The sequence below is a fragment of the Paenibacillus sp. DP01 genome, assembly GCF_044784315.1.
GTDB lineage: Bacteria > Bacillota > Bacilli > Paenibacillales > Paenibacillaceae > Paenibacillus > Paenibacillus polymyxa.
Genome location: NZ_CP173059.1, coordinates 1,925,412 through 2,386,784, shown reverse-complemented (window position 1 = coordinate 2,386,784; position 461,373 = coordinate 1,925,412). Strand labels below are relative to the sequence as shown.

At 45.3% G+C, this 461,373-nt stretch carries 446 protein-coding genes, 4 tRNA genes, 1 other RNA gene, 3 pseudogenes and 2 other annotated features (2 of these 456 running past the window's edge); of the genes and pseudogenes, 89 read left to right on the top strand and 365 right to left on the bottom strand.

The genetic code is table 11. The features are described 5' to 3' along the window. Window positions 1-821: the 5' portion of a glucuronate isomerase gene (gene uxaC, locus ACH59B_RS10855; protein WP_404303716.1), read on the bottom strand. 604 nt of this gene lie to the left of the window's left edge; the window shows 821 of its 1,425 coding nt (coding positions 1-821); the start codon lies at window positions 819-821; the stop codon falls past the left edge of the window. A 514-nt stretch (window positions 822-1,335) separates the two neighbouring features. Between uxaC and alsS the strand changes: the two genes are divergently transcribed. Together alsS and budA are read left to right on the top strand one after the other, a co-directional pair. Beyond that, window positions 1,336-3,045 carry an acetolactate synthase AlsS gene (gene alsS / locus ACH59B_RS10850; RefSeq protein ID WP_181323677.1) on the top strand — a complete coding sequence of 570 codons (1,710 nt, stop codon included), beginning with the start codon at window positions 1,336-1,338 and terminating at the stop codon, window positions 3,043-3,045. Between the two features lie 163 nt (window positions 3,046-3,208). Continuing rightward, a complete protein-coding gene (gene budA / locus ACH59B_RS10845) occupies window positions 3,209-3,955 on the top strand; it encodes an acetolactate decarboxylase (RefSeq protein ID WP_016821069.1) in 747 nt (248 codons plus the stop codon). A 155-nt stretch (window positions 3,956-4,110) separates the two neighbouring features. Here the strand turns inward: budA and ACH59B_RS10840 are convergent, their stop codons facing one another. The 6 genes from ACH59B_RS10840 to murI all read right to left on the bottom strand — a co-directional run bounded on the left by ACH59B_RS10840 (window position 4,111) and on the right by murI (window position 9,627). Then, window positions 4,111-4,596 (bottom strand): tetratricopeptide repeat protein, encoded by a 486-nt coding sequence (locus ACH59B_RS10840; protein ID WP_174820812.1) that lies wholly within the window; start codon window positions 4,594-4,596, stop codon window positions 4,111-4,113. 147 nt (window positions 4,597-4,743) lie between these two features. Further along, complete coding sequence (locus ACH59B_RS10835; protein ID WP_090887095.1) at window positions 4,744-5,724, bottom strand: S8 family peptidase; 981 nt, start codon at window positions 5,722-5,724, stop codon at window positions 4,744-4,746. A gap of 193 nt (window positions 5,725-5,917) precedes the next feature. Next, on the bottom strand, window positions 5,918-7,312 hold the full coding sequence (locus ACH59B_RS10830; protein WP_019687056.1) for an MATE family efflux transporter: 1,395 nt from the start codon (window positions 7,310-7,312) through the stop codon (window positions 5,918-5,920). Window positions 7,313-7,380: 68 nt separating this feature from the next. Beyond that, window positions 7,381-7,803 (bottom strand): metallothiol transferase FosB, encoded by a 423-nt coding sequence (gene fosB / locus ACH59B_RS10825; protein WP_017428341.1) that lies wholly within the window; start codon window positions 7,801-7,803, stop codon window positions 7,381-7,383. Window positions 7,804-7,817: 14 nt separating this feature from the next. Continuing rightward, window positions 7,818-8,669 (bottom strand): aminoglycoside phosphotransferase family protein, encoded by an 852-nt coding sequence (locus ACH59B_RS10820; protein ID WP_222821740.1) that lies wholly within the window; start codon window positions 8,667-8,669, stop codon window positions 7,818-7,820. 103 nt (window positions 8,670-8,772) lie between these two features. Next, window positions 8,773-9,627 carry a glutamate racemase gene (gene murI, locus ACH59B_RS10815; protein WP_045243833.1) on the bottom strand — a complete coding sequence of 285 codons (855 nt, stop codon included), beginning with the start codon at window positions 9,625-9,627 and terminating at the stop codon, window positions 8,773-8,775. A gap of 239 nt (window positions 9,628-9,866) precedes the next feature. Between murI and ACH59B_RS10810 the strand changes: the two genes are divergently transcribed. Then, complete coding sequence (locus ACH59B_RS10810) at window positions 9,867-10,493, top strand: FMN-dependent NADH-azoreductase (protein ID WP_031463358.1); 627 nt, start codon at window positions 9,867-9,869, stop codon at window positions 10,491-10,493. Window positions 10,494-10,633: 140 nt separating this feature from the next. On the opposite strand, the gene ACH59B_RS10805 is transcribed toward ACH59B_RS10810, so the two are convergent. The 8 genes from ACH59B_RS10805 to zwf form a co-directional block, all read right to left on the bottom strand. Continuing rightward, window positions 10,634-11,143, bottom strand: a complete 510-nt coding sequence (locus ACH59B_RS10805) for a hypothetical protein (RefSeq protein WP_019687054.1) — start codon at window positions 11,141-11,143, stop codon at window positions 10,634-10,636. 174 nt (window positions 11,144-11,317) lie between these two features. After that, the gene (locus ACH59B_RS10800; RefSeq protein ID WP_013370850.1) at window positions 11,318-11,473 is read right to left on the bottom strand and encodes a hypothetical protein; all 156 of its coding nucleotides are present in this window, start codon (window positions 11,471-11,473) and stop codon (window positions 11,318-11,320) included. Between the two features lie 509 nt (window positions 11,474-11,982). Beyond that, a complete protein-coding gene (locus ACH59B_RS10795) occupies window positions 11,983-13,068 on the bottom strand; it encodes a lactonase family protein (RefSeq protein WP_404303710.1) in 1,086 nt (361 codons plus the stop codon). Between the two features lie 69 nt (window positions 13,069-13,137). Then, window positions 13,138-13,584 (bottom strand): OsmC family protein, encoded by a 447-nt coding sequence (locus tag ACH59B_RS10790; RefSeq protein WP_017428337.1) that lies wholly within the window; start codon window positions 13,582-13,584, stop codon window positions 13,138-13,140. Between the two features lie 55 nt (window positions 13,585-13,639). Further along, window positions 13,640-14,848 (bottom strand): MFS transporter, encoded by a 1,209-nt coding sequence (locus ACH59B_RS10785; RefSeq protein WP_017428336.1) that lies wholly within the window; start codon window positions 14,846-14,848, stop codon window positions 13,640-13,642. Window positions 14,849-15,232: 384 nt separating this feature from the next. Continuing rightward, window positions 15,233-15,907, bottom strand: coding sequence for an SOS response-associated peptidase (locus tag ACH59B_RS10780; RefSeq protein ID WP_017428335.1), 675 nt, complete (start codon window positions 15,905-15,907; stop codon window positions 15,233-15,235). 156 nt (window positions 15,908-16,063) lie between these two features. Next, complete coding sequence (gene gnd / locus ACH59B_RS10775; RefSeq protein ID WP_016821053.1) at window positions 16,064-16,957, bottom strand: phosphogluconate dehydrogenase (NAD(+)-dependent, decarboxylating); 894 nt, start codon at window positions 16,955-16,957, stop codon at window positions 16,064-16,066. 57 nt (window positions 16,958-17,014) lie between these two features. Continuing rightward, entirely contained in the window at window positions 17,015-18,517 is a 1,503-nt protein-coding gene (zwf, locus tag ACH59B_RS10770) for a glucose-6-phosphate dehydrogenase (RefSeq protein ID WP_017428334.1), read from the bottom strand. Between the two features lie 291 nt (window positions 18,518-18,808). Between zwf and ACH59B_RS10765 the strand changes: the two genes are divergently transcribed. Continuing rightward, window positions 18,809-19,129, top strand: coding sequence for a helix-turn-helix domain-containing protein (locus tag ACH59B_RS10765; protein WP_014599691.1), 321 nt, complete (start codon window positions 18,809-18,811; stop codon window positions 19,127-19,129). Window positions 19,130-19,272: 143 nt separating this feature from the next. Further along, a complete protein-coding gene (locus ACH59B_RS10760) occupies window positions 19,273-19,596 on the top strand; it encodes a hypothetical protein (protein WP_017428333.1) in 324 nt (107 codons plus the stop codon). A gap of 16 nt (window positions 19,597-19,612) precedes the next feature. Here ACH59B_RS10760 and ACH59B_RS10755 read toward each other — a convergent pair whose 3' ends face one another. The 7 genes from ACH59B_RS10755 to ACH59B_RS10725 form a co-directional block, all read right to left on the bottom strand. After that, entirely contained in the window at window positions 19,613-20,536 is a 924-nt protein-coding gene (locus tag ACH59B_RS10755; protein ID WP_017428332.1) for an NAD(P)/FAD-dependent oxidoreductase, read from the bottom strand. A 217-nt stretch (window positions 20,537-20,753) separates the two neighbouring features. Beyond that, window positions 20,754-21,356 carry a nitroreductase family protein gene (locus ACH59B_RS10750; protein ID WP_017428331.1) on the bottom strand — a complete coding sequence of 201 codons (603 nt, stop codon included), beginning with the start codon at window positions 21,354-21,356 and terminating at the stop codon, window positions 20,754-20,756. A gap of 106 nt (window positions 21,357-21,462) precedes the next feature. Then, a complete protein-coding gene (locus tag ACH59B_RS10745) occupies window positions 21,463-21,741 on the bottom strand; it encodes a hypothetical protein (protein ID WP_017428330.1) in 279 nt (92 codons plus the stop codon). Window positions 21,742-21,870: 129 nt separating this feature from the next. Continuing rightward, window positions 21,871-22,197: a ferredoxin gene (locus tag ACH59B_RS10740; RefSeq protein ID WP_017428329.1), complete on the bottom strand. Its 327-nt coding sequence runs from the start codon at window positions 22,195-22,197 to the stop codon at window positions 21,871-21,873. 35 nt (window positions 22,198-22,232) lie between these two features. Next, window positions 22,233-22,733 carry a metallophosphoesterase family protein gene (locus ACH59B_RS10735; protein ID WP_017428328.1) on the bottom strand — a complete coding sequence of 167 codons (501 nt, stop codon included), beginning with the start codon at window positions 22,731-22,733 and terminating at the stop codon, window positions 22,233-22,235. A gap of 24 nt (window positions 22,734-22,757) precedes the next feature. After that, window positions 22,758-23,192 carry an Rrf2 family transcriptional regulator gene (locus ACH59B_RS10730; protein ID WP_017428327.1) on the bottom strand — a complete coding sequence of 145 codons (435 nt, stop codon included), beginning with the start codon at window positions 23,190-23,192 and terminating at the stop codon, window positions 22,758-22,760. A gap of 97 nt (window positions 23,193-23,289) precedes the next feature. Then, window positions 23,290-23,667 carry a DivIVA domain-containing protein gene (locus tag ACH59B_RS10725; protein ID WP_016821045.1) on the bottom strand — a complete coding sequence of 126 codons (378 nt, stop codon included), beginning with the start codon at window positions 23,665-23,667 and terminating at the stop codon, window positions 23,290-23,292. Window positions 23,668-23,809: 142 nt separating this feature from the next. Here ACH59B_RS10725 and ACH59B_RS10720 point away from each other — a divergent pair, with 142 nt between their 5' ends. Beyond that, window positions 23,810-24,379 (top strand): TraR/DksA C4-type zinc finger protein, encoded by a 570-nt coding sequence (locus ACH59B_RS10720; RefSeq protein ID WP_016821044.1) that lies wholly within the window; start codon window positions 23,810-23,812, stop codon window positions 24,377-24,379. 115 nt (window positions 24,380-24,494) lie between these two features. On the opposite strand, the gene ACH59B_RS10715 is transcribed toward ACH59B_RS10720, so the two are convergent. The 5 genes from ACH59B_RS10715 to hrpB form a co-directional block, all read right to left on the bottom strand. After that, the gene (locus ACH59B_RS10715) at window positions 24,495-25,499 is read right to left on the bottom strand and encodes a Gfo/Idh/MocA family protein (protein ID WP_017428326.1); all 1,005 of its coding nucleotides are present in this window, start codon (window positions 25,497-25,499) and stop codon (window positions 24,495-24,497) included. Between the two features lie 19 nt (window positions 25,500-25,518). After that, a complete protein-coding gene (locus ACH59B_RS10710; RefSeq protein WP_013310011.1) occupies window positions 25,519-25,881 on the bottom strand; it encodes a helix-turn-helix transcriptional regulator in 363 nt (120 codons plus the stop codon). A 317-nt stretch (window positions 25,882-26,198) separates the two neighbouring features. After that, window positions 26,199-27,371: an acyltransferase gene (locus tag ACH59B_RS10705; RefSeq protein WP_017428325.1), complete on the bottom strand. Its 1,173-nt coding sequence runs from the start codon at window positions 27,369-27,371 to the stop codon at window positions 26,199-26,201. Window positions 27,372-27,641: 270 nt separating this feature from the next. After that, window positions 27,642-28,226 (bottom strand): general stress protein, encoded by a 585-nt coding sequence (locus ACH59B_RS10700; protein WP_017428324.1) that lies wholly within the window; start codon window positions 28,224-28,226, stop codon window positions 27,642-27,644. A 119-nt stretch (window positions 28,227-28,345) separates the two neighbouring features. Beyond that, window positions 28,346-30,874, bottom strand: a complete 2,529-nt coding sequence (gene hrpB, locus ACH59B_RS10695; protein WP_123797119.1) for an ATP-dependent helicase HrpB — start codon at window positions 30,872-30,874, stop codon at window positions 28,346-28,348. Between the two features lie 342 nt (window positions 30,875-31,216). Between hrpB and gluQRS the strand changes: the two genes are divergently transcribed. After that, window positions 31,217-32,212: a tRNA glutamyl-Q(34) synthetase GluQRS gene (gene gluQRS, locus ACH59B_RS10690; protein WP_123797118.1), complete on the top strand. Its 996-nt coding sequence runs from the start codon at window positions 31,217-31,219 to the stop codon at window positions 32,210-32,212. A gap of 63 nt (window positions 32,213-32,275) precedes the next feature. On the opposite strand, the gene ACH59B_RS10685 is transcribed toward gluQRS, so the two are convergent. The 12 genes from ACH59B_RS10685 to ACH59B_RS10630 form a co-directional block, all read right to left on the bottom strand. Continuing rightward, window positions 32,276-32,650: a DnaJ family domain-containing protein gene (locus ACH59B_RS10685; protein ID WP_123797117.1), complete on the bottom strand. Its 375-nt coding sequence runs from the start codon at window positions 32,648-32,650 to the stop codon at window positions 32,276-32,278. 788 nt (window positions 32,651-33,438) lie between these two features. Next, window positions 33,439-34,821 carry an MFS transporter gene (locus ACH59B_RS10680; protein ID WP_123797116.1) on the bottom strand — a complete coding sequence of 461 codons (1,383 nt, stop codon included), beginning with the start codon at window positions 34,819-34,821 and terminating at the stop codon, window positions 33,439-33,441. Between the two features lie 5 nt (window positions 34,822-34,826). Beyond that, complete coding sequence (locus ACH59B_RS10675; protein ID WP_045243837.1) at window positions 34,827-35,360, bottom strand: PadR family transcriptional regulator; 534 nt, start codon at window positions 35,358-35,360, stop codon at window positions 34,827-34,829. Between the two features lie 406 nt (window positions 35,361-35,766). After that, on the bottom strand, window positions 35,767-36,576 hold the full coding sequence (locus ACH59B_RS10670; protein ID WP_017427968.1) for an SDR family NAD(P)-dependent oxidoreductase: 810 nt from the start codon (window positions 36,574-36,576) through the stop codon (window positions 35,767-35,769). Window positions 36,577-36,841: 265 nt separating this feature from the next. Next, window positions 36,842-37,678 (bottom strand): hypothetical protein, encoded by an 837-nt coding sequence (locus ACH59B_RS10665; protein WP_123797115.1) that lies wholly within the window; start codon window positions 37,676-37,678, stop codon window positions 36,842-36,844. Between the two features lie 12 nt (window positions 37,679-37,690). Next, window positions 37,691-38,443, bottom strand: coding sequence for a vWA domain-containing protein (locus tag ACH59B_RS10660; protein ID WP_013370788.1), 753 nt, complete (start codon window positions 38,441-38,443; stop codon window positions 37,691-37,693). 85 nt (window positions 38,444-38,528) lie between these two features. Further along, window positions 38,529-40,574 carry a hypothetical protein gene (locus ACH59B_RS10655; RefSeq protein WP_404303699.1) on the bottom strand — a complete coding sequence of 682 codons (2,046 nt, stop codon included), beginning with the start codon at window positions 40,572-40,574 and terminating at the stop codon, window positions 38,529-38,531. Window positions 40,575-40,776: 202 nt separating this feature from the next. Then, the gene (locus ACH59B_RS10650) at window positions 40,777-41,052 is read right to left on the bottom strand and encodes a WXG100 family type VII secretion target (RefSeq protein ID WP_007430133.1); all 276 of its coding nucleotides are present in this window, start codon (window positions 41,050-41,052) and stop codon (window positions 40,777-40,779) included. Between the two features lie 257 nt (window positions 41,053-41,309). Continuing rightward, window positions 41,310-41,846 carry a WXG100 family type VII secretion target gene (locus tag ACH59B_RS10645; RefSeq protein WP_031463346.1) on the bottom strand — a complete coding sequence of 179 codons (537 nt, stop codon included), beginning with the start codon at window positions 41,844-41,846 and terminating at the stop codon, window positions 41,310-41,312. A 5-nt stretch (window positions 41,847-41,851) separates the two neighbouring features. After that, a complete protein-coding gene (locus tag ACH59B_RS10640) occupies window positions 41,852-42,694 on the bottom strand; it encodes a hypothetical protein (RefSeq protein WP_016821030.1) in 843 nt (280 codons plus the stop codon). A 16-nt stretch (window positions 42,695-42,710) separates the two neighbouring features. Continuing rightward, window positions 42,711-46,706, bottom strand: coding sequence for a type VII secretion protein EssC (gene essC, locus ACH59B_RS10635; protein ID WP_290403368.1), 3,996 nt, complete (start codon window positions 46,704-46,706; stop codon window positions 42,711-42,713). A gap of 67 nt (window positions 46,707-46,773) precedes the next feature. Continuing rightward, on the bottom strand, window positions 46,774-47,094 hold the full coding sequence (locus ACH59B_RS10630; protein WP_013370783.1) for a hypothetical protein: 321 nt from the start codon (window positions 47,092-47,094) through the stop codon (window positions 46,774-46,776). A gap of 389 nt (window positions 47,095-47,483) precedes the next feature. Between ACH59B_RS10630 and ACH59B_RS10625 the strand changes: the two genes are divergently transcribed. Beyond that, window positions 47,484-47,723, top strand: a complete 240-nt coding sequence (locus tag ACH59B_RS10625) for a hypothetical protein (RefSeq protein ID WP_013370782.1) — start codon at window positions 47,484-47,486, stop codon at window positions 47,721-47,723. 127 nt (window positions 47,724-47,850) lie between these two features. Here the strand turns inward: ACH59B_RS10625 and ACH59B_RS10620 are convergent, their stop codons facing one another. After that, window positions 47,851-48,000: a hypothetical protein gene (locus ACH59B_RS10620; RefSeq protein WP_016821028.1), complete on the bottom strand. Its 150-nt coding sequence runs from the start codon at window positions 47,998-48,000 to the stop codon at window positions 47,851-47,853. Between the two features lie 215 nt (window positions 48,001-48,215). On the opposite strand from ACH59B_RS10620, the gene ACH59B_RS10615 reads away from it, so the two are divergent. Then, window positions 48,216-49,238: a flagellar motor protein MotB gene (locus tag ACH59B_RS10615; protein WP_225164875.1), complete on the top strand. Its 1,023-nt coding sequence runs from the start codon at window positions 48,216-48,218 to the stop codon at window positions 49,236-49,238. Window positions 49,239-49,269: 31 nt separating this feature from the next. Here the strand turns inward: ACH59B_RS10615 and ACH59B_RS10610 are convergent, their stop codons facing one another. The 3 genes from ACH59B_RS10610 to ACH59B_RS10600 form a co-directional block, all read right to left on the bottom strand. Beyond that, window positions 49,270-49,608, bottom strand: a complete 339-nt coding sequence (locus tag ACH59B_RS10610) for a L,D-transpeptidase (RefSeq protein ID WP_019687026.1) — start codon at window positions 49,606-49,608, stop codon at window positions 49,270-49,272. 82 nt (window positions 49,609-49,690) lie between these two features. Continuing rightward, a complete protein-coding gene (gene rsgA, locus ACH59B_RS10605) occupies window positions 49,691-50,788 on the bottom strand; it encodes a ribosome small subunit-dependent GTPase A (RefSeq protein ID WP_113050532.1) in 1,098 nt (365 codons plus the stop codon). A 470-nt stretch (window positions 50,789-51,258) separates the two neighbouring features. Beyond that, window positions 51,259-51,855 (bottom strand): metalloregulator ArsR/SmtB family transcription factor, encoded by a 597-nt coding sequence (locus ACH59B_RS10600; protein WP_013370777.1) that lies wholly within the window; start codon window positions 51,853-51,855, stop codon window positions 51,259-51,261. Window positions 51,856-52,115: 260 nt separating this feature from the next. On the opposite strand from ACH59B_RS10600, the gene ACH59B_RS10595 reads away from it, so the two are divergent. From ACH59B_RS10595 to ACH59B_RS10585, 3 genes are all read left to right on the top strand, one after another. After that, on the top strand, window positions 52,116-53,087 hold the full coding sequence (locus tag ACH59B_RS10595; protein WP_016821023.1) for a YpdA family putative bacillithiol disulfide reductase: 972 nt from the start codon (window positions 52,116-52,118) through the stop codon (window positions 53,085-53,087). 22 nt (window positions 53,088-53,109) lie between these two features. Beyond that, a complete protein-coding gene (locus tag ACH59B_RS10590; RefSeq protein ID WP_013370775.1) occupies window positions 53,110-53,553 on the top strand; it encodes a DUF441 domain-containing protein in 444 nt (147 codons plus the stop codon). A 139-nt stretch (window positions 53,554-53,692) separates the two neighbouring features. Continuing rightward, complete coding sequence (locus ACH59B_RS10585) at window positions 53,693-54,205, top strand: hypothetical protein (protein ID WP_013370774.1); 513 nt, start codon at window positions 53,693-53,695, stop codon at window positions 54,203-54,205. 133 nt (window positions 54,206-54,338) lie between these two features. On the opposite strand, the gene ACH59B_RS10580 is transcribed toward ACH59B_RS10585, so the two are convergent. Both ACH59B_RS10580 and ACH59B_RS10575 read right to left on the bottom strand, forming a co-directional pair. After that, the gene (locus tag ACH59B_RS10580; RefSeq protein WP_016821022.1) at window positions 54,339-54,641 is read right to left on the bottom strand and encodes a HesB/YadR/YfhF family protein; all 303 of its coding nucleotides are present in this window, start codon (window positions 54,639-54,641) and stop codon (window positions 54,339-54,341) included. Between the two features lie 334 nt (window positions 54,642-54,975). Continuing rightward, the gene (locus ACH59B_RS10575; protein ID WP_231124967.1) at window positions 54,976-55,176 is read right to left on the bottom strand and encodes a hypothetical protein; all 201 of its coding nucleotides are present in this window, start codon (window positions 55,174-55,176) and stop codon (window positions 54,976-54,978) included. Between the two features lie 50 nt (window positions 55,177-55,226). Here ACH59B_RS10575 and ACH59B_RS10570 point away from each other — a divergent pair, with 50 nt between their 5' ends. Both ACH59B_RS10570 and ACH59B_RS10565 read left to right on the top strand, forming a co-directional pair. Beyond that, a complete protein-coding gene (locus ACH59B_RS10570; protein WP_025364676.1) occupies window positions 55,227-56,984 on the top strand; it encodes an ABC transporter ATP-binding protein in 1,758 nt (585 codons plus the stop codon). Further along, a complete protein-coding gene (locus ACH59B_RS10565) occupies window positions 56,984-59,074 on the top strand; it encodes an ABC transporter ATP-binding protein (RefSeq protein ID WP_404303691.1) in 2,091 nt (696 codons plus the stop codon). Before ACH59B_RS10570 ends, ACH59B_RS10565 begins: the two co-directional genes overlap by 1 nt. A gap of 113 nt (window positions 59,075-59,187) precedes the next feature. On the opposite strand, the gene ACH59B_RS10560 is transcribed toward ACH59B_RS10565, so the two are convergent. The 3 genes from ACH59B_RS10560 to ACH59B_RS10550 all read right to left on the bottom strand — a co-directional run bounded on the left by ACH59B_RS10560 (window position 59,188) and on the right by ACH59B_RS10550 (window position 62,883). After that, window positions 59,188-60,156 (bottom strand): S-layer homology domain-containing protein, encoded by a 969-nt coding sequence (locus ACH59B_RS10560; protein ID WP_404303689.1) that lies wholly within the window; start codon window positions 60,154-60,156, stop codon window positions 59,188-59,190. 276 nt (window positions 60,157-60,432) lie between these two features. Beyond that, complete coding sequence (argS, locus tag ACH59B_RS10555) at window positions 60,433-62,157, bottom strand: arginine--tRNA ligase (RefSeq protein ID WP_404303687.1); 1,725 nt, start codon at window positions 62,155-62,157, stop codon at window positions 60,433-60,435. Window positions 62,158-62,217: 60 nt separating this feature from the next. Further along, window positions 62,218-62,476 (bottom strand) — a binding site (T-box leader). 77 nt (window positions 62,477-62,553) lie between these two features. Further along, a complete protein-coding gene (locus ACH59B_RS10550) occupies window positions 62,554-62,883 on the bottom strand; it encodes a four-helix bundle copper-binding protein (RefSeq protein ID WP_016821017.1) in 330 nt (109 codons plus the stop codon). A 263-nt stretch (window positions 62,884-63,146) separates the two neighbouring features. On the opposite strand from ACH59B_RS10550, the gene ACH59B_RS10545 reads away from it, so the two are divergent. Then, the gene (locus ACH59B_RS10545) at window positions 63,147-63,662 is read left to right on the top strand and encodes a molybdenum cofactor biosynthesis protein B (protein ID WP_016821016.1); all 516 of its coding nucleotides are present in this window, start codon (window positions 63,147-63,149) and stop codon (window positions 63,660-63,662) included. Between the two features lie 64 nt (window positions 63,663-63,726). Here ACH59B_RS10545 and ACH59B_RS10540 read toward each other — a convergent pair whose 3' ends face one another. The 104 genes from ACH59B_RS10540 to ACH59B_RS10025 form a co-directional block, all read right to left on the bottom strand. Beyond that, complete coding sequence (locus ACH59B_RS10540; protein ID WP_113050526.1) at window positions 63,727-65,190, bottom strand: nicotinate phosphoribosyltransferase; 1,464 nt, start codon at window positions 65,188-65,190, stop codon at window positions 63,727-63,729. 126 nt (window positions 65,191-65,316) lie between these two features. Beyond that, window positions 65,317-65,883, bottom strand: a complete 567-nt coding sequence (locus tag ACH59B_RS10535; RefSeq protein WP_017427958.1) for a cysteine hydrolase family protein — start codon at window positions 65,881-65,883, stop codon at window positions 65,317-65,319. A gap of 67 nt (window positions 65,884-65,950) precedes the next feature. Continuing rightward, on the bottom strand, window positions 65,951-66,739 hold the full coding sequence (locus ACH59B_RS10530) for an NUDIX domain-containing protein (RefSeq protein ID WP_013370763.1): 789 nt from the start codon (window positions 66,737-66,739) through the stop codon (window positions 65,951-65,953). 65 nt (window positions 66,740-66,804) lie between these two features. Beyond that, window positions 66,805-67,227, bottom strand: a complete 423-nt coding sequence (locus ACH59B_RS10525) for a PaaI family thioesterase (protein WP_016821013.1) — start codon at window positions 67,225-67,227, stop codon at window positions 66,805-66,807. 122 nt (window positions 67,228-67,349) lie between these two features. After that, on the bottom strand, window positions 67,350-67,802 hold the full coding sequence (locus ACH59B_RS10520; RefSeq protein ID WP_016821012.1) for a RicAFT regulatory complex protein RicA family protein: 453 nt from the start codon (window positions 67,800-67,802) through the stop codon (window positions 67,350-67,352). 83 nt (window positions 67,803-67,885) lie between these two features. Further along, on the bottom strand, window positions 67,886-69,439 hold the full coding sequence (miaB, locus tag ACH59B_RS10515) for a tRNA (N6-isopentenyl adenosine(37)-C2)-methylthiotransferase MiaB (protein WP_102997907.1): 1,554 nt from the start codon (window positions 69,437-69,439) through the stop codon (window positions 67,886-67,888). Window positions 69,440-69,738: 299 nt separating this feature from the next. Further along, complete coding sequence (gene pduL / locus ACH59B_RS10510) at window positions 69,739-70,311, bottom strand: phosphate propanoyltransferase (RefSeq protein WP_016821010.1); 573 nt, start codon at window positions 70,309-70,311, stop codon at window positions 69,739-69,741. Between the two features lie 144 nt (window positions 70,312-70,455). After that, entirely contained in the window at window positions 70,456-71,541 is a 1,086-nt protein-coding gene (locus ACH59B_RS10505; protein ID WP_102997906.1) for a low temperature requirement protein A, read from the bottom strand. A gap of 187 nt (window positions 71,542-71,728) precedes the next feature. Further along, window positions 71,729-72,796, bottom strand: coding sequence for a dipeptidase (locus ACH59B_RS10500; RefSeq protein WP_404303682.1), 1,068 nt, complete (start codon window positions 72,794-72,796; stop codon window positions 71,729-71,731). Window positions 72,797-72,913: 117 nt separating this feature from the next. Further along, window positions 72,914-73,174, bottom strand: coding sequence for a stage V sporulation protein S (locus tag ACH59B_RS10495; protein WP_007430104.1), 261 nt, complete (start codon window positions 73,172-73,174; stop codon window positions 72,914-72,916). A 129-nt stretch (window positions 73,175-73,303) separates the two neighbouring features. Next, on the bottom strand, window positions 73,304-74,098 hold the full coding sequence (locus ACH59B_RS10490) for a TIGR00282 family metallophosphoesterase (protein ID WP_025364670.1): 795 nt from the start codon (window positions 74,096-74,098) through the stop codon (window positions 73,304-73,306). 76 nt (window positions 74,099-74,174) lie between these two features. Beyond that, window positions 74,175-75,719, bottom strand: coding sequence for a ribonuclease Y (gene rny / locus ACH59B_RS10485; protein WP_013309958.1), 1,545 nt, complete (start codon window positions 75,717-75,719; stop codon window positions 74,175-74,177). Window positions 75,720-76,104: 385 nt separating this feature from the next. Beyond that, the gene (locus tag ACH59B_RS10480) at window positions 76,105-76,830 is read right to left on the bottom strand and encodes a regulatory protein RecX (protein WP_404303679.1); all 726 of its coding nucleotides are present in this window, start codon (window positions 76,828-76,830) and stop codon (window positions 76,105-76,107) included. 210 nt (window positions 76,831-77,040) lie between these two features. After that, window positions 77,041-78,102 (bottom strand): recombinase RecA, encoded by a 1,062-nt coding sequence (recA, locus tag ACH59B_RS10475; RefSeq protein ID WP_025364668.1) that lies wholly within the window; start codon window positions 78,100-78,102, stop codon window positions 77,041-77,043. Between the two features lie 225 nt (window positions 78,103-78,327). Further along, window positions 78,328-79,596 carry a competence/damage-inducible protein A gene (locus ACH59B_RS10470; RefSeq protein ID WP_164965502.1) on the bottom strand — a complete coding sequence of 423 codons (1,269 nt, stop codon included), beginning with the start codon at window positions 79,594-79,596 and terminating at the stop codon, window positions 78,328-78,330. Between the two features lie 95 nt (window positions 79,597-79,691). Continuing rightward, entirely contained in the window at window positions 79,692-80,279 is a 588-nt protein-coding gene (pgsA, locus tag ACH59B_RS10465) for a CDP-diacylglycerol--glycerol-3-phosphate 3-phosphatidyltransferase (protein WP_016821003.1), read from the bottom strand. A gap of 209 nt (window positions 80,280-80,488) precedes the next feature. Next, window positions 80,489-80,980: a YajQ family cyclic di-GMP-binding protein gene (locus ACH59B_RS10460; protein ID WP_013370750.1), complete on the bottom strand. Its 492-nt coding sequence runs from the start codon at window positions 80,978-80,980 to the stop codon at window positions 80,489-80,491. A gap of 145 nt (window positions 80,981-81,125) precedes the next feature. Then, window positions 81,126-81,290, bottom strand: coding sequence for a hypothetical protein (locus ACH59B_RS10455; protein ID WP_013370749.1), 165 nt, complete (start codon window positions 81,288-81,290; stop codon window positions 81,126-81,128). An 84-nt stretch (window positions 81,291-81,374) separates the two neighbouring features. Then, on the bottom strand, window positions 81,375-82,469 hold the full coding sequence (locus tag ACH59B_RS10450; protein WP_404303676.1) for a helix-turn-helix domain-containing protein: 1,095 nt from the start codon (window positions 82,467-82,469) through the stop codon (window positions 81,375-81,377). 30 nt (window positions 82,470-82,499) lie between these two features. Beyond that, a complete protein-coding gene (locus ACH59B_RS10445; RefSeq protein ID WP_013370747.1) occupies window positions 82,500-83,273 on the bottom strand; it encodes a DUF3388 domain-containing protein in 774 nt (257 codons plus the stop codon). Between the two features lie 229 nt (window positions 83,274-83,502). Beyond that, entirely contained in the window at window positions 83,503-83,757 is a 255-nt protein-coding gene (locus ACH59B_RS10440; RefSeq protein ID WP_016821001.1) for a DUF3243 domain-containing protein, read from the bottom strand. Window positions 83,758-83,859: 102 nt separating this feature from the next. Beyond that, window positions 83,860-84,627, bottom strand: coding sequence for an elongation factor P 5-aminopentanone reductase (ymfI, locus tag ACH59B_RS10435; protein ID WP_019687012.1), 768 nt, complete (start codon window positions 84,625-84,627; stop codon window positions 83,860-83,862). 20 nt (window positions 84,628-84,647) lie between these two features. After that, entirely contained in the window at window positions 84,648-85,928 is a 1,281-nt protein-coding gene (yfmH, locus tag ACH59B_RS10430; protein ID WP_019687011.1) for an EF-P 5-aminopentanol modification-associated protein YfmH, read from the bottom strand. Between the two features lie 2 nt (window positions 85,929-85,930). Continuing rightward, window positions 85,931-87,211: an EF-P 5-aminopentanol modification-associated protein YfmF gene (yfmF, locus tag ACH59B_RS10425; protein WP_164965503.1), complete on the bottom strand. Its 1,281-nt coding sequence runs from the start codon at window positions 87,209-87,211 to the stop codon at window positions 85,931-85,933. A 160-nt stretch (window positions 87,212-87,371) separates the two neighbouring features. Then, complete coding sequence (sleB, locus tag ACH59B_RS10420) at window positions 87,372-88,223, bottom strand: spore cortex-lytic enzyme (RefSeq protein WP_017427950.1); 852 nt, start codon at window positions 88,221-88,223, stop codon at window positions 87,372-87,374. Window positions 88,224-88,448: 225 nt separating this feature from the next. Further along, window positions 88,449-91,130 (bottom strand): DNA translocase FtsK, encoded by a 2,682-nt coding sequence (locus tag ACH59B_RS10415; protein ID WP_107734222.1) that lies wholly within the window; start codon window positions 91,128-91,130, stop codon window positions 88,449-88,451. 103 nt (window positions 91,131-91,233) lie between these two features. After that, the gene (locus tag ACH59B_RS10410; RefSeq protein ID WP_019687008.1) at window positions 91,234-91,446 is read right to left on the bottom strand and encodes a YlzJ-like family protein; all 213 of its coding nucleotides are present in this window, start codon (window positions 91,444-91,446) and stop codon (window positions 91,234-91,236) included. After that, window positions 91,443-92,291, bottom strand: coding sequence for a ClpP family protease (locus ACH59B_RS10405; protein ID WP_164965504.1), 849 nt, complete (start codon window positions 92,289-92,291; stop codon window positions 91,443-91,445). The genes ACH59B_RS10410 and ACH59B_RS10405 overlap by 4 nt, the downstream gene beginning before the upstream one ends. Before the next feature lie 229 nt (window positions 92,292-92,520). Beyond that, the gene (locus ACH59B_RS10400; RefSeq protein WP_013370737.1) at window positions 92,521-94,200 is read right to left on the bottom strand and encodes a ribonuclease J; all 1,680 of its coding nucleotides are present in this window, start codon (window positions 94,198-94,200) and stop codon (window positions 92,521-92,523) included. 346 nt (window positions 94,201-94,546) lie between these two features. After that, entirely contained in the window at window positions 94,547-95,428 is an 882-nt protein-coding gene (gene dapA / locus ACH59B_RS10395) for a 4-hydroxy-tetrahydrodipicolinate synthase (protein WP_031463334.1), read from the bottom strand. 41 nt (window positions 95,429-95,469) lie between these two features. After that, window positions 95,470-96,687, bottom strand: coding sequence for an aspartate kinase (gene dapG / locus ACH59B_RS10390; protein WP_216975158.1), 1,218 nt, complete (start codon window positions 96,685-96,687; stop codon window positions 95,470-95,472). A gap of 36 nt (window positions 96,688-96,723) precedes the next feature. Continuing rightward, window positions 96,724-97,761, bottom strand: a complete 1,038-nt coding sequence (locus ACH59B_RS10385) for an aspartate-semialdehyde dehydrogenase (protein WP_016820991.1) — start codon at window positions 97,759-97,761, stop codon at window positions 96,724-96,726. Window positions 97,762-97,894: 133 nt separating this feature from the next. Then, window positions 97,895-98,488 (bottom strand): dipicolinate synthase subunit B, encoded by a 594-nt coding sequence (locus tag ACH59B_RS10380; RefSeq protein WP_016820990.1) that lies wholly within the window; start codon window positions 98,486-98,488, stop codon window positions 97,895-97,897. After that, window positions 98,485-99,384, bottom strand: coding sequence for a dipicolinate synthase subunit DpsA (gene dpsA, locus ACH59B_RS10375; protein WP_016820989.1), 900 nt, complete (start codon window positions 99,382-99,384; stop codon window positions 98,485-98,487). The genes ACH59B_RS10380 and dpsA overlap by 4 nt, the downstream gene beginning before the upstream one ends. Window positions 99,385-99,576: 192 nt before the next feature. After that, window positions 99,577-100,023: a dUTP diphosphatase gene (gene dut, locus ACH59B_RS10370; protein ID WP_016820988.1), complete on the bottom strand. Its 447-nt coding sequence runs from the start codon at window positions 100,021-100,023 to the stop codon at window positions 99,577-99,579. Continuing rightward, window positions 100,007-101,266, bottom strand: a complete 1,260-nt coding sequence (locus ACH59B_RS10365) for a pitrilysin family protein (RefSeq protein ID WP_017427946.1) — start codon at window positions 101,264-101,266, stop codon at window positions 100,007-100,009. Before ACH59B_RS10365 ends, dut begins: the two co-directional genes overlap by 17 nt. A gap of 66 nt (window positions 101,267-101,332) precedes the next feature. After that, complete coding sequence (locus ACH59B_RS10360; RefSeq protein WP_017427945.1) at window positions 101,333-102,340, bottom strand: polysaccharide deacetylase family protein; 1,008 nt, start codon at window positions 102,338-102,340, stop codon at window positions 101,333-101,335. A 224-nt stretch (window positions 102,341-102,564) separates the two neighbouring features. Next, on the bottom strand, window positions 102,565-104,667 hold the full coding sequence (gene pnp, locus ACH59B_RS10355) for a polyribonucleotide nucleotidyltransferase (protein ID WP_404303667.1): 2,103 nt from the start codon (window positions 104,665-104,667) through the stop codon (window positions 102,565-102,567). Window positions 104,668-104,881: 214 nt separating this feature from the next. Continuing rightward, a complete protein-coding gene (gene rpsO / locus ACH59B_RS10350; protein WP_007430074.1) occupies window positions 104,882-105,151 on the bottom strand; it encodes a 30S ribosomal protein S15 in 270 nt (89 codons plus the stop codon). 132 nt (window positions 105,152-105,283) lie between these two features. After that, window positions 105,284-106,222: a bifunctional riboflavin kinase/FAD synthetase gene (locus ACH59B_RS10345; protein WP_404303665.1), complete on the bottom strand. Its 939-nt coding sequence runs from the start codon at window positions 106,220-106,222 to the stop codon at window positions 105,284-105,286. Between the two features lie 167 nt (window positions 106,223-106,389). After that, the gene (truB, locus tag ACH59B_RS10340; RefSeq protein ID WP_404303663.1) at window positions 106,390-107,328 is read right to left on the bottom strand and encodes a tRNA pseudouridine(55) synthase TruB; all 939 of its coding nucleotides are present in this window, start codon (window positions 107,326-107,328) and stop codon (window positions 106,390-106,392) included. After that, window positions 107,325-108,302 carry a bifunctional oligoribonuclease/PAP phosphatase NrnA gene (locus ACH59B_RS10335; RefSeq protein WP_016820982.1) on the bottom strand — a complete coding sequence of 326 codons (978 nt, stop codon included), beginning with the start codon at window positions 108,300-108,302 and terminating at the stop codon, window positions 107,325-107,327. The genes truB and ACH59B_RS10335 overlap by 4 nt, the downstream gene beginning before the upstream one ends. A gap of 50 nt (window positions 108,303-108,352) precedes the next feature. After that, window positions 108,353-108,703 (bottom strand): 30S ribosome-binding factor RbfA, encoded by a 351-nt coding sequence (gene rbfA / locus ACH59B_RS10330; RefSeq protein WP_013370723.1) that lies wholly within the window; start codon window positions 108,701-108,703, stop codon window positions 108,353-108,355. A gap of 20 nt (window positions 108,704-108,723) precedes the next feature. Beyond that, window positions 108,724-111,252, bottom strand: a complete 2,529-nt coding sequence (gene infB, locus ACH59B_RS10325) for a translation initiation factor IF-2 (RefSeq protein WP_016820981.1) — start codon at window positions 111,250-111,252, stop codon at window positions 108,724-108,726. Next, window positions 111,245-111,568: a ribosomal L7Ae/L30e/S12e/Gadd45 family protein gene (locus ACH59B_RS10320; RefSeq protein ID WP_007430068.1), complete on the bottom strand. Its 324-nt coding sequence runs from the start codon at window positions 111,566-111,568 to the stop codon at window positions 111,245-111,247. The genes infB and ACH59B_RS10320 overlap by 8 nt, the downstream gene beginning before the upstream one ends. Then, window positions 111,561-111,869, bottom strand: coding sequence for an RNase P modulator RnpM (rnpM, locus tag ACH59B_RS10315; protein WP_007430067.1), 309 nt, complete (start codon window positions 111,867-111,869; stop codon window positions 111,561-111,563). The genes ACH59B_RS10320 and rnpM overlap by 8 nt, the downstream gene beginning before the upstream one ends. Window positions 111,870-111,892: 23 nt before the next feature. After that, window positions 111,893-112,990 (bottom strand): transcription termination factor NusA, encoded by a 1,098-nt coding sequence (nusA, locus tag ACH59B_RS10310; protein WP_016820980.1) that lies wholly within the window; start codon window positions 112,988-112,990, stop codon window positions 111,893-111,895. A 101-nt stretch (window positions 112,991-113,091) separates the two neighbouring features. Beyond that, complete coding sequence (gene rimP, locus ACH59B_RS10305) at window positions 113,092-113,553, bottom strand: ribosome maturation factor RimP (RefSeq protein WP_013370719.1); 462 nt, start codon at window positions 113,551-113,553, stop codon at window positions 113,092-113,094. Window positions 113,554-113,867: 314 nt separating this feature from the next. Then, window positions 113,868-118,184: a PolC-type DNA polymerase III gene (locus tag ACH59B_RS10300; protein WP_025364654.1), complete on the bottom strand. Its 4,317-nt coding sequence runs from the start codon at window positions 118,182-118,184 to the stop codon at window positions 113,868-113,870. Between the two features lie 203 nt (window positions 118,185-118,387). After that, complete coding sequence (proS, locus tag ACH59B_RS10295; protein WP_025364653.1) at window positions 118,388-119,836, bottom strand: proline--tRNA ligase; 1,449 nt, start codon at window positions 119,834-119,836, stop codon at window positions 118,388-118,390. Window positions 119,837-119,886: 50 nt separating this feature from the next. Further along, window positions 119,887-121,158, bottom strand: a complete 1,272-nt coding sequence (gene rseP, locus ACH59B_RS10290; RefSeq protein WP_017427940.1) for an RIP metalloprotease RseP — start codon at window positions 121,156-121,158, stop codon at window positions 119,887-119,889. Window positions 121,159-121,266: 108 nt separating this feature from the next. After that, window positions 121,267-122,406 carry a 1-deoxy-D-xylulose-5-phosphate reductoisomerase gene (locus tag ACH59B_RS10285; RefSeq protein ID WP_038978128.1) on the bottom strand — a complete coding sequence of 380 codons (1,140 nt, stop codon included), beginning with the start codon at window positions 122,404-122,406 and terminating at the stop codon, window positions 121,267-121,269. A gap of 145 nt (window positions 122,407-122,551) precedes the next feature. Further along, window positions 122,552-123,343, bottom strand: coding sequence for a phosphatidate cytidylyltransferase (locus tag ACH59B_RS10280; RefSeq protein ID WP_164965505.1), 792 nt, complete (start codon window positions 123,341-123,343; stop codon window positions 122,552-122,554). A gap of 17 nt (window positions 123,344-123,360) precedes the next feature. Continuing rightward, window positions 123,361-124,128 carry an isoprenyl transferase gene (locus ACH59B_RS10275; RefSeq protein ID WP_016820974.1) on the bottom strand — a complete coding sequence of 256 codons (768 nt, stop codon included), beginning with the start codon at window positions 124,126-124,128 and terminating at the stop codon, window positions 123,361-123,363. A gap of 85 nt (window positions 124,129-124,213) precedes the next feature. Next, a complete protein-coding gene (gene frr, locus ACH59B_RS10270) occupies window positions 124,214-124,768 on the bottom strand; it encodes a ribosome recycling factor (RefSeq protein ID WP_014599669.1) in 555 nt (184 codons plus the stop codon). Next, entirely contained in the window at window positions 124,768-125,496 is a 729-nt protein-coding gene (gene pyrH, locus ACH59B_RS10265; RefSeq protein ID WP_013309918.1) for a UMP kinase, read from the bottom strand. Before pyrH ends, frr begins: the two co-directional genes overlap by 1 nt. A gap of 120 nt (window positions 125,497-125,616) precedes the next feature. After that, a complete protein-coding gene (gene tsf, locus ACH59B_RS10260; RefSeq protein ID WP_013370709.1) occupies window positions 125,617-126,267 on the bottom strand; it encodes a translation elongation factor Ts in 651 nt (216 codons plus the stop codon). Window positions 126,268-126,399: 132 nt separating this feature from the next. Then, window positions 126,400-127,098: a 30S ribosomal protein S2 gene (gene rpsB, locus ACH59B_RS10255; RefSeq protein ID WP_013309916.1), complete on the bottom strand. Its 699-nt coding sequence runs from the start codon at window positions 127,096-127,098 to the stop codon at window positions 126,400-126,402. 435 nt (window positions 127,099-127,533) lie between these two features. Further along, on the bottom strand, window positions 127,534-127,851 hold the full coding sequence (locus ACH59B_RS10250; RefSeq protein ID WP_226888625.1) for a hypothetical protein: 318 nt from the start codon (window positions 127,849-127,851) through the stop codon (window positions 127,534-127,536). A gap of 431 nt (window positions 127,852-128,282) precedes the next feature. Then, entirely contained in the window at window positions 128,283-128,930 is a 648-nt protein-coding gene (locus ACH59B_RS10245) for an endolytic transglycosylase MltG (RefSeq protein WP_164965506.1), read from the bottom strand. After that, entirely contained in the window at window positions 128,927-129,451 is a 525-nt protein-coding gene (locus tag ACH59B_RS10240; RefSeq protein ID WP_126665683.1) for a DUF6115 domain-containing protein, read from the bottom strand. The genes ACH59B_RS10245 and ACH59B_RS10240 overlap by 4 nt, the downstream gene beginning before the upstream one ends. Before the next feature lie 41 nt (window positions 129,452-129,492). Beyond that, the gene (locus tag ACH59B_RS10235) at window positions 129,493-129,813 is read right to left on the bottom strand and encodes a hypothetical protein (protein WP_017427934.1); all 321 of its coding nucleotides are present in this window, start codon (window positions 129,811-129,813) and stop codon (window positions 129,493-129,495) included. An 81-nt stretch (window positions 129,814-129,894) separates the two neighbouring features. After that, window positions 129,895-131,304 carry a DUF342 domain-containing protein gene (locus ACH59B_RS10230; RefSeq protein WP_038978127.1) on the bottom strand — a complete coding sequence of 470 codons (1,410 nt, stop codon included), beginning with the start codon at window positions 131,302-131,304 and terminating at the stop codon, window positions 129,895-129,897. A gap of 44 nt (window positions 131,305-131,348) precedes the next feature. After that, window positions 131,349-132,137: a FliA/WhiG family RNA polymerase sigma factor gene (locus tag ACH59B_RS10225; protein WP_016820968.1), complete on the bottom strand. Its 789-nt coding sequence runs from the start codon at window positions 132,135-132,137 to the stop codon at window positions 131,349-131,351. A gap of 14 nt (window positions 132,138-132,151) precedes the next feature. Beyond that, complete coding sequence (locus tag ACH59B_RS10220) at window positions 132,152-132,565, bottom strand: hypothetical protein (protein WP_013370699.1); 414 nt, start codon at window positions 132,563-132,565, stop codon at window positions 132,152-132,154. 2 nt (window positions 132,566-132,567) lie between these two features. After that, complete coding sequence (locus ACH59B_RS10215; protein WP_010346358.1) at window positions 132,568-133,065, bottom strand: chemotaxis protein CheD; 498 nt, start codon at window positions 133,063-133,065, stop codon at window positions 132,568-132,570. Beyond that, window positions 133,058-133,684: a chemotaxis protein CheC gene (locus tag ACH59B_RS10210; RefSeq protein ID WP_013370697.1), complete on the bottom strand. Its 627-nt coding sequence runs from the start codon at window positions 133,682-133,684 to the stop codon at window positions 133,058-133,060. The genes ACH59B_RS10215 and ACH59B_RS10210 overlap by 8 nt, the downstream gene beginning before the upstream one ends. A gap of 3 nt (window positions 133,685-133,687) precedes the next feature. Further along, a complete protein-coding gene (locus tag ACH59B_RS10205) occupies window positions 133,688-134,149 on the bottom strand; it encodes a chemotaxis protein CheW (protein WP_013370696.1) in 462 nt (153 codons plus the stop codon). 62 nt (window positions 134,150-134,211) lie between these two features. Further along, on the bottom strand, window positions 134,212-136,308 hold the full coding sequence (locus ACH59B_RS10200) for a chemotaxis protein CheA (protein ID WP_107734237.1): 2,097 nt from the start codon (window positions 136,306-136,308) through the stop codon (window positions 134,212-134,214). Window positions 136,309-136,341: 33 nt separating this feature from the next. Next, a complete protein-coding gene (locus ACH59B_RS10195; RefSeq protein ID WP_243537360.1) occupies window positions 136,342-137,886 on the bottom strand; it encodes a chemotaxis protein CheB in 1,545 nt (514 codons plus the stop codon). Between the two features lie 31 nt (window positions 137,887-137,917). Then, entirely contained in the window at window positions 137,918-138,805 is an 888-nt protein-coding gene (locus tag ACH59B_RS10190) for a MinD/ParA family protein (RefSeq protein ID WP_117289520.1), read from the bottom strand. Next, window positions 138,802-140,247 (bottom strand): flagellar biosynthesis protein FlhF, encoded by a 1,446-nt coding sequence (gene flhF / locus ACH59B_RS10185; RefSeq protein WP_117289522.1) that lies wholly within the window; start codon window positions 140,245-140,247, stop codon window positions 138,802-138,804. The genes ACH59B_RS10190 and flhF overlap by 4 nt, the downstream gene beginning before the upstream one ends. Beyond that, window positions 140,244-142,277, bottom strand: coding sequence for a flagellar biosynthesis protein FlhA (flhA, locus tag ACH59B_RS10180; protein WP_016820963.1), 2,034 nt, complete (start codon window positions 142,275-142,277; stop codon window positions 140,244-140,246). Before flhA ends, flhF begins: the two co-directional genes overlap by 4 nt. A 23-nt stretch (window positions 142,278-142,300) precedes the next feature. Next, window positions 142,301-143,413 carry a flagellar biosynthesis protein FlhB gene (gene flhB, locus ACH59B_RS10175; RefSeq protein ID WP_016820962.1) on the bottom strand — a complete coding sequence of 371 codons (1,113 nt, stop codon included), beginning with the start codon at window positions 143,411-143,413 and terminating at the stop codon, window positions 142,301-142,303. Next, window positions 143,413-144,198 carry a flagellar biosynthetic protein FliR gene (fliR, locus tag ACH59B_RS10170; protein ID WP_029514389.1) on the bottom strand — a complete coding sequence of 262 codons (786 nt, stop codon included), beginning with the start codon at window positions 144,196-144,198 and terminating at the stop codon, window positions 143,413-143,415. Before fliR ends, flhB begins: the two co-directional genes overlap by 1 nt. A 10-nt stretch (window positions 144,199-144,208) precedes the next feature. Beyond that, complete coding sequence (gene fliQ, locus ACH59B_RS10165; protein WP_016820960.1) at window positions 144,209-144,478, bottom strand: flagellar biosynthesis protein FliQ; 270 nt, start codon at window positions 144,476-144,478, stop codon at window positions 144,209-144,211. A gap of 37 nt (window positions 144,479-144,515) precedes the next feature. Beyond that, on the bottom strand, window positions 144,516-145,271 hold the full coding sequence (gene fliP, locus ACH59B_RS10160; protein WP_016820959.1) for a flagellar type III secretion system pore protein FliP: 756 nt from the start codon (window positions 145,269-145,271) through the stop codon (window positions 144,516-144,518). Next, window positions 145,268-145,804: a flagellar biosynthetic protein FliO gene (locus ACH59B_RS10155; RefSeq protein WP_017427929.1), complete on the bottom strand. Its 537-nt coding sequence runs from the start codon at window positions 145,802-145,804 to the stop codon at window positions 145,268-145,270. The genes fliP and ACH59B_RS10155 overlap by 4 nt, the downstream gene beginning before the upstream one ends. Window positions 145,805-145,816: 12 nt before the next feature. After that, the gene (locus ACH59B_RS10150) at window positions 145,817-146,182 is read right to left on the bottom strand and encodes a response regulator (protein WP_013370687.1); all 366 of its coding nucleotides are present in this window, start codon (window positions 146,180-146,182) and stop codon (window positions 145,817-145,819) included. Between the two features lie 29 nt (window positions 146,183-146,211). Beyond that, window positions 146,212-147,522 carry a flagellar motor switch phosphatase FliY gene (gene fliY / locus ACH59B_RS10145; protein WP_016820957.1) on the bottom strand — a complete coding sequence of 437 codons (1,311 nt, stop codon included), beginning with the start codon at window positions 147,520-147,522 and terminating at the stop codon, window positions 146,212-146,214. Further along, entirely contained in the window at window positions 147,512-148,510 is a 999-nt protein-coding gene (fliM, locus tag ACH59B_RS10140) for a flagellar motor switch protein FliM (protein WP_016820956.1), read from the bottom strand. The genes fliY and fliM overlap by 11 nt, the downstream gene beginning before the upstream one ends. A gap of 43 nt (window positions 148,511-148,553) precedes the next feature. Continuing rightward, window positions 148,554-149,027 carry a flagellar basal body-associated FliL family protein gene (locus tag ACH59B_RS10135; RefSeq protein WP_013370684.1) on the bottom strand — a complete coding sequence of 158 codons (474 nt, stop codon included), beginning with the start codon at window positions 149,025-149,027 and terminating at the stop codon, window positions 148,554-148,556. After that, on the bottom strand, window positions 149,024-149,248 hold the full coding sequence (locus tag ACH59B_RS10130) for a flagellar FlbD family protein (RefSeq protein ID WP_013370683.1): 225 nt from the start codon (window positions 149,246-149,248) through the stop codon (window positions 149,024-149,026). The genes ACH59B_RS10135 and ACH59B_RS10130 overlap by 4 nt, the downstream gene beginning before the upstream one ends. Before the next feature lie 60 nt (window positions 149,249-149,308). Further along, window positions 149,309-150,118 (bottom strand): flagellar basal body rod protein FlgG, encoded by an 810-nt coding sequence (gene flgG / locus ACH59B_RS10125; protein ID WP_017427928.1) that lies wholly within the window; start codon window positions 150,116-150,118, stop codon window positions 149,309-149,311. A gap of 93 nt (window positions 150,119-150,211) precedes the next feature. Next, on the bottom strand, window positions 150,212-150,592 hold the full coding sequence (locus ACH59B_RS10120) for a TIGR02530 family flagellar biosynthesis protein (RefSeq protein WP_016820954.1): 381 nt from the start codon (window positions 150,590-150,592) through the stop codon (window positions 150,212-150,214). Beyond that, window positions 150,589-151,122 carry a flagellar hook capping FlgD N-terminal domain-containing protein gene (locus tag ACH59B_RS10115; protein WP_016820953.1) on the bottom strand — a complete coding sequence of 178 codons (534 nt, stop codon included), beginning with the start codon at window positions 151,120-151,122 and terminating at the stop codon, window positions 150,589-150,591. The genes ACH59B_RS10120 and ACH59B_RS10115 overlap by 4 nt, the downstream gene beginning before the upstream one ends. Before the next feature lie 19 nt (window positions 151,123-151,141). Further along, window positions 151,142-152,596, bottom strand: a complete 1,455-nt coding sequence (locus ACH59B_RS10110) for a flagellar hook-length control protein FliK (protein WP_090887201.1) — start codon at window positions 152,594-152,596, stop codon at window positions 151,142-151,144. A 27-nt stretch (window positions 152,597-152,623) separates the two neighbouring features. Continuing rightward, the gene (locus ACH59B_RS10105) at window positions 152,624-153,625 is read right to left on the bottom strand and encodes a magnesium transporter MgtE N-terminal domain-containing protein (RefSeq protein ID WP_016820951.1); all 1,002 of its coding nucleotides are present in this window, start codon (window positions 153,623-153,625) and stop codon (window positions 152,624-152,626) included. A gap of 47 nt (window positions 153,626-153,672) precedes the next feature. Further along, window positions 153,673-154,116, bottom strand: a complete 444-nt coding sequence (gene fliJ / locus ACH59B_RS10100) for a flagellar export protein FliJ (RefSeq protein ID WP_013370677.1) — start codon at window positions 154,114-154,116, stop codon at window positions 153,673-153,675. 10 nt (window positions 154,117-154,126) lie between these two features. Then, window positions 154,127-155,446, bottom strand: coding sequence for a flagellar protein export ATPase FliI (gene fliI / locus ACH59B_RS10095; RefSeq protein ID WP_016820950.1), 1,320 nt, complete (start codon window positions 155,444-155,446; stop codon window positions 154,127-154,129). Beyond that, a complete protein-coding gene (locus ACH59B_RS10090; protein WP_404303644.1) occupies window positions 155,433-156,269 on the bottom strand; it encodes a FliH/SctL family protein in 837 nt (278 codons plus the stop codon). Before ACH59B_RS10090 ends, fliI begins: the two co-directional genes overlap by 14 nt. After that, window positions 156,262-157,278, bottom strand: coding sequence for a flagellar motor switch protein FliG (gene fliG / locus ACH59B_RS10085; protein WP_013370674.1), 1,017 nt, complete (start codon window positions 157,276-157,278; stop codon window positions 156,262-156,264). Before fliG ends, ACH59B_RS10090 begins: the two co-directional genes overlap by 8 nt. An 11-nt stretch (window positions 157,279-157,289) precedes the next feature. Then, entirely contained in the window at window positions 157,290-158,873 is a 1,584-nt protein-coding gene (fliF, locus tag ACH59B_RS10080) for a flagellar basal-body MS-ring/collar protein FliF (protein WP_164965511.1), read from the bottom strand. Window positions 158,874-158,910: 37 nt separating this feature from the next. Continuing rightward, window positions 158,911-159,225 (bottom strand): flagellar hook-basal body complex protein FliE, encoded by a 315-nt coding sequence (gene fliE, locus ACH59B_RS10075; RefSeq protein WP_007430020.1) that lies wholly within the window; start codon window positions 159,223-159,225, stop codon window positions 158,911-158,913. Window positions 159,226-159,264: 39 nt separating this feature from the next. Then, window positions 159,265-159,717 carry a flagellar basal body rod protein FlgC gene (gene flgC / locus ACH59B_RS10070; RefSeq protein WP_013370672.1) on the bottom strand — a complete coding sequence of 151 codons (453 nt, stop codon included), beginning with the start codon at window positions 159,715-159,717 and terminating at the stop codon, window positions 159,265-159,267. Between the two features lie 6 nt (window positions 159,718-159,723). Next, window positions 159,724-160,131, bottom strand: coding sequence for a flagellar basal body rod protein FlgB (flgB, locus tag ACH59B_RS10065; protein WP_019686986.1), 408 nt, complete (start codon window positions 160,129-160,131; stop codon window positions 159,724-159,726). A 407-nt stretch (window positions 160,132-160,538) separates the two neighbouring features. Then, window positions 160,539-161,939: an ATP-dependent protease ATPase subunit HslU gene (hslU, locus tag ACH59B_RS10060; RefSeq protein ID WP_243537365.1), complete on the bottom strand. Its 1,401-nt coding sequence runs from the start codon at window positions 161,937-161,939 to the stop codon at window positions 160,539-160,541. A 36-nt stretch (window positions 161,940-161,975) separates the two neighbouring features. Further along, on the bottom strand, window positions 161,976-162,518 hold the full coding sequence (gene hslV, locus ACH59B_RS10055) for an ATP-dependent protease subunit HslV (RefSeq protein WP_013370669.1): 543 nt from the start codon (window positions 162,516-162,518) through the stop codon (window positions 161,976-161,978). A 26-nt stretch (window positions 162,519-162,544) separates the two neighbouring features. Then, complete coding sequence (trmFO, locus tag ACH59B_RS10050) at window positions 162,545-163,885, bottom strand: FADH(2)-oxidizing methylenetetrahydrofolate--tRNA-(uracil(54)-C(5))-methyltransferase TrmFO (protein WP_153794913.1); 1,341 nt, start codon at window positions 163,883-163,885, stop codon at window positions 162,545-162,547. Between the two features lie 27 nt (window positions 163,886-163,912). Further along, window positions 163,913-166,015, bottom strand: a complete 2,103-nt coding sequence (topA, locus tag ACH59B_RS10045; protein ID WP_016820944.1) for a type I DNA topoisomerase — start codon at window positions 166,013-166,015, stop codon at window positions 163,913-163,915. 215 nt (window positions 166,016-166,230) lie between these two features. Then, window positions 166,231-167,349 carry a DNA-processing protein DprA gene (dprA, locus tag ACH59B_RS10040; RefSeq protein WP_025364647.1) on the bottom strand — a complete coding sequence of 373 codons (1,119 nt, stop codon included), beginning with the start codon at window positions 167,347-167,349 and terminating at the stop codon, window positions 166,231-166,233. 228 nt (window positions 167,350-167,577) lie between these two features. After that, entirely contained in the window at window positions 167,578-168,507 is a 930-nt protein-coding gene (sucD, locus tag ACH59B_RS10035; protein WP_013370665.1) for a succinate--CoA ligase subunit alpha, read from the bottom strand. Window positions 168,508-168,556: 49 nt separating this feature from the next. Further along, complete coding sequence (sucC, locus tag ACH59B_RS10030; RefSeq protein WP_016820942.1) at window positions 168,557-169,717, bottom strand: ADP-forming succinate--CoA ligase subunit beta; 1,161 nt, start codon at window positions 169,715-169,717, stop codon at window positions 168,557-168,559. A 340-nt stretch (window positions 169,718-170,057) separates the two neighbouring features. Beyond that, the gene (locus ACH59B_RS10025) at window positions 170,058-170,528 is read right to left on the bottom strand and encodes a MarR family winged helix-turn-helix transcriptional regulator (RefSeq protein ID WP_016820941.1); all 471 of its coding nucleotides are present in this window, start codon (window positions 170,526-170,528) and stop codon (window positions 170,058-170,060) included. Window positions 170,529-170,675: 147 nt separating this feature from the next. On the opposite strand from ACH59B_RS10025, the gene ACH59B_RS10020 reads away from it, so the two are divergent. Beyond that, on the top strand, window positions 170,676-171,104 hold the full coding sequence (locus tag ACH59B_RS10020; RefSeq protein WP_016820940.1) for an organic hydroperoxide resistance protein: 429 nt from the start codon (window positions 170,676-170,678) through the stop codon (window positions 171,102-171,104). A gap of 278 nt (window positions 171,105-171,382) precedes the next feature. Here ACH59B_RS10020 and ACH59B_RS10015 read toward each other — a convergent pair whose 3' ends face one another. The 30 genes and pseudogenes from ACH59B_RS10015 to ACH59B_RS09870 all read right to left on the bottom strand — a co-directional run bounded on the left by ACH59B_RS10015 (window position 171,383) and on the right by ACH59B_RS09870 (window position 199,683). Next, entirely contained in the window at window positions 171,383-173,002 is a 1,620-nt protein-coding gene (locus ACH59B_RS10015) for a YifB family Mg chelatase-like AAA ATPase (RefSeq protein ID WP_016820939.1), read from the bottom strand. 220 nt (window positions 173,003-173,222) lie between these two features. Continuing rightward, window positions 173,223-173,385 (bottom strand): annotated as a pseudogene (locus ACH59B_RS10010) (EscU/YscU/HrcU family type III secretion system export apparatus switch protein); the annotation flags it as partial. A 1,144-nt stretch (window positions 173,386-174,529) separates the two neighbouring features. Beyond that, a pseudogene (locus ACH59B_RS10005) lies at window positions 174,530-175,068 on the bottom strand (magnesium chelatase domain-containing protein); the annotation flags it as partial. Between the two features lie 160 nt (window positions 175,069-175,228). Then, window positions 175,229-175,780, bottom strand: coding sequence for a nitroreductase (locus ACH59B_RS10000; RefSeq protein WP_404303643.1), 552 nt, complete (start codon window positions 175,778-175,780; stop codon window positions 175,229-175,231). A gap of 155 nt (window positions 175,781-175,935) precedes the next feature. Further along, on the bottom strand, window positions 175,936-176,319 hold the full coding sequence (locus ACH59B_RS09995) for a YraN family protein (RefSeq protein ID WP_016819286.1): 384 nt from the start codon (window positions 176,317-176,319) through the stop codon (window positions 175,936-175,938). Beyond that, on the bottom strand, window positions 176,319-176,618 hold the full coding sequence (locus ACH59B_RS09990; RefSeq protein WP_016819285.1) for an EscU/YscU/HrcU family type III secretion system export apparatus switch protein: 300 nt from the start codon (window positions 176,616-176,618) through the stop codon (window positions 176,319-176,321). Before ACH59B_RS09990 ends, ACH59B_RS09995 begins: the two co-directional genes overlap by 1 nt. Continuing rightward, the gene (locus tag ACH59B_RS09985; protein ID WP_404303642.1) at window positions 176,615-178,738 is read right to left on the bottom strand and encodes a DNA ligase; all 2,124 of its coding nucleotides are present in this window, start codon (window positions 178,736-178,738) and stop codon (window positions 176,615-176,617) included. Before ACH59B_RS09985 ends, ACH59B_RS09990 begins: the two co-directional genes overlap by 4 nt. A gap of 90 nt (window positions 178,739-178,828) precedes the next feature. Beyond that, window positions 178,829-179,476, bottom strand: coding sequence for a ribonuclease HII (locus ACH59B_RS09980; RefSeq protein WP_080561206.1), 648 nt, complete (start codon window positions 179,474-179,476; stop codon window positions 178,829-178,831). 208 nt (window positions 179,477-179,684) lie between these two features. Further along, complete coding sequence (gene ylqF, locus ACH59B_RS09975) at window positions 179,685-180,545, bottom strand: ribosome biogenesis GTPase YlqF (RefSeq protein ID WP_026065473.1); 861 nt, start codon at window positions 180,543-180,545, stop codon at window positions 179,685-179,687. An 87-nt stretch (window positions 180,546-180,632) separates the two neighbouring features. Further along, window positions 180,633-181,259 carry a signal peptidase I gene (lepB, locus tag ACH59B_RS09970; protein WP_016819281.1) on the bottom strand — a complete coding sequence of 209 codons (627 nt, stop codon included), beginning with the start codon at window positions 181,257-181,259 and terminating at the stop codon, window positions 180,633-180,635. Between the two features lie 101 nt (window positions 181,260-181,360). Beyond that, complete coding sequence (rplS, locus tag ACH59B_RS09965) at window positions 181,361-181,705, bottom strand: 50S ribosomal protein L19 (RefSeq protein WP_007429998.1); 345 nt, start codon at window positions 181,703-181,705, stop codon at window positions 181,361-181,363. A 227-nt stretch (window positions 181,706-181,932) separates the two neighbouring features. Beyond that, a complete protein-coding gene (trmD, locus tag ACH59B_RS09960; RefSeq protein WP_016819280.1) occupies window positions 181,933-182,748 on the bottom strand; it encodes a tRNA (guanosine(37)-N1)-methyltransferase TrmD in 816 nt (271 codons plus the stop codon). Further along, window positions 182,748-183,263 (bottom strand): ribosome maturation factor RimM, encoded by a 516-nt coding sequence (rimM, locus tag ACH59B_RS09955; RefSeq protein WP_016819279.1) that lies wholly within the window; start codon window positions 183,261-183,263, stop codon window positions 182,748-182,750. Before rimM ends, trmD begins: the two co-directional genes overlap by 1 nt. Window positions 183,264-183,360: 97 nt before the next feature. Next, window positions 183,361-183,591: a KH domain-containing protein gene (locus ACH59B_RS09950; RefSeq protein ID WP_013370648.1), complete on the bottom strand. Its 231-nt coding sequence runs from the start codon at window positions 183,589-183,591 to the stop codon at window positions 183,361-183,363. A 23-nt stretch (window positions 183,592-183,614) separates the two neighbouring features. Further along, window positions 183,615-183,887 (bottom strand): 30S ribosomal protein S16, encoded by a 273-nt coding sequence (gene rpsP / locus ACH59B_RS09945; protein ID WP_013370647.1) that lies wholly within the window; start codon window positions 183,885-183,887, stop codon window positions 183,615-183,617. A gap of 69 nt (window positions 183,888-183,956) precedes the next feature. Further along, window positions 183,957-185,333 carry a signal recognition particle protein gene (ffh, locus tag ACH59B_RS09940; RefSeq protein WP_017427912.1) on the bottom strand — a complete coding sequence of 459 codons (1,377 nt, stop codon included), beginning with the start codon at window positions 185,331-185,333 and terminating at the stop codon, window positions 183,957-183,959. 51 nt (window positions 185,334-185,384) lie between these two features. Then, complete coding sequence (ylxM, locus tag ACH59B_RS09935; RefSeq protein WP_016819277.1) at window positions 185,385-185,753, bottom strand: YlxM family DNA-binding protein; 369 nt, start codon at window positions 185,751-185,753, stop codon at window positions 185,385-185,387. Window positions 185,754-185,918: 165 nt separating this feature from the next. Then, window positions 185,919-186,569, bottom strand: coding sequence for a hemolysin III family protein (locus ACH59B_RS09930; RefSeq protein ID WP_016819276.1), 651 nt, complete (start codon window positions 186,567-186,569; stop codon window positions 185,919-185,921). A gap of 153 nt (window positions 186,570-186,722) precedes the next feature. After that, entirely contained in the window at window positions 186,723-187,739 is a 1,017-nt protein-coding gene (ftsY, locus tag ACH59B_RS09925) for a signal recognition particle-docking protein FtsY (RefSeq protein ID WP_016819275.1), read from the bottom strand. A gap of 38 nt (window positions 187,740-187,777) precedes the next feature. Beyond that, window positions 187,778-191,347: a chromosome segregation protein SMC gene (gene smc, locus ACH59B_RS09920; protein WP_404303641.1), complete on the bottom strand. Its 3,570-nt coding sequence runs from the start codon at window positions 191,345-191,347 to the stop codon at window positions 187,778-187,780. A gap of 256 nt (window positions 191,348-191,603) precedes the next feature. Further along, a complete protein-coding gene (gene rnc, locus ACH59B_RS09915; protein WP_013309856.1) occupies window positions 191,604-192,302 on the bottom strand; it encodes a ribonuclease III in 699 nt (232 codons plus the stop codon). Between the two features lie 12 nt (window positions 192,303-192,314). Further along, window positions 192,315-193,553: a beta-ketoacyl-ACP synthase II gene (gene fabF, locus ACH59B_RS09910; protein ID WP_016819273.1), complete on the bottom strand. Its 1,239-nt coding sequence runs from the start codon at window positions 193,551-193,553 to the stop codon at window positions 192,315-192,317. 227 nt (window positions 193,554-193,780) lie between these two features. After that, window positions 193,781-194,014, bottom strand: a complete 234-nt coding sequence (locus ACH59B_RS09905) for an acyl carrier protein (protein WP_007429985.1) — start codon at window positions 194,012-194,014, stop codon at window positions 193,781-193,783. A 109-nt stretch (window positions 194,015-194,123) separates the two neighbouring features. Next, on the bottom strand, window positions 194,124-194,873 hold the full coding sequence (gene fabG / locus ACH59B_RS09900; protein WP_039277108.1) for a 3-oxoacyl-[acyl-carrier-protein] reductase: 750 nt from the start codon (window positions 194,871-194,873) through the stop codon (window positions 194,124-194,126). A gap of 51 nt (window positions 194,874-194,924) precedes the next feature. Beyond that, window positions 194,925-195,866, bottom strand: coding sequence for an ACP S-malonyltransferase (gene fabD, locus ACH59B_RS09895; RefSeq protein WP_016819271.1), 942 nt, complete (start codon window positions 195,864-195,866; stop codon window positions 194,925-194,927). Between the two features lie 81 nt (window positions 195,867-195,947). Then, entirely contained in the window at window positions 195,948-196,937 is a 990-nt protein-coding gene (locus ACH59B_RS09890; RefSeq protein WP_017427907.1) for a beta-ketoacyl-ACP synthase III, read from the bottom strand. An 8-nt stretch (window positions 196,938-196,945) separates the two neighbouring features. Then, window positions 196,946-197,938: a phosphate acyltransferase PlsX gene (plsX, locus tag ACH59B_RS09885; RefSeq protein ID WP_016819269.1), complete on the bottom strand. Its 993-nt coding sequence runs from the start codon at window positions 197,936-197,938 to the stop codon at window positions 196,946-196,948. Then, a complete protein-coding gene (gene fapR / locus ACH59B_RS09880; protein WP_014599659.1) occupies window positions 197,922-198,518 on the bottom strand; it encodes a transcription factor FapR in 597 nt (198 codons plus the stop codon). The genes plsX and fapR overlap by 17 nt, the downstream gene beginning before the upstream one ends. 277 nt (window positions 198,519-198,795) lie before the next feature. Then, on the bottom strand, window positions 198,796-198,969 hold the full coding sequence (gene rpmF, locus ACH59B_RS09875) for a 50S ribosomal protein L32 (protein ID WP_013370634.1): 174 nt from the start codon (window positions 198,967-198,969) through the stop codon (window positions 198,796-198,798). Window positions 198,970-199,161: 192 nt separating this feature from the next. After that, window positions 199,162-199,683, bottom strand: a complete 522-nt coding sequence (locus ACH59B_RS09870) for a DUF177 domain-containing protein (RefSeq protein WP_017427905.1) — start codon at window positions 199,681-199,683, stop codon at window positions 199,162-199,164. A 354-nt stretch (window positions 199,684-200,037) separates the two neighbouring features. On the opposite strand from ACH59B_RS09870, the gene ACH59B_RS09865 reads away from it, so the two are divergent. Further along, window positions 200,038-201,273: a nucleotidyltransferase gene (locus ACH59B_RS09865; protein ID WP_404303640.1), complete on the top strand. Its 1,236-nt coding sequence runs from the start codon at window positions 200,038-200,040 to the stop codon at window positions 201,271-201,273. Here ACH59B_RS09865 and ACH59B_RS09860 read toward each other — a convergent pair. Continuing rightward, window positions 201,263-202,294 carry a PDZ domain-containing protein gene (locus ACH59B_RS09860; protein WP_404303639.1) on the bottom strand — a complete coding sequence of 344 codons (1,032 nt, stop codon included), beginning with the start codon at window positions 202,292-202,294 and terminating at the stop codon, window positions 201,263-201,265. The two genes, ACH59B_RS09865 and ACH59B_RS09860, sit on opposite strands and share 11 nt — an antisense overlap. Window positions 202,295-202,490: 196 nt before the next feature. Between ACH59B_RS09860 and ACH59B_RS09855 the strand changes: the two genes are divergently transcribed. Next, entirely contained in the window at window positions 202,491-203,774 is a 1,284-nt protein-coding gene (locus ACH59B_RS09855; protein WP_153795136.1) for a nucleoside recognition domain-containing protein, read from the top strand. Here the strand turns inward: ACH59B_RS09855 and coaD are convergent. The 8 genes from coaD to ACH59B_RS09815 form a co-directional block, all read right to left on the bottom strand. Then, the gene (gene coaD, locus ACH59B_RS09850) at window positions 203,737-204,258 is read right to left on the bottom strand and encodes a pantetheine-phosphate adenylyltransferase (RefSeq protein ID WP_016819264.1); all 522 of its coding nucleotides are present in this window, start codon (window positions 204,256-204,258) and stop codon (window positions 203,737-203,739) included. The two genes, ACH59B_RS09855 and coaD, sit on opposite strands and share 38 nt — an antisense overlap. Beyond that, window positions 204,251-204,889 carry a 16S rRNA (guanine(966)-N(2))-methyltransferase RsmD gene (gene rsmD, locus ACH59B_RS09845; RefSeq protein WP_016819263.1) on the bottom strand — a complete coding sequence of 213 codons (639 nt, stop codon included), beginning with the start codon at window positions 204,887-204,889 and terminating at the stop codon, window positions 204,251-204,253. The genes coaD and rsmD overlap by 8 nt, the downstream gene beginning before the upstream one ends. A 317-nt stretch (window positions 204,890-205,206) precedes the next feature. Next, window positions 205,207-205,329, bottom strand: coding sequence for a cyclic lactone autoinducer peptide (locus ACH59B_RS09840; protein ID WP_013370626.1), 123 nt, complete (start codon window positions 205,327-205,329; stop codon window positions 205,207-205,209). Between the two features lie 5 nt (window positions 205,330-205,334). After that, the gene (locus tag ACH59B_RS09835; RefSeq protein WP_153795240.1) at window positions 205,335-205,850 is read right to left on the bottom strand and encodes an accessory gene regulator ArgB-like protein; all 516 of its coding nucleotides are present in this window, start codon (window positions 205,848-205,850) and stop codon (window positions 205,335-205,337) included. Then, the gene (locus ACH59B_RS09830; RefSeq protein ID WP_153795241.1) at window positions 205,843-206,475 is read right to left on the bottom strand and encodes a hypothetical protein; all 633 of its coding nucleotides are present in this window, start codon (window positions 206,473-206,475) and stop codon (window positions 205,843-205,845) included. The genes ACH59B_RS09835 and ACH59B_RS09830 overlap by 8 nt, the downstream gene beginning before the upstream one ends. Window positions 206,476-206,645: 170 nt before the next feature. Continuing rightward, window positions 206,646-207,764 carry an acyltransferase gene (locus tag ACH59B_RS09825; RefSeq protein WP_243537622.1) on the bottom strand — a complete coding sequence of 373 codons (1,119 nt, stop codon included), beginning with the start codon at window positions 207,762-207,764 and terminating at the stop codon, window positions 206,646-206,648. Window positions 207,765-207,928: 164 nt separating this feature from the next. Further along, window positions 207,929-209,746 carry an APC family permease gene (locus ACH59B_RS09820; RefSeq protein ID WP_013370622.1) on the bottom strand — a complete coding sequence of 606 codons (1,818 nt, stop codon included), beginning with the start codon at window positions 209,744-209,746 and terminating at the stop codon, window positions 207,929-207,931. A 193-nt stretch (window positions 209,747-209,939) separates the two neighbouring features. Next, the gene (locus ACH59B_RS09815) at window positions 209,940-210,776 is read right to left on the bottom strand and encodes an AraC family transcriptional regulator (protein WP_019686969.1); all 837 of its coding nucleotides are present in this window, start codon (window positions 210,774-210,776) and stop codon (window positions 209,940-209,942) included. Window positions 210,777-210,913: 137 nt separating this feature from the next. On the opposite strand from ACH59B_RS09815, the gene ACH59B_RS09810 reads away from it, so the two are divergent. The 3 genes from ACH59B_RS09810 (at window position 210,914) to ACH59B_RS09800 (ending at window position 215,071) form a co-directional block, all read left to right on the top strand. Beyond that, window positions 210,914-212,941 carry a beta-galactosidase gene (locus ACH59B_RS09810; RefSeq protein WP_404303638.1) on the top strand — a complete coding sequence of 676 codons (2,028 nt, stop codon included), beginning with the start codon at window positions 210,914-210,916 and terminating at the stop codon, window positions 212,939-212,941. A 67-nt stretch (window positions 212,942-213,008) separates the two neighbouring features. After that, window positions 213,009-214,235: a sugar MFS transporter gene (locus ACH59B_RS09805; RefSeq protein ID WP_016819257.1), complete on the top strand. Its 1,227-nt coding sequence runs from the start codon at window positions 213,009-213,011 to the stop codon at window positions 214,233-214,235. 209 nt (window positions 214,236-214,444) lie between these two features. Next, entirely contained in the window at window positions 214,445-215,071 is a 627-nt protein-coding gene (locus ACH59B_RS09800; RefSeq protein ID WP_017425761.1) for a BclA C-terminal domain-containing protein, read from the top strand. Window positions 215,072-215,144: 73 nt separating this feature from the next. On the opposite strand, the gene ACH59B_RS09795 is transcribed toward ACH59B_RS09800, so the two are convergent. Further along, complete coding sequence (locus ACH59B_RS09795) at window positions 215,145-215,975, bottom strand: DegV family protein (RefSeq protein WP_016819255.1); 831 nt, start codon at window positions 215,973-215,975, stop codon at window positions 215,145-215,147. A gap of 327 nt (window positions 215,976-216,302) precedes the next feature. Here ACH59B_RS09795 and ACH59B_RS09790 point away from each other — a divergent pair, with 327 nt between their 5' ends. Continuing rightward, window positions 216,303-216,824, top strand: a complete 522-nt coding sequence (locus ACH59B_RS09790; protein WP_016819254.1) for a hypothetical protein — start codon at window positions 216,303-216,305, stop codon at window positions 216,822-216,824. An 88-nt stretch (window positions 216,825-216,912) separates the two neighbouring features. Here the strand turns inward: ACH59B_RS09790 and ACH59B_RS09785 are convergent, their stop codons facing one another. The 3 genes from ACH59B_RS09785 to ACH59B_RS09775 all read right to left on the bottom strand — a co-directional run bounded on the left by ACH59B_RS09785 (window position 216,913) and on the right by ACH59B_RS09775 (window position 219,333). Further along, entirely contained in the window at window positions 216,913-217,494 is a 582-nt protein-coding gene (locus ACH59B_RS09785; RefSeq protein WP_017425763.1) for an NAD(P)H-dependent oxidoreductase, read from the bottom strand. A gap of 72 nt (window positions 217,495-217,566) precedes the next feature. Then, the gene (locus ACH59B_RS09780) at window positions 217,567-217,989 is read right to left on the bottom strand and encodes a MarR family winged helix-turn-helix transcriptional regulator (RefSeq protein ID WP_016819252.1); all 423 of its coding nucleotides are present in this window, start codon (window positions 217,987-217,989) and stop codon (window positions 217,567-217,569) included. A 192-nt stretch (window positions 217,990-218,181) separates the two neighbouring features. Next, entirely contained in the window at window positions 218,182-219,333 is a 1,152-nt protein-coding gene (locus ACH59B_RS09775) for an iron-containing alcohol dehydrogenase (RefSeq protein ID WP_017425764.1), read from the bottom strand. A 246-nt stretch (window positions 219,334-219,579) separates the two neighbouring features. Between ACH59B_RS09775 and ACH59B_RS09770 the strand changes: the two genes are divergently transcribed. From ACH59B_RS09770 to ACH59B_RS09755, 4 genes are all read left to right on the top strand, one after another. Continuing rightward, window positions 219,580-220,614: a stalk domain-containing protein gene (locus ACH59B_RS09770; RefSeq protein ID WP_017425765.1), complete on the top strand. Its 1,035-nt coding sequence runs from the start codon at window positions 219,580-219,582 to the stop codon at window positions 220,612-220,614. 265 nt (window positions 220,615-220,879) lie between these two features. Then, window positions 220,880-221,404 carry a GNAT family N-acetyltransferase gene (locus ACH59B_RS09765; RefSeq protein WP_017425766.1) on the top strand — a complete coding sequence of 175 codons (525 nt, stop codon included), beginning with the start codon at window positions 220,880-220,882 and terminating at the stop codon, window positions 221,402-221,404. A 33-nt stretch (window positions 221,405-221,437) separates the two neighbouring features. Continuing rightward, window positions 221,438-221,809, top strand: a complete 372-nt coding sequence (locus ACH59B_RS09760; RefSeq protein ID WP_016819247.1) for an iron chaperone — start codon at window positions 221,438-221,440, stop codon at window positions 221,807-221,809. A gap of 287 nt (window positions 221,810-222,096) precedes the next feature. Further along, the gene (locus ACH59B_RS09755) at window positions 222,097-222,774 is read left to right on the top strand and encodes a tetratricopeptide repeat protein (RefSeq protein WP_017425767.1); all 678 of its coding nucleotides are present in this window, start codon (window positions 222,097-222,099) and stop codon (window positions 222,772-222,774) included. Window positions 222,775-222,882: 108 nt separating this feature from the next. Here ACH59B_RS09755 and ACH59B_RS09750 read toward each other — a convergent pair whose 3' ends face one another. The 10 genes from ACH59B_RS09750 to ACH59B_RS09705 all read right to left on the bottom strand — a co-directional run bounded on the left by ACH59B_RS09750 (window position 222,883) and on the right by ACH59B_RS09705 (window position 231,256). Beyond that, window positions 222,883-223,521 carry a GDSL-type esterase/lipase family protein gene (locus ACH59B_RS09750; RefSeq protein WP_017425768.1) on the bottom strand — a complete coding sequence of 213 codons (639 nt, stop codon included), beginning with the start codon at window positions 223,519-223,521 and terminating at the stop codon, window positions 222,883-222,885. A 69-nt stretch (window positions 223,522-223,590) separates the two neighbouring features. Continuing rightward, on the bottom strand, window positions 223,591-224,013 hold the full coding sequence (locus ACH59B_RS09745) for a GNAT family N-acetyltransferase (RefSeq protein ID WP_017425769.1): 423 nt from the start codon (window positions 224,011-224,013) through the stop codon (window positions 223,591-223,593). Window positions 224,014-224,054: 41 nt separating this feature from the next. Further along, entirely contained in the window at window positions 224,055-224,609 is a 555-nt protein-coding gene (locus ACH59B_RS09740) for a nucleotidyltransferase family protein (protein WP_017425770.1), read from the bottom strand. A 21-nt stretch (window positions 224,610-224,630) separates the two neighbouring features. Then, window positions 224,631-225,884, bottom strand: a complete 1,254-nt coding sequence (locus tag ACH59B_RS09735; protein WP_017425771.1) for an MFS transporter — start codon at window positions 225,882-225,884, stop codon at window positions 224,631-224,633. Window positions 225,885-225,918: 34 nt separating this feature from the next. Next, window positions 225,919-227,652, bottom strand: a complete 1,734-nt coding sequence (locus ACH59B_RS09730) for an ATP-binding protein (RefSeq protein ID WP_017425772.1) — start codon at window positions 227,650-227,652, stop codon at window positions 225,919-225,921. 49 nt (window positions 227,653-227,701) lie between these two features. Then, the gene (locus ACH59B_RS09725) at window positions 227,702-228,766 is read right to left on the bottom strand and encodes a B12-binding domain-containing protein (protein ID WP_017425773.1); all 1,065 of its coding nucleotides are present in this window, start codon (window positions 228,764-228,766) and stop codon (window positions 227,702-227,704) included. A 182-nt stretch (window positions 228,767-228,948) separates the two neighbouring features. Then, the gene (locus tag ACH59B_RS09720) at window positions 228,949-229,410 is read right to left on the bottom strand and encodes a MarR family winged helix-turn-helix transcriptional regulator (RefSeq protein ID WP_013309820.1); all 462 of its coding nucleotides are present in this window, start codon (window positions 229,408-229,410) and stop codon (window positions 228,949-228,951) included. Between the two features lie 197 nt (window positions 229,411-229,607). Further along, a complete protein-coding gene (locus ACH59B_RS09715; protein WP_017425774.1) occupies window positions 229,608-230,057 on the bottom strand; it encodes a VanZ family protein in 450 nt (149 codons plus the stop codon). Further along, window positions 230,057-230,725, bottom strand: a complete 669-nt coding sequence (gene rpiA, locus ACH59B_RS09710) for a ribose-5-phosphate isomerase RpiA (RefSeq protein WP_016819237.1) — start codon at window positions 230,723-230,725, stop codon at window positions 230,057-230,059. The genes ACH59B_RS09715 and rpiA overlap by 1 nt, the downstream gene beginning before the upstream one ends. 60 nt (window positions 230,726-230,785) lie before the next feature. Next, complete coding sequence (locus tag ACH59B_RS09705; protein ID WP_017425775.1) at window positions 230,786-231,256, bottom strand: GNAT family N-acetyltransferase; 471 nt, start codon at window positions 231,254-231,256, stop codon at window positions 230,786-230,788. Window positions 231,257-231,723: 467 nt separating this feature from the next. Between ACH59B_RS09705 and ACH59B_RS09700 the strand changes: the two genes are divergently transcribed. The 3 genes from ACH59B_RS09700 (at window position 231,724) to ACH59B_RS09690 (ending at window position 238,450) form a co-directional block, all read left to right on the top strand. Beyond that, window positions 231,724-233,493, top strand: a complete 1,770-nt coding sequence (locus ACH59B_RS09700) for a methyl-accepting chemotaxis protein (RefSeq protein WP_016819213.1) — start codon at window positions 231,724-231,726, stop codon at window positions 233,491-233,493. A 144-nt stretch (window positions 233,494-233,637) separates the two neighbouring features. Continuing rightward, a complete protein-coding gene (locus ACH59B_RS09695) occupies window positions 233,638-237,333 on the top strand; it encodes an amino acid adenylation domain-containing protein (protein ID WP_404303637.1) in 3,696 nt (1,231 codons plus the stop codon). A gap of 118 nt (window positions 237,334-237,451) precedes the next feature. After that, window positions 237,452-238,450, top strand: coding sequence for a polysaccharide deacetylase family protein (locus ACH59B_RS09690; protein ID WP_017425777.1), 999 nt, complete (start codon window positions 237,452-237,454; stop codon window positions 238,448-238,450). A gap of 87 nt (window positions 238,451-238,537) precedes the next feature. Here ACH59B_RS09690 and ACH59B_RS09685 read toward each other — a convergent pair whose 3' ends face one another. Beyond that, window positions 238,538-239,158, bottom strand: coding sequence for a TraX family protein (locus tag ACH59B_RS09685; RefSeq protein ID WP_017425778.1), 621 nt, complete (start codon window positions 239,156-239,158; stop codon window positions 238,538-238,540). A gap of 22 nt (window positions 239,159-239,180) precedes the next feature. Further along, window positions 239,181-239,891, bottom strand: coding sequence for a CBS domain-containing protein (locus tag ACH59B_RS09680; protein WP_017425779.1), 711 nt, complete (start codon window positions 239,889-239,891; stop codon window positions 239,181-239,183). A 184-nt stretch (window positions 239,892-240,075) separates the two neighbouring features. On the opposite strand from ACH59B_RS09680, the gene fsa reads away from it, so the two are divergent. The 3 genes from fsa (at window position 240,076) to ACH59B_RS09665 (ending at window position 242,613) form a co-directional block, all read left to right on the top strand. Beyond that, the gene (gene fsa / locus ACH59B_RS09675; RefSeq protein ID WP_013370592.1) at window positions 240,076-240,723 is read left to right on the top strand and encodes a fructose-6-phosphate aldolase; all 648 of its coding nucleotides are present in this window, start codon (window positions 240,076-240,078) and stop codon (window positions 240,721-240,723) included. Between the two features lie 233 nt (window positions 240,724-240,956). Further along, window positions 240,957-241,412, top strand: a complete 456-nt coding sequence (locus ACH59B_RS09670) for a MarR family winged helix-turn-helix transcriptional regulator (protein WP_107734272.1) — start codon at window positions 240,957-240,959, stop codon at window positions 241,410-241,412. Window position 241,413: 1 nt separating this feature from the next. Beyond that, a complete protein-coding gene (locus tag ACH59B_RS09665) occupies window positions 241,414-242,613 on the top strand; it encodes an MFS transporter (protein ID WP_016819207.1) in 1,200 nt (399 codons plus the stop codon). 118 nt (window positions 242,614-242,731) lie between these two features. On the opposite strand, the gene ACH59B_RS09660 is transcribed toward ACH59B_RS09665, so the two are convergent. Both ACH59B_RS09660 and ACH59B_RS09655 read right to left on the bottom strand, forming a co-directional pair. Continuing rightward, window positions 242,732-244,048: an MFS transporter gene (locus ACH59B_RS09660; protein WP_404303636.1), complete on the bottom strand. Its 1,317-nt coding sequence runs from the start codon at window positions 244,046-244,048 to the stop codon at window positions 242,732-242,734. 90 nt (window positions 244,049-244,138) lie between these two features. Beyond that, entirely contained in the window at window positions 244,139-245,857 is a 1,719-nt protein-coding gene (locus ACH59B_RS09655; protein ID WP_404303635.1) for a methyl-accepting chemotaxis protein, read from the bottom strand. A gap of 276 nt (window positions 245,858-246,133) precedes the next feature. Here ACH59B_RS09655 and ACH59B_RS09650 point away from each other — a divergent pair, with 276 nt between their 5' ends. Next, window positions 246,134-247,087, top strand: coding sequence for a serine hydrolase domain-containing protein (locus ACH59B_RS09650; protein WP_404303634.1), 954 nt, complete (start codon window positions 246,134-246,136; stop codon window positions 247,085-247,087). A gap of 144 nt (window positions 247,088-247,231) precedes the next feature. Here ACH59B_RS09650 and yicI read toward each other — a convergent pair whose 3' ends face one another. Continuing rightward, window positions 247,232-249,556 carry an alpha-xylosidase gene (gene yicI, locus ACH59B_RS09645; protein ID WP_404303633.1) on the bottom strand — a complete coding sequence of 775 codons (2,325 nt, stop codon included), beginning with the start codon at window positions 249,554-249,556 and terminating at the stop codon, window positions 247,232-247,234. Between the two features lie 181 nt (window positions 249,557-249,737). On the opposite strand from yicI, the gene ACH59B_RS09640 reads away from it, so the two are divergent. Next, on the top strand, window positions 249,738-250,667 hold the full coding sequence (locus ACH59B_RS09640) for an AraC family transcriptional regulator (protein WP_016819202.1): 930 nt from the start codon (window positions 249,738-249,740) through the stop codon (window positions 250,665-250,667). Window positions 250,668-250,785: 118 nt separating this feature from the next. On the opposite strand, the gene brnQ is transcribed toward ACH59B_RS09640, so the two are convergent. Beyond that, complete coding sequence (gene brnQ / locus ACH59B_RS09635; RefSeq protein WP_404303632.1) at window positions 250,786-252,138, bottom strand: branched-chain amino acid transport system II carrier protein; 1,353 nt, start codon at window positions 252,136-252,138, stop codon at window positions 250,786-250,788. Window positions 252,139-252,696: 558 nt separating this feature from the next. Between brnQ and ACH59B_RS09630 the strand changes: the two genes are divergently transcribed. Further along, on the top strand, window positions 252,697-253,971 hold the full coding sequence (locus ACH59B_RS09630) for an oligosaccharide MFS transporter (protein ID WP_103042370.1): 1,275 nt from the start codon (window positions 252,697-252,699) through the stop codon (window positions 253,969-253,971). A 63-nt stretch (window positions 253,972-254,034) separates the two neighbouring features. Here the strand turns inward: ACH59B_RS09630 and ACH59B_RS09625 are convergent, their stop codons facing one another. Beyond that, a complete protein-coding gene (locus tag ACH59B_RS09625) occupies window positions 254,035-255,738 on the bottom strand; it encodes a methyl-accepting chemotaxis protein (protein ID WP_017425785.1) in 1,704 nt (567 codons plus the stop codon). Window positions 255,739-255,769: 31 nt separating this feature from the next. Further along, window positions 255,770-257,047 (bottom strand): ABC transporter substrate-binding protein, encoded by a 1,278-nt coding sequence (locus ACH59B_RS09620; RefSeq protein ID WP_404303631.1) that lies wholly within the window; start codon window positions 257,045-257,047, stop codon window positions 255,770-255,772. A gap of 243 nt (window positions 257,048-257,290) precedes the next feature. Between ACH59B_RS09620 and ACH59B_RS09615 the strand changes: the two genes are divergently transcribed. Further along, window positions 257,291-258,139 (top strand): copper amine oxidase N-terminal domain-containing protein, encoded by an 849-nt coding sequence (locus ACH59B_RS09615; protein ID WP_107734279.1) that lies wholly within the window; start codon window positions 257,291-257,293, stop codon window positions 258,137-258,139. Between the two features lie 137 nt (window positions 258,140-258,276). Here the strand turns inward: ACH59B_RS09615 and ACH59B_RS09610 are convergent, their stop codons facing one another. From ACH59B_RS09610 to ACH59B_RS09590, 5 genes are all read right to left on the bottom strand, one after another. Next, the gene (locus ACH59B_RS09610) at window positions 258,277-258,618 is read right to left on the bottom strand and encodes a darcynin family protein (protein WP_153794841.1); all 342 of its coding nucleotides are present in this window, start codon (window positions 258,616-258,618) and stop codon (window positions 258,277-258,279) included. An 83-nt stretch (window positions 258,619-258,701) separates the two neighbouring features. After that, a complete protein-coding gene (locus ACH59B_RS09605) occupies window positions 258,702-259,283 on the bottom strand; it encodes a Crp/Fnr family transcriptional regulator (protein WP_404303630.1) in 582 nt (193 codons plus the stop codon). Window positions 259,284-259,407: 124 nt separating this feature from the next. Next, window positions 259,408-261,249, bottom strand: a complete 1,842-nt coding sequence (locus ACH59B_RS09600; protein ID WP_243537106.1) for an adenine deaminase — start codon at window positions 261,247-261,249, stop codon at window positions 259,408-259,410. A gap of 104 nt (window positions 261,250-261,353) precedes the next feature. Further along, window positions 261,354-263,714, bottom strand: coding sequence for an RNA polymerase recycling motor HelD (gene helD, locus ACH59B_RS09595; RefSeq protein WP_228552605.1), 2,361 nt, complete (start codon window positions 263,712-263,714; stop codon window positions 261,354-261,356). A gap of 360 nt (window positions 263,715-264,074) precedes the next feature. Continuing rightward, the gene (locus ACH59B_RS09590; protein WP_031463284.1) at window positions 264,075-265,106 is read right to left on the bottom strand and encodes an aromatic acid exporter family protein; all 1,032 of its coding nucleotides are present in this window, start codon (window positions 265,104-265,106) and stop codon (window positions 264,075-264,077) included. A gap of 355 nt (window positions 265,107-265,461) precedes the next feature. Here ACH59B_RS09590 and ACH59B_RS09585 point away from each other — a divergent pair, with 355 nt between their 5' ends. Further along, entirely contained in the window at window positions 265,462-266,631 is a 1,170-nt protein-coding gene (locus ACH59B_RS09585) for a glycosyltransferase family 4 protein (RefSeq protein ID WP_404303629.1), read from the top strand. A gap of 33 nt (window positions 266,632-266,664) precedes the next feature. Here ACH59B_RS09585 and ACH59B_RS09580 read toward each other — a convergent pair whose 3' ends face one another. The 5 genes from ACH59B_RS09580 to ACH59B_RS09560 form a co-directional block, all read right to left on the bottom strand. After that, on the bottom strand, window positions 266,665-267,297 hold the full coding sequence (locus ACH59B_RS09580) for a DUF2238 domain-containing protein (RefSeq protein WP_404303628.1): 633 nt from the start codon (window positions 267,295-267,297) through the stop codon (window positions 266,665-266,667). Window positions 267,298-267,323: 26 nt separating this feature from the next. Further along, window positions 267,324-267,527, bottom strand: a complete 204-nt coding sequence (locus ACH59B_RS09575; RefSeq protein ID WP_016819189.1) for a YwbE family protein — start codon at window positions 267,525-267,527, stop codon at window positions 267,324-267,326. 69 nt (window positions 267,528-267,596) lie between these two features. Beyond that, entirely contained in the window at window positions 267,597-268,337 is a 741-nt protein-coding gene (locus tag ACH59B_RS09570) for a DUF1361 domain-containing protein (RefSeq protein WP_404303627.1), read from the bottom strand. A gap of 215 nt (window positions 268,338-268,552) precedes the next feature. Then, window positions 268,553-271,105, bottom strand: coding sequence for a glycosyl hydrolase 2 galactose-binding domain-containing protein (locus ACH59B_RS09565; RefSeq protein WP_404303626.1), 2,553 nt, complete (start codon window positions 271,103-271,105; stop codon window positions 268,553-268,555). A gap of 208 nt (window positions 271,106-271,313) precedes the next feature. Next, window positions 271,314-272,381 (bottom strand): LacI family DNA-binding transcriptional regulator, encoded by a 1,068-nt coding sequence (locus ACH59B_RS09560; RefSeq protein WP_016819186.1) that lies wholly within the window; start codon window positions 272,379-272,381, stop codon window positions 271,314-271,316. A 278-nt stretch (window positions 272,382-272,659) separates the two neighbouring features. On the opposite strand from ACH59B_RS09560, the gene ACH59B_RS09555 reads away from it, so the two are divergent. Then, entirely contained in the window at window positions 272,660-274,351 is a 1,692-nt protein-coding gene (locus tag ACH59B_RS09555) for an ABC transporter substrate-binding protein (protein ID WP_031463280.1), read from the top strand. Between the two features lie 62 nt (window positions 274,352-274,413). On the opposite strand, the gene ACH59B_RS09550 is transcribed toward ACH59B_RS09555, so the two are convergent. Genes ACH59B_RS09550 through ACH59B_RS09540 form a run of 3 tightly spaced genes read right to left on the bottom strand, consistent with a single transcriptional unit; the run spans window position 274,414 to window position 276,623 of the window. After that, on the bottom strand, window positions 274,414-275,637 hold the full coding sequence (locus ACH59B_RS09550) for an MFS transporter (RefSeq protein WP_016819184.1): 1,224 nt from the start codon (window positions 275,635-275,637) through the stop codon (window positions 274,414-274,416). A gap of 2 nt (window positions 275,638-275,639) precedes the next feature. Further along, entirely contained in the window at window positions 275,640-276,200 is a 561-nt protein-coding gene (locus ACH59B_RS09545; protein ID WP_016819183.1) for a GNAT family N-acetyltransferase, read from the bottom strand. Between the two features lie 60 nt (window positions 276,201-276,260). Further along, on the bottom strand, window positions 276,261-276,623 hold the full coding sequence (locus ACH59B_RS09540) for a DUF2500 domain-containing protein (RefSeq protein ID WP_025364603.1): 363 nt from the start codon (window positions 276,621-276,623) through the stop codon (window positions 276,261-276,263). 408 nt (window positions 276,624-277,031) lie between these two features. Between ACH59B_RS09540 and nrdI the strand changes: the two genes are divergently transcribed. From nrdI to nrdF, 3 genes are all read left to right on the top strand, one after another. Continuing rightward, complete coding sequence (gene nrdI / locus ACH59B_RS09535; protein WP_016819181.1) at window positions 277,032-277,391, top strand: class Ib ribonucleoside-diphosphate reductase assembly flavoprotein NrdI; 360 nt, start codon at window positions 277,032-277,034, stop codon at window positions 277,389-277,391. Continuing rightward, window positions 277,378-279,462 carry a class 1b ribonucleoside-diphosphate reductase subunit alpha gene (nrdE, locus tag ACH59B_RS09530; protein WP_017425799.1) on the top strand — a complete coding sequence of 695 codons (2,085 nt, stop codon included), beginning with the start codon at window positions 277,378-277,380 and terminating at the stop codon, window positions 279,460-279,462. Before nrdI ends, nrdE begins: the two co-directional genes overlap by 14 nt. 217 nt (window positions 279,463-279,679) lie before the next feature. Next, complete coding sequence (nrdF, locus tag ACH59B_RS09525; protein ID WP_013370558.1) at window positions 279,680-280,645, top strand: class 1b ribonucleoside-diphosphate reductase subunit beta; 966 nt, start codon at window positions 279,680-279,682, stop codon at window positions 280,643-280,645. A gap of 141 nt (window positions 280,646-280,786) precedes the next feature. Here nrdF and ACH59B_RS09520 read toward each other — a convergent pair whose 3' ends face one another. From ACH59B_RS09520 to ACH59B_RS09470, 11 genes are all read right to left on the bottom strand, one after another. After that, on the bottom strand, window positions 280,787-282,022 hold the full coding sequence (locus tag ACH59B_RS09520) for an MFS transporter (RefSeq protein WP_107734291.1): 1,236 nt from the start codon (window positions 282,020-282,022) through the stop codon (window positions 280,787-280,789). 155 nt (window positions 282,023-282,177) lie between these two features. Further along, on the bottom strand, window positions 282,178-282,651 hold the full coding sequence (locus ACH59B_RS09515; RefSeq protein ID WP_016819178.1) for a MarR family transcriptional regulator: 474 nt from the start codon (window positions 282,649-282,651) through the stop codon (window positions 282,178-282,180). A 225-nt stretch (window positions 282,652-282,876) separates the two neighbouring features. Continuing rightward, the gene (locus tag ACH59B_RS09510) at window positions 282,877-283,302 is read right to left on the bottom strand and encodes a VOC family protein (protein ID WP_107734292.1); all 426 of its coding nucleotides are present in this window, start codon (window positions 283,300-283,302) and stop codon (window positions 282,877-282,879) included. 92 nt (window positions 283,303-283,394) lie between these two features. Further along, complete coding sequence (locus tag ACH59B_RS09505) at window positions 283,395-284,048, bottom strand: hypothetical protein (RefSeq protein ID WP_244944266.1); 654 nt, start codon at window positions 284,046-284,048, stop codon at window positions 283,395-283,397. 30 nt (window positions 284,049-284,078) lie between these two features. Beyond that, window positions 284,079-284,609: a GrpB family protein gene (locus ACH59B_RS09500; protein ID WP_016819175.1), complete on the bottom strand. Its 531-nt coding sequence runs from the start codon at window positions 284,607-284,609 to the stop codon at window positions 284,079-284,081. Window positions 284,610-284,696: 87 nt separating this feature from the next. Next, window positions 284,697-286,805, bottom strand: coding sequence for a class I SAM-dependent methyltransferase (locus ACH59B_RS09495; protein WP_126665730.1), 2,109 nt, complete (start codon window positions 286,803-286,805; stop codon window positions 284,697-284,699). A gap of 341 nt (window positions 286,806-287,146) precedes the next feature. Beyond that, entirely contained in the window at window positions 287,147-288,115 is a 969-nt protein-coding gene (locus ACH59B_RS09490; RefSeq protein ID WP_016819171.1) for a family 43 glycosylhydrolase, read from the bottom strand. Between the two features lie 40 nt (window positions 288,116-288,155). Beyond that, window positions 288,156-289,541 (bottom strand): arabinan endo-1,5-alpha-L-arabinosidase, encoded by a 1,386-nt coding sequence (locus ACH59B_RS09485; RefSeq protein ID WP_113050643.1) that lies wholly within the window; start codon window positions 289,539-289,541, stop codon window positions 288,156-288,158. Window positions 289,542-289,627: 86 nt separating this feature from the next. Then, complete coding sequence (locus ACH59B_RS09480; RefSeq protein ID WP_013370549.1) at window positions 289,628-290,470, bottom strand: carbohydrate ABC transporter permease; 843 nt, start codon at window positions 290,468-290,470, stop codon at window positions 289,628-289,630. A 27-nt stretch (window positions 290,471-290,497) separates the two neighbouring features. After that, the gene (locus tag ACH59B_RS09475; RefSeq protein ID WP_013370548.1) at window positions 290,498-291,388 is read right to left on the bottom strand and encodes a carbohydrate ABC transporter permease; all 891 of its coding nucleotides are present in this window, start codon (window positions 291,386-291,388) and stop codon (window positions 290,498-290,500) included. A gap of 92 nt (window positions 291,389-291,480) precedes the next feature. Continuing rightward, the gene (locus tag ACH59B_RS09470; protein WP_025364595.1) at window positions 291,481-292,824 is read right to left on the bottom strand and encodes a sugar ABC transporter substrate-binding protein; all 1,344 of its coding nucleotides are present in this window, start codon (window positions 292,822-292,824) and stop codon (window positions 291,481-291,483) included. A 510-nt stretch (window positions 292,825-293,334) separates the two neighbouring features. Here ACH59B_RS09470 and ACH59B_RS09465 point away from each other — a divergent pair. Beyond that, complete coding sequence (locus ACH59B_RS09465) at window positions 293,335-294,264, top strand: ArsR/SmtB family transcription factor (protein WP_404303625.1); 930 nt, start codon at window positions 293,335-293,337, stop codon at window positions 294,262-294,264. Window positions 294,265-294,324: 60 nt separating this feature from the next. On the opposite strand, the gene ACH59B_RS09460 is transcribed toward ACH59B_RS09465, so the two are convergent. Both ACH59B_RS09460 and ACH59B_RS09455 read right to left on the bottom strand, forming a co-directional pair. Beyond that, the gene (locus ACH59B_RS09460; RefSeq protein ID WP_113050463.1) at window positions 294,325-295,026 is read right to left on the bottom strand and encodes a DUF1361 domain-containing protein; all 702 of its coding nucleotides are present in this window, start codon (window positions 295,024-295,026) and stop codon (window positions 294,325-294,327) included. A 90-nt stretch (window positions 295,027-295,116) separates the two neighbouring features. Further along, window positions 295,117-295,725: a DUF1349 domain-containing protein gene (locus ACH59B_RS09455; RefSeq protein ID WP_113050462.1), complete on the bottom strand. Its 609-nt coding sequence runs from the start codon at window positions 295,723-295,725 to the stop codon at window positions 295,117-295,119. 190 nt (window positions 295,726-295,915) lie between these two features. Then, window positions 295,916-296,154 (top strand) — a binding site (T-box leader). Window positions 296,155-296,196: 42 nt separating this feature from the next. On the opposite strand from ACH59B_RS09455, the gene ACH59B_RS09450 reads away from it, so the two are divergent. Next, window positions 296,197-297,381, top strand: coding sequence for an aminotransferase class I/II-fold pyridoxal phosphate-dependent enzyme (locus ACH59B_RS09450; RefSeq protein WP_039277073.1), 1,185 nt, complete (start codon window positions 296,197-296,199; stop codon window positions 297,379-297,381). A gap of 47 nt (window positions 297,382-297,428) precedes the next feature. Here ACH59B_RS09450 and ACH59B_RS09445 read toward each other — a convergent pair whose 3' ends face one another. The 4 genes and pseudogenes from ACH59B_RS09445 to ACH59B_RS09430 all read right to left on the bottom strand — a co-directional run bounded on the left by ACH59B_RS09445 (window position 297,429) and on the right by ACH59B_RS09430 (window position 299,573). Then, the gene (locus tag ACH59B_RS09445; RefSeq protein ID WP_016819162.1) at window positions 297,429-297,902 is read right to left on the bottom strand and encodes an NUDIX hydrolase; all 474 of its coding nucleotides are present in this window, start codon (window positions 297,900-297,902) and stop codon (window positions 297,429-297,431) included. An 84-nt stretch (window positions 297,903-297,986) separates the two neighbouring features. Then, window positions 297,987-298,538 (bottom strand): O-acetyl-ADP-ribose deacetylase, encoded by a 552-nt coding sequence (locus ACH59B_RS09440; RefSeq protein ID WP_113050461.1) that lies wholly within the window; start codon window positions 298,536-298,538, stop codon window positions 297,987-297,989. A gap of 32 nt (window positions 298,539-298,570) precedes the next feature. Next, entirely contained in the window at window positions 298,571-298,963 is a 393-nt protein-coding gene (locus ACH59B_RS09435) for a hypothetical protein (protein ID WP_404303624.1), read from the bottom strand. Window positions 298,964-298,985: 22 nt separating this feature from the next. After that, window positions 298,986-299,573: pseudogene (locus ACH59B_RS09430) on the bottom strand (TetR/AcrR family transcriptional regulator). A 195-nt stretch (window positions 299,574-299,768) separates the two neighbouring features. Between ACH59B_RS09430 and ACH59B_RS09425 the strand changes: the two are divergent. Continuing rightward, on the top strand, window positions 299,769-301,004 hold the full coding sequence (locus ACH59B_RS09425) for an MFS transporter (RefSeq protein WP_045244227.1): 1,236 nt from the start codon (window positions 299,769-299,771) through the stop codon (window positions 301,002-301,004). Window positions 301,005-301,089: 85 nt separating this feature from the next. Here the strand turns inward: ACH59B_RS09425 and ACH59B_RS09420 are convergent, their stop codons facing one another. From ACH59B_RS09420 to fabF (ACH59B_RS09405), 4 genes are all read right to left on the bottom strand, one after another. Next, complete coding sequence (locus ACH59B_RS09420; protein WP_025364588.1) at window positions 301,090-301,830, bottom strand: zinc ribbon domain-containing protein; 741 nt, start codon at window positions 301,828-301,830, stop codon at window positions 301,090-301,092. Window positions 301,831-301,937: 107 nt separating this feature from the next. After that, window positions 301,938-302,891 carry a YafY family protein gene (locus ACH59B_RS09415; RefSeq protein WP_185094016.1) on the bottom strand — a complete coding sequence of 318 codons (954 nt, stop codon included), beginning with the start codon at window positions 302,889-302,891 and terminating at the stop codon, window positions 301,938-301,940. 21 nt (window positions 302,892-302,912) lie between these two features. Next, entirely contained in the window at window positions 302,913-303,419 is a 507-nt protein-coding gene (locus ACH59B_RS09410) for a GNAT family N-acetyltransferase (protein ID WP_031463263.1), read from the bottom strand. A 139-nt stretch (window positions 303,420-303,558) separates the two neighbouring features. Next, complete coding sequence (gene fabF, locus ACH59B_RS09405) at window positions 303,559-304,797, bottom strand: beta-ketoacyl-ACP synthase II (protein ID WP_031463262.1); 1,239 nt, start codon at window positions 304,795-304,797, stop codon at window positions 303,559-303,561. A 165-nt stretch (window positions 304,798-304,962) separates the two neighbouring features. Here fabF (ACH59B_RS09405) and ACH59B_RS09400 point away from each other — a divergent pair, with 165 nt between their 5' ends. The 4 genes from ACH59B_RS09400 (at window position 304,963) to ACH59B_RS09385 (ending at window position 310,103) form a co-directional block, all read left to right on the top strand. After that, window positions 304,963-305,802 carry a helix-turn-helix transcriptional regulator gene (locus ACH59B_RS09400; RefSeq protein ID WP_031463261.1) on the top strand — a complete coding sequence of 280 codons (840 nt, stop codon included), beginning with the start codon at window positions 304,963-304,965 and terminating at the stop codon, window positions 305,800-305,802. Between the two features lie 135 nt (window positions 305,803-305,937). Then, window positions 305,938-307,830 (top strand): DEAD/DEAH box helicase, encoded by a 1,893-nt coding sequence (locus ACH59B_RS09395; protein WP_153794601.1) that lies wholly within the window; start codon window positions 305,938-305,940, stop codon window positions 307,828-307,830. A gap of 2 nt (window positions 307,831-307,832) precedes the next feature. Then, window positions 307,833-308,783, top strand: a complete 951-nt coding sequence (locus tag ACH59B_RS09390) for a YqhG family protein (protein WP_017425822.1) — start codon at window positions 307,833-307,835, stop codon at window positions 308,781-308,783. 258 nt (window positions 308,784-309,041) lie between these two features. Then, window positions 309,042-310,103 carry a hypothetical protein gene (locus ACH59B_RS09385; protein ID WP_153794602.1) on the top strand — a complete coding sequence of 354 codons (1,062 nt, stop codon included), beginning with the start codon at window positions 309,042-309,044 and terminating at the stop codon, window positions 310,101-310,103. A 102-nt stretch (window positions 310,104-310,205) separates the two neighbouring features. Here the strand turns inward: ACH59B_RS09385 and ACH59B_RS09380 are convergent, their stop codons facing one another. After that, entirely contained in the window at window positions 310,206-310,397 is a 192-nt protein-coding gene (locus ACH59B_RS09380; protein ID WP_025364580.1) for a YqzE family protein, read from the bottom strand. Window positions 310,398-310,683: 286 nt separating this feature from the next. Between ACH59B_RS09380 and ACH59B_RS09375 the strand changes: the two genes are divergently transcribed. Further along, the gene (locus tag ACH59B_RS09375) at window positions 310,684-311,439 is read left to right on the top strand and encodes an N-acetylmuramoyl-L-alanine amidase (RefSeq protein ID WP_153794603.1); all 756 of its coding nucleotides are present in this window, start codon (window positions 310,684-310,686) and stop codon (window positions 311,437-311,439) included. Here ACH59B_RS09375 and ACH59B_RS09370 read toward each other — a convergent pair. The 3 genes from ACH59B_RS09370 to ACH59B_RS09360 form a co-directional block, all read right to left on the bottom strand. After that, window positions 311,414-312,349, bottom strand: coding sequence for a divergent polysaccharide deacetylase family protein (locus ACH59B_RS09370; RefSeq protein WP_404303623.1), 936 nt, complete (start codon window positions 312,347-312,349; stop codon window positions 311,414-311,416). The two genes, ACH59B_RS09375 and ACH59B_RS09370, sit on opposite strands and share 26 nt — an antisense overlap. A gap of 128 nt (window positions 312,350-312,477) precedes the next feature. Further along, window positions 312,478-312,990, bottom strand: coding sequence for a peptide-methionine (S)-S-oxide reductase MsrA (gene msrA, locus ACH59B_RS09365; protein WP_016819146.1), 513 nt, complete (start codon window positions 312,988-312,990; stop codon window positions 312,478-312,480). 211 nt (window positions 312,991-313,201) lie between these two features. Beyond that, window positions 313,202-313,286, bottom strand: a tRNA-Leu gene (locus ACH59B_RS09360). Window positions 313,287-313,508: 222 nt separating this feature from the next. Between ACH59B_RS09360 and ACH59B_RS09355 the strand changes: the two genes are divergently transcribed. Next, complete coding sequence (locus tag ACH59B_RS09355; RefSeq protein ID WP_153794977.1) at window positions 313,509-314,048, top strand: hypothetical protein; 540 nt, start codon at window positions 313,509-313,511, stop codon at window positions 314,046-314,048. A 147-nt stretch (window positions 314,049-314,195) separates the two neighbouring features. Here the strand turns inward: ACH59B_RS09355 and ACH59B_RS09350 are convergent, their stop codons facing one another. The 5 genes from ACH59B_RS09350 to ACH59B_RS09330 all read right to left on the bottom strand — a co-directional run bounded on the left by ACH59B_RS09350 (window position 314,196) and on the right by ACH59B_RS09330 (window position 316,714). Next, window positions 314,196-314,525: a carboxymuconolactone decarboxylase family protein gene (locus ACH59B_RS09350; protein ID WP_153794978.1), complete on the bottom strand. Its 330-nt coding sequence runs from the start codon at window positions 314,523-314,525 to the stop codon at window positions 314,196-314,198. A 116-nt stretch (window positions 314,526-314,641) separates the two neighbouring features. After that, window positions 314,642-314,863: a hypothetical protein gene (locus tag ACH59B_RS09345; RefSeq protein ID WP_025364576.1), complete on the bottom strand. Its 222-nt coding sequence runs from the start codon at window positions 314,861-314,863 to the stop codon at window positions 314,642-314,644. A 141-nt stretch (window positions 314,864-315,004) separates the two neighbouring features. Further along, window positions 315,005-315,349, bottom strand: coding sequence for a hypothetical protein (locus ACH59B_RS09340; protein ID WP_013370520.1), 345 nt, complete (start codon window positions 315,347-315,349; stop codon window positions 315,005-315,007). Between the two features lie 101 nt (window positions 315,350-315,450). Further along, window positions 315,451-316,023 carry a xanthine phosphoribosyltransferase gene (locus tag ACH59B_RS09335; protein ID WP_016819754.1) on the bottom strand — a complete coding sequence of 191 codons (573 nt, stop codon included), beginning with the start codon at window positions 316,021-316,023 and terminating at the stop codon, window positions 315,451-315,453. 85 nt (window positions 316,024-316,108) lie between these two features. Next, the gene (locus tag ACH59B_RS09330; RefSeq protein ID WP_016819753.1) at window positions 316,109-316,714 is read right to left on the bottom strand and encodes a DedA family protein; all 606 of its coding nucleotides are present in this window, start codon (window positions 316,712-316,714) and stop codon (window positions 316,109-316,111) included. 141 nt (window positions 316,715-316,855) lie between these two features. On the opposite strand from ACH59B_RS09330, the gene ACH59B_RS09325 reads away from it, so the two are divergent. Then, entirely contained in the window at window positions 316,856-317,962 is a 1,107-nt protein-coding gene (locus ACH59B_RS09325; RefSeq protein ID WP_016819752.1) for a membrane protein, read from the top strand. On the opposite strand, the gene ACH59B_RS09320 is transcribed toward ACH59B_RS09325, so the two are convergent. After that, complete coding sequence (locus tag ACH59B_RS09320; protein ID WP_031463252.1) at window positions 317,959-319,083, bottom strand: glycosyltransferase family 4 protein; 1,125 nt, start codon at window positions 319,081-319,083, stop codon at window positions 317,959-317,961. The two genes, ACH59B_RS09325 and ACH59B_RS09320, sit on opposite strands and share 4 nt — an antisense overlap. A 205-nt stretch (window positions 319,084-319,288) precedes the next feature. Between ACH59B_RS09320 and ACH59B_RS09315 the strand changes: the two genes are divergently transcribed. Then, window positions 319,289-320,470, top strand: coding sequence for a GGDEF domain-containing protein (locus tag ACH59B_RS09315; RefSeq protein WP_090887354.1), 1,182 nt, complete (start codon window positions 319,289-319,291; stop codon window positions 320,468-320,470). Window positions 320,471-320,595: 125 nt separating this feature from the next. On the opposite strand, the gene ACH59B_RS09310 is transcribed toward ACH59B_RS09315, so the two are convergent. Next, the gene (locus ACH59B_RS09310; RefSeq protein ID WP_031463251.1) at window positions 320,596-321,378 is read right to left on the bottom strand and encodes a pseudouridine synthase; all 783 of its coding nucleotides are present in this window, start codon (window positions 321,376-321,378) and stop codon (window positions 320,596-320,598) included. Then, window positions 321,375-323,042, bottom strand: coding sequence for an RsmB/NOP family class I SAM-dependent RNA methyltransferase (locus tag ACH59B_RS09305; protein ID WP_031463250.1), 1,668 nt, complete (start codon window positions 323,040-323,042; stop codon window positions 321,375-321,377). The genes ACH59B_RS09310 and ACH59B_RS09305 overlap by 4 nt, the downstream gene beginning before the upstream one ends. A gap of 163 nt (window positions 323,043-323,205) precedes the next feature. On the opposite strand from ACH59B_RS09305, the gene ACH59B_RS09300 reads away from it, so the two are divergent. Further along, complete coding sequence (locus tag ACH59B_RS09300) at window positions 323,206-323,733, top strand: thioredoxin family protein (protein ID WP_016819747.1); 528 nt, start codon at window positions 323,206-323,208, stop codon at window positions 323,731-323,733. A gap of 85 nt (window positions 323,734-323,818) precedes the next feature. On the opposite strand, the gene ACH59B_RS09295 is transcribed toward ACH59B_RS09300, so the two are convergent. From ACH59B_RS09295 to ACH59B_RS09285, 3 genes are read right to left on the bottom strand one after another with little or no spacing between them, the layout of a single operon-like run. Continuing rightward, window positions 323,819-324,388: a DUF309 domain-containing protein gene (locus tag ACH59B_RS09295; RefSeq protein WP_031463249.1), complete on the bottom strand. Its 570-nt coding sequence runs from the start codon at window positions 324,386-324,388 to the stop codon at window positions 323,819-323,821. After that, window positions 324,389-325,201: a GTP pyrophosphokinase family protein gene (locus tag ACH59B_RS09290; RefSeq protein ID WP_016819745.1), complete on the bottom strand. Its 813-nt coding sequence runs from the start codon at window positions 325,199-325,201 to the stop codon at window positions 324,389-324,391. Between the two features lie 34 nt (window positions 325,202-325,235). After that, window positions 325,236-326,330, bottom strand: coding sequence for a quinone-dependent dihydroorotate dehydrogenase (locus ACH59B_RS09285; protein WP_025364570.1), 1,095 nt, complete (start codon window positions 326,328-326,330; stop codon window positions 325,236-325,238). A 217-nt stretch (window positions 326,331-326,547) separates the two neighbouring features. Between ACH59B_RS09285 and ACH59B_RS09280 the strand changes: the two genes are divergently transcribed. After that, window positions 326,548-326,694 (top strand): hypothetical protein, encoded by a 147-nt coding sequence (locus ACH59B_RS09280; protein WP_016819743.1) that lies wholly within the window; start codon window positions 326,548-326,550, stop codon window positions 326,692-326,694. A 27-nt stretch (window positions 326,695-326,721) separates the two neighbouring features. Here ACH59B_RS09280 and ACH59B_RS09275 read toward each other — a convergent pair whose 3' ends face one another. From ACH59B_RS09275 to ACH59B_RS09265, 3 genes are all read right to left on the bottom strand, one after another. Then, complete coding sequence (locus ACH59B_RS09275) at window positions 326,722-328,146, bottom strand: L,D-transpeptidase (RefSeq protein WP_039277024.1); 1,425 nt, start codon at window positions 328,144-328,146, stop codon at window positions 326,722-326,724. Between the two features lie 156 nt (window positions 328,147-328,302). Next, entirely contained in the window at window positions 328,303-328,545 is a 243-nt protein-coding gene (locus tag ACH59B_RS09270; RefSeq protein WP_013309730.1) for a ferredoxin, read from the bottom strand. Window positions 328,546-328,705: 160 nt separating this feature from the next. Next, a complete protein-coding gene (locus ACH59B_RS09265; RefSeq protein WP_016819741.1) occupies window positions 328,706-329,986 on the bottom strand; it encodes a DNA polymerase IV in 1,281 nt (426 codons plus the stop codon). Between the two features lie 292 nt (window positions 329,987-330,278). Between ACH59B_RS09265 and cimA the strand changes: the two genes are divergently transcribed. Then, the gene (cimA, locus tag ACH59B_RS09260; RefSeq protein ID WP_025364567.1) at window positions 330,279-331,895 is read left to right on the top strand and encodes a citramalate synthase; all 1,617 of its coding nucleotides are present in this window, start codon (window positions 330,279-330,281) and stop codon (window positions 331,893-331,895) included. 55 nt (window positions 331,896-331,950) lie between these two features. Here cimA and ACH59B_RS09255 read toward each other — a convergent pair whose 3' ends face one another. The 4 genes from ACH59B_RS09255 to ACH59B_RS09240 all read right to left on the bottom strand — a co-directional run bounded on the left by ACH59B_RS09255 (window position 331,951) and on the right by ACH59B_RS09240 (window position 336,022). Continuing rightward, complete coding sequence (locus ACH59B_RS09255; protein WP_017425834.1) at window positions 331,951-332,580, bottom strand: TlpA disulfide reductase family protein; 630 nt, start codon at window positions 332,578-332,580, stop codon at window positions 331,951-331,953. Window positions 332,581-332,753: 173 nt separating this feature from the next. Then, window positions 332,754-333,491 (bottom strand): exonuclease domain-containing protein, encoded by a 738-nt coding sequence (locus ACH59B_RS09250; protein ID WP_025364565.1) that lies wholly within the window; start codon window positions 333,489-333,491, stop codon window positions 332,754-332,756. Beyond that, the gene (locus tag ACH59B_RS09245) at window positions 333,488-334,570 is read right to left on the bottom strand and encodes a DUF294 nucleotidyltransferase-like domain-containing protein (RefSeq protein WP_017425836.1); all 1,083 of its coding nucleotides are present in this window, start codon (window positions 334,568-334,570) and stop codon (window positions 333,488-333,490) included. The genes ACH59B_RS09250 and ACH59B_RS09245 overlap by 4 nt, the downstream gene beginning before the upstream one ends. 48 nt (window positions 334,571-334,618) lie before the next feature. Beyond that, window positions 334,619-336,022 carry an ammonium transporter gene (locus tag ACH59B_RS09240; protein ID WP_017425837.1) on the bottom strand — a complete coding sequence of 468 codons (1,404 nt, stop codon included), beginning with the start codon at window positions 336,020-336,022 and terminating at the stop codon, window positions 334,619-334,621. Window positions 336,023-336,315: 293 nt separating this feature from the next. Between ACH59B_RS09240 and ACH59B_RS09235 the strand changes: the two genes are divergently transcribed. Together ACH59B_RS09235 and ACH59B_RS09230 are read left to right on the top strand one after the other, a co-directional pair. Beyond that, on the top strand, window positions 336,316-336,747 hold the full coding sequence (locus ACH59B_RS09235; RefSeq protein WP_023988024.1) for a MerR family transcriptional regulator: 432 nt from the start codon (window positions 336,316-336,318) through the stop codon (window positions 336,745-336,747). Window positions 336,748-336,789: 42 nt separating this feature from the next. After that, window positions 336,790-337,461, top strand: coding sequence for a zinc metallopeptidase (locus ACH59B_RS09230; protein WP_016819733.1), 672 nt, complete (start codon window positions 336,790-336,792; stop codon window positions 337,459-337,461). 97 nt (window positions 337,462-337,558) lie between these two features. On the opposite strand, the gene ACH59B_RS09225 is transcribed toward ACH59B_RS09230, so the two are convergent. Beyond that, window positions 337,559-338,488, bottom strand: a complete 930-nt coding sequence (locus ACH59B_RS09225) for a LysR family transcriptional regulator (RefSeq protein ID WP_025364562.1) — start codon at window positions 338,486-338,488, stop codon at window positions 337,559-337,561. Between the two features lie 98 nt (window positions 338,489-338,586). Further along, window positions 338,587-339,210: a rhomboid family intramembrane serine protease gene (locus ACH59B_RS09220; protein WP_016819731.1), complete on the bottom strand. Its 624-nt coding sequence runs from the start codon at window positions 339,208-339,210 to the stop codon at window positions 338,587-338,589. A gap of 121 nt (window positions 339,211-339,331) precedes the next feature. Here ACH59B_RS09220 and tpx point away from each other — a divergent pair, with 121 nt between their 5' ends. After that, on the top strand, window positions 339,332-339,850 hold the full coding sequence (gene tpx / locus ACH59B_RS09215) for a thiol peroxidase (protein ID WP_013370495.1): 519 nt from the start codon (window positions 339,332-339,334) through the stop codon (window positions 339,848-339,850). Window positions 339,851-339,943: 93 nt separating this feature from the next. On the opposite strand, the gene ACH59B_RS09210 is transcribed toward tpx, so the two are convergent. The 4 genes from ACH59B_RS09210 to ACH59B_RS09195 form a co-directional block, all read right to left on the bottom strand. Then, window positions 339,944-340,336 carry a DUF1499 domain-containing protein gene (locus ACH59B_RS09210; protein WP_126665742.1) on the bottom strand — a complete coding sequence of 131 codons (393 nt, stop codon included), beginning with the start codon at window positions 340,334-340,336 and terminating at the stop codon, window positions 339,944-339,946. A 215-nt stretch (window positions 340,337-340,551) separates the two neighbouring features. Then, window positions 340,552-340,746: non-coding RNA, 6S RNA (ssrS, locus tag ACH59B_RS09205), on the bottom strand. Window positions 340,747-340,804: 58 nt separating this feature from the next. Further along, window positions 340,805-341,566, bottom strand: coding sequence for a YesL family protein (locus ACH59B_RS09200; protein WP_016819729.1), 762 nt, complete (start codon window positions 341,564-341,566; stop codon window positions 340,805-340,807). A gap of 217 nt (window positions 341,567-341,783) precedes the next feature. Then, the gene (locus ACH59B_RS09195; protein ID WP_013370492.1) at window positions 341,784-343,361 is read right to left on the bottom strand and encodes a DEAD/DEAH box helicase; all 1,578 of its coding nucleotides are present in this window, start codon (window positions 343,359-343,361) and stop codon (window positions 341,784-341,786) included. Window positions 343,362-343,687: 326 nt separating this feature from the next. Here ACH59B_RS09195 and ACH59B_RS09190 point away from each other — a divergent pair, with 326 nt between their 5' ends. The 4 genes from ACH59B_RS09190 (at window position 343,688) to ACH59B_RS09175 (ending at window position 347,830) form a co-directional block, all read left to right on the top strand. Continuing rightward, window positions 343,688-344,509 carry a YitT family protein gene (locus ACH59B_RS09190; protein ID WP_016819728.1) on the top strand — a complete coding sequence of 274 codons (822 nt, stop codon included), beginning with the start codon at window positions 343,688-343,690 and terminating at the stop codon, window positions 344,507-344,509. A gap of 172 nt (window positions 344,510-344,681) precedes the next feature. Next, window positions 344,682-344,870 carry a hypothetical protein gene (locus ACH59B_RS09185; RefSeq protein ID WP_014599634.1) on the top strand — a complete coding sequence of 63 codons (189 nt, stop codon included), beginning with the start codon at window positions 344,682-344,684 and terminating at the stop codon, window positions 344,868-344,870. Between the two features lie 217 nt (window positions 344,871-345,087). After that, entirely contained in the window at window positions 345,088-346,266 is a 1,179-nt protein-coding gene (locus ACH59B_RS09180) for a putative glycoside hydrolase (protein ID WP_016819727.1), read from the top strand. 193 nt (window positions 346,267-346,459) lie between these two features. Then, entirely contained in the window at window positions 346,460-347,830 is a 1,371-nt protein-coding gene (locus ACH59B_RS09175) for an MATE family efflux transporter (protein ID WP_404303622.1), read from the top strand. Here ACH59B_RS09175 and ACH59B_RS09170 read toward each other — a convergent pair. The 5 genes from ACH59B_RS09170 to ACH59B_RS09150 form a co-directional block, all read right to left on the bottom strand. Continuing rightward, window positions 347,827-348,036, bottom strand: coding sequence for a DUF3906 family protein (locus ACH59B_RS09170; protein WP_017425844.1), 210 nt, complete (start codon window positions 348,034-348,036; stop codon window positions 347,827-347,829). The genes ACH59B_RS09175 and ACH59B_RS09170 overlap by 4 nt on opposite strands. A 117-nt stretch (window positions 348,037-348,153) precedes the next feature. Then, window positions 348,154-349,125, bottom strand: coding sequence for a 6-phosphofructokinase (gene pfkA, locus ACH59B_RS09165; RefSeq protein WP_016819724.1), 972 nt, complete (start codon window positions 349,123-349,125; stop codon window positions 348,154-348,156). Between the two features lie 23 nt (window positions 349,126-349,148). Continuing rightward, the gene (locus tag ACH59B_RS09160) at window positions 349,149-350,228 is read right to left on the bottom strand and encodes a tetraprenyl-beta-curcumene synthase family protein (protein WP_016819723.1); all 1,080 of its coding nucleotides are present in this window, start codon (window positions 350,226-350,228) and stop codon (window positions 349,149-349,151) included. A gap of 237 nt (window positions 350,229-350,465) precedes the next feature. Continuing rightward, window positions 350,466-351,881, bottom strand: coding sequence for an MATE family efflux transporter (locus ACH59B_RS09155; RefSeq protein ID WP_123797073.1), 1,416 nt, complete (start codon window positions 351,879-351,881; stop codon window positions 350,466-350,468). 208 nt (window positions 351,882-352,089) lie between these two features. Next, window positions 352,090-352,287 carry a cold shock domain-containing protein gene (locus ACH59B_RS09150; protein ID WP_016819721.1) on the bottom strand — a complete coding sequence of 66 codons (198 nt, stop codon included), beginning with the start codon at window positions 352,285-352,287 and terminating at the stop codon, window positions 352,090-352,092. Window positions 352,288-352,460: 173 nt separating this feature from the next. Between ACH59B_RS09150 and ACH59B_RS09145 the strand changes: the two genes are divergently transcribed. The 5 genes from ACH59B_RS09145 (at window position 352,461) to ACH59B_RS09125 (ending at window position 356,416) form a co-directional block, all read left to right on the top strand. Next, a complete protein-coding gene (locus ACH59B_RS09145) occupies window positions 352,461-352,694 on the top strand; it encodes a hypothetical protein (protein WP_014599632.1) in 234 nt (77 codons plus the stop codon). A gap of 7 nt (window positions 352,695-352,701) precedes the next feature. Beyond that, entirely contained in the window at window positions 352,702-352,890 is a 189-nt protein-coding gene (locus ACH59B_RS09140; RefSeq protein ID WP_016819720.1) for a hypothetical protein, read from the top strand. A gap of 199 nt (window positions 352,891-353,089) precedes the next feature. Then, window positions 353,090-354,886 (top strand): oligoendopeptidase F, encoded by a 1,797-nt coding sequence (pepF, locus tag ACH59B_RS09135; protein ID WP_123797130.1) that lies wholly within the window; start codon window positions 353,090-353,092, stop codon window positions 354,884-354,886. A gap of 56 nt (window positions 354,887-354,942) precedes the next feature. After that, on the top strand, window positions 354,943-355,365 hold the full coding sequence (locus ACH59B_RS09130; protein WP_016819718.1) for a lipopolysaccharide assembly LapA domain-containing protein: 423 nt from the start codon (window positions 354,943-354,945) through the stop codon (window positions 355,363-355,365). 13 nt (window positions 355,366-355,378) lie between these two features. Then, on the top strand, window positions 355,379-356,416 hold the full coding sequence (locus ACH59B_RS09125) for a M42 family metallopeptidase (RefSeq protein ID WP_016819717.1): 1,038 nt from the start codon (window positions 355,379-355,381) through the stop codon (window positions 356,414-356,416). Window positions 356,417-356,505: 89 nt separating this feature from the next. Here ACH59B_RS09125 and ACH59B_RS09120 read toward each other — a convergent pair whose 3' ends face one another. The 9 genes from ACH59B_RS09120 to hemE form a co-directional block, all read right to left on the bottom strand. After that, complete coding sequence (locus ACH59B_RS09120; RefSeq protein WP_016819716.1) at window positions 356,506-358,455, bottom strand: ABC-F family ATP-binding cassette domain-containing protein; 1,950 nt, start codon at window positions 358,453-358,455, stop codon at window positions 356,506-356,508. 121 nt (window positions 358,456-358,576) lie between these two features. Then, window positions 358,577-359,155: a TetR/AcrR family transcriptional regulator gene (locus ACH59B_RS09115; protein ID WP_123797071.1), complete on the bottom strand. Its 579-nt coding sequence runs from the start codon at window positions 359,153-359,155 to the stop codon at window positions 358,577-358,579. 65 nt (window positions 359,156-359,220) lie between these two features. Beyond that, complete coding sequence (locus ACH59B_RS09110; protein WP_090887375.1) at window positions 359,221-360,027, bottom strand: DUF92 domain-containing protein; 807 nt, start codon at window positions 360,025-360,027, stop codon at window positions 359,221-359,223. A 163-nt stretch (window positions 360,028-360,190) separates the two neighbouring features. Beyond that, window positions 360,191-360,814, bottom strand: a complete 624-nt coding sequence (locus tag ACH59B_RS09105) for a fumarylacetoacetate hydrolase family protein (protein WP_090887378.1) — start codon at window positions 360,812-360,814, stop codon at window positions 360,191-360,193. Window positions 360,815-360,853: 39 nt separating this feature from the next. Next, complete coding sequence (locus ACH59B_RS09100; protein ID WP_090887381.1) at window positions 360,854-361,624, bottom strand: glycerophosphodiester phosphodiesterase family protein; 771 nt, start codon at window positions 361,622-361,624, stop codon at window positions 360,854-360,856. Window positions 361,625-361,705: 81 nt separating this feature from the next. Continuing rightward, on the bottom strand, window positions 361,706-363,076 hold the full coding sequence (locus ACH59B_RS09095) for a CapA family protein (RefSeq protein ID WP_090887384.1): 1,371 nt from the start codon (window positions 363,074-363,076) through the stop codon (window positions 361,706-361,708). Window positions 363,077-363,213: 137 nt separating this feature from the next. Next, the gene (gene hemY / locus ACH59B_RS09090) at window positions 363,214-364,659 is read right to left on the bottom strand and encodes a protoporphyrinogen oxidase (protein WP_039276996.1); all 1,446 of its coding nucleotides are present in this window, start codon (window positions 364,657-364,659) and stop codon (window positions 363,214-363,216) included. A gap of 7 nt (window positions 364,660-364,666) precedes the next feature. After that, window positions 364,667-365,608 carry a ferrochelatase gene (hemH, locus tag ACH59B_RS09085; protein WP_045243907.1) on the bottom strand — a complete coding sequence of 314 codons (942 nt, stop codon included), beginning with the start codon at window positions 365,606-365,608 and terminating at the stop codon, window positions 364,667-364,669. Window positions 365,609-365,640: 32 nt separating this feature from the next. Further along, a complete protein-coding gene (hemE, locus tag ACH59B_RS09080) occupies window positions 365,641-366,687 on the bottom strand; it encodes a uroporphyrinogen decarboxylase (protein WP_025364552.1) in 1,047 nt (348 codons plus the stop codon). A gap of 231 nt (window positions 366,688-366,918) precedes the next feature. On the opposite strand from hemE, the gene ACH59B_RS09075 reads away from it, so the two are divergent. Then, window positions 366,919-368,139 (top strand): MFS transporter, encoded by a 1,221-nt coding sequence (locus tag ACH59B_RS09075; protein ID WP_016819707.1) that lies wholly within the window; start codon window positions 366,919-366,921, stop codon window positions 368,137-368,139. Window positions 368,140-368,244: 105 nt separating this feature from the next. On the opposite strand, the gene ACH59B_RS09070 is transcribed toward ACH59B_RS09075, so the two are convergent. After that, complete coding sequence (locus ACH59B_RS09070; protein ID WP_017425857.1) at window positions 368,245-368,889, bottom strand: O-methyltransferase; 645 nt, start codon at window positions 368,887-368,889, stop codon at window positions 368,245-368,247. 156 nt (window positions 368,890-369,045) lie between these two features. On the opposite strand from ACH59B_RS09070, the gene ACH59B_RS09065 reads away from it, so the two are divergent. Beyond that, window positions 369,046-370,206: a class I SAM-dependent RNA methyltransferase gene (locus tag ACH59B_RS09065; protein WP_017425858.1), complete on the top strand. Its 1,161-nt coding sequence runs from the start codon at window positions 369,046-369,048 to the stop codon at window positions 370,204-370,206. Between the two features lie 186 nt (window positions 370,207-370,392). After that, the gene (locus ACH59B_RS09060; protein ID WP_404303621.1) at window positions 370,393-372,375 is read left to right on the top strand and encodes an LTA synthase family protein; all 1,983 of its coding nucleotides are present in this window, start codon (window positions 370,393-370,395) and stop codon (window positions 372,373-372,375) included. A gap of 91 nt (window positions 372,376-372,466) precedes the next feature. Here the strand turns inward: ACH59B_RS09060 and ACH59B_RS09055 are convergent, their stop codons facing one another. The 13 genes from ACH59B_RS09055 to ACH59B_RS08995 form a co-directional block, all read right to left on the bottom strand. Further along, on the bottom strand, window positions 372,467-372,736 hold the full coding sequence (locus tag ACH59B_RS09055; RefSeq protein WP_013370464.1) for a hypothetical protein: 270 nt from the start codon (window positions 372,734-372,736) through the stop codon (window positions 372,467-372,469). Between the two features lie 92 nt (window positions 372,737-372,828). Continuing rightward, complete coding sequence (locus tag ACH59B_RS09050; protein WP_013370463.1) at window positions 372,829-373,050, bottom strand: DUF1450 domain-containing protein; 222 nt, start codon at window positions 373,048-373,050, stop codon at window positions 372,829-372,831. 23 nt (window positions 373,051-373,073) lie between these two features. Beyond that, on the bottom strand, window positions 373,074-373,376 hold the full coding sequence (locus tag ACH59B_RS09045) for a heme biosynthesis protein HemY (protein ID WP_013370462.1): 303 nt from the start codon (window positions 373,374-373,376) through the stop codon (window positions 373,074-373,076). Between the two features lie 207 nt (window positions 373,377-373,583). Continuing rightward, window positions 373,584-373,850, bottom strand: a complete 267-nt coding sequence (locus ACH59B_RS09040; RefSeq protein ID WP_016819701.1) for a hypothetical protein — start codon at window positions 373,848-373,850, stop codon at window positions 373,584-373,586. Between the two features lie 136 nt (window positions 373,851-373,986). Further along, window positions 373,987-375,240, bottom strand: a complete 1,254-nt coding sequence (locus tag ACH59B_RS09035; protein ID WP_016819700.1) for a M14 family metallopeptidase — start codon at window positions 375,238-375,240, stop codon at window positions 373,987-373,989. Window positions 375,241-375,359: 119 nt separating this feature from the next. After that, the gene (racE, locus tag ACH59B_RS09030) at window positions 375,360-376,169 is read right to left on the bottom strand and encodes a glutamate racemase (protein WP_016819699.1); all 810 of its coding nucleotides are present in this window, start codon (window positions 376,167-376,169) and stop codon (window positions 375,360-375,362) included. Window positions 376,170-376,379: 210 nt separating this feature from the next. Further along, window positions 376,380-376,703 carry a YtxH domain-containing protein gene (locus ACH59B_RS09025; RefSeq protein ID WP_017425863.1) on the bottom strand — a complete coding sequence of 108 codons (324 nt, stop codon included), beginning with the start codon at window positions 376,701-376,703 and terminating at the stop codon, window positions 376,380-376,382. 97 nt (window positions 376,704-376,800) lie between these two features. After that, on the bottom strand, window positions 376,801-377,448 hold the full coding sequence (locus ACH59B_RS09020; protein WP_016819697.1) for a metalloregulator ArsR/SmtB family transcription factor: 648 nt from the start codon (window positions 377,446-377,448) through the stop codon (window positions 376,801-376,803). Window positions 377,449-377,456: 8 nt separating this feature from the next. Continuing rightward, complete coding sequence (locus ACH59B_RS09015; RefSeq protein ID WP_102997816.1) at window positions 377,457-377,891, bottom strand: DUF86 domain-containing protein; 435 nt, start codon at window positions 377,889-377,891, stop codon at window positions 377,457-377,459. A gap of 24 nt (window positions 377,892-377,915) precedes the next feature. After that, on the bottom strand, window positions 377,916-378,203 hold the full coding sequence (locus ACH59B_RS09010) for a Dabb family protein (RefSeq protein ID WP_017425864.1): 288 nt from the start codon (window positions 378,201-378,203) through the stop codon (window positions 377,916-377,918). 81 nt (window positions 378,204-378,284) lie between these two features. Beyond that, window positions 378,285-378,710: a holin family protein gene (locus tag ACH59B_RS09005; RefSeq protein WP_016819695.1), complete on the bottom strand. Its 426-nt coding sequence runs from the start codon at window positions 378,708-378,710 to the stop codon at window positions 378,285-378,287. A 332-nt stretch (window positions 378,711-379,042) separates the two neighbouring features. Next, a complete protein-coding gene (locus tag ACH59B_RS09000; protein WP_102997815.1) occupies window positions 379,043-380,179 on the bottom strand; it encodes a polysaccharide deacetylase in 1,137 nt (378 codons plus the stop codon). A 1,019-nt stretch (window positions 380,180-381,198) separates the two neighbouring features. Continuing rightward, on the bottom strand, window positions 381,199-381,510 hold the full coding sequence (locus tag ACH59B_RS08995; RefSeq protein ID WP_025364546.1) for a hypothetical protein: 312 nt from the start codon (window positions 381,508-381,510) through the stop codon (window positions 381,199-381,201). A 983-nt stretch (window positions 381,511-382,493) separates the two neighbouring features. On the opposite strand from ACH59B_RS08995, the gene ACH59B_RS08990 reads away from it, so the two are divergent. Continuing rightward, window positions 382,494-383,078, top strand: a complete 585-nt coding sequence (locus tag ACH59B_RS08990) for a helix-turn-helix transcriptional regulator (RefSeq protein WP_013370447.1) — start codon at window positions 382,494-382,496, stop codon at window positions 383,076-383,078. 200 nt (window positions 383,079-383,278) lie between these two features. Here the strand turns inward: ACH59B_RS08990 and ACH59B_RS08985 are convergent, their stop codons facing one another. The 3 genes from ACH59B_RS08985 to ACH59B_RS08975 form a co-directional block, all read right to left on the bottom strand. Then, window positions 383,279-383,527 carry a hypothetical protein gene (locus tag ACH59B_RS08985; protein WP_225164868.1) on the bottom strand — a complete coding sequence of 83 codons (249 nt, stop codon included), beginning with the start codon at window positions 383,525-383,527 and terminating at the stop codon, window positions 383,279-383,281. A 264-nt stretch (window positions 383,528-383,791) separates the two neighbouring features. Next, window positions 383,792-384,877, bottom strand: coding sequence for a GntR family transcriptional regulator (locus tag ACH59B_RS08980; RefSeq protein ID WP_102997814.1), 1,086 nt, complete (start codon window positions 384,875-384,877; stop codon window positions 383,792-383,794). 190 nt (window positions 384,878-385,067) lie between these two features. Beyond that, the gene (locus tag ACH59B_RS08975; protein WP_102997813.1) at window positions 385,068-386,219 is read right to left on the bottom strand and encodes a sn-glycerol-1-phosphate dehydrogenase; all 1,152 of its coding nucleotides are present in this window, start codon (window positions 386,217-386,219) and stop codon (window positions 385,068-385,070) included. Window positions 386,220-386,386: 167 nt separating this feature from the next. Between ACH59B_RS08975 and ACH59B_RS08970 the strand changes: the two genes are divergently transcribed. Then, entirely contained in the window at window positions 386,387-386,590 is a 204-nt protein-coding gene (locus ACH59B_RS08970) for a hypothetical protein (protein WP_102997812.1), read from the top strand. A gap of 109 nt (window positions 386,591-386,699) precedes the next feature. Here ACH59B_RS08970 and fabV read toward each other — a convergent pair whose 3' ends face one another. Both fabV and ACH59B_RS08960 read right to left on the bottom strand, forming a co-directional pair. Continuing rightward, window positions 386,700-387,878, bottom strand: coding sequence for an enoyl-ACP reductase FabV (gene fabV / locus ACH59B_RS08965; protein ID WP_102997811.1), 1,179 nt, complete (start codon window positions 387,876-387,878; stop codon window positions 386,700-386,702). A 215-nt stretch (window positions 387,879-388,093) separates the two neighbouring features. Next, window positions 388,094-388,450, bottom strand: a complete 357-nt coding sequence (locus ACH59B_RS08960; protein ID WP_017425873.1) for a helix-turn-helix domain-containing protein — start codon at window positions 388,448-388,450, stop codon at window positions 388,094-388,096. Window positions 388,451-388,647: 197 nt separating this feature from the next. On the opposite strand from ACH59B_RS08960, the gene ACH59B_RS08955 reads away from it, so the two are divergent. Continuing rightward, the gene (locus tag ACH59B_RS08955; protein WP_102997810.1) at window positions 388,648-389,178 is read left to right on the top strand and encodes an NAD(P)H-dependent oxidoreductase; all 531 of its coding nucleotides are present in this window, start codon (window positions 388,648-388,650) and stop codon (window positions 389,176-389,178) included. A 92-nt stretch (window positions 389,179-389,270) separates the two neighbouring features. Here ACH59B_RS08955 and ACH59B_RS08950 read toward each other — a convergent pair. Then, window positions 389,271-389,355, bottom strand: a tRNA-Leu gene (locus tag ACH59B_RS08950). Between the two features lie 378 nt (window positions 389,356-389,733). Here ACH59B_RS08950 and ACH59B_RS08945 point away from each other — a divergent pair. Then, window positions 389,734-390,168 carry an N-acetyltransferase gene (locus ACH59B_RS08945; RefSeq protein WP_102997809.1) on the top strand — a complete coding sequence of 145 codons (435 nt, stop codon included), beginning with the start codon at window positions 389,734-389,736 and terminating at the stop codon, window positions 390,166-390,168. Window positions 390,169-390,269: 101 nt separating this feature from the next. Here the strand turns inward: ACH59B_RS08945 and ACH59B_RS08940 are convergent, their stop codons facing one another. Next, window positions 390,270-390,779 (bottom strand): GNAT family N-acetyltransferase, encoded by a 510-nt coding sequence (locus ACH59B_RS08940; RefSeq protein WP_102997808.1) that lies wholly within the window; start codon window positions 390,777-390,779, stop codon window positions 390,270-390,272. Window positions 390,780-390,851: 72 nt separating this feature from the next. Further along, window positions 390,852-391,367, bottom strand: a complete 516-nt coding sequence (locus ACH59B_RS08935; protein ID WP_102997807.1) for a hypothetical protein — start codon at window positions 391,365-391,367, stop codon at window positions 390,852-390,854. A 297-nt stretch (window positions 391,368-391,664) separates the two neighbouring features. Here ACH59B_RS08935 and ACH59B_RS08930 point away from each other — a divergent pair, with 297 nt between their 5' ends. After that, the gene (locus tag ACH59B_RS08930; protein WP_016819679.1) at window positions 391,665-392,159 is read left to right on the top strand and encodes a hypothetical protein; all 495 of its coding nucleotides are present in this window, start codon (window positions 391,665-391,667) and stop codon (window positions 392,157-392,159) included. A gap of 335 nt (window positions 392,160-392,494) precedes the next feature. Beyond that, window positions 392,495-392,992: a hypothetical protein gene (locus ACH59B_RS08925; RefSeq protein WP_045243917.1), complete on the top strand. Its 498-nt coding sequence runs from the start codon at window positions 392,495-392,497 to the stop codon at window positions 392,990-392,992. 112 nt (window positions 392,993-393,104) lie between these two features. Here the strand turns inward: ACH59B_RS08925 and nspC are convergent, their stop codons facing one another. From nspC to ACH59B_RS08890, 7 genes are all read right to left on the bottom strand, one after another. Next, window positions 393,105-394,244, bottom strand: coding sequence for a carboxynorspermidine decarboxylase (nspC, locus tag ACH59B_RS08920; RefSeq protein WP_016819677.1), 1,140 nt, complete (start codon window positions 394,242-394,244; stop codon window positions 393,105-393,107). 8 nt (window positions 394,245-394,252) lie between these two features. After that, window positions 394,253-395,452: a saccharopine dehydrogenase family protein gene (locus tag ACH59B_RS08915; RefSeq protein WP_016819676.1), complete on the bottom strand. Its 1,200-nt coding sequence runs from the start codon at window positions 395,450-395,452 to the stop codon at window positions 394,253-394,255. A 316-nt stretch (window positions 395,453-395,768) separates the two neighbouring features. Next, window positions 395,769-396,029, bottom strand: a complete 261-nt coding sequence (locus ACH59B_RS08910) for a bacteriocin immunity protein (protein ID WP_016819675.1) — start codon at window positions 396,027-396,029, stop codon at window positions 395,769-395,771. A 155-nt stretch (window positions 396,030-396,184) separates the two neighbouring features. After that, window positions 396,185-398,065 (bottom strand): molecular chaperone HtpG, encoded by a 1,881-nt coding sequence (htpG, locus tag ACH59B_RS08905; protein ID WP_017425881.1) that lies wholly within the window; start codon window positions 398,063-398,065, stop codon window positions 396,185-396,187. Between the two features lie 181 nt (window positions 398,066-398,246). Further along, the gene (locus ACH59B_RS08900; RefSeq protein ID WP_045243918.1) at window positions 398,247-398,870 is read right to left on the bottom strand and encodes an SMI1/KNR4 family protein; all 624 of its coding nucleotides are present in this window, start codon (window positions 398,868-398,870) and stop codon (window positions 398,247-398,249) included. 156 nt (window positions 398,871-399,026) lie between these two features. After that, window positions 399,027-400,340: a PQQ-binding-like beta-propeller repeat protein gene (locus ACH59B_RS08895; RefSeq protein WP_102997804.1), complete on the bottom strand. Its 1,314-nt coding sequence runs from the start codon at window positions 400,338-400,340 to the stop codon at window positions 399,027-399,029. Between the two features lie 55 nt (window positions 400,341-400,395). Next, window positions 400,396-400,869, bottom strand: a complete 474-nt coding sequence (locus tag ACH59B_RS08890) for a hypothetical protein (protein ID WP_102997803.1) — start codon at window positions 400,867-400,869, stop codon at window positions 400,396-400,398. Between the two features lie 132 nt (window positions 400,870-401,001). On the opposite strand from ACH59B_RS08890, the gene ACH59B_RS08885 reads away from it, so the two are divergent. After that, window positions 401,002-402,132 (top strand): phosphodiester glycosidase family protein, encoded by a 1,131-nt coding sequence (locus ACH59B_RS08885; RefSeq protein WP_102997802.1) that lies wholly within the window; start codon window positions 401,002-401,004, stop codon window positions 402,130-402,132. 128 nt (window positions 402,133-402,260) lie between these two features. On the opposite strand, the gene ACH59B_RS08880 is transcribed toward ACH59B_RS08885, so the two are convergent. Together ACH59B_RS08880 and ACH59B_RS08875 are read right to left on the bottom strand one after the other, a co-directional pair. Next, window positions 402,261-402,710 (bottom strand): DUF6386 family protein, encoded by a 450-nt coding sequence (locus ACH59B_RS08880; RefSeq protein ID WP_102997801.1) that lies wholly within the window; start codon window positions 402,708-402,710, stop codon window positions 402,261-402,263. Between the two features lie 224 nt (window positions 402,711-402,934). Then, window positions 402,935-403,033, bottom strand: coding sequence for a hypothetical protein (locus ACH59B_RS08875; RefSeq protein ID WP_014599622.1), 99 nt, complete (start codon window positions 403,031-403,033; stop codon window positions 402,935-402,937). Between the two features lie 717 nt (window positions 403,034-403,750). On the opposite strand from ACH59B_RS08875, the gene ACH59B_RS08870 reads away from it, so the two are divergent. After that, a complete protein-coding gene (locus ACH59B_RS08870) occupies window positions 403,751-404,089 on the top strand; it encodes a helix-turn-helix domain-containing protein (protein ID WP_017425886.1) in 339 nt (112 codons plus the stop codon). A gap of 145 nt (window positions 404,090-404,234) precedes the next feature. On the opposite strand, the gene ACH59B_RS08865 is transcribed toward ACH59B_RS08870, so the two are convergent. The 8 genes from ACH59B_RS08865 to ACH59B_RS08830 all read right to left on the bottom strand — a co-directional run bounded on the left by ACH59B_RS08865 (window position 404,235) and on the right by ACH59B_RS08830 (window position 412,371). Then, window positions 404,235-404,489 (bottom strand): YciI family protein, encoded by a 255-nt coding sequence (locus ACH59B_RS08865; protein WP_016819666.1) that lies wholly within the window; start codon window positions 404,487-404,489, stop codon window positions 404,235-404,237. A 213-nt stretch (window positions 404,490-404,702) separates the two neighbouring features. Next, window positions 404,703-405,842, bottom strand: a complete 1,140-nt coding sequence (locus tag ACH59B_RS08860) for a 5-methyltetrahydropteroyltriglutamate--homocysteine S-methyltransferase (protein ID WP_102997800.1) — start codon at window positions 405,840-405,842, stop codon at window positions 404,703-404,705. Between the two features lie 123 nt (window positions 405,843-405,965). Next, window positions 405,966-406,868, bottom strand: coding sequence for a LysR family transcriptional regulator (locus ACH59B_RS08855; protein ID WP_044785462.1), 903 nt, complete (start codon window positions 406,866-406,868; stop codon window positions 405,966-405,968). Between the two features lie 135 nt (window positions 406,869-407,003). Beyond that, window positions 407,004-408,413, bottom strand: a complete 1,410-nt coding sequence (locus tag ACH59B_RS08850) for a glycoside hydrolase family 1 protein (RefSeq protein ID WP_153794931.1) — start codon at window positions 408,411-408,413, stop codon at window positions 407,004-407,006. Between the two features lie 74 nt (window positions 408,414-408,487). Then, window positions 408,488-410,368: a beta-glucoside-specific PTS transporter subunit IIABC gene (locus tag ACH59B_RS08845; protein WP_153794932.1), complete on the bottom strand. Its 1,881-nt coding sequence runs from the start codon at window positions 410,366-410,368 to the stop codon at window positions 408,488-408,490. 183 nt (window positions 410,369-410,551) lie between these two features. Then, a complete protein-coding gene (gene licT, locus ACH59B_RS08840) occupies window positions 410,552-411,409 on the bottom strand; it encodes a BglG family transcription antiterminator LicT (protein ID WP_019686863.1) in 858 nt (285 codons plus the stop codon). 243 nt (window positions 411,410-411,652) lie between these two features. Beyond that, window positions 411,653-411,988, bottom strand: coding sequence for a carboxymuconolactone decarboxylase family protein (locus ACH59B_RS08835; protein ID WP_019686862.1), 336 nt, complete (start codon window positions 411,986-411,988; stop codon window positions 411,653-411,655). Continuing rightward, a complete protein-coding gene (locus tag ACH59B_RS08830) occupies window positions 411,985-412,371 on the bottom strand; it encodes a tautomerase family protein (protein ID WP_019686861.1) in 387 nt (128 codons plus the stop codon). The genes ACH59B_RS08835 and ACH59B_RS08830 overlap by 4 nt, the downstream gene beginning before the upstream one ends. A 112-nt stretch (window positions 412,372-412,483) precedes the next feature. On the opposite strand from ACH59B_RS08830, the gene ACH59B_RS08825 reads away from it, so the two are divergent. Further along, a complete protein-coding gene (locus ACH59B_RS08825; protein WP_153795072.1) occupies window positions 412,484-413,374 on the top strand; it encodes a LysR family transcriptional regulator in 891 nt (296 codons plus the stop codon). Between the two features lie 124 nt (window positions 413,375-413,498). Here the strand turns inward: ACH59B_RS08825 and ACH59B_RS08820 are convergent, their stop codons facing one another. From ACH59B_RS08820 to ACH59B_RS08805, 4 genes are all read right to left on the bottom strand, one after another. After that, a complete protein-coding gene (locus ACH59B_RS08820) occupies window positions 413,499-415,427 on the bottom strand; it encodes a fructose-specific PTS transporter subunit EIIC (protein WP_153795071.1) in 1,929 nt (642 codons plus the stop codon). Window positions 415,428-415,494: 67 nt separating this feature from the next. Beyond that, window positions 415,495-416,406, bottom strand: a complete 912-nt coding sequence (gene pfkB, locus ACH59B_RS08815; protein WP_044785455.1) for a 1-phosphofructokinase — start codon at window positions 416,404-416,406, stop codon at window positions 415,495-415,497. Between the two features lie 2 nt (window positions 416,407-416,408). Then, on the bottom strand, window positions 416,409-417,155 hold the full coding sequence (locus tag ACH59B_RS08810) for a DeoR/GlpR family DNA-binding transcription regulator (RefSeq protein WP_016819655.1): 747 nt from the start codon (window positions 417,153-417,155) through the stop codon (window positions 416,409-416,411). 417 nt (window positions 417,156-417,572) lie between these two features. Next, entirely contained in the window at window positions 417,573-418,655 is a 1,083-nt protein-coding gene (locus tag ACH59B_RS08805; RefSeq protein WP_153795183.1) for an ankyrin repeat domain-containing protein, read from the bottom strand. Between the two features lie 198 nt (window positions 418,656-418,853). On the opposite strand from ACH59B_RS08805, the gene ACH59B_RS08800 reads away from it, so the two are divergent. From ACH59B_RS08800 to ACH59B_RS08785, 4 genes are all read left to right on the top strand, one after another. Then, window positions 418,854-419,528, top strand: a complete 675-nt coding sequence (locus tag ACH59B_RS08800; RefSeq protein ID WP_039276986.1) for a Crp/Fnr family transcriptional regulator — start codon at window positions 418,854-418,856, stop codon at window positions 419,526-419,528. Window positions 419,529-419,603: 75 nt separating this feature from the next. Then, a complete protein-coding gene (locus ACH59B_RS08795) occupies window positions 419,604-420,416 on the top strand; it encodes a DNA alkylation repair protein (protein WP_153795182.1) in 813 nt (270 codons plus the stop codon). Between the two features lie 89 nt (window positions 420,417-420,505). After that, window positions 420,506-420,916, top strand: a complete 411-nt coding sequence (locus tag ACH59B_RS08790; protein WP_153795181.1) for a DUF4183 domain-containing protein — start codon at window positions 420,506-420,508, stop codon at window positions 420,914-420,916. Window positions 420,917-421,007: 91 nt separating this feature from the next. Beyond that, window positions 421,008-422,144, top strand: coding sequence for a hypothetical protein (locus tag ACH59B_RS08785; RefSeq protein WP_153795448.1), 1,137 nt, complete (start codon window positions 421,008-421,010; stop codon window positions 422,142-422,144). A gap of 124 nt (window positions 422,145-422,268) precedes the next feature. On the opposite strand, the gene ACH59B_RS08780 is transcribed toward ACH59B_RS08785, so the two are convergent. Both ACH59B_RS08780 and ACH59B_RS08775 read right to left on the bottom strand, forming a co-directional pair. Beyond that, on the bottom strand, window positions 422,269-424,251 hold the full coding sequence (locus ACH59B_RS08780) for an ABC transporter substrate-binding protein (RefSeq protein ID WP_404303620.1): 1,983 nt from the start codon (window positions 424,249-424,251) through the stop codon (window positions 422,269-422,271). A 101-nt stretch (window positions 424,252-424,352) separates the two neighbouring features. Then, complete coding sequence (locus ACH59B_RS08775; protein WP_016819646.1) at window positions 424,353-425,231, bottom strand: radical SAM/SPASM domain-containing protein; 879 nt, start codon at window positions 425,229-425,231, stop codon at window positions 424,353-424,355. A gap of 176 nt (window positions 425,232-425,407) precedes the next feature. Between ACH59B_RS08775 and ACH59B_RS08770 the strand changes: the two genes are divergently transcribed. From ACH59B_RS08770 to ACH59B_RS08760, 3 genes are read left to right on the top strand one after another with little or no spacing between them, the layout of a single operon-like run. After that, window positions 425,408-426,187 carry a MerR family transcriptional regulator gene (locus ACH59B_RS08770; protein ID WP_153795032.1) on the top strand — a complete coding sequence of 260 codons (780 nt, stop codon included), beginning with the start codon at window positions 425,408-425,410 and terminating at the stop codon, window positions 426,185-426,187. Then, complete coding sequence (locus tag ACH59B_RS08765) at window positions 426,184-426,849, top strand: N-acetyltransferase (RefSeq protein WP_153795033.1); 666 nt, start codon at window positions 426,184-426,186, stop codon at window positions 426,847-426,849. The genes ACH59B_RS08770 and ACH59B_RS08765 overlap by 4 nt, the downstream gene beginning before the upstream one ends. Next, window positions 426,833-427,837, top strand: coding sequence for a S9 family peptidase (locus ACH59B_RS08760; RefSeq protein WP_153795034.1), 1,005 nt, complete (start codon window positions 426,833-426,835; stop codon window positions 427,835-427,837). Before ACH59B_RS08765 ends, ACH59B_RS08760 begins: the two co-directional genes overlap by 17 nt. 85 nt (window positions 427,838-427,922) lie before the next feature. Here ACH59B_RS08760 and ACH59B_RS08755 read toward each other — a convergent pair. From ACH59B_RS08755 to nrdR, 3 genes are all read right to left on the bottom strand, one after another. Beyond that, window positions 427,923-427,995, bottom strand: a tRNA-Lys gene (locus tag ACH59B_RS08755). A gap of 11 nt (window positions 427,996-428,006) precedes the next feature. Then, window positions 428,007-428,082 (bottom strand) — tRNA-Ala (locus ACH59B_RS08750). A 130-nt stretch (window positions 428,083-428,212) separates the two neighbouring features. Continuing rightward, window positions 428,213-428,680, bottom strand: a complete 468-nt coding sequence (nrdR, locus tag ACH59B_RS08745; RefSeq protein WP_013370366.1) for a transcriptional regulator NrdR — start codon at window positions 428,678-428,680, stop codon at window positions 428,213-428,215. 105 nt (window positions 428,681-428,785) lie between these two features. Between nrdR and ACH59B_RS08740 the strand changes: the two genes are divergently transcribed. Then, entirely contained in the window at window positions 428,786-429,010 is a 225-nt protein-coding gene (locus ACH59B_RS08740; protein ID WP_013309613.1) for an alpha/beta-type small acid-soluble spore protein, read from the top strand. A 119-nt stretch (window positions 429,011-429,129) separates the two neighbouring features. Here the strand turns inward: ACH59B_RS08740 and ACH59B_RS08735 are convergent, their stop codons facing one another. The 15 genes from ACH59B_RS08735 to citZ form a co-directional block, all read right to left on the bottom strand. Then, complete coding sequence (locus tag ACH59B_RS08735; RefSeq protein WP_016819641.1) at window positions 429,130-429,693, bottom strand: lytic transglycosylase domain-containing protein; 564 nt, start codon at window positions 429,691-429,693, stop codon at window positions 429,130-429,132. After that, window positions 429,690-430,286, bottom strand: a complete 597-nt coding sequence (coaE, locus tag ACH59B_RS08730; RefSeq protein ID WP_019686847.1) for a dephospho-CoA kinase — start codon at window positions 430,284-430,286, stop codon at window positions 429,690-429,692. Before coaE ends, ACH59B_RS08735 begins: the two co-directional genes overlap by 4 nt. A gap of 10 nt (window positions 430,287-430,296) precedes the next feature. After that, on the bottom strand, window positions 430,297-431,100 hold the full coding sequence (locus ACH59B_RS08725) for an MntP/YtaF family protein (protein WP_016819639.1): 804 nt from the start codon (window positions 431,098-431,100) through the stop codon (window positions 430,297-430,299). Window positions 431,101-431,211: 111 nt separating this feature from the next. Beyond that, window positions 431,212-432,042 carry a DNA-formamidopyrimidine glycosylase gene (gene mutM, locus ACH59B_RS08720; protein WP_016819638.1) on the bottom strand — a complete coding sequence of 277 codons (831 nt, stop codon included), beginning with the start codon at window positions 432,040-432,042 and terminating at the stop codon, window positions 431,212-431,214. Window positions 432,043-432,113: 71 nt separating this feature from the next. After that, a complete protein-coding gene (polA, locus tag ACH59B_RS08715; RefSeq protein WP_016819637.1) occupies window positions 432,114-434,768 on the bottom strand; it encodes a DNA polymerase I in 2,655 nt (884 codons plus the stop codon). A 175-nt stretch (window positions 434,769-434,943) separates the two neighbouring features. Further along, entirely contained in the window at window positions 434,944-435,603 is a 660-nt protein-coding gene (phoU, locus tag ACH59B_RS08710) for a phosphate signaling complex protein PhoU (protein WP_016819636.1), read from the bottom strand. Between the two features lie 40 nt (window positions 435,604-435,643). Beyond that, window positions 435,644-436,402 (bottom strand): phosphate ABC transporter ATP-binding protein PstB, encoded by a 759-nt coding sequence (gene pstB, locus ACH59B_RS08705; protein WP_016819635.1) that lies wholly within the window; start codon window positions 436,400-436,402, stop codon window positions 435,644-435,646. Window positions 436,403-436,529: 127 nt separating this feature from the next. Further along, window positions 436,530-437,654: a methyl-accepting chemotaxis protein gene (locus ACH59B_RS08700; RefSeq protein ID WP_102997786.1), complete on the bottom strand. Its 1,125-nt coding sequence runs from the start codon at window positions 437,652-437,654 to the stop codon at window positions 436,530-436,532. A gap of 157 nt (window positions 437,655-437,811) precedes the next feature. After that, window positions 437,812-438,543, bottom strand: coding sequence for a response regulator transcription factor (locus tag ACH59B_RS08695; protein WP_013370356.1), 732 nt, complete (start codon window positions 438,541-438,543; stop codon window positions 437,812-437,814). Between the two features lie 128 nt (window positions 438,544-438,671). Then, window positions 438,672-440,474, bottom strand: coding sequence for a two-component system histidine kinase PnpS (gene pnpS, locus ACH59B_RS08690; protein WP_102997785.1), 1,803 nt, complete (start codon window positions 440,472-440,474; stop codon window positions 438,672-438,674). A 120-nt stretch (window positions 440,475-440,594) separates the two neighbouring features. Next, window positions 440,595-441,464: an SDR family oxidoreductase gene (locus ACH59B_RS08685; RefSeq protein WP_029514976.1), complete on the bottom strand. Its 870-nt coding sequence runs from the start codon at window positions 441,462-441,464 to the stop codon at window positions 440,595-440,597. 216 nt (window positions 441,465-441,680) lie between these two features. After that, the gene (locus tag ACH59B_RS08680; protein ID WP_017425909.1) at window positions 441,681-442,097 is read right to left on the bottom strand and encodes a hypothetical protein; all 417 of its coding nucleotides are present in this window, start codon (window positions 442,095-442,097) and stop codon (window positions 441,681-441,683) included. A gap of 386 nt (window positions 442,098-442,483) precedes the next feature. After that, window positions 442,484-443,425, bottom strand: coding sequence for a malate dehydrogenase (mdh, locus tag ACH59B_RS08675; RefSeq protein WP_016819630.1), 942 nt, complete (start codon window positions 443,423-443,425; stop codon window positions 442,484-442,486). Between the two features lie 16 nt (window positions 443,426-443,441). After that, window positions 443,442-444,737, bottom strand: coding sequence for an NADP-dependent isocitrate dehydrogenase (icd, locus tag ACH59B_RS08670; RefSeq protein ID WP_016819629.1), 1,296 nt, complete (start codon window positions 444,735-444,737; stop codon window positions 443,442-443,444). Window positions 444,738-444,884: 147 nt separating this feature from the next. Further along, window positions 444,885-445,997 carry a citrate synthase gene (gene citZ / locus ACH59B_RS08665; protein ID WP_016819628.1) on the bottom strand — a complete coding sequence of 371 codons (1,113 nt, stop codon included), beginning with the start codon at window positions 445,995-445,997 and terminating at the stop codon, window positions 444,885-444,887. 344 nt (window positions 445,998-446,341) lie between these two features. Here citZ and ytvI point away from each other — a divergent pair, with 344 nt between their 5' ends. Then, a complete protein-coding gene (gene ytvI / locus ACH59B_RS08660) occupies window positions 446,342-447,460 on the top strand; it encodes a sporulation integral membrane protein YtvI (RefSeq protein ID WP_153795050.1) in 1,119 nt (372 codons plus the stop codon). 29 nt (window positions 447,461-447,489) lie between these two features. On the opposite strand, the gene ACH59B_RS08655 is transcribed toward ytvI, so the two are convergent. The 7 genes from ACH59B_RS08655 to ACH59B_RS08625 form a co-directional block, all read right to left on the bottom strand. Next, on the bottom strand, window positions 447,490-447,888 hold the full coding sequence (locus ACH59B_RS08655) for an FxsA family protein (RefSeq protein WP_013370347.1): 399 nt from the start codon (window positions 447,886-447,888) through the stop codon (window positions 447,490-447,492). Further along, complete coding sequence (locus ACH59B_RS08650; protein WP_017425912.1) at window positions 447,885-448,403, bottom strand: thioesterase family protein; 519 nt, start codon at window positions 448,401-448,403, stop codon at window positions 447,885-447,887. The genes ACH59B_RS08655 and ACH59B_RS08650 overlap by 4 nt, the downstream gene beginning before the upstream one ends. A gap of 135 nt (window positions 448,404-448,538) precedes the next feature. Then, window positions 448,539-449,747, bottom strand: coding sequence for a pectate lyase (pelA, locus tag ACH59B_RS08645; protein WP_102997782.1), 1,209 nt, complete (start codon window positions 449,745-449,747; stop codon window positions 448,539-448,541). A gap of 206 nt (window positions 449,748-449,953) precedes the next feature. Beyond that, the gene (gene pstB, locus ACH59B_RS08640) at window positions 449,954-450,796 is read right to left on the bottom strand and encodes a phosphate ABC transporter ATP-binding protein PstB (RefSeq protein WP_016819624.1); all 843 of its coding nucleotides are present in this window, start codon (window positions 450,794-450,796) and stop codon (window positions 449,954-449,956) included. Between the two features lie 17 nt (window positions 450,797-450,813). Continuing rightward, window positions 450,814-451,710 (bottom strand): phosphate ABC transporter permease PstA, encoded by an 897-nt coding sequence (pstA, locus tag ACH59B_RS08635; RefSeq protein ID WP_016819623.1) that lies wholly within the window; start codon window positions 451,708-451,710, stop codon window positions 450,814-450,816. Then, on the bottom strand, window positions 451,710-452,642 hold the full coding sequence (pstC, locus tag ACH59B_RS08630) for a phosphate ABC transporter permease subunit PstC (RefSeq protein WP_242210738.1): 933 nt from the start codon (window positions 452,640-452,642) through the stop codon (window positions 451,710-451,712). Before pstC ends, pstA begins: the two co-directional genes overlap by 1 nt. A gap of 105 nt (window positions 452,643-452,747) precedes the next feature. After that, entirely contained in the window at window positions 452,748-453,671 is a 924-nt protein-coding gene (locus ACH59B_RS08625) for a phosphate ABC transporter substrate-binding protein (RefSeq protein WP_242210737.1), read from the bottom strand. A 206-nt stretch (window positions 453,672-453,877) separates the two neighbouring features. On the opposite strand from ACH59B_RS08625, the gene ACH59B_RS08620 reads away from it, so the two are divergent. After that, window positions 453,878-454,765, top strand: coding sequence for a LysR family transcriptional regulator (locus tag ACH59B_RS08620; protein WP_242210736.1), 888 nt, complete (start codon window positions 453,878-453,880; stop codon window positions 454,763-454,765). Between the two features lie 96 nt (window positions 454,766-454,861). Here ACH59B_RS08620 and pyk read toward each other — a convergent pair whose 3' ends face one another. The 6 genes from pyk to ACH59B_RS08590 all read right to left on the bottom strand — a co-directional run. Continuing rightward, window positions 454,862-456,292: a pyruvate kinase gene (pyk, locus tag ACH59B_RS08615; RefSeq protein WP_016819620.1), complete on the bottom strand. Its 1,431-nt coding sequence runs from the start codon at window positions 456,290-456,292 to the stop codon at window positions 454,862-454,864. Window positions 456,293-456,417: 125 nt separating this feature from the next. Continuing rightward, complete coding sequence (locus ACH59B_RS08610; protein ID WP_016819619.1) at window positions 456,418-457,401, bottom strand: acetyl-CoA carboxylase carboxyltransferase subunit alpha; 984 nt, start codon at window positions 457,399-457,401, stop codon at window positions 456,418-456,420. Next, on the bottom strand, window positions 457,402-458,295 hold the full coding sequence (accD, locus tag ACH59B_RS08605; RefSeq protein WP_016819618.1) for an acetyl-CoA carboxylase, carboxyltransferase subunit beta: 894 nt from the start codon (window positions 458,293-458,295) through the stop codon (window positions 457,402-457,404). 180 nt (window positions 458,296-458,475) lie between these two features. After that, on the bottom strand, window positions 458,476-458,664 hold the full coding sequence (locus ACH59B_RS08600; RefSeq protein ID WP_007429680.1) for a hypothetical protein: 189 nt from the start codon (window positions 458,662-458,664) through the stop codon (window positions 458,476-458,478). 153 nt (window positions 458,665-458,817) lie between these two features. Next, on the bottom strand, window positions 458,818-459,315 hold the full coding sequence (locus tag ACH59B_RS08595; RefSeq protein WP_025364511.1) for a phosphatidylglycerophosphatase A: 498 nt from the start codon (window positions 459,313-459,315) through the stop codon (window positions 458,818-458,820). A 168-nt stretch (window positions 459,316-459,483) separates the two neighbouring features. Then, window positions 459,484-461,373, bottom strand: the 3' portion of a protein-coding gene (locus ACH59B_RS08590; RefSeq protein ID WP_249507362.1) for a DNA polymerase III subunit alpha. The gene runs 1,776 nt beyond the window's last position; only the last 1,890 of its 3,666 coding nucleotides appear in the window; the start codon falls outside the window, past its right edge — the gene reads right to left on this strand; its stop codon occupies window positions 459,484-459,486.

Genomic DNA, 461,373 nt, shown 5'->3' with positions numbered 1-461,373 from the left:
TTCGCCTCTTCCAAAGGAGTCACACGGCCTTCCTCCAGCCCCTTGCTGAATATGGCTGCTGCTTCCTCCGGTGTTGTTTCTTCAAAAACTACAGTATCCAGCGCATGATCAGATACCCGACCTCCGGCAGCATGAAAATGGCGCACCCGGCTTGCCAGCGCATTCAAAAATCCTTCAAACCCGGAAACGTCCAATCCGCTGACTTCACCCAATCGAGCCACCCATGGCTGGAAGGTTTCACGATTAATTTCCAAAGCTTTGTCGGGGCGGAAGCTTGGCAACACAGCTACTGGGAAATCGGTCAGCTTGCTGATTTGTTTGTGGTATTCGAGATGGTCGGTCGGATCATCCGTGGTGCACACGACAGTTACCTTCGAGTTCACAATCAGATCACGTGCCCCATAGCCCGGACCCTGCAGCTTTTGGTTTACCTTTTCCCAAATCACAGGTGCGTTCTGTTCATTCAGCAACTCGTAGACACCAAAAAAGCGTTGAAGCTCCAAATGTGTCCAATGGTACAACGGGTTGCCGATCAATGTAGGTACAGTTTTGGCCCAGGCCAGAAACTTGTCATAATCTTCACCATCACCCGTGATCAATCGCTCCTCGACCCCATTGGCCCGCATAAGTCTCCACTTGTAATGATCACCGTACAACCAAGCTTCCGTAATATTCTTGAATTTTTTATTTTCATAAATTTCTTGTGGACTTAAATGACAATGATAGTCAATAATCGGCATATCCTTGGCATATTGATGATACAAGGTTTCAGCCGTTAGATTGCTCAACAAAAAGTTTTCGTCTAAAAACGTTTTGGTCATTACTTTCTCATCCCTTCTATAATCGTGTTTCTTAATTAATTGTTAACGTTAACAAAAATATTTGATCTCTACTTACCTTTTAACAATTACATTCTCCATAACATAGAAATCCACGTGGTTATACAGGATGAAAAAGCTATAATATGATTCCTGTACATCCTATCACGCTGGATTACTTCACCTTAAATTTAATGTTTACGTTAACAACAATTACATTGTAACCGCTATCCTTTGTGGAGGAAAGTGATTTTTATCATGTGAGCGGATAAAAATGATCTGCCCCATTTGAGGAGAACTGTTCTAAACCTTCTCGATGACCGAGACCATAAGAAAATTCCACAAATTTTAATTTCCGCGATAAATCAAACTTTGAAAACGTTTTATACGATTTTCTCTTTTTTTCTGAAAATTTCTTTCTTGAAAATACCAGTTATTGTATTATAATTGCAATATACATCCATTGATTTACATTGAAAGTATTTCATTAGTTTATTTCACACACGAAGAAGAAGAGGTGGTAGCATTGAGTACAAAAGTGCAAGCTGTTCAAACTAAAACTAAAACCAAATCCGATACAAAAGGAGCCGACCTTGTTGTTGACTGTTTGATTAAGCAAGGGGTTACGCATATTTTTGGCATTCCAGGTGCCAAAATCGATTCTGTTTTTGATGTTCTTCAGGATCGGGGTCCAGAATTGATCGTATGCCGCCATGAACAAAATGCCGCCTTTATGGCAGCAGCGGTCGGTCGTTTAACTGGTAAGCCGGGTGTATGCATTGTTACCTCGGGTCCAGGCGCGTCTAACTTGGCGACAGGACTTGTCACCGCGAATGCAGAAAGTGATCCTGTCGTCGCCATTGCAGGTGCAGTCCCAAGATCGGAACGCCTGAAACGCACACATCAATCTATGGATAATGCCGGACTATTCGAACCTATCACTAAATACAGTGTAGAAGTAGAACACCCTGATAATGTACCGGAAGCCATTGCTAATGCATTTCGGATTGCGACCTCAGCCCAGCCTGGAGCCACATTCGTCAGCCTGCCGCAGGACGTGTTGACTTCGTCATCCGAAGTAACAGTCATTGAGAAGGTTTCCCTTCCCCAGCTTGGGACTGCACCCGCCGAGCTCATCAAACAAGTCGCAGACCAAATCAAAAAAGCCAAACTGCCCGTACTTCTTCTCGGTATGAAAGCCAGCACGCCTGAAGCCACCGCTGCTATCCGTGCTCTTATTCGAGATACAGATCTGCCTGTTGTCGAAACCTTCCAGGCCGCTGGAGCCATCTCCCGTGAACTGGAAGACCACTATTTTGGAAGAGTGGGGCTGTTCCAAAATCAACCGGGTGATATGCTGCTTGGAGCCGCAGATTTGGTACTGACGATTGGCTATGATCCTATCGAATACGACCCAAAAAACTGGAACATCCCGGCAAATCGAACACTCATTCATCTGGATGACCATCAAGCCGATATTGATCATGATTATCAACCGGACTACGAGTTAATCGGGAACATAGGTCTGATTGTGAGTGGCCTCGCAGAAGAGTTGCCTACCTTAAAGCTACCTAAATCCTCCTGCGACCAATTGAATCGTCTACGCCATGATCTGAACGAGCAAGCAGCTGTTCCAGCCCACAAGCATGATTTTCTGATTCATCCATTACAATTTATTCGCACACTTCGCAGTCTGATTGATGATAACGTCACAGTCACCTGTGATGTCGGTTCACACTACATTTGGATGGCACGGTATTTCCGTTCGTATGAACCGCGACGCCTGCTATTCAGCAACGGAATGCAGACGTTGGGCGTAGCACTGCCTTGGGGGATTGCCGCTACACTCGTCAACCCCGGTCAAAAAGTCGTGTCTATTTCTGGAGACGGAGGATTTCTGTTTTCATCCATGGAGCTCGAAACCGCTGTACGTCTTAACTCACCGCTAGTGCATATTGTATGGAGAGATGGTACCTATGACATGGTCGCCTTTCAACAACAGATTAAATACGGCAGAACGTCTGGTGTAAAATTTGGAGATGTGGATGTTGTGAAATATGCGGAAAGTTTTGGGGCCACCGGATTACGCGTCCACTCTCCTGAAGAACTGGAAAACGTATTGCAGCAAGCTCTTCATACGGATGGCCCTGTGGTCGTTGATATTCCGATTGATTATCAAGATAATATCCAGTTGGGACGCAAACTGCTACCAAATCAATTAAACTAACTTTTACCGAGACTCTCTCGTGACGGTTTCGTGACAATTAAAGAGCAACACGTTATTTTTTATAATTTTTTTGAGCTATTTGTGTTATTTACTGAAACATTACGTTTATTATTGAAAAAGAAAGAAAATGAATGCATACAATTACAAAAGGAAGTGTATTACCATGACCGTTGCAGGACTGGAAACCAAGCAAGAAACTGATCATGATATTTACCAAACGTCCACTATGCTTGCTCTATTAGATGGTCTTTATGATGGAGTTGTTGCCTTTGAGGAGCTGCAAAAGCACGGGGATTTCGGAATTGGTACCTTTGATCAACTGAATGGCGAGATGATCGCGTTCGATGGTGAATTTTATCACTTGCTTCCAGACGGTACGGCCCATCGCGTAAAACCGGAAGAAACTACTCCGTTTTCCACCGTCACCTTTTTCCGCGAAGATTTCACATATACTATTGACCATCCCATGCATCGTGAAGAGCTGGAAGCTTTGCTGCTAAAGCTGTTTCCAAGCCGTAATCTGTTCTATGCCTTCCGTATGGATGGCACTTTTCGTGAAGTAAAGACACGTACTGTGCCTCATCAAGTGAAGCCTTACAAACCATTTATCGAAGCAACCAAGTCACAGCCTACCTTTACTTTTAATGACGCTTCCGGCGTGATCACAGGCTTTTGGACACCTGCTTATGCCCAAGGGATTGGAGTAGCCGGATTTCATCTCCATTTTATTAATGATGAACGCACTGGAGGCGGGCATGTTTTTGATTTTGTTGTCGACAAGTGCACAATCCGTATTTGTCAAAAATCCAATCTACATCTTGTGCTGCCCGATACACCAGATTACTTGAAGGCTAATTTGTCCAGAGTAGACTTGGAGAAAGAAATCGCTGTTACTGAAGGTGCACAATAATTACGCATATAGCTCATCAAGGTACGGTCCCTTAGCTAGACAATAAAAAAGCAAAAGATCACAGTCAGAAAATGAGGCTACTGCTCTCTGACTGTGATCTTTTTATGTAGGCAACATATATACACAATGCCGCTTATGCTCTCACTCCGGCCTACTTATTCCTCGATCTGGTCTAACTTATCAGCATAATATTGAATGGCACGGGAGTACTCCTGTAATGTTATATCTGCGGTCGTTTCAGCCAACTCCATGAGCAGCCCCTCCATGGCCTTCCCGTGTTCCCCCAGATTATATAACACCATAGCGTTGAATACCCGAAACGGTCTGTAATCCGGAAATTCGTTCATTCCTGTGTCCAACCACGCTTTCGCCTTGGCGTAATCCCCTAATACACGATATGTACTGCTTAATCCTAGGATGGCTCCTCTCCTGGAATCTGCGGCTAATGCCATACCTAGGCTTTTTTCATAAAAGGGAACCGCCTCCCTTTCCATGCCCAATACGTCGTGCGTCCAGGCTGTCTGATACCATAACTCCGCTTCTTTCGGCTCCTGCTCAAGGGCCTTTAATAAAAGCTCACGTGCTTCCATTGCCTGTCCTGTACGTCTTAGATCGCTGACTTTTGCAATCATTTGTTCCATGCTAATTCCCCGCTTTTTTCTTGACTATTTCCTTGAGATACATGTTACCCGACATTTGAATACGATGTAAATGGAGATTCTCAAATATAATGAAGAGCACAAAAAGACTCTCCGCTTAGGAGAGTCGTTATAGTCCGTTGTTACGACTTATTTAACCTTCAACGATGCTGTACTCAATATTTCCGCTACACGTTGCGTGTCGAAAATACGGGAAAGCTCCTCCACTGCTGTCAAGTACAGCAGGCCGTTGCCCTCCATCTTAGGAGAATTGCCGAGTGGAATTGTGCGTTTGATGAGTTGGGCGTATAATTCCGGTTCGGTGAGATCACGCTCAAAGCTCGCATTCGCCAGCTGCTTAATCAACGCCAATGCACCTGCTACGTGCGGAGTAGCCATCGATGTTCCGCTAAAGGTCGCATATTTCCCGCCCGGAACTGTGGACAAAATATCTTCTCCTGGTGCAACCAAATCCACCTCATTATTAGAATTACTGAACTCTGAGGCGTGTCTGTCAAAGTTGATAGCACCTACGCTGATCACTTCATTATAACAGCCAGGGTAGCCGAGCTCGTCCGTTCTGTCGTCACCGTCTCCCTCATTTCCAGCTGCACAGATGACCAGGATTTGGCTGGCTACAGCCTTTTTTACTGCTTCATGAAGCTCAGGCACATCCTCAGGACCGCCAAGCGACATCGAGATGATGTCTACCTTTTGCTCAATTGCATAATAGATACCTTGGATGATCCAGTCATATTGACCGGAGCCCTGCTTGTTTAGCACTTTGATGATGAGCAGATCTGCCTCTGGGGCGACACCTACGACACCATTCTCATTTTCCGCTGCCGCAATGGTTCCTGCCACATGTGTACCGTGACCGTTGTAATCCTTGAAAATTTCCGGATCACCTTCATCATCATCCGTGAAATTGCGGCCACCAATAATGCGTGCCTTCAGATCCGGATGGTCCGCATCACAGCCCGTGTCCAGTACCGCCACCTTTACTCCTCGGCCTCGAGTCTGGTTCCATACCGCAGGTGCCTGGATCATCTCCACCCCTCGCGGTATTTCATTCACTTGTTGCTCCTGCTTGATCACTTGGTAAGGAATGATATGCACTTTACGTTCCATCTTATTCCCTCCTTCATGGATTCAATTGGAAACCATCCGTCTTTGAAACTTTGAAAACCTCTACTGCATTCGAGGTTACTATATTCTAGCAATTTTTGAAAAGTTTGAACATCCCAATTTGCTTATTTTTGCAAAAAAAACAGACATCAACCAAATCAATTGGGAAATGTCTGCTCTAGTCCCTCTATGAGCCTTAGATTGATTCCGCTTGTAGCTCAGCCTTAGATAACAACGATTTGTGCTGCCATTTCCGGCCTTTCCAGCGTAAATAGTGAAAAATACCTCGTACCCATTCATCGCATGCATGTGCTATCCACACACCCAGAACACCATATCCCATATGAATGCCTAGCACATATGCTAGCGGGATTTTGATCCCCCACATTGAAATAATGGCCATCATTAAGGGGAACTGAACATCTCCTGCTGCTCGCAGGGAGTTAATGACCACGTGATTGAACACACGGCCCGGCTCCAGCAATATACAGAACAACAAAATCGCTGCCCCTAATTGAATGATCGCTGGCTCGTCCGTAAAGATTGCCATCACTTCATATCGGAAAAAGGATACAGCCACGATCACAGCAATCGTAATGACTAGTGACCATTTCAGGCTTCGTAAAAGTTGATGATATGCTTTTTCCTTGTCTCCTGCTCCAATCAGGCGAGCCACAATAATTTCGGTTCCCTCGCCGACGGCCATCCCAAATACCATAAAAAAATACACAATCGTATTCGTATAGAAATGAGTTGCAATCGCTGTTGTACCCATAAAGCTGACAAATCGGGTCACCATCATTTGACTAAGCTGATAAGAAAGCCATTCCAGCCCGGCAGGAATACCAATTTTCAGGATCGCCACCAGCTTGCTCCATTGAAGCTGTACATAATATTGGATACGAATCGGCGCACTTACACGTTTGTACAGCAGGATAAAAATCCACACACATGCGACGACGCGGCTAATAACCGTTGAAATCGCTGCTCCCGCCACTCCCATTTGCGGCAGACCAAACCAGCCGTATATGAGCAATGCATTTCCCACAACATGCAATATATTCATACCGATGCCTACGATCATCGTATCTTTGGTAAAACCATGCGAGCGAATGACCGGCCCTGCGGTTAGCATAAGGGCTTCCAGAAACAGCGAACCCCCTGCCAGCATCATATAGATTTCTGCATTTTCCTTGATGGTCGGAGTAATATGATAGAAGGATAGTAAAAAATCCCGGCTCACGATAAACATCAAACTCAGCGCCAGGCCAAATACCAGATTAAAGGTTAGTGCCGATGCGGTAACACGGCTTGCGTCCACATGCTTTTGCGCACCTAATAACTGAGCAATGATCACACCTACTCCAAGACCAAGCAGATTGAAGAGTATAATCGTAAATTCAATTAACTGTCTGGATACACCGACAGCCGATACAACCTCATCTGAAACATGGCTAAGCATGAACGTATCCACGCTACCCATCAAAATATGAAATAGCATTTCTATGAAGATCGGCCAAGTAATCGCGAAAACCGTCATCGTTTTAACGGCCTGCGCTTGCTTGGAGCCACTTTCCTGCGACAATGACATACTTCTGTATTCCTCCCGCTTCCGTATGTAAATCCAAATTTACCCATACATTTTTTGATAACGCTTACTTATTGGTAAAAAATCATATGTTTTTTATCATTTTTATAATATTCCAAGCGGTCCTGCAATTGTCCTGTGTGGAATTCGAACTTGTGTCCGTCTGGATCTGTAAAATAGACTGATCTTTTATCCTGTTCATTTCGCTCCCGTCCGGGCAGAATAGGGACATTAAGAGTTTTCAGCTTGTTAAGCATACTTTCAAAATCCGCTTCCGCTACTGAAAATGCAATATGCGTGTAGGAATGATGAATTTCATTTCTAGGAATATCCTCTTCCACATTGAGAGCCAACCACATTCCCAGGCAATCCAGATAAGCCAGCTTGCGTCCTTTAACGAGCAGTTTTCCATCTAGTACATTTTGATAGAATTGTATAGACTTCTCCAAATTAGACACCGAAAAGCAAATGTGATTCCATCCTTGTATGCTCATGCTTCCTATTCCTTTCAGCGAACCCTGTTCAGCCAGTAATTCCATGCTTCTGTATATTGGTCTAGATCTTCCGGATGATGGCGAATGCAGGTAGCTATACGAAAGTATAATCCCTGTAGCACTTCCCTGTTCAGCTCATATTCCCCTGTCATCTCTGGACTAAGCTTATCTACTGCCGGCAAAATGGTATCGATGGTCAGCCTATCCGGTGAAGAACAAAAGGCATATATCAAATCATACAGAGGTTCTCCCACCACTGGATCAGGGTCAATAATACCTGTCAATGTACCATTTTCGGCAAACACAAAATTATGTACTCCGAAATCGCCATGAAGCAAATATTTAATATTCCGCTGCGGTGATCCGGCCACAAGAGTATGGATGAACCGATGATTTTCTGAGGGTAAGACGTCTTGTATAATCTTTTCGGATTCTTTCGTTCTGTGGAGCAAAAAATCTCTCCATTCCACAAACGGATGATCCGAATAACCATACTTGCGTTCCTCTCGAAGGGATTTGTAGTGTGCAATGACCTCTGTCGCCAGACTGAGCAGCAAATCACCCTTATTTCTTTCACTATATTGCCTAGTGAACCCTGGCTTGAACGCATATACCAAATAACGATGCAGCGAATCTACATAAATCACTCGAGATAGCTTCTCAATCTGTGCATAGGTTAGCAAAAATTCTGCCTCGGCTTTTACAATCGCGGGATCATTTTGCTTAATGACATATCGTGGTCTGGTACCGTCCATGACAACAACCACTTCACTCGAAGTTCCGCCAGTCAGCGGTTTGAGATTTTGCATATGGCTTTCAAGCACGCCTGCTTCATACAGCTCATTCAGGATAAATTGAATGTCCATGTAAAACCTCCCTATGCATCTGATCCATAAATAATACGACAAATAATGCGGCTGGCGCTTCGGATTGCTAATCTAGCCCACCTGTTCGCCAGCCATTCTTTTCTTACAAATATATTTTTTCATGCTCCGCATAGATTTCAAGCGCCCGCTCCATCTTATGGACATAGGCCTTATCCTGACTGGTACATAGAAAAGTGACATGTCCCTCCTGCAATTGGCCCGTTGTCAACGGAGCTGCCAGTAAATTACGCTCGGACAGCACCTGTTTCAAGCGTTTGACCGTTCCCTGGCTCCCATCAATGAGCTGAATATGAGAAGGCAGCAGTTCTCTCAAAATTTCCTTATAAAATGGATAATGTGTACATCCCAATACGACCGTACCATAGACGTCTAAGTTAAACGAAGACAGCTTATGGTTAAAATAATTGAACAATTCCGTACGGTCAAAATTCAACTGTTCGCAATATTGTACGAGCTCCGGCAAAGGCAATGAGTCCACACTTCCGTGATCGTCAACTCTGGATACTAGTGCCGCATAACCGGATTGTTTTAATGTCAACGGTGTCGCCAGCACCAGAACTCTTTTACCATTGGCTCGGTTCATCTCGACCGCTGGCTTCACGGCTGGTTCCATTCCGATAATCGGAAATTTATATTCCTTCCTTAGCTCCGCCACCGCGATACTTGTAGCCGTATTGCAGGCAATCACCAATGCCTTAATATCCTCTTTTAGAATCGTTTGCACCGAAGCCTTGACATAACCAAGCACCTCTTGGGGTGTTTTCGTTCCATAAGGAACATGAAGCGTATCCGCCATGTAAACAAAATTTTCGTTTGGCAAACGTCTTAGCGCCTCAGACAATACTGTAATTCCACCCAATCCCGAATCAAAAAAACCTATCTTCAAGCTACTCACCTTTTTTCGTTCAACTATGGTGTTAAATCTTGATGGCACCATGTTCATTTCCTTCCTCGCCTATCCAAGCATACTCTTCATTAGACTTTACATTTAAATTTTACCGCAAAACTGATATTTTGCAAAAGAAACACGTAAATTTCACAGTGTAAAAAATAAAGCAGCTTTTCAAAGTAAATTTAATATAGAAGTGTTGACAGATATTATCTTTATATTGTAATATTACGTGGTAACTTACTAACTAAACTTACTTATTCAACTTACTTAGGGGGAAATAAATCATGTCTAAAGTATTATTTGTCAAAGCTAATGATCGTACAGCTGAAGAATCTGCAACAGTTAAATTGTATAACGCATTCGTGGAAAGCTACAAGTCTTCCCACCCATCTGATGAAATCACTGAGCTGGACCTGTTCTCCGTCGAGCTTCCTTATCTGAACGCTAACATGATCAACGGCACGTTCAAATCCGCAAGAGGCATGGAGCTGAACGCAGAAGAAGCTCGCCTGGCAAACATCGCTAATGGTTACCTGGATCAATTCTTGGCAGCAGACAAAGTCGTATTTGCTTTCCCGCTCTGGAATATGACGATTCCAGCTGTACTGCACACATACATTGACTACCTGAACCAAGCTGGTAAAACATTCAAATACACTGCTGAAGGTCCTGTAGGTCTTGTAACTAACACTAAAGTAGCCCTGTTGAATGCAAGAGGCGGCGTTTATTCCGAAGGGCCTGCTGCTGCTGCTGAAATGTCTTTGAACTTCATGAGCAACATCTTAACCTTCTTCGGTGTTAAAGACATTGTGAAGGTTGTACTGGAAGGGCATAACCAAGCTCCTGACCAAGCACAAGAGATCGTTGCTTCTGCCGTACAACGTGCAGTAGACGCAGCAAAATCGTTCTAATTATATATATGAAAAAAAGAGGATGTCCGCACCCTTTACGGGATGGAAATCCTCTTTTTTTTGCTACAAAATACAAAAACACGTGCTCCCCTGATCTGTGATCAAGTAAGAAGCACGTGTCTGTATGAGCTTACCTCTATTTAAGGAATGAACTGCTGCACGATTTTTACAACCCTACCGTCACGAAGCGTAACATGGTATGGAAATTGGCTGAGGTCCAGAACATCCTTTTTAGCAAAATCCTTCTCAAACTGTGCCAAAGGAATGGATTCGTTCCATTGCACGTCTGTGTCTTCTATATTCCCTGTGTGGTCATAAATCTGCACCTCTACCGTAGCATCTGGTGCAACCTGATACACGTCATTTTGTACGGAATTGTTTACGATGTAGTAGCCATCCGGCGCTCCATCCAATCCTGTATTTCCTTCATGCTCCACAAATGCTTTGTCTGCTGCTGCGCCTTCATACCATTCAATCGGGTCTGCTGACAAATAAATTTGTCCATCGCGAATGTCCATTTGGTTTATATATACGGTCTCCTGATTTTCAGCAGCTGCTACAGGTGTGTAGCCTTGCGCTGTTGCCCCTGCCGTCGTAATCAGCATCATCATCAAAGTCAATACGGTCCATTTCGAAGCTAATTTCATCATGTCTGATCTCTCCTTGCCGTTTGGGTATGTACACGGTGTCTGTAAGCTTCATTACCCTTGTGTACCTATCATAAACTTTGAACGGTTAAAAAGTGTATCAGATACATAAAAAATAAGTTACGATTTTTTAAGACTTGGTCTTAAAACTTGATGACATGTCCTAATTTACCTTTGTTATTTTAGTAATCCCACCTGACGTGCCTGTTCCTCGGTGAGAATAAACTCTTCATTTTGCCATACCTCGTCCTCTTTGGTTACAGCAAACATCCCCATAATCTCTGTCCAGATTCCTTTGTCGGCGGCTTCCTTTTGTGTAATGATTATTTTCATATGAATCCCATCCTCCTCAAGAATGCGTGCAATGTGTAGCCCACTGCGCAAACAGATGGTTTCTCCGATCGCTACTCCAAATCCAACTGCCCGCTTCGTTACTCAGCTTATCCTTGCCATTATCATCTTTCATGAATTTATCCAAAACAACAACGATCTAACAAACTGATACCAATACTCAGACTAAAATATATCTTTTCGTTTCAAAGCTCCAACCCTTATATATGGGAGCCACAGTGCTTGTCCTAAATTGCAAAAGGGATAACTGTTCCGCTTATAACATATGTACCCTTTTCCCACCGAGATTATTCGTATTTTATTTATGATCTTAAAACTTTTATTACTTCCGTGGGTAATGATCTATTTGGAACGACTGGGTATAAAATAAAAACGGCTGCAGTTATCCTACAAGCCGTTTCTACTAATAAATTTTTATGTTTGGTCCGTTCTCGTAGCGGTCACGAGCCGCATACCGTTACTTCAATAATTCTGATGTTTTTGCCCTATTTTTACACGGAAAAGTAAAAAGGCTGTACGCATACAGGCTTGGACACAGTTACTTGTTGTCCAGTATAGGTCAAGCGACCGCTTGCCTTGTCCACTTTGAAGGTAACAATATTGTTGGTGTCGCGGTTAGCCACGAGCATATAATCACCATTAGGTGTCAAAGCAAAATGACGCGGATGCTCGCCTTCAGCAGATACATGCTCCACTAGACTCAGCTTGCCTGTTGCAGCGTCTACAGCGTACACTACGATGCTATCATGTCCACGGTTGGAACCGTACAGATAAGCTCCATCCTGTGAGATCGCAATTTCTGCTGTTGTGTTTTCGCCAGTAAAGTCAGACGGCAATGTCGGTACACTCTCCAGCTCAGTAAGCTTACCAGCTTCTGCATCATATGCGAAAGAAGTAATGGAAGAATCCACTTCGTTAATAACAAAAGCAAATTTACTGTTCGGGTGGAACGTCAAGTGACGTGGACCTGCACCTGCATGGGTTTTTGTTTCACCGTGCAGCACCAGTTGCCCTTTGCTGTCATCAATGGTATAAATACGGATCAGATCCAGTCCAAGATCTTGTACGAACAGGAAACGGCCGTCCGGGCTAAAGAAGCTGGAATGTGGATGTGGACGATCCTGACGCTCAGGATGCGCTCCTTTGCCCTCGTGCTGTTGAACATCCAGCAACTCACCGATACGTCCGTCCTCAGTCAGAGAGACCAGCCCTACCATACCTCCGTGGTAGCTGACCACAATCAGGTAACGATCGGATGGATCACGCTGAATATGACAAGTTGTGGAGCCTACGTTTTCCGCACGATTTAGCAATGTAAATGTGCCTTTAACCGGGTCAATTTCAAAAGCAGAGGCTTCGCCTACCTTCGCTCCTGCAGCGGAAGTTGTCTCGCCAATAGAATACAGCTTCCGATTTTTAACGTCCACATTTAGGAATGTAGGATTTTTTAAGCCGGAGAACTCATCCTGTAGTGTCAGGGCTCCTGTCTGTTCATTAAAAGTATACGAATAAACTCCGTTACCTTCCAATTCGGCGTAAGAGCCTGCGAATACGAGCAATTTTTGTTGTGCTGTCATGGTTGTGTCCTCCTTGGATTAAAAAAATGATGGGCAATTGGAATGATTGCTCCTGTTACAGATATTGCTTTAAGAGGCGCGCTCCACCACAGGCTCTGTAGACAATGTTACATTTCCTGCTACGGCACGCGAGATCATGCATGAGGTTTCAGCCTGCTCCGCAAGGCGCAATGCTTGTTCGATTTGTGATTCTGCTGCATCGACGGACAATAGAACTCGCGGACGATGCACGATTCGGCGATATGTAAAAATGTTGTTCGTTACATCGACGATCCCTTCTGATTCCAGTGCCAGTGATACCACCGGGAGACTGGCACGCTCCATCATCGCCGCCAAAGTAATCAGATAGCAGGTAGCAGCTGCACCGAGCAGCATTTCATCCGGATTGGTGCCCACACCAGGGCCTCCCATCTCAGCCGGAATCGAAATCGCTGTTCGCAACTGTCCGGCCTCAATACGCCCGTCGCTGTTGCGCCCCCCGTTCCAGTCTGCCTTGAGCAGAAAGGTATGCTCCATTTCAGGTCACTCCTCTCTCTTGTATTATGAATCTTTACACAGGTGAATGTAAAGGTTAGTCAATCTCCTGATTTTTAGTTTCGGTACCCAGCAACCATACAGCAACTGCTCCGATCAGGATAGCTACGAAGAAAATCGCAAAGATAGATGGTAACGCTATGCCTTGTCCTACGAGTATACCAACCACAAAAGGCCCGATTACGCCCCCAATACGGCCAAATGCAGCTGCCATACCCACACCGGTAGAACGAGCAGACGTTGGGTATAGCTCCGGGGTATAAGCATACATGGCGCCCCATGCACCGAGATTAAAGAAGGACAAGCAGATACCAGCAGCCAGCAGCATCCCTGCCGTTTCCGAAGTTCCAAACCAAATAGCGGACACTGCTGTGAGCAACAAGTAGATAATTAGTACAAATTTGCGACCCAGCTTTTCAATCAGATAGGCAGCGGTAAAATAACCTGGTAATTGTGCAAGTGTCATGATTAGGACATACTCAAAGCTTTTAACCAGTTCAAACCCTTTCATAAACATTATGCTTGGCAGCCACAGGAACATGCCATAGTATGAAAATACAACTGTAAACCATAAAATCCACAGCATTAGCGTAGACTTGCGATGGGGTCCTGACCAAATCGCAGCCAAGCGTGCACGTAACGGAAGTTTGACGCTTTGCTGTTTGTATCGCGGTGAATCCTCAATAGCTCTGCGCAAATAAAGAGCGTACAGGGCAGGTACTGCGCCGAGAATAAAGGCAAGCTGCCAACCATATTTCGGAATAACAAAATAGGCAATAAGAGCCGAAAGAATCCAACCTGCCGCCCAGAAGCTTTCCAGCAGCACAACCGCTCTCCCTCGTTCTTTCACAGGCACTGATTCTGACACCAGTGTCGAAGCAACAGGCAATTCTCCACCTAAGCCTGCGCCAGCAATAAAACGCAGCACCAGCAGCATACCGAGACCTGTAGCCAAAGCAGACAAGCCACTGGCAATGGAAAAGATCAACAGGGTCCACACTAATATAGCGCGTCTGCCGTAACGATCTGCCAAAATCCCTGCCAAAGCAGCCCCAAATACCATTCCTATCGAATTCATTGCAGTCAGCAGACCAATCTGCTCTGACCCGAGATGCCACTCCTTAGCCAATGCTGCGACTATAAATGAGAGCAGCCCCACATCCATAGCATCAAACAGCCAGCTAAGTCCTGCGCTAAACAGCAATTTCCTTTTTTTGGCTGGTGGTAATGAAGTTAATTCACTCATGATCCGCTCTCCCTTAAAAATGCATCGTATGTAGACGTATATTCAGGTGTCTTGTCACCTGTAGTCCAGCCTCTATTGTACCGCAAGCTTCCTCAATCCGCGAGCATTTTAACGCAGAAAAAAACGGAAGATTGCCTACGGCAATTCTCCCGCCTTCTGGAACCTGCCACTTACCGGTTTTGGACCAGACCGATGATCGTCACCATGAGCACCAGCAGCTGGATGAGTGTATCGTTACTCATTCCAATCGCCTCCATCCCATATGAGATACTCCTTCGGCCGTTTCCCCTCTCCCCGGATTATGACGCTTGTTCCCCACTACATACCTATGCAGGTGGCGGGAAGCTTATGATCAATATTAGACACAAATCTTCAAACATACATTTAAGGTTTAATCCAGGACCACTGCAAATCCATTTCCTGAATGCATTCACGACTATCATGTTCATCATTGGCCACCAGCGGGGTCACCGGATAGATGCTCATATCACCTTGCTCATACGTGCGCAATAAAGGCAGCAACTCATCAATGTTCTGGAGCGACGGATCTAGCCATGAATCTATTTGGTCTACTTCCAAAATAGCGGGCATACGGCTGTCAAATTCACGTATATCCGTGTTAGCTTGAACCGTCATCATCGTACAGGTGCGTAACGGTTCCTTTCGGCTATCCTGCCATATCTCATATAGCCCCGCGACCGCAAACATTTTCTGTTCCGGCAGTACCACCCGGACGGCACACATGCGTTTGCCTAATTTTCGCCAATAATAAAATCCATTGCAAGGAATTATACAGCGGCGGGTTTCCGCCATCTTGCGATAACTGGGATTTACTCGAACGGTATTCAGGTCCGCATTGACACAATCCTTGCCCCAATAGGGAATAAATCCCCAACGAAATTCATCAAGCACCCGTTCTCCATCCTGATGCAGCACGATTGGAACATGCTGGGTGGGACTCATGTTATAACGTGTTTTATAATAATACATGACACGTTGTATACCAAAATGATCCCTGACCTCATCCAAATCTGCCGATAACGAAAATCTTTTGCACATATGCAATTCATCCTTCCGCCTTTTTTTACCTATTGTGCGGATATACAAGGAAAAATATGCATAAGGAAGAATTTTACAAAAATCTGATACTCAAAACATATAGCAATATCCCCGCAGTCATGAAGCTACGGGGATAGATACTAACTTATATCGTTATTACTTCTTCTCTACAGCGTGGCCGCCAAATTCATTGCGCAGTGCAGCAACTACTTTTCCGTTGAATGTATCGGCATCCAGCGAACGGTAGCGCATCAGCAAGGACAAGGCAATGACCGGAGTTGCTGCTTGAAGATCCAGTGCTTCCTCAACTGTCCATTTACCTTCGCCGGAAGAGTGCATAACCCCACGGATTTCGTCCAGGTTTGCATCTTTGGAAAATGCGCGTTCTGTCAAGCCCATCAGCCAAGAGCGGATAACGGAACCGTTGTTCCACACACGCGCTACTTGTTCGTAATCAAAGTCAAAGTTACTTTTCTCCAGCACTTCAAAGCCTTCACCGATGGATGCCATCATGCCGTATTCCACACCATTGTGAACCATTTTTAGAAAATGTCCGCTACCGGATTTACCTGCATACAGATATCCATTTTCCACCGCTGTATCGCGGAAAATGGGCTCAACAACTGCCCAAGCTTCTGGATCGCCACCGATCATATAACAAGCACCGTTGCGCGCGCCTTCCATACCGCCAGAAGTTCCTGCATCCATGAAGCTAATACCATATTCTTTCAGACGGGCATGGCGAGCAATGGACTCTTTGTAATGAGAGTTTCCGCCTTCGATAATGATATCTCCTTTGGACAACATCGGTTGAAGCTGATCCAGTACAGAATCAACAATTTGGTGAGGAACCATAATCCACAGCACTCTAGGGGATTGAGTTGCTTGCACAAGCTCTTCCAAAGTAGAAGCACCCTTAGCTCCATATTCCTTCATTTCTTGGATTGCAGCTGCGTTGACGTCATAAGCCACAACTTCATGCTTATGATCGATCAGGTTTTTTCCAAGATTCAAGCCCATTTTTCCCAAACCAATTAATCCTACTTGCATTATAAAGGCCTCCTGCCGTAGCAAATATATATTTTGTATACACTTTTTTATGTTGGGTTAAGCACGAACGACTGCTTTTTCAGAGCTTTCGGACTTTTCGTCCAACCACCATGTAAAGCCCTGCTCTTCCAACAATTGATCTGAAGCTTCTGGACCGTAAGAGCCTGCCGCATACGTGTGAAGCGGAACTTCACCACGGGCAAAGGCTTCAAGTACAGGTTGAACCCACACCCAAGACAGCTCCACTTCGTTCCAATGAGCAAAGAAGGTGGAATCGCCGCGCAGCGCATCATAAATGAGGCGTTCATAGGCTTCTGGAACATCCTTAGCCTCGGAATGATAATTCATCAGAATCGTCTCTAACTGGCCATTGTTCAGCGGATCTCTACTGTTCAGACGAAGTGTTACTTTTTCATCTGGGTTAACATGGATGATCAACAAGTTCGGGTCTGTCGGCTGCCCTTGAGCAGCATAAGGATCTGTGTTGTCCTTTTTAAATTCCACGACGATACGAGTGGATTTTTCTTTCATGCGTTTGCCAGTACGAATATAGAACGGTACACCCGACCATTGTTCATTATCAATCCAAAGACGAGCTGAAATGAACGTATCATTTTGCGAATCAGGTCCGATATCCGGCTCTTCTTTATAGGATGGAACTGCCTTTCCGTTGATTTCACCTTCGGTATATTGTCCTCTAACTACGTTGGATTTAATATCGGAAGGATCGAGGGCACGAAGCGCGTCCATCACCTTACTTTTCTCGTCCCGCACCTGGTCAGCTGTGATATGTCCCGGTTTGTCCATCGCCGTCATCATCAGCACCTGCAGCATGTGATTTTGTACCATATCACGAATAGCACCGGAGTGATCGTAGTATCCTGCTCGCTCCTCTACACCTACAGTCTCAGATGCGGTAATTTGCACATTGGCAATGTATTGGTTGTTCCATATCCCTTGAAGCAATGGATTAGCAAATTTCAAGGCTTCCAGGTTTTGAACCATGGGCTTACCTAAGTAATGGTCAATACGATAAATCTCATCCTCAGCAAAGGTTCTGCTCAGGCGATCATTCAGCTCACGTGCCGATTCCAAATCATGCCCAAATGGTTTTTCAATAATGAGTCGTTTCCAACCCTTCGTTTCAGCCAAACCACTTTCCCGAATGTTGTGGGCAATCACATCAAAAAATTCCGGTGCCACCGATAAATAAAACATGCGGTTCCCCGGAATTCCCAAGTCATTTTCACGTTGCTCAGCAAGCTGTAGCAGCTTTTTATAATCTTCCGGGTGGTTAACGTTCAATGCGCTGTAACGGAAAGCACTTAAGAACTGATCCATCTGTGCACGGTCTTCATTCACATGTCTGGAAAAATCCTTAATGGATTGCTCTACATTACTTTGAAATTGCTCGTCTGCCACTTCACGACGCCCCATCCCAATTACAGAAAAGGAAGCCGGAATTTTACCTTCTACAAACAAATTATACAAGGCAGGGTAAATTTTGCGTTTGGCCAAATCCCCTGTCGCTCCAAATAAGACAAATGTCATTGAATCCATGAAATATTCCTTCTTCCCATTATAAAAGATGAGGTTATTAAAAGTTACCTGAGGAATTAACGTAACCCATAATACACCCAAAATAAGGGGCAAGTCAATCAAATTTTAGCGAAATCGTGAACATTCGATATATCCTGTAATGATAACGTTTTCTGTGGTATGATTGACGTTAGGAAAGAGAAAAAACTGTTAAAATTGTCACAGTTGATACAATGCATTATAGTTACTATTGGTATACAGAGTTACTTTTAGTATACTGTTTAAAACAACAATGAAATTGAGGGGATTCAGATGAGCGACGACAGGCAGCCTAAGCTTTTGTGCGGTAAGGTGGAACAGTCCTTTCAGATCATCAGCAAAAAATGGACCGCTCTCATCATTCATACTTTGATGGAACATCCCAAACGATTTAGTGAAATTCAAGTCTCCATACCTGATCTTAGCAAACGCATGCTCAACGAGCGCATCAAGGAACTAGAGCTTTCCGGCCTAATCCTTCGCAATGTCATCACAGAGCGGCCTGTGCGTACCGAATATTCGCTGACACGTAAGGGTAAAGAGCTAGGTGATGCATTGAATGGTGTGGAGAGCTGGGCCGAAAGATGGCTCTAACCGCTAACAGGAGATCGCCAAACACGCTCTCCTGTTATTGTGTTACTCCATGTGGATCATAATACAAGCAATAGGACGAAAATAATGGGACAACCACGCAATAGCTCATGATTTCAGTAATGAGCCAGGAAAGGATGAGACCGATGGCATTTGGCATCACCCGACAGGAACTACTGACCTGGAAAAGAGAGGTCAGCCGTGGCGAGATTGCTTTTCTAACGCATTATTGGCTGGATGACCGCTTTCCAAGCATTACAACTGTCACCAAGGTGGGCTGTTCTGATTTGAATAAGCTACGCTCATGGTGCAAGCTCAACGGATTGGACCCCCAGTATATACATCAGCGTCAGCCCTATCCTCATTTTGATCTCATCGGTAACAAACAGACGGAAATTTTACGCAAGTATGGCATGAGCGATCAACTAAGACGCTTCGAGCCTCATCTTCAACCAAGTACACGCCCATAGTTCTAGACCGCAGCTCTCAGAGTTGCGGTATTTTTGTTTTCATACCAGATAATACCTTGTGTATCCAGATCGCTGACATAGCTCCTTCTCCCATTGCAACCGTCGCTTGCTCGGCATGAGCCCCTAAGTCTCCGGCCACCCATACATGTTCCACGTTTGTCATTTTGCTGCGGGGATGCGTCTCAATATGCTTGTTATGCAGCAGATGCACACCCAGTTGCTCCGCCAGCTCTGAATGAACATGGTTGCTTCCAAAGGCTAAGAAGCCCCGCTCTGCTCGAACCACTTGTCCATCAGCCAGCCGCACTCCTTCAAAACAGCCCGGTTGTCCCGTGATAATCTCAGAAATGGTTGCTTCCTTATATTCAATCCCTTTTTCCCGCAGCTTCACGATCAGCTCGTCCGGTACTTCTGAACGCTCATGATTGACATAGACAAGGTGATCGGTACGTGCCGACAAAATCAAGGCCATGGAAGCTCCCGCTTTGCCCGCCCCCATGACGACTGTACTGCGATCCTGGACCTCATACCCGTCACAGTCCGGGCACACATATATACTGTTGCCCAAGCAGGCTTGTAGCCCTTCCAGCTTTGGAAAACGGTCCGTCAGCCCTGTGGCCAATAACAGCGTTTTTGACGTATAAACTGACCCTGCCTCCACTTCAATATCAAAAAGCTCATCTCTCTTGGTCGCTTTTATCGCCTTACCATCGACAAATTCAGTGCCTAGCCTCGTGGCTTCACTACGTCCAAGCCGTCGTAGCTCTTCACCAGAAATCCCATCAGGAAAGCCCAAAATATTATGATACTGATGGCACAGCGTAGATCGACCATAGCCCGAATCGATCACCAGCACCCGATGACTGCTGTATCTGCCTAATTGAATGGCTGCTTGCAATCCGGCAATTCCCCCACCGACAATAATGCAATCGTAGTTCATATCCTAATTCCTCCTTCAAATACGTACAAATGCTAAACATCTGCCAAAAAAAGCAATCACACTTATGTAAACTTCTCATCCAATTTCAAACATAATATCACCCACTTACGGATGAATTAACCTATAAAAATTGAAATCACAAACAGCACTGCGGATTATCCACAGTGCTGTTTTCAGGTTTTCATGTCAAACCTGAATCATCATACTAATATGATCATTATTTAAATGTTTTTACGCGTTCCTCAATTGGTTGGAATTCCTTATCACCTGGTTGGAATGTCGGTTTACCAAATGGCATTTCAGCAATCAGTTTCCAATGCTCAGGAATGTTCCATTCATTTTTCACTTTTTCGTCGATCAAAGGATTATAGTGCTGAAGAGATGCGCCCAATCCTTCTTGCTCCAGAGCCGTCCATACAACCAGTTGCAGCATACCGTTAGATTGATTGGCCCAGATTGGGAAATTGTCCGCATACGCTTCAAATTGTTGTTGCAGACCAGCTACCACGTTGTTGTCTTCAAAGAACAAGACCGTTCCGTAACCGCTGCGGAAACCTTTCATTTTCTCAGCAGTAGATTTGAATTGTTCTTCATTGCCTACCACTTCCCGCAAAATATCTTCTGTAATATTCCACAGTTTGTCATGATGCTCTCCGAGCAACACTACAGCGCGTGAAGTTTGGGAATTGAAAGAGGTAGGTGTGTACTTCACAGCTTCCTCTACGATCTCTTGAATCCGTTGGTCAGAAATTACTTGTTCTTTGCTAATGCCATAATAGGAGCGTCTGTCTTTCAGAGCTGTGAAGAAGTCTTTAGTCATTTTGTTACCTCCTGAGAAAAATTAATTACTTTTCGTAACTTAATATACATCGTATATATCTTAAAGTCAAGAGATTTCTTTTTAAATATTACCAGTTAGTCGAAAATTATACGCCGCCATTATATTTTTTCTCACTAGAAGAGGTGTGCTTGGTTACATCCTTGTCTCTCTCCTCTTGTCTTTCCATCTTTAAATCCTCTACGGGAATGGCATCTACCGTCTGCTCGATTTCAAAACGGTCGAACAAGCTTTCCTGATCTGTCGGATACTGCTCTGCATGATCACGATTAATCGGCTGTTCCTGATGTTTAGATTCCGTTGTCTCTTTCCCCGTCTGGATTTTTTGCTCATTCTCACCGTGTAGCTTATCTTCAAATGGGTTCATCTTTCTTCCCTCCCTATCGGATTGGTATCCACAGTATACTTTTACCTTTCAGGTTGGGGATTAAACGCAAAAAAGAGAAAATCTCCGAAAGATTTTCTCTACTCATGCTCTTATAGATCGTTGACTGGGTTATTCCGAGCTGGATTTACGTGTACACTCATGAAAAAGATGAGGTTCCAGCTTCTCTCCCGCTACGAGCTTCTGCACCAGCTCTGTACCTGAGGCGGGGGTCATTTGACCATACCAGTCCCCTTGCGGATATACGATCACAACCGCAGCATCATGACAGCGCCCATTACAACGAGTTCTGGTCGTGTGAATATAGGCTTCTGCATGCTGTTTACGAATTTCATCCCGAATTGCTTGTGTAACTTCTTCGCCTTCATGTCGCATACATGTGCCTCCATTGCAGATCAACACATGATGCTTCATCGGTTCTAAATCAAAAATAGCCATAGCTTCCCCTTTAATCAACAGTTGTTGGTTTTATATCAATGTTTATCTGGATAAAGAACAAGCCTTGCTTCCATCTGCCCGTCTTCAATCGTCAGCACGATAAATGAGTATTCGTCTTCACCGCGTTTGTCCGTCGGAGACCCCGGATTAAGGACAAGCAGATCATCTATCTTTTTGACCACAGGAATATGCGAATGTCCATAAATCAGGCAATCCAATGTTTCTCCCTTAAATGTATTCAGTGCGATATTCTCTGTCGAGCCGCGCCAGCCGTGACCATGAACCATGCCGATCCGCTTGCCTTGGGCTTCCACGATTCGTTGGTAGCCCAGACGCTCCACGATGTCGGTTCCATCATTGTTTCCGGCAATGCCCTTCACAGGCGCAAATTCAGCTAGACGTTCATATACGAACCAATCCGTCCAGTCTCCGGCATGGAGAATGAGGTCACTGCCTTTTAACTCCTGCACAAGCCGACTAGGCAGCGTTTTGCTTCTGTGTGGCATATGAGTGTCTGAAAGTACGATGATTTTCATATCAATTTCTCCTTACCAGCGTCTTCACACGGATGAACTTTGTTGCCCAACCCGCTGCTGGAGCGCCTGCTCCAGATCTCGCAACGTAACGGTCTCGAAAAACACCTGGATTTTCTGCTCTGCCACGGTGTATAAACCATCCAACAAAGCGTCTATGTTCCTGCCAACCTCGCAATTATGATTGCTGTCGGTATGAATGGCAAACAGCGGGCCTTCATCCTTGGTCGCTTCATAGATCATTTTCAGATTGATGTTTGAACTCGACATGCTTAGACGAAAGCCACGCGCTCCCGGTGACGAATCCACCAGACCCGCTTGCTTGAGTCGGCTCATAATTCTTCTTACAACTACCGGGTTAGTATTGATACTGGAAGCAATAAGTGACGAAGTCATTCGCTCGGGTGCCCCTTCAGCCAGAAGAAGCAGACAATGGATACTAACGGAAAAATGGGTACTCATGTTAACCACCTTTATTTGTGTGCCTCATTAAATGTTTGGTAAAATGCATGTTTCCATCATACCACAATAGAGGCAACGACACAGTGCTAACTATTCCTTACTCCGGAAAATAGTCATTTTCAGGGCGTACTCGCACTTTTAGTTGGCGCACACTATATTCCAACTGCTTAATGATATCCTCCAGTTGACGACGGTCAAGTGCATTAAAGTCGGTGGCAGGCTTGGGTGCACTTTTCAAATCACGTATGGTTGCCTGCTGCTCCTGCCACTTGTCCATCAGGTCGGCTATATTCGCATAAAAGCGTTCATAATCCTTGATTACTTCATCCAGAAAGGCATCCACCTCATCCGGATCATAGCCGCGCATTTTATTTTTGAACTGTTTCTCATGAATGGAGAGCGCGTCCAGCTGAATGCCCAGTTGTTTAAACAACTGCTTTTGCTTATCCAGACGACGCTTCATATGTTCATCCATCGGTTTTCCCTCCTTAACACACTATTCTTTTTATATCACATTCTAGGCTGGGAATAAAAGTCTCTGTGATTGCTAGGCTTTATGAACGGGTATAAAAGAGCATACACGCCACTCATACAGACCATGAAGGGGAGAGATGATCATGAACCATTTGAACGATTCGCAGCTTGCAGAGCTGAAACATATGTTATTGGAGCAGAAAAAGGATTTAGAAAAACATTTTAAACAAAATGGTCAGGAAAATACGAAATTGGGAGAAACACTGACAGATTCCACAGGGGAACTCTCATCCTATGATAACCACCCTGCTGATATAGGGACGGAAACCTTTGAACGATCCCGTGACCTGGCGATTAACGAGTCGCTGGAAAACGAACTGGAGCAGGTTAATGCAGCCCTGCAACGGATGGAAGATGGGACGTATGGAATATGTGTGGAGAGCGGCGAAGAAATTCCTTTTGAACGGTTACAAGCCATTCCATATACAGCCTATACCGTCGAGCACACGCCAACACGGGAATTATCGAATGACCGTCCAATCGAGGAACAGGTTATGACTCCGCCGCCCAAAGGTGCAGGTGAGGTTCGCCAACGGAATGCAGGACGATTTGACGATGCGGGCGCATGGGACGCAGTAGAAAAATACGGCACATCGAATTCGCCTGCGACAGCCGCCAAGCGTGATGTCACAGATTATGATGAAAATATGTAATGCTCGAATGTGCAAAGACTCATTAAAAATATCTATGTATTAGTTCATCTAAAAAAGCAGCTTGTCCTTGAGACAGGCTGCCTTTTTATGTCTTCTGGGAATACGGTAATCCTGCTTATCCAATCTCTATCCGTTTACGACTGCGAGCTGATTCAATACAGGCGTCGATCACTTTCATATTACTAACCGCATCTTCTGGCTCATATGGCAAAGGAATACCGTCAAGTACGGCTTTGGCAAAAGCATCAGCTTGCAGTTCAAAAGAATTAAAACCCTTTAGACGTTCCTCACGCGTAACCGAACCAACGTGAACGAAAATTTGCGGTACGACAGAGGTTCTTTCCCAACCGAACATTTTGGGCATCGCAATCGTACCCTTGCTGCCGAGAATTTCCATGTTGGAACGGTTGGCTGCCCACATGCCACAATCGAAAGTAAGGTTGACTCCACCCGGAAATTCCAGCAGACCGGAGGCCATCATATCAACGTTGTCATGCTCCGGGGAAAATAAAGCATGTACCGTCACTGCCTCCGGCTCCCGATCCAAATACATACGAGCGGCTGATATCGGATACACGCCCACATCATACAACGAGCCACCGCCCATGCTTTTATTAAAGCGCACATTATCTGCCTGATCGGTATTGTTAAATGTAAACGTGCAATGAATACCGCGAATGTCACCAATTTCCCCACTATTGATGATTTCCTTAATTCTTCGATGTTTGGGATGATAGCGATACATAAAAGCTTCTGCAAAAGTCACTCCTGCACGGCGACATGCTTCAATCATACGGCTTGTCCCGGCCGAGCTAAGAGAAGATGGTTTTTCACACAAAACATGCTTGCCGGCCTCCGCTGCTTTTATGGTCCATTCTTCATGCAGATGGTTCGGCAACGGTATATACACTGCTCCGATTTCGGGATCGGCCAACAGCTCGTCATAGCTTCCATAACTTCTCGGAATATCGAACTCCCGGGCGGCCTCAGTGGCTTTATCCGCATTACGACTAGCAATTCCAAGTACTTCTCCGCGTTCGGATTGCTGAATCGCCGGAATTACAGCGATTTTGGCGATCTCCGCCGTGCCTAAAATTCCCCATTTCAGCTTTCTACCCATCATTCTCATCCTTTCGTCGTCAGGAATAGTTGTCTTGTTCCGCTTTATGCAGCATACCTAAGCAACGGTCCAGGTCGGCTTTGACCTGCTTTTTGTACAGCCGAGCTTTCTCCTCTCCATCGTCTGTGAAATGATAGAGCACAATCTCCTGGAAATCTACACGCGGGTCTGTTCCTTTTAATCGTTTGGTACGGTAAAAAACGCCTTCCTGAACCAGTTCATGCAGTGCCCGGTAGACCTCGCTTTGAGGCGGAACATATCCGAAACCACTAAACTCATCTTTCATCGATTCGAGCATCTGATATCCATATCCGCGATGCCTCTCTACCATTGTGATCAGATAAATTTTGATAAAAGCCCGCTGGGATATCATAAACGCCATTTCACAACCTCCTCTACACCTTATTCAAGTCTCTTATCTTCCATTATAAACCACTCTGCGTCCATAGACTATTTCCTTTCATAAATATGAGAGCTTACGAGAATTCTCCCTCCCTTGTGACTGGTGTTAAGATGACGAGAACTATGGAATGAAGCATTCTAGAGTAGTGTGCGTAGCGCTGAGGGTGATTTTATGATTTTCTATTGTGAATTTTTCATGTATTGAAATAGCATAATACCACTTAAAAAAGTATCCCTCGGCCTTCTTCTGAGGGCTTCGGGATACTTTTTGTGAAATAATGTAACTTGATCGCTGAATCAAGCTTGCTTTTGTATGGCTGGCGGACTTCCTGCCGGACGAGGACGAATCCGAAGACCCACAATCCATTTACCCAAAGGCAAATGTGCCAGCACCCATGTTCCAGCAATGGAAAAGATCATACAAAGAACAAATGAAGCCAATGTACGAAGAACGTGACTCCAATCGGCAAACAACGCACTATCAAAATAGTAGGTTGCGCGCAACATAAAGGCATGCATCAGATACGCTCCATAGGACAATGTTCCGATGGCCGTTAGCACCCTCGCCGCACGTCCTCCCTTGTGAGCAATCCACGTTGCTATCCGATAAGCTACAAAAATAGACGTGATGCAATATACAGCCATGACCGGACGTAGCAGAGACAAGTAATTAAAGGAAAGAACCGTACCTTGCGGCGTCTGGAACTGACCAATCATCTCATACAGCAAGTACCCTGTAATCACGATAAACAACGGCCAGTATACCAACTGTGCCTTGATGACCCAAGCATTCCAACGCTTGATGTTCATCCCGGCTGCCGCTCCTAAAAGAAAATAAAAGAAAAAATAGATCACATTCCGGTCAGCATATATGGTAAACCAAGAAGAAATGACGGGAAGCTGGAGCTGATCCATCACTTGATATACGGGTCCAACCGCGAACATAAGCAAAATATAGAGTACGCTGAATCCAGCCAATGCAGTGGGTCGCCATGTTGAAGGCAGTAGCGCAGACAAACGACGTACAGCATAACGAAACACGGGAAATAACACATAACATTGGATAATCATAACGATATACCATAGATGATAGCTGCTTTTCCCGTTCAACAGCTTCTGGAAAAAATCTAACGGGTGAATAAATCCTCCACCTTGCGCAAGCTGATTCCCCAACTCGTATAAAAGAGACCATATAATATAAGGAACAATGATGTCCATGAATCGTTTACGTAAAAACGTTCCATATTTTAAGGCTCCATCATAATTGTAAAATAACACCATTCCAGTAATAAACACAAACACAGGCACTGCAAATTTGGAACACAGCAGTAATAGTGTCATCACAACTCCGTCCTGGATGCGCGCCCCCTGCGCAACCGCATAGTGTGCGACGGAATGCTGAAGAACAACGGCTGCAAAAGCCAGTCCTCTCAGCAAAGCAACTTCGGAAATTCTCTCTTTTTGACTCATGTCACTCTCCTGTTGCATCTAGCAATTTATAAATCCAGGATTTTTGTAAAATCCCCAAATCTATTATAACGACAATTCTATAAAAATATATAGGAGGATAAACGTGCCAATGCAAGCCAAGCATCATCTGACTTAGGTGGTTTCAATAAGTAGGTAACACATAAAAGCAGCAGTCTTCCCTCTGGGGAAGACTGCTGCTGTAGAAATAACCTGTATACAAAGGAGATAGAAAAGCCTGTTAAATCACGTCCTTAACTAGCCGTTCGGTGTTTACAGGTTCCTTCTAGTATCTGTGTACGCACCTGTCCGCGAATCTGCCACCGTATCATCATATGTTCTGTAACGATCCGCATTCAGAGAACGATTGGTGCGGAAAATATCATAAACATCCCTGTGATGATCAGCGGAATCCACCAGCACTAAAATCTTGCCCTGATCGACGTATGTCTCGTATTGACGGGCATCATCTTCTGGAATGCCTAGTCCGACCAGTCCACCGACCAAGCCACCTGCTCCCGCTCCGACAGCTGCCCCGGTAAGGGTAGCCGCAATAGGTCCAGCAGCAAGAATAGGTCCAATACCCGGGATCGCCAGAGCCCCGATGCCTGCCAGCAAGCCGGCAACGCCGCCTACAACACCACCAGTAGCCGCTCCTGTAGCCACACCCTCCGGTGCTTTGGTGCCTGTCTCTTCACTAATCGTCCTTAAGTCGTCACGGTCACGTGTGATCACAGAAATTTCACTGCTTGGGATGCCTTTGCTCTGCAATTGTCCAATTGCACGAGATGCTTCCTGCTCGGTATCAAAAACACCAACAATTTTCTTTTCATTATAATCGTTTAAGTTATTAGCCATGATAGTTACCTCCCAATATGTTGTTGTTGAGTGGTTCGTTTTTTTATTACCCCACTATCCTGACGTTTAAACGATTTTACAAAATTCGCGATGATGTCTATTCCAGGTTCGGTTGCCGATTATCGCTTGGGCTTTGCTCTATTAGTCGCCACAGCTTCTAGTGGATCATCTGGCCAATAATGCTTAGGGTATCTTCCTTTTAGGTCCTTTTTGACTTCAAAATATGCCTCGCTCCAGAAGCTGGACAGGTCGGATGTCACTTGCACAGGTCGCTGGGCTGGTGACAGGAGGTGCAGCACAATCGGAACTCGTCCGCGTCCAATACGGGGCGTATCCTTCATGCCGAACAGTTCTTGTAGTCTCACGGCCAGCGAAGGTGCCTCAGGTTGAGAATAATCGACAGGAATACGAGAACCACTGGGAACGCGTATATGCGTCGGTGCTTCCTGTTCGAGCTGCTGTCGCTGTTCCCAATTCAATCTGCCAAGCAGCAATTCACTACCGTCCAGTCGTTGCAGATCAGCTAAATTTTTGGCACCAACTACAAATGGCAGCAGCCATGATTCCAGTGAATCCAGCAGCGCGGATTCCGAGCTGTCAGGCCAATCCTCGGGCGCAGAGAAGTGCATAAAAATCAGACGCGCCTGCAACTGAAGGGTTTGCCGATTCCAGGACAGCAGTTTGAGGCCACGTTCCCGCACACCCTGCATTAAGGCAGCCGCGATTTCCTCAGCCGGAGGTCGCTCATAGGACGCTTCCTTTAGGATAAGCGAGCCCAGCCGCAGTACCTTACGGGCTCTCACGGCTGAAGCGGAGCTATCCCAGTATACGTTGGCTTGTTCCAGCAGCAAATCACTGCAATGCTGGATCAGCTCTTGCAATTCAATCGGTGCCGCCAACTGAATGGCGCCATCTGCTCCCTCGTCGTCCACTTCGGCGGCGACGAGATAGGACGAACGCGATATCCACTCCACTTGTCGGAGTCGCGCCCCCCGGCCGCCGCTAAGCAAAAAGCGGCCATCCCCTCGGCCCTGCGCGATCCGATCCGGATACGCAAAGGCCAGCAGTAGCCCGCAGGCCGCGGAGCCGTCAGGCTCGTCCTGCAATGCGGCTGTGGTCGGCAGCGTGGCTAGCAGCTGCCGACTCTCCTGCACGATACGACGAATCACCGTATCGTCTGCCGCTCCCAGCAGGCTGTGCGTGCTGCGGGCATGAGCCGCCTCGCGCAAGGCATCCAGCCGCGGGCGCAAATCCGTTCCGCCATGAGCACGGAACGGGTCCCGCTCTTGCAGCAGCGCCGCCAGACGGCTGGCGGTTGGGGCCAGGCCGAGAGCTGCTGCGCGCAGCAGCATGTGTCCTAAGCGCGGGTGCGTACCCAAGGCGGATACCTCGCGCCCATGCGCGGTGATGCCGCCTGCTGTACCATCGGCTGCGGCATCCAGGCATCCAAGCTGGCGCAGCAGACCTGTGGCCTGGTGGTACGCCGCCTCAGGCGGGGCATCCAGCCAGCCCAGCTCGGCGGGCTCGCGCACGCCCCAGGCCGCCAGCTCCAGCGCGAGCGGGGCCAGATCCGCCGCCGCGATTTCCGGGCGGCTGGCATCAGGGAGCGCGGCATGCTCCTGCGCGCTCCACAGCCGGTAGCACACGCCCGGCTGGAGACGGCCCGCCCGCCCGCGCCGCTGATCGGCGGAGGCCTTGGACACCTTAACGGTGGTCAAACGGTTCATGCCGGTTCGCGCGGAAAACACCGATTCGCGTGACAGTCCGCTATCGATCACCACCGTAATCCCCGCGATGGTCAAGCTGGACTCGGCAATCGAGGTGGCTAATACCACTTTACGGCTGTCCGGAGCCGACGGGCGTATTGCCTCATCTTGCTGCTCCAGCTTCATGCTGCCGTACAGCGGAATGATTTTGACGGAGGCCGGTAAATTTCTGGACGTCAGTTCTCGTTCTGTTCTATGAATTTCTCTAGCCCCTGGTAAAAACACCAGTAAATCGCCTTCATGGGCATAAAGCGCCTTTTCTACCGTCTCAGCCGTAAAAGACTCTAATGAGGTTGACGAAGGCTTGGACATATGCAAGGTTTCTACCGGAAATACGGTGCCTGGGCACTCCAGTAAGGGTGCATCCCCTAGCAGTCTGCATACAGGCTTTGCCTCTAGGGTGGCAGACATGATTAATATTTTCAAATCCGGTCGCAGCAGCGCCTGGCTTTGCAGGGCAAGTGCCAAGCCCAAGTCTGCATGCAAGCTGCGTTCGTGAAACTCATCAAAAATAATCAGCCCGACCCCCTCCAAAGCCTGATCATGTTGCAACATCCGGGTCAGTACGCCCTCCGTAACCACTTCAATCCGCGTGCTTGGTCCTACCTTTGTATCCATACGAACGCGGTAACCTACGGTCTTCCCAGTTGACTCGCCTAGCGCCCTTGCCATTTGCGCTGCTGCCGCACGTGCTGCCAAGCGTCGCGGCTCCAGCATAATTATCTTTTGCTCCGCCAGCCACGGCTCATGCAGCAGTTCTAATGGTGTTACTGTTGTTTTCCCCGCTCCCGGCTGTGCAATCAGGACCGCCGCTGAATGGGATAGCAAGGCATGCTTAAGCTCGGGGATGACTTGCGTAATAGGCAATTGTTTATCTGTCAATGAAATCTCTCCAATGATACGCTTGAGGCGTAGAATCTAAGTTTGAATTCTTTTGCTATTGTGAATTTTTCACTACCTGTAATTATTGAAAATCGAATAAAAAATGTTAAACTGGTCCACAGCAAAGGGATTTCATCTCATCTGTCGTGCATGATTCTTCTAAATCTATTATACAGATATTTAAATTTGCCGTCTGGTCCTCGCAGGTATGCACACTTTCCCGTGCCAGTTCCTATACTTGTCGAGATGCACTCGCGGCAAGATCGTTTTATAATATAGTTGATATGGATTGCTAAAGGACGGATTGTAGAAACACGGAATACAGAATCGAGGTAACTTCGTATGGAATTACAAACCCAACCCATTAGAGGACGATTCGCCCCAACACCATCGGGATGGATACACTTAGGAAACGCTCGCACCGCCTTATTATCCTGGCTGCATGTTCGTTCCCTAGGCGGAACCTATATTTTGCGCATAGAAGATATTGATATGACACGAGCTCGCAGCGCATTGGCGCAAGGAATTATGGAGGATTTGCGCTGGATCGGGCTGGATTGGGACGAAGGACCCGACATTGGCGGTCCCTATGGTCCTTACACTCAGAGCCAGCGACTTGAACGCTTCCAATCTGCATTGGAGAAACTCCAGGGGCAAGATTTACTGTATCCTTGTTTTTGCAGTCGGGCAGACATTATGGCTGCCGCCCATGCTCCGCACGGACTGTCGGGTGAAGGACCTGCATATTCAGGGACATGTCGTAACCTTAGCTCTTCAGAAGCTCTAGCTAAAGCACAGCATAAACTCCCTTCACTTCGTTTTAAAGTACCGCAGCATTCAGATGATATTATTTCTTTTCATGATCAGGTAGCTGGTCATGTATCCTTCCGTGCGTCGGAGGGGGGCGATTTTATCATCAAACGGGCGGATGGCATGTTTTCATATCAACTTGCCGTCGTCGTCGATGATGCGAATATGCATATGACCGATGTGCTGCGCGGATATGATCTTCTCGATTCGACTCCCCGTCAGCTATTGTTATACCAAGCACTGGGCTTAGTGCCGCCACGTTTCGCACACGTCCCCCTTGTCCTGGGTCCGGATGGACGTAGACTGGCCAAACGACATGGTGGCGTAGCACTCCGAGCCATGCGTCGGCAAGGAATTACACCGGAAGCCGTCATTGGCTGGCTCGCCTATTTTTCCGGGCTGTTGGATTCTCCTGAGCCTGTGAAGGCTATGGATTTAATCGATGGCTTTCATTTGGACAAGCTGCCTCGGGAGCCAGTCATCCTGACCAAGCAATGCCTCACGAAATTATCTGCACTGCAACGGTAATGAGATAAAACACGGAAAGAAAGTGTATGGGCAAGGGCATTCCGCCCTTTGCTCCTCTCGCTGTTATTCCTCCAGTCGCTGACGCACAGCAGACTCATATTCATAAAATACAGACGACATATTCAGCCCTCTTTCCTCCAGCAGCATACGAAGACGAAGTGATTTCTCAGTCAGCCTGCGACTGATCCGCTGTTGCTCTCCTGCCTCATGGCAAGCGTGAAGCAAATCACGTAACTGGACACATTCCTTTTGCAGCTGTAGCTCTTCCGGTAAAATACCTGCATTTTTCAACAGCTTGTACGACATCCGCAGCTCTTCTGGAACATGTGACAAATCCTCAAACACCAGTGGCTTGCCCTCTCCCGGCAAATGATCAAACTCACCTTTGGCCATCGCCTCGGCAATCTTCTGCTCTGCCATTCTAGAGAACATTCTCATCACTCCTTGTAATAAGCGTCCTATGTACAATCTATATTAAATAAACCGGGAGTCCTTTGCCACTGTTGCTTACATATAATGAGGTTGTCCTGTATTCCTGTAGGAGAAAACCGATTATTCTTCGATCCCAAGCACATATATGAGACATGACATGTTGGACGAGCGACATCCTAAAATGATTGGATTGATCCAAGTAAAGTATCCATAGTGTTGACAATGACTGAATTCATTTCTCTATGTGCATTCTCACCAGTAAAAGATATAGAAATTCCATTCAGAAACTCTATTCGATCTTTTAGTAACATGAAAAATCCCCTGATGTGGATGCAATCAAGGGATACATGGGTTTATTTCTCTCGCTTTGATAATACAAAGTTGATTATTAATCCAATCACAATTCCTGTGAAAATTGCAAAGAAGCCCATAGCGCTCATCTTATATCCCAAAGCGTAAAATAATCCTATAACTATTGCGTAGCTCAGCAAAATCGATGCATAACGCTTTAGAAACTTACTCATGAAACTTCTCATAAGCAACTCCTATCTTAAGTTATACTTCAACCATAGCAATGTTAGTTAATTATTGCACAAAAGTAAGGGGGAATTTGTTGAATAAGGAATCCGTTAAAAAGGAATTTGTACTATTTACTGCTGGGCGGGTCACAATACGAGACTTCTTTTTTCATGTCATCCATGCACGTACACGAAGTGAGGGGTATCACTAACATTCCCGACCAAACCCACTCTAAGACGATAAGAAATGAAGATTAGAACCATACAAGAACATACTCAGTTTTTTACATATGCAACGCCGATTGTTGCATGACCAATATTTTTAGGTAGAAACAGTACTTCAATTGCTGGGAATATCATCAATAGACCAAGAAACACAAAACCTAGTTCATATGCGATAGTAATTGGGAAGAAGATTTGTAATAAACCCACAACAACTGTCATAAGTGATATTCCCATCCCTTGAGCTAATGTTGAAACGACAGCATTCAAAGTATTGGCACTATTTCGATCTTTAGTGTCTACTTCAGAAAAACTCAGTCCACTGTAAGCAGTTAAGGCTAGTGATCGTCCTACACCTGAGACTAATGCAAGAAACATGATCACGATAGGAAAAGTATTAATTTGAATGAAAGCTAAAGCAATTGATGTAATAAATATCATCACAAATGATGACAATAATGCTCCACGATAGCCTAATTTACGAATAATTGCATTGGTAAAAGGTTTGATTCCAATATTTCCAATAAAAATAAATAACACATAACTACCTGCTTTTACTGCTGACCAGTGAAAGACCGTTTGTAAAAAAATTGTGAGGATATATGGCAATGCCCCAACACATAGCCACAAAACAGAACCACTTGTCTGGCAGATTCTAAAAGAAGTTATTTTTAATGCATCAAGTGAAAATAGTGGATTGTCTACTTTTTTCAAGTGCTTGAATACTATAAATCCTAGTATCACGCCTAAGATAATTAATCCTATTGCACTAAGCCAATAATTTTTTCCGTGAGTGGCTAGCTCTGCTCCAACTAGAATTATACTGGATGAAAAGGTAATTTCTAAAAATCCCAAAAGATCAAAAGTTGTTGTTTTATTTATCTTATCAGCATCGATTAATTTTATACCGATTAATACGATAATTAAACCTATTGGCACATTGATCAGAAAAATCCACTGCCAGCTCCAGTAAGTAACAATAAATCCGCCAATCAATGGTGCTATTGCGGGTGCTACAAGAGCAGGCCAAATGAGATAACTAAACATTTTCAATAGCTGTGAGGGCGGTGTCTTTTCTAATACAATCAGTCTTGCTGTAGGTGTCAATAAAGCACCAGAAATTCCTTGTATAATTCTCATTATTAAAAGGAAAGTGAAGCTTGGTGCTACTGCACTACCTAATGAGCTAAGGGTAAAAATAATAACAGCAATAATCCAAATCTTCTTTTTCCCGAATCGATTAGCCATCCATCCACTCAAAGGGATAAAAACGGCAACTGTAATCAAATACACACTGATGAGTAAAGCAATTGTTGCCGAACCTGTATGAAAATATTGAGCCATTTTAGGTAGTGCGGTAGTTACAATTGTTCCATCTAAAATCTCCATAAAGAGACTCGCAGCCATTAACAAGGCTATTTTTATTTCTTTTGTCATTCTGTTTACCACCCTCCTTTCTTTAATTCGTGTTTAAATTTCTCAATCCATTCAATTGCCACATTTGCTTGCTGTAGTCGTAACTCAAACCTCTTACTTGCATACCAGTGATCTTTTGAATCTTCCTCAGCTAATTCTTGTAGTGCGTCTTGCGTATCTTCTACGATATCTTTTTGTTCCTGATAGAATTGATCTAATAGTTGTATTTGTTCATCTAGAGCAAGATGCTGCATCACATCAAGCTTTATTAAATAGATATCAGCATTGTGAGCCCCACTTGGAACAGGCATTTTCATTAGTTCAAAAAAACGTTCCTTTCCTTTATCTGTAATAGTAGCAACCTTTTTATTTTTTCCGTCTGATTCTACATTAGTTATTTGTACAAAACCTTTGTTCTCTAATTTTTCAAGTAGGGGATAAATCACGCCATAGCTAATTTTTCTATGACGTCCTAAAGTGGCTTGTAATGCATTACGTAAACTATAACCACTTTGAGGTTCTTCCATTAATTCACCTAAAATAAAAAATTCGTTCATCATTTTAATCCCCCAATATATCTTTTAGATACATCAATTATATATCTTTTAGATATATAATGCGAATTATTTGTATAACAAATTTAAAAGCTATGTTGCAAAGCATCCTACCGACCGCGAATGGTAGCGATATGATGACTCCAATCCCACGCGTATAGAGTGCGACAACAAAAATGCAGGAATTAATACCCTAATGGTATCAATTCCTGCATTTTCGAAAAACACGATGCTTAAAAAGCTTGAATCCACTATTGACTTCTAACGATAAAAGTGAATATGAATTTATTTCTACAAATTCCGAGGTGCGAAGGATCTGTTTTTTATGTGAGCTTCACATTCGCACCGTAACCAATATAGTACACTTAAGATACCACAAAACATTTCTCTGTCCCAGAGAATACTCCATTTTCTAAAACAATAACGACTCTGCCCCATCAATCACAATTTGTGCGCCAGTGATGTGACGCGAATGATCAGAGGCCAAGAATGTTACCAAATCAGCAACCTGTTCGGGCTGTCCCGGTCCATCTGCTAACGGCTGATCTCCCTCGGGAAATTGCACAGGGATGGTAATCTGCTTCAACCCTTCCGATTTCTCCGTGGTTTCATCAATATTTGTCGAAATGGCCCCTGGATAAATGACATTGACACGAATACGGAACTTGGCCAGCTCTAGGGCTGCCATTTTTGCAAAACCGGTTTGACCTGCCTTCGATGTGCTATAGGCTGACATCCCAAAACTGGTAAAGCGCTGATTTCCATTAATCGAGCTGGTAATGATAATGCTGCCGCCACCGTTCTTTTTCAAATGTGGTATTGTATACTTCACCGTCAGGAAGGTGCCATCCAGATTCGTTGACAAGGTTTGCCGCCAATCCTCAATACTCAGCTCCTCGATTGGTCCGACGACCCCGTTAATCCCCGCATTGGCAAAGATGATATGCAGCCCGCCAAACAATTCAACCGCTTCCAACACTGCTTTTTCCACACGCACCGGATCGGCAATGTCCACGTCAAAAGCCCGGGCTGACCCTTCACGTATGGCATTAATTTCTCTTTCCGTCTCCAAAATGCGATCATTACTTACGTCAAAAAGAGCGACATTTGCTCCTTCTCTAGCCATTTGGATGGCCGTTGCCTTGCCAATACCAGAACCAGCACCTGTAATTAGAGCAGTTTTGCCTTCAAAGCGCGCGCCTCCTGCATATGTATAGCTCATACGTATCGCTCCCTTTCAATAATCTGTATAATCACAAGATTACCCAAAAGGGTATACTTTATAATCACCATTTTTGCGCATTTTTTGCTGTTCCTTTGCGATATTCAGGAAAAGATTGAATATTTCGTGCATTAGTGCATCTTTTCTTCTTCTCTCTCGTTACATTCCGTAAATATCTTACCTATTCGCAGTTTTCTATGTATCTATCAAAAAAGGACGTTCTACAACCATCGATATGGATGCATACGTCCTTTGGCTTATTCATTTACCACTGCAGCTCAATAAATGCCGCATCATCATCAAGTCCCCCGGTATGAGACGCATCAAGTAATACCTGTATCTGCTCATCAGGGACAGGCTCGCGAATAGGATCTAAATCGGACAAACCGTCCGTGTATACCTGTAATCTCATTGGCATATCTGCGGGTATGCTTCTTTCGTACCAATGCGGCTTCCCTCCAATCGGTCCACGGCTTGTAGACCAGCGTTCCGCAGTAGAGAAGGTATGATCAAATAGTTCGCTGATTTCTTCCGTACCGTTCCACAATCGCAAACGTGAATCCCCTTGCCAGGCAAGTCGGAGACGACCACGGGTACCTCGTTTCGGCAGTTCGATTTTACCGCAAATATACATGGACTGGCTTCCCTGTCGACGTTTATCTTCCAATACTGAACGCATTAAGCCTGGTTCGTGATCCAGAGGCTGCCGATCCAGTTCCTCAGTAGCTGCACCTGCCAGACGCTCAAGATACTCCCTCAATTGATTAGCAGACAGATCCTGTCTCTGTTCCATCCAATCCAGTAAAGAAGAACCCAGATAGCGAGCTGCAAAATCTCCTCGGTAACTGAGCCCGACACCATCACACAAGACAAAACAACAGACAGATTTATGAATACGTACTGCGGCAAAATCCTGTCCGCTTTCTCCCATACTAGCAGATTCAGCAGACCTTCCATAGCCATAACGACACATAAAACGACTGTGATGAGATGATAAAGGCTGATCGCCTGTCTGAGAGCTTATGTAAGCAAATTGCTGAGTCAGCCTTGCATTCAATCCCTTTTTTTTGCTCGTGGGGAGCAGGGACAGCAGTGGATTCATGCTTTTACCTCCTTACCGTACAGGCGTTGCAGCTGACATTTGAAAACCAATGGACACCAGTTCCGCACAGGTTCCAGGCAGCATCATGATGGCTCCTTCACCTAACTGATAATCTGCCTCAAACAGCATTTCCCGATAGCTTTCAGGAAGCACAGAAGACATATTACGCAGTTTCACAGCATGTTCATCCTGCAAAGGCGTATTATGCGTCAGACCTTTCCAGCGACGGGGGTCCTGAATAGGCGTTTCCAGCAACCTGTCGGATAAAAATATATTTTCCACCAGTACATTGCCATCTGGTACACTCATGTTCATAATGCGCTTCGCAATCGGTTCCGGATCATCGCCTGTGGAAACACCATCTGTCATATGGCAGACCAAAGGTGCAGGACAATCCTGCATCCCTGGTAATTCCGCCTGCAAAATACGTTCAGCTTGCAAGAAGGCCTTTGCTGAATCTGAGAATCGTTTGGGTGTCAAATCAGGAAGCGAACCAATAGCCGCGATTTCATCAATTCCCTTGACACCATTCAGCAGGTCATATACGTCGTCACTATAAGCCAAAATTGCAATCCGATAGCGCGCAGTCAACCGATTTCCCTTGGTCGATCGGAAAACCATCTGTCGGATCGCCAGTGATATAGCTTCGTATACAACGTCAATACGCCGCCGCCCTTCCATCAGCATATTCATCGACGCGCTGATGTCAATCAGGTAAATGATCAGGGCGGGAGTACGTTGTGAAGCCTGTATTGTATAATTCATGGTTTGTACATGCTCCCCTCAGTTACCTTCGATCTGTATCTGTTTCCTAATCTATCATTCCGCCATTATATAAACATATGAAACATCAAATTTTAGGCAGTCTAAAATTCGTATCTCCTAAAAAGTTATAAATAGAGGAAGCCCGATAGCCCACTTCACCTACTGAACGATAATAAGAAGGATTGCTATCATATAATGCTCTAAAACGTTTGGCAAAGCTCTTGGCCTTCGCGGTGCTTCCACCTTCCTGAGAAGCATACGCCTTGTTATACAAGGAAATAAGCTGGAGAACATTCTCCTTGTTACGTGCCTGTATAGCTTCTTTTCGCTTTTGTTCCGCCTCAGCTGCTGCTTTACGAGCTGCTTCTTCCTGTGCGGCACGAGCTTCCTGCTCCTTTTTCAAGGCCAGGTATTTTTCATACTTTTCCTGTTGATCATATGCTTTTTGCTTCGCCAACTTGGCAGCAGCCTGCTTGTTTTGTTCCTTTTGGGCGAGATAAGCTTCATATTTAACCTGTTGAGCGATCAGGGCTTGTTGTTTCTTCTGCTCTTCCTGTTGCTTTTGAGCAGCAAGAGCCTGTTGTTTAGCCTGCTGTTCAGCTTCCTGACGTTGTTTCTCCGTTAGCGATTTTTGAGCGGCCTCCTGCTCAGCTACCAACTTTTCCTCGGCTGCTTTTGCAGCCTTCACTGCTTCTTCTTGCTTTGCAGCCTCGATTTGTCGCTGATTAGACTGATCCGCAAGAATACTCACAGTTGGAATTCCAGCTGCCAACAGAACGACTGCGGCCGATGCTGTCACGATAAACATTTTGGAGCGATACCAGGCTTTCGATTTCTCAGGTTGCTCTGGCATCTTGGGGTTCAGCTGCTCCTCCAGTCCTGTGATCGCAGCCGACACTTCTACATGCAGAGGACTGCCATCTTCTACAAAGTGATACAACGAACGATATACTTCCAGCGCTGCAGCAGGTTTGTTCTGCTGCTCCAGTTCACGTGCCTGTCGAAACAGCTTGTCCGTTACTCCACGCTCTCCCTGCTCTAGGGCAGCCTGATTTAACATTTCAGCCTGTTCAGCTTTGAGCGGGGCAGGTGTTGCCAACGAGGATACCGCTTCACTGGAAGCGCCGCTCACAGCAGCCACACCGACTGTATCTGTCGCAGCTGGCTCCGTTTCTGTATCCTCCACTAGAATTTCCTGCTCAGTAACCGCATTAAGTACAACCAGCCATTCGCCAAAGGTAGGACAACTGCTTAGATCCTGACTATCCCAAGCACGGCTGAATAGCTCTACCACCTTGCTACCCCAGCGGGCTTCAAGCGATTTCCGTAAAATAAAATAACGTTCGCAAGGCGTCTGCATTTCATGCTGATCAAAATAACTTTCGCCCCACGCTTTATCGACCACCACACGGTCAGACCAGCCTAGCATTTCTCCAATAATGATAGCTCCTGCAAAACGGTCTGCATACGCGCTCCATAACCCGCTGTGAACGGTACGATGTGCAGCATACCCTGGCGATCCTGCCAATAGTGCATCTGGACGATCCATTTTGGTACTATACATTTGCTCCACGTCTACCAATTCCACAGCTGACGTGCCTTCAGGCAATTCCACTTCAGAAAAAAACGGAAGCATAACATTGGGCGCCGATAAATCACAGTGAGCCAATCCTTTTTGCTCCATCGCTGAACCGATCCCTGCCAGTGCTCTGGCTAAAGCCAGACTATCGGAAGCCTCAAGCTGACGCTGATCTGTGAGACAATCGAACCATGTCATACCATGAACCCATGGCATCAGCACCGCATACAGCAAATCAGGCTGCTCAGCGATCAGACTTCCGTTTCTTTCTGGAGTGAGCACATCACGCTTGCATACCTGCAAACCGGGAATGTTCCCGTATGTTTCCATATGCTCAGATTGATAAACCATAGCCGGGATGCGGAACTTCGGAAAAAACACTTTGAGGGCTTTCGCCTCATGCGGTGCTCCGTTTTTGGCAATCAGCTGGTATACAATTCCCTGCCTCCCTGCTTGTGCATAGGCTAAACCGGGTGCAGCGGGATGTCGTCCAACCACATAAGCTGTGCCGTTTATGATCAATTCGTCTCCCGGATTCGGTTGAAAAGACATGAAACATCCCTCTCCTTATATCATTCAGTATGCTAGTTTTCCTCACCTTATTATATACGTCTATGGATGGCAAGAAAACCGGGTATCCGAAGATCGCCCGGTTTTTCCTATACAATCTGTGCCAAACCGTGAGGAATAGGTTCACATATTGCTTCATTATAGAGTGATATATGATAAGTTAATGCCGATCAGGCACGACAACTTATTTCGCTTGGTCAACCGTGCGGAATTTGTTAGCGATAGCTGTCAATTCTTGGCTAATGCTATTCAAAGTCGTTACGAAAGCTTGCATTTGTTTGCTTGCTTCTTGGAACTCTTGGAAAAAGCGTTGTTTAGTCATACCTTCCCATTGACCTTCCATACCGGAGATGGACTGAGTCAAACTGGAAACGATCTGCTGGCTTTGCTCACCACTTTGTTTAAATTGGTTAGCTACCTGATCAACCTGTTCTGGGGTAATTAAAATGCGTCCTGCCATTTTTTGCGTCCTCCTTGATGATAAAAAATGTTTTTGTTTAGCTGGTTCAAATTGTACTATGGCTATTTAATCCCATACAAAAGGCAAAGGACCTAATTGCAATAATCCCACTTTTTAACTATAAAACAGCATCTAACAGTACAATCTTAATAAAACAACCACCTAATAAGTCCCATATTAGTCCCATAAAACCGGGAATGGTATAACAAATTCATATGGATTACAGACCGATCCAGATCATCCCGGAACGATCCGAACTAAGCGACAGGCTGATCTCTTGCTATAGACGGATCAGTAAAATGCCAATCCTGCGGACTGCTAGAAGACGCCTGCTTCAGAATATCCTGATGCAAGGTGCCCACATCCGAAGGCTGTACACCTGCAATAGCATGTACGACAGACTGCGGGTTGGAAATTAGACTGCTTCCTTCCGAAGCTTGCCCAGGCAGAATAGACGGTGATTGTTGATTCGACCAATCGAGCATCGTGACGGGTCGTCCCAATGGTTGGCTGGCAAATGGCAGAATCGTTTGATAGTTGTGGTCAACAGACTGAAACTGCTCTGCCTTTCGGTTCAGTTGTGTACCTGATGTATGGAGATAAGCATGAATCTGTTCTGACATTCGTTTGGCTTGCATCCACTGATTCAAGATCGCCTCACGTGCAGATACATCCCAATCCAGCGATTGTAACGCCTGCTCCAAACCTGCTGTTAACTGTTGAATTTGCTCCGCCGCATGCTGTAGCTGCCCGCTAAGCCCCCGAAGCACATCCGGTTCAACTCGAATGCGCATATCCATCACCCTTCTTCTGTCACTTCTTCAGTCACTGCCGACTGTTTCAACCAATTCAATAATAAGTCCACAAACTGATCTCTCGAAGCCATAGCTGCAATTAACCAGTCTCCGTTACCCGCAGAGCTCATCCGAAATATCCAGTTCATTGCAGGACAAAGGACAAAAGCTGCCCGTTGTGACTCCCACTCTCTGCCGTTCCAGACCAGCAATTGCAATTCTCCCTCGGCTACACGGGAACTCAAAGACTGAGCCAGTCTCATTGCTCCCTCTTCATCTCCGCTAGCCTCAGTTAGCTTACTGCTGATTTGAGACAAACTTTCTCCTGCAGATTGCTCGTAAATTTTATTAAAGGCCTGCTTGGAAAACATAAGCGCGGGAGATTCAGGTACAAGCCGATCAACCCAGCCCATTTTATCAATCAATGTTTCGCAAGCCTTTTCCACATTACCCAGATCGTACAGACGATATTCATCGGGTTCGTCAACAGATTTCACAAGCTCCACCACACGCTCATTCGTGCAATGAAGATAGCCTTCAAACTGCTTACCTCCCCTTACATAGCGTATACGGCAAGCCCTGTTGGATAATCCCGCGATAGCAACTCTTGAAAAAACGGTAGGAGGCATAGCCAGCTCTTTACCCTTATCGGCCTGCTTCAGATAACCTTTTTCCAGAAGAGCAGCTTTGACCTGCTCCCACTCTTCCGCCAACTCCTCTGCTAGATAGCCCTTAAACGGATCTTCCACCCCAAGCAGTCTGTCAGAACCCAATACGCCTGCCAGAAAAAACAGTTCCTTTGCCTTGAGGGTTATTAACTTCTGCTTGGAAGCTTGAAACGTTAACATTATGAGCCACCTCCCTTCAAACTACAACATGCCATCGGTCACGAATTTTCGTTATCCAATCCTCACAGCTCATTTGCTCTGAGAAGGGAATCGCCGCTTTTATCCTGGTAAATTTGCGTCGTACGTAGTATCCCTGCCCAGGAGGCAGGACTTTTAGGCCACCAGCAGCGGCATTCGCTTCTGAATAAGGGATACGAAAGAACGATAAATCATTCGAATCCAGTGTTCCAAAAAGCATACCACTTTGGCTTGCTTTGACATCATTAAACCAGTCCACACCAAAGGTAGGAAAATCAGCTGGCACACCCGATAGCACGACATGCACATTGCGATCACGTCCCAACCGTACAATGGCGGAAAGCTGATCCTTTATCATAAAATCGTTCAGTTGCTTGCTTAACATATCCGCATCATCAATGACCAGGAGCAGTTCGGGATCATTTCCATCCTTGCTCCGTTGTTGAACGATATCATGCACCTGTTGTACCAGAGGTCCCATTTCTTCCTCGCTTTCGGCAGCAGCCTTGACATGAGGAAGATGCCGTAATCGGGATAGTCCCCCACCTCCATAGCGTGTATCGATCGTATAGACTTGCATTTGATCCGGCGAGGTGTAATAAGCGAGCGATATAATCCAACTCATCAGGAAGGAGGTTTTTCCACCCTCCATTGGACTACCTACGATAAAATTAGGCCCTTCTTTTAAATTTAGGAGAAAAGGCTCAAGATCGTCACTCTGTAGGCCTACAGGTACTTCGTAAGGAAGCGCACCTGATGGTCCACTCGTTCGATCCCACTGCTGAAGCAGTTCCAGCAACGGAATCCGCTCAGGCAATGGGAGAATGGCCGGTGCGTGCTTACCCTTCCATCCCTGCGCAATACCAGCGATATTGCGACGTAGTTGTGCTGATCGTTCCGCTTCATCTTCTCCTGGTGAAGGCAGTGCCGTCTGGAACTCCAGCGGAGGAACATGCCCTTTAACCAGAGCCCGGCCCGGAATTAAAGGTCCTGGTGTTTTGGCCGGTCGTCCAACCGCATAATAGTAGTCACTAGGATCAGCCAATTCGAAAGAAACAGCATTAGGTATGTTACTGCGGAACTTCTCAAACACATCGGTAATCCGATTCGCTGTAATGATGAAGGTGATGCCTAGACTGCCTCCTTCACGCAAGAGTGATTCCAGCAGTTCATTTTCATCCGGATACGCATTACGAAAATTAAGATATCCATCAATAACTACGACAATTTGCGGCACATCTTCAACAGCAGAACGTCGAAAAGAACTTATTGTTTTGACGCCAGCCTCAGAAAGCATTTCCTTGCGTAGGGCCACCATCTTGAACAAATAGCGGAACAACCGTTTAATCCGGTCATCCTCCTCTGCCATCATAACAGCACCGATTTGTGGAAGCTCTCCAAAGTCGCGCATGGTTCGACCCATGTCAATGATATAACCGTTCCAATGATTCACAGCGTAACGCTGTGCCGTGGACATCAGCAACGTATGCAAAAAGGTCGTTTTCCCCATGCCCGGCATGCCATACACAGCCCAATGACCATGATCCAGCGACGCATACATCGGCTCCTGCCGTTGATTCGGCAAATCATCGACCAGCCCAATAAGAGACTTCAGCTCCAACGATGATGATGTACTATCTATTTCGGTACATTGCGGTAGATTAGTTAAATCCAACATTTCTGGCAGCGGCGGAAGCCACGGTCCCTGAAGACGTTCGATTCCTGCCTTAGCTGCTTCTTTTGCAATATAATCAATAAATACTTGAAGCTGTTTAGGAGCTTCTTCTCCTTTTAAGCCTGAGCTTGCCCGTTCTCCGCCCGTCAATAGCGCTTCACGTTTGCCGTTCAGTCTCACTTCATGAACAGGTAAGGCAGAAGAAATGTCTCTGTTGCCTATATACGGCGCACCGCTCCAAGCAAATTGCATTTCTTCAAACACTTCGTCGCTACCCACTTGAAAATATCCTCGTCCCGGCTTCGTTATCCACGCGGCATTCGGTATTTTCAACATATCACGGCTATCACCTTCGCTTTGCACCCGCAAGCAGATGCGGAACCTGGAGTTACTCCAAATCTTATCATCGACAACACCTGCCGGCTTTTGAGTCGCCAAAATCAGATGGACACCTAATGTCCGCCCAATCGCGGCAATGCTGATTAGCTCGTCCATAAACTCTGGCTGATCCCGCTTTAACTGTGCAAATTCATCAATAATAATAACCAGATGAGGCAGCGGTTGTTCCTGCCGCTGCCGGAGTAGTCTGTAATATTCATCAATATGCTGTAAATTGCCTGCATCGTTCAATATCTTTTGTCGACGAACCAGTTCTGCTTTAAGAGATATTTTAGCACGTTCAATCAAATTATTGTCCAGGTTCGTGATTGTACCCACAACATGCGGCAAGTTAACGAACGTGTTGGACATGCCTCCACCCTTGTAATCGATCAGCATAAAAGCAAGATCATGTGGGTGAAACTCAGCAGCGAGCGAGGCTACGATAGACTGGATAACCTCACTTTTCCCTGAACCTGTCGTACCAGCGATCAAGCCATGGGGCCCATGCCCTTGACGCTCTATTTTATCATGCAAGTTAATCATAATCTTTTTGCCGCCTGCCCGCACGCCCATCGGCACAGGTAATGTATCAGGATGGCGGTTACGTCGCCACCGGTCTGCCACATCCAGTTCTTCCACACTTGCTACACTCATCATATCAAAAAGAGGCAGAACAGCGGGAATATCAGAAGCCGAAGAACGCTTCAAGCGAATAGGCGCCATGTACCGCGCCAGTGCATCGGCTTCCTCTTTGGACAAACGATCCGGTTTAAAACTTTGCTGTTCAACCTCCGCCGATTCTGATTTAAGGGCGTATACACCCTGTTCCTTGGAAGCTTCCACGATCAGCTGACACTGCATTGGCAAAGCTTCTTTACGAGAAGCCAGCACAATTGTACACGCATCTATGGCTCGGCCGTCCTCCAGCAGCAACGGCAACAAAGGTTCTTCCTCAATCAGTTGGGTGTCAGATAAAACAATCACATAACACGGGGCTTCCATCCCTTTGCCCTGACGTTCATTGCGATTATTTTTTCGACGGTTCAATCTAGCAAACAGAAAGTCAGCTAATTGATGGGCGCTACTACTGCGGTCTGACATCATTCTCTGGATTCGGTCATCATCCCATACATGTGGGAGCCAGCGCATCCAAGTCCATTCACTTTCCTCTCGCTCATCATAGAAGGAGGCGATTTTCACTTCATCTGGCGAATGACGAACCGTTACTTGTGCCAAGATGACTCTTAACGCAGCCAGAGTATGCTCCCGCTCGCCGACCAATCCGATCACTTTGGATTGAAACAGTGGCAATGTAATGGAAGCAGCGTCCACCAAACGAAATTCTTCTTCCAGTTCATCTGCAGCTCCCAACAAAGGATCTCGGTCATAACCGTCAGGTCGTGGGATTTGCAGTTTAATATGAAAGGGAACTTGTCCAGTCCCGATACGTACCTGCAAGAAATCTTCATCCTCCGGTGATCGTTCCCAAAGAGAACTGTTGCGGTTTTTTACGATTTGAGTGCATATTTGCGGATCACCGTGAATTTCATATAGCGTGCGAACTTGTTCTTCGCGTTTCATTTTGAGTTCTTCACGATGCTTTTGGAGCTGCTCCCGGTACATGCGGTCCCGTTCCTCCAACTTGCGCTTATATTCCTTCTTATTATTTAAATAGACGAAAAAAGGAATCGTATAAGATGTAAGCATCATGACCACCGTGACCATCTGGAACATCAAATAGTTACTGTTGCCCATCTTGCCTGTTCTGCTCATATATACATAAAAGCCTATAGTCACCAACGTCATCATTAACGGAATAAGTATAGATATAATAGAAAAAGACGGCTTGCTCGGCTCAGCCGGAGGCCGTAAAATCTCTAGCTTCTCCTCTCGGAGGGCCGGTCTTAATCTCGGGGATCGCTGGTATAATACATTCAAGACAAAAGTCCCCCTTTTCGCTTACTATTTCATTTTACCAAGGTTTCATATTATTTCATGTGTGTATTTACCCATTTTTTTCAGTTTGAAACAAAGAACGCCTTCCATATACAGGCGCCTCGTCCTGAGTTGTCGAAAAAGCTCGCTGAATGCGCACGGTGCAGCCTTCCCGTAAGCCTGCTCCTGTGAGTAGCTGGTTATCCTCCACTCTGAACCAAAGCCCTTCCGGGAACTTTGCTTCCATAATATATTGCATGCCTTCAGCCGGAGGCTCACCAAAAATACGCACACCCAGCATCAATTTTAAATGTTCTACCGAGTATTCATCTGCCACCTCAATATCAAACCACTCTGTTTCCTGTCGTCCTGAAAGCACGGTCAGGATCATCTGTCATCCCTCCCGATCCTTAATTTATACAGCAATACTCACGCAAAAAGCCTATTTCTACGGAAATATGGCTATCGTAACTGTAGCATCCGCCTATTAGACTGTCAATTTGTTACAAAATACCCACACTCAAAATAAAACGGTGACTATAGTCATGCTTAAAATTAATAGTAGAGTCATATGAATCAAAAATAGGGATTTACAAATTTCATTTGCGTGCTTACGTCATTTTGTCGATTAGGTAGAACTAAATTCGATTGTTACCCAAATTGTTGTGAACACTTTGTAAATTTTTCAGACCTTTATGTTTTTATAAGGTGTTTTTAAGGTAATTTTAAGAAACGGGCACTACAATAAAGCCATGAAATAACTCAGGTGAGGTGATTTTTGTGAGAACATTAATTACATTTCAAAACAAACGTATTCCCGTATACTTCAATCAAGAAAATAAGCAACCGGTACAAAAAACCTTAAAACTTCTAAGTAATACTTTGGAGAACAAAATCTCCAGTGGCAAGCGTGCCCTTCAAAAATGTCTTAACTCTTTGATCAGTATAGAGATTGTCGGTTGTGAAGCCATCCTGCATAGCGTTAGTGAAAATGATTCATTGGCATTGTCCCTCTATTAAGAGGGACTTTTTTTTGTTTGCATTAGACACAAAAAGAGAGGGGCATTTCAGCACCCTCTCCATATCAGCGGTTATGAAACATGCTACATGTGACTTACCGCAGCCTATGCATTTGATCAGACTCTATTTATAGTATTCTGCGATAACCTTTTTTACCGCCTCGTTCCTTTTTCTGCGCCTTCTCAATTCGTATTCTAAACAGTTCTAGTAAATTAGCGCGTGTATGTTCTTCCCGGCAGTTGTCCAGCTTTTTTAAGATAAAACGGTCAATGGACATATGACTCAGGCTCCTTTACAGCAAGCTGCCCCTGCTTTTCAAGGGGATGATCCGGCTATCCATTTTTAACCATTCCACCTGTTGTTTAAACACGTACGATTTGACTAGGATAAAGCAGGCGGGATTACATACCCTTTAAATAGGGTAAATACATAAAGTTTCGAAAGTTTTATCAGTTTAGCCTGGGAGCTACGGACAAGGAGCGAGCAAAAACCATGAGTAAGCACATAATGACCAAAATAAGCTGGAACCTTTTATGTATGTTCTTCATCCTAACTATGCTGGCTGCATGCAGCAGGGAGAAAGCCTCAACTCGAAGTATGGCTCAACACGAAGCTGAAGCACGTGCCTATACCGTGACAGGTAATCCGAACCAAGCTGCTTCATCCCTTGATGAACGAGCCGCCAACGATGCACCTGTCCATAAGCAAGGCAGCAGCTATGTCGAGATATCAGGTGACGTAAGTATTGATAAAAATACAGTGAAGGTTAAAGGATACTCCAATCTGCCAGCTGGAGCACGGATCAAGGGGAATCTTGCGGTCAAAAACTCTCTGTTAACCGGATACACGGACGAGACAACTATTCAAAAGGACGGAAGTTTTGTACTCCAAGTGCACCGACCTGGTATACAGGGCAGTATGGATCTGACTGTTCTGTTCCGTCCAGATGACCAAGACAAAGAAATACGAAATCTGTATGGTAGTGGTGGCAACAAATTAGAAGGCCCTTATGTATATCAATACGAAGAAAACGAACAACTTTTGCAAGAAATTCGGATAGGTGCTGAGTTTGATCCTGAACAAGACCGCCATGTCCCTCTAATTAAGCCTGTCTGGAACAAACCAAAGGACTACGGTAATCCTCAAGTGTGGATTAAGCCCGATGTGAGGCAAAAAGGAAATTATTATCACGTATATGCGCGCAGCAATTTGTTCGAGGGTTCGGACGTCAAGCTCACAATTGATTTTCCGGGACGATGGCAGTTTGGCTACGATGATCAAACCAAGGTCATGCCTGATGGTTCCTTCAGCATGAGGGTCAAAAAGCCGAGCCTTGCTAACCGCTACACCCTGGTCATAAGTTTCGAGCCGAACGAAGATATGTGGATCAACGCCAAACAGGCTTACGGTACAAAAGGAGAGCGTCTTGCGGGATCATTAGTTAAATCCGCAGACGACAAAAAGGGCTCCAAACGGATTGAAGCCCGTGTCCAAATTCAACCCAAATCGTACTAGGCAGCCAAAGGAATCCTATATCATCTAGCTGTTATGGCTGTATCGTGACCGGCGTCCCTATACTTACCTTCTCTTGAAGCTCCAGTACATCCTTATTATGCATTCGAATGCAGCCATGTGACACCAACTTGCCAATGGACCATGGCTCATTGGTGCCGTGAATGCCATAATGCGGCTTGGACAGCCCCATCCAGAACGCTCCGAAAGGACCGCCCGGATTGGGCTGTTTGTTAATAATCGTAAATTGCCCATGCGGTGTTTGTGTAGCCACCTTCCCAATACCGACTGGATAACTAAGAACGATCTGACTTCCATCTTTTAAATATAGACGACGATCCGATAAATCCACCACAATACTGTAGTTCGGCATATGTTCACCCCTCTACACCATATGCCGACTACCACATAGATTTTCTTAAATTTCTACAAATGATGTTTCATGACAGCTCGCCTTACCACTCCACATCACGTCGCCAACCACCTCGCTGATCCCTGCGGCCCGGAGTTGTACTTGGACGGCTATCTTTTCTACGTCGGTCTGCTTCCTTGCGTGCCTGATATTCCAGTTCCCGCTGCATCTTGCGATAATTGTTCACTCTGGATTCAGATAATTCCCCTCTTTGGATAGCTTCCTCCACCGCACATCCAGCTTCTCCCTTATGCTTGCAATCGGCAAAACGGCATTGCTGAGCTGTTTCCATAATATCAGCAAAGGTATGAGCTACACCCGTGGAATCATCCCATAGATTAAGCTCGCGCATACCGGGTGTATCGAGTAGAACGGCTTGCTTTGCAATGGGAAAAAGCTGTCGGTGTGTGGTTGTATGCCTGCCTCGGCTGTCTTCCTCCCTCACATCCTGTGTCAGTTGAACTTCAGCCCCGGATAGCCAGTTCACTATTGTGGATTTGCCACTACCGGAAGAGCCAGTTAAAGCAACCGTACACCCAGGCTCAAGGAACGCCTCCAGCTGCTCTCTGCCTTCGTTCTGCAAAGCAGAAATTACGATAACGGGTACTCCAGGAGCAACTCCTTCCGCTTCTGCAACCCGCTGTTCGACATCTTCACAAAGGTCACTCTTACTCAACACGACAACCGGGTTTACTCCGCTATTCCAGGCCATGATTAAGTACCGTTCTAATCTGCGCATATTAAAATCATGATTCAGCGCATTAACAAGGAAAAGCGTATCTACATTGGTCGCGATCAGTTGCTCCTTCGTCTCAAAGCCTGCGGCCTGTCTAGATATTTGGCTTTTGCGTGGCAAGACAGCATGGATTACTGCATCCGATACTTCGTCCGACGTGGTGATGGCCACCCAATCCCCTACAGCCGGCATTTCCGCCGGGTCAACAATAGCATGTCTTAGCTTACCTGAAGCGGCTCCCCAGCGTTCCCCATCCATCGTAATAAGCTTCACCTTTTGTCCATAATCGGCAATCAAGCGGGCAGGGCGTATCTGCGTGTTTCCTGCTCGTTCCTCATAGTTTTGCTTCCATTGGTCCCACAAACCGTTCCAGTAATCAGACCAACCGTATTCATGTATACTCATTATTTTCCTCCTGAGATCATGTTTAATTTTTTTTGGTGTTACTCAATAGGTGTACTTTTCTCTCCGCAAGCAAACAACGCAAAAAATCCGCAGGGAAACCCCTGCGGAATGTATACAGCTCAAGCGATGTGATCCGTTCGTTCACTTATGCAAGCAGTCTTACACGGACTACTTTCGAAACCAACAACCGGATAACAAAACACTTGACCATAAAAAAAACCGCAGGGAATCACTCCCTGCGGATTTCGTTGGTTCTACTGTCCAACCAACTGCTGAGCTAAGACTATAGATCTAACAGTCTTTAGCCGTGCATCGTCCGTGCGGGAGACAAGTCATTCTGCTGCTGAACCCATTCACTCATGTTCGTACGCATATAACATCGCCTCCTCCTAAAATTTCCTTTATCATACAAGTCCATCAATTGTCTGTCAAGGCTGATTCTAAACATTTTAAACTATTTCAAGTTTTGTTTAACGTACCTGATCCCATCGTGTCCACATTTCACGCGGGTTCAATTCGTACATTTCTCGCTCCCTGTACATAAACTGATGCATGATCAGTTCACGCCGAATCGTCGCAAAATCCTCATGGTATTGCTTGATCCACTCGTTTAGTTCACGTTCAGGATAGATGCGTCCTGGCTCCAGTTTTTCGGCGAGCATCTGTAGTACGATCAATTTTTTCTTATACTGGGCAGGAATTTGACGCAACTTGCCGTCCTTGGCAAAAAAATTGCGTAAAACCGTTGCTTCCAGCGTTTCATTCAATTCAGACATATCTTCCTCTTCCTCTCCTTTTTCAAAAATAAAACGCACTGTCGCCTCGGCATGCTGCCGAATCAGCTCTGGGTTCAGTGTAAAATACACTGTGTTTTTATCACGGCGTTCCTTAATCAACCCGACCTCTCGGAGTTTGGAAGCATGATGCGTAACCGTAGGCTGTGACAGATTTAGCTTTTTCGCCAAAGCTTGACCATGCATCTCACCACGGGATAAAAGGAGTAATATTCGCATACGCGTTGGGTCCGCAAGTGCTTTATGATAATTGACCATTTTATCTAGTTGCACCGTAACTGCACCTCTTTTCACTACTACAGATTTCCTATGCAAGCAAATTCGCTTAACCTAAATAGATAATTATCTAATTATATGTTTGTCAAATGTTTCTGTCAATTCTCTCTTCCATCATCTCTTTCTGAAAACGGCTGGATATTGTGCACACATTACGGTAGGATTATTATTTGAAAACTTCTCACACACTGAGCTATTTGCATCAATTCTGAGATCCGTTTGACGAAATAAACTAATACAACTGGAGGTTCATCCAAATGCACGACGTAATCATTATCGGTGGCGGACCTTGCGGACTATCCGCTGCAATCGAATGCAGCCGCAGAGGTTTGCGTACGATCATTATTGAAAAAAGCAACATCGTTCACTCCATTTTTCTGTATCCAACAAATATGCAGTTTTTTAGCACCGCCGAACTATTGGAAATCGGTGATGTTCCGTTCAGCACTCCCAATGACAAGCCTTTTCGTCATGAAGCACTTGCGTACTATCGCAAAGTAGCCTCACATTATAACCTGGACATTCAGCATTATGAGGAAGCTCAATCCATTCAGCGGCAGGAAGACGGTACATTTACCGTACATACTCTAAGCAAACGGGAAATAACCAAGAGCTATTCTTCACGCTATGTCGTCGTGGCTACGGGATATTTTGATCATCCGAACTATCTGGGCATTCCCGGGGAACAATTGGATAAAGTCACTCACTATTTCAGCGAAGCCCACCCCTATACAGGAACCCGGGTCGCAGTCATCGGCGGTAGTAACTCTGCGGTAGATGCTGCAATGGAATTGGTGCGGGTCGGGGCTACGATTGATATGGTTTATCGTCGTAATGAGTTGTCTCCATATATCAAACCGTGGGTTCGTCCATTGTTCGACAGTATGGTACAAAAAGGGAAGATCACGCTGCACTTAGGCGCACGCATTACTGAAATTCATCCAGACCATGTCATCGTCACTCCGATGAACACAGAAGCATTCCAGCTCGAAAATGATTTTGTACTGGCACTGACTGGATTTCACCCAGAGCGAAAACTACTGGAGTCTGTCGGCGTCCACATGGCTGAAGATCTGGACAAACCCGAATTTAATCCTGCCACGATGGAAACTAACATCCCAGGTATATATGTCGCCGGAGTTATCGCTTCAGGCAGCAATGCCAATGAAGTGTTTATCGAAACAGGTCGCTGGCACGGGCGTCAAATCGCCGAACATATCCAAAGTTAAACGATCGAAGGAGAACAACTGAATGGATTACAGCTCACTTATCCTACTGGTACTGGCTGGCCTTGGAATTATCAGTGGCAACTCAACCGTGACGATTGCTATGGTAGTACTACTACTGCTGCGGGTAACCAGCTTTCATACTGCTTTCCCCTGGCTTGAAAAGTATGGCTTGACGATCGGAATTATTATTTTGACGATTGGGGTCATGACCCCGCTAGCCAGCGGTAAAATCAGCATCAATCAGGTGACAGAGTCCTTCCTGCACTGGAAGTCCCTGCTCGCGATTGGTATCGGAATTCTGGTAGCCTACCTTGGCGGCCGCGGAGTAACTTTGATGTCCGGACAGCCTATTATTGTGACAGGTCTACTGATCGGGACCGTCATTGGCGTTGCCTTCTTTAAAGGGGTTCCTGTTGGACCTCTGATTGCTGCCGGGCTGCTCTCCTTATTAATCGGTCGCTCCTAAATTTCTAGACACAGGATTGAAAAGAGCCGTTCAACAAATATACAAATGAATGATGGCAATCTGCATATCTGGCTGAATTCAGTCCCGCTTTGTGTTATACTCAAATCGCATAATTTGGTAAATGCAGGAGGCTTGACCGATGTCTCGACAATTTGTAACGGAAGCTGTAATGGTGGCTATATATGGCCAGCTGCTTACATCTCCCGCCCCTGTGGAATATATAGTGCCTTACACATCACTGCTAGAGCTGTACGAATTCCAGGACAGTACAGAGCCTCTCATGGATAACCCTATGGACGATCAACATGTGAAGCGAAAAGTAAGTGAGCTGATCAGTTATTTTGAAGAACCGTTGAATCAGAAAAAAATTCGGCGTGCCCTTCAGATGCCTTGGGCGAAAAGCTTGCCAATCCTATTCGATGCCAATACATCACTCATTGTCATTAATGCTGTTGATACGGCGCATTACGGAGAATATTTTGATCCGATTGAAACCGAACTGGTGTTGACAGCTCAGCGTGAAGCATTACCCATCCTGACTGATCAACTGGACTGGATTCACCGCATTATCGAAGCTTCCGTACCTGTACATGTGTACGATATTGATGATTTTGATTTTGCAGTCGATGGTCCGATGTTTAACAACCCTTAACAATACGGCATCCTGCCCTAACCACAATAAAGCGGCGGAGTATCATGTGCAGGTTCATCCCCTGCCACACGATACTCCGCCGCTTTTCATGTCCATAAACCATTACTAGCATGCTATTTTTAACGTGGAGGCATTAAGCTTGTTCATCCTTTTCATAGGTGTAAATAATGTCGTCATGTTCCTCCAAATACTTAACTTCCAGATGATGGCCCTTCAGATACCAGTAATCCTGGTCCTCCATATAAAACGTAATGCCAGCCGCTTCATGCTGTAATGCAGGGTGCTGCGGAGGCTCTACGGCAATTCCCAGAGAAAAGCCTGGATGCAACCCACCGCCGGAGCTATAGCGAACAAAAAAACGGATGGAATCTCCACGATTCAAACCGAGCTCCTTAATGTACCACTGTGCCGCAGGTTCAGTTACCTGTATGCTCATGCGTTATGCTCATCTCCTTGTACAATGACGTCCTGTTAACTATATCATAGCATCTTTTGGAATAACGACCAACCGTCTCTCCCCATGCGGCTTCCTGGACAAGTCATATACATTTTTTTGAAAAAGGTTTGACAATTCGTAAAAAAGGGTGTTAAGATTCAACCATACGAGATCCATTTTGAAATTTATTACCAATTTGAACGATAACTCATGTAAGAATAACCCCATTTTGAGGAAGAAAGGAGTGTTTCCGGTGCTAAAATTTATGATTGTATTTCACCCACATCTACAAACAAAACAACTTCATACCGGAGCATCTCCCCTGTCGCATTCTTTAGAATTGGGCCATTTCTGTTGTATGGTTTAATACGAGTGGCTGCCTGCGTTTGAGCAGTTTTTCAGTGGTGAGTGTGCTGAAAATACCTGCGCGCCATATGATATTGAGATTTAAGGCATATCGTCTGCGGACGGTATGCCTTTTTTGCGCCTGTTGCCGAATCGTACTTGTGGCAACAAGCCGCTGTTGTTTCTTCAAAATGGTACACAACTCTCGAATGAACTTGACATGAAAGGATGGGATTCCTCTTGTTCTCAGTACTCAAAAATTTAGGCTGGTTTTTTAAGAGAGAACGAAGCCGATACGCCATTGGATTGTTTTTGCTGATTGCGGTTGGCGTTTTGGAGCTTGCTCCACCTCGGCTGCTAGGCAGCGCCATTGATGAGATTGTACGCGGTTCGATTTCCTGGTCCTCGCTTTGGCGTTATATTTTGTACATCATAGGCATTCTTGCCGTCATCTACTACATTACGTACATATGGATGCACAAGCTGTTTGGTGGTGCTAATCTGGTGGAGCGCCTATTGCGCACACGTTTTATGAATCATCTGCTGCGAATGACCCCTCCATTTTTTGAACGCAATCGTACAGGCGATCTGATGGCTCGTGCCACGAACGATCTTCGATCTGTCGCAAGTACAGCAGGCTTCGGTATGTTGACATTAACGGACTCCACTGTCTACCTTACCGTTGTATTGGTTGCCATGGGCACCCTGATTAGCTGGAAGCTAACACTGGCGGCCATTCTGCCCCTTCCTTTTATTGCGCTGGCCATGAGTATTTACGGTAAAGCCGTACATGAGCGTTACACACTAGCACAAGATGCATTTGGCGATATGAACGACCAGGTGCTGGAGTCGGTGGCTGGTATCCGTGTCATTCGGGCTTATGTGCAAGAACGAATGGACGAAAAACGTTTTGCCGATATTACTGAGGATGTGTTTCGTAAAAACTTGGCAGTGGCCCGAATGGATGCTCTCTTTGAACCAACAATCCGTTTATGTGTAGGACTTAGTTACGTTATCGGACTCGGGTATGGTATTTATCTGGTATTTCATAACGATATCACGCTAGGCGAACTGGTATCTTTTAACATGTATCTAGGAATGATGATTTGGCCGATGTTTGCCATTGGCGAACTGATTAACATTATGCAGCGCGGTAGCGCTTCCCTGGACCGGGTCAATGAAACTCTCGATGTCCAGCCAGACGTTCAGGATGTAGCCCAACCTGTTCCAGTGGATCATCCCGAATCCATCACTATGAAAGACGTGACTTTTCGTTATCCTACCTCCACGGTTGACAATCTGTCACATGTTAATCTGGAGCTCAAACGTGGAGAAACACTAGGTGTCGTCGGTCGAACAGGCAGTGGAAAATCCACTTTGCTCAAACAGCTATTGCATGAATATCCGACTGGCAGTGGTGATATTTTAATCTCCGGCACTCGGCTGGAGGACATTGCAGCGGAACAATTACACAGCTGGATTGGCTACGTGCCGCAAGAACAAATTTTGTTCTCCAAATCGGTTCGCGAGAACATTCAGTTCGGAAAGCCTGGGGCCGATGATGATTACATCATGGAAGCGATTCGTACGGCCGCCTTTGATCAGGATCTGGGAACCCTGTCCGATGGGCTGGATACACTCGTCGGAGAAAAAGGCATCGCCCTGTCCGGCGGTCAGAAGCAGCGCGTTTCGCTTGCGCGCGCCTTTATCGGTGATCCGGATATTCTAGTACTCGACGATGCACTATCAGCAGTAGATGCCCGCACGGAAGCACGTATTATTGACAATATCCGTCATAAACGCTCGGGTAAAACAACCTTGATCTCCACTCACCGTCTATCGGCTGTAGAGCATGCAGATCGGATCGTCGTGCTGGAGCAAGGACGTATTATTGAGGAAGGAACCCACAATGAGCTGCTTCAAGCTGACGGATGGTACCGACAACAATATGAACGGCAACAAGTGGAATCTGATCTGACCTCAGGGGAGGTATCCTAATGAAACCCAATATCGGCAAAAGGCTGTTCCAGTATGCACTGACGAGCAAAGCGGGTTTTATTGCCGCTCTCATCGCCCTGGCTATTGGAGTAGCCGCTGAGCTGGCCGGTCCCTTCATCGCCAAAACGATGATTGACGACCACATGCTCGCTATTGAAAAACCATTTTATGAAACGACTAGTGTGGACGGCACTATAAGTTATGCTGGAACCCATTTTAAACGTGAAGATCGCTTTGAGGCCGGGGAGACCAAAGGGCGCGAAGCGAGGATTTTACAAGTCGGCAGATCTTTTGTATTTGTCGATGGTTCCGTCCAGGTAGCGGATGGTAACCGATCCTTTACGAACGGTACGCTGACCGTGACACGCGGCTCCGACACCTTTCGTTATAAAGCTAAGGCTCTAACGGCTGATGAACTGTATAGCTTTTACAAACCGGAAATGCCCGGCATTTTTCAGCTGATTGGGTGGTATTGCTTCTTTTTAGTCGTTTCGATTTTTGCCGAGTTCGGCAAAACATACTGGCTGCAATCCTCGGCGAACAAAGTCATTCAGAAGCTTCGGCTTGATCTCTATGCACACATTCAGCGCTTGCCAGTTTACTTTTTTGATAACTTACCCGCAGGCAAGGTCGTATCCCGTGTTACGAATGACACGGAGGCAGTCAAAGATTTGTTTGTGGCTGTACTCTCAAACTTCACTTCAGGGATTGTAACGATGGCAGGGGTATATGTGGCACTCTTTCTACTGGATTTCAGACTGGGTCTTATCTCTCTATTTATTGTACCGTTGCTGATCTTATGGATTGTATTGTACCGCAAGGTTGCAACCCGCTATAACACGATCATCCGATCCAGGCTCAGCGAGATTAATGCGATTATTAATGAATCCATTCAGGGGATGTCCATTATTCGTGTATTCAGGCATCAGAAACAAACACAGCAAGAGTTTGAAGAGTTAAATGATGACTATATGAAGCATCAGAATAAAATGCTGAATTTGAACGCTTTTACTTCGCACAATTTGGTCAACGTGTTGAGAAACCTCGCCTTCGCTGTCGTGCTGTGGTATTTTGGATCTGCGGCGCTTGGCACTACAGGTAGTGCGATATCACTAGGGGTATTGTATGCCTTCGTCGATGTGCTGGGTCGATTGTTCCAACCTATAACGGGGATGGTCAACCAGCTCGCCGTACTGGATACTTCCATCGTATCCTCAGGACGCGTATTTGAATTGATGGACGAAACTGGAGAGCCGGTGACAGATGGTACGATGCCGCGTTACAAAGGCCAGGTAGAATTTAATGATGTTTCCTTTGCCTACAAAAAGGATGATGTGCTTAAGCATATTTCCTTTACAGCACAGCCCGGCCAAACGGTTGCTCTTGTCGGGCATACCGGATCAGGTAAGAGCTCGATTATCAACCTGCTATTCCGGTTCTATGATCCGCAAAAAGGAACGATCACCATTGACGGAACGCCTGTCAAAAGTATTCCTAAGCAATGGCTTCGCCATCATATGGGTATTGTGCTTCAAGACCCATATTTGTTCACAGGTACGGTAGCCTCTAATGTCAGTCTCGGAGATAGTAGAATTACGAGAGAGCAGGTGAATAAAGCGCTGAATGACGTTGGAGCCGACAAACTGCTAGCCCATTTGCCCCAAGGATTTGATGAGCCTGTTATTGAAAAAGGCAGCACCTTATCCGCCGGGCAACGTCAGCTTATTTCTTTCGCTCGCGCGTTAGCCTTTGATCCGGCCATTTTAATTCTGGATGAAGCTACCGCCAATATTGATACCGAAACGGAAGCGCTCATCCAATCTGCTCTTGAAGTGCTCAAAAAGGGACGTACGACCTTTATCATTGCCCACCGTTTGTCCACCATTCGTAGTGCAGACCAAATTTTGGTGCTGCATCGGGGTGAAATTGTTGAACGGGGTAGCCATGACGAGCTTATGGCCCAGGGTGGACGTTACTTCCAAATGTATCAGCTTCAGTCAGGAACGGTTGCAGCAGAATCTGCGTCTTCCTCAGCTACACCTTCTGCGCAAAATGACTTGCTTACAGGTAAAGTCGCATTTAAAGCTTAAATAATGCTAGAGCCTGGGGCTAAAAATTAATATTTAGCATGAAAAGCCAGCGGTCTCCATTCATATTGGGAACTCGCTGGCTTTATTTTATAAATGACATATGGCTTATCTTTTTATTTAGCCACAGATGTGCCTGTTCCGGTAGGCGGAAGCACGGTTCCATCGACTGCTTTGAGCGTAACCTTATACTTACTGTCTACCAATGTACTGGTATGGGTATCCGTAATGACTTGAATGTTCATTTCACCCGGTTTTGGACTCGTCAGCTTGTAGTAAATGACTGCATTCGTTTCATCTACGTAGTCGATGTGATCCACTTCAATGCCATAACCCGGATTAGGTGCCTGCAGACGAGTGATGGCCACTTTGTTCTGCTGGTCATTCGCCTTCTCTATGCTCATACTAATATTGGTTTGTTGAGCCGGGTCTACAGGCTCAGCTGGATTTTCCGGAGTGGCTTGCACCGGTTTATGATTTTGTACAAACTCGGATGCATGATAGACCATTTCTGCTGCCTCCATCCGCGTTACTTTACGATCCGGGTTAAAGTTACTCTTTTCATCCAATGTTGCAATTTTGGTCAACAAAAGAAATTGAACTGCTTCGTTCGACTCTTGGTCTAATTTTTTGCCATCTGCTACGTTAATAAGCATACGGACCGTTGGATATTCCCCCGTTGCACTCACTGCTTTATACAGAATATTCGCGAATTGCTCCCTAGTCATGCGGGTGCTTGGATCAATATCCGGTGATAGAGGGATTTGGTGCTGGACTGCAATCCGATAGGAATCGGCATACCATGCGGAAGCCGGAATGTTTGCAAAGGAGCCCGTTGTAAAATCAGGCATAACCTGAAGATCCATCGCCCGAACAACCAAGTGTACTCCTTGTGCATACGTGAGCGTTTGATCCGGTGCAAACTTATCCTTGGTTATCCCTTGAATAATTCCTTTGTTCTGAAGTGAACTTACGATCTTCTCCTGCTCAGCTCCCTTTATATCACGAAAGGCAGAAGCCGACGTAGCCACAGCCAATGAACAGACGACAAGCAGCGCAGCTGCCACGCTTTTATTTTTGATCATGAGATACACCTCCATGTTTACTTTGCTTCTATACTTATGGACGCAATAAAACCATCAAATGTTTCAAATATGCACAAATTGGTTGCAAAACAATGGAATACCCTGCGATTAGTGTAACCCGTCTTGCTCTTTTCTGCTCATCATCTCCACACAAACCCAAAAGTGCCTATGATAGTTTTCCTTTTGCAGCGCCTTTTAGAGAAAAGAGCTGATTTGCAGTAATTTTAGCTAGCAAAAGCAGCAGTGTACCTAACAAAAATACCCACTTGTGGTAGCTTACATCTGGTTAGGGGCTTTCAGTCCAAGAAGTCGCAGTGTACTTGCCAGCATATCTGCAGTCTGTTCCGCCAACTGAATGCGCCACTGTCCACCATCGACAATCCTTTCCTTAGCGTAAAAACGGTTGAACGCCTGTGCTGTATCCAATGCAAATCTAACAATAACCGAAGGTTCCAGTTGCTGAGCAGCACGTATCAGCTGCCCGTGATAACGGTCCAACTGCTTAAGCAAGGCCCAACCTGCGTCACCCAGCATTTCATCCGAAACGATATTCAAATCAGGAGAATGCCCTTCTTGACCAAGGACGTTGTCACTGGAATTAGAATCAACCTCAGCGCGAGCGCGAGCTTTCTCCAGAAGGCTGCGTATACGCGCATGGGTATACTGAACATAAGGGCCAGTCTCACCTTCGAAGGTCAATGCCTCCTCCAACGAAAAATCCACTTCATTCAGACGGTTATTTTTTAAATCGCCAAAAATAATTGCGCCGATGCCGACGTCTTCAGCTATTGCCTCTTGTTCCAGCAAATTGGGATTCTTCTCCGTAATAATGGCTTGAGCACGCGCTACAGCTTCATCCAGCACTTCCTCCAGTTTCACCACCTTGCCGCGTCTTGTGGACATTTTTTTGCCTGCAAACCGCATTAAACCAAACGGTACATGCTCACATTGCTCTGCCCATGCCTCCCCTGCATGCTTGAGCACCGCAAATACCTGTTGGAAATGTAACTTCTGTTCCCCGCCAACGACATACAGCAGCCGATCAGCCTTCATCACTTCATGACGATAAATCGCTGTTGCCAGATCACGGGTGGGATAAATGGTAGTCCCATCCTTCTTCAAAATAAGACACGGCGGCAGCTGCTCGTCTTCCAGACGAACCACAAGGGCTCCATCACTTTCCTCCAGCAATCCTTTTGCTCTTAATTGGGCAACAACTGCCTGCATTTTATCATTGTAAAAGCTTTCCCCCAACACATGGTCAAACGAAATGTTAAGGCGTTGGTACATACGATCAAATTCACCCAGACTGACTTCAACAAAAAACTCCCATAGTTGTTGAGCCTCAGTATCCCCGTGCTCCAAACGTCGGAACCACTCGCGGCCTTCATCCTCCAAAGACGGGTCATGCTCAGCCTCCTGATGAAAACGGACATATAGCTTCAATGATTCCCCGATCGGATCCTGTTGTAGCTGCTCTTCATTACCCCATCTTTTATAGGCCGCAATTTGCTTGCCAAATTGTGTTCCCCAATCCCCTAGATGATTCACACTAATCGGTACATATCCGGTTTCACCAAGTATGCGATACAAGGCGGCACCGATAACAGTAGAGCGAAGATGACCGATACCAAATGGTTTGGCAATATTGGGCGAGGACATATCAATTACTACTCGCTGTCCATGCCCAATATTGGGCTTGAGAAACTCAGTCTTGCTCAATTCAGCTAGCATCGGTGGAATATGAACAGATCGATCCAATGTAATATTTACATAGGCACCCGATGCTGTAGCGGTTAGACCCGCTTCATGGCTTACTAGCTCTGCCAATTCCATTGCAATATGCTGTGGAGACTTTCGAAATTTCTTAGCCAGCACAAAACAGGGAAACGCCACATCTCCCCATTCAGGCTGCGGAGGCACCTCGAATAAAGATAAAACTTCTTTCTCCTCCAAGCCCGTATGAGCTAAAATAGCTTGGGTAGCAATCATCAACAACATGTTCCTCTCTCCTTCTTTTTATAGGATCTAACAAAAAAAAGCCCTCGCCTCTTGATATAATCAAGAGACGAGAACTTCGATATCCCCGCGGTACCACTCTTTGTAAATCGGTTGTGTGGATAAAGCTAGCTTACACAAATCGCGATTTCACTCCATTGACAAATAACGGTGTCAGCCGGGTTGATCTACTAGAAGTTCTTATCGTTGGATCAACCGTCTCCCGGGTGCGCTTCACATCGGATTTCATACCGGCTTCCACCTCTTCCGGCTCGCTGTAATGATACGGTTCCGTTGCTACTCTCCCGTTCCTTGACGTTAATTCCCACCATTATACAAACCTATTTAGTAGAAAGCAACCTTTTATTCCCTCTTCAGGGACTAGTTCTGTATATGTAATTACACTGCCACCAATTGGCGACAAGCCTCAACACAATGACGGCAGGCCTCTGCACAATGTTTGCAATGATTATGGGAATGCTTGCTGCATTCAGCAGCACATACCTCACAGGCTTTGGCGCATAGCTCACAGATTTCCTCGGCAAAATCCGTTCCGCGCTGCAACATTTGAGCAGCAAACCCACATATCTCTGCGCATTCCCTACTCACTCGAATACATTCACGCAGCATAGCTAAATCATATTCCTTCAAACTTGCTACATAGCATACATTGCAAGCGTTCATACATTCCAGGCAAGCATCCACGCATTTTTGGTATGAATGATTCATAATACATTACCTCCCAGTTGTTGATCCTGCTGTACTATTACCCGCTGAGCCTTGAAATTAATCAATTGATGTTCGCGCTTTCAACAAAATAAACCCAGAAAATCCCGACTTATGTAAGGAAGTGTACTATATTCCAAGGTGCAAGCGCAAGGATATTAATCACATAACTTTTTATCCCTCGTTGCTGACTTGCATCCAGTCGGTCATTCCTCTATTGTAAAAAAAGAATATGCTTAACCATGAATCAAGGAGTGAAGATTGTAATGAACATAACATCTGTAGAGGAGCACCGACGGGAGTCTCCCCAGCAGGTTAACTGCATGGTCGTGACCGTCTCTGATACACGAACCATGGAAACCGATACTGGGGGACGACTGCTCAAGGAACTACTAGAAACGAATGGGTATAAGGTTGTTCGATATGTTATCGTCAAAGACGACTATGAGGGTATCCGACAGTTGGTAACCGAAGCTGCAGCACATGAGGACATCGAGGCTGTACTTTTAACAGGTGGTACTGGCATTTCTCCGCGTGATACTACATATGAAGCCATCTCCTCTTTACTGGATAAGGAACTACCTGGCTTTGGTGAAATCTTCCGTTACTTAAGCTTTGCTGAGGACATTGGATCAGCAGCTATATTAAGCCGGGCTGTAGCGGGTACTGTGGGCCAGACAGCTGTGTTTTCTATGCCTGGCTCCCGCGGAGCCGTTCGTTTGGCAATGGAACGCATTATTGTCCCTGAACTGCGACATGTGATGAGAGAAATTTATAAATAAGCTCTTATTCCACACATGCGCCGACACAAAAAGGCACCCCATATGAATGAGGTGCCTTTTCACATTATTCTTTTTCTTCAACTTCAGGCTGCATGTAGCTATCAATCAGCTTTTGCTTTAGCTCCCACACCTTCTCGCTAAGATTTACGCGATAAATTTCAGGATTCAGCTTCCGCAAATATTCTGGCCAAAACAGTTTCAACTGTGAAGCATGATAGGCACGAATTTCATCCAGTTCGGGAAGCTCGTATACCTTCTGTCCATTTAAAAAAATAGGTTCAAGCATCGGTACAGCTTCGTAATTTTCAACATACTTCTTCATATATGGATGCAAAGGGTTAAACAGCTTCAGGCGCTTACCATTACGCGGACGTTCTTCATCCGGGAAAGAAATGTAATCAGCTACAGCTCTCCCTTTCTTCTTGTCTACAATGCGGTATACATCCTTTTTGCCTGGTGTAGATACTTTTTCCGGGTTACCCGATATCTTAATCGTCGGCAGCATTTCACCGTCTACTTCCCGCTCAACCAGCTTGTACACTCCGCCTAATGAAGGTTGATCTGAAGCCGTAATCAGCTGTGTTCCTACACCCCATACATCAATACGTGCACCTTGGGCTTTTAGATTGAAAATCGTATTTTCATCCAAATCGTTGGAAGCAACAATTTGTACGTAATCCAAACCTTCGGCATCCAGCATTTCCCGGGCCTGAATAGATAGATAAGCCAAATCACCGCTATCCAAACGGATGGCATTCATACGCTTGCCTTGACTCTCCAGCATCTTTGCTGTCCGAATCGCATGAGGAACACCGCTCTCCAGCGTGTCAAAGGTATCTACCAGCAATGTAACCTGATCTGGCAAAACCTTCGCATACACGTCAAACGCCTCTTGCTCCGTCATAAAGGTTTGTACCCATGAATGGGCATGTGTTCCTTTTGTCGGAATCCCAAAATGTTCGCCTGCGAGCATATTAGAAGTCGCATCGAAACCTGCAACATAAGCAGCACGCGCTCCCCAAATGGCTGCATCTGCCTCCTGCGCACGCCGTGTGCCAAATTCGAGCAGTGTATCGTCACTGGCCACCTGCTTGATACGCGATGCTTTTGTCGCAATGAGTGTCTGGTAATTCATAAAATTCAACAACGCCGTCTCGACAAGCTGCGTTTCCATAATTGTTCCTTCAACACGGACCAGAGGCTCATTTGGAAAAACAAGCGCCCCTTCTTTCATCGAATGGACCGTTCCGCCAAACTTAAACTGGCGCAATGCCTCCATGAACATGGGATCGTACTTTTCCTCCTGCTCTGACAGATAGCGAATGTCCTCTTCTGTAAACCGCAAATTTGAGATGTAATTCACAATGCGTTCCAGACCAGCGAACACGGCATATCCATTACCGAAAGGGAGCTTACGAAAATACGCCTCGAACACAGCTTTACGTTGGTGACTTCCGTTCACCCAATGGGCGTACATCATATTAATCTGATATTTATCTGTATGTAATGCGAGGCTCGTTGACTTCATCGTATCATCCTCTCTGACTGTCCCTGGTCCCTGGCTTGGTGACGGCATACCGTCTTATCTGCCCAGATTCAGCAATATCCGACTCCATTTTGTTATCGGACATTGGTGCACAATCATTCAGTTATTTTACTTCTTCTGGCGCAAAAGCGTATCTTCAGCCGACCACACCGTGGCTCCAAGACTTCCCTCAAAATGGCCCAAAGCCCAGTCATGTCCCGCCTGATTAAAGCTCGCCACAGCGTCCTTATATACGGTAATAGCAAAACCTTTGTTATAAGCATCTACAGCCGTATGCAGCACACAAATATCTGTACACACACCAATCAGATGTACTTCCAGAATCCCGCGTTCGCGCAACCTGAGTTCCAGATCTGTACCAGCAAAAGCACTGTACCGTGTTTTATCCAACCAGTAGATACGATCACTTTGTTGCTCATATAGGCTATGAAGCTTACCATACAATTGTCGTCCATCGGTTCCACGTATATTATGTGGAGGAAACAGCTTACTCTCCGGGTGATAAGGGTCATTCTCCTCATGTAAATCAACAGCCATGACAACAAAGTCCCCTTGCTCTACATAGGCCTGCGTGATGGCTGTGATCCGTTCATCCAGCTCAATCGCGGGTTGCCCCACAGGCAGACTACCATCCACAAAATCTTTCGTGTAATCAATAACAATCAGTGCTTTCATCGTACAGTCAGCTCCTTATCCTCAAAGTGAGATTGTACGCTCTATGCGTAATCTATACCATTAAACGTTACGTATAGATAGATAAACGCGGTACTCTATCACTAAAGCGATACAACTGGGCCGGTCTTTGTGAATATTGATTGGAACTCAGCGGTTTACCATTCTCATCCCTAACCTCTTCCAGTATTCCCTGTCTGCTACGAGTCGATGTTATTTTGCGAATAAAATTCGGCTCTTCGAAATCCGGTACGACGCTCTGAATCACCTGATACAATTCACCCAGTGTAAAATGTGGCGGTAAAAACTGCTTGGCTATCGTTGTCTGAAGCATCTGCAATTGAATCTTGCGATAAGCATCGACTATGATATCCCGGTGATCGAACGCCAACTCCAACTCCTCCAACGCTTCTCTGATCGTAAATAACCCGACCTCAGAAGCATCATCAGCCGCTTGCCGCTGCTCTAGCATCCATTCCTCTACCAACGCAAAAAAAGCATGCGATATGATCCAACCGCGCGGATCACGGCCTGGTCCACTATATACGCCCAAATACTCCAGATGCCCGCCGTCTACACCGGTTTCCTCTAACAGTTCCCGCTTGGCCGCTCCATATATGGATTCATCTTCTTGACAAAACCCTCCAGGCAACGCCCAGCGTCCCGCAAACGGCCAACTCCGGCGCTTGATGAGCATCACTTTCAGCTCACGAATCGGCAATGTCTTTGTTACCGTCTTGCGCTCACGCTTCGTTAAAGTAAACATTACGATATCCGCCGGAGCACCATCCGGGGTACGGTATTTCTTAATGTTATAAGACGCCTTCTGCGCCTCTTCGTTTATACGATTGCTATCCATTGGCATCACCATATTATATCGTTTTGATAAATTCATTATGACATAATAAAAATTTTTGTCAAGCGTTAGGCCTTGCCTGAGTCACTTGCTTGTTGACGCAACACTCGGAACGTTGCTGTAGCTGTACAACCGAGTGTACCTTCGCTATCCCTTACTTCTGCCTCGGTGGTTATAGTGCGGCCTCCCTGATGAATAATCCGTGCTTTAACCTCCAGTCGTCCTTGTCCCATGGCTGACAAGAAATGAACATTCAGGTTCGTTGTTACACATGGATCCATATTTCTTGAAGCCATACTGACCATCCCCATCGCCTGATCCATCAATGAAGTGAGCACCCCCCCATGTACAATCCCCATCACATTGGTATGATGTTGTTTGGCCTCCAAAGCGATATGTGCCTCGTTAGCGTCAGCTGTGATCAGCTCACATCCTAAATACTCCCAAAAGGTATTATCTTCACCCTCTAGCATCTTACGCAACTTATCCATTCCCTCTCTTCCATCCCTTCTATGCTGTCGCAATTCTCTTGATGTCCCATGAACATATACGATGACTAATTGCTTCCGAAAAAAAGGCGTGGAAGCTAAGCCTCCACACCACAAATCTTATTCTAGTCACTGCAATTAGAGGAGGAAGTGACCTTCCCCTCTTCTACGTTCACCTTTTCAGCAACCGTATCACGGATGGCCGTGATCACCATTTGCAGTAGCTCATTAATTTCCACCTGGCTCTGCTGAAACTCTGTTACAATTGGAATACCGTCAAGCTCTTCCTGTAGCTCCTGAAGTTCAGCCTCTATTTTAGCAATCATTTTTTGATTCTTTAAAGATTCAAATGCTACAATTTCCTTTTGCTTCTTCTTCATCGTTGCAATCAGTTGCTGGATGCGCTCATGGTCCTGAATCTTTTCTTCTGCTTTCCGGAACACCTGTACTTCCTCACTGCTGCCCAGAATACCCGCCAACTCTTTGGCCTTTGCCAATATCATATCGCGATTGACCAAATGATCATGCTGGCGCGCCGCCGATTGAAGTTCTGTTTGTTGCAACCGCTCCTCTGTCATTGTCCATCGCTCCTTTTCTCACTTAGATGGTCTTGCACGCAGCCTTTTATTCAAACCGCATGCAGCCCGCTAGACTATTCTTTTTATCCGTTAACCGCTACTGGCGTTTGAACCAAGTCACCTTTAATGTAGAAGGTCATAGGTTCTGTAATTTTAACTTGGACAAAGGAACCAATCAGGTCCTTCGATCCTTCAAAATGAACAAGCTTATTGGAACGAGTCCGACCAGCAAGCACGTTGCTGTCATTTTTGCTCTCGCCTTCCACCAGCACTTCCACCACTTCGCCACGCAATCGACTATTAAAGCGAAGGCTGTTTTGATTCACAGCAATGTTCAGACGCCGGAGACGCTCTTTTTTTACCGACATAGGCACATTATCTTCCATCGAAGCCGCTGGTGTGCCTTCACGTGGTGAATAAATAAATGTGTAGGCAAAGTCATAGCCCACTTCACGCACCAAAGATAGAGTATCTTCGAACTGTTCGTCTGTTTCACCCGGGAAACCGACGATAATATCCGTTGTCAGAGAAACATGCGGAACAGCTGCTTTTATCTTCGCGGCCAGTTCCAGAACACGCTCACGAGTATATTTTCGGTTCATTTTCTTCAATATATCCGTATTACCGGATTGTACAGGCAAATGAATATGCTCCACCAGATTGCCACCCTTACCAAGGACTTCAACCAAATGGTCGTCAAAGTCACGCGGATGAGAGGTCGTAAAACGTACACGCGGAATATTGATTTTGCGCATATCATCCATCAGATCTCCGAATCTGTAATTCATATCCTTCAAATCCTTGCCATAGGCATTGACATTCTGACCCAACAAGGTAATCTCTTTAAATCCTTGACGGGCCAAATCCCGTACCTCAGCAATAACATCCTCTGGTCGGCGACTTCTTTCCTTACCACGTGTGAAGGGAACGATACAATAGGTGCAAAACTTATCACAGCCGTACATGATGTTTACCCAAGCCCGCATACCCTCGCGCTTCTTCGGCAGGTTTTCGATAATGTCGCCCTCCTTGGACCACACTTCGACTACCATTTCTTTGCTAAAGAGTGCTTCCTTAACGAGCTGAGGCAAACGGTGAATATTATGGGTACCAAAGATCATATCGACAAAACCATGTTTTTGCATAATGCGGTTCACGACATTCTCTTCCTGCGACATGCAGCCACACACTCCGAGCAAAAGTCCTGGCTTTTCTGTTTTGAGATGCTTGAGGTGACCCAGCTCACCAAACACTTTATCTTCCGCATTTTCACGGATAGCGCAGGTGTTCAGTAAAATGATGTCTGCTTCCTTCCGATCCTCGGTTGCCTGGTAGCCCATTTGCTCCAGCAAACCTTTGATAGTTTCGGAATCATGTTCATTCATCTGGCAACCGAATGTATATACAATATAATGCTTGCCCTCACCGATATGCTTTAGCTCATCCGGGACTGCGTTATCATACAATACCTGTACGTCCTCTTTACCACGCTGCTTTTCTTTTCTATGGTTCGGCTCCGCCATAATGTTGATTTCACGTCCGCGAATACGAATCTTTTTGCTATGCTCATCTTCAGAAATAATCTTCGCATCCGAGAAATCAAAATATTTGGAGTAATCTTTTGTTTCCTTAGCCATTCGCTGGTCACTCCTTACACCATCTATTTCACGAGCTAATTTGTGATTTACTGTATCTTTAGGCAGTTGGTTATTTTATTTTATGCTCCAAAAAAACCTTTGAAAAAGGCATTACACTAAATTATAGCATGATTTATAGGTCATAGCCATAGATCATCCCCGGATACGAATCAGATGCAGTGTGATGCACAAAGTTTTTTATGTATATAGGTGAGCATTGGTGTATTTATAGCATATAAAAAAAGCCCGACTCTTTTGCAAGAATCGGACTTTTACAACTTGTGTATTCAATACGTGTATTAGTCTACGATTTCAGCAGTGTCACCGTTTTTCACACCGGCTCCGTTCGCTTCATCCGTGTCAATATGCATATCCAAAGCAAAAGAATCGGACACACGTGCAAGAACATTTTCAAATACAAGGCCACGTTCGCCGCCAACACGTACTTTCAGCAACTGCTTGTCCTTAATGTCCCATTTAGCTGCATCGGATGTATGGAAATGGATATGGCGGGCTGCTACGATAACGCCTTCTTGCAGTTCCACTTCTCCGGCTGGTCCTTTCACTGTAATTCCTGGTGTACCATCAATGCTACCGGATTCGCGTACAGGTGCCTTTACACCAATAGCAAAGGAATCTGTGCGAGAGATTTCCAGTTGGGAAGCTGGACGAGCTGGTCCCAAAATGCGAACCTTATCAAATTGGCCTTTAGGACCAATTACAGCTACCGTTTCATTTGCGGCAAATTGTCCTGGTTGGGACAAAGGTTTAAATTCAGTCAATTGATAGCCTGCTCCGAACAAGATTTCAATATGCTCTTGAGTCAGGTGAATATGACGGGCGGAAACGCCGACAGGTACGATTTTAGTCATCGTGTGGTCACTCCTTTTTCTCTATACAATACTTTACACATCTATGCTATTATACTCCTATTTCGACAATAAAGAAAAGGATAGCGCATAAAGTTCCCTTTTTCGCCCTAACCAGCCATACATATCGTCCATATAAAACTGGGATCAAACCGTCATTTTTGCAAACAGAAGAAAGAAAAGCATGATCTCAGCTACGATGAGATGAGGAACTACAATAAATATATTCAGAATAAACAGCGCACAGAGGATTCCAGTTAAGAAAAGAATGACTCTGAGACGAGGTTTAAGATGACTCAATCTGTACTGATGGAATACCAGCAAAACTGACAAAAAATAAATAAAAACAGAAGCAAAAGTAAAGCAAAGCACAAAAGTATTGGCTGCTTGCCCTAAAAACAAGAGCTGTATGGAAGCCGCAAGCATGCTAAGAGAAAGATAAATAAACAAATGACCATAGATAATAGTCTGTCCTGCTGTTTGTTTGGATTTGTCTACGCGCTTCTCTATATTCTCAAAATATTGCCACCAGATTGCGATGACCAATACAAATGTCAAAGCAGCAAATACAATGGAAGAGATCGTGAAATGATCGGATTGTAAAACAGAAAGTATACTTATCACTGATTCTCCAAGCAGGATTAAGGTGAACTGTGCAAAACGCTCCAAAAGATGCTCTGTATGGATAGGTGTGATCACCAATTTTTTACGACCGATTAATGGAACGAGGATATCAACAGCAATGCCAGTATACAAAATCAAATATCGAACCCACGAGTCGAAGAAAAGGGAGAAGCTAGAGATAACGATCCCAACCCAAAGATAGGTTCCAAAAAAACGAGCTGTTTCCTGTTTATGAGCCGTTTCCTTGGGGGCCAAAAGCAAATATTGAATGACAGTCAAACCTCTTAAGCCAATATAGCCAACAAAAAAAGATACATAATACGCATCAAAATCTATATTAAGACTAGCAGTCATGATTAACACAAAAAATAATTGCAAAATCATAAAAATTCGATGCATTATACTGTCTTGACCAAAACGATTGTTATAGACTGTTTGCCCCACCCATGCCCACCAGATCGGAATAAAAATCAAAATAAACTTCTCTAAATTATGCCAACCAACACTACCATGCTCAACATGTAGTAAAACATGAGTCGCCTTGGAGACAGCTGCTACAAACAATAAATCATAAAAGAGTTCAAGCCAGGTAACCTTTTTTATCAGCATTATGTAACGGAGCTCCCCTCTAGTATGGCGGTATAGCATGGTGCTTTCAGGCTCGCTTCTACGTATGCCCAATTTCGGAAAGCGTTATTTTAGCACCATGCAATCCTCGGATGCTCCAATTATTTCGTAATCGTTCTCGCTTTGTCAAGAAAATGCTCAGCCGAAAACAACTGCGATATTAAGCTATTTAGGACAACATTTTAGATGGCAGATTTGTTCTTAAATAGTCCAGTGCATGTTCTCCAAGCCATCCCTTGACCAGCTCCTCAGAGTAATGTTTCAGCAGTAGTTCTGCAAAAGCCGGATATTTCCCCGCGTGCTCCAGTCCTCTCACATGGGCCTCGATACCGTCAAAATCAGAGCCAAACATCAAATGTCTTTCGCCACCCAATGAACAAATGTGCTCAATGTGCGGTAACAGATCCTCAGCGTGTACTGTACCCTGCTCTTTCAGAAACATCGTGACAAAGGTCAACCCAATTCGTCCGTTGCGGGCGATCAGCGCCCGAATCTGTTCGTCCCGCAAGTTACGGGGATGAGCACATCTCGCAAAGGCGTTCGAATGCGAAGCGATGGGCGGTAAGGCCGCCTCCTCCATCACTTCCCAAAAGCCTTGTAAGGACAAGTGTGATACATCTAGCAGCAGTCCCAGACTATTACAGCGATTGACCAAATCACGTCCCTTGCGGGTTAGACCGCCACCTCTAAGCTCCATAATGCCGTCAGCCGCCCAATTTGCATAATTCCACGTCAGCCCGATCAACCGTATTCCCAATGCATAGCACACATCCGCATAAAACGGATTTCCTTCCAGCGCATCTACCCCTTCGAGTGAGAGTAACGCCCAAGGTGACTCTGTATGATTCGTTCCATTACCATCCCAATTCGTTATCTTTCCAGCTTGCTTCTCTACGTCTGTCTGGTGTACTTGCTCCATTTGACGTGCAGCGGACATATTTTTAAGTGCTGCCAATTCCTCTCTCCATAGCAAAGGTTTTAACCCGCCTGAGGTAGAAGTCACATGCTGCCTGAACAGTTCAATTTGACGAACCACATGCTCAAATTTTGGCGTACCCAATACCTGTGATATATATATAGCGAACGTTTGCAACTTTACGTTGCCTTCTAGCAAACGCTCTTTTGTGACATCAAGCGATGAATGACTGAAATCTACCTGCGAATCGAGTTGCATTTTACATAACACGTCGCAGTGAAGATCAACAACTGGCCAATTCGCTTCAAACTTATCATTCATGCACTATACCCCCATTGGATTAAAGCCCACAAATTTATTTTGAAAACCATAGGAGCTAACCACAAAGCAAAAAAGCCCGTTTACAAAACGTAAACAGGCTCAGGCAACTTCCATTTATTATCTTGGCTCTACAATCAATTTGATCGCAGTCCGATCTTCTCCATCAATAACAATGTCTGTAAAAGCAGGAATACAAATCAAATCCACTCCGCTTGGTGCGACAAATCCCCGGGCAATGGCTACCGCTTTAATGGCTTGGTTTAGTGCACCCGCTCCAATCGCCTGTAATTCTGCATTTCCGCGTTCACGCAGTACTCCTGCGAGTGCGCCTGCAACTGAATTGGGATTGGATTTTGCTGATACTTTTAATACATCCATAGTAAGTACCTCCCCTGGGAATGATGATGGTTTGATTCCACTATTAGATGTTATTCGAGGGTCAGCAAAAAATTCCTGCTTTTTGGTGACAGTTTTCCTTATTCTTTCCTTAAGTAGCTCACAACAAAGTTAATCCATCCGCCATTCGTCTTCTTTAAGCCTGATTTTCTGAATTTTCCGGGCTTTCCCATCGTCATCATTGAGCTCTACGCTGATGGCATGAAAGTGCCATTTGCCCATGTCCACTTGAAAGCGTACCGGAAGCTGGGTCTGAAATTTCTGTAATACAGCCTCTTTCTGCATACCAAGCACGCCCTCATAAGGACCTACCATTCCCGCATCTGTCTGATACGCAGTTCCTTGTGGCAAAATCGTATCGTCATTACTTTGTACGTGTGTATGTGTTCCTACCACGATTGATGCACGTCCATCCAGGTGCCAGCCCATGGCAATTTTTTCGGAAGTGGCTTCAGCGTGAAAATCTACTAGAATATGTTTATGTTTTTTGCGCAGCTCGTCTACAATTTCATCTGCTGCCCGAAATGGACAGTCAATAGCTGGCAAAAAGGTTCTACCTTGCAGGTTAACAATGGCTAGTTCCTTACCTCCACCTTTTACAACAGTGTAACCCCGACCTGGTGTCCCTGGCGGAAAGTTAGCCGGACGGATGATCCGCGGCTCATCATCTATAAAATCAAATATTTCCTTATTGTCCCATGTATGATTGCCCATCGTAATCCCATGAACGCCCCAATCAAAAAACTCTCTAGCGATGGCTTGAGTAATTCCTCTTCCCGAAGCTGCATTTTCTCCGTTCACAATAATAACATGCGGGTTGTATTTTGATTTTAGCGAAGGGAGATTCTCCCTCAGTGCCTTTCTGCCTACACTGCCGACGATGTCTCCAATAAATAATACGTTGATAGAAAACCCTCCCTAGTCTGCCTTACATAATGAAAAGTGGCCCTACAAGCAGCGGCCACTTTTCATTGAAATGCTTTTATTTTGCGTATTCTACCGCACGGGTCTCGCGAATAACGGTAACCTTAATATGCCCTGGATAATCCAGTTCATTCTCAATCGTTTTCGTAATATCGCGGGCCAGTCGGAATGCTTCCGCATCATCAATTTTCTCTGGCTGCACCATGACACGAACTTCGCGTCCGGCTTGAATTGCGTATGATTTCTCAACGCCTTCAAAAGATTCGGAGATGCGTTCGAGCTTCTCAAGACGACGGATGTACGTCTCTAGCGTTTCACGCCGCGCTCCCGGTCTTGCTGCTGACAGAGCATCTGCCGCCCCAACCAGCATGGCGATCACTGAAGTCGCTTCGCAGTCGCCGTGATGTGAAGCAATGCTGTTGATAACGACCGGGTGTTCCTTGTACTTCTTCGCCAGTTCCACGCCAATTTCAACGTGTGATCCTTCCACTTCATGATCCAGCGCCTTCCCGATGTCATGTAGCAAGCCTGCCCGTCTTGCCAGTACAACGTCCTCGCCCAGTTCCCCGGCCATCAGACCTGTCAAGTATGCAACTTCCATCGAGTGCTTCAATACGTTCTGTCCGTAACTCGTACGGAACTTAAGACGTCCCAAGATCTTGATCAAATCCGGATGCAAGCTATGCACACCCACTTCAAAGGTAGCCTGTTCACCATACTCACGGATTCGTTCGTCCACCTCTTTACGGGATTTTTCCACCATCTCTTCAATACGAGCCGGATGTATCCGTCCGTCCGCTACGAGCTTCTCAAGAGCAGTACGCGCAATCTCTCTACGAATCGGATCAAATCCGGACAATATAACAGCTTCCGGCGTATCATCAATAATGAGGTCGATTCCAGTAAGGGTTTCAAGTGCACGAATGTTACGGCCTTCGCGTCCGATAATCCGGCCTTTCATTTCTTCGTTCGGCAATGTCACAACAGAAACCGTCGTTTCTGCTACATGATCTGCCGCACAGCGTTGGATGGCCAGTGTGATGATTTCACGGGACTTTTTGTCCGCTTCTTCTTTGGCCTGCTGTTCAATTTCCTTAATCATCTGAGCTGTTTCATGACGAACTTCCTGCTCTACGTTGGTCAGAATAATACTTCTTGCATCCTCCATCGTAAGATTAGAAATACGCTCCAACTCAGTTACCTGGCTCTTGTAAATCAAATCAATTTGCTGCTGGGTTTCATCGATTCGTTTCTCTTTGTTGGCCACTTGTTCTTCTTTGCGTTCCAGCGATTCCAATTTTTTATCCAGCGATTCTTCTTTTTGCAGCAATCTTCGTTCCTGTCGTTGAATTTCATTGCGACGTTCACGAGTTTCTTTTTCAGCTTCGGCACGGATGCGATGAATTTCATCTTTCGCTTCCAATACCGTTTCCTTCTTCAGCGCTTCTGCCTCTTTTTTCGCGTTCTCCACGATTTGCGCGGCAGCTTCTTCCGCACTGGAGATCTTAGCTTCTGCAATAGATTTGCGAATAAAATAACCAATCCCGAACCCAAAGAATAACGCGGCTACAGCAACGAGAACGAACCAGATCGCAGTCATCATACTGTTCACCTCCCCGTTGGTTCCTCCAAGGCATTCCTTGGGACTTTTTGAAATTGTCACATTTACTTTGATCGTCAAACTAAGATAACGACTCAAGGTCGCTTCATTTCATATGCACATGCTTTCACACGTACAATTCCGCCTGGCATAGCGGCATCACTTGTTATTTGGCGATGAGAACTTTACCGTGGATTCCGCTTTTTTGGAAGGAAAAAGGGCACTCCACAAATATCGTTTCATATATATTTTATTATTTGACAAATGGCATTGTCAAGGGAATGCAAACATTAGTAGACTACCGTGCAGCTGTCCATATCATAATCAGCTCATCTAGCCAGAAGTTCAGCTACCGTTTTGCAACTTATTCCTCCCAATGCAGTAATTCCTAGTCATCGAAAGCTTCGTCTTGCTCAGCCGCACTGAGATGATTGACCACGCGGCGTGTCATATCCCCCGAATATCCGCGTCTCATAAGAAACGGAAATGTTTTCCTTTTTTTATCCACTATATCACCACGTACCTGATTCCATTTCTTACGTCCAATCGACAATGCACTCTCCCACTCCTCATTGTCAGTGATCTCACCTAATGCTTCCCCGATAGAGGCTTTAGAGATGCCCTTCTGACGAAGTTCTTGTCTGATCCACATCTTACCCTTACGTTGGCTTGTTATACGCTGTCTTGCCCACTGACGGGCGTATAAATCATCATCTACAAGCTTCTCCCGTTGCAATCGCACCAATATCTCATCAATAACAGTCTGATCCACTTCCTTTTGCGCTAAACGCTGGGCAATTTCCTGACGTGTACGAGGCTTTTGCCCCAAATAGCGCAGCGCATGTACATAAGCCTGTTGTTTTTCATCTGCCAGAACGATATCTTCTAGTTCTTTTTTGACGAATGACGTTCCTTTGAACATGTTGTACTTGATCATTACATCTTCCAATACAGACAGTGAATATGGACCAAAATGAATGATGTATCTTCCACGGTTGCGTCTCTGCCCCTGCTCCACTCTAGTAATCATCAATTCCTCATGATCTGGAAAAAGAGAAATCCCTTGCTGTTTATCTTCTTCCGAAGTGTATTCATCTTTATCGTCCAACTGCACTATGTTTCCCTCACTTTGAAATTCACGAAAGCAGCCTATGATCACCTGCTACGCAAAAGTTAGATTCTGCTGACAAAGCAGACTTTATTTGATGCAAAAATGCCCTGCACAACTGTGCAGGGCATCAGAATTATGCTATTCAAACGGACTGTACCATAATCCCTAGGCTACAGTTCACATGACAGATCAAAAGCGAAGTCTCAGGCAAGCTTATTCAAGCTCCAGCAATTCCTGTTCTTCCTTGGCCTCCTGCGCTAACTCTTCTTCTGTCGGTGGAGCAATTGTTGTAATCAAATTACTGGCCACCCGGATTTTTTGCTCGATCGTACTAGCAATGTTCGGATTTTCCTTCAAAAATTGCTTTGCATTCTCACGTCCCTGACCAAGGCGCTCGCCTTCGTAGGAATACCAAGCTCCGCTCTTGTCGACAATGTCATGCTCCGTACCGATGTCAATCAAGCTTCCTTCTTTGGAAATACCCTCACCGTACATAATATCCACTTCGGCCTGACGGAAAGGAGGCGCAACTTTGTTCTTCACGACTTTAATACGTGTGCGGTTACCCACGATGTCGTTACCCATTTTCAAGCTTTCGATACGACGAACATCCAAACGTACCGTAGAGTAAAACTTCAAAGCACGTCCACCTGGTGTAGTTTCAGGGTTACCGAACATAACACCTACTTTTTCACGGAGCTGGTTGATAAAAATAGCAATGGTTTTCGATTTATTAATGGCTCCAGACAGCTTACGTAATGCCTGTGACATCAAACGCGCTTGAAGACCGACATGGGAATCTCCCATTTCGCCTTCAATCTCTGCCTTCGGTACAAGTGCCGCTACAGAGTCTATGACGATAATATCCACTGCCCCACTACGCACAAGAGCTTCGGCAATCTCCAATGCCTGCTCACCTGTATCTGGTTGCGATAGTAACAACTCATCAATATTGACACCCAGCTTGCTCGCATACGACGGATCAAGCGCATGCTCGGCATCGATAAAGGCGGCTTGTCCGCCTGTTTTTTGCACCTCTGCGATAGCATGAAGAGCTACTGTCGTTTTACCGGATGATTCCGGTCCATATACTTCAATAATCCGGCCTCTTGGAAAGCCGCCCGTTCCTAACGCAATATCCAAAGCAATCGAACCACTGGGGATTGTTTCCACTTGCATGTGGGTAGACTCACCCAACTTCATAATGGAACCTTTACCAAATTGCTTTTCTATTTGACGGAGCGCCATATCCAGCGCAGCACGACGATCTGACAATAAACTCACATCCTTCATTGTTTGTACTTTAATAATACCTTGTTTTGACACGCTTGCCAAGCATTTTTTCGAACATACATTCGTTTTTTTATTTCCCACAACTCTCTTCTATAATTAAACCTTTCTCATAAAACGAAAAAAGAACCGCTGGCAAAAAGCTTTGCAACGGTTCTTCCGATAAGAAGATTATATCATGAATATCTATCTAAAACAACTCATCGATAATTAAGAGAGTTTCTCGTTCTCTACCAATCGACGCCACAATCTGTACAAGATAGCTTTGACGGATCGCAAACGGATGGTCTCACGGTTACCGCTTAAATTTAGCTCATATGCCTCCGTTTCCTTGTCACGCTGAGCAATACCAATATATACCAGACCGACTGGCTTCCGCTCGGAATATCCGGGCCCAGCTACACCAGTAACGGAAAGTCCGAAATCACTGTCCATAATCATTCTTGCCTGCTCTGCAAGCACAAGGGCTACTTCCTTACTCACTGCGCCTGGCGCATGGTCGCCTTCCAAATAATCATAGGGCACATTGAGCAATTTCATCTTCATTTCATTGGAATAACACACGATTCCACCTTGAAACATAACAGCACTGCCAGGTATAGAAGTGATGTGTTCCATCAGCATACCGCCTGTACAGCTTTCCGCCGCACTCACAGTGAGTCCGCGTTTGGCCATTAAATCTACAATCACCTTCTCCAGCGTAACATCTTCACTTGCATACATATATTCGGAAAGACGTTGTTGAATTTGTACTTCCGTGGCAGTCAGCTTAATTAAAGCTTCACTCTCACTGGCCGCCTTGGTGGATATACGGATCGTAACTTCCCCTTCCTTGGCATAAGGAGCAATCGTGGGGTCCGTCTGGGATTGGATCAGATCTAGCAAGCGAGTTTCAAGAGCTGACTCACCGATCCCTGCAAATTTTAGCATTTTCGAATAAATCGGCATCTCCTCACCGCTCAATGCCTGCTGAAGCAACCATGGTTTGGCATGATTTGCAAACATAGGTTTAAGCTCCTTAGGCGGTCCGGGCAAAACCACATAAAATTTACCGTCCTGTGCAATTGCATCCCCTATAGCTAAACCTGTCTCATTTTCAAGCGGAGTGGCTCCTTCAATAGAAAGCGCCTGCCGGCGGTTATTCTCGGTCATTTCGACCCCGCGGTTCCGGAAAAACTGATCAAGCTTGTCCATGGCAAGACGATCTATCTGCAATTTCCGCCCCAATACAGCCGCTATCGCATCTTTTGTCAAATCGTCCTGAGTTGGTCCCAGCCCACCAGAAAACAAAATAATATCCGCACGCTTCTGAGCAAGTCGTACCGCTTCCTGAAGTCGATCCATGTTATCGCCAACTACAGTCTGAAAATATACATCAATTCCGATTGTAGCTAGCTCTTGTGATAAATATTGGGCATTTGTATTTACTATTTGTCCAAGTAATAACTCTGTTCCTACTGCAATGATTTCAGCTTTCATCAATTCGTCCTCCTATGATGCATATATTGTGGGAATTATGTAAAGAAACAGCAATAAGTTAAGTCCCTATTGCTGTTTCCATAAGATTTATCCTGTTACACTTTAGAGGAGCTCAGCAAATGGATATTCTTTACAAAGTAATCAATACCCGAATAAATGGTGATTAACACAGCTGCCCATATCGCTATTAAATCAAACGGAATACCCAGAAAAACAAACGGGAAATTATTAATGAGCAGTGCTACAATAGCAACGATCTGGATGATCGTCTTTAATTTCCCCCAATTGCTTGCAGCAACCACAGAGCCATCCAATAAAGCGATCTGTCTTAGACCCGTAACCGCAAACTCACGACTGACAATCACAACGACAACCCATGAATCAATTTTTCCCATTTCTACCAAAGAAACCAAAATAGCAGTTACCAACAGCTTATCAGCAAGGGGGTCCAACAGCTTGCCCAAATTGGTGACCATATTATTTTTACGAGCCAAATATCCGTCAAGGCCGTCTGTGCTGGCTGCTACAAGGAAAATAATAGCCGCAATCAGCTGATTATACGGCAGCTTGAAAGCACCGATCTCAATCGGTGGCGGATAAAAATCAAAATCCACCAGCAAAGCCAGCATCATCACCGGGATAAGGCAAATCCGCGTTATTGTAATTCTGTTGGGTAAATTCACAACACACTCTCCCCTGATTATCGTACTTGATTACAAATGGCAGCTTTCGGATTGAAATCAATCCTATGTAAAATCGCTTTCGACGAGCGTTATACACCTTAATGTCTGCATTTTCGTTACAAGTATAATATGGCGCAAAACGCATGTCAAAATAACCTGCTGCACATCAAGCAACGTTTAGTCCTACAAAATCTATGAGAGAAAACGGCTTATTTCATGTTTGTAAATTGAAGCTCCAACGGCAGATCAGCTTTCCGCAGCAATTGAATAATGGCCTGTAGGTCATCCCTGTTTTTTCCAGTTACTCGAATTTGATCACCTTGAATCTGACTTTTCACTTTTAGCTTGGAATCCCGAATAAGGATATTAATTTTTTTGGCGTTATCCTGATCAATTCCCTGCTTAAGAGAAAGACGCTGACGCACTGAACCTAAAGAGGCTGGTTCCAATTTTCCAAATTCCACATTTTTAAGGGATAGACCTCGTTTGACCATTTTAGATTGCAAAATATCAATCACCGCATTCAGCTTGTATTCATCTTCCGATGCAATCGTAAGAGCATCTTTCTCAAGCTTGAGGCTACTTTTGCTCCCCTTGAAATCAAATCTCGTTTCAATTTCACGCTCCGTCTGATGAACCGCATTTGTTAACTCCTGCATATCCATTTTGGAGACGATATCAAATGAATTTTCTGAAGCCATCGTTTCACTTTCCTTTCCACAACAAAGTTCAATATCTAATTATAGGCTAGTCATTTACAAAAATCCAATAATCCGTTCACTAAAAAGGCGTTCTTGCCAGTTCCCCGACAAAAACGCCTTTATTTACAATTGCAGTTTAACTTTTCTAATAGTGACTTCGTGTTGGATTTCTAAACATATCCAAAATTCCAAGCACAATGTGAGCAAGACCAAAGCCTAATATGCCATAGCCCCATGCATTCGGTGTTAGATAATAGCCCAGTAAACTGACAATAATCCCGAGCCCAGTCACAATCCAGCTGACGGTCATAACGTATACACCTCACTTTGCGGAAAATGAAATGACTGACTTTCCAAGAATTACAGTCATTAGTATTTCCCCGCAACAAGGCGTTTATTCACCATCAGTAGTTGTACTAGAATCTGTCCCACTTTGTGGAGTATCCGTACTACCATTTGTCGTCGTATCCGTTGAACCCGTCACCCCAGTACTCGCTCCAGTGGAAGAAGCTTCCCCTTGCTGTATCAACACCCGAGTCGTCGATTTATTATCGGTTATCGGTTGGCCGGCGACGGAAATATCCGTGGCAGAAGACCGTCCTGATTTGATATATAAGCCTTCTGGACCGATATCGAAAGACATGGCATCTCCACTTTTAGTCATACCATAGCTCAGCTTTTCTCCACGGGAATTTTGTCCCTTGTACACCTCAAGCCAGCTTTCGCCCGTTGCTTTAATATCAACCTTGACCGTGGCCCCCGTTGCACTGGAGACTTTGAAGATCGTCGTCTTGCCTTGCTTACCATCCTGAGCCACAGTTACTCCCTGCGCTGGCGTAGTCGTATCCGGCTGCTGACCAGGATTTGGAGTAGTCGCATCTGTAGTTCCCGTACCACTTGGCTGGGTTTCCCCGGTTTTTCCCGTATCAGGGGTCTGCCCGCCAGCACCATTTGGTGCCGTTGTCTGACCATTATTCGGTGTCGTAGTTGTATTTGGAGTAGACGTGTTTGGTGTCGTACTTGGCGTTGTGTTAGGTGTTGTACTTGGTGTACTTGGTGTTGTAATCGGCGTTGTATTTTCTGCTGTTTTTGGAGTGGAATGGTTGTTACTCACCCAATAAGCATAAATAACCCCAACAATGAGAACTAGAAAAAGCCACATTAACGCTGTAGGCAACCATTTAAGATTGCCGATCGTCGCGGGACGGCTGGAGCGTTTTTGTGTAACAGGCTCCATGACTGCTTCCGGTTCAGGTTCAGGCACATTGCTTTGGTGCCCTTCCAGAAGCTCATCGGGATTCAACCCAACCGTTTCGGCGTATGTTTTAATAAAAGCTCTGACATAAAAGCTTCCCGGCAGCACTTTGTAATCGCCCGTCTCAATGGCTTCCAGATAACGTTTGCGTATCTTCGTCATTTCCTGAACATCGTCAAGGCTCAATCCTTTTTGCAGCCGGGCCTCCTTTAATTGCTGACCCAGTTCTGACATGTCATCATCTCCTTGTGTAATTACACTTATTTAAAGATCTTCTGTATAACTGGCTGTAAAGGTATCATAAATAATTTCCTCAGCCGGATTATTGCGAAGTTCAATAATGATATTGAAATCGTCAAAGCTGTATCCCGATTCACGCACAAATACATCAGGATGCTCAATCACTTTGGTACTTGGCATGCTCATAATTTCCTGAAGCAGGTGATAATGTCTTTCATTGGATCGAATGGTACTCACAATGCCGTCAATAATAAACACATTGTTGGGATTCATTTCTTCCTCAGAAAGCTGACTGCGTACCGTCTGTCGTAATAACGTCGACGACACAAAAGTCCAACGCTTCATTGCACATACACTACTGGCAATAATGGATTCCGTTTTACCAACACGCGGCATTCCGCGAAGACCGATTACCTGATTGCCATCCCTCTTTAATACTTCACCCAAAAAATCGACCAGCAACCCAAGCTCATCACGTGTAAAACGGAAAGTTTTACGATCATCCGAATCCCGATCGATGTAACGGCCGTGTCTTACTGCCAATATATCGACCAGTCTCGGAGCACGTAAGGCCGTGACTGTAATGTTGCTGGCTTTTTTCAACGTATCTCCGAGAATGCGTATTTTCTCGTCATCGTCTGTTTCGAGAAGCATCCCCCGTCTTTCGCCTTCAACACCGTTAATCGTCAGTATATTAACCCCCAGAATACCAAGCATGGAAGCAATGTCCCCCAGCAGTCCGGGTCGATTTTTATGTATCTTGTATTCCATGTACCACTGTTTTGTCTCTTCCGTCACGTTAGCACCTCATTCACATTCAAACCGTCAACAATGCCAAATCAAAGCCTTATTGTATCATAAGATAGCATCATTCGACAAAACCCAATTATTGAAATTCGATAGGCTACAGTGTGTTGTAAGCCTCAATCACGTTTATGATATATAAATTACAATGGAATTACAAGAACAGCTCTGTAACCATTACAGAAAAGCCCCCCAAAAGGGAGCTTTTCATGTTGGTTCCTACTTATGCGTTGCTCTTAGCTAATTTAACCATTAGCCGGGCGATGGTGTGACGTTCGTCCTCATCGGCAACTCCCCACAGTTCTTTCAGTGCGCGGTTGGAATGGTTAGCTGGATCGACCTTCTCATCCAGAAAATCACCGATTTCGTAAGCAAGCTCCGCAATGGTATCTTGACTGATTCCCAGCTTCTCTGCTTGCTCTACACGCTGACCAAGGAACTTTTTCCAAACATCAAAATTCTGAACAACTGTTGACATACTTAAATCCTCCTTAGATGATTCAGATTTAAAATCAACAGTTGTAATATGCTCTTCACAGACGCTTACTATACTGGTGGATTCCTCCAAGCGCTGTTTTCCTTACGTCACCCATCCTCCGTTAGGACTTATGACCTGGCCATTAATATAACCTGACTCAGGAAGCGCAAGAAAATAAACCAGGGACGATATTTCATCAGGCCGTGCCAATCGTCCAGCAGGGATTTCTTCTTCCAAACTGTTAATTTCGCCTGCATCCAAATGATCCAACATCGACGTGTCTACCGCCCCTGGAGCCACAGCATTCACGGTTACGCCAGAAGGCGCAACCTCTTGAGCCAGTGCTTTAGTGAAAGCGTTAATGCCTCCCTTGGTAGTGGAGTACAATACCTCGCACGAAGCTCCACATATGCCCCACACAGACGAAACATTCACAATACGGCCATAGCGTTGGGAAATCATATGCGGCATAAAAACCTGCGTACACAAAAAAGTTCCCTTAACATTCACGGCCATCACTTCGTCCCATTCCTCTTCCGATACATCTGAAAGCAGCCCATAATGAGATAATCCAGCATTATTCACTAGAATATCTGGCTTCAATCCGTGATTATCCAGCTTTTCCCGCATACGTTCAATCTGCTCCTTACTCCGCAGATCGGCTGAAACAGTCATTACCTTGCCTGAATAAGTCATGCAACGACGAGCAACTTCATTTGCTTTTTCATGGGACTTCATGTAGTGAATGACCACATTCATCCCTACTGCTGCAAAACGCTCGGCAATAGCCGCACCAATTCCACCACTTGCTCCTGTAATCAGCACAGTCGTATCGCCAATAGCCTTTAACTCTCCGCCCTCGGTGGTCATCGGTTCCCTCTCCCTGGACATTACGGACTCACCACCAGCGATATTGCCATTTGATCCCACTTTATATGATCTTTCAGACGACGGTTTACATCCTCAAGCGTGATACTTTCATAAACCGGAAGCAATTGAAAAAAATCACTGCCCCGGAAGCGATGTCTTGTAAACTCATGCGCAATATTTTCGGGAGAATTGAGAGTGCGTAGATAACCGCCGATCTTCTTTTTGCGCGCTCGTTCAAAATGTTCTGCTGCAAACCCCTGCTTCTGAATAGACTCTACCTCTTCTCGTATCCTAGCCAACAGCCGATCAGGGTCTTTGGTATCCCCGCCGATCGCAGAAAATGCATACTGTTGCGTACTATTGTACTCATGGCCAAAACTGTCCGAAATCAGGTCCTCATCGTAGAGCTTCTGATATAGCTGTGTACTGGAACCAAACAAGAGATCAAGCATCAGCTTGGTTTCCAGATCATGACGTAGCAAAGCTTCTCCCGTTAGACCTACTTCAGCCTCCTTGAATCCAAACAGCAACTTTGGCAAAGAAACAGCCAGCTTTACCTCATGACGCGGCTCTGCAACCGTTGTGGGTTCATCATCGAAAATCCGCTCGATCTCCCCCTGCGGCTTATAGTCTTTTTTCGCCTGATTATTACGTACCAATTCGATTACTTCGGCTGGATCCACTCCACCTACTACAAAAAGAATCATATTACTTGGATGGTAAAAAGCTTCATAGCAACTGTACAATGTTTCCTTCGTAATCGTACTGATGGATTGAATAGTACCTGCTATATCAATATGCACCGGATGGACCTTGTACAATGCCTCAATCAGACCAAAGTAACTCCGCCAGTCGGGGTTATCTTCATACATATTGATTTCCTGGCCTATAATGCCTTTTTCCTTCTCCACATTTTCATCTGTAAAGTAAGGATGCTGAACAAAGTTGACTAGTGTGGTCAAATTCTCTTGAATGCGTTCGGTTGCCGAAAACAGATATACGGTCTGATCAAAGCTCGTAAATGCGTTCGCCGATGCTCCATTAGAGGAAAAGGTAGCAAAAATATCGCCTTCGGGCTCTTCAAACATTTTATGCTCCAAAAAATGAGCTATGCCATCCGGCACCTTGACGGACTGTTGACCTTCTACCCGGAAATGATTATCAACCGAGCCATATTTAGTTGCAAATGTGGCATACGTCTTCTGAAAGCCCGGTTTGGGCAACACATAAACGTGCAAGCCATTATCCATTACTTCATAGTACAGCGTCTCCTGCAAGTGCTCATACGATATATGCTCCAACGCTATTCCCCCTTCTGGTCTCTCAAGAAATAAATAGTGTCCAGTCGGAACGTCCGGGCGGCATCCTGAACATCCTGCACCTTGACTGCCTCCACCTGGCTCAGCAGCTCCTCGACCGTCCGCTCTTTGCCGGAAAGCTGTCTGTTAAAATCATAGGCAATCATCTCAAAAGCGGAGTCCTGCATTTCCTTTAGCAAGTTGCGTATCATTGCCTGCGTTTGGGTCATTTCTAGCTCGGTAATTGCTCCATTTTGTGTATCTTCCAGTTGCTTGCGGATAATAGTAACCGCTTTTTCATAATTAGGAATTTCGATACCGGATTGTATTGTGCCAATGCCTTTATGCCCGTCATAGCGTGACGAAGCATAGTACGCCAAACTCTCCTTCTCCCTCACATTGACAAACAGCTTTGAATGCGGATACCCACCCAGAACGCCATTGTACATTAATGCAGAAGCATAACGTTCATCGCCATACGTAATAGAGGTTCGTAGCCCCATGTTGAGCTTGCCTTGGTTTACATCAAGACGCTCTACTATAGTTTGAACATCACGTTCTACCGATTTGGGCTGTTCAGGTACATATCCCGTTTCCGCCGAGCAGTTTAATTGAAAATAGCGATCCACAAACTTTTCAACTTCTTCCAGCGTGGTATCTCCCACGACGTATAAATCCATGCTGGCATTATTCAGCCAGTCTCCATAAGCCTCATACAAATTTTGTGCATTTATGCTGTCCAGATCTGATCGTTGACCAAGAGGATGCAGACGATAAGGCTCATCTTTGCACATCTCCTCCATACAGCGCTCCCCAGCATAACGTATTTTATCGTTAACTATAGATTCCAGCTTCTTACGAACATTTTCTCGTTCCTGCTGTACATATCCCGTTTGAAATGCACCGTTTTCCAATGCAGGCTTCGTCAGAACCTCTCCAAGGAAAGAAAACGAACGATCTAGCAAACTATCCGGACTGCTTACAAAGTTGTCATTAATTGTATCCATGCGAAATTGCACGATCTGATAATCTCCACGTTTATATACATCGAATCCAAAACCCGCACCATACAATTGTTCTAACTGCTCTCTAAATTGTGTAGTCTGCGGATACGATTCTGTACCCCGTCGCAGAACGAAAGGCACCAGTCCTACACGAGTTACAGTTTCCTCACGTAGCGGAGTACCTACATACAACGATATGGCGAACGTCTTAAAGCGCTTGGTGGGCAGTACATGAATCCTTAGTTGTCTGCGTGTGCCACGCTCGAAACCTGTTTTGTTCAAGTCCAAAACTCCTTTGTGACGTCAATTTGCGTCTAGCCTTTGATTAGCAATAGCTACTGTACATCTTTTTCCTGTAAAGAGGTAAAGTGTACCAATCTATATTTTAAACGTGCAAAAGCCAAGAAGCAACCGGAGACAAGCTCCCGGCTGCTTCGGCGTTTTACATGCAGAAAATATGTTCCCCGATGGTTTTCACCTGCGGACGGCTCCAAATCCATTTGGAGGTAGCTGTTTTAGGGTTAAAGTAATATAGACATCCTCCGCTTGGGTCCCAGCCGTTTAGGGCTTGACGTACCGCCTTTTGTGCAGTCTCATTCGGCGTGAGCCAGATTTGGCCGTCTGCTACAGCAGTGAAAGCCCCCGGCTGAAAGATTACCCCAGACGGTGTATTTGGAAAACTTGGCGACTTGACCCTGTTCAAAATAACAGCCGCCACGGCAACTTGTCCTTCAAACGGCTCACCGCGGGATTCACCATAGACCGCATTGGCCATGATTTTAAGATCGTTTTCAGACAGTCCCATGGTGTTGGCTGATCCCATCGTTTCCTCATTTTGATCAGATTTATCGTTTTTGTTCGCTGCCTGTCCCTGATCAGAACCTTGATTATTACGATGCATAGGCGTTTCCGTCGGCTTCCAGTGTGGAGTAGCATTCACCAGCTTTAATTTGGTTTTCGCACCAACCACTCCATCGGGTCTGATACCAAACTCCTTTTGAAAACCCTTTACAGCCTTTAGTGTACTGCTGCCAAAATGGCTGTCCACTTTTCCGCCAAAAAAACCCAGCAGCTTCAATCGTGATTGCAGTTCATATACATCCTGGCCATAAGAGCCAAAATCAACCGCTTCTGAACTGAATGTCGGCTGAACAGGCTGCGCCGCTGTTACTTTCTGCTGCGTGCTTGGCGACTCTACTCGCTGCTGTACAGAGTCGTTTTTAAAAAGTCCCGTGTACGTAATAGCCGAGGCTGCGAGGATACCCGTGCAAATCCAGACCATTGTTTTTTTCATATGCTGCGCTCTACCTTTCTTTTGTGGGATTAACAGGATGGCTACGTTTATTATGACAAGCTCCGCTAGAAGCTATTCACCCTTTTAATCTTCTTTGAGCAGGCAGCTCCACACCTCAAAAAAACATCACAAAAAAACGCTATTTGCGTGCATGGAGTTGTCATATTTAACAACTCATCATGCGTACAAACAGCGTTTAAATGGAATGCTGATAAAAGATAATGCTCAGGAGCTAACTTTATTTTGCTGATATTGTTCCATTGAGATAAGTACCTCACGGGGCTTACTTCCCTCGTAAGGACCGATGACACCGCGGGCTTCCATGGAGTCAATCAGTCGGGCAGCACGTGTATAACCGATCCGCATACGGCGCTGAAGGAGCGAAACGGAAGCTTGTTTAGCCTCCAAAATGATGTTGACAGCCTGATCATACAGCTCATCCAGCATTTCATCCGCATCAGTGGATACCTCTTCCACCTCAGGCACAAGCGTTTCATCATACTGAGCTTCACCCTGTTCACGCACATAGTTAACAATGTTTTCCACTTCCTGATCACTCATAAACGCTCCCTGAACGCGGACTGGTTTGGAAGCCCCCATCGGCATGAACAGCATGTCACCACGTCCGAGCAGTTTCTCAGCACCGCCCATATCCAGTATGGTGCGGGAATCCACCTGCGAAGAAACGCCGAAAGCAATACGTGAAGGAATATTGGCTTTAATAACCCCTGTAATTACATCAACCGAAGGTCTTTGTGTTGCAATAATCAGATGGATGCCTGCTGCACGCGCCATTTGGGCAAGTCGCGCAATCGCATCCTCCACATCTCCTGCAGCAACCATCATTAAATCTGCCAGCTCGTCCACAATAACGACAATGTAAGGCAGAAATGCATCCGGGTTATCCTTCATCAAATTGTTGTAGCCCTCAATATTACGGGTGCCTGATTTGGAAAACAGCTCATACCTTTTTTCCATTTCAACTACGATTTTCTTCAATGCCAGTGAGGCACGCTTGGGATCAGTCACGACCGGAGCCAATAAATGGGGGATTCCGTTGTACACGTTCAACTCCACCATCTTGGGATCAACCATCAGAAATTTCACCTCATCTGGCTTCGCTTTGTACAAAATACTCGTGATAATCCCATTGATACACACCGATTTACCCGAACCCGTAGCTCCAGCTACAAGCAGATGGGGCATCTTAGCTAAATTACCAACAATCGTTTGTCCTGCAATATCACGGCCAAATGCAATCGACAAATTGGAAACAGATTCCTGGAAAACTGTCGTTTCCATTACCTCACGCATGGTTACGATAGAAACTTCATTATTCGGAACTTCTATTCCTATGGCGGACTTGCCCGGAATAGGTGCCTCCATACGGATATCCTTTGCAGCAAGCGCAAGTGCAATGTCATCCGTCAGACTTACAATCCGGCTAACCTTCACGCCAATGTCCGGCTGGATTTCATAGCGTGTGACGGCTGGACCACGTACAACCTCCAGCACTTTCGCCCGAACACCGAAGCTTTCCAGCGTGGCCTCCAGCTTGCGTGCTGTTTGCATGTAATCCTTTTGTCCCATACCTTTGCCTGCATTTTGCGGTTTGGCAAGCAAACGGAACGATGGAAGCTTGTACGGCTTAGGCGGTGGTGGAGCTGGAATAGCTACATTGTTCCCTTCAGCTTCTTCGCCTGTCAATCCATTAGCAATCGTCTGAGCCAGTTCCTGAGCTTCTTCTGATGTCCCATGGATCGTTGCCGAATCATTTATATTTATATTCGTATTCGCATCGGCATCCATAAAATTACTATCCAGAGGTTCATCAATGGAATCGTTCCGCACTCCACCTGTCAGGGAGTCTTCAAGTTCAGCCTCTGATCTTTTTTCCTCATTTTTCACTTGTTCGAAGAAGTCCCTAATGATTGGCGATCTTTTTACCGGAATTGAGGCTTCCTGCTCAGCGTGTTCGATTACGTCAGACAGCTCTTCTCCCTGATTGCCATTTCTCCACTGAGGCTGCACGTCACCAGCCTCATATAGAAGATCATGTTCATCTTCATCCGCATGTGCAGTTTGCTCTTCCTTGTCCGCCTTATCTGTATTTTTAAGGCCAAACAACTGAAAGAAAATTGGCTGCTTACGTGCTGGAGGCTGCATTTCATCAAAATCATCATCCATATCCTCTTCATAGGCAGGAATAGGCTCAGATTTGGGTTTTCTATTTCCACTGCCTTTGCTAGATGCAGAAAGCGGAGTGGCTTTACCAGTCCATTTTTTCCGCACGCTTCCCCCGGCTGTCAGTAGCTTGGTCTTTACAATCCGCACTAAATCCACATAAGACAGCTGGGTCATCAGCATAAAACAAATGACGAACATGACAATCATGATCAGCTTAGCTCCTGTGAGACCAAACAGCCACAACAGAACGGTAAGCTGTAATGCGCCAACGTAGCCCCCGCTAATATCCTTATTCAGCATCGAGGTATGGCCTTGCTGATCAGGCGACAGCAACTGCTCACGCATATCTATATGTATCTGGCTCATCACTCCGCCCGGCTGAAGCGCGTTAATCGGTCCCAAACGCTGCTCCATAGATGAAATAGAACTCATAAGTGTAAAGGCAAATACCAACAACAGCAAACCCGTCTTCCGTGAGTTCCACTGGTTCGGCCACTTGCGGTGAATCATCACCATCAGACCATAATAAATGCCAATCAGGGGAATCACAAAATAGAATTTCCCCAGTACAAGCCCAAACATCTTGGATAGCGACCGACCAACTGCCGCTTCACCCGATAACGCAATGACCGCCAATGTAATCAGCACAATGCCGTAAATTTCATATTTTAAAACTCCGCCAAATATGGCTTTCTTTTTTCTTTTTCTTCTTCTGGACATACAAGGTCACCCCCCAGAAGAATATTATACCACGTCACTCGCTATCCGCACATATGTTCTTTTTCAGCAGCAAATGACCTATTTCTGTACTATTCGACAGCTTCTATGACCACTCAATGATCTGACCTGGTCCATAACGAGGATTGAGGTAGGCATCCAATGGACAGTCCAAGAGCCTTACTATGATCCCCCGACGACTTTCAAGCGGCTGTACCTGCATAAGTAGACCATCTACCCGGACCTCTACAAGCTCCTCTGCCTCCTTCCACATACCTTCCCACACCAATTCCATTGGCATTACAGTATATAGTGTCATTGGGGCAGCTCCTTGCTGTGCTCACTTGAAAGGGTTCCTGTAGGGGTCCCTGTGGCATTGGGCGAAAAAGGTGCATAAGAGGGCTGCTGTGGAGTCCCTGTCATGCCGTTCTGCTGACGGCGCGTCTCAATGATGGTATTCAACTGTTTCAGCGCCTCTCCTATACCACCAACCGCATCCATCAAACCGTATTTTACTGCATCAATTCCTCCGACCGCTGTACCAATGTCGCGGTTTAATTCACCAGTTTTGAACATCAGTTCCTTAAACCGCTCTTCTGTAATGCGAGAATGAGAAACGACGAAGCGGACGACACGCTCCTGCATTTTTTCCATATATTCAAAAGTCTGTGGGACTCCGATGACCAGGCCGCTCATACGAATTGGATGAATGGTCATCGTCGCACTCTCGGCAATATAAGAATACGTAGAAGATACAGCAATCGGCACACCGATGCTATGTCCACCTCCTATAACAATGGTCACTGTTGGTTTACTCATCGATGCGATCATTTCTGCAATAGCCAGTCCTGCCTCTACATCACCACCAACTGTATTCAGCAAAATCATTAATCCTTCGATACGTGGGTTTTGCTCTGCCGCTACCAACTGCGGAATAATATGCTCATATTTTGTTGTTTTGTTTTGAGGCGGTAAGATGAGGTGTCCTTCAATCTGACCGATAATCGTCATACAAAAAATATTGGACTCGCTTCCGGGCATGGAGGTTTGACCCAGCTGCTGTAAAGCCTCCATAGCAGGTAAAACGGGTCTTTGTCCAACCTCTGGTTGTTCTGGCGCTTCCGTTTCCTCGTTGCCAGAAGATAAATTGCTGTAATGTTCCATATGGGTGATCTTCCTTTCGCTATACGCATCTATGTGCCCCGTCTTCACCCTATAGTATGGGATGGAAATGGAATATTTTATACCCACCTCCATGCCTTTCCTCGACCCTAAAATCAAAAAAAGCCTCTCTTTCCGCGGAAACCGTCCAATATTTCCTGCGGGAAGAGAGGCGACTGTGTGCCTGTGACTTAAGTTTTTAATTCAAGTTTTTGAACATATTTCAATCGAATCACACTTCCATTATAATTGGCAGAATCATCGGTCTGCGACGAGTTTGCTCATACAAGAAGCGACCCAGTGCATCCTTGACATTTGTCTTCAGGGAAGCCCATTCATTTACATTTTCACTCATGAGCTTATGCAGTGTACTTGAAACAATACGATTTGCTTCATCTAGCAAACCTTCTGATTCACGAACATACACGAAACCACGGGAAATGATATCTGGGCCTGACTTAATCGTGCCATCTTGCTTGCTCAGTGTGACAACCACTACCAAAATACCGTCCTGTGACAACAATTTGCGGTCGCGCAACACGATATTTCCTACATCTCCTACACCTAGTCCATCGATCAGTACGTTACCTGCTGTAACTTTACCAGCTCTGCGTGCTCCGCCATTCTGAATTTCAATGACTTCACCGATATCCGTGATAAAGATATTTTCAGGCTCGATACCCACTCCTTCAGCCAGAAGAGCGTGACGACGTTGCATTCTGAACTCACCGTGAATTGGCAAGAAGAATTTTGGTTTCATCAGATTCAGCATCAGCTTGAGTTCTTCCTGGCTGCCGTGTCCAGAAACGTGTATACCAGGATTAGCTGCGCTGTAGTATACATTGGCACCCAGACGGAACAGCTCATCAATAGTGCGTCCAACATATTTTTCATTACCTGGTACCGGAGTAGCTGCGATGATCACTGAGTCCCCTGGAAGAATATCTACCTTACGATGCGTAGAACGAGCCATTCTTGTCAAAGCGGACATCGGTTCACCTTGACTACCTGTGCAGAGAATAACTACGCGATCCGCTGACATTTTGCCCACTTCTTCAGGCTCAATCAGCATTCCATCTGGAATTTCCAAGTAGCCCAAATCAGAAGCAATACCTACGACATTAACCATGCTGCGACCAATCACCGTTACTTTGCGTCCGGTTGCCTCAGCAGCATTAATGACCTGCTGAATGCGATGTACGTTCGAAGCAAAAGTGGCTACGACCACACGCTGTCTCGACTTGCGGAAAATATCTTCCAACACAATGCCAACGCTCTTTTCCGAAGGTGTAAAGCCCGGTTTTTCGGCATTGGTACTGTCTGACAATAGAGCCAATACGCCACGTGTGCCAATCTCAGCCATACGCTGCAAATCTGCATATTGTCCGTTCACCGGAGTATGATCAAATTTGAAGTCTCCTGTATGAACAACAGCGCCTTCAGGAGTATCAATGCAAACACCTACTGAATCAGGAATACTATGGTTGGTTTTGAAGAATGTTACTTTCAATGTGGAGCCCAGTTTGATTTCGGAATCAGCATTGATCAAAATACGTTTGGTTTCACCAAGCAGATTCGCTTCCTTCAGCTTGTTTTCCACCAGTCCCAGCGTCAATTTGGTACCATATACAGGTACATTCAAATGTTTCAGCACGTAAGGCAAACCGCCAATATGGTCCTCGTGACCATGAGTCAGCACAATGCCTCTTACTTTGTCGCGGTTCTCTGTAAGGTAGGAAATATCAGGAATAACGATATCGATGCCAAGCATGTCCTCTTCCGGAAATTTCAGACCGGAATCCACCACGACAATGTCATTGCCGTATTGAACGACATACATATTTTTCCCGATTTCACCGACGCCGCCCAAAGCGAAAATCATCAATTTATCGTTGTTTGTTTTTTTAGACAAATGAATCTAAACCTCCTATGGTAGTTGGACGTCGTACCTTGATTTGTTATTTAATTTTCAAAAAAATACCGCACCCAGTCACTTGACCCCATTATACATGATTAAAATACGAAAAAACAAGTCATCCTGTTCGTTACGCTAGGTTTCCCATTGCCTTCCCAAACCATAAGTAAGTGTCATTTTATCTACATACCTGATTAACAGCATAGCAAAAAGGACGTTCTATAAGAACGCCCTTCATGCCAGAGGACCTTGTCAGACAATAACCGAGTCGGTGTTGCACCTACCGACTGCCCTTAACAAGGGTACTCCTTATATTTATAAACATCTTACAGCTAATTTCTTTTTAGCGGGTAAATAAATTCTTAATAAACTTCGCTTCATCTTCGGTAGGAGGAATAAGCGGCAACCGAACTGAACCTACCTTAATCCCTCGTAATTCTAATGCATACTTTACAGCCACCGGATTAGGTAGAGGATGAGGACAGCCGAACATGCCCTTAAAAATTGGGAACAACTGCTGATGCAGTTTGGCTGCCTCCTGCGCGCGTCCCCCTACAAATGAATCCAACATCCGCTTCATTTCTGCACCTACCACGTGGCTCGCTACGCTGATAATGCCATAAGCACCTACAGCCATGGCTGGCAGTCCAGATGCATCATCCCCGGAATAAACCAGAAAGCCTTCTGGTGCTGCCGCTGCAATCTGTGTGACCTGTGCAAGTGATGCACATTCTTTGGTTCCTACAATGTTCGGAATTTGTGCAAGTCGCAGTGTCGTTTCAGCTGTTAGGCTGGCTCCGGTACGGCTTGGAACATTATACAGTATAGCTGGAAGGGATGTGGAGTTTGCAATACTTTTGAAATGCTGATACATCCCTTCCTGATTTGGTTTATTATAATATGGCACTACCAGCAGCACACCGTCTGCTCCCGCCTGCTCCGCAGCACGGGTGAGATGGATGGAATGACGTGTATTATTGCTTCCCGTCCCGGCAATAATTTTACATCGCCCAGCTGCTTTTTCTACAACAAATGCAAACAACTTAATTTTTTCATCATCGCTCAGGGTAGGAGACTCCCCTGTTGTTCCAGATACAACAAGTGACTCTGAATGCTGTTCTTCTATTAAGTAATCAATCAACGAGGACAATGCAGTCCAGTCAATCTCTCCTTGCTGATCAAAAGGTGTCACCATTGCGGTAATCAATCTGCCGAAGTTCACCATGCTGCCTCCTTTTTTTGCAAGTCCGAGCACGGACAATGCGCCTATTGATGGAGTTCAAATTTATTATGCAATGCGCGTACAGCCTGCACCATATCTTCCTTTTTAACAAGTACCCAGATCGTGGTGTTGGAATCTGCCGATTGAAGGATCTGTACGTCTGATTCTGTCAATGCCTCCACAATTGTCGCCATAATACCTGGTACCCCGTTGATACCACCGCCTATGACCGAAACTTTAGCACATCCGGCCAGTATCTTAGGCTCTAGTCCTAAACCGTTAAGTACTTCAACCGCTTTGCTTCCATCATTATCAAATACGGTATAAACCGCCCCTGATGGAGTTACGTTAATAAAATCAACGCTGATTCCATGTTCAGCCATAGATTTGAACACTTGTAATTGCAAGTGCTCCAAACCTGACTTTAATTCAACAGTAATTTGAGTAACATTGCCGACATACGCAATACCGGTCACGAAACGGTCTACGATATCTGCCTGCACGTCTTTAAAGCCTTCTGGGTGGGTAACCAACGTCCCCTCTCCTTCGGAGAAGGTTGAGCGAACCCGTACCGGAATATTCGCCTGCATGGCGATTTCAACAGCACGAGGATGGATCACCTTGGCTCCCTGATGAGCCATATTACAAATTTCTGTATAGCTAACATGTGCAAGCGGCTTCGCATTTTCCACAATACGCGGATCAGCGGTTAATATACCATTCACATCTGTATAAATATCCACCATATCTGCATGTAGAGCAGCCCCCAGCGCCGTAGCTGACGTATCGCTGCCTCCCCGACCAAGGGTAGTCATATCACCATCAGCAGTTTGTCCCTGAAAACCTGTCACAATGACAACTCTGCCTTGGTTCAGCTCTTCCACAATCCGGTCTGGCTTGATATCCAAAATGCGAGCATTGCCATATTGATCATCCGTAATAAAGCCTGCCTGTGCTCCAGTCAGCACCGTAGCAGGAATACCTTCCTTCTCCATCAGGCTGCATAACGTAGCGGCAGAAATGATTTCACCACAGCACAGCAGTAAATCCCGCTCGCGCTTAGGAAGACTGTCACCGTTAGAAGCCGCCCAATCCAGCAGCGTGTCCGTTGCATAGGGCTCTCCTTTTCTCCCCATGGCCGACACAACAACAACCAATTGAAGATTTTGTTCCAGCTCCCGCTTCACATGTGCCAGCACAAGTTGACGCGCTTCAGGTGTGGACAGCGAGGTTCCCCCAAATTTTTGCACCAAAATACCCATTATTTTTCCCCCATATTACTCCCTGCTTTAGGAACGTTACTCCGCCTTTGCAGCAATAATTTCCGCGATTTGCACCGCGTTCCATGCCGCTCCCTTGAGCAGATTGTCGGATACGACCCACAAATTCAATCCACGGCTATTGCCCAAATCACGACGTACACGCCCTACGAATACGTCAGGTTTTCCTGCAGCTTCGGATGCCAACGGATAAAGCTGGGCAGTAGGATCGTCTACCAGCGTTACTCCAGGTGCGGAAGCCAGCAGATTACGAACTTCTTCTAGATCATAATCATTTTTAAGCTCTACATAGACAGATTCCGAGTGACCATATACAACAGGAATACGAACGCACGTTGCCGTTACGTCTACAGAATCGTCACCTAGTATTTTTTTCGTTTCGCGTACCATTTTCATTTCTTCCAGTGTATAACCATTATCCTGGAATTTATCAATTTGCGGAATAGCATTGAAAGCAATCTGATGCTTTACTGGCAACGAACCTACCGGCAGCAAATCTGGCTGAACTTCATCACCGTTAAGAATGGCTGCGCTTTGACGATTCAATTCATCAATAGCACGGCTTCCAGCGCCGGAAACGGCCTGGTACGTGGATACTATGATACGAGAAATGCCATACTGATCATATAATGGTTTCAAAGCAGCTACCATCTGAATGGTGGAGCAGTTCGGGTTCGCGATAATTCCCTGATGCTCGGCAATTTTGTCGCTGTTCACCTCAGGTACTACAAGAGGAGCTGTCGGTTCCATTCGGAATGCGTTGGTGTTGTCAATGCAAACTGCCCCATGACGAACAGCATGCGGCGCCAGTTCCTTACTCACGTCTCCGCCTGCACTAAACAAAGCAATGTCGATTCCTTCAAAGCTGTCGGGGGTAGCAATCTCTACTGGAATCTGCTGACCTTTAAAGCTAATTAACGTGCCGGCAGAACGAGGCGAAGAAAGAAATTTGATTTTGTCCACAGGAAAATCGCGTTTTTCCAGTAGATTTACGATCTGTTCCCCTACAGCGCCTGTCGCTCCAACGACAGCTACATTAAACTTTCTATTGCTCATCTGGTGTATCTCCCCTTCTCGACTAAAAACCATTTTTTATTCTGAAAGCATCCACCGCCAACAAGAAATTAGACCCGATGGATTATCGAATCATCTTCTAGGCGAGGGATGCTCAGCAGTTAATTATAGTACTTCATGGGGTCTTGCGTTCCACAATCATCGGCTGAATCTGCCTGCCCTGCAATGCTTCATAGGCAGCCTCCGGAATCAATTCCATATTGGCTACAAGCGAGTTCGGCTTTTTAACTGGATTATCCTGTCCGAACGGCACAAAAAAGATGTTCTTGGCTACTAGTAACTTGGCGATATTGGCAGCATTTAGACCAAGTCCATCATTAGTAGATATGGCTAAAAGAAGTGGACGGCCGTTGCGTAATTGCGCCTTGGCAGCCATCAAAACCGGACTGTCCGTCATCGCATTCGCTAACTTGCTCATCGAATTCCCCGTCAAAGGTGCAATCACCAGCACATCGAGCATTTGGGAGGGTCCCAGTGGCTCAGCCTCCACAATTGTAGAAATGATATCATTCCCTGTTATATCTTTCAACTGTTTTTGCCAACTTTGCGAAGTACCGAAGCGAGTATCCGTTGTTAGTACGGTATTGGATATAATGGGAACGACCTTCGCACCCTCATCAACAAAGCGCTGTATAACAGGCATTACCTCTTCAAATGTGCAATGTGAGCCTGTAATAGCATAACCTACCGTTTTCCCTTGCCAACTCATTGTGCATCCCCCCGATCAGGATTATCTTCCATTAACAACTGCACCAGCGTATTCGCTATAATGGTACCAGCAGTTTTGGGAGCAACAATACCGGGAAGACCGGGGGCAAGCATAGCCGTAATTCCACGCTTTTCCGCATACCGGAAATCACAACCGCCTGGGGCGGAAGCAAGATCTATAATCACGGTACTCAGTGGCAATTTAGACAGAATTTGCGCTGTGATAATCATAGAGGGTATCGTATTAAAAATCAAGTCAACTCCCTTTGTCTCATTCGCTAAATCCCTTGTCATAAAAGGCTTCCAACCCATCTCCACGGCTCTCGCTGCATCCTCCGCCCGCCGTACTCCAACTTTCACTTTGGCTCCCAACCCCTGTAGTGCCCTTGCCATGGTAAATCCAGTCCGTCCCATGCCTAGAACCATACAATCTGCACCATGGATCGTAAAATCAGTATGCTGAATTGCCATCATCAGTGCGCCTTCAGCTGTAGGTATAGAATTGTATATGGCCACATCATCTCTCTCCAGCAGCTCAACCAGCTTCAATTCATGCCTGGTACAAATTTCTTTTAAGTACGCTCGCGCCATCCCTGTATATACAACGCAATGCGGTGGAAGAGCAGCAGCATGCTCATTCAGAAACTGGAGCTTTTGTGCTCCGAAAAGTGCATTCACGTTGCCTTCCTCATCGCATCCCACCACTGGCAGAATCAGTGCGTCTGACGATTCCAGCAGCTTGACAGACAATGGCTCTAATGTGACTCCTTTGAGTGGTACTTCGAGCTTGTCAAAGCCGACCACAGTGACAGTAGCATCCATGTCGACACATTTGCGGATTACCTCAAGCTGCCTCGCATCGCCACCCAAAACAACGATGCGCATTCCTGTTAGCATCCGGATCACTCCTTTCCGAGACACGATATGCTTTTATTCTATGCAGATGCCCGGGAAGGGGTGAAAAAACACAAAAAAAGCCGCCCCTCTACGGAACGACTTTTATGTGTATGCTTACTCTTAAGCGAGTAATATTGAAGCTTCCTACAAAATGGACAATTGTATTACACTGCATGCAAGTGAACCGTAGACTCAGCGTCCTGTATGACCAAAGCCTCCAGCACCGCGTACAGTTTCAGACAAATGGTCTACTTGTTTTAACTCCACCTCAGGCACAACCTGAAATACCATTTGTGCAATTCGCTCATTGCGCGTAATGGTGAACGGTTCCTCGCCTAAATTGATAAGAAGCACCTTAATCTCTCCACGATAATCTGCATCAATCGTTCCAGGCGTGTTAAGACAAGTAATACCATGCTTGAGAGCCAGTCCACTACGCGGACGGATTTGTGCCTCTAATCCTGCTGGCATGGCTATTGCAAATCCAGTTGGAATGAGACAACGTTTGCCAGGTTCCAGAACCAAATCCTCCTGTACTGCTGCATACAAGTCAAATCCCGATGCAAGCTCTGACATTTTGCGGGGGAGCTCAATATCTTCATTGCCCCCGAGTCTGTTAATTTCAACGTAAGTTAACAAAATAGTCCCTCCTCATATCCTTAACCGCTGAATCGCTCGCTCCGACCATTGACAGAGCAAACGGCTCCGAAAACATCCGATCCAGCACTTTGTTCACATCATCAGCCGTCACTTGTTCGATGTGTTCGATCATTTGATCCAGCGTATAATGCTGACCCAACATTAACTCATTTTTTCCAAGACGGTTCATTCGGCTACCCGTACTCTCAAGGCTTAAGATCAGACTTCCTTTTAGCTGCTCCTTGCCTTTACGAAGCTCATTAGCGTCCAAACCATTGATAGCCACATCTCGTAACAGCTCCAGCGTCAAATCGAGCACATCCTTTGTTTGCTTAGGAGCGGTACCTGCATAGATTGTGAACATTCCACTATCGGCATGGGAGCTATGATAGGAATAGACCGAATAAGCCAGTCCGCGTTTTTCACGAATTTCCTGAAATAAACGTGAGCTCATGCCCCCGCCGATCGCGTTATTCAGCAAAACCATAGCATACTGGAGATCGTCGCCTATTGCAAATCCAGGCAGAGATAGACAAATATGATTCTGCTCCGTTGCTTTCTCATGGTACAAGAGCTGACCGTTAAACGCAGGTACTGTCAGTGGCGAAACGGTTCCGTGATTATCGAAATGCCCAAAATGTTGCTCCAGCAATTCTACAAGACGATCGTCAACATTACCAGCTACACTGATAACTGTATTGTCGATTGTATAGTGCTCCTTCATATAATGGCTGAGATGTGAGCTATCCATAGCTAGCAGGTGATCTTCGGTTCCGAGAATCGGATAAGCCAGTGGGTGTTCGCCATAGGCCGCCCGAGATACAAGATCGTGCACCATATCATCCGGTGTGTCCTCGTACATGGAGATTTCCTCCAAAATCACATTTTTCTCTCTTGCGAGCTCTTCCTGATCCAATTTGGAATTAAAGAACATATCAGACAGTACATCGACTGCGATCGGTAGATGCTCATCTAGTACTTTCGCATAATAGCACGTATATTCCTTCGAAGTGAAAGCATTAACATTTCCTCCGATGGCATCGAATTGCTCAGCGATTTCCTTAGCACTAAAACGCTCTGTTCCTTTGAAAAGCATGTGTTCAATAAAATGAGAAATACCGCTATTGTCCGGTGTTTCGTTCCGGGAACCGGTTTTAACCCAGATGCCGAAAGAAACAGAACGCACGGTTGGAATTTTTTCGATGACCACTCTTAGGCCGTTTTTGAGTTGAATTCTTTCCACGCTTGGCCCTCCTAAACTGAATTGCATACTTTGCCATAATGTTCAATCCTAACAGAAAAAAGACGTTCACTCAACCGGAGCTGGTAGCTGCCGATCAGGGGAAAGCGTCTGACTGACAGTTCCAAGCACAAGTCCTTTACTACGAATGGCATGAATCATACCTTTGAGAGCAGCAGCCGAGGAATCTGTTGGGTGCATCAATATCAGGGAGCCTGACTCAACCTTGCTGTTGATTTTATGAACCACCGATTCCGGTGACGGATGTTTCCAATCTACGGTGTCCAATGTCCACAACACAGTTTTGAGTCCATGCTCTGCGGCTATATCCACTGTTTGTTGATTAAAATCCCCCGATGGAGGGGCAAACCAATTATTTTTGACACCCAAAGTTTCTTGAAGAAGCATTTCCGTCTTTTCGATTTCTTGTACGGCTCTGGCTCGGCTCAAACGACTCATATTGGGATGAGAATAAGCATGATTCGAAAGCTCATGCCCTCTTCTTTGAATTTCCTTGGCAAGTTCAGGATTTTTCTTCAGCCAACTTCCATCAAGAAAAAATGTAGCCTTAACCCTCTCCTGATCCAATGTATTCAGTATAGGCACGATAAACTCATTCCCCCATGCTACATTGATCATGAAGGATACCATCGGTTTTTCAGGATTGCCCCTGTAAATGGGGACATTCCCCAGTTGATTTAAATGTATTTTGGGTGCCAATTGGCGATATACATATTGAATAGGCCGATCTGGAGCTGCAATGGCTTTGCGATAGGTAGCATCCAAATCGACTTCCAGTCCGTTATAACCTGGAATAGCCTTCCATACCCTGTCGACCTTGGCATCAACTGGTTCTCTCCGCTGACGTGCTGCTTCTGTCCTTAGTCGCTGCATAAGCGCATTATCAGGCAAAGCTACCACCGCCATCGTGGGTGTAGCTTCAAGCTCTTCGGCTCCTGTAGCGTTTCCATTGCGTAATTGACTAGCGTAGTCACGAACCCCGCTAAACTGCCCGATTACCAGTGTGACGGCTAAAGTGGCTACCACCCACACCGCTCGTTTCACCCTACTCATCATTCCTTCATCCTCCCGCTCGTTTGTCCACATTGTATGCGGGGAGGACAAGATCTATGACGTAGTAAGCTATAGAAGCCCTCTTGGGTGCAGCTTGTGCATATGTATGAAAAAAGAGCCAGAAACGTAGCTCTGCCTCTTTCCAAAAGCTTAATTTATGCTATTCAAATCCCTTATTCTGTACAAACGTATAGAATCCCTATTACAGTAGTTCGCGGTCTCACAACCTAGGACTTAGCAGGAGCTTCAGCCGTCAGTACTGCCTTACGGGACAAATTGACGCGACCTTGCTGATCGATTTCAGTTACTTTCACCGTAATCGTATCACCAATAGCAATGACATCTTCAACTTTGGCTACACGCTCAGTAGACAGTTGAGAAATATGAACCAGACCATCTTTACCCGGTAAAATTTCAACAAATGCGCCGAATTTTTCAATTCGTTTGACTGTACCGATGTAAATCTCGCCGACCACGACTTCTTTTACGATACCTTCAATAATGGAACGCGCCTTCTCATTCATCTCTTGATTTGTAGAAGCGATGAACACACGACCATCTTGTTCAATATCGATTTTCACGCCGGTTTCTTCGATGATCTTGTTGATGATTTTACCACCAGCTCCAATAACATCACGGATTTTATCCGGGTTAATGTGCATTGTCATAATTTTTGGAGCGTACGGAGACAATTGCTCACGTGGCTTCTGGATCGCTTCCATCATTTTGCCAAGAATGAACAAACGTCCTTCTCTGGCTTGCTTGAGCGCATCCTGTAAAATATTGCGGTCAATACCGTCAATTTTAATATCCATTTGAATGGCAGTTACGCCTTCCGCTGTACCAGCAACTTTAAAGTCCATATCGCCCAGATGATCTTCCATACCTTGGATATCTGTCAGTACGGAAACATGATCTCCATCCTTAATCAATCCCATGGCCACACCTGCAACTGGAGCTTTAATCGGTACACCTGCATCCATCATAGCCAGTGTGCTTGCACAAATACTAGCTTGTGAGGTCGATCCATTCGATTCCAGTACTTCGGAAACCAGACGGATCGTGTACGGAAATTCAGTTTCGGAAGGAATTACTTTGGAAAGCGCACGCTCACCAAGAGCACCATGTCCGATTTCACGACGACCCGGCGCGCGCAAAGGACGAGCCTCACCTACGCTGAATGGAGGGAAATTGTAATGATGCATGAAGCGTTTGGTTTCTTCCAGATCAATACCGTCTAGAATTTGTACATCCCCTAGAGCACCAAGAGTACAAACGCTAAGCGCCTGCGTTTGCCCGCGTGTAAATAAGCCTGAACCGTGCGTACGCGGCAAAATGCTAGTGTCACTTTCAATTGGACGAATTTCGTCAAGCTTACGACCATCAGGACGCACTTTATCATGCGTAATCAGACGACGGACTTCTTCCTTAACGATATCATAGAGAACTTCGCTCACATCACTCAAAAGCTCAGGTGTCTCTATGTATTGTGCTTCAAAATGGGCAACGGTCTCTTCATTAACGGCATCAATCGCCTCTTGACGGGCATGTTTTTCTGCAATTTTAACAGCTTCCACCAAACGATCAGCTGCATAAGCACGTACTTCACTGTTCACTTTTTCATCAACAGCATGCAGCTTAACCTGCATTTTCTCTTTACCTGCTACTTGCACCAATTGTTCAATAACTGCCACAATGTTCTTAATTTCATCATGTCCGAACATAATAGCTTCGAGCATAACTTCCTCTGGAATCTCATCGCCTTCTGCTTCTACCATCATAATGGCATCTTTTGTTCCAGCTACAACGAGATACAGATCGCTCGCGTTCTGCTGTGCAATATCTGGATTAATTACAAATTTTCCGTTTACACGACCTACAGCAACCCCGCCAATTGGACCGTTAAAAGGAACATCCGAAATACTGAGTGCTGCCGAGGTTCCAATCATGGCTGCAATTTCAGGTTCACAATCCTGATCAACACTCATGACTAGGTTTAACACCTGCACATCATTACGGAAACCTTCAGGGAACAATGGGCGAATTGGACGGTCTGTCAAACGACTGGATAAAATCGCCTTTTGACTCGGGCGTCCTTCACGCTTAATAAATCCGCCAGGAATTTTCCCCACAGCATACAATCTTTCCTCATAGTTCACGGTCAGCGGAAAAAAGTCCAAATCTTTCGGTTCACGGGAAGCGGTCACAGTACACAGCACAACTGTTTCTCCGTAACTCACCTTAACTGCCGCATTGGCTTGTTTTGCAAGACGTCCTGTTTCAAGCACCAGCTTTCTTCCGCCGAGTTGCATTTCTACGCGTTGCTCCATGGTATCCCTCCATTTCATTTCATTGTAAAAGTTCTATACACATCCAGTATTTCCTGCGCAGGTCTTATTCATAAGAAGCTCACAGACAAAATAGGATATGTAATTCAAAAAAAGATTCCTCATTTCAAAAAAGAACCCGGCTGCTGTCCGCCGTCGCCTTAGCAGGGACAAGCGGTGAACAACCAGGCTTCTTTTCTCATTACATGTCTGAAAATTAACGACGCAGTCCGAGACGCTCGATCAACGCACTGTAACGTTTAACATCAGTCTTCTTCAGGTAAGCCAAAAGTTTACGACGCTGACCGACCATTTTCAACAACCCGCGGCGGGAGTGATGGTCTTTCTTGTGCGAACGAAAGTGACTTTGCAAGTTGACGATGTTTTCAGTAAGGATAGCGATTTGTACCTCAGGTGATCCTGTATCGGATTCATGAGTTTTGTACTCCTCGATCAATTGCTGTTTACGCTCTTGAGTCAATGCCATCCTGTTCACCTCCTTCATTATAATCGCCATTAGCCTCGTAACCGCCGGTGAAAGCGGACAACCAAGCTAAGGTTCATCGTTGTTTACACAACATAAGTCAGTATAACACAGCGCCTGTCTTATGTAAATAAATTAGCCCAACAGCTTTTTAGCCGTTTGTGCATCATTGCCAATTTGGCTGATCAGCTCATCCACTGAAGAGAATTTGCGTTCAGGACGGATGTAATGATGAAGCTCAACAAGCACAGGCTCCCCATAAATTTGTTGATTAAAATCAAAAAGATGTACCTCAAACGACGGATTCAGCACACCTTCATGAAACGTAGGCTTAACTCCTACATTCATTACACCATTTATCCAATGATCACCCACGAGCGCCCGTACAGCGTACACACCCTTAACTGGAATGACATATGAATCATCCAGCTTGAGATTAGCTGTCGGAAAACCAATTGTGCGTCCGCGCTTCTCTCCATCCATCACAGTACCCTGGATACGATAAGGGCGTCCCAACCAGCGTGACGCATGTGCTAAATCCCCCGTCTGTAAAGCACGGCGAATGCCGGAGCTGCTTACCTTATCCCCATCCAGTTCGAACGGTGGTACAGTGTAAACAGACATCAGCTCCCCTCCCAGCTTACGAAGCGTATCCTCATGCCCGGCTCCCCGGTAGCCAAACCTAAAATCAAAACCTACTACCGCCGTTCGAATTTGTAATGGAAGCAGCACTTCTGTTATAAAAGCCTCCGGGCTAACCTTGGAAAACTCTTCGTTAAAACTTAAAATATAAAGTACATCCACACCCATATCGGACAGAATAGTCTGTTTATCCGCAAGCGGTGTTAAATAACCTTCATAATCGCCTTTTTTCATGACTTCTTTCGGATGAGGGTGAAATGTCATGACAGATACTGGCACATTCTGTTCATGAGCGAGCGCGACAGCCTTACGTATTACGCTTGCATGTCCCAGATGAAGGCCGTCGAACTGGCCGATCGCCGTGACTTGTGGACGTCCCCATTGCTGCAATAACTCATCACTCAAAGGATAAGATAACGATACGGTAATCATATTCATTCACCTGCATTTCACATCATTTGACTAACTTCGTCAAAAATTATAGCACAATTCAAGGTGAAAAACGTCTATCAGCATAATTTCACGGAAGCCAGGCCGTGCCTTGGGAAAAATTTCTGGCGTTTATAGAATGGTTCAGCTCCACTGTAATTTTATAAATTCTATAAACTTAAAAAAACTTTAATTGGGGCGATTGCACCTGATTCATCCCGTCCATATATGCCTAAAAACGTTTTATCCTCTTTATATAATCGGAAAGGTTGGTTGTCTGTCACTGGTGGTGTAATCATACTCAGCGACAGGCGTTGGCCTTGCAGAGCCGCAGCTGCCTTAGCTTCAGCCACTGTATGCTCAGGCATATAGTCAATCGCTTTATCGGTGGCGATAAGCCGCTCACCCAGGCTACCCTCGGCTACATAGCGCTCAATTTCTTCAAATGTTAAACAATGTTCCGCAGAAATTCCCGCAGACATCGTTCGCTCCAGCTTAACCATTGTTGAAGGATATCCCAATTCACGGCCAATATCAACACATAGTGTACGGATATAAGTACCTTTGGAGCACAAAGCACGAAAAGAAATATCCACATGCGGCCCCATCTTCGCAAATCCTGTCATTTCCAGCTCATAAATGCTCACTTCGCGGCTTTTACGCTCCACAGTTTTGCCTTCTCGAGCTAGCTCGTATAGACGTTTTCCATCTACTTTGAGAGCAGAGTACATGGGTGGGACTTGGGAGATCGTACCAACGAAACGTTCCAGAACCGCTTTGGCTTCCATTTCGGTAACCTCAACCGGACGTTCGCTCTCTTCTGTAATTGTCCCAGTCAGGTCTTCGGTATCAGTGGCAATGCCTAAGCGCAGTGTAGCCCGGTATTCCTTGGGCCGCTCTTGCATATACTCCACCACTCGGGTGGCGCGTCCCAGACACAAGGGCAGAACACCAGTTACCTGCGGATCTAGCGTCCCAGTATGTCCGATTCGCTTCATCCCCAATAAACGGCGAGCCTTGGCCACGACATCGTGAGAGGTAAATCCAGCAGGTTTATAGACAGGTAGAACACCTTCCCAAGTTGCCTGTCCCTTCTTTATTGGGTTCATAGCTCAGACTTCACCCGCCCTACAACGGTCTCAATGATATCTTCCAGCTTACCCTCTAGCCGACAGCCAGCCGCACGTACATGACCACCGCCTCCGAACGATTGAGCGAGCGCAGCTACATCAACGTTCCCTGCCGATCTCAAACTTGCCTTGGTCGCTTGATCATTAATAACTTTAAAGAAAATGCCTACTTCAACCCCACGAATATTTCTTGGATAATTCACGATACCTTCCAAGTCCTCATTTACAGCACCGCATTCCGTCATATCATCAGGTGTTACAACGACCCAAGCAACTTTACCATCCTCTGACATCGTGAGCGTTTGCAATGCTTTGGTCAGCACTTTCATTTGGGGAAATGTCATTTCCTCGAGCAATTTCTCGGACAAAAATGGGCCATCAACACCATAAGCAAGTAGTTGCGATACCGTAGACATCACTTTCGGTGAAGTGTTGGAGTAGCGGAAGCCTCCCGTATCCGTTAACAACCCTGTATATACAGCTGTTGCTACTTCTACATCCCAAGTTACTGCAAACTTTTCCAATAAATCAAAAAGAATTTCCGCTGTTGCCGCAGCATCTGACTTAATCACATTAATTGCACCATAAGCGTCGTTCGTTGGATGATGATCAATATTCAGAATAATGGCATCTTCCGTAAAAAACTGCTCTGTCAAACCAACACGACGGTAATCCGCACAATCTACACAAATGATTCGGTTGTATTTCCGTTCTGGCGGTTGTTGACTCATATCCATAATCTCATCGGCATGCCATAAAAAATCCATGCGTTTAGGAATAGGTCCCTCATTCAGCATGGTAAATTTCTTCCCCAGACATGAGAGAAGCCAGCCCACCGTTACGGTGGAGCTGACTGCGTCTCCGTCCGGCTGTACATGCGATACGATCAGGTAATCATCATGCTCCAGAATAAATTCCTTCGCTTGTTGAAGCGCCTGTTCATAGGTATGCATTGCCGTCTCCTTTACATTCAGTTCATGGTTCTTCAGACTAACAAAAATCCCTATTTCTCATCCTTGTCGATATCACTCAACAGCTTTTCAATTCGGCTGCCATAAGCAATAGATTCGTCAATTTTGAAAATCAGCTCAGGAATATGGCGAAGCCGTATCCGTTTGCCAAGTTCAGAACGAAGATAACCGTTCGCTTTGTCCAGCGCCTTTAGAGAAGAAGTTTTTTGTTCTTCATCTCCAAGTACGCTCAAGTATACTTTCGCTTGGGACAAATCGTTTGTGACATCGACACCAGTCACCGTAATAAAACCGATACGTGGGTCTTTTAATTCGGTCTGTATGAGTAGGCTTAGTTCTTTCTTAATCTGTTCGCCAACTCGACCTGTACGTATTTTAGCCATGGGTGCTCACCTCTCTGCCGTTAGCGCTCCACTGTTTCCATGACGAACGCTTCAATAATGTCGGATTCCTTAACATCATTATAACCATCAAGGGTGATACCACATTCGTAACCTTGGGCAACTTCTTTTGCGTCGTCCTTAAAGCGTTTCAGTGAGTCGATTTTACCTTCAAAAATAACGATACCGTCACGGATCAGACGTGCTTCTGCTGAACGAGTAATTTTACCAGACGTTACCATACAACCAGCAATCGTACCGACTTTAGTAACTTTAAACACGTTACGAACTTCAGCGTGACCAATCACATTTTCTTTATATTCAGGGTCCAGCATGCCTTTCATAGCCTGCTCGATTTCTTCAATGACATTGTAAATGACGCGATGTAGACGAATGTCCACTTTTTCAGCTTCTGCTGTAGACTTCGCCTGATTATCAGGACGAACGTTAAAGCCAATAACAATTGCATTGGATGCCGCAGCCAAAATAATATCGGATTCGGTGATTGCACCTGCACCACTGTGAAGGATTTTGACGCGTACACCTTCAACTTCAATCTTGTTCAAGGAGCCTTTCAGCGCTTCGACAGAACCTTGTACGTCACCCTTAATAATGACATTCAGATCCTTCATCTCGCCATCCTTGATGTGTTGGAACAGGTCATCCAGCGTTACGCGGGTATTACTGCCCAGATCGGATTGACGTTGTGTAATCGCACGTTTATCAGCGATAGCACGAGCTTTACGCTCATCCTCGAACACCATGAACGGATCGCCTGCAAGTGGAACTTCTGTCAAACCAGTAATTTCAACTGGTGTGGAAGGACCTGCTTCCTTAAGACGACGGCCTTTATCGTTGACCATGGCACGTACACGTCCGAAGCAGTTACCTGCTACGAATGCGTCGCCGACTTTCAGTGTCCCGTTTTGAACGAGAATACGGGCTACAGAACCGCGACCTTTATCCAGCTCAGCCTCAATAATAGTACCACGTGCCCGTTTATCAGGGTTCGCTTTGTACTCATTCACTTCAGCTACGAGCAGGATCATTTCGAGCAAGTCTTCCAGACCCATTCTTTGTTTAGCGGAAACGTTGACGAAAATTGTATCGCCGCCCCACTCTTCGGGCACCAATTCATATTCTGTAAGTTCCTGCTTTACTTTGTCCGGGTTGGCATCCGGTTTGTCGATCTTGTTTACAGCTACGATTATTGGTAGACCTGCTGCTTTTGCATGGCTAATGGCTTCAACCGTTTGTGGCATAACACCGTCATCAGCTGCAACCACAATAATCGTCATATCTGTTACTTGAGCACCACGTGCACGCATAGCGGTAAAGGCTTCGTGGCCCGGTGTATCTAAGAAAGTGATTTTTTTGCTGTTGATTTCAACTTGGTATGCACCAATGTGCTGTGTAATACCACCAGCTTCGCCACCTGTTACATTCGTGGAGCGAATGGCATCCAGCAAAGTTGTTTTACCATGATCGACGTGACCCATAATGGTTACAACCGGTGGACGTGTTCTCAAATCCGCTGGATCATCATTTTCTTCCACAGTTTCAAAACGATCTTCTTCCACTGGGATTTTCACTTCTACCTCGACGCCAAAGTCACCAGCAAGCAAGAGAATGGTATCCATATCCAGTTCTTGGTTGATGGTCGCCATTGTTCCGAGCATAATCAACTTCTTGATGACTTCTGACGCATCCTTATGAAGAAGCTTGGCTGTTTCACCTACAGTCATCTCACCACGCACAATAATTTTCTTAGGCGTGTTGTCGATTTTCTCGCGACGCTCCTGTTGTTGACCTTTACCACGGTTGTTGAATTTGCCGCCACGATTGTTTCCACCGCGGTTGTTGCCTCCACGGCCACCGTTACCACCCCGTCCTCCGCCTTGACGGTTATCGTCAAAACGTCCTTGACCGAAACGGTTACCGCTGTTGTTGGAGTTACCACCTGTACGGTTGCCACCACTGCGGTTGGAATTGTTGCTTCCTGCGGAAGAAGAAGTTCTTACTGCCGCACCACCCTGGCTGCTTCCCTGAGGACGCGAACCTGTGTTATTGCTACCGGTACGCTGTTGTCCTCCCTGCTGTTGACCATTACTGCGGTTCTGAGTGCCTTGCTGGCCGCTTGGTCTACTAGAACCTTGTTGACTGCGGTTTTGACCGCCCTGCTGACTGCTTTGCGCTTTTGGAGCGCTACTTCGGTTACTGTTTTGGTTGTTGTTTGTCCTATTCATACTTACCTGCTTTTCCTGTTGATTTTTGGTTTGCTCCGTTGAATGATTACTATTCTGGCTTGAACCGGTCTGATTCGAGCTTACTTGCGCCGTGCCTGCTTCGCCTTGCTTGACCGCAGCATTGGATTTAATATTCTTAAAAAAGTTTTCCACTTTACCTACGGCATCATGTTCCATGACGCTCATATGGTTGTTTACGGGAATATCCAGCCGTTTAAGAATGGTGATAATTTCTTTGCTGCTCATGTTCAACGATTTGGCGTATTCGTATACCCGCACTTTGTCTTTGCTTTCTTGTTTACTCAATATACTCCACCTCCGACATTATCCCCGCATGTTTCATGATCAATTTCGCGAATCCTTGATCCGTCACAGCCAGCACGACCCGTTCAGGTTTGCCGATGCTGCTTCCCAAGCTTTCCCGGTCAAATCCTATCAATAAGGGGATTTTGTACGTCCCGCATTTGTCGCGGAATTTCTTTTGAGTATTCATTGAAGCATCTTTCGCAAGAATGACCAGCTTGGCTTCTGAAGACCTGATCGCTTTATAAACGATCTCATCACCTGTTAGCAGCTTGCCAGCTCTCATGGCAAGCCCCAATCCAGACAGCGCCTTATTCATCCTGCACGCTGCCTTGTGCCGCCAGGAATTCTTCCTCGACGGCAGCAAAATCACGACTTAGCTGCTCATAAATATCAGGATGGACCGAGTGCTTCAATGCTCGATCCAGTGCCTTGCTCTTTTGAGCCAGCTTGAAGCAGGCGGCTTTGCCGCACAAGTAAGCGCCGCGTCCCGACTTTTTGCCAGTCAAGTCAATCAACACTTCGTCTTCAGGGGTTTTGACGACACGGATTAACTGTTTCTTTGGCATCATTTCATGACAGGCGACACATTTGCGCAAAGGTATCTTTCTCTGTTTCATGCATTAACCCCCCTACACTCCGCTTAATCTACAGAAACGGAATCCTGATGCATTTCATCGGTGGATGTTCTCGGTCTGCCGAGCTCTTCCTCCGCCTGTGTTTCACTCTTAATATCAATTTTCCAGCCAGTAAGCTTAGCAGCAAGGCGAGCATTTTGCCCTTTGATACCAATAGCTAGAGAAAGTTGATAATCAGGTACTATAACGCGAGCCATTTTCTCTTCTTCAAATACCTGTACTTCAAGCACCTTGGACGGACTCAAAGCATTAGCCACGTATTCATCAACATTATCAGAATAGCGTACAATGTCGATTTTTTCGCCACGCAGCTCGTTTACAATGGTCTGCACCCGCGTTCCTCTTGGTCCCACACAAGAACCTACCGGATCAACCTCGGCGTTACGAGAATGAACTGCGATCTTAGAACGGAAGCCTGCTTCACGCGCTACGGAACGAATCTCTACAACACCGTCAAAAATTTCAGGTACTTCGAGTTCGAACAAACGCTTAAGCAGACCCGGATGTGATCGGGACAGCATAATTTGCGGTCCTTTGGTTGTGTTCTCCACCTTGGTAATATAAGCCTTAATCCGATCCAAATGGTTAAATTTCTCATTAGGCATCAGTTCGCTCAACGGAAGAACTGCTTCCACCTTGCCAAGATCAATATAAATATTACGTGGGTCTTGGCGCTGTACAGTTCCTGTTACAATATCCTCTTCCTTGTCCACAAACTTGTTGTAGATCAATCCCCGTTCCGCTTCGCGAATGCGCTGAGTCACAACCTGCTTCGCTGTTTGTGCAGCAATCCGTCCAAAATCACGTGGTGTGACTTCAATTTCAGCGATATCCTCCAACTGAAAATGTGGGTTGATCTCACGGGCTGCTGGCAACGAAATCTCGGTGCGAGGGTCCAATACCTCCTCAACAATCAGCTTGCGGGCATATACCTTAATGACTCCCGAGTTGCGGTTCATATCAACACGCACGTTTTGTGCGGTATTGAAATTCCGTTTGTAGCTGGAAATCAGGGCTGCTTCAATGGCCTCAAACAGCACGTCCTTACTGATCCCCTTTTCTCTTTCCAACTCGTTCATTGCTTCAATAAAATCCATACTCATGGATTACTGCTCCCCCTTTCAAATGATGGCACCTGCGTACTGGTCGGCACACGAGGCAAAAAACATGTAGTACATGTCAAACAGCAACAATCAAATCTGAATTAAAATATGATCGCGAGCCTTGCACCAGCTACCTTGTCATAAGGTATGGTATGCTTCTTTTGTCCGCTTTGGACGGTAAGTTCCCCATCTTCAAAAGAAAGCAAACGGCCTTCGAATTCCTTCAGACCGTTAATCGGCTCGTATGTAGTAACGAATACGTTTTTGCCTACCGCTTTAGTGACATCCTCCGCTTTTTTCAGCGGTCTTTCGGCGCCTGGTGAAGACACTTCCAGAAAATATGCTGTAGAAACAGGGTCATTTTCATCCAGCTTTTGACCCAAATATTCACTGATCATACTACAGTCGTCCAGATCAATTCCTCCGTCTTTATCTACAAAAACGCGAAGAAACCAATTGCTACCCTCTTTGACATACTCGACATCGACCAGTTCAAAACCATGCTCATCGAGGTAAGGTTGGGCCATTTCTTCTACTACTGATTTGATCTTTGGTGTGCTCAAAGATTATAACCTCCAAAAGTGAACTTTCCTGTGGTGAAAAAGAGATACCCTCTTACTGTGGGCAATGCTTCTCCATCACCGGCATTTTCATTTTCATTTGATGTAATGTTCATTTTGGGCTCACTGCAAATAAACCGGCGTACCGGTTGCCTGCCCAAAAATAACCTTTTTTCACGTTGTACCTGTATATCAAACAGTAAAGAGTGGGTTTCCCCACTCTTTTAGCAACGGTTTTATCTCCATGATTACCAAAAAAATTATAACATAACCGTAGTTATGTGACAAGTGCCAGAGCTTGACTACTGTGGTTCAGATTAAAACAGAGACAGCTGATTACTCTCTGGCAGACCTCGAAAGCAACCCATTTGGGACAGCATTTCGACAATGGTTTTACTAGCCTTCGATTTCTGTTGAAAATCCTCAACGGACAAAAATTCACCCTGTTCACGGGCCGCTGCGATGTTACGTGCTGCATTATCTCCAATACCCTGAAGAGCTCCGAACGGAGGAATGAGCGAGTCCCCGTCCACTTTGAAACGAGTAGCTTCGGAACGGTACAAATCAATAGATTTAAAACTAAACCCGCGAGCCGTCATTTCCAAAGCCATCTCCAGAATTGGAAGCATCCCTTTTTCTTTAGGTGGAGCCTGAAAACCAAGCTGCTCAATTTCGACAATCTTCCGTGCAATCGCATCATACCCTTGACAGCACAGGTCAATATCAAAATCGGCTGCACGTACTGAGAAGTAAGTTGCATAATACTCGATCGGATGATACAGCTTGAAATACGCTGTACGCACCGCTGAAATAACATAGGCTGCAGCATGCGCTTTCGGAAACATGTACTGGATTTTTAGACAGGAATCAATGTACCACTGCGGCACCTTGCATTTTTTCATTTCTTCAATCCATTCGGCACTAAGCCCTTTACCTTTACGTACGCTCTCCGTAATTTTAAAGGCCAGACCTGCATCCATCCCCGCCTTGTAAATCAAAAACAGCATAATATCATCCCGACAACCAATTACGGTCTTGATGTTACATGTATTATTTTTAATCAACTCTTGTGCGTTCCCCAGCCATACACCCGTACCGTGAGACAAACCGGATATTTGCAGTAAATCGGCAAAAGAACTCGGCTGCGACTCTACCAGCATCTGGCGTACAAATTTTGTTCCCATCTCTGGTACACCATAGGTGGCAACAGGCGTGCGGATTTGCTGCGGTGTTACACCGAGTGCCTCCGTGGAGTTGAACATGCTCATCACCTTGGGATCATTCATTGGAATGGTCGTAGGGTCAACCCCGGTCAAATCCTGAAGCATTCTCATCATGGTCGGATCATCATGGCCCAGAATATCGAGCTTGAGTAAGTTCGCATCAAAAGCGTGATAATCAAAATGCGTCGTTTTCCATTCCGAGCTCGTATCATCAGCCGGATACTGTACTGGTGTAATGTCCTCGACCTCAATATAATCAGGAACAACAACGATCCCGCCCGGATGCTGTCCGGTACTACGTTTTACACCCGTACAACCAGAAGCCAGCCTGTTCAGCTCGGCTCCGCGCCATTTTTTATGATGTGCCTCTTCATATTTTTTGGCAAATCCAAACGCCGTTTTCTCAGCTACTGTACCAATAGTTCCTGCACGGAAAACGCTTTTTTCACCAAACAATACTTTCGTATAATTATGGGCAACAGGTTGATATTCACCAGAGAAGTTCAAGTCAATATCGGGAACTTTATCTCCTTTAAAACCGAGGAACGTTTCAAAAGGTATATCCTGCCCCTCACCCTTGAGCTTGCCACCGCAATTTGGACAGTTTTTATCTGGCAAGTCAAAACCGCTTGGAACACTTCCATCCAAAAACCATTCGCTGTGTTTACAGTCAGAATTACCGCAAATATAATGGGCGGGCAGCGGATTTACCTCAGAAATACCGAGAAAAGTAGCAACTACAGAAGAACCAACAGACCCCCGTGAACCTACCAAGTATCCATCCTGGTTAGACTTTTTAACCAGACGTTCAGAAATGAGATAGTTAGCGGAGAAACCGTATTTAATAATAGGTTCCAATTCTTTTTCAAGGCGAGCTACAACAACCTCAGGTAAGGATTCACCATAAATGGATCGAGCCGTCTCATAGCATGTATTGCGAATTTCCTCATCTGCTCCGTCCAGTAAGGGCGTAAAAAGCTTGTCAGGGAACAGTTCCAGTTCTTCAAAACGCTCTGCCAGCTCGCTAGTATTTGTCACAACAACTTCATACGCTTTTTCCTCGCCCAAAAACTCGAACTCTGCCAGCATTTCATCCGTTGTACGTAAATGAGCATCTGGCTTTCGGATATCCTTTAGCGGGCTAAATCCAGTAATGCCGTGAATGGTAATATCACGGTACAGCTTATCGCGAGTTTCCAAATAGTGAACATTGCCTGTAGCAATCACGGGCTTATCAAGACGTTTTCCTATTTCGCATACTTTACGTATGGCCGTTTTTAGTGCATCAGGCCCGCTTACCAGTTGCTTTTCCACCAGATGCATATACATCGTCAAAGGTTGAATCTCCAACACATCATAAAACTGTGCAATCTCCTCGGCTTCTTCCTCGGACTTGTTCAACACGGCCTCGAAGAATTCTCCTTTTTCGCAGCCAGAAATAATAAGCAATCCGTCTCTCATCTCAGACAATTTCGATTTAGGAATACAAGGCACACGCTTGAAATATTCGGTATGAGACATAGAAACCAGCTTGTACAGATTTTTTTTACCAACCGGATTGAGAGCATAAATGCAGCAGTGGAAAGGACGAACAGTCGATAGGTCCTTTCCCACATAATCATTCAAGCGGTCGAGCATTTTAAAACCCTTAATTTGCTCTGCATCGTTTAGTAGTCCGTTTAACACTTCTGCCAACGCAACTGTATCATCAATAGCCCGGTGATGGCTTTCCAACGCGACTTTATATTTAGTAGTCAGTGTGTTCAGACGGTGATTTTTCAACGTAGGAAACAGCAAACGAGCCAGTTCCAGCGTATCCAGCACCGGATTGGTCATTTCGGGCAAACCCATCTTTCGAAGAGTGGCCTGGATAAAGCCGACATCAAACCGCGCATTATGAGCAACCAATACAGCATCACCAGCAAAAGCTACGAACTCCTTCATAACAGGTTCGACATCCGGCGCATCCTTGACCATTTCATCGTTAATGTTGGTCAGTTGCTGAATGTTGTAGGGTATACGTTCATGCGGATTGACAAAGGTTGCATAACGATCAATTTCCTTGCCCTCATGCATTTTAACAGCAGCAATCTCAATGATTTTATTTTGTGTAACTGACAAACCCGTGGTTTCAATATCAAAAACGACATAAGTCGCTGTTTTCAAATTTAAAGGCTGTGCCTGCATTACAACTTCGACAGCATCATTAACTACATTGGCCTCAATGCCGTAGATCATTTTAATGCCGTTCTTCTTTGCAGCCTTAGCAGCATCAGGGTAGCATTGCACACCGCCATGATCTGTGACCGCAATCGCTTTGTGCCCCCATTTGGCGGCTGTTTTGACATATTGATCAATCGAGGCGACAGCATCCATGGCGCTCATCTTTGTGTGTAGATGAAACTCAACCCGTTTTTCCGCTGCATTATCCTTACGTCCAGGTGGGGCCTGTACTTCAACTAGATCGGAAGGAATCATAACCAACTCAGGAATTTGCATAAAACGGTCATATTCAACTCGTCCCCGCACTTTGACCCATTTACCGTTAGCCAACAGACTGAGAATTTTTAGATCTTCTTTAGTTTTAGCAAACATTTTCATTTGCAAAGAATCACTAAAGTCTGTCAAATAATACGTAAACAACGTACTGCCATTGCGCAATTCTTTACTGTCCAAACCGAAGATTGTTCCTTGTAGGGTGACTTTCTTCTCTTCGTCCTGAATCTCTTGCATCGGAATAGCCGGTTCTTTGATGTCATAACCAAATTGAAGCCGCACGTCCCCTTCTTCTTCTTCCAAAGGTGGCATTTCAGCTTCCATACTTTCCATCATCTGCTGAATAACTTCGCGTTCTTCCTGCATTTTCTTTTCCTGGAATTCCTGTAATGCCTCCTGGTTACTTTCACCCACCTGAACTTTAATACGCATAGAGAGCCCGAAATATTTATCGTAAAACTTAATAATAGCTTGATCTATCTGCTTTTTACGCGCTAGTTCCAATGACATACTATCGCTCATTGTTAGTAATAATAGACCGTCTTCCCACTCATGCACAGCCCGGTTCATCCAACCGTTAACAGATGGAATTTCACGGTGCACCCACTCTAAAAAAAGCTTCCAGTATTCACCGATAATATCACCAGGTTGAACCTGCTCACTGTACTGAAAGCGGAATGTGATTTTAGCGATATGACTCATTTTTTCCTGTACTTGAATACAGAACGTACGATACACCTGAGCGGGGACCAGTGTCTCCTTGGCAATAGTGATATTCCAATCCTTGTTGGTACGGCTAATCTCAACCTGATCGATCCAACCGTCCAAAAAATAAGGATCAACCACTCCTGCCGGCATTACAACCTGCTTCATTAGCAGTTCCAGCCGCTTTCTCTTTTCTTCAGCTCCGCCCATGGCTCTCCCCCCGATTTCCAATCTACCTTTCTGAAAACATGAAAAGCTTCTGCGTCTAAAAACATCTCCGACCGCAAAAGCTTTTCGTAGCCTTCTTCAACCCTCATCACAATAATATAGATAGTAGTCCGGAATATTAATCCGTAACAGCTATTCCTGTTGGCGAAGAGAATGAAGTGAGTATAGGGTATTGCTCTTCTTTATTAGTACGCCCGTGCGAACACTACTGTATGCTTGGCTGGTTTGCCACAGCACAAACATGTTGTCTTTTGCTCGGTTGTTTTAAACGGTATGTTACGGCTTGTAGCGCCTGTCACTTCTTTAACTTTGTCTTCACATTCTTCAGATCCGCACCAACCAGCCAAAGTAAAGCCACGTTTCTCTTCCATGAGAGTCTTCATCTCATCCAATGTATCGACGGAATAGAAGTTTTCTTCCATGAAGTTCTTTGCACGGTCAAACATCTCTTGTTGTACCTGTGCGAGCATCGCGTGTACTTCTTCAAGCAGATTGTCCTGTTGGACAATCTTTTTCTCGCCGCTGATACGGGATACGAGCACACAGACACCGTTTTCCATATCACGAGGGCCGATTTCCAGACGAACCGGTACACCGCGCATTTCATATTCATTAAACTTCCAGCCTGGACTTACATCACTGCGGTCGTCTATTTTAACACGGACACCCGCTTGTTTCAACTCGGCAAACAATTCATCTGCACGAGCGATAACTGCATCACGTTTCTTAGGTGGTCCAATAGGAACCATAATAACCTGCGTAGGTGCCACCTTAGGAGGCAGTGCAAGACCACGGTCATCTCCATGGACCATAATCAATGCACCGATCAAACGTGTACTTGTTCCCCATGAAGTCGTATGCGCGAATTCCAGGTTGTTTTCACGGCTCAAATATTTAATGTCAAACGCAACGGCAAAGTTAGTTCCCATGTAGTGGGACGTTCCAGCTTGTACCGCTCGTCCATCTTTCATCATCGCTTCCAGTGAAAATGTATCCTTCGCACCTGCAAACTTTTCAGAAGGTGTTTTCTGTCCAGTAATAACCGGAATAGCTAGAACTTCCTCAATGACCTCACGATAAACTTCCAGCATTTTCATCGTTTCTTCACGTGCTTCTTCTTCTGTTTCATGTGCTGTGTGACCTTCTTGCCACAAAAATTCACTTGTTCGCAAGAAAGGCAGCGTACGTTTTTCCCAACGCACCACATTAGCCCATTGGTTAATTAGCACAGGCAGGTCACGATAGGATTGAATCCATTTCGAGTACATATGACCGATCATCGTTTCTGAAGTTGGACGGATTGCAAGACGCTCTTCCAGCTTTTCCCCACCAGCCTCAGTCACCCATGGCAGTTCAGGATTAAATCCCTCCACATGCTCTTTTTCTTTTTGGAAAAAGCTTTCTGGGATAAACATTGGAAAATAAGCATTGCGATGTCCCGTTTCTCTGAAACGCACATCCATAGCTTCCTTAATGTGCTCCCAAATCTCAAAACCATCGGGACGGAATACAATGCACCCGCGAACTGGCGAGTAATCCATCAGTTCTGCTTTTTTAATAACATCAATATACCATCGGGAAAAATCTTCGCTCTGCGGCGTGATTTCCTCGACAAACTGTTTATCATTCGACATAGAAATGCATGTCCTCCCATACAAACCATTTTTATAATGACCGTCTCTAATTAACCATTAATTAAGCGTAAAATATCGTTATACGTGACCGCAATCATTAGCAGGAATAGCATAGCAAAACCAACGAAATGGACCATTCCCTCCCTGCTCGGATCAACAGGACGTCCTCTTACCGCCTCAACACCAAGGAAAACAAGTCTACTTCCATCCAACGCCGGAATAGGTAGTAGATTGAATATCCCCAGATAAAGACTCATGATCGCAGTCCAATATGTCAACTGCTCAATGCCTTGCTTAGCGATTTGTCCCGTCACTTCAAAAGTACGTACGGGGCCTCCCAGGTCATTGATAGAAAAGCGTTGGATAAGCTGGCTAAATCCTTGAAAAATAATATCTGTCGTTCTGACCATAGATTGTCCGGCAAATTTGAATGTTTCCCCTACACCAGCTTGGCGTTTTGGAAGTTCAGGCACAATGCCCACCTTGCCACCCTTTTGTCCTTCCATTGCACGAGGTGTTATCGTAAGATCAAAGGTTTTATCATCACGGCGAACTGTCCACTTCATCGGCTTGTCTTGAGAATCCGCAATCAGTTTGATCATGTTTTCAACATTCGCACCAATTGCAACTCCGTTCACCGATTCGATGATATCTCCCTTATGCAAATCAGCTTCAGCAGCTGGCATACCTGCTGTAATTTCACTAATTTGGACATACGTCGGGTTGTCCACTTGTATGCCGACCATCTGGATGTGCAAACCAAACAGAATAAAGGCAAGAATAAAATTCATCAGGGGGCCAGCAAATATAGCCATCGCACGCTGTCCTACTGTTTTACTCCCATACTGTCGATCCTTCGGTGCAATTTGAATGGATTGTCCTTTGGTTACCATCATCGCTTGTGGGTGTACAGTGTATTGCTGATCTTCGCCATCCACATCCAATTTTACAGTTAACGCTTGTTCCAGATCAATCTCCAACACTTCACCGCGCACTACATTTTTGCGGTTATCCAGTTGGTCCAAATAGATGGTCTTAACGACGCCATCTGTCACGCGTACAGCAATCGTTTGTCCGGTTTCAATTTCATTGACCTCCGGATCTTCACCCGCCATACGTGCAAAACCACCGAACGGCAGCAACCGTAGCGTAAATCGTGTCTCGTTTCTTTTATAAGAGAACAGTTTCGGACCGAAACCGATCGCAAACTCCCGTACCAGAATCCCGGCGCGTTTGGCAAAATAATAATGCCCCCATTCATGCACCGTCACTATGACGAAAAACATGAGCACCGTCATCAACACTATTTGAATCGTTTCCAATCGTTTCCGTTCCCCTTTCAATGAGATCGAGTTTGTCTTCCTAGATTATCATTATTCTCCGAACCCGCACAAGAGAATCACAATTCGTTTCTTGACCCCAACATTAACCTACAACTTCGAAGCTATACTACGAGTCTCGCGGTCACAAGTTTCAATCGCAGACAAATCAGGATCAGCCATATTGACATGCTGTTCTAGCACCTGTTCAATAATCGCTTCAATATGCAGAAAAGAAATTTCTCCACGTAAGAAACGAGCAACAGCAATCTCATTAGCAGCATTAAAAGCGGTCGGTGCTGTACCACCCATTTTACCACACTCGAAGGCAAGCCTTAAACAAGGAAAACGATTAAAATCCATTTCCTTAAAGTGGAGTTTGCCCACTTCAGCCAATGACAGAGGCTTTGCCGGAGACTTCATCCGCTCAGGATAAGTTAATGCATATTGAATGGGTACTCTCATGTCAGGGTTCCCAAGTTGAGCAACAATGCTTGTATCTTGAAACTCGACGTAGGAGTGAATAATGCTTTCCGGATGAAGCAGCACATGGATCTGCTCATAGCTAAGCCCGAACAACCAATGTGCCTCGATGACTTCCAGCCCTTTGTTTACCATCGTTGCTGAATCAATTGTAATTTTGGCCCCCATTGACCAATTAGGATGCTTAAGTGCATCTTCCACGGTAACTTCACGCAGCTGTTCTCTTGTCAAATCTCGAAAAGAACCGCCTGATGCTGTGAGGGTAATATGTGCCACATCTTTCATACGCTCACCATTCAAGCATTGGAAAATAGCTGAATGCTCACTGTCAATCGGCAGCAACGGCACTCCTTTCGCCCGAGCCCGCGCTGTGACCAGATGACCAGCCGTAACCAGTGTTTCCTTATTGGCCAAACCGATCTGTTTTCCAGCCTCAATCGCGGCCAGCGTGGAGTGCAATCCGACACTGCCCATTACAGCTGTCACAACCATATCCGCCTCTGTGTTCGCGGCCAGCTCAACGAGTCCTTCATTTCCCCAGTGTAGTTCGATTCCAGAAGGCAGTAAAGGACGAATTTCATCAGCTAACTGCTGAGTACCGACAGACACTTTTTTGGGATGATAGAGACGCGCTTGCTCAGCAAGCAACTTTATATTGGAGCCACCTGCTAAAGCCTCAACAGTGAACTGATCTGGGTGCATGGACACCACATCCAACGTTTGAGTTCCAATAGATCCGGTTGAACCAAGTACCGTAATTCTTTTCATGATGCACCTTCCTATCCTGAAAATCACTTTTATCAGGAGCTCATTGTTTGTTATCCAGGCAACTATGGAACTGATTCTATCCTTCTAATAGCGCAAGGCTAACAGTATAAAGGTTGATCCTCAGCATAAGTTGTAATCACCAGACTTATGGAAGCAGCATCAGCATATGTACAAATGGAAAAACGACAATCCAGCTGTCGCAGCGGTCTAGTATACCACCGTGCCCTGGCAGCAGATTACCAGAATCTTTGATGCCGTACACTCGTTTGTATGCAGATTGTACCAAATCGCCCAGTTGTCCCACAACAGCACATGACAAACCGATGCCGAAGGCTTTACCCCAGGGTAACAGTCCACCTGACAAACCAGCGAATACCAGAGCTATAACCAGCGCTAAAACAACTCCGCCAATGGACCCTTCGACCGTTTTATTTGGACTAATCGCAGGCCATAGCTTCGTCTTCCCTGCCATTTTGCCTACAAAATATGCCCCTGCATCGCTTGCCCAAATACAAGACAACAACAAAAAAGTCCATAACAGTCCATGTTCCATATGACGTGATTCCGCAATATACGAAAATCCAAATCCTATATATACAGTACCAAGAAATAGTATAGCTACCATTTGAATCGGGATTTTATTTTTCGTTCCTACTGTGATCATCATAAACACTATCATTACCAACCAGAGCAAACTGGCAAAGGGTAGCGGTGAATGCAAACCCAAAGGTTGATATGGGAATACAAATGCTAATATGCTTACGTAGCCAAGTATTGCTGTACCTCCAAAAGGAGATACCTGCGTCATTCGAGCGAACTCATAAAATCCGATTAGGGCCATCACCAATATAAGCAAATGGTAGGCCAAGCCGCCCCACAGGACCATTGCCAAAAAGAATATGCCTGCCAGAATACCGGTAATTAATCTCTGTCTCAACGGCTTTCATCCTCCATTTACTTCAGTCCGCCATACCGTCGTGATCTTTTCTGATATTCGATCACTGCTTCGTATAAGTGCTCTTTCTTAAACTCGGGCCAATAAATATCAGTAAACCACAGTTCACTATAAGCAAGCTGCCAAAGCATAAAATTACTGAGTCTAAGCTCCCCGCTTGTTCGAATCAATAAATCAGGATCTGGCATACCCGTAGAAAGCAACGTGTTGCCAATTAGCTCAGATGTTATATCTTCCGGCTTCAGCTTTCCATCCTCAATTTGACGGCCCAATGCTTGCATGCATTCTGTGATCTCTAACCGACTGCCATAATTTAATGCAAAATTAAGTACAAGTCCGGTATTATTTTCGGTACGTCGAGTCGCTTCAGTCAGCGCTTCAACGGTATGGGAAGGTAAATGCTCCTTGTTTCCCATCATACGCACTTGCACATTTTTTTCAACTAGCTCATCCAGCTCAATTGCCAAAAATTCTTGAGGCAGTTTCATTAGAAAATCAACTTCGTCCTTTGGACGTGTCCAATTCTCAGTTGAAAAAGCAAATAAAGTTAAATACTTAATACCCAGTTCATCCGCTGCAATTGCTGTGCGTTTCACTGCCTTCATTCCATTTTGATGCCCTACAATCCGCGGCATTCCAATCCGTTTGGCCCATCTGCCGTTCCCATCCATGATGACAGCAACATGCTGCGGAATATTGTCTTTTGAAATGGCCGGTGTTTGCTGTTTTTGTTCCCCGTTCCACCAAGACCGAACCCGTTTGATCATTCCAGTTCCTCCAGCATTCTCTGAAAATGTGCCTCAGGCTTGAAAAGAGACAAACCCCACCGTAAGGGAGGGGCTGCCAATCTTTTTAAACTTCCATAATTTCTTTTTCTTTTGCAGCTAAAACTTTATCTACTTCAGCGATAAACTTGTCAGTCGTCTTCTGGATATCTTCCTGGTGCTTACGAGATTCGTCCTCGGAAATATCACTTTTCTCCATTTTTTTGATATCATCATTTGCATCACGACGAATGTTACGAATAGCGATTTTTGCTTCTTCACCGCTCTTTTTCGTCAGCTTCACCAAATCAGTTCTGCGCTCCTCCGTTAAAGCAGGAATACTCAGACGAATGGTGTTACCATCATTCGAAGGCGTCAAACCTAAATCTGATTTTTGGATAGCACGCTCGATATCAGCCAAAGAAGATTTGTCCCAAGGCTGAATCATCAAGGTCCGACTGTCAGGTGTATTGATATTCGCCAGCTGATTGACTGGAGTCATTGCGCCGTAATATTCAACCTGCACACGGTCCAGTAATGCTGGTGTTGCCCGTCCTGCACGCAAAGATGCAAGATCACGTTGCAATGCCTGGATTGCTTTTTGCATGCGCTCTTCAGCGCTCTTTTTCACAGATTGTGGCATTAATTTACACTCCCTTTGACGATCGTACCAATTTTTTCACCCAGTACGACACGTTTAATGTTACCTTGCTCTGTAATAGCAAAGACAATCAACGGAATATTGTTATCCATGCACAGCGAGGAAGCTGTAGAATCCATGACACCGAGATTTTTGTTAAGCACATCTAAATACGTAAGCTGCTCATATTTTTCAGCTGTGCTATCTTTAAACGGATCGGCGGAGTACACACCATCTACTTTATTTTTAGCCATCAGAATCACTTCTGCTTCAATCTCAGCGGCACGTAGAGCAGCTGTAGTATCAGTCGAGAAGAACGGATTACCCGTACCTGCAGCAAAAATTACGACCCGACCTTTTTCCAAGTGACGGATAGCTCTACGGCGGATGTAAGGTTCTGCAATCTGTTGCATCGCGATGGATGTTTGTACACGCGTAGGTACTTCAATTTGTTCCAAAGCATCCTGTAAAGCCAGTGAGTTCATCACCGTTGCGAGCATACCCATGTAATCTGCCGTTGCCCGGTCAATGCCATTGGCACTTCCAGCAATACCACGCCAGATATTACCGCCTCCGCACACAATAGCAACTTCTACTCCTAGTTCCACCACGTCCTTGACTTGCTCAGCAATCGACGCAATAGTATCCGCATCAATACCGTAACCGTTAGGACCTGACAGCGACTCCCCACTAACTTTCAGAACAACACGTTTAAACACAGGTTTTTCCAAATGATCACCCTCCAATTTCATATATTCTTTATGTAACAGGATAGGTGTCCTGTTGCAAGAAAAGGAACACCGATGTGTTCCATTTCTGTTTATTCATATGCAATTACCGATCGTTGGTAATTATTGTTTCACTTGAGACATAACTTCTTCGTAGAAGTTGTCTTCTTTTTTCTCCAGACCTTCACCCAGTTCGAAACGAACAAAGCGACGTACGGAGATGTTTTCACCAATCGTGCTGATTTTCTCGTTGATCAGTGTGGAGATTGTTTTGTCTGGATCTTTAATGAAAGATTGCTCCAGCAAGCAGAACTCTTCGTAGAATTTACCGATGCGGCCTTCAACCATTTTTTCAACGATTTTTTCTGGTTTTCCTTCGTTCAAAGCTTGTGCTTTCAGGATTTCTTTTTCTTTTTCAATCTCTTCCTGTGGCACTTCTTCGCGACGAACATAACGAGGGTTCGATGCAGCGATATGCATTGCAATGTCACGAACAAAATCTTTGAACTGGTCAGTTTTCGCCACGAAGTCTGTTTCGCAGTTTACTTCTACCAGTACGCCGATACGGCCGCCAGCATGGATGTAGGATTCAACAACGCCTTCAGTAGCAATACGGCCTGCTTTGTTGGCTGCAGCTGCAAGTCCTTTTTCACGTAGAACTTCAACCGCTTTTGTCAAATCACCATTTGCTTCTTCAAGCGCTTTTTTACAATCCAGCATTCCTGCGCCTGTTTTTTCACGAAGCTCTTTTACTGCGCTAGCATTAACTGCCATATTATTTCCCTCCAAATTTGATTTTCAGTGGTATATGCGAGCTTTATTCCTTAAAAAAAGGGTAGTGAGAGGTTTTCCACCTACCAACCACCCTTTTCATTTAATTCGTATAGATATTTCCGATTAGAAATATTATGCTGTAGTTTCTTCGCCTTGGTTAGCTTCCATAACTGCATCAGCCATTTTACCTGTCAGCAATTTAACAGCGCGGATCGCGTCGTCATTACCTGGGATAACATAGTCGATTTCGTCTGGATCGCAGTTTGTATCAACGATACCCACGATTGGGATACCCAATTTGCGAGCTTCAGCAACCGCGATACGTTCTTTGCGCGGATCAATGATGAACAGAGCACTTGGAAGGCCCTTCATGTTCTTGATACCGCCCAAGAATTTTTCAAGACGATCTTTTTCTTTGCGAAGAATGATAACTTCTTTTTTAGGAAGAACAGCAAATGTACCATCTTCTTCCCAAGCTTCCAATTGTTTCAAACGATCAATACGTTTTTGAATGGTTTGGAAGTTAGTCAGTGTACCACCCAACCAACGTTGGTTGATGTAGAATTGACCAGCGCGTGCTGCTTCTTCTTTAACAGAATCTTGCGCTTGTTTCTTCGTGCCTACGAACAGAATTGTACCATTCTCAGCTGCAATGCTTTTTACGAAGTTGTAAGCTTCCTCAACCTTTTTCACTGTCTTTTGCAAGTCAATGATGTAAATACCGTTTCTTTCAGTGAAGATATAACGATCCATTTTCGGGTTCCAGCGACGTGTTTGGTGACCAAAGTGAACCCCAGCTTCCAAAAGCTGTTTCATGGAGATTACTGCCATCTTCACGCACCTCCTAAGTTTGGTTTTTTTGTGTGTCCTCCGCCGACATCATTTTTTATAAAGACTTCCTATTGGAAGCACCCTTTATAAAATTAACCGACGTGCGTTTTTAACACCGTCAATTAATATACCATAACACTTGCAGCGTTGCAACCAGCTTTTCGACAATAATTGAAACGGTGTAAAAAGCAACCCGTACACTTCCATCTGCCTGGCTTCTTAGAAAAATGTTTGTGACAATAAAGTGTTAGACTCTCGCACCGCATTGAACGGACAGATAGTTCCAATATGTGCCCTGTTAGCCGCATCTGTTCAATATAGATGGCGCCATGCTGGGCGTACAGTAAAAAGCCATGACAGACTAACGGCCAAGGCTTTTTACACACGATCGAAATCGGTACCAATTCCCGATTAGTGCCCCATCATCGCTGGGTCCTAGCTGTCCCCGCCGACGGTACCTTCTTCTTCCTGCTGCTGCGGTTTACGCAGAAGGAGCGACAGAGCTACACCCGCAGTCGTTAGGCACGTGGGCAGGAAGAACGTATCGCCGTAACCCGCGACGTCAGCATTCAACGGATTCGCGTCCGCTCCCGCATTTGCGGTGTGGGAAGCGATTTGCGACGTCAGATAACCCGTCAGGCCTGCGACCGCGAACGAGAGGACAACTTGCTGAGCCGCTGTTGTCAATGGTGTGACTCGGCTCACCAGGCGGCGAGGCGCAGAGTTCAGAACATGCGTGTTGAGCGGCATCATGGAGAACCCCATTCCAAGACCCATGGTGCAGATGCATAGGATAATAACCCAGAGCGGAGAATCCACCGATATACGGGACAAGATGAATAGAGAAAATTAGGAATAGAATTGTTTTATTGTTTTTTTATTCATCAATGCCGCTATCGATTATTTCATAGCGTTAATTTGTGTTCAATTTATTTTATATCCCTCTCCGATAGATCTGAATATTGATCCAAATTGAGGATAGTTTTAACAATACACCGTGGTGCAATCCGCCAGGAGATGACCTTTGAATCCTTCAGGGGTCTTTTTATGTCCAACTAGCTCTGAATTGCAATAGGCTATGCTGTAAGCTATTGTGGGCGCTTCATACCCACTTTGAACTAAACAATAAAAATCACTTTCGTTCGCATCGAAAAAAATAAAAAGCCGTCCTCTTCCCGATTAGGTCAGTTGGACGGCTTTTTCGTTATTTTAGTAATAATAGAACTGAAATCCTCACCTTTAGCAAACTGATAGGTGCCTGTACGAATTTTGGTATTGATTTTTTGAGCCTTAGCTGCTGCCTCAAATGCACTAGCATCCGATACGACTCCTGCCCGTTCCAATCCAGATGCCACACTTCTTAAATTGCTCCCTGATGCAATGCTATATTGCACTTGTGGAGTGGCAGGCTGCTTGGGAATATTGGGAGTGGCTGTAGTGCCATCTCTTTGAGTTTCCGGCTTGTTCGGACTTTGTGGTACTGACGTGCTGGTCGAAGGCTTAGAAGCAGCCGAGGATGTGCTGTTTGCAGGTACCTTAGGTGTTGAAGGCGTTTGAGCTGGTTTAGCCTTTTGAGGTGCAACTGGAGTCTTGTTGCCTTCCTTGATCAGCTTATTACGCCATTCCTCTTCTGTCATTTTCGGATCAGAACTGTCACTGATCTGAAGATTTAACTCGGCTGCTGCCTTTTCTAGTTGTTCTCGCGTCATGTTTTTCGGGTCTGCCGAAGATTGCTGCGACTGCCCCTGACCAATTATTGCCAGCTGCAGCAGCAATGCCCCCATGATAAGACCAGTACCCATGCCTAACATAAATGAGCGGTTTTTGATCATGTCACATCCTCCCGTTCCGCGAGTTGTAATATGAGCTGTACTTCGCCCCGCTGGATGCCTGATTGCTTAGCTATATAATCCACCGACTTGCCTTGCTCATGCATCGCGAACAACTCTTGATAACGATCTCGGATGGACTCTTGTTCCTGCTCAGTTTTAGGCTCTTGCAATGCCGTTTGCTCCTCTAAAGTTACAAAAGAAGCTTCTGAATCTGAGATTGGCATAGAGACGGTAGCAAGCATTGCCTGACGCTCAAGCTCCACAATACGATTTCGAAGCTCAGCTACTTGCTCCTGTAATGCTGCCTGCTTAACCGCATGCTCCTGCTTCATACCAGATACGAGTTCAATCAGCTCGTCATTATCGTTTTCAATATCGGCCATATATTGCTCCAATGTAGCCTCAACCTTTTGAACGACGGCCTCTTCTGTTCCCCGGCTTGGCTGGCGCTTTGGCAGAAGCCAGGCGTAGACAACAGCTGCGGCTCCCAGCAGAACAATATAAATCCATGGTTGATCCACTGCCCATCGTCTCCTTTTATAACGCTTCTCCACCCATTGGATCAGAGCGAAAAATCAATATGATGTCCCTTATACGGATGCTCTGCCGGATGCTCCTTAGGTAGCTCAGTCTCATCTGAGCGAGAGCGGCTCTGCTGGGAAGAATCTTTGCTCTGCTCACCTGTTTGCCTCTCACCGACGAATGTTTCCGCAGACTGATCTATGGCACTGCTTCGCTGACGCATGTTCTCCGTCTCCAGCGCAGTCTTTTGTCCAAGTAATGCCTGGTCATTCATTGGCCGCTGCTGGGACTCACTATGGTATTTGCCTGCTTCACTGGTGCGAGGTACAGCAATTTGCAATTCAACAGCCTTCAAGCTCATGGGACCACACCCTTTCCGATTGGGCATCCGTATCAGACTACCGAGAAATATAATAAATTGAATTATTATCAGTGTAATGAATTACATGTAGGAGGACATGCTGATATCTCCCTCATGATAATAAAACGCCATTCTTTCCACAGAATCTTTAATAAATTTTGTATATCTGCCGATAACTATCTTAGAGCCACCATAAATTACATTTTTCACTTCTACCCGGGCGCGGCTCGTATCTTCTAATGTTCGTTCTATTTCAAGCATTCTGGACTTAGTTTCCAAAAGTTCCTGTTCATTAGATTTTTTAGTAGATGTCAGCTTGATTCGCATAGCCATTCTGTCAGGTGCGAGCTGTCCAGCAGCCGCTAGCTGATCCAATATTGTAAGAGCTTTGTTCGTTTTATCCTGGCTGTCTGTCTGTTGCTTCAACCGTGCGCGAAGTTCTGTCAGTTCATCACGCAGTTCGGGAAGCACACCCACTTCAATATTAGTAGCTGTGGACATCGTGTTACCGACGGTACGAGCCACTACCTTTTTACCAGCTTGTACACTGCCACCTACGATAAGCCCTTTTGTGCCTTCGCAGATTACATTATTACTCGCTTTGATCTGGGAATGCATGATGCTCTGGGATACAAGCACATCGGCTCCCGCGATCACGTTACCATCTTGTATAAACGAGCATTTCACATTTTGTGCAGCTTTCACAAATCCTTTATGGTATCCGATAATACCGCCGCTGATTTCCACTGAACCATCTGCCTCAATTTCAGCGCCTTCCACACCGCCAATGACACGAATGTCACCAGCCGCCCGAACGCGAAAACCGGTCAAGACATTCCCGCGAATGACGACGGTTCCAACAAAATCAATGTTACCGACGCTATAATCGACATCCCCATTCACTTCATACACAGGGAACACATTAAGCTTGCCCTTTTCAGTTGTAGTCACTAAACCATCAATAGCCGCATACATCGCAACGCCTTCCGGATGGATCACTACATTTTTTCCAACTTTAAAGCGTGCCTCTTTACCTGGAAGAAAAGGAATTTCCTCTCCGGTTACAGCAATCCCTGGTGCACCTGGCAGAGGATCCACACGTTCGGCAATCAGTTGTCCACGTTTTACATTTCTTAGACGAGTTAATTCTTTATAATCTACCCGTCCATCCACAGTTTCAAGTGGCTTATGTGCATCTTCACCGGTCACAATATCGGCCAGATTAATTTTTCCGTCTGTACCGTGGATCGGCTGCTTTCCCTGAGCAATCAGTAATTTCCCGAAGAAATGATCTTCCGGATTTGCCGCAAATGTGCGGATTGCATCGGTAATTACACCGTAGGATATTTTTTGGTTGCTTAGAAAACGTTCTAATTCTTCCACAGAACAGGCAAAGCCTTCTTCACGTTTGGCAAACTCCAAGTAGGCGGATTGTTTGTCAGGTGAGACAACCACTTTTAAAAACTGATCCAAAGCATACTGCTTCTCCACATGGGTGCTCCTTCCGTCTAACTGTTACTGTAACCTCCCGTACGTTAATCTTTACGCATTAGCAAATCCCGTTGTTTGTCCAGTGTCGCTCTCAGACGTAATATTGCTTTGGAATGCAACTGAGAAATTCGCGAAGGAGAAAGTGACATGACCTCAGCAATTTCGCTGAGTGACAAATCCTCGTAATACAATAAAGAAACAACGATACGCTCTTTTTCAGTTAATTTATCAATGCCTTGTGCCAAGGCATCACGCAGTGTAAATTCATTGACCTTATGATCTGGATTTTTCGCCTTTTCATCTACCAACAAGGAAAGCCGTGTTTCCGACTCTTCTTCGCGGATCGGGTCCTCCAGTGAGACAATCGACATTACAGCGACCTCTTGGATCATACTTTGAAACTCTTTCTCGGAGACGTCCAAATAATGACTCATCTCTTCGTCGCTTACTGTGCGTAAATACCTTTGTTCTAAATGCTGGTAGGCGTCTTCGATTTTTTTCGCTTTTTCCCTAACTGAACGAGGAACCCAATCTCCTTGACGAAGACCATCCAAAATTGCTCCGCGAACACGCCAAGAAGCATAAGTCTCAAACTGCAAACCACGCTCATAATCAAATTTCTCTAAAGCATCAATCAAACCCATAACACCGTTGCTCGCCAGATCATCCTTGGATACATTTTTAGGTAAGCCTACTGCAAGACGACCCGACACATATTCCACAATATGGAGATACTTTTCAATTAACTGCTTTTTTGCTTCCTTGTCACCGTGTTCTTTCCATTGTTCCCACAGCTCGGAATGGTTCAAATGAGCGGCTTTTCGCTCGTTCATCGGCTTCACCCTCCTTATTTGTCTGTCAGGTGACGAACGGCCTTGGCCAATTCTTCAGGGTCCTTGTTGGAAACCAGCTTGGGTGGGTTTAAAGGTGCAAAACCATTATTCCCCTCGTCCGTCTGCTCTGGTTTCGGTTTCAGCAATTCATTCAGGTTTTCATTTTCGTCTGGTGTCGTCAGGTCCAGATTTCCCCCTACGCCATCTACCTGAGAGCTTGCCCGGTCTTGGGCATTACCCAGATCTGGCCGCGCTACCACACCCAGTGTCCAGCGCAGCACAAATGCAAGTAGGAACCAAAAAACGAAGGCGATTAAGCCACGAATTAAGCTCGTGGTCAGCAGATTGCTGCCAACGGACAACACAAAAGTCAGAATAAATCCGACTACTCCAGACCAAAGATTAATGCGTAAGCTACCAAATAACATGTTTATAATTCCTTTACACCTTTTTGTACGCTTCGAATATTCAAAACGCCAGTTTCAGAGTCCAACTCAATCGTTCGTCCATAATTGCCACCCGTATCTTCCGCAATTAAAGGAATGCCCAGATCTACAAGCATTTCCTTGCACGATTCTACATTGCGCGGGCCAATCCGCATGGTGTCTCCACTACCTGCAAAGGCAAACATCTGCGCTCCTCCTGCCATTTTGGCAATCAGTCTGCGCCGTTCAGCACCCAGTTTCAACATTCGTTCAAATAACTCTGGCAGTGCTGTATCCGCATATTTGGCAATATTCAACTGCCCTTCACGCGCAATATCCGAGGACGGTAACATCACATGTGCCATGCCTGCCAGTTTCAAATGAGGATCATAGAGGGTCAATCCGACGCAGGAGCCAAGCCCTGTCGTGCGAATCGAGTTCGGGTTGCTGGTAACATTTAAATCTGCCATGCCGACTTTAATGATGCTTTTATCCTCAATCATCGTTCATCGGGACTCCTAACGACCTAAAGATTTTCCCGAACGATTCTGGATCAGGAATCAGGAAAAATTGACCCTCAATATGATTCTGCCCTTCCAGAAACGATGTGTCAATCAATAAAGCAGCATCCCCCATCTGCCCAAACTGCAGCAGTCCGTAGCTGAGAATAGCTCCTGCCATATCCAGTGCCAGCGCAGGGACTGTTGGATACATGGATAAACGTGTGAAATCCGCCAACGAAGAAAGGTAGGAGCCTGCTAAAATGTTACCGATCTCCGACAGAGCTGAATGCTCCATTTCGTTAAAGCTATCCTCGTCATCCGAAGGAATATTCGCCAAACGGGAAAGTAAGCTTTTCGCCGCCTGAGGTTGCAATATGAAGAATAGATTACCAGGGGCTTCCCCTTCGACTCTAAAAAATATTGCAACAACAAGTTGTTCATTTCCGCCGACTTTGTCCGCAATTTCCTCAAAGGGCAGCATTTGCACTTTGGGCACACCCATATCGACTGGTTTATTGAGAAGCCGGGAGAGCGCTGTAGCAGCGTTCCCCGAGCCAATGTTGCCGACTTCTTTCAATACATCCAACTTGAAGTCTTCGAGATTTCCCAGATTCTCCATATATTAATCCTCTAAACCTTCCAGTTGGTTCATTTCGCTACGGTTCAAAACTTCGGACAAGTTCAGCATAATCAACAGACGTTCTTCACCAATTTTAGCAACTCCGCGAAGATATTTAGCCTTAACACCGCCAACCACTTCCGGTGGTGTCTCAATGTTGTCAGTATTCAGGTCAATAACATCATTCGCTGAATCCACGATAAAGCCGACTTGCATCTCGCCCACAGCAACGATAATAATACGTGTTTGATCGGTATATTCAGCTTCTGGTAATCCAAAACGGCCACGAAGATCAATAACCGGAATAACCACGCCTCTCATGTTGAATACACCTTTAACAAAATCGTAAGTTCTCGGAACCCGTGTAATCGGCACCATGCGTTCAATAGATTGGACTTTTTCTACTTCAACACCGTATTCCTCTTCACCAAGCTTAAATACGATAACTTTAATTTCTTCTCCCATGTTTAAAAACCCTCCTTATTGATGTCCGCAATCTCATATTTCTTTCATTTTTAATGAAGACATTATTTAATGAAAACATTCGGGTCAATGATCAAAGCAACCTGACCGTCACCCAGAATCGTGGCACCTGAAATTCCTTGGATGTTTGGAAGATACTTGCCCAGATTTTTAAGGACGATTTCACTTTGTCCCAAAAAGTCCTGTACGGAAAGAGCTGCCAGACGGTCTCCCTTACGGATGACCACGACCTCTGTCTCTTCTTCTTCATCTTCGTTGAAGTCCGGTACCTCAAACAGCTGACTCAAGGAGATAAGCGGGATATGAGAATCGCGGAAAGCAATCATCTTATTGCCATGCACAGAACGGATTTGCTTACGCTTGACGATCGCAGTTTCCACAATGGAAGACAAAGGAATCGCATATTTTTCAGAACCGATCTGTATCATCATGGCTGCAATAATGGATAGAGTCAGCGGCAATTGTACAGAGAAATTAGTGCCCTGGCCCAATGTGGAGTGAACCGTAACATTACCACCCAAAGCGGTAATTTTAGATTTAACAACATCCAGACCGACACCGCGTCCTGATACGTCTGAAATGACTGCAGCTGTACTAAAGCCCGGAGCAAACAATACTTGATAAGCTTCCTCGTCGGTCATGGAAGCTGCTTGTTCTGCTGTCAAAATCCCTTTGGAAATAGCACTGTTTAGTACCTTTTCACGGTTAATCCCGTTCCCATCATCCTCAATCTCGATAAATACGTTATTACCGCTATGAAAAGCACGCAGTTGAACGGTTCCAGTTTCTGGTTTACCAGCTGCAATCCGGTCGGCTACCGACTCGATGCCATGATCCACGGAGTTACGTAGCAAATGCACCAGAGGATCACCAATCTCGTCGATAACCGTCCGATCCATTTCAGTCTCTGCTCCAGTAATAACCAATTCCAGTTTTTTATCCAGCGACTTGGCCAGATCGCGAACCATACGCGGGAAACGGTTGAAAACAGTATCTACAGGTACCATCCGCAATTTGAGAACAACATTTTGCAAATCACTGCTCACACGACTCATATGCTCAACCGTTTCCGTCAGTGCTGGATTGGAAGCCTCACTGGCTAACTGTTCTAAGCGCACACGGTCAATGAGCAACTCGCTGAATAAATTCATAAGTACATCCAGACGTTCAATATCTACGCGAATCGTACGGTTGTGCGTAGGAGCAGCCGCCTTGGCTGCTGGCGCTTTACCTGCAGCTGGCTTGGCAACAGAGGCCGCAGCTGGAGACTGCGGCTGAGATGGAGCGGGTGGCTGCACGGCAACAGCTGCTTCCTGTACCGCCGCTGTCTCAGCGAGTCCAGCAGTAACTTCGCTCATTTGTTTAAGCGATTCCTGATCCAGTTGTACCACTGAGACCGTGTCAATTTCAGAGATACCCGTGATTTCCTTTTCCAGCTCCCCAACTTCTTTCTGCGTTATGTAATATAACGAGAAGCTTTGTTCGAATTTTTCCTGCTCGATATCCTGTACGGACGGATAGGCCTTGACGATTTCACCAGAGTTTTCCAGTGTGTTGAATACCATAAAGGCACGTGCCGCCTTCAGCTGGCTCTCTGAACTGATTGTTACCTGTATATAGTGAACACGATGCCCTTCAGAAATCGATTGCTCCAGTACAGAATACTGGAATTGGTCCAAAACCAATCCAGCACTATCGTTAGTGCCTGCTTTTGTAGAAGTAGACTCTTCAGTGGCGGCATTTGAGCCGGACTTTAGGAAATCCCCGCTCACGATAGATTGCAATGAAGATACAATAGAGGAGACATCCGCTTTTCCATCGCCTCCCTCTGTAATGTGCTGCACCATGGATTCCAGGGCATCCAAACCTTTAAATAAGGTATCGAATATAAATTCATGCATCGCCAGCTTGTTGTTACGTACCAGATCAAGAACGTTTTCCATTTGGTGAGTGAGCGATGCCAGGTCTTCAAACCCCATCGTAGCAGCCATTCCTTTGAGGGTATGGGCAGAACGGAAAATCACCTGAACGATGCCTAGATCGGTTGGGTTGCTTTCCAGTTGAAGCATATTTTCGTTAAGAGATTGCAGATGATCATTCGACTCATCAATAAACATGTTTAAATATTGGTTCATGTCCATTGTGAGACACCTCCTCCATGAGTTACACTCCGATTATTTCACAACTTGTACAAGCTTGGGGGCGATCTCCTGCATTGGCAGAAGGTGGCGCACACATTTTAATTCAACTGCTGAGCGGGGCATTCCGTACACTACACAAGTCTCCTCATTTTCAGCAAATGTGGATTGAACCCCAGCGTCATAAAGCTTTTTCATCATTTTAGCCCCGTCGCTACCCATTCCAGTAAGCAATATTAGATGTCTTTCCAGCGCGGTTAAAGAGAGCAGCGATTCGAACATCGTATCTACAGAAGGACGGTGACCATTGCGAGCCTCCTCCATCTTCAGTGACACCGTGTATTTACCACCGGCTCCAGGCACAATTCTTAGCTGATATCCCCCTGGTGCGATGTAGGCTGTTCCCGTCTCTAGCGTCATCCCCTGCTCAGCCTCCACAACGCGTAGTGGACTCAACGTGTTCAAACGTTGTGCTAGCGAACGAGTAAAGTTTGGTGGCATATGCTGAACGATAACGATTGGAGCTGGAAAATCCCCAGGAATGCGCTCCAACAGGGTCTTAAGAGCCCGTGGTCCGCCAGTAGAACATCCGACCGCCACCAGTTTTCGAAAGCTGGACGTATGCACACCTTTTTTAAGTGACAATCCCTGTGGTGCAGCTGGAGCTGTAGGTGCTGTTACTGGAGGCGTTGCAGCCGCAGGAGCGGAAGAAGCTGATGAAGTTACCGTCTTCCGTGACTCCGGCTTGACAAGCCCTGCTTTATCCTTACCCTGTATTGATTTGCCAGCAGCCGGATCAGAGCTCTTCAGCTGTCCCGACGTTATTCCCGTACTCATGGACAAGTCTTCTTTTTTCTGCACATGAGGTGCTTGCACTGGTTTCCTTGGCTGAACAGCTGACTTGTCTATGCGGCCACCTGTAGCAGATGTTCCAGACAGCTGCTTTTTAGTTTCCTGCTTGGCAGCTGTTGGGACGGACTTCCCAGCATCTTTCTTTGGTTGAGCCGATGCAGCAGGTGGAGGAGCAAGCGGAACAACAGGAGGCTTGTCTGCCGAAGCTTGACTTCCAGCTCGTTTCTCAGCCGCAGCCTGTCCAGGTGGCTTTTCCATTGGCGTTTTTTTCGCTTGTTCCATTGCAGCTTTGCGCTCATTCGCTTCCTTGCGCTCCAAGCGGCTGCGTACTGCTTGCATAGCAGTATGCATCTGTTCGAGCAACGCCTTGCTCACCTGCTCAATATCTTGCGCATGAGCAATGGAAGGCTTTCTTATAAAATCGAAAGCTCCTGCCTCCAGAGCCATGATGGTCTCCTTCATGCCTTGTTCATTAATGCCTGACAACATAATGACAGGTAACGGATGGGCTGCCATAATCAGTGGCAACGCTTCAAGACCATTCATTTCAGGCATTTCGACATCCATGGTGACCAAATCAGGCTGCAATTCTTTCACTTTCTCTACAGCCTCTCTGCCATTGGCGGCTGTACCTACGATGTTGAACGACTCATCCCTTACAATAAGATCTGTAATAATTTTGCGCATAAAGGCCGAATCATCTACAACCAGCACCCGGTAAGCACACATGTTAAACACCCCTGTTTCCTCTCATCAAAAATCAATGCATAGAACGCCGCAACCATTTTTGCATAAATCCTTTGATTCCACTCAATGCACCTGGTTGTGGAACCTGTGGCATTGCTGCAAAACGGTGTGCCAGATTCAGTACATCTTTTGAAGCCGCGCATCCCGGAAAAGCAACCATAAAAGGTACTTGTCTTTTGACTGCCTGCATGACATGAGTATCATCACTGATATGTCCAAGCAGCGGGATTTCAATCTCCAAAAAGCGTTTCGCAACAAGTGCGATCTTATCGGCAACTTGACGGGCCTCATTATCGTTATCGGCACGATTGACTATAATTTTGAATACCGTATCTTTCTGCAACCCGTTGACGACTTTAATTAGTGCATACGCATCTGTTAAGGACGTCGGTTCTGGGGTGGTTACTACCATACATTCGTCAGCTGAAGTGATGAATTTAAGATTTTCTTTGGATAAACCTGCACCTGTATCAAAAAGAATATAATCCATGTCTGCTGCCATTTTTTCTACTTCTTCGGCAAAATAATTCAGATTCTCATCTGATAACGCAAACAGTTCGCTTAAACCTGAGCCTCCAGCAATATAAGGCAAACCACCTATACCCGTTTGAATAATCTCATCAATTGATTTTTCACGTTTTAACAAGTGAAGAAGATTGTATTGTGAATGGGATCCCATCAACACATCAATATTAGCCATACCGATGTCAGCATCAAACACAAGTACCTTTCGACCAAGAGATTGCAGGGCCAATGCAAAGTTCAGCGTAAAATTGGATTTGCCCACCCCGCCTTTACCACTGGTGATCGTTATAATTTTTGCGTGACGATTACGTGGGGGTAATCGATACTTATCCAAGGATGAAGCCATTTGTCTAAGTGATTGTGCTTGATCACTCATATGGAATCTCCGTTAACTCCTGACGATACTTTGGCTCCAAGCAGCATATTTGTCACCATTTCTGCATCGGGATGAAGCAGGTCGTCAGGTACATTTTGTCCATTCGTAATATAGGCCAACTGCATCGGAAACTGGTGCAAAAGATTGAACATTCCGCCACAACTGCCCGTCTCATCCATCTTGGTAAATACAACCTTCCCAAGACCAAACTTACTGAAATGTCCAGTTATATTGAGCATATCCCTGCTTTTGGATGTCAGGCTGAGTACCAGATACGTCTCACTTTCATTAATAGGTGAGAGCAGACTTTGCAGTTCTGATACAAGCAGTTCATTACGATAATTTCGCCCTGCAGTATCCATAAGGATCAAGTCACAATGCTCCAGACGTTGAATAGCCCTTTGGACGTCACCGGGAGATTGCACAACTTCAAGCGGTACATTCAAAATCGTAGCATATGTACGCAGTTGCTCGACGGCTGAAATCCGGTACGTGTCAGAAGTAATAAATCCAACTTTGCGATGATGTTTGAACAACTGTTCCGCTGCCAACTTCGCAATGGTTGTCGTTTTTCCTACTCCGGTAGGTCCTGCAACATACACAATTTTGGTATCTTGGGAGATCCCTTTATCCAGTCTTGTCTGTATAAAACTGGTCACTTCCTCACGAAAGGCTTGTTCCCAATCAAAAGTTTCAGGCGCAAAAGGGTGCTCACTTCGACGCACATATACCTGTTCGATCCAGTATTCCAGTAAATCACGTGCCACTTCCTGTTCCAACACATGCTCACAGATCTCATGCAGCCCCTCAGGCCAAGTACTTTCCATTGAAGAGTTTCTGGAGAACCGAGTCATCATTGCTTTCATTTCCCGCAATTCATTAAGCAATGCCTGATTTTCCTCAGCTCCACTCTTGTCTGGAACACTTGCTTCGATTGACCGTTTATGCAGCTCACTGGATGATTTCAGGTTCGAAAGCAATACTTCTTGATCAAATGCCTGAGATAGAGTCTCCAGGTTATTAGCAGACCTTGGCGACAAATGCTCCGTTGCTGATGCAACTTGTTCTGTATTAACCGTTAAATCAGCTTGTTCTTCTTTGGAACTACCGGTTATCTGTTGTGTAACCCGCCGATAAGCTTCTGGAGCTGCTTGTCTGGGGACTACAGGTACTGATGGTTTTTCCAGCTTCTCAGGGGTGTTCATTAGAGGCGAAGCAGCCCGGGCAAGCTGGTGTGACGAGCGTTCAGTCCGCCGAGGCTTTTGAGGTTGCTGCTCCTCAACTGCAGCAACCACTTCAATTTTCTTTTTACTGAACATCCCCATAAAACCGCCGACCTTCACTTCCTTGGTACTTAAAATGACGGCATCTGTTCCTAAGTCACCCCTGATTTGCAGCATGGCTTCTGGCATGGTATCCACTAGATATCGTTTCACTCTCATAAGTTCACCACCCCGACACTTTGAATTTCAACGTTCGGCTCCAGCTCACTGTACGACAGCACCGGGACATCCTGCATCGTCCGCTCCATCACTTGCCGCAAATACATACGTATTGTCGGTGACGTTAACACAATAGGCTGCTGTCCCGATTGAATAAGACGGTTGATTTGCTCCATCATCCTTTGATACACCGTTTGCGTTGACACCGGATCAAGAGCCAAATAGCTACCTTGCTCCGACTGCTGCACGCTCTCAGCAATTTTCTTCTCCAATCCTGGTCCCACGGTAATAACACGCAACGTTTCTCCCTGCTGTGCAAATTGCTGCGTAATCTGACGTGATAACGCTTGACGAACATATTCAGTTAGCACGTCTGGATCTTTTGTATAAGTACCATAGTCAGCCAACGTCTCGAATATAGTCACCATATCGCGAATAGAGATTTTTTCTTTCAACAGCTTGGCCAGCACTTTTTGTACGTCCCCAATCGCAAGCACAGAAGGAATAAGGTCGTCCACCAGCACTGGATAATTCTCCTTGAGATTGTCAACCAGCGAACGTGTTTCCTGTCTGCCAAGCAACTCATGGGCATGTTTCTTGATCGTCTCTGTTAGATGAGTAGCTACAACTGAAGGTGGATCAACCACCGTATAACCTGACAGTTCAGCAACATCCTTCGTGTTCTCGTCAATCCAGAGCGCAGGCAGTCCGAAGGCCGGTTCTGTCGTTTCAATCCCTGTAATGGAGTCGTCGTCGTATCCCGGACTCATAGCCAGATAATGATTCAACAACAGTTCTCCACCGCCTACCGTATTGCCTTTAATTTTAATTACATATTCGTTAGGCTTGAGCTGAATGTTATCCCGAATACGAATAACCGGCACAACCAACCCCAGCTCCAAGGCGCATTGACGGCGAATCATAATAATCCGATCCAGTAGATCACCGCCTTGCTGTGTATCCGCCAACGGAATCAACCCGTACCCAAACTCAAATTCAATCGGATCTACTTGAAGCAAATTAATGACACTTTCCGGACTACGCACCTCTTCGATTTGTTGCTCCTCCTCCAGCTGTTCATCAGCAATTTGCTTGCGTTCCATATTGCCCTGCATTCTTCGGGCTGCAAAAAACAATAGAATCGCAAGTGGAAGAGTTGTAATAATATGAATAGGTGTGAAAAGGCCCAATAATGCAATGGTGGCAGCCACTATGTAGATCAATTTTGGATATGAAAAGAGCTGTCCGGTTAAATCTTCTGCCAAGTTGCCATCCGACGTAGCCCGCGTAACAATCAAGCCTGAAGCCGTGGATATGAGCAGCGCAGGAATCTGGCTGACCAATCCATCACCGATCGTGAGAACAGAATACGTTGACAGCGCTTCTTGAAATCCTTTTCCCTGAACGGCCATACCGATAATAAAGCCGCCCACCAGGTTAATGATCAAAATGATAATACTGGCGATCGCATCGCCTTTAACAAATTTACTCGCACCATCCATAGCTCCGTAAAAATCCGCTTCCCGTTCGATTTTACTGCGTCGTTCACGGGCTTGCTGCTCATTAATTAGACCTGCATTCAAATCAGCATCAATACTCATTTGTTTACCTGGCATCGCATCCAATGTAAACCGGGCGCCCACCTCTGCTACCCGCTCCGATCCTTTGGTAATAACAATGAACTGTACGACCACAAGAATGAGGAAGACAACAAAGCCGACGGCAATTTGGCCGCCTGCAATCCAGCTACCAAACGTAGCAACTACTTCGCCGGCATGACCCTCACCTAAAATAAGTTTGGTCGTAGAAATGTTGAGCGCCAAACGAAACAACGTTGTAATGAGCAGCAATGAAGGAAAGATAGAGAACTGTAAAGCTTCCTTCGTGTTCATTGAAACAAGTAGAATCATCAAAGCAATAGAAATATTAATGACGAGCAGAATATCCAGCAGCCATGAAGGGATCGGGAGAATCATCATAAGAACGATACCGATGACGCCTGCAAGGACGGTTATTTCTTTTATTTTCACGGGTCTCTTGGCCTCCGATCCCTTTATTTCACTTTACCTTTTAATTTATATACATACGCCAGCACTTCAGCAACGGCCTGAAAAAGATCAGCTGGTATCGCATCCCCGATTTCGGCTCTTTGAAACAGCGCCCGCGCCAGCGGCTTGTTTTCCATCGTTATAACGCCGTTTTGCTTGGCAATTTCCTTAATTCGGAGCGCGACATAATCTTGTCCTTTCGCAATAATCTGCGGCGCCTCCATCTCCGAACCGTCATATTTCAAAGCCACAGCAAAGTGCGTAGGGTTGGTGATGATGACATCTGCATTAGGAACCTCCTGCATCATGCGCTGCATAGCCATACGGCGCTGCCGCTCGCGAATTTTCCCTTTGATCAGCGGGTCACCCTCCATTTTCTTGTACTCATCTTTGATATCCTGTTTGGACATTTTCAGATTTTTCTCATGCTCATAACGTTGATACATATAATCCAATATTGCTAAAATGAACAGCACCACACCAATTTTGAGTCCCAGTTCCATTGTTAATGAAGCCGTAAAACTCAACATCTGGTCGCCGGACATCTCAGCCAGTTTGGGTAGGTCAGCCTTTGTTTTCCAAAGTACGCTGTACACCAGATAACCAATTACGGTCATTTTTAAAACAGATTTCAGGAATTCAACTAATGACCTCATGGAAAAAATATTTTTGAATCCTTTAATTGGGTCGATTTTGCTGAATTTGGGTGTAATACCCTCTCCAACTAATAAAAAACCGATCTGCATGTAATTCGCCACTACCCCGATGACAATGGCACCCACAAAAATAGGAGCCAGCATAATTAAAATTTGCACACCATACTCACCCATCATGAGCAGCGTTGTATTCGGTGTTACTTCCATAGACAGCCGATTCACAAAAATATCCCGAAATAAGCGGACCGCATGATCCTTAAAATACCCGCCGAAAATCATGAGGCAAAAAAACGTAACTAGCAGGACACCAGCAGCGGGCAACTCCATGCTCTTGGCAACCTGCCCTTTTTGTCTTGCATCCTGTTTCTTCTTGGGTGTAGCTTTTTCCGTTTTTTCCCCTGAGAACAACTGCAGGTTCATAGCATATTTAAATGACAAACTACGTTCCTCCAGACCAGACATTAAGGACGATTACCCATAATATCCAACAAGTTGCGCATGGATTCGAACATCACAGAAAACAATCTTTCGAATATAAAAGCAAAACTTGGCATAAGAAGCAGTAACATGAACAATCCAACAAAAATTTTGAGCGGAACACCAATGACAAAAATATTAAACTGCGGTGCTGTTTTAGCTAAAAAGCCAAGTCCCACATCCGTTAAAAAGGTAGCTACTACTATGGGAGCAGCAATTTGAAAGGCCAGCATAAATGATTCCGCAAAAGAACGTACCAGGAATTCAGTTACACTGCCACCATACAGCTTTATAAAAAAATCATTTGTCAACGGTACCCAATCATAACTGTATAAAATAGCATTTAGCAGATGATGGTGCCCGTTTATACTCAAAAAAAACAATATAGCTATAGCAAACTTAAAATTCCCTGTCAAAGGCGATGAAGCACCTGTCATAGGATCGAGCACATTGGCCATCCCGAAGCCCACCTGAAGATCAATAAAAGAGCCTGCGGTTTGGATCGCTGTCATGAACAAGTATGCAGTAAACCCCAACAACAACCCGATCAGCACCTCACGCCCTACTAACAGCACATATGCTACATCGGTCGGCACCTGTTGATGCGTACCATACGTAAGATACACGACCAAAGCTAGAAATCCTGAAATTCCGACCTTAAAGATATTAGGTACCCCTCGGGTTGAAAAAATAGGCGCTACTACAAAAAACGAGGTAATCCGACAAAAAATCAGCAAAAAAACAGGAAAACTCTGCAACAATATGTTCATCACTTTCAGCCTAACCTATATATTTGTACAGATTGTCCAGAATGTTATACGTAAAGTCCACTAATGAAGTCAATATCCAGGGCCCGAACAAAAGCAATGCCAGCAATACGGCGACAATCTTCGGAACAAAGGCCAGTGTCTGCTCCTGAATTTGAGTTGTCGCTTGAAAAATACTGATGATCAAACCCACGACTAGCCCCAAAATCAGCATCGGAGCACTCACCTTGAGTACAATGTACACCGCTTGCCCAGCCAGGGAAATAATAAACTCCGAAGTCATTGCCGTCCTCCTTGATTGCTGTCCTTGCAGAAAGTATTCATGTATTAAAACTCAGTAGTAATGATTTGACGACCAAATACCAACCATCTACAAGTACGAAGAGCAGTATTTTAAAAGGAAGCGAGATCATTACCGGCGGTAGCATCATCATCCCCATAGCCATGAGAGTACTCGCCACCACAATGTCTATAACTAAAAAGGGTATGAAAATCATAAAGCCCATCTGAAATGCCGTTTTCAACTCACTGATTGCATAAGCCGGAACCATCACCGTTAGTGGAATATCTTGATAATTCTTTGGTTTTTCCATCTTGGTGTATTTCATAAAGAGCAGTAGATCCTTCTCACGTGTATGAGAGAACATAAAGGTCTTAATGGGTACCGATGCCTTATCCAGTGCCTGAGACTGTGTTATATCCCCCTTGAGATACGGCTGAAGCGCAGTTTCGTTCATAGCGGAGAAGGTCGGTGCCATAATAAATAAGGTGAGAAACAAGGCCAGTCCGACAAGCACCTGATTGGGCGGCATCTGCTGAGTTCCCAGTGAAGTTCGCACAAAGCCAAGTACAATCACGATACGCGTAAAACTTGTCATAAGTACAAGCAACGCGGGCGCTACACTAATGACAGTAATAAGTAAAATAATAGACAGCGAGGTGGCACCGGGCTGTCCTTTGTCCGAATTGCCGACTTGAATATCAATGTTCGGAATCGGTTCCGCAGAGGCCGCCGTCACCGAAATGAAGCTGAATAAGACAAGCAGCAAACATGCTAGTATAATCTTTTTTCTCATGAATCTCCCGACCGATCTGTAGTATTCTCCTCATTGCGCAGCTTTTCAAGTTTATCCTTGCGATTCGGCATCTGCCGGAGCTTGGATTCAAACATCTCATGAAAAGACGTCTCCTCTTCAGACTGCTGCTGCTGTGCCGCGTTGTTCCGGCGAAGCTTATCCGCAATTTTAGCGAATAGCGGGGCAATCGGGCCGCGCTGCAGAGAAGCTTCCTGCTCCAGTGCGGCCAAAATTTGCTCCACTTCTTCAGGATCGGATACTTTGTCAACAAGCCGGATATCTTCTCCCACACCAATGAGGTACACACTGCTACCAACTTCAACAAGCTGAAGGGATTTATTGGGGCCAAGCCCCACGCCTCCCAGTATGCGAACGGAGCGGTTGCTGAACCAGCTCTGATTTCTTTTACTCAAAAACCGTATCAAGTACACGATCAGTACGATGATAAAGATTAGCACGAAAAGGACCCAAGCAATGTTTCCTATATTGCTGGATGTACTCAAAGCGTCAGAGGCACCCTGTTGTGTATCCATACTGGATGCGCCTTACACACCCAGTGTTTTGTTGATGGCTTCGATAACCCGATCCGATTGGAATGGCTTAACGATAAAATCTTTTGCGCCAGCTTGAATGGCATCAATTACCATAGCTTGCTGACCCATCGCGGAACACATGATAACCTTTGCATTCGGATCAATTTGTTTGATTTCCTTCAGAGCGGCAATGCCGTCCATCTCAGGCATCGTGATATCCATCGTAATCAGGTCCGGACGAAGCTCCTTGAATTTTTCAATGGCCTGTGATCCATCCTGGGCCTCTCCTACTACTTCAAATCCATTTTTGGACAGGATGTCCCGAATCATCATTCTCATAAATGCAGCATCGTCCACGATCAAAATACGGTTTGCCATCTGAAATAAATCCTCCCTAAATTATGCTTTTATTGTAATTTTTGAATTCGGTCCCATTGGCTTACAATATCCGTTACACGCACGCCAAAGTTCTCGTCGATTACGACAACCTCGCCCTTGGCAATCAGTTTGTTGTTAACCATAATGTCCACCGGCTCCCCGGCAAGCTTGTCCAGTTCAATAATTGAACCTTGTGAGAGCTCCAGAATATCTTTAATTTGCTTTTGGGTCCTTCCTAATTCTACGGTGACTCTAAGGGGAATGTCCATCAATAAATTTAAATTGTTTTCATCCACTTGCGGAAATCCACCGGACTGCAAGTTAGAAAATTGTACAGGCTGCACATTTACATTGCGCCCTGGCGGTACGGCCCCGTAATGATGAGGCGTTCCATAAGGCACTTGCGGCGGTACACCTGCTGGCATTCCATAACCCGGCGTTCCATACCCTGGAGCGCCCTGCTGCCCATATCCCGGGTCTTGAGGATACATCGGCGGTTGTTGCCCATAGCCTACATCTTGCGGCACCTGCGCGGCTGCAGGCGGCTGTTGGTAGGCTGGTGACGGCGGCTGCGGAGTACTAGCTTGTGTCGGCGCTTCGGGAGCAGCTGTTGCAGCTGCCTGCTGTACGGATGCTTGCGGTTGCTCGTCATCCTCTCCGCCATTCATTAAGATGCTCACCATCTTCTTGGCGAAATTAACAGGTAACAGTTGCATCAGTGTAGAGTCAATCAGATCTCCAATCAATAACCGGAAGGATACTGTAATCAGCGTCTCTTCATCTGGCAGGCTGGATACTCCATCACCGTGCAGAGGATCCAAAATATCAATCCCTGGTGGAGAGATATTAACAAAACGATTAAACATGGTAGACATAGAGGTCGCAGACGATCCCATCATCTGGTTCATCGCTTCCTGCACAGCACTGATGTGAATTTCATTCAATTCTTCATCTGCCGGATTTCCTCCACCACCAAGCATTAAATCTGCTATAACCTGCGCATCACGCTTTTTAATTACGAGCGAGTTAATGCCTTCAAATCCATCGACATAATTTACATGTACGGCTACGTGCGGCTTTGGAAATGCAGTTTCAAATTCAGAACGTGTAATAATTGAAACTTTAGGTGTCGTAATATCCACCTTTTGACCGAGCAGTGTGGAAAGAGCCGTAGCTGCGCTGCCGAACGTTATATTACCGATTTCCCCGAGAGCATCTTGCTCCAGGGAAGTCAGAAAATCGTCAACGGTCTTGCCTGCGGGAGTAGAATCCGTCCCCGCTTCAGACTGTTTCAGCAAGGCATCAATTTCCTCCTGGGACAAATAGTCTTTACTCGTCAATTTCTTCAACTCCTTCGTTGACAATTTCATCAATTTGTACGGCAACACGATCTCTTACCATGCCGGGACTTCCCATAAACTTCAATCTCTCGCCTACCCGGATGGATAGTCCTTCTTTGACTGGCTTGTTCAATGAAATGACATCCCCTACCGAAAGGCCTAAAAACTCAGCTACATTTATCCGGGATTCACCCAACTCCGCAATAATAGGAAGCTCTGCTTTGGTGACCCGTAATCTCAAGGCGTCTATCTCTTCAGGCGCCCTTGATTTCTTTTCGGATGTAAACCACTGGTGCGTGGACAGTCTGGCCATAATAGGTTCCAATACCACGTGCGGGATACAGAGGTTAATCATCCCTGTGGTATCACCAATTTTGGTGCTAAGCGAAATCAGAGCAATCGTCTCATTCGGCGAAACAATCTGCATGAACTGCGGATTTGTTTCCATAGCCTCTAGACGTGGTTCAATGTCCAGTACCGTTTTCCAAGCCTCTTGCAGGCTATCAAAGGTACGGCTGAAAATTCGCTCCATGATCGTCGTCTCGATTTCGGTCAATGCGGTAACCTTAGTTGGTGCCGAACCTGTTCCTCCGAGAAGCCTGTCCAGCATGGCATAAGCTACGTTCGGGTGAACCTCAAGCACCATTCGGCCTTCCAGTGGTTCAGCTTCAAAAATGTTTAGAATGGTCATTTTCGGAATGGAGCGAATGAATTCATCATATGGAAGCTGCTCCACCTGAACGACATTAATTTGGACAAAAGTACGAAGCTGTGCTGAAAAATAAGTGGTCAGATACCGTGCAAAGTTCTCGTGTATCCGCGTCAGACTTCGTATGTGGTCCTTGGAAAACCTAAGCGCTCTCTTGAAATCATAAGCGCGAACTTTCTTTTGGGTTTCTTCCTTTTTGAGTTCTTCCGCATCCATTTCACCGGACGAGAGAGCTGCTAAAAGGGCATCAATTTCCCCTTGTGACAGTACATCCACCAATGTTATTCACCCCCTTACGTGTTCCTGACAAGATCACCTGGAATCAAATGGCTGCCAGCAAAAAGTCTGTAATTTTGGCGTTCCCCAGGTGACCTTCAGGGAGCGACTTGTTGATGAGATCCGTCAGCTTGTCACTGAACTGATCCCGGCCTTTAGCCGTTCTGAGCTCATCAGGTTTGGTGTCTGCAAGTAATTGAATAACGATGGGCTTAATACTGATGTCCTTAATTTTTTCAAAAGCTTCTTTTGCTTTGGCATCATTCAATTGAAAAGCAAGATTCATCTGTACAATGTAATCTGCGTCTGCCAAATTCGTTTTGATACCGGTAATTTCAGAGCTTACTTCCACCAATTCATCCGCTGACAATCTTGGAAGTTGTTCTGCTTGAGCGGCTTGCGCATTCGGTATGACTTCCGACTTCTTCCCGCTAAGCGCTGGTATAAGTACAAAGGCCGCGCCTGCAATCAAAGTAATCGCGAGTAAAATTGTAATGAGCCATGGCAGCATCTTCTTCATTCGTCTTCCTCCATTTGTTGCACTTTTATCGTGGCGGCATGCATGCCGATTTCACGGCTGTAACTCTTGATCAAGGAGACGACATCTGCCGCTTTTTCCAATACAATCAACCGTTTCCCCGTCACCAAAGTGACGTATGTATCCGGTGTTTCCTCCACAGTCTCAATGAGCAGCGCATTAAGCCACATAGGCGAGCCGTTCAGCCGCGTTAACGGGATCATCGTAACACCAACCTCCTGATAGGTGCGGAGGAGCCTCTACTCCTCCGCGTTTAAATGAGATTATCGTTTCAAGTTTACAACTTCCTGAAGCACTTCATCCGAAGTCGTAATGATACGTGAGTTCGCTTGGAATCCACGCTGAGCCACGATCATTTCGGTAAATTCGCCTGTCAGATCAACGTTGGACATTTCCAGCTGACCCGCGATGATAGCTCCAAGACCATCTGCATTCGCTACTCCAGGCTCAATTGCATCAATATTTGAGTTGACCGTAGTACGGTACAAGCTTCCACCGATTTTTTCCAGACCTTCTGGGTTTGTGACTCTGGCTAATCCAATTTGCGTACCATTGTCAACTGTTCCGTCATCCAATTGCTGCACAATTGTGCCATCCTGCGAGATGGAGAACGATGTAACATTGTCAGCAAGTGTGATAGGATCACCACCTGCATCCCCTACGAAAAACCCATCGGAAGTCACCAGATTTCGGTTCGCATCTACGTGAAAATCACCCGCACGAGTCAGATAAGGGACTTCCTGTGCATCATTCATTTTGACCAGGAAAAAACCGTCACCGTTAATCCGTAAATCCGTTGGATTATTCGTAGTCATTGCACTACCCGGAAGATGCATCGTATCAATTGAGCTGACGGACACCCCTAGACCAACCTGCTTGGCATTTTGACCTGCAGTTGTCGTAGCATCAGGTGCACTTGCGCCCGAGCTGGTTTGGCTCAAAATATCCTTGAACATCACTCGGCTGGACTTGAAGCCTGTAGTATTTACGTTTGCAATGTTGTTACCGATAACGTCCAGCTTTGTTTGAAAGCCCTTCATGCCCGATACACCTGAATACATTGATCTCAACATTGAGTATAAATCCTCCTCTGATTGGTTGCTTAGTTGGCCGCATCAGTCGATCCGCGGCTTTTTCATGGCTTTCCTATTCGGGCCAGCCACTTATTATGAAATAATTACAGCACTATCTATCTGCGTAAATACGTTATCCTCCATGGACTGCTTGTCCATCGCAGTAACAACTGTTCGATTAGGCACACTAACAATCAAAGCCATATCTTGCATTAAAATCAAAGATTCTTTAGCGCCCTTGGCAGCAGCCTTATCCACAGCAGAGTTAATTTTCGCCATTTGGTCACTTCTCAACTCTATTCCTCGCTGCTCCAGTCGCTTGGCTGCATGGTTGCTGAGCTTGAGCACCTGTTCCTGCAACACCTGACCAAACGGCTTGGTGTCCTTTGTTACCGAATTTACTCGGTTTTGAGAAATCGCTGCCGGAGGAACATTGGTAGGAAAAAGGCGTCCGACCGTTATCCTGTCATTCATGAGTTCTCACCGCTTCCAGTAGAGGAAGAAGATGTAGTATCTGACGTATCAGTAACAGGAGCCGTTGTGTTAGCCTGGCTTACTGATGTTACATCTTTTAATGCCACCTCAGCCGCTCCCATTTTGGCATACTGCACACCGTCGCGAATAACGATGGAATCTACGATTCCACTTTTCACTGTACCTGCGCCTGCTTCACCTGTAATGGAATCCTTTTTACCCGGCTCAATCCAGCTAACCTCTTTTCCTATCAAACCAGAAGCTGTACCCAAAGACTGGCCCAATGCAGTCAACTGCGTAGATATGTTCATCAGTTGTTCTACCGAGGAAAACTGTGCCATTTGGGCGATAAATTCTTTATCCTCCAAAGGCTGCATTGGATCCTGATTTTGTAGCTGAGTGATCAAGATTTTTAAAAATTGATCTTTACCCATCGTCTTAGTATCCTTGGCGCTTGCTGTTTTGACATTATTCACATTGTAATTCGGCCAGACGTTACTGGTGGATACATTGTTGTCTGTAGTCGTCATTGTGTTCTCACCTCCATCATTACGCTTGTGCTGTAAAGGAGCCTGTCCGATTCATGTCATCTGCGCGTTGTTCTGCTGTCCAGTTACGAAGCTCTTCTGTCATTTCAGCTACCTTCAAAGCATCTTCGCTCTCTTCTCTACCTCGAGCTTTAGAACGTTGGTTAGATTGCTGCTGCTGATTAGCTCCAGAACCGCGTCCATCCTGATACATATGGGAGGATAGCGACTCGTTGTGCGTTACTTCTACTTTATCCACTTGAATACCTTGACTCTGAAGACTCGTACGCAACTGAGACATTTGCTGTTCCAGCAGATCCTTCGCCCCGCTATGCTCAGTCATAAACTGGGCAACCAGATGGCCGTTTTGCATCGTCAGCTTAACCTCCAGCTGGCCCAGATGATCTGGACGAAGCATGATGGTCGCTTCTGTCAAACCAGTGTGCTTTACAATATCAAGTTTCTGCACTACAAACTCAGTCATCTCCTTGGCAAATTGTCGTACATGTACGACTGGTTGAGCCGGAGCCGAAGGTGTTGTTCCCTGCGTTTGTACCGAAAGCTGCCCCGCAGTCGTGATCACCGGAGTCTGATTATCAGTTGCCGACGGATCCGCTTGCTCAGCTGCATCTACGAATGTACCCGCTTCATCCGTTACAGTCGTTTTAACTGCGGACTGAACGAGAAGATTCGTTGATGAACGTTGTCCTTCTGAGCCTTGCTGGCTAGTTTCACCCTGACTTGCTTGCTGCTGAGGAGCAACCTGTTTGTTTGTAGATGCTGCAGTTAATGTCTGAGCACCGTTTGCCCGTTGCGCAGAAGGCTGAACCACTTGTGAATCTCCACTATCAGCAAGTTCCACAGCTTTCAATACTCCATTCCACTGCTCATCGGAAATAGCTCCAGTCCCAGCTGTTGCGCTTTGAAGCGATTGTAGTAACTGTGTCACCTTAGCCTTTTGGTCGCCCGAAGCCTGCTCTGCTACATTGGCAAGTTGTGACAAAGCGTCCTGTAATGCAAACCGAAGAGTTGCCGGATTAGCTGCCAAGGCTGTTAAGCCTGTAGCCTCTGCCGTTTCCCCGCCGTCTGCCTGTTGATTTGTTCCATTGCCTTGCAAAAACTGTTGTACTTGCTGAATCCACGATTGTAAAGTTGCAAGCAGCGCAGGATCGGCAACTACCTGATCATCCAACTTTTCGAGATTTTGCAGCAAAGGAGCCAATGTTTCAACAAGCGGCTCGGTTGGAGCTTCCGCAGATTCTCCGTTTGCAATAAGCGGTAGTACCATAACTAATGGAGAACCATTCGCATCTGTTCCAGCTGAGCCTGTTTGCCCGCCTGTCATCATTTGCGTTAGTGTTTGATTAAAGGCGCCCGTGGTTGCTCCAGCAGCCGTGGTTGTACTTGTTGCTGACGCTGTCGTACTGCTAGCTGTTGGGCTAGAGCTAAGAGATACACTTTGAGAAATAAGGGTCATATATTTTTCACCTCCCTTCAATTTAAATTACTTACTGCCCATCAGCTTATTCAAAATTTTCGCGGTCTGACCTGCATCCTTCGCAGACATATTTTGCAGTAAAGAAGCACGTGTCGAATCATCTACTGTATTTAATATGTTTAATGCCTTATCTGGGCTGATTTTGTAAGTTTGTAAAATAAGTTCGGCACCACTTTTCTTGTCCATGGAAGCAAATGTGCTGCTGATTTGAGTACTTTGCAGACTTTTACTCGTCGTTCCAGCTGTACTACCCTGATCCTTTTTCAAACGGGACTGCAACGCCGCTACCGATAAATCCGTAGATGGCGTTACGTTTTTCAGAGCCATCGTAATATCCGCTGCTTTTTTAGCGTCCATCTTTTGCAAAATCTTTGCACTATTGGCAGGGTCCATATAACTTAACAGCTGCACGGTCTCTTCCGTAGTCAGATTCTCCATAATCGGTGCAGCTTTACTTGCCGTCATTCCTTCATACATGCTGGCAAGTTCTCTGGTCTGTTTTACATAAGGATCTTCATTTGTTGTTCCATCTGTAGTTTGCGTACCTGCTTGTCCCTGCTGCCCGACCTGTCCCTGTTGACCCGTCTGCGACTGTTGTTCCTGTTGCGTTTGCAGTGTATTGACCTGATTCTGAAGTTCAGTAACCTTTTTATCTTGTGTCGTCTTAGCAGCCGTAGCCTTTTTGAGTTCTTCCGTCTGCTTGGCTAAATCCGCTTTTAACTGCTGAATGGTTGCTTCAGAGCTTTCAGACTGTGCCTTCTGATCTGCCTCTTTTGTCTGGGTTGCCTTATCCTTCGGTTCAGGAATCCAATTTTTAACAATTGGTATTTTGTTCCCTAATGAGATCATTTCGCTTCTGAAGTCCATATTGAACAGTGTGAGCAAGACTCCGACCAGAACAATTGTGAAAACAATCGGAATCAGGAAAAACATAAACCGTTCAAATCCCCCGCCTGATTCTTTCCCTAAATCCATATCCAGTTCATTTTCTGCTAACTTCTGTGCCATCGTCTTCCTCCTCAGGCAGCTGATATGCGTATCCTATGACGTTCCGCTTACCGGGCTTTCATGGCAAATCGCACGGAAGCCATTTCATCCAGCTCATTCTGCTCGCGCAGGAGCATTTCCTGTTGGAATTTCACGTTGGCCTTCTCTCTCGCTTTCAGCCAAACTTGTTCATCCAGCATTTTATCGGTCAAAACGGTTTGTTTGCTTTGCACATTTTGCTGCGCATATTGAACATCCCTATGCTTGCGTGTAATACATTGGTCCAGATGATTGACATAAGCTTGTAATTCCTGAATGCTAGAGAGTGGCGCGCAATCTTCGGCAGCCTTTTGAATGGCGGATATGACCCGATTCCTTTCGCCTATAAGCTGTGTTAATGTCTGCTCCTCAACCTGCAATTGTCCAACAGCACTGGAAAGCAGCCATTCAGCCTGTGACTTTTCGTTCGTTTTCAAGTCTACAACTTTTTGAAAGGAATACTGAAATCTCATCGTTCAACCTTCATCTCCTCGTAAATTCAGAAATCAAACGTTCTCGTACTTCGTCCAGTTCAGCCTTTTCATCCGTTCTTTGTCTTGTAAAATCCCATATATCCCGTATGCGCTCCATAGATTCGTCAATTTCTGCATTCGAACCCTGTTGATAAGCCCCAATGTTAATCAGGTCCTCTGAATCTTTGTAAATGGCCATCAAGCGCTTAATGTTTTCGGCAGCATCTATCTGATCTCGTGGTGCAATGTCCTTCATGACCCGGCTAATACTTGCTAACACATCAATTGCAGGAAAATGTCCTTTGTTCGCAATCCCGCGATTCAAGACAATGTGTCCATCCAATATCCCACGCACCGCATCTGCGATGGGCTCGTTCATGTCGTCACCATCAACCAACACCGTATAAAAGGCGGTTATAGAGCCAGTAGGTCCTGTCCCTGCGCGTTCCAGCAGCTTAGGCAGACTAGCGAACACAGATGGAGTGTATCCTCTCATTGCTGGTGGTTCCCCTACTGCTAGACCGACTTCACGCTGAGCCATCGCATACCGGGTAACTGAATCCATCATTAGCATGACATTCAACCCGCGATCCCGAAAATACTCCGCTATCGTCGTTGCAATAAGTGCACCCTTAATGCGGATCAACGCAGGTTGGTCGGAAGTTGCCACAATGACTACAGAGCGTTCTAGTCCCTCTGGGCCCAAATCCCGTTCAATAAAGTCCAGCACCTCGCGTCCACGTTCTCCGATCAGGGCAATTACGTTCACATCTGCTTCCGTATTACGGGCAATCATCCCCATCAAAGTACTCTTACCTACACCCGAACCCGCAAAAATACCAACCCGTTGTCCTTTACCAATCGTAAGCAACCCGTCAATTGCACGTACTCCGATACTAATGGGTTCCTGTACACGCGGACGATTCAGCGGATTGGACGGTATATTGAAAGTTGAATATCTCGCCATCCGCGAGGGAATCAGTGATCCGTCCAAAGGCTGGCCCAAACCATCCAGCACCTTGCCTAACAGCTCCGATCCAACCTGCACGTTCAGCGGCTTCCCTGTTCCTACGACATCACAACCAGGACCAATGGATTGTAGTTCTCCAAGTGGCATCAGAAGCACTTTATTGTCTCTGAAGCCAACAACCTCTGCCTGCAATGGCTTTGCCGCTTTGCCCGGATAAATATAACAAACATCCCCTATACTAGCGTCTGGACCTTCCGATTCAACCATCAAGCCGATAACCTGTGTAACCTTGCCATTCACCCGAACTGGGTCCAGCTGTCGCAAATGATCCATGTAGCGCTGCGCATTAAGCCCCTTCATGTCTTCGCTCCTCATTTTCATGTGCCAGACGCAGTAGTTCCTTTTTAATCTCAGCTAATTGCGTATCGATCCGGGCGTCCACACTTCCAAAGGAAGAACGAATGACGCAACCGCGATCCTTTACGGTACCATCAGGAATAATTTGCAGTTCTGCCTGCGAATCGACAGTTAATGACAATTCTTCCCGCGCACCTTGCACAAATGCGAAATGCTGAGGCGACACACACAATGTAATGATTCCTTTTTCTCGCTTACGAGCCAAATTTTTGCGAATTAACTCAATCGTATATTCCGGTTCAAGACTAAGCTGTTTTTCAATCACCTTCTCGGCAATCGCACTACTCAGTTCAACCAGAAAAGGCTCGGCTTCCTGAATCAGTTGTTCCTTAATCTCATAGGCCTGACGCAGAATATCTTGTGCTTCTTCCATCATCTGCTCCGATTTCGTCTGAAGCTCAGCCTCGGCCAGCTTCTGGCCTTCTTCATATCCTTGCTGAAATCCATCTGCTTTTATCGACTGAATCAACTGATCGTCATGCTCGCGTCGTTCCTGCCACCAATCTTCAATCTGCTGCTGTGCTTCCTGAAGTATTCGTTCCGCTTCTTCAGCCGCCTCGCGCACCTGACGTTCGGCAAAGTCCTTAGCATCATTCAGCATTTCATCTCGGAGCCGTTCTGCCTCATAATCTCGCTGAGGCTCCGGCTCCGTATATTCGGTTGTGATTTCTTCATCCGTCGTTTCTGACACGTACGTATGTGCCACATCAATCGTTTTCAAAGCCTCTACAGGCACATATTGGAAAGATTTAATCAAGTTAGACAATGATGTCATCTCCTCCGCCGCGTGCGATTATAATCTCACCGGCCTCTTCCAATCTGCGGATCGTTGATACGATACGTGTTTGTGCTTCTTCCACATCACGCAGCCGCACCGGTCCCATGTACTCCATTTCCTCTTTGAAGGTTTCTGCCATACGTTTCGACATATTTCGGAAAATCACATCGCGTACTTCTTCACTGGACACTTTAAGCGCCAATTGCAAGTCTGCATTGTCGATATCGCGGATAATACGTTGAATGGACCGGTTGTCCACATTGACGATATCCTCGAAAACAAACATTCTTTTCTTGATTTCCTCAGCCAGTTCAGGGTCTTGAATTTCAAGCGAGTCGAGAATTGTACGCTCAGTTCCGCGGTCTACGCCATTCAAAATCTGAACGATAGACTCGATACCGCCTGCATTCGTGTAATCCTGCGTCGCAGTTGCTGAGAGCTTTTGCTCCAATACTCTCTCCACTTGAGAAATGACTTCCGGAGATGTACTGTCCATGACAGCAACACGCCGGGCCACATCTGCCTGCTTTTCCTGTGGCAGGGACGATAGAATTGCCGCCGCTTGCTCGAACTGCAAGTATGAAAGCACGAGAGCAATGGTTTGCGGATTCTCATTTTGTATAAAATTCAATATCTGGTTCGGATCCGCCTTACGAGCAAAATCGAAAGGTCTCACCTGTAATGTCGCTGTCAAACGGTTAATGACCTCAACTGCTTTTTGCGATCCGAGCGCTTTTTCCAATATTTCTTTGGCGTAATTAATACCGCCTTGTGAAATGTACTCCTGAGCCAGGCAAATTTGATGAAACTCGGCCATAATGGAGTCCTTTTCAATGGCATCGACCTTCCGTACATTGGCAATTTCCAATGTAAGTTGCTCGATCTCTTCATCACGCAAATGCTTGAATATTTGAGCAGATACTTCTGGCCCCATTGTGATCAAAAGAATAGCTGCTTTCTGTCTTCCCGTTAAACCTTGACTGCTTGCCTTTGCCAATGAACTCACCTCTATTCGTCAGCCAGCCATGTACGAAGCAGATTGACGAATTCGTCGGGTTTCTTTTTCGCCAGACTTTCAAGCTGTTTACGCACTTGACTTTCATTTGTCACACTTTCCATAGTAATGGACGGGAATTCCGTCGGCGTTGGCATAAGTTGCAATTCTTCATCCAACTCTTCTTCCTGATTACGACGACTGCGTACGATGAAGAAGATTACACCCGCCAACAGTGCCAGAACTGCAGCTCCGATGCCCCACATCCACGGGTTGGAAGCTGAGAAGAATGTATTGGTACTCGTAGGCGCCGGAGTAGCTTGTGAGAACACTGAAACCTTTTTAGCCAAATCAGCGTCTGTAAAAGTAGTACCGGAATTCGCTAGCGACGCTCTTACAATATTAACCAAAATGTTTTGAATTGCTGTCTGAGTTGCAGTATCCAACGTTTGCTGACCTGTTGGTGGTTCAACTGCTACATTAATGGTTAAATCTTTTACAGTGTACGGACTTTGGATAATATCCCTTGCAATTCGGTTAACTTCGTAGTTAATCGTACTTGAGCTCTTATCCGAACTGGTATTGCCGGAATTGGCTCCTCCAGGGTAACCCGGGACATCCTGCGTTCCTGTCCCTGCAACTCCTCCAGTCTGTCCACTACTGCCCGTATAACTTTCCTGAATTTGTTGGGCACTGATTTCAATACCCTTCATTTTCGTTTGGTCAACAGGTGTGACCATTTGTTCCTTTGATGTTACTTTGTCGAAATTTAGCTGTGACATAACCAGCACGTTTACCTTGTCGTCTCCAACAATTTTCGACAAAAATTGTTGGACATTATTCCTTACATCGCTCTCAAACTTCTTCTGTAGAGCCATGTTTTCCTGAACACCACTCGTGAGTCCGCCTTGGCCGCCCTTAGCCGTTGGAATTAACTCATACTCCTTATTGGTGATCGTAATGTTTTCTACTGGCAAATTCGGTACAGCCGTTTTTACCAGGTTAAAATATCCGTCGATCGCTTGTTGATTGGGAGTAAAACCAGGTTCGAATTCCATTTGAACCGAAGCAGAGGCTTTGTCCTTTTCTTCAAGTCCGGCAAAGATGTTTTCCTTTGGCATATTAATGACAGCTTTGGAGCTTTGGACACCGTCCATCCGTTCCAACAGTTGCTGTACTTCGCCGTTCAATGCGTTATTGTACTTCACATTGAACTCGTTCTCCGTCATGCCAATGGCCGAGGAGGACTGGTCAAAGGCGCTCATGCCGATTGACCCCTTCTGTATCAGCCCTTGGGACCCAACATCTACCTTCGCCTTATCTGCACTAGCGGTTGGGACTGAAATTTGTGTCCCACCAGCATTAAGCTGATACGGTATACCCGCAGAATCGAGATATTTAATGACCCCAGCGGCATCATTTGCATTTAAATCCCGGAAGGCCACTTCATACTCGGTTTTGGTAAACTGCATCGTTAGCACTACAATGGCGATAATGATGAATGCTAATGTCGAAACAAGTAATATCTTCTGTTTTTTACTGAAATTATTCCAATACCCGGAAATCCTATCCCGGTATTGGGCGATTCTCTCGTTCACTCCGTCACCCCATCCGAAACTTTGCTAAACCCTCACTTTACATCTGTGTACGCATGATCTCCTGATAGGCTTCGATCGCTTTGTTTCGGACCTGTGTAGTAAGCTGCAGGGAAAGCAGCGCTTGTTGTGAAGTGATCATGACTTGATCTACATCAACTTTGCCTGCCATGAATTGGTCGGACATCTGGTGTGTAGCGGCTTCCTGCTGCCCTACTTCATTGAGAGCATCCTTTAGGAAGGAGCCAAAATCCTTCAAGGATTCGGAAGGCGTCGCTTTCGTCAACTCATTGTTAGGCGATTGAATCTGCTGTATTACCGGTGTCTGTACGTTAAACATGGCGTTCTGAATCATGTTTTACTCTCCCTATTAAGTAGTTAGTAGTCCTGGAACTTAGCGGCCGATTTCAAGCGCTTTGGAAACCATCGCCTTTGAAGCATTCAGAGCTGTTACATTGGCTTCGTATGAGCGTGTTGCGGAAATCATGTCGACCATTTCTTTCATTATGTCTACATTAGGCATATATACATAGCCATCTTTATCAGCGTCCGGATGACCCGGATTATACACTGGTTTCAAAGGTGACTGATCTTCCTGAATTTGCGAAACTTTAACGCCAGCGGCGCTTGTACTACTTCCTTCCATTTGAGCCTTCAAAACATCGGCAAAACCAGATTGGTTCGGCTCCAAAACAACCGTTTTTCTCCGATATGGAATTGCTTGTCCATTCTCTACCTTCGCCCGAGTCGTCTCTGCGTTGGCAATGTTGCTCGATATAACGTCCATCCGCAACCGCTGGGCCGTAAGAGCAGATGCACTAATATCAAAGCCGTTGTTAATCTTCACCTCGTCCTATCTCCCTTCTACCGCTGTTCTCATCATTTTGATGCGCTCATTAATTTCTTGGATGTAGGTATTATATCTTAGTTGATTTTCAGCCATAAGACTCATTTCTCTGTCTATATCTACGTTGTTCATGTTGTTATTCATGACTGAGTACCCATCTTTGGTGACCGTGGCATCAGGAATGGAGTTCACAGGTCCTATTTGGAAATGTCTTGAATTGGTTACTTTTCCACGCAATGGCGTGACATCACCGTCCATTTGCTGCTGAAGCAGTTCTTCAAATGAAACCTCCGAACGCTTAAAATACGGGGTATCCGCATTGGAAATATTATCGGCCATCACACGTTGTCTCGTATTGGCCGCCTGTACACCTGCCTGAAGCTTTTGAAAGCTTACATCACCCAGCAGATTCATTTAGCTCCTCCCTCCAGCGTCTACTCCAAAGTAAGATTCAATAAAACAAGATTTTTCACTTTTTTTCGACAATAAAATTTCATAATTATACATTTCTTTTAGGTCTTAAGTAGAAAATCTTAACTTTCTGTCATATATTCTAAGTTTCGTAGAGTTGGGACCTAATTACAATAAGAAAAAAGCCCTATCTTTTTTAAAAAAGAGGGCTTTAGATGCATAAAATGTTAAATTTTTCAGGTTTTTTTCAAAAAAATGAATGTTTTCTTAGCACTTTACACCTGTAAAAGATTATACGTCCTACTTTTGGAATAGACAGAAAAACCATCAACTTAACCTGTGTCTAGGACTAAACGACGGTGCAAGATAGTGTTATTCTGGACCACACACCCTATTTTTAGACACTCAGTTCACAAAATATACTGACTAAGGTCCCTGTTTTGGGCAATATCTCCCAGCTTCTCACGGACATATTCCGGGGTGATAATCATACGATCCAATGTAAGCTCTGGTGCTTCAAATGACAGATCCTCCAGCAGCTTCTCTAGGATGGTATGCAAACGCCGTGCGCCGATATTTTCGGTGTTGCGATTAACGGACTCGGCAATACTAGCGATCTCACGGATCGCTTCCGCAGAAAATTCGACTTCTATTTCCTCGGTGCGGAGCAGTTCAGTGTATTGCTTGGTCAGCGCATTTTTAGGCTCCGTCAATATCGACACAAACTCATCCAAGGTCAGACTACTTAGCTCCACCCGGATGGGGAAACGACCTTGAAGCTCTGGGATCAGGTCTGATGGTTTAGCCACATGAAAAGCCCCTGCAGCAATAAACAGAATGTAATCTGTTCTTACCGGGCCGTATTTGGTCATAATGGTAGAGCCCTCGACAATAGGTAAAATATCGCGCTGGACTCCTTCTCTCGACACATCTGGGCCACTTCCCTTGCCTTGGCTGGCAATCTTATCTATTTCATCAATAAAAATAATACCTGATTGCTCAGCACGCTTCACAGACTCCTGAATCACATCATCCATATCGATCAACTTGGCTGCTTCATCTTGAATCAGTACCTTGCGGGCTTCCTTGATTGGTAGCTTGCGCTTCTTCGTCCGCTTAGGCAGGAAACTTCCGAACATCTCCTGCATATTCATTCCCATTTGTTCATTCCCTTGCCCAGCAAACATATCGAGCATATTGGGTGCGGTATCCTCCACATCAATCTCTATGACATCATCCTCAAGCTTACCGGACAACAGATCAAATTTAACCTTACGTCTCTTCTCTGCTAAGGTTCCGTCCTGTTGTGTCGGTTCTTCTTCTACCGAAGTCCCTGTGTTATTGCCAAACAGCATTTCAAAAGGGTTTCGTTGCGATTTATTTGACTTTTCTGCAGGTACAAGGATATTGACAATCCGTTCATTTGCCATGTCCTCTGCTTTATCTTTCACATTCTCTGTTCGTTCCGACTTGACGATACGGATAGAGGTTTCCATCAGATCCCGCACCATGGATTCCACATCACGACCGACGTAACCCACTTCTGTAAATTTGGTCGCCTCTACCTTGACAAAAGGAGCCCCCACTAGCCGCGCAAGTCTACGTGCAATTTCAGTTTTACCCACACCTGTCGGTCCGATCATCAAAATATTTTTGGGCACAATTTCATCCCGAATATCATCCGGCAGTTTACTACGCCGATAACGGTTGCGCAAGGCAACAGCAACAGATTTTTTAGCTTCCTTTTGTCCGACAATATACTTATCCAGCTCGGATACCACTTGTCTGGGCGTCAACGATTGATTATTCATTTTGCATTCCTCCACCCTTGAATACTCAGAGCCGATTTACAATTCTTCCACGATAATCTGACTGTTCGTATACACGCATATTTCCGAAGCAACCTCTAACGCTTCCCGTGCCATGTCCTTTGCTTCCATACCAGAGCCATGACGTTTGAAAGCACGAGCAGCTGCCAATGCAAAATTACCACCTGAGCCAATGGCCAACACATCATCGTCAGGTTCAATAATTTCTCCGCCTCCAGAGATGAGCAGCATCCCGGACGAGTCCATCACAATCATTAACGCTTCCAGCTTGCGTAGTACACGATCCTGCCGCCAGTCCTTAGCCAGTTCTACAGCAGCCCTTTGAAGATTGCCGTGATGTTCCTCCAGCTTATTTTCAAACTTTTCAAACAATGTGATAGCATCGGCCACCGAACCCGCAAATCCCGCAACGACCTGACCACGATACAATCTACGTACTTTTTTAGCCGTCTGCTTCATCACAACACTGTTGCCGAACGTTACCTGCCCATCACCCGCAATAGCTCCTTTGCCATTATGGCGTACAGCACAGATGGTGGTAGCATGAAAGGACATATCCATAACGCGCTCCTCCTTTTCCTTCATCCTTATGCCTGTACTTCTGTTGACATAACTCCCGTTTGGTTAATATAACCGCGCAAACTTTCCAACGCGCGATTTGCGAGAGCTTCATTCTTTTCCTTTTTGTTACGAATGCGTGTCTCCAGCTTTGGAAGAAGACCAAAGTTTGCATTCATCGGTTGGAAATGTTTGAAGTCAGCAGTTGTAATATATCGTGCCATACTGCCTAGTGTCGTTTCCGCAGGAAATACGAACATTTCCTGTCCACGTGCTGCTCGTGCTGCATTTATACCAGCCAGCAAACCTGAGGCCGCCGACTCCACATAACCCTCTACACCTGTCATTTGTCCGGCAAAGAACAGATTACTTCTTCCCTTGAACTGATAAGTTGGGTGAAGCTGTTGTGGAGAATTAATAAAGGTATTGCGATGCATCACACCGTAACGTACAAACTCTGCCTCTTCGAGTCCCGGAATCATTGAAAACACACGCTTTTGCTCCCCCCATTTGAGGTGAGTCTGGAAACCAACCAGATTATATAGCGTACCTGCAGCGTTGTCTTGTCGAAGCTGAACAACTGCATAGGGTAGTTCCCCTGTATGTGGATTTACGAGACCTACAGGTTTCATTGGTCCGAACAATGCCGTTTGTTTCCCGCGCTGCATCATTACTTCGATAGGCATACATCCTTCGAAGTAAATTTCTTTTTCGAATTCCTTGACTTGTGCCACCTCAGCAGTAATCAAAGCCTCATAGAAAGCATCGAATTCCGCTTCGTTCATCGGACAATTTAAGTAAGCTGCTTCTCCTTTATCATAACGGGAAGCCAGATAAACCTTGCTCATATCAATGGAGTCCTTCTCTACAATCGGAGCTGCCGCATCGTAGAAATAAAAATACTCCTCTCCCATCAGCGTTTTGATCTGTTCTGACAAAGCTGGAGAAGTTAATGGTCCCGTGGCAACGACCACGATACCGTCCTGCGGGAGTTCCTGAAGTTCTTCATTAACGACCTCGATCAAAGGATGTTGATGAAGCGTATCTGTAATATGACCGGAAAATCCATCACGATCCACTGCCAATGCCCCACCAGCGGGAACAGCATGGAGATCTGCCGCACTCAGAACCAAAGAGTTTAGTATTCTCATTTCTTCCTTCAATACGCCTACTGCATTCGTCAGACCGTTCGCGCGCAAGGAATTACTACATACAAGTTCGGCAAATTTATCTGTATGATGTGCGGGTGTTTTTACAACCGGTCTCATTTCATATAATTTAACTGGCACTCCACGGCTTGCAATTTGCCAGGCAGCTTCGCTGCCCGCCAAACCTGCTCCGATGACCGTTACCTTTTGTAGTTCACTCACTTTTAAATCCCCCTGCTATCTTTGTTCTTAAGAAGTCTCTACACTCTCATCGCTCTCTTCCAGCATTTCGCTGTGATCGCAGACGGTGCAGTTGAGCTTCGTCCCCTGTTTAGTACGTTTTTCGACCATTAGGCCACTGCAACTTGGACAAGGCTTAATGGACGGTTTATCCCAGGATACAAAATCACATTCTGGGTAGCGGTCACATCCGTAAAAGACACGTCCTTTTTTACTTCGTCGTTCGACGACATGTCCCTCACCGCATGTAGGACAATTCATCCCGATATCCTTGACAATTGGCTTGGTGTTACGGCAATCCGGGAAGGCAGAGCAGGCCAGAAATTTACCAAAGCGGCCTAGCTTATATACCATTTGACTGCCACACTTGTCACAGATAACGTCGGATACTTCATCCTTGATCTCAATTTCTTTCATTTCTTCTTCAGCCACTTCCAGGCGCTTTTCGAATGACTCATAGAAGTCGCTCAACACCTTGACCCAATCACCTTCGCCCTCTTCGACGTGGTCAAGATCACCTTCCATATTCGCAGTAAATTCTACATTCAGAATCTCTGGAAAAAATTCTTCCATCTGCTCAATGACCAACTCTCCCAGCTCGGTTGGGAAGAATTTCTTTTCCTCAATAGCGACGTAACCGCGCTTCTGAATGGTTTCCAGGGTCGGTGCATACGTGCTCGGGCGTCCTATACCCAATTCCTCCAGTGTCTTCACCAGTCGTGCTTCCGTATAGCGAGGAGGCGGTTGTGTAAAATGCTGCTTTGGTTCAACCGATTCCTTTTTCAGCTTATCGCCCGGCTGAAGTGGCGGCAACAGCTTATCTTCTTCGGTTTTACCGTCGTCATTCCCCTCCACATATACTTTCATGAAGCCTGGAAAGCGAACCTTCGAACCGGCTGCCCGGAATATCGTCTCGCCTGCTTCAATATCAACGGACAAAGTATCCATAATAGCGGAAGCCATCTGACTCGCCATAAAACGTTCCCATATCAGTTTGTACAATCGGAACTGGTCTCTACTCATAAAAGGCTTAACGGTTTCCGGATCACGCAAGGCGGAGGTTGGACGAATCGCTTCATGCGCATCCTGAGCATTAGCCGATTTTTTTGAATACTGACGAGGACTTTCAGGCACAAAATCTTCGCCATATTTTTGAATAATGACCTCTTTCGCTTCCTCTTGAGCCGAAGTAGCGATCCGTGTGGAATCCGTACGCATATACGTAATCAGACCCACAGTCCCTTCTTTACCTAAATCCACACCTTCATACAGCTGCTGCGCTACAGACATGGTTTTAGATGCCCGGAAGTTGAGCTTTCGAGCCGCCTCTTGCTGCAAGGAACTTGTTGTGAATGGAGGAGACGGATTGCGTAAACGCTCCTTCTCTTTCACATCGCGCACCTTGTAAGACGATTTTCCGATAGCTTCTAACACTTCTTGTACATCCGCTTCGCTAGAGAGCTCTTTCTTTTCGCCGCGTAGCTTATGGAATTTCGCTTCAAAAGTGCTGTCCTTAATAGCTAGTTTAGCTGTTATCGTCCAGTATTCTTCCGGTACAAACTCATTGATCTCGTTTTCCCGGTCCAAAATAATTTTCACTGCAACCGACTGTACACGCCCAGCTGACAGACCCTTTTTTACCTTTTTCCAGAGCAATGGACTAATTTTGTAGCCGACAAGTCGATCCAATATCCGTCGTGCCTGCTGCGCATTGACCAAATCCATATTGATCTTGCGTGGGGTTTTAAAAGCATCTTTGACGGCCTGCTTCGTAATTTCATTAAACACCACACGACAATCCGCCGTATCGTCCAGTTCCAGCGCATGCGCCAGATGCCAAGCAATAGCCTCACCTTCGCGATCCGGGTCAGCCGCCAGATATACTTTTTTTACTTTTTTTCGGGCATCCTTTAACTCTTTTAGAATGGAGCCTTTGCCTCGAATGGTAATATATTTGGGATTAAAATCATTTTCGACCTCTACGCCGATCTGGCTCTTAGGTAAATCCCTGATATGACCCATGGAAGCCTTGACGATATATTTGCTGCCTAAGTATTTGCCGATCGTCTTCGCCTTGGAAGGCGATTCCACGATGACGAGTGAATCCGCCATAGGCTCTTCCTCCTCTCAATTACACACATGAATATGATAGACTTCCTGAAATGTGGTGAGTATAGTTCGTTAGTACGAGCTATAAGTTCAACACATTTCAGGAAGTGGGGAAGGAGTAGGTATCCGCGATGCGGATAAACGCCATGTTTCCCTCCACCTATGTTTAAAATTGAATTTTGCGCATTTACTAACTAAGGATTTGACAAAAACAACTACTAAATAAGCTTGTATTTTGTGCCCGCTAGCTGAGCGATCCTTTTTTTTATGATTAACGATAACAGAACTGCGTGTAAAAGTCCAAAATCCCATGCCGTAGCATCAAGCAGTTCATCCAGTGTCATGGTTCCTTGTTCCAGCAGCACCACCACACGATTTTCCTCAGAAGTCTCACTTTCTGATGCTTTGGAGACCTTCTTAAGATTAAGACTCTGTTCTCTATTGTATGAAGAAACCTGCCTTGTACGCAAATCTGCTTCATACTCCTCAATAATATCCGAAGCCTCAGTGACCGTTTTGGCTCCTTGCTTAATCAAGTTCAGCGTGCCTCTACTCTTCGGTGACGTAATGGGCCCAGGAACAGCAAACACATCTCGATTTGCCTCCAGCGCAGCATCCGCTGTAATCAAGGAACCGCTCCTAGCGTCTGCTTCGACAACGAGTGTCCCCTTCGTCAAACCGGCAATAATGCGATTACGTTGTGGAAACATCCCGGGATGCGACCTCGTACCTGGAGGATACTCCGATACGATCAGACCTTTACTAACCATCTCTGCAAACAAAGAGGCATTTTGGGGAGGATAAATTTGATCAATCGCTGTTCCAAGCACACCAATCGTGTTGCCTCCCCGGCGTAGGGCCGTTTCATGGCAAATACTGTCAATTCCTCTCGCTAATCCACTCACTACTGTAATCCCTGCATTACATAATTCCTCTGTTAGTATCTCCGCTGCTCTTCGACCATACGCAGTAGGAACGCGGGTTCCTACCATGGCTACAGAACATGTGTGCAAAAGTGATTTATCCCCTTTTGTATACATTACCCAAGGTGGGTCAACTGTTTCCTTCATTAATAGGGGGTAATCTTCGTCCACATAAGTTACCATACCAATATCACTCGATTGAATTCGCTGATATCGTTCATGTACCCATTCTTCATCGTAACACTGTGCCGCAATGCGTGCCTGGTTGGGACTTAAGCCTATCTCAATCCACTTTTGTTCGCTAAAATGCAGTAGCTCATGCAATCGATAATCACTCGACCAAATACGCTGAATTGTTCTTCTTCCGATTCCTTCTAACTCATGTAGACCTAATAAAAGCCATCTTTCTTCCAAACTGTGGTTCCCCCATTCATGGAAGAGTGAACCCTTCCTTATTTTGTGGCACAATGAATCATTTTGCAAGCGTTTCCCTGACAAGCCTGTCTTAACGCAAAAAAAAGCAACCTTTTCATCCCCTGTTTCAGAAGATAAAAAGGTTGCTTACCTTTCTTTCATTATACACTAGCCAGCAGCAAATTTCGATGCTGATTTACAGCCTGTATATTAATGAAGAAACACGATTTAATGTGTCGTACACAGATTCAAAATACCACGCGCTTCCAACACACTTACCAGTGTCGAGCCCATTTCGGAAGGAGTCGGCGCCACCTTGATCCCGCAGGCTTCAAGCGTAGCAATCTTCTCTTTTGCCGTTCCCTTTCCGCCAGAAATAATGGCGCCTGCATGCCCCATCCGTTTGCCTGGAGGCGCAGTCACCCCACCGATAAAGCCAACCACCGGCTTCGTCATATTGTCCCTGATCCACTCGGCAGCCTCTTCCTCGGCTGTACCACCAATTTCTCCGATCATAATGACAGCATGAGTGTTGGGGTCCTCATTAAAGCGATGTAAAATATCAATAAATTCTGAACCTTTAACTGGGTCACCACCAATACCAACCGCGGAAGATTGACCTATACCTCTAGTGGTTAACTGATGCACTGCCTCATAGGTCAAAGTACCACTACGTGACACAACGCCTACATGACCTGGCAGATGAATGTAACCTGGCATGATACCAATCTTACACTCTCCTGGCGTAATAACACCCGGACAGTTAGGGCCAATTAGAACGGTCTTTTTGCCTTCCATAAAACGTTTGACCTTGATCATATCAAGCACCGGAATCCCCTCTGTGATACAAATCACGAGGTCCAGTTCCGCATCCACAGCCTCCAAAATGGAATCCGCTGCGAAAGCCGGCGGCACGTAAATGACGCTAGCAGTTGCGCCTGTAGCTTCCTTGGCTTCGCTTACTGTATTAAACACTGGCAGTTTGACCTGTTGCCCGTTTTCCAGTGTAATTTCTACCTCGGTGCCTCCCTTACCTGGAGAGGTGCCACCTACCATTTGTGTACCGTAATCAAGTGCACCTTTGGCATGGAACAACGCCGTTTTTCCCGTAATCCCCTGTGTAATCACCTTTGTATGCTTATCGACCAAAATACTCACGATCTTCACATCCCCTATCGTTTATTCGGCATATCGGAATGCAAACAGGCTATTGAACAAGTTCAACGATTTTTTGGGCACCATCCGCCATGGAATCAGCTGCCACAATATTCAAACCGGATTCCGCTAAAATCTGTTTGCCGAGCTCAACATTCGTTCCTTCAAGACGGACAACAAGCGGTCGAGTCAGCCCCAACTGCTTGGCAGCCTCCACGACGCCATTCGCAATGATGTCACACTGCATAATCCCGCCGAAAATGTTGACGAAAATACCTTCTACCTTCGGATCGGACAAAATGATTTTGAACGCTTCGGTTACCTTTTCCGTTGTTGCACCGCCTCCAACGTCCAGGAAATTGGCCGGATCGCCACCGTAATATTTGATAATATCCATCGTGGCCATCGCCAAACCTGCACCATTGACCATACAGCCAATATTGCCGTCCAGAGCGATATAGCTTAGATCATATTTAGATGCCTCAATTTCCTTCTCGTCCTCTTCATCCAAATCACGCAATTCCAGAATATCCTTATGACGGAACAACGCATTGGAATCAAAATTCAATTTGGCATCTAGTGCCATTACATTCCCATCACCCGTAACGACTAGGGGATTAATTTCTGCAATCGAACAGTCCTTGTCCACAAATGCTTCGTAAAGCGCCAGCATAAACTTAACCGCTTTATTTACCAGCTCATTGGGAATATTAATCTCATACGCCAGTTTACGAGCTTGATACACCTGAAGCCCAATTGCTGGATCAACAACTGCTTTAAAAATCTTCTCCGGAGTAGCCGCAGCCACCTCTTCGATTTCCGTACCGCCTTCTTCGGAGGCCATCAATACGATGCGTCCAGTAGCGCGATCCACGACAACGCCTACGTAATATTCTTTGCGAATATCACAGCCTTCCTCAATCAAAAGGCGTTTGACTTCTTTACCTTCAGGTCCGGTCTGATGTGTCACAAGCACCTTACCCAAAATTTCAGAAGCGAAAGTACGCACCTCATCCAAACCTTTGGCAACTTTTACGCCACCCGCTTTACCGCGTCCACCAGCATGAATTTGTGCTTTTACGACCGTAACAGCGCTTCCAAGCGTTTCTGCCGCAGCAACGGCTTCTTCCACCGTGTAGGCAACCTTGCCGTTCGGTACAGCCACTCCGTACTGCTTTAATACTTCTTTACCCTGATATTCATGGATATTCATTCTGGAATCCTCCTATCAACATGACTGCAACAAGGGCGGTTCACAAGGAAATCTATACTAAACCTACATCATTGTAACATGTTTTTAAAACGCTTTCCTTATAATTTAACCTCATGAATTACAGTATTTTGATATCATTATCATTCCCAAAATCGAATGTTTGGATATTATTGGATTTTATTTTTTAATACAAATTCACACAAAAAAAGCACCTCCGCAAAATGGGATTACCTAATCCGCAATGAGAGGTACTTTATTTCATTAGAATTTAAGGGCATTTTTCTTTCAGTTAACAACAACTCATGTCGTAAGAATTCGCAAGAGCAACTGAAAGTATCTATTATGATTTTTCAATCTGTACATTCGCTTGATGAACACGATCAAGCAGATCATTAAACTGAAGCAAAAGCGACCCAAATTGATCATGAGTCATACTTGTTTTTTCTTGTATACATCCTGGTACAGACAGGGCTTTATCCCGCAACGCTCTTCCCTCTGTCGTCAAAGAAATCAGCACCTTACGCTCATCTTGAGTGGAACGCTTTCGATCGATCAACCCGGCATTCTGTAACCTCTTTAATAGTGGAGTTAGTGTGCCAGAATCCAAATATAACGCCTCACCCAATTCCTTCACTGTACACTCTTCACGCTCCCAAAGCACGATGAGCACCAAATATTGCGAGTACGTTACACCAAGCTTTTCCAGATAAGGCTGGTACAGCTTTGTAATCTCTCTGGAGCATGCATATATGGCAAAGCATAACTGATTATCAAGTTTCAACGCTGCATCTTTATTAAAATTGTTTTCCATGCTGTCTAGTCACCTGCTTTCGTCATTATTTTAGCACATTATATAACAAAATACATTCTAATTGCCTAAAATACTTTACAAACAAAAATTATTTTGATAAATTAAATTGTGTAAAATATAAATTGAGCGAGAGGCAGTGATTGGATTATGATGACCATTCAACAAAAAATGTATGAAACAACAGTAAAAGCAGTTGGTGGGCGTAACGGTTATATCGAGTCTTCTTCCCCTGAACTTCGTTTAGATATTGATACTCCAAAAGAAATGGGTGGCGCTGGTGGTGCAGGTACAAATCCAGAGCAGCTGTTCGCAGCAGGCTATTCTGCTTGCTTTGACAGTGCTTTAAATATGGTGGCTCGCATGCAGCGTGTAAAACATGAAGGTACCGAAGTCACAGCTACGGTCCATTTTGGCAAAGTCGAAGACGGTGGCTTCGGAATCGGAGTAAACCTCGACGTTCTGGTCAAAGGCCTAGATCATGAAACTGCGGTAAAACTGGTGGAAGGCGCACATGAACAATGCCCATACTCCCGCGCTACCCGCGGTAATATTGAAGTGAAACTGAACGTTTTGTAACTTAGAGTTAGAATGAAATTCACAACAAGCCCCTCAACCATATTGGTCAAGGGGCTTGTTGTTTTTCCATCAAGTAACATGGGAGATGATGCATAATCGTATATACGAAATTGATATACTCATAGTATAATCACTATTGTCATAATCTTTTTTTCTTCTCCAGGTCTTTTTGCCTGGAGCTTTTTTTGTCCTTTTTTCCGTTTTCTCTCGTACACATATCCTTTGGAAAACTTTTCCGTAAAAATGATCGTACTGTATCTGCTAATTTTATCGCCTTTTTACATTTCGGATAAATTGGCGCTTGCTTTATCCATATGGCGGTATTGAATAGCTTCAGCCACATGTGAAGTCGTAATTTTCTCTGACTCATGTAAGTCTGCAATGGTGCGGGACAGCTTGAGAATTCGATCATACGCACGCATGCTTAAACCAAGTGCATCCATCGTCTGATTAAGCAGCTCCGCTGCATTTTGATCTAATACTGCATATTTACGCAGCATCTGACCGGACAGCTCACTATTCCATGAAAAAGGAAGCTTACTGTATCTGCGGATTTGTATTGCTCGAGCAACCAACACCTGCTTTCTCATGTCAGCAGACGACAGGGATTCTTTTTCCTCCCGCCAGTCCTTTGGTTGTGATACCTCAAGCTGAAGATCAATTCGATCCAGCAATGGACCGGAAATACGTGAACGGTATCGAGCTACTGCTGTAGGTGAACAGGTACAGCGCTGATGTTCCGTGTTATTGCCAAAAAAGCCACAGTGACACGGATTCAAAGAAGCTGCAAGTAAAAAATGCGCCGGATACTTAAATACAGCACGTGAACGACTGATTGTCACATGGTGGTCTTCCAGGGGCTGCCGCAGCACTTCTAGCACATGGCGGCTAAACTCTGGCAACTCATCTAGAAATAAAATCCCTCGGTGTGCAAGACTGATTTCTCCTGGTTTGGGTATGCCTCCTCCGCCCACCAATCCAGCAGCAGAGATTGTATGATGAGGCGCACGGAAGGGACGAACATGCATGAGATGAGGCGAGGACTCCTTCCATTTTCCTGCTGCGCTGTATACCTTGGTCACTTCTAGCGACTCCTTTTCAGTCAAAGGCGGTAGGATAGAGGGCAACCTGCGGATGAGCATCGTTTTTCCAGCACCCGGTGGTCCCATAAGAAGAATATTGTGCATTCCTGCTGCAGCGATAACTAATGCACGTTTGGCGTGTAGCTGACCCAGCACATCGCTGTAATCCTCCATATTACTGGCTAGTTCTTCTTTCTCGCACAACGGTATATGCTCTGCTTGAGGTAAATGGCCATAGGAATGGATTATAACTTGCTTACTGGCAGTACAATTTTGATCGGTCACTTGGCCGTCAGGGATGCCTTGTGCATGATCATTAACTGGGATAAGATCCGCCAGATGGTGTATAGCGTAAATACGTATATCCGTAATTAGACGTGCCTCGCTTGCGTTTTCCTGAGGAAGCAGCACGGAATCGAATCCCTCTCGCTTGGCCAGATCAACCATGGACAACACCCCATTTACAGAACGAATGCTGCCATCCAGCGCCAGTTCGCCAATAAACAGCGTTCGTTCCCCCACTGGCAAAACAATCTGTTCACTGGTTGTCAGCAAGCCTAAAGCGATGGCAAGATCAAAAGATGAGCCTTCCTTACGCAAATCAGCAGGAGCTAAGTTAATCGTGATACGCTGGGATGGATATTTGAATCCGCAGTTTTTGATTGCTGCTCTCACACGCTCTACTGCCTCTCGAATGGCTGAATCCGGCAATCCGATTATCGCGGTTTGAGGCAAGCCATTGGACAAATCAATCTCAACTTCGATCAGAACGCCATCTATCCCATATAGACACGCTCCATGTAATTTTCCATACATATCAAAAAAGCACCTCTCCTCATATTGAAATGTCCCTCTCGGGAATCATTGCCTATATGAAAAAAGGTGCTTCCAAATTTTCATTCATTGCAAATATAATGTTTTAAATTTAGCTTTCAATCCTAATTTCAAACCCTCAACTAAGCTTATCTGACGACAGATTATTTGTCAATCAAGGTTAGCTTATCGGCTGCTGGAGTACGTGATCTTGATTCCGGGTTTCGTCCAAATCAAGTTTGGACAGCACTTCAACCAGCGCAGCATCCTCCTGAACAGGAACCATGTTCTTTGGCTTTTTCTAAAATGCTATCCGCAATGCGACCGCTCCCCTTGGCAACGACAATCGGCGCTTCGCTCTCACCGGGCGTATATTTAAGGGCGACCTGCGGATGAGCATCGTTTTTCTAGCACCCGGCCGTCCCATAAGAAGGATATTATGATACATTTTCACGCATTGAAAAACCAAGTAATATCAAGGGTTTGGCGATACTAGGCGGTTTTCCTTTCGGTGGGAGATCGCTTTTTTCTTTTAGGCTCTATTAAACACATTTGTGATTTTCTTATAATTTCATAAATACTATTAATTTAAAATTTATCAGGAATGATGTATTGTCGAGTTTACTTTCCACGATGACGTAACTCTAAAAAGAAGACAAGTAAGCCGTCTCCCTTTGGGTCGGCGCGAAGAGGAGAAGCCGAAGGCTTGACGAGCGTTTCCTATTGCCGTACGCGGGAGTGCGATTTCCATTCTTTATTGATTTTCTTTACCCTAACTAAAGGATGGATCATCATGGATAACTGCGTTCTCCGATAGATAAGTCTGATGAGAAATTGAAGGAACAAAAAAAACTGAGAGGTCAGGACTTTTTGCTCTGTGCGCTGCCGCGAATTCGACATTTTATTTCCGCGTAGTGGCGGGAGTTTTCAGTTTTCACCCGTGAGAAGTGCGTTCAGCAGGTCTGAACGATTAGAAAACCACGACTGAAAGTCGTATATTGAGGGGACTACCCCAGCCAGTATTCCCACGTACAATTACTATACCGTCGTCATGCGGAACGACGTTATGGATCGTCATGGTAGCAGCTCCTTGAAACGGCTTAACTTGACCGCCAAAAATACCAATTTCCGTGATCGAGACAAGTACCCTACTTGAGGAATTAACAAACCCAGCCAGGTTCAAGCGACTTTGGAACAAATTCGGACCTACATTGTTGAGACTAAAAATGAATGCGGTACCTGCTTTAGTTCTTAGGCGACGCGTAGGTTTCAGAATTTTTCTAGAAGAATTTACTTTTCCCATTCGAATCAACTTCCCTTCTTTTGTAATAATATAGAATATGCTAGTTTTTATAGAATCGAAACAGACAAACAGATTGAAAAAAATGACCATCTTTATCAGTAGGCAATAAAAAAAAACCGCGATGTCAGGGCTATGCTCGTAAACTTGATTGAAGTGAGCGAACGAAAAACGACGGAGAGCTGCTCAAGCGGATTGCCACGCTACAAATGAAGATCAAGGAACTCCATCACGTGGCCGTCTGGGGTGCCTTGTGCATGATCATTAACCGGAATAAGATGCACTAGATGGCGTATGACGTATAGCGTAAATACGTATATCCGTAATTAGACGTGCCTCGCTTGCGTTTTCTTGAGGAAGCAGCACGGAATCGAATCCCTCTCGCTTGGCCAGATCAACCATGGACAACACCCCATCACAGGACGAATGCTGCCATCCAGCGCCAGCTCGCCAATAAACAGCGTTCGTTCCCCCACCGGTAAAACACCTGCTCACTGGTTGTCAGCAAGCCTAAAGCGATGGCAAGATCAAAAGATGAGCCTTCCTTACGCAAATCAGCAGGAGCTAAGTTAATCGTGACACGCTGGGATGGATATTTGAATCCGCAGTTTTTGATTGCTGCTCTCACACGCTCTACTGCCTCTCGAATCGCTGAATCCGGCAATCCGATTATCGCGGTTTGAGGCAAGCCATTGGACAAATCAGTCTCAACTTCGATCAGAACGCCATCTATCCCATATAGACACGCTCCATGTAATTTTCCATACATATCAAAAAGCACCTCTCCTCATATTGAAATGTTCCTCTGGGGAATCATTGCCTATATGAAAAAAGGTGCTTCCAAATTTTCATTCATTGCAAATATAATGTTTTACATTTAGCTCTCAATCCTAATTTCAAACCCTCAACTAAGCTTATCTGACGACAGATTATTTGTCAATCAAGGTTAACTTATCGGCTACTGGAGTACGTGGTCTTGATTCCGGGATAACTTCAGGATAGCCTGCATATATCATTCCAATTACCTTCTCACCTGGTTGAATTCCCAAGCATTTACGGAATTTAGGCGAATACAGAAATGGTTTTGTCACCCAAAACGTTCCGATTCCTTTGCTCCATGCAGCAAGCATAAAGTTCTGTACAAGCGCGCTGACCGCTGCAAAATCTTCATCCCAAACCGCTTGACGCGGGTCTTCTTCCATCACCACTAAAAGCTGTATCGGGTTGTGTAGAATCCCATTTTCAAACTTGTTATCCTTACCGATATCGGCGGCAATTGCCTCTGCAAGCTTTCTCCGTCCCTCACCAGCAAACAACAGAAAGCGCCACGGTTCACGCATTTTATGATTAGGAGCCCATACCGCGACGTCCAGTAGTTCTTTAATCGTATCTACCGGGATAGAGTCAGATTTGAATCGTTTAATCGTCCGGCGTTCCTGAATTACATCTATGACATGTTCACTAAAGGTATGCTTTGTCACGTAAATCCTCCTTCACAGGTACAACGACTAGATATTCATTATAGAATGAAAATGATAACTATTCTCAATAAAATATACCTGCAGCTTTCCTTTCTGTCAACCTGTACATATGAATTCAGTCCTGCGCTCCAACCTTTGCAAAAGTTCTTACTCTTTTAAAATGCATCTATAAAATGGTCCGTAACCACAGCCGTTTCATCAGATAATCGTACAGAAATCATATCAAAACGAATTGGAGCATCTCCAATTCCGTTCATATGCAAGTATACTGCGGCTGTTTGACGAACCTGGGTGATTTTACGCGGAGTAACTGATTCTGCTGGTGTTCCATATTTGGAGCTACTTCGGCTACGTACTTCAATAAACACGAGTATATGCTCCTGCCTGGCAATCAGATCTATTTCCCCGCTGCGGCATCGCCAATTGCGGTCTAGGATACGATAACCCAGGGTTTCTAAAAACAAAGCTGCAGCATCTTCTCCCATTGCTCCTTTGGCTTTCCGTTGATCCTTGCCTCTCGTCTTCATATCATACCCCATCACCAGTCATCTCTTGGAGCAAGCCGATCCATTTGATAAATATAGGTTAGCACCTCTGCTACCAACTGATAGAGTTCAGCTGGGATTTGCTCGTCCAAATCAAGTTTGGACAGTACTTCAACCAGCGCAGCATCCTCCTGAACAGGAACGCCATGCTCTTTGGCTTTTTCTAAAATACTGTCCGCAATGCGGCCGCTCCCCTTGGCAACGACAATCGGCGCTTCGCTCTCACCGGGCGTATATTTAAGGGCGACCGCCTTCTTCATGGAAGGTGAAGGAGGTTCCAAGGGCTCTTTCATATTTTAAGATCGACTCCTTTGTACGGCTGAGGCACATAGCTTTGTACCTCGGAAGAGGCAGGGCTGCTCTGTTCAGTCCTTACGGGCATAGGCTCGGTTCGCAACGTTAGAAGTTGGTAGCCTAGCGACTCCAGCGCGGTGCGAATGGACTCACGTCCACTGGTTAGCAGCGAAGCCGCCCAATCCTGATCATTATGAAGCTTGAGACTTACAATCCGATCTACAACCTGCACATCCACCAGCGTCGGACCAAGCCCTTTCATGTCCAAATCAAACCAAAGTCGACAGTTGGAGGCATCCAGTTCTCCGCGTTTGCCGCGGCGGGACTGAATCTGGATTGTAGCTGTTTCACGACCGTCCGGTCCAATAAACGGTATAAACATATGCACTTGTGCAAAAGGCGCCGTTCGGTCTGTATTGAGCAGCAGCTGCTGGCCTGTCAGGTGCTGTACAACCTGCTGTGCCGCCTCTTTCAAAGCAGGCGGCAGGTCGTCACTGCTCATTAGCTGGAGTAGTGCCCCTTTTACGGTGTCTGCGGCCGCTGACACGGAGTCGTCTGCCGTAGCCGCTAATCCCGGCAGCGTCTGCCGCGCTCCCTCGGGCGGCTCCGTACGTGCCGCCGTCCCTTGCGCGAGCTGTGCAGTCGAGCGGTGTACCTGCTGCTCGTGCTCAGCACCGAGTAGCTTCAGCACGCGGCCTACCCACGGATCCTCCATAGGGCTGATCTTCGTGCTCGTCGCCGCAGGCTGTGAAGCGTCAGCATCTGCCGTACGCGAAGCGCCAGCCGCTGGCTGCGCTACCTCTCCCTTGGGCTGATCTGGCGCAGCCGTGCTCAGTTCGAGTGGCACTGCTGCACGCAGCTCTTGCAGCAGGAGACGCAGCCGCTGGATCGGAGCCTCTAGCGTAGCAGCGTTGCCCGCCGCGGAGGGCGGCGCAGAGCCAGCTGCTGACTGTGCAGAAGGACGGTCTGCCATGACTACGTTTAAGGCAGACTTCGCTCCCGCAGGCTCTGCCGTGGCCGGAGCTGGAGCACCATCGGCATCCTTAAGCTGCGTACCTGCCACAGTAGCTTGCTGTGGTTGCTCCACTTTAGTACGGGAGCCGTTTAATGCGTCAGCAGCGTCCGATTCAGGCGCATTTGCACCAGCGTCCAATACCACTGTCGCTCCTCGTCCGTTAACTGCTTCCGGCTCTTTTGAGGCAGTCCCGTTGGCTGCAAATGCAGTAGATCCCGCCGGAGTATCCAAATCGGTAGCCCAAACACTCGCTTCGCTCACTGTAGCAGCAAGATTGGCTGCCTGAGTCCCTTTTAACAATTCCTTGCCACCTGTGGCTTGTTGTCCCGTTTCTGCCTGTTTTGCAGCGGCAGTGCCAGAGGGCTCCTTGGACAATGTAAGAGTTTGGCCTTCCTGTCCATCTGCAATCATCACAGAAGAAGTGCCTGTTGGACTAACTGACGTTCGGTCAGCGCTTTTTATTGTTGCTTCCCCAACTGAACGGTCAGTGGGCGTTCCCTGCCCTTGCTGCTTTAACACCGCTTCAAGTTCTTGCTCCAACGATGACAACAGATCATTTAAAGGAGGCCCAAACATCGTTTGGCGCAATCCATTTATGCTTTCGGCTGTTAATGGGAGTCCCCGCTGAAAGGCAACTGCCGCTGCCTGTACAAATGTGCCCAATTGCACATTACCGCTTTGCTTCGACAAGGCTTCTTGTAAAGAAGCCGCATTTTCAGATGTCAACGGCACACCATTCTTTTGCATTGCCTGTATAAGCTCTCTGTTCTGAGCTGTATCCGGCAGTCCCACCGATTCCAATACATCTGTCAGCGCTACGGTTTGCTGTGGCATATTGGCAGCATCATTCAGAGGCTTAAGCACAGTCATTCCACTGGAAGAAGCCGGCTGTACCTGAAACGTTGCAGTCTGTCCAGGTTGGAGAGGGGTCTCCAGCTTTGCCCTAACCTGAGAACCCTGTATTTGCAACACTGCCTCGTCGCCGTCCTCAGACACCTTTAATACGACTCCTCTTACGACCTGGCCTGGCTGCATATCAAGTTTTTTCGCCTCTCCCGCCTTCACATCTCCAAGTAATCCACGGAATACAGATCCGATGTTCATATCGCCCCTCCCCTCGCTCTTCCCCTATCAAAAGGGCCTGTAATATTAGATATATTTTATATCGGTATTGTCCTGATTCATAATAAGTACCTACAGATCAAACAACGTTGGTTGCTCGGTTAACAAATTGCCCAGAAAGCTGCGTCTATGCATTTCTGTAGGCCCTAGCGCCAAAATTTGTTCTCTATGCAACTTGGTAGCATAACCTTTATGTATACCAATCCCATATTCCGGATATTTCGCATCCCATTCACCTTTGCATAGCCGATCACGGGTCACCTTGGCAATGATAGAAGCTGCTGCAATAGACTGACTGTTCGCATCCCCCTTAATGATGGATAGCTGGGGAATAGGCACATCTACCTTTTCTGCATCCACAAGTAAATAATCGGGAGACACATGCAAAGCCTCAATAGCCTTTTTCATAGCTAAACGAGCCGCTTGTTTAATATTGATATCATCAATCATCCGCGCGTCTACATGACCAATTCCTACAGCGATTGCCTTCTCCATAATCAGTTCGTAGTAGGCTTCTCTTTTCTTGTCCGTCAATTTTTTGGAATCGTCTACACCCTCCAATAGCTCACCTACTGGCAGAATGACTGCTGCCGCCACAACATCTCCAAACAGACATCCACGCCCCACCTCGTCAATACCTGCAATCCGCTCACAAGATTGCTCCCAGCATTTTTTTTCATAGTGTAGCATGTCCTTTACTGCATTCTCTTTAGCTTCCATATTCAATACCTGCCCATCTTTACGTAGTTTAAGCTTCACTCATGCCGTAGCTCTAGCGATTGAATTCAGCTTACCACATACCTCTACCGTTCAAAACCCTTTTCTATCTACCTTTACATACCAAAAAACCTTCCTCCTCTCCGGAGAGATGAGGAAGGTTCTTCCTTGCCACAAAATGCAATCTTCTGTATCGGGTGTACTAGGATTATCAGTATGGTGCTTCTAAACTGAATCGTCCCAGCTTGCCTGCACGCAGCTCACGCAAAATAATTTTTGACGCCTTTTCGAGATCTACACGCCCGCCACTCACAATACAGCCACGTTTACGTCCGATAGCCTCCATAACGCTCACAACATCATCTGGATTTTCTGTATCCTCAGGACGTTCGGTAAGCTCAAAACGCTCTGCCATGGTATCCCAATAATATTGGACAAAATATTTTGTCGCGAAAAAGGCAATGTCCTCTACATTTAGAATTTCTTCCTTGATCGCGCCTGTAACTGCCAGACGATAGCCGACGTTCTGATCCTCAAATTTAGGCCACAAAATACCTGGTGTATCCAACAACTCAATTTCACCGGTCTTGATCCACTGTTGCGCCTTCGTTACTCCTGGACGATCGCCTGTAGCTGCAATATTACGTCCTGCCATTCGGTTGATCAATGTCGATTTGCCGACATTTGGAATTCCGACAATCAAAGCACGTATAGGACGCGGATTCATTCCCTTCGAAATCTGCCGGTCTATTTTTTCCTTAAGTAACAGCTTGGCCTGAACCGGAATTTCTTTGAGCCCCGTCCCTGTCGAGGCATCCACCGGAAAGGCTACATGCCCCTGCTCCTTAAAGTAGGCAATCCATTGCTGTGATACTACAGGGTCCGCCAAATCTGCCTTGTTCAAAATAATCATTCGCGGCTTGCCTTGCAAAATATCATCAATCATCGGATTTCGGCTGGAAAGCGGCAACCGAGCATCAATCAGCTCAATAACCAAATCAATCAGCTTTAATTTTGCTTCAATTTGGCGGCGCGCTCTGGTCATGTGACCAGGAAACCATTGAATCGTCACCGTCATCACCCCATTGAGCGTAACCCCTACATTTACCCTTAGGCTCCTAGTTAGGGTTACGGCAGCTATGCTGCTTATTAGTTATTTCTAGTGGTTAATCCACTGCATATCTTTCACCGGCCAAAAAATGACATCAGCCCGGCCAACGACTTCCTTCAAATCAATGTATCCAATCATCCGGCTATCTGTACTATTGGAACGGTTATCGCCCATAACAAAAATATGCCCTTCTGGCACTTTTCCATCCTTAAATTTCTCATTTGGAAAATTGGTAAACTTGTTGTAAAGCTCGCCATTTTGATGTGCTTCTTCCAAAGAAGTCTTGAGATAAGGTTCTTGAATCGGCTTACCATTTACTGTAATCGTGTCACCTTCTACTTTGACCGTATCACCCGCAACGGCGATGACGCGCTTGATGAAGTCTCTCTTTTCTTCCGGGACATGGAACACAATTACTTCACCCGGTTTAGGAGCACGAAAATCATACAAAATCTCATTTACAATGACGCGTTCTCCGGTATGAAAGTTAGGCTGCATCGACGGGCCATCCACAATAAAAGGCTTAAAGAGAAGCCAGCGGATTAAAAAGACAAGCACTAACGCAATAATGATGGCCTTGAGCCACTCAAAAATCTCATTTTTTGGTTTACGCTTGGGCGTACCATCCTGATCAGTTGGCTGCTGTACAGCTCCTTGTCCTACTTCTTGTTCCATAGCTCACTGTCCTCTCTTTACGGTCAATAATCCACAGTTCCCTATGTACGTAGAAAAAACGAAAGGAGCTTGTAACCAAGCCCCTTTCGTTATTCGTTGTATTAACGACGAATTTCTTTAATTCTCGCTGCTTTACCGCGCAGTTCACGAAGATAATAAAGCTTCGCACGACGCACTTTACCACGGCGAGCCACTTCGATTTTATCGATTTTTGGGGAATGAAGCGGGAAAGTTCTTTCCACACCTACACCGTAAGAAATTTTACGAACTGTAAAAGTCTCACTGATTCCACCACCACGGCGTTTAATTACTACACCTTCAAACAACTGGATACGCTCACGAGTTCCCTCGATAACTTTCACGTGCACTTTCAAAGTGTCACCAGGACGAAAGTTAGGCAAATCTTTACGCAGTTGTTCTTCAGTAATCGCTTGGACGATATTCATCTATGACTCCCTCCTTCCGTACAGGTGTTCATGTTTCTTCTGGAAACTCTTCCGTTTCCTTCATCATCCACAGAGGACCACCGTATTACACACAACAGATGTATTGTATCATGGAGGTTACCGCATTGCAACAACAAAAAGGGATTTGACCAAACATTATTTAATTGACTTCATTATAAAACAGGTCACCGCCTGCTTTCAAATCCACTCATGTTAATAGTGCTTTATCACTTGTCCCCCGAACGGTCCGATTGGTGCTGCTCCTCAATCCACGCGCGCTCCTTGCTTGTCAGTTCAGCCTGTTCCAGCAAGTCCGGTCGACGTTCCATCGTCCGACGTAACGCCTCTTGTCGTCTCCAAGAGTCAATATTGACATGATGCCCTGATAAGAGTACATCTGGCACTTTCCAGCCCCGAAACTCAGCAGGCCGAGTATAATGGGGGTATTCCAACAGCCCTGTACTAAACGAATCTGTTACCGCACTCGTTTCATTACCTAGTACTCCTGGTAACAACCGTGTCACACTATCGATGACGACCATGGCTGGCAACTCGCCACCAGTCAATACATAATCTCCGATCGAAAGCTCATCCGTCACCAAATGCTCTCGAATACGCTCATCATAACCCTCATAATGTCCACATATAAAAATAAGATGCTCCTCTTTGGCCAGCTCTTCCGCTTTTTTTTGCGTAAAAGTCTCTCCTTGTGGACACATCAAAATAATACGCGGAGTTTTTATGTCTGCGTTATGTTCGGCATCTTCATGTCGAATACCTTCAACGGCAGTTTCAAATGCTGGTTGCTCTGATTTATCCAACAGCGCCTCCACGGCAGCAAAAATAGGGTCAGGCTTCAAAACCATGCCGCCCCCACCACCATAGGGCGTATCATCCACTTGCCCATGCTTGTTACCGGCATACTGGCGAAAATTAACCGCTTGCAGTGATACAATCCCCTTATCCCTTGCTTTTCCCAGAATGCTTGCATTAAAAACTCCATCAAACATCTCTGGAAACAGGGTCAGTACATCCACCCGCATTACAGCAGACCTTCCATTAACCGTACTGTAACCCGTTTTTCACGCACGTTTACATCCAAAATAACATCCTCTATATACGGCAATAGCAGTTCCTTACCTTTAGGCATTTGGACTACCCATACATCATTGGCTCCCGGTGTCAAAATTTCTTTTACCACACCGAGCTCAGCTCCGTCTTCCGTTACTACTTCCATACCAACTACTTCATGAAAATAGAACTCGTTTTCTTCCAATTCCCCTAGCCGCTCAGCAGAGACCTTTAACAAAGTACCTTTATATTTTTCAACATCATTGATGTTGTGATATTCCTTAAATTTCACGATAACCATATTTTTTTGAAAACGCGCTGTTTCTACAGTTACGGGAATCGGTGCTTTGTCATCTGCTGGAAAGATCATTAGCTCGCTGCCTTTGGCAAAACGATCCTCAAGAAAATCAGTTGTCGTTAATATTTTTAGCTCACCGCGAATTCCATGTGTATTCACAATTTTCCCGACATTAAACATTTGCTGCATCGTGTTCCTCCTGCATGTGATCGGTTCCGCTCCATATCATCTTCATCATGTACGAAAAAGGGTTAGGACATACATCCTAACCCACTTTCGTATATCTTTAAGATATGATGTCTACGGTAACCCGTTTATCCATCTTAACGGCTGCTGATGCAACCACAGTGCGAAGCGCCTTGGCGATACGTCCCTGCTTGCCAATGATCTTGCCCACATCCTCAGGATGTACACTAAGCTCATACACTACAAGTCGATCCTTCTCCAAGGTCTTCACGGTCACATCATCCGGATGATCGACTAAAGCCTTAGCAATGATTATCACTAATTCTTCCATGGTTGACCCTCCGTATCAGCACCTTATTTCTGTGTTTTAAGCTCATGAAACTTTTTCAACACGCCCGCTTTGCTAAGCAAGTTGCGAACAGTGTCGGATGCTTGTGCACCATCTTGCAACCATTTCAGCGCTTTATCTTCATCAATTTTTACAACCGCTGGTACTGTAATAGGGTTGTAGTAACCGATTTCTTCGATAAAACGACCGTCACGCGGGGAACGAGAATCAGATACCACGACGCGATAGAAAGGAGCTTTATGTGCACCCATACGTTTCAGACGAATACGAACTGCCACGAAAATTCACCTCCTTCAAAAAGTAGACTGTATATTGCTATCCCATAAATCCAAAGGCCTATCGACCTTTTAACGGAAAGGAAACTTCATACCTTTGCCCATACTCTTCAGCTGCTTCAGAGCCTTGTTCTTGCCACCCTTAGGTCCCATCATATCTGAGAACTGCTTCATCATACGGCGCATTTCGTCAAATTGCTTAATGAGACGATTTACCTCAGCCAGCGATGTTCCACTACCTACAGCAATCCGCTTGCGACGGCTATGATTAATCATGTCTGGGTTTTGCTTTTCTTGTGTAGTCATCGAATGAACGATAGCCTCAATCCGGCCCATCTGTTTGTCATCCACTTTGATGTCTTTCATTTGCTTCATGTTGCCCATACCAGGAATCATATCGAGAATCTGGTCGATCGGGCCAAGCTTCTTAACCTGATCCATTTGCTCCAGAAAATCCTCGAAAGTAAACTCGGCATTGCGCATTTTCCGTTCCATTTCCTTCGCCTTATCGGCGTCGATATTGGACTGCGCTTTTTCAATCAGGGACAACATGTCACCCATGCCTAAAATCCGTGAAGCCATTCGCTCAGGGTGAAACGGCTCCATCGCATCCAGCTTTTCACCCAATGTAGCAAACTTGATTGGGCATCCCGTCACAGCTTTAACCGACAAGGCCGCGCCACCACGAGTGTCGCCATCCAGCTTTGTCAGTACAACTCCCGTTAACTCAAGGCTATTGTTAAAGTGCTCCGCAACGTTAACTGCGTCCTGTCCTGTCATGCTATCTACAACCAGCAGAACTTCATCCGGTTTGACATTAGTATGGATCTGGCGCAACTCTTCCATGAGTTCTTCATCAACATGAAGACGACCGGCAGTATCTATAATAACGTAGTCATTACCATTATCCTTAGCATGCTGCATACCCTGTTTTGCGATTTCCACCGGGCTTGTCTGGTCTCCCAATGTAAATACAGGTGCATTAATCTGCTCACCGAGAATCTGAAGCTGCTTGATCGCGGCAGGTCTATAAATATCACCAGCTACAAGCAATGGACGATGGTTTTGCTTTTGCAGCAACTTCGCCAGCTTACCTGACGTCGTCGTCTTACCTGCGCCCTGGAGACCCACCATCATGATGACTGTAGGCGGTTTGTTTGCTTTGGCAAGCTTGGCCTGACTTCCACCCATCAACTCGGTCAATTCCTTGTTTACGATGTCGATAATGACCATACCTGGCGTAAAGCTGTCCATCACTTCCTTACCAACGGATTTCTCCTTTACCTTGGCAATAAAGTCCTTTACAACCTTGAAGTTAACGTCCGCTTCAAGCAAAGCCAATCGCACTTCACGCATTGCCTGAGCCACATCATCCTCAGACACCTTTCCTTTGCCGCGCAATTTACTGAATACATTTTGCAAGCGAGTCGATAATCCTTCAAATGCCATACTTTCGCACCTCCTTGTCTACCAGGGTTGTTAGTTCTTCATTTATATATCCTACAATTCCTGCAGGCGATTTACAATTTGTTGGACATGTTGCAATGTCCCCTCATCAGGCTTACCAACTTTACCGAATGCATCATATAGCGTCACATTCAGCTCCTCTAAATCTTGGAGTCTACGTTCATGCTTACTTAGCAATCCAAGCTTTTCCTCATACATTTCTAATACCTGTTCAGCACGTTTAATATGTTCATAGACTGCCTGACGGCTAATTTGGAATTCCGATGCAATTTCCCCTAAAGAAAAATCATCATGGAAGTAATATTTTAAAAACATCTGTTGCTTCTCTGTAAGTAGAGGTTCATAGAAGTCAAACAGTCGGTTAATCCGGTTTGTCTTTTCCAGCCGATTCTCCTGACTCATCGTGTATACCTCCATCGTCAAGGAAAAACACTTTACAGTTCTTTTCAACGTTCCTTATCATACATAAAAGAAAAGAAGATGTCAAGCGTTATCCCTTGTCATATAAAAAAAAGCCGATCCGCTACCCTTAAACGGGAAAACAGATCGACTTTTTGTCCCTCTCACTCACACTCTTACCGGAGTAAGATACAGCAGAATAGCCAGAAAATGAAGTATGCTGCCTGCTAAAACAAACAGATGCCAGATCGCATGGTGATATGGAAATGCTCGCCACACATAAAAAATCGTGCCCAGCGTATACATAAGACCACCTACGAACAGTAACGTCATCCCTCCGGCGGGAACAATGGCCATCAGGGGATTCCAGGCAATGGTAATAAGCCAGCCCATTATAATGTAAAACACAGTAGACATAAACAGGAAGCGTTTGGTGAAGAACGCCTTGAACAGTACACCAAACAAAGCGATCCCCCAAATCACTCCAAACAGCGTCCATCCCAGAGTACCTCGCAATGCAACGAGCATAAAAGGGGTGTAGCTACCTGCAATGAACAGGTAAATACAAGAATGATCGAATATTTCGAACAAATCCTTCAATTTTCCTTCACGCAGGCTATGAAGCAACGTGGAATTGGTATACAGCAACAGCATTGTAATTCCGTAAATTGTAAAGCTTACGACATGCCAAGCAGTTCCTTTCATGCTAGCAAAAACAATGAGCAGCACAAGCGCCGCCACACTTAAAACGGCTCCAATACCATGTGTAATCGCGTTAGCTACTTCTTCCCGTCGGGAATAAGTATAGGTGTTTGCCATCGTTTTTTCACCCGGCTTCCTGAGTAATATTTTTTTACAAGAATTTATCCGGCATCGTCAAACCTTTTGCTTTCATTATACAGTTGGGCGGGCTTAAGCAGCAACAGGAGCACTGCTTAGTCCCAGACTTATAAGCAAGCCTAATCAAACGGATTAGTTCTGCTCTTCCTCGCCAGTAGCAGTTGCTTCGACAGCCTCTTCTTGGATCAAACCGGCGAACAAGGCATGAACGAATTGTTCTGAATCAAACGGTTGAAGATCATTCACTTTTTCACCTAAGCCTACCAGCTTAACAGGCAAATTCAATTCCTGACGGATGGCCACAACAATCCCACCCTTTGCTGTACCATCCAATTTTGTCAGTACCAGACCGGTTACGCCGCTCTTCTCACCAAATAGCTTGGCTTGGTTAAGTGCATTTTGTCCAGTCGTCGCATCAAGTACCAACAAAACTTCATGAGGTGCGTCTGGAATTTCACGCTGGATAACGCGGAATATTTTGTTCAATTCCTCCATCAGATTGCTTTTATTCTGAAGACGTCCTGCTGTATCGCACAACAAAACATCTACTTGACGCTGCTTGGCAGCCTGTACGGCATCAAACATAACCGCAGCTGGATCAGAACCAGATTGTTGTTTGATAACCTCTACTCCTGCCCGCTGACCCCAAACCTCCAACTGTTCAATCGCGCCCGCTCGGAACGTATCTCCAGCGGCTAACAATACTTTTTTGCCCTCTTGTTTAAAACGGTGAGCCAACTTGCCAATGGTCGTTGTTTTGCCGACTCCATTAACGCCTACGAATAGAATGACTGTAATCCCGTCTGGATTCATTTTGAGCTGACTATTGTCATTGCCCCGCAGCAACTCAGACAGCTTTTCCGACAGTACAGGCTGTAACTCGGATGCATCCTCGATTTTGCGTTTTTTCACTTCTCCCCGCAAGTCTTCAATGAGGTTCATAACCGTATTGACGCCTACGTCCGCTCCGATCAGAATTTCTTCCAGTTCCTCATAAAATTCCTCATCAATTTTTTTACGGCGAATCATAAGGTCCGTTACTTTTTCAACAAAACCTTTACGTGTCTTTTCCAAGCCATCTTTGAACTGCTTTGTGACCGATTCCGTTTTGCTTGCGATGCTTTCCTTCAATTTTCTAAAGAAACTCATGGATTCCCTCCGTTGATCTGAAAGTATGTTATTTGATGTCAGGCAATCTCAGCTTCATCGTTGTCCAGCTTGACAGATACGAGTTTAGAAACCCCGCCTTCTTCCATTGTCACCCCGTACAGCACATCGGATTCTTCCATGGTGCCCTTACGGTGTGTAACTACGATAAACTGTGTCTGCTCTGAGAATTCCCGTAAATACTGAGCAAAACGCACCACATTTGCTTCGTCTAATGCTGCCTCTACTTCATCAAGTACACAGAATGGAACAGGTTTAACGTGTAAAATGGCAAATAATAAAGCCATTGCTGTTAGAGCCCGTTCACCGCCTGACAACAACTGCAGGTTTTGAAGTTTTTTGCCTGGAGGCTGAGCTACAATGTCAATACCCGTCTCCAGCAATCGTTCTGGATCAAGCAACACAAGGTCTGCACGTCCGCCTCCGAACAGCTTGGAAAAAACCGTTCCAAATTCGCGACGAATCGCATCGAACGTGGTCTTGAAGCGTTTGGACATTTCATCATCCATTTCACGAATAACCTGGTAGAGCGTTGTCTTGGCCTCTACCAAATCAGACTTTTGCTCATCCAGAAACGTATAACGCTCGTGTACACGCTGGTATTCCTCAATAGCACCCAGATTAACCTCACCCAGCGCAGAGATCCCGCGTTTGAGCCTTTCCACCTCACTCTGCGTACCTTCAATATCTTCCGGTATAGGGTAACGCTGCTTGGCCAGCTCATAGCTGAGTTCATAATCATCACTTAATTTTTTCAAAACATTTTCCAGTTCCACGTCAAGTCGGTTTACTCCAATTTCTGTTTGGCGAAGCAGTTCCTCCACCGACTTAAGCTGAATTCGCTGTTCTTTTGTATCACTCTCAGCAGCTTCCAGTTTTTGGGATAAGCTGCTACGTGCAGCCCGTTTGAACTCCAATTGCTCTGCAGCTTCTTCCTTTTTCAAACGGTATTGATTGAGATTTTCAATCTGTTTTACGGTCTCCTGCTCATTGGTGAGCAAATCCGCTTCAATGGAAGCAAGCAAGGTCTTGTTTTGTCTTGAATCCTTACCAAGGGTATCATAATCCCCACGCAATCTACGAATCTGCTCTTCCAATGAAAAACGCTCTTGGTCCAGCTTGCCTTCTCTTACCTTGAGATTCGTAAGCTCTCCCTGCAGCTGCTCTTTGGCTGATTCATTCGCTTTACGCGCAAATTCGGCAGCGTGAATGGCCTGATGCGTTTTCTTCTCTTCTTCCTCCAGCGCAGCCAACTTTACCAGTGCTTCTGCACGGGAAGCTTCCAGCTCCTTGATTTCCTGGTCAAAGCCCTTTTTCTCCTGACCAGACGCTGCTACCTGCTCCAGTACATGACGAAGTTCATGCTCGAGTTGTTTGAGCTCCATTGCCATCTGCTGCTCTTCGGTCCGCTTCACATCGCCACCCTGGCGCAGTTCGTCCAGACGGGTCTGTGTCTCCTCCAACTGCCGTTTGGTATCTATTGCACTCTGACGCAATCTTGCAATTTGCTGTTCCGTATCTAGAATGTCTTGATCTAACTGATCCAGCTGACGTTTACGGCCTAGCAGATTAGCATTTTTCTTGAACTGGCTCCCCCCAGTCATGGAACCACCTGCATTGACAACATCGCCCTCCAGCGTGACAACACGATATCTATATTGGCAACGGGCCGCAATGCGATTGGCATCTTCCAACGTACGAGCAATGACCACATTCCCCAAGAGACTGCCTACGATTCCGGCATATCGATCATCGTACTGAATAAGATCTGCACCGATCCCGACAAAGCCTTCTGCGCTTTCCACAATCTGGCGTTCCCCCGCACCGATCTGACGCGGACGGATAACATCCATAGGCAAGAATGTCGCTCTGCCCAGTTGACGTTGCTTTAGAAAACTGATCGCCTGTCTGGATACCGATTCATTTTCCATCACAATATGCTGAACTGAAGCGCCCAAAGCGGTTTCCATCGCCTGCTCTAAATGCTCAGGTACTCGAATCAGCTCCGCTACTGCTCCATGCACACCGTGCAAAGTTCCCTTGCGTGAAGCCTTTAACACCTCTTTAACTCCGAGCATGAAGCCGTCAAAGTCATCCTGCATTTCTTTCATTGTATCTCGTCGTGAAATTTGGGCCTCTCGTTTTTGTTCCCATTTACGAACCGTGCCCTGGTTTTCTTCCAGTAGTTTTTGCAGGGCCTGATATTGTTCACTTCCCTGAATATAGCCACTGCGCAAACTGCTAATTTCCTGTCCCAGCTTCTGAATCGCTGCTTCCAATCCTTTTTTTCGCTGTTCAAGCTCAGCTTTCTGGGCTTCCCATTTGCCGGATTCATCACTCACGCGATTCACTCGGCGTTCCAACGCTTCCCTCTGTTGGTCGGTATAACGAATTTCGTTACGCGCCTGCGCCATCTGATTCATCAGCTCCAGCAGACCACCCTTAAGGCTCTCCTCTTGCTCCTGGCTGATTCCACCTGTGACGCCAATCAGTTTGGCTTCTTCGTCAGACAGTCGCGCACGCAACTCGTCCAACTCTACATTCAGCGCTGACAGCTTTTCATTTAGTTGATCCAGTTCGCTTTTGCGTTCGGAATGCCGTGATTCGCTTGTGCTGAGGGATAAGATCAATTGTTCCCGATTGGCCTCCAAATTGCGTGTGCGCTCTTTGAGTAATTCACCGTAGCCTTCACTTTTTTCCGTAGCTTCACTGTATTGCAGCAGATCCTTTTGCAGACGTTCTACTTGCTCTTCCAGTTGTCGTAATTCATTACGGTCGTTTTCCAGCATTGCATCATGACGGGACACCACTGTAGACAATTGAAGTTGCTCCTGCTGCAACAAAGCTAGTTTGGAAGTTGCTTCGCTCCATGAAGTGTGAATTTGTTCAATTTGATGGACGTACATCGAAATTTCTTTTGATTTTAATTCACTGCGCAGCTCTTTAAAATGAATCGCCTTTTCAGACTGTTCCTTAAGAGGTCCAATCTGATCCTCCAGTTCACTGACCAAATCGTGAATACGCAGCAAATTTTGCTCTGTTTCATCCAGCTTGCGAACCGCATCTTTTTTACGTGATTTATATTTTACAATACCCGAGGCTTCCTCAAAAATCCCCCGTCGATCCTCAGATCGGGTACTCAGAATTTCTTCAATACGTCCTTGCCCAATAATCGAATAAGCTTCTTTACCAATCCCTGTATCCATAAACAGCTCTGTAATATCTCGAAGTCTGCATGATTGACGATTAATGAAATATTCACTATCCCCACTCCGATGCACACGTCGCGTTACCGTCACTTCACCAAAATCCAGAGGCAACGCCTGATCTTCATTATCCAGCGTAAGCGATACTTCACCGTAATTAACAGCCTTACGAGCGTCACTACCTGCAAAGATAATGTCCTCCATCTTGCCGCCACGCAGTGATTTGGCACTCTGTTCGCCCAGCACCCAACGAATTCCGTCGGAAATATTACTTTTCCCGCTCCCATTGGGTCCGACGACTGCCGTAATGCCGCGGACAAATTCCATTTCCGTTTTATCTGCAAACGATTTGAAGCCCGCCAGCTCAATGCGCTTTAAAAACATCCTCAATCTCACCTCTAACATTCAAATATGCTTGTACAACACCATTGACCTGATTGATATGAATTATCCCTATTGTAGCATAAGACTAATGTGGAAAAAGCACAGTATCGACGCTCACGTTATAGCAGTAAAGCCACGAAAAAAGAGCAAAACGCAGTCCATTCGCCATTACGGGCCGGGACTCCCCGCGGACTGCCCTTTGCTCTTACTTTGTGTCCTCTGCTTGCGTCCCCCGTTCGGGTCGCTCAGGTACCGATTACGATTCCGCCAGCTTCAAACGGTTTAAAGCAACTGCCGCCGCTTGCTGCTCAGCTTCTTTTTTGGAGCGTCCTGTACCTGCTCCCAACCGTTCACTGTCCATATATACCTCGGCTACAAACTCGCGCTCATGGGCAGGTCCGCGTTCCTCGACAATTTTGTATTCAAGCATCCCCATGTTATGATGCTGTGTCAGTTCCTGAAGCTCTGTTTTGAAATCACTCATCTGAAGCTTACCGTTTAATACAATTTGAGGAAAAATATAACGTTCTAGAAACGACCGGACGGCTTCCAGACCCTGATCCAAATAAAGCGCGCCTACGAACGCCTCGAACACATCAGCCAACAGAGCAGGACGAGTACGTCCGCCTGTCAGCTCTTCACCTTTTCCAAGCAGTACATACTGCCCGAACTCAAGCCCGACAGCAAACTTCACCAAAGAAGGCTCACAGACAATAGCTGCACGCAACTTGGTTAGTTCGCCTTCGGGCCGGTTAGGGTACTGATTGTACAATTGCTCGGACACCGTCAGCTCCAGAACAGCGTCACCCAGAAATTCCAGACGCTCATTATCTGCATGCTGACTGAACCGATGTTCGTTTACGTAGGAAGCGTGCGTAAAGGCCTGCTTCAGAAGCTGCCGATTGTTGAATTGAATATGAAGTTTCTGCTGTAATTGCTTCAAGTCTCCACTCAACGAACTGACCCCTTACGCTTCATATTTTTTTAGAATAACCGTAGCATTGTGACCGCCAAAACCAAAGGAATTGGACATAACCACATTCAGTTCCGCTTTTCTTGGCTCATTAGGCACATAATCAAGATCACAAGCCGGGTCTTGATTATCCAAATTAATTGTTGGCGGAATCGTCTGATGTTGAAGCGCAAGACCACAGATTACAGCTTCAACACCTCCCGCTGCACCCAGTAGATGCCCTGTCATTGACTTGGTTGAGCTGATCGCTACCTTATAGGCATGCTCTCCAAGCGTTTTCTTGACTGCTTCTGTTTCCGACTTGTCACCAACCGGTGTAGATGTACCGTGCGCATTGATATAATCGATATCTTCAGGATTCAACCCAGCATCACGGATCGCCATTCTAATGCAGCGTGCTGCTCCCTCTGGATCCGGCTCTGTCATATGATGGGCATCACCAGAAAGACCGTAGCCAATCACTTCGCCGTAAATATGTGCACCACGCTTCAAGGCATGATCCAACGATTCCAGAATCAGAACACCAGAGCCTTCGCCCATAACAAACCCGTCTCTTTCGGTGTCAAATGGACGACTTGCCTTTTCCGGCTCATCGTTACGTGTGGACATCGCTCGCATGGAGCAAAATCCAGCAATACCAATCGGGCGAATCGTCGCTTCGGCACCGCCGCAAATCATAGCGTCAGCGTCACCACGCTGAATCATGCGGAAGGAATCACCAATGGCATGACTACCTGTGGCACAAGCCGTAACTGGCGATGTATTGGGGCCCTTAGCTCCGAGTGAAATCGAAACTTGACCGGAACCCATATTAGCAATCATCATCGGGATGAAGAAAGGGCTTACGCGTTTAGGTCCCTTTTCGATCAATGCATTATGCTGATCTTCCCAAGTACCCAATCCGCCAATGCCAGAACCGACAGATACACCAACACGCTCGGCATCCACATTCTCTCCGATTACGAGCTTACTGTCCTCAAGTGCCAATTTACTAGCAGCAACCGCAAACTGCACAAAGCGGTCCATTTTGCGTGCATCCTTACGATCGATATAATCCTCTGGATTAAAATCTTTAATGGAAGCGGCTATTTTTGTAGTGTACTCACTTGTATCGAAAGCTTCGATTTTACTGATACCAGATTTACCAGCCATCAGATTATCCCATAGTGTGTTCAAATCCTGTCCCAGCGAAGTGATTACACCCATTCCTGTTATGACAACACGTTGTTTCAAAGATAATCACCTCTATGTCTACTGCAAATTGTATTTTTAGATCGCACACGCTTGTGTACAAAAATAATATAGAATCAACTAAAGTTAGTAATGCCGCATTATACTCAGCCGTTGACGAAGTGAAACTAAGCAAATTCAAAAACACACGACAATTCCGTCTTTAGTTCAATCTGTATAATTAGGAGAAAGTCCCGCCTGTAACAGAACGGGACTTTTGATGACATGAATTAGGTATGAGATTGTATGTACTTCACAACTTCACCTACAGTTGTAATTTTCTCTGCATCTTCATCAGAGATTTCCATATCAAACTCATCTTCCAATTCCATAACCAATTCAACTACATCGAGAGAATCAGCGCCTAAATCATCTTTAAAAGATGCTTCAAGTGTAACTTCGGCTTCGTCGGCTCCCAAACGGTCAACGACAATGCGTTTTACGCGCTCCAATACATCGGACATCCGGCTCACCTCCTCCTTATGGTATTATACGAAAATTACAATTAAAATGCCATAGAAGAGAGTTTTCATTAACTACTCTCCATCGGGGCATGCGGATTGGCAACATGAACTACATATACATGCCGCCATCCACATGCAAAGTCTGGCCCGTCATATATGAGGAAGCATCCGAGGCCAAAAATAGCACCACATCTGCAATTTCCTCAGGCCGTCCAAGACGGGCCAGCGGAATACCGCTAAGCATATTGTCACGCAAATCATCAGCCAGCACCTGCGTCATTTCAGTGTCAATGAATCCAGGAGCCACACAGTTGACTGTAATTCCTCTTGAGGCAAGCTCTCTAGCAGAGGATTTAGTAAGTCCAATCACTCCCGCTTTAGCAGCAACATAGTTGGCTTGTCCTGCGTTACCAAGCACACCAACAACGGAAGAGATATTGATAATTCGGCCGGAACGCTGCTTCATCATTGGACGTGTCGCCGCTTTGAGACAATTAAACACACCCTTGAGATTCGTTTCGATCACCTGATCGAATTCCTCTTCTTTCATCCGCATGATTAAATTATCTCTTGTTATGCCAGCATTATTCACCAGGATATCAATCTTGCCCCAAGCGCCGACCACATCCTTGATCAACTGATCAGCTTCTTCAGCACGTCCCACATTAGCCTGAACTGTAATAGCTTCCACACCTTTGGCACGAATCAGCTCTGCTACCTCAGTCGCAGCCGCTTCACTACCAGCATAGTTTACTGCAACATTAGCGCCTGCTTCAGCCAGCGCCAGTGCGATACTACGGCCAATTCCGCGCGATGCTCCCGTAACCAGCGCTATTTTTCCACTTAATGCCTTAGACATCATTATCCTCCCTTGCAAGTATTTAACCCGTAAAGGTAATCATTAATACTTTTAACGGGCCTCTAGGGCTTCTGTTATAGAAGCAAACGACTCCAGGCTACTCATGTTATACAGCTTAACCGTTTTGTCAATCTTTTTAACCAGTCCGGTCAAAACACTTCCCGGTCCGAACTCAACAAAGGTGTCCACCCCTTGTTCCAGCAGCCATGCTACGCTGTCTTCCCATAGTACCGGGGAATAGACCTGTTCCACCAACAGTTGGCGAATTTCACTTCCCTCACGTACAGGTTTTGCTGTCACATTGGTCACAACCGGAATCTGGGCTTCGGCAAATTTCACAGTCTCCAATTTATCGGAGAGCTTATCTGCCGCTTCCTTCATCAATGACGAGTGAAAAGGTCCGCTGACCTCCAAAGTAATAGCACGCTTGCCGCCTGCTTCCTTCACACGTTCAGCGACGGCAGCTACGCCCGCCTGTGTACCGGATACAACAATCTGTCCGGGACAGTTGATGTTGGCCAGTTCAACCAGTTGACCAGATTCCGTAATATCACGGCACAATGCTGCCAATGCTTCACGATCAGCGCCCAGCACAGCAGCCATCCCGCCTTGTCCATCAGGAATGGCCTGCTCCATAAACTGACCACGTGCACGAACAGTCTCAACTGCATCCTCAAATGTGAGAACACCGGAAGCCACTAGAGCACTGTACTCTCCTAGACTGTGCCCAGCCACATAATCAGGGCGGATGCCCTTTTCCTTGAACGCTTCATACAACGCAATGCTCGCCGTTAACAGCGCAGGCTGCGTATTGGATGTTTGCTTCAAGGCTGTGTCAGGCCCTTCAAAGATCAGTGTGCTTAGCGCGAAACCCAAACGTTCGTCCGCTTTACGGAATACTTCTGTTGCAGCCGGAACTGCTTCATAAGCATCTTTAGCCATACCTACAGCTTGTGAACCCTGACCGGGAAATATAAATGCCGTTTTGCCCATCGTGCATGCACCTCTCTGTATCCAATGCTTCTTCTGTAAAACACCAGACAAATTCAATATTATATAAAATCTTCCACTTAATTACCAGATAAGAACCGACGCACCCCAAGTCAAACCGCCACCAAAGCCCACCATTAGTATACGGTCGCCTTCCTTCATGCGGCCTTCCTCAGCTGCTTCCACAAGAGCAAGAGGAATGGATGCTGCGGATGTATTCGCATATTTATTAACATTAATAACTACCTTTTCCTCTGGCAAATCCAAACGTTGCATTGCTGATTGGATGATTCGGATATTGGCTTGATGCGGAACGAACAGATCGATGTCATCTTTGGACAACCCCGCTTTTTCCAACACATCAACCGTTGCTGTTCCCATAACGCGAACCGCGAACTTGAACACTTCGCGTCCATTCATATAAATATAGTGCTGTTTATTTTCCAGTGTGTCTGCACTCGCAGGCAAACGTGAGCCTCCAGCTTCCAACTTGAGCAAGGTGCCTCCAGCGCCTTCAGCCCCCAGATCAAAGGATTGGAATCCTCTACCTTCGGGTACTTCACCAATCACTACAGCTCCTGCTCCATCTCCGAAAAGAACGCAGGTGTTGCGGTCAGTATAATCAGTAATCCGGGAAAGGCAGTCTGCACCAATGATTAATGCATTGTTATAAATACCTGTCTTAATGAAGCTCGTTGCCGTAGCCAGCCCGTACACAAAACCCGAGCATGCAGCAGACAAATCGAAAGCCGCTGCGCCTTTGGCCCCCAACTTGTCCTGAAGAATGCAAGCAGTTGACGGAAACGCCATATCTGGTGTAACCGTAGCTACTATAATTAGGTCCAGATCTTGTGCCGTCATACCCGCAGACTCCAACGCCTTAACTGCTGCTTCATAAGCCAAATCAGATGTAGCCTGTTCAGGAGCAGCAATATGGCGCTCCTGAATCCCTGTACGGCTAACAATCCACTCATCACTTGTTTCAACGATTTCTTCCAAATCTTTATTGGTCAGAATTTTCTCAGGTACGTATTTCCCTGTTCCGATAACACCAACCGGCCGTAATTTATTCATATCGTCACTCACTTCCTGCTGATTTCCTTGGATATACTTTCCACCAACCGGTTTTGCAAGGCCGTACGAGCCTGCCTTACCGCATTTTTGACGGCAATGCCATCAGACGAACCGTGACTTTTTAAGACGAGTCCGCTCAACCCCAACAAAGGAGCCCCGCCGTGCTCTTTATAATCGAGTTTCCCTTTCAGCCCCCGAAGTTCAGGCATAATCAAGGCTGCCGCAAGCTTGGTCTTTAAGGATTTGGTGAACTGCTCTTTAAGGAGAGAAAATATCGCTCCGGCTGTTCCCTCTAGCGATTTTAGCATAATGTTTCCGGCGAATCCGTCGCACACCAGTACATCACAATTTCCGGTTAACACATCTCTGGATTCAACATTCCCCACAAAATTGACAGGTAACTGCTCGATAAGAGGATACGCCAACTTTGTTAGTTCATTGCCTTTTCCTGCTTCAGTCCCAACATTCAGCAGACCTACCCTTGGAGAAGCCACTCCGTGAACTTTCTGACGGTACAAGCTCCCCATCAGTGCGTACTGGGCAAGATGTTCAGGCTTAGCATCCATATTGGCCCCCAAGTCCAGCGCCAGAATACCTTGATCATCAATCGTCGGTATCATCGGCGCAAGAGCAGGACGCTCAATGCCCTCCATTCTTCCAACCACTAGCAATCCTGTAGTCATCAGAGCGCCTGTATTACCTGCGGATATCATGGCATCCGCTTCGCCTTCTCTAACCATTCGACCCGCTACGACCATGGAGGCATCCTTTTTACGCCGCACTGCCTTTACAGGTTCGTCCTGTGCATCTATCGTTTCGGACGCATGGCGAATGGTGAGGTTCGTCGGCAGCGCCCTCCCGTTCAAAACCGCTTCAATCCGTTCCCGGTCACCAACCAGCGTAATGTCTGTATCCTTCCATTCCGCCGCCGCAGATAACGCGCCCTCTACTGTCGCCTCAGGAGCATTATCTCCTCCCATGGCATCAATGGCGATCCGCATGCTGACTTCCTCCTTCGCTATACTCTTCCTCCGTGGAGCGATAAATGACAAAGTTGCCTTGGAATACCATTTCTTCTCCTACGTAAGCAAACACTTCCACTTTGGCCTTCCCTTTTTGTTCTGGATTTGAGCGTACATATGCCTTGGCAATACATTTTTCACCCAAATGAACCGGACGAACAAAGCGAATATCCGCTGAAGCGGTCAATGCTATCTCATCGTTAATTACGGCAACGGCCAATGAATTGGCCTGTGCAAACACATAATGTCCTCGCGCAATGCCTGTACGTGAAAAAGTATGTTCCTCTTTGATTTCAAAAATCGAAATACCACTTCGATCCAACTGGAGATCAACGATGTCCCCAATTACTTCATGTAAAGGCAAGGAACGAACCTGATCGTAGGAGCGCTCAGCCATCAGCTTTAGCCGCTCCCGTAATTCTGGGATTCCCAGTTCCATCCGGTCCAACCGAATGGTCTGAATGCTTACCTTCAGCTGTCTTGTCAATTCCTGATCCGTCACGAACGGATTATCGTCAATTAATTGAGTCAGCCGTTGCTGTCTCTGTCTCTTCGGCAAACGTTCGATATCAGTGACGCCTCCTTTCCCTACAGTAAACTGCCGTTCAGCCGACAGTTCAGGTTACTTCACGTTCTAACGGCTAAACTTCAAGCCGGTTTGTCTTCTTGTATGTATAAAGGAACCCCTTAGGCCCTTCTTTCTTAGAACCTGGTACTAAAACAGTATATAGCATGCTGACGCAAAAAGAAAGCATGCTGATAAAAAAAAGTAGCGCCTCACTGTAGTGAAGCGCTACTTTCTCTGCGAATATTCCAAAGAATCCGCTTATCGGACATTATTGAGAGATGATCTCTCTAGCTTTGTACGTTCCGCAAACTTTGCACACATGGTGAGCAAGTTTCAATTCGCCGCATTCGGAGCATTTCACCATACCTGGTACTTCCAGTTTAAAGTGAGTACGACGTTTGTCGCGACGAGTTTTGGATGTTCTCCGTTGAGGTACTGCCATTATTCCCACCTCCTTAAACAGATCAACCCCGCATGACGGGTATGACTTCTTATCTCATTCAAGACCGAAAGAAAATGCCAAAAGACAATGATCTTACAGCCGGTGAATCAAGCCTGCAACATCCACGTATCGGTTCAATAACTTCCCGGCACAAGCGGATGATGATTTTTTTTTCAGAATTGAACTCAATTCTCATTTAAAAAAATCCTTAAGCCCTGCCAGACGCGGATCAATCTTTTCCGTATCACTATCGTTACTGTCGTCGGAGCCAAGGCTCCAGTCTTGTCCGGCCGCTGGCGCGATCCCCTGACAATCCTCACTGCATATAGGCGCAAACGGCACATGCAGTACAAACAGTTCTTCACAATACGGTGCAATGTCGAAAGAATCCTCCGTCACTGCGATAAAATCGCCATCTTCATCCTCCTCTTCAACATTTGAAGATGAGGTTTGCTTAAACCGTTCACGAAATTCAATATTTAAATCCTCGTGCATCGGGCTCAAACAGCGGGAGCAAAGCATGTCCAGACCTGCGGTCAACGTGCCTTCCACACTCATCGAGCCTTGACCCAGACTAACGGCGACCAAGTCGGTCTCCAGCGGGGAAACGGCTGTAACATCAGCACGATCATCCACCAATTCACTCACATTAAGAGATTCACGGATAGGAAAGGGACCGTCACTTGTTGCTACTTTGCGAAAAAATAGTTGCATCACTATCACTCCAAACAAACAAAAATTATTATACCGACTGATCGAGTCGTTTGTCAACACCTTTCACTTTACACCACTTACAAATCCATCGATTTTCCAATGGTTCGGCAAGATCTATGCGGATGCAAAAATGTGTTGTATTTATCATGTACCTGTGAGTATTCGTACCCCCGCCACTCTTCGTGTACAATAATGCGAGTATAAAGCTTTTTGCTCCAGGTCTCAATGGTCTTGTTCAAGTGCATGATGAAATATCAGATAGCTGCCCTGAAAACATGCATTCGCTAGTAGTAAACCACTCATTCAAAATAGTTATCAAATAAGCTACTTCAAGAAAGGAGCCGACATACAGTCTTGAAAACACTCGGTATCATTGTAGAGTATAATCCCCTACATAACGGACATGTCCATCACTGGAAGGAGTCTCTTCGTATCACTGGTGCACAGCGAACGGTGGCTGTGATGAGCGGTCCCTTCCTTCAACGAGGCGAACCCGCGATTACAGACAAATGGTCACGCACCGAAATGGCACTTGCTATGGGGGTAGATCTGGTTCTGGAGCTGCCTGTGGCCTATGCTGTCCAGCCCGCAGAATGGTTTGCCCGCGGCGCGGTGACCCTGCTCTGCGCGACGGGCATCGTCGACGCGCTCTGCTTCGGCAGCGAGAGCGGAGATATCGCCCCGCTGCACACGCTGGCCCGCGTGCTGGCGGCAGAGCCGGCCGAACTCAAGGCCGGCATCGCCCAGCGCCTGAGCAAGGGCGCAAGTTATCCTGCCGCCTACGCAGGAGCCGCAGCCGCGCTGGCGGCCGAAGGAGCGGACGGTGCTGCGCTCGCCGCTCTCATGCAACAGCCCAACAATACGCTCGGGCTGCATTACTTGATTGCGCTGGAACGGCTGGGCAGCACAATCAAGCCCTTTACGGTGGCCCGCACGGGATCGGGATACCATGAGACGGTGGCGCCTGCGGACGGAGTCATCGCCAGCGCCACGGCCATCCGCCGTCTGCTGCTGGACGGCGGGCCGGAGGCCGCGTCGCCGTACGTACCTGCGGCGACCCTGGAGATTTTGCAGCGCGAGTGGCAAGAAGAACGTGCCCCGCTGCATTGGGAAGCGTTCTGCCAGCCGTTGCTGAACGCCCTGATCACGCGTAGCCCGCAGCAGCTGGCGGAGCTGCACGAGGTCACCGAAGGGCTGGAGCATCGCCTACAGCAATCGCTGTACACGCTGCCTCATCCCTCTATGGAGGCCCTGTTTGCCACTGTCAAGACAAAGCGCTATACTCGTACAAAGCTTCAGCGGATGTGTACACATATTTTGCTGAATCATGCCAAAGCTGATATGACTCCCACTGAGCTGGCGAAAGGTCCCGGCTATATCCGCGTGCTCGGCTTTAATAGGGCTGGACGCGAGTTGCTAGCGCGAATGAAAGACACCGCCACCCTGCCAGTATGGGTCAAGCCGTCTGCCGGATCACATGCCCATCTGGACTGGGATACTGCCGCAGCCGCCATACATGCAGCCGGGATGCCGCGTCCCGCCATACGTGACATGTATGCTGATTACTTGCGACCACCCCTTATGGTTTAATAGACAGCTTTTCCATATAATTCAGCGCATCGCCAAGCTTGCGAACCGGGACAAGCTTCATCTGGGTTCCGATTTGCTCTGCTTTGGCTTTGGCCTCTTTATAATTATCCGCCGGGACGAAAAACAATTCCGCACCCTGACGGTCAGCAGCGACGATTTTATACTTGGCGCCACCAATCGCTCCAACCTGACCGTCCTTATCAATAGTACCCGTACCGGCTACACGATATCCCTTACTTAAGTCACCTGGCGTCAACTGGTTATAGATTTCCATAGTAAACATCAAACCTGCCGAAGGTCCGCCGACATCCGTGGATGTAAAATGAATCGTTTTACGTCCATCCTTTGGCTCTACCTTCTGTACTGTAGCAATACTGACACCAAACCCGGAACGTTGTTTTCTCGTCTCACTGTCCGTGATGGTTGTTAATGGAGCTTGCACTGCCAGCAACTTTCCATCGCGCTTTAGCTTCACTTTAGCCAGCGTTCCGGGTTTCTCATCCTCCAATGCCTTCCGAATGGAATAATTATCAGTTACCCTCGTACCGTTTAACTCTAATATTTCATCTCCGGGCTCAAACACGCTGTTCGGTCCCGGAACCTTAAATACATACACATAATCCGGCACAATGCGATAGGAAACATGGGCACGGGTATAGGCAGCCTCCATCGCGGAAGATTGGGAATCCCCCATAGACCATACCTGCTCTGCTGCATATTCATCTTCACTTCTGCCATGCAGACGATCCTCTTTGCGCTGAATCTCCGAGTTGCTGTCCAGTTTGGACATAGCTAGCATGATGACATTGGCATATCGCGCCGATACCGTCGTCATCATAAAGCTCCCCCGTTCGTTGCTATCACCTTCCTGTACTTTAACCATCGGTTTGATCTCGTTTGCCCCACCTGGTCCATAGATCAGATAAGGGGTTGGCATATAAACCAGCACATAGACCATTGCAGCCAGCATTAAGACATAACCGGTTGTAAAAAAAGCTCTTTTCCGGTTAATTCGCATCATTGCTTCTCCCCCTTGCAGCCTAACTTCTCTTATCTTACCCAAGTGCCTCTGCACCACCTGTTCTCAAGCCTTCCAAAAAAGCATACATTGTTTACGACAACATGTACGAGCAACCTATATCCAGACAATGAAGGTGCATAACGCTGGAGACAGCATCCGACTCTCCTTAGTATATTTATGAGAGGTGAAATCTTTGATGCAAAAGGAAGCCCGCCCTGCTCCTTACTGGACAACCTTGCTGCTTGGCCTCGGAGCCATTTTGCTTGTAATGGCTATTGTTGCCTCACCAGAAGAAGTATTTCAAGCCTCTACCCAGGGACTTAAATTATGGTGGAGCATTATTTTCCCGGCCATGCTGCCTTTTTTGATGCTATCTGAAATGCTCATCGCCTTTGGTCTGGTACATGGTCTAGGTGTTCTGCTGGAGCCGTTCATGCGATCCTGGTTTCGGCTGCCGGGACGAAGCGGCTGGGTATTGGCCCTCGGTCTAACTGCGGGATTCCCGGCTGCTGCGGAAGCGGTACGCCAATGGGCACAACAGGAGGATATGACCGCGCTTCAGCTTCGACGTCTGACCGCTATCGCTCATTTCTGCAATCCGATTACGATCCTGCTCGTCATTGGCACAGGACTGCTGCACAATGCTGCTGTAGGTGGGCTGTTACTTGCCGTTCACTGGATTTCCGGGCTGCTGGCAGGCTGGATCACAGCCAGAATACCTGATTCGTCCAGAAAATCGAAAAAACGGGAAACGCCAGCTGCCATCCGGCGCGCTTCTGTTTCCCGCACTACCACCTCCCTGATCCGATCCGCATGGGAAGCTACCCGCTCTGCCAGAGAACGGGATGGCCGCAGCTTTGGAAAACTGTTAGGCGAAACCGTATCCCATGCTGTACAGATGCTGATGGTGACAGGTGGATTTATTATTTTCTTTTCCGTACTGATTCGGCTGCTGACCTTATACTCAGGTCAAGGAACGCTTTCTATGGTGTGGCCTGCGTGGATGGAAATCCATCTGGGTTCCTATGAAATCAGCCGCCTGCCCTACGATCTCCGTACACAAGCAGCGCTGATCAGTGCTGTGTTGGGCTGGGGCGGCTTGTGCGGCTGGCTTCAAATTACCGCCGTCACCAAACCTTCCGACAAGGGCATCACCTTCACCTTATCACGAGTGCTACATGGGATCATTGCTTTTGGACTAACCTTGGCGGCATGGACTCCGCTTAGCCACATTGTCAGTAATACAATTCCTGCTTACGTCAGCCGCAGTTCTGTATCTTCTTTTGCCGAAAGTGTAAATGATTCCGGATCGCAATCTGTCATGGCCGGAGCCAGCAGCTTATTAACACAAATAGTAGGAACATCCATGTACCCCTGGCAACTAACCGTACTGTCCGTTGTACTTCTGAGTACGATTATACTTGCTCTGCTCGCCGTTTCCTTTATGACTTCATGGTGGAGCCGCCGCGATTCGCGCTAACCTTGGCACGCAGTGCGTCTTCCACCTCTGGTGACACCAGATCTACGACCTTGCCATCAAAATGCGCAATTTCCTTCACCATACTGGAACTCAGATATGAATAAGCCGGGTTGGTCATCATAAAGATCGTTTCCGCATCCGGGTTCAACTTATGATTTGTAGAGGCTAATTGGAGTTCATATTCAAAATCGGTCACTGACCGAATTCCTCTGACAATAACCTGAGCCCCTTTTTGGCGTACATAATTGGCTGTCAGATCACGGAAGCTGTCCACTTCAACGTTTGGAATATCGCGAGTTACCGTACGTAGCAGCTCCATTCGCTCCTCAAGTGAAAACAGCGGATTTTTACTAATATTGTTAAGAACCGCGACGATCAGTAAATCAAACTGTCGGGCCGCTCTTTGAATAATATCCTGATGCCCCATCGTCACGGGATCAAAGGTTCCCGGATATACGGCAATACGTGGTTTGTGCTCAATCATGATGGTCCTCCCCGTCTGATTCGGTGATGCCGAATTTGACCCCTTCGGCTTCTGTATGTTCTTCGGCGTCTGACAAAGCATCATCAAAGTGATAAATGGATAACGCTGTTTCACCATAGACCGCTTTTCTAACCTGTTCAAACGGTCCGAAACTTATCGGATACTCATGTCCCGATTCATACTCCAGCACGATGATTGCACCTGAACGAAGCAAGTCCAACTCGGCCATGCGGCTCATCAATTCATCCCCGTGCTTGAGACGATAAGGCGGGTCCAGAAAAACAGCATCAAAAAGAGCTCCACGTTTTGCCAGCGCCTTAAGCGCTCGTCCGGCGTCATTGCGGAACACTTCTGCCTTTCCTTCCAATCCAGTTTTTCGCAAATTTTCTTTAATGACATCAATGCTTTTGGATTCCATATCAATAAAAACTGCCTTGTCCATTCCCCGACTAAGCGCCTCTATACCCAGGCCGCCACTGCCAGCAAACAAATCAAGCGCGACTCCTCCATCAAAATAAGGACCTATCATGCTAAATAGCGCTTCCTTGACCTTATCCGTGGTCGGTCGCGTCCCGGTGCCGGGAACTGCCTTTAACGGCCTTCCTTTGGCACTACCCGATACCACTCTCACGCTGAAACTCACCTATTTTCTATATGTGTTCATAACCATATAAAGATTATGACGTTATCGTACCACATGCATCGCCGTTTGAAAAACTTAGTGATGAAGCAGGTATAAAAAACCATCTCCTGGGCATCCTTAGGATATCGGCATTCAACCAATGTCGTAGACAACCGCGGAGAAGACTTACGTTTCCCCATAAGCTCTTCGTCCGGTTTCTCCTCTCCCATTCGGGCGCTCTTTCGTAGAGCGCCTGTTTTTTTTTGCATAAAAAGAAGCTGCTTCATAGCAGCTCTATGTATTATTTTTTCTATTCTGCATTTTGCTTATTTCAGCAGTTCCTCGGGTGTATCTCCTTGATAAACATACACATAACTTGCCACTGATACAGCAAAAGTCGCGAACATAGACAACGACGTGGCTAACCCGTATACTACTTTTTTCATCATTCAACTCACCTCCTTCCCCGGATTAATGTTAGGCTTTGAACCAAAAAAGCAACAGCCACTACAGAAGAACCTATTACAAAGTTAGTACATACAAGCAAGGAAGATAACAATCGCAAGAGGGGATAAAATCGCACTGGAATGCGCGACTGCTTTTCAATTCTGGACGGGGCAAAGCATAAAACAAGAATGAGAGCGATTCCGGTAAACAGGTTTGTCAACCCATTATTTAAGGAAATGCAAGATATGTATGTAAAAGCTACAGAGGTCACCAGCACACATGCCATACCCGTTTTCAAGTGAATACCACCAGATACTTGGCGCAGCAAGGCAAAAGCGACGAGAATCGTTACAGCTTCGACCATCCGCCCCGTGAAGAATGAGGCGAATAGTGTCAACACGATGATCAGAGACGCATTCAGAATGAGAGCAAGTGCGTATTTAAGTACTGGGACGGAGGCCGGATGATCAGGCACAGTACGTTTAATCTGGTTAGCAAGTTTGAAAGCCATCGTTTCAATCATCTCGGTATTCCTTTCCGACTGCATAGTAGATAAAAAATCCCGATACCAGTGCAAAAAATATCATACTCAACCATACCTCGCTATAGTAAAGCACAATAGAGGTTGAAATGAGAGACAGAATGATCAGTGTGATGACAATGCCATATTCCTCTTTGAACTTAAGCTTTTTGAAATTTGGGGAAAAGCCGATCTCTTTTCGATACAATATAAATGAAATTAGTAGTCCTGTCGCTGCGCTAACCACTTGTAACATATAGCCCTTCAAGGAACCGTTCTGCAGCTCAGCAACCGGGAGGTTACCGAACATAGCTTTCAGGAGTACCGACTGAATAACGGCATATGCAAAATAACCGGTAACTGTCATAATACCTGACCAAACAATCGGAATCTTCACCACTGTAGCAAGTAAAAAAATAAAAAGCAGCATATTAATGACAGGTACTAAATAGGGGAGTGAAAATTCCTCTCGGAGCAAATAGCTTTGCAGGTTCATAATCAGATTCACAAAAATAGCCTGCCATAGATAAGGAGTCATTCTAACTTTAAAGATACTGAGAATCAGCGCAAAAACAGCTACTCCTTCCAGTGTAGAGAAAAGTAAAAAGCCAAGTGGCTCCAAAAGCATACGTGCATCTCCTTTACAATTCCAACAAACCTCATCGGTGTATTCAAAAACTTGGATGTACATCGAATATAAAGGGCTGGGAGCTACTTTTCAAGAGGTCTTTTCAATAATTTCGTAGATTTATTCAAGCACTTCAACCAAATGTTATCTGATGCTGCTTCAAGTTGCAACTAGGCAACACTTTCTTTGACCGAATCTTCCTGCTCGCGTACAGATTTTATACGTGATATAAGCTTTTTCCCCAATCGGATGCCGGGCTGTTCTATCCACGTGTAGGTAAACCAGGAAAGTCCGACGGTGAATAGCAACGTCATGATGAACAGAAGTGAGAGGCTGACTAAGGGAGCAAACGGTAATTTAATCTGTACGATTAGTCCCAGGACCAGCATATGCGTCAAATACATGCTGTAGCTGAGGCGGCCGATCCATGACCACACGCGATTAAGTAGCCATTTCGGCTGCCAATGATACAAAGCATACGCCCCTAACAGCAAGCCAACACCTATGAGATAATCCGTCATACCTCCAAAAAACGCAAACAGCACAGTAACAAGCAGAAGCCCCCCACTGAGCGGGTCTACACTTTTCCAATGACGCTCGTCTTTCCAAATGAAAAACAACAATATCCCCAGCCCAAAGACAGGCAACTGATTCGGAAACCATAAATACAAATAATGCCCCCATAAAGATTGATCACTAATCAATGGATATTGAGCAAACACCGTATTTAACCCGAAGCTTGCCACAAGCACCATCACGACAAACCAAGTCGCATGGCGAACCGATTGAATCAACTTAAATAAGAGGGGGATAAATAGATAAAACATACATTCCACCGCAATGGACCATTCCACACCGATAATGCTGTTGATCCAATACGGATTGAGACCATTCAAAAACAGAGCATGGGCTGCAATATTAGTGACAGTAACTCCCTCCTGATCTCCAAGCCAAAATCGCGGACCTGTCCCATTTACAACTAAATAGATTCCTAACATTATGTAATACAAGGGTGCAATCCGAAAAAAACGACGCAACAGGTAGGCCACCATTCCTTCTCTCTTGTCACTCGAACGCCTGCTCAGAGATAGAAACAGCGTAAAAGCGCTAGCCATATAAAATAAAGCGACTCCTTTGGCTCCTATGCTCAAGCCTTTTTGCAACCAACCGTTTAATCCGTCCACATACTGACTGACATGCACAAGTAACACTCCGATAATCGCCAGCGCCCTTAGCGTATCTACAAATTGCAACTTATCTCGTTCCATCTTCCCCTTGTCTTCGGGCATCGTATCCCTCCATAACAATTCTTGATGATACGTTTTGTATCCATAATACACAAAATGTATCACCCAAGTAAATATCCCCATTATGTAAAAAAACACCCTCCGACCGCACCAAGATGCGGTCAAAAAGTGTTGATTTTATCATACTAATGAGTATTAATATGGCTTTATTTGTTTAAATGAAAAGGTACGGTCGTTACGATGACGTCTTTGTAATTGATTAAATAAGCTCTCATCAGCAAACTGGTCTGATTGTGCAGTATATTTTCCCACCAGTGTTTAGTGATAAATTGTGGAATGAGAACTGTGATATGGTCCTCGTCTGCCTTTTTCCACTCTACTGTATCGATGAACTTGCGGAGCGGATTAATGATGCTGCGATAACGGGATCTCAACACTACTAAACGTATACCTACATCCCACTCTTCCCACTTCTGTTCCATTTTTTGAATCGCTTCATCATCCACACCCACATATACAGCAACCACATTGTCCGACAATGTTTTGGCATAGCTGATGGTATTCATAACGACTCGTGTAATGCCTGCCACCGGAATAATAATCGTATTGCCCTTGACCATAGGTTTGTCCTTCGTGATATCAATGCGCAGTTGTTCAGCCGTATTTTTGTAATGTTTGTTGATCTTCATAAAGAAATACAGTACCAAAGGCAGGAAGATAAAGACTACCCACACCTGGCTAAACTTAGTGAAGATAAAGATGAGCGTAATCGACAGCGTGGTTAGCATCCCAACCGTATTAATAGCCAGCTTGACGACCCAGCCAGCAGGTTTGAGCCGAATCCATCGAATCATCATACCAAGCTGCGACAGGGTAAACGGGATAAATACCCCTACAGCATAAAGCGGAATGAGATTTTCGGTATTGCCACCAAAAACGATGACCAGCAATGCCGAGAAGATACTCAAAAACAGGATACCGTTAGAATAACCGAGTCGATCTCCACGAACCATAAACATATGCGGCATATATTTGTCCTTAGCGAGCATAAAAGCGAGCAACGGAAAGGCTGAATAGGCTGTGTTGGCCGCCAAAAACAAGATAAGCGCCGTCACACCTTGAATGATGTAGTACATCACACCGCGCCCAAAAGTGGCATTCGCAATTTGCGAAATGACTGTTTCTTGCGGATTAGGACGAACACCGTACCAATAAGCCAGCAAACTAATTCCGATAAACATACAGCCGAGAATCAAGCCCATCATCATCAATGTAGTTGCCGCATTTTTGGCAGCAGGCTTGCGGAAGTTCGGAATGGCATTGGAGACAGCTTCTACACCGGTTAGCGCCGAACAGCCCGAGCTGAATGCTTTCAGTAAGAGAAACAGACTGACGTTGGATACCGTAGCTCCAAATTGCGGCGCCGCAGCATGGGCTCCTCCTGCCAGATAGTGAATGATACCACTAATAATCAAAACAAAAATGGCAACAACAAATAAGTAAATCGGTATCGCCAGCACCGAGGCAGATTCCGTCACCCCGCGCAAATTCATAATAGTCAAAAAGATAATCATCACCAAAGCAATTGCGATCCGATGATCATGTAACGATGGGAACGCCGATGTAATGGCATCTGTACCTGCCGATGAGCTAACAGCTACCGTCAGAATATAATCGACCAGCAGAGAGCCGCCTGCAATCAGACTTGGACTCTTTCCCAAATTGTCCTGTGCGACAATGTAGGCTCCCCCACCACCAGGGTAGGAAAAAATGGTTTGTCTATACGACAGGATCAGGATGATAAGCAAACCCAACACCGCAATGGATATAGGGATGGAATACCATAGGGCAGCGAAGCCCGCTGTAATTAAAACCAGCAGAATTTGCTCCGTGCCGTAAGCTACAGAGGACAATGCATCTGAGGACAGAATGGCCAGTGCCTTGAGCTTATTCAGTTTCTCATCTTCAAGGGCCGTCGACTTTCGCGGACGACCGATTAATAACCTTTTGACTTTACTCAGCATTTCGTTGACTCCTTCTTTGGATGAGGGTTTTGCAAAAGAACTATGAATCGTATATTTATTATGTCACCTGCACATCAGATTGATGAAACAAATGAACTATTATTTTATACTCCCTCATCCAGAAAAAAACAATAAGGAATGCTCCCTAAAAAGAGCATTCCCGAGTAAGAAAGAGTATTTTGATAAAATACCCTTATGTATACAGTATTTTGAACCTTTCAGGCGTAATTCCTTCCGCTCGGCGGAATGTTGCCACAAAATGACTGACATCTCGGAAGCCTACGCGCTCCGAAATCTCCTTCACCGTTAATTGCGGATACTCCGTCATCATTTCCTTCGCCTTCCGCAACCGAATTACAATCAGATAAGCATACGAAGTCACACCGAACGCTTGCTTAAACAATGTATTTAAATGACGAGCGCTGACATTCATCATCACGGCCATATCCCTTAAACCCACATCTGGGCTGGCATAATTTTGCTCCATAAAGGTCAGTACAGGAGTTAAACGTTCCACATTATGAGAAAGGGAAGGCATCGAGCTATGTTGTCCATGTTTACGCAGCAGAGTCAGAAAACGGTACATATTGGCCGAAGCATCTAATCCAGACAAATCACGTTCACTAACCATGGAGTGTAGCATGTTTTCCCCAAAGCTGTGCAGCTCGCTATCCGGGTCCCAATGATACCCTCGCGTATGCTTCAATCCGAGTGCAGTCAATACAGCAGCGGCGATGGGTCCGTCAAATGTGATGTATAACGTTCGCCATACCTTGGTCGCCCGTCTGTATGCATGGGCTTCGCCTGGCAGTAGCAGGACCCCGGACTGCTCGCCCAAACGGAAGGTCCCCCCTTTATATGTAAACATCCCCTCACCAGACACCGTCTGAATCCAGTGAAAACATGGATAGCCCTCTGGACGGGACACATCCTCCTGTCTGCTATTAAATCCGATACTTTCAATAAAAAGAGGTAAAGAGTGTTCACGAGTAGTCAGGAAAAATCGCAAATGATGGGGAGTCAAAATCATAAAAAGCACCTCCGGCGTATGCGGTATTTGTGTCTCATGTAGATCCATATTGTTATATACATGTTCATTTTATTATATTTAAAAGCATTAATTTGTATTATAAGATAGGATTATTCTTATATACAGAGGTGATTGGCATGATAAGCAGCAAACTTCCTAAAGTATTTTACGGTGGGGATTACAATCCTGAGCAATGGGATGAGGCCACGCATCAGGAGGATTTACGGATGTTCAGTCAGGCCGGCATTGATATCGCCACACTCAACGTTTTCTCATGGGCTAAAATTCAGTCTGATGAAATCACATATCATTTTGAGTGGCTAGATCAGCTAATTGATAATCTTTATGAAAGCGATATCTTCGTTTGTCTAGCTACTAGTACGGCAGCGCATCCTGCTTGGATGGCTACCCGTTATCCTGACATTCTTCGGGTCGATGCTGACGGGCGTAAGCGAAAATTCGGTGGACGCCATAACTCTTGTCCGAACAGCCCAACCTATCGGAAATACGCGGAGCAGATGGCTGACCGACTTGCAGAGCGATACAAAGACCATCCCGCGATCCTGGTGTGGCATGTTTCTAATGAGTATGGCGGGGATTGCTATTGTGACAATTGTGCCGCAGCGTTCCGAGTGTGGCTCAAACAAAAATACGGATCACTGGAAGAGCTAAACCGGATGTGGAATACTTCCTTCTGGGGTCACACCTTCTATGATTGGGATGAAATTGTACCTCCAAATAATCTAAGCGAACATTGGGGAGAAAATCACTCCACATTCCAGGGTATATCCCTCGATTATGCGCGCTTCAATTCAGACAGTATTCTGGATTGCTACCTGCTGGAATATAACGCGATTAAAAAACATATTCCCGATGCCGTGGTAACAACCAATCTGATGGGCTTTTTTAAGCAACTGGATTATTTTAAATGGGCTAAGCACATGGATATAGTATCTTGGGACAGCTATCCCGGAGCTAATACCCCGATAAGCTATACGGCGATGGCGCATGATCTGATGCGCGGCTTGAAGGATGGGCAGCCCTTTATGCTGATGGAGCAAACACCGAGCCAGCAGAATTGGCAGGCGTATAATTCACTTAAACGGCCTGGTGTTATGCGTTTATGGAGTTATCAGGCTGTAGCACATGGCGCGGATACGGTCATGTTTTTCCAGCTTCGCCGCTCGATCGGTGCTTGTGAGAAATTCCACGGGGCTGTAATTGAGCATGCCGGGCATGAGAACACACGTGTATTTCGCGAGGTGGCACAGCTTGGCAGCGAGCTTGGTGCTTTAGACAACACGCTGCTTGACGCAACTGTTCATACCAAAGTAGCTATTTTGTTTGATTGGGATAATTGGTGGGCTTTGGAAAAATCAAGCGGCCCTTCTGTCGCCTTGAAATACTTAGATCAGGTGCATAAGTATTATGCTACCTTCTTCCGGCGCAACGTACAGGTAGACATGATTTCTGTGGATACAGATTTCCAAAAATATGATCTCATTATCGCGCCTGTACTCTACATGGTCAAGCCGGGTACTGCTGAGAAGCTGGAACAATTCACAGAGCGTGGCGGCACCTTCCTAACGACCTTTTTCAGCGGCATTGTAAATGAAAACGATCTGGTCACAACCGGAGGATATCCTGGTAAGCTGCGTAATCTGCTCGGGATCTGGGTGGAGGAAATTGATGCGCTTCTGCCTGAATCACACAATCGCATTATATTGAAAGAAAAAGTGGGCGTATTAGAAGGTGAATATAAATGTGGGTTGCTCTGCGACTTGCTGCATAGCGAAGGAGCCGAGGTGCTGGCGGAATACGGCGATGATTTCTATCAGGGCAAGCCAGTGCTGACACGCAATCGTTTTGGTCAAGGGGAGGCGTGGTACGTCGCTTCCGACCCTGAGGAACCTTTCCTTGATGGTCTGCTGGGCTACATTTGTGAGCAAAAAGGGATTTCATCCCTGCTGCGTGCTCCTGCGGGCATAGAAGCCACTATGCGGTCCAAAGATGGAAAGTCTTATCTATTTGTTCTGAACCATAATGCCCAGACACAGCAATATCATCTGGATGACCAAAAAGGAAAAGAGCTAATCAGTGGGAAATTCCTGGAAGGGGATATTTCTATTGAAGGCTATGGCTTTCAAGTACTGGAGCTATCCTAATGATTCAAATCTGACTTATACCATTCACTTTACTGCATGAAGGTAATTAGTACCAAAGGAGTTAATCATGAAACGACTGCTATGGATCGGCAGCTTGTCTTATTTTTTAATTGGTCTAGCCCATGTGGTTGTAGGCTCCCTACTGCCCGTGTTGCTAGAGCATTACGGTAGAAACTATACGGATGGCGGAAGCCTGATATTCGCTCAATTTTCCGGCTTTCTGGCTGGAGTCCTACTGTCACCGTGGCTTGCCCGGACTTTTGGCAAACGCCGAAGCCTGATATTTGCCCTCCTCCTGCTATGTGCGGCTGAAGTGCTATATTCACTACTGCCGCCTTGGGGCTGGCTATATGCCGTCGGGGCAGTAGCCGGATTTGGCTTCGGCATGGTAGAAGCAGTCATAGGTACTATTGTTATTGGGGGTATTACCCAAGGAACGGGCGCGGCTATGAGCCGTCTGGAAGTCTTTTTCGGGATCGGCGCCTTAGCAATGCCGGCTATCGCCAGCCAATTCATTGCTCTAGGTTGGTGGCGACTGGCATTCCCCATCATCTCCTTGTTTGCAGCCGTAGCCACTATAGCCTGGCTGCGCGGGTCCTTTGGCACAATGGACGCTCTATTGGACGAACAAGAACACCGAGGTGACTACCATAAGCGTGCCACTAATTCACTGGAGTCACCTACCGTAAAGGCTTCTAAAAGCAGCCCTATAGGCAATTGGAGGCTCCTTGCATTATTTATCGTTTTTTTCTTTATCTACGTAGGAACAGAGATGAGTCTGGCCAATTTCCTGCCCTCCATGTTCATCGAGCGACTCGGTCTCACACAAGCCGAAGCAGCACTCAGCGTCACCTGCTTTTGGTTGGCAATGGCCTTTGGACGGTTGTTCACAGGCTACATTGCCGATCGATACGGCTACGGTGTCTTTGTCGCTCTGAGCTCACTGGCAGCGACTCTGCTGCTGTGTGTGTTCCCGTTGATCCAAGGCACTGCTGGTGCCTTTGTCCTTATCGTACTGCTGGGACTCGGCATGTCAGGCATCTTTTCCATCGCTCTTGTTTTTGCCAGCAAAATGATGCCAGGTACAGAAGAATCGACGACCAGCCTGCTTATCGGTGCAGGTGGAGTCGGAGGGGCCCTGCTGCCCCTATGGCTTGGAAACAGTATGGATCGTGGAGGGGCAGTTGCTTCAGCTTGGTTACTGGCAGTATTTGCTTGTATCCTGTGCCTGCTTGGCGGTATCCTGTACGCCCTATATGTGCGAAAAAAGCGGCTTCAAACCGCTTCATCATGATATAAGCTACTACTGGCACCCCAAAAGTATCCTTAGTTGACAACCAAGGATACTTTTGGAGGTGCTTTTTACATACTAGACGAATGTACCTTGTACAGAAGCCTGTTTTTAGTCAAAATAGATCGTTTCCTATGAAACACAGGACAGATATCTATGCCTCCTCTAGATGAATGGAGTACTATACAACAAACCATATGGAGGTGTTTGTATTGGGTCGTCCAAAATTGAACCAAAAAAAAGGCCGTAAAAAAGATGTTTTTGTTCGTGCCTGGTTTGATAAGCTAGAAAAAAAGTTTGAGGAAATGCCCCCCAAAAAAAGAAGCCGCTCGAAACGGAAATCGTTTGGTAAAGACATCATTGTCAAAAAGCAAGTTGTACGTGTGAACATTAATCATGATGCTGAAGGGGATTCCAGAACCACAGGTGATATAGCGCAGTTCGGTTACATTTATAATGTGAGGCCCCAACTCGTTTCGATTGAAGGGGAGGTCATGTTCGATACGAACGGCATACTTACACCTGGGATTGCTCACCTTCCAGGGACTACACAAATTGCTGTAGCCGATGCAGGAAAGTATGAAGTCCGCTTTTCGGTGTCGGGTGTAGAACCTAACCAATTCGCCATCTTTATTAATGGCGTACTGGCTGAGGGAACCGTGTACGGCTCAGGAGCGGGAACACAACAGAACACCGGGCAAGCCATCCTCGCTCTGGCATGCGGTGATGTCCTTACTCTGCGTAACCACAGCTCTACTGCTGCTGTTACCCTGCAAACACAGGCCGGAGGAACTCAAGCCAGCATAAACGCCTCTGTTCTCATTAGAAAATTGGGATAGGCTTAGACTCATGCAAAGCCCCAATATACTAAAAGGGTTTATCCATCGCACGAGGATAAACCCTGAATACTTTTTAAAAGGCGATAATGATCCCTTTGTCATTGGCATACATTGAACTAATTCCCCTGGTGGGCACAATATGAATATCTTTAAATTGATAGCGGTTCTTCAAGGTATTCATTAACTTTTGCGCCAGTCCGGGATTATTGCAATGAGTAATAACGATGCTTTCTCCTTCGGTACTTCGACCACTTTTTTCAATGGTATCTGCCAACTTTTCAATGATTTGATTTTGACCACGGGCTTGAGTAAATAATGCGATGTTTCCGTCACCATCTGAACCTAAAATGGGCCTGATATGCAAGAATGAGAGTATCTTTCCAGTAATTTTATTCATTCGTCCGTTCTTGACCAAATTATCCAAATTCTCTAAAACAAAATAGGTTTTCATCTTGCTGATAAAGCTCTCTAGGGAAGAGATAATTTCGCTTTTATGATATCCTTCGTCGATCAGCTTGCGTAGTTTTAAAGCTAACAAGAGTTGCCCAGCCGATGCGCTTTTCGAATCGAATACATGAACATCCGCTCCCTCTTCTTCCGCCATATCCTTTGCTACCAACGCACTGGAATACGAGCTGGACAGGTTGCTGGATAATGTAATGGCAAAAGAAGTATGCGCGCCTTGAAAGGCTTCCTTATACAGCATAGGTGATGGTGATGCGGAACCAATCTTGGTTGTACAGGCTTTCATTTCTTCCATAAACTGAGGCAAGTCCAATGTGTCATCATCTATGAAGCATTTTTCACCCAATGTCATGTTTAATGGAATCGTAGTTACTTGCATCTCTTCTTTAAGCTCTGTCGTTAAGTCGCAGCAACTATCTGCTATGATTTTATATCTCACCCAGTACACCCTCACATTATGTTATTTTTCCCGTAATTCTTGTTCTGAATACATGCAGATGATCACTAAGTAAGGAAAATTAATTTCATTATCTCGACGTTAAACTAAATATGGATACTATGTACTATAAAGAATTGCCAACGATAATAACAATGAAATATTTGTGAATTATTATACTTTCCCCCTACACCTTCAGAGGTCTCTTAGCCCAAAACAAAAAAATTCTTTAATCTCATTCATCGACTCGTTACAATTAAATAGTATACTCCAATATTTGCGATAAAATAAACCATGCTAATCTCTGTGATAGTAAGGAGTCTTCAAACTATGCTTAAGCTAATCTCCAAAAAAAGCTTCATTATATGTATTGTTATCCTGATCGCTTTAACGGCATATTTCACAAAAGATCTATGGACGGAGATGTCGGTAAAATCAACGGATCTATCGGAATTGACAATAAACCATATTCCACTAAGCAAGAATATTGCGGAGATTGATTTGACTGCTTATAGAAAGAATCCGGATTTTAACGATAAACACACGAAAGATGCCGATCACAGATATTTTGAAAATTTCTTGATTGTCTATAGCTCTAGTGGAGAAATTATGAAACTGCAAACCTTGTCCGAGAGTGAATTTTCCAGCATCGATGGTCACAAGCTTCAGAAACTTGATGATGTAAAAAATAAATTGGGTAACCATTTCGTGGATCAAAGCTACGACTCCGCCCAAAGCCTAAACGCCTTAGTATATTATGACAAAACAAATCATACAAAGGCTAGTTTTGTATATCCCCATAATAACAAGCAGGATCAGATCGTTGTCTGGACTATATTAGAAAAGTATTAACATTTATAAGAAAAGGCCAACCCTCAAATGCTGGTTGACCTTGTCGTTTAAAGAATGTCCTACGCTTCTGAACGAATATGAACTAACTTTACAGCACTGTTTTAACCGTGTCTTGTACTTGTTTCAACAATCCTTTATAACCGTCTTCATCAAGGTAGCCGATACTTCCAAGCAGCAAGTGGCCAACCGATTCAATTCCAACGAAATCAAAAATTCCTGTATCTGATGTGAGCTTCAATCCTGTGGTCATACCGATTTCATCGTAGATTGCGTTGGGAGTACCATGTGTATTCACGATAAACCCTTTTTTACCTGTAAGCAGCTTATTAATCCCTTCTGTACCAGCCGTATAGGCAAAGCCGTATGCAAATACACGATCAACATAACCTTTCAAGATCGCAGGAAGTCCTGTCCACCAAATGGGCGAAATAAACGTAATCGTATCGGACTGCGTGATATACTCCTGCTCTACTTTGATATCAGCCGGTGTTTGTCCAGCTCTCATCGCAGCAGTATCCTCAGGCTTTAATACCGGTTGAAAATTAAGAGCGTATAGATCGCGTACAACGACTTCGTCACCTTTTTCCTTCAAGGTGGTTACAACCGTTTCCAGTATCGCGTGATTAAAGCTTTCAGCGTTAGAGTGAGCATAGATGATAAGATGTTTCATTTTCATGACCTCCAGATGTTTTATTGTTATTTTGGCATTTGTATAGATATCTATACATTTGTTTAAAAAAATTTAAAACCTGTTTTTTACATGCTCCAGCAGATATTCCAGTTGTTTTTGTTCCTCGTCTTTGAGACCCCCATAGATGGTTTCTTTTAATTTATAGGAGATCGTCTCAAATATAGGCTCCAGCTCTTTTCCCTTTTCGGTAAGATAGATCAGAGTAAGCCGGCTATCCTCCCTTTCTTTTTTCCTTTCCACATACCCCAATTTTACTAGCTTGTCGATCAGAACAGTGACTGTGGGCTGCTGACGAGCAATTTTTTGCGTCAATTCCTTAATCGAAAGTCCATCCGTTTGATACAGAAACATCAGTATTCCACCATGGGTAGGTACAATTCCTTCAACTCCATAGGATTCGAGCTCAGATACAATTAATTTATTGATCGAGTCCCTAATGGTTCCTACAAGTGCAGCTGCATTATTTTTTAACATACAAGCATTATTGCATAGATATCTATATAAATCAAGTATTCAGTCAGTCTGATCGGATTTTCACGTATGAACTGCTTCAATGAATAAGATTTAAGTCTGTTATAATGAGAATGCAAAGGGCCGTCCCTGGTGTTCTTAATCAGTTCCTGGGACAGCCCTTAAAGTATATAACAAAAATAATAGCAGTATGATTTATAGAATTTTCTTAAACATTTCGATAACTTGTTCTTTGCTAGGTATGAACGGATTGCCCGGAGCACAAGCATCCTTCATTGAGTTTTCGGCAAGCAAATCTAAATCCACCTCATTTACACCTAGTTCAGAAAGTTTGGCAGGAATCCCTACTTCCTTCGACAGGTCTTTGATTCTTTGAATTACATAGTCCGCGCATTCTTTATCCGTTTTCCCCTTATCTTCAAAACCGATTACCTTAGCGATGGCACGAAACTTCTCTGGTACATGCTTGGCATTCTCCTCCTCCACAATCGGCAGCAGCATGGCATTGCAAACCCCATGAGGCAAATCGTATACGCCGCCTAGCTGATGGGCCATAGCATGGACGTAACCCAACCCGGCATTATTAAATGCAAGTCCTCCCAAGAAAATAGCGTAAACCATTTGTTCACGTGCTTCTATATCATGACCGTCGCTCACTGTACGGGCCAAGTTGTTAAAAATAAGTTCTACTGCTGCCAACGCGGTCGCATTTGTAACAGGATAGGAACCCGGAGTAACCAAAGCTTCAATGGCATGAGTCAAAGCATCTAGTCCTGTAGCTGCCGTTAATGCGGCGGGTTTGTCTACCATCAGTTCAGGGTCGTTGACTGAAATCGTAGCTACGCTATTCTTGTCAACCATAACCATTTTGACTTTGCGCTCTTCGTCCGTAATGACATAATTGATTGTAATTTCTGCGGATGTTCCTGCCGTTGTATTAATGGCGACAATGGGCAGCGATTTATGCTTAGATTGATGAACGCCCTCATACTCCGTTATATGTCCCCCGTTGGTAGCAATAATGCCAATTCCCTTGGCCGTATCCTGTGGGGATCCTCCACCAATAGAAATTAAAAAGTCGCAGCCGTTGTCCTGTAGAAATTGAACGCCATCATGTACGTTTTTACAGGTTGGATTGGGCTTGACCTCATCGTATACTACATAGTTCAAGCCAATATCATTCAGCAAGGATGTGACCTTGCCTGCAATTCCACTCTTCATCAGAAACTTATCGGTCACGACCAGTGCTTTGCTTAAATGTAGTTCTTTTATATAGGGTCCAACTTCATGCAAACAGCCTTTTCCCATCAGATTGATAGATGGTACAAAAAATACATGTGCGCTCATAAAAATCTGCCTCCTAAGGATTCACTTTTGATCCCTCGCTAAATACAGAACTACTATAAAGTGAAACATTTCACATTTGTAATTCTATCTTTATTTAATTTTGATGTCAATATAAAAACACAGATATAACTTTGTTTTATTTTTGTTTATTTTGGTTTTTGAGTTAATCCAATAATTGGTACACAACTAATCGGAGGCAGTCTCGTACAACTTAGATGAACAACTTAACAACGAGGTGATGACAGCATGACAATCAACAAGAAAGTAGGGCTGGCTCTGCTGGCCGTATCACTGCTGCAAGCAACCCCATCTTACGCCAAGTCGGCGCCGCTAACTCCAGTAACAACCGTTTATGTGGATGACCGCCCGCTTGAGCTTACTGCCCAACCGCTACTGCTAGACGGGACAACGCTCGTCCCTATGCGTCAGTTGTTTGAGGCGCAAGGAGCTGTGCTTTCCTGGAACGGAGCCAGCAAAACCGTAACAGCAACCAAAAACGACACGACGCTGACCTATCGTATTGGAGAAGTTGCTGCCACCCTCAATGACAAAACGCTGTCCCTGAACGTTCCCGGACAGATTATTAAGGGCAACACAATGATTCCACTGCGTTTTGTGAGCGAAGCACTCGGGAGCACAGTGAAATGGGACGCTCTAACCCGGACGATCCGAATTGCCTCTAAAGAAGACTTTTTCACAACGATTCTTTCTGGAGTCAACTTGCGCAGCAAACCAGATTCATCAGAAGCTTCCCCTTCCCTGCGGCTTATTCCAACCGGTGAAAAGGTTCATGTCATCCGCGAGGTTAATGCTCTCTGGCTGGAAGTGCGCACTAAAAACAACCTGACCGGATACATATCGGCTAAACCAAAATACAGTGATTACACCAGCACTTCTCTAGCAGAACGGCAGGGTGATGAACTGATCGCCTACGGGCAAAAATTCCTTGGTACCCCTTATGAATTCGGCGCAGCAACCGGACAGACAGCGACCTTTGATTGTTCCTCATTTGTAGGGGAAGTGTTCCGACATACGCTCTCTATCGACCTCCCCCGTGTCTCTTACGATCAGGCAAAAGAAGGCCGGGAGGTGGGGCTGAACGAACTGCGCAAAGGTGACCTGCTGTTCTTCAGTGCGCGTGGGCTGGAGATCGGCCATGTGGCGATCTATGCAGGGAACAACAAATTGCTGCATACTTTCTCCAAAGAGCGCGGCGTTCATTTTGATACGTTTGACGATAAATGGAAGAAACGTTTCGTAACAGCCCGTAGACTGTTTTAAGACGGACTGGATAGCCAATAACAGCAGCTAATCCAGTACCACACTCAATTTTTTCTGTTTGCCTTTTGCCGGACGCCTCCCTTGCGGTTTGCGTTCAGGCGGCAAAAGGATTGATTCGTTCCCCTTGTTCAACACGTAATTCGATCCTCTTCTTTAACACTTTCTCTCAAAATCTTGAATATTCCATCAGATCTGCTTAAATAGGTTTAATAGCTTGTGCAGAAAACACGAATATGTATGCTAATGATGGACAGGAGGAATCGTTATGCAATTTGAAACAGATCGGCTCATCATTCGTGATATTTGCAGATCCGATTGGGGAAGTATACATACCTACACGTCATTGCCCCAAGTTACTAGGCACACAGCATGGGGACCCAATACAGAAGAAGATACAAAGGCATATATAGAACAAGTTCTAGTCTCACAGCAGGAAAAGCCACGACAAGACTACGAACTAGCTATATGTCTGAAAAACACTGGAATTCTGATCGGCGGTGTTGGTATTCATGTCAAAGATACTAATGCAGAAGTGGGTTATATTTTAAACCCAGATTATCAAGGAAAGGGTTATGCAACAGAAGCAGCACGAACCCTGCTAGGATTTGGATTTAGTACACTTGATGTCCATCGTATTTATGCAACATGTCGTCCAGAAAATAAAGCTTCTGAGAAGGTTATGCAACAGATCGGAATGCAACGTGAAGGTATAATGCGAGAACACTGGTACTACAAAGGCGAGTTTCATGATTCATATTTGTACTCTATTCTTGTTGAGGAATTCCTCTGAACGATACAATTTTGATTTTAGGAGGGAACTTACATGGAAGCTTTTGCAGAATATTTAGCGCATATTGATAACCCGCAACATCAAGCCCGAACGGAAGAGGTTTTAGCTTGGGTAATCAAGAAGTTTCCAAATTTAAGGCCAAAAATTGCGTGGAAACAGCCTATGTTTACGGATCACGGCACATTTATTATTGGCTTTAGCGTAGCCAAACATCATCTAGCCGTTGCCCCTGAAAAGGCAGGGATTCATCATTTTTCTGAGTTAATTGTGCAGGCTGGCTATAATCACACCAAGCAGTTGGTACGTATCCAGTGGGATAGTCCAGTTGATTTCGCATTACTTGAGAAAATGATCGAGTTTAATATTTTGGATAAGGCCGACTGTTCAACCTTTTGGCGGGAATAAAAAAAATAGGATGGGCCAATGCAACTAACTCATCTGCATATTCCCAAGTTGTCTTCAGTGACTCAATGTAATACTGATATTTCTCATGCTCCTCCATAGAAGGAGGAGTTTTTGTACATACGAATTTTCACAAGCATCAATCTAAACGATGTATACTCTACCATTCCCCCACCCACATAGAAAGCTATCATTCTTCGAAATCTCATCATGCTAATGCCCCTTAAAGCGCACCTATGCTATAATATGGAAAGTATGGATAGCTACATATACAGGAGGATTGGAGCAGAATGATTGGGAAATTTTTGATTTTCTCTCTACTGTGGAGTTTGCTCGGTAACCCGTTTTTGGCAATGCTCGTACTCTTAATCTTGATCTATATATTGGATCGCAACTTTGTCGGTGTATTGCCCAGCATCAGCAAACCGTGGAAAAGAAGACGCAATGCAGCACGATTGCGTCAACAGATTGCGTTAAACACTAACAATGTGGCTGCCAAGTTTGATTTGGCTCGAATTTGGCTCGAAAGCAAGAAATACTCGCAGGCTTTGGAGCTACTATTGGAAATTCAATCCCGATATGAAGATTCAGCAGACTATTGGAACGCGCGGGGTACGGCTGAGGTACACACAACCCATCTGGAGGATGGAGAACAGCATTTACTCAAGGCACTGGACATTAACCCGCGAGTGCAATACGGTGAACCCTATTTGCATTTAGCCGCTGCTTTCAAGGAACGTGACGTAAATAAGTCACTACACTATCTACAGCAATTTCAGGAGATCCAATCTTCTTCTAGTGAGGGCTATTATCTGACAGGCCTAATGTACCGTATGCTGGGACGCAAGGATGAAGCCAGCGCTGCATTTAACCAATCCATTGCTGTCTATCGTTCTCTGCCCAAATACCGCAAACGAAGTGAGCGCAAGTGGGCTGCTCGTAGCTTATTCCGTAAATTAATCGGCTAAACCGCACACTGAAACGCAAAAAAAGAGGCTTATGATGGTCAGTTCCTACTGCCATCATAAGCCTCTTTCTTTCATATACTTTGTCCGATCCGAAGCATCCGCTCACACTCATCGTAACGGCGCATAACCAAGTCGACTCAGTTCTTCCGCAATCACACGATAACCACGGCTATTCGGATGTATCCGGTCCAGCGAAAGCAATGCCCGTTCATTGCCTTCGAACGCGGGATAAATGTTCGCTACCCGGTAATTGGGTCCACCCAATGTATAGAGAAACGAGTTGAATTGGCGTACATATACTCCCGCCTCTCTTATCCCTGGAAAAGGATTATATAATCCCACCATTCGGATGATAAATGGCTCACGCTGACCGGACTTTATTTGATACAGGGCATGTACAATTTGGCGTACATGTTCTTTGGTATGATTCAGTGCTTGTGGAATGGAAGAACCTGAAGAGCCTGGGCCTCCAGCAAGTGTACTGATATATGGACGTAGATCATTGCCGCCGATCGTCACCGTTATGAGTTCAGCCCGATTGATTGCTGACCGAAAAAGCGGATTGTTGCGAACCATAGACAGCAGCTCCTGCGATGTCAGTCCGTTGATTCCCAGATTCTCGTAACTGACTGGTGTACGGAGATATCTTTCTGCCATTTGCCGATAGACAGGTACAAAGCCGCCACCTAGCAACGTCCCTGCACCTGTCGTTAAAGAATCTCCAATCGCTGTGTAGTGATACGCCAATGAACCCCACCTCCCTCCGACATAACATATATTATGTAGAAAAAAAGGAAGCGGGACCCGGAGATTCGCTTATTCTTCGTCTATTTCATATACACAATGAAATTGCCCACCATCTGGCAAATCCTCTGATCCATATACAGCAAACCCCACGTTGCGGAAGAAATCTGCCCCCTCCGCATCTGTATCCACCATAAGTCGCTTCGGGCTACGCTCCTTAATAAGTGTAAGCAACATCCCTCTGCCGTAGCCTCTATGACGATTTTCAGGCAATACAGCCAGATGATGGAGCACAATCGTTCCATCCTCCCGCTCCTCAAAACCGACAACACCTACAATAAGTCCTTCATCTTCCACACCGAACAACTTCCATTCATCCGAGGCTTGATAAGCACGCAAAGCTGCCTCTCCGCGTTCAGGATGATCTAGCACGGCGTAGGTAAGCAGCTCCAGCACCTCCTCACGAGCTGAATCTGGTTTTATATTTTTAAACATCGTTAGTCGTCTCTCCTTACAATCTGAAATGAGATTACACTTTAATTTTCCACAATAAGCAACGGCCAGTTATCTAGCCACTGTTTTTCAAATACACGCTGACGAAAAGCCGTAGTGTGACGGAACAATGGGCTTTGACGTACCCGCATATCCAGCAGATCTTCCAGCCCATGCGGACAAATGACCTCCATTTGATCCTTGGCATTCAATCGAATGGCTACAGCAGTTGCCGTCTCTGGCCAGCGACTCATCGCATCCTCTATCGAGGAATACGGAGCCTCCCCATTGCGAATATGCATCCGAGCTTGATTTTTGACAGACCAGTTGCGTCCCGCCTGTTTACGATTCAAGGACTGCTCCAGAAATTCATCTCGTTCCTCTAGCGTATTTTTGGGGTCAAAATAAATAACATCGATATCGTTTAGTGGTGTAGCTGTTGTATAACCATGTAGCTTGTCCCACACACGGTTGCGTACATAGCCCGCGGCTATACAACCTTGCGGAAGCTTCAGCTCTCGCACATAGCGCAAGTCTTCCAAGACCTGTGGATCATTCATATATTGTATGATTCGTAGCACATTTTCTTCCGACTTCATCCTGTACTCAGCCCCCTTTTTTTATGATGACAGTTGCTGCACAGACTCTGCTCCTTGAGCCGCGAATCGGGCTGTACGCTGCGCCAAACGGCGGCGTGCGACCAGCAGGAAGGGAATACCGATCACAACCGACAGTGCAACCGGAACAAACACGGCAAGCGGTGCCGTTTGACCATAGACATCCAGCAACCAGCCACCAAATAAAGGAGCCAGTACACTACCCAAATTATTAAAGCCGATCGTACCGAAGTAGGTCCCTTTATATTGAGCATCAGCAATTTGATCAATCAGTACGTCCAGCATCGTGAACAATAATACTTCGCCTATTGTAAACAGCACCATATCCAGTATAAACATCCAGCCTGAGTTTAGCATACCGCACAGCAGCAAGCTGACCGCAATACATATATTCCCTGCTATTAAGGAATTCACTGGAGAAAAGCGGCTTGCCAGCCGCACCAGTGGATACTGAAAAGCCAATACGCAAACCGCGTTGACCGTTAGCATGTATGTAAACCACCGGGTACCTTCCTCGAAGGACAACGATAAAAATTGAGGCATTGTCGAATTGGAATGGGCATAGCCCATTACGCAGAATACAGTTCCCAACAGAATCGGCATAAATATGGGATCCCTACTGGCTGTTCGGAACGCCTCGCCTATCCGCAGCGGAGCCTCTCCCGCTGTTGTGCCTACATGCAGATCCGATGCATACCGAGTAAACTGGATCAACAGCAGTACCCCGTACAGAGCATACACACCAGCGGCTACCATGAACGGCGTACCTGTAGATGCCGATCCCAACATCAAACCAAGCAGCGGTCCTGCCACCACACCAACATTAATCGCCGCATATCTCATGTTATAGACAAGCAATCTCTTCTCCTTGGGGGTTACATCGGATAATAGCGCCCGCGAAGTTGGCTCGAACAAGGATCTGCACAGTCCATTCAGAGCATTAATGACAAAAAAGGCCCAAGCCGCTTCTGCCAACGCAAAAGCGACAAATACAAGCGCCCAACTCGCAATGGATACCAGCATGACCTTACGTCGTCCGATCCGATCTGAAATATATCCACCGTAAAAGCTGGCAAAAATGCCAACCAGCGAGCTGACCGATACGATCACCCCCGTATGAAAGGGGGTGACCCCCAGACGGGTGGTCAGATAAATAGACAAAAATGGGATGCTCATAGAGGTCGCCATCCGACCAAAAATCGTACCCGCTATAATTGTCCAGGCCAGCGGGTGAATGGAACGCAGCTGTTCTTTCATATATATATTTTAGGTCCTCCTTCTAGGTACAAGTCTAACAAGGGGGAGACAGTCTCGACTGGTGAATATAACGTTCCAGTTCTAAACACGTTGTCTGATAGACAGACTGGAGCGCAGACAACTTCCCTTGTACATTCTCAAGTCGGTTCTCCCGTGCAAGCTGTTCAATATCAGACAGCAATTTGGACAAACGCCCGACACCCAGACTCACGCTGCCTGATTTCAACTCATGAGCAGCCTCTACTACTTTTGTGGCTTCGCCCGCAGCAACCAGTTCTTTTAACTTGTTGATTTTGGCAGGTGTATCACTGGTATACATTTCGACCAATGACTCAAGTAATCCCGTGCTACCATCCTCGTCCAGCAGCATGATCTCACGAATAACATCCTCATCCAAAATAGGCTCAGATTCCGGAATGGGTAGCCATTTGGCCAGCTTTTCTGAGAGATTTTCAATCGTCACTGGCTTCATCAAGTAATCGTTCACACCAATCACCCGCCCACGAGCCTGGTCTTCCTCGGACACATTTCCGGTCAAAGAAATGATCGGCACAGGCGGCTGTTGGTTTTCTGCTTCCCACTGGCGGATCGCTTTCGCCGCATCATGACCATTTAGCAAAGGCATATGATGATCCATTAGAATGCAGGCGTAGGATCGTTCGGAGGCCGCTCTTACTGCAGCTTGTCCATCCTCGACAAAGTCAATATGCTGAAATCCCAGGTGGTTAAGCTGTAATTGCACTACTTGACGATTCACCCGATTATCCTCTGCTACCAAAATAGCTTGAGAATGACTATGCTCACGAAGCAACTCGCTACGTACCGTCAATTCACCATTTTCATGTTCTTCTATTTCAACTGCCTGTCCTGATACCTTCCTGAAGGGAATTTCAAACCAGAACGTGGAGCCTTGGCCTTCTTCGCTAACGACCCCAATCTCTCCCTGCATAAGTTTCACAAATGAGCTGCATATCCACAGCCCCAGTCCCGTTCCTCCATATTGGGAGGCGCTGCCTTCACCAGCTTGCACATAAGGCTGAAACAGCTTGTCCTGATCCTCCGCTGAAATCCCGATGCCCGAATCCTGCACCTCAAAACGAACACGTTGGGAATCTTTAGTTTCCTCAACCAATTTTGTCCGAACAACAAGGTTCCCTTCGCTTGTAAATTTATTTGCATTGTTCAACAGATTAAGCAAGATCTGCATAATCCTTGCCGAATCTCCTTCGAGATGCTCTGCCACGGCTCGATCAGTCTCTATACTCAACTGGTTGCCCATCTGATAAATTTGCGGCTCCAACAACTGGGCAACATGGCTCATAATCGCCTGAACTCTGACATTTCCGATCTCTAACTCCATCTGTCCTGCTTCTACTTTGGATATATCGAGCAGATTATTAATCATGTTTAGTAGCAGAGAGGCCGACTCACGTATCACACCGATGGCCTGCCGCTGATCTGGAGATAGTTTGGATGAAGCTAACATTTCGATCATCCCCAAAATTCCGTTCATTGGCGTTCTAAATTCATGACTAACCACGGCGAGAAAAGTGCTCTTCAGGTCATTAGCCCTTATCGCTTCTTCCTTTGTCCGCTTTAATTCCGCATTGCTTTTGGCAAGCTGACGCTGCAGATTGACCAGTTCGTTGTTCATTGCTGAAAATTCATTCAGCAGCTTTTCTTCCTCAGCCTTGCTTTTCAGAACCTCATCCGTTAATTGTTCGACCGTTCTCCGCAGGACAGCCATTTCTGCTGTCGGTTCCTTCATATTAAAAGGCCCCCTTTACAAAATGACTTACGGGTTGCCAACACTAACATTATCTCTTGAGCGAAAGTATGTCCTCTGCTACCTCCAGCGCTTCCTCCGCACCTGGTGCATATCCATCGGCTCCCACTTCCTGCCATAAGTGTGAATCAAGATTAAAGGGCAATCCACCGACCATAATTTTCACATGACTTGTAGTTGTATTTTGGCGGATCACAGTAATCAGCTTTTTCACCAGATGGACATGGTAAGCCATGGTAGCTGAGATAGCCACCACATCTGCGTTGTAGCTCACAATGGCCTGAAGCAGACTCCGATCAGGTACATTGGCACCTAAATAGTACGTATCCCAGCCATCCATCTCGAAGATATCAGCCAGCATACGCAGACCTATTTCATGCTGCTCGCTGCCTACACATGCTGCTACGAGGCTGCGTCCCTTATTTCCAGCACCTATCCATCTGGGATACAGACTGGAAATAATAAACTGAGTCGCGGCAGTACAAAAATGTTCTTGACCAACCGTAATTTTGCCTTCATGCCACAGACGACCTATTTCATATTGCGAAATTTGAAAAATATATTTATAAGTATGTTGAATAGACATACCTTCATCTAGCAAATGGATGATCCAATCCAAAGCCTGTCTGCGATTACCAAACAGTAAATATTCCAAATATTGAGCCACATCGGCAGCATAGGGATTATCATCTGTAATAAAAGAGGCGTACTCCTCTTTCTTCCCAATTTGCTGTATCCCCAATTCCAAATGCTCCAGCACCACCGTTTTTTCCCTGTGATGAAAGTGCTCTACCAATGTCTCCCGAATTAATTGAAAATTGATGATCAAATCTTCTTGGGTTATGCCGAAACCTTCTAAAAGTCTCTTTAACCAGGAAACATAATACGTAAATAAAATAGGACTGCTCACGATTACACTTTCAGCTAAATAGTTCAAACTATATAAAGAGTCCTGTTTTGTCTTTATTTTACCGTTGTCCCCAAAGCGCTCCAAAAGATCTGGCTGTAATTCGTATTGTTTGTGGGTAACTAGCTCAGCCAAATCTCCTGCTTGCATCAATAGCGACTCACCTGCGGTATATTGCTGTATACTCATGTACAGCTCCTTCCCCGACAAGGTATTTGTATATGAAACAGGTTCTAGGGATGACCTCAGATCGAGACTATTAGACAATTATACCTGATTTGCGTCCCCACTGCCCAAAATTAGACAAAAAAATAAAATACCGAAAAGTCGGTATTTTATCTTAAAGCTGATTTAACCAGAAAATGCAACACTTATGATCCGTTACTCTTCTGTCCCTCAGCTGTTAGTCCAAGCTTTTTTAGCAGATGAATAGCCTGCTCCTTCTCTTCCACGGATAAGCCATCCACAGTCTCCATAATAACACGATGATGCTGCGGGAATATTTGCTCAAAAAAATGACGTCCATCATCAGTTAATTCTGCATAAATTACACGCCGATCATCTTGTGACGCACGGCGGGTAAGCAGGTTTTTTTTCTGGAGTTTATCCACCACATACGTAATATTCCCGCTGGAGATCAGTACCTTTTCTCCAATCTTCTGCAAAGGCTGCGGTCCGCGATAATACAAAAGGTCAAGCACACCAAATTCAGTTGTATTTAATCCATGACTATGAATGTCCCGATTCGTGCGAGACGTGACCGAATTATAGGCACGAGCCAGAACAACGAACAAATTAAGCGCTAAGTCCTGATCATCTGGTTTTACAGACATATTAACAGCCTCCGTTACTCATATCTTTATTCCAAGATATCTTAATTGCGTACTTTTGTCAAGTTTAAGCGCTTCCCTTCCTGCTTTTACAGTCTGTATTGAAGGAATTACCATCTATTATGCGAAAGTTGCCGTTCATTATGTAAAAAAGCCTGCCCTCGACCAGTCATTAAATACTGATATCGAGAGCAGGGCGATTATGATTCAATTCTTAATTTCTTACGTAAAAATACGTAGGCAACACGTCCGCATAATACTCCCAGTACATTCAGTATGATGTCATCCACATCCATCGTACCTGCGCCCAGCAGCATTTGGGTTACTTCGAGAATGACCAATGCGGCCACCACCACTAACAGCAGCCTGCCTACCCTTCGCATAGATACCCAAATGATCGGCAAAAGAATACCGAAGGGAATGAACACACCAATATTCCCAAGCAAATTAACACCCCATACCCGAAAAGGGGAAGAATGCATGGCCCGCCAGTATCGCCCGATCGTATCCAAGGGAACAACATTATATGAATACGGAGGTCCTGGACGCAGCGTGCGACCAAAACCGAGAAACATCCAATATAATAGAAGCCCTGTATATAATATCAATAACACGAATGCTACATTATAAAACAGACGGTTACCAGACATTATTTATTCCGTACGTCAATTTGTCCATTAGCTCGTGCGATAATAACTTGATCCGCCATGTTAATGAACAGTCCATTATCGACTACACCCGGAATCTGATTCAAGCGAATTTCCAGTTCCTGCGGGTTCTCGATTGTACCATAGCGGCAATCGGCAATATAATTTCCGTTATCCGTAAGGAAGCGCTCGCCGTCTTTCATACGCCATTCCGCTTTACAGCCTGTCTGCCGCAGAGCCTCTAACGTCCATTCACTGGCAAAAGGCACCACCTCGACCGGCAAAGGGAATGCGCCCAGTACCTTCACATCCTTGGACTCATCCACAATAATGATTAATCGATCGGTATTGCTTTCCACAATTTTCTCTCTCAGCAGAGCACCGCCTCCACCTTTTACCAATACCAGTTGCTCATTCACCTCATCTGCACCGTCAATGGTAACGTCAAGCCTCCCAATCTGATCAAACGGAATGATGGGAATTCCCAGCTCCCTGGCCTGATCCTCCGAGGCTTGGGATGTAGCTACAGCCTGTATATGTAATCCTTGTGCCACACGCTCTCCGATTTTTTGAATAGCCCAATAGGCTGTCGAGCCTGTACCAAGTCCTACTTTCATACCTTCCTGAATCGCCTCAACTGCTTTTTCGGCCGCTTTTTGCTTCAAATTCATTATCATCTCTCCCGCTATATAGGCTAGTGTTGATCAACATCTATTTTATATGAGAACGCTTTATAAAGACAGAGACAGCTTTTTACCATAACAAAGACTATTTTCATCGTGTTCATACTCCCCAAATCGTTCAATAGGTTCGTATCCCTGCTTGGTATAGAAGGCAATTGCTTCAGGTTGAGCTGCTCCAGTCTCTAGATTAATCCTTACTACTCCCCGCTTTCTGGCTTCCTCTTCCAGAAAAGATAATAGGCTAACTGCAATTCCTTGTCTGCGATAAGAGGAATCAACATAAAATCTTTTAAGCTCCATCTCTTCCGCATCTATAGGCCTAAGCCCTCCGCAAGCAACTGGTTTTTCATCCATATACACAACAGCGAAAATCATATTTTTAACTTTCGGGTTGGAAAAATCAACCAAGTAAATTTGATCGGCAGGATACCTCTCCAACAAGTCTTCATCCAGCCTGCGAATCAAATGATGCAGATCCGCATGATCGCTCTCAACCTTTAAAATCGTAAACCTCGACACTTTTCTCATCCCTCTTCTCTATACATAGATACATGGACTCATTTCGCGAACAAATCACGAAAACCGCGATAAATCAAGCATTCGCGGCTTCAAATATGAAAAATGTCCCAAATTGATAAGTGCATTTGACTCTATTATAAAGTATGATGGTTTCTGTTGAATAGTTGCTTATGGACTGAAATGAACTCGAATTTCAAGCAGGAGTATAAATTGGAAAATACTGAAATACACACAACCTTTACCTATTAAAAATTAATTTTTTATTGCGTTAGGTATTCATTTCATGAGCTTTTTGTACGACATATATATAGGGATATCATACTTGTCTGAAAAAGACTTAAGACCTATTTCTAAAAAATCAAGGGTCAATTATCTCTATTTATTGTGTTTGTAAGGGGGACTTGATTATCTCATTCGATAAGCGGTTCAACACCATATACAAAAATACTACCAGGGAGTGGAACATTTTGAAAAAGTGGAGTAGCTTATCATTCTTCACCAAAAACTTATTATTATCCTTCTTCAATATCGTATTGATCGGGCTAGTCCTTATTGTGTCTAGCTATTTGATCCAACGTACGATTTTGATTGACCAATTGCATGGGCAAGTGGAAAAAATCACATTGAAGTGGGCGCAGGGCATTAATTCCGATGAAGTATCCCAAGCGGTTCAAGAAAAAAATTATGATGGACCCATTCAAACTAAACTTCGTACCTATCTAGATAACATCATGGCAACGAACCCGAATATCTCTCACGCCTATATTTTCGGAACAGAGCTGGAAAATGGCAATCAGACATCCATTGTCGCCATGCCAACAGATCTGAGAGAATCATTTGAGAAAGATAAAATGGGTGTCGGCGCTATGTACGAGCAACCCAATGTCGTAGCTGTAGGCGTAACTAGCATGCTGGACTCCGGCAAACCTACATTCACCAGTTTTTACGATGACTCTTTTGGTACATGGACGACTTTGATGACGCCGATTAAAGATCCTAGTGGCAAAATCTTTGCCTATTTTGCTGTCGATGCTGATGCCGGTGCTGTACCTGCCGGATTGACCAAGCTGCTCATTAGCGGCGCCACCATTTTGGTGATATTCCTACTGATCTGCCTGGCGCTTCAATATTGGGTAGTAAAACGCACACTATCTCCGATTAAGCAACTGATGTACGGTATCAGTGAAGTAAGCAGAGGAAATCTGGATGTTCAAATTCATGCTGGCCAAGATGACTTGGGGCTCGTGAATCAGAACTTCAACGATATGGTAAGCCATATTAACAGCATTATGACCAAAGTGAAGCAGACTACTGATGAAGTCAATGAATCTGCGAAGGAATTACTCGCAATCTGTGAGCAAAACGGAATCAATTCCAACATCATCAACCAAAATATCAATGAAATTACGGATAATATCCGTTCACAGGAAAAAGCGACAGGCGATAGTGCACGAGCTATGGCTGAAATGGCATCAGTCATTCAAAATATTGCTACAAGTTCTTCCAATGTGGCGGAAGAAGCCAATTCGGTAGAGAAGCGTTCGAATGAAGGTAACGAGATTGTAGATAAGGTATCATCCCAAATGCATTTGATTACCGATTCAGTAACGAATACTTCCCGTATCATCAAGTTGCTGGACAGCCGTTCACAGGAAATTGGCAATATCATTAGCACCATTTCAGGAATTTCTAGCCAAACGAACCTGCTCGCCCTGAACGCTTCTATTGAAGCTGCGCGTGTCGGTGAAGAAGGTAAAGGCTTTGCCGTTGTGGCCAATGAAGTACGTAAGCTGGCAGAACAATCTGCGGAGGCAACTAAACAAATTACGTCTCTGATTGAAGAAATTCAAAGTGAAATCGGACAAGCTGTGAATTCGATGGAGCAAGGGAACGTTGAAGTTCAAAACGGTATCGTCGTTGCTGGACAAGCAGGCGAGTTGTTCAATGATATTCTTCAAGCAACTAAAAATCTAGCATGGCAAATCCAAGAAGTATCCAGTGCTACGGAGCAAATATCTGCGGGGACACAGGAAATGACCGCGACAGCAGACGATCTTTCCTCCACCGTAACCAAAACAGCCAATAACAGTGTTCACATTATGCAAACGGTAGAGGAACAAAAAGCCTCTTTGGATTCTATCATTGAGTCATCCCATAAGTTGACGTCCATGTCTGAAGAGCTTCAAGAAATTACATCTTATTTCAAAATTGCAGACACAAACCGTACCAAATCATAATATCCATTTATCGATTTCAATGCATATTTCATAAGTAAGTCGTTCTGTGATGCCTCCCTCCTGTTCATCCATTTGAAGGGATCGGAGGCATTTATTAGCTTCATCACTTATATTGAAACATCAAACATTCAGGAGGTTAGCGTAATGGCTTCATTACTACAAAACAGCACACAGACAGCTCCATCCCCATTCCTAGTTCCCTTGGATTTTGCACGTATACAGCGCAAGTATACATCCTCTACTTATCAAGTAGAGTTAGAAACATCCATCTCGGAACAACTGAATCAACAAAACACTGCGGAAGACAAACAAGCAGTGCTCTTATCAGCGTATACTGCATGGTTATATCGTCTATCCGCAGAGGAAGAAGTTTCTTTCTCTACTTTTGTGCCTCAATCCGGTCTGCTTACAGCATCGTTGACAGTTGAAAAGGAAACGACTTTTCATGAACTGGCAAGCTTATTTCAGGAGATGCTCCGTGAGCCTCATGCATTCCTGGCAGAACCGCAAGCTGATACTTCATTTTCAACAACACTTCCTACAGACAGCGGTGTAGAATCCCGTATTATGGACTGGGCTGTTCGTGATAACAATGGCACTTATCAATTACAGATTCGGTATGATCAATCACTCTTGCTGGAAACAACGGTGATTCGCTACGCAGAATACTTTGCAACCCTTCTGCGAGGCGCGCTCAACAACAGCCATGCACTTGTAAATTCCATTGACATATTATCGGACGCAGATCGAGCTGCTCACGAAGCTTTAAATGATACCGTCGTAAAATATCCTGAGCATCAGACGATTCACGGAATGTTTGAAGAAGCGGCTTCCCAGTACCCTGATCGTCCAGCTATTGCTTCCCATACTGGGGAGTATACGTACCGTGAATTGAACGAGCGTGCTAACCAAGTCGCACGTGTTTTGTTATCCAAAGGTCTCACCAAAGGTGAATTCGTGACCATCTTCATGGAACGAAGCTTGGAGACCGTTATTTCCCTGCTCGGCATCCTAAAAGCCGGAGGCGTGTACGTTCCTGTTGATCCCGCTCACCCTGCTGACCGGAGTAGCTACATTGTCGAGGACACGCGTTCTCCATTTGTCTTAACAACTTCCGCACTCACCCAACAAGCGGCTGAACTATGCGGGTCCATTGAAACCGTAAAAGAAATATTAGCTATTGACGGACCACTGGCAGGTTATGCAGCAAGCAATCCAAACATTGAAGTAAGTCCAGATGATCTAGCTTATGTCATCTACACCTCCGGTTCTACAGGCAAACCAAAAGGTGCCCTGATCGCTCACCGCGGTGTCGTTAACCTAGGAGCTGTCGTACAACGCGATTGTGACATTACGCCTCAGGATGTATTGACCCAATTCGCCACCTATAGCTTCGATGCTTCTGTATGGGATACGATTGGAGCCTTGTTTTACGGTGCAAAATTGTACTTGCTGTCTTCCGAAGAGCGCGTATCTGTTGAAGAATTCGCTGAAGCCATCGAACGTACGGGCACGACAATTATTACTATTTTGCCAACCGTATTCTTTAATCAGCTATCTACGTACCTGTCAGATGAAGGTTATCGTAAACTCGCAAAAGTTCGGATTGTTACTGTAGCAGGCGAAGCACTGTATGGCTCACAAGTTCGGGCGTTCCAAAGCAAATTCGGTACAAACACAGACATCGTAAACGTATACGGACCTACCGAATGCACCGTAGCGACGACGACCCATCGAGTCCGTGGTGCCGTACCTGAGCATGTTGTTAATATCCCGATCGGTAAGCCGATTTACAATTACAAAGTGTACATCGTTAACGACGATAACAAGCTCTGCCCAGTCAATATTCCGGGTGAAGTATGTATTGCTACGCCTGCGTTGGCCCACGGCTATCTCCATCAGCCGGAGCGTACAGCCCAATCGTTCGTGGACAATCCTTTTGTCCCAGGTGAAAAAATGTACCGTTCAGGTGATATTGCCAAGCTGCTGCCAGACGGTACGATTGAATACGTAAGCCGGAAGGACTCGCAGCTCAAAATTCGGGGGAACCGGATTGAAATAGGAGAAATTGAAGACCATTTCTCCAAACATCCAGGTGTTCAGGACGTAGCTGTTGTCGCCGTCAAGGATCACACAGATCAGAACATGTTAGTGGGCTATTTCACCACTTCGGACGGACAGTCCATTCCACAGGACGTTATACAGTCTTATATTGGAGGCAAGCTGCCTTCCTATTTTGTACCAACCCATGTCATTCACCTGGAAGCTATGCCTATTTCACCAACTGGCAAGATCGATCGTAAAAAGTTGGCTCTGCGCCCACTTCCTGAAGTGTCTGATCTTACGTCCGGCGGAGAACCTCTCCGTGAAGGAACTGAAACACTCATTGCCGAAGCATGGACACAAGTGCTTGGTAAACATAACATTGGCGCGACTGATGATTTCTTCCTGATCGGAGGCGATTCGCTTCGTGTCATTCATGTGCTGGCTATTTTGAAGCCGCGTTATGGCGCGCTGCGTATTGGAGACTTCTTCCGCTACAAAACTGTTCGTGAGCTTGCTGAATACGTGGAGCAATTAGGTACAGAACAAGCGCCGCAGCGCAAGTCACTCGCGATTTCTCGGGAAAAAACAGATTTGAATGAACATCCTATTGAGTTGCCTGGCGCTTCAGATTTAGCTGAAATCCGCGACTTGCGCGTGATTTTGTTAACCGGAGCCACAGGATATCTGGGTTCACACATTCTGTATGACCTGCTCCACCAGACAGAAGCCAAAGTATACGCAATGGTACGCCCTTCTCAGGACGGTCCATCTGGCTTTGAGCGTATTCAATCCGTATTGACAGGATATTTTGGTCAAGATATCTCCAGCTTGATGGAAGGACGGGTCAAGGCTGTCTATGGCGATTTAGAGCAAGCGGATCTGGGTCTCTCTTCTGTCGATCGCCATATGCTAGAGCACCACATCGACGGTATCATTCACAGCGCCGCTGACGTTCGCCATTTTGGTGATTCGGCAACCTTCGATCGCACGAATGTGACCGGAACACTGGAACTGCTAAAAATCGCTCAAGCTAAGCCAGGAGTCTCCTTCCATCATGTTTCCACCATGGGAATACCTGAGGATCTTGCAAACGAAGGAAAATGGGAATCGACATTAGAGTTCTCTGCCTTCCCAGATGAACTGAACGTGGACAACCTGTACACGAACAGTAAACTTGCGGCAGAGAAGTTATTGTTCCAAGCAGCTCAAGCAGGTACACCTGTCTCGATCTACCGTGCGGGTAATTTGACAGCCCATTCGGCCAACGGACGCTTCCAACGTAATATCGATAGCAATGCTTATTATCGTATGATGAAGGCGATGCTGCTGCTGGGCAAAGCTCCACAAGCCGATTGGCATACAGACTTTACACCAATTGATTACGCCAGCCGTGCTATCGTAGAACTGTCCGTCAAACAAAAAAGTGCGAACCGCATTTTCCATATCTGTAATCCGAACCCACTGCCATATGATGAACTGATCGCTATGGTAAACCAGCTTGGTTACGCAGTAGAAACGCTGCCTTTTGACGATTACAGCGCTTGGCTGCTGAATCCGTCTTCTGGCATTCAGGAAGATGCACTTCACCTTGCTATGGGACAACTCGAAGGTGATGGTGCCAAGGATTCAGCTTACCGTTACGGCTGCTCTGTAACCACAGCTCTGCTGGAACAAGCTGGCGTACAGTGTCCGGTAACCAACCTGGAGTTTATTCGCAATATGATCCAGCATGCGGTCGAGATCGGTTACTTCCCGGCCTCATCTTCGGTATCTGTACAAGCAACACAGAGGTAACAAAGTTGTGATATTTCCCCCGCGTGTTTTCGGTATGATAGACTAGATTTTGCTAGTTTCATATTTAGTATAAACCTCTATACTTTCAGAATTTTTTGCATGCGGGGGATGTCATTCAATGAAACACACTTTTTTAAAAAGAACATTGCTCATCATAAGCTTGGTAGCTATTCTCGGGATTTTGGTGCATGAAGCACGTAACATTTATCACACACCTGTAGTCAAAGGAACTCATCGTACACGCACTGCTAATGCAGATCGACTGGTACGCCATTTATTTTCACTGACGCCTACGCCAGATAAGGTATATTACCAAAACAAAGTAATTGTCCTGATGTATCATGAAGTAACCAAGACTCCACCTGATCCCGGTGCTCTCAAGCTTAGTAATTTAACGAAACAATTGGACGAAATGAAAGCAAATGGCTTCCATTGGATCACCATGAAAGAGTATACGGATTTTATTTTACATAAAGGCAAGGTTCCCGCTAATGCGGTCCTTATGACATTTGACGACGGATATGAATCCTTTTATACGGATACTTTTCCCGTGTTGAAGAAGTATCATGTTCCGGCTACCAATTTTCTCATTACATCCACAATCAGCAATCCTAAACATATTGGTATACCAAAGCTGACATGGGATCAAATTCATCAGATGCATGCAGAGGGCATTGATTTTTACAATCATACCAATGACCAGCATGCTTACGGATACTCCAACACAAAGCGCACCAAACAAAAACCACTTCTGATGGGTCCGGTGTATTCGAAAAAGCTGGGGCGAATGGAAACCGAGGACGAGTTCAAACAGCGGGTTTATACCGATTTGGACATGGCTGACAAGAAGCTGTTTAAACATCTACACAATGATCAGAATGTGCTGGCCTTCCCTTATGGTGGGTATACCAAGGAGACGTTGGAAATTTGCCGCTCCTTGGGAATTGACGTTACGTTTACGGTGAAACGAGGAATTAACTCACCAGGGCAAACGAACGGCTATCGCGTCAATGCAGGAGGAATACACAATATTCCCGAAGTATTGGTGCAATATATGAAAGAAGGGGCTCCACTTCGCCCACTTCCTTTTGCCCAAGGTCCCAACAAAGTATCCTGAACAGCATAGTATATTTAGGATAAAAAGAACCTTTACAACCACTATAAGTCGTGGTTGTAAAGGTTCTTTTGTTGTATGGATTCGAGTTCAGGGCCAGATACGAATTAGCGCAATAACAGCCAGATGTACGGGATAAAAGCTGCACCACAACCAACGCGGTACCCGACGATAAAATCCGCTCTCCCCTGTGGCAAAACATACAATCAGAATACTGGACAGCAGACTAAAGTGCTGAATATTCGCATGGTGTACCATATCATACACAACATTCAAAACAAAATGGGCAGCAATCATCAGATATGAACGGGTGTATCGATAGATGAGAACAAGCAGCAGACCATAGGCTCCGTAATCCATCTGGCTGAGCTCCATGAACAGGGCTGTGAGGACGTACAGACCCGATACAGCCACCCAATGCTTCATGCGAGATGCAGCAGCCAGCGCGAGTAACGACGCCAGTAGCGTCCAGATCACATTGGGTCTATACACATCAAACGCCAGCATATAGGGCACCTGGGAGATCAAGGCCAGCCCTAGCAGGCGAAGCATGTAACTCCGCATATTTCGGGTACGGGTATAGCCCATATAGAGGGCGTACGCGTAGATTGGAAAAGCAAGCCTGCCGGCAATTCTCCAAGCCGGATCTGTCGGAAAAAACACAAGTCCGACATGGTCAATCAGCATCGTCAGCATGGCCAACCAGTACATATAAGGCCCCCTTATTCATGTTTTAGGTCTTTTCTTCCGTCAAATTCAGAATGGCGTTCATAATATCCGTTTTCGTAACCCGCCCTACTAGCCCCTGAATTGGAGCCGAGGAGGTACATGGCTCGTCCAAAACAGGAAGACAATTAATCTGATGCCGGATCAGTCTCGATATTGCTTCCAGTAAAGAATCTCCTGGAGCAAGCGTCGTCATTTGGGCCCGGCGAGTCATAGCCATGGTCACCGGGACAGTGTGAAGATCAGTATGTCCCAGCATGACCTTCAGCAAATCCTTGCGGGTAACAATACCAATGAGCTCCTGCTCCTCCCCCGTGACCATCAGCGTGCCTGTATTTTGCTGAAATAGCATTAACACCGCATCATAGGCGGTAGCATCACCTGATATCAAAATCGGGTCACTCAGTATATCTGCCACAGTCAGCTTTTTGAGCATACTGCCAATATGGCTATCATAGTTTGGATAACGCCCTGGCAAGTAACCCACCTTTGGTTTGGCATCTACAAGCCCGAGCATAACGAGCAAAGCAAGGTCAGAACGCAAAGTCGGCCGCGATAGTCCCAGCTCTTCAGCAATTTTATCCCCTGTAACAGGCGCCAGACGCTGGACAATATCTACAATTTCCCGCTGTCTTTCTGACAGTTGAATAATGATTACCTCCTTATGGAATGGGGTAGTATACATTATTAATGAGCTTAGGTCGGTCAATTTCAGCATGTTTCGACAATTCATCAAATTTTAATCAAAGACCGCTTGTTTTCAAATTTAAAATGTGTCACAATTAAAAATGTAATACATACTAATTATAAGTTTAACGTGTGCAATATGCTACATTTAAATGAGCTAATGTACGCCATATGATATGTATTATGTACTATATAACCCTGAGGAGGAAAATCAAATGAAATTTTTCTTGGATACTGGTAACATTGAAGAAATCAAACGTATTGAACGTTTGGGTCTGGTTGATGGTGTAACAACGAACCCTTCCCTGATCGCTAAGGAAGGTCGAGTGTTCAAGGAAGTCATTCAGGAGATTTGCAGTATCGTTGAAGGTCCCGTAAGTGCTGAGGTAATTGGCCTGAAGGCTGAAGATATGCTCGCAGAAGCTTATGACATCGCAAAGTGGGCACCTAACGTGGTGATCAAGCTTCCTATGACCGAAGACGGTTTGTACGCTTGTAACGAGCTGACCAAGAACGGAATCAAAACGAATGTAACATTGATTTTCTCCGCAGCTCAAGGTTTGATGGCAGCCAAAGCTGGTGCTACTTTTATCAGCCCGTTTGTAGGACGTCTGGATGATATCGCCGTTGACGGCATGAAGCTGATCCGTGATCTGAGACAAATTTTGGACATTCATGGTCTGAAATCCGAAATCATCGCCGCTTCCATCCGCAACATTAAGCATGTAGAAGATGCTGCTCTGTCTGGGGCACATATCGCCACCATTCCGGGTTCCCTGCTTCCTTCCCTGTGGAAACACCCACTGACAGACAGCGGTATCGAACGTTTCCTAAAGGATTGGGAAACCGTACCTAAAGCTTAATTCGCCAGTCATGGCAAACTATATTGTACTAAAACCCGAACAGCCCGTTTTTTACGGGCTGTTTTTTTGCTCTTTTTCCCGCATAGACAAGTAAAAGTAAAGTGGAAAAGGAATGTATGTTTACAAAACGCTGCACAACTTCTTTTGACAAAACAACTTGTTGTCCATATAATTGTTATAACAACTAATTAATTTCAAAGTATCCTGTGCGGAAAATTAGAAAGGAGTGTCATATGAATAATTTGCCTCCCGATTGCTCTATTGGGATGTTGCTTGGAATCACCCATCGCAAAATGAGTCAACAGCTCTCGCATCGGCTTAAACCTTATGATATTTCCCCAGAGCAATGGTCGGTTCTGTACCAAATCTATCAGTCCGAGGGTTTAAATCAGAAAGAAATTGCAGCTAAGGCTGTAAAGGACCAGCCCACCACGACTCGTATTATTGATTTGTTGGACAAGAAGGGCTGGGTACAGCGTGTGAACAGCCCACAGGATCGCCGGGCTTATTTGCTTCATTTGACTGAAGCAGGCCGACAGCTTGTGAAGGAGACTCTCCCCGTCGAACGAGATGCCAACCACGATTTTGTAAAAGGAATTTCCTCTGCAGATCTGAAGCAATTCCGCCAAACGCTTTTACAAATTCATACCAACATGACTGAATCAGAAAAACAAGGAGAGAACGATTAATATGCAACAAGGCAAGCAACCTCTTTGGACCAAGGAATTTATCGTTCTTACGGTTTCCAATTTATTTTTGTTTCTGGAACTACAGATGATTGTATCTTCCATTCCTTCCTATGTGAAAAATGCATTCCATGCTACCTCCGTGCAGGTCAGTCTTGTTACGACTTTGTTCGCATTAAGTGCAATTGTTGCAAGACTTTTTTCTGCCCGTATGCTGGAAAAAGGACATCGCAGCGCCCTGATCTTCGTTGGACTGCTGTTTGCATTAGCAGGAACGTTGGGATACAGTGTTTCACCGACAATTGCGGTACTCCTGCTCATGCGTATGCTGTTTGGGATTGGCTTTGGTATGAGCAGCACTGCCTTTCCAACAATGGTCACTGACGTCATCCCTCCCAAACGTCTCGGTGAAGGAATGGGATTTTTTAGTCTGTCCACTAGTTTAGCCATGTCTATTGGGCCAACCATCGGTATTTCGATGCTGCAATACGGCAGTTTTAACCTGCTTGCCTATTCGACATCTGCTGTCATTGTTGTCATTTTCCCTCTAGCCTACTGGCTCATTCGCACACTGCCTAAGGGGCACGTCGAACCACCTATGGTCCCTTTGGAGGAAGGGCGCAAACCGGCATTCAACCGTAAATTGTGGATTCCCGCCTTGTTGAACATGTTGATGTCTATCACATATGGCGGGTTGCTCGGTTTTATGGCGCTCTATGGAGATGAAGCTAATCTGGCGCACCCGGCTTACTTTTTCCTGTTTAATGCGGTATCTGTACTGATTGTGCGCCCCTTCTCGGGCCGTATATATGACAAAAAAGGGGCAAAGGCACTGCTCATCCCTGGTTCCCTGTTTCTCATTGGTGGTCTGATTCTGCTTTCCTACGCACACAGTGACGCCTTTATGTATCTGTCTGCTCTTTGCTACGGTATCGGGTTTGGTGTTATGCAGCCAACCTTGCAAACCTGGATGATTCAGGTCGTGTCACCTAAACAGAGGGGCATGGCAAACGGTATGTTTCTCAATTCCCTCGATTTTGGAGTCGCAGCCGGAGCACTTATACTTGGCGTTATCGCCAAAGCCAGTGATTATGCATGGATGTATCGTCTTTCGTCGCTGTTTGTTGTGCTGTTCTTGCTGATTTACGTCATTCAGATTATCGCAAGCCGCAAGCCTAAAACAAATGTTCCTCTGGAGGGGTAAGACTATTCTTTAAAATGAGTATCCATCTATATTTGCTCAAATATCAAAAGCACCCGTTACCATGGCTTTACATGGAAAACGGGTGCTTTTTTTATTTCAAAGCTTTTTCAATTGCAATTTATTTATATTTCGCAGGAGTTTTGTGTCTTAGCTTAGAAGAAAGAGGCTTTTCTCGAGACACGTATGTCATTCCCTTAGTCTTATGGCTACGATCACTAGATTTGCCCCCTGCGGGTTCATCCTGCTCTGGCTTGACCGCAAATAGCATAAGCAGAGCCGCAATCCCCCCCACTGCGGCCATGACGCCAAAAAGCAGACCATGCCCACTGCTGCCGATCAGCAAGGATACAACCGGAGGGCCTAAAGATACTCCGACAAAGCGCATACTGCTGTACAAGGAAGTGATGGTTCCGCGCTCTTCTTTTTCAATTCCCTTAGTAATCAGTGCATCCAAACAAGGGAGTGCGAGCCCAATACCCCCGCCCCCTAGCGTAAACAGGCCAATCACAGCATAAATATGTTGAAAAAATCCGAGAATAGCAAAGCTGATCGTCAATATGGCCAAACCACCGAAACCGATCCATTTCATACGCTTTTTGTGCTTGCCAATAACCTTGCCACCTAAATAAGAGCACAGACAGAGGGAAATAAGCGGTATGGCCAGCACAAAGCCCTTCCAGACGCCATGGAGGTTGTAACGACTTTCCAGTATGTCGGATAAGTAGAACAAGACGCCAAAAATGACAAACATACAAATACCGCCCATAGCAAAAATAGCATAGAGCCAGCGTCCTTTTTCGGCAAGCACCTGCTTCACATTCCCCACAAATTCTCGAAACCTAATCGGTTGGTTTTTACGCTTGGGTACATGGATCAGCCTAATGACCAAAATAAGCGAAATCAGACAGAGGCCCGGAATCACTGCCAATGGCAAAAACCATAGTACAGCTCCCAGCGCAGCACCGAGAATCGGACTTAATACTTTACCGAATGTGTTGTAGGTCTCGACTACCCCCAGGTTCTTGCTGGCTTCATCCTCGTTCTCATACAGATCGCCCACAAGTGGAATGACTATAGGAAAAGCCCCCGCCGCTCCCGCGCCCTGAAGTAGACGACCTGCAATAATGGTCCAGTAAGCTGCCAGGTCATGTAGCAGCCATGCTCCCACCGCAGAAATGCCCCCTCCAATCACAGTCAGAATCAGACAGGGAACAATCACCGCTTTACGGCCAAAACGGTCGGATAGATAGCCAGCAATCGGTATCAGTAAAATGGCCACCACCGCATACACTGTAATCAACATGCTAATCCGAAAGGAGCTTACATGTAGCTTACGTCCGATTTCCGGTAAAACCGGAATCAGCATGGAATTACCCAGCGTCATCATCAGCGGGATGGAACCTAATGCAACCAGATTCCCTTTATTTTGTTGCATCCCGTTACCACCTTTGCAAAAGTAATAACACAGCTGTCCAGATTCGTTCAACAGATGTTATTGTGTTTACATTGGTGGGAATTTATACGACTATACTTTAAAACCACCGACCCTTGCGTTCAGCAATTGCGACATATCCGCCAGAGTGTGAATGGACGATGCAATTTCCTCCATGGAAGCCAGTTGCTCTTCAGCCGCCGCACTGACGCTTTGGGTTCCTCCTGCCGTCTGCTCCGCTACTTCACGTATGCGTTCCGCCGCCTTCACCATTCGCTCTGATCCACCGGACATTTGTTCTACAGACCGATTAACACTGTGAATCTGCTCGCTGACCTGTTGAATGGAACTTCCAATCTGACGAAATGCAGTTTCAGCGGATTGCATGACCTTTACGCCAGATTGCACTTCAACTGTTCCAGACTGCATGGTGGAAGCGACATGCCCAACATGCTCCTGAATGTTTTGCACAAACTGTGTGATTTCTGCTGCTGAAACCGATACCTGCTCGGACAATCTTTTTACCTCAGAGGCCACAACAGCAAATCCTTTGCCCTGTTCTCCCGCTCTTGCCGCTTCAATGGATGCGTTAAGCGCCAGCATTCCAGTCTGTTTGGCAAATCCGGTAATAACAGATCCGATCATGCCAATCTGCTCCGCCTGTTCACTAAGTGAACGTACAGCACGTGCAGAGCTGTCTACACTTTCGCTTACCTTCTCCATCTGACGCATAGCCTGACCTATCGATTGTTCCCCTGCTTCTGCATCTTTAGCGGCGGTATCAGACAATTCATATACCTGCTCGCTTGTGGTAGCAATCTGTTCCAGCTCGTAGGCAAGTTCTTTCATGGTATCTGTAGTTTGTGTAATATCATCGACCTGATGCTCCATGCCCGTCACAAGCTCTTCCATTACACCGGAGGTATGACGATTGGCCTGATTCATTTCCTCAGTACTGACGTTAACACGCTCTGCGGTTACCGTTAATGTACGAGCCGTATCCTGAGCATCCACAATGATACTGCGGAACCCTTCAATAAGCTTGTTGTAGGAGCTCGCAATCATACCGATTTCGTCTTTGGACGTAATATCCAGTCGACTTCGCAAATCTCCTCCACCTTGAGACATTTGCAACAACTGCTCATTCATATGGTGTAATGGACGAATCGAACGAATCAAAACGATAGATTGAGCAATGCTGTAAATAATAACCAAAAGCCCTACAATGCTCGTAATCAAAGTTGTATTCGTCATCGTTTGGTGCGCCTGCTGTATTTTCACCGTTACCATATCTTCCTGCGCCTTGACAAATGCTACCACCTTGGTATCAAGTTGCTTACGCAAAACCCGTTCGTTTTCAAAATCATCGAGCAATTCAGAAAATGGGGGGAAAGCATCATCTCTTGTACTCTTATACCCCGCTGTAGTCAGTAGACTATGAACCTGATTCATATAGGTATTAATCCCTGTTTTGAGCTCAGTCATCTTCTTCTTTGTATCCTCATTACCTGTATTGAGTAGAGCTTCTGTCTCCTGTAGCAACTTTGCAACTTCACTCTGCTTGTTTCCGATCTCGTTCCCATACTGTTCGTCACGAGTCAGCAAATATGCCCGCTCATCATTGGATATCCCGTTTAACAAAAATTGAAGAGACTTGGAGTTATACGCAATCGTCTCTTCACGATTCATAATATCTTTGTACTCGTTCTCACTATGTATACTTAAAATGTAATTGGTCAGCAGCATGGCAGCAATCACACTTGGGATCAGTATCGCGCTGAGAATCATTTTGGCCTTAATTGTTAAGTTCATGAATTGGTCCCCCAGTTGTTTCAAAATAAAATGTTCAACTTACTATATATCGTTTTATTGGTGTGTTTTTTTAAATGAAAGCGGAAAAGTGTATAGATTTTTAAATATATTTGTGTCTATTAAGTGAACATATATATGTTTTTTAATATCAAAAAACAAAAAAATTCAAATTAGGGAAAAAGATAAGAACTATTATCCGTTTGTACTTGTCGGATTCGGATGGTTAAAAATGATATACTATGTAATGGTATGCTATAAGCCTCAAGGAGGATTTGCATGAAAATTCTGGAGCTCAAACCACTTATTCACGTGCTTAACAAGTTGGAAACCCGTAGCTGTCTTATTGAGCAGCAGGGAAACATGATCATGGATTACTACCGTGAACCTCAAATTGCCAACGAACTCTATAAAATAAATTCCTGTACCAAAAGTGTGATTTCCGCATTAGTTAGTATGGCTATGGATCAACAACTGGTACCCAAACCAGAGACACCGATCCTCGAATTTTTCCCTCAGCTGGCCAAAGATAGTGACCCTCGAAAGCGTGATATTACGATTGAACACCTGCTGACGATGTCTGCTGGCTTTAACTGGACGGAATTTGGGGGACAAAATTCTTTTCCTACCATGAGCAAAACGTCCGATTGGGTGCAATTTGTGCTTTCACAGCCATTATCGGATATACCAGGTACGCGAATGGAGTACAGCTCTGGCTGTTCTCAACTTTTGGCCACCTTGCTGCGTTCTGCCTCTGGACAAGCCGTTGCTGAATTTGCCGAGGAGCAATTATTCCAGCCACTCGGTATCGATAACTATCATTGGGAAACCGATCCGCAAGGCACTCACACCGGAGGCTTCGGGCTACATCTCAGACCGCTGGACATGCTCAAATTCGGGCGGCTTTATCTGACCGAAGGAAGCTGGGAAGGACGGCAGATCATCCAGACAGAGACCGTCCGATATTCGACTCGTCCATTTCTTCCAGCCTCCAAACCACAAAAAGCATATTACGGCTGTCACTGGTGGGCTTCTTCCTTTTCGGATGAGAGAGAAACAGGAACCGAAATAGACTATTTTTACGCACTCGGCTTTGGTGGGCAATATATTATTGTGGTCCCGTCCTATGATTTGGTAGTTGTCCTCACGGCTGATACATTTAAAAAGAAGCGGACTCCTGTGGATATTTTCCGGCAGTACCTTGTACCACTACTACTTCAACAGAATGCATAGGGAATGATATCTAAGCTAAATTTGGAGATATTCTCTTTCAGAATGCCACATTAAAAAGGGGTTGCCTGTTTGTATCAGGCAACCCCTTTTTTTCGCAATATAATCGCTATATTATAATCTATCCATCTACAGATGAACTCCTGACTAGCCCAAGTGAATAGTGAGCTCTTGTTGTCCGCTGGTGGCTGGTGTAATGATTACCCCTTGTTCTCCCACCAAACTGCTGCCTTCCTCCACTTGAACAGCCTCATGGATACCGCGTAGTACTAACGACCACGGTTTAACGGCACCTTCTGCCTTCACCGTAATGACAGAATCCTTACGGCTGGCAGTAACCGTGAGCTCTTCTTCGCCTGATGTATTCACGATAACCGAACGAGCCTGTTGCCCTTCGCCGAGCTCAAACAAATGAAGCGTCACTTGATCTGCATAATCATAATTTGGACGACGATCCTCATGACCGATGGCCAACAATGTGTTTGGCTTCACGAGCACAGGTAAGGTTGTAAAATCATGATGCTCGTTGACCCAACGACCACCAGACACGATTTCATTCGTTAACAAATTCGTCCATTGTCCCTCGGGTACATAATAGGTTACATTGCCTTCTTTATTAAAGATCGGGGCTACCAAAATGGAATCCCCCAGCATGTATTGTAAATCCAGCGTTGCACAGGTTGGGTCCTGCGGGAATTCCAATACCATAGCCCGCATCATCGGCAGTCCCCTCACCGAGGATTCCACAGCAGAAGCATACAGGTGTGGCATCAGTGAGCATTTGAGTTTGGTAAAGCTGCGCACCACGTCGACTGACTCTTCGTCAAACAGCCAAGGAACACGGTATGACACATTTCCGTGTAGACGGCTATGGGAGGATAACAATCCAAACTGTACCCACCGTTTGTATAAGTCCGGCGCAGCCGTTAGTTCAAAGCCGCTAATATCATGGCTCCAAAAGCCAAAGCCACTCAAACCAAGCGATAATCCGCCCCGCAAGGACTCTGCCATCGACTCATACGTGGACGAGCAGTCTCCGCCCCAGTGAACTGGGAACTGTTGTCCCCCGGCTGTGGCAGAACGTGCAAATAATGCGGCTTCATTTTTGCCCAGCTTTTCCTCCAGCACATCAAACACAGCTTTGTTGTACAAATGCGTATAGTAATTGTGCATTTTCATTGGATCAGAGCCATCATAATAAACTACATCTGTTGGAATACGCTCACCAAAGTCGGTTTTGAAGCAATCCACGCCTTGATCGATCAGCACCTTCAGCTTATCCTGATACCAGGCAACTGCAGCCGGGTTCGTGAAGTCAACCAGCCCCATCCCCGCCTGCCACATGTCCCATTGCCACACGCTGCCATCAGCTGTTTTGACCAAATAGCCATTCTCCATACCTTCATCGAACAAAATGGACTTTTCTGCAATATACGGATTGATCCATGCGCAAATTTTGAGTCCCTTAGCCTTCAATCTCTGCAACATACCTTCTGGGTCTGGGAACATATCTTGATCCCACTGAAAATCGCACCATTGGTATTCCTTCATCCAGAAGCAGTCAAAATGGAATACCGAGAGTGGCAGATCCCGTTCAGCCATCCCGTCGACAAAATGGTTTACTGTCGCTTCATCATAATCGGTCGTAAACGAAGTGGTCAGCCACAAACCAAAGGTCCAGGCCGGTGGCAATGCAGGTTTGCCTGTCAGCTTGGTATAATTGTCCAGTACCTCCTTAGGATTAGCTCCACCAATAATAAAATACTCTAACGATTCGCCAGCAACGCTAAACTGTACCTTCGAAACATTTTCCGACGCAATCTCATAGGATACCTTTTCCGGATGATTGACGAATACACCGTACCCTTTATTGGATAAATAAAATGGAATGTTTTTGTATGCTTGTTCACTGCTGGTCCCGCCATCTTCATTCCAAATATCAACGACCTGACCATTTTTCACAAATGGAGTGAAACGCTCTCCAAGGCCGTATACGTACTCTCCCATACCCAGTTCCAGCTGCTCCCGGAAAAATGGCTGGTCCTGCGGGTCTGTAATATAGCCGGGTCCCCGATGCCCACTGCCCGTGACTTTACGATCCTTGACATAAAAGCCTACGTCCCAGCTCTTTCCACGACCGACTCGCACACTCAGATCGCCGCTCTTCAGCACTGCTACGTCCTCACCCACCGTAATATCCACCTCTGTTGGCAAGGTGTGAATTTCAAAATCTGGTCCATGATGCACCCGTCCCTTATGGTGGTTCAGACGCACCCGAATAACATTCGGCATGGGAGAGCTGTAGGTCGCTTTCAGTAACGCTCCATTTAGCGTATCCCCTTTGTGCTCGATCCGGTGGGTTGCTGCATATACCGTCATGGAAGCATCGTCCGTCACGATATCACGGATGTCAGCAGGATTTTGTATTTCATAGCCCTTGCGAACCAACCAATAGCCATCAGAAAATTTCATCTGTCTCTTCCTCCATCTCGACTTTTATATTCCTTGTTCCCAAATCGCTGATTGGATTTTTTCGAAATCCTTACTATAATAATATTGATTTATGTAAGGGTTTACTTCTTTTATTTTGACGTTTAGTATCAATATTTTGATGTTTTCTATATAAATCAGTGTGCCGAAAGGAATCAGTGAAATGCAAAGGGAAATGTTAAGAGAAAACCGTATTCACGGCAATCCCATGTATCCAGTCAGCGTATATCCGAGCGTAGAGCAATTGAACGGAAATAGTATATTGGAGTCCCATTGGCATGAGGAAATGGAGTTTATCGTAGTAGAACAGGGGAGCGCTATATTTCAGACGGATATGGTCTATACGGAGGTTAGCGAAGGTGAAGCCCTTTTTGTACACAGTGGCGAGCTTCACGCTGGTTATTTACAAAAAAGTCCTCGATGTGTATTTTCTGCGGTGGTGTTTCACCCGGATATGCTGCACAGCCGCACGCAAGATACAGTTCAGACGCAGTTTATTGAACCATTTATCAATAAAAAACTCGTCCCTCCCCCTCACATTCGCGGTGTGCAGCCTTGGGAGCAGGAGCTATTGACCGCATTGAAACGTATTATCACTAGCCATGAACAGAATGCGCCTGCCCGTGAACTGGCGACCAAGGCGCAGCTCTATAGCATAATTGCCTGCCTGTTCCCGCACATGACTCCGGCTAGTGGAGAGGACGTGGTTATGGCGAGTCAACGCAACAAGGTCGAACGGATCAAAAAAGCACTGGCGTACATCAACAGCCATGCGCATGAGCCCATTCGTTTGCGAGAGATCTCAGATGAGGTTGGGATGAGCGAGGGACATTTCTGTCGTTTCTTCAAGCAGATGGTGCAGAAAAGTCCGGTTGAATATATCAACTATCAGCGGATTCAGAAGGCTTGCAGGTTGCTAGAGCAAAGTGACCGCAAAGTAGTTGATATTGCGCTGGATGTGGGATTTGAAAATCTAAGCTATTTTATTGCAACCTTTAAAAAATGGAACGGTCTGACTCCTTCGCTATACCGCAAGCAGCACGAAGCAGATCAGGCGCTTGCTGTCCTTTCTATAACAGACGGAAATTTATGATTTTGTTTTGATTAGCTGCGCGTAAAGTTACAAAAAGAAAGAACGAACAGAAGATCAAGTTCTCCGTTCGTTCTTTCTTTTGGTTATACATGTCCAATTCACCGAATAAGCAAATCATTTATTTTTTGGGCTTCATAAGTATAAGGACAATTTTTCTTCGTTTAATATAGTAGAATATATACCCCCCTACTCCTCCTAAAACAGAGGGAATTAACCAGCCTAATCCTACATCATATAACGGAAGAATTTGAGTAAAAAAGTCATTAATTACTTTGATTTTTATTCCAGCAGCATTCAAGCCGTCAAATAGACTAACAATGAAGGTTAATATTAAACTGCCTTGATATACTTCTGATTTTCCTTTAAACACGGAATGTAAAAATGTTAAAAATATTAGAGAAATCGCAATAGGATATATTGCAATTAACACTGGCGTTGAAACCTTAATGAGCTGTGTTAAACCTATGTTGGCTACAATGGTACTAAATATGGATAACATGAGAGCAATTCTTTTATAAGAAACTTTCGGAAACAAGGTATGAAAAAAGGAAGAACAGGACGTAATAAGCCCTACGCTTGTCGTTAAACACGCTACTGTAATCATTAAGCCTAATAAAATGGAGCCGTAAGATCCAAAATAATAGGATGAAACCTTGGCTAACACCTCAGCACCATTTTCTAAAACACCCAGTTTTTCAACGCTAGAAGCTCCCATGTAGGCAAGAGACGTATAGATAAATGCTAAGAGGACAACCGCAATGGTTATCGATTTGGCACAAATAATCATCAGCTCTTTTTTGGCAGTAACTCCTCTTTCCTTAATTGCATTCACAATAATAATTCCAAAAATAAAGGCTACAAGAGCATCCAATGTTAAATAACCTTCTTGAAAGCCTTTGAAAAAGACGTGCGAAGTATAGCCTTCAGCAGGTGCTTGGAAGGCTCCTATGGGGTAAATAAGGGCTACGACCACCAGAATCCCAATGAATGTCAATTTAATGGGTGTTAAAAACTTTCCGATCACATCAATAATTTTTGTAGGGTTAAGTGATAACAAGCATGCAACCCCAAAAAAAAGAATGGTAAATACAAAAAGTGCGACAGGATGATCTGTATGGTTTGAAAAAAAAGGCTTGACTCCAATTTCAAACGACACACTACCGGTTCTTGGAATTGCATATAACGGGCCAATGGCTAGATAAAGAATCGTTGTAAAGACAATCCCGAATACAGGATGTACACGACTCGCTAAAGTTTGTAAATTGCTTTTGCCTGAAAAAACAAAGGCAGTGATGGCTAGTAACGGTAAGCCAACTCCGGTAACCAAGAAACCCGCATTGGCTATCCACACATTCTTTCCAGCCATTTGACCAAGCATAGGTGGGAAGATTAGATTCCCTGCACCAAAAAATAAGGCAAATAGCATCGATCCTATAATAATAATAAAGGACGAAGAAACACTTTTTGACATAATAAATCCTCCAACCATGAAATCACAACAGTTTGTTATCATTCATTTTCTTTTTATTTTGTGTAGTACATGCTCATAGGGTTATAGCAGCACCAAGTAGGGATAGCCATCCGCTAACCCTTCCCGACCGGTGTGAAACGTTATTCAAGATGTGGGGTTCGATAACTCATCATTACACAATACTCTATATACGTTCACGGTATCAAGTAACTTTGTACTTGCGAAAGAACCACTTCATCCCCTTGCTTTAGCAATTTATTGTGCTATCAGTATGACCATGTCAGCCAGACCTTAGAACAATTCTACTTCTTGCCGTGTTTCTCCTCCTACTAAATGAGCTCAATGAACTATAAAGAATTTTACACGTAGGACTTATTTCTTACAAGATGAGAAAAGTTATGTACAACCCAACCTGGCAATTGATTGCAATAAGCACAGGAAATCTTGGGAAAATGCCCTATGGATTCAATTCAATCCTCCTTACAATTAATAGTACAGACAATGCTTAATGACGTTGTCAACACATTGAGCAGCTACAATTTGAAGGGGTGCTTATACATGAGGAATTTGGCAAAACGCAACTATTGGTCTTTGAGCGTTTTTAACTTCGCTTATCTGTTTACATGGTCTGCCGCCATGTCTTTTTTTGTCATTTGGCTAGGACAAAGCCTGGGGATTTCAGAAACCTACACAGGGTTTTTATACGCGGCTAACTCTATCGTCGCCTTGATCATGCAACCCCTGTTTGGGTACTTATCCGACAAGCTGGGCTTGAGAAAACATCTGCTGTACATACTTTTTACGATTCTTTTGCTCGTCGGACCCTTTTTTATCTATGTGTACGGTCCATTGCTTCAAACGCAGTTCGTCATTGGTGCTATTGTCGGCGCCCTATTTATCGGCCTGGTGTTTAATGCAGGTAATGGTGTCGTCGATTCCTATATGGACAAAGTGTCACGCAAATACGGGTTTGAATACGGACGAGTTCGTATGTGGGGCTCACTCGGGTGGGCAGCTGCTACCTTTGTTGCGGGACGGGTCATCAATATCAATGTGAATCTGACCTTCTGGATTGCCTCCGTATCTGCCGTTGTTGCTATGATCTGCATCTTCCTGACCAAAGTCGAAATTTCCGGACAGGAGCAGCAGAAAACTGAATCGTTGAAGCTCACTGACGTACTGCATCTCGTACGCACCACAAAGTTCTGGTTTCTAATGCTATTCATGGTTGGCGTGACCCAAATTTATGAGGTATATGACCAGCAATTTGCCACCTATTTCGTATCTCAGTTCAGTTCTAAAGCAGAAGGAAATCAATTCCTTGGTGATTTAAGTGCTGTGCAAGTATTCCTGGAATTTGTGTTCCTGTTTGTTACCCCATGGTTTGTCAACAAAACGACTGCCAAATGGGCATTGATTATTGCCGGAGCGATCATGTCATTGCGTATTATCGGTTCTTCGCTGCCGTTCGGTTCCATATGGGTGGCTGCGATGAAGATGATTCACTCCCTGGAAAAACCGCTGATTCTGGTTGCCATCTTCAAGTACATTACTGTCAACTTTGACCAGCGTTTATCGTCCACCATGTACCTGCTGTATTTGTTTATGGGCTCCCTGGTGGTATCTGTTTTCTCACCTATTGTCGGACATATGTATGAAGTTCTGAATTTCCCGATCACTTATGTTATTTTGGGTTCCATTGCCGGTCTGTTCACCATCATTTCCTGCTTTACGCTGACAGCTGACAAGAAAAATGGAGAACGGTACCTAGAGGAACGCCGTAAACAGGATCTGAAAAGAGCTGCCAAAAAAGCTGAAGCCGTTCACTCGTAATCTAATGGTAACAGCGGTAGTCTAGGACTTGTTTTTCTCGTCCAAGGCTACCGCCAACTTACTTTAAATTTTGAATACAGACACCGTTTGATTCATCTCTTCCGCCCGCTTGGCAAGCATGTTAGCACCTGCAGACACTTCCTGCATGGAAGCAGTAGTTTCCTCGACTACGCTTGCGACTGTTTGAGTAGAATCGGCTGCACGTTCGGAGATTTCGGCAATTTTCTTCATAGATTCCACCATAGAAACGGTTCCTTCATTTACGGATCTTGCTTCTACAGCCGCGGTGTCTACCTCACCGCTCACTTCTTCAACGGCACCGACAATTTCAGAAAAGACGTTACCGACACCTTCGACAAGCATCATACCTTCATTTAGTGATTGAACACCTTCATTCATCGAGATGACAACTTCGTCTGTTCTTAATGCGATTTCGTTGACCAGAGAGGAAATCTTGCCGGTTGCTTCACTTGCTTGTGCCGACAAATTGCGTACTTCATAAGCGACAACCGCAAATCCTTTTCCCTGCTCTCCCGCTCTTGCAGCTTCTATACTCGCATTGAGTGAAAGCAAGTTGGTTCGGGCTGCTATATCACTGATCATAGCTGTGATCTGTCTAATCTCCGCTGACTTTTCTCCTAGAATATTTACTACTTCAGCGGATTGAGTTACCTTGGTATGCACATCTCTTATTTGAGAGACAGTGGAAGACATTTGGGTTTTCCCGTTGTTTGCTTTTTCTTGTGCTTGGATTGTGAGATTAGCTACATTCACAAAGCGATTGGTTATGTTCTCTACACTTTTAGAAACACCTACCGTGTAATTCAGCGTTTCAGCAATATCTGCAAGCTGTGTCTGAGATCCCTCTGCGACTTGAGTGGCACTTATAGCTATCTGCTCGGTAGCAATGCTTGTCTGTTCTGCACTGGCTGTTAACTGTTCAGCCGTAGAAGCAACCAGTAAGGAATTATCCACAACTTCCTTTAAAAGGTTGCGCAGTGAATCGCACATTTCATTAAAATCGGATGCCAATTCCCCGACCTCATCTTTGGATCGGACCCTAAGAGGTTCCACTTGCAGGTTCCCCCTCGTTACCAGCTTTATCTGTTCCGCTATCCTTAATATGGGCTTAGTGAACGATTGAGCCAGTAAAAAAGAACCGATAATTCCCAGGATCGTACATATGATAGTCAAAGAAATCATCAAAAGTCTACCTGAATGGTAAGATTGACTCGATTGATTAGCTGCCTCAGTGGCATACTGCTCATTAAGCACCTTCAGTTTATTTACATCGTCTAATGCCGCCTTATAAATAGAAGAATTTCCATGAACGATCATGTAGGCCATCACTTTGTCGTTTTCTTCCATGGCAGCGGAAACCACCTTTAGATGGCGAAGATACATTGCCCACTGACCATAAAAGTTGGTGAACAGTTCTTTTTCCTCCGCTGTAGAGGCTAAACTTTGATATTTATTTACACTCTTATCCATTGAAGCTGTAGCTTTGGTTAGTTCTTCTTGATAAGTGGTGCGAATAGCCTCATCCTCTTCGAGTATCAATCGAACAGTTAGTCTATCGATTTCTGTAATCTGCTTATCCATACCCTGAAGAAGAATAACCGCAGGTAAAGACCTGTTATTTACCTTATCAGAAGCCTCTCCCATTTCCGACATCTTAATGACACCTATAACACTTGAAAGGGACAGTACGACAACCAGTATGAGAGCTGCACTAATTATTTTTTTCTTTAACGTTAATTTAAACATCCTTATCTTCCTTCCCGTGACTGGTCTCATATCATCCCTGCTGAGCTTTCCAGTATATGCGTATTTGGCGCAACAGCTCAGCCTTATCTATCTTTCCACTAATGTAGCTTTGGATAGATGCTCCTGTGATGGCCCCATGATCAGGTGGAAGTGTTGCCATAAACGGCAGCGTCTTTCCGCTCGACAAATATGACTTGATCGATTTACTCAAGGGATCGGTAGGCACCAAGTCAATACTCTTGAAGGCCGGTATAACATTGACCTTGTTGACCAAAAGTTCCTGACCGGACTTTTCGTATACCAGCCAGTTTAAAAATTTCTTGGCTTCCTCTTGCTGCTGAGGCGTGGTAGCTGTGGAGTCGATGAATACATACTTTGTCACACCAACTGTGATCTTTGAATTGTTGGGATCATTCGTATTATCATTTAACGGAAGAGGCAAAAAACCGTATTCCTCATTTGCCGTATCATTGCTCTTTATTCCATTCCAAGCCCAGTTACCCATAAACCAAAGCCCTACCTTGCCCTCTCCCAAAGCTTTGGCACCATCGTCATACGTACTGTCCAAAGGCGAGTGCTTATTGATGCTGTTATCCTTGAGCAGGTCTAAAGTTTGTACCCATCCAGACATTACACTGTTTTGGGACAAATCGATGGAGTTGTTCTGCATACCTTTAACAAACTCTGGAAAACCTTCGGGTTGAACAGAATAAGACAGAGCTAAAAGATGAGAGCCGAGAGACCAGTCCATTGGTGAAAGCATGACCGGTGCTACTCCCGACTGCTGAATCTTAGCCATTAATGAGTTCAGGCTGCTTCTACTTTTCACCGAAGAAGGATCAAAAGAACCCCCTGTTGCCTTGTCCAATACTTTTTTGTTATAGATTAATCCATAGCCTTCCACTGCAAATGGAAATCCCAGCACAGCATCATTTTTCTTAACGGCGTCAAGTCCATTTTCTATCGTATCGGCTACCCACTTCTCTTTACTTAAATCAACGGCTTTATCCAGGAATGTCTGCGTGTCTCCCGGGTCAAGCATCGACATCGTTGCTGGACTTCCTGAGCCGTACATCGACATCAGCTTTTGATATGCAGACGTTCCCTCTGGAGCAGTAATAATTTCTAAAGATACTTCCGGATGCTCTTGATTGTATTGTTTTGCCACTTCTTCCAATTGGGTTTTTATTTCAGATTTGGAATTCAAAAATGTAATCTTAGTCGTCTGCTCTGATACTGGTGATGCTGAACAACCTATAAACATCAATAAACATGCTAGAGAAATCGCAACTTTTAGCTGTTTTCTCATTAACTTTCCCCCTAAAGATTTACTTTGTAAATTTTATGAACAATATTCAATGTTATCGACATAATTCCCCAGGGAGATTAGAAATTTTTAGTTGGTAAATATCGGAAATCAGATTAAATAGTACAAACTGGTTGTTACGTTAAGTTAATGAATAGGAAAGCGCAACGAATTTTATCCAGTCGCGTCTGAATATGGTGAAAAGTTGCTACGCAACAAATTTAATTAAAAAAGGAGAAGTCATTTATGAACAAAGCATTCTTTGTTTTTTTTCTTGCTATCTTTTTATGTATTTCATCGTCCACTACATATGCAGCACAAAATCAAATCAAAATTGACGGTGTGGCTATTGCAACCGATGCGAAGCCAGAAATGAAGAACAAACGTACAATGGTACCTTTACGTGTTATTAGCGAAAGTTTGGGGGCTAGCGTCGAGTGGTCCGATTCCGGGGTTATTCTCGCTAAGAGCGATATGAAAGTAAAATTAGCAATAAACAGAAGCATAGCGGAGAAAAACGGTAAAAAGATACTGCTTGATGTAAAACCATACGTGAAAAACAATCGCATGTATGTTCCACTTCGTTTTATTGCAGAGGCGTTTGGATGTAAAGTCAATTACAGCAACCTTATAGTGACTATTACTACTGAACCATTGTTCATAAACGGTGTACAAGTAAAGTCACTTCAACAGGAATACCATATGATCATGGGCGGCGTAGTTCAGCAAATTCACGGCAATGCATATAACAAAACCATTTATAATATATTTGCAAAAAACAAAGGTGAAAAGGTTGAAGCACCTGAAAACTATTCTTGGAGCTTCACTATTGACACTCTTGGGTCTTATTATAAAAATGCACAATACGATTTCTTAGACCAAAAGGGGAAAAGCTTAGCTCGTTTTGACGTGTATTCTTTAATCCAGTCCTTTCCATCCGAAGTTTTAGTCGGGTATCCCAAGTTTTTGATTCATGACGTATCCAAAGATGAGTGGTACTTGTTTAGTGATAGCGCAGCAAAATCTATTAATCAGTTAATTAATAATGCAACAAATAATGGATTTCTGAAGGTTATAAGTGATACCGTTGTATAATACAATTTTTCCTTGCGATCATCTCTAATAGATAAAAGGCGAATTCCCAGCTGAATAAAAACAGCACGGGAACTCGCCTTGTTTAAAGCCTGTACAAACTCAACTCCTACTTTTATATAGTAAGGGAGTACGGAGAGTTATTTGTCCATCTGTAGCATTTCGGACTCATAGGACTGAAATGCATTTTCCATCCCCATCAAAACATTTTTAATCTTCATGTACCCTTTAGTATACGGCTCCGAATCACGAATTTCTTCCCACATATAGTGATATTGCTTCATATCCGCTGTTTCGCATACGACGAAATCCGTATAGTCCTTTCCAGGCAGCGCTTCTGCATCAAAAAAACGAACCTGTACATGCTCACTATATTTCTGAATGCGAGCCTGCAAGGTTCCCGCATGTTTGCGACGTTCTTCCCGAGGAAGAGCCAACCAGGAAGGGTAGAATTCCAATAATACAATCATCATATAACGCATATGCCTATCTCCTTTTTTTGTGAAGTTTGAATGGATTTATCGTTATTGTACGCTGCTTGTCTGCCAAGCCGCATTAACATAGGTTAATGCGGCTCGCTGCGCAGCAAACGACTAAGTGAGACGGGGGATACACCTATGTACGAAGCTATATGGTATTGTGCAACTCGTTTGTCCAACCCGGGATACTTGAGAAGAAAGGCATCATAACGTTCCCTAGCAGAAAGATACAACAATTCGCGTTCTCGTTCCTCCTTGCGAATGTATAGTCTTTCCACGCTCTTACGCACGAATCTTTCCCACATATGGCTTGTATCCATAAGCTCCTTCAGGACATGATATGGAATTTCAATAACAACCGAATCTTCTATGGCCTCAATCGTAAAAGTGGATGGTTTACCTTGAACCATAGCGCCATAAGAGGTTACATAATCATTTTCTGGTGAAAAACCAACATTATATTCTCTACCATCTGCCAAAGTATAAAACAACCGGAATAATCCCTCCGAACAAAAATAAGCATGTTTCACAGGTTCCCCTGTTTCAATAAGATATGTACCCTGCTGAACATGCCTCACACGGGTTTGCTCTACAAACCTGTTCCAATCCTGATCTATAATTGAGGCTTGATGAGCCATTTTTTCTAATGAACGATAATATAATTGCATCTGCTCACCACCCCACAAAACGTTGATTAAGGAATTAAAGATACCTTTCGGACTATATAAGAAAACAGGGGCTATCCCTCAGGTCTGGGTAGACCTGCAGGACAACCCCCAGCGACGTATTCTATCAGGCTTCCGTAGCATCCTCTTCCACGAAAAGAGACACCTTGCGTATACCGTCGGCTCCGATCACGACAAGTCCCTGATCCGACAGGCGGATTTCAGGGATTACGACCAGTGCGAGCAACGACAGTGTCATCAGCGCGTTGTTCAGCATGCAGCCGGATTGCTGAAGTGCCCGGCTGATACTTTCGGACTGCGCAGCCACCTCTGCAAACGGAGCTGGGGACATCAGCCCAGCGATCGGGAGCGGGAAGCGCGTCTCACCCGAGGCGGATACAACCACCACGCCGCCACGCAGGGCAACGGCCTGCTTCGCCGCCTGGGTCATGAGCTCGTCATCATTACCAATGACGAGCAGGTTGTGGCTGTCATGCGCTACGGTCATGGCAATTGCAGCCGGCTCGGTGAAGCCGACGCCTGTCACAAGCGCCACCGCGTGGCTGCCACTGGCATGATGCCGCTCGAAAACGGCGATTTTGCACAAATCCTGCGCAGGATCTGATGCAACTTCACCATCACGCACCGGAACGGTCATCCGCACTTCCTTCGTATCCACATGATTTTCCGTGACACGAATTACCCGTACAGGTACATTCCCTTCCTGTACTGGAGCCGCAATACGAAAATCTGCAGCACTCAGCTCTCGACCCAAATGGACCGTGTCCATCACTTCCGCAGGATAAACAAAGCCTTCCCAGTCGGCGACCATTTGTCCGTACTCAGCCACCAGTTGGCCCGCTGCGATGGTAGCCGTCACATTCACTTCGGCTAAGCGGCCATCAAGCAGGATAATATCGGCAATCGCACCGGGAATAATCGAGCCAATGTCCCGTGCTACGCCGAAGCGCTCTGCCGTATTCAGCGTTGCCATTTGAAAGGCAGTCACGGGTTTAACGCCCTGCGCAATCGCATGACGCACCACGAAGTCCATCTGCCCTTCATGGAGCAGGGATTCCGCACTGCGATCATCCGTCACCAGCATCATGCGGCGCGTGTCGAGACCCATTTCCGTGCTGGCACGGATCGTCTCGGCCACATCATGCCATGCGGAGCCTTGCCGCATCTTGGCATACATGCCGAGCCGGATGCGCTCGGCTACATCCTCGGGCGTGACACATTCGTGATCGCCCGTAATTCCTGCGGCTGCGTAGACCGGCAGCCGCCAATCATCGGAGGCCCATGTAAAATGGCCGTCCGCCACCTTGCCGGCGCGCAGCGTGGCCTGAATTTCCCCAATCATCATGTCATCACCATAGACGACGCCAGGGAAATTCATTACTTCGCCCAGTCCAATCATATCTGGGCCCCAGCTTAGAGCCTCTGCGACTTCCGCCGGACCGAAAGAGGCACCGGTCGTTTCCAGCTCTGGGCCTGTGGAAGGCACGCAGGAAGCTACCTGCATGTAAGCAGCCAGCGGTGTCGTGCGGGCTTCGTCCAGCATTAGACGAAGCCCTTTTAGACCGAGCACATTGGAAATTTCATGTGGGTCAAAAAAACCGCCCGTCACGCCCAGCGGCAGTACAGCCTTCGCGAATTCAGTTACGGTGAGCTGTGTGCTTTCGATATGACAATGTCCGTCCAGCAAACCCGGTGCCATATAGCGGCCTTCCGCTTCAATGATTACGGTGTCTTCTCCAATCGTATGGCTAACGTCTCTACCAACGTAGGCGATACGAGAGCCTTGCACAGCAATAGACATGCCCGGTAACAATTCGCCCGATACCACATTGACCAGCGTTCCTCCGCGGATCACCAGCGATGCCTTGCGCTCCCCTCTAGCTGTAGCTACCAACTCGGGCACACAGTCCGCCAGCGGTGGGCGTTGAAATACTCTTTTCATGTCCATTACGTTTGTAACCTCCGTTTATGCTTCTTACCTGTTTGGCTTATTTGCTTATGTTACTGGAATACGCTCAATATTGCCAGCCGCCCCTAAAGAACCTGGTCACTTTATTTCACTTTACGGATATACGTCTCCGATTCCTGCGAACTCACGAATGGCGTAATCTCCCCTATGCTATAGATATGCAGCAAATGCATCGCTCGCGTACAGGCCGTGTAGAACAATTTACGCTCACTCTCACGCTGGTATACTTGGGCCGATCCGTCATAAATGAGAACGGCATCAAACTCCACGCCTTTCGCCAGATAGGCCGGAATAATATGAATCCCCTTTTCAAAAGCGGGAGTTGTTTTCTTAATTAATTTTGGCTTTACTGGCAGTTGTCCTTCTAGTGCTTCGTAGGCTGCCGCGCTTTCATCAGCATTTTTACAGATCACCGCGATGGATTCATAGCCTTCTGCCAGCAATTTTGTAACATTCTCAGTTATCAGTTGATGCAGTTTTTCACGCGAGTTCACCTCGGTTACCAGGGGCTTCTCACCCTTACGGTTAAACGGAACAATATGCTCCCCTCCTGCTACCATCCCCCGGGTAAACTCTACAATCTCCTGTGTGGAACGATAGCTGCGTGTCAGGGAAATCATCTCGGTCTGTTCTGCTCCATACAGGTCATACAATGGTTCTGCATCCTGGAGCACCGAAGCATGGGCATAGATAGCCTGATTAAAATCGCCCAGTGCTGTCATTTTAGCCTGTGGAAATAATCGTTTGAAGAACGCCAGCTGGAATGGTGAATAGTCCTGTGCCTCATCAATAAACACATGACGGATGTTGCTATTGGAGCGGAAGCCCAGCATCAGCTCACGCAAATATAAAAAGGGCGTCACATCCTCATACGCTAGTTCTCCAGCCTGAATGCGTTTCAGAGTTTGCCGACTAATTTCACTCCAGTTGACGGGCAGCTCTGCATGATTCGACAGTTCGCTTAATAACGTCTCGTTCATAAACAGCTCGCTGTATAGACGGGTTGTATCCACGAAGCGAAGTGCCTTAATCCACTTGCGCAGGGGCTTTAAGCGATCACTGACCACCATACGCGCCAATATTTCTCTTTCACGCGTAAAGTCGTCGAAGGTATCGCCTTTATTCTTGGATTTCCGGCGCATGCGGTTATATGCACGCTGATAATCCTCCGGCTCCATCAGATCCATCTGCTGGTCCACCCAAGGAGCGGAGCATTCTTCCTTACCAAAGCGAGCCAGTTCTTTGAGCATCCAATCACGCAGCAGCTCCAATCTGTTCGCCAGCCGCACAGCCGAGTCAAATCCATAAAACTTGCTTGCCAATTGCTCTACTGAAATCACCTCACGTCCCTGAAAACGAACCGGTTTAAAACGCATTCCCTTTTGTTCCAGGTGCGCTTTGTAGCCTGTAATCACATGTAAGAACGTCTTGGATGACTTAAAGCGGATACCTTCCATCCTAGCCTCATACCCAGGCTGTGACGACGCTGATAGCACATATTCCAGCTGCTCAAAAGGATCTTCTAGCTGAAACTCCCGGCCCAAACGCCGTTCCAAATATTCCTGAAATGTGGCCTGAAGCATATTTTCCTCACCCAATTCAGGCAATACTGTCGAAACATAACTGTTGAACATGGGGTTTGGCGAGAATAACACGACCTGATCTGCTCGCAAGTGATCCCGATACTTGTATAGCAAATATGCTACTCTCTGAAGCGCAGCGGAGGTTTTACCGCTTCCTGCCGCTCCCTGAACTATCAGCATCCGGCTTCGATCATCACGAATGATGCGATTCTGCTCCTTTTGAATGGTGGCGACAATGCTTTTCATTTGAGCATCCGAGCTCCGGCTTAATACGGCTTGAAGGAGTTCGTCTCCAATGGTGACGCCGGTATCGAACATAAAGCGGATCTGTCCGTCACGGATCGAGAATTGGCGTTTGAGCGTCAGTTCTCCTTCCATCTCTCCTGCTGGGGTCTTATAAGAAGCGGGACCTGGCATGTTATCGTAATAAAGATTCGAAATAGGTGCGCGCCAGTCGTAGATCAGAAATTCCTCATCCTGGTTATCCAGCAGGGAGGCAATCCCCAGATAAATACGCTCCGCAGTCTGCCCTTCCTCAGCAAAATCAATACGTGCAAAATAAGGTGAGTCAAGCAACTTTTTCAAACGACCTAACGCCTCAGTGGAATGCTTGTGTCTTCGTTCCCGCTCAGACAAAATCTCAGACTGCTGACGCAAACTGGTGGACGTCTCTCCCACATCATCCGCCTCACTGAAATTGATCGTTACCTCATCCCAGAAGTCTTTACGCATATCGACGACATCGCCTCGCACAGAACCAACCTCTGTCTCCAGCTTCCGAATACGCCCGCTAATGACTGCGGTCACATCTTCTACTCTTCGTTGTTCCTCATTCCATTGCTGCTCAGTAGTCACTGACATCGCTCCTGTTCCGTTTCCTCCTGCTCCGCGCAGGGCTCCCTTGCGTACAAACTATGCTCTATTATGGACCCGGGCATACTCATCGCATCCCCCTGATCCGGGAAAATTGACTATTCCTTTGAAGCATGCTATAATGTAACAAGTAGTGTGTTAACAACTTATGCAATACGGTTTTACGATGTAAAACATAGCATCCTCTATTGTAGCAAGTTCAGTCCCTGTTCGCAACCAGTGGGCTTTTTTTGTGCTTTCTGGCAACCTTCCATTAGCCTGTTCCTACTTTATTAAATTCATTACATAAAAAAGCGACCGTCCATCTGATTGATGAATACGGTCGCCTTTTCTTTTTTCCGAAATCGCCTATCGGCTCTCTTCCACAGGATGAATATGGTCGGCCAGTCTGCTCAATCGCTCCAGTTGATGACCATAGTCGTACATCGTCGCAGCTACGATGGAAAGTCGTAGCATTCCCTCCTGACAATGGTCAAAACGTGTAATTGCATGCTTCATAAAATCACCGTTAGCCTGCTGAAACAATTCACTTTCATCCTCATTTGGTTTCAGTTTATTTTCGAATTTCAGCAGAGCGTGCTCGTGGAAACGAATCAGCCGCTCCAGATGATCGTCAAAAAACGCATCTGTTCCCTCTGGACGTAAAGATTGGAAGTAGTGCCTTTCCACCGCATCCAAGACCTCGTAACCTTTGTGCAAACTTTCGAGCATTTGTTTGTATACGACCATTTGTCTCGTCTGACTGAACTTGGTGCGCTTGAGCTTTTTCTGCTCCTCTTCGAACAAATGATATTTATCCGAGAGTGATTTAATAGCTCCCTCCAAATTTCCTTTTTCCTCTCTAAAGACAGACTCCTTAATCTCATCGGAAATGGCAGTTCGCAGCAGCAAGGACATGCTGTTAAATACATTTTGAATCTGATTGATAAACTGCCTTTTCGGTTTGGGAGGAAAAACGGTAATGTTGATGACAAAAGCAGACACAATCCCGATCAGAGTCAGCGCAAAGCGGGTTACCGCAAATTTCCAGTCCCCTGAAGCTTCCATGACAGAAACAACGGTCACAAGTGTCAATCCAACCGTATCAGCCATGTTTATTTTCAGACATATCATAAGTACCAATACACATACCAGTCCGACCGCAATCGGCTCATTCGAAAATACCATTCCGCCCAGCAACGCCATGATTGCACCTAATGTGCTTGTTTGGAGTTGATCCAGAAAATAACGCCACGACCTATATATCGACGGTTGCATGGCAAAAATAGCGGCTATCGCTGCCCCCACAGGCGAATGGGTGTTCAAAAGCGTGCTCAGAAAAAGGGCGAGCGTCACTGCGATTCCCGTTTTTAACACCCGTGCTCCAAAAGCCACAGCCATCCCTCCTGCTTACCCTTCAAATTTATTCATACCGAATTACTATAATGAAATTTCAAGACAAAGTCCATGTTTTATTATTACCCAAAACCATCGGAGATTAGGAATATTTATGAAATGTACAGCTCCTACTAGGATACATATCAACAGAATTAACCTATATGCATCAACCTCACAAGAGGAACTTATCGTGCCATGGATTAGTAAAATCTGAGAAGAGCGCCTGTCCGCAGGCCAACTTTTACAAAACCCAGCAAGCCCGTAAACAAAATCATGACACAATAAAAGCCGGAGCCTCCAAGCGGACTCCCCTGGAACATCATAGGATAAATGAGAATGGCGGAGGAGGAATGAAGGCATGCTTCGAGTCGCATTATTTACAGACACGTATACGCCTGATGTCAATGGCGCTGCTCTGACACTGGAACGATGGATTGGCTATTTGGAGACACATGGGGTATCTACGCTTGTCTTCGCACCGGAGGCAGATCATCATCTGTCCTCGGGGCCGGGCGTGGAGCGATTTCGAAGTATTCCCTTTTTATTGTACCGGGAATGCAGACTTGCGATCCCTAATGCCAAACAAATCAACGAGCGCCTGTCAGCCTTTTCCCCGCATCTAATTCATGTCGCTACTCCGTTTAACCTTGGCTTGTATGGAACAAGCTACGCTGCCAAACACCATATTCCACTCGTCGCCTCCTATCACACCCACTTTGATAAATACCTCGAATATTACAAGCTTCGCTGGCTTGAACCTGCATTATGGAAATACATGCTCTGGTTTCACAGACATTGTGAAAGGGTATATGTCCCCTCTCGGTCAACCATGGAATTGTTGCGCAATAAAGGAATGGGACAGCTCGAAATCTGGGGTAGAGGAATTGATACCGACCGCTTCCAGCCCACAGTGAATCGCGAAGCGATATGGGAAAAATGGGGCGTTCGTGCAGACGCATTTGTGATTTTATATGTGGGCAGACTTGCACCGGAAAAGGGGATAGACACGTTACTGGATTCCTATCTCCAGTTACCCGACGACGTCCGCGCAGCCTCAGTACTGGTCATTGCAGGAGATGGCCCATTGTTTAAGTACAAAACTGCAGCAGATATCGGGGTGCCAGAGCACACAGTTCACTGGCTTGGTTTTGTAAAAGGAGCGGAATTAGCTGAACTCTACGCTGCAGCCGATGTATTCCTCTTTCCCTCCACTACAGAAACCTTCGGTAACGTCGTGTTGGAGGCTATGGCCAGTGGCACACCCGTGATTGGGGCAAATGAAGGCGGGGTCAAAGACAATATAATCGATGGGGAAACAGGGCTACTGTGTCCAGCTGGGGACGCGGCTGCCTTTGCCAAAGCTGTACTCCTGTTGTACGAGGATGCCCCACTTCGCGACTTTCTGTCCAGAACCGGTAGAGCATACAGTCTGGAGCAGACATGGGACCGTATTTTTGAGCGGCTGCTGGACAGCTACATGGATGCAGCGACCCTACATCTCGACAGTTACCCTGTGACGCGAATATAACCCTCAAAAATATTGGACTTTCCAGAAACCCTGCTACACCTTTAGCTGCTTGAGCAGCTTGTTATGTACCCCGCTTAACAAAATCACCGCTGTCAGGGCACCGATGAACGCAAGAAGCATATCCCATTGAGTATCCCATATATCTCCCTGTGTTCCCAAAAAGGCCTCTGCCGCTGTACCGGTTGCCTTGGCAACGGCAAACTCAATCAATTCGTACACAGCACTGATCGCAAGACATACACTAACCGTTAGAAAAGTGAGCCAGCTCCCGCTTCCCAAAGCCGTCTTACGTAGCAGCACTTCCCTGACAATGAGTGCAGGCACAAAACCTTGCGCAAAATGCCCAAGTCGATCATAATAATTGCGCTCCAGCCCAAACGTATCCCGAATCCAGTTGAATAGCGGCATTTCAGCATAGGTATAGTGCCCGCCGACAATCAGGATCAATGCATGTAGCCAGATGAGGGTGTATACCAGATTGGTAAACTGAAATCGACGGTAAATAGCAGCCAGCAGTACAGCTCCCAAAACAGCTGGGAGAACTTCCAGTACCCATGTAAAATAATCCGCCGGACGAACCAAGGACCAAATGAGAGCAAGCACCAGAAGTACAAGTAAAACAAGCGGGTAACGATCATTTTTAGACCATGCCGTTGCCTGATTCATACATCATCCCTCCTAAGCCTACAGCTCTATCCTTCTTTCATTACAATATGTTTGACACGTCCAACCTGCCCGTCTGCCAAACGTACTTTGATTCCATGCGGATGACGCGGGGAATTGGTCAAAATATCCTTCACCGTTCCTCGCGTCAGCTTACCCGTGGGCTGATCCTTTTTAAGCACAATATCCACCTGAAGACCAGCGCGGATATCAGATCGGTTCTGTCCGTTCATTGTAGCTATTCCTCCTTTGCCTTTACATTTTATCTTATGATGATAATTAGCCACTCAGCCCCATCGTAATCACCAGCGATGCCATTCGTCCCGGCGGCTGTTCCCCATCCAGACCACGCACATCGTGGATACATAGCTAACGAGCATAATCACGAATACCATCCCGCTAAACTCCACGAAATGCGTGCGTTGCAAAGAGTCTGCCCATATGGAAGATATTTGTGTGTACAACTGGGACGGCGCAGACACAATATCCCATGTGTTTCCTCGAAAGAAACGACCAATATAAATCCCCAGGCTACTTAGCAGGAGTACCGCCAGCATAAACAACCAGCTGACAAGCCCGCCTCGAGCACGCTGCACCAACTGTCGTACGGATTCAAGCGATACAACCCCCATGGTGAGGCCAAGCACAGCTACCAGCAGCATCCCTAATACATGATTCCAAAAGTACGGATTGCCCCAAAAACGCTGCTCCCCGAGAAATGGATATCTGGCGAATACATGCAGCAAATCTGTAATCAAATAGGGTATATTGGGATAAAAGAAAAGCCAGCCAGCCCCTATGATCCAGAGCATAAATGTCCTCGTTCCCCGTCTCCACGAGCAATAGATGACATCTAGCAAAAGCGTCAGCAGCATAGGAATCCAGGCCAGCATCATATTCCACCAAATAAAAAAATAAGGGCGGCCCCCTGAGGGCAATCGCACGTTAATGATCCACAATGTACTGATTACGGAGCATAAGGCCAGTGCGATAAAAATATAAAGTTTGACTGGATAATTTAACGATCTTAAACGGTCATACATATGTTACTTTCCCTCCTTGTAACCGTCCATCCTTCCTGACGTTCCAATTTACACCTGTTCTGGACAGTGTACACCACAATGGCTTCAAGCTCAATGGAAGCGCTCCACTCTGCATAAAATGAAGATAAAAAAACATCTGTTCTCCCGAAGTTGACCTCATGTCCCCGGGAGACAGATGCTTACTGTATTCAAGGCGGATAAGCTTTTACCGTCCTCTACCCTTGTATCCAATTGACCAATGATTGTACCGTCAATGCACCTGGCGCAGCTGCCTCAAATGCGGAGGCACCGTTACGCAAGGTCAGAAATTCCACCGTTTTGGGAATACCGGGAGCCAGATCCAGGTGGTTGTCACTGAAAATCCCCTCCTGTTCTGCGGTCAACCACACATGTCTAGCAAGTGTATCCGAACAGAGCATGAACCTACTGCCCCCACTTCCCTGTATCTCTGTCACTTCAATTTTCGCCAGAGGTAAATCCATCTCTTTCGTGCCTGCAAAATAAATTTCGCTGGAGGCCACCTGTTCACCGTTTTGTATCAGACGTGCGACCAGCATATGCTCCGTACGATCCAGGCCATTCAGCCATTGGTCGGTAGGCAGTATATGTACGATCCCTGCGCCGCCCGCTGGCTGTTCTACCTTAACGTTCTCATCACGAATAGCCTGACTGCCACGGATATGCAAAAGCGTCAGCCGCAGCGTACCTGCTATCGGCTCTAGCGTATCGTTAACCAGATGCAGTTCTTTACTCCCCTGTTCCGTATCTACTGCACTCAAGAGCACATCGGCAAAGCTGCGTTTAGCTGTATATTGAAGCGCCTTCCAACGACCAAAATAGTCCATACTCGACCAAGAGGCAACGGGCCAGCAGTCATTCATCTGCCAGTATAATGTCCCCATGCAATAGGGCTTGTGACGACGATGGGCCTCTACAGCCATTTTCATCGCCTCTGCCTGTAAAACTTGGCTCATGAGAAGAAAACATGTAAAATCCTTGGGCTGTCGCATGTACCGTCCCATGTATTCTTGAATCAACCGATTGCCTGAACCGTTTTTTTGATGTGCCAGCATCACCGCAGATTCCAGTTCCAAATCCTTCTCTTCCGCATACGTGCGAACAGACTTGTATTCAGGAAAGGACTGAAAACCATACTCACTCATAAAACGGCCCACATGTATGTGATAATTCTCAAACGGCTCAGACGCATGCCATACTCCCCAATAATGAATGTCTCCTGCTGTTGAGGACGGATGAGCATGCTGGTTTCGATCTCCGGTCAGGTCAATTAGCGGTGAGGAGGGCCAATATGCCGTCTGCGGAGCCCAGGTATTTACCGCCTCCGGTAAAATCCGGTGAAAGAGCGTCTCATAATCATCCCATAGGCGTTCCCGTTGCTCAGGCGTGTAGGCCTTTTTCCAGCCCCAGCCTGCATTTTCTTCATAATGGGCCCATGCAGAATCAATCTCATTATTGCCACACCATAGCGCAATGCAAGGATGATGGCGCAATCGCTTGATGTTATCTTCGGCTTCCTGGGCTACATTGTCCAAAAAAGCCTGATCCCCCGGATACATGCTGCATGCGAACATAAAATCTTGCCACACGAGCAAGCCGTATTCATCACACAAGTCATAAAATACGTCTTGTTCATAAATACCGCCCCCCCACACCCGCAACATATTCATATTGGAGGCGGCTGCACTGGCAATTTCATGCCGATATCGTTCCAACGTAACTTCGGCAGCAAAGCTGTCATTCGGAATATGATTGGCTCCTTTAGCAAACACGGGGATTCCATTCAGTTCAAAATAGAAGCTTTCGCCTGCCGTATCCCGCTCACGTATAAGACGGATCGATCGCAGTCCCGTTTTCACTGATTTTTCCGCAATCACCGCTTCCTGTGCTTGCTCCTTCAATTCGGCTACAAACGTATACTGATGCGGCTCTCCCAGTCCACGACACCACCACAGCTTCGGCTCCTTTATCACCAGCCCCAGCTCCACTGTTTGCTTTCCCTTCCGCAGGCGAACCGGTTTGGACCATACCCCGCCGTCAACAGAAATACACAACTCGACATCTCTAATCTCATCTGCATTTTCAATCTCTACAACTGCCGTGAGTTCAGCCCTCTCCGTACTCACTTCATCCTGTCGAATAAACAGGTCTCTCATAGTCAGACCAGACCAAGCTTCAAGCCGAACCTCTCTCCAGATCCCGCTCGTCACCAGCCTTGGTCCCCAATCCCAGCCATAGTGATAGGGAGCCTTACGAGCGAAAACGCTTACTTTTTTATCGGACAAGCCACCTATCTCGGACTGATCATTCGGTGCGGGAAGTCCATAGCCCAACCTTTCCAGCTTAGGCACATCTTCCGTAATCGGAGAGCGAAAATGGATTTCTAGCCGATTTTTCCCTTGCTGAACAAATGCCTTCACATCCTGTCTCCATACCCGAAACATATTATTGGCCGATAAGACAGCTTGACCATTTACTCTTACATCTGCGTATGTGTCCAGGCCTTCCAACACCAGCTCTACACATTGACATTGAAGCTGATTTGCATCTATCTCAAAATAGGCTTCGTATATCCAATCCTGCTTATCAACCCACTGTACCTCTATCTCGTTCATACCGATAAAAGGGTCAGGAATTTTACCATGTTGCAAAAGATCGGTATGCACACAACCCGGCACTTTCGCACTGAGCCACTCATCAGTTTGTGCTTCCCTAAACCTCCAGCCATCCAATCCTATTACATTAATCATCGTCGCAAGCCTCCCTATAAGGATGATTGGGAACATCTGGATCACTCATTAACATAACAAAAATAACATTAAGCTAACAAGTTAGTCAATTGTTTTTTTGGAACAACCGGTAAAACACAAAATAAAAGTCGCCCTCTACCCCTAAACAGGCTAAAAGCGACTTCCCTCGTCTTCACTGCGGATCGAATTCATCCCACATATCCGCACATCAACTATATTTAATTGTGCTAAAGGAACGATCACGATCATCATTTTCCCGGCTGATCCGTGGCGCGTGAACTTCCCGTATGAGTAGATCAGCGTGCAGCAGCTTTTTTTCCACAGGCGAGCTTGGATTCATGATGCGCCATAATAACTGGTCCACCGCTCGCATCCCCAACAGTTCCTTATCCACTCTCACCGTGGCATAAATCGGCATTTGATCATTCGTATCGTCAAACCCGGTCACCCCGCACCGCCTCGGAACGTCAATCCCCTTTCCTTTCAGCACTTCCACGACTTGCGAAGCAGTCACGTCATTAGCGCAAACAAAAACCTCTGGCAGCTCATCCTCGGGCAACTTGTCCATTTCCTCGGCAAGTGCCTGCGCTCCCCCATAAATAAGGGCTTTGTTCTGCCGTAATTCTACTCCGCTCATTTCCAGTGCGGACCGAAAAGCTTCCCAACGTTCATAGAAACTGTGAGCGTCGTCAATATGACCCACAAACTGAAAGTGGGCATAACCCCTACACAGCAAATCCTTCATTAATTCATTCATGCATGTGCGATTATCCGTAAACACCGCATCACTTAAAAATGCAGAGTCCCAATGATCCACCATGACGACTGGAATACCCATTCGATAAATGTTCAGCAACAACGTAGTTGAAATTGTTCCTACTGTGATTATCCCTTTAATGGCCTCCGGGTTCAGCAAAGAAAACATATCATCAGTTGAAGGCTCCGTTAACGTGATCATATCCAATCCCTTGCGGTTCAGACGCTCGGAAATCCCTTCAAATACAGGTCCCCAGTACCTGGACTCCCGATTCTGGTGTCGAATATTCGGAAATAACACCAGCACGGTACCCGACCATTCTCTGGCATCTGTGTCCCGAGGCTCTACCCCGGTCATTTTGGGATGACTGCGAAAATAACCCATCTGGGCAGCAAGCTTAACCAGCAGCGCCCTCGTCTCTTCACTTACACCGGGTTTGCCTGACAGTGCACGTGAAACAGCGAACTTTGAAACACCCGCCGCATCCGCAATTTCCTGCAATGTTACTTTTCCACGCATCTCCTCACCCAACCCTATTCGAAATCTTTTTCTACCTTAGTCTTCTAAATATACAGGTATGCCTATAAACTGGTACCATCGTAGCATACTTTGTTTTAGATCATCAAACGATGAATTTGCACAAATCCACACCTTTCATTAAATATGTTTGCTTAATAAAAAACAAAACACATAACAAATAAACATAAATAACTTGACGTAAGGTTCTTTATTTCCTACAATTTACTAATGAAAGCACTTACATTGTGTAAATCATACTTATTAAGGGGGATTTGCAGATGTTCACGAACAGGTCGGTACAACAATGCTCCATCCTGCTTCTGGCTTTGCTGCTGCTCGTTACAACGGGCTGCGCGAATAGCAAAGGCGGTACGGCAGAAAAGGAAGACCCCGATGACACCAGTCCCATTACATTAACGTTCTTTGGCGGTGACTCAAGCTCCAACTGGAATAACATGAAGGACGCTGTCGGGCAGGAAATTATCAAGAAAACGGGTGTTACACTAAATGCCGAACATGCTGTTAACGGTCGAGGTGAGGAAAAGTTTGCCTTAATGGCTGCTAGCGGAGAGTACCCTGATCTCGTGTACCCCAAAGGAGACATTGGAAAGCTGGTCGATGCCGGAGCACTCATTGACTTAACCGACCTGATTGATAAATACGGTCCTAACATTAAGAAAGTGTATGGAGATTATTTTAATCGTATTAAATACAGTAGTGAAGATCCCGCCATTTACACCATCCCAACCAATTTGGGCGTAGATCACATCGCGTTTGATGCACAAGCAGGCTTCGAAATCCAGCATCAAGCCCTTAAGAAACTCGGATACCCCAAAATTCGCACCGTTCAAGATTTTGAAAAAGCACTTAAAGATTATGTCGCCAAATACCCTACTACCAATGGCCAGCCTACCATCCCTTTATCACTCGATGCCGAGGACTGGAAAATGCAGATTACTGTGACAAACCCGGCAGTTACAGCTACAGGTGGACCAGACGATGGAGAATATTATATTGATCCTAAAACACACAAAGCCATTCTTCACTACAAACGCCCGGAGGAGCGAGAGTATTTTCGTTGGTTAAACCATATGTACAATGAAGGTCTGTTGGATAGGGATACTTTTGTACAAAAAAGTGATCAATACAAATCCAAAATCGCCGCAGGTCGTGTCATCGGACTGATTGATCAGGAATGGAACTACCAGGATGCCGAAAATGCGCTCAAGGCAGCAGGTAAGGATGAATACACCTATTCCCACTTTCCGGTCACTTTAAATGAGCAATACGAGGATCATTCCCTCCAGCCCATTGGTTTCGATACTGCGTCTGGGATTGGCATTACAACTTCATGCAAAAATCCGGTGCGAGCGATCAAGTTTCTGGACTTCCTGGCCTCCGATGAAGGGCAAATTTTACGTAATTGGGGAATCGAAGGCCAGCATTACAATGTAGAGAACGGCAAACGAGTCATTCCTGCAGCTGTGCAAGAACGCAAAAACAAAGATAACGCTTCTTTTAGCAGAGAATCAGGTATCGGTTTGTATTGGATATGGGGACCACATTACGGCGATAGCGTGAAGGACCCTACTGGCAACTATTACACAACCAATTATCCGGAGATGATTACCGAAAATTATAGCCAAGCGGAAAAAGAATCCCTTCAGGCATATAAAGCTCGGACATGGAAAGACCTGTTCCCGAACGAAAAGGATTTTCCGGTAAAAGAGTGGGGTGCTGCCTACAACATGCCTGTTCCGACCAATACAAATTACAATGTTATTTATCAGAAGTCGCAGGACATTGTACGCAAACGGATTCCTGAGGCTGTACTCGCCAAGCCAGATCAATTCGATGCCGTGTATGACCGCATGCTCCAAGAGCTGGATCAGGCGGGTGTACCAAAGGCTGAAGAAATCTTCACTGGCCTGATTCAAAATCGTCTGAAGCTATGGTATGGGGAGAAGTAGAGATTGATTGCTACTAAAGTATATAAGGGCTGACAGTCAAGACCTGTCAGCCCCTTTTTACACTAAACATTCTGTTTTGTTACTTTTTCTTTCCAGCTATTATTTTTCCTGGACACCCGGTGGACATAAAGCAACAAAAAGATTGGAATCAATGCAATCCCGCCACACAGCACCCAAGATATCTGAATAGGTGTTTGATCTGAAGCAAGATTGGTAAAATTACGGCTTACGACTCCTGTCACGATTAAACCTATGCACATACCTAGTTGGGAAATGGCAGAATCCAGAGATAGCAGTGTTGAACGATACGCATTAGAGATTCTTTTGTTTAGAAAAATTTGTTTGGCAACCGGGTACATCCCTCGCCCAATTTCATAGATTAAAAAGGTAAGCAGTACAGGATAAAACGTGTTGAAAGCACCGGCTAAAATGAGCCATATCCCAATCATCCCGCAAGCATACATGAGTATATGTACATCACTATAACGTGCGCCTAGCTTTCGAACCAAATAGCTTCCCAAAGTCATACATAGTGAATAACCCGCCTTGATCAATCCCATAATCCAAATTCCTTGTTCAGAAAGACCGACCAGACGTGGCTGTTGAAATGTATTCCCCGCCGAATTCGAAAAGCTAATAAATAAACCAATAACAAACACAATCCAGATCGACTTATTTTCAAAACCGATACGGACACTTTCCCCGATAATCGTTGTAATGCGAGTAGCAGATGTTTCTCGATGGGTAATATTCTTCTCTTTCATATAAAAGCAGCATAGAATAATACATAAGATAATAGAGACAATGCTGGCTGCCCAGGGAAGTGAATAGTTAAATGTTGCAAGGAAGGCCCCCAACAGACCACAAATAAATCCCGAAATGTACTGTATACTGTTTGAGGTTGTAAAAAGAACTTCCATGGGCTTATCACTGTTTTCCACAACCCAGGATTCCAACGAGCCTGATTGCAAGCATATTGACAGCCCCCCAAAAACTTGTGCGAACACAAGCAGCCACATGCGATCTGTCCAAACGAACAATACACTGTAGACTAGAAAACAACAAAGCCCCAAAACAACAGAAATTTTTCTTCCATATTTGTCTGCAATAGCTCCAGTTGGTATTTCAAACAGAAAAATACTTACAAAGAATACAACCAGCAAGAAGTTCGCACTTTGCAGAGAAAGTCCTTTAGCTAACAGAAATAAGATGAGCGTAGTTCCCGTGATTTCACTCATAAAAAATTGAAGAAAGCTGACGGAGTAAAATAGCTTATGTGGCCTCACTTTCAGGGCTCCTTCGCTTGCTCTACAGCCTCATATTCATTTCGCAACATCCCCATCTGAATGATGTCATAGTACTGTCCTTCCCTGAATAGCTTTTCTCGTAGTCGGCCTTCCTCCTTAAAGCCACATGCCAGATAGCAACGATATGCACGTTCATTGAACGCATAGACCTCCAGCTCCAGCCGATGCAGATTCAGTGAATGAAATGCAAATTTTTGTATCAATCGTATCGCTTCCCGCCCATATCCTTTGCCCAGATCACCGTCGCGCCCGATTACAATACCAAGGGTGGCGTGCCGATTTACCCAGTTGATTTTGAATAAATCGAGTTGTCCAATATAGTCCAGTGTATCTTTATGTGCAATGACAAAGCCCTTGATCTCAGAGTTGCCGTCAATCATCATCTGTACAAAAGATTCACTATTAGCCTGTGAATGCGGATAGATAAATACGTCGCTTAATCCATGTGTGATTGCCGAGTCATTAACCCATCTTCGGATATCAGGTATATCCTCCTGACGGTACTCTCTTAATACAATTCGTGCTCCAATGATATGTGGCATCGTCAGCTTCCTCCCTATTATGTATTGGTTCTGGTAATACTCTATCACCCTGTCCCCCTTTTACGCTCCCATTAATCTCACAAACTCCAGGAAACGTGTACCTTTATAATGAACCTCCCCGCGATCCCCGATTACAATCATTCCGAAGTCCGTATCCTTCACCTCCAGCTCCTTACGCTCCCCCCTGTCAAATTCAAAGGTGATATAGTAATCGGTCGAAGCTGAAAAATTGCCTGATCCCCCACGCACTCTCGTTCGCTTATCCACAACCTTGCAAGAACGTTGGACCTGTTCGGCTGCTTGATTGGAAAGACCTGCACTTATCGATTTGACAATTCCCATAATGATTACAAAAGCAATGAGTCCAAACACGACAAAAAAGATAATACTAAACGGTTGAAATGCCATAAAACCACTTCCCATTTGCCTCATCCTTTCTACAGTAAAATGTAAATTTTCCATTCTATTGCCCATTGACAAATCGTACATCCTCAGCTTAAAAAACTCCAATACTTTTTTAACATACTTACGAAAAAAAAGTTCTTTCGCTCTTTTCCGCACCCTGCTTGGACTTACACCCGATCTGGGTCCTCTGAGCCTCTCTAGACCGATTGACAAAACTATATATAGATATAAAATAGAAAGTGTACTCTAAATATAGTGTAAAAAACGTATTTATGCCCGATATCTTGAAGATAAAGGTATGAAAATACATGTAAATATAGAGTCAAAAATCTTAAATGGCGCAGCCAGCAAGGGATTACAGCTATGATGGGTCTCTTGGCAATGCCGTTTTCTTTTTTTCGTTAATTGTTAAGGAGGTTGCACACCATGCTGATTGCTTATGATTCCAAGACCGGCAATGTAAAAAGATTTATAAACAAGCTCAAGCTTCCGGCGGTTCAGATTGAGGAGCAAATGACTATAGAAGAACCTTACGTACTCATTACATATACAACCGGGTTTGGGCAGATACCTGAGAGGGTATCTTCATTTTTGAAAAAAAATGCACAAAACCTTGTTGGTGTAGCTGCAAGCGGCAACCGTAACTGGGGTGAGAAATTTGCCAAAAGTGCGGATTTGATTGCCGACCATTATAATGTCCCCGTGATTAGCAAATTTGAATTATCTGGAACGTTCGGAGATGTGGAGCGTTTTAAACAGGAGGTGAGCCGAGTTGCGGCATATTGAATTGAACAACATGTTGATGAAACGCGATACAGACGGCTTTTTCCAATTGGAAAAGGACCAAGAGGCTGTAGCAGAATTTATGAAGGAAGTTCAAGAACGAAGTTTGAAGTTTGCTGACACAGCTGCTCAAGTGCTGTATATGATTGAGAATGATTATTACGAAAATTTCTATAACAGCTATACAGCTGATGAAATTAATGATATTTTCCATATCACTCATAGCTATAATTTTAAATTCCCTTCCTATATGGCAGCATCCAAGTTTTATACTGATTATGCAATGAAGAGTAACGACCGTAAAGTCTATCTGGAACACTACCCTGACCGGGTGGCTGCTGTCGCCCTGCATTTGGGACGCGGCAACGCCGATACGGCGCGCCTGTTGTCCCGCTCGATGATGGAGCAACGTCTTCAGCCAGCTACACCAACCTTCCTGAACGCTGGCAAAAGCCGCCGTGGGGAATTGGTGTCCTGCTTCTTGCTCGAAATGGATGACTCTCTGAACTCAATCAACTATGTATTGAACACTTGCATGCAATTGTCCAAAATTGGCGGCGGTGTTGCGGTTAACCTGTCGAAGCTGCGGTCACGCGGCGAGGCGATTAAAGGTGTTGAAGGCGCAGCAAAAGGCATTATGCCTGTGCTGAAGCTGATGGAAGATGGTTTCTCCTACGCAGATCAAATGGGTCAACGTAAAGGCTCTGGCGCTGCCTATTACAACATTTTCGGATGGGACGTGCTGGAGTTCCTGGATAGTAAAAAAATCAATGCTGATGAAAGAGTACGTCTCAAGACACTTTCGATCGGATTGCTGGTGCCAAACCGCTTTTACAAGCTGGCACAGGATAATGAACCGCTGCATGTATTTGCACCTTATAGTGTGTTCAAGGCTTACGGAACGCATTTGGACGACATGGATCTGGATGAAATGTACGATACGCTGCTCGCTGACGATCGAGTGAAGAAAAAAATAGCGATGAGCGCACGTGATATGCTGACGAAAATTGCCATGATTCAGTTGGAGTCTGGCTATCCATATATTATGAACAAAAGTAACGCAAATCAGGCGCATGCTCTTAAAAACGTGGGCCAAGTCAAGATGTCGAACCTATGTACGGAAATCTTCCAGTTGCAGGAAACTTCCGAGATTACAGATTATGGACAACAGGATATCATTCGCCGGGATGTAAGCTGTAACCTGGCTTCCCTGAACATTGTAAATGTGATGGAACACGGCAAAATCCGTGAGTCCGTTCATGAGGGTATGATTGCTCTTACCTCGGTCAGCGATATGACCCAAGTAGCTAATGCCCCAGGTGTTGCAAAAGCGAACCGTGAAATGCATTCCGTTGGTCTGGGTGTAATGAATCTGCACGGCTACCTTGCCAAGAACAAAATTGCATATGAAAGCAATGAAGCGAAGGATTTTGTCCGTACCTTCTTCATGACGATGAACTATCATTCCATCGAAAAGAGTATGGAAATCGCAAAAGCAGCCGGACAAAGCTTCTATGGATTTGAGGAATCAGATTATGCGACAGGTCTATATTTTGACCGATATCTGAACACGGATTATCGTCCAACAACGGCACGTGTGCAAGAACTGTTCAAGGACATTTATATTCCAACTCAAGCGGATTGGGATAAACTAAAAGCAGACGTCAAGAAGAACGGTCTGTATCACGCTTATCGTATGGCGATTGCTCCTACTGCCAGCATTTCGTACATTCAAAATGCAACGTCCAGCGTTATGCCAATTGTTGAGCAAATCGAGACTCGTACCTATGCGAATTCGACGACTTACTATCCGATGCCGTATTTGCAAAAGGATAATGTATTCTTTTACAAATCCGCTTATCAAATGGACCAATTCAAAGTGCTTGATCTGATTGCCGAAATCCAGCCTCACGTGGACCAAGGAATTTCGACTGTACTTCATGTGAACAGTGACGTGACTACGCGTCAGTTAGCACGTTGCTATCTGTATGCCGCACATAAAGGACTTAAATCGTTATACTACACACGTACCAAAAAACTGTCTGTGGAAGAGTGCCTCACTTGTTCCATCTAATGCATATATGGTAACAAGCTATAAAATAAAATTAGATTTTGAATAGATATGAATGCTTGGCATTAGAAGCTGTATCCAGCGCGTGGTTCAGACCTTTACAGGATTGGACAAAGCCCTCACGGATACAGCTTCCGTATGTCAAGCAGACGATGACTCTCCGGTAACATCTTACGTGTGTTTCTAGGGAATCTCGCAAGCTGAAGGGAGAATGCTAACAATGACAGGTATACAAGCCGTAAACTGGAACCGCTCGGACGATGATTTCACACTGATGTTCTGGAATCAGAATATTATGCAATTTTGGACGGATGATGAAATTCCGCTGTCTGATGATAAAATGTCCTGGGTAACCCTCAGTGATATCGAAAAAGAAGCCTACATGAAGGTGCTGGGCGGCTTGACTCTGCTAGACACCATTCAAGGCGGTGTGGGGATGCCGCAAATTATGGAGCATGTAGACGGACTGCAACGCAAAGCGGTATTAAGCTTTATGGCGATGATGGAGCAAATTCATGCCAAGTCGTACAGTAGCATCTTTACCACCCTGGCTTCCACGGAAGAAATTGACGGTGTATTCCGCTGGGTTGAAGAAAATCCCCATCTCCAAACCAAAGCAGAAACCATTCGTCAGTATTATATGAACATCCATACACCGAAAGACCTGTATCTCGCAATGGCTGCGTCGGTGCTGTTAGAAAGCTATTTGTTTTATAGCGGATTCTTCTACCCTCTCTATCTGGCAGGTCAAGGCAAGCTGACATGCAGCGGGGAAATTATCGACCTGATCCTGCGTGACGAAAGTATTCACGGTGTCTATGTAGGTGTACTGGCACAGGAGATTTATGCAGAACTGGACGAGGAAGAACAACGTGACCTCTACCAGACGCTGGTAGGCTTGCTGCGCTACTTGCACAATAACGAAGAACAATATACCGAGCAAATTTATGCCCCTATTGGACTTGTAGACGATGTTAAAGTCTTCTTGCGCTACAACGCCAACAAGGCCATGATGAACCTGGGCTTTGACCCACTTTTTGAAGAAGAAGAAGTCAATCCCATTGTATTCAACGGCATCAGTACCCATACCAAGCAGCACGATTTCTTTTCTAAAAAAGGAAACGGCTATGTACGGGCAATGAATGTAGAGCCGCTGACAGATGATGATTTTAACTTTGGCGTTTAAGTACACATACGTAAAATTAATTTAGCAAGGCGATACTGTAAACAAATAGGGTTTCAGAACTTGTTCCTAAGTTCTGAAACCCTATTATTTTCTTAAAACTACCTGCTATGCAGGTGATTACGGAAAGCTTCGAGCGGTAGTTTACATATTCACATCCGTTCTCTTATATAAAACGGGTATTGCCACTGCTATAAGAATCATCCCCATAAAAGCGGGTGTGGCATGACCAAGTGATACATAGATTTGGCCTCCAATGATAGGCCCAATCATTCTTGCCAAAGCCTGAATAGATTGACTACCGCCTTGAATCCTTCCTTGTTCACTAGAATCGACAGACTTGGAGAGCATCCCATTAAATGAGGGCCCAAAGATCGAATCACCAAAACCAAATATAAACATTCCGGCGATAATAAGAGGATAGAATGAGAACAAAGCAGATAGCGCAATAAGACTGTAGCCTATAATCTCGGAGAACATTCCAAGAATGGCTATCTGTTTATCACTAAGTTTTTTTAAAAGCTTTGGCATGATGAAACCTTGTGAAATGATGTCTTGGAAACCCATAATTGAAAACATAAGTCCGATTAGTGCAGGCTTCCAACTGAAGGTATCCATTGTAAATTGAGAGAAAACTGCCTGTAAAGATCCGTTGGGTATCCAAAGTAAGAACGCTGAGACAAGTAGCCTTTTCACGTTTTTCATGGAAAGTACGTTTGCAAGCTGTGTAAATGGATTCAGTCTTACAAAGGTAATCTCTTTCAGTCTATGTTTCTTGTCAAGGCTCTCAGGCATAAAAAAGAATCCATAAACAACATTCAATAAAGTGATTATTGCTCCAAAATACATAGGTACAGAATAACCAAACTTGGAAAGTAATCCACCTAGAGTTGGACCAATGACAGTGCCGATACCTACAACTGCACTCAACCATCCAAAGTATTTAGTTCTCTGTTCTGGAGGAATGATGTCTGCAAAATAGGCGAAGATCGTGCTTATGCTCCCACCTGTTATACCTTCTATGATACGCCCAGCAAATAGTACCCATACAGCTCCTCCTATACCAAAAACTAAGTACCCGATTGCGGAACCCAAAAGGCAGACTAAAAGCAAGGGTCGACGGCCATATTTGTCGCTCAAAGCTCCAAGTACGGGAGCCGCAAAAAACACGCAGAATGCATAAACAGAGGTCAGCAGCGTAACAACTATAGCTTGTTCTCCCGGATTGCTTGTATAAGGCTGCACTAAGAATGGGACGACAGGTATTATAATACTGAAGCTTATTCCGCAAAGAAACACAGAGATAAGGCCGAATATTAAAGCGTGTTTATCTACGGTTTGTTCTGTGGTCTGTTTATGGTGTGATCTAAATTTGAACACTTAAATTCTCCCCTCAAAAGTTGCGATTTTACTTCCTAGGAAACAAAATTATCGTATCACATTTTTTCTTCCCTGGAAACAAAATAATAATAAAAAAATGCAGCCCGTTCTCAATAGAGCCCGGCTGCCTGTGGTTTGATTTTCATTATTCAAATTTATTTCGACTTGATATCTATATCCTTTTTCTTTATTTCTGCATCCAAATGCCTGCTATACTTTTCCAAGAAGCTAAGCATACTGTCAAATTGCTCCTCGGTTACCTGCTCAAATACGGCTTTATCCCGCTCTTGAAACTCCTTGTGCAGTTCCTCATGGATTTTATAGACTACTTTCCCTTGCTCAGTAAGCCTAAAATAAATTTCTTTCTTGTTATCCGGCTTCTGGTAGCTTTCGATAAGGCCTTTTTTTATGAGCTTCTTAGTTATTTTACTTATGGCACCGCTAGTCATATAAAGGGACTCCGCAAGTGTTGTCACGTTGGAATCTACATTTTTTTCAATGTATTCCATGCAATGTACTTCAGAAGGCTTATAACCCTTAAGACTGTCTTCCATCTTGTCCTTATTAAGCCAAACCATCTTGTTATATAAGTCCCTGAAACCCATTATGACCTGTTCTTCTTTGTTCATGGACTGTCCTCCCACCCGTTGGTGCATTAACAATTTAATATAATATATTTTGGTTTCCATTTCAACAATATTAAAACAATTATTTTAGGAATTGAGCGATACATGAAAAAAGAGATCCGAACACTCCCCATACCTTTATGTATTATATTTATTTTTCAGACGAGGACATGCACGCAAAAAAACGGCCAGATCGCTAAAGTAGCGAACCGAGCCGTTTTCCATTTCTTAAGACCGAGCCTCTGTGAACATTTGAAAGGTGACACCAAACTTGTCTGTTACATTCCCATAAGCTGGACTAAAATGGGTTTCCTGCAAAGGCATTCCCACCTGCCCTCCTTGCTGTAAAGCATCAAACATTTTTTGAGCTTGCTCCACACTATCGGTTGTAATACAGATACTCACCTGATTCCCGCTGCTAAACGGCGATCCGGGAAAGGTATCCGAAAACATGAGCTCTGTCTCGCCCACTTTAAGGGTGGCATGTCCCACACGTTCCTTGACCTCTGCGGGAATGGGAAAATCGGGGTTTTCCGGCATTTCCCCAAAGGTTTGAATAAAAAGCAGTTGAGCATCCAATGCCTTTTCATAAAATTCGATTGCTTCTTTTGCATCTCCATCCATCGTGATGTAAGGAATCAAACGTTTGGACATCTTCAACACAGCTCCTTTAATTCGAGGTAATTAGCCCAGCCATTTCTCCTGTATTATATACAAAACTTGTCAAGAAAAACAAATCTGTATTCTTAGCTTTCATGCACCTGAATGCCAAGCTGTTTTAGCTCCTTTATCGCTTCCCTAACGTTACGCTGTGGATGAAGCGCAGAGATCATCTGTGCAGTGATCGGAACGCCGTTGAAAATCTGGCTTACCACCCCTAGAGAAATCGACAGCTCATAGTAACTTTCAGCCCAATCCTGATATTCCTCCGGTGTAACTATAATTTTCCCTAGCAAAAAGGATGAGCCATCGTCATATTCCTCAGGAATGTTCACGTTGCCCATACGCCACTCCTTATCTCCCGCTTCCCTCCACATACAAAAGGTAACGTCCTCCTTCTCCAGCGCTTCATCTTCTAAAAGCTCCATCATATCATCAGGTACACCGTCGTACATGCCCGGCCAGATCTCATATTCGTCTCTTGCATGAGGACTTACAGGGGATTCGTGGTCAAAACCTTTTAATAGCACACCTCCACGCGTCCATAGCATATGAATCGTATCTCCAGCGCCGTTGTTCACCTCACCCAGGAACACATCACCAGACCATTTAGACTGCATACGATACGTGCGCAACCAATCTTCTGGAGACAATATAATATCCAGTGCTGACAGCAGCATCATTCTGTCTTTTAAACCATTCGGCGTTACCTGTGCATCAAGCATCCTATTCTTCATCATTCCTCCACCTTGTCCACGCGTACTAAAATTTCATTTGTCTCTACTTTGTCTTTCAAGCTTCGCTTGCTCAACCACCTGCCGAATGAAAGGTCCCTTGGCTTCGGTATACGCTGCACGGTCATGATTGAATTGGTGAGCCAAATCTTTTTTTAAAGTCTCATACGCTCCCAGGCTTTCAGGATGCGCTTTCAAGTAATCTCTGAACAATAGATGGTTTTCCCAATGCTCTCCTTTATACTTGTAAATATGCAAATGATGGGTCCCAGCTCCCCATTCTCCACGGCGAAAGAAAGCTCGCTCTGGAAAATCAGGCTTATGTACATATTCATATTGAATACCTAGCAAACGCTCTCGCTGTTCGGATTGAATCATCGCCAAATCTTCTACTCCAACCATAATGTCGATAATAGCCTTGGCTCCCAAACCAGGAACGGATGTACTACCGATATGCTCTACGCCGACACACACGTCTCCGAGAGCCTCTATCAATTTGGCTCGTTCCTGTATGTACTCTGCTACCCACTGCGGATTATATTCGGATATCACTACCTGCGCGGACATGAAGGCACCTCCATTCGTTTTCCAAAAAAATGCCTTCCCAGTGCGCTTGGCACAACTCAGAAGGCATTCTCTTGTTTAAATTAAAAATCATTTAGTTGCTTCATCCCTGTTATTTGGCTTCTCAATTACGATCAGACAGGTACTGTCTGGCAAAGGAACCGGCTGACCTTGCTCATCCATGAACTCAACACGACTGGACAGCGCTTCGGCATAGCCCTCCTGCAAATAGTGGCGGCTCAACCGGATAATCGCCTGTGGTCCAAGTGTGTTACGAATACACTCTTCATACTGTGACGGAGTAAAATAACCAAACTGCTCCTGTACCTCATGCACATAGGCTTCCGCCCCCCATGTATAGGTATACAAGAATTCCATTGCATCATTTACCGGCAAAACAGCCTCATGCTCACCTATGCGCTCTATTTCAATGGGGCGACCCGCAAAATCCTGCGCATACCGCAGCAGCCATTCCATTCCGTCCGGCTCCAAAAATCGAATGCGTCTGCGCTGCTCTACTGGTTCGGTCATAATACCGTCACGAATGATAATGCGCCCGCCGGGTGCAAGTACACGGTAGGCGCTATGCAAAGCAGCCTCCACTGTTTGTGAATTGAACCTTTTTCCATCTCGTTCAATGTAGGAATACAGCTCATGAAGAATCGAAGAGAAAATAACCGTATCCATGCTCTCCGTTTCCACATACTCTTCTAATTGAAGCGCATCCCCTTTGATGACATCCCAACGACGGTGCTCCAATTGCTTTTTACGTTTAAGGGCCTCAATCACATTCACAGAAATGTCAAGACCCAACGGCTTCGAGTCCGGTCTTTCTTGCTCGATCAGGTCCAGCAGTACGCCCCCGCCAGGTCCGATATCCAGTATACGGGTTCCAGTCACGTAATCTAGAATGACCCTTTTGAAATCGGCGGTCTGGTTCATATCTGTAAGGTATGTTTCCTCATTGTGAAAGCGATCATAGGCATCGCGCCGTAATCCGAACAGATCAAACAGCAGCAGGACTGCTTTGTCATACAGAGGCGTCTTTTCTGCCTCAATACAAAAGTCGATCAATTTTTCTGCAGCTGATGAAAATACAAAATTAAAAAATACGGTACTTGGCAACTCCTCCTTATGCTCTACGACTACACTCAAATGAGGATTATGCTCCCGTTTCCCTTTTGTGATATCCTGCCAGGACAATGCGCTTAAATATTTTTCTATCATTCTTTTTTTGTATACGTTAATTTTCTTAACACCACGATAGTCATAATACATCGTATTCATAAGTGATTCAAAACTGATATGCCGTACCGTTGGAGGCTGTTCCTGCCCTGTGCCATCCCTCAACGTGAGCAAAAATACCTTAACCAATTCTTGAAGTGAAAAATCCTGCAAAGCTGATTCTACATACCAAAGTGTCCGATTCTCCAGCGGAGCCAGCGCCTTCTCTACATTCAGCTCCCGCTCCAGCTCGGCGTAAGCCTGCTCAAACGGCTCACCTTCATGAATCGAAACCGACCGCAATCTCTCCAGTCGCTCCTTTACACTCCAGACTACAGGGGCGTTATCCCAAGCAATCCAGCCGATTAACTGCTCCACTTCACCGCGTACTTGCTCCCATAATGCAGGATCTACACCAGCGATAATGCATTCGTTCAGTGCTCGTAACACAAGCTCCAATTCCTCCGAGCTCAGCCAGCCTTTACGAGTAATTTCAAGCAGCAGTCGATTTTCCGCAAAAGGTATTTCTCCCCGTATATACTGTCCGATCAATCCATGCGTCTCAATCAGAATCCGGGTCATGCTGTTACGCGGGTATGCAGGGGACTCTGCTTGAGCCTGTCTGACATACAGCTGAGAGGAGCCAATATTATGTACAAACAAATTAATGCCCTCATGCTGCCAGCGTAGCCGTTCGCGGACTGTGCCTCCTTTGGCGGTCTCAGACCATACCAATACATCCTCCAGTAGCTCTTTAACCCAGAATGACAATGGAAGCCCGTCCAAAATAAGCAGTGTGCGCTCCACATAATCCAGTACAGGATTAGCATCCTTTAACTCACCTATGGATCGAATGCGCTCCAAATTTACAATACGCTCCTCAGCCGAAACAAGTAGCTTTAGCCAGGTCGGTGTATCCCAGGCCAGATCACTTTCTTTCCTGTAATTAGCAATGGCTTTTAACGATTGTAACATTTTTCTCACCTCGTGTGATTCGATTCGGTATGCACAGGAGACTTTTGAAAATATCTTGTATACCCTACACTTTACCATACATCTGTAGCTTCCATCTCGTGGAAAATATTAAACATTTGTATCAATTATTCGCTTGACATGTTCTGTGTATCGCATCCCATGATTTAAAGTACCCGTAACTTCGCTCCGTCTCCCAAAAGCAAAAAGATACCTTCCAACCCTAAGGTCGAAGGTATCTTATCACCATTGTTATACGCAGCAAAATTATTTTCCTACGTTGTTTATAAAATTATAGTGTCGCTGTGTGAAACGTCAATCATCTAGCATATATTTCGACTGGATTAACCAACAGAAACGCCATCTGGTACCGGGATACCAAAGTCAGGTGTTCCATCCTCATTCCAGTTCAAACGCTGAACACGTGTATGACGATTCGGATCATACAGCGGGTCACCTGTAATTTCCTTGTAATTACGAGCGTGATATACGATAACGTCACTACCATCCTCAGCAACAGTAAAGCTGTTGTGACCAGGCCCGAATTGACCTGTCTCCTCATTCGTGCAGAATACTGGCGCAGGAGACTTTGCCCACGATTTCGGGTCAAGTAAGTTGGCATTCTCGTCTGCCGTTAGCAGGCCCATGCAATAATTGTGATCTGTAGCACTAGCTGAATAGCTGATAAAAATCCTTCCGTTCCGTTTCAGAACGGCTGCTCCTTCATTTACCTTAAAACCGATAACTTCCCAGTCATATTCTGGTGTTGAGATCATGACCTGCTCACCACGCAGCGTCCACGGATTGCTCATTTCTGATATATACAAATTGGAATTACCTACGATGTCCGGGTCTTTCTGAGCCCATACATAATATAGAACGCCATTATGCTGGAAGGTTGTCGCATCGAGAGCAAACGTCTCCCAGCGAGTTTTGATCTGTCCCTTTTCCACCCATTCACCTTCCAGCGGATTAGCTGAAGCATTTTCCAGCACAAACATCCGATGGTCGAACAGACCTTCCTTCGTTTCTGTAGTACGAGCTGCTGCAAAATAAATGTACCATTTGTCGTTAATATAATGAATTTCCGGTGCCCAAATGTTCGCGCTTAACGGACCCGTTTCATATTTATGCCACACTGCCACTGGTTCTGCTGTATTCAAGCCTTGAATAGTACGTGCCCGCCGAACCTCAATGCGGTCATACTCTGGCACAGATCCGGTAAAATAATAATACCCATCACTATGCTTGTAAATCCAAGGGTCTGCACGTTGCTCAATGACCGGATTATTAAAAGATACAGGTTGATTCATGGTTTTTCTCTCCTCTATGTGTAATATGTAGTTCATATGATTAATCGGTGATACGTTTTCCCCAGATGGAAATTCCTTTTTCATTCATACCCGTGAAAATTAGAGTATGACGACCGAGCTCCCAGTCCCATGAAGGAAGCAATAGCAATTCCTCCTTTGACCCTTCGGACGCATTGTTCCAATTCATTGTTAGCGTACGTCTACCATCAAAACTCCAATGACCTTCCAGAGAACCACTGGTTGCCCGCCCTCCAGCTTCTAGACGAAGCGGTTCAGCTTCCACCTGACCGTCTACTTCTTGCCTTATCACGATGCGCTCCCAGTTGCCGGATAATAACCTTTTGGGTATATCCTGCTCCTTTTCGCCCGCATACCGCTCCGGCGATACGACAGGCCAACCATCAGCCGTCCATAATATTTTGCGCACATGCAAGTAAGGCCAGCTCTTATCCGTTTCTCCCCGCGCATGATGAACAATGTAGTAATCGTCTCCGTCCTTCAGCACGGAATTATGACCTGGCGCAACCCAGCCTTCTCCTTCGCTGAAACGATAACCACCCAGCACCTTGTTCCCAATCTCATATTGAGGCAAATAACTGCTATCCGCCATATCATGTCCATTTATATCCACGTACGGACCTGTGATAGAATCCGAGCGGGCTACGCGAACATTGTAGTCCTCGAATAAAGAATCATACGAGACGAACAAGTAGTATTTACGGAACACAGGATTGTACACAATGTACGGTCCTTCCACAGCTCCGTCCTCGGTTGCCCGATCTCTGGCAGCGATATTTTTACCATAGCCTGGCTCTTTGAGCTTTCCAGTCTGCGGATCGAGCGGTGTAATATGAATCCCGCCAAAAAATGATCCGTATACCATCCATAGATTTCCTTCGGCATCCAATACCGGATTAGCATCAATTGCGTTCAGCTTGTCATGCTCATCCGTTTTAATAACCAGCCCCTCATCCTTCCAAGGACCTTCCGGGGAGTTGGATGTCTGCAACCCAATAGCTGATCGTGTGCTGCCAAATGTGGAAGCAGAATAATACATTCGATAGGTATCGCCCATCTTTATAATGTCCGGGGCCCACAGATTCGTTGCTGATGACCATGCCCCCGCTTCCTTTGGAATGCCGGGTAAAGCATATTGAACCCAGCTCCAGTGAATCAGGTCGGTCGATTTGCGCACCATAACACCCGGCCTCAATTCTCCACCTGTCTTTACATCCGTCGAATAGACATAATATCCCTGATCAGTTTTGATAATCGCTGGGTCATGAGCATTGTTAATAGTCCAGCGCTGTTCATCGTCTATCGTACTTTGATCATACAAGTGATCAGGAGGCGGAGCCTGCGGATATACAGGGTCCGGAGTGTTATCCCCACAGCCGGATAGACCCAGCATTAGCAGCATAACCATAACTGTAATTCTCCTCCTTCCTTTACTCAGTACATAGGGTGACTGCGTTACATCATTCATCCGAATTGTCCAAGTGCAAGTTTCAATTAACCCTTGACACCAGAAATGGCAACCGACTCAATAATTTGTTTCTGGAAGATTAGGAATATAATCAACACAGGTAACAAGGCTATTATGGAAGCCGCCATAATAAGTGGATAGTCCGTCTGAATGGCGTAAGTCGCATTAAAATTCGCGATAACCAGCTGCAATGTCTGCGTTTCTGGTGAGTTCAAGTAAATAATCGGTGCCAAGTAATCGTTCCAAATTCCCATAAACCATAAAATTAGCTGTGCCGCAACTGCCGGCTTAATGAGCGGAAACGTAATCGATGAATAAAGTCGGAAATAAGAGCTTCCGTCAATTTTAGCAGCTTCGATAATAGCATCCGGTACACTGAGCAAATACTGCCGCAAGAAAAAGATCATGACTACATTACCGAACAAGCCGGGAACGATCAGAGGCAACAGCGTATCTATCCAGCCAAGTTTGGAGAACATCATAAACTGTGGAATCATAACTGTTGGGTAAGGAATCATCATGGATGCGATGAGTGCCAAAAACAGTTTATTTTTATGAGGGAATCTCAGCTTTGCGAATGCAAAAGCGGCTACACTAGATGTGAAAGTACCCACAACCGTGACACTTACAGCCACAATCACGCTGTTCTTGATCCCGCTTAATAGAGGACCTGCTTCCCAAATTTCCTTGTACTTACCAAACTGAAACACCTCTGGTATCCATACTGGTGGGAGTGCAAAGACATCCTGCTTTTCTTTTACCGAAGTGGACAACATCCAAAGCAACGGTGCGATCATCGCAATCGCTCCAATCGCCAGTACAATAAAGATAATGATATTGGTAACTTTCGTTTTTTGACTATGGGACATAATCAGCCTCACTCCTTTCCGCGAAAATCAATCCCCATCAAAGGATGATTTTTCATTCATTTTAAATTGAATCAAAGTTACGATAAAAATGAAGATGCCGAGAATCATAGCCATCGCGGAGGCATATCCCATTTGCAGGTTTTTGAATGCCTTATCCCAAATATAGAAGACAATTGAGGCGGATGAGTATTCCGGACCCCCTGTAGGTGTCATAATGTTCATTTCAGTAAAGATTTGCGAACCACCAATAATGTTGGTAACGACCAGGAAGAAGGTTACTGGTTTCACCATTGGCCAAGTGATATTGCGGAACATTTGGAATCCGCTAGCTCCGTCCAGCTCTGCTGCTTCATAATAAGAGCGAGATACGCTTTGCAGCGCAGCCAGATATAGCAACATTGTATATCCGAGACCTTTCCATACAGTCATGAGAATCAGGGCCGGTTTGACTGTGTCCTTATCCATCAGCCAGTTAGGTCCCTTAATACCGAACAATTCAAGGAATTGGTTCACCAAACCATAATCTCCGTTGTAGGCCCAGTTCCACATAATAGAAACGGCAGCCAACGAAGAAATGACCGGAATATAATAGATCACACGAAATGTTGTCGTACCTGGAATCTTGCGATTCAGTCCCAGTGCCAGTAGTAAAGCTAGTACAAGACCTATTGGAATACCCAACATTAAGAAAAGAGTATTGTACATCGATTTGTAAAAGAGTTCATCGCTAAATAAATCCTTAAAATTGTCGAACCCAATAAAGTTCATTTGTCCCAATCCGTCCCAGTCTGTAAAAGAGCCGTATAACGAATAGACAAACGGGAACAACGTAAAGATTAGCAGACCGAGAATAGGCGGAAGAATAAATAAGTATCCATATATCTTCTCTTTGCGGTAGAGATTAGATTTGGTTATCACAGGGCTCACCTCTGTTTCTGATTTGGAATGAAGATGATGTTAGCAGCATGATATTCAGCCACTAACATCATCCTTTTCCCTCTATTTACGCATTATTTCTGTGATTTTTTCTCTTGCTCCACCGCTTTATCCAGCAGTTTCTGCATCTTCGGTTGTTCTTGCTTCACATAATCTGCTGCCGTAATTTTGCCATCCAGCACAGGTTGGATATCTGTGAAGAAAATATCGTACCATTCTGCGTTATACGTATAGTTACCTGGTAATGCACGTCCATAGTCTTTTACGATATCAATAAATTCTTGTTTGTTGTTAGGCTTTGTTTTTGTATCTTTGACCCACTCATCAGCCATATCCAGCAGATTCGGAATCTGTACCTTGGCATCTACGAGCTGCTTCATGCCTTCTTTGGAAGTAGTCAGATAGTTAACCAATTCTACAGCTTCATCCGGATATTTTGTTTTAGAGGAAACACCGATACCCAGAGAACCAATCCATGTTGCCGGTTTGCCAGTCGATCCTGTTGGGAAAGGCAACAAATCATATTCGAATGGCAGTTTTTCAAATGTACTCATATCCCAAGGCCCTACTGGGAAGAACGCCATTTCGCCTTTCATCCAGCGTTGATATGTGTCCAATGTTTGTGATTGTTCAATGCCAGGTGTAATTTTATATTTGTTTTGCATATCAGCAAAGAACTGAAGCGCTTCCGCAAATTTCGGATCGTCAATCGTTACTTTGGTTTTGCTCTCATCCAGCCAATCAGCGCCATTACTCCATACAAAGGCTTGCAATGCCCACTGAACGTTAAAGCCTGTTCCGTACTGATCTGGTTTGCCGTCCCCGTTAGTATCTTTGGTCAGCTCTTGGTTAACCTTGATGAACTCCTCCCATGTATACGGTTTGTCTTTGTCAGGCAATGGAACACCTGCTTTTTCAAACATGGTTTTGTTATAACCCAAGGCGAATGGACCCAAGTCCTTCGGCATACCGTAAATATTTCCTTGACCAGCCATTTTACCGTCATAGCGATACAAATCTACACCGTATTTCCAAATGTTATCCAGATTTATATCCTTGCTCTTCTCAATATAAGGTGTCAGATCCTTCAACACCCCACTGTTAACATAAGCTTTCAAATCTCCAGGGGCATAATAGAAGATATCTGGAAGATTGTTACCTGTAATTGCAGCTCTAAGCTTTGTAGCATATTGGTCTGCTGCCGTCACGACCATTTTAACCTTTACACCAGGATGTTCTTCTTCAAATTTCTTGATAACATCCTTATAAGCCTTCTGCTCATCCGTTCCTCCACGGAACATGAAAGTCAATTCCTTGCTTCCATCGCTACTGGAACTTCCTCCACTACAGCCTGCCAGTGCAGCAACCATCAACAACAGAACAACCATTGTTAGTGCAAAACCTTTTTTCTTTGTCAACGCGACCCCTCCTAAAATTAAAATGAAACCGCATACATTAAGTGTTAAAATAACTTCATACCACTCGGCCTAATCTTTAACTGTGCGGTACACAACCCGTTGTTGATTGCCGCTGTGATTATCATCCCTCTCATGTACCATATAATTAACATTTACCTTTATCAATAATGAATTCGTTTACAAATAAAATATAGCACGCCATTCTACGGTTCGTCAATGCATTTTTCAATCTTTTTAAATAATTATAAAACATAGATTGGAGTAACTTAAAAAGCAAAATTAAATCGCATTTAAGTATATTTTCGCAATGAACACTAAATAAAATACTTAAATGCGATTTATATTATAAAAAACACCTTATTTTAGAACGTCATTTCCTCTCTTCTTCTTTTAGTAAAAAATATTTACAGAAAAGCAGTTTACTTCTTTATGATTTTATTTTAACATAAATCAAAGTAAAAATATAAGCGCTTACATTACATTTTTTATAGATAAGGATGGGCTATAGCTATGATTTATATTAAGGACTTAATGTCGGGGTTAGATATTTTCAAAGCACTGGGCTCGGAAATTCGCATTCAAATTCTTGAGTTACTTGCTGTTCAAGGACAAAGTATGAATGATATTGCGAGCAAGCTAAATTTGAGCAACGGCACCATTACGATGCATATTCGCAAACTGGAAGAATGCGGGCTTGTGGAAATCAATACGGTAAGCGGTAAACACGGGACCCGAAAAATGTGCTATTTAAATAAGGAAAAGCTAATGGTAGATCTGCGCAGCAGAGAACAAAAAAATGTGTATGAGGTAGAAATTCGTATCGGTCATTATAGTAACTACCAGGCGGTTTCTACTTGTGGATTAGTGACCAAAGACAGCATTATCGGCGATTTTGATGATCCACGCTATTTTGCAGATCCCGCGCGACTGGACTCTGAAATGATCTGGATGGCAGAAGGCTTTCTGGAATACCGCATTCCTAACTACTTAAAAGCGAATCAATCCTTTACCGAAATTCAATTTTCCGCAGAGCTGGGATCAGAAGCACCGTGTTATTGTGAGGACTATCCGTCTGATATTTGTTTTCATATAAATGGTATTGCCATCGGTCACTGGACGAGCCCAGGCGATTTTGGAGCTGTTCCCGGGGTCCTCAATCCTGATTGGTGGCCCCCACACTTGAATCAATACGGCATGCTGAAGTTAATTCGCATCAACCAGCATGGAAGCTTCATTGACGGGTGCCGTATATCAGAAGTCACCATAGACGATATTGGACTTGATTACAAAAGCGATATTACACTGCGTTTATCCGTATCTGATCAATCGCAAAACAAAGGAGGACTCACTATTTTTGGTAAAAGATTCGGAAATTTCGGCCAAGATTTGCTTGTGCGCGTGCTTTACGATGTACACGAAGAAGATAACTCCAACTCCTAATTCGCCACAGATAAAAGGCCGAAGTCTGTATTCATTGAATACATGTCCTCGGCCTAAATCCTAATCTTCACTTAAAGAGATATAAATAAATAGATAAAAGATGATTGCCATCCCAAACACCAGCCAGCTAAAGGACAGCAAATGAAGCTTCTCCCCTGCATGTACTGCCCATCTCCAAAGATCCGCAAAAAGCACCAGCGGTTGCAGCAACACATCCCAGCTATTCCAGCGGGCAAATCTGCCTATATACACACCTATGCTGGCCAGCCATAACATCACAAAAACTACAGCCCATGCAAGCCAACCTGAACAAATCTTCCTCAACATACGGTGGATCATCAATACACAAAGGGATGTAAGAAAAAGACCAATTCCAGCGGCCGAAAAGGACGTAAATAAGATTAGCCAAAATTGAGTATTCAACCAAAAACGCGTACCAGGATTCACATCGTACAAACGGAATGCATGTAGTAGTTCGGTCACTAAATAAAGAGCATTCGGCAGAAAAAACAACCATACCCATGCGGCGAAAAATAAAAGAATATTTCTTACTTTTGCATTTCGCAATCTGAATAACGCCACCATGAACAATGAAATAAACACCGGAACCCATGCCAGGAATATATCCCAGTACAGAAATTGATATATTCTCGTCCCGCTTATGGACTGTAGATACATAATGAGTCCGAAACAGCCCAACGTAGCTACAAGCATCACCCCCAACATACCGGGCAGCTTGTAACCCTTCCTTCTTAACAGCAAACTTCCATCTACCTCCTGCCTAAGAACGCGTATTTACGTCTCTTCAGTTCTCTCTTATAGCGCTTTCACATTTAGAAAGAGGGCTTTTATTTATTCCACGTTTCGTATATCCTCGAACACATGATCTGTTATCGTCAAAGTATCAAAGGTAACATTACACCCCGCCCCTACCGGAGATTGTGCGACAACCCCAACTTTTAGCTGGCTGGTAACATTCATGCCAAAATATCTGGCCAGTTTCCAATGTTGACCATCCGAGGAATAATGAAAGGCAAAGCAATTTCCAGCTCGTGTTACTCGCAAATATGGATTAGAAGCATCCATCGCCCCCGATATACAATCATCGGATGTATCCCGTGTGACCACACTAAGGATCGAGGGGGTATTCTCAAAGTATTCAAAGCATACCTTAGCCCAATGAGTATCATCCGCCATCACCATCAAGCATCCTGAATCATAGGGCTGCTTCATATCGACACGAACCCTCGTCCAGATTGTAAAATCTCCATGTAGGGTGGTATGCAAAAAAGGAGCGGACGATTTGATAACTGCGCCGGACGGATCTCTAAAAAAATCTGCCTGTGAAGGTGCAGAGACTTGTAAAGCCTTGGATTCATCGAAGCTCCATACAGTTGGTTCGTTGATCCACCTCCATCCTTGAGGCAAAACCTTTTCGTTAAAGCCTTCAAATACATTCATATGGACACCATCCCTCTCTAGCCAATATAGTCTTAACACAGTGAAATTTTGGGGCAGAATTCCCCATGATACCACTATATACGTAATCTTCCAGTCGTCAATGATGATGCTTCTGTCTTCCAGAATTATAAAAAAAGACTTGCTATTCTGAAATGTTGTGCTTATAATTACACCTAAATTGATACGGTAACAAATTTCAATGACGAGAACGAGTAAGCTATACAGCGGATTTGCAGAGAGTTGGGGCAGGTGAAAGCCAACATTCCGAGGGTAGCTGAACGCCATCTCTGAGAAGCGGGCTGAACCTGAAGTAAGCTCTGCCGCCTTTCCAGCGTTAACCGGAACACGTATTGATGGATACGTGAACAGAGTGTCATTTCCTATGGAATGAAACTAGGGTGGTAACACGGGTATAAACTCGTCCCTTTTACAGGGGCGGGTTTTTTTGTTTTTCAATAAGGAGGAATCAACATGACAAATGTATCGACAGCAGTATCTATAACTGATTTTTTGACTCCGGCTGTACGGGAAATGCCGCCTTCAGGTATCCGTCGGTTTTTTGAATATAGTGCAGGCAGAAAAGATATCGTATCACTTGGTGTCGGTGAACCGGATTTTATAACCCCTCAACATGTGAGAAAGGCCTGTATCACAGCACTGGAAAATGGTAAAACCTCATACACACCCAATGCAGGTCTCCCTGAGCTTCGCGAGGAAATTGCCGGATATCTGGAGAGCAGCTTCAGTACATCCTATAACCCGGCAGATGAAATCATGGTCACTGTTGGCAGCAGTGAAGCATTGGATTTGGCGCTACGCGCCCTCATCACAACACACGATGAAATACTCATACCAGCACCCTGTTATATTTCGTATTCGCCCATCACATTTTTGAACGGAGGACATACCGTAACGGTTGAAACGTCTGCCGACCAGCAGTTTAAGCTGACAGCTGAGGCGCTCAAATCCAAGCTGACTCCACGATCCAAAGTGCTTATTCTCTGTTATCCGAACAACCCGACAGGCGGGGTGATGACCTATGAGGATTGGCTACCCATTGCCCGTCTGGTTGAGGAGCATAATCTTATTGTCATATCGGACGAAATTTATGCTGAATTGACCTATGGACAGCAGCATGTAAGTTTCGCTTCTCTGCCAGGAATGAAAGAACGCACCCTGCTCATCAGCGGCTTTTCCAAAGCATTTGCCATGACAGGCTGGAGGGTCGGCTATGTATGCGGTCCGAAAGAATTGATTTCAGCCATGCTGAAAATCCATCAATATACAGCCATGTGCGCTCCTATTATCGGGCAAATTGCCGCGATTGAATCCCTGCGCAACGGGCTAGAGGAGAAAGATCGTATGATGGAGTCCTACAATCAACGTCGAAAATGGTTCGTTGCAGGCCTATGTCAGACAGGACTTCCATGTCATGAACCAAACGGTACCTTCTATGCTTTTCCTTCCATTGCGCATACAGGGTTAAGCTCCGAACAGTTTGCCAAGCGACTGCTGGAAGAACAAGGAGTTATAACGGTCCCGGGTTCCGCATTTGGCCCAGGCGGCGAAGGCTTTATCCGCTGCTCGTATGCGTCATCGCGTGAACAGCTGGAAATGGCTCTGGAACGCATCAGCGTATTCCTGAAACGCCTGTAAACCCGATTTTCCATAACATGGACTGAACATGAGCATGGGGTGAACATTTACTTCAGCAACTTCTGAATAAGCTTTTTCTGGTGTGTTGGCAAACCTTCCGGCCATTCCCCTACGCGGCAATAACAAATGTCGGAGATTTCAGCGCTTGGTCGAAAGGTACCCGGGATCACCCGGCCTGTAAAAATAAGATCCACACGGTTCGGCAACTGGCCAAACTGGGCTTGCGCCAATGAGGTGATCTCTACCTCCAGCCCGGTTTCTTCCCGGACTTCGCGCCGCAGGGCAATTTCCGGCTGCTCTAGCTCCATCCAGCCGCCGGGAATCCCCCACGGCTGCTTCCGGTATACGTGCTTTAATAGCAGCACTTCCCCGGCCTCATTCGTGAAAATGCCCAGCACAGCAATTAAAAATTTGTGTTGTGCCCGGTACACCAAAGCATTTTTCAATCGAGTAAACGGCGTATGCTTATACATGAATACAAGCCAATCCCGCGGAATCTTATTTACCAGCTTAGCCAGCATAACACACCTCCAGTTGAGCACTCTTACATCAACTCATTCGTTGGATTAAGGTAAATGAGGAGCTTAAGTATGTATACTAAAAAATTAATCTTTAGGTGACTGTAGCTTACGGCTATATAACTGAGCATTTTCCGCATCAAAACAAACAAAAATAATCTCTTTCAACCCAGCATGTTCCTGTACAAAACATGTCACTTCCTGTATAGCAATCTCGGCCGCCTTTTCTTTTGGGAATCGGTAGATGCCTGTGCTGATATTGGGAAAAGCAATGCTGCTTGCATTCAATTCTAGAGCCAATTGCAGTGTATGACGGTAGCATGTCGCCAATAGTTCTTCTTCCTGATGGTCGCCACCATTCCAGACTGGGCCAACCGTATGAACAACATATTGGGCATCCAGCTTGCCAGCCGTCGTATAAACCGCGCCTCCTACCGGACATCCCCCTTGTTTGTTTCTGATACGGACACAATCCTCCAATATAGCCGGACCACCAGCTCTTTGAATCGCACCATCTACACCACCGCCACCCAGCAAGCTTGTATTTGCTGCATTGACGATAATATCCGCCTTACAACGGGTAATATCCCCTTGCACCACACGTATGATCACGTTAAATCGTTCAATTTGGGTATCCATTGATCCTCCTTCTCTTCTAAAAACCAGCTTTGTTATATAGTCATCTTATAGTCTCTACAAGCGATTTCTAATATATCGTCATAGGTTTTCAACAGAAAGTGTCTTAGATTTTTCCCCCGTGCACTAGCTATTGTCGCTAATATTGGCGTATCTGTAAGCTCGTCAAAACTGCTACCTTGCGCATACTTCTGCTCAGACATGTCTAGAGCCACATCCAGTTCAATCATATTAAAGTAATAGACTGCTGTAAATATGAGCTCATAGGGTACAAAATCGTCTACTGCTTCCGACGCTAAACTCCCATTAATCTCTCCCTTCAAAACCAGCTCTTTTTTCACATAGTTCATATGAACCTGATCCAAATAGACCGCATCCCGTCCATGCAATTCACCAAGCGGTGTTTGAATAGCTTTTATGTGTGGCATCCGAGTGTTCTCCTGTCCTAAGTTATTTTCCATCCAGCAACATAAGTGCGGTCGTAATCGCATGATCCACAAAAGAACGCGCTGGGCGTGACTTCATCATCACAGTTATCCCGATTAACAAAGAGACTCAAGTATGTGCCAAAGCTCGTGCATCCATAGTCACCTCAAGCTCCCCAGATTGAATACCACGTTCGAGGGTCGCCTGAAAGACAGCAGAAAGATACATCTGATGTTCTCTGGTTAAAATTTCAAACCTCTCATCATGAGGGGCTAACTCTACCATTGTATTGATGCAAAAACATCCCTTGTTAGACTCCTTCTCGTACTCTTCCGCCACCACTCCCCCAAAAAAATTGTAAAATGCTTCTTTTACAGATGAACTATTTTGCAGTTTAGCCCTTACACAAGCTGCATGAGATTGCGTATATTTACGCAGCGCAACTTCGAATAATTGCTTTTTATCCCCAAAGGCAGCATATATGCTGGGGCGTTGTATTCCCATACGGGAGGTCAAATCACTTAAAGACGTGGCCTCGAATCCCTTTTCCCAAAAAACTTGCATCACTGCATCCAACGCTTGATCTTCATCAAATTCTCGTGGTCGAACCATATTTAACCCCTTCTTTTTGTATCGTTCAGTATATTAAGATTGTATGATCTTCAGAAGCGGCTGTCAAATATGTACGGGTTAAACCCTTGACAATTCTTATTGACGAGAGTTATATTGACCTAAAATTATTACATACCGATCGGTATATTATACTGATCGGTATGTAAATCACAGAAAGCGACGTGGTATGTGAAAATGAAGACGTCAGAAGAAAAAGCGATACTGCTCCCCCATCAAACGGTAGCCAGCACTGCCGAAATAGCTCCCATTCCGGTCCTATCCCGGTCTGTGGCGCTCTTGTTTGCCATAGCCTGCGGGCTGGCTGTCGCTAACATTTACTATGCACAGCCATTACTGGATGCGCTGGCGCACGAGTTTGGCATTACACACTCATCGGTCGGTATCGTTATTACCGTCACGCAAATTTGTTATGCGTTAGGACTGCTGCTACTCGTCCCGCTTGGCGATCTCTTGAACAGGCGGCGCTTGATTACAGGACAGATGCTGCTGTCTGTGCTGGCATTAATCCTGGTTAGCTCTGCCCCTACCCGTACAATACTGCTTATGGGCATGGCAATGGTTGGGTTGCTGGCTGTAGTGACTCAAACACTCGTGGCATTCGCCTCGACCTTGGCTCATCCGACTGAACGCGGGCAGGTCGTAGGACTGGTAACCAGCGGAGTCGTTATCGGCATTTTACTCGCACGAACCGTTGCCGGAGTATTAACTGATCTGGCAGGCTGGCGTTCAGTTTACCTTATTTCTGCTATACTTACGCTGTTTATGGCTGTGGCTCTATTGCGAGTACTCCCAAAGAACGAACCCACAAGCGCCACACTCTCCTATGCGCAGCTGATTCGCTCGGTTATCGCACTGTTCGCCCAAGAACGAATTCTGCGTATTCGTGCTGTCCTTGCGCTGCTTATTTTCACAGCGTTCAGCATATTGTGGACTTCGCTTGTATTACCTCTTAGTGCTCCCCCATTGTCTCTTTCACACACTGCAATTGGGGCCTTCGGCCTGGCTGGAGTCGCCGGAGCATTAGCAGCAGCCCAAGCAGGGCGACTTGCTGATCAAGGCTTGGGACAACGAACGACAGGTATCGCACTAGTTGTATTACTGCTGTCCTGGCTACCTATACGCTACACCGAGCATTCTCTATTCGCTTTAACTCTTGGTGTCATTCTTTTGGATTTGGCCGTACAGGCTGTACATGTCACTAACCAGAGCTTGATTTTCAACGTTCGCCCTGAAGCACGGAGCCGACTTACCGCAGGCTACATGATCTTTTATTCCATCGGTAGCGCCACTGGAGCCATTACCTCCACTCACATGTATACCTATGCTGGGTGGAACGGAGTTTGCCTATTGGGGGCGGGTGTCAGTGCTCTGGCTCTCATTTTTTGGGCGATGACTCGACGTTCAACTTGATGGTAAATCCATATGGATTGAACAAACAAAAACCGCCCGGGCCTCAACAACGGCCTAGACGGTTCTCTTCTATCACTGTAAATCATCACTTGATTGCAATATAAATCAAAACAGGTTCATCTGGATTGCCATATACTTCAAAATCACCTGTGTAGGTCCGCTCCCCTTGTCCCGTGGCGGCCCATGCCCAAATTGTCTGCCATACACGGAAGACAGAAGAAGGTTCATGGGTTGCCTGAAAAATAGCGTAGCGTGCAGCCGGAATTACAAGTTCTTCAAGATCGTCAGGAGCTTGGAAATCCTCAGCCGCTTCCTTTCCGATAAAAAATGTATACTCGCCCAAAGCTCCATTTTCATAATCAGTATAGCAACCATAGACGGAAGCAAGTCCATGAGGACCTCTGATCCGGCCTGCCACATCCTCACCTACAAAACGTTCCCACATGTTTGGAATGATCCCGTGGGACGTTTGTTCCTTCTGATTATTTGTACGTGCTTTTAGTCCAATTAAATGGATTTCACCTCGGTACTCCTCCCGAATGGGGCCATCAAATTGAAGCTCTGCATCCTCTGAAGATCGCCACCTCTTCAAGTTTGGTAGATAATTACGCAGCATCGAAATCGCCTCTTCTGCCTGCATCCCCTCTTCTACCATGATCGGCACACACTGCTGGATCATTCCCTCCATCGTCAAGTCAGGCTGTACAAATGCACCTTCCTTGTAACAATACTTGCAATACTCATCTGTATTATGATGTTGTGCATCCGTCCCATATTGACCCTCATGCTCCAGTGGCATCCCGCAACTTTGACAAGCTTTATCCATTCTCGTAAATCCCCTTTCGCCAATTCGTATCTGGTATGCCACCAGTATAACGAAACAAACCTGACAACTATGGGTCAGGTTCGTTTTACTTTAGTCTAATAATTATTCTATAATTCCTGTTCTTCTTCATAATTAGACGCAATACGCAACGCCATCTTATAAATCTTGTCTCGCAAATGGGCTGGTTCTTTGACAATCACATCCGGTCCGAGGCTTAAAATAAACCCGTACACCCACGCATCCTCAGGAAACGGGACTGAAACCGTGTAAATCCCTTCCTCCTGCTCGTTCAATGCTTCCACACCAAACCAATCCTCCGCCAGATGTCTTGAGGTGCGGTTAAATTGTAGCGTAAATGGTTGTACAGCGCTGGATGCCGTCATCCGCCCCTCATTCCACGGCAGCACTTCATTAGAAAGATCCCTGCGAATGAAAGCCGTCTCTGTAACCACAGGCTCATTCATACGGGAAAGCTTGAACAACCGAAATTGCCCCCTGTCGGGACAATACGCATACACAAACCATTGTTGCCCTTTCAGCACAAGCGTATGCGGTTCCACATCCCGTTCTGTTCGGGCCCCTTCCGCATTTCGATAGGTAAAAGCAACCGTACGGGCTTGACTCATTGCCTCTTTTATCTTGATTAATTTAGCTTCCTGGACAGACTGATTTCCCCATCCCGAATGATCGACGATAAACTGTGTGGTACGGACACTAAATTGCTCTTTTTCAGACTCTGGTATAATGCTTTCAAATTTATGAAGTAACCGGGATACGTTGGGACTGCCCAACGACGAGGACAAACTCTGTAAGCCCATCACAATGTCCTTGATATCATGATCCGTCAGCATACTTCGATCCAGGCGATATCCTTCCATCAGGCCGATTCCTCCACCTGCTCCCTGAAAAGTTACTACTGGGATACCAGCCAGACTAATCGCTTCAATATCTCTATAAATCGTCCGAATCGAAACCTCATACAAATCAGCGAGTTCCTTTGCTTGTATTCTATTTCTTTTCAGCAGCAAAATGACGATAGAAAGCAATCGATCAATTTTCATGTTTTTCAAAACCTTTCACCCTTAATAAAAATAAGCCATGAGTTCCTCATCATATCCCTGACCTTGATATTCCAAAGCGTTCTTTTCAATACCATAGGTTTTAAACCCCAATTTCCTATAAAGCTCGACAGCTGCTTGATTGGCAGCCACCACACTCAGATTGATTTGTTTCAATCCTTCCACTTTCTTACCTCGACTGATAACTTCCAATACAAGTTTCTTAGCGATCCCCTGACCTCGGTAAATCGGTAGTACATAAACTCCCCAAATCGTTCCTTTATGCTGTGTCTTTGTTTTGTGTTCTCTTTTAAATCCGGTCATGCCAGCCAGCTGATGATCCTTTGTAAATGCACCAAGTATGTAATGGTCTCTCTTATTTTGTATTTGCTTCACTACATCAGATAGCGAAACTTGTACAGCTTCCTCGTAGGAGGTTCCAAAAGCTTCGGGGTTCATTTTTAAGGCTTCCAGTCTTAAATTCCAATATACTTCAGCGTCTGCTGGCTCTATGTTCCTGATTATGATCATGGTTTCCCGTCCCTCCAAATGTTTTCCTCCATCTTACTCTATCTCTTATTTAAATTGAATCTATCATGCCTAAATTAAAATAACCTCAAATGCTAGATCCAGTCGGATAGAGCACCTGAGGTTCAAAACTCATTACGTATTATGACTCATAGCGTTTCAGCACAATGACCGCATTATGACCCCCAAAGCCGAAAGAATTAGATAACCCAATATTTAGTGGAGCATTGCGTGCTTCGTTAGGTACATAATCCAGATCGCAAGCAGGGTCGGGATTGTCTAGATGCATTGTTGGCGGAATGATACCTTCCCGAAGACTTTGAACAAGCGCAATTGCTTCGACACCGCCCGCCGCTCCTAGCATATGACCTAGCATGGACTTATTCGCGGTAACCGGAATCTGATAGGCATATTCACCAAATAGCTTGTGGATCGCCAAAGTCTCAGCAATATCCCCTACAGCCGTACTCGTTGCATGGGCACTGATCACATCCACTTCTTCAGGGGAGATGCGAGCCGAATGAAGGGCCGCTTTCATTGCTAGGTAAGCTCCGGTTCCTTCGGGATGCGGTGCAACCATATGATAGGCATCCGAACTCGCTCCATAACCGATGACCTCACCATAGATTTCCGCCCCACGCCGGGTAGCGTGCTCCAGCGACTCCAGTACCAGGATACCCGCTCCTTCGCTCATGACAAAGCCGTCACGATCCTGATCGAACGGTCGGCTTGCTGTAGAAGGCTCCTCGTTACGTGTTGACAAGGCAGTTGCATTAGCGAAGCTTGCCAAGGCCAATCGGGACACTGCGGCTTCAGCTCCGCCGGCAAAAATGACATCCGCATCTCCTGTACGAATGGTCCGAAACGCCTCTCCAATTGCAGTGTTCCCAATAGAACAAGCCGTTACAGGTGAAAGCGTAGGACCCATCGCTCCGAACGCGATACTTATTTGTGCAGCAGCCATATTCGAGATCATCATAGGTACCAGCGTTGGGCTAACTCTACCCGGACCACGATGTAACAGCACGTCCACATTATCTACCAACGAATCCAAACCGCCGACTCCTGACCCCACATAGACACCTACACGCTCCAGATCAGTGTGATCCAGCTCCAGACCAGAATCCTTGAGCGCTTGCTCTGCCGCATATAATGCAAACTGGGTAAATCGATCCATTCGTCTGGCATCCTTACGGCCCCACTGCTTTTCTGCATCAAAATCCTGTACCAATCCAGCAATTTGTGCTTTTAAATCGGACACATCAAATGAATCTATTTTACGTATACCTGAATTGCCTTCCAGCAAATTGTTCCACAGCGTGCCTACTTCATTGCCCAATGGCGAAACGACACCCATACCTGTTATCACTACTCTTTGCATAAGCTATTCATTCCTCCTGCTTGATGGCTTACTTATAATCCTCATTTTACCCTCGTCTTATCCTATTACAAGTGTTTGTTTATCCTGGTATAATGAACACTACTATAGTAAGCCGCCTGATTTAATTACTTCAGATACACTCATCGAATGGAGAGAAAATATCTAATGAAAACGGAAGCACGTCTGGAAGCACTATCTATTTTTCTTAAAACAAAAAGGGCCCGCCTACATCCGCATATGGTTGGTCTTCCTCCAGGGTCACGTCGCAGAACACCAGGTTTACGCAGAGAAGAAGTCGCTCAGCTGGCAGGTGTCAGTACAACCTGGTATACCTGGCTGGAGCAGGGACGGGATATTAAGGTATCCGCCTCCGTATTGGATGCTATTGCTGCTGCCTTGCAGCTGAACACGGATGAGCGTAAATATTTGTACGATTTAGCGCTGGAAGCCGGGTCTCATAACCTTCCTACTCCTGCAGAGCAGGCGATCATTTCTCCGTCTTTGCAAAAGATCGTACAAGAGTTGCACTACTGTCCTGCTATAATTTCAGATCGACGCTGCCATATTGTCGGCTGGAACGAAGCTGCTGCTCATGTTTTTATGGATTTTGCTGAACTACCACATGAGCAGCGCAATATGATCGAACTGCTATTTACCAAAAAGGAGTTTAAAAGTCTGGCTGTGAATTGGGAACACTTTGTAAAGGGGTTTCTTGCTATATTCCGCGCTTATTACGGGCAATACGTGACAGACCCCTGGTATGCTCAATTTATACAAAACATGAGTCAGGCCTACCCAGAGTTTAACGAGCTTTGGAATCAGAGTGAGGTAAGCTCCGCTCCAGAAGTGCTCATTGAATTTCGTCATGCTAAGGCTGGCAAAATGTTATTTGACCTGACTTCCCTTCAGGTACAAGGCAGTGTCGATCTCCGTTGCAGCATATACACCCCCAATGCGCAAACTTCTACGGAAAGTAAACTCCAAAAGTTAATGGAAGGCAGCTAAAGGATTTTATCCCTCCTGTTATGAAGATATCTTTTTCCGTCCATACTACATCTACGATCTGTGCAAAATAGATGTCATATATGTGACAGAGCCAAGAGCTTCAACGGTGCTACTACTAGGAGGGAGGGAATCACCATGAAAGCCAAACCGACAAGTTCCCAGCACACACAAAGCCAAGCACCATTGCCTGTTCCGATACAATTTGACCGCAGCTGGCAGGACGAGCTGGACCAACGCCTGCACAAGGGAGGTCCTTGGGGAGATTGGGATCTGTATCAGCTGGCAATCGAGGCGGAAAAGGCCAAGCTGGTGCCGAGCTTTGATGAGCTTCAATGTCTTCAGCATTTGCAAGACCTCACTCCACTGCCCCATCAACTCGATACCGCTCGAAAGGTACTGTTTGAGATGTCTGGACGTGCCATTCTTGCCGATGAGGTCGGCCTAGGCAAAACGATTGAAGCCGGAATGATCCTTAAGGAATATCTGGTTCGCGGGCTGGCTTCCAAAGTGCTTATTCTTGTACCCGCTTCTCTGGTTCTGCAATGGGTGCGTGAGCTGAATAGCAAATTCGGCATTCCCGCAGTCGCCCAGAAAAAAGCGTATTCCTGGTCTTCCGAGGTCGTCGTCGCCTCTATGGATACGGCCAAACGGGAGCCACATAGTAACATCCTGCTAGATACCGATTATGACCTGCTTATTATTGACGAGGCTCATAAGCTGAAGAATAAAAAAACATCCAACTACCAGTTCATTATGAAGTTGCGTAAAAAATATTGTTTGCTCCTGACAGCCACACCTGTACAAAACGATCTATCTGAGCTGTTTAATCTGATCACGTTACTCAAGCCCGGTCAATTGGGAAGACAAGGCGATTTTTCAGCCAACTTTGTTGTAGATAAACGTCTGCCCAAAAATGAAGACCAGCTCAAGGATGAGCTGTCTAAAGTCATGATCCGCAATCGTCGTGGAGAAGGTCCTGTTCAATTCACTAAACGAAATGTTTCCAACATTCACTTGGAACTCTCGCCAGAAGAGCAAGCGCTGTACGATGGGGTGACCTCTTTTGTCAAAGAACAATATCAGGCGAATGGCGGAAATTTAAGCAGCATGCTGTCTCTCGTTACCCTTCAACGGGAGGTGTGCAGTAGCCGGGACGCTGTGTTCGTCACGCTGGTCAATTTGTCCAAAAAGATGGCTCCTGACTCTCCCCTACGCGATCGTGTCTGGGACTTGGTCGCACACATTAAAGCGATCAAGGCCAATTCCAAAGCAGAAAAAGCATTGGAGCTCATCCGGAAGATGAACGAAAAAGTGATTATTTTTACAGAATATCGAGCCACACAGGAGTATTTACTAAACTATTTCCGGGATCGCGGGCTATCTGCTGTTCCTTATCGAGGCGGTATGAACCGGGGCCGCAAAGATTGGATGATGGATCTGTTCCGTGGTCGCATTCAGGTCATGATTGCTACAGAAGCAGGCGGTGAAGGCATTAATCTGCAATTTTGTCACCACATGATTAACTTCGATTTGCCGTGGAATCCCATGCGCGTGGAACAGCGGATTGGACGGGTGCATCGACTTGGACAGAAGCATGACGTAAATATCTTCAACCTATCCACTACCGGAACGATTGAAGAGCATATCCTGCACCTTCTGCATGAAAAGATTAATATGTTTGAGATGGTCATTGGCGGATTGGACGTTATTCTGGAAAAGTTTGAGAAAAAAGAATCCATTGAAAAGAGTTTATATAAAATCATGCTTGAGTCCAGTAGTGATGATGAGATTCGTAGAAAAATGCAAAAGTTGGGCCACTCGCTGGATTCCATCAAACAAGAAATAGCACAAATACGCACAGACCCGTCAGTCTCTCCAAATGTAGTAACCGATAAGTCACCTGGAACAAAACAGCTTAAAGGACGGCTAACAGGAGTAAGCTCAAGTGTTACCGAGGATTTGTTAGGCTTAGCAGGTGATGCAGTTCCTCCAACCAAAGCTCGACGCAGTGTGAAAGGGGGGCGCTAGCCTTGACTATGAATGCACAGCAAGTCCAGCGTTTTGTCCACACTTATCTGGAATCTACTGGGTGCAGCATCATTGAGAGGTCTCCCCACCATGTAACTGTCAAGCTGTCTCCAGAGGCAGATAAAGCCTTGACAAATCGCCCCTACTATTGGGGATACGTAGAGCGTACTGGCGTTCCAGCGCAAACCATGTCCTTCACATTCATCTTTGATGGGGAAGCCTATCGGACAGAACAGGAACGTTTAGCGGATCAGACGCCACCAGCTCCTGTAGCTGGCAACGCAGCACAAGATCAGGTCATGGGGCGTTACTTCGGTCATGTACCGACGTTACCGCAATTAGGGCCTGGTCGCATTATGCAGGAGGAGCTCCGATACGGAAGCCGTCGGCTGCATCAAATTTTTGAAGCTGCTCGGGATGGAGGAAAATATGTTTATTTGTTCGAGCAGCCGGATGCCCGTCAGTTGTCTGCCCGTTCTCCTGTAGTCTACGAAGCTTGGCTCAGCGTCTGCTACAAGATTGAGTTTGCCTGCGATTTGAAGCGCGAGGAACTTCAGTGGCTAGGTATTTCACTCAAAAGTGGCACTATTGTAGCCAATTTTGGCGCTATGCTCGAAACCCGGCAGCTCAGCCCGCTGCTGGCAGGCAATATGCATGTACAGCCAGCGCAGCTATCTGTCCCTGAGGCTTCCACCTCGCTTGAAAGCTATCTCACCGAACAGCTCCGACAGCAAGATTATGATTGGGCTGAGCAGGCGAAGGAACGACTGCGCGAGGAGCTAGAGGTTATTGACCACTACTATGAAGATCTAATCAAGGAACAGAAAGAGGAAGAGGATAAAAAAGAATCCGTATTAGAGCAGCATCAAGCCCGTCGTAAAGAAATGGTATGGCAATATGAGCCAAAGGTACTCGTATCCGCCATTAACTGCGGCATATTTCATCTGCGGTAACTGATATCTCACCCTCCTTCGCAGGTTAGTAGCAGACATGTCGTCAAGTTGTAACATCTTGCTTCAGCCTACATCAGTTTCCGCTGCTGGAACCACAAGCGTGGTCAAGCTTGTCCCCTATGTATCGACAGCAAAAAGCGAACCTGGATACGACATTTGCGCCGACAGAGTGCAGCAGTCTTTTCATCGGACAAGCTGTATGCTAGTTAAAAAAGAATGCCTCCGTCGGCAAGCCATCCGACAGAAAGGTGGATTCCATTGAAAAAAAATCATTCCGGGCATTATAGCGTAGGTATGATCGCAGCTGTGCTGATCGGCCTGTCCGCAGTCTGTCCGTTCGCTTCCATTCATGCGGCTCCCTCAGCCGTTCAAGAAAGCAATGTAAGCTCAGCACCCAACTACAACGAAAGCTCCCATGTTCCTCCAATGGAATCCAGGAGCCCTTCTACTTCTTCCACATCCCCGGGTGACGTTTCATCAAAGCCTCCTACTCAGCAGCAAGGGGTGCCTGAGGACGTGAAACGGGCAGCGAGCGATACCGTACAATCTCTATCGTCGCAAGCCCCTTTTGCTTCGTGGAAAGACGCCGAGCTCAGCTACCATCCGCTCGGACCTGGAACCCATAGCTGGCTTGTTCAAGTGAACCATGCAGGAGAATACATTGGCTACCTGATTATCGGATCAGACTCAAACGGCTCTTATCAACTCAACGAATACGGGAATGGGCCAGGCGGACCTTATAGTATGGATATACTTCGCCAATCCCTGAAGTCGCTCACAAAAACCGAATTTTCTTCTATCGACAAGCTACAAATTACACCTATGTATGAGGAACCCCTATTAGCCTACTGGCAGGTACGTTCCTCTACGGGTAGCCAAATATGTATTGATGCGGTTACTGGCGATCCGCTACCTGCAGAAGTAACAGATGGGAGCTGGAAACATAAGCTTCAGAACAACGCGATTTCTTCATCTATACCCTTTTTGAAAACTCAGGCCCAAGCAGTTACTGTCTCGTCTGATCCTTTCGATCCCTATGAGGATCTGGGCTGGCTTCAACCTAAGCAAAAACTTTCCATTCATGACACAGACCAATTTATGGACGCGCTAAGTAATTCACCACGTATGATTTTTTCAGCCACAAGCATCAATTTTGCCTTTGGGGGACCCTTATCCATTAGCGGATTTCAAGCTTGGGTATCTACAAATCATCCGTCCGAACCCATTTTATATGCATTAACCTACCACGATGGTCTTTCCCGATTTGTGCCCCTAAAACAACTGTTGCCTCATGGTCAATTTTACCGTTTGGAATCTTAGTAGTTTTAGGACCATTAAAAATAATTCGAAATTATCCCTAAACAACATAAAAAGAGACCTCAAATGGCATACCCCATGCCTCTTGTGGTCTCTTTGGCGTGTTTAACGTTGCTCTCTTCGCCCTCTGCGTGTGGATTTTATCCACATTTTTAGAGCGAGAGGCAACATTCCAAACCATTTGCTTACCCACGGCTCCTTGGCTTGTTTTTGGCTGCGTCGAACATCGCGCGGCGTTTCCATATAACGCACAATCCGCTCTGTAATATACGTCACCAGTTCGTCACTCTTCGCCATCCTCCATGACCTCCTTCATCTGACCTAACATTTCCGATCACCGTATCTTGGAAATACCAAATTACACGTTAGGTTCAGATACCACTAGCTTGCACAGTTTTCAGCAGCTCTAACCCTTGCGGGATAACTATGCATGGTTTCCCTTAAATGGAACATACTATCTTCAATATAACAGTTTCCTCAAGGCTTATTGTTATATTTGAAGACAGCTACGCTACTTTAGGTTTGACGTCTGTTATGCATGGTTCTCAGTAAACAATCAATTCGTCCATTGGAGGAATAGAACGTGTTGAATAAAAAGTTAAAGAAGATGTGCCTGGCCGGGCTGGGGTTAAGTTTTTACCTCCTTTGTAGTGCTGTATTTACCCCGTTTGCTTATGCAACTACTCAGCCTGACGAGAAAAGCACCGAAATAAACAAGCATACAGAACCCCCGTTCAACCGGTCCTATCACGCTTTTGCCAAACCCGTGGTCCTGATAGATGTAGGTCATGGTGGTGTGGATGGTGGAACAAGTCACAAAGGACTTCTGGAAAAAGATATCAATCTTGCTATTGCTCAAAAACTATACTTGATCTTACGTTCCCAGGGTTACCCTGCTGTCCTGAATCGGGACAAGGACTACGCACTGAGTGATGATAACCGTTGGTTGCAGTCCAAATCGCGGCATCTTAAAGATCTCGCCCAACGTAAAAGCCTGACAGAGCAACTGCCTACTTCTTTGGTTGTCAGTCTGCATGTCAATTGGACCAAACGTGCCGAAAAACGCGGCCCCATTGTGCTGTATCAGGATGAAGGCAGCAGCTATCTGTTAGCTGAACGGATTCAGCATTCATTAAACCGCATATTTTGCATGAATAGACAAACCATATATGGAAAACCCTTTTATCTTCTGAATAAAATCCAACATCCCGCTGTAATAGTGGAAACCGGATTTATCAGCAACGAGCAGGACAGAGCCATGCTTTCCGGGGATCACGGTCAAAAAAGGATTGCTGAAGCTATTGCCGAAGGCATTATTGCGCATCTGACGGCATGGTAGTATTCGTGGCTGGGTCTCCTGTCCATCCCCATACATCACGCACCAGATCGCTAATACCGACAAATTGTGCATGCTCCTTTAATTTAGGGACCGATGAATGAAGCCCTGAGGAGGTATACATGCCGGACACGCCGACATGTCCAATCGTTACACAGGTGTCGTGCTCTGCCAACCATTCGACCACTTTACTAAGTTGCCGATTCACATGAGCGAGTGTATGAACATCATCCAAAAAAACATCATTTCGCACCGGTGGCATTCCCTTTTTAGCGGCAAGTTCAGGCACCACTGACCAATAATTAGTACGGCTATCAACAAAAAATAGTCCATATTCCTTACAAACATCAAGAACGACGGACATAATGCGCTTGTCTGAGGTGACCTTGGAGCCCATATGGTTGTTCATTCCTATGGCATAAGGAACATCCTTAATTGCTGCTGTCACCTTGGCGCGTACTTCTTCATCCGTCATATTAGCCTTGATTGCTCCAGGTCCAAGCCATTCAGGCTTGCCCTGCTTGGGCTCCATTGGAAGATGGACGATAACATCATGACCACGCTTATGCGCTTCCATAGCGTCCTGTTTGGTTGTTGGCAGGAAGGGCATGACAGCAACGGTGATTTTGACGGGTAAATTTAGAATCTCCTCGGTACCTTTCATATTGTTCCCTAAATCATCAATAATGACAGCAACCTTTTTTTGCTGCTGGTTCTGCTGGTCTATTGCTTCGGCAACAGCAGTTTTACAGATCATAAATAACATACAGACTGAAATACAAAGCACTACAATTATTTGCATTCTAGATCTTGCATGGTGTATAAGCGCATAAGACGAATCCTTCCGGCTGCGTGATGCTTTTAAAGCCTTTTTTATGATATTTCTCATGTGCAGCTTCCGTCGTGTACTCATTTGCGGGTCAGCCTCCTTCTCTGTCCCTTCATTGTGTGAGTAAAACCGTTTAAATATGTACAAGGCAGATCTGAGATATAATCTCTGATCTGCCTTGAAGTGCGCATAATAACGTATATTAAAGCTGATTACCAGTTTTTGTCGATAAATTCATCACGACCGGATTGGGCTCGATCTTCCTTATAATGTTTCACATTCTTCTTGTGATAATCCTGATGATAATCCTCTGCCGGATAAAAAATCGAAGCGGGAAGAATCTCCGTTACAATTGGCTTATCAAAGCGTCCGCTTTGTACCAACTGTTCCTTGGATTGCTGTGCAAGCTCACGTTGCTGCTCCGTATGATAAAAAATGGCAGGTTTATATTGTGTGCCTCGGTCCTGAAATTGACCTTCTCCGTCGGTAGGATCTGTTTGCGGCCAATACAATTCAAGTAGCTTTTCATAAGGAAACAGCTCAGGATCAAACGTAATCTGCACCACCTCATAGTGCCCTGTTGTTCCTGTTTTAACCTGTTCGTAGGTCGGATCGGAAATCGCCCCTCCAGTATAGCCTGAGACAATACTATGAATCCCCGGCTGCTCCTCAAACGGAGTCACCATACACCAGAAGCACCCACCTGCAAAAGTTGCTTTCTCCATCTTCCATCCAACCTTTCAATAGCTTCATCATAAAACGTGTTACTTTCTATCATATCTTAAAAATTGAACTTATAAAAGAATTGCTCAAGGACTTGAATAAAATTCAAGTCCTTACATTGTCCTTCCTGGGAAATCTGCAATAACTCCGAAACATAAGAAAAGGCTTATAAAACTGCTACGAGAGCAATTCTATAAACCTTTTCTAAATGGATGCGGTCGAGAGGACTCGAACCTCCACGGGGGGTTAGCCCACACGGACCTGAACCGTGCGCGTCTGCCAATTCCGCCACGACCGCATATATATTTGTCGTCTATTTCAAAAGAATCAATCTTTCTTAGCGACAAGATAGATCATACCATGCTCAAATAAAGTTGTCAAACCTTTTATTTTTCTTTATTTATTCTTGATAAAAAAGGAATAATACGATAATATAAGAACGTGAGTTCCTATTAACTTATGTTCTTTCACTTCGATGACTATGAATTATCATCACATTTCCCTAAGGCGGTGAATGGTAATGATCTCTTCAGATACTACTCAGCATCCATGCTCTCTTGTGAAAAGTTATCTGCTCCTTACCTTTATTCAAAAAGTATTTGAGCGTGACAGCCTAATTCTTGAGGAAAGCGGCGTGCTGAAAACCCCTGATCTTTATGTCGAAATGGTTAACGCAGGAATAGATCGTACCGGAATCCTGCTATCTGAAATCAAACATGAATTTAAGAAGTATCACATTCGTGTTCTAGACATCCAACAAAACCACTCCGGCGTTCACGCCACCTATATATATAAAGGCGTCAAAGAACAGTTCCGTATGCCTATGTCCGCATTCCGCAAAGAAATGTATGAACGAATGCGAGCTTATTTGGGGCTCCCTACCTCTTTGCCTCATACGGCAGCTCTACCTTTACCAGAGAAATATCGCCCCGAATTACCCAATAACTCAACCCCCAAACCCCTACGCGTTGTTGGGCGAAGTTGGGTTTCATCCTCTTCTGCCTACAACAAGCATAAATCCCCTCGCCCTGCTGCTTTTGCTGCAAGTAAAAGAGCATAATCCCCGCACTACACGCAAAAAGAAGCTTCCGCAGGCACTAACTGTGCTCGGAAGCTTCTTTTCATAACCATTTTCATAACCATCATTTGTTGAGATCAATCTATGTCCGCTATTACGATTATAAGTTACCTGTATGAATGATTCGCTTTAATGTAACGCCTTCTGTACACGGGTAACCCCTTGACTTAGAGCATGTCCTCCACCAACTGCAGCAGCTACAGCAACGGTCTCCATAATCTCCTGATCACTGGCTCCTTTGGAGCGCGCCTCATTCACATGATAAAACGTACACACCTCATTGTTGGCAAATAAGCCAATACCTAGCGCAATCAGTTGCTTGGTTTTTTCATCTAAACTGCCGGCTTGAAAGCATTCTCCGGTAAAGTGATGATAGGCATGAACTACCTCGGGCAACTTATCTTCCAAATGGCTGATTTGATCCTTGTATGCATGTACTTTTTCGTCCATAACCGTCATTGACACAGCACGCCCTCTCTGTTGAGTTTTCCTTCATTACTGTGTCCGATTTAGAGTTTCTGTATGCCTAATGAAACACACCGTTTTTTAGCCAATCCCCATTTGGAACTCGTTTCTTAATCCAGATCTATCGGATTGTGACGCGGCTCGCTGAACGGCTGATATGTATAGCTGCGATCCAACTTGACCACACGTCGATTCTGGCGGCGAATAAGCACCTGTTCATCATCCCATGCCAGTACAATGCCAACCACATCGTTGGACTCCAATCCATCGCGTACGACGCGTACCTTTTCACCAGAAAGTCGATAAGCATCCAATTCTGCGTCCATTATCATTCATGTCCCCTCCTTGTCCATTTTTTTTCAACACAACGGCCATAATTTTATATGCATGAAAAAGTTTAAAAAGAGACCTAAACAAATCATTTAGGTCTCTTTCCGCTTACTACTTATATGGATTGCCAACAGAGCAACAAATTATCCCGACTGATTTACACTGTGATCATGTTCTTTTGTATCGTTCTTCTCGTACCAGAAGTCCAGCACTTGTGCAGACAACACTCGCTGTTCTACATACTCCACTTGGTGAGCAGTAAATTCTTCTTTCCAAGAGAAAGACAATTCTTCGCATAGGTTAACCAATGTCAGCAACTCAGACCAGGCCACATAGCGTTTATACCAAAAAAACTGAGGATGTTCAATCATATAGGGATACAAATCGTCGAATTCCGTATGCTTACAATCCAAGGCGCGTTCAAAATGCACTTTAGCCGCTGCCAGTTTTTCCAGAAAAAACTGTTCGGTCAATTGTTCATTCCCCATGTTGCTGCCTCCTCTCCCAAACCTTATATATATTATAAGCGAAATTGATGCTCATGCAAAGGTTATTATTAGAAATAAGGATCCGAAGCTTCGAATTGTTACTATTCAGCAAACTCTATCTTACCGTCAGCCAATGACGAAATTTTAACCAATGATTCTACACGAATGCCCTGCTCACGAATGGTTCTCGCTCCGGCCTGAAACATTTTTTCAACCGCAACTCCGAATCCAACCAACTCCGCTCCGGAGCGTTGAATAATTTTAACCATGCCTCGTGCCGCATCGCCATTAGCGATAATATCATCAATGAACAAGACACGATCATGCTCATGAATAAATTGACGAGACAACATAATATCTGTGACAATCCCTTTTGTAAACGAAGGTACACGCTCACACAGCGCATCTGGATCAGCTAATAAAGTCTTTTTACGACGAGCAAATACCAACGGTACACCCAACTCCAACGCTGTCGCGAACCCGATGGCAATGCCTGAGGATTCCACGGTCACTACTCTGGTGATCTTCTCTTCCCGAAAACGGGCTGCGAACTCTCGTCCCATTTCCATTGTCAGCTCTGGATCAACCTGGTGATTAAGCAATCCATCCAGCTTTAGTACCTGATCTGACGCAATCACACCTTCATTTAAAATTCGTTTCTTTAATACTTCCATTCCATGACCTCCCACGGCATTCCTATGCGGTAAAAGTACCATACTTCACCCGTCGCTTTCAAGCTATAGCCTGCTTTCCATGCATTCATGTGATATTTTTTTTACGCTTGTTCCAGAACCATGCGGTGATTCCTCCCAAAACGATTAAAAGAATAACGATCAGGCCCACCCGATGAGTCACCTTCTCCATCAGCTTAGCCACCTGTTCCCAGTGCATGCCCACAGCATGCCCGATCCCCAAAAATGTACCACACCACAGCAACGCTCCTGCTGACGCATAGCCGATATAGCGAAAAACACCTAGACGGGTTGTACCTGCCAGATAGGATGACACATGTCTCAAGCCGGGGACAAAATATCCGAACAAAATTCCCCAGGTACCATAGCGTCCGAACCAATTTTCGGAAGAAGCAATCCTGGAGGGCGTAAGCCTCACCCATTTACCGTATCTGTGCAATAGTGGTTTGCCCAGCAGACGACCTAATGTGTAGCTAAGCATCATGCCTGTCATACTACCGAAAAATGTGACTGCCAGCGCAGCAATAAAGTTGTAGTGTCCTTGAGACACGAGCCCGCCAAAGGCGATCATTAGCACTTCGTCGGGTATCGGCATACCAGCTACTCCAAGGGCAAGCAAGCCGAACATTGCCAAATATCCGTATTCCAGTATCCATGCAAGGATTTGACCCATAAATTACGCTCCCGTCAAGCTATTCATTAAATGCAGTATAATTATTTTCAGTCTCATCCAGTCATGTCCTATTTCAGTTGAACATAGTTTGTATTATATGCTCGCTGCAGCGTTATTCAAGCAGGCAAGGGGGGACTGGGAATGAAACGTAATATTCATGTTTTTCAGATTGCTTTTACATACATTGGTACAATCGTCGGTGCCGGCTTCGCTACCGGACAAGAAATATTGCAATTCTTTACGCAATATGGACGTTGGGCTACAATCACGATTATGCTGTCCACACTCATATTTGTATGGTTGGGTACGAAAATGATGCTGATCGCTCATGATATTTCAGCCCGCTCCTACGAGGATCTGAACAAGCACCTTTTTGGTGCCAATGCCGGAAAATGGATCAGCATATTCACACTTATTGTGCTGATTGGCGTGAACAGCGTCATGCTGGCAGGAGCCGGCTCTGTTTTTGTGGAGCACCTTCACCTGCACTACCAGACTGGACTGCTCATTACACTAATCGGAACTTACTTGCTGCTGAATAAAGGTATTAAAGCGATTTTGCATATGAACACCATTGTTGTCCCGCTGATGATCACTATATCTCTTTTGCTCGTTCACAGTACCCTTTCCATGCCCAATCCGCAAAGCTTTATTACGAATACGACAGACCACAGTGTGCTACGCACATGGATATCTCCGCTCCTGTACACGTCCTTCAATCTGGCTATGGCTCAGGCCGTGCTTGTCCCTCTAGGCAGCCAAACTTTCTCCCGTAAAACGATCCGCTGGGGCGGTGTTTTGGGCGGAATTGGTGTTGGCTTTATGCTGATGGCTGCACATTTTGTCATGTCAGCGCAAATGCCAGGCATTCAGCAATTTGAAATCCCTATGGGAAGCATTGCTTACCGTCTAGGCGCCCTTGTTGAAATCATATACATTCTACTCATTTTCATGGAGATCTTCAGTACCTTTGTGGCCGACATTTATGGAGTCAGTCTACAAATTCGTCAGCATGTCCAAATTTCGCCCAAGCTCATTACATTATTCATTATGCTCACCTGTTTTTTAATCAGTCAGTTCGGCTTCAGCTCACTGTTATCTGTGCTTTATCCTATTTTTGGAATGCTCAGTCTGATGTGGGTCAGTAAACTGATCTTAGCAGGACGCGGAAGACCTTTCCGCTCCTCACGTCCTCGCTCCAGCTTTCGGCATTCTGATTCCAAACCAGGTGATACCCGTCATGGTTAGTGCGGAAATTTCAAATACATTTTCTTCAGTTCGTTAACAGCACGACTTAATGAATAGCTTGATTTAGCCTTGTCGCAGGCAGATCTAGCCAGTTCATAACGATAGGCAGGGTCAGCGATGACCTTTTCTAATGCGTCTGCCAGTGCCTTCGGATTATCGGGTGGCACGAGCAGACCATTTACCCCATTTTCAATCTGCTCCGGTATTCCCCCTACTTCTGTACCTACCAATGCCAGACAGCTCAATGCCGCTTCTGCAAATACGGAGCCAAAGGCCTCCGCCCGCGAAGGCAATACAAATACATCAAAGAAAGGCATAAACTCTTCCGGGTGAAGAGTATATCCATAAAAAATCGTCTCATGGTATATATCTAGCTGTCGCGCCATCTCTTCCATCTCAGGCCGGATCGGACCATCACCAATGATATGAAGTACAAATTCCTGATTTCTTTTTTTCAGCTCAGCGCAAGCCTGTAATAGAATATCAAGTCCTTTGGCGGGAACAAGTCGGCAAACGGTTATAAGCTGTGTCACTTCATTTTCGTGAGGAATGGGCTTAAATCGCTTCTCATCATATCCATTTGGAATAACCACAACATCTTGCGGATGCTGTACATAAGGTGTTAAGTAATGCTGAAAAGATTGCGATACTGCTATCAGGCGATCCGCCTTCTGCTCCATTTCTCGGTACAGTGACACTAAGAATTGGTGTTCAGGCCCGTTCTCCTCTATTTTCCCGTTCAGAATTAACTCCTTCTCATAGGAAGAGTGAATCGTCTGTACGAGCGGGGTATCAGGAAATACGTTTTTCATAGCTAGCCCGGCAATCGGATGATGAGCATGAATAAGGTCAAAGGGCTTCTGAATACGAAGCCGAGTCCACCACAAATAATCACGGTACGTCTGAATATATTTTTGAACGATAGGATATTGCTCATATCTCGTCCAGTCGAAGGTATCAAAGATTACTTCGTCCCTACCCTTGTTACGAATCCGTTTAGGGATTGAAAATAACTCCATTTCCCAACGGGGGGACGTAAATCGCTCTTGCAAATATGGAATCATGGATGAAACGCCTCCCGGTTGCTCGGGTGGGAAAAAGAGAGCTTGTAGCAATTTCATGAGTGCTTCCCCTTTCAAGCATTAAACTGCCCGGAACACAGGATATATGTATAGGTTTCCGGATTTTCTGAAAGATGATATATTGAGAATAAATGTTAGGCACAAAAGAAAATTATAACATTTTAACTGGAATAAATCCTGTCTATTGTATCGGAACGATATCGTCCGTTCAATAGATAGATTAATTTTACAAATGGAGTCGGTGATGTTGACGTTGTTGTCCTTATTGGGAACCTTGGGCTCCCCATCTCTGGCCGGGGCCATAAGTGCAGCCTGCGGTTTGTATATTATACTCATGATGGCGCTAATGTGCGTGATCATATATAGCAGACAACGAAAAAAAGCCTATATCCTTTTTTCGGCTGCCGCTATTTTTATTATGACATATGAAGTGATGAATCTCTATTCGGCAGGCGGCGGCCAAATGCAACTGCAGGGAATCGTGTGGAAAAATGCTTTGGAGGCGTTTGCCTTCGTGCTCATCAATGCCGCTGTATTTCAGCTTTACCGAAAGCTAAAGCTTATGGAAAAATGGGTCTTGCTGTTGCTGGCTGCGTTATTAATACTGCCGGTAATGGCTTGGACTTTAGGTTTGCTGCCTACTTGGATTAGCCCAGTGAAGTTGGTTGGATTCACTTTGTTTTATCGAGTGTTAGTGCTTATATTAAGCCTTCTGTTCATCACCCCGCGAATCGGACAGCCAAAGAAATTTATGGCAGGCCTATTCACTTATCTGCTCTGGCTTGGTTTTCTCTGGCTGCGAAATGACATCCCTGAAGAAGCAGACGGATCAAACACAATCCTGTGGATGTCATTTTTACCATTGCTGTACTACACTACGTTATTTGTCATCCTGTTTGAACGGATTGTGGAGCTACTCCAAAGGATTTATCGTTCTTCCATTACCGATGGCCTGACAGGACTGTATAACCGTAAATATTTTTCGGGGCGACTACGACGATATATGGACCAGGGAATCCGCGTGTCTGTCATTTTTTGCGATATTGACAATTTCAAAAAGCTGAATGATACGCAGGGCCATGCTCGTGCGGATGAAGTTCTCAAGCAGGTGGCACAGATTATGGAGGACGAACTGGATGAAATCGGGCTGACCGGACGATACGGTGGCGAGGAACTGGTCGCAATGGTTGTGGATCGTCGGGCCAAGGTGGCTCTGGTCGCAGAACGAATCCGCGAACGTGTTGCTGAGGAAAGCATCGTCACTATTAGTGTCGGACACAGTACTGTGAAGAAGGAAATGAACCCGGATGAACTCGTCAAACAGGCCGATCAAGCCATGTACATATCCAAAACGACAGGCAAAAACAAGGTTACAGCTTATAAGGCAGCGGAAGTGAAACAAAATCGGGCAGCACGCGCACAATAATTCGCAAATTACGATTCGTTATCGAAGACTGCCTATGAATACTGCTCTGTCTAATTGTCTATATCATAAAATGACGCACAGGAATCTCGTACGAGTCTGTGCGTCATTTATATTTAATCTTACCATCAAGCTTCTGGTGTTGCGGAAACTATATCACGGCCGATCAATGCCAGTTCTTCGCTAGTCAGCTCTCGATAGCTGCCCAGTGGAAGCTGATCATCCAGCTTCAATGGCCCCATGGCTGTTCTTTTCAAGTAGGTCACTTTTTTACCAACCGCCTCGAACATGCGCTTCACTTGGTGAAACTTACCTTCATGGATTACAAGCGAAATATAGGAAATGACTTCCCCATCTGCCTGATGCGGCTGTTCATGCCGAAGAATCGTCAACTGCGCGGGAAGGGTGACATACCCATCGTCCAGTTCCACTCCTGCTGTAAATTGAAGAATATCCTCCTCCGTGACAAGTCCCAACACCGTAGCTTCATACGTTTTGGGGACATGACGCCTCGGAGATAGTAGTTCGTGCGCCAGCTTGCCATCGTTGGTCAATAACAATAGGCCTTCTGTATCTTTATCTAGCCGCCCTACTGGAAAAGGCTCGAAATGTCGTTCCTCCGCACTCAGCAAATCCAGCACCGTTCGTTCCCTCGTATCTTCGGTTGCAGATATAACACCTGGGGGCTTGTGCAGCATGATGTAAATATACTCTCTAAAAACAACAAGTTCGCCGTTCACTTCAATTTGATCTTGATATGGATGAACCTGTAAGCCGCTATCCTTGATGATCCGTCCGTTTACTGTGATCATACCTTGCTTTACCTGTCTCTTGATATCACTACGGGAACCATAGCCCATATGGGTTAAAATTTTGTCCAAACGCTGAGTTTGTCTTCCTTTTCCACTCATACCGATGTCCACCTCCAGCCTGTAGGATATTCATTTTTAAGCATGCCGTCCTGCCATTTGCCCCACCCGGCCGAATAACCATCAATACACACGAGAGTATAGCCCTTTGGTTGGACTTCATTCCGAAGCTCCATTCTCTCAACAGGGATGGACAAGGTTTCACCTTTTAAATACCGGATGGCTTCAGCATCCGAGCTGGAAAGGTTGATGCTTCTAACCGCCTCAAAAGAGCGCAAAGCCACCGCCAGTGGGTGTGAAGGTACGAAACGACCATTTCTATCGGTTCCCATAAACCAACCCGGACGTACCACCTTAAGACCGTCCAAACGATGTGATGCCAGCGGCGACTGATAAATTCGATCTCCGTAGACCACAGTGTAGCCTGCAAATGAAACCTCCAACTGCTCCTGAACAAATTGATGATAAGATTCCAACACATCATGCGGGGAGCGTACAGCAGATTTTGCATTTTCTTTGCCCATACGTGACTTGTTACCATCAAAGCCGCGCGCGGTCTTTCCTTTGCCTGACTTTCCGCCCATTCCTTTTCCGGTTCGTTTAGGCTCATCAGTCGTGCGCCTTCCTTGGACACTTGGGAGCAGCGCTTCCTTGACGGGCAAATGTTGCTTCTTGTGCGAATATGCTGCTTCTATTTTTAATATTCTTTCATTCTTGTTCGTATATGGAGCCAGTTCCCCTGACTCAGTGTGATCTGCTGTCGAAGTGACACGACCACCACCCTGATGCTGCAATATGGCGATAAAATGCCCTTCACCCTCTACAAGATGCGGCCATAGGCGTGCTGTACCTCGCAGTTCCGGATGTGCCGATGCAATCTCTTCATTCATCCATTCCGGGTGGCCTGGTGCAAAACCTGCTTCCGAAGGAACAGGGACTACGTTAAAATCGGGATGAGCCTCCAGAAATTCCGCAATCATTCCTTCATTTTCTTCCGGGGCAAAGGTGCAGGTCGAATAGACAATTCTTCCCCCATCGCTCAGCATCGAGGCCGCTACACGCAAAATGTCCCGTTGCATGACCACACATTTTTCTACCGAGTGTGTCTCCCATTGTTTGGCCATATCTTCATCCTTACGGAACATACCTTCTCCCGAACAAGGTGCGTCAATTAAAATTTTGTTGAAGAAATGAGGAAAAGCATCTGCGATACGATCCGGGCTTTCATTCAATACCACGGCATTGCGCACACCGTACAGTTCCACATTTTTAGCTAGCGCCTTGGTTCGATCGGCGCTAATATCATTGGTCACCAGTACGCCACTTCCTTGCAGTTTGGCTGCGATTTGGGTTGATTTCCCCCCCGGTGCAGCGCACAAGTCCAAAACAGCTTCACCCTGAGCTATATTGAGCAGTTCAACCGGAGACATCGCACTCGGTTCCTGTACATAGTACAACCCAGCATGATAGTAAGGGTGAAGTCCAGGCTTAGTGCCGTGCGGAATGTAAAAACCTGTGGGGCACCACGGAATCGGCCGCAGTTCGAACGGAGAACGTTCCTTAAAGTCCTCTACTGGAATTTTTAATGTATTGACGCGAATCCCGGCATGGGGCGTGTGGTCATAGGCAGCCATAAAAGCCTCAAATTCATCACCGAGCAGTTGTTCCATGCGCTTTACAAATGCTGTGGGGAGCTGTACACCCATAATCGTAATCATCCTGTCCTGTTAAAATAAATTTTATTGTACCATAATCAACCTGTTATCCGGCAATATCTGTGTGATTTACAAACTTTCACTACAAGCTGTAATGTTGTATAATAATGAGATTCATAGTTACATATTTTAGATTTTGATAGGAGAGATTCCATTGAACGCACAAAAATCCAACAAAAAAAAGCTTATCCCTGTCATTGGCTTTTTTGTTGTGCTTGTCATTTTGCTTGGAGTGCTGCTCGCTTTAAACTCGGGCACTAAAAACAAGCTGTACGGCGTGTCCACAGCCTCGTTAAATCCTGCTACCCAGGAACTGCTAAATGATCCGAACTATCAGCAAATTATTAAGCCAGAAGATTTACAAAGTAAAATTGACAAAAAGGAAAGCTTTTTCGTCTATCATTTCGCTTCCGACTGTGTTCACTGCCGTGCCACTACTCCCAAGCTCATGCCTTTGAGCAAGCAGGAGAATATCACGATGCACGAATTTAACCTGCGTGAGTATGAGGCTGGCTGGGACAAGTACAAGATTGAGTATACTCCCACGCTTGTTTATTACGAAAAAGGCGTGGAAAAGGAACGTATGGTAGGTGGGTTGAAGGAAAGTCCTTCAGACAACGGATACACACTCGACGATTTCAAAGCCTTCTTTGAGAAATATAAAAAGAACGTGACCTCTTAGACAAATCTCCTCACGTCTGACAATGATAGAGCAGCCCGATCCCTATAAAACGGATCGGGCTGCTCGTTTATTATGCGCTACAACATCAAGGCGCATCCTTCGTTTCCACCGTAGCTGAGCGTAAGCTGCCAGCAGCCTGTCTTCGCCTAATCGAAGCTTCCAGCGCCTGCTGACGCTGCTCATGCTTTTCGCCACGCCGAGGACCTCTCTGCTGAGGGACGTTGACCGGAACGGACAACGCTGCCTTCTCCACGGCCCGACGCAGCCCAGGTTCGATGATTTCAATCGTCAAGTCCCGATAAATCGGCGGTTGACGATGAAGCTCTTCCGAACCTTCCATAACAGCTTCAGCAAGCTGCCGGGCGCAAGCGCGCGCCTCGTCTACCAGCTTCGCCATATTAATACCCAGCGCCTGCGAAGAAGCATGTTCCAACCTGTGTACCGCACTGTCCAGCATCATGTATCCACCACGATAGTTACCATTGCGAAAATGATACAGTCCTACAGCAACTTGCAGCAAACCTTTATATACAGGGTCTCGGTCCAGCTTAAGCCACAGCTCTTCCAGTACCTCATGACATTCAAAGTAATCCCGATCCCGATTGAAGTATACCAAATAAGTCACGTACAACGGTTCATAGGAAGGGTTCACCATTTAAAACTCATCCCTGTCTTCTTCCTTAGTTGAAGCTTCCAGCATCTCCTTGACCTCATCATGCAGCTGCTTGATTCCTTCCATGTCGTGCCGCTCCCACAGTTCATTAAATCTGCGCTGCGCCTCAATCGTTTCACTAATTTTATGGTAGAAATAAAGACGGTGCATGCCTGTTAGGACTTTGGATACGATATTGGCTTCATCCTCAAACTTCTTCTGCGCTTCCAATATTTCAAGACGGATGGAAGACATTTCATTATCCAACACAAAGGCTGCCTCCGCCGCCTTTTTCAACCGGGCCCGCATATCATCCGGCAAGCTCTCACGATACTTATAGCTAAGAGAATGCTCTATGGTTGCCCAAAAATTCATAGCCAACGTACGGATCTGAATTTCTGCCAGCACAATCTTTAACCCCACTGCTGTCTGAACCGGGTACTCCACAATCATATGAAAGCTGCGATAGCCGCTATCTTTATAATTGGTGATGTAGTCCTTTTCATACAATACCGTCAAATCCTTACGTCTTCGAATATATTCGGCTACTCGCCGGATATCCTCTACGAATTGACACATAATGCGAATGCCGGCGATATCCTCGATCCCCGTCTCCAGCTGATCAGGTGGAACCTGTAATCTCTTCGCCTTATCGAGGATGCTGGATATTTTTTTAACCCGTCCAGTTACGAATTCGATAGGAGCGTATTCCTCGCGCTTTTTCAGCTCCGCACGCATTGTTTTGAACTTGACCTTAAGCTCTTCCACCGCCTGATCGTATGGCAGCAAAAATGTTCCCCAGTCTCTTCCGTCCATCCCCGTACCTCCTGTCTCTTCCGACAACACTTTTTTATCTGTGAGCTGCACCAACAGCCTCGGTAATATGTCTAAAGCCGTCCTTTCGAAGCAGCTCACGCAGACCGGCATGTATAGCCCGGTTTACTTCCGGCCCCTCATAGATCAATGCTGTATAAATTTCAATCAGGCTAGCGCCTGCTTTAATTTTGTCATAGGCATCACGACTGGTAAAAATACCGCCTGATCCAATAATAGGCAGCTTCCCTTCCGTCTGGCGGTACACCCGTCCAATGACCTCTGTGGAACGGTCACGTAGCGGCTTACCACTCAATCCTCCGGTTTCACTTGCATTCCGATGCGTCAGACCAGTTCTGGATATCGTCGTGTTCGTTGCAATAATGCCGTCCACTCCGCTAGCTGCAATCGCATCTGTCATATATTCCAATTCCTCGTCCGATACATCCGGCGCAATTTTGACCAGTACAGACTTGGCTTTACCATACTTTGTCGCCTGAACTCCCATCTCTGCCCGAACCGCTTCCAGTAATGACTTCAGTTCACTGCCATGCTGGAGTTTTCGTAAATCCGGAGTATTGGGTGAACTAATGTTCACTACAAAGAAGTCCGCATACGGATACAGTGCGGAAATACACTTCTCATAGTCCTTATGAGCATCCTCATTTGGCGTGACTTTATTTTTGCCGATATTAACAGCAACCGGTACAGGTCGATGTTTAAGGGTAGCCAAACGTTGGGCCATGCTCTCAGCACCCAGATTGTTAAAGCCCATCCGATTGACTAATGCCTCATCGGGAGGCAGTCGAAACAAACGGGGCTGATCATTGCCGGGCTGTCCGACAGGTGTCACCGTGCCTACTTCCATAAAACCAAAACCGATGGAAGAAAAACCGGCAACCGCTTCAGCATTTTTATCCAGTCCCGCAGCCAGTCCAATCGGGTTGGGAAAATGAATGCCAAACAGGTCAACGGCAAGATCTTCCGTTTCCTTGACTCCATACATCCCTCGCAACGTCGCCGCACCACCAGGAAGTGAGCCAGCATGTTTTAAGCCGTCAATGACTACATGATGGGCCCTCTCTGGACTCATTTTGAAAAAAACAGGTTTCGCGATCCTTCGATACAACACGATTCATCCACTCCGTTCTATGCCCTTGCACAATCCTAAAAAAACATCTCTACAAAATAGTTTAGCTTTTTCCATACCAAAAAGAAAGTAATTTGCGAGGTCCAACATCAGAACAATTCAGTTGTCATGGAGATGTCATTGAAAATGTATAATCAAACCATTTACAATGGACATAGTAAGACAGGATCTTAGCCCGCAAGAAAAGAGGGATGCTGATATGAAGACCAAGCGTAAACCGCCCAGTCTGCAAAAGAAAAAGGATGAGGTGAACAAGAAAGCGATCGTATGGACCGCCATCAGCTTTGTTCTACTCATCATTGTGATTGTTCTGGTCATTGTTTTAGCACAAGCAGGAAATCGTTAATCAACAAGTAGCAGCGGCACCACAACGTTAATTTAGCCAGTGATAGGTTTTGCGGGGATTCGTCTGGTCGTGCTGCGGCTCACTCGTAAATCGGGAACCAGGTACAAGCACTTGATCAGGCAGTCCCCCGTTACCAATGACCACCTCCGTACCTGAAGGTACGAATGCAAACAATTCCTCCACGTCTTCCTTCCCCATGCGGACACAACCCAGTGACTCATTTTTGCCGATACTGTCTGGCTCGTTCGTACCATGGATAGCATAATTCGTTGCAGACAGTTGCATACCACGGCTACCAAACTCACCGTTGGATTTGCCGTTCGGATTTACGACTTTATCGGTAATCACAAATTTCCCTTCCGGTGTTCTTTCTCCGCCCAAACCGATGGGATAATTGCGAATAAGTATATTGCCGCTCACCAATGCTAGCCTGTGCTTGGATTTGTCTATCACAATTCGTAGCGGTTGCCCCAGAAAAGGACGCCCGTGCAATGACGATGCCAGCAATAGACTTTTCTCAGCCGCTGCGCCAGTGTTCTGATCTTTCCCTGTTCCCTGTCCTGGAGAAGCAAGTAAATTGCGCATAGGTGTAAAAGCCTTCTTCATCCCGTCAGTCGTACCGTACATCGTGTTATCGGGAAAATCTCGGGTCAGTTCCTCAAGACTCTGGGGAAGACGTTGATGCTGCGAGCGAAATGCACGCATGGCACTATTCAGCACAGCCAGTTCTTCCTGTCCGGCAGCCCATTTTAGACCTGATTTGCGGAGAGTTTCACTATCTGACGGCTTGCAAGCACATGCAGCGGCGTCGTAAGACTGAACAGCTAATCCGCCGTTTCCCTTGTTCTGTACACTAAGTAACGGCTTCATGCCTTCTCTCCAGATCAGCCACGCCCCGCTCTGCTCCATGCCCAGCACCGTGGTCTTGGACGGCATTTGACTCGTCTTTGCCAACATATCCGTAAGCGCTGTTCCAGCCCCACTTCCTTGCCTGGCTTGAGCCGTAAACACACCACCAACATAAGTCTCACCGTTCTGCGTCCTCTCCTTTGGATCTGCAGTAGCCACTTTTGCAACTTCGGCATGATCAATCGCTGCGTCCTCAGTTCCGGATGGAACGGATGCGCTCTCAGGTAAAGTGCTCGGTGAATTGGCTGAAGGGACCCAGATGAGCAGAAGTACCATTAACGCAGTTAGAAGGTGGCGTGTTCGAGCGGTTCTCCGCTCCTTCTCCTTGGACATCTGAACCAGTTTATCCTGATATTCCATCCATACGTCTGCCGGAATCTGTTTATGCTCAAAGGCTTCGAACACTTCCCCTGCACGATTGAAGCAATAATTTGCTTTGCCCTCCTGGCCGCTGCTTTCATACTCTTTACCGAGTAAATACCAGGCCATTTTATTATCAGGGTGCTTTTTTACATACGATTTAAGATGAGGCGAATGGTCCATCGGATCCTCCTGATCGTGTAATCTTGCTTACTATTATGTATATCGGTCACAATAGGTCTGATGGACAGCACATAAAAAAACAGCACCGCCAGCATACTTTCACCGTTATACGGCGAAGGGTACTGGCGGTGCTATGCCTGTCCAAAAAACTTACACTTAACCTTCTTTATTAAAAGGTTCGTCTGCAACTTTGATGGAATCTGTAGGGCAACCGTCACAAGCATCCTGCATATCATCAAACAGGTCTTCCGAGATCGCCTTGATGCCTTGGTTTGCATCCCCTTCAAAGATCACTTCAGCCAAACCTTCATCATCATAATCATAGATGTCTGGTGCTGTAGCGCCGCAGGCTCCGCAAGCAATGCATGTATCTTTTTCTACCCAAGTGTATTTAGCCATAACTTTTCTCTTCCTCCTATACAATCGAACAAACCAGCTTTTGCATTCTATTCACATATTAATACAAACCCAATATTATTACAAATTATTTTCCTTTATCCTTCATGCAAAAAACGCTTATAGCGTGTGTTACTGATACAACAATAACCCTCCCCGAAGTTCACTCTGGAGTGGGTAGATTGTCTTTTTGCAGCGAAGTTCCGCGCAACTTGGAATTACGAAGAAGTACCGAAGGATCATCTCCCAGCATCCCCGCAGTCAAAATCGCATTTTCACCAAACTTATCGCGCAGCGCATCCATCGTTTTCAGTAAACTTTCTTTTTTAGGCTGGTCCTGGTATTCAAATAGATCTAATTGAACAGCCGCTTCCTCCTTAGGGATGAGCTGTTGCAGCGTAATCCCCAACAAACGCACCGGCTTATCCTCTCCCCAATGGCGACGATACAATGCACAAGCTTCCTTATATATGTCTTCTGCACTTTCCGTAGGCGTACTCCTGACTTGAGAACGCGTAAAGGTCTTCATATCTGGGGTCCGAATCGTCAGTTGAATACCTCCTGCCAGCATACCGTGCCGTCGAAGCCGCCGGGCTACCTGATCACTAATGTTAAGCAGTACCCTTTGGGCTTCTTCGAGCTTTACTACATCCATAGGCAAGGTGGTGGTGTGCCCGATGGATTTGTTTGGCTCCCGCTCAGTGCTGACTGGAGAATGATTAATTCCGTTTGCCGCCAATTTTAACCAAGAACCCGTTACACCAAATATGCTAACCAGCATGTGTTCATCTGCCTTAGCCAGTTGCCCAATGGTACGAATGTTCATTTGTAGAAGCTTGTCTGCCGTTTTTCGACCCACACCAAACAACTGCCCACATGGAAGGTTCCACAAAATGTTGGGTACATCACGCAAACGTAGAACAGATATCCCGCGTGGCTTTTTCAGATCAGAGGCCATTTTGGCCAGTAGTTTGTTGGGCGCTACCCCAATTGAACAAGGCAAGCCTAGCTCTTCTTCTACTCTACGCTGGATTTCCTCGGCAATATCCAAAGGTGTTCCAAACTGCTTGGAACCGGAAATATCTAGATAACATTCATCAATTGAAGTTGCTTCCAGCATAGGCGTATACGAGTAAGCAATACTCATAAATGCTTTGGAATAACGACGGTATAAATGAAAATCAGGCTGTATTACGATGAGCTGCGGACAAATCCGGCGAGCCTGCTGAACAACCATCCCTGTTGAAATGCCCAATCGTCGTGCTTCATAAGAGCAGGTTACAATTACACCCTTGCGAAGCTCACTGCTGCCTGCCACTGCGGTAGGCAATCCTTTATATTTTTCCGGCTCCTCCGCTGCATGAACGGAACAATAAAATGCGTTCATATCCACATGCAGAATAACTCGTCCACCAACCGGATAATAAGCACTGACATCTTTCATGCTCAACCCTTCTTTTTAACTGTAATTCACTCGTTAGATCAGGAATATGTCCTTTGATTTTATACTTGGGTTACCCTTGAATGCTATTCCTATTTTACATAAAAAATATAGGTTTTGTGTTCAAAAAAGATAATTATATATTACATTTGAAGTCATTAGTTGTTATAATCGACTATCATACGAACACGACAAACTAACGCTTTCCTGTTTTTAAGCGTTAAACAACTAAATTAATGTGCTTAAAAAAGCAGAGCATCACCAATCTGAGCAATCCGCGAAGGAGGAGTCCCTCATGTCCACCGCTATTTCTATCTTTGACACAACGCTGCGAGACGGCACTCAAGGAGAAGGAATTAGCTTGTCTGCTGATGACAAATTGAAAATCGCCAAAAAACTCGATGATCTCGGTGTTCACTATATTGAAGGCGGGATTCCCGGGAGCAACAGCAAGGATATCGAATTTTTCAAAAGGGTACAAGAGCTGGGGCTTCAGGCAAAAATTGTCGCCTTCGGCAGCACGCGCCGCAAAGATAGCATCGCAGCGCAAGATGTCAATCTGCAACGGATTCTGGAATCCGGAGCTCAGGCCGCTACTCTAGTCGGTAAATCATGGGATTTTCATGTACACACTGCTTTACAGACAACATTGGAGGAAAATCTGTCTATGATTTACGACTCCATCGCCTTTTTAAAGCAAGGGGGCATGGAGGTTATTTTTGATGCCGAGCATTTTTTTGACGGATATAAAAACAACCCCGAGTATGCACTCGCCGTTATGAAAAAAGCTGAGGAAGCAGGCGCGGATTGGCTCGTAATGTGTGATACCAATGGCGGTACCCTACCGCATGAAATACAGGAGATTGTTACTACACTGCAAAGTCAGCTAACGAAGTCACAGTTAGGCATTCATACACACAATGACTGCGAATTGGCAGTAGCCAACTCTCTAAGTGCTGTTCAAGCAGGTGCAAGGCAGGTCCAAGGTACCATCAACGGCTACGGTGAACGATGTGGTAACGCCAACCTCTGCTCCGTCATTCCGAACTTGCAGCTCAAACTGGGCTACGACTGTCTAGATCCCGAGAAGCTAAAACAACTCCACAATACAGCTCGCTTTGTGAGCGAAGTCGCCAACGTCAATCTGCCTGTAAACCAGCCTTATGTTGGCAATGCTGCTTTTGCCCATAAGGGGGGCATTCATGTGTCAGCTATTCTGCGCGACTCACGAACCTATGAGCACATCGCTCCCGAACTGGTGGGGAACAAGCAGCGGGTCTTGGTCTCCGAATTGGCCGGACAAAGCAACGTTGTGTCCAAGGCGCAAGAACTGGGCATCACCCTTGATCCGTCCAGCGATGAAGCACGTGGCGTCATTAGTCGTATCAAAGACCTGGAGCATCAAGGCTATCAGTTTGAAGGCGCGGATGCTTCGCTGGAATTGCTTATCCGTGAAGCCGGCGGTGAAGTAAAGGAAATGTTCTCGTTTGAATCCTTTAAGGTGTTGGTGGAAAAAACAGCAGACCGATCGGTTGTCTCCGAGGCATTCTTAAAGCTGAATGTTGCAGGGACAAGTGTCTATACCGCAGCTGAAGGAAATGGTCCTGTTAATGCCCTTGATAACGCACTCCGCAAGGCCCTTTCTCAGTATTTCCCTGCTCTGCGGGACATGCATTTGGCTGACTACAAGGTGCGTGTGCTCGACGAAAAAGACGCCACTGCTGCTAAAGTACGCGTGCTCATTGAGTCCAAAAATTACGAGGATGTCTGGAGTAACGTAGGCGTATCTGAAAATGTGATTGAAGCCAGTTGGGAAGCTCTCTTGGACAGCTTCCGTTACGCATTGCTGGAAGCGCCAACTCCAAAAAATGAACAAACAGAGCTTACTCATCACGGTTTAGTTAACCACTAATCAAATACAAGCATGAGCTAATAAAGTGACTTTGGCGGTCTAATCGGCCCTAAAGTCACTTTATTTTTTGAAGAGCTTCTATTTTACCCTCCAATTCCCGTTCACTGAGCATGCCGATTATGATTTCTCGTACCTGTCCATGATGGTCAATCATTACATGAGTTGGAAAAGCCGCTCCTCCAAATTGTTCAAAAAATGCTCCTTGTTCATCCAGTAAAATGGGGAATCGGAGGGCCAAAGAACGGGAAAACTTCTGCACATCCTCTAATCGATCATAGCGGGTTACATTGATGCCATACACATCTACAGCATGTTTGTATTTACTATACAATTCATTCAGCATAGGCGCTTCTAATCGGCACGGATCGCACCACGAAGCCCAAAAGCTAATGATCATCGCTTTATTTCGCGGAGCCCCTACATCGTAGGACTTGCCGTTTAATCCCTTTAAAATCATAGAAGGAAGCTGTTGCCCAAGTTTGATTCTTTTCATTACCCCTGCCGCATCTGATTCAGTCCCTACATTCTTCTCAATTTCAAGCTCTTTTTCACCCTTGTATTTTTCTTCCAACCGTGCATTTCTCACGGGAAGGCTTGCTGCATTGACTGTGTTTGCAATAATTCCCCATGAAGCCCCGACCATAACCAATACCATTATTGCTCTGATGAAAAGAAATCTTTTCAAAGTCTTATCACCTACCTTTCATCTAAATGACCTTTATCCTTCCCCATAGGATGCCCATACTACTCCCACCTCTAACCTTCTACAATCTGAACAGGACACAAAAAAACAGCAAACCCACGAAAATCGCGAACTTGCTGTTATTATGTGAGGTCAGATGTTATGCCTTGTACTGATCAGGCATGGCTTAAATGCGCGTAGATATCTGCCAAATTGGTCACATTACGCTTCAGCATTTCCTGAACATACGCCACCCATAGCTTAGCGGTCATCTTCGCATCCTCTAACGCATGATGCCGCCCTTCAATCGGAATGGATTGATAGGCCAACAATTCATCCAAACTATAGGTTTGGTGTTGCTGTGGCTCCAGCCATTTGGCGAGCATCATTGTGTCTAGTACACGGTGAGTTAACTGAACTTTAGATGTTTTCCATAGCGCAGCATTTAAAAAAGCCTTATCATGAGCGCTAGCATGCGCTACAAGCACCCGTCCACCTACAAAGGACATAAAGTCATGCAGTCCATTCATAAGCGGCGGAGCTTTATCCGTCATTTCCCGGGTAATCCCAGTAAGCTCAGTGATGTGTTTAGGAATTTCAGTCCGCGGATTAACAAGCGTATAAAACTGCTCTTTTTCCATAATCACATCCCCGACTACCCGAATCGCTCCGAACGATAAAATCTCATCTCCATGCTGTGCCGAAAATCCCGTTGTCTCCAGATCAAAAACTACCGTCTCCAAACGCTCCAGCGGGGTACGCAATACTTCAGAACGCCGTTGTTCCCGTGTTAAGGACCGAATAAACGCCATCTGCTGAGCCGTAGGAGCCCCCATTACAGATGCGATTGCCGACGGTACCCCTCCTCTGCGGAGAGCACTCCAGAAGCCACCTCCCTGCGCTGGTTCCTTCATGACCTTCTCCCTTCCATAAATCGCAGCTGCCTTTGCAACGCACGATGCAGCCGTCGTACTGTCGAAAGAGCCTCGCGCAGCTCATGCCAGCCTTTCCCTTGCTTCAGCGGCTTGACGGCCAAATAGCCATTACTGAGAAGCAATCCACCCTTCTCCTTTACCGGAGTAGCCATTCGAAGCTGAAGTGCATTCCGAAAAGCTCGCTCGCAAGCATCAAGTAAAGGCAACGGTGCCGCTTCAAGTGATGCGAGACGCCTGAGCCTTTTCAAGGTAGAAGTTTCCTCTACACCATGTTGCAATGCCAAAAAACGGACGGCGTTCACCAACGGAATGTATAACCCATATTTCACATCAAAATCACCTGCATGCTCACCGAATCGCTCGGTAACGATCTGACCTAAAATATTAAGTGTCGCTTTATGCCTTACCGTGTTCCTAAGTACGGCTGAAGGTAAATCGGGATGTTTTCGGAACAACTTATAAAAACTTCGCTTCCATTCTGCAGACAATTGCTGATCGCCTGCGATATGTCTCATATCAGACGAGATAATAAGATAACGAATCGGCTCCCAAGCAAAATCTTCCGACCATTTGGATAGCTGTTCTTGCCATCCAGACAATGTATGGCGCCACAATGGCTCTGAACACATCACTTTCCCCTCGCATTTGGGATATCCCAAATACTCTAGCATCGCAGACACTCTGCGACCAAACTCGCTGAAATACAATTCTTTGTCAGCAGACACAAGGTCACTGATAATCATACCGTTATCCTGGTCACTCCACAGCGTCGATTCCGAGCGCCCCATGCTTCCGAAGGCTATAAATGCGTAAGGGACGGGAGGAGGCCCAAAGCCATCCTCAACCATCCCTTTTTCGCACATTTGTACAGCTCTGGCCGCGATGCGGTCATGCATTTCATTCGCCGTTCGTAACCAGTCTGATAACGGAGCGGAGGCTTGGGAAGCCAGCAGCCATTTCTGAGAATCGATCCTGGCCTGCCTTAAGGACTCAGGTGTGTCTGCATGATCAATCGCTTCGGCGGAACTCACCCAAGGGGCCATATTTTGCAGTTCCATACTTCCATCTCCTCCGCTCACCCATACTGGCTCTTTATATTTTACATATTAGCTGACAATTCCAGAACGCTTTTCAGCTTCGGTAACTAACTTCATTTGCTCTGGATAGCCGTACGTACCGTGTTCACTGATATCAAGTCCCATCGTTTCTTCCTCTTCCGTAACGCGAATCCCCATAATTGCTTTCATCGCACCCAGAATAATGAAGGAAATGACGAATACGAATGCCAAAGTACCAATTAGCCCAAGCAACTGTACTCCTAATTGCGTAAAACCACCACCATAGAACAGGCCCGCTTGACCTACACCTGTTATTTTTACAAGCTCAGGAGTAGCGAAAAACCCTGTGGATACCGCGCCCCACATCCCTGCAACGCCATGTACGGAGAAAGCATATACCGGGTCATCTACTCTCGCACGCTCAAACCATTGCGCTGTGAAGAATGTGACGATCCCTGCAACTGCGCCAATGACCAATGCCGCCCAAGGTGCTACAAAGGCACAAGAACCTGTGATGGCAACCAAGGCTGCCAGTACACCGTTTAGCATAGCTGGAATATCTGCTTTTCCGTATACCATCCAAGATACGAGCAATGCGAAAACTCCGCCTGCCGCCGCAGCAATATTTGTAGTCAGGGCTACATATCCAAAGAATCCGTCATTCATCGCAGAAACAGCACTACCTGGGTTAAATCCAAACCAGCCAAACCAGAGAATAATAACACCCAAGATAGAGTACACCTGATTATGACCAGGGATAATGTTCGGCTTGCCATCTTTATTAAACTTGCCCAGACGCGGTTTGAGCAGCAGCGTAGCGACGAGTGCTGCCGTAGCACCTGTCAGATGGACTACTGTTGAACCAGCGTAATCCTGCATTCCCAACTTGCCAAGCCAGCCACCGCCCCATACCCAGTGAGCTACAACTGGATAGATCACGATGGAGAACAAAATACCGAAAATAATGTATACACTTAATTTTGCACGCTCTGCCATCCCCCCGCATGCGATCGAAAGAGATACCGCAGCAAAAGCAAAGTGAAACAAAAACATAATCGTAATTGGAACATCCAAACCTGAAAGAGTATCAAACGATGCAGCAGCATCTGTCCCGCTCATGAAGAAACCCGTCAGCCCCATAAATCCGTTACCACCATCATTGCCGAAGCCGAAGCCAAATCCGAGAGCCCAGAAGGACAAAGCCGCAACACCCGTCGTGAGAATCGTTTTACCAGCGACATGACCCGCGTTCTTCATTCGTGTCGAGCCTGCCTCCAGTAATGCAAATCCCGCTTGCATGAAAAATACAAGTATAAATGCCAAGAACGTAAAGGCCGTGTTTAGTCCAGCTTGAAGTTGGATATTTGTGGGCCCGTCAGCAGCGAACGCACCTACAGGAAAAGCCAGAACCGTCAGCATGGCCAATAATACAACTAACCACTTTTTTCTCATGAAGACCACTCCCTCGAATGTTAGGTTTCTTTACATTTCGTGAAATTCTTATTGTCATTATAAGCAGAATACATGAAAGTTGACAAGATTTTTTTTATTATGTTAAAAAAATAAGCCTTTAAATCTTTCATGTCATATTTTCTAACTATATAAATAGCTCGTTTGTGTTCATCAAAAGCATAACGTTTGACTGTATGGTTGAGGATCATGTAAAATATCCTTTATAAACTCTCGGTTTAAGATGTTATTATTGAAGATTGAACGAAGAGCGCGAGGTGAAGACAGATGGGGATATGAAGCTATATCGAATTGGCGAACTAGCCAAAGCGGCTGGTGTCAGCGAACGAACGATTGATTATTACACTAAACTCGGTTTGATCACGCCTGAAGAACGATCATTGAAAAATTATCGGCTTTATAATGATGAAACCTTAAACAGGCTTGAACGTATTAACCAAATGAAACAAGAGAAGTATAGCCTCGAGGAAATCAGACAGACACTGATTAAATGGAACTCCGTTGCAGGAGAAGAGCACGTTACTGACAAACTAACGAGTCTAGAAATGCACATGCAGCGTCTAGAGCGTGAAGTCAATGAACTACAACCTCTTCTCGGACAGCTCAAGCCTGTCCAAGCTCGCAAGCTGCTTACCGGTCTTTTGCCACAAAGCGCTGCTTGTATTGAGGCTTTGAAGTATCTGTTGGAGCATAGTTCTATGATGTAGATACCCGAGCTAGTAGTATGAATAATAATGGAGGGTTGCTTTATGATGGGTATGTATATATTGATTATTCTTGCGTTCGGATTATCCTTATGGGCGCAATTTCGTGTAAAAGGTACGTTTAACAAATGGTCTGATGTTCCAAACGAAAATGGACTGACTGGTTATGATGCAGCTCGGCACATGCTGGATCGTAATGGCTTGCACGATGTGCCTATTGAGCCAGTACCTGGCGCGCTATCTGACCATTATGATCCGATACAACGAGTGGTGCGCTTGTCTGAGCCCGTTTATTACGAAAAATCCATTTCTGCGGTTGCTGTGGCTTGCCATGAAGTCGGTCATGCCATCCAACATAAAGAGCATTATCCTATGCTGGCACTTCGCCACCGGATTTTTCCGATTGTAAACTTTGCTTCCGGGATTGCACCATTTCTGCTGATTGCCGGTTTCTTATTTAGCTTTACAAACCTGATCGGTCTGGGTATTATCTTCTTCTCGGCTACTGTTGCTTTTCAATTAATTACATTGCCAGTTGAGTTTAATGCTTCTAATCGCGCACGGGAAATCATGGTTTCTGAAGGATTTATCCGTAGTGATGAAGAACGTGGTATAGCTAAAGTTTTAAATGCTGCTGCATTGACCTATGTGGCTGCAGCTCTCGTTTCCTTGCTGGAACTGATCCGCCTAATCGGCATCTTTAATAGCCGGGATTAATCACTTGTGTTGCAAAAAAGGTTGTTCCTCCACCAATGACGGTAGAGGAACAACCTTTTTTTCATGATCTTAAGCCAATAAACTATACTTAGTACCCTCAATCTGCTTTTGCCGTTTTGTTCGAAGTAGCAGCATTACCATGAAGGCCAAAATATTGCAATAGAAAAGTTCGGAACGATTTAGCAACTAATGGAAGCTTGTCATCTCTGCGATGAATCAAGCCAATCGTTCTTGTCACCTCTGGATCAACAATCGACACCCTTGCAGGTTGCAACGGGTTAGTCTGAAACAGCGCCATTTCAGGCAGAAGACTAACCCCCATACCTGCAGCTACTAATCCGCGAATCGTATCAGTCTCTTCGCCTTCAAAAGCAATATCCGGTGTAAATCCAGCCTCCAGACAGGCCTGCCAGACAATCGGGCGTAACGAATATCCATCTCTGAACAAGATGAATTTTTCTCCCTTAAGCTGGCTCAATGTGATGTGTTCGGCTGAAGCCAAAGGATGATTAGGCGGGAGAACTGCAAATAACTCCTCGGTTAACACCACATCCCCCTCGACATGGTCATGTCGATCTGGAAAAGGAGATACAAAAGCCAAATCCACCTCACCCGCTAACACATCACGAATTAAACTCGGGTACATTCCTTGTTTAAATCTGAATTTAACATTGGGATACCGCTTACGGAATTCAGCCACCACTGTAGGAATAAGATGAATCCCCAAACTGTGCGGAAAACCAATACGGATTTCGCCCCCCTCAGGGTCTAAAAACTCATGCACTTCCAAAACAGCCCGCTCCAGGTCTTTCATGATCGTTTCCACCCGTTTGCAAAATAGCTGTCCCACTGGCGTAAGCTGCAGATTGCGACCCTTTTGCATAAAAAGATTAACTCCCAGCTCTTCTTCAAGCTGATGAATTTGCCGACTTACCGCAGATTGCGCCACATGTAGCTCCTCGGCTGCCTGAGTGACATGTTCTTTTTGCGCTACTTTCATGAAGTATTGCAACTGTCGTAATTCCACTCCGATATTCGCTCCAATCTGTTTTTCAACATCCGAAAGAAGATGTCCATCGAACATCATCCTCTTTCTTACCCTGATAACTTACGATAAAACTGTCTTTAGTGACGTTTGCGCTGCCCAGTTAATCTAATCAATAATCCATAAAAGAAAAACCCACTGAGCAATCCCCCAAAGTGAGCGGTCCAGTTAATGTTCGCTACAGCAAAAGAAAACAGAATACCAAACCCAAGCAGCGTGTACAGCGTTTTGCGCGAAGCATCATCCATCAAGGAACGTTGGAATAAGGCAACGTACAGAAATGCCCCATAGATGCCATAAATCGCTCCTGAGGCTCCTACAGAGACTGTCGTTTCCGCCAGCATGTTGTAATGTGCAATGGACAGTATATTCCCTACAATGCCCGTGACTAGATACAATAACACATATCGTAAGGATCCGAGCAAACGCTCCAGCGGAGGAGCGAATACAAGTATTGCAAAGGAATTAAACAGAAGATGATCAAAGCCTGCATGTAAAAACATAGCTGACACATACCGCCACAGCTGGTCAGTGAATGGCGCCTCATTAATCAAAGCCCCATACCGGATCAGCGTCAAACTATTTTCCGATCCACCTTGCACGGTCAGTACAATAAACATCACAATATTGATAAGCAAAATCAGACAGGTTACCGGGTAAAACCGTAAATAACTTTTCCAGTTCTCATAACGTAAAAAAATCAAGGCAATCCTTCCTTCATGGGGTGTCTCCACCTTATTCAAATTGGACAATGTCTTTTATAAAAGATTATAATAGATTTCGGCAACGATAACCAATGCCAAAAACCAAAGGAGGCTATTACATATGGCACAAGAACGTACAGGAGTTGCTACTTTTAAAGGCAATCCTTTGACTCTCATAGGTCCTGAACTGAAAATTGGAGATCAGGCGCCTGATTTCAAATTACAGAAAGACTTATTGGAAGCAGCTACGCTTCAAGACTTTGCAGGCAAAGTCAAACTGATTAGCGTTGTCCCTTCTCTAGATACAGGCGTGTGTGACGCACAGACGCGACGTTTCAACCAGGAAGCAGACTCCCTGGGGGACCAAGTTGTGGTACTGACGGTCAGCGTGGATTTGCCTTTCGCTCAAGCTCGTTGGTGCGGTGCGGCTGGTATTGATCGCGTATTGACACTGTCCGACTACAAAGATCATTCCTTTGGTGAAGCTTATGGTGTATTCATTAAGGAATTCCATTTGGATCATAGAGCTATTTTTGTCATTGACCAAAATGACAAAATCGCTTACGTAGAATACTTGAGCGAAATGGCCGAGCATCCTGACTATGATCAAGCGATTGCAGCCGTAAAAAAACTGGTCTAAATCAGGACCGAATATTAAAAAAGCGAGTGAAGGATTGCCTTCCTCGCTTTTTTTGATGTTTGTCTACCACATCACTGCTCCCACAACCTGCTATTACTGTACGACCTTATGAGCGGACAACTTCTTGTCGATCATAGCGAACAGTTGCAAAATTATGCGGTAATTCGCACCCAAGTCCCCTAACGATCCGCGTGAAGCAGAATAAATATCCACCGCACTTCGAACTGGCGAGACAGATAAAATAGAAACGGTAATGTCGACGGTTCTGCCGAAAGCCGTTCGCTTCTCCAACGTAATCTCACCTACAGATGCTACCTCATGGAGCACCTTGTAGCCAGGAATCTTTTTTAGGATAGATGATACTTCTTCCCAAGCCTTGTCTCTCGATAAGTTATAATAGCGTGTCTTCATTTGGGGGTCCTTGACCCGGTCGCTTGTACCTTCTTGGCTGCGCACAATCCCTACCAGAGTCCTCTTCAACGACAAGACATTTCCTCCTTCACGATAATCGCTACCTATCATACGACACATCGGCTTCCTCTGCTGCAAGGGCTTTATAAAACACGATAAACAACCGAAATTGAGTCCGATCATGCCTGTGGTATGCGACCTTAGTACCTCATGTCTTAGTTTAACATTGTTGCATACAAAAAACACCCTGTTTCTGCATAAGCAGTACCAGAGTGTGTTCATTACATTATGGAGTACCCGCCGATGCCGTCCGACCATAGCGTCTTCTGAACCTGCTTTAGCAGGTGGGTGACCGCAGAATAAACTTTTGAAGTCCCCTTGTCAGCAATTGACAGGGCTTTTCAGCTATTCATTCGTATAGATCTCCCTAGACATTGTCATTGGTTCAAAACAACAAATGACCGTAACGTGCATCGCAGGATGTGACCTTATTATAGCGCTTCTCACTCAGAAAGTAAATCCTAGGAGAAATATGTTTTATTTTTAGAGGTTATCACTTTTCTTGTCTTCAATGGTTGCCTTTTCTTCGTCTTTCTGTTTCATTTTCTCCATTTGATCCTGCATTTTGAGGAAGGTTCCGTAAAAATTAAAAAAAGCGAACCAGGCAACTACACTGCCGATGAAGAATAAGAAAAGCACGGGATATTTAACTCCAATGTATATAACAACGGCGCTGCCGAGCATGGTGGAAAATACACGGAATGGTCGAATCAGCGTCAATAAAACCGCATTTTTAATAATTTGTCCGGTAGACATATGATAATGAGCTACCATCGAAAAGAAGTTAAACATAGACACAAGCAAAATAATGATGAGGATCAGCATGATAACGCCCACGATTTGCAAGTTGCTGAGCTGTGTCATATATACAGTGTAATCCACATACATGACGACAAACAGTAACGTGTAAAAGATACCCCCAATCAGACTCTGCTTATAGTTCTCTTTATATCCTTTAAAGAAGGTACGAAACACGCCTGTATCGGTATCGCCCATCACCCATTTGCGAACCACTGAGAACAAAGCCGATGTTGCTGGAAATAAAGTAAGCGGTGCCAAAATAGCCATCGCCCAGTTCATTTGTAACGATTCATTCGCCAAATTCTGATTCATAACCAGTAATTTCAGTATGAGGCAGAATACAAAAGGCGATGAACATAACACCCACAACAAATTGCTAGCCGCCAGCCGGGTAATCCACTCGGTTAGGCGGTAAATCCCCCCCATAGCTCCTTTAAATTCCAATGTTAGTCTCTCCCTCCGCAAGCCTTGGCAGTTCCAAGACTTATGTTGCTATGCCTGTTAATTCCGGCTCTTGACTATATCATACCGTATTTCATCCCTAAAGCGCTAGTGAAATCCATACGTGGTCCATTAAAGTAAATCCCATAAAATTCATACTTACCGATCAAAAAAAGTCGAAGCTAGCATTAGCTTCGACTTTTTAATCATTTATTTCTTATTATTCAGAAGAGGAATCTTCACGTCTTGCAGGACGGCGAGTTTCGCCATTGCTGCTTGGGCGTGGTTTGCGATCTCCACTATAGCGGCTTCCGGAATCACGGTTGTAGCCACCGCCTTCTTTGCCACGGTTGTAACCGCCGTATCCACCTTTACTGCCGCTACCACCACGGTTGGAATTGTAGCCACCGTTGCTGCGTCCACTATAGTTGGAAGGCTTGCGTCCGCCAGAACGCACGTCTGGTTTACGACGTTTTGCACGGATCGGATCTTCCGGAGTCAGCTCAATAGATGCCTCTCTCTTCTCACCAGTCATCAGCTTCAGAGCAGCAGAGAGTAGTTGTACAGAATCATATTGCTCCAGCATTTGAATAGCCAAACCTTTGTACTCATTCAGCTCGCCTTTTTCTACAACCTCTAGAAGGCGTTCTGCGATGATACGTTGTTTGCCTTCCAGAGCTTCTGCCAACGTTGGAAGAGGCTTACGTGGAATGCGGTGACGGGTTACACGCTCAATGAAATGCAAATGGTCAATTTCACGAGGCGTTACGAATGACCAAGCTTCCCCTTCTTTACCTGCACGTCCCGTACGTCCGATACGGTGAACATAGCTCTCTGGATCTTGCGGAAGGTCAAAGTTCACAACGTGAGTTACGCCAGAAACGTCCAAACCACGGGCAGCAACGTCAGTCGCTACGAGTACGTCAATACTTCCGTCACGGAATTTACGCATAACAGCATCACGCTGGTTTTGAGACAAGTCACCATGCAAACCGTCTGCGGAATAACCACGTTTTTGCAGAGCTTCAGCCAGCTCGTCTACCCGGCGCTTAGTGCGACCGAATACGATAGCAAGTTCTGGGGATTCCATGTCGATCAAACGGCTTAATGCTTCGAATTTTTGACGCTCAGGAACTTCAATATAGGCCTGATCAATCAGCGGAGCACTAACTTGTTTAGGAATAACGGATACATGCTCAGGATCTTTAAGGAATTGCTCAGCCAATCTTTTAATGTTAGGAGGCATTGTAGCCGAGAACAGCATCGTTTGACGCTCGTCTGGAACCTGCTTCAGAATGGACTGAATATCTTCCATGAAGCCCATGTCCAGCATTTCATCTGCTTCATCCAAAACAACGGTGTTTACGTCTTCTAGCTTAATGGTTTTACGATTAATATGATCAAGCAAACGTCCTGGTGTACCGATAATAATTTGAGGTTTCTTTTTCAAAGCGCGAATCTGGCGTACGATATCTTGTCCACCATAGATCGGCAAAGTGCGAAGACCTTTGAAGCGGGAGAGTTTTTCGATTTCTTCAGCCACTTGAATAGCAAGCTCACGTGTTGGAGCCATAATCAGGGCTCTGATTTTTTCATCGTTCTTAGAAATTTTATTGATCATCGGAATACCAAACGCAGCAGTTTTACCAGTACCTGTTTGGGCTTGACCAATCATGTCTTTCCCTTGCAATGCAATCGGGATGGATTTGGATTGAATAGGTGTTGCTTCTTCAAACCCCAGCTCCGTAATCGCCTGAATTACCTTTGGTTCAAGATCAAATTCTGCAAATGTCGTCAAATTTATTCAAACTCCTTCATAATGGTGGATGTGGTGGACAATCCACAATGTTGTCTGTATTCTTAAGTAGCGATATTATTGTATAAGTTTTCCCCAATACAGTGACAGTTTATTTAACTCTATAACTGCATCTTTCTGTAATGAATTCGGGGAACCCTATCCGATACATCTTAAACGAATTTATCCTTTTTAAAACAGTTTAAATTTTAAGTGTTTCTCTGGACATAGGTCCCTACTCAAGAATATCCACATCGCATTATAGCACAGAACAATTCATGAATACCAGTAAGTTGCTTTCTGTATAATTAAAATGAGGTGAAAAAAAGTTGTTAAAAATAGTGTTAAACTGCTTAACTGTTATTCTTGGAGCCGCTGCCATAGCATGCGGTTTTAATCTGTTTCTCGTCCCACATCACTTACTGAGCGGGGGAGTAGCCGGACTTTCCATGCTAATTGGCTATTTCACAAAATTCGATATCAGCACCATGTATTTTATCATCAATATCCCAATGCTTATTGCAGGCTGGTTTATTTTAGGCAAGCGTTTTATTAGTCTGAGCATTCTATCGGTTATCGTTACCACGTGGATTTTGGCCTGGGTACCCGTACAATCTGTTGTGTCTGATCCCCTGCTGGCCTCTGTCTTTGGTGGGGTAATGGTCGGCGTTGGGGCGGGTATTTCCTTTCGGGTAGGAGGGTCTACGGGCGGTTTTGACATTATCGGCTCCATCGTTACCACATATCGTGACTTCCCCGTCGGAACTGTACTTGTGGGCATGAATGGACTGGTCATTCTCGCAGCAGGATATTTGAACGATGATTGGAATATTGCACTGGCTTCTATGTTATCCATTTTTGTGACTGGTAAAGTGTTGGATCAAATCTATGTAAGTCATACGAAGATCACCGTCTACATCATTACAGAGCATACTGACCAGTTACTCAGCCGAATGTTGACCACGCCACGAGGTGTCAGCAAAATAAAAATTGAAGGTGCATTTTCACATACCGAAAAGGACATGCTGATGACTGTTACGACACGCTACGAGCTTGTTGAATTAAAACGCATCATTAAGGAAGTAGACCCTTCTGCTTTTGTCAATATTGTGGAAACGGTTGGAGTAATGGGTTCATTCCGCCGAAGATAAGCACAAACCCAAGTGTCAAAATACTGTTTTTGTGGTACACTATATGTGCGCTGTTCCCATAGTATATAAAGACCAGCTTTACCTGCTATTTCACAGGCACTTTGCTTTTCCGAATCGTATTGAATGATTCTTTTGGAATGATTCCGAGCAGGAAAGGGTGATTTTTGTGGAAATGGAAACGGTAAAACTGTCCGACATTGTCTTAAGATGGTACCCGGAAATGCTCCCTTCTCTCAAAAAGAATGAGTTAAACTCGATGATTGTGCTTCGAGACGGGTTGTCCATACTCAAGCCAACGGATGCGCTTGAAATTATTCAGTACAGTATTTGTGAGCACCAAGACAATAACTATCTTCAATAAATTTTTTTGCCAAGTGCCGCTTCTTCCGGTTGCATCCACAACCGTGAAGAGAGCGGCATTATTTATGCCTATTTACGGATTCATCGAGCGATAGTTAGGTTAATCATGTAAGACTATGCCTGATGATACCAGTATTGGTTACAAGCGTGTTGTTTTTTCGATCCATAACTTTACGTATAATCAGGTAAGCGCCATACATAAGGGAGAGAGTTAGGAAATGAATATGATTTGGGCAATTATGCTATTGGCAATGGGAATAGGCGGAAACGGGGGCCAGTCAGCCAACGCTCCAAATGTAAAAGATACGGTGGCAACGACAATCAGCAGTGCCATGATCCAGGCACAACACAGTAATACAAAGGTAGATGCCTCCAATCCGCCGGTTAAAATTGACCCACAGCCGACCACGCCAGCTATTAAAGGTATCTATGTCACAGCCTATAGCGCAGGCGGTTCACGTATGACTCAGCTACTCGAATTACTGGACAAGACAGAGCTCAATTCCATGGTTATCGATATTAAGGACGATGCAGGTTACATCACTTATCCAACGACCAACCCCGAGCTTCTGAAATTGGGCAAGCCGCAAAAATTCATTAAAGATATTTCCGGTTTGATGGACCGTTTGAAAAAACATAATGTCTATCCGATTGCTCGTATTGTTGTATTTAAGGATACGGTATTGGCCAACAAAAATCCTGAGATGTCCTTCCGCAATGCTGACGGCTCTGTTTGGAAAAACGGCAAGGGAGATGGGTTCGTCAATCCCTATAATAAAGAAGTATGGGATTATAATATCGCCATTGCCAAGGAAGCAGCAAAACTCGGGTTTAAGGAAATCCAATTTGACTATGTACGTTTCCCTGAAGGTTTTGAAAAAAGAGCAGACAAACTAAAATATACCAAATCCGATCAATCCCGCTCGGATACGGTCGCTGAATTCGTACAATATGCCCGTAAAGAGCTTGCTCCACTAGGTGTGAGGGTATCGGTAGATATTTTCGGATATGCCGCATCCGTTCCTGCTGCCGAGGGTATCGGACAGGATTTCACTAAAATTTCTGAAAATGTGGATGTCATTTCACCGATGGTTTATCCAAGTCACTATACAACAGGCTGGTTTGGTGTGAAGGACCCAGATAAGAACCCCTACCAGACGATCAAAGGCTCCATGGCCGATACACACAAAAAACTCGATCCTACAGGCAAGCTAAAGCCAATTATTCGTCCGTGGATTCAGGATTTTACCGCAAGTTGGTTAGGAAGCGGACATTATGCCAAATATGGGAAAACACAAGTCGAGGACCAAATTCGCGCGCTTAAGGACATGAAGGTGGACGAATATTTACTCTGGAATGCCACTAACCGCTATACAAGCGGAGTAACCTACAAATAACTATCCTTCTGACTCCTCTTTTTTTATACGAATTTTAGAACTTATATCTTTATTATCGAAGACTGCCCCGTTGTTTGACGAACGGATGCAGTCTTTTTTATGGCTGTTCAATTGTTGCAGTATCCCTTACAATAAAATTTACATGTTATGATATGTACAAATAATCAAACCCTAGTAAATGAGGATAACAAAAATGCAATTGACTCTAACCATGGGACAGAAATGGAAGCAGCTTTTTTACATTTTGCTCCCTATTCTGATTACCCAGCTTGCACTATCTGCCATGACTTTTTTCGACACGAATATGTCGGGACACTTTTCCCCTGCCGATCTAGCTGGAGTAGCTATCGGAGTAAGCCTATGGGTCCCTGTACAAACAGGCCTTAATGGCATACTTATGGCTATTACCCCCATTGTATCCCAATTGGTGGGTGCACAACGCAAAGATAAAGTCTCCTACTATGTCATTCAGGCTCTTTGGCTGTCTCTCGTCCTATCCATCGTCGTTTTAATTGCTGGCATCATTTTGGTAAAGCCTATATTAAACGGTATGAATCTGGAATTGAGAGTTCATAATGTGGCTCTGTACTATCTTTGTGCGATGGCCTTTGGTGTTGTCCCTCTATTTGCCTACACTGTGCTCCGAAGCTTTATGGATGCATTAGGACAAACCCGTTTTACGATGTTAATCACGCTCATGTCATTGCCCATCAATGTTTTATTGAACTATCTACTTATTTATGGTAACTGGGGTTTTCCCCGTTTGGGGGGTGTAGGCTCCGGGGTAGCAACGGCTACCACCTACTGGATTATTATGCTGGTCGCTGGTATTACTGCGCACCGAGGAAAAATATTTGCCGAATACCGAATCTTTAGCAAAATATACGGGATTGCGGCCAGTGCTTTAAAAGAGCTTATCAAAATCGGGGTACCTATTGGATTTGCTATATTTTTTGAGACTGCCGTCTTTTCAGCTGTCACGCTCTTCATGAGCAGCTATAACACAGCTACCATAGCCGCTCATCAGGCAGCCATGAACTTTGCATCTACGCTGTATATGATTCCACTCAGTATTTGCATGGCACTTACGATTTTGGTCGGCTTTGAAACAGGAGCTTCCCGTCCACGAGATGCCAAAACGTATAGCGTAATGGGCATTAGCAGCGCAGTAGGCCTATCATTGATTACAACTATTATACTGCTTATCTGGGGTGAACAGGTCGCTCGACTTTACTCTACCGACCTGCAGGTCATTCAATTGGCCCAGCACTTTTTAATCTATGCGATTTTCTTTCAGATCTCTGATGCTGTCGCTACACCAACACAAGGGGCGCTACGCGGGTATAAAGATGTCAATCCGGCCTTTTTACTCACATTCCTGTCCTATTGGGTGATTGGGCTTCCTGTAGGGTATATACTCGCACGCTGGACCACGTGGGGGCCTTACGGCTACTGGATTGGCTTGATTACAGGTCTGGCCGTAGGCGCCATTTTACTTCTCTGGCGTTTGGTAAGAGTGCAACATCGTTTTGCCGAACAAAAACAACACGCAAAGGCTACTTAGTCTTTGCGTGTTTCGATTACATATGCTACACCAGCAGTAATTCGTTTCTTCTCTACGATAGCCACTTCCTTTAGCTCGGGGGGATATAAAAAGTGTCTCTCCACATGTTGGTCCATTTCCTCAAATGCCTGTTCCTCATTCTCAGCAGCAAGAATGACGGTCAGTGCTCCTTCCGAGCTGTCCACTTCCATTTTGAATAAATACATGCTTGATTACCTCCTGACCCCTATTCAAAGCTAAAAAAATAGCGGATGACTCAGGTCATCCGCATAATTTTAATTTTCCCCATATCAGAGCCCATCTACTAAACGTAAAGGTTCTTATTATTGGGACAAACGCAGAGCCAACTCATAAAGCTCCATGTTGAAATCTTTTTTGGTGCTTACAACCTTGCCAATATCTGTAGCTACCAGCTTACCGTCGATCGTTCCGCAAGCTTTGTCAGATACACCCTCAATCAATTGACGAACAGCAAAGTCACCCAAACGGCTTGCCAGGTTGCGGTCAAACGCGGTTGGTGTACCTCCACGTTGAATGTGTCCAAGCACTGTAACACGAGGCTCATAATCCGGACAGTTTTCTTGGATTACTTTGGCTACTGTTTCGCCTTTGCCTACACCCTCAGCAACGATAATGATACTGTGGCGTTTGCCATGTTTGAAGTTTTGTTTCATCCGATCGGATACTTCATTCAGGTCAAATTCTACCTCAGGTACCAAGATCGTTTCTGCACCGGAAGCCAGACCCGCATGGAGAGCAATATCTCCACAATGGCGTCCCATAACTTCCACGATGGAAGAACGTTCATGGGAAGACATTGTATCACGCAGCTTGTTGATTGCGTCCACTACAATACTTACCGCCGTATCAAAACCAATGGTGTAGTCTGTGAAGGAAATATCATTGTCAATTGTTCCTGGAAGACACATGGTTTTAATGCCTTGCTTGGTCAGCTTGTTAGCCCCTTGATAAGAACCGTCGCCACCGATGACGACTACGCCGTCAATTCCACGATTACGCAAAATTTCAGCGCCACGCTTCTGACCTTCTTCAGTCGTAAATTCCAGACATCTTGCAGATTGAAGTACAGTACCCCCACGTTGGATAATATCTCCGACGCTTCTCAGGTCCATTGGAAAAATATCATCGTTCAAAAGGCCTTGATATCCACGTTGAATCCCGAATACTTCCAGTCCAAAATACAATCCGCTACGCACGACGGCGCGAACTGCCGCGTTCATCCCTTGTGAATCTCCACCACTTGTTAATACTGCAATTTTCTTAACTGCTGTCATGATTTATGACCTCCTCAAAATAATCATATAAGCCTTCTTATCCATCGACTGTTTAATAAGAAAAACAAACGCATGAGCGGACTATTTTTCATTAAACGTCTCGAAACAGCGCGAACATCCTGCTGCTCACTAACTTTAGGGTCGGATAAATATAAAGCCAGCAATCCCTCGATAATCATCCGGTGAAAGGAGCTGGCAGGGACATCTGCAATATCAGCCCGCGCCCGATTCACAACGTAGGCGATCCGGTCCAGCATCATGTCGGTATCTTCATAATAATTGCAAAAGTTAAGATCTCCGCCCTTCCGGTCTTCGTCTTGATCGATTAGATAATCCAGCAAAATATGAAGACTGCACACATGTGGAAAATACGATGCATGTATTGAGGCAGCCCCCGCATCTGTGAGATGCCGGTCGCTGGCAGCAAGAAACAGCATAAAGACCCCCAGGGTTGAGCCAGTAGCCGCAGCAAACTCGTTCCAGCGCAGCTCGGGTGTACGATCTTTATGAATCGACCACCAGTCCAAAAGCGCTTGTTCCCGCAGCTCGGGTTTAATATGCTTGTATACTTGCAAATCCGTGTATAATCGCGCCAAATCCTGAACGTAAGGCATTGCCGCCTCATAGCCCGGAAGCCTGCTTACACAAGACTGACAGGTTGTCACCAGCCCGGTCAAATAACCGCCATCCTCCTGCTCACGACGCAACTCATAATAATTCACTGGCCTAGCCGTCGGATTAACCGCATCCAGCATCGACTGATGCAGCAACCTGAAATCATCCGGGTCCATCGACGTACTGCGATCACACAGGTTGTCCAGATAATCGCTAATCGTCTGGTACGCCACAATCAGTGGAATTAGCGTCTGCCGGTCAGACATATTGGCTGCAGCATAAACCGCTCCCCCCACGCAGTGAAACGTCTTCTCTGCTATGCTCGCAAGCGCCTGACTTCTCAGCTCAGGGTCCGGAATTTGTTCGGCCTTGCTCTTCCAGTTACTCAATTCTTGTTTCGTTTCAGGGAGAATGTGCTTGTACATTCGGCTCATTAGACCTATGGGGCCTCTCGGTACTTGATAACGTCCTTGCTCAACATAACTCAAATGACGGTGCCTCCACATTGTTGTCTACGTAATTATACCTATCCAAACCATATTCATTATAATATGATCGACCTCTTAGCACAAATGAACAACCTCACTTTTTTCTTTACTATTCAAGAAAAATGAGCTCTTCTCACAAAAACGCTTTGTAGCCGTGCCACTGAATTAGCCAAAAATAACAGTCAAACTAGATCCACCCTTATAAAACTTTAATCGCAAATAGTAGAATTGTCCTATCTATCCCTTGTCCTCGGCCAGCTTCATGCCTTGGTTTCCCTCTCCCATGCTAGCCTGCTTCCATTTTCCGAAAACGTAATAGAAAATAACTGCCACGGCGGAGATCGTAAAACCAATAGGAAAGCTCCACCATACAGCATCCAGCCCATACTCATCGACAAATGCATAGGCCAAAGGTATACGAATGCCCCATAATGAAATAATGGTAATGAACAGCGGCACCATTACAGAGCCCGTAGATCGAACAACCCCTGTAATGACATTGGTAATACCGAATATAACAAAAGACCACAAGGTGATCAGATTAATCTGCATACCCAGTTCCAATGCCCCTCCCGTAGAAGGAAGAAACATCAGTAAGGCTTGACGGTTAAATACGTAAATGAATATTACAGCCCCACCAGTCAATACAAAATTATACACAATCCCAATCCAGGTTGTCCTGCGCACTCGATCCCAGCGTCCGGCTCCGATATTTTGAGCGGCGAAGGAAGATACGGCTGCACCTAACGCCATGGCCGGCATCTGCACATAGCTGGACAAATTGTTAGCTGCTGTATAGGCTGCCGCTGCGACTGTCCCGTAGCCGTTGATCAGGTTCATTAAAGCAATCGCACTGGTGGAGACAGCAATCATCTGCAGTCCCATCGGGACTCCTTTACGAATAAGAGTCCAAATAATCTTCCAATCAAATTGAAGTAAGTGAAGCTCTGAAGATGTAATGCGCAGAAAGTATTTTACACGATATAGGTAAATGAGAATCAATACAAAGCTGATCCCTTGAGCAATCAGGGTAGCTGTGGCGGAGCCTCCGATGCCCATAGCAGGGATCGGCCCCCATCCGAATATGAGTAGTGGGTTGAGTAAAACATCCAGTACGACGGAAACGAGCAGAAAATAAAATGGTGTTTTGGAATCTCCAGCCCCTCTCATTACGGTCATGATGTAGTTATATCCGTACAAAAAGGGCATACCCGCGAAAATAATGCGCGTATAGGTGATCGCCATATCGACTGATTCGGCAGGCGTATTGAGCACATGAAGAATCCAAGGTGAGCCCAAAAACCCAATAATACCTATAGCAAAAGCAAGCACCAGGAAAAAGACAGCGCTTGTACCTACTACACGCTTCGTTTCTGCTATGTCACCCGCTCCGATATGTTGTCCAATCAGAATAGTGGCCGCCATGGTGACTCCAAAAATCGAGCTGATCAGAAAGAACATTATAATATTTCCATTCGAAGCGGCAGTCAATGCGGCTTCTCCCAGAAACTTCCCAACCCAGATTGAATTAATCGTTCCATTCAAGGATTGCAAAATGTTTCCGAACAGCATCGGCAAAGAGAACATAAACAGTGTTTTGGCAATAGGGCCTTCAATCAGGGAAGGATTACGATCAGCCTCTGCTGCACTCATTTTCTCAGCTCCCTCAATTTAAAATAACTCATGCTTAGTTTTATTACGTATAATACCCTATTCCGGCCCAACCTTCTCATATCATAAACGTTTTTACGCAAAAAAGCGCAGCTCCTTAAATGTAAGGAACTGCGCTCTCAATTCATCGTTTAACCGTAATATATAAGACATCCGTAAAAACGGAACATTTCTTACAATTCAGTTACACTTACAGTTTGATTACGTTAGCTGCTTGTGGTCCACGGTTGCCTTCAGTAATTTCGAATTCAACATCTTGACCTTCTTCCAAAGTTTTAAAACCGTCGCCTTGGATTGCGGAGAAATGTACAAATACATCCTCGCCACCATCCACTTGGATGAAGCCATAACCTTTTTCTGCGTTAAACCATTTAACTGTACCTTTCAAGTGAACAACCTCCTAAAAATACCGCCATCTATGGCGAATATCCATATTATACTTCATGCTTTTTCACATTGCAATTGGTGTTTTTCCGGGTTTTACGGTCTGGAATGATTTGCTTTTGCGGCAGAAACTGCGGTATCATGAACCAAAACATCTATAAAATCGGAGACATGCATATGATGAAAAAACACGAAATATACAAAAAAGACAAGTGGAATATGATGACTGTCGAGGTGCAGGGCCGTTACATCGTTCTGCGGGAAATATCTGATGATTGGGGCGAGGAAGCTCACACGTTTTTGAGCCGTCCGGCGCTGATGCATTGGGCTGAAAATCGTTTCCCCAAGCAGTCCTTTCAAGATAATGAGGAAGAGTGGCAGCGGATCATGAACGCTTTCAAACAGGTGTAGCCTATTCATGGTGTCCAACAGCTATCTCATCTTCATTATTCTGGCCTTCACGCTGGGCGGAGTGCTGATCATGAAGCGTGAAACGATACCGACTCCTCTCAAAAAGTGGATGGCCCTCACTGCCGTAATCATGATTTGCCTTGCCTTTTATCTTATTGTATACAGCTTATTAAATATAGGTTCCAACCCACAGTAAGGAAAATTATACTTTCAGGGGCAAAAGGTCATACTATGGCATAACAAGCCATGGTATAAGGAGGATATGCCGTTACATGCATCCTGTAAAACCTCTTGCCCTGCTGCTTACGGTAAGCGTGGCGGTTTCTTCGTTTTGGCATCCGTCCCTTACCGCCGCAGCCCTATCCCACATTACGTTCGATCAGAGGAGGCTCTCCATGAATGAAATTGTAAAACGCGCTGATGCGCCAGTGGAAAATACATGGAAACTGGAAGACCTGTTCCCCAACCGCAAGGCATGGGATCAAGAATACGAAGAAGTCAAACAATTGGCCAAAAAGGCTGCTCAATTCCAAGGCAAGCTCAATTCAGCCGAAGCGATTGGCAACTGCTTCAAACTCGAAGATGAGCTGTCACTTAAAACCGAGCGTGTATATGTGTATGCCCATCTTCACCATGATGAAGATACGGCTGAACCTACATATCAGGGTCTTTCGCAAAAAGCTAAAAAACTAGGCGTGGAAGTCAGCGAGTCTCTTTCATTCGTGACACCTGAAATTTTGGCGCTGCCCGATCATCAGCTTGATGCCTTCATTGAAGATCCGAAGCTTTCGGATTATAAGTTTACACTTCAAGAAATGAAGCGGGAAAAAGCTCATATTTTGGGCAAAACAGAAGAAGCACTGCTCGCTCAGGTTGGCAATCTGGCTCAAGCCCCGCAAACAATTTTCGGGATGCTTAACAACGCGGATCTGAAGTTTCCGAAAATCAAGGATGAGCATGGCAAAGAGGTCGAGCTGACTCATGGTAGCTACATCCAATTTCTCGAAAGTCCACACCGCGAAGTACGTGAACGTGCTTTTAAAGCGGTTTATGACACATATGCCAAAAATAAAAATACGATTGCCTCTACATTGAGTGCTAATGTGAACAAAAATATTTTTTATTCTCGTGTTCGCAAATACCCTTCCGTACTGGAAATGTCACTATACGGTGATAATATTCCGAAAGAAGTGTATACGAATCTTATTGATACGATTCATGAAAGCTTGCCCCTGCTTCACCGTTATATCAAGCTGCGTAAGAAGCTGTTAGGTGTGGATGAGCTTCATATGTATGATTTATTCGCTCCGCTTGTGGACGAATACAAGATGGACATTACGTATGAAGACGCCAAAAAGCAAACCAAAGAAGGCCTTAAGCCTCTGGGCGAGGACTATCTGGCTTCATTGCAAAAAGGCTACGATGAGCGCTGGATTGACGTATACGAAAATGAAAATAAGCGTACAGGCGCCTATAGCTGGGGAGCTTATGGCACCCACCCTTATGTGCTCCTGAACCATAAAGATAACCTGAACAGCATGTTCACGCTTGCGCATGAAATGGGGCATGCGTTGCATTCGTACTATTCAGACAACGCATTGAAGTACCGAGATGCACAGTATACCATTTTCCTGGCTGAAGTGGCTTCCACTACTAATGAAGCCTTGCTGATGGATTATTTGCTGAACAAGTCTACCGATCCAAAAGAGAAAATGTACCTTCTCACCTACTATGCGGACCAATTCCGTACAACAGTATTCCGTCAAACGATGTTTGCGGAATTTGAGAAGATTGTACATGAGCGTGCTGAACAGGGAGAATCCCTTACACCGCAGCTTTTGTCGGAGATTTACTATGATTTGAATGTGAAATATCACGGACCTGGCATGAAGGTAGACAAAGACATAGAAATGGAATGGGCACGAATCCCTCATTTCTATAACAGCTTCTATGTCTACAAATATGCTACTGGCTTCTCGGCAGCAACCAGTTTTTCGAAACAGATTCTGGAAGAAGGCCAGCCAGCCGTTGACCGTTACTTAGGCTTCCTAAAGAGCGGTGGCAGTGATTATTCAATCAATATTTTGAAGAAAGCTGGCGTTGACATGTCCTCTCCGCAGCCGATTCGCGAAGCCATGAGCGTATTTGAAGAAGTCATTACGGAAATGGAAAAGCTAACTGAAGGAAAGTAAAACCGTGCACACTTCGAATCCCGCATTAAAAAGATGCACGGATAAATCCCTTGTCCATGGAGGACAAGGGATTTTATAATGTAACGGGAGGAGGTGGCATTTTGAAAACACAATGGTCTTTGATTGCAGCACTTGTTATAGCTTTGTTAACAGCTGTTTTTGCTGTTATTAATGTCAATTCGGTTCAAGTGAACCTTCTGTTTAGCAGGGTCAGCATTCCTTTGATTCTGCTTATTCTCGGTTGCACTCTTTTAGGTGGACTTATTGTCGGTTCTTTCGGAATCTTCCGTCAATATAGGCTTCAGAGAGAGATCAAGCGTCTGACTAATCAGCTTCATACACTACAAGAAGAGCACACATCGGCAGTGGAAGCATACGCGAATGTGTCCAATGACACGACTGGTTCTTCCAGCACGGTGTCTACATCCGACCCAGGTATAGAGCAACCGTCCTCTAACCCTGATCGGTTGTCCAAATGAGGAGGAGCAACAAATGACAATTCAATTCAATGAAAACTATATCATGAGCTTTTTAAATCAGCTTTTGAACACGCCCAGTCCTAGCGGATATACACATCATGTGATGGAGCTGATTCGTAAGGAAGCCGAAAAGCTAGGGGTACCCATCGAATGGAATGCAAAAGGTGGTGCTATCCTGACTCTGGAAGGTGAAGAAACGGACCATACAGTGGCGCTTAGCGCGCATGTGGATACATTGGGGGCGATGGTTCGTTCGATTACAGCGCAAGGTACCCTACGCCTGACATCTGTGGGTGGCTTCATGATGAACAGCATTGAGAACGAATACTGCCTTATTCATACCAGAAGCGGACAAACGTATACGGGCACTATTCTGTCCAGCCACCCATCCGTACACGTCTATGATGATGCACGAAGCTTTGAGCGCAAGGAGAGCCATATGGAGGTACGGATTGACGAGCTTGTCGAGTCGAAAGAAGACGTGCTTCAGCTCGGTATTTCGGTGGGCGATTTTATTTCGTTCGAAGCGCGCCCAGTCGTAACGCCCAGTGGCTTTATCAAGTCGCGGCACTTGGATGATAAAGCCAGCGTAGCGGCACTGTTTGGTTTATTAGAATCATCTGTACATGGAGGCTGGAAGCCTCGACATACTGTTAAATTGCTCATTTCCAACTATGAGGAAGTGGGGCACGGGGCGGCCTACATACCTGAAGGAATCAGTGAGATGATTGCTGTCGACATGGGCTGCATAGGTGAAGATCTGAGCTGCAAGGAAACGGACGTTTCCATCTGTGCCAAAGACTCCTCAGGCCCTTACGACTATAACATGACGACCCGTCTGATTGAGCTGGCCAAGGAGCTGAATATTCCGTATGCGGTAGATATTTATCCGCACTATGGTTCAGACGCTTCGGCTGCGCTTAAAGCAGGCAATAACATTCGTGCCGCACTGATCGGACCTGGCGTACACGCCTCTCACGCAATGGAGCGCACGCATAAGCAGGCCGTATTAAACACTGCCCGTCTGCTCGTGGCTTATGTAACAGCCTAACCATTTTATGCTGCATGGAAAACAGGTGCACATACTTCTACTTCTACAAAAAAGCAAGCCTCCATCTAAATGGAGACTTGCTTTTATTTTTAAGATTTACTTTGTTCAATTTGCTCGGCTAGCTCATTCAAATAGGTCCAACGTTCCATTTGGTACTCTAGATGCTGTTCAGCCTTCGCTTGCTCAGCCATCAGCTCCTGCAACCGTGCCGAATCGCTGAAAGATTCCTCCATCTGTCGCTGAATGTCGACCAATTTCTGTTCGGCTTGTTCAATCAGCTCATCAATCTGCTCATATTCCCGCTGTTCCTTAAAGGTAAATTTAAGCTTGGGTTTATTTGCCCCATTGACTGATTCGGAAGGACCCGCAGACTTAGGTGCAGAAGACCGATTCGAGGAAGCTGTGCCCGGCGAGACAGACGTATTCGCAGAAAGCTGTGCATTTTTACTGATCCATTCTGCATACTCGCTATAGTCGCCTACATGTACACGTACCTGTCCATTCCCTTCGAATGCCAGTATTTTGTCCACGGTCCGATCCAGGAAATAACGATCATGGGAAACGATAAAAACTACGCCTGGGAATTCATCCAGATAGTCTTCCAAAACGGAAAGAGTCTGAATATCGAGATCATTTGTCGGTTCATCCAGCAATAGTACATTTGGTGCGGACATAAGGACACGCAGCAGATACAAGCGACGTTTTTCGCCCCCGGACAAACGAGAAATAACCGTCCATTGCGCACTTGGTGCAAACAGAAAACGCTCCAGCATCTGCGCAGCTGTAATCGTCGAACCATCTGCCGTACGAATCACTTCCGCTTCTTCCTTAATATATTCAATGACACGCAAGGATTCGTCCATTTCCTGATGTTCTTGAGTAAAATAACCGAGCTTCACAGTTGGTCCCAATACAACACTGCCGGAATCTGGTTCTACACGCTGGGCAATCATTTGGAGCAGAGTGGATTTTCCACTCCCGTTAGGTCCCAGGATGCCCACACGATCACCAGGAACCGCAATGTAACTCAAATCCTGAATCAGCTTACGGGAATCTACCGATTTGGACAAATGCTCGATCTCCAATATCTTTTTACCCAGACGTGTGGAGGCCACGGACATATCTACAGATCCAGAACGAGCTTCCGGTTGCTGATCCCTAAGCTGCTCATATCGGTCAATACGCGCTTTCTGCTTGGTCGAACGTGCCTTTGCTCCTCGACGAATCCAGGCCAGCTCATTACGCAGCAGGTTCTTCCTTTTTTGTTCCGAAGATGCTTCCCGCTCCTCGCGTTCTGCCTTCAGCTCCAGAAAACGGGTATAGTTAGCCTCATAACGGAAAAGGCGACCATGATCCAGCTCTAACATGACATTAGCAACTCTATCCAGAAAATAGCGATCATGCGTGATCATTAACAACGCACCACGTCTCTTTTGCAAATATTGCTCCAACCACGCAACGGAATCATTATCAATATGGTTGGTAGGCTCGTCCAAAATGAGCAGCTCACAAGGTTGGATCAAAGCCGCAGCCAAAGCAACCCGTTTACGCTGACCACCAGAGAGAACGCCCATACGAGACTCAAACTGAGTGATTCCCAGTCGGGTAAGTATATTTTTGGCCTCGCTCTCCAGCTGCCATGCTTGGAACGTATCCATTTGCTGACTTGCTCGCAGCAGGCGGTTTTGGAGCTCCTCGCTACCCGGATTCAATTCCAGTAATTCCATCGTTTCTGTATATTCACGCACTGCTTTCATTTCAGGCTGGTTGCCATGAAAAATATGCTGGAGTACCTTCATTTCAGGATCAAACTCCGGATTTTGTGCCAGATACTGAATTCGCACATCGTTGTTCACTGCAATATTACCGTCATCTGGCGGCTCTAGGCCGGAAATTACACGTAAAAACGTTGATTTGCCAGTACCATTTACACCAACAACCCCTATTTTGTCGCGCTCATCCATACCAAAGGAAACATCCTCGAACAACATTTTCTCGCCGTAGCTTTTGGTTATATGTTCAACGGTCATAATATTCATTACAGATTCCCTACTCTTCCCCGATTTTGTGATGCATCTTGTTTATTTTAACACAGACACAGCCAATGATTAAAAAAACCGTTAGCTGAACAAAGCCAGTACGGTTTTAAAAGACCACATGTCAGAATTTTTGTACTCCGGCCTCACAGCCATGCATAAATAAATTAGCTGCCAATGCAGCCGTCTGATCCACGTCACATGCACGGAAATTTTGGTTCAACAAAATATCCATTTTTAGGCGTTCCATCATACCAATGAATGCCTTGGCATGAAATTCGGGCTGCGGCACACCCTCTGACGCCAGTTTATTTTTGACCAGATCGGTATAGTCCTGAATAAATCCCCGCATAAACTCCATAAGATCAGGGTCACTATTCGGAGTCATAAAAAATAATTTAGTATGCTGCTTGCGTTTGTAATAATAGTGGAGATGCAAATTCGCCATCCGCAGCAGTCCCTCTCCCAAAGTATGATTGACCAATGCACCTTGCATTTCGGATAGATATTGTTCGCAATCTCTACGTGTGACTGCTGTAAATAACTGCTCTTTACTTTTAAAGTACAAGTATACCGTGCCTTTAGCAACACCCGCTTGTTCTGCAATTTCGGAAATTTTGCTTTCATAAAAGCCTTTGGTGCCGAAGACAGTGTAAGCGGCGTCCAAAATAGCTTCATATTTATCTCCGTGCATATCCCCCATCTTTGCACCTCCTGAAACAATGATTGAAGCACGCAGTTATTCTCTAGAACGATCTCCAGCCTGGCTCATAGCATAAAGAAGATACCTGCAAGAGCGACCAATCCTCCAAAAATAGAGCTGATGCTATTCACCCGATCATTGCTCATCCAATGCCAGCCTCGTAGATAGACTGTCGTTTGCCCACAATGCGAGTCTACCTCTACTTCCCGTTTGCAAACTGGGCAGAAACGCATCAACTGCACTGTAGCACCAAGATAGGAATCAGCGAAGGCTCCAGCACTGCCAGATAACCCTCCGATCAGTGCCCACAGCCATATTGGCAATTCCGGCATACCTACGGCGTATCCAAAGCCCCATGCGCCTATACCGATCAGTATGCCACCGGCCAAGGCCGCAGCCGTTCCCAATACAGATACTCCTCCCGAGGTTCCGGGTGCCAGCACCTTCCCGGTAAGCACCGAACGAGGCGGCTTACGACTCAGGCTTCCAAATTCCGTTGCCCACGTATCAGCTGTGACTGTAGCCATAACACCGACAAATGCCAGTTGCCAAGCAACATGAGGCCATATCGCATGACCTAGACATAGCAGCATGCCTAATCCCCCATTGGCCCACACTTGTCCTGCATCCCGGTTACCGGTTTTGGCATATGACTTTTCGAGCTCAGCCTTGCGCTCCTTTTTGAACTTCGACAATAGAGTGGACGTGATAAAAAATAAGAGCAATGTGCCGAACCAAAACAGGTTGCCCGCCCCATAATACACAGTTCCCATCAGTACAGCCGCAGCAAAGCCGGATAAGGTTAAGGATTTTTTATAAAATGCAGCCCCCGCCACTACAGCAGCGGAAAGCAACCCAATGATCCAGTCCATGATATACCCCCGCATTTGAGATGAATCTCTGTTTTTCGCTTTTAGTTCTGTATATCATTGTACAATGCTATACGCTTATATAAAAGCCGTGCCCCATGCTTTCGCACAGGACACGGCCTTCACAAGGCTTTTTAAATCATCTTCATTAATGCCGTCTGTAGATTTAGCCGATGATGAAGCTTCCCTGACGGTCACTCCCCCAATAAAGCTCAAAGCGGTCCCCGCTCGCTGTAGGACCTACACCCGCCGGAGTACCCGTAAAAATAATGTCACCCTCACCCAGTCCATATTGAGTCGCTATATATTCAACGATGTTCTGGATGGAAAAGATCATGTCCTTGATATGCCCACGCTGCACCTCTTGTCCATTTTTGAGCAAGGAAAAATCCTGCTGTTCCAGCATGTCCAAGCTCTCTAAAGGCAAGAACGGTGTCACAGGTGCAGACGATTTAAAGCCTTTGGCAGCAGTCCATGGATGACCTTTTTTCTTGAGCGTACTTTGTACATCACGCAGGGTAAAATCAATGCCAAACGCAAAAGCGTTCAGACACGCATCTGCGGTCATGCCTGGTTCGTAGTTACGTCCTACAGCCACCACCAGTTCAGTCTCAAAATGAATATCTCCCTTACCCTGAGGAAGCTCCAGCTTAGCACCATCCAATGGCACAACCGCATGAGATGGTTTCAAGAAAATCATCGGTTCTGTGGGAACATCATTCCCCAGTTCCTCCGCATGCAACTTATAATTGCGTCCGACACAATAAACATTACGAATTTCCACATTCATTACGATCCGTCACCCTTTCTGCGTATGTAGTCCAATTGATTAACGAATAAGTTTACGTATATAGTGCCACAACCGGGGCTTGGAAAGCAAAAAAACCTGCTCCCAGCGATCCGGCCAGTTGGTGCAAATCATCAATTCAGGATGTAATGAGGACAATCTCCGCATGATACGCCGGTCATCCACCGTCCACGCCATGACCGTAATCCCCCGCCCGATCAAATCTTTCAAGAGCTTTCGATCTAACCGTGGATAGCCAATAGACAAAAAAGAACATTGTAAATTTTCTAATTGCTTTGCCAAATCGTCTGGACGGGCATCGATAATCAGTCCGGTACGGATTTCGGGTGCCAGTTCTTTTGCTCGGCGCAAGGCCGCACGCTCAAAAGAGGTTAAAACCACCTCACCCTCCATCCCCCTCATTATAATTTCACGAAGGACGGCTTTCTCTAGTCCCGGATACATATCACCAGCAGTTTTGAGCTCAATATTGAGCGATACACGTCCCTGGCACAAATCAAGCACTTGGGCGAGGGACGGAATAGGTTCCCCGTGATATTGTGCATTTTTCCAGCTACCTGCATCGAGTCGTTGTAAGTCTTTCCAGTCTGCATCCTTTACTCGTCCCGTACCGTTCGTCGTTCGCTCCAGCGTAAAATCATGAAAGACCACCGGAACACCGTCCTTTGACAGCTGTACATCCAGTTCAATCCAGTGCACAAAAGGCTGTTCCAGCGCAAGCTTAAAGGCTGCCATCGTGTTCTCGGGAGCAATCCCCGAGAAACCGCGGTGAGCCACGCACATATGATTCATCCCGTTATGACCTCCATTCACAAAGGAGTCGCTCATACGATCGTTCCGTCCATGTCCATATTAACAATTTCTTTCTTACTGCTACTGAACGCTTACCGTACCATCCACACCTATCGAGACATTGCTTGGTGACAGTGCCGCTACTTTTTGCAAAATTTTGCTGGCCTCCGCATCCTTCAATGGAATCGGTTGACCCAGGTCCGCTCGGTAAGGGGTCAGCTTCATCTTACAGTCCCCGTTCCGGGTACAGGTGGCCTGAAATATCGCTGTATCCCAGGTGACTGGCACCGTTGATTTAGAAAAAATAAAATTGCCTGTGCTGTATGCAATCCATTTGCCTTTATATTGCTCCATCCCTTGTAGCACATGAGGATGACCGCCAACGACAAGATCAGCCCCAGCGTCAATAAAAGCGTGAGATAACTCAGTTTGATGGGGCTCAAGTGCAGTGGCTCGCTCCTTGCCCCAATGGGCAACCACAATCACCAAATCAGCCTGATTTCGTGCCTCACGAATGGACTTTACGATAGCGGTCGAATCATAAGCCCCCGCTACACCGGGCTGCTGGGCACCTGCATTCCAGTTGGCTTCAGGCATGACACGTGTAGCCCCCAACAACGCAATTTTAATCCCGTTACGTTCAAAATAATGCGGCGCATACGCTTCTTTGGCATTGCGTCCAGCTCCAGCATGGGCTATACCCTTTTCATCCAAATAGTTCAGTGTATCCAGTAATCCGCTTGTCCCCTGATCCAAAATATGATTGTTGGCCAAATTTACAGCATCGATCCCTGCCGCTGCCATTGCAGTTAGCGCCTTGGGCGAAGATTTATACACATACGTTTTATTTAACGCTCCAACGCCATTAGTGGTCACCGGTGTTTCCAGATTGGCAATCGTTAGATCGTCTTTATGGAACAAGCTCCCGAGATATTGGTATGGAAAATCAAACCCATTCTGCTCCAACCTCTGCTCAACTTTACCAGAGAACTGCACATCCCCTATGAAGTGAAGTGTAACGGCTGGAGAATTGCCATCATCGTTGTTTGCATCCTTCTTTGGCGAATTCTCCTGTGCTTGCCTGTCTTTCTCCGAAGATGATTTTGCTCCTGAAGAGCTGCCTTCGGAGGCATTGGTGTCGGGCGTTGTCACGGGAGAACTGCTTGTGTCTGGAACGGTTGATTCCTTCGTTTCATTAACTTCTTCACTTCCTGAGGGAGTAGGGTACTCATCATCATTAGCAGCCCCCGTTTGGATGTTCTTTTCAGTTTGCGAATACTGGGCGTTTTCCGCAAGAGAATCACTACTATCGCGTTCAAATATGTAATAATAACCGGAAAGACCTACGATCATTAGCAGCAAGACTAGATTCGTAATGATCCAAGCCTTGCCTATTTTTGGTTTTCTTGCTTTCTTTCGACCTTCATTTCTCTGTGACCTGGGAGGGTACATTCTTCACTCCTTCTATGCTACTACATATGCATAAATTCCTTATTAGCTGGCGAATTTTACACCTTCTCCATTATATATCAAATTTCTATATAAATAGAACCCCTCGCCTGGATCGCGAAGGGTTCATAATCGAACATTTATACCTGTACCTTAACGGCTTCCTGCTGTGCCGCTTGAACAGCATGGGAAGCCCATTCCTTGGCCTGACGGATACAGTCCGGCAAACCGATCGCATCATAGCCAGCGCCTAAAACGTACACCCCTGGCATCGCACTGCGCAGCTCTTCCCGCAGATCAGCTATAGCCTGTGGGTGCCCCACCGGATATTGCGGCATGGAATGACGAAGACGCGTAATTTCTGTGAATAGCGGAGTTGCTGTAACTCCCATCATCTCTTTCAAATCCTTGCGTACCACCGCAATCAGCTCATTATCCGGTAATTCTACTGTTTCTTCAGCACCTGCTCGCCCTACATAACAACGCAACAGTACCTTATCGTCCGGGCTGGTATGTAGCCATTTGGCGGACGTCCACGTACATGCAGTCACGCTACGTCCTTCCTTGCGAGGAACCAGGAAACCGGAGCCGTCAAAGACGTTTTCAATATCTGTTTTATCAAAGGCCATGACTACGTTCGCTACGGATACATATTTTACAGCTTCCAGTGCAGTCACATTTACATGATCTCGCAGTAGCGGCGCAGCAGCGAAGTTAGGAGTCGTTACAAAAATATCGTCTGCCTCCAGCGTCTCTCCATTGTCCAACATAACGCGATAGGAACTTCCTTCATTTTCAGTCGTCTTTGTGAATTCGGTAACAGCAATTCCGGTGCGTAAATCACAGTCATACAAATCATTCAGCAATGCATGCACCAAACTTTGCAAGCCTTGACGGAAGGTCAAAAAAGCGCTTTTCTTGGTACCTGTATGCGTTTCAGCAGGTTTTCGACCTGTCATCATTCCGTGAATGAGGCTTCCATATTGCTGCTCCACCTCAGCAAACTGTGGAAAAGTAGCCTGCAGACTTAGCGTCTTCATGTTGGCAGCATAGATTCCCGCCAGCAGTGGCTCGGTTACATTCTCCAGCACTTCTTTGCCCAGTCGGCGTTCAATAAAATCACCCAGCGCCTCATCTCCCGGTTCACGACGAGGCGGAATGACAAAATCCATCATAGCCCGCATTTTTCCACCTAAAGAGATCAAGCCGCTGCGTAAAAAGGGTTTCAGCTCTGTTGGAATGCCCAGCACCAGCCCAGGAGGCATCGGATGAAGCCGACCTTCATGCAAAATATATGTCTTTTTAGCCTCAGGGTTCGTGCTTACAAGCTCATGATCCAGCTCCAACTCTTTTGCCAGATCTATCATAGCCGTTTTCCGGGCCAAAAAGGAATCTGGCCCCTTTTCAATGACAAAACCATCTTTATGCAATGTTTCAATTTTTCCGCCCAGCACGGAAGCTTTCTCCACCAGCGTAATTCGAGGTGTGTAGCCAGCTTCTTTGTACATTTTCCGTGTATAAAAAGCAGTGCTAAGCCCGGTCAAGCCTCCGCCTACAATTACAATATTACGTACCTTTTGCTCCATTATGTCCTCATCCCTTTTTCCATTGGTCTATGATGACATCACTAAGCGTCTCCATATACAGTGGGTCACTGTTGAGTGAATCAATACGCTGAAAACGCATATCCAGTTCCTTTGCCAAAGCCTGTGCTTCAATATCCAGGTCGTATAACACCTCTAAGTGATCAGAAACAAAGCCGACTGGCGCAGCCAGCACATACTCCACTTGCTCTTCCTTCAGACTGTGCATGGTATCCAAAATATCTGGTCCCAGCCATGGTTCTGCTGTACGGCCGGCACTTTGCCACGTAAACTGCCAGTTGGTAATTCCCGCCTTATCCGCGACAGCCTGCGAAGTAGCCATTAATTGCTCCGCATAAGGATCACCCATAGCCAAAATCCGCTCAGGCAAGCTGTGCGCACTGAACAGAACACGAACTTCGTCCCGCTTGGCTCCCGCTTCTTCAAAAAGCGCCAGTTTCGCATTCACACGCTCAGTCAGCGTCTTGATTAGCTTTGGATGAAGATAATAGCTCTCCACAAACGATATGGCCAGATCCAGTTCCTGTGCCTTAGCCTGTGCACGCTTGATGTAAGAGCCTACACTCATAACGGAATAATGCGGAGCCAGCACGACACCCACCGCCGTACGAATGCCATCTTGCACCATCGCTTCGACACCGTCCTCAATAAACGGCTTGGCGTGTTTGAGCCCCTGATAACAGACAAATTCTATGTCCGGGTTGCGATTTTCCTGATTTAAGGTTTCCTGCAGGTTGTGAACCTGTCGATCTGTGTTCTGACGCAACGGAAACACGCCGCCCACAATGGCTTCGTAGCGATCTTTTAATTCTTTTAACTGCTCCGGTGAGGGAGCATGACCACGGCGAATATGTGTATAATACGCTTCAACCTGGTCCAGACTCTCCGGCGTCCCGTAGGACATGACCAGTACACCCACTTTGGTTTTCATTGGCAGATCCCTCTTATCTTTTCTAGTTGTATTTAGTTCTTTGACAAAACAGAGCGAGAATACTCATGTACATAATCGGTAAGCTCTCTTAGCTTATCTAGCGAGGCTTCAGGAAATAAGCCGTGACCAAGATTAAAAATGTAGCCCGGCTCCAGAATGCCTTCATCTACAATGGTTTTTGCATACTGCTTGATCACATTCATCGGCGCAGTAAGTACATAAGGGTCCAAATTCCCCTGTACTCCAAAATTGTTACCCAAGCGGCGACGGCCTTCAGGTATACTTACCCGCCAGTCCAGTCCAATCACATCGGCTTTTACCCCGCTCAAATGCGGAAGCAATTCACCGGAGCTTACGCCTGGAAAATAAATTTTAGGCACATTCAGATCAGATAACTCATGGAAAATACGTACAATGGTCGGCAACACAAAAGTTTGAAAATCATAAGGCGAGAGTGCACCTACCCAGCTATCAAACAATTGAAAAGCCTTACCGCCGTTAGCGATATGGGCCCGCACGTATGTAATAACCATATCCCCTAGCTTATCCATCAAACGATGCCACAGTTCAGGCTCTCCATACATCATCGCTTTGGTGCGAATATATCCCTTGGACGGTCTTCCTTCTATTAAATAGCTTGCAATAGTAAAAGGCGCTCCAGCAAACGTGATCAATGGCACGTTCAACTCACGGTCTAAAATACGGATGGTTTCCAAAATATGACCCAAATCGCGTTCTACATCAATCGGACGCAAGTTGTCTACGTCTGCAGCTGACCGGATCGGATTATCAATAACCGGGCCAATATTTTTGACAATATCAAAATCAACCCCTAGCGAGGCTACCGGATTCATAATATCAGAATATAAAATTGCAGCGTCCACCCCAAGCTTGCGGACGGGCATCAACGTCACTTCTGCGGCCAACTCGGGCTGGCGACAAATTTCAAGCAGCGTATATTTTTCCTTAATTTTGCGATACTCAGGGTCATACCTTCCGGCCTGCCGCATGTACCATACGGGAATATGATCCACAGCTTGCTTGCGGCAAGCGCGGATAAAAGTATCATTGTAGGTCATGACTTCAGCCTCCAGTTCGAATCATAAATACTATATTTTATTATGCCCTTTTTCAAGAGTCGTAACAACCGCCGCTCTCAAACAAACCATGACAAACCCATGACATTTGGATAAAGTTTCAATGAAGTGTGCTATACTAGAGAAATGGCTTTTTTAAAGCTCCGGGTAAGTTATACATGAATAAGTACCTTTACAACAGGATGAGAATGGCAGAAAGGAAGTGAAAGCACATTGAAAACGTGGGAGACGTGGAAAATCAATCTCATTGTGCTTTGGTTCGGTCAGTTTCTGGTCAATGCGGGAATTACAATGATTACTCCGTTCCTTGCCCTGTATTTGGCTCAAGACCTCCATGTGAAGGGCGAGCACGATATAGGACTGTGGGCAGGAGTTATTTTTGCAGCTAACTTTTTGACCTCGTTTATATTTCAGCCATTATGGGGCAAGCTGGCCGACCGATATGGACGTAAAGTCATGCTGCTTCGCTCAGGCTTTGGTATGGCTCTGGTCATCGGGTGTATGGGTTTGGTCACCCACCCATGGCAACTGCTGGCGCTTCGCCTGCTAAACGGTACAATTTCGGGTTTCAACCCGGCTTCTATTTCCCTAGTGTCGGGTACCACTCCCAAAGAGCGAACCGGATTTGCTATGGGAATTATGCAATCCGGTCAAATGGCTGGCACGATTCTCGGCCCTTTGCTAGGTGGATTTTTGGCTGACTGGGTGGGATTCAGACCGATCTTTTACATTACAGGAGCTCTTATTTTCCTAGCCTCTCTAATGGCAATGTTTTTGGTTAAAGAAAATTTCAGCAAAGCGGAAGCCGCACGAATTCCACAAATTTCGGTTCTTGCCGGATTAAAGGAGCTAAGCCATACGCCCCAGCTTCCGGCTTTGTTCACCGTAACGTTCTTACTCCAGTTTGCTATGATCAGTACCGTTTCTCTGCTACCTTTGTATGTGCAAAAGCTATATGGCTCGGCAGAAGGAATTGCACTAGTTGCCGGATTCGTTACCGCTATTACAGGCGTATCCAATATGGTAGCCGCACCGCTCCTTGGACGATTAAGTGACAAAATAGGAGCACACAAGATCTTGACAATCGCACTGCTTGGAACGGCAGTTATGCTCATTCCGCAAGCTTTTGTCAATGAAGTATGGCAGCTTGTCATTATCCGTTTTTTCATGGGTGTGTTTATGGGCGGTCTGCTACCAAGCGTAAATGCGCTGATTCGCACCTATACACCTGAAGGAATGGAAAGCCGCTCTTTCGGATTCAATACCAGTTCGCTGGCGCTCGGGAATATGCTGGGTGCGGTCATTGGCGGAGTGCTTTCCGGATTTATCGGCATCGAAGGACTGTTCATTATGTCTGGTGTGCTGCTGATCGTCAATATCATCTGGGTACGTATGAAGCTTTTTGATCGTAAGGCTACGCCTCATTTCAGGTAAGACAACCTTCAGGTAGGACAGCCTGCCTTAACAGACAAGAACCTCCGCTCCACGTTACTGTGGATAAGGAGGTTCTTTTGGTATAGCTTCACTTAGGGACTCCCGTTACTTCACTCGTGCCAATGCCAATCCATCATAAGCTGGCAAAAGCGTACTGACTAGCCGTGGGTCCGTCGCTATCGTTTCGTTAAAACGTCTCACGGCCTGCACGGCAGGTCCGTTCTTGTCTGTGTTCAGTGTCCGTCCCCGAAGAAAACAGTTATCTCCGGCAATTATAGCGCCTGGATTGGCCAGTGCAATCGCATACTCTAGATACACTGGGTAATTTTCCTTATCCGCATCAATGAAGAAAAAATCAAAAGTCTTTCCTTCTTCCTGAAGCTTCTTCAGGCTGTCCACTGCGGGTCCAATACGATACTCGACACGATCACCGTAGCCATTGTTTTTCAGATGTTGATGAGCCAGCGCTGCATACGCCTCTTTTAGCTCCAGAGACACGATGCGACCTTTCTCTCCCAGCCCACGGGCTAGGCATAATCCACTGTATCCTCCTAATGCTCCGATCTCCAGTACCTGCTGTGCGCCTGAGACTTCAATGAGAAAGGTCAACAGCTTTCCATAAGGATGAGCAACCGATACCTCCGGCATCCCTTCCTTAACAATAGCCTCCCTAATGTTGCGCAGCGCTTCATCTTCCTGTACCAGCTGGTCTACATATTGTTCAGGTGTCATATTAGGTGTGATTTCCACGTTTCATCTCTCCTTCTTGCTTTATCATAACGCAGGTTGGACGCGGTGTCCTTCGTAAATTATTTGCCTTAACGATTTGTCTCTTCGAGTACAATGACCTATACTATAGGGATTGAACCAAGCTTACATGATTATGAGACGGAGTGAATACGTTTAATGACTCAACTGCAACTAATTGCAACTGCGCCGATGGGACTGGAAGCCGTTGTGGCCCGAGAACTCAGAGAACTGGGGTACATGGATCTGACCGTCGAGAATGGCCGCGTCGTTTTTTCCGGAGATTATAAGGATATATGCCGATGCAACCTGTGGCTTCGCACATCTGACCGCGTTCTTATTAAAATGGGCGAATTTGCTGCAACTACCTTCGACGAGCTGTTCGAGGGTACTAAGGCATTGCCTTGGCAGGATTGGATTCCTGTAGATGGTGAATTTCCCGTAGAGGGACGTTCACACAAATCACAGCTTAGTAGCGTACCAGCCAGTCAAGGAATCGTCAAGAAGGCGATCGTAGAGAAACTCAAGGAAACCTACCATACAGACTGGTTTGCTGAAGATGGTCCTCGTTACGTCATTGAGGTTATTCTATTGAATGACCGTGCACTGATAACGCTGGACACAACTGGTCCAGGACTGCACAAACGAGGCTACCGCAAGCTTGTTACAGAGGCGCCTCTCAAGGAAACAATGGCTTCCGCTCTTATTCAGCTTAGTCGCTGGAGCCCGGATCGCCCCTTCTATGACCCATGCTGCGGTTCCGGTACTTTATTGGTCGAAGCTGCTATGCAAGCCTGGAACATTGCTCCAGGCCTGAGACGTACCTTTAACTCGGAAGACTGGCCTGTTATTGGTAGAGAATTATGGAATCAGGCTCGCGACGAGGCGATGGATCTGACTCGTGATGACATTCCTTTTGAGATTGCAGGTAGCGATATCGATCCTAGCGCTATACAAGTTGCTGAAGCAGCTGTAAAAGCAGCAGGCTTTGCTAAAGACATCCCACTAAAGGTGCTGCCTGCCAGCAAGGTTAGGCTTGAGGGCCAGTATGGTGTAATGATTACAAATCCACCTTACGGCGAAAGACTGAGCGAGCAAGCCGAGGTGGAAAAGCTGATTCGTACACTCGCACGCACGGCAGCCGAAATGAAGACTTGGTCCTTCTTTGCCATCAGCTCCACCAAGCAATTTGAGCATTATTGGGGCCGCAAAGCCGACAAGCGCCGTAAGCTGTTTAACGGCCGAATTGAATGCCAATACTATCAGTATCTGGGCCCTCTGCCTCCGCGCCGCAAAGATACTTCGCCGTTGCAGTCCTAAATGTTCGAGATATAGGCCAGGAAACGAACCCTTTGTTCGTTGTCCTGGCCTCATTTGTGCCGTGTTTCTTTACTTAATCATTGAAATGCGCAGGATGAGCGCTATAATAATTAAAGGCATTTCGGTTTTAACATTACGTTAATGTGTAGTTTATACTAGCCGAACATTTCTGCCGGAGGGGGTAAAGTGTTGGTTATTCGCACGACCAGTGCAAGACGCACTGGTAACATGTTCAGCAGACTGCTGCTGTCTCAATATTTCGGTTTAGTTCTGTTTTTTGTACTTATGATTGGCAAGCTTGTACTGATTCACTATAACCTGCATGCCCAAAATATCGACATGAATCCGCTGGATTATGTCATTGCTATTGGGTCGCTGTTGCTTGTAAGCTTCTGGACCTTGTGGCTGCCACGTCGCGGACGTTTGATTGCTCTTGTGGTGCTCGATATATTGCTCACCGCGCTCATTTATTCCGACATGGTTTATTATCGGTATTTCCAGGATTTCATTACGATTCCCGTTTTGCTTCAAGCTGGACAAGTTGATTCTCTGGGTGGAAGCATCGCATCCCTTATGTACTGGTGGGATATTTTCTTTTTTGCAGACTGGATTTTATTCATTCCGTATGTCATATTCGTGGCTTCGTTACGGCGTCGGTTTACAACGAATGATCATTACTTGGAAGCATCACGAAGCTCTTTCACAAAAAAATTTCTGTTTCGCTTCTCCAAGGGGGCATTGGCTTTCCTGATTGGCTATGTTTTGACATTTGGACCGATCAAAATATATACCTCTACTTGGGCAACCGGCATATTTGTCGGCAACTGGTGGTCAATGGCCTTGTACAACGTAACCGGATTGATCGGATTTCATGGATATGATATCTACCGCTACGGTCAGGACCATCTTGGGCCACAGCCTACATTGGCTCAGGTGGAATCCGATAAAGATAAAGAATGGTTCAATCAACACCAGAAATTACTTCAGGTAAAAAATGACCTCTACGGCAAGTATAAGGGCAAAAATGTGATGGTCATCCAAGCTGAAGCGTTCATGAACTTTTTTATCGGCAAACAGATCAACGGTCAAGCAATTACGCCTAACTTTGACAAACTGACGAAAGAAAGTATGTATTTCAATAATTATTTCCATCAAACTGCACAGGGTCGTACATCGGACGCAGACTTCTCTACCCACGCTTCGCTGCATCCGCTCCCTACGGGTTCTGTATTTATCCGTTATGCGGACCATAAATTCGATACGTTGCCTTCCATCTTGAAGGATACAGGTTATAGTCCTAATGCGTTTCACGTGTACGACAGCAGCTTCTGGAACCGTTACACAATGTATAAGGCGATGAACTATGACAAGTTCTACAGTAAAAAGGATTTTAAAATAGATGAGCCCCTCGGCTGGTCCCTGGGAGACAAATCCTTTTTTAGACAAACGCTCAACGATCTCACAACCGAAGTGAAGCAGCCGTTCTACGCCTATATGGTCGGTATTTCCAGCCATCATCCGTACAACCTGTCACCTGACGCTGTAGATTTGGATGTTGGTGAATTTGAAGGTACGATGTTCGGAGACTATCTGAAATCCGTCCATTATGTGGATGAGGCTTTGGGTGAATTGGTAGATCAGATGACGAAAGACGGATTGTGGGATAATACGATCCTGATGTTCTACGGGGATCACGACAATTCCATTAAAGACAAAGCACTATATGAAAAGTTTTTAGGCAAGCCACTTACAGATCTGGACATGCAGAAAATCATGAATCAGGTGCCATTACTTGTGCATCTTCCTGACGGAAGTCAGGCGGGCACGTATACAGAACCGGCAGGACAGCTAGATCTAACGCCTTCTGTAATGCATCTACTTGGGATTTCTACAAAACCATATCATTTTATGGGTAATGATTTGTTTAGCGGAAAGCCTCGTATGGTTGTGCTGCGTACTGGTGCTTTCACGGATGGACGAGTGTATTACATTCCATCTGAGGATGGTACATTCTCCAAGGGAACCTGTTACAATCTGAGTACAGGTCAACCTACAGATGTGAATGCCTGCGGGCCGGGCTATACTGAGGCTCTCAATCGATTGAACATATCCGATCAGGTCATCACATATGATCTTATTCGCGAATGGGAGACTGAAGCCAAGAAATAACAAAAATCCCGATCCATCAGCTTGTTAGGGCTGTGGATCGGGATTTTTGTATTGACAGTCATTGGACTACGCTCGTTACCATTAAAATTATTCAGGAACGCAGCGTCTTTTTAGCCTGATCAAGACGTTGTACCTCTTCACCAAGCATTTCCTCAGCAACTTCTACTGCATCGTCACCAAGGCTATCCTTTGCCTGCTGTATAGCATGCTCTGCATGAGTGCGAGATTGCTCCGCCTGCTCAATCAGTTGCTCAGCCGGATGTGACAATGCCTGAGACACGGCATTATGGAGCTTGTCCACCGAGTTTTGTGTTTGAGCCTCGACACTGTGATTGTCGAGATTGGAATCATATTGGGCCATGATTCACTCCTCCTTCTGGGCATGGTCTACATCCATTAGCATGGATCAGAAGGAGGGGAACTATTCAAAAGATAAAACGCTGCGCACTCTAACTATTTTATAAAGCGTGCAGCCTTCTCTAATACTTCATCCTCTGTGGCCGCACTCACATAACGTCCATTTACATACACAAACGCCCGTTTTCCACAAGGACCGCAATACGATTTGCAACCGATCTTGATCTCGGCATCGGGTGCCATCTTTTTCAACTTAGGCAAGATCGTTTTTAAGCGGATATGATTGCACTCATCACATACGCGAATATCATTGGCCATCTGTCATCCCTCCGAACTCCGGCTTAGTGGTCGCCGTGATTACCTTGGGAAGGGTTAGTAATAACAAATCCTTCTTCGGGGAAGTACAAGTAATCAATTTTCACACCATCCAGCAACGGCTGACCGCTTTCCAAAATTACATCAATGCCTTTATCTGTAGATACAACAGTATCTGTTTCCTTAGGCGTGTCCAAATCTAGCCCGTAATGAGCATGATCTCCATGAGCATGAGTAATAACAACGCGCAGACTCTTCCCTTGGTTCTCTTCTTTATCCAATTCAAGCTTCAATACTTTAGCTGCATTACGAGTAATTTTGCAGTTCATTAAACTTCATCTCCTTCATATTCATTAAATGAAATGTGGTTCAATGGATACATATCCACACCACACAACCTAGCGGTTAAAATCAACAATTCTAATAAATAGCCCCTCTCCTTGATGAAAAGAAGTTGTGCAGCATAGCACAAGGCAATATTCCTATTGTAAAGAAAATCGCAAAAAATCGCAATCATGAAAATCATAAGTTTACATCTATCGAACACGTACGTGCTGTTTTTCAATCACATTAGGATATTTTCGTTCAGCACGGGTGACGAACCAATTCATAAGCAATAACGTCACACCAATGTCATCGATGGGCATAAAAGGCATGACATCAGGCAGTATCCAATAGAGCAATACAGGCACCGCAAAAAGTAATTTTTCACCCAAAGGAATCCTCGAAGAGGTAATCAATCGGGGAATACGACGAAATACATGTGACCACTGACGGAGAGATAGTAGTTTTTTCCACTTCATAGGTTGTTCACTCCATTTCCAATGCTCCTAAGTATATATACCCTATGGAAGGGACAAGTAAAGAGGAACACGTGTAAAAAACGTGCTCCTCCTAATACGCGCAAATGATGCAATACGTTTCAGCAGGTCCGATCTGTTACCATGACAGCACCGTCGCCATTAACATGCCAACTTCTGCTGCAATATCCTCATAATCACGCATAGGCAGCGGATTTACGCCCAGACCAACTTCAACGGTAAATCCCGGTTTACCAAACCGTTGTATAAACCAATCCTTATACCCTGCATCGCTTCCCCCCAGCTTTACCGCCCGATACCCTGTTGCGGCAGCCAGCTGCAATGCCCAATCTCGGCTCTCCTTAGGCTCTAGATCCCGATAATTCCAATAGATTTCCTGTCCCTGGCTGTGTATGGACAATACCATGTCGAACTGTTCGCGCTCCGTTAGATCGGCAAGGGCCTTGGACTCTGGCTCAGACAAAGGTGCAGGTCCTGCATAGTCTCGTCGAGACGGACCTGTTTTACCGCGTCTGCGCACCTCCTCCTCCCAATACGCCGGAAACTGATCGTTGAGGTCAACACCGCGAATATTGGCCTTCCAGCCACGAAAATCAGCACGTCCTTCATTCCATTTTCTGAGTTCATGATACAGCGGATGAGTTGGGAGTACACCCTGTTGCACCAGCTCCACTCCATCTGGATTGACCATTGGTACCACCCATAAGGATGTATGCTCCATTAAATCCTGCGGAGAGCCTCCATACACCCATGGATTTCCTGTCGGTTTCCCCCATTCATCGTGAAGTTGCTCAGCATCCCGTCCTTCAGCCCCATCAATCCCTCGTGCATATTGTTCTATAAAACGCAGCAAACAAGGTGTCGTCAACCATTCGTTAGCATGTACAGAAGCGTTGGCATGAATTTTCCTCGTACCCTGCCCAATCCGTATATAAGGGATATCCTTCCCCATGACACTGGTGCCAATGCTGCCAACTTCAATAAACGGAAATCTGTGGACCAATGCCTTCAGGTCTTCCATTAAATCTTCATAGCTATACTCTCCACGTAACCGTACAATCTGATCCCGATGGTCTTCAGGAATGATAATTATCTTTCCTTCCACGAAGTTATGCTCCGCAAGTCCCGAATTAGCGAGCCGCAGCTCATCAAGCTCTACACCGAACTGTTTGGCAATCTGTCTTGCATTCTCCCCAGACTGAATAACGTATTTACGATCCGTAGACGGACGAATATATAGCAATTGACCACAAATCAGATAGGGTTGCGTGGCGGCCCACGGATTATCTGCGATCAAAGTATCCGCCGATAGTTTAAAAGCCGAGGCGACCCGGTGCAATGTATCTCCTTTTTGAACGATATATTCCCTCATCTTACTACGCCCCTTCCATCTGCCTTACTGCATGTTATGCAGACGCTGCGTGTCTTGATGTAGCGAAAAGCAAAACAACCAACTTCTTTTGTCCAATGACAAAAAAGTTGGTTGTCTCGTTAATCCAGATGAGTGACTTGCCAGACAACAGGCGTTTGCCGAATCTGCTCCCCAAGCCACTGTGCGGCAATGCGCTGGAACAACTCTGGATCGCCGGAACAAAAAAGCTGATGCACTGGCGTTTCGTCCCCGGCCTCCAATTTGCCCTTGTTATACAAAATGGTACTTGTCTCGCGCGCTGTTTCATCTGCCGAGCTAATGAGCTTCACCGCAGGACCCATGACTTCCTGAATCGTTTCCTTCAAAAAAGGATAATGCGTACAACCAAGAATCAGACAATCAATCGGATACGTTTGAATAGGTCTCAATGATTCCTCCACAACCTGCGATGTCGTTTTGGAGCGGAACAACCCTTGTTCCACCAAAGGCACAAGCGCAGGGCAAGCGTGGCTCACCACGTCTACATAGGGAGACAACTGCTTGAGCGCAGCTGTATATGCTCCGCTTCGAATCGTACCGACAGTTCCAATCACCCCGACATACCCGGTAGCGGTCGCACTGATCGCAGCACGAGCCCCAGGGTGGATAACTCCGATCACCGGAATGGATACCTTTTGGCTTATATACTCTAATGCCGCAGCCGTTGCTGTGTTACAAGCAATAATAATGACTTTCGGATTAAACTGAATCAGAAAATCAACCATTTGCTCTGTAAATTTTTTAACCTCTTCCGATGGCCGGGGACCGTACGGGGTGCGCGCAGTGTCTCCAAAATAAATGATTTTTTCCCGCGGAAGCTGACGCATGACTTCTTTAACAACCGTCAAACCTCCTACACCGGAATCCAATATTGCAATCGCTTGCTGCACGTACACACCGCTTCCTTTTTTTGTTTAAATATGAGTTGTTTCATCTCAGAAATCTATCCGTTGCTACATAACTTATGTCGTATTAGCGTAAAAGGTACCCCCAAAGATTACCCTAAAACGAGGAAGCGATCAACAAAAAGGCTTCACCCCAACGGGAGAAGCCACAAACTCAAGCTATAGCCAGTTGTTTCACCTACGACATACGGACAGTTACAAAGCATCCTCTTCCTTATTCTCTTGATCAGGCACGGATGAAATGCTAACCTCTGGAACAATATTACTCTTTTTACGCCATTGACCTATTTCGTGAATGACGGCTGAGGCTGTTTCCTTAATTTTGTCAGTATACTCCATGGAGGTGTCTGATATTTTCCCTACAAGCTCCTGCCCCTTGTCACTCACGTGACGTGCCTGGTCTGTAATATCCTGACGCAGCTCGCGACCTGACTTAGGAGCAAATAACAACGCAGCAACCGAACCAGCAATGCTGCCTGCCAACGCGCCACGGATAAAGCTTTTGTAGTTCTCCTTCATATTCATCTCTCCCTTGTGCCCGGGCGAATGCCCATCTGTTAATGCATTATAAGCATGGAGAGCCTGTCATGATACAGAGAACAAGCCAGAAAAATTTCTACTTATTTTTGGAGCGGATACGATACAAGCAGCAACGGCCTCCATCCGCCAAACAATCCTCACGGACAACCTCGGCATCAAGCAGCTCCTCAAACATTTGCTGTTCGCACTCACAAGCCTTACGGTAACGATTGGCAATCTGAGAGATAGGACAATTGTACTCCATAATAGAGTAACTTCCATCCTCTTCCTCACGCCACTCTGCCATATAACCTGAAGCGTTCTGGATGCCCGAAAGCTTTTCTACACGTGAAGCTAGTGTAGACTCACTCTCGATGTGAGGGGCGTAGCGCTTCATCATTTTACGTTTTCTACCATCAAATAACGAGTGTACAGCTTCCATTCCCTGCTCTTCATCCAGCTCCTCTAACAGTTCCAGTAATAGATGATCATAATTACGAGGAAACTGCTCGCTTCCCTGATCGCTCAGGCTGTACAAAAACGTCGGACGTCCCATCGCCTGTCTCAGGATCGTAGCCACAATCAGACCATCCTGCTCCATTAATTTGAGATGCCTGCGCACCCCCATTTCGGTAATGCCCAATTGAGCTGCCAAGCTTCCGACGCCCACAGGTCCCTGGGTTTTCAATAGTGTCAAGATCATGCGCCTAGTGGGCATTTCGGGTACGATATACTTATCCGTCACTTTTGCCTTTACACTCCCTCAGGACCCAATTCCTTATTTAAATAATCGTGCACGCTAGATACAAAAAGCTCCAGCAACCCAGGCAGCTTAGGTGTGAGTGGGTGAAGGCTTGTCCGGTCCCAATGAAAATACTCCTGTACTAAGGGTTTGCGCAAGGCTACCAGCTCTAATAGTGAATGAAATACGGTATCATCCAATACACCTTCCTCATGAATGATACCGATAATGTCCTCATAGCTACTGGCGTCACGCATAATAAAACCGTCGATGATATAGCTCCCTACGTCCGTTACCGTCTCAATGGCCAGATGAAGACACCGCTCCTGCACTAGCCCCTGCAACAGATCGCCTTTCCAGGCGGCGGATGTCTGGCGAAGGCCGTCGACAATGTCGGGAACAGCCCCTAGTCGAAGCTCAATTTGTTCCCGGTTGACATAATACAAAGTTCTGCACCTCCAGTAACCGCTTTAGATTTCATAATCAACTGCGATAGATACATCCTTCACTTCATTCATGTGTACAATAATTTCCTGATGAACAGGGTGTACCTGATACGTTTGCAAGTCTTCCAGTGTTTCTACCACAGCGGTAAGGGAAATATCATAAGAACGTTCCGAACGAATCACATCCGTACCTACTTCAAGTGACAGCAGCTCCTTGATCTTGCCAGTCATGCTGCGCAAAATAGATGCCGTATGTTCAATGCTTTCAGGGGAGCGGTCTTTCAATTTGAACAAAACAATATGTTTAATCATGCGTATAGGCTCCTTATCTTAAAAATGTTCTCTTGAAAATTTTATCATAACGCCCCACATACGGAAAGAAACTTTGTAATCTTAGCGATCTTTTCCACCATTTTTACCATCAGACTCCTTGTCCTTTAGTAGGGCAAAAAAATTCTTAAGCTTCGGTGGCAGCGGCAGACCCATTCGTGAACAGTTTTCCGTAATCGAGATCAATTCGTTGGATAAATAAAAATACGTTGCCGCCCCCTTCATGATTTCCGTACCCATCAGAAGATCCATATGATGCGCCAAAGAAATCACCATGAGCATTAAAGCCTTTCTCGCCAACCCCCAAAAGCCAGCTTTACTGCTTAACCCTTGTCCAGTCTTCACGGCAGCAGCGACTCCAGTTACATAATCAACAGCCATGGCAACCGTGAATAGCACCATAAGCTGATTCCAGCCGCCAAAGGCAAACGTAATAATGGCTCCTGCGGTGGCACAAATCATACTAAACATACTCGGATTAATATTCATACCTGCTCCTCCTCTCGGGGCGGTTATTGTAATATATGCAGCGACGTCGTCACCCGTAAAGTCATATGACCTGTGCATAGATATCAATTCATAGATTCATATAAAACAAGCTGTGAAATTCACCATTTCCGAGCAATACAATAAAAGCACCTTCAAAGCCCCTATAAAGGAGCGATAAAGGTGCCTTACTTATTTTTTGAGGGAATATAACAATTGTGCATCTACTTTATCCATGACGCTTGGTTTCTGCTTATCGTTTATATAAAAAAACAGGCTACCCCCTCTCAAAAAATTGAAGTAGGGCAGCCTGCTTTCCTTTCAAGTTTATTCTATTAACGGTGATCGTTCCAAAAATTAAGCGGAGTCAGGTTATCATTCAACGGCTCGAACGAATATCCTTCTTTCTGCAAGGCCGCCATGATTTGTGGAAGCACCTTGATCGTAGATGGCTTATCATGCATAAGAACGACTGGTGTTCTACCTTGCTTTTTCAGTCTCTTAATATCACTGAGGACCGTCTGTACAAAATGCTGCGGATTTTTAGTATAACGCCAATCATTGGAATCTATGTTCCAGTCCCAAATATGATAGCCTGCACCCGTCAGTTGATCACGGTATGCTTTCTTCAAATAGGGTTTGCTGCCATAAGGTGTACGAATCAAAGAAGTGCGTTTCCCTGTGGCCTTAAATAAAATCTCATTATCCTGATTCATCTCTGCCAGTGCTGCTGCCGGGGATGCATAGATCTTTTTCACCTGGTGTGTCATCCCATGCAGGCCCAAACCATGCCCTGCGTCTACCATTCTCTTCATCACTGCGCTATGTTGACGAATTTCAGGTCCCAACATGAAGAACGTAGCCTTGGCATTATATTTGTCCAGAATATCCAGCAGCTGCGACGTGTGCGCCGTTGGACCATCATCAAAGCTCAAATAGATTGTACGGCTGGAAGGCTTGGCATTTCCCGTGCTGCCTGTATTGCTAGTTTTGCCTGGCTTAACAGCTGCATACTGTTTAATTTCTGCCGCAAATGTATTCAAGAACTGAGCATCAGACAAACTAGCGTTTGCATTCTGAATTCGATACACATTACTCGTAGGAATCGTAATAGTGAAGCCAAACGCATCGGTCAAAGTGCGGATTGGCACCATCGTACGTCCTCCACGTTCAAACACATCACCCTTGTTCAAATCCAGCGTAAAGCTGCGATTATGCCCAGTCAGCACCAATGTATTTCCATTGGCCGAAGTAGAAATGCCCATCTTTTGCCCCAGTGTCACGATAGGAACATACAACTTATCATTTTCCATTACGGGCTTAATTGTATTCGAATCTAGCAACACATCATTGACCCCAAGTAAAGGAGCCTTCGCTTGTGCACTCGCTGTATTCGTATGTATACCCAGCAACCCCAAACAACAGATTGCCATCAAGCATACAGCCATCCATTTTACTTTTAAAAGCTTCATCATTACACCATCCTGTGCTGTATTTTATAATGTGCGGGAGCTATCTCTAGCTTGTCTATGAAGTTATACAGACATGACGATATAGACATGGCAATATAGACATTCACTCAACATATAGAACATAAACGCATCTCGACCGACTGAACCGGACGTCTTTTGGCCCCCTATACATATTAATAGATTACCAGACTATAGTAGGTAAATATAGTAAAACAATTTGAAAACAATCTCGCAATCCATCTTACCAAATAAGTTACAAAGTTGTGAATAAATCGACCGTATTTAGAAGAATAAAAGTGGAATGGATTGTATGCCTCCTCCTGTGTAGAAGCTATATACCTCAAATGTCATAGTTATGTTACTAGATTTATAGAATTATACGAACACAAATAAAAGCACCTGAAATCACCATAAGGAATTTCAAGTGCTTTATAATTTTGTTTTAAGTTACTCGTATAGTCGTCCTTTGCAGCTTTGATAATGACATCATATACACGCGTTTTTCCTTATTATTTGGCATCAGGAAAATTATCCTTGATTGGTGGGGTAGAGTCCCAACTTATCAGTTTAATATGCTACTTAGCAAGTAATTCATTTGTATTGGAAAATTGAGTGTTAATAGTCCTTCCATCATTTTCAAAAACCCTTCCATCTTTTTTAATAATAAAGCCTTCTTGTTCAATAAATATAAAGTCAGCAGATCCATTTTTTCATTACATTTGAGAATTAATTAGCAGCTTCTTTACCGAATGTATTCTGAAGACCAATACAAGTATCTCTTATAATCCATGCTTGCACACAGTTAGTGTTATGGACCCAAATATTAGAGGTTAGTGATGTGATAAAGAGATATAATTATCAACCTCATACATGTGGTAGAGGCATATAAGAGGATCTTCATGCGGATCTTTCGTAGTATACCGCCCGATTCATTGGGCATTTGGTGGGGGTAAAAGTAAAGACCTTGAGAATGGTATATTTTCAAAGTCTTTCTCTTGCCCAAACTTTTTTAAATGCTGTTACTTACCATTCATATTCATTAGCCTTCTCTTCTCATCTAGCCATTCTTCTTCTCTTCTCACCCATTCTTCAGGGCTTAATTTTTCGTCCGTCCAGAACGTAGAAGAGTCTGCAGCATTACCATCTTTATCTATTGCAATAACAGATGTCCTACTTTTACCAAAAACCAGATTGGGACAAATTTGGTGACCATCTTGGTTGTAAGTTAAACAATGAACACCTATATTTCCCTTACAACATTTTGAATCATGATTCTCTTCATTATCTTCATAGAAACAATTTGCCTCTAGAATAATATGTTTCCATCCCATAAGACTCCTCTTTAAACTTAATAAGCAGCATTTAATTCCCTAAGGTCGGTCTTGTAGTCGTGTTGATCATTCCAAGTCACTCAATTATACCGTTCTCAAATTACTATAAGCCCGGTAAGAACCATAAACTCAGGCAGACACATACTTTCTACCATTTGGGGCACCATCTAGATACTCGAAATTCAGACTTGGATGGTCCGGATTCTCCTTGAAATTGCTTAAAAGCTGTATCCGCTTTTTCTTGTATATTTTTTTAGAATTTTATTATATGTTTGTTGAATTACCACTATTAATATTCCACACGTACCTATACTGTGCACCAAATACTAAGGTCGCTTACGAGGTGCGTTTGGAACTATCGACTGTCATGTTGTAAACCGTTGCCTGCTTGTGTAATAATTTAATACTGTCTTTCTTAAGTGCATTCCCGTCACTCTGAATAAGCAAGTCTCAACCTTGAAATTTTTAACAAACGTCCATCCCTTGTCCTATCCCCCCAAAACAGATGGCTATCGGTAGATTCAATCATCTGACCGCTCAAATGAATTTTGTAAATCTAATCCGCTTCGTAATTGAGCGTAGCCATAACCTCTTTATAAGCTATCTCGCCAGTCGTTTCATCCTTAGAGAGAACCTTAACTCCGATCTTAATTACATTTACCATACCATTTCCTTTTCACAAATCATCTAGCTGTATAACCTCCCTTTTTCTCGTCAAAAAATTGCATGTTGGGCTGTAAAAACCCACTGTTCTCTCTGTACAACCTTACAATCATAAGAGAAGAACATATTACCTCCATTTCCATAAAAAATGTCACATTTTAATATATCGACACCTTAAACTTCCATTTTTATAGGCCAAATGGACCTTATTTTCCATAAACCGGTTAAGCCCATGGGATTAAAAGAAAATCAGGAGAAGAGTCACTTGCAAAGCCCCCTTCGGGTATAGTAGTATGTGTTTAAAAAAAATCGGAGGGTATATGCCTAAACAACAAGACAAACATTCCATTCAGGCGTGGTCTCTGATCAATCGCAAATATTTGGGAAAAGGCGTGCGTGTCAAACGTTTTCGCAAACCAACACGCTGTCAAGTACGCAATCGCGTTTTGCTTGCCGTTTTGATGGCTAATGACATTAAACTGTCCCAACTTGCCGAGGAGCTTTCCATCTCCTCTCGCAGCGTCAGCGCGTGGGTATATGAAGGTCGCATTCCCGGCAACACTAATCTGGAAAAGACGTGTAATACACTTGGTTATCCGCACCATATTCTATTTAATGAAGAGGTTGTCCGGCGTTCACCGCTCATTTGTCAACCATCACCGTCCCGTTTCATGAAACGGACTGTAACTCGTTCTCCAGTTAAAAACCGGATTTTGGCGGGTTTGTGCATGGTACATGATATTTCGGTGACTGATGTCAGTCATTGGATTGGCGTTCACCCGGGTACATTTCGGAAATGGTTGCATCAGGGTACCGTTCCTTCGCAAACCTTCCAGGATCAGGCGGAACAGTTTTTCCGTATTCCAAAATCCATTTTGTTTGCTGATGCCATGCTGAAAAAGTAACAATGTCCTTTAAAACGAAACGATTGAAATTTTCATGAAAGTCTTTGAAAGGAACGCATTACCATCTTTCATTCAATGAGACTTTCACATCATGTGATTTACAGAATATAAAAGCAAAAAAGCACAGTCTGCCGATTCTGGCGTACTGTGCTTTTTAGATAGTAAAATTTAAATGCTTCTTGCTTATAATTTGTAACTTCTTAGGAATGAGTGCTTGCCGCTTCAGTTGAACGTCCAGCTTCTGCCTTGGTGGCCTTCAGCCTTTTCATAACCGGGTTGCCCCCACATCCAAAGTAGTCGTGAAGACGGCTGTATTCCTCATAGAGCTTATTATAGATGTCCACGTTCTCAGGGATTGGCTTGAAGCTCTCTTCACGCATACGTGCCATATGACGCGCTGTTTCGGCGATTGTCATATCCTCCGCCCCAACTTCAGCTCCCATAGCCATGGCTGCCAGTTGACCTCCCAAACGTCCTTATTTAATGTTTCTAACATACATAGGTCACTCTTCTTACTTTCATTTCTGGCACCACTCTCATCGCACACTTGTACGTACAACTAACTAATCAACCTTTTTTATATATCTTTTTGATAGATTTATGTACACATTTTCAAAATATATAGAAAAACAGCCCCTTTTCTGCAATCCAGAAAACAGGCTGCTCCGTGTATCCAGTAACATACCATCAACTTAAAATTCACTAAACATTTCCTAAGCTGGCCCCGTGGATTCGCGTACAATTAACTCTGGAGGTATAATCCACTGACGCTCTTCTTCACAATACCCCTTCTCTTCAATCATCGATAGCATGGTATCGGCGGCACGTAACCCCAATTCTTCCTTGGGGTGCCGAATGGTTGTAAGTTTGACTTCCGTGGCTGTCGCCAAAAATGAATCATCAAACCCAACCAGTGACAGATCCTGGGGAATACTGAGGCCCGCCGAACGTACAATATCCAGCAGCCGCACCGCCAATTCATCATTATAGGTCACCCATCCGGTCGGACGTTCCCCTGTCTTCATCGCCAACAGCTGTGATGCGCGTTGTAACGGAAGCTCATTTTTTTCTTCAGTCCGGTACGTCGTTACTGCGTTTGGATGTAACGTCACTCCATATTTACGGTGAGCGGCTACAAATCCCTTCATCCGCAGAATTCCTTGCATATCATCGGTTTTGAAAAATCCGGCCAATCGCCGGTGCCCCAGCTTGATCAAATGCTCTGCCGCCAAAAAACCACCCTTTTCATCATCCAAACGCAAACAAGGTGCATCCATCTCCTCATAACGCGCATTGATCATTAAATAAGGGATTTGGCGATTCTCCACGGTTAAATAATAGTTCAAATTGGGATTACGTTCCCCGCTTTTAGTCGGCTCAATAATAATTCCGCTCAGTGGTTGACTCAGCAGCATTTTCAGGCATTGACGCTCTTGCTCAGGATCATTGCCTGTACTTGATAATAGCAGTTTGTAGCCTTGGCGGCTTAGCTTGGACTCAATTCCCTGTACAATGGATGGAAAAATATAATCCGATATATAAGTTGTCACAACTCCAATCGTCCGTGGATCTTCGGGCTGCTTCAGATCCCGTGTTGCGACAAAGGTTCCCTTACCCTGTATGCGAAACAGCCAACCTGCCTGTACCAGTTCACCCAGCGCCTGACGCACCGTTTGCCGACTAACTGCAAATTGTTCAGACATTTCATGTTCAGAAGGAAGCTGGCTTTGCGGCTCCAGTTTGGATGAATGAATCCATGATAAAATTTCCTGTTTAACCTGTATATATTTGGGCGCCATCATTTCCTCCGTACTTTCCATATCATGTATCTACTCGTATTCCACAATTATAGCATAGCATTCATTTGTACATACAAGTGTTACAGGAGCATAATATCGTTGTATAGCTGCCGGAGGCGTAAACCCATTCACCAATCCCTTTCTCATGCTTAGACTGAATGTATAAAGAACTCTGGTGTGATGCAGCACATTATGAACGAAGCAACTGATGTTCATTCATATACTTGAGTCCGGTATAGCGATCACGCAAAGTATGTGCCGTGCGCAAAGCACGAGCAAGTTGTTCCTGTGTAACCCCCAGCTCAGCAATGGTAGACGGACCTCCCACCTGAGCTAGCCATGCACGCATCTGTTCCGATGTAGGCAAAGTCCGATATACTTCAAATGCCTCCACTTTCTGAGTGGCAGCCAATTCCCTATACATGTCAGACAGCAAAGCGGAGGCAACGCCCACCTTGGCACCATGCAAAACTTGCTTGCGCCCCTCTGCAATAAAATCCATTTCAATTCGGTGAGAAATATGATGTTCTCCCCCTGAGGCAGGACGGGAATGATCAATCATCAACATCGAAATACCGGATGCAATCAGCGCATTCATCAACACCTCGACCCCTGCCTTACTGCCGGCCGCGATCTCATCGACATGCTCTACACAAGCACGTAAAGCCTCCTCGGTAATTCGATTAGCTACAGGTGAATACGGCTCGTTTCCCAAATCTCTGGACACATGCCAGTCCGCTAATGAGGTAAACTTACCGAGCATATCGCCAAAACCCGCGGCAGTCATCACTTGAGGGGCACTTGCCAGTACGGACAAGTCAGCGAAGATCGCCTCCGGCGGAACGGCTTGGAACGTCTGCTTGCTGCCATCCACAATTAATGGGGCCCCAGCTGAGGTAAAACCATCTACAGATGCAGCCGTTGGGACTGACAAGAACGGACGATTCATTTTATAGCACACAAAGCGAACCAGATCATGAATCGTACCTGACCCTACAGCAAGCACAGCCTGACTTTGATCCGCCACACCCAGCAAAACCTTCATGATATAAGTTTCATCAGCAATAACATCCCCTACCGCATTCGGAGGCAGCCGAACTACATCAACTGTCAAACCTGCTTCACGGATTAAATCAGCTACTTTCTTCCCTGCTGCCGCTGAAGTATGCTCATCCTCTACTAGAGTAACATGCTTATAATTCTGTTGATTCAAATAAGAAGCAATGGATTCAAGTGCTCCATCCCGTACCTCGATAAACAATTCAACCTTTCGGTGAGGATGATCAGTGTTACTAGCCTGCGCCTCTTCGTTCCACAGCTTAATCTGCTCATTCATATTCATTTCATCAGCCTCCTGAAAAAGGAATAATTTGTACAAGAATGATCCATACTAATAATAGATTCCGTTTGAAAACGGTTACTATTTAATTGTACGCACAATTGTGGGTACAAGTCCAGAAAAAACGTACAAGTTACGATTCAATTCAACCATTCGAAAGGAACAAGATTATGAAATTTGGAACAGATATTGCCTGTTCGCTCGGTTTACTGGCAGGTACAACGTTTGGCAGTGGGGTTGCTTTTTTGTTCGGCTGGCAAGCTTATCGTGCACTGACTTCTGTCACGGTTTTTGGCATTGCAGGGATTATCATTACCATTGCCGTTTTTCGCTTGCTGCACCGAAAGTCGCTTTCTACGTCCAATTCTCAATGAATTCTGTTGAAAGCCAGACCATTTTAATTTGACTGCATACATAAAAAAACGGGCCTCACAAGCCATTTGCAGCTTGAGAGTACCCGTTTTTGGTTTAGCACATTTTCACCTAAGTTGTGTGAACTTCTGGATCAACGTCCAATTCATAATCAATTTCATCAAAACCGAATCCAAACAATTGAAGGAAATCCAGACGATATTGCTCAAGATCACCCAGTTCGGATACGTTTTCGGTAGTGATCTCAGACCAAGCCGCTTTAACAGCTTGCTGCACATCCTCTCTCATTTCCCAGTTGTCCAGACGAATGCGTCCTTCATCGTCTGTTTCCACAGTGGACCCACTGTATAATGCCTCGAACAGACGTTGCGCCTGCTCAATACAACCCTCGTGCAGTCCCTTTTCTTTCATGACCTTAAACAGTAAGGAAATATACAGAGGCACAACAGGTATAGCCGAACTGGATTGTGTAACCAAAGCTTTATTCACTGAAACGTAGGCCTTCCCACGATAACGCTCCAGTTGCTTTGTTAACGTATGTGCTGTGGCTTCCAAATCATTTTTAGCTTGGCCAATGGTTCCTTTACGATAAATAGCCTCCGTAATCTCAGGACCAATATACGAGTAAGCCAGTGTGGTTACCCCTTCAGCCAGCAGGTCGGCTTCTTCCAACGCTTTTAACCACAGGGACCAATCCTCGCCACCCATGACCGTGATGGTGTTATCAATCTCCTCCTGCGTTGCTGGTTCAAGCGTAATTTCCGACACAACACCTGTGTTCGTATTCACCGTTTTATTCGTAAACGTCTGTCCAATGGGCTTGAGAACGGAATTAAAGGTTTCTCCCGTATCAGGATGTGTCCGTCGCGGTGAGGCGACACTATATACAATCAGGTCTACCTTGCCCAGCTTTTCTTTGACCAGCTTCAACGTCTCCTGCTTAATTTCATGGGAAAAAGCATCTCCATTAATGCTCTCCGCTATGTAGCCAGCCGCTCTGGCTGCTCTTTCAAAGGCCACTGTATTGTACCAGCCTGCCGAAGCCGTGCGCCCCTCTGAAGCAGGACGTTCAAAGGATACTCCTACGGTGTCAGCTCCCATACCGAAGCTCGCAGCAATGCGGGAAGCCAGTCCATAACCTGTGGATGCTCCGATCACAAGTACCTTTTTAGCTCCTTGTAATCCCGTGCTGTCTTTGATGTAGTCGATTTGACGATTAACGTGAGCCGCACATCCTGCAGGATGCGCAGTCGTACATATGAAACCACGAATTTTCGGTTTAATAATCATTGCAAGGGTCCCCCTACTTTGGCATTCATTTAATATTGATGGAATGGTTGTCCAGTCATAACTATATTACAAATCAGCTTGCGGCTCAACATATAACATGGTCTTGAAGGTAAACGATCAAATACTATGACACAGATATCCCCGAACTGCGACTCTACGCCAAAAAGAAAATCGCCGTAAACATCATAGTCTACAGCGCTCTTTAACTCCAATATTCATTTGGACTTATTTTCTAGCAATATCACATCTTCTCCTTTCTCTTGTCTTATTTTGATATTAGTCCTTCCCCAGGTACACATTAAATCAATAATTTCATTTGCTGTAATTCCATATTCCGTTATATAGTACTCCACTTTTGGAGGCATTTGATTATACACATGTCTGCCTATGATCCCATCCTTCTCAAGTTCACGAAGTTGCTGTATAAGAACCTTTTGAGAAATGCCTGCAATACTACGCTGTAATTCACTGGTCCTCTTTCTACCAGACATTAATAAGCATATGATTAAGGATTTCCACTTACCTCCGATGATCTCCAGTGTTGCTTCTATGCCTAAATTATATTGTTTCATACTACCACCTCTTCAAGACTAAAATAACTAAGTTTATCGGATTCATTTTATAATCACATATCTTCACTCTAAGTACCACGCACACTTTCAAGTAACTATATTACTTTATTGTGTGTATTTACATTTTTTATAGCCTACAGAATAATAATACGTATCCACAAAAAGCAAATGATGCGATGTAAGAAAGGTGATTGATGATGAAGACTCTCGTAATTTTAGCACACCCGAATATTGAAAATTCCAGAGTAAATCAAAGATGGAAACAAGAATTGCTTCGATATTCCAATGAAATTACAATTCATGAAATTTATAAAAAGTATCCCAACTGGAATATTGATGTTTTGAAAGAACAAAAGTTACTTGAAGCACACAGCAATATCATATTTCAGTTCCCTTTATACTGGTATAGTTACCCTCCTCTATTAAAAAAGTGGTTTGATGATGTTTTTGCCCATGGATGGGCTTATGGTTCAAAAGGTGATAAGTTAAAAGGAAAGAAGCTAGGGATCGCCATGTCGATTGGCGATAAAAAAGAAAACTACTTATCTACTGGTTCCGTTACATTTACGGTAGATGAAGTTATAGCCCCTTTTAAAGCAAGCGCAGTACATGTGGGCGCCGTAACATTACCCTATTTCGCTGTCTTCGGAGCCTCGTTTCAAGCAAGTGATGAAGACATTAACCAGAGTGCAAAAGATTATATTAAATATATATTCCAGCATAAATAAAATGGCTGTTTAATAGCACGCATCTTAACCATATAAAAACAGGCTCTTGGAGGCATTCAGCCAATCCAAGAACCTGTAATTGTTAGGTATAATGCGGTCGAGAGGACTCGAACCTCCACGGGGGGTTAGCCCACACGGACCTGAACCGTGCGCGTCTGCCAATTCCGCCACGACCGCATACTATGTATTGATGGCGATACTTTAATCACCGTAATTAAGATTATATCTTGAATAGAGCTTAAAAGCAAGACGATTTATATTATATTTTCTATGAATAATGCTAGTAAATACAAGAAAATCACTGGATATCACCAACCAGATATGGTAAGATGAACGCATCAGGAAAGGAGGTGCGTCAACATCAATAATTGTATGTTGAGCGTATCCCTTACCCGGTCCGTTATTCTCTAATTTACAGAGTTGACGGAGGCGCGGGATGCGGATCAAGGCTTTAATTAAGCGCCACGGGTAGAAAGACCGTCCACGGACGGTCTTTTTTATTTCAACATCATACTCTACTAGATACGATTACATATTGTGAAAAGAGGCGTTACAATGTCGATTAGACCTGCGAAAGTAGAAGAATTAAAGGAACTGGTAGCCATCTGGCTGGATGCTTCTATAGAAGCCCATCATTTTATTGCTCCGCAGTATTGGACATCTCAAGCTGCCGAGATGGAGAACAAATACCTTCCCCTCGCTCAAAACTACGTTATCATACAAGATGATCATACGATTGGCGGCTTTGTTTCCATGTTGGATGGATACTTGGCTGCTCTGTTTATACGTGTTGATTCTCAAAGAAAAGGCTATGGCAAGTTACTATTAGATGGGGTTAAGCAACAGCATGAGGAAATTCAATTAAAGGTGTATCAGTCAAACACGAAAGCATTTAACTTTTATACTAAAAGTGGATTTACCATTCAAGCAGAGTCAGTGGATGCCGAGACTGGTGAGAAGGAATTTGTGATGGTATGGACAAAACATTAACAACAATGAAGCACATCTAGCTTTTTAGAGCAAAGGCCCCGCTCCCGTACCCATACGGAACAAGCAGAGCCTTTTACTTTTATCTACTACTGTCTGGTCTCTTATTTAAGCCCATAAACCTCGGTATATAAAGTCTCTTTAAACGGAGCAAACGCCGATTCAGCCAACGCACCTGGATAGCTCATAATCTGAAGCCGCAGATCCGCCTGTCCTTCTCTTAAAGGGGGCTGTACATATTCAAAATGGTTCAGATGGAATCCCAATCGTTCGTAAAAACCGATTCTTCTCCGTGACCATTCATCCACTGGCGGCTCAACCTCCAGCACTACCGGATGATCAGACTGCGATATAAATCTACCCATAAGCTTTTGGCCTAATCCGCCACCTCGTATATGGGAATCTACCGCAATATGCTCTACAAACCGAAAATGCGCGAATTCCCAACCTGCCAAAAAAGCCACTATGTTCCCCTGCTCATTTTTTTCAGTGATAATACGATAGCTAGGATGCTTCAATAAAGCCTTTTGAGCCTCAAACGTCCTGCATTCTGATGCTGGAAAAGAAGATTCCATAATCGCATATATTTCAGAAAAATCGTGTTCATTTATCATATATTCCTAGCTCCTTTACCTCTACATCCCCCCAACGACAACAGCCTGTCTTTCATTAAGAGAAAGAGGGGGTTAGACCTTGTTTAATTCCATAAGCGTCAGCAACACGTGTTCCAACAACTCTGAAATATCCTCCATCTGATCTTCGTTAATTTGCCTGGAAAATCGGAGTTCAATCCTGTTGTGGTATGTAGACGTCTTCTCTCCGTAAATCTGACTTAACGTTTGTACTGGTCGAAGTTCGGGCTTCCAAATGTCGGTCAGTATATTTTCAATCTGGCTGCATTGTGTCACAATCTCTCGAATCTTCATATCAAAATACAGCAACAAGCTACATCCCGGAGTTTGATCTTCCATTTCCAATATTTCTGCAGCCAGGTTGTTTAAATCCATCTTTAGTTGAAGCTCTGCCGTCACACCCGGCTGTTCTCTCAGGCTGAACTGTACGCCAAATTCACGGGACATTACCGACATCTCCAACCTATCGGTCCGCTGTGTAATGTTAATACGTGAATCCAAATTATCCAGATCGTAAACCGCATTTTCCATAGCTACTTTTAAATTATCAAAAACGGTCGGGTCGAACATTTTTTTCACCTCCAATTATTGAGTATAACATAGCTTCTGTTACCCCTAAAATAGAATGCTACTTTTCATAAAAGCATATTAAGATGGAACTTTATAGTATACAGCAAGTTGGCTAATTCCTAATTGAAGTTTAGTGAATAAATTTGTAAAAACACATAATTGTGACAAGAAAATATATATTTTTGTTTATTGTTCCATTTTTATTCCAATTTATTGGAATACACTATATAATAATGGATGGTATTAGCAATATATATCATATAAATCTCAAAACAAAAGAAGGGAAGAGATTATTAAATGAAAAAGGCAATTATTTCCACACTAGGTCTTGCACTTCTATTAACTACATCTACCGCCGTTGCATCTGCTCAAGAAGCTCAAGAAGGAGCACCCGCATTACAAAAGGAATCTATCCAGCTCTTTGGAAATGGGACTGACAGAGAGCCTAATAACTGGTTTGATGAAGCTAGTGAAATACTGGTGGGAGTTGACATCTATGGGGAAATAGGCAAACACATCGATGGGGGTTATGACAATAGCGATTATTATAAGTTTAAAGCCTTTCAGTCTGGTTGGTATCAATTTAATATTCAAGGGGACATATATCCTAATACATGGCTGAGACTTGGTTTGGCTGACAGTAACGGACACTTCATTAGATATGCAAATGATCGTGAATACTCTTTAGGTAAAAATCTTGAAGCTGGCAAATGGTACTACCTGGTCGTAGAAACACCCGGTGCTGAGTTAGGACAATTATTCGACTATAAAGTTACTTCTACGATCAAGTAGATCAAAGGATAAATTGAAGTTAACAAAAAAACGCGATCCTTTTACAGGATTACATTTTCACACTTTTTAACAACTCTTGTCTTACCACAAACGCGCTATCCTCGTAGGAGAACTGCCGAATTACGCTCTTACCTTCTCCGTACTTGTGGCTCGTTTATACTTCTTCATCTTGGAAGACCATCATCTTATAACAACAATTCTATTATACTCACACATATTATTTCTTTTATGCATATCATTTATCTAGTGAATGATATGCATAAATAACCCTAAAATAAATTACTAATATACTTATGTAAATAAATATAAATCCAAAAGAGAAAGGACTCTTAATCATGAAAAAGACGTTGCTAGCTTCATTAGGTCTTACACTTATGCTGAGTACTACTGCTGGTATCGCTGCAGCCGAAGAAACAAACCCTACAGCAAACAAGCAACTAATTGCTGTTCCAACCCTTACGGGAAATGAACAGGAACCAAATGGCACCTTCGAACAAGCTAACCCCTTTTTTGTAGGTGATTCTATCATTGGGACCCTTGGTAAAGAAGGGGTTCCTGGAGTATGGGAAGCCTATGATGTATATAAATTTAAGGCTTATGAATCGCAAAAAGTTCATTTTACCATTCAGGGAGACAGATACCCTGATTCCTGGTTGCAAATGACTGTTTATAATAGTAATCGTCATAAATTGAGTCGTTCAAGAGACGATCAATATTTTTTAGATGTAGAATTTGAAAAAGGTAAGGAATACTACCTAGTCGTCGAAGCACCAGGACTTGAACCTTACACAGGCAGAACGTTCTTTTATAAAGTCTCTACTGAACCTAACTAAAATTATGTATTTACTTAGTAGTTAGAAAATCAATAAATACTAACTACAAAAGCCGTGCCCCTATTTCAGGGACGCGGCTTCTTGTGTTAAGTCACTTCACATTATTTATTCCTTACGACAAACGCGAGCTAAAGTCCTCGTAGGAGAACTGACGGATTACCTTGATGCCTTCTTCGTCATTGTAGCTGGCGATGGCTGGCAGGTTGACTCCGTTAAACATGTGGTTTTTGACCATCGTGTAATGGGCCATGTCGCAGAATACAAGTTTGTCTCCTGGCTTCAATGGTTCTTTAAAGGAATAGTCACCAATGACATCGCCGGCCAAGCAAGTAAGTCCACCGAGTCTGTAGGTATGTGCATATTCACCAGGCTTGCCTGCGCCAATGATGTTCGGGCGGTAAGGCATAGCCAGTACATCAGGCATATGACATTCAGCCGAAGTATCCAGAATGGCAATGTCCATTCCGTTCTTCATTGTATCCAATACAGTCGCAACCAGATATCCGGTGTTCAAGGCGATGGCTTCGCCTGGCTCAAGATAAACTTGCACACCGTATTTATCCTGAAAGTATTGAATACAACGTACCAGCGTGTCCAGGTCATAGTCTTCTCTGGTAATATGGTGACCGCCGCCGAAATTGAGCCATTTCATTTGCTTAATGTATGGCCCAAATTTCTCATCCACGACTTTAATGGTACGCTCCAGCGTATCTGAATTCTGTTCACACATCGTATGAAAATGAATACCGTCCACGCCATCCAGATCCTCAGGTCTAAAGTTAGCCAGAGTCACACCCATTCTGGAGTTGTTGTAGCAAGGATCATACAGCGGCGTTTCGATTTCCGAATATTCTGGATTTACTCGAATGCCGATGTCGATTTTTTTGGAAGTTACGCCTTGCACTCTGCTTTTGAAGCGTTTCAGTTGATCAAAGGAGTTGAAAACAATATGGTCAACATACTCCAATAGCTCATCAAATTCACTGTCAACATAAGCAGGTGCGTATACGTGAACCTCCTTGTCCATTTTCTCGCGACCGAGTCTTGCCTCGAACAACGAGCTGGAGGTTACGCCTTTTAAGTATTTGCCAACCAGAGGAAAGGTCGAAAACATCGAAAAACCCTTAAGAGCGAGCAGAATACTGCAACCTGTCCGCTCTTGTACAGAATTCAAAACCTCAAGGTTTTTGACAAGAAGTCTTTCGTCAACAAGATAACAAGGTGATGGGAGTCCGGTAATATCAATATTCATCGCAGACCTCAATCAAGCAACGTTGGCGTAAAGTTCTCTTGCCATGGCAATCCGTGTTTATTTAGTGCTTCCATGAATGGATCTGGATCGAATTCCTCAACGTTGTAAACGCCTGGTTTTTTCCAGAGGCCTTTGATGATAAGCATTGCACCGATCATAGCCGGAACACCTGTTGTGTAAGAAATGGCTTGGGAGCCAACCTCTGCATAACATTCTTCATGATCACAAACGTTGTAAACATAATAGGTTTTTGGCTTTCCATCTTTCACGCCTTGGATGATGCAGCCAATGTTTGTTTTGCCTTTTGTTCTTGGTCCCAGAGAAGCCGGGTCCGGTAAAATAGCTTTCAGGAATTGCAGTGGAATGATTTGTTGCCCTTCATAATCAATAGGCTCGATCGAAGTCATGCCCACGTTTTGAAGTACGTTCAAATGATTCAGATAATTATCCGAGAACGTCATCCAGAAGCGGATTTTTTTCACGCCTTTAATATTCACTGCAAGAGATTCCAGTTCTTCATGGTACAAAAGATATATATTTTTCGGTCCAATTTCAGGCAGGTCGTATACCTTTTTCTCAGAAAGTGGCTCAGTTTCAATCCATTCTCCGTTTTCAAAGTAACGGCCTTTCGCTGTAATTTCACGAATATTGATTTCCGGATTAAAATTAGTTGCAAAAGGATATCCGTGGTCCCCTGCATTCGCATCCACAATATCAATCGTATGAATTTCATCAAAATAGTGCTTTTGAGCATAAGCCGTAAATACTCCAGTCACGCCTGGATCAAAACCGCTGCCCAGCAGAGCTGTAATTCCTGCTTTTTCGAATCTTTCTTTGTAGGCCCATTGCCAGCTGTATTCAAACTTCGGCGTATCCGGCGGTTCATAGTTCGCCGTATCAACGTAATGAACACCTGTCTCAAGGCAAGCATCCATTATCGTCAAATCCTGATAAGGGAGAGCCACATTGATAACTACATCCGGTTGAAAGCTTCGAATCAAGTCAATGACCATGTCGGTGTTGTCAGCATCAAGCTGAGCCGTTTGGATCTTCGTACGACCTCCACCCAGCTTCTCTTTAAGCGCATCGCATTTCTCAACAGTTCTGCTTGCGATACAAATTTCTTCAAATACATCTGGGTTTTGGCAACATTTATGCACCACAACGCTGGCCACGCCACCGGCGCCAATAATCAATGCTTTTCCCAAAATAAATAACCTCCTTATTCCATACGCTAATCGCTATTCATTCTTGCAAACAAAATGATTATAAAGACATCCCACCAAATAATCAAGAAAAACGACAATTTGCTGTGTCAAAATTCACAGGAGCATGTCACAAAAATTTTACAAACCCCAAAATTAGGCATAAATTCTCCGTAAAGCGAGCAAAAAGCAGACATTTCTCCATACATTACAGGGAAGCCAGCACACCTTTAACGGAAGTTTTCTTGAATATGATGCTCATAACCTTTAAAAAAATTATATTATCTTATTTTTTAACAAAAGACTACCCCTCCGCGTCCTATGAAGAAGATTCATGAGGCGGTAGAAAAATGGGCTGATAGCGTAATGCTTCATCTACAATCTCTGCCGCACTCAAATCACGGTCATCCCAGTAGATCAAATTACTAATCCCCGGATGAGGTGTATTTTGCATGACTACGGTCAGCATGCTGTCGAGTTCCTCCTCTGTTCCCTCGCCTCTGATGATTTTTTCCACCAACTGTATAAGCTCACTTCGGCTTAAACTTTGGGGGTTCAATGGATCTCGATCCAGACTCATACAATCGCCCTCCTAGGTATTGAATAGTCGGCACAGTGCAAGGCCTTATGCTTCTACTGTAAGCGTTATATGGCCTATTGTGGAGCTTTAAGAAGTGTCATAATAAATAAAGCCGCCCCCGGTGTGGGAACGGCTCTATATCATAATAAAGCAAATTAAACCATGATTTTGCAAATATCGTTCGTGAATTCAACCGGATCTTGCAGCGGCAAGCCCTCGATCAGCAAAGCCTGATTATACAGCAATGCCGTGTAGAGGTTCACTTTCTCCTTATCCTCGGCAAAGGCTTCTTTCAAAGAGTTGAACACCGCATGGTTCACGTTGATTTCCAGCACTTTATTCGCTTTGACATCGGCGTTATTCGGCATGGCGTTCAAAATTTTCTCCATCTCAATAGTCACTTCGCCGTCAGCGGACAGACATACCGGATGTGTCTTCAAGCGCTTGGAGGCTTTAACACTGGATACTTTGCCTTCCAGCAAGCCCTTCATGTACTCGAACAACTCCTTGTTGTCGTTTTGTTCCGCTTCAGTTTCTTTCTCATTTTCGTCAGACTCAATGCCCAGATCGCCACTCGATACGGATTTGAATTCTTTCTCTTTATAGCTTAAGAGCATTTTAATAGCGAACTCATCAATATCATCAGTGAAGTACAAAATTTCGTAGCCTTTATCGGCCACCAATTCGGTCTGCGGTAGCTTTTCAATACGCTCATTGGACTCCCCGGAAGCATAATAAATATACTTTTGATCCTCTGGCATACGAGATACATATTCGTCCAAAGTAACCTGCTTTTTCTCTGTAGAAGAGTAGAACATAAGCAGATCCTGAAGGGTTTCTTTATGTCTGCCGTAATCGTTGTAGACACCAAATTTCAATTGTCTTCCAAATGATTTGTAGAATTGATCATATTTCTCCCGATCATTTTTGAGCAGAGTCAACAGCTGGCCTTTAATTTTGCTTTCAATATTTTTGGCAATCAGCTTCAACTGACGATCATGCTGCAGCATTTCTCTCGAAATGTTGAGTGACAGGCTTTCGGAGTCAACCATACCTTTTACAAAGCTAAAATAATCCGGCAGCAGGTCAGGAGATTTTTCCATGATCAGCACACCGTTAGCATACAACTCCAACCCTTTTTCATATTCCTTAGAGTAAAAATCAAACGGAATATTCTCAGGAATAAACAAAATCGCTTGGTACACTACCGCGCCGTCCGCGCTGACATGGATATGCTGGAGCGGCTTGTCGTAGCCATAGCGTTTTTCCGCGTAGAAATTTTGATAATCCTCGTCGGTTAGCTCGCTTTTATTTTTTCTCCAGATGGGCACCATGCTGTTAATACGCTGTTCTTCTTTGTAATCCTCAAACTCGTTATCGCTTCCTTCTTTCAGACGCTTGCCTGTAACATCCATTTTAATCGGGTAGCGGATAAAGTCGGAGTATTTTTTAATAAGCGCTTTTAAACGGTACTCGTCCAAATATTCGTCGTAGGACTCATCCTCGGTGTTTTCCTTGATTTTCAGAACAATCTCGGTTCCGACCTCGTCCTTCTCAGCCACCTCAATGGTATAACCGTCAGCACCTGTAGATTCCCATTTATAAGCAGTATCGCTTCCCAAAGCCTTGGTCGTTACTGTAACTACATCTGCTACCATGAAAGCTGAATAGAAGCCGACGCCGAATTGACCGATAATGTCATGACCATCCTTGGACTCATTTTCATTTTTGAATGCCAGTGAGCCACTTTTAGCAATGACGCCCAGGTTATTTTCCAGTTCTTCCTTGGTCATCCCAATCCCGGTATCACGCAGAGTTAGCGTTCTATGATCCTTATCGGCAATTACTTTAATATAATAATTCTCTTTGTCAAAGACTAATTGATCGTCTGTCAGTGCTTTGTAATAGATTTTGTCAATCGCATCACTTGCGTTGGAGATCAGCTCTCTTAGGAAAATTTCCTTTTGAGTGTAAATCGAGTTAATCATCATTTCGAGCAGACGCTTGGACTCAGCCTGAAACTGTTTTTTCTCCATTCGAATATCTCCTTTCAAATATAAACCTATGTAAGGCCAGCGGATAAGAGCTATGCAAACGATTCAGCTTTGTTAGCACTCCCATCATTCGAGTGCTAGCCTACCTTTTTTATAACATTCCTCATTTTTTATGTCAATATCTTGGTTAATCTGCACAGTAAAATTCCATTTCAGGGAATCGTTAGTGCCCGATTTGCTTAAACATAACGTTAAACATTTCGACAGTGGATGGAAACAGCCCCTGCACATGGGGAAGCAGGTTACTCCTAATCTGTAGCTCATCCTCATCCAAATGCCGGAGATCCTCGTGAAAGAACCAGACAATAGGATAATCGCCGTCCTTATGTCTGCTGCCTACATTTAAACATACAGGGCCTTGATCGTCTTCTGCAATGGCAAATGGAATATAGCCTGCTGACAGCAAAGGTGACCATTGATCGATCAAATCATAAAATGCCTTTAAGCCTTGACCTGCTGGCAGACGTGGAAACTCTACAAACGTACAATCGCTCCAGTATACTCCCGGAATAGATTCATTATCGAATTGTAAAGATACATAATGGTAGGACATGATAAAATTCCTCAGCAGAGGCGGCAGTTCAAAATGGTATTTTTCTTCCATCTCCCGAACTTCCTGTTCTGTAATCTGTGAAGGAAGGGGCTTCCACTTGATCCATCCCTCCTCATCGACGTTCCCATCACGCATTTCGAACGGTACATTTTCTTCCACATCCATAAAAAAGGCTTCATCCATCTGTGCAAATAACTCCTTCATGGATGTGCGAATATCCGCTTTCTTGTCCATGTCCTCACACCTCTTTCCTTTTTATTCGCATTTTGCATCATAGATGTATGCCTCATGCGTCTCTATATGAGAATAGCATTGCAATCATATGCCACTATACTTTTTATGTTCAGCTTATCAGAACTTGCTTTTTTCACCATTTGCGGAATATTAGTATTACCAGCGCAATGGCTCATAGTTACGCCAGAGCAACCAACGCTCTATCTCGTGAATTGGAGCAGTGCCAATGGTATATTCATCCTTGGTACCATGCTGCAAATCAATCAAATGAAGCATACCGCCATACGTTCCAACCGCCAACATGCCTTCATCAGATGTAACTGCCAGTCCAGATATCGTACTTCCGACAAAATAGCGCCAAAGTTCACGTCCCTCTCGATCCATAAGACGGAGATATCCGTAGGCATCACCTAGAATAGCTCCTTGCGTCAGCGCTACTGCAGCGTATACTCGCATTTCTTCATTTATTATCGGCCATTCTTCCGTATTCTGAGCAAGTCCCTGCTCCACTTCGGCAATCGGCACCTGAATGGTGACACCGTTGTAGAAATGACAGGCATTGTACCAGACATCCAGACCATCTTTGGAAAATAGAGCATAATGCGGATAGCTGGAGCCTGGCTCCAATGTATGCACCGTCTTATCCGTTAAGTCCATGAGCAAATGCTCACTCATCTGGCTGCCATAAGCGATCCAGCGTCCATCCTTCGACACAGCTCCATGCGCCATATCCACAATCGTGTCTTCCAGCCCCAATTCTCTTCGTTCAGACGCCTTGGGATGAATCAAATCCACCTGATCACCAGCCAGCAAATAAACACCGTAACCGCAAACCAGCAACAGGCGCTGTCCATCGCCAAACGGAATCACTTCATCTAATATATCCTCAGGGTGTTCCTCATCCGCCAAGCATTCCAAGTCAGGAATAGATGCTTTTAAGCGGACACGTATATCCTTCCACTGAAAAAACGCTGTCTCTTCCCCTTGTAAATTTCGATCCGGTTGTCGAACAATCCGAATCCCATTCCCATCCACCAACGCAAAATAACTCCCGTCCGGCGAACAACCTACGCGATGCAGTCCGAGAATTTGCCTAATTCCATCTTTTCCCGCCAGATAGATCTTGCCGCGTTCCCGAGGGTTGCCTGCATGTAGAATAACTTCATTGCTCCCATTCATAAATGCCATCGGTCTAACGGCTTGCAAGGCCTCTTCAAACGCTGGTGTAAGCGGCCAGGATGCAGCCGGAATTTCCCGATGTAACCGCTCTGTTTCCCCTGCCTGATTCGCTTCCTGAATCATACGAAAAATATCTTTGGCCAGCTTAGAGCGTTCGTCCTGCATTGGCTCTAGCTGCTCCTGCTGCCACTGGCTTTCCATACCGATTCTGACAAATTCGTTCACATCTGCGGCATACCTTTTCCCTTCCTGTCGCCACTGTGCTGCCAATTCATGATTCAACCAGCTCATTCTGCTCCCCCATCCCAGTCGTCTATGTATCCCCGGTTTGTTCTACAGGCTTTATTCATTCTGTTAGGTGGTTTCTCACCTTCGTCAACACAGACCACAGGTCTGTCACTGCTTTTACCTCCTCATAATCCAGGTAGGCATCGTGCTTTTCGTAATATTTGACCGCCACAATCACCATCTGAATCGTCACTGGCTGTCTAGCAGCCTTAAGAACTTCTACAATACTTTCAAAGGTGGCCAGCTCAAACCAAGTTTGAACCTGACGATCTGATATCCATAGGGGAATATACTCGTCCTGTTCGTTGGTTGCGGCTGTACCGTCCTCTGCACATTCCTCCAGCCAATGCTCATCCAAATAATAAATCGGTGTTTGAACAGGGTCCTGATCCCATTGATCCACATTCACATATAACCAGTTATTATGAAGTTGCCCCACGCTGCGCACCAATTCCTGCAATCCTTCAAATACACAATAAGAAGGGCGCTCCCTGCGACGGTAATCCTCAAGTCTTGTCTCATACCTGCTCATCTCCAGCCACCCCGTTTCTGTATCATCCAAACACTTAAAATTCGCGTAACATACATTTATAACTCATAAAACCCGATATAAGTACAAGCACCTTGTCAATAGTTAAGACTACATAAGGAGATTGATCTATTCATGAAAAGAATCACCGCACTTATTATTCTGTCTATGCTCTTACTTGTAACCCCGATCTACGCTGCTGCACCAACACCTATGCTGGTTTATGTGGATCAGAGTAACCACTCCTTCATCCCGCTTCGCCTCCTAAACAGCTATGAAGGGATCACACTCAACCTGAACCCAGCAGACAAAAAAATAGAAATTGCGCAAGGCAATACCCGGCTTACATTATTTACGGGACAAGCTGCTGCTAAAGTAAATGACCAAACAGTTCGTATGCAAAATGCACCTTTTACCGATAACGGCGCTACCTATGTACCCTTGCAGTTCATCAGCCAACATCTAAATCTGCAAGTCTTATGGCAAAAAGAAACCTCAGCTGTGCGTATTACGCAAGGTACAACGTCTGTTACGCTTCCGGTACTTACCGGCAAGCTACCCGGAAGCACTCCCCCCATCACGACAGCTCATAAGAGCTTCAAGGTTGGGTCTCGTACCTTTTCCGCTAAGGTGGTCACCATCTCCATGCTCCATCCCAAGGTGAGTTTGGACGTGGCACTGGCGGGCGATACCATTGGTAAAGTGGAAAACTTAAGCAGTCTCGCCAAACGCAATCAAGCGGTTGTAGCCATTAATGGCACATTTTTTGACGCCTATACCAAAAGCTCCTACAAAACGCCTTACGGCTATTTGGTCAGCCACGGCAAGATGTTAAAAAAAAGCTCCGGCGATCAACGCACCGTCTTCACCTACGATGCTAACCATTTAGCCGAGCTCGTGTCGGGCTCTGCCTTTGAACAACGGTTAACCCAAGGCAGCGTCGAAGGTGCTCTTCAAGCTGGACCTCGTCTGGTCACGAACGGCCAGGTTTCCCTGAATGTCAAAGCCGAAGGCTTCAAGGACCCTAAAATATTAACAGGCGGCGGCGCCCGTAGCGCACTTGGAATTACTAGGGATCATAAGCTGATCCTCCTGACCACAAGCGGAGCGACTATTCCGCAGCTCGCCCAAATGATGAAGCAGGCTGGTGCTTATCAAGCTATGAATCTGGACGGCGGTGCTTCCAGCGGACTGTACTACAACGGCTCTTACCTCACCACACCCGGCCGTCAAATCAGCAACGCCATTATTGTAAAGTATCAATAGACGAATAAAGGGCTGTCTTCACGGATATGCAAGCCGTGGGGATAGCTTTTTCCTTTTTCCCAGTCTCGGTTAATCGGCTTTCACCTGTTCGAACGGCTTATCTAATCCGTTACAGGCTTATTCTGCCCCTACAATCGAATCAGACTGGTAAAGCTGTTGCTGCCTTCGCTTCCTTTTTTTAAAGAAAGGTATATACGGTTATTTTCTCTGCTGGCCAAGCATTCATAAAGTCCGGGTTGCACAGACAGGAATGACCCTCCCCATACACAATCAGGTTCCAACTCACCACCTGTGGCTTCCTCTCCTGCACCAATAAATATGTTTCCTGAGGGTACCTTCAAAAACAGCCGCACCGTCGGCTGCTCGATATGATCTGCTATCACAACCTCATACGTCCCGTCCGCTCCCAGATTCAAAAAAGCAGCGTTTCCCGCATTCAACTCCCCCAGCTCGTCCTCTTCGATGGACCACCAATCAGGCTCATCGTTCAAGCGATGCTTCAGAGCTTGCGTATCAAATAGGCAAAGAGTCGCCGTGTCTGTCGTAAATTGAAATGGATTGATTGCCATGTTCATCATGCGATCCTCCTGATAATAGCCAGCGAATTTCCGTTTTCTCACGTCTTCCGCTATCCAAATTGCTATACACTTGAGGGAAATTATCCCTGTATGTAAAGTATAACAATGCTTGCAGGGCCAGACAACATACTAGGGCTACCATCCACTCTGCATTAAAAAAGCCCTACCTCACGCTGTCGTGAAAAAGGGCCGCTTTGTGAATTTCAAGAAATCTGAACCTGCTGTTAGATCAGAAAAGATTTGGTGATAATCACCAACAAAATGAACAATACCAAAATTGCGCCTGTGGATGTCCATGCTCCACCGTAACCTACTTCACCCATATCTAAATCCCTCCTTGCGTTAAAGCTTACTCTTATCGTATGTAGAAAAGCGGATAACGACAGGGCGAATCGGCAAGTTTATTTGCCATGGAGGGGCTTTTTAGAAAATGGACTGATACGTTTCGGATGAATCAGTCATGACTCGGGATGACAACTGGCAAAGAATGTCGTCTGTTCTGCGCAGCAGCCTACTCACATCCTTCTGCTTCATCTTCTGAATGAGAGGGTTTTCTAGCTGGGATGAAAGAAATTGAGTGGTGCCTATAAATACAACAACATCCAATCCCGGGTTGGTGTCAGTATGTAATAAGTGCAACAAATCCGCCATCGACAAGAGTCTCGGAGGGAAAATGCTATTAGTTTCTTTCATATATAGAGCTTTTAACATGGAGGTCAAAGCCCAGTCACATAGGATAATGCAGCATTGGACTTGATTGTGCTTGTACAGGATTTTGGCTAGCTTCATGTGGTATTGGGATAGAGTGTGGAAATCAGTTATTGAATTATGTAGGTGTTGTGAGGGTCTGGACGGTTGAGTGGGACTTGGAATAAAGGTAGAAGGAGCTTCTTTCATATCTATTCCTCCAGAGATTCAAGAATAGTCTTATTATACGCTAAAATAATACTTATAGATATCAAAAATATTTATTGTATCTAATATTCAATGTTTTCATTTAGATTTCTTGTCTACACTTTTAGAATAGTGAGGTGTAGACGATGGAAGACAAAGAAGTCCTCAAATTAGTGGGTGCCAGAATACGCGCTTTGCGAAAAGAAAAAGGATTGTCTCAGGAGTCGCTTGGGGAAAAAGGCGGATTCCATTTTTCATACATAGGGCAGATTGAACGTGGAGAGAAAAACGTATCTTTAATAAACATAGCTAAAATCGCTGATGCACTGGATGTTAATTTGATTCAGCTTTTCGCTTATGTAAATGAGGATATTAAGGTTACGAAGCATGAAGATGGTATACAAGAAATCGTAAATATACTTCAAAAGACGAGTCCAGAGAAGGTACGTTTGGCGAGGAATGTGATACGGGAGATTATCAACTAAGAAGATTCTCAAAAATTGTGAGAGCAATCTCTTGGGAAATAAAATAAGGACCATTCTTTTCATTTTCAGAAAATCGCAGTCCTCATTTTCTATTTAATACCAAAAAGACACATCAGTTTTTTGTCGTGACCTTCTTAGATGGAATTTAACGCAACAGCCATTCCTTTATTGTCAATGTAGAAGAACCATTTTGAATGAGCGGATCTAAATTCCCAATCTTTGTCGCCTCCTCAAGTGACGCTGCTTTTATTAAATAGGCTCCTCCCGTTCCATCGCTAAATGGACCATACTTTTCAAGAGCTCCCTCTTTCTTTAACTTTTCCAGATGGTCATAGTGCCCTTTGATATCATCAGTATTGAACTTGTTTGTTCGTGTAGTAATTAATAAAAAGTAATTCATTGATTTCCCCTCCATATTTCCCTTGTAATAAAAAATATCTGGCGTTTCTTTAAGAAGATATTACAGCGTTAGCTATTGTAATAAAAGTCCTTAAAAATGAAATGCAACTATAAGGGAATTTGGTCAATTTTAGCGGATTCTCAAACTAAAACACGCCCTCAAGTGGCGTGTTTTAGTAATCACGAATCTCTACAATTCAATTCCCCTAAACCCTTACTTCCAAATTTCGTCCGCAATCTCTTTTATGAAAGCAAGCTTTTTCCATTGCTGCTCTTCGGTCAGAATATTACCTTCTTCTGTCGAAGCAAAGCCGCATTGTGGGCTGAGGCAGATGTGGTTAATGTCCACGAATTGAGTCGCTTCCTTAATGCGGTTAATGACCGTCTGTTTGTCTTCCAGTTCACCTGTTTTGGAGGAAACGAGGCCCAGTACGACCTGTTTTTCATCTTTCAGATGCTTAAGCGGTGTAAAATCACCCGCACGGTCGGTATCGAATTCGAGATAGTAGCCATCGATGTTATTGATGCCGAACAGGGTTTCGGCTACAGGCTCATAGCCGCCTGAAGATGCCCAGGTGGAATGGTAGTTACCACGGCATACGTGGGTTGTAACGACCAAATCGGCTGGAAGATCCTTCACGGCTTCCTGATTCACGCGAGCGAATATCTTTTTGGTATCTTCCACATTTTCACCCGCATGCTGTCTAGCTTGCCAATAGTTTTTATCACAGAGCATGCCCCATGTGCAATCATCCAGTTGCAGGCTGCGGCAGCCTTCATTATACAGCGCTTGGATCACAGATTTGTAGGCTTTGGCAATGTCCGTCACCAGTTCATCCAGATTGCTGTAATACGTATCGGTTGTTTCTTTATTTTCTCCGCGCAGCAGCTCAGCCAGGAACTGCGCAGGTGCCGGAATCGTTTGACGAGCAATGGCATCCTCTCCTGCCACTTGTTTCAGGAATTTGAAATCTTCAATGAAAGGATGATGAGAATGTCCGATTTTACCGGACAAGCGTGCGGTTTCCGCTCTTGTTTCCACACCTTGGAATTGGTAGCCGTTTGCAAGCTGTACCTTTTCCACGCCGTCCAGTCCCCACATAAAATCAAGATGCCACCAGGACCGTCTGAATTCACCATCCGTCACAGCTTGAAGTCCTACGGATTTTTGCTTTTCGACCAGCTTGATAATTTCTTCATCTTCAATCTTTCTCAGCTCGTCCGCAGAGATTTCATTATTTTGAAATTGAGTTCTGGCGTCTTTGATCGCTTGCGGGCGCAAAAAGCTGCCGACCATGTCATGTCTGAAAGGGGTTACTTTACGTTGGGATGCATTGTCAAGGATGCTGCTCATTAGGTTATCTCCTTTTTCGCTTCAGTAGTGAAGTTGTTGTAAGAAAGATAACATACATTTTCAGCTATAAGGTAACTCCAATAAACTATAGCTAGTTATAGCCTAAGGCTATATCAAACTTTTTTATTCCCCTATCGCCTCATGCAACGCTTCTACATAGACAGTAGCCAGCTTGGAGAGCGCGACGTTTTTATGGCAAATCCATCCTACATTAATAGACTCATCACACTCCAGAGGGACGGAAATTATCTCGTTACCGTTCAGATCCGCACTAATTACCCCAGTAGAAATGGTATAGCCGTTCAAGCCAATAAGCAGATTAAAAAGGGTCGCCCGGTCATTAACATGAATGCTTTTGGGATGCGACAACGTACTCAGAATTTCCTCGGAGAAGTGAAAGGAATTGTACTCCCCTTGCTCAAAGGACAGGTATGGATAAGGATGAAGCTGGTCAATGGTCACGCTAGACTGCCGGGATAGCGGATTATTGGCACTAATAAAGATGTGCGGCTTGGCCGTAAACAGGCTGTTGAATTGCAGATTTGCATCTTTTAGCAGCTTGTTGATGACCTTGGCGTTAAATTCGTTCAGATACAGGATTCCGATCTCACTGCGCAGGCTTTTGACATCCTGTATGATTTCATGGGTTTTGGTCTCCCGCAAAGCCAGTTCATATTCATCCTGTCCATATTGATTCACCAGATTTACGAATGCATTTACTGCAAAAGCATAATGCTGCGTGGACACAGCAAAATGCTGTGGTGAAGGCTTGGCATCCAGATAGCGATTTTCCAGCAACTCCGCCTGCTCAACAACCTGACGTGCATAACCGAGGAATTCCACGCCTTCTTTGGACAAAGAAATGCCTTTATTGGTACGTTCAAAAATGGTGATATGAATTTCTTCCTCCAGATCGCGAATCGCGTTAGACAGACTGGGCTGGGAAATGAACAACCGCTTCGCCGCCTCATTCATGGAGCCACGATTGGCAACCTCGATGACATATTTTAATTGTTGTAGGGTCAATGCATGATGTCCTTTCCGTTTGTGTTTCTTCTATTATATAATACATAATCACGCTTCTGGGCAAAGGGATAATAGAAACACCTCCTCAAAATGGTAACATCCATTTCAAGGAGGTGCTTTTCACTGCTTCTTTAGTTAACGAATTTCACCGTTTGTAGCGATCAGCTTTTGATACCAGTAGAAGCTTTGTTTACGAATGCGGCGCAGATCTTTGAGATCAAATTCCTCACGATCCACATAGATGAATCCGTAACGCTTACTGGAGCCCTGGTGGGTACTCACAAGATCAATCGCAGACCACGGACAGAAGCCGAATACGTCTACGCCGTCTGTAATAGCCAATTGAATCTGCTCGATATGCTTGTTGAAGAAGTCAATACGATAAGGATCGTTTACTACATCCCCTTCTTCCAGCTTGTCAAAAGCGCCCAAGCCGTTCTCTGTCACGATTAAGGGCAAGTGGTAGCGAGAATATATTTGACGTAATGTACTTCTAAAACCGACCGGATCAATCTCCCAGCCAAACTCTGTCTTTTGCAGGTTGGGGTTCACAGAGCCCCGGTATGCTCCGGGTTCACCCACAATTTCATGCTGATCGCCTGTATGTGAAAAATCATTTCCATCATCCAAACTTTCCCCTACAGTTTGGGAGGTATAGTAGTTAAAGGCGATAAAATCTGGATTTCCTTTCGCTAATATATCCATATCCCCTTCTTCAATAACAGGCTCATAGCCCTTCTCGACCAAATAGCTCCAGGCAATGTGGTTGTAGCGGCCAAATACAGCCATATCCAGGTAGAGCCAGTTGCGAATAGCTGCATAGTTGTCAGCTGCCAGCGTATCTTCCGGTTTGGAACTAGCTGGATAAATGACCCCAATATTCGGTGCTGGTCCAATTTTCGCATTAGGTAGCATGTCATGGCACAATACCATTGCCTTCGCCTGCGCAACTAACATATGATGATTTTGTTGATACAGTACCTTTTGTGGATTTTCCAGACTTGTATCCAATGTACCAATAGAACCAGGATGGAGAATCAGCATGTTTTGTTCGTTAATGGTTAGCCAGTATTTGACTCTGTCCCCAAAGTTCTCAAACAACGTTTTGGCATACTGCTCGAAGGCATCAATCGTTTCCCTTTTGGACCATCCGCCTTGTTGTTCAAGCGCATAGGGCAGATCAAAATGATACATAGTAACAATGGGTTCAATACCATATTTAATTAATTCGTCAATCAATGAGCTGTAAAATGCAATTCCCTTCGGATTGACTTCACCCGCGCCTTGTGGATAGATGCGTGTCCAAGCGATCGAGAAGCGGTACGCCTTAAAGCCCATTTCAGCCATCAGAGCTACGTCCTCTTTGAACATATGGTAATGATCACTGGTTACCTTAAAATCAGTGACTCCTTCGACGTGGTTAGCCATGTCAATGACAGAGGGTCCTTTTCCATCTTCGTCCCATGCACCCTCTACTTGATAGGCGGAAGTTGAACCTCCCCAGAAGAAGTTTTCAGGAAATGCCTTCAATTGATTATGTTTCATGCTATAGTCCCTCCAGTTATCGTTATATCCTTCTGATTTCGCAATTCATGTACGTGAGGATGAGCTTTCCTGTATTACACCACCAAAGTTAGCAATACTTCATTTTTTTGAATCTGCTCCTGACTTGTCTCAAATACGTCCACTTTGTTTTTCGTCAGTGTGACAATGACAGGGGTTACGATTTCGTACCCTGCTTCTATAATCTGCTCTCTGTCAAATTGGATTAACAAGTCCCCTTGTTTTACGATATCTCCCTCTTGAACAACCGGATTAAAATGCTTTCCTTTCAGCGCGACGGTGTTAATTCCGATATGAATTAATATCTCCGTGCCCGCCTTGGAAGTCAAGCCGATGGCATGTCCTGTAGGGAACAGCGAGGTTACAACTCCATCAATAGGCGCTACGACCTCACCGACAGATGGTTCAATGGCTAAGCCTTTTCCCATTGCCCCTGTTGAAAATGCCGAATCATTCACTTGGCTCAGTGGTGTAGTCTTGCCTGTGATCGGGCTATATATCGTTTCTTTCTTGATGTCAACAGCCTTAGTTGCTGTAACAGCTGGTAGAGGTTCTTCCGTCTTAACGGCCTCAACAGTTGCTGCCGTCTCCCCCTTCACTTTGCTTTCATACCCAAAAATAAGAGTCAGCACCGTGGCTACCGCGAACGAGCATGCAATGGCAATCACGTAAACCAAGGTCGGCGTATAGACTGGAATCGCAAAAATGTTGTGAAACACATAAGCCGTCATTTTCACTCCAAAATGTCCATTGATGGCACCGCCTATAGCCCCTGCGATAATGACAATTGGAATGACTCGTTTAAAGCGAAGCACCAGACCATACACAATCGGCTCTGTTACACCCGCCAGCAAGCCTGTAATACTCGTGGAACCCGCAAGGGTTCTAAGTGTTTTATCTTTTTTCGCCTTCAGGAAGATACCGAATGCGACACCAATTTGAGCAAATACAGCCGCAGCCGCCATAGCCTCAATCGGATCACCGCCAACACCGATATTTTGAATCGTGATCGGGGTAAAGCCCCAGTGAAGTCCGAAGACGACCATAAAGGTCATAAAACCGCCAAGCACAATCCCTGACAAAATGCCGCTTACACCGATTAACCATGTCACACCCGAAGAAATCCAATCTCCTACTGTTGTACCAAACGGTCCGAATGCTATTGCAGATAAAGGAACCATAATCATTAAAGCCAACATCGGAACTAAAAACAGCTGCAAATCCTTAAGAATGATCTTCTTCAAAAACTTGTCTACCAACGCATAGATGCTGATAGATATGAATATCGGAAAAACACTCGCTGAGTAGTTCATCATGACCACCGGTATTCCCAAAAACGATACATCTGAGCCTTTGTCCATCAGTCCCGTAAAGTTGGGTTCCAGTAGAGCTGCACCGATCACACCAGCTACATAAGGATTCGCTTTCAGCTTTATACCGAGCGTAATCCCTAGTAAAATCGGCAAGAAGTAAAATACAGCATTCCCGGCAGCAGACAGGATCAGATAGGTATCACTTGTTGCGGACATCCAGCCCAGCAAGGTCAAAACCGTCAAGAGGGCTTTCAGCATCCCCGAGCCTGCCATCGCCGGAATCAACGGGGAGAAGCTTCCGGAAATAACCTCAAAGATTGTGGATATGACGGATGTCTTTTTTCCGCTGGATTCGTGAGCCGTAGAGGCGTCTGACCCAAAATCCATGTTTTTCATGATTTCCGTATATACATAGGCAACATGGCTGCCAATTACAACTTGAAATTGTCCTCCGCTTTCAACAACAGTAATGACTCCCTCGTGTTTCTCAAGCGCTTCTCTTTCGGCTTTTCGTGAATCCTTCAGGTCAAATCGGAGCCGTGTAGCACAATGGACAAGCCCATTAATATTTTCTTCTCCTCCAACGAGACGTACGATATCCTCGCCCATTTTCTTATGGTCCATGTTCATTCTCCTCTTGGGCAGATTGCCTGAAAACAAAAAAATACCTAAACGAAAGGCCTGCATGATCATAGAAAATGATCACTGCCATTCATTTAGGTATCGCCTGCTTATCAGTAACAATCCTTAAATTTAAGTTGTGAGCCTACTATAAAACACTCCGAAATCGTTTGCAAGCTTTTTTTTCTAAGCATCAGCCAAATCATTTCTGGAGGTTACACGCTGTATATGAATCGTCAAATACACTTTCTCGTCAATCGACATCGCACTTTCATGCTTCAATTCCAAGTATTGATTAATTAATTGGGTGCATTGAAAAGCCCTCTCGTATTTCTCTTTGACTTGGTCATACAAGAAGTTATCCCCTGATGCTAATTGCTCTTGTTCATTGCTCAGCAAGCGTTGGGCAAAGTACTGCAAATGTGTAATAAATCGCGAATAATTAAATGAGGTTTCATCTAGGGTAATCTGATAGTAATCGGTTACAATATTGAAAATATCATCAATGACCTCTGTAATCTCAACTGTTTGTTTCATTCCCTGTCCGTCTTGTCTTGCATTAACAAAATGCATGGCAATAAAGCTTGCTTCATGCTCATCCATTTGAATGCCAAATTGAGCATGAATGATGTCCAATGCATTCATACCGATCATAAATTCTTTTTTGTAAAATTTTTTGATTTGCCATAACAGTGAATTTTTAAGTCCCACGGATTTTCTATATCGAGAGATGGCAAATTGGATATGGTCAATCAACGAAATATAGATATTATCACTAAAAATATCTCCCATTTCTTTTTTGGCGCTGCCTACAATTTCATCCGCCACCTTTAAATACTCTACAGAGGTTTCCCCAATGAGATCAATTAATTTTTGCGGAATTTTATCGGACTTTAATACAAAAGTTTTTTCTATCTTTTCTTCATCGACCCTTTGTCCATTTTTCTTTTTAAAACCCAGACCGTTCCCTATGACAACAAACTCATGACCTACCTGATTTTCGGCCCGAATGACATTGTTGTTAAATATTTGCCGGATGATCATCTATCTGCTCACCTCATTGATGTAATAACAAAGTTGGAATAACAAAAAAAACCAAATAACGACTAAGTCCATTAGTCATTATTTGGGTATCGCCTGCTTACCAGTAACAATCCCGAAGGGCACAATGCCCCTCATTCAATTACTCTTACTATACCGCTTTCAAAGCAGAATAACAATACAATCATGCCAAAAAACCGCCAAACACTCGAAATCCTTGTGCTTAGCGGTAATTTAAGTTCATGCTTAACGTTCTTTTTCTTTGCAAAATACATCTTTGGCTACCTGAACAGCTGAGGCTGCTCGCGGCCATCCTACGTAAAAGGCTAGTTGTGTAATAACCTCAATCAATTCTTCCTCCGAAATTCCGTTCTCTTTGGCCAGGTTCAGATGATAAGGAAGTTGATTCACATGCTCACCCGCTACCAGAGTAGCAACTGTAATGAGACTCCGTTCCCTAAGAGATAGCTCACTTCTTCTCCATACATCTCCAAAAAGAACTTCCTCCGTATAGCTTACAAAAGCGGGTGCCAAATCACCAATCGTTTCCCGAACACTCGATCTGATTAATTTATGCTTCATAAAATCATCTGGGCAAGTCCGTTGCCAAAGGACCAATCCTCTAATTCAGTCTCCACCAGTGTCACAAATACATCTTCTGGTCTAGTCTTACATTCAATAGATATGAGTGCGGCTAACCTTTGGTAAAAACTCTTTTTTTGTTCCGTAGTTCTACCCGATCCCATCGTAATTTGGATATAAAGCAGCTTGTCTGTTCTGGGTACATTCAAATAATCGGAACTATAATAAAATTCGCTTTGCTTATGAGCATGAAAAACCTGAAAATAATCCTTGGGCGGGACCTGAAAATGTTCAATCAAAGCATTCATGATGCAGCGGCTAATGCCAGACAGGTCCTGCTCTGTGTATTGTTGCTCCATATAGCCTACTCGTACAAAGGGCATATGCATTCTCTCCTATCCGTTGGGATAAGATGATTGTACTCTTCTTATCTTCATCTGTATAATTGAAAATAATCATAAATATATTCAACTTTATCGATGGAGATGAGTTTGTATGGATCTGAAAGAGTTAACTACGTTTCGTACTATTATTGAAGAAGGAACCTTCTCGAAAGCTGCCGCCAAATTAAACTACGCACAATCTACAGTCACGAACCAAATCCAAAGGCTAGAGAAAGAGCTGGGATTTCAGCTTTTTAAAAGAGGCTGGGATGCGGAATTAACCGCCTCTGGAAAAATGTATGCCGAAGAGGTTGACGGACTTATACGGCATTGGAATTTTGTAACGGACCAGGCGAAATCGCTGAAAAAAGAAGAGATTGGCACGCTCCATATCGGTGTGCTTGAAACGGTAGCTACTACTGCACTGCCTTTGATTCTACGACAGTTTCGTGAGCATAAACCGAAAATCACATGCCATTTTACAGTGGGAAACACAGATGCACTCTCCAAAGCTTTGTTGGACGGTACATTGGATTTTGCAATCTCCGGCGAACCTCACTCCATTCCTTCCCTACATTTCGAACCTCTGTATCAAGAACAAATTGCTTTTATCGTGTCCCGTAGTCATCCCTTCGCGGCAAGAAATGAGCTTCAGCTCGAAGATCTGTATGAGTATCCGCTTATCGTCGGAGGTAAGAACTGCTTGTATCATATACGACTGGAGAAGGAGCTTTCCCGCTTCCCGTCGATGCCTTTTTTTTATACCGTCAGTCAAATTTCGTCTATACCCTCATTTGTACATACGTTTCCTTCGGTTGGAGTGGTTCTGTCATCAATGCCTTTGCAGAAGGACCTGGTCACCATTCCTCTCCAGCTAACAGATCCGAATATCCCCATCGGACTATTACAAAACAATCAGCACCCACAATACCTGACTTCGGCCCAAAGGCTGTTTATGCAGCTGGTTAAAAAAACAGTGGGGAATGACACCCGTTGGAGCTGAAAATATTATGAGCCCATAAAAAAACCGCTAAACACCTCGATATACGAGTGTTTAGCGGTTTTCCTATGATAAGACCAAGAGGAGTTCGGCTCCTCTTTTAATTTCTATACTCTTGTGATACTCGTTATTTCGTTTCAACTGGTTTTTTCCACAGTCCCAGAATGAGCGCAGAAATCACGGAGCCAATCGCCACTGCAAGCAAGAACAGCAAAGCATGATTGGCAAGCGCTGCTACAAAAATCCCGCCATGCGGTGCTGGAAGATTGATTTGCCAGAATTGCGTCAGACCGCCAGCAATCGCTGAACCTACAATACAAGAGGTCAGGACACGCAGAGGGTCAGCAGCCGCGAAAGGGATGGCCCCTTCTGTAATAAAGGACAATCCGAGTACATAGTTTGTCAAGCCAGACTTGCGTTCTTGCTCGGTAAATTTATTTTTGAAGAACGTCGAAGCTAGTGCGATCGCCAGTGGAGGCACCATACCGCCTGCCATAACAGCTGCCATCATAGCCCCGTTTGTGTTACCGCTGGAAGTAAAGACACCGATCGAAAATGCGTATGCTGCTTTGTTGAAAGGTCCGCCCATGTCGATCGACATCATTCCGCCCAGAATCAGACCCAAAATAACCGCATTACCAGTTCCCAAATTGTTCAGAACATTGACAAGCCAAGTATTAATACCACCAAAAATTGGATCGAACAGGTAGAACATAATCGCGCCTGAAATTAGGAGTCCAAATACAGGGTATAACAAGATTGGTTTTAAACCATCCAGAGCTTTCGGCAGACCTGCAAAAGCTTTACGCAGGAAGATAACTACATAACCGGCCATGAAACCAGCTGCCAGACCGCCAAGGAACCCTGCATTGGAGTTTACAGCCATCAGACCACCGACCATACCTGGCATCAGTGCTGGGCGGTCTCCAATGCTCATTGCGATAAATCCGGCCAGTATCGGAATCAGGAAGTGAAACGCACCTGTTCCTCCGCCAATCGTTTGCAGCAATTGGAATAGTACATTATCTTCTCCAGCCACTTGTTCGATCAAGAAGGAAATCGCTAACAAGATCCCCCCGCCGACAACGAATGGCAACATATGAGAAATCCCGTTCATTAAATCCTTGTAAATTTTACTACCTACGCTGGTCTTCTCGGCTTTTGACTCTTCAGCGTTGCCTTTACCTTCACTACGGTAAATTGGTGCTTCGCCGTTCAGCGCTTTGCGAATCAGTTCTTCAGATTTACGGATACCGTCACTTACCGGTCTTTGCAATACAGGTTTACCGTCAAATCTGGCCATTTCAACCTTCTTGTCAGCTGCAACAATGACGCCTTTGGCACGACGGATTTCATCTGCTGTCAGTACGTTTTGTGCGCCTTCCGAGCCGTTCGTTTCTACCCGGATATTGACTCCCATTTCTTTCGCTTTCTTAATGAGAGCGTCTTCAGCCATAAACGTGTGCGCAATGCCTGTAGGACAAGCGGTCACCGCAACTACAAACTCGTCAGAATCAGGGTTGCCAACGATAACTTCCGGCGTTTGCTGTGCTTTGGCTGCCTCTTTCTTGGCCTCTTTTGCTTTCTTGGCAGCTTCTTCTTCCGCCTGCTTAGTATCAAATAGCTCTGTTACTTCATCCGGTGTTTGTGTATTCATCAGCTTGTCGATGAAATCAGTATCAATGAGCAACCGAGAAAGGGCAGCCAGTGTGCGAAGATGTGTGTTTGCTGCTCCCTCTGGAGCTGCAATCATAAAGAATACCTTCGCGGGTTCACCGTCCAGCGATTCGAATTCTACGCCTTTACTGCTTTTGGCAAAAACGACGGTCGCTTCATTCACGGCTTTCGTCTTGGCATGCGGCATCGCAATACCACCGCCGATTCCAGTGCTGGATTCAGCTTCGCGTTTGTATATCATTTCTTTGAACAAGGCCCGGTCATTAATACGTCCACTTGCTTCGAGACTGGTGATGAGTTCCTCAATCGCCCCGTCCTTTGTCGTTGCCTGCAGGTCCATGATCATCGTTTCTTTAATCATCAGGTCTGTTATTCTCATTGTTCACACTCTCCTAAGTTCGATCAGCGTGTAGAAACACGCATAATAAGCTCATGCTGTAGCCAGATTACCGTTTTGAAATCGTGACTTGCGGCCGTAATTGTTCAATTTTCTCTCTCGTAGCCAGATCATCGGAGAACGCGGTTGCGCTTCCGGATGCCACTCCTGCACGGAAGGCTTCGATCGGATCGCCATGTAGAGCCAGCGTACCCACGAATCCAGCAATCATAGAATCACCTGCGCCTACAGAATTTTTCACCGTTCCTGCCGGTACATTTGCGTGATACACTTCATCTGCCGTAATGAACAAAGCCCCTTCTCCTGCCATGGAAATGAGTACATTTTTTGCACCTGCTTCCAGTAGTTTACGACCGTAAGTGACGATCTCCTCCTCAGAATGAATAGTTACGCCAAACAACTCAGCCAGCTCATGATGATTCGGCTTGATGAGCAGCGGTTTATGAACCAAGGCCTTCATCAGCGCCTCACCTGTGGTGTCGATAACGAATTCAGCCCCGGTGTGCTGACATACGCGAATCAGTCGCTCGTAGAAGTCCCCTCCAAGGGATGGCGGGATGCTTCCCGACAAGACGACAATGTCATTTTTCTGGAGACTCGCCAGCTTTTGCACCAATGCATCGGCTTCTTGCTCACGAATCGCAGGCCCCAAACCGTTAATTTCCGTTTCATCACCATGCTTGAGCTTAATATTGATCCGTGTATCATCTTCGATCATTACAAAATCAGTTTTAATGGATTCTTCCCGCAATGTATCGTCGATAAACCTGCCTGTGAACCCTCCGAGAAAACCAATCGCCGTGCTGTCTGCCCCCAACTGGTTTAGTACACGTGATACATTAATTCCCTTGCCACCTGGCAGTTTTAAATCACGTTTCATCCGGTTCAAATCACCAAGCTTCAAATCGTCAACTTCCACGATATAATCAATGGAAGGGTTCAGCGTTACTGTATATATCATCGTTATCCCTCGATTATTTTAGTTTTCTGTGCGATGGATCGGCGTGAACGTTCCGGCACCGATTCAGTAATAAGGATAGCTTCCTTGAGTTCGAACAATTTGGCGAAGGTTACTTCTCCAATTTTGCTGGAATCGGCCAACACATATGTTTTGCCGGACAGCTGGTGGGCACGCCGCTTGATCAGCGCCTCTTCAGGATCAGGAGTGGTATACCCCATCTCCACGTCTACCCCGTTCGTTCCCAGAAAGCACTTGTCGAATCGGAAATTGTCCAAATTCTGTAGGGCAATACTCCCGATTACGGCTTTGGTATGAATTTTCATCATCCCTCCCAGTAGATAGCTTCTAATTCGTTTGCTTACCAGTGCTTCTACGTGGGAGAGACCATTCGTCACGACCGTCACGTCTTTAGCTTCAATGTAAGGAATCATCGCCATCGTTGTTGTTCCCGCATCCAGATAGATACATTCACCATCCAAAATTTCTTTGGCTGCCATACGAGCGACTGCGTTTTTTTGTTGAACGTTTTTGAATGTTTTTTCTTCCATGCCAGGTTCCTGACTTTTCTGATTCAGCAAGGTTGCCCCGCCATGAATCCGCTTTAACAACTGACGGCCTTCAAGATCTATCAAATCACGCCGAATCGTTGACTCAGAAGCTCCCAAGAGATCAGCCAATTCCTGCAATTTTACAACACCACGCTCTTGTAAGCGCTGTATTATTAACTTGTATCTTTCTTCCGTCAGCATCTTCATTCCCCCAACTGTTCTTATCGTACCACAAACCTAGCAAAAAACAATCATTTTTCTCCAAAAAGATTCAAAAAAATTCATTCCAACTTCATTTTTTTACAAAATGGTGAATTCCTGCTCCAATCAGCATGATTGCGTTTACATTTTAAAGAAAATTCAGCTACTTTTATGTAAATTCATTCTTCTTACATAGGAATTCAGCAGTAAACGTTCAAAAACGTTCTGACACTTTAATATGCCCCATCATATCCCTTGCTCCCTACGGTCTGGATTTGCTGTAGCTGTAATTCTCGATTCTTCAGCCAGCAAATCATAAAACTTCTTATGCCCTGGACGCGAGGGTCAGTACTGCAAGCTTGGATTAACTCAACAAGAGCCATGATTGCATGCATACCGCATTCATGGCTCACCTCATTAGGATAAATATTCACCCTCAATCATCTTCTCTAGATAATCTTCCGGCTGCGCAAGAAACTCAGCAAAGCTGCATACATCCGCATATTCTTGATGCTCCTCGTCATAATAACCAAGACACTTGTGCTTCGGATTCCATACCAAAAGGATATCCGAATAGTTATCTACGTTTAGAGACAAACGCAACAGCTTTTGCCGTCCCACCTTCATCTCAACCGTATCTATGAAAGAGAAGAACTCAACAAATTGGATACCTAAATCATTTTCTGGAAGATCCACACGGAGCTGATCTCCCATCAGAAAGGCTACAAGATCCTTAGGAAGCTTGTAGCTTTTTAAGGTATGTCGTTTATTCTCCAGATTATGAAACGCTGGTGGTTCCACAGACTTTAGATATTCGGCCATTTCCACGTTCTTATTGCTAACAGCAATCGTATATGCCCGATCTCCATCCTTTTCTGCCAGTGTCACATCAGCTCCATACTCTACCAGGTACTTAACCATCGCAAAATCATTATTTCGTGCTGCCACAGTTAAAGGAGTCGCTTTATAGGGATATACCATATTAGGGGCATTGTAATTAATATCCGCACCATGCTCCAACAGTAGTGCCACTGTGTTCAGATCATGTTTACTAACTGCGTTGCGCAGCGTTGCCCCACCGTGCTGCTTTACATCGAGGCCAAGTTCGTGAATCAGCAAGATATTCTTTTTATTGCCATAATAGGCTTGCTCATAGGCACCGGCTTTGACCTGATTTTTTCCGTCCAGCTTGGCACCATGGGCCACCACATAGCGGACAATTTCTTCTGAACAATAACGAACAGCTGTTAAAAATGCGGGACGATCTTTTGCATTAAGTTGAACACCTTGCTCCACCAACAGCTTCAACACATCCAATTGCTCGCAGATGAGCGCAAGGTCTAATGGACTTAACGTCGTATATTTGCTGAGTTTAATTTCTTGTTCGATATCCCAGCCTTCGGTCAGCGCTTGGCGTAATGCCGATATATTGCCTTCTACAATATGCATTGCGATTTCTGGAAGAACGTCAAATTTGCCGATATCTTTTAATTGGATCATCGTATACCCTCACTCTTTATGTATCTGCTATTCATGTACATCTATTTTATACCAATCTTCCGTTTACTTAAATCCGCCTGACTCCCCAGTTTACTTGCTCACTCTAATGCAAACAATTGAGAGTATAGGTGAATATGCCTTATAGAAGCTATAATTGTAGTTGATTCTTTATACTCGATGTAACGAAAAGGAGAACATATGAATAGCATTCAATACTTATCCCAATTCAATTTGCTGCATAGTCTCTCACGAGAAGATTTGATTGAAATGGATCAAATGACCTCCATTACGACTCTACCAAAAAATACATTTATTCAAACCCCAGATACCTTTTCCGAAGGGCTTTATTTTGTGAAGAAGGGAAAAGTACGTCTATATAAGCTAAATGCTGACGGGAAGCAATTTACTTTGGATATCCTCAATGAGGGGAATGTATTTGGTGAAATGGATATGATTTCATTAGGGACAAGGGATATGTATATAGAAACGATAGAAGAATGCGATATCTGCCGGATGGACAAAGACCGGTTTGAGCATTTTTTAATACAACATCCCCGGTTTATGATGAACATGATCAAGGTGCTAAGTGACCGAATCTCAGGAATGAGCAGTCTGGCCCAGCATTTAGCCTTGGGAAATTTGCAGGATAAAATTTTATATGTTCTTTTAAAATTATGCGATCAATTTGCCCTTCAAAGGCATGATGAGTATTACAAAATTGATTTCCCGCTTTCTCACCAGGAAATAGCACATTTGGTTGGAGCCACCCGTGAGGCTGTAACAACCGCTCTACAGGAGCTCGTCAAAGAAAGGGTCATTAAGACCGGCTTTAAGACAATTTACATCCATCGCCAAAAGCTAGTGAAGTTGTAAGCTACATTACATCTTTCCTCCTGACAAAAGATTTATCGTATACCTACCAGCAAATATACGATATGGAGTGATGAAATGCTACACCGCAAAGGGGCTCGCAAAAGAACAGATATCCCTACTGATGTACTTCAATTGCTACAACAGGGACAACTTGAGACTGTGAATCTTACCGAATGGCTGGCTGTAGATCATATTGTACTTCTGCGGAACGCTCTTGATGAGTTTGGATTGCAGCGATCATTCAATGTCTTCTTGACTGAATTGGATCATCTGAAGGAAAAAAAGATCATGAAAATAATACCCGCAATAGCACAAGCATGGCTTCATGTGTTTGAGCAACAAACGTTAGAAGAGCGTACTCGTATCTTTGACGCGATGGCCTCTCATCTTTCAGATAGCATTCGCTGCTGGGCTGCCTACATCATCGGGGTAGATTCCCGTTTAAGTCTAGAAGAAAAATTAGCTGGTATTCGACCATTTGCAGCAGATTCCCATTTCGGAGTACGTGAAATTGCCTGGATGGCAATGAGAGAACCTATATCCTTGCAACTGGATGAGGCGCTTGTGCTGTTAAACAGCTGGATGCGAAACAAGGATGCTAACATACGTCGTTTTGCTATAGAATTAACCCGGCCACAAGGCGTTTGGGCCAAACACATCCCTGAACTAAAAGAACATCCCGAGTTAGCCCTTCCACTTTTGGAAGTGGTTCAATCTGACCCTGTCAAATATGTTCAAGACTCGGTGGGCAATTGGCTGAATGATGCCAGCAAAACTAACCCGGAATGGGTAATTAAGGTATGTGATACATGGCTGTTGGCTTCAGATACAAAGGAAACGAAGCGAATAGTAACTCGGGCACAAAGAAGCTTGAACAAAATGAAATAATCTGGAGACTCCTCCCCATCCAATCCATAGCTAGAATATTTACATAAACTATGAGATACATCTGGAATATTAGGAATTGAGGAATTCCTATGTCTATTATCCGAATCTATCTGGAAGCAGACAGTGTTGTATCTGGGAACATTGCCATCACCACGAATATAAATGTCACTCCAATTGTCAATCGGTACACAGCCGTTGTTGTGCTCGGCAACATCCTAGGGGGAGTGACCACCATCCCGGCACAAAATTTTACGAATGATAGTGGGACTTCAGTTGCGGCAAACAGTCTGCTGGCTCCGACCAGTAACGGTTACTACAATGTATTTGTGAATGGAACGTTGCAGCGAGGCGGATTAACGACACTTTCTCCTACTAATCTAATCATAAATACTGGCTTGTTAGTTGGCGCTACCGTAGTTATTGAGGTGATCAATTTCAACACCAGCGCTTCCTCAACATCTGTCAACAACGTCACAGTAACGACCACAATAAGCGACTGAGCTACGTAAAACAGGACAAACGCCTCTTTTTTATAATTTAATAAAAGGGTAAAATTCCCTTTATAAATATGAAACAGAGGGAGTTATTTCCATGCGATTTAGTTTTGCCTATTTTCGATTTTATATTATTGCACTTATAGCACTATTCATTCTTACCAGTTGCAATTCCAAAAATGCTGTAACTACAGTCCAAATGAATTCTAATGTAGACAATACGACTCATAATACAGCCGTTGTGGACAAAGAAAGTCAACCTGTCCCACACGTCACAGAGTCGTCAGCTCATGCCGTTACCTCGGATAAGGATCTTGTGGCTCTCACCATTCCCGCTGGCTGGCGTAAATTTAAACAAGGACAACTGGATTCAGTGCTTAGTGTTTGTGACAAAGAAAAAAAGAACGTAGGTCTGGTTTTCCGTGTCCCCAAGTCAGCTTTTGCAAATAATATGACGCTCGACGAATTCGTACAGCAACGTGAAGAAATCTCCGCACTGGGCCTAGAAAACTTTAAGGCTGTGGATACTACCCCAATCCAGATTGATTCCACAACCGCTAGAACAGCCGATTATAGTGGGAATTTTCAGGGCCAACAGGTCTATTACTTCAGTGCCATGTTTGAGAGCAAACAGCATTATCTTCAAGTATTGATCTATTCAAGGGGAGGCTCAGCTATAGAAAAACATCACGAATTTGCGACAATAGCCAGCTCCTTAAAAATATTAAGCGACTCACAAGTGGAGCCTGATCTTCGTTCAACAACTATTTTAAAAACTTTTAAAAGCGAAGATGCCCAGCAACGAATCCGTCTCCCTTATGTATGGAAGGCTGGTTTAATTCTTAATCCAGATGCGTTAATTCAAGCCTGGTATGAGAAAAACGATGCGTACATGGTGGTCATCAAGGATTGGAAATCTGAACTACCTTATGAGAAATCCTCAATGATCACATTAAAAGAATACGCTGAGTTTTCAGCTCAATTAGTACTTAAAAGGTCTGGAAAAGGGATAATATTGACGGGACCAATAAAGGTCAATATTAACGGGAATCAAGGCTTGCAATACGAAGTATGGACAGAGAACGATAAAGTGAAAGTTGTATATTTAATCACTTATTTGGAGCATACCGATTCTTTCTCTCAAATTATTTTTTGGACGAGAGCTGATTATTACGATAATCAAAAATCTGAATTTCAAAGATACACCAAAACATATAGAGAAGAAGAAATATAGACATGACAAAATCCGCCAAACACTTAGAAATCTTTGTGTAAAGCGGATTTTTTCTATGTGACTATCACAGCTTGAAATCCTAAAAACTTCTCCATATTAAAATGGAACTATATCACCTTAATTCTTATCTTTTGTGGGCTAATAAGAGATTAACTATAGTATCCAGTTGAAGTTCCAGCGAATAGGGATCTTCCATCACAAACTCATCCCCTTTATCGCTGAATGAACCGTACATGTACACCTGTCCTTTTTTTACAGCCGGAAGACCCTTCCATAGCTCACTATGTAGAATCTGATTGGCCCCTTCATCTTCTGAGCCATATACAAAGATGTGATCTCCCATATACTCGGGTAAAACCTCAAGCGAAATATTTTCAAATCCTTCTTTCATATTCAATGCTTTCTTAGTGGGTGGCAGCTGTAGCATTTGATATATGGTTGGACTTCCGTAGTTACCGCCTTTCGCCACTAAAACATAGATTGATTTATTGGCGACTTGTACGATCGAAACCGTCTCTCCATCTTTAATAATACCGTCAATTTTAGTTCTAGCCTCTGCAACTTTCTTCTCATATTCAGCAATCCACTGCTCGGCTTCTTTCTGCTTACCAAATATTTCACTGATTCTGCGGAATTTATCCAGTGGTCCCGCTGTAGATTCACCCTCCCAATACGGCAGGAACACAGTCGTTCCTACCTTCTGGTAGCTGTCGATGTTCTTTTCAATTGAGCCGATAATTAAATCCGGTTGCAGTACGGTCAGTTCCTCCAAATCCATAGGAAAATCCCCGAGATCTTTGATTCCGGCTAACTTCTCTTTGGGATATCCCGATTGATCAATCCAAGCCTCATTCAACATAAAGCTTCTGACCCCTACAGGTATAATCCCCAGTTTTAAAAGATGACCCATATACTGATCCGATGCTACTCGTTTCGGGTTAGCAGGTACTTCCACATCGCCTTTTAGTGTCTTAACCGTTCTGGTCTGTGCTTGTACTGCCGCTTGTCCATCGCTGTTGGATGATGTCGCTGTATGATTAGCTTTCGTTTGCGAGCTTCCATTTGTATTCGTCGGAGCTGAGCAGGCTCCCAGCATCAATGATAAGCACAACATGATCATCATTGCTGTAATTTTGCCTCTTCCGTGCATGAATAAATCCCCTTCCGCATGATACCGATATTGATAATCAATATCAGTATAACGGGTGAAAGCTGTCCGCTGAAGGGCATATTTAAGCTTCGTTTGGGGCATATCCTGATCTTGCGCCTGGATATGCTGCTGCCGTTCTTTTTTGAATCGTACAGGAGATAGTCCCTTATATTTCTTGAAGCTGCGACTTAATGAATGAGCATCTGGATATCCCACACGCTCTGCGATCTCCTGCAAAGTGGCATCCGTCTGCATTAGCAGCTCTGCCGCTCGATTTGCCCGTATCTGGCCCAAGTAATGAATTGGACTGGTATGCATTTTACTTTTGAACAGCCTTGATAAATGTCCGGTACTGCACTCTAGCTCCTCCGCAATGGACTCTAGTGTTATAGACCGACTAAAATGCTCACAAATATAAGTTACAGCTTGCGCTACCAAGTCAGGCTTAAGGGGCTGAATGCCTTGTCGATCCAATTGATGTAACAATTCGAAGACAAAATGATGAAATAAAGCTTTGACGTGCAGTTTACCAAGTCCCGATCCCTTATGCCATTCTTGCTCCAACAGCTTCACTTTATCATACAGGGGCAGCGGGTAATGAGGTGCGAAAGCATACTGATTCTGAAAAGGATTTCCCTTTTCCAGCAATTGTGCGATCTCCTTCCGACCAGATAGGGCCAAAGTTGCCTTGTACAGAATGATGTAATATTCAAGCACATCCTCCGTCATGACGCTCAGGCACATTCCTTTTCCCCCATGCAGGACATGAAAACGATCCACCCTATGAACACTGTCATCTAACCATACCCGCGCACTTCCGCGTACAGTATATAAAAACGCACTGACCGGAAGTCTGTAGTTTCGCAATTCTTCCCCTTTATCCATTTTCTTATGGCGAACATCCATCACTTGTATAAACACATGATTCCACAATAAAATGTGTTCGTTCAACTTCATTACTACCGCTCACCCCCCATCCAAATATAAGAAAAAGCCCTGTAAAGGGCTATCTTTTTTTGTGAACCATTCAATTGTCGCTTGGATTTCCACCGATATGATTAGGTTCCAAATCGTTTGCGATAACCACATTTTCGGCACAACTCTTCCACTGCTTCTCTCTTGGAGAATCCAAAGTACAGACGGTTTGCACGCTCACCTTCCACGATCTCGGAAAAAGTTTGCTCATGCACATTTCCTAAATTAATGACGCCCTCCCCATCAAGACAGCAAGGGACCACTGTTCCATCCACCAAAACCGCCGCTTGACTGCGAAGCGCATGACAAAAGCCTTTTCCGTCATCTTCTGGTGCACTCAGGCTAGGCCATTCAAATTCGTAGTCTTGATTCAAATATACATTGGGGGCGATTTTGACCCCACTGCCCGGCATTACTTTTTCTTCAATCCGATAGTCCAGCCCAAACTCTTGCTCCAATTGCTCCAGTGTCTCGCGGTTGCGCTGACGCTGCACATTAGTCAAATTATCTTGAGTCAGGTTCCAGAGACGGAATGAAATAATGACATTGTGCTTCACAGCTTCTCTGACAAACGTGAAAATATGACCCAAATAACCTTCTCGATCCACAGAACCTTCATGCCCGTCAAAACTATGAAGAGAAAAGTTCATCTGCCGTAATGCCGGCTGACCAAGCAGCTTATGTCCGGTCTTCGGCAGCAAGGTACCATTGGTGGTAATGTTGACCTTTAAGCCTTTCTCATGCGCACTCTCCAGCAAAAGATCAATTTTGGGATGGAGCAAAGGCTCTCCTTTGACATGCAGATAAATGTAATCCGTATGCGGCTTGACCTGATCAAGCACATTCCGAAAGACTTCTGGATCAATAAATTTTTTGACACGTTGTGTCTGAGGGCAAAAACTGCATGCAAGATTGCAAATGCTTGTTATCTCAATGTATACCTTCTTAAATGTCTTCAACATAATTTCCCCATTCTAACCTTCATCCTGAACATTTGGTTTATGCTCACTAATCTTATGATTATAACGGGTTATGAACGAGAGGTAAACTCTGCGGATATTTTCTATTGACCTTAGGTCTGACCTAAGGTTTATAGTGAAGTTATTCAATTATCAATTATGAGTAAGGAGACCTATCATTGAAAAAACACATAACGATCAGCCAGCTTGCTCAGCTCATGAATGTATCTGTACATCAGCTGCGGTATTTTGAGGAAAAGGGTATCCTTTATCCGTTATACACAGATGAAAATCAATATCGAATGTACGGACTTCATGAAATTTATCAACTTTCCCATATTTTAATGCTACGTAAACTAAACATCCCTGTCGGTCAAATTGAAGAATGTATGACTTCCTACACTGCCGATGATTACAACCAGCTTTTAGAACATTCGTTACAGAAGGTACAGGATGAAATCGCTAACTTAAAGTTGCTCGAACAGTTTATTCACAAAGTGCTAAAAGAACATCATACCCTTACCCAGCAAAACAATGAGTATCGACTCAAGCTGCAGGGCACTCGACATTTAAAGCTGTGGTTTGCATTGGAGAGTGATCAAGAACTCACGGCCAGGAATCTATTTGAGCAGCGGCCTTCACCACCACAATTATTTGAAAATGATCTACATTATCTATCTGATTCTGGACAGGTGAAACTATATTATGAAACGACATCAGGAGCAGCTGACTATATTCTGGAAGAAGGCACCTATCTCTACAAGCATTTCTCCGCCACTGAAGACGCTGAGATCGAACACCAAGTCCAACAACTGGAGCATTATGCGACCCAGCACCAATATGAATGCCTAAGCAAGGTCATTGTGGTGGAAAAATCCTATCTATCCATATTCGACAGCAACGAGCTGCAATATGAGATTCAAGTAAAAATTTCTGATGTGCAGGAGGACGTTACATGAGTCCACAATCCTATGACATTGTTGCTTATCAAGAGCAAGACCATGAAGCCGTATGTAAGCTCTTAGTGGAATCGTTTAAGGCAAAATTTCAAGCTCTTGTTACTTTGGAGGATCAAGATATACAGCGTTTATTAATGCAGGTTTGGGTTCAACATCCTGATTCTACATCTGGGAAGCAATTTGTGGTTAAAGAGAACGAAGATGTTGTTGGTGTCCTTTCGCTCAAATGGAAGACTTCCTCCTCTTCACTTCCTAAAACAAATCTCACTTCTTTGGCTTCGCTTATAATACAGTTTGGCTGCTTCAATGTATTTAAATTTTTGACAGGCATGTATGCGCTGGACTATAAACCTGCCATAGATGAGTGTTACATTGATCATTTGGCGATTCGCTCAAGTCATCGCAATCAAGGGATCGGGCGACATTTTCTAGCTTTCGCACAGCGGTTTACGGTTGAATCCGGGTTCCATACGTTGACACTTTATGTAGCACATCAGAATCGGCAGGCTATCCGCTTGTACCGCAATCTAGCGTTTGAAATAGAGCAGTCCCGATATAATGGTTGGCGGCATTTTTGGTTCAAGGAGCCTGTATGGCATCTAATGAGCTGGAAAGAACAAAACTGCATTCGAGGAGAGAACAGCATTGAAAAAAACATATAAACTTACCCTTGGTATTGCGGCAGGTCTGGCTGTTGCCTTGATATTGATTGTTTTATATCAAAATTCCTACAAGATGACGGAAGAAAAAATACAAATTGCAACTCCCAAAGGAGTATTAACAGGTACACTGGCTTTGCCTAAAAACTACTCGGGAAAGGTTGGATTGGTTGTTTTTGTCCATGGAGATGGTCCAATCAATGACACCTATGATGATGGATACAAACCACTGTGGGAAAGGTTTGCTTCTAAGGGGTATGCTTCCTTATCCCTGAATAAGCCCGGTATTAACCGCGCTCCAGGCGATTGGCTGGAGCAAAGTATGGAGGACCGGGCACAGGAGATTCGATATGCAGTTGACTGGGCCAAAACCTTACCGATGATTGATAAGCACAAAATCGGCCTTTGGGGAGCCAGTCAAGCAGGCTGGGTCATTCCGAAAATCGTTAAAGAGGAGCATGATATTGCATTCAGCATCCTTGTATCGCCGGCTGTGAATTGGATTACACAAGGGCGATTTAACACAAAAAAAGAGTTGGAACAAGAAGGAGCTAGCCCGCAGCAAATTAAAAAGAGACTGGACTACGACCATAAGGTTCTACAATTACTGAAAAATCATGCTTCCTATGAAGAATACCTAAGCATAGCCAGTCCTAACGATATCATTTCCAAAGAAAGATGGAGCTTTATAGGCAAAAATTTTCGTTCTGATTCTACGGAAGAATTAAGCTACTTTAAATCTCCTGTACTCTTGGTTCTGGCTGGGAAAGATATAAACGTAGATGTAAAAGACACTGAGCGAGTATATCGCCAAAAGATATCTCCAGACCTGCTGTCTGTCATTCATTTGCCAAAAGTTGACCATTCCATGATGAATGAGTACATCACGCATTCCAAGTCCCTAACCTTCTTAACCGCCGTATTTGCCCCCAGACAATTGGTGAGTGATGATTATCTACAAATTCTCGCCGATTTTGTTAGTCAGCATTAAGCTTGGAACTGCTGTATACTCTATTAGACCGGGAATAGATATATAAACAGCAAAAAAACGGCATTTCTGCCGTTTTTTTAAAGGATGGACTCTCAGGGACTCGAACCCTGGACCAATTGATTAAGAGTCAACTGCTCTACCAACTGAGCTAAGAGTCCATATAAAATTATGGTGGAGCCTAGGGGGATCGAACCCCTGACCTCATCGCTGCCAGCGATGCGCTCTCCCAGCTGAGCTAAGGCCCCGTCTCATGTAAGTTAATTAACGTTTCAAGCGACTTCTATATCATATAAAATATTCGACCCTGTGTCAATACTTTTATAAAAAAAATATTAACATCTTCCCGCCACGGCCCTAAAAAGATACAGTCAGCGATCAGTCGCTGTCTGTATCTTTGGATAACAGTGTTTTCAGTTCCTTCATAAACATATTGATGTCTTTGAACTGCCGATAGACGGACGCAAAGCGTACGTAGGCCACTTCATCCACAGGATAGAGCTGTTCCATGACCAGCTCACCAATCTGCTGGCTATCCACCTCTGTGGCTGCCGTGTTGCGAATGGCGTTCTCCACCTGAGATACAATCAGATCGAGCTGCTCGACTGATACTGGACGCTTCTCACAGGCTCGAATGAGACCGCGCAGCATTTTATCACGGCTAAACTCTTCACGGCTGCCATCTTTTTTGATGACCATCAGTGGGGTCTCTTCCACCATTTCAAAGGTGGTAAAACGCCTGGCACACTGTTCGCATTCGCGGCGGCGTCGGATGGACTTATTATCATTCGCTGGTCGCGAATCCAACACTTTCGTGCCGTTGTAAGCGCAATACGGGCACTTCATAATCTCATCACTTCCTTTTTCCAATAAATTCCCGAAGCTTTTTAGTAATAATTTTATCGAAACGGATCATAATATGTTTACCACGTCGCGAGGAGGTGAACAACAATGGCACAAGGAAACAATGGCAACTCCAACAACCTGGTAGTCAGCAGATCCTCCGGTGCTCTGGAGCAAATGAAATATGAAATCGCTCAAGAGCTGGGTATCAGCATTCCTCAAGATGGATACCAAGGTAACATGACTTCCTATGAGAACGGTTCGATCGGGGGCTACATCACAAAACGCCTCGTAACGATCGCCGAACAACAATTGGCAGGACAATACCAATAATCTCGGTAATAATGAAGAAGTAATACGAAAAAGTGTAGGGATAGGCTGCTAAAAACAGCCTGTCCTGCGCTTTTTTTCATTTTAAAGCGAAAAGGCTCATGTTGTCATTAACCTGTCCCTTAAAACTCATTATAAATTTTTGTATATTGCCTGTAGTAATAGATGACTCGCTGTACATAATGCCGTGTCTCACCAAAAGGGATTTGCTTAATGGACTCTTCTTTGCCATCCCACACCCCCTGATCCAGCCATTCCTGAACTTTACCTGGACCAGCATTGTAAGCAGCTACGATGACCACAGGATTATCCTGAAACTTCATAGACAGGTTATGCAGATACCAGGTACCCAGCTCAATATTGGTGCCGGGCTCGTGCTTGACACTGTCCAGCGGGACCTTTTGAATCTGAGCACTCTCCATAATCCAATTGGCCGTGTTCGGCATAATCTGCATAAGCCCCAGCGCACCCTTGTGTGACTGCTTGCTGGTTTTAAAATTTGTTTCCACACGGATAATAGACGCCACCAAAAATGGGTCCACTTCATAGGTCTGTGAATACTGCCGAATCTCATCCTTATATTGAATCGGGTAAAACCAGGACATCCAATTCGAGTTGAGGAACAGAATCAGGACAAATCCGACAAACAAAATGAGCAGGACTCTTTTCTTACGTAAAATGTTCATGCAAGTCCCTTTCGCTGCCAAAACTGATCAATTTGCATCTGCGTCTCAGACTGTGTTCCGCTATTATCAATAACAATATCAGCTAAATTTTTTTTCTGCTCGATATCCATTTGTGCGGACAAACGAAGCTCGGCTTGCTCTTCTGTCAGACCGTCTCTGAGCATCAGACGTCGGAGCTGAACATCACGTGGTACATATACAACCATAATTTCCTCGTACAGGCTCTCCAGCCCAGACTCATACATTAACGGGATATCTGCCAAAACAAGCTTGTCCGGCTGCTCCCGTTCATAAGCTTCCATGCGCAGACGCATTTCCTCACGAATAGCAGGATGCGTAATATCGTTAAGTGCCTGTCGCTGTACAGGATCTCTGAATACAATCTCTCCCAGTCTTTTGCGGTGCAGGGTTCCGTCACTGTTCACTATAGCTTGTCCAAAATGCTGTATGACCGCCGCCAGCACCGGATGCCCCGGAAGCATAACTTCCCGGGCAATGGCATCTGCGTCGATCAGCAGCGCACCCTTGGCGACCAAAAGAGCCGACACGGTGCTTTTTCCGGTAGCGATCCCTCCGGTTAATCCGATATTCATGCTCTTCACCTCATAACAGCTTCAATATACCCATCATAATCAGTAATAATGCCGGCAATACGCCGAGCGCCTTCATAAATCGAAATGCTGACAGGAAGAACCCTGCCTTCATACCAGCAATCAAAAATACACCACTGAATAACGTAATAGCCAGCGCAGTAGACAGGGGCTGAAAACCAAGCATGGCTGCACCTAAGCCCGCTCCGAACGCATCGACCGATAATGCAATACCTAACCAAACCGCTTCGGTAGCAGATATACTGCCGGAACGGTCCATATCCGCAGCAGACGGGCTTCGAAGAATCCGAATAACAAGCCCCCATTTGCGGAACTCCAGCGAAAATAACGTTCGCTCCTCCTGCTGTAGCTCCAAAGAAGTCTCTGTCGATAGATCTCTTCCTGAGCTGGTTAGAGACTCTGTATTGGCATTCTCAGCACTTTTTTTCTCCGCAAGCGCTGATATATGCCCTGAATCTGAATCAACCTGTTCCGTAAGGTGCAGATCCCGAGGGACTTCCGCTGTTTCTTCCGTCAAATCTTCCTTGCGTTGCAGAGCCTGAATCAAAGAGTAACAGCCGATACAGATCAGAATGACAGCACCGAAAACCGTCGTATATACAGGAGACAGGACACGGGATAGTAATGCGCCGAGCTGCATAGATATGCCGATCACCAAACCTGAACATACGGAGATGATAGCAATCGACAACAATGGAATTTTCATTTTGCGCAGACCATATGTAACACCGACTCCGAAACTGTCCAAACTTAGCGCAAATGCCAGTAACAGCAGGGCTCCCCAATGATTAGCCACTCCAATTCCCTCCCATTGCGAAGGCTGGGCCTTACAGCAACCGACTCCCTTCGCAGTATTGGTACTTGGAACAATATATGAGAGGGATGGGCTTGGGGTGACTGTGCCTGTTTAGCGCAAAGGCTGGCAGACCGGGCAATGATGTGTGCCACGTCCAGCTACGACGGATTTTTCGATCAATGTACCACAGTTAATACAAGGCTTCGCGTTGCGTCCATAGATTTGCAACTGATGCTGGAAATCGCCCGTTTTGCCCTGTCCGTTAACGAAAGATTTGATGGACGAGCCACCAACCTGAATCGACGCGCCCAGCGTGGAGACAATAGCTTCATGCAGTACTCGAAATTGGCTATCCGTTAGGCTTTTGGCTGGCTGTGCCGGATGAATCCCTGCCTTAAATAACGATTCATCTACATAAATATTCCCGATGCCTACCACATATGACTGGTTTAACAGCGCTGCCTTGATCGAAGTCGAACGAGTTCCAACAGCGGCACGCAGCATTTCAGGTGTAAAAGCCTCGTCCATCGGTTCCAGACCGAGTTTATTCAGCGGCTTTTCCAGCAAATCCTGTCCTGCCGGAAATAAGTGCATTGTACCAAATTGGCGCACATCCTGATAACGCAGCTCTGTACCATCTTTAAAATGAAAGATGACATGGGTATGCTTTTCCACAGGATCATCTTGTGAATACAATCCATAGCGTCCTTCCATTCGAAGATGGGAGACAAGCACTAGCCCGTCCAGCAAAATCCGCAGAAACTTACCGCGTCTTTCCACCCCAATAATCCGGTGGTCAGCCAATTCCATCGCAAATGCGTGAATATCATCGGGACGTTGGATAATACGCGGCAAATTTACGGTTACATGATCTATATGTTTATCGACTATAAGCTCGTTTAGTGTTCGTTTAATGGTTTCTACTTCCGGTAATTCCGGCATGATGTCTTCACCTCACCCTATATTATAACGGAAGCAACGTCAAATTGGGACTATCTACTCATTGAAATATCTTACTTGGCCTCATACCAATTGCTGCCATAGCTTACTTCCGCTTTAAGCGGCACAGCCAGCTTTAATGCAGCTTCCATGGTAGCGGGAACAAGCTCTTTCATCGTTTCCATTTCCTCAGGCGGAACCTCGAATACAAGCTCATCATGTACTTGTAACAGCATACGGCTGCGAAGATTGCGCTCACGCAGCGCTGCGTCCATCTGCACCATCGCCAGCTTGATAATATCGGCTGCGGTACCTTGAATCGGCGTATTCATCGCTGTACGCTCGGCGAACGAACGCTGGTTGAAATTGCTGGCGTTTATCTCTGGCAAATATCGTCTGCGTTCCAACAACGTTTTTACGTATCCATCCCTCTTCGCATCCTTCACAATATCATCCATGTAACGGCGAACACCCTGGAACACGTCAAAATACTGGTCGATAAAGCGAGCCGCTTCCTTCCGCGTAATATTCAAATTTTGCGACAGACCATAGTCACTAATCCCGTAAACAATCCCAAAGTTGACCGCCTTTGCAGAACGGCGCATATCGGAGTCTACAGCCTCTGCCGGTACACCGAACACATCGGATGCGGTCTTGGTATGGATGTCCATATCGTGAACAAAAGCCTCTTTCAAACGCTCATCATCCGAAATATCAGCCAGCACCCGCAGCTCGATTTGTGAATAGTCTGCCGCCAAAATCGACCAGCCCGGCTCCGATGGAACAAATACTTTGCGGATTTTGCGTCCTTCTTCGAGACGGATCGGAATGTTTTGCAAATTCGGAAATTGACTGCTCAAGCGTCCAGTTGCTGCAACCGTCTGCCGGAAATACGTATGCACTTTACCTGTCTTCTCCGAAATTTCTTTAAGCAATCCTTCGACATACGTCGATTGAAGTTTGGCAATGGTGCGATATTGCAATATGTTTTGCACAATATCATGATATGGCGCAAGCTTTTCCAGCACCTCTGCATCGGTCGAGTACCCGGTTTTTGTCTTTTTAATAACGGGCAGACCCAGCTTATCAAACAAAATCTCACCCAACTGCTTAGGCGAATTAAGATTGAACTCTACCCCTGCAATACTGTAGATCTCACCCACCAACGTTGTAATCTGGGCTTCAAATTCTTTTCCCAAAGCGCGCAGTTCCTCTACATTCACCAAAATACCCTGCTTCTCCATATCCGCCAGAATGCGGGATAACGGCATCTCAAGCTCATGGAACAGCTTGTGCATTTCCGTTTTTTCCAGCTCCGCCTGCTGCACAGGTACCAACGCTTCGATCACCGCTGCCTTACGCGCCACATGATCGGATAGTACATCTACGTCAGGAACTTTATATTTAGCTCCTTTACCAAACACTTCGTCGTCTGGACGAATCGATGACAAGCCATACTTGGCTGCCAGCCCACTCAATGTCTGATTGGCGTCTGTCGGATCTAGCAAGTATCCGGCCAGCTGCACATCAAACTCAGCTCCAGCAAACTCAATTCCATGCCAGTGTAAAGCCAAGTCCGTACGATGCAGATCATGACCGCGTTTTTTGCGTTCAGGGTCGGCAAGCCACTCCCGAATAGGGGTAGCTGCATCACTTTGTAGAACTTCCAGTGTCATAAAAAACTGACGCCCTGTTGCGGCAAATATCAAGCCTACAATCTCAGCATGATGCGGATTATCACCATGCGTCTCAACATGCAGCACATCTACGTTATTCAGCACTTCTACCAATTCGCTGATCCGCTGTTCATCCAGCACAGTCACGTCTGCTACGGCTTCCTCTACGCCGACTCCAGCACTGCCGACCTCGCCCGAAAAGGATAAACGCTCCAGCAGGGACTTGAACTCCAGCTTCGCCAAAGCTGGTCCAGCCGTCTCTGCCTGTAGCCCGCTGAAAACCACATCTTCCAGTTGCTTGTCCAACGTTACATCCCGATAAATGGTCGCCAAATCCTTGCTCATTCGCGCATCGTCAGCATGAGTCTCCACGCGTTCTTTCATTTTACCCTTCAGCTCATCCGTATGCGCCAGCACCTCTTCAACTGAACCATATTGATGCAGCAGCTTGAGCGCTGTTTTCTCACCCACGCCCGGAATACCAGGAATGTTATCCGACGTATCGCCCATTAGGCCCTTAAGGTCTATGATTTGCAGCGGCTTTAAGCCGTAACGTTCCTGAATCTGCTCAGGTCCATACGTTTCCACCTCGGTAACCCCTTTGCGGGTCAAGCCGACTGTGACATGGTCTGAAGCCAATTGAAGCATATCCTTGTCGCCGGTCACAACCAGCACATTAAAACCCGCTTCGTCCGCTGTTTTGGACAGGGTGCCTATAATATCGTCTGCCTCATAGCCATCCAGTTCAAATTGGGCAATGCCGAAGGCGGTCAATAGCTCTTTCAGCAGCGGAAATTGCTGGGACAGCTCCGGCGGCGTTTTCTCCCGTCCACCTTTGTAATCCTCGTACCCTTTGTGGCGAAACGTAATTTTACCAGCATCAAACGCAACCAAAATATGCGTTGGTTTGTGCTCCTCCAAAAGCCGCAATAACATTGTCGTAAATCCGTACACCGCATTCGTCTGCTGTCCGCTTGAATTCGTCAACGGCGGCATAGCAAAAAACGCCCGGTATATGATACTGTTACCATCTATAAGCATGAGTTTATCCATTTCGCACCTCGCAAGTTCATCAATGCATTCGTAACGTTCTTACGTATTACGCATTCCTCTTCCTATCTTAACATACAAGACTCTTTTTCAGAAAAAAACGGCTGTTTCCTAGCCAAATTTGCCTTTTGCTCAAAGACAAATCTGGATTAGAAACAACCGCTATATACTAAAAGCCTTACTGGTTCAAATCTGGCCGCTCTCCTGTCACGAGATATACAGTGCTTTCACCGATATTCGTAGCATGGTCGCCAATGCGTTCAATGTAACGTCCTACGAGCAGTTGCAGCATGGCTTGTGAAGCCTCTGCTGGCTTTTCTACCATAAAAGCGTATAGATCGCTGATCATGTGGCTGTACAAGGAATCCACCCGATCATCCTCTTTAGCCATTTTGTAGGCCAGATCTGTATTTTCATCCAAATAGGATTTGATCGCATTGTCGATCATTTCTTTAACAATGGAAGCCATGTGTGGAATATCCACCAACGGCTTCATCGCCTGCTGTCCTTCCAAGCGAAGTGTGACCTTGGCAATATCAAGTGCCAAATCACCCATACGTTCCAAATCACTGGAAATTTTAAATGCAACAATGATCCGGCGTAAATCCTTCGCTACTGGCTGCTGGGTAATAATGAGCTTGGAGCCCATATCCAGAATATTTTCTTCCATTGTATTAAGGGATGCATCATTTTTGACTACCTGTTGGGCCATTTCTGTATTTTTGGTCTGCAAACATTCAATAGCCTGATCGAGCGCCTTCGAAACGTGTGCACCCATTTCGCGCAGTACGGCTCTCAGTTCTTCTAATCCTTCATCAAAACCTTTTCTACGTATCATTTCGAAGTCACCCCTTCTCGCATAATCATCAAATTTGGCTTTAGCCAAAACGCCCGGAAATATAATCTTCCGTACGTGAATCCTGTGGCGTGGAAAACATCGCCTCTGTATCCGCTGCCTCTACTACAACCCCATTCAAAAAGAACGCAGTTCGACCAGACACACGCGCTGCCTGATGCATGTTATGCGTCACCATGACGATGGTATACGTGTCTCTTAATTCTTGAACCAGCTCTTCAATTTTCATCGTCGAGATCGGGTCCAGCGCAGATGTAGCCTCATCCATAAGTAAAATATCTGGCTGTACAGCAAGCGCCCGGGCAATACATAGCCGTTGTTGCTGTCCGCCGGACAAACTCAGAGCAGAACGCTTGAGAAAATTTTTAACCTCTTCCCAAAGTGCTGCCTGCCGTAGGCTTTGCTCTACCAGTTCATCTAACTTGTCCTTTTGCCGGATTCCATGCAACCGCGGACCATAGGCCACGTTATCATAAATGGATTTGGGAAACGGGTTAGGCTGTTGAAAAACCATTCCCACCTGTTTACGCAGCGTTTCTACTTCCATAGTATCGCCGTAAATATCCTGACCTGCGATGCTCACGGTGCCTTCAATACGCGTTCCCGGTATCATGTCATTCATCCGGTTTAGCGTACGCAGCAAGGTTGATTTTCCACAGCCGGATGGGCCGATGAAGGCTGTTACCGTTTTTTCAGGAATATCCAGGTTTATATGTTTCAGCGCGTGGAATTTTTCATAATACAAATTCAGCTTATCAATCCGGATTACGGAATCATTCATGGATTTATGATCTCCTTCGTGTTGCAGTTATGGTCCTCAAGCATTGCACCTGATTTGCACAATATGAAGATTATATAAGCTGTGTGTAAATTCAGTGTGGTGGATTTGTTAACGGTATGTAAAATGATCAAGAACTCAGCATGAGCTCAAGCTCCTGTGCTATTCCAGCTGCATTCAAGGCAGCTTCTTCTGCGGAACGGGACATTTCACTATTTTTAGCCTCTATTTCATCGACTGCCTGCAATAATTTGGTAAACGTTTGGGTTCCGGCAGATATAAATTTAGAGCCTGTATGAATCTGCTGCATACTCGTATCCGTCAGTTCAGCAGTGTCACGCAGCATTTGCTCAATATGAGTGAGTAAGCCGGTAATCTGTACAGAAAAAGCTTTGGTCTGGAGTGACATATTCCGAACCTCTTGAGACACAATCTGAAAGCCACGCCCGTGTTCGCCAGCATGGGCCGCTTCAATAGACGCATTGATCGCCAGCAATCCGCTGTGATCTGCCAATGCACGAATGGATGAGGCCATGCCCGCAATATCATTCAGCGATTGGGTTAAGGCTGTCATCTGCTCATGCTGGCGCTTCATTTGTTCCGTTACTGCATGATAAGAAAGCAGAACATCCTCCAGTTCCACTTTACCACGGCGGGATAATTCACTCATTGAGCGAGTTAGCTGCACACTGTCATCCGCCTCTTTCGCTGCATCCAAAACAGTCATCCGAATACGCTGGACTCCGTCATAGCTATGTCGAATCACATCGCCCCGATCTTCGTCTGCTTCTCTTTGCATTCGCTGAACGACAGACAGGATGTCACGAATTGTGAGTACACCGAGTAATCTTGTCCCTTCCTTTATCAATAAACAATCGTAAAAACGCTGATCTTCACGCATCATCGCCTGTTCTACAATTTCCGTTGCTGGACTTTTTAGATCCACAATTAATGTATTGGGATCGGCAAATAGGGAAGCTGGTTTGTCATAGAACAACGCCGCAGCGAACCTGCCCGTAAAATGACGATTGTACGCATCTCTCATGATAATGCCCAAAGGAAGATCATTTTTATCCACAACGATGACACAGGGAATATCTTCCTGTGTCTTCATGAGTGCTAACAGTTCCTTGCAAGACATATCCGTGCCAATGATCGGAACCTCCCGGCATGGCACATAGGTAGTAATCAGCTTGAACGTTTCACGTTCAATCACGGCAGTGGAACTCGGCTGGGTCTTTGGTTCCGTTATCATCGTTCTGAAGTCCCCTTTTTTTAACTACTTGGAGTGACGGGAACATCATATCGGTCATTTGTTGATTTTAATGGCTAGTTTTGTCAACGAAATGTAAAATCACAAAATGGACATAAAAGTTGCTGCTACGGCCTGGAAAGAGAAAAACGCTCCTCATTTATAACAAATGAGAAGCGCTTCTTTTTTTATTTACAACCAGCTTATACCCCACTCCGCGGATCGAATCAATATGAACCGAGTCAGGATCAAGCTCCAGCTTTTTACGTAAGGAGCTGACGTGTACATCCACCGTCCGTTGACCACCGATGTAGTCAAAGCCCCACACGGCATTCATTAGATCATCTCGAGTCAGGACGACACCCGGCTTGCGGGACAAATAGAGAAGTACCTCAAATTCCTTGGGTCTTAAGCTGATGGATTGACCTCCAAGAATGACTTCATATTTTTCAGGGTAGATTTCCAGCTCGCCCAGTTGAATTTTGGAGCCATCCTTCTGTTCAGACAGCACTCCCTCATCCCCTCCGGATGTTCTTCGCAGCACAGCCGTTACACGGGCCAACAGCTCAGAAACGCCAAAAGGCTTTGTGATGTAGTCATCAGCACCCGACTTCAGTCCTTGGACCACCTCAGCCTCCCCGTTTTTAGCGGTGAGAATAATGATAGGTGTCGTCAGCCCCTGATGGCGAAGTCTGCTCAGAATGTCCAGTCCATTCATTCCTGGCAGCATCAAATCCAGCAGGATCAAATCGTAGGATTCTCTGGAGGCTCTTTCAAACCCAGCACTGCCATGATCCTCCGTGTCCACTTCGAAACCTTCTTGTATCAAATTGTAGGATAGCAATCTGGCAAGCGTTGGTTCATCCTCAATAACCAGCAAACGTTGTCCCATTAATAACTTCATCTCCTGTTTACCTGTTAAAGGCGCATTAGTCAAAATCCTGAAATCTTTTCCATGCTCATGCGACACCCGTTTATTTTATCACGGCATTGTTAACACAATGTAAAAAATGTTATAGTTCATTCTTCCTGTTGCAATAACGGTAATTCAACGGTAAACGTCGTACCCAAACCAAGCTCGCTTTCGACCGAAAGTGTACCATGATGCAGATCAACCAGGTGCTTGACAATAGATAATCCCAAGCCCGTTCCGCCCGAGTTGCGTGAGCGACCTTTGTCCACCCGATAAAAGCGCTCAAAGATACGTGGCAGGTCCTTTTTCGGTATCCCAATACCCGTATCACTGACTGTAAATACGACCTTTTCCGTGTCATGGTCTCGCTGTAGCGTTATAACCTTGATTTTTACCTTGCCGCCATCAAGTGTATAGTTAATGCCATTAGACAAAAGGTTCAGGAAAATCTGCTGAAGCTTATCTTCATCTGCCTCCATAAACAATTCATCCGGGATATCCATGTGCAGTGTAATCCTTTTCTTCGCTGCTACATTGTTCAGTTTCTCCAGCAATGATTCTATGAAAGAAGAGATATGAATTGGAGAGCAATCCAGCGGAGAGCGCTTGGACTCGATTTTGGAAAGCTCCAGAATATCGCCGATCAGTCGATTCAGTCGTTCGCTTTCGTCATATATAATTTGTAAAAAGGAACGGGCTGTTTCCTCATCTTTGACCCCGCCACCAAGCAATGTCTCGGCAAAACCCTTGACTGCGGCAATCGGTGTTTTTAGCTCATGAGAGACGTTTGCCACAAATTCGCTTCGCATATTTTCCAACCGTCGAATAGCTGTAATATCCTGCAAAAGGAACAGCATCCCCCGGTATCCCCCTTCATCCTCATACATAGGGACACCATCTAGCAAAACGAGTCGTTCTTCGGGATTGTACAAATGCACCTCACCATGTAGCCTTTCTCGGCTTTGTATACTGCCCTCAATTAGCTTTGTGAGCTCATAGTGCTTCTTCAGCTCATGATACGGCTTGTCTGTCACCCGCTTACCCGCGACACCGAGCATACGCTCAGACTCACGGTTGACAAGCGCAATGCGTTCATTAGCATCGATCATCAGAATCCCGCCTGTCATATTACTCATGACGCTTTGCAGCAGATCCTCATTGTCACGAATCGTTTTCATTTGGTTTTGGAGGCTGTCAGCCATACGATTAATGGCTTCACCCAGTTGTCCTACCTCATCCCGGCGCTGTACGCCGACCCTTGCGTCATAATCCAGTCCTGAAATACGGTTGGCTACCCCTGTAATATGTTCAATGGGCGAGGTGAGGCTGCGAGCAATACGATAGCTCATCAGTCCAGCAGCAATAAACAGCAACACAAGACCAACCCCGATGGCCGTCCAGCCGCGCTGCATTCCCTCTTCCACCGCTTTCAGACTCATGGACAAACGGATATATCCGTCAAAGCCCTTGTCCGATACAACAGGCTCAGCGACGTATAGCATGTTTCGTTGCAAAGTTTCACTGTAGCGTATCGTCCGTCCGATTCCTTCCGACGTAGCTTGTCGTATTTCTTCACGCGATGCATGGTTTTCCATTTTGCGCGGATCGCTTAACGAATCACCCACCACCGTCCCGTCCTTACGAATGAAGGTCACTCGCGAATCGGTCAGATGGGCAATTTCCTTCGCCTTCTCAGAATAATAGGAGACGTAATCTGTGCTGGATAGGGCATCAGCATTAACAAATGGGAAAGTAGCGCGAAGCAAGTCAATCTCGCGGCCCATGTTCTCCTCTAGCACCTTCATATTCGAATTTTTGAAAATTTGTCCCATAGTGATTCCAGCAGCAAGGACAGATACGCCAATCAAAATCAGCATGATCAGGGTAAGCCTGAAACGAAACGATTTCATAGAAATTTGCCCATCCTTTTATGTAAGTTAATCTCATTCTACAGGCTACCTGCATTATGTTCCACTGTGAAAAGAAAAAAGGCCGGAGCAAAAGACTGCCCCAACCTTTTCTTTATCCTCTTATCCGTTTACAACTTCACCGCCATTGATATGAATAACCTGCCCGCTTACATAAGACGAATCGTCTGAAGCAAGGTACACATAAGCTGGCGCCAGTTCTTCCGGCTGACCCGGTCGCTTCATGGGCTGTGCTCCTCCAAATTCGCTGACCGTCTTGGCATCAAAGGTAGACGGGATTAACGGTGTCCAGATCGGCCCTGGGGCTACAGCGTTCACTCGAATACCTTGATCCACCAAATTGAGTGATAGGGAACGAGTGAATGATGTGATTGCCCCTTTGGTGGAGGAATAATCAATGAGTGTTTTATTCCCAGCGTATGCGGTAATCGACGTTGTGTTGACGATCGCGCTCCCTTTCTTCAAATGCGGCAATGCCGCTTGTGTTAGGAAGAACATACCGAAGATATTCGTGCGGAACGTGCGCTCCAGCTGTTCCTTGGTGATATCCTCCAGCTTTTGCTGTGGATGCTGCTCGGCCGCATTGTTCACGACGATATCGAGCTTGCCCAATTCGTTCACCGTCTGTTGCACCGCTTTTTTGGCAAATTGGTCATCTCCGATATCGCCAGGAATCAACACGCATTTGCGTCCTTCCTGTTCGACCTGACGTTTGGTTTCTTCCGCATCCTTATGCTCATTCAAGTAGACGATAGCTACATCCGCACCTTCTTTGGCGTACGTGACAGCTACAGCCCGCCCAATTCCACTGTCTCCACCAGTAATCAGTGCAACTTTGCCTGTTAGCTTGCCAGCCGCTTTGTAAGTTGGTTTTTCAAATTGCGGTGCAGGCGTCATTTTGGACTCAATCCCCGGTTGCTGTTCCTGGTGCTGCGGGGGCAAGGTTTGCTGAGGTTGGTTGCTTTTAGCCATTGTACATTCTCCCTTCAAAATCAGATATTTTTTAGGATGCAACATTTGCATCCACTCTACTCCTGATTTACCACACAAACTTATCCGTTAAACGAAAAAAGAAAAATCCAGCTTTGTGAGCACACAAAAAAACGACCTATGCTTATTCTGCACAGACCGTTTTTTCAACGTTAGCCGTTGTCATTATTCAATTCCAACCGCTCATAAAATGATTCATTAAATAATATGGCTGTATACCATTAAAAACGTAATTAAGATCATGAAAACGGCCAACAACGTACTGAACATTCGCACTTTACCAGCGTATTGCGTAATTGGCTGTTGGTTGCGAACTGCTTCCAGTGACAATCGTAATGGCTTACCCATAGCACCTGCGATACCAGAAATAGCAAGAAACAACAACAACACGACCACGATCCATGCTACCGAATAAGACTTCCAAGCAAAAATCATATAGATGCCGCTAATAAGCACAAGGATTAGTGCAAATTGCGCCAAACGGTTCAATAGCTGCACAGCCGATATCGTTCCCTCCTGCGCGCTTGGAGCCAATTTGTCGATTTTGCCCACGACGAAGGGAAGCAATAAATAAAAGCCCATTGCCAGTGATCCAATAATGTGAATAAAAAACATTCTTTATAACCTCCAATTCTTTATTTTCTTACAAACTGATTTTTCCATAGAACGATCATATTCCAACGAATGACTAGCATCTTTGCAATGTTTTGGGACATGCTTTTCTATGTAACTATTAATGCATATGAACTCTATTATACCGGGGAAGTGGGTCAAAGCAAAGGATATGAGGGGGAAAGTTTCAACTCGGGTGGAGGCTTGTCCGCAATCATTCCGTTCGCTCCGCTGGTGCCAGCAAATCCTAACTGAAACTTTCAATATTAAAAGAAAAGGAAGAAAACAATAGACTATTTAAAAATAAAAGAGGTGGCCGACAGCCATAACTATGACTTGTGGACACCTCTTTAAGTAAAAAAGTATACCGTTTTAGTAGCAAATCGTATTTATACGTTGACTATTTTAGTCACATTACGAACCGCTTCGGCAGATTGATCGAGCGCTGCTTTTTCTGCAGCTGTCAATTCCAACTCGAACACTTTTTCGATGCCGTTACCGCCAAGAAGTGTAGGTACACCGAGGAACAGGTCCTGATAGCCATACTCTCCTTCCAGGTAAGCAATGACTGGTATAATCCGCTTTTTATCTTTTACAATCGCTTCTGTCATTTGCGCAAGCGAAGCTGCTGGAGCATAATATGCGCTGCCATTACCCAATAGGTTAACGATTTCTCCGCCACCCACTCGTGTACGTTGTACAATCGCTTCGATACGTTCCTGAGAAATCAGGTTATCGATAGGTATACCTCCTACGCTGGAATAGCGTACGAGCGGTACCATATCATCACCATGCCCTCCCATAACGAAACCGCGCACGTCTTCAACCGAAACATTCAGTTCCTGTGCAATAAAGGTACAATACCGAGCCGTATCCAACACACCTGATTGGCCAATAACCCGATTTTTCGGGAAGCCAAGCGTTTGGTACGCCGTATAGGTCATAGCATCGACCGGATTACTCAGAATAATGACGATAGCATTGGGCGCGTACTTCTTCACATTCTCACATACGGATTTTATAATTCCTGCGTTCGTGTTGACCAAATCATCACGGCTCATCCCCGGCTTGCGCGCGATCCCGGCTGTAATAATGACGATATCCGAGTTGGCTGCATCCTCATAATTAGAAGTGCCCATGATCTGGGTGTCAAATCCCTGCACTGGACCAGCTTCCAAAATATCAAGCGCTTTGCCTTTAGTCGGATTCTCTAGTTGCGGAATATCAATGAGTACGATATCACCTAACTCCTTTTGAGCCAGCAGCAATGCGGTAGTGGCACCGGTAAAACCGGCGCCAACAATGGATATTTTTTTGCGTTGAATGGTCAAGTAGTATTCCCCTTCCTTACAGGTTACTAATAATAGTGTCCGCGAACTCGGAGCATTTCACCTGTGTAGCACCGTCCATCAGACGGGCAAAGTCATAAGTTACGATCTTTTTATTAATGGACGTCTCCAGCCCCTTGTAAATCAGGTCAGCTGCTTCTTTCCAGCCCAAATGTTCAAGCAGCATAACGCCGGACAGAATTACGGAACCAGGGTTCACTACGTCTTTGTCTGCATATTTTGGAGCTGTACCATGCGTAGCTTCAAAGATAGCATGCCCGGTTACATAGTTAATGTTTGCACCTGGCGCGATCCCAATTCCACCAACTTGAGCAGCCAAAGCATCGGACAGATAGTCCCCGTTCAGGTTCAGCGTAGCAATGACATCAAATTCAGAAGGACGAGTCAGCACTTGTTGAAGTGCAATATCAGCAATCGCATCCTTAATAATGATTTTGCCTGCATCTTCAGCTGCTTTTTGAGCTGCATTTGCCGCATCCTCACCTTCTTTTTCCTTGATGACATCATACTGAGCCCAAGTAAATACTTTATCTGCAAACTCTTGCTCAGCTACTTCATAACCCCAGTTTTTGAAGGCACCTTCGGTAAATTTCATAATGTTACCTTTGTGTACGAGCGTTACACTCTTGCGCCCATGGTCAACGGCATACTGAATAGCTGCCCGTACCAGACGCTTTGAACCCTCGGAGGAAACTGGCTTAATCCCAATTCCTGAGGTTTCAGGGAAACGGATTTTATTCACGCCCAGCTCTTGCTGAAGGAACTGAATTACCTTTTTCACGTCTTCAGACCCCTCGGCATATTCGATCCCTGCGTAAATATCTTCTGTATTCTCACGGAAAATGACCATGTCTACCAACTCAGGACGTTTTACTGGAGATGGGACACCGTTAAAGTAGCGAACAGGACGCAGGCATACGTATAAGTCCAGTTCTTGGCGCAATGCCACATTCAATGAACGGATACCACCGCCAATAGGTGTCGTAAGTGGACCTTTAATGGCTACAATATACTCACGGATGGCTTCCAAAGTATCGTTAGGGAGCCACTCGCCGTATGTATTGAAAGCTTTCTCACCAGCGAATACTTCATACCAGGCAATCTTTTTCGTGCCGTTATATGCTTTTTCTACAGCCGCATCCAGTACGCGCTTGGAAGCTTTCCAGATGTCGCGACCTGTGCCGTCACCCTCGATAAACGGAATTACCGGATGATTTGGAACCTGCAGTTGACCGTTATCAATTGTAATTTTTTCGCCTTCAGTTGGGAGCTCAAACTTTTCAAATTTCGCCATAAGTTCCTTTTCCTCCTCAGATATGAATGGGTACAGGACGAAAGACATGATCTTTATCACAGACAAAAACGTATATCTCTCGCCGACCCTTCTATTGTACCTTATTTTTTAAATTCAGGGTATACAACCTCAATCTTCCTCCAAAGGTTAGCGCAGCTCTGGGGACACATATTTTTGATCCATCGGACCTGTGTATTCCGCACGCGGACGAATCAAACGGTTATTTTCATACTGCTCCAAAATGTGTGCAGTCCACCCTGATACACGGCTTACAGCAAAGATAGGAGTAAACAGGTCCCTCTTGATACCCAACTGGGTATATACGGAGGCAGAATAAAAATCCACATTCGGCTTCAAGCCTTTTTGCCCTGTTACAATACTCTCAATTCGAACTGACATATCAAACAACGTAGTGTCGCCGTTCATTTCTCCCAGCTCGCGGGACATTTTGTGCAAATGTTTGGCACGCGGATCACCGTTTTTATAGACACGATGCCCAAAGCCCATAATTTTTTCGCGGTTATCCAGTTTGGCCTGAATATAGGAGTCCACCTGATCCAATCCGCCAATCTCCTCTAGTGTTTTGGCAACAGCCTCATTGGCCCCACCATGTAACGGTCCTTTTAAGGCCCCAATGGCAGACGTGATCCCGGAATAAATATCTGATAAAGTGGCTACCGTTACACGCGCAGCAAAGGTCGAAGCATTCAATTCATGATCGGCATGCAGCACGAGAGCCTGATTGAACGCCTTAATAGCCGTCTCCTCCGGGTCCTTGCCAGTCAGCTGATACAAAAAGTTTTCAGCAATGGAAACACCTTTTTTAGGCGCAATTGGTTCCAAGCCTTCGCGTATACGCGCTATGGCTGCCACAATTGTGGGCAATTGCGCCTGAAGCTTGACGGTTTTGGTCACATTGGACTCTCTTGACATATCATCCGCCTCTGGGTCATACAAAGCAAGAGACGATACAGCTGACCTCAAGGCAGCCATCGTACTCAATTCTTTCGGGTATAACTTTAATTGAGTAATAATTTCATCCGGAATAGCAGCATATTCGCTTAACTGGCTGCGAAGCTCTTGCAATTGCTCTTGGTCAGGTAATTTTCCAAACCACAACAAATAAGCTACCTCTTCAAAATCAGCGTTAACAGCCAAATCATCAATGTTATAACCCCGGTACGTGAGAACGCCATCTACGATAGAGCTTATGGAGGAAGTGGTCGCTACGATCCCTTCCAGACCTTTAGTCGCTGTCATCGTTACATCTCTCCTTTGTAAAAACATTGTGAACGGACTTGCAATGTAAACATTTTCAAAAGTAAGATATGTCTTTTATTTAGCTGAGTAATGTTAACGCCATATGTCAATATTTAAACCTTCTTTCACTATACTGGATTTTGTCGTTTATGTGAACATTGAGGGCTATTCCAACACATTCAAATGTTTTATCGCATCTATAAAGAAATTTTTGAAACCCCTTACAAAATATATGCGTTCATTTGCACTTTTTTACATAGGTCTTGTCTTACCCTCCTCCCGCATAAGTATAGTAGAGTACTTCCTTTAAGGAGTGCCATCGAAAAGAAAGGAGTCGTGAGAGCTTGAGTCGGTTAATCTTGAATCGCATATTTCGTGCTCTATGGGTCGTAATCGTGATTGTAGCTCTGTTGCTGGGCATATATATGCTGTTCCCTCTCGTTTATCCTTTCCTATTCGCCTGGCTTGTGGCCTATGCTATGAACCCATTGGTCGTTTTTTTGCGTAACAAGGCTCGTATGCCACGTTGGGCGGCTGTCACGGTCTCCTTATTTGTATATTTAGGCGGAATCGCAATCATCCTGTCTGCTGCAATCACCCGAATGGTTCGAGAAATGATTAAGCTGGCCATGACTTTTGACGGGCATATCGAGCGTTTTAAAAGCCTGTTTATTGATTGGACGCAAAGCGATTTAATCCAAAATATAATTATTGAAATCAACCATTTTATTCGGGATAATCCCGATTACCAACACACCATTAACAGCAATATTGATAAAACGACTCAAACCGTCAGTTCTGCTGTTACTACGCTAGTCGGTCAATTTTTTAATGGGGTTTTAAATTTGCTAACCTCTCTGCCTAATATGGGAGCTGTGCTAATGGTTATTGTATTAGCGGCCTTTTTTATTAGTAAGGATTGGGATCGACATAGTCGAATACTTTCGAATACGGTTCCTGATACGATCCACAAACCATTGTCAGATATTTGGCACGATCTGCGTAAAGCATTGTACGGCTATTTGCGTGCACAGTTTATTATCATTTCCATTACGGCATTAACGGTTATCATTGGGCTGTTCATCTTGCGTGTGGAATCGGCCTTTACCATCGGTTTGATGATCGGGCTGGTGGATTTGTTACCTTATTTAGGGGTTGGCATTGTGATGATTCCGTGGACACTGTATGCGTATATGTCAGGGAATTTGGCACTAGGGGTTGGATTGTCGATCCTCTATGCCATCTTGTTGATTGGACGGCAGATCGTGGAGCCTAAGGTGCTGGCCAGCAGCGTGGGATTGAACCCGCTTCCCACCCTCATCGGTATGTTCATCGGGCTCAAGCTGTTTGGCGTTTTAGGACTCATTATCGGACCTGTATCACTCATCGTTCTTGATGCACTGAATCGTGCAAATGTCATTCAGGACTTGCGCAACTACATTCTTGCTGGAAGAGTCCGCTAGGTTATAGAGAGGAGACAACGGCAGCTCAGTCAAAACCGCCGAAACGTAATACTGCCGTTTTTCATTTTTTTCTCCAGCCACTTTAATAAAAAACGTCGGTACAATACTCGTGTTAAAGGAAACACCAACGTAAAACCAATAATATCCGTTATAAATCCAGGGATAAGCAGCAAGCTCCCGCCGAAAAACACACATAATCCATCCAGCATTTTACGGCCAGGCATTTGGCCCCGGTTCATTTCATTTTTGGCATCGGCAATCACCTTTCGACCTTCAAATTGCATCATGGCAGCGCCAATCAAGGTCGTCAGAATAATGAGCAGAATAGTTTTCCCCGCTCCAATCCAGTGACTTACCCATATAAACCCGTACAGCTCCGCCAAAGGAATGAGCAGCAGCAACAGCCACAGACGTTTACGCATCATCATGACTTCTGTCCCTCCCCGCCTGTAAAAGCAGACCTTAACGCAGTGTACAACTCAGGCAGTGCCTGATCGAGCCGAACGGGCTTCCAGTCGGTATTCAACCACACATGTCGTGTCGATCCTGTGACCAGCAGTTCTCCCGGCAGCGTGTCAGCCTCTGTCCATACCTTTCCCACATTGTTTTGGTGCTCCTCATCCGTTACCCGTCGAACCTCATAAGTATAGTTCAGACGTAGTCTGGAGAAGTCCGTAATAGCGGTATAGATAGTAACTAAATCATCATATCGAGCAGGGCTCGCATATTTCGCATTGATTTCAATAACTGGCAGCAAAACTCCTCGATCTTCCATGCTCCGGTAGTTAAAGCCTGCCTGCCGAATCATTTCCGTACGCCCGATCTCAAACCAGTTTAAATAATTCGCATGATACACGACCCCCATCTGGTCGCTTTCCTGATAACGGACACGTAGAGGTGCGCCATACCATCGTAGTTGCGTTTGTTTCTCCTCTTGAGTCATACAAGCTCTCCTATCTTTGTGCATCTTTATCTCTATTTTGCCCTCTCTCCATTAAACCATATTTACCGCCTGGGAACAAAAAGAGGGCCGAACCATACGGCTCTCCCTCTCAAAGCATTTAGAATGATGGCTTTATTATTGTGGCAACGGCTTGGACAGTTTATAATATCCACTTTCCGAAGCCAGTTTCAGTAAGCTCTTTGCCTGACTTCCCGCCCAGGCGTAACCAAGTCGTCTTTCTTCACTAATTTTCATGATGTCCGTATACTTTTTGCCATCTCGGTCTGAGAAGAAATACTTATTGTCCTCCACGTTGTAGAAACGATACCACATCACGCTTGATGCATCCTTTTGGAAAAACTCCGGACCTTGACGATTGTATTTCATGCCGTCGATCCGATTCGTGTCAAACCATTTCAAGGCACTCTGAGCTGCTTTTTTCACCTCAGTCGTCTGAGGTTGAGACATTAAGAATGCGGTAATGCCTACCGATTCCGTCGTTGTTTTGGAAGCAAGCTCGAATGCTCGCGCAGGCACAGATTCATAAGTAACCGGATCATGCTGTGCTCCCCAAATTGTTGGTGTGCCATTGTTTACAATTTGAGCTTTTAGTGTATACTGTACGCCTTTATTCAGAGCCTGCTGAAGTCTGGAGCGATATGTATTGTCAAGAATATCGCTATCAAACGGCTGCCTTTTGTTTACAATGTCATCTGCCAGTACCATCACTCTAACCATAGCATCATCGTTGTAAGTTGCGGCATCTGAGTAATTACCACGTTTAGGGTAAACCTGTGGCCAAGCGCCAGAGGAATATTGAGAGGTTAGTACGAAATCAATTGCTTTTTGTACACTGTTTTTAATGTCTTTGTTTTTAGTTTTTTTGTATACATCCGCTAAAAAGCGGATCTCGGTTGTCGTGGCCTCGTTATCAAACGTTCCGAGTTCAACACCATCCTTGCTCTTCCATGTAGAACGTGCTGCCTTGCCATCCCATTTGGATTTATAATTCTTTTCCATCGCTTTGAAGAATCCACCATGCGGCAATTGCCACGATACAATATTCAAAGCAAGCGTAGTGTCCTTGGATGTATTTCCTGTAGAAAATTTACTAAAATCACGATACTTATCCAGCAAACTACTCACATTCACACTAGCCAGTGGAACAACAGCATTTTTGTAAACGTTTGCATCATTGTATACGGCTTGGGTAACACTCGCACCTGCATCAGTCACATTCTGCTCAGCTGCTGCCCATGAAGGGCTAACAAGTCCAGTTGTTAGGGTAATAGCCATTCCAGAAAAAGCAATCCATTTGACAGATTTTTTAACGTTAAACTTCATTGCAAACCTCTCCTTTAATTGGATTGTGGTATTTCAAGAACTATTAAACACATGTATTATATGAAAATATAACCAAATAATCAATATATTTTATTATATACAAATGTAAGAGTTTACTAAACTAATAAAAAAACATCTTACCAATACTAGATTAGTAAGATGTTTATCATGTTTTATATCTATAACAAGTCGTCAATCTGGACGGCTTATCCAAAGCGACCCATGATATACTCTTGAGTCAACTCGTTTTCAGGATTGGTGAATATATCGTTTGTTTTCCCATGTTCCACCAAACTTCCAACATAAAAATAGGCAGTATAATCGGAAATTCGTGCAGCCTGCTGCATATTGTGCGTCACAATAACGATGCGCAGTTCTTTTTTCAATTCGGTAATAAGCTCTTCCACCTTGCCTGTAGACACAGGGTCCAGTGCGGAAGCTGGCTCGTCAAGCAACAGAATTTTCGGTTGAACGGAAAGTGCACGTGCAATACAAAGCCGCTGCTGTTGCCCGCCAGACAGAGCAAGAGCCGAATCGTGAAGACGATCCTTGACCTCATCCCATAATGCCGCCTTACGCAGGCTGCTTTCGACGATTTCATCGAGCTGCTTCTTTTTGCGCACTCCCCGGTATTTAGGACCGAACGCAATGTTATTATAAATCGATTTGTAAAAAGGGTTAGGCCGTTGCCACACCATGCCTATTTGCTGACGCAGCTTGATCACGTCCGTCTCAGGTGCCGTTAAATCCTGTCCGTCCATCCAAATATGTCCCGTTGTCGATGAAGACGCAATCTCATCATTCATTCGGTTAAGGGAACGCAAAAAAGTCGATTTACCACAGCCGGAAGGCCCAATCAGGGCGGTCACGGTCTGCTCTGGAAAAGCTAAGTTTACTTTTTTCACGGCCTCAAAGCTTCCGTAATAAATACTCAAATCCTCAGTACTGAACGGATGTGGCGCTTGCCCCGCAAGTTGTTCTGAACGCGTAGACTGAACGGATGTTGCTGGTGTGGCGGTTTTTGCCGTTCGTGTAATCACATGTTCCATTGTTCTCCATCCCCTTTCTAATCCATTCGTTTGGCAGCTGTCAACCGACGGTAAACGACTCTTCCGAACCATCTTGCACTCAAGTTGAAGACCAGAACGAGCAGCACCAATACCGCAGAAGCGCCTGCGGCGATATCTTTGGAGTCAGGAGCAATGCCTTCACTGTTGACCTTCCAAATATGAACAGCCAATGTTTCGGCAGGTCGCATCGGATTAATAGGCGATCTGGCATGCAATGGATTCCAATCGGTAAAATCAAGCGGCGGTGTACTCATCCCTGCTGTAAACAGCAATGCGGCGGCTTCCCCAAAAATACGGCCTGCGGCCAAGATGGTACCCGTAATCAAGCTTGGCAGCGCTGCTGGCAACAAAATGGAGGTAATGATTTTCCACTTGGACAATCCGAGCGCAAGTCCGGCTTCCTTTTGCTCCTTCGGTACAGCACGGAAAGCCTGCTCAGTTGTGCGAACCATCAGCGGCAGATTGAATACGGCTAGAGCCAGCGCCCCTGACAAGAGGGAAAAGCCAAAATTAAATGTATTGACGATGAGTAATAGTCCAAACAATCCAATGACGATCGACGGGAACGAGGACAATACTTCGACGACAAGTCGTATGAAGTCCGTAATTTTTCCCGGCTTTGCATATTGCGCCATGTAAATGCCGGCGCCCCAGCCAATTGGAATGGTGATAATCAAAGTTAAGATTAGCAAAAATACAGAATTAAACAGTTGCGGACCAATGCCGCCACCTGCACGTAACGTTTGCGGAGCACTGGTTAGAAAGTCAAAAGAAATATGACTGACTCCACGGGCCAAAATGAAGCCCAGCAATCCCACCAAAAGTGCAACAATGAACAAGGCGAAGAAACAGATTACAAATGTAGCGATCTTGTCGGTCGTTTTAGCTTTCATCAAACCCGGTTTCTCCTTTCAAGCAGCCTAACCAGCAGCACGAAAATGAATGTCATGAGCAGAAGAACAAGCGCCATACTCCAGAGTGCATTGTTATGAACGGAGCCCATCGCTGTGTTGCCCATGCTAAGTGTAATGACGCTGGTCAAGGTCGAAGCGGATTCCAGCAAGGAATGCGGTATGTGCGGAGCATTCCCGATGACCATCTGTACAGCCAATGCTTCTCCGAAGGCACGAGCCATCCCGAGAATAATTCCTGTTAAAAGAGCAGGCAGCAGCGTCGGGATAATAACACGGGCAATTGTCTGCCAGCGGGTAGCCCCCAATGCATAAGAGGATTCACGCAGGCCTCCCGGCAAAGAAGACAACGCATCCGCCATAATACTCGTAATTGTCGGTAAAATCATAACCGACAACACAAGGCAACCTGCGAGAATACCGATGCCTTGTCCCCCGAACACGTTTCGCAGCAGTGGGACGATTACGGTCAAGCCGACAAAGCCATAGACGACCGACGGAATGCCGGATAATAATTCAATGGCAGGCTGAAGGATACGTTTACCCGATTTTGGCACGATTTCCGTCATAAACAAAGCTGCACACAAGCTAAGCGGACTGGCAATTAAGGCCGCTAATATGGTTACGGCAAAAGAACCCGTAATGAACGGAAGCGCGCCGAAGGACTTGGGCTCGCCATCCGGGCTCCATTTGGTTCCAAAGAAAAACTCTCGCAGACTGACTCCATTCACCGCAAATGTAGCTACACCTTTGGAGGCAACAAAATATACGATGGAGACAATGACTGCAACTAAAAAAACGACACAAACCGACGTATAGATGCGGCCGGTCCATTCTTCCCAGTAATGTCTTTCTTTCATAACTCGGGATGGTTTTTTCTGTTCCATGTATGCCTTCCCTTCAATTGGTTCCATACTGTAACTCCTTTAAGCGAAGAATAGAGGCCGGACGCTAGTCCGCCTCTTCTTCGTGAATATACTCGCGTTAGCTGCGTTCATCCGAACAGGAGATCGCTCTCCTTATTTCGTGATATTACCGTCAGCATCACGTTTCACTTGCATACCTGATACCGGAATGTATCCCAAGTCTACAACGTCTGTTTTTTGGATTTCATCAGACAGAATGTAGTCCAAGAATGCTTTTACATGTTCTTTTGGCTCACCCTTGGTGTACATATGCTCATATGCCCACACTGGATATTTACCTTGTTCTACATTTTCAACGTTAGCTTCCACACCGTCATACTTCAAAGCAGTAACTGTGTTGTCGATGTAGGACAGAGCCAGGTAACCAATCGCACCAGGTGTTTCAGCAATCAGCTTTTTCACAGTACCAGAGGAATCTTCCTGAATGGAGCCTGGCAGATCTTCTGTTTTTTGTCCCAGCGCGTATTTTTCAAAGGTTGCACGAGTACCGGAGCTACTTGGACGGTTCACGATCACGATTTTTTGATCTGCACCGCCAACTTCTTTCCAGTTCGTAATTTTACCTGTGAAGATTTGTACCAGTTGATCTTTTTTCAGGTCTGTTACGCCTACTTTAGGATTCGCTACCGCTGACATAGCTACAACAGCTACTTGGTGATCGACCAGCTCTTCTGCGCCGCTCTCCAGTTTTTCCTTTGCAAATACGTCAGAGTTACCGATATCCGCTTGTCCACCGGAAACTTGAGTCAAGCCAGTACCGCTACCGCCACCCTGCACTTGTACCGCAATGCCTTTATATTTATCGACAGCCATAAATTTTTGTCCCGCTTGCTCTACCAATGGTTGAAGTGCAGTGGAGCCAACAGCCAGAATGTTACCTGTCAGTTCAGCAGCTGCTTTGTTGTCTGTTCCTGCAGCAGCGTTTCCTTGTGGTGCAGCATTGTTACCTGATCCGCAAGCTGCAAGTGCAAATACCATGGTGAGAGTCATCAGAATGAACGGCCATTTTTTCAACATTTTTTATTGTCCTCCCCTTAGTTAAGTGACGGTTTTTTATTTATGACCATCAACACTTTTACATTGTAGGCCTGGAATGTTAGACGAACGACTAGGTTTTGTAAAACAAATATAAAATATTGATAGATAAATTGTTTTTCAGTATATAATTAATCTATATTGTGAATTCACGCATAAATATCAAGTAAGGAGAATTGTTCGATTCCATGAATATTTTAAAATTGCGCATCTTAGTGCTGATCGACAAATTCCATAAAGCGACGGAGGTAGCTGAAACTTTGCAGATCAAACAGCCCACCGTCAGCTTCCATATGAAAAGTCTGGAAAAGGAAATGGGTGCAACTTTATTCTCTCTCCAACAAGGGAGGACTATGCTCACTGAGGCTGGTAAAAAAATGCTCCCTTACGCAAAACAGATTCTCTCTCTCGAGCAAGACGCCAGACAAGCTGTAAATGAACTGACAGAACAATCAAAGGGTCAACTACGTCTAGGTGCAGAGTCGATTTCGGGCATGTATCTTCTCCCGACTATCATGGCTGATTTTGCTCAGCAATATCCAGAATGTCGTATTCAGTTAGAAATTCAATCTCCGAATGTAATCAAGCAGCTACTGAAAGACGGAGAAGTTGATTTTGCTTTTCTCGACGATGGAGAATCTCTTCTGGAGAATACTGTGGCAGAACCAGTGGCTTCAGATCAGGTGGGGATTATCCGCTCTGCATCGGCAGAGACATCCAAGTCACTGGACATCAATGGGCTCGATACGCTGGATAAGCACATATGGGTAAAATATAGCGGGCCATCCGTTGTAGATTCCTATTCTTCGCTAATTAAATCCCATCTGGAAATCAACTCTTGGGAAGCAGTAAAGCAAGTGGTAAGTGGCGGTGACGCGCTTGCCTTCTTTCCTGCCTGCGGAGTTCGTATCGAGGATCATACTGTCCCCTCGGTGGAATGGCTTCCTTTTCCCGAAGCTGACAGCACAAAGAGCCATTATCAAATAAACATCGTGTATCAACAAGATACACATAGGAACATGATGCAACAGGCATTCCTTGATTTTATACGACGAGAAGGAATAAGAACTAGTTAACAAAAAAAAGAGCATTCAGGTCTTATGGACCTGAATGCTCCTTTACTTATTGTAACGAGTAAATGCCATCCCTGTATTACTTTGCGGGGACTACAATTACGCTTGTGCTGGTACGCAGCTAATTTTGATCAGGTTCGTGGAACCGGAATCACCAAGAGGTACGCCCGCTGTTATCACAACCAAATCGCCCTCTTTAACGAGGCCAGATTTGCGGCCACCTTCCAGCGCATTGTCAAACAGACTATCTGTTGTGTCAACGATGGGTCTGCCTTGTACTGCATGTACGCCCCAGATCAGAGCCAAACGGCGAACTGTTCTTTCCTGTGTTGTCACAGCGACAATCGGAGCTTCAGGACGGTATTTAGAGATCATACGCGCCGTTGTTCCGCTTTGCGTGGACGTCAGGATTGCTTTGGCATGCAGGTCAAGTGCAGAAATAGAAACGGATTGGCTGATTGCTTCTGTAATACTAATTTCTTGAGCCGTTCTTTGTTTTTTGAACAAATCGCGGTAGTTCAGAGAAGACTCAGCTTTTTCGGCAATACGTGACATGGTCAATACAGATTCTACCGGATATTTACCCGCAGCTGTTTCGCCGGACAGCATAATTGCATCTGTTCCGTCAAAAATAGCATTGGCTACGTCACTTGCTTCCGCACGAGTCGGACGCGGGTTACGTTGCATGGAATCCAGCATTTGTGTTGCTGTAATAACAGGCTTGCCAGCTACATTACATTTGTTAATCATCAATTTTTGCGCCAGAGGCACTTCTTCAGCAGGAATTTCCACACCGAGGTCACCACGGGCAACCATCAGACCATCCGAAGCTTCCAAAATTTCATCCAGGTTGTCAACACCTTGCTGATTTTCTATTTTGGAGATGATTTGAATGTGGCTTGCGTTGTGCTTCGCCAGCAATTCACGAATTTCCTGTACATCACTTGCTTTACGAACAAAAGAAGCCGCGATGAAATCAATGTCCTGCTCAATACCAAAAATGATATCATTCGCATCTTTCTCCGTAATACCAGGCAATGAAATAGCAACGCCTGGAACGTTAACGCCCTTCTTGCTTTTGATCGTTCCGCCATTGACAATGCGGCATTTGATTTCAGTGCCTGATACTTCAATAACGGTGAGTCCGATCAGACCATCGTCGATCAGAATGGTGGAGCCGGGCTCCACGTCCGAGGGAAGATCCTTGTACGTAATGGAGATACGATCTTGCGTACCGAGAATTTCTTCCGTTGTCAGCGTAATGAACTCGTCCTGAACAAGCTCAATAGGTTCAACTTCGAGCTTTCCTGTCCGGATTTCCGGCCCCTTCGTATCGAGCAAAATAGCAACATTTTTGTTAAGCTCCTTACAAGCTTGACGGATGTTTTTAATCCGGTTGCCATGCTCCTCGAAATCACCGTGAGAGAAATTCAGGCGGGCTACGTTCATACCAGCCATAATCAGTTTCTTCACATTTTCCAATGATTCACTGGAAGGACCGATGGTACATACAATCTTAGTTTTGCGCATTTGGGTTTTTCCTCCGTTTTCAAAGGTGCTACTCTTTATATCTTTTTCCAACAATTAAATCTACTACACTTTTTCCTATTTGTATAGGAAGTTCGTCATATTTATTGTTACCCGTTTCCAGCGTATTACAACATAGGTTCAGATTCCGAAGGTTTTAAGAAAGTATATTGTCCTATTTTCCGGAATTTTTGATACCTGTCTTCTCTCAATTCATCGCAGCTCATATTCGTAAGGTCTGCCAAATGACGTTCTAATAACTCCTTGATTGCGGCAGCAGTCACTTCATAGTTACGATGTGCGCCCCCTTTCGGCTCTGGCACAATATCCTCGATAATCTCCATGCGCAGGAGGTCATTAGCGGTGATCTTCATCGCTTCAGCTGCCTGATCTGCCTTAGAAGCATCTTTCCATAGAATCGAGGCTGCGCCGTTCGGAGAAATAGCCGAATAAATGGCGTGTTCCAGCATCAGCACACGGTTACCCACTGCAAACGCAAGCGCACCGCCGCTTCCACCCTCGCCGATGACCACACAAATAACAGGCACCGAAAGCTTTGCCATCTCCCGCAAATTGCGGGCAATCGCTTCCGATTGACCTCTCTCCTCTGCTGTATTACCCGGATAAGCGCCCTTCGTATCAATAAATGTAATAATAGGACGCTTAAATTTTTCAGCCTGCTGCATCAGCCGCAAGCCTTTACGGAATCCTTCCGGATGAGCACTACCAAAAAAGCGTGCAATGTTATCTTTCGTATCCTTACCACGTTGCTGACCAATGACGGTCACCGGAATACCATTTAGCTTGGCAATCCCGCCCACAACCGCCAGATCGTCTCCGAACAAGCGGTCGCCATGCAATTCAATAAAATCTGTAAACACCTGCTCGATCAAATCAAGGGACGTTGGTCTTTGATGATGACGAGCCAGATGCATCTTTTGCGATGCTGTAATGTTCGTGTATATTTCTTCTTCCATCTGGAGATAACGTTCTTCCAGACGGTTAATTTCATCTGTAAAATCAATTTGCTTGTCCTGTCCGAATTGCTTAAGTTCTTCGATCTTCTGTCGCATCTCGACCAGGGGCTTTTCATAAGGCAATTCGCCAGCCATTTATTCCTCCCCTTTCACACTGTGCAGATCAAGCAATTGCCCAAGGGTATCACGCAGTTCCTTGCGATGTACAACCATATCCAATTGTCCGTGCTGCAAATTAAATTCGGAAGTTTGGAAATCATCCGGCAGCTTCTGTCTGATCGTTTGCTCAATTACAATGCGACCTGCAAAACCAAATACAGCACCTGGCTCTGCAATAATAATATCTCCAAGCATAGCAAAGCTGGCGGAGACTCCACCTGTAGTCGGATCAGTGATCACAGAAATATAGAGCAATCCCTGCTCGTCCAGACGAGCGAGAGCAGCGCTTGTTTTGGCCATCTGCATCAGACTCAGAATACTTTCCTGCATACGTGCCCCGCCGGATGTGGAGAAGATGATAAGCGGCAAGCGCTTGTCAATCGCCTGCTCAATGGCACGCGTAATTTTCTCTCCAACGACCGAGCCCATACTGCCTGTAAAAAAGTCAAAGCTCATCACCGCTACAACAACAGGATGCCCATGAATAAGGCCGTCGCCCGTAACGACAGCCTCGCGCAGGCCAGATTTCAGGGTCTGTTGCTCCAACTTACTTGCATATCCCGGAAAGTCCAGCGGATCAACCGAAATCATATCGGCATCATATTCCGTAAACGTGTCTTCGTCGAGCACCATGCGAATGCGATCCATTGCATTCAAACGCATATGGTATCCGCACACCGGACACACTTTCAAATTTTTCTCCAACTCTTTGCTGTATTGAATACTTCCACACTTGCCACATTTGGTCATAAGACCTTCGGGAATTTCCCGTTTGGGACGATCCGGCATGTCCGCTTGATCGCCGCTCAGCGCCCGTTCCGAAGGGATGGTCGCGTATTTACGCTTCTTTTGGAATAAATCTTTAAACACAACTACACCTCTCCAGCCGTTTATTTGTCAGCCGTAACCGATACAAGGTCCTCTGCCGTCGATGCGGCACCTCTAAGCATTATGTTCATACACACGTCAACGCCTGTTAATACAACATTACCGCCGATCGTGCATCCTTTGTTCCATTCATGCTGCTGTATCACTTCCGCCGTTCCGGACTCAAGGGCGCAAAATCGAATTAAGCACTTCCTGTATTTCTTCGACTTCACCCGAAGGCACAAGTATCTCAAACTGTTGCTTGGATGCACTGATGGCCCGGGTCTGCACCATAAAACCTTCTTCAGACAGTTTGAGCTTAATCATGTCAGCCAGTCTGGCCGTCGGTGCAATATATATCACCGTCCACATGCCTTGTTTCTACCCCCTAAGCCTCAAGTTTTGAGCCCATATAATAGACTCATGATAACATACCTTACTTTTTTCCCGCAACAAAAGCCCTCCTGATCATTCAAGTTCCGTCGGAGGGCCTAGATAATCATTAATTCTGTTTATTCAGGCCAATTAAACATCCAATGATGCAGGATAATGCTTGGCATGAAGGCTCCGATGGGCAATACGCGAAGAAGCGGCGGCAGCCAATCCGGCGACAAGATCGTCTAAAAACACATGAATACCACTGCCTTTTTGGTTCAGCTTATCGATAATTCCAATCTTTTCTTTATCCAGATAGCCAAAACTGGTCAAGCCAATCATGCCGTACACGCTCGTAATGCCAAGAGCCATTGTCTCGTCCACTCCATACAGCGGTTCGTCTGCCTCCATAATGGCTTGAAGTGGCTGGGGAAGAAGTTTTTTTTCGGCCAGCTCATCGAGTGCAATGCCTGTCAGCAGTGTATATTGTACCTCTCGCTTTTGCAAAACCGCTTTGACACTTTCTACACATTCTTCCATAGTCAAATGAGGATAATATTTTAGCTGAAGCTGAAAAACAATGTCCGCAATGGACTCGATCCGAATGCCTCTGCGATTTAACAAGGTTTCTGCATATTCATAGGACATAATTTCCCTCCCGCTTTCACCATGCAGTTCTAATTCTTCCACCGTGCGGGACCTAATGGTGCAGGACACGTGTTGAATCTCCTGTTCCGCCAGTTTTCCAAGTGTATGCGAAAGGGAAGGAAAATGTTCATTAAACCGTTACAATAAGGGCGGGTTGCTGTGTGTCTGTCATTTGACTTTCACGGTGCCTTCACCTAGCATCGACTCCATTCGATCAAAAAGCTGAGGAGAAGGCTTAATGCTGTAAGCATCACTCAACGCCAGCAGACGCTGGTTGCTCTCGTAAAAAAGTACGGTAGGCACAGCACCGGGATGCTCCTGTAGCAACGCCTTGAGGCTGACCAGCAAGCTGGCGTCCGCCTCGGCCTGGCGGGTGATTTTGACAAACACCCGCTGACGGGCGGAGGCTTCCGAGCCGCGCGGGGAAGGCACCTGCTCACCGTGAGCCGCTTCGCCTCCGCGTTGTGAGGGGGCCGCTACGGGACGAGCCGCCTTCTGCTGCGGCGAAGCTGATGGAGCGGCTGCTGAAGGCAAGGGCGACATACGCGGCGCTCTCCCGCCCGGACTGTCAGCAGCTGGCACGGATGTTGCAGTTGCTGCGGACGAACGTGCGCCGGTACGCCGGCGCTGAAGAAGTCTTGCCAACGCGTCTTCCGCCAGCGGGGCTGCCTCATCCGCAAGGAGCTTGAAGTGCTCGTCCTGCTGCTGCATCTTGGCACGTAGTGCAAGCAAGGCACCCTTTTCAATCCACTGCTGGCTTCGCTTCCATACCTCAGGAAACAGCACAACCTCACAGCGCTCAATCTGATCCTCCAGCTCAATGAAGGCCATGGCCTTTCCCTGCTTGGTCGTAATCGTCTTGAGTGACACCACCATGCCTGCGGTTACAATAACTGTTTCATCTGGCACGTCGCTCAGCTCCATCAGACGATCCGCTTGGCTGCTTTCCAGCAGCGACTCAAAATCATCTAGCGGATGCCCAGACAAATACAGTCCCAGCAGTTCGCGTTCCAGCTCTAATTGCTGGCTGGTACTAAATGGAGGTACATTGGGGTATTCAATATCCCAATTAGGCATTTCCACAAAGCCAAACATATCAATTTGCAAATCGTCACGTTCCTTGCGCCATTTGGCAGCTGCATCCACCGTTTCATCCAGCATGGCAAGCAACTGTGCCCGATGGCCTGTCAATGAATCAAATGCCCCTGCCTGAATGAGCGATTCAATCACTCTCTTATTACACACCCTCAAATCAACGCGTCGACAAAAATCGAGCAAGCTGTCGAAAGGGCGTTCCTTACGAACAGCAAGAATGCTTTCCATTGCTTGTGTGCCGACATTTTTAATGGCAGCCAGTCCAAAGCGGATATCACCCTGCTGTAATGGGGTAAACAGCACCCCACTCTCATTCACATCAGGCGGCAACACTGCGATATCCATACGACGGCATTCGACGACATATTCAGCCACTTTTCGATGACTTCCCATGACGGCCGTCAGCATGGAAGCCATGAATTGTACTGGATAATGGGCCTTAAGATAAGCCGTCTGGAATGCTAGCACACCATAAGCAGCTGCATGGGCACGCGGAAAACCGTAGTCAGCAAAACGGACGATCATATCGTAAACCCTGCCGGCTTCCTCCTCTGTGTACCCCTGTTTAATACTGCCTTCGACAAAATGACCCCGCTCCAGATCCAGCACCTCGCGTTTTTTCTTAGACACCGCGCGGCGCAGCAGATCGGCCTCTCCCAAGGAAAAGCCAGCCATGCGCGATGCAATCTGCATGATTTGTTCCTGATACACAATAATACCGTACGTATCCTTTAAGATCGGTTCAAGATCAGGATGCGGATAAGAAACCTCAATCTGTCCGTGCTTAGCCTGTATAAAGTTGGGGATAAAACCCATTGGGCCCGGACGATACAAAGCCAGGACAGAAATGATATCCTCGAAAACACTCGGTTTCAAATCCTTGAGTACCCGGCGTATACCGGCCGACTCCAGCTGGAACACGCCCCCTGTATCCCCTTTGCCCAGCAAGTCATAGGTATGCGG

Bases quoted from the DNA above. Each gene is read 5' to 3' on its own strand.
- ACH59B_RS10120 (WP_016820954.1), bottom strand. From the start codon at position 150,592: ATGAATGACAGGATAACGGTCGGACGCCTTTTTCCTACCAATGTTCCT.
- ACH59B_RS09180 (WP_016819727.1), top strand. From the start codon at position 345,088: ATGAATATGATTTGGGCAATTATGCTATTGGCAATGGGAATAGGCGGA.
- ACH59B_RS09680 (WP_017425779.1), bottom strand. From the start codon at position 239,891: ATGCTGAAATTGACCGACCTAAGCTCATTAATAATGTATACTACCCCA.
- ACH59B_RS09505 (WP_244944266.1), bottom strand. From the start codon at position 284,048: ATGATGAAGAATAGGATGCTTGATGCACAGGTAACGCCGAATGGTTTA.
- rpsB (WP_013309916.1), bottom strand. From the start codon at position 127,098: ATGGCAGTAATCTCCATGAAACAGCTTTTGGAAGCTGGGGTTCACTTT.
- proS (WP_025364653.1), bottom strand. From the start codon at position 119,836: ATGTCGAATGATAAACAGTTTGTCGAGGAAATCACGCCGCAGAGCGAA.
- ACH59B_RS08980 (WP_102997814.1), bottom strand. From the start codon at position 384,877: ATGGCGCCCAAATATATACAGGTTAAACAGGAAATTTTATCATGGATT.
- helD (WP_228552605.1), bottom strand. From the start codon at position 263,714: ATGTCAGTGACTACTGAGCAGCAATGGAATGAGGAACAACGAAGAGTA.
- ACH59B_RS10405 (WP_164965504.1), bottom strand. From the start codon at position 92,291: ATGGAACATTACAGCAATTTATCTTCTGGCAACGAGGAAACGGAAGCG.
- fabV (WP_102997811.1), bottom strand. From the start codon at position 387,878: ATGATTATTAAACCGAAAATTCGTGGTTTCATATGTACGACTGCGCAT.
- ACH59B_RS09995 (WP_016819286.1), bottom strand. From the start codon at position 176,319: ATGGGGTATGATATGAAGACGAGAGGCAAGGATCAACGGAAAGCCAAA.
- ACH59B_RS09585 (WP_404303629.1), top strand. From the start codon at position 265,462: ATGCTTCGAGTCGCATTATTTACAGACACGTATACGCCTGATGTCAAT.
- fliJ (WP_013370677.1), bottom strand. From the start codon at position 154,116: ATGAGATTTCAGTATTCCTTTCAAAAAGTTGTAGACTTGAAAACGAAC.
- ACH59B_RS09490 (WP_016819171.1), bottom strand. From the start codon at position 288,115: ATGAATCAACCTGTATCTTTTAATAATCCGGTCATTGAGCAACGTGCA.
- ACH59B_RS08885 (WP_102997802.1), top strand. From the start codon at position 401,002: ATGAAAAGAATCACCGCACTTATTATTCTGTCTATGCTCTTACTTGTA.
- ACH59B_RS10760 (WP_017428333.1), top strand. From the start codon at position 19,273: ATGGCATTTGGCATCACCCGACAGGAACTACTGACCTGGAAAAGAGAG.
- ACH59B_RS10410 (WP_019687008.1), bottom strand. From the start codon at position 91,446: ATGACACTATATACTGTAATGCCAATGGAATTGGTGTGGGAAGGTATG.
- ACH59B_RS10285 (WP_038978128.1), bottom strand. From the start codon at position 122,406: ATGAAAAGAATTACGGTACTTGGTTCAACCGGATCTATTGGAACTCAA.
- ACH59B_RS09985 (WP_404303642.1), bottom strand. From the start codon at position 178,738: ATGAACATCGGATCTGTATTCCGTGGATTACTTGGAGATGTGAAGGCG.
- ACH59B_RS08600 (WP_007429680.1), bottom strand. From the start codon at position 458,664: ATGTGGACGGTGATATATATTGCACCGACGGCCAGACTGGCTGACATG.
- zwf (WP_017428334.1), bottom strand. From the start codon at position 18,517: ATGGATTCAATGACATTTGTCTTATTTGGAGCGACAGGGGATTTGGCC.
- ACH59B_RS09465 (WP_404303625.1), top strand. From the start codon at position 293,335: ATGATTTATATTAAGGACTTAATGTCGGGGTTAGATATTTTCAAAGCA.
- fliP (WP_016820959.1), bottom strand. From the start codon at position 145,271: ATGAGAAAAAAGATTATACTAGCATGTTTGCTGCTTGTCTTATTCAGC.
- ACH59B_RS09570 (WP_404303627.1), bottom strand. From the start codon at position 268,337: ATGTATGACCGTTTAAGATCGTTAAATTATCCAGTCAAACTTTATATT.
- ACH59B_RS10550 (WP_016821017.1), bottom strand. From the start codon at position 62,883: ATGAATCATTCATACCAAAAATGCGTGGATGCTTGCCTGGAATGTATG.
- ACH59B_RS09815 (WP_019686969.1), bottom strand. From the start codon at position 210,776: ATGATTTTGACTCCCCATCATTTGCGATTTTTCCTGACTACTCGTGAA.
- ACH59B_RS09410 (WP_031463263.1), bottom strand. From the start codon at position 303,419: ATGATCATAATCAGGAACATAGAGCCAGCAGACGCTGAAGTATATTGG.
- ACH59B_RS08655 (WP_013370347.1), bottom strand. From the start codon at position 447,888: ATGATGATGCGTAAACGTCTGTGGCTGTTGCTGCTGCTCATTCCTTTG.
- ACH59B_RS09830 (WP_153795241.1), bottom strand. From the start codon at position 206,475: ATGCTTTTGGAGCCACTTGGCTTTTTACTTTTCTCTACACTGGAAGGA.
- ACH59B_RS10150 (WP_013370687.1), bottom strand. From the start codon at position 146,182: ATGGCAAACCGTATTTTGATCGTGGACGATGCTGCATTTATGAGAATG.
- ACH59B_RS10680 (WP_123797116.1), bottom strand. From the start codon at position 34,821: ATGACAAAAGAAATAAAAATAGCCTTGTTAATGGCTGCGAGTCTCTTT.
- ACH59B_RS10800 (WP_013370850.1), bottom strand. From the start codon at position 11,473: ATGAAAATAATCATTACACAAAAGGAAGCCGCCGACAAAGGAATCTGG.
- rny (WP_013309958.1), bottom strand. From the start codon at position 75,719: ATGATGACTGCGATCTGGTTCGTTCTCGTTGCTGTAGCCGCGTTATTC.
- ACH59B_RS10840 (WP_174820812.1), bottom strand. From the start codon at position 4,596: ATGGAACAAATGATTGCAAAAGTCAGCGATCTAAGACGTACAGGACAG.
- ACH59B_RS10720 (WP_016821044.1), top strand. From the start codon at position 23,810: ATGAACCATTTGAACGATTCGCAGCTTGCAGAGCTGAAACATATGTTA.
- fabF (WP_031463262.1), bottom strand. From the start codon at position 304,797: ATGCAAAGAGTAGTGATAACAGGTATGGGTGTCGTTTCGCCATTGGGC.
- ACH59B_RS08995 (WP_025364546.1), bottom strand. From the start codon at position 381,510: ATGGGATGGAAACATATTATTCTAGAGGCAAATTGTTTCTATGAAGAT.
- ACH59B_RS10705 (WP_017428325.1), bottom strand. From the start codon at position 27,371: ATGAGTCAAAAAGAGAGAATTTCCGAAGTTGCTTTGCTGAGAGGACTG.
- ACH59B_RS09500 (WP_016819175.1), bottom strand. From the start codon at position 284,609: ATGTCCGCGCAGGTAGTGATATCCGAATATAATCCGCAGTGGGTAGCA.
- ACH59B_RS09280 (WP_016819743.1), top strand. From the start codon at position 326,548: ATGAAGACCAAGCGTAAACCGCCCAGTCTGCAAAAGAAAAAGGATGAG.
- ACH59B_RS09420 (WP_025364588.1), bottom strand. From the start codon at position 301,830: ATGGATAAAGCTTGTCAAAGTTGCGGGATGCCACTGGAGCATGAGGGT.
- ACH59B_RS09625 (WP_017425785.1), bottom strand. From the start codon at position 255,738: ATGTTTAAATTAACGTTAAAGAAAAAAATAATTAGTGCAGCTCTCATA.
- dapG (WP_216975158.1), bottom strand. From the start codon at position 96,687: ATGGGTATTTTGGTGCAAAAATTTGGGGGAACCTCGCTGTCCACACCT.
- pnpS (WP_102997785.1), bottom strand. From the start codon at position 440,474: ATGAAATCGTTTCGTTTCAGGCTTACCCTGATCATGCTGATTTTGATT.
- truB (WP_404303663.1), bottom strand. From the start codon at position 107,328: ATGAACCCAATAAAGAAGGGACAGGCAACTTGGGAAGGTGTTCTACCT.
- ACH59B_RS10590 (WP_013370775.1), top strand. From the start codon at position 53,110: ATGGATTACAGCTCACTTATCCTACTGGTACTGGCTGGCCTTGGAATT.
- ACH59B_RS08740 (WP_013309613.1), top strand. From the start codon at position 428,786: ATGGCACAAGGAAACAATGGCAACTCCAACAACCTGGTAGTCAGCAGA.
- ACH59B_RS10020 (WP_016820940.1), top strand. From the start codon at position 170,676: ATGATGACCATTCAACAAAAAATGTATGAAACAACAGTAAAAGCAGTT.
- fliE (WP_007430020.1), bottom strand. From the start codon at position 159,225: ATGATTCAGAACGCCATGTTTAACGTACAGACACCGGTAATACAGCAG.
- ACH59B_RS10630 (WP_013370783.1), bottom strand. From the start codon at position 47,094: ATGATCCTGACCGTGCTTTCAGGACGACAGGAAACAGAGTGGTTTGAT.
- ACH59B_RS10545 (WP_016821016.1), top strand. From the start codon at position 63,147: ATGAACATAACATCTGTAGAGGAGCACCGACGGGAGTCTCCCCAGCAG.
- ACH59B_RS09145 (WP_014599632.1), top strand. From the start codon at position 352,461: ATGATGAAAAAACACGAAATATACAAAAAAGACAAGTGGAATATGATG.
- yicI (WP_404303633.1), bottom strand. From the start codon at position 249,556: ATGAAATTTTCTGATGGCTATTGGTTGGTTCGCAAGGGCTATGAAATA.
- ACH59B_RS09480 (WP_013370549.1), bottom strand. From the start codon at position 290,470: ATGTCCCATAGTCAAAAAACGAAAGTTACCAATATCATTATCTTTATT.
- ACH59B_RS09785 (WP_017425763.1), bottom strand. From the start codon at position 217,494: ATGAAACATCTTATCATCTATGCTCACTCTAACGCTGAAAGCTTTAAT.
- ACH59B_RS09330 (WP_016819753.1), bottom strand. From the start codon at position 316,714: ATGGGTCAAATCCTTGCATGGATACTGGAATACGGATATTTGGCAATG.
- ACH59B_RS10745 (WP_017428330.1), bottom strand. From the start codon at position 21,741: ATGAACCCATTTGAAGATAAGCTACACGGTGAGAATGAGCAAAAAATC.
- ACH59B_RS08620 (WP_242210736.1), top strand. From the start codon at position 453,878: ATGAATATTTTAAAATTGCGCATCTTAGTGCTGATCGACAAATTCCAT.
- ACH59B_RS10440 (WP_016821001.1), bottom strand. From the start codon at position 83,757: ATGTCAACAGTTGTTCAGAATTTTGATGTTTGGAAAAAGTTCCTTGGT.
- ACH59B_RS09990 (WP_016819285.1), bottom strand. From the start codon at position 176,618: ATGAAAGAGCCCTTGGAACCTCCTTCACCTTCCATGAAGAAGGCGGTC.
- ACH59B_RS09010 (WP_017425864.1), bottom strand. From the start codon at position 378,203: ATGATTAAACATATTGTTTTGTTCAAATTGAAAGACCGCTCCCCTGAA.
- ACH59B_RS09400 (WP_031463261.1), top strand. From the start codon at position 304,963: ATGAAAACGGAAGCACGTCTGGAAGCACTATCTATTTTTCTTAAAACA.
- ACH59B_RS10500 (WP_404303682.1), bottom strand. From the start codon at position 72,796: ATGAATGATAAGTTTGAAGCGAATTGGCCAGTTGTTGATCTTCACTGC.
- ACH59B_RS10495 (WP_007430104.1), bottom strand. From the start codon at position 73,174: ATGGATGTATTAAAAGTATCAGCAAAATCCAATCCCAATTCAGTTGCA.
- pstB (WP_016819624.1), bottom strand. From the start codon at position 450,796: ATGGAACATGTGATTACACGAACGGCAAAAACCGCCACACCAGCAACA.
- ACH59B_RS10205 (WP_013370696.1), bottom strand. From the start codon at position 134,149: ATGGGAGAAGAAATTAAAGTTATCGTATTTAAGCTTGGTGAAGAGGAA.
- ACH59B_RS10795 (WP_404303710.1), bottom strand. From the start codon at position 13,068: ATGACAGCACAACAAAAATTGCTCGTATTCGCAGGCTCTTACGCCGAA.
- ACH59B_RS09110 (WP_090887375.1), bottom strand. From the start codon at position 360,027: ATGGACTGGATCATTGGGTTGCTTTCCGCTGCTGTAGTGGCGGGGGCT.
- ACH59B_RS09790 (WP_016819254.1), top strand. From the start codon at position 216,303: ATGCTTAAGCTAATCTCCAAAAAAAGCTTCATTATATGTATTGTTATC.
- ACH59B_RS09095 (WP_090887384.1), bottom strand. From the start codon at position 363,076: ATGTACCCTCCCAGGTCACAGAGAAATGAAGGTCGAAAGAAAGCAAGA.
- ACH59B_RS10830 (WP_019687056.1), bottom strand. From the start codon at position 7,312: ATGTCATTGTCGCAGGAAAGTGGCTCCAAGCAAGCGCAGGCCGTTAAA.
- ACH59B_RS10730 (WP_017428327.1), bottom strand. From the start codon at position 23,192: ATGAGTACCCATTTTTCCGTTAGTATCCATTGTCTGCTTCTTCTGGCT.
- ACH59B_RS10660 (WP_013370788.1), bottom strand. From the start codon at position 38,443: ATGAATTATACAATACAGGCTTCACAACGTACTCCCGCCCTGATCATT.
- nrdR (WP_013370366.1), bottom strand. From the start codon at position 428,680: ATGAAGTGCCCGTATTGCGCTTACAACGGCACGAAAGTGTTGGATTCG.
- flgG (WP_017427928.1), bottom strand. From the start codon at position 150,118: ATGTTGAGATCAATGTATTCAGGTGTATCGGGCATGAAGGGCTTTCAA.
- ACH59B_RS10520 (WP_016821012.1), bottom strand. From the start codon at position 67,802: ATGACAGAGGAGCGGTTGCAACAAACAGAACTTCAATCGGCGGCGCGC.
- ACH59B_RS09655 (WP_404303635.1), bottom strand. From the start codon at position 245,857: ATGAACTTAACAATTAAGGCCAAAATGATTCTCAGCGCGATACTGATC.
- dapA (WP_031463334.1), bottom strand. From the start codon at position 95,428: ATGGTGAACTTCGGCAGATTGATTACCGCAATGGTGACACCTTTTGAT.
- ACH59B_RS09905 (WP_007429985.1), bottom strand. From the start codon at position 194,014: ATGTCCGATGTATTGGAGCGCGTAAAACGCATTGTCGTTGACCGTTTG.
- ACH59B_RS09250 (WP_025364565.1), bottom strand. From the start codon at position 333,491: ATGAAGGAACCAGCGCAGGGAGGTGGCTTCTGGAGTGCTCTCCGCAGA.
- ACH59B_RS10525 (WP_016821013.1), bottom strand. From the start codon at position 67,227: ATGGATAAGTTGCGTAAGATGCTAGAGGGTGAAGATAATACCTTTTGG.
- ACH59B_RS10835 (WP_090887095.1), bottom strand. From the start codon at position 5,724: ATGGAACGTAAAGTGCATATCATTCCTTACCAAGTGATCAAGCAGGAG.
- ACH59B_RS09740 (WP_017425770.1), bottom strand. From the start codon at position 224,609: ATGAAGTCGGAAGAAAATGTGCTACGAATCATACAATATATGAATGAT.
- citZ (WP_016819628.1), bottom strand. From the start codon at position 445,997: ATGACAGCGACTAAAGGTCTGGAAGGGATCGTAGCGACCACTTCCTCC.
- ACH59B_RS08910 (WP_016819675.1), bottom strand. From the start codon at position 396,029: ATGAGTCTGGATCGAGATCCATTGAACCCCCAAAGTTTAAGCCGAAGT.
- ACH59B_RS10700 (WP_017428324.1), bottom strand. From the start codon at position 28,226: ATGGCTAATAACTTAAACGATTATAATGAAAAGAAAATTGTTGGTGTT.
- ACH59B_RS10620 (WP_016821028.1), bottom strand. From the start codon at position 48,000: ATGTCCATTGACCGTTTTATCTTAAAAAAGCTGGACAACTGCCGGGAA.
- ACH59B_RS10780 (WP_017428335.1), bottom strand. From the start codon at position 15,907: ATGTGCAAAAGATTTTCGTTATCGGCAGATTTGGATGAGGTCAGGGAT.
- ACH59B_RS10685 (WP_123797117.1), bottom strand. From the start codon at position 32,650: ATGAGAATGTTCTCTAGAATGGCAGAGCAGAAGATTGCCGAGGCGATG.
- ACH59B_RS09515 (WP_016819178.1), bottom strand. From the start codon at position 282,651: ATGAACAAAGAAGAACAGGTCATAATGGGTTTCAGGGACTTATATAAC.
- fliI (WP_016820950.1), bottom strand. From the start codon at position 155,446: ATGAAGGGGCTTAATGCGCAGCGCTACATGGATCATTTGCGACAGCTG.
- ACH59B_RS08800 (WP_039276986.1), top strand. From the start codon at position 418,854: ATGAATAGCATTCAATACTTATCCCAATTCAATTTGCTGCATAGTCTC.
- ACH59B_RS10110 (WP_090887201.1), bottom strand. From the start codon at position 152,596: ATGACCCTTATTTCTCAAAGTGTATCTCTTAGCTCTAGCCCAACAGCT.
- ACH59B_RS10225 (WP_016820968.1), bottom strand. From the start codon at position 132,137: ATGAACGAGCGAAAAGCCGCTCATTTGAACCATTCCGAGCTGTGGGAA.
- ACH59B_RS08945 (WP_102997809.1), top strand. From the start codon at position 389,734: ATGTCGATTAGACCTGCGAAAGTAGAAGAATTAAAGGAACTGGTAGCC.
- ACH59B_RS10530 (WP_013370763.1), bottom strand. From the start codon at position 66,739: ATGGATAGCAATCGTATAAACGAAGAGGCGCAGAAGGCGTCTTATAAC.
- ACH59B_RS09615 (WP_107734279.1), top strand. From the start codon at position 257,291: ATGAACAAAGCATTCTTTGTTTTTTTTCTTGCTATCTTTTTATGTATT.
- ACH59B_RS08955 (WP_102997810.1), top strand. From the start codon at position 388,648: ATGAAGACTCTCGTAATTTTAGCACACCCGAATATTGAAAATTCCAGA.
- ACH59B_RS09440 (WP_113050461.1), bottom strand. From the start codon at position 298,538: ATGGATACCCAAATTGAACGATTTAACGTGATCATACGTGTGGTGCAA.
- rimM (WP_016819279.1), bottom strand. From the start codon at position 183,263: ATGCAGCAAATGTTTAATGTCGGGAAAATTGTGAATACACATGGAATT.
- ACH59B_RS09045 (WP_013370462.1), bottom strand. From the start codon at position 373,376: ATGAACTGCAAAATTACTCGTAATGCAGCTAAAGTATTGAAGCTTGAA.
- ACH59B_RS10505 (WP_102997906.1), bottom strand. From the start codon at position 71,541: ATGCTGATAAAAAAGGTTACCTGGCTTGAACTCTTTTATGATTTATTG.
- ACH59B_RS08625 (WP_242210737.1), bottom strand. From the start codon at position 453,671: ATGTTGAAAAAATGGCCGTTCATTCTGATGACTCTCACCATGGTATTT.
- ACH59B_RS08825 (WP_153795072.1), top strand. From the start codon at position 412,484: ATGGATCTGAAAGAGTTAACTACGTTTCGTACTATTATTGAAGAAGGA.
- ACH59B_RS09415 (WP_185094016.1), bottom strand. From the start codon at position 302,891: ATGAAAATTGATCGATTGCTTTCTATCGTCATTTTGCTGCTGAAAAGA.
- ACH59B_RS10610 (WP_019687026.1), bottom strand. From the start codon at position 49,608: ATGCCGAACTACAGTATTGTGGTGGATTTATCGGATCGTCGTCTATAT.
- ACH59B_RS10135 (WP_013370684.1), bottom strand. From the start codon at position 149,027: ATGAAGAAGATGCTGCCATGGCTCATTACAATTTTACTCGCGATTACT.
- ACH59B_RS09175 (WP_404303622.1), top strand. From the start codon at position 346,460: ATGCAATTGACTCTAACCATGGGACAGAAATGGAAGCAGCTTTTTTAC.
- ACH59B_RS09760 (WP_016819247.1), top strand. From the start codon at position 221,438: ATGGAAGCTTTTGCAGAATATTTAGCGCATATTGATAACCCGCAACAT.
- ACH59B_RS09340 (WP_013370520.1), bottom strand. From the start codon at position 315,349: ATGGGGAATGAACAATTGACCGAACAGTTTTTTCTGGAAAAACTGGCA.
- ACH59B_RS08865 (WP_016819666.1), bottom strand. From the start codon at position 404,489: ATGAATTACTTTTTATTAATTACTACACGAACAAACAAGTTCAATACT.
- ACH59B_RS09445 (WP_016819162.1), bottom strand. From the start codon at position 297,902: ATGCTGGCTAAGCTGGTAAATAAGATTCCGCGGGATTGGCTTGTATTC.
- ACH59B_RS10790 (WP_017428337.1), bottom strand. From the start codon at position 13,584: ATGGAGCATACCTTTCTGCTCAAGGCAGACTGGAACGGGGGGCGCAAC.
- ACH59B_RS09890 (WP_017427907.1), bottom strand. From the start codon at position 196,937: ATGAATAAATTACGGCCGGTTGGTGTTATCGGAACAGGGAAATACGTA.
- ACH59B_RS10385 (WP_016820991.1), bottom strand. From the start codon at position 97,761: ATGAGCAATAGAAAGTTTAATGTAGCTGTCGTTGGAGCGACAGGCGCT.
- ACH59B_RS09310 (WP_031463251.1), bottom strand. From the start codon at position 321,378: ATGAGTGGAAAAGGAAGACAAACTCAGCGTTTGGACAAAATTTTAACC.
- trmD (WP_016819280.1), bottom strand. From the start codon at position 182,748: ATGCGGGTGGATGTACTGACCCTGTTTCCAGAGATGTTTGATGGAGTT.
- miaB (WP_102997907.1), bottom strand. From the start codon at position 69,439: ATGGCTAAGGAAACAAAAGATTACTCCAAATATTTTGATTTCTCGGAT.
- pstB (WP_016819635.1), bottom strand. From the start codon at position 436,402: ATGAATGATTCCGTAATCCGGATTGATAAGCTGAATTTGTATTATGAA.
- ACH59B_RS10320 (WP_007430068.1), bottom strand. From the start codon at position 111,568: ATGAATAAGGCGCTGTCTGGATTGGGGCTTGCCATGAGAGCTGGCAAG.
- ACH59B_RS09100 (WP_090887381.1), bottom strand. From the start codon at position 361,624: ATGAATCATATGTGCGTGGCTCACCGCGGTTTCTCGGGGATTGCTCCC.
- ACH59B_RS08930 (WP_016819679.1), top strand. From the start codon at position 391,665: ATGAAAAAGGCAATTATTTCCACACTAGGTCTTGCACTTCTATTAACT.
- ACH59B_RS09265 (WP_016819741.1), bottom strand. From the start codon at position 329,986: ATGAAAGATGTCAGTGCTTATTATCCGGTTGGTGGACGAGTTATTCTG.
- ACH59B_RS08700 (WP_102997786.1), bottom strand. From the start codon at position 437,654: ATGATAACGGAACCAAAGACCCAGCCGAGTTCCACTGCCGTGATTGAA.
- sleB (WP_017427950.1), bottom strand. From the start codon at position 88,223: ATGAAAAAAACAATGGTCTGGATTTGCACGGGTATCCTCGCAGCCTCG.
- ACH59B_RS08765 (WP_153795033.1), top strand. From the start codon at position 426,184: ATGAGTCCACAATCCTATGACATTGTTGCTTATCAAGAGCAAGACCAT.
- ACH59B_RS09560 (WP_016819186.1), bottom strand. From the start codon at position 272,381: ATGCGTGGAAAAGTAACATTGCAGGAAATTGCGGATGCGGCGGGTGTT.
- ACH59B_RS10810 (WP_031463358.1), top strand. From the start codon at position 9,867: ATGTCTAAAGTATTATTTGTCAAAGCTAATGATCGTACAGCTGAAGAA.
- ACH59B_RS09575 (WP_016819189.1), bottom strand. From the start codon at position 267,527: ATGAACGGACAGAACCGATCTGATATCCGCGCTGGTCTTCAGGTGGAT.
- pnp (WP_404303667.1), bottom strand. From the start codon at position 104,667: ATGGAGCAACGCGTAGAAATGCAACTCGGCGGAAGAAAGCTGGTGCTT.
- fosB (WP_017428341.1), bottom strand. From the start codon at position 7,803: ATGAGCATACAAGGATGGAATCACATTTGCTTTTCGGTGTCTAATTTG.
- ACH59B_RS10345 (WP_404303665.1), bottom strand. From the start codon at position 106,222: ATGATTACCGTATCGTTATCTTATCCTTTGAGTGATGAGTTATTGCAG.
- hemH (WP_045243907.1), bottom strand. From the start codon at position 365,608: ATGAAAACCAAAGTGGGTGTACTGGTCATGTCCTACGGGACGCCGGAG.
- ACH59B_RS08595 (WP_025364511.1), bottom strand. From the start codon at position 459,315: ATGTCCTATGAATATGCAGAAACCTTGTTAAATCGCAGAGGCATTCGG.
- mutM (WP_016819638.1), bottom strand. From the start codon at position 432,042: ATGCCGGAATTACCGGAAGTAGAAACCATTAAACGAACACTAAACGAG.
- ACH59B_RS08870 (WP_017425886.1), top strand. From the start codon at position 403,751: ATGGAAGACAAAGAAGTCCTCAAATTAGTGGGTGCCAGAATACGCGCT.
- ACH59B_RS09805 (WP_016819257.1), top strand. From the start codon at position 213,009: ATGAAACGACTGCTATGGATCGGCAGCTTGTCTTATTTTTTAATTGGT.
- ACH59B_RS10565 (WP_404303691.1), top strand. From the start codon at position 56,984: ATGAAACCCAATATCGGCAAAAGGCTGTTCCAGTATGCACTGACGAGC.
- coaE (WP_019686847.1), bottom strand. From the start codon at position 430,286: ATGAATATCGGATTAACCGGAGGGATCGCTACCGGAAAAAGCACCGTG.
- ACH59B_RS10360 (WP_017427945.1), bottom strand. From the start codon at position 102,340: ATGATGAGTAGGGTGAAACGAGCGGTGTGGGTGGTAGCCACTTTAGCC.
- ACH59B_RS10755 (WP_017428332.1), bottom strand. From the start codon at position 20,536: ATGAACTACGATTGCATTATTGTCGGTGGGGGAATTGCCGGATTGCAA.
- ACH59B_RS08880 (WP_102997801.1), bottom strand. From the start codon at position 402,710: ATGATGAACATGGCAATCAATCCATTTCAATTTACGACAGACACGGCG.
- ACH59B_RS10300 (WP_025364654.1), bottom strand. From the start codon at position 118,184: ATGGGCGGAGCTGAAGAAAAGAGAAAGCGGCTGGAACTGCTAATGAAG.
- ACH59B_RS09780 (WP_016819252.1), bottom strand. From the start codon at position 217,989: ATGTTAAAAAATAATGCAGCTGCACTTGTAGGAACCATTAGGGACTCG.
- ACH59B_RS09125 (WP_016819717.1), top strand. From the start codon at position 355,379: ATGACAATTCAATTCAATGAAAACTATATCATGAGCTTTTTAAATCAG.
- ACH59B_RS10560 (WP_404303689.1), bottom strand. From the start codon at position 60,156: ATGATCAAAAATAAAAGCGTGGCAGCTGCGCTGCTTGTCGTCTGTTCA.
- ACH59B_RS09860 (WP_404303639.1), bottom strand. From the start codon at position 202,294: ATGATGCGAATTAACCGGAAAAGAGCTTTTTTTACAACCGGTTATGTC.
- murI (WP_045243833.1), bottom strand. From the start codon at position 9,627: ATGGTGCCATCAAGATTTAACACCATAGTTGAACGAAAAAAGGTGAGT.
- ACH59B_RS09140 (WP_016819720.1), top strand. From the start codon at position 352,702: ATGGTGTCCAACAGCTATCTCATCTTCATTATTCTGGCCTTCACGCTG.
- flhB (WP_016820962.1), bottom strand. From the start codon at position 143,413: ATGTCTGGTCTGGAGGAACGTAGTTTGTCATTTAAATATGCTATGAAC.
- ACH59B_RS10415 (WP_107734222.1), bottom strand. From the start codon at position 91,130: ATGTCCAGAAGAAGAAAAAGAAAAAAGAAAGCCATATTTGGCGGAGTT.
- ACH59B_RS09950 (WP_013370648.1), bottom strand. From the start codon at position 183,591: ATGGAAGAATTAGTGATAATCATTGCTAAGGCTTTAGTCGATCATCCG.
- ACH59B_RS08935 (WP_102997807.1), bottom strand. From the start codon at position 391,367: ATGTTCGACCCGACCGTTTTTGATAATTTAAAAGTAGCTATGGAAAAT.
- ACH59B_RS09050 (WP_013370463.1), bottom strand. From the start codon at position 373,050: ATGGCCAATGATATTCGCGTATGTGATGAGTGCAATCATATCCGCTTA.
- ACH59B_RS08735 (WP_016819641.1), bottom strand. From the start codon at position 429,693: ATGAACATTTTACGTAAGAAAAGAGTCCTGCTCATTTTGTTTGTCGGA.
- ACH59B_RS10535 (WP_017427958.1), bottom strand. From the start codon at position 65,883: ATGAAAGCACTGATTGTTATTGATTACACGAAAGATTTTGTGGATGGT.
- fliQ (WP_016820960.1), bottom strand. From the start codon at position 144,478: ATGACTTCGGAGTTTATTATTTCCCTGGCTGGGCAAGCGGTGTACATT.
- ACH59B_RS10820 (WP_222821740.1), bottom strand. From the start codon at position 8,669: ATGGACATTCAATTTATCCTGAATGAGCTGTATGAAGCAGGCGTGCTT.
- ACH59B_RS09370 (WP_404303623.1), bottom strand. From the start codon at position 312,349: ATGAGTACACGACGGAAGCTGCACATGAGAAATATCATAAAAAAGGCT.
- ACH59B_RS10595 (WP_016821023.1), top strand. From the start codon at position 52,116: ATGCACGACGTAATCATTATCGGTGGCGGACCTTGCGGACTATCCGCT.
- ACH59B_RS10335 (WP_016820982.1), bottom strand. From the start codon at position 108,302: ATGCATACCTATGAACAGGCGCTTCAACAAGCGAAGGAATTTATTCTG.
- ACH59B_RS10750 (WP_017428331.1), bottom strand. From the start codon at position 21,356: ATGACTAAAGACTTCTTCACAGCTCTGAAAGACAGACGCTCCTATTAT.
- rplS (WP_007429998.1), bottom strand. From the start codon at position 181,705: ATGAATATCGTCCAAGCGATTACTGAAGAACAACTGCGTAAAGATTTG.
- ACH59B_RS09770 (WP_017425765.1), top strand. From the start codon at position 219,580: ATGACAATCAACAAGAAAGTAGGGCTGGCTCTGCTGGCCGTATCACTG.
- ACH59B_RS10615 (WP_225164875.1), top strand. From the start codon at position 48,216: ATGAGTAAGCACATAATGACCAAAATAAGCTGGAACCTTTTATGTATG.
- ACH59B_RS10655 (WP_404303699.1), bottom strand. From the start codon at position 40,574: ATGTCTTTTCAACCGAATCCGGGAGACGAATTGATCATAAACGGCACA.
- ACH59B_RS09035 (WP_016819700.1), bottom strand. From the start codon at position 375,240: ATGAGGGAATATATCGTTCAAAAAGGAGATACATTGCACCGGGTCGCC.
- ACH59B_RS08830 (WP_019686861.1), bottom strand. From the start codon at position 412,371: ATGCCCTTTGTACGAGTAGGCTATATGGAGCAACAATACACAGAGCAG.
- ACH59B_RS08875 (WP_014599622.1), bottom strand. From the start codon at position 403,033: ATGGGTGAAGTAGGTTACGGTGGAGCATGGACATCCACAGGCGCAATT.
- ACH59B_RS09065 (WP_017425858.1), top strand. From the start codon at position 369,046: ATGACTCAACTGCAACTAATTGCAACTGCGCCGATGGGACTGGAAGCC.
- ACH59B_RS09765 (WP_017425766.1), top strand. From the start codon at position 220,880: ATGCAATTTGAAACAGATCGGCTCATCATTCGTGATATTTGCAGATCC.
- ACH59B_RS09745 (WP_017425769.1), bottom strand. From the start codon at position 224,013: ATGTTTAAAAATATAAAACCAGATTCAGCTCGTGAGGAGGTGCTGGAG.
- ACH59B_RS09130 (WP_016819718.1), top strand. From the start codon at position 354,943: ATGGAGGACAAGGGATTTTATAATGTAACGGGAGGAGGTGGCATTTTG.
- ACH59B_RS09455 (WP_113050462.1), bottom strand. From the start codon at position 295,725: ATGAATGTATTTGAAGGCTTTAACGAAAAGGTTTTGCCTCAAGGATGG.
- ACH59B_RS09435 (WP_404303624.1), bottom strand. From the start codon at position 298,963: ATGCCACACATAAAAGCTATTCAAACACCGCTTGGTGAATTGCATGGA.
- ACH59B_RS10380 (WP_016820990.1), bottom strand. From the start codon at position 98,488: ATGAGTTGGCAAGGGAAAACGGTAGGTTATGCTATTACAGGCTCACAT.
- pelA (WP_102997782.1), bottom strand. From the start codon at position 449,747: ATGAAGTTTAACGTTAAAAAATCTGTCAAATGGATTGCTTTTTCTGGA.
- phoU (WP_016819636.1), bottom strand. From the start codon at position 435,603: ATGATACGTAGAAAAGGTTTTGATGAAGGATTAGAAGAACTGAGAGCC.
- ACH59B_RS10735 (WP_017428328.1), bottom strand. From the start codon at position 22,733: ATGAAAATCATCGTACTTTCAGACACTCATATGCCACACAGAAGCAAA.
- ACH59B_RS09335 (WP_016819754.1), bottom strand. From the start codon at position 316,023: ATGGAAGTATTAAAGAAACGAATTTTAAATGAAGGTGTGATTGCGTCA.
- ACH59B_RS08850 (WP_153794931.1), bottom strand. From the start codon at position 408,413: ATGAAACATAATCAATTGAAGGCATTTCCTGAAAACTTCTTCTGGGGA.
- ACH59B_RS08940 (WP_102997808.1), bottom strand. From the start codon at position 390,779: ATGATAAATGAACACGATTTTTCTGAAATATATGCGATTATGGAATCT.
- ACH59B_RS09555 (WP_031463280.1), top strand. From the start codon at position 272,660: ATGTTCACGAACAGGTCGGTACAACAATGCTCCATCCTGCTTCTGGCT.
- pstC (WP_242210738.1), bottom strand. From the start codon at position 452,642: ATGGAACCAATTGAAGGGAAGGCATACATGGAACAGAAAAAACCATCC.
- ACH59B_RS10025 (WP_016820941.1), bottom strand. From the start codon at position 170,528: ATGGAAAACAATTTTAATAAAGATGCAGCGTTGAAACTTGATAATCAG.
- fliR (WP_029514389.1), bottom strand. From the start codon at position 144,198: ATGAACATATTGTTGCAGAGTTTTCCTGTTTTTTTGCTGATTTTTTGT.
- dpsA (WP_016820989.1), bottom strand. From the start codon at position 99,384: ATGCTAACAGGAATGCGCATCGTTGTTTTGGGTGGCGATGCGAGGCAG.
- polA (WP_016819637.1), bottom strand. From the start codon at position 434,768: ATGGATAAACTCATGCTTATAGATGGTAACAGTATCATATACCGGGCG.
- pfkB (WP_044785455.1), bottom strand. From the start codon at position 416,406: ATGATATATACAGTAACGCTGAACCCTTCCATTGATTATATCGTGGAA.
- ACH59B_RS10200 (WP_107734237.1), bottom strand. From the start codon at position 136,308: ATGGACATGAACCAATATTTAAACATGTTTATTGATGAGTCGAATGAT.
- ACH59B_RS10215 (WP_010346358.1), bottom strand. From the start codon at position 133,065: ATGATTGAGGATAAAAGCATCATTAAAGTCGGCATGGCAGATTTAAAT.
- pduL (WP_016821010.1), bottom strand. From the start codon at position 70,311: ATGACTAAAATCGTACCTGTCGGCGTTTCCGCCCGTCATATTCACCTG.
- ACH59B_RS09240 (WP_017425837.1), bottom strand. From the start codon at position 336,022: ATGAGAAAAAAGTGGTTAGTTGTATTATTGGCCATGCTGACGGTTCTG.
- fabD (WP_016819271.1), bottom strand. From the start codon at position 195,866: ATGGGCAAAACGGCATTTATATTTCCCGGTCAGGGTTCACAAGCTGTA.
- ACH59B_RS09295 (WP_031463249.1), bottom strand. From the start codon at position 324,388: ATGGTGAACCCTTCCTATGAACCGTTGTACGTGACTTATTTGGTATAC.
- ACH59B_RS10580 (WP_016821022.1), bottom strand. From the start codon at position 54,641: ATGAGCATACAGGTAACTGAACCTGCGGCACAGTGGTACATTAAGGAG.
- ACH59B_RS10235 (WP_017427934.1), bottom strand. From the start codon at position 129,813: ATGAGCTTGAAGGCTGTTGAATTGCAAATTGCTGTACCTCGCACCAGT.
- ACH59B_RS08895 (WP_102997804.1), bottom strand. From the start codon at position 400,340: ATGAGCTGGTTGAATCATGAATTGGCAGCACAGTGGCGACAGGAAGGG.
- nrdI (WP_016819181.1), top strand. From the start codon at position 277,032: ATGCTGATTGCTTATGATTCCAAGACCGGCAATGTAAAAAGATTTATA.
- ACH59B_RS08820 (WP_153795071.1), bottom strand. From the start codon at position 415,427: ATGAGAATAACAGACCTGATGATTAAAGAAACGATGATCATGGACCTG.
- ACH59B_RS09670 (WP_107734272.1), top strand. From the start codon at position 240,957: ATGAATAATTTGCCTCCCGATTGCTCTATTGGGATGTTGCTTGGAATC.
- ACH59B_RS08780 (WP_404303620.1), bottom strand. From the start codon at position 424,251: ATGAAGTTGAACGAACACATTTTATTGTGGAATCATGTGTTTATACAA.
- ACH59B_RS10670 (WP_017427968.1), bottom strand. From the start codon at position 36,576: ATGAGCTATACATATGCAGGAGGCGCGCGCTTTGAAGGCAAAACTGCT.
- ACH59B_RS08650 (WP_017425912.1), bottom strand. From the start codon at position 448,403: ATGACTCAAGAGGAGAAACAAACGCAACTACGATGGTATGGCGCACCT.
- ACH59B_RS09980 (WP_080561206.1), bottom strand. From the start codon at position 179,476: ATGGAAGCTAAAGAGAATGCAGTAAAGGACATGCTACACTATGAAAAA.
- ftsY (WP_016819275.1), bottom strand. From the start codon at position 187,739: ATGAGTTTCTTTAGAAAATTGAAGGAAAGCATCGCAAGCAAAACGGAA.
- ACH59B_RS09715 (WP_017425774.1), bottom strand. From the start codon at position 230,057: ATGTCTGGTAACCGTCTGTTTTATAATGTAGCATTCGTGTTATTGATA.
- ylxM (WP_016819277.1), bottom strand. From the start codon at position 185,753: ATGAGTCAGGAGAATCGGCTGGAAAAGACAAACCGGATTAACCGACTG.
- ACH59B_RS09685 (WP_017425778.1), bottom strand. From the start codon at position 239,158: ATGTACTGGTTGGCCATGCTGACGATGCTGATTGACCATGTCGGACTT.
- ACH59B_RS09495 (WP_126665730.1), bottom strand. From the start codon at position 286,805: ATGTTACAATCGTTAAAAGCCATTGCTAATTACAGGAAAGAAAGTGAT.
- flgB (WP_019686986.1), bottom strand. From the start codon at position 160,131: ATGAATCTGCTGGGTGATGTAAGCTTTCAAAAGCTTCAGGCAGGTGTA.
- nspC (WP_016819677.1), bottom strand. From the start codon at position 394,244: ATGAATATTGATATTACCGGACTCCCATCACCTTGTTATCTTGTTGAC.
- ACH59B_RS09345 (WP_025364576.1), bottom strand. From the start codon at position 314,863: ATGATAATGGACGCAGAATTGGATGCTTATCGACTTTCTGGTGAAAAG.
- ACH59B_RS09810 (WP_404303638.1), top strand. From the start codon at position 210,914: ATGATAAGCAGCAAACTTCCTAAAGTATTTTACGGTGGGGATTACAAT.
- msrA (WP_016819146.1), bottom strand. From the start codon at position 312,990: ATGGAGAAAGCAACTTTTGCAGGTGGGTGCTTCTGGTGTATGGTGACT.
- ACH59B_RS09835 (WP_153795240.1), bottom strand. From the start codon at position 205,850: ATGATTGAAACGATGGCTTTCAAACTTGCTAACCAGATTAAACGTACT.
- ACH59B_RS09840 (WP_013370626.1), bottom strand. From the start codon at position 205,329: ATGATGAAAAAAGTAGTATACGGGTTAGCCACGTCGTTGTCTATGTTC.
- ACH59B_RS10650 (WP_007430133.1), bottom strand. From the start codon at position 41,052: ATGGCAGGACGCATTTTAATTACCCCAGAACAGGTTGATCAGGTAGCT.
- ACH59B_RS10115 (WP_016820953.1), bottom strand. From the start codon at position 151,122: ATGACGACTACAGACAACAATGTATCCACCAGTAACGTCTGGCCGAAT.
- ACH59B_RS09855 (WP_153795136.1), top strand. From the start codon at position 202,491: ATGCAAAAGGAAGCCCGCCCTGCTCCTTACTGGACAACCTTGCTGCTT.
- brnQ (WP_404303632.1), bottom strand. From the start codon at position 252,138: ATGTCAAAAAGTGTTTCTTCGTCCTTTATTATTATTATAGGATCGATG.
- ACH59B_RS08925 (WP_045243917.1), top strand. From the start codon at position 392,495: ATGAAAAAGACGTTGCTAGCTTCATTAGGTCTTACACTTATGCTGAGT.
- ACH59B_RS10210 (WP_013370697.1), bottom strand. From the start codon at position 133,684: ATGGAGAATCTGGGAAATCTCGAAGACTTCAAGTTGGATGTATTGAAA.
- ACH59B_RS09315 (WP_090887354.1), top strand. From the start codon at position 319,289: ATGTTGACGTTGTTGTCCTTATTGGGAACCTTGGGCTCCCCATCTCTG.
- ACH59B_RS10805 (WP_019687054.1), bottom strand. From the start codon at position 11,143: ATGATGAAATTAGCTTCGAAATGGACCGTATTGACTTTGATGATGATG.
- ACH59B_RS09650 (WP_404303634.1), top strand. From the start codon at position 246,134: ATGAAAATTCTGGAGCTCAAACCACTTATTCACGTGCTTAACAAGTTG.
- ACH59B_RS10665 (WP_123797115.1), bottom strand. From the start codon at position 37,678: ATGAATCCACTGCTGTCCCTGCTCCCCACGAGCAAAAAAAAGGGATTG.
- ACH59B_RS10275 (WP_016820974.1), bottom strand. From the start codon at position 124,128: ATGATCAAACGGGTTCGGTCTTGGTGGAACGGGGAACAAAAACAGCAA.
- ACH59B_RS09735 (WP_017425771.1), bottom strand. From the start codon at position 225,884: ATGAAAGAACAGCTGCGTTCCATTCACCCGCTGGCCTGGACAATTATA.
- fabG (WP_039277108.1), bottom strand. From the start codon at position 194,873: ATGTCTAAGGCATTAAGTGGAAAAATAGCGCTGGTTACGGGAGCATCG.
- ACH59B_RS09600 (WP_243537106.1), bottom strand. From the start codon at position 261,249: ATGGACATGAAAAGAGTATTTCAACGCCCACCGCTGGCGGACTGTGTG.
- ACH59B_RS08900 (WP_045243918.1), bottom strand. From the start codon at position 398,870: ATGGACAAGAAAGCGGATATTCGCACATCCATGAAGGAGTTATTTGCA.
- ACH59B_RS08960 (WP_017425873.1), bottom strand. From the start codon at position 388,450: ATGAAACAATATAATTTAGGCATAGAAGCAACACTGGAGATCATCGGA.
- pstA (WP_016819623.1), bottom strand. From the start codon at position 451,710: ATGAAAGCTAAAACGACCGACAAGATCGCTACATTTGTAATCTGTTTC.
- ACH59B_RS09105 (WP_090887378.1), bottom strand. From the start codon at position 360,814: ATGAATGTGGAAATTCGTAATGTTTATTGTGTCGGACGCAATTATAAG.
- ACH59B_RS10015 (WP_016820939.1), bottom strand. From the start codon at position 173,002: ATGTATGGAAAATTACATGGAGCGTGTCTATATGGGATAGATGGCGTT.
- smc (WP_404303641.1), bottom strand. From the start codon at position 191,347: ATGTTTTTAAAGCGCATTGAGCTGGCGGGCTTCAAATCGTTTGCAGAT.
- ACH59B_RS09025 (WP_017425863.1), bottom strand. From the start codon at position 376,703: ATGAAGGAGAACTACAAAAGCTTTATCCGTGGCGCGTTGGCAGGCAGC.
- topA (WP_016820944.1), bottom strand. From the start codon at position 166,015: ATGGCGGATTCACTCGTCATCGTGGAATCGCCTTCCAAGGCGAAGACG.
- ACH59B_RS08685 (WP_029514976.1), bottom strand. From the start codon at position 441,464: ATGGCTAAAAGCAACCAACCTCAGCAAACCTTGCCCCCGCAGCACCAG.
- icd (WP_016819629.1), bottom strand. From the start codon at position 444,737: ATGGCGAAATTTGAAAAGTTTGAGCTCCCAACTGAAGGCGAAAAAATT.
- ACH59B_RS08805 (WP_153795183.1), bottom strand. From the start codon at position 418,655: ATGATCCAATTAAAAGATATCGGCAAATTTGACGTTCTTCCAGAAATC.
- rsgA (WP_113050532.1), bottom strand. From the start codon at position 50,788: ATGAGTATACATGAATACGGTTGGTCTGATTACTGGAACGGTTTGTGG.
- ACH59B_RS09590 (WP_031463284.1), bottom strand. From the start codon at position 265,106: ATGGCTGTGGCTTTTGGAGCACGGGTGTTAAAAACGGGAATCGCAGTG.
- ACH59B_RS09825 (WP_243537622.1), bottom strand. From the start codon at position 207,764: ATGCCCGAAGACAAGGGGAAGATGGAACGAGATAAGTTGCAATTTGTA.
- ACH59B_RS09325 (WP_016819752.1), top strand. From the start codon at position 316,856: ATGAAACGTAATATTCATGTTTTTCAGATTGCTTTTACATACATTGGT.
- ACH59B_RS08795 (WP_153795182.1), top strand. From the start codon at position 419,604: ATGCTACACCGCAAAGGGGCTCGCAAAAGAACAGATATCCCTACTGAT.
- hslU (WP_243537365.1), bottom strand. From the start codon at position 161,939: ATGAATAATCAATCGTTGACGCCCAGACAAGTGGTATCCGAGCTGGAT.
- ACH59B_RS09730 (WP_017425772.1), bottom strand. From the start codon at position 227,652: ATGAAGGAACCGACAGCAGAAATGGCTGTCCTGCGGAGAACGGTCGAA.
- ACH59B_RS09055 (WP_013370464.1), bottom strand. From the start codon at position 372,736: ATGGCCCAATATGATTCCAATCTCGACAATCACAGTGTCGAGGCTCAA.
- ACH59B_RS08845 (WP_153794932.1), bottom strand. From the start codon at position 410,368: ATGGACCATAAGAAAATGGGCGAGGATATCGTACGTCTCGTTGGAGGA.
- ACH59B_RS09185 (WP_014599634.1), top strand. From the start codon at position 344,682: ATGGAAACGGTAAAACTGTCCGACATTGTCTTAAGATGGTACCCGGAA.
- ACH59B_RS08890 (WP_102997803.1), bottom strand. From the start codon at position 400,869: ATGAGCAGGTATGAGACAAGACTTGAGGATTACCGTCGCAGGGAGCGC.
- pfkA (WP_016819724.1), bottom strand. From the start codon at position 349,125: ATGACAGCAGTTAAGAAAATTGCAGTATTAACAAGTGGTGGAGATTCA.
- ACH59B_RS08790 (WP_153795181.1), top strand. From the start codon at position 420,506: ATGTCTATTATCCGAATCTATCTGGAAGCAGACAGTGTTGTATCTGGG.
- ACH59B_RS09115 (WP_123797071.1), bottom strand. From the start codon at position 359,155: ATGGGGGATATGCACGGAGATAAATATGAAGCTATTTTGGACGCCGCT.
- ACH59B_RS09425 (WP_045244227.1), top strand. From the start codon at position 299,769: ATGAAGACGTCAGAAGAAAAAGCGATACTGCTCCCCCATCAAACGGTA.
- rnpM (WP_007430067.1), bottom strand. From the start codon at position 111,869: ATGAAACAGAGAAAGATACCTTTGCGCAAATGTGTCGCCTGTCATGAA.
- ACH59B_RS09355 (WP_153794977.1), top strand. From the start codon at position 313,509: ATGATCTCTTCAGATACTACTCAGCATCCATGCTCTCTTGTGAAAAGT.
- argS (WP_404303687.1), bottom strand. From the start codon at position 62,157: ATGTTGTTGATGATTGCTACCCAAGCTATTTTAGCTCATACGGGCTTG.
- htpG (WP_017425881.1), bottom strand. From the start codon at position 398,065: ATGGAGAAAAAACAGTTTCAGGCTGAGTCCAAGCGTCTGCTCGAAATG.
- ACH59B_RS10460 (WP_013370750.1), bottom strand. From the start codon at position 80,980: ATGGCTTCAGAAAATTCATTTGATATCGTCTCCAAAATGGATATGCAG.
- nrdF (WP_013370558.1), top strand. From the start codon at position 279,680: ATGACAGGTATACAAGCCGTAAACTGGAACCGCTCGGACGATGATTTC.
- ACH59B_RS08975 (WP_102997813.1), bottom strand. From the start codon at position 386,219: ATGAATATGAATGAGCAGATTAAGCTGTGGAACGAAGAGGCGCAGGCT.
- ACH59B_RS09695 (WP_404303637.1), top strand. From the start codon at position 233,638: ATGGCTTCATTACTACAAAACAGCACACAGACAGCTCCATCCCCATTC.
- tsf (WP_013370709.1), bottom strand. From the start codon at position 126,267: ATGGCAGTTAATGCTAGCGCAGTAAAAGAGCTTCGTGAAAAAACAGGC.
- pepF (WP_123797130.1), top strand. From the start codon at position 353,090: ATGAATGAAATTGTAAAACGCGCTGATGCGCCAGTGGAAAATACATGG.
- ACH59B_RS10155 (WP_017427929.1), bottom strand. From the start codon at position 145,804: ATGGATACACAACAGGGTGCCTCTGACGCTTTGAGTACATCCAGCAAT.
- rpiA (WP_016819237.1), bottom strand. From the start codon at position 230,725: ATGAATTTGAAGCAAAAAGCGGCCGAAAAAGCAGTTGAGGCGATTCAG.
- ACH59B_RS09580 (WP_404303628.1), bottom strand. From the start codon at position 267,297: ATGAATCAGGCAACGGCATGGTCTAAAAATGATCGTTACCCGCTTGTT.
- ACH59B_RS09565 (WP_404303626.1), bottom strand. From the start codon at position 271,105: ATGATTAATGTAATAGGATTGGATGGCTGGAGGTTTAGGGAAGCACAA.
- ACH59B_RS10710 (WP_013310011.1), bottom strand. From the start codon at position 25,881: ATGGCGTTTATGATATCCCAGCGGGCTTTTATCAAAATTTATCTGATC.
- ACH59B_RS10675 (WP_045243837.1), bottom strand. From the start codon at position 35,360: ATGATGAACGAATTTTTTATTTTAGGTGAATTAATGGAAGAACCTCAA.
- gnd (WP_016821053.1), bottom strand. From the start codon at position 16,957: ATGCAAGTAGGATTAATTGGTTTGGGAAAAATGGGCTTGAATCTTGGA.
- ACH59B_RS09170 (WP_017425844.1), bottom strand. From the start codon at position 348,036: ATGTATTTATTCAAAATGGAAGTGGACAGCTCGGAAGGAGCACTGACC.
- sucC (WP_016820942.1), bottom strand. From the start codon at position 169,717: ATGAATATCCATGAATATCAGGGTAAAGAAGTATTAAAGCAGTACGGA.
- ACH59B_RS09380 (WP_025364580.1), bottom strand. From the start codon at position 310,397: ATGGCGAAGAGTGACGAACTGGTGACGTATATTACAGAGCGGATTGTG.
- ACH59B_RS09275 (WP_039277024.1), bottom strand. From the start codon at position 328,146: ATGGACCATTCGCCTCATCTTAAATCGTATGTAAAAAAGCACCCTGAT.
- ACH59B_RS09120 (WP_016819716.1), bottom strand. From the start codon at position 358,455: ATGAATATTATGACCGTTGAACATATAACCAAAAGCTACGGCGAGAAA.
- ACH59B_RS09545 (WP_016819183.1), bottom strand. From the start codon at position 276,200: ATGCCACATATCATTGGAGCACGAATTGTATTAAGAGAGTACCGTCAG.
- ACH59B_RS08810 (WP_016819655.1), bottom strand. From the start codon at position 417,155: ATGCTGACGGAAGAAAGATACAAGTTAATAATACAGCGCTTACAAGAG.
- ACH59B_RS09000 (WP_102997815.1), bottom strand. From the start codon at position 380,179: ATGAAGCTTTTAAAAGTAAAATGGATGGCTGTATGCTTGATGGCAATC.
- ACH59B_RS08990 (WP_013370447.1), top strand. From the start codon at position 382,494: ATGCCTAAACAACAAGACAAACATTCCATTCAGGCGTGGTCTCTGATC.
- ACH59B_RS10450 (WP_404303676.1), bottom strand. From the start codon at position 82,469: ATGTCAGAACTGGGTCAGCAATTAAAGGAGGCCCGGCTGCAAAAAGGA.
- ACH59B_RS08860 (WP_102997800.1), bottom strand. From the start codon at position 405,842: ATGAGCAGCATCCTTGACAATGCATCCCAACGTAAAGTAACCCCTTTC.
- ACH59B_RS09230 (WP_016819733.1), top strand. From the start codon at position 336,790: ATGATGGGTATGTATATATTGATTATTCTTGCGTTCGGATTATCCTTA.
- hemY (WP_039276996.1), bottom strand. From the start codon at position 364,659: ATGGAGCAAAAGGTACGTAATATTGTAATTGTAGGCGGAGGCTTGACC.
- ACH59B_RS09540 (WP_025364603.1), bottom strand. From the start codon at position 276,623: ATGGGAAGTGGTTTTATGGCATTTCAACCGTTTAGTATTATCTTTTTT.
- ACH59B_RS10130 (WP_013370683.1), bottom strand. From the start codon at position 149,248: ATGATCCCGTTAACGCGGCTGAACGGCTCGCCTATGTGGCTTAATGCG.
- hslV (WP_013370669.1), bottom strand. From the start codon at position 162,518: ATGGATATGTCCTTTCATGCTACCACCATCTGTGCTGTACGCCATAAT.
- ACH59B_RS09620 (WP_404303631.1), bottom strand. From the start codon at position 257,047: ATGAGAAAACAGCTAAAAGTTGCGATTTCTCTAGCATGTTTATTGATG.
- ACH59B_RS09660 (WP_404303636.1), bottom strand. From the start codon at position 244,048: ATGCAACAAAATAAAGGGAATCTGGTTGCATTAGGTTCCATCCCGCTG.
- cimA (WP_025364567.1), top strand. From the start codon at position 330,279: ATGTCCACCGCTATTTCTATCTTTGACACAACGCTGCGAGACGGCACT.
- ffh (WP_017427912.1), bottom strand. From the start codon at position 185,333: ATGGCATTTGAAGGATTATCGACTCGCTTGCAAAATGTATTCAGTAAA.
- nusA (WP_016820980.1), bottom strand. From the start codon at position 112,990: ATGAGTATGGATTTTATTGAAGCAATGAACGAGTTGGAAAGAGAAAAG.
- licT (WP_019686863.1), bottom strand. From the start codon at position 411,409: ATGATCATCCGGCAAATATTTAACAACAATGTCATTCGGGCCGAAAAT.
- ACH59B_RS10740 (WP_017428329.1), bottom strand. From the start codon at position 22,197: ATGGCTATTTTTGATTTAGAACCGATGAAGCATCATGTGTTGATCTGC.
- ACH59B_RS09320 (WP_031463252.1), bottom strand. From the start codon at position 319,083: ATGAAATTGCTACAAGCTCTCTTTTTCCCACCCGAGCAACCGGGAGGC.
- ACH59B_RS09630 (WP_103042370.1), top strand. From the start codon at position 252,697: ATGAGGAATTTGGCAAAACGCAACTATTGGTCTTTGAGCGTTTTTAAC.
- frr (WP_014599669.1), bottom strand. From the start codon at position 124,768: ATGCCACAATCTGTGAAAAAGAGCGCTGAAGAGCGCATGCAAAAAGCA.
- ACH59B_RS10195 (WP_243537360.1), bottom strand. From the start codon at position 137,886: ATGTGTGCTTACCGGGTGCTGGTTGTAGATGATTCGGCCTTTATGCGC.
- ACH59B_RS10190 (WP_117289520.1), bottom strand. From the start codon at position 138,805: ATGAGTGATCAAGCACAATCACTTAGACAAATGGCTTCATCCTTGGAT.
- ACH59B_RS10220 (WP_013370699.1), bottom strand. From the start codon at position 132,565: ATGTTATTTGGTAGCTTACGCATTAATCTTTGGTCTGGAGTAGTCGGA.
- ACH59B_RS09870 (WP_017427905.1), bottom strand. From the start codon at position 199,683: ATGCAACTATTTTTTCGCAAAGTAGCAACAAGTGACGGTCCCTTTCCT.
- ymfI (WP_019687012.1), bottom strand. From the start codon at position 84,627: ATGACCACCGAGGGCGGAGAGTTAAAGGCTATTGGCGATACGACTGTG.
- ACH59B_RS09235 (WP_023988024.1), top strand. From the start codon at position 336,316: ATGAAGCTATATCGAATTGGCGAACTAGCCAAAGCGGCTGGTGTCAGC.
- ACH59B_RS10785 (WP_017428336.1), bottom strand. From the start codon at position 14,848: ATGAGTGAATTAACTTCATTACCACCAGCCAAAAAAAGGAAATTGCTG.
- ACH59B_RS09305 (WP_031463250.1), bottom strand. From the start codon at position 323,042: ATGGGTGTACAGCTCCCCACAGCATTTGTAAAGCGCATGGAACAACTG.
- rbfA (WP_013370723.1), bottom strand. From the start codon at position 108,703: ATGGCTAAAATACGTACAGGTCGAGTTGGCGAACAGATTAAGAAAGAA.
- ACH59B_RS10250 (WP_226888625.1), bottom strand. From the start codon at position 127,851: ATGATGCCGCTCAACACGCATGTTCTGAACTCTGCGCCTCGCCGCCTG.
- ACH59B_RS09245 (WP_017425836.1), bottom strand. From the start codon at position 334,570: ATGGAACTGCAAAATATGGCCCCTTGGGTGAGTTCCGCCGAAGCGATT.
- flhF (WP_117289522.1), bottom strand. From the start codon at position 140,247: ATGAGAGTGAAACGATATCTAGTGGATACCATGCCAGAAGCCATGCTG.
- ACH59B_RS09605 (WP_404303630.1), bottom strand. From the start codon at position 259,283: ATGCAATTATATTATCGTTCATTAGAAAAAATGGCTCATCAAGCCTCA.
- ACH59B_RS09775 (WP_017425764.1), bottom strand. From the start codon at position 219,333: ATGAGCGCACATGTATTTTTTGTACCATCTATCAATCTGATGGGAAAA.
- ACH59B_RS09755 (WP_017425767.1), top strand. From the start codon at position 222,097: ATGATTGGGAAATTTTTGATTTTCTCTCTACTGTGGAGTTTGCTCGGT.
- ACH59B_RS08680 (WP_017425909.1), bottom strand. From the start codon at position 442,097: ATGTTTTTTATTCACATTATTGGATCACTGGCAATGGGCTTTTATTTA.
- plsX (WP_016819269.1), bottom strand. From the start codon at position 197,938: ATGCGGATCGCCATTGATGCCATGGGAGGAGATAATGCTCCTGAGGCG.
- ACH59B_RS09690 (WP_017425777.1), top strand. From the start codon at position 237,452: ATGAAACACACTTTTTTAAAAAGAACATTGCTCATCATAAGCTTGGTA.
- ACH59B_RS09270 (WP_013309730.1), bottom strand. From the start codon at position 328,545: ATGGCTAAATACACTTGGGTAGAAAAAGATACATGCATTGCTTGCGGA.
- ACH59B_RS10765 (WP_014599691.1), top strand. From the start codon at position 18,809: ATGAGCGACGACAGGCAGCCTAAGCTTTTGTGCGGTAAGGTGGAACAG.
- gluQRS (WP_123797118.1), top strand. From the start codon at position 31,217: ATGGAATTACAAACCCAACCCATTAGAGGACGATTCGCCCCAACACCA.
- tpx (WP_013370495.1), top strand. From the start codon at position 339,332: ATGGCACAAGAACGTACAGGAGTTGCTACTTTTAAAGGCAATCCTTTG.
- ACH59B_RS08785 (WP_153795448.1), top strand. From the start codon at position 421,008: ATGCGATTTAGTTTTGCCTATTTTCGATTTTATATTATTGCACTTATA.
- ACH59B_RS09155 (WP_123797073.1), bottom strand. From the start codon at position 351,881: ATGAGTGCAGCAGAGGCTGATCGTAATCCTTCCCTGATTGAAGGCCCT.
- ACH59B_RS09450 (WP_039277073.1), top strand. From the start codon at position 296,197: ATGACAAATGTATCGACAGCAGTATCTATAACTGATTTTTTGACTCCG.
- rpmF (WP_013370634.1), bottom strand. From the start codon at position 198,969: ATGGCAGTACCTCAACGGAGAACATCCAAAACTCGTCGCGACAAACGT.
- ACH59B_RS10725 (WP_016821045.1), bottom strand. From the start codon at position 23,667: ATGGATGAACATATGAAGCGTCGTCTGGATAAGCAAAAGCAGTTGTTT.
- ACH59B_RS09485 (WP_113050643.1), bottom strand. From the start codon at position 289,541: ATGGTTATGCTGCTAATGCTGGGTCTATCCGGCTGTGGGGATAACACT.
- ACH59B_RS10455 (WP_013370749.1), bottom strand. From the start codon at position 81,290: ATGACCGTCAGCTGGATTGTGACTGGGCTCGGGATTATTGTCAGTTTA.
- ACH59B_RS09350 (WP_153794978.1), bottom strand. From the start codon at position 314,525: ATGACGGTTATGGACGAAAAAGTACATGCATACAAGGATCAAATCAGC.
- ACH59B_RS09290 (WP_016819745.1), bottom strand. From the start codon at position 325,201: ATGGACGGAAGAGACTGGGGAACATTTTTGCTGCCATACGATCAGGCG.
- ACH59B_RS09820 (WP_013370622.1), bottom strand. From the start codon at position 209,746: ATGCTGAGTAAAGTCAAAAGGTTATTAATCGGTCGTCCGCGAAAGTCG.
- ACH59B_RS09510 (WP_107734292.1), bottom strand. From the start codon at position 283,302: ATGTCCAAACGTTTGATTCCTTACATCACGATGGATGGAGATGCAAAA.
- ACH59B_RS08835 (WP_019686862.1), bottom strand. From the start codon at position 411,988: ATGAAGCATAAATTAATCAGATCGAGTGTTCGGGAAACGATTGGTGAT.
- ACH59B_RS08985 (WP_225164868.1), bottom strand. From the start codon at position 383,527: ATGGCTATGGGAGCTGAAGTTGGGGCGGAGGATATGACAATCGCCGAA.
- ACH59B_RS09720 (WP_013309820.1), bottom strand. From the start codon at position 229,410: ATGTCTGTAAAACCAGATGATCAGGACTTAGCGCTTAATTTGTTCGTT.
- ACH59B_RS10585 (WP_013370774.1), top strand. From the start codon at position 53,693: ATGTCTCGACAATTTGTAACGGAAGCTGTAATGGTGGCTATATATGGC.
- ACH59B_RS10540 (WP_113050526.1), bottom strand. From the start codon at position 65,190: ATGAAGTCAACGAGCCTCGCATTACATACAGATAAATATCAGATTAAT.
- ACH59B_RS10715 (WP_017428326.1), bottom strand. From the start codon at position 25,499: ATGGGTAGAAAGCTGAAATGGGGAATTTTAGGCACGGCGGAGATCGCC.
- ACH59B_RS10105 (WP_016820951.1), bottom strand. From the start codon at position 153,625: ATGGCACAGAAGTTAGCAGAAAATGAACTGGATATGGATTTAGGGAAA.
- fsa (WP_013370592.1), top strand. From the start codon at position 240,076: ATGAAATTTTTCTTGGATACTGGTAACATTGAAGAAATCAAACGTATT.
- ACH59B_RS08970 (WP_102997812.1), top strand. From the start codon at position 386,387: ATGAAATTTGGAACAGATATTGCCTGTTCGCTCGGTTTACTGGCAGGT.
- coaD (WP_016819264.1), bottom strand. From the start codon at position 204,258: ATGATTGAGCACAAACCACGTATTGCCGTATATCCGGGAACCTTTGAT.
- ACH59B_RS09610 (WP_153794841.1), bottom strand. From the start codon at position 258,618: ATGCGTTATATGATGATTGTATTATTGGAATTCTACCCTTCCTGGTTG.
- ACH59B_RS09640 (WP_016819202.1), top strand. From the start codon at position 249,738: ATGCAAAGGGAAATGTTAAGAGAAAACCGTATTCACGGCAATCCCATG.
- pyk (WP_016819620.1), bottom strand. From the start codon at position 456,292: ATGCGCAAAACTAAGATTGTATGTACCATCGGTCCTTCCAGTGAATCA.
- ACH59B_RS08775 (WP_016819646.1), bottom strand. From the start codon at position 425,231: ATGTTGAAGACATTTAAGAAGGTATACATTGAGATAACAAGCATTTGC.
- ACH59B_RS10470 (WP_164965502.1), bottom strand. From the start codon at position 79,596: ATGAAAGCTGAAATCATTGCAGTAGGAACAGAGTTATTACTTGGACAA.
- lepB (WP_016819281.1), bottom strand. From the start codon at position 181,259: ATGGAACAAGAAGTAGGACAAGGAGCTGTACAGCAGCCAACTGATCAG.
- budA (WP_016821069.1), top strand. From the start codon at position 3,209: ATGACCGTTGCAGGACTGGAAACCAAGCAAGAAACTGATCATGATATT.
- ACH59B_RS09040 (WP_016819701.1), bottom strand. From the start codon at position 373,850: ATGAAGTGGAAAAAACTACTATCTCTCCGTCAGTGGTCACATGTATTT.
- rpsO (WP_007430074.1), bottom strand. From the start codon at position 105,151: ATGGCATTGACTCAAGAGCGTAAACAGCAATTGATCGAGGAGTACAAA.
- ACH59B_RS09725 (WP_017425773.1), bottom strand. From the start codon at position 228,766: ATGAGTATACAGCAATATACCGCAGGTGAGTCGCTATTGATGCAAGCA.
- hemE (WP_025364552.1), bottom strand. From the start codon at position 366,687: ATGACCTACAATGATACTTTTATCCGCGCTTGCCGCAAGCAAGCTGTG.
- ACH59B_RS08610 (WP_016819619.1), bottom strand. From the start codon at position 457,401: ATGGCTGGCGAATTGCCTTATGAAAAGCCCCTGGTCGAGATGCGACAG.
- ACH59B_RS09665 (WP_016819207.1), top strand. From the start codon at position 241,414: ATGCAACAAGGCAAGCAACCTCTTTGGACCAAGGAATTTATCGTTCTT.
- ACH59B_RS09005 (WP_016819695.1), bottom strand. From the start codon at position 378,710: ATGAATATTAATCCGAGTATGTTTAGTATGATTTGTGCCACCGCAGGA.
- ACH59B_RS09395 (WP_153794601.1), top strand. From the start codon at position 305,938: ATGAAAGCCAAACCGACAAGTTCCCAGCACACACAAAGCCAAGCACCA.
- ACH59B_RS10245 (WP_164965506.1), bottom strand. From the start codon at position 128,930: ATGATCAAAAACCGCTCATTTATGTTAGGCATGGGTACTGGTCTTATC.
- ACH59B_RS09930 (WP_016819276.1), bottom strand. From the start codon at position 186,569: ATGGCAAACACCTATACTTATTCCCGACGGGAAGAAGTAGCTAACGCG.
- ACH59B_RS10645 (WP_031463346.1), bottom strand. From the start codon at position 41,846: ATGCGCATTCGAGTTGAACCGGATGTGCTTCGGGGGCTTAGCGGGCAG.
- ACH59B_RS08695 (WP_013370356.1), bottom strand. From the start codon at position 438,543: ATGGGACAACGTTTGCTGGTTATTGAGGATGAACCAACGCTTGCCAGA.
- ACH59B_RS10640 (WP_016821030.1), bottom strand. From the start codon at position 42,694: ATGTTAACGTTTCAAGCTTCCAAGCAGAAGTTAATAACCCTCAAGGCA.